This is a genomic window from Pseudomonas sp. LBUM1676 (assembly GCF_059695605.1).
The window spans coordinates 3,216,634-3,678,006 of sequence record NZ_CP166777.1 but is presented as its reverse complement, the minus strand read 5'-3'; the positions used below and the strand labels follow the sequence as shown (position 1 = coordinate 3,678,006).

391 protein-coding genes, 1 tRNA gene and 16 pseudogenes (2 of these 408 cut by a window edge) are annotated in these 461,373 nt (G+C 60.1%); 188 read left to right on the top strand and 220 right to left on the bottom strand.

Annotated features, from left to right (window positions below; translation table 11 throughout):
- Nucleotides 1-308, bottom strand: the start of a protein-coding gene (locus ACA041_RS16995; protein ID WP_497434283.1) for a LysE family translocator. 328 nt of this gene lie to the left of the window's left edge; the window shows 308 of its 636 coding nt (coding positions 1-308); its start codon is at nt 306-308; its stop codon lies beyond the left edge, outside the window.
- Between the two features lie 150 nt (nt 309-458).
- On the opposite strand from ACA041_RS16995, the gene ACA041_RS16990 reads away from it, so the two are divergent.
- The 6 genes and pseudogenes from ACA041_RS16990 to ACA041_RS16965 form a co-directional block, all read left to right on the top strand.
- The gene (locus ACA041_RS16990) at nt 459-632 is read left to right on the top strand and encodes a hypothetical protein (RefSeq protein WP_497434281.1); all 174 of its coding nucleotides are present in this window, start codon (nt 459-461) and stop codon (nt 630-632) included.
- A gap of 191 nt (nt 633-823) precedes the next feature.
- Nucleotides 824-1,951: an efflux RND transporter periplasmic adaptor subunit gene (locus ACA041_RS16985; protein ID WP_497434278.1), complete on the top strand. Its 1,128-nt coding sequence runs from the start codon at nt 824-826 to the stop codon at nt 1,949-1,951.
- Nucleotides 1,952-1,964: 13 nt separating this feature from the next.
- Nucleotides 1,965-5,027, top strand: a complete 3,063-nt coding sequence (locus tag ACA041_RS16980) for an efflux RND transporter permease subunit (protein WP_497434273.1) — start codon at nt 1,965-1,967, stop codon at nt 5,025-5,027.
- A gap of 5 nt (nt 5,028-5,032) precedes the next feature.
- Complete coding sequence (locus ACA041_RS16975; protein ID WP_497442097.1) at nt 5,033-8,155, top strand: efflux RND transporter permease subunit; 3,123 nt, start codon at nt 5,033-5,035, stop codon at nt 8,153-8,155.
- Entirely contained in the window at nt 8,152-9,567 is a 1,416-nt protein-coding gene (locus tag ACA041_RS16970; RefSeq protein WP_497434268.1) for an efflux transporter outer membrane subunit, read from the top strand. Before ACA041_RS16975 ends, ACA041_RS16970 begins: the two co-directional genes overlap by 4 nt.
- A gap of 65 nt (nt 9,568-9,632) precedes the next feature.
- A pseudogene (locus ACA041_RS16965) lies at nt 9,633-9,779 on the top strand (GlxA family transcriptional regulator); the annotation flags it as partial.
- Nucleotides 9,780-10,522: 743 nt separating this feature from the next.
- Here ACA041_RS16965 and ACA041_RS16960 read toward each other — a convergent pair.
- Complete coding sequence (locus ACA041_RS16960) at nt 10,523-11,557, bottom strand: AraC family transcriptional regulator (RefSeq protein WP_497434264.1); 1,035 nt, start codon at nt 11,555-11,557, stop codon at nt 10,523-10,525.
- A gap of 122 nt (nt 11,558-11,679) precedes the next feature.
- Between ACA041_RS16960 and ACA041_RS16955 the strand changes: the two genes are divergently transcribed.
- On the top strand, nt 11,680-12,081 hold the full coding sequence (locus tag ACA041_RS16955) for a carboxymuconolactone decarboxylase family protein (RefSeq protein ID WP_497434259.1): 402 nt from the start codon (nt 11,680-11,682) through the stop codon (nt 12,079-12,081).
- 61 nt (nt 12,082-12,142) lie between these two features.
- Here ACA041_RS16955 and ACA041_RS16950 read toward each other — a convergent pair whose 3' ends face one another.
- The 4 genes from ACA041_RS16950 to ACA041_RS16935 all read right to left on the bottom strand — a co-directional run bounded on the left by ACA041_RS16950 (nt 12,143) and on the right by ACA041_RS16935 (nt 16,891).
- A complete protein-coding gene (locus ACA041_RS16950) occupies nt 12,143-13,153 on the bottom strand; it encodes a YeiH family protein (protein WP_497434253.1) in 1,011 nt (336 codons plus the stop codon).
- 147 nt (nt 13,154-13,300) lie between these two features.
- Nucleotides 13,301-14,611: an MFS transporter gene (locus ACA041_RS16945; RefSeq protein ID WP_497434250.1), complete on the bottom strand. Its 1,311-nt coding sequence runs from the start codon at nt 14,609-14,611 to the stop codon at nt 13,301-13,303.
- 83 nt (nt 14,612-14,694) lie between these two features.
- The gene (locus tag ACA041_RS16940) at nt 14,695-15,696 is read right to left on the bottom strand and encodes an NADP-dependent oxidoreductase (RefSeq protein WP_497434247.1); all 1,002 of its coding nucleotides are present in this window, start codon (nt 15,694-15,696) and stop codon (nt 14,695-14,697) included.
- Nucleotides 15,697-15,877: 181 nt separating this feature from the next.
- The gene (locus ACA041_RS16935; RefSeq protein ID WP_497434241.1) at nt 15,878-16,891 is read right to left on the bottom strand and encodes an AraC family transcriptional regulator; all 1,014 of its coding nucleotides are present in this window, start codon (nt 16,889-16,891) and stop codon (nt 15,878-15,880) included.
- A gap of 131 nt (nt 16,892-17,022) precedes the next feature.
- Here ACA041_RS16935 and ACA041_RS16930 point away from each other — a divergent pair, with 131 nt between their 5' ends.
- Together ACA041_RS16930 and ACA041_RS16925 are read left to right on the top strand one after the other, a co-directional pair.
- A complete protein-coding gene (locus ACA041_RS16930) occupies nt 17,023-17,871 on the top strand; it encodes an SDR family NAD(P)-dependent oxidoreductase (protein WP_497434238.1) in 849 nt (282 codons plus the stop codon).
- 10 nt (nt 17,872-17,881) lie between these two features.
- The gene (locus tag ACA041_RS16925; protein WP_497434232.1) at nt 17,882-18,823 is read left to right on the top strand and encodes an NAD-dependent epimerase/dehydratase family protein; all 942 of its coding nucleotides are present in this window, start codon (nt 17,882-17,884) and stop codon (nt 18,821-18,823) included.
- A 115-nt stretch (nt 18,824-18,938) separates the two neighbouring features.
- Here the strand turns inward: ACA041_RS16925 and ACA041_RS16920 are convergent, their stop codons facing one another.
- The 3 genes from ACA041_RS16920 to ACA041_RS16910 all read right to left on the bottom strand — a co-directional run bounded on the left by ACA041_RS16920 (nt 18,939) and on the right by ACA041_RS16910 (nt 23,124).
- Nucleotides 18,939-20,636 carry an AMP-binding protein gene (locus ACA041_RS16920; protein ID WP_497434227.1) on the bottom strand — a complete coding sequence of 566 codons (1,698 nt, stop codon included), beginning with the start codon at nt 20,634-20,636 and terminating at the stop codon, nt 18,939-18,941.
- 2 nt (nt 20,637-20,638) lie between these two features.
- Entirely contained in the window at nt 20,639-21,955 is a 1,317-nt protein-coding gene (locus tag ACA041_RS16915; RefSeq protein ID WP_497434223.1) for an MFS transporter, read from the bottom strand.
- Nucleotides 21,956-22,068: 113 nt separating this feature from the next.
- A complete protein-coding gene (locus ACA041_RS16910; RefSeq protein ID WP_497434219.1) occupies nt 22,069-23,124 on the bottom strand; it encodes a beta-keto acid cleavage family enzyme in 1,056 nt (351 codons plus the stop codon).
- A 270-nt stretch (nt 23,125-23,394) separates the two neighbouring features.
- Between ACA041_RS16910 and ACA041_RS16905 the strand changes: the two genes are divergently transcribed.
- The 11 genes and pseudogenes from ACA041_RS16905 (at nt 23,395) to ACA041_RS16855 (ending at nt 37,185) form a co-directional block, all read left to right on the top strand.
- Nucleotides 23,395-24,447, top strand: a complete 1,053-nt coding sequence (locus ACA041_RS16905) for an AraC family transcriptional regulator (RefSeq protein WP_497434214.1) — start codon at nt 23,395-23,397, stop codon at nt 24,445-24,447.
- A gap of 50 nt (nt 24,448-24,497) precedes the next feature.
- Nucleotides 24,498-25,322 carry an SDR family NAD(P)-dependent oxidoreductase gene (locus ACA041_RS16900; RefSeq protein WP_497434208.1) on the top strand — a complete coding sequence of 275 codons (825 nt, stop codon included), beginning with the start codon at nt 24,498-24,500 and terminating at the stop codon, nt 25,320-25,322.
- Nucleotides 25,323-25,596: 274 nt separating this feature from the next.
- A complete protein-coding gene (locus ACA041_RS16895) occupies nt 25,597-27,501 on the top strand; it encodes a DUF1302 domain-containing protein (RefSeq protein WP_497434203.1) in 1,905 nt (634 codons plus the stop codon).
- A gap of 37 nt (nt 27,502-27,538) precedes the next feature.
- Nucleotides 27,539-28,897, top strand: coding sequence for a DUF1329 domain-containing protein (locus ACA041_RS16890; protein ID WP_497434199.1), 1,359 nt, complete (start codon nt 27,539-27,541; stop codon nt 28,895-28,897).
- A gap of 135 nt (nt 28,898-29,032) precedes the next feature.
- The gene (locus ACA041_RS16885; protein ID WP_497442096.1) at nt 29,033-30,094 is read left to right on the top strand and encodes a WD40/YVTN/BNR-like repeat-containing protein; all 1,062 of its coding nucleotides are present in this window, start codon (nt 29,033-29,035) and stop codon (nt 30,092-30,094) included.
- A 28-nt stretch (nt 30,095-30,122) separates the two neighbouring features.
- Nucleotides 30,123-32,621 carry an efflux RND transporter permease subunit gene (locus ACA041_RS16880; protein ID WP_497434192.1) on the top strand — a complete coding sequence of 833 codons (2,499 nt, stop codon included), beginning with the start codon at nt 30,123-30,125 and terminating at the stop codon, nt 32,619-32,621.
- An 18-nt stretch (nt 32,622-32,639) separates the two neighbouring features.
- Nucleotides 32,640-34,412, top strand: a complete 1,773-nt coding sequence (locus ACA041_RS16875) for an alpha/beta fold hydrolase (RefSeq protein WP_497434186.1) — start codon at nt 32,640-32,642, stop codon at nt 34,410-34,412.
- 209 nt (nt 34,413-34,621) lie between these two features.
- Nucleotides 34,622-34,906, top strand: a pseudogene (locus ACA041_RS16870) (acyl-CoA dehydrogenase C-terminal domain-containing protein); the annotation flags it as partial.
- Nucleotides 34,907-34,950: 44 nt separating this feature from the next.
- Nucleotides 34,951-35,466: pseudogene (locus tag ACA041_RS16865) on the top strand (NAD(P)H-dependent oxidoreductase).
- 157 nt (nt 35,467-35,623) lie between these two features.
- Nucleotides 35,624-36,877: an MltF family protein gene (locus tag ACA041_RS16860; protein ID WP_497434181.1), complete on the top strand. Its 1,254-nt coding sequence runs from the start codon at nt 35,624-35,626 to the stop codon at nt 36,875-36,877.
- Nucleotides 36,778-37,185, top strand: a complete 408-nt coding sequence (locus ACA041_RS16855; RefSeq protein WP_497434179.1) for a transglycosylase SLT domain-containing protein — start codon at nt 36,778-36,780, stop codon at nt 37,183-37,185. Before ACA041_RS16860 ends, ACA041_RS16855 begins: the two co-directional genes overlap by 100 nt.
- 176 nt (nt 37,186-37,361) lie before the next feature.
- Here the strand turns inward: ACA041_RS16855 and ACA041_RS16850 are convergent, their stop codons facing one another.
- From ACA041_RS16850 to ACA041_RS16795, 12 genes and pseudogenes are all read right to left on the bottom strand, one after another.
- Nucleotides 37,362-37,652, bottom strand: a complete 291-nt coding sequence (locus ACA041_RS16850; RefSeq protein WP_497434177.1) for a hypothetical protein — start codon at nt 37,650-37,652, stop codon at nt 37,362-37,364.
- Nucleotides 37,653-37,767: 115 nt separating this feature from the next.
- A pseudogene (locus ACA041_RS16845) lies at nt 37,768-38,073 on the bottom strand (hypothetical protein); the annotation flags it as partial.
- A gap of 14 nt (nt 38,074-38,087) precedes the next feature.
- Complete coding sequence (locus ACA041_RS16840) at nt 38,088-38,297, bottom strand: hypothetical protein (protein ID WP_497434175.1); 210 nt, start codon at nt 38,295-38,297, stop codon at nt 38,088-38,090.
- 158 nt (nt 38,298-38,455) lie between these two features.
- Entirely contained in the window at nt 38,456-38,881 is a 426-nt protein-coding gene (locus ACA041_RS16835) for a hypothetical protein (RefSeq protein ID WP_497434171.1), read from the bottom strand.
- 147 nt (nt 38,882-39,028) lie between these two features.
- Entirely contained in the window at nt 39,029-39,313 is a 285-nt protein-coding gene (locus ACA041_RS16830) for a hypothetical protein (protein WP_497434166.1), read from the bottom strand.
- A gap of 314 nt (nt 39,314-39,627) precedes the next feature.
- Nucleotides 39,628-39,858, bottom strand: coding sequence for a hypothetical protein (locus ACA041_RS16825; RefSeq protein ID WP_010460746.1), 231 nt, complete (start codon nt 39,856-39,858; stop codon nt 39,628-39,630).
- A gap of 113 nt (nt 39,859-39,971) precedes the next feature.
- Complete coding sequence (locus ACA041_RS16820; RefSeq protein WP_497442095.1) at nt 39,972-40,193, bottom strand: hypothetical protein; 222 nt, start codon at nt 40,191-40,193, stop codon at nt 39,972-39,974.
- A gap of 125 nt (nt 40,194-40,318) precedes the next feature.
- A complete protein-coding gene (locus ACA041_RS16815; RefSeq protein WP_497434161.1) occupies nt 40,319-41,356 on the bottom strand; it encodes a DNA topoisomerase IB in 1,038 nt (345 codons plus the stop codon).
- Between the two features lie 89 nt (nt 41,357-41,445).
- Nucleotides 41,446-42,525 (bottom strand): molybdenum ABC transporter ATP-binding protein, encoded by a 1,080-nt coding sequence (gene modC / locus ACA041_RS16810; RefSeq protein WP_497434158.1) that lies wholly within the window; start codon nt 42,523-42,525, stop codon nt 41,446-41,448.
- A gap of 3 nt (nt 42,526-42,528) precedes the next feature.
- Nucleotides 42,529-43,209, bottom strand: coding sequence for a molybdate ABC transporter permease subunit (gene modB, locus ACA041_RS16805; RefSeq protein WP_497434152.1), 681 nt, complete (start codon nt 43,207-43,209; stop codon nt 42,529-42,531).
- Nucleotides 43,210-43,977, bottom strand: coding sequence for a molybdate ABC transporter substrate-binding protein (modA, locus tag ACA041_RS16800; RefSeq protein WP_497434149.1), 768 nt, complete (start codon nt 43,975-43,977; stop codon nt 43,210-43,212).
- Between the two features lie 276 nt (nt 43,978-44,253).
- Nucleotides 44,254-45,318 carry an NAD(P)H-dependent flavin oxidoreductase gene (locus ACA041_RS16795; RefSeq protein WP_497434147.1) on the bottom strand — a complete coding sequence of 355 codons (1,065 nt, stop codon included), beginning with the start codon at nt 45,316-45,318 and terminating at the stop codon, nt 44,254-44,256.
- Nucleotides 45,319-45,502: 184 nt separating this feature from the next.
- Between ACA041_RS16795 and acuI the strand changes: the two genes are divergently transcribed.
- Complete coding sequence (acuI, locus tag ACA041_RS16790) at nt 45,503-46,486, top strand: acrylyl-CoA reductase (NADPH) (RefSeq protein ID WP_497434143.1); 984 nt, start codon at nt 45,503-45,505, stop codon at nt 46,484-46,486.
- A gap of 13 nt (nt 46,487-46,499) precedes the next feature.
- Here acuI and ada read toward each other — a convergent pair whose 3' ends face one another.
- The 4 genes from ada to ACA041_RS16770 form a co-directional block, all read right to left on the bottom strand.
- Entirely contained in the window at nt 46,500-47,564 is a 1,065-nt protein-coding gene (ada, locus tag ACA041_RS16785) for a bifunctional DNA-binding transcriptional regulator/O6-methylguanine-DNA methyltransferase Ada (RefSeq protein WP_497434140.1), read from the bottom strand.
- 87 nt (nt 47,565-47,651) lie between these two features.
- Entirely contained in the window at nt 47,652-48,317 is a 666-nt protein-coding gene (gene alkB, locus ACA041_RS16780; RefSeq protein WP_497434138.1) for a DNA oxidative demethylase AlkB, read from the bottom strand.
- A gap of 106 nt (nt 48,318-48,423) precedes the next feature.
- Entirely contained in the window at nt 48,424-48,600 is a 177-nt protein-coding gene (locus ACA041_RS16775) for a hypothetical protein (protein ID WP_497434133.1), read from the bottom strand.
- A 29-nt stretch (nt 48,601-48,629) separates the two neighbouring features.
- Nucleotides 48,630-48,932 (bottom strand): DUF1883 domain-containing protein, encoded by a 303-nt coding sequence (locus tag ACA041_RS16770; protein WP_008065357.1) that lies wholly within the window; start codon nt 48,930-48,932, stop codon nt 48,630-48,632.
- A 211-nt stretch (nt 48,933-49,143) separates the two neighbouring features.
- Between ACA041_RS16770 and ACA041_RS16765 the strand changes: the two genes are divergently transcribed.
- On the top strand, nt 49,144-49,500 hold the full coding sequence (locus ACA041_RS16765; protein WP_497434129.1) for a hypothetical protein: 357 nt from the start codon (nt 49,144-49,146) through the stop codon (nt 49,498-49,500).
- Nucleotides 49,501-49,551: 51 nt separating this feature from the next.
- Nucleotides 49,552-49,782, top strand: coding sequence for a hypothetical protein (locus ACA041_RS16760; protein WP_497434126.1), 231 nt, complete (start codon nt 49,552-49,554; stop codon nt 49,780-49,782).
- Nucleotides 49,783-49,793: 11 nt separating this feature from the next.
- Here ACA041_RS16760 and ACA041_RS16755 read toward each other — a convergent pair whose 3' ends face one another.
- Both ACA041_RS16755 and ACA041_RS16750 read right to left on the bottom strand, forming a co-directional pair.
- Entirely contained in the window at nt 49,794-50,075 is a 282-nt protein-coding gene (locus ACA041_RS16755; RefSeq protein ID WP_497434120.1) for a hypothetical protein, read from the bottom strand.
- A 139-nt stretch (nt 50,076-50,214) separates the two neighbouring features.
- Nucleotides 50,215-50,403, bottom strand: a complete 189-nt coding sequence (locus ACA041_RS16750) for a hypothetical protein (RefSeq protein WP_338919153.1) — start codon at nt 50,401-50,403, stop codon at nt 50,215-50,217.
- Nucleotides 50,404-50,693: 290 nt separating this feature from the next.
- On the opposite strand from ACA041_RS16750, the gene galU reads away from it, so the two are divergent.
- Entirely contained in the window at nt 50,694-51,533 is an 840-nt protein-coding gene (gene galU, locus ACA041_RS16745) for a UTP--glucose-1-phosphate uridylyltransferase GalU (RefSeq protein ID WP_064678069.1), read from the top strand.
- Between the two features lie 128 nt (nt 51,534-51,661).
- A complete protein-coding gene (gene gorA / locus ACA041_RS16740; protein WP_497434116.1) occupies nt 51,662-53,020 on the top strand; it encodes a glutathione-disulfide reductase in 1,359 nt (452 codons plus the stop codon).
- On the opposite strand, the gene ACA041_RS16735 is transcribed toward gorA, so the two are convergent.
- On the bottom strand, nt 53,017-54,039 hold the full coding sequence (locus ACA041_RS16735; RefSeq protein WP_497434110.1) for a DNA-binding protein: 1,023 nt from the start codon (nt 54,037-54,039) through the stop codon (nt 53,017-53,019). The genes gorA and ACA041_RS16735 overlap by 4 nt on opposite strands.
- Before the next feature lie 397 nt (nt 54,040-54,436).
- Between ACA041_RS16735 and ACA041_RS16730 the strand changes: the two genes are divergently transcribed.
- The 3 genes from ACA041_RS16730 to ahpF all read left to right on the top strand — a co-directional run bounded on the left by ACA041_RS16730 (nt 54,437) and on the right by ahpF (nt 57,760).
- Nucleotides 54,437-55,375 carry a site-specific integrase gene (locus tag ACA041_RS16730; protein WP_497434106.1) on the top strand — a complete coding sequence of 313 codons (939 nt, stop codon included), beginning with the start codon at nt 54,437-54,439 and terminating at the stop codon, nt 55,373-55,375.
- Nucleotides 55,376-55,512: 137 nt separating this feature from the next.
- Nucleotides 55,513-56,076 carry an alkyl hydroperoxide reductase subunit C gene (gene ahpC, locus ACA041_RS16725; protein WP_007975937.1) on the top strand — a complete coding sequence of 188 codons (564 nt, stop codon included), beginning with the start codon at nt 55,513-55,515 and terminating at the stop codon, nt 56,074-56,076.
- A 121-nt stretch (nt 56,077-56,197) separates the two neighbouring features.
- Nucleotides 56,198-57,760 carry an alkyl hydroperoxide reductase subunit F gene (ahpF, locus tag ACA041_RS16720; RefSeq protein ID WP_497434103.1) on the top strand — a complete coding sequence of 521 codons (1,563 nt, stop codon included), beginning with the start codon at nt 56,198-56,200 and terminating at the stop codon, nt 57,758-57,760.
- 152 nt (nt 57,761-57,912) lie between these two features.
- Here ahpF and gloA read toward each other — a convergent pair whose 3' ends face one another.
- The gene (gloA, locus tag ACA041_RS16715) at nt 57,913-58,434 is read right to left on the bottom strand and encodes a lactoylglutathione lyase (protein WP_497434099.1); all 522 of its coding nucleotides are present in this window, start codon (nt 58,432-58,434) and stop codon (nt 57,913-57,915) included.
- A 167-nt stretch (nt 58,435-58,601) separates the two neighbouring features.
- Here gloA and ACA041_RS16710 point away from each other — a divergent pair, with 167 nt between their 5' ends.
- On the top strand, nt 58,602-59,105 hold the full coding sequence (locus tag ACA041_RS16710; protein ID WP_497442094.1) for a DUF4946 domain-containing protein: 504 nt from the start codon (nt 58,602-58,604) through the stop codon (nt 59,103-59,105).
- Nucleotides 59,106-59,279: 174 nt separating this feature from the next.
- Here ACA041_RS16710 and ACA041_RS16705 read toward each other — a convergent pair whose 3' ends face one another.
- Nucleotides 59,280-59,645: a histone-like nucleoid-structuring protein, MvaT/MvaU family gene (locus ACA041_RS16705; protein WP_497434095.1), complete on the bottom strand. Its 366-nt coding sequence runs from the start codon at nt 59,643-59,645 to the stop codon at nt 59,280-59,282.
- Between the two features lie 231 nt (nt 59,646-59,876).
- Entirely contained in the window at nt 59,877-61,412 is a 1,536-nt protein-coding gene (locus ACA041_RS16700; RefSeq protein WP_497434091.1) for an EAL domain-containing protein, read from the bottom strand.
- 468 nt (nt 61,413-61,880) lie between these two features.
- Here ACA041_RS16700 and hppD point away from each other — a divergent pair, with 468 nt between their 5' ends.
- Complete coding sequence (gene hppD / locus ACA041_RS16695; RefSeq protein WP_497434089.1) at nt 61,881-62,957, top strand: 4-hydroxyphenylpyruvate dioxygenase; 1,077 nt, start codon at nt 61,881-61,883, stop codon at nt 62,955-62,957.
- A 125-nt stretch (nt 62,958-63,082) separates the two neighbouring features.
- On the opposite strand, the gene rarD is transcribed toward hppD, so the two are convergent.
- Together rarD and ACA041_RS16685 are read right to left on the bottom strand one after the other, a co-directional pair.
- Nucleotides 63,083-63,964, bottom strand: a complete 882-nt coding sequence (gene rarD / locus ACA041_RS16690; RefSeq protein ID WP_497434086.1) for an EamA family transporter RarD — start codon at nt 63,962-63,964, stop codon at nt 63,083-63,085.
- 278 nt (nt 63,965-64,242) lie between these two features.
- The gene (locus ACA041_RS16685; protein ID WP_497434083.1) at nt 64,243-65,256 is read right to left on the bottom strand and encodes an aldo/keto reductase; all 1,014 of its coding nucleotides are present in this window, start codon (nt 65,254-65,256) and stop codon (nt 64,243-64,245) included.
- A 177-nt stretch (nt 65,257-65,433) separates the two neighbouring features.
- Between ACA041_RS16685 and ACA041_RS16680 the strand changes: the two genes are divergently transcribed.
- Entirely contained in the window at nt 65,434-66,555 is a 1,122-nt protein-coding gene (locus ACA041_RS16680) for a sugar diacid recognition domain-containing protein (RefSeq protein ID WP_497434081.1), read from the top strand.
- Nucleotides 66,556-66,689: 134 nt separating this feature from the next.
- Complete coding sequence (locus tag ACA041_RS16675; protein ID WP_497434079.1) at nt 66,690-67,832, top strand: glycerate kinase; 1,143 nt, start codon at nt 66,690-66,692, stop codon at nt 67,830-67,832.
- A gap of 239 nt (nt 67,833-68,071) precedes the next feature.
- Here ACA041_RS16675 and ACA041_RS16670 read toward each other — a convergent pair whose 3' ends face one another.
- Nucleotides 68,072-68,434, bottom strand: coding sequence for a response regulator (locus ACA041_RS16670; protein ID WP_497434076.1), 363 nt, complete (start codon nt 68,432-68,434; stop codon nt 68,072-68,074).
- 51 nt (nt 68,435-68,485) lie between these two features.
- A complete protein-coding gene (locus ACA041_RS16665; RefSeq protein ID WP_497434072.1) occupies nt 68,486-68,770 on the bottom strand; it encodes a helix-turn-helix transcriptional regulator in 285 nt (94 codons plus the stop codon).
- Between the two features lie 476 nt (nt 68,771-69,246).
- Here ACA041_RS16665 and ACA041_RS16660 point away from each other — a divergent pair, with 476 nt between their 5' ends.
- Nucleotides 69,247-70,434: a pyridoxal phosphate-dependent aminotransferase gene (locus tag ACA041_RS16660; RefSeq protein WP_497434068.1), complete on the top strand. Its 1,188-nt coding sequence runs from the start codon at nt 69,247-69,249 to the stop codon at nt 70,432-70,434.
- A gap of 145 nt (nt 70,435-70,579) precedes the next feature.
- On the opposite strand, the gene ACA041_RS16655 is transcribed toward ACA041_RS16660, so the two are convergent.
- The 10 genes from ACA041_RS16655 to ACA041_RS16610 form a co-directional block, all read right to left on the bottom strand.
- Nucleotides 70,580-71,557, bottom strand: a complete 978-nt coding sequence (locus ACA041_RS16655) for a 2-hydroxyacid dehydrogenase (protein ID WP_497442093.1) — start codon at nt 71,555-71,557, stop codon at nt 70,580-70,582.
- Nucleotides 71,558-71,578: 21 nt separating this feature from the next.
- A complete protein-coding gene (locus ACA041_RS16650) occupies nt 71,579-72,877 on the bottom strand; it encodes an MFS transporter (RefSeq protein WP_497434063.1) in 1,299 nt (432 codons plus the stop codon).
- A gap of 45 nt (nt 72,878-72,922) precedes the next feature.
- Nucleotides 72,923-73,969, bottom strand: a complete 1,047-nt coding sequence (locus tag ACA041_RS16645; protein WP_497434059.1) for a sugar kinase — start codon at nt 73,967-73,969, stop codon at nt 72,923-72,925.
- Nucleotides 73,962-74,744, bottom strand: a complete 783-nt coding sequence (locus ACA041_RS16640) for a sugar phosphate isomerase/epimerase family protein (protein ID WP_497434054.1) — start codon at nt 74,742-74,744, stop codon at nt 73,962-73,964. The genes ACA041_RS16645 and ACA041_RS16640 overlap by 8 nt, the downstream gene beginning before the upstream one ends.
- A gap of 181 nt (nt 74,745-74,925) precedes the next feature.
- Nucleotides 74,926-75,951, bottom strand: coding sequence for a LacI family DNA-binding transcriptional regulator (locus tag ACA041_RS16635; protein ID WP_497434050.1), 1,026 nt, complete (start codon nt 75,949-75,951; stop codon nt 74,926-74,928).
- A 133-nt stretch (nt 75,952-76,084) separates the two neighbouring features.
- The gene (locus tag ACA041_RS16630; RefSeq protein WP_497434045.1) at nt 76,085-76,693 is read right to left on the bottom strand and encodes a LysE family translocator; all 609 of its coding nucleotides are present in this window, start codon (nt 76,691-76,693) and stop codon (nt 76,085-76,087) included.
- Nucleotides 76,694-76,744: 51 nt separating this feature from the next.
- Nucleotides 76,745-77,584 carry an AraC family ligand binding domain-containing protein gene (locus ACA041_RS16625; protein ID WP_497434040.1) on the bottom strand — a complete coding sequence of 280 codons (840 nt, stop codon included), beginning with the start codon at nt 77,582-77,584 and terminating at the stop codon, nt 76,745-76,747.
- 74 nt (nt 77,585-77,658) lie between these two features.
- Nucleotides 77,659-78,300, bottom strand: a complete 642-nt coding sequence (locus ACA041_RS16620; protein WP_497434035.1) for a DUF1345 domain-containing protein — start codon at nt 78,298-78,300, stop codon at nt 77,659-77,661.
- A 186-nt stretch (nt 78,301-78,486) separates the two neighbouring features.
- Complete coding sequence (locus ACA041_RS16615) at nt 78,487-81,585, bottom strand: multidrug efflux RND transporter permease subunit (RefSeq protein WP_497434029.1); 3,099 nt, start codon at nt 81,583-81,585, stop codon at nt 78,487-78,489.
- Nucleotides 81,586-81,599: 14 nt separating this feature from the next.
- The gene (locus ACA041_RS16610) at nt 81,600-82,757 is read right to left on the bottom strand and encodes an efflux RND transporter periplasmic adaptor subunit (RefSeq protein WP_497434024.1); all 1,158 of its coding nucleotides are present in this window, start codon (nt 82,755-82,757) and stop codon (nt 81,600-81,602) included.
- A 296-nt stretch (nt 82,758-83,053) separates the two neighbouring features.
- Here ACA041_RS16610 and ACA041_RS16605 point away from each other — a divergent pair, with 296 nt between their 5' ends.
- The 4 genes from ACA041_RS16605 (at nt 83,054) to ACA041_RS16590 (ending at nt 87,421) form a co-directional block, all read left to right on the top strand.
- Entirely contained in the window at nt 83,054-83,755 is a 702-nt protein-coding gene (locus tag ACA041_RS16605) for a response regulator (protein ID WP_497434018.1), read from the top strand.
- 4 nt (nt 83,756-83,759) lie between these two features.
- Nucleotides 83,760-85,061 carry an ATP-binding protein gene (locus tag ACA041_RS16600; RefSeq protein ID WP_497434013.1) on the top strand — a complete coding sequence of 434 codons (1,302 nt, stop codon included), beginning with the start codon at nt 83,760-83,762 and terminating at the stop codon, nt 85,059-85,061.
- A 294-nt stretch (nt 85,062-85,355) separates the two neighbouring features.
- A complete protein-coding gene (locus ACA041_RS16595; RefSeq protein WP_497434008.1) occupies nt 85,356-86,576 on the top strand; it encodes a putative DNA modification/repair radical SAM protein in 1,221 nt (406 codons plus the stop codon).
- Nucleotides 86,573-87,421 (top strand): TIGR03915 family putative DNA repair protein, encoded by an 849-nt coding sequence (locus tag ACA041_RS16590; RefSeq protein ID WP_497434002.1) that lies wholly within the window; start codon nt 86,573-86,575, stop codon nt 87,419-87,421. Before ACA041_RS16595 ends, ACA041_RS16590 begins: the two co-directional genes overlap by 4 nt.
- A gap of 53 nt (nt 87,422-87,474) precedes the next feature.
- On the opposite strand, the gene ACA041_RS16585 is transcribed toward ACA041_RS16590, so the two are convergent.
- From ACA041_RS16585 to ACA041_RS16565, 5 genes are all read right to left on the bottom strand, one after another.
- Nucleotides 87,475-88,494, bottom strand: coding sequence for a branched-chain amino acid aminotransferase (locus ACA041_RS16585; RefSeq protein WP_497433998.1), 1,020 nt, complete (start codon nt 88,492-88,494; stop codon nt 87,475-87,477).
- A 243-nt stretch (nt 88,495-88,737) separates the two neighbouring features.
- A complete protein-coding gene (lpdA, locus tag ACA041_RS16580) occupies nt 88,738-90,120 on the bottom strand; it encodes a dihydrolipoyl dehydrogenase (protein ID WP_497433994.1) in 1,383 nt (460 codons plus the stop codon).
- Between the two features lie 17 nt (nt 90,121-90,137).
- A complete protein-coding gene (locus ACA041_RS16575; protein ID WP_497433990.1) occupies nt 90,138-91,418 on the bottom strand; it encodes a dihydrolipoamide acetyltransferase family protein in 1,281 nt (426 codons plus the stop codon).
- Nucleotides 91,419-92,477 (bottom strand): alpha-ketoacid dehydrogenase subunit beta, encoded by a 1,059-nt coding sequence (locus ACA041_RS16570; RefSeq protein WP_497433986.1) that lies wholly within the window; start codon nt 92,475-92,477, stop codon nt 91,419-91,421.
- 1 nt (nt 92,478) lies between these two features.
- Entirely contained in the window at nt 92,479-93,714 is a 1,236-nt protein-coding gene (locus ACA041_RS16565; protein WP_497433981.1) for a 3-methyl-2-oxobutanoate dehydrogenase (2-methylpropanoyl-transferring) subunit alpha, read from the bottom strand.
- Nucleotides 93,715-93,901: 187 nt separating this feature from the next.
- Between ACA041_RS16565 and bkdR the strand changes: the two genes are divergently transcribed.
- Nucleotides 93,902-94,390 (top strand): Bkd operon transcriptional regulator BkdR, encoded by a 489-nt coding sequence (gene bkdR, locus ACA041_RS16560; protein WP_497433977.1) that lies wholly within the window; start codon nt 93,902-93,904, stop codon nt 94,388-94,390.
- 24 nt (nt 94,391-94,414) lie between these two features.
- On the opposite strand, the gene ACA041_RS16555 is transcribed toward bkdR, so the two are convergent.
- Nucleotides 94,415-95,278: an MBL fold metallo-hydrolase gene (locus ACA041_RS16555; protein ID WP_497433971.1), complete on the bottom strand. Its 864-nt coding sequence runs from the start codon at nt 95,276-95,278 to the stop codon at nt 94,415-94,417.
- 163 nt (nt 95,279-95,441) lie between these two features.
- On the opposite strand from ACA041_RS16555, the gene ACA041_RS16550 reads away from it, so the two are divergent.
- From ACA041_RS16550 to nahK, 4 genes are all read left to right on the top strand, one after another.
- Nucleotides 95,442-96,248: a sulfite exporter TauE/SafE family protein gene (locus ACA041_RS16550; RefSeq protein WP_497433965.1), complete on the top strand. Its 807-nt coding sequence runs from the start codon at nt 95,442-95,444 to the stop codon at nt 96,246-96,248.
- 209 nt (nt 96,249-96,457) lie between these two features.
- A complete protein-coding gene (locus ACA041_RS16545; RefSeq protein ID WP_497433960.1) occupies nt 96,458-97,642 on the top strand; it encodes a porin in 1,185 nt (394 codons plus the stop codon).
- A gap of 257 nt (nt 97,643-97,899) precedes the next feature.
- The gene (gene nosP, locus ACA041_RS16540; RefSeq protein WP_497433955.1) at nt 97,900-99,063 is read left to right on the top strand and encodes a nitric oxide-sensing protein NosP; all 1,164 of its coding nucleotides are present in this window, start codon (nt 97,900-97,902) and stop codon (nt 99,061-99,063) included.
- A complete protein-coding gene (nahK, locus tag ACA041_RS16535) occupies nt 99,032-101,626 on the top strand; it encodes a hybrid sensor histidine kinase/response regulator NahK/ErcS' (protein WP_497442092.1) in 2,595 nt (864 codons plus the stop codon). The genes nosP and nahK overlap by 32 nt, the downstream gene beginning before the upstream one ends.
- A 150-nt stretch (nt 101,627-101,776) precedes the next feature.
- On the opposite strand, the gene ACA041_RS16530 is transcribed toward nahK, so the two are convergent.
- The 6 genes from ACA041_RS16530 to ACA041_RS16505 all read right to left on the bottom strand — a co-directional run bounded on the left by ACA041_RS16530 (nt 101,777) and on the right by ACA041_RS16505 (nt 106,929).
- The gene (locus ACA041_RS16530; RefSeq protein ID WP_017339466.1) at nt 101,777-102,442 is read right to left on the bottom strand and encodes a response regulator transcription factor; all 666 of its coding nucleotides are present in this window, start codon (nt 102,440-102,442) and stop codon (nt 101,777-101,779) included.
- A 56-nt stretch (nt 102,443-102,498) separates the two neighbouring features.
- Nucleotides 102,499-103,056, bottom strand: coding sequence for a PQQ-dependent catabolism-associated CXXCW motif protein (locus ACA041_RS16525; RefSeq protein ID WP_497433949.1), 558 nt, complete (start codon nt 103,054-103,056; stop codon nt 102,499-102,501).
- Nucleotides 103,057-103,211: 155 nt separating this feature from the next.
- Nucleotides 103,212-104,003 (bottom strand): ABC transporter permease, encoded by a 792-nt coding sequence (locus tag ACA041_RS16520; RefSeq protein ID WP_497433943.1) that lies wholly within the window; start codon nt 104,001-104,003, stop codon nt 103,212-103,214.
- Entirely contained in the window at nt 104,000-104,731 is a 732-nt protein-coding gene (locus tag ACA041_RS16515) for an ABC transporter ATP-binding protein (protein WP_497433938.1), read from the bottom strand. The genes ACA041_RS16520 and ACA041_RS16515 overlap by 4 nt, the downstream gene beginning before the upstream one ends.
- On the bottom strand, nt 104,728-105,702 hold the full coding sequence (locus tag ACA041_RS16510; protein ID WP_497433933.1) for a YVTN family beta-propeller repeat protein: 975 nt from the start codon (nt 105,700-105,702) through the stop codon (nt 104,728-104,730). The genes ACA041_RS16515 and ACA041_RS16510 overlap by 4 nt, the downstream gene beginning before the upstream one ends.
- 42 nt (nt 105,703-105,744) lie before the next feature.
- Nucleotides 105,745-106,929, bottom strand: a complete 1,185-nt coding sequence (locus ACA041_RS16505; protein ID WP_497433927.1) for an ABC transporter substrate-binding protein — start codon at nt 106,927-106,929, stop codon at nt 105,745-105,747.
- A gap of 157 nt (nt 106,930-107,086) precedes the next feature.
- On the opposite strand from ACA041_RS16505, the gene ACA041_RS16500 reads away from it, so the two are divergent.
- From ACA041_RS16500 to ACA041_RS16490, 3 genes are read left to right on the top strand one after another with little or no spacing between them, the layout of a single operon-like run.
- Nucleotides 107,087-107,209: a hypothetical protein gene (locus ACA041_RS16500; RefSeq protein WP_497433923.1), complete on the top strand. Its 123-nt coding sequence runs from the start codon at nt 107,087-107,089 to the stop codon at nt 107,207-107,209.
- A 2-nt stretch (nt 107,210-107,211) separates the two neighbouring features.
- The gene (locus tag ACA041_RS16495; protein ID WP_497433921.1) at nt 107,212-108,474 is read left to right on the top strand and encodes a sensor histidine kinase; all 1,263 of its coding nucleotides are present in this window, start codon (nt 107,212-107,214) and stop codon (nt 108,472-108,474) included.
- Complete coding sequence (locus ACA041_RS16490) at nt 108,471-109,139, top strand: response regulator (RefSeq protein ID WP_497433919.1); 669 nt, start codon at nt 108,471-108,473, stop codon at nt 109,137-109,139. Before ACA041_RS16495 ends, ACA041_RS16490 begins: the two co-directional genes overlap by 4 nt.
- A gap of 83 nt (nt 109,140-109,222) precedes the next feature.
- Here ACA041_RS16490 and ACA041_RS16485 read toward each other — a convergent pair whose 3' ends face one another.
- Nucleotides 109,223-109,876, bottom strand: coding sequence for a pentapeptide repeat-containing protein (locus ACA041_RS16485; RefSeq protein WP_497433915.1), 654 nt, complete (start codon nt 109,874-109,876; stop codon nt 109,223-109,225).
- A gap of 222 nt (nt 109,877-110,098) precedes the next feature.
- The gene (gene exaA / locus ACA041_RS16480; protein ID WP_497433911.1) at nt 110,099-111,991 is read right to left on the bottom strand and encodes a quinoprotein ethanol dehydrogenase; all 1,893 of its coding nucleotides are present in this window, start codon (nt 111,989-111,991) and stop codon (nt 110,099-110,101) included.
- A gap of 254 nt (nt 111,992-112,245) precedes the next feature.
- On the opposite strand from exaA, the gene pedF reads away from it, so the two are divergent.
- From pedF to ACA041_RS16415, 13 genes are all read left to right on the top strand, one after another.
- Nucleotides 112,246-112,707, top strand: a complete 462-nt coding sequence (pedF, locus tag ACA041_RS16475) for a cytochrome c-550 PedF (protein WP_497433908.1) — start codon at nt 112,246-112,248, stop codon at nt 112,705-112,707.
- Nucleotides 112,708-112,710: 3 nt separating this feature from the next.
- The gene (locus tag ACA041_RS16470) at nt 112,711-113,589 is read left to right on the top strand and encodes a substrate-binding periplasmic protein (RefSeq protein WP_497433905.1); all 879 of its coding nucleotides are present in this window, start codon (nt 112,711-112,713) and stop codon (nt 113,587-113,589) included.
- A complete protein-coding gene (locus ACA041_RS16465; protein WP_497433902.1) occupies nt 113,586-114,347 on the top strand; it encodes a quinoprotein dehydrogenase-associated SoxYZ-like carrier in 762 nt (253 codons plus the stop codon). Before ACA041_RS16470 ends, ACA041_RS16465 begins: the two co-directional genes overlap by 4 nt.
- A gap of 16 nt (nt 114,348-114,363) precedes the next feature.
- Complete coding sequence (locus ACA041_RS16460; protein ID WP_497433900.1) at nt 114,364-115,302, top strand: quinoprotein relay system zinc metallohydrolase 1; 939 nt, start codon at nt 114,364-114,366, stop codon at nt 115,300-115,302.
- 284 nt (nt 115,303-115,586) lie between these two features.
- A complete protein-coding gene (locus tag ACA041_RS16455; RefSeq protein WP_497433898.1) occupies nt 115,587-117,365 on the top strand; it encodes a PQQ-dependent methanol/ethanol family dehydrogenase in 1,779 nt (592 codons plus the stop codon).
- Between the two features lie 315 nt (nt 117,366-117,680).
- A complete protein-coding gene (gene exaC / locus ACA041_RS16450) occupies nt 117,681-119,201 on the top strand; it encodes an acetaldehyde dehydrogenase ExaC (RefSeq protein ID WP_497433895.1) in 1,521 nt (506 codons plus the stop codon).
- 258 nt (nt 119,202-119,459) lie between these two features.
- Nucleotides 119,460-119,531 carry a pyrroloquinoline quinone precursor peptide PqqA gene (gene pqqA / locus ACA041_RS16445; RefSeq protein ID WP_003253598.1) on the top strand — a complete coding sequence of 24 codons (72 nt, stop codon included), beginning with the start codon at nt 119,460-119,462 and terminating at the stop codon, nt 119,529-119,531.
- A gap of 55 nt (nt 119,532-119,586) precedes the next feature.
- A complete protein-coding gene (gene pqqB, locus ACA041_RS16440; protein ID WP_497433892.1) occupies nt 119,587-120,501 on the top strand; it encodes a pyrroloquinoline quinone biosynthesis protein PqqB in 915 nt (304 codons plus the stop codon).
- Nucleotides 120,502-120,644: 143 nt separating this feature from the next.
- On the top strand, nt 120,645-121,397 hold the full coding sequence (gene pqqC, locus ACA041_RS16435; RefSeq protein WP_497433888.1) for a pyrroloquinoline-quinone synthase PqqC: 753 nt from the start codon (nt 120,645-120,647) through the stop codon (nt 121,395-121,397).
- Nucleotides 121,394-121,666: a pyrroloquinoline quinone biosynthesis peptide chaperone PqqD gene (gene pqqD / locus ACA041_RS16430; RefSeq protein WP_497433885.1), complete on the top strand. Its 273-nt coding sequence runs from the start codon at nt 121,394-121,396 to the stop codon at nt 121,664-121,666. Before pqqC ends, pqqD begins: the two co-directional genes overlap by 4 nt.
- The gene (gene pqqE, locus ACA041_RS16425; protein WP_497433882.1) at nt 121,644-122,786 is read left to right on the top strand and encodes a pyrroloquinoline quinone biosynthesis protein PqqE; all 1,143 of its coding nucleotides are present in this window, start codon (nt 121,644-121,646) and stop codon (nt 122,784-122,786) included. The genes pqqD and pqqE overlap by 23 nt, the downstream gene beginning before the upstream one ends.
- Nucleotides 122,787-123,047: 261 nt before the next feature.
- Complete coding sequence (gene ercA, locus ACA041_RS16420) at nt 123,048-124,211, top strand: alcohol dehydrogenase-like regulatory protein ErcA (RefSeq protein WP_150744558.1); 1,164 nt, start codon at nt 123,048-123,050, stop codon at nt 124,209-124,211.
- Nucleotides 124,195-125,922: a PAS domain-containing hybrid sensor histidine kinase/response regulator gene (locus ACA041_RS16415; protein ID WP_497433878.1), complete on the top strand. Its 1,728-nt coding sequence runs from the start codon at nt 124,195-124,197 to the stop codon at nt 125,920-125,922. Before ercA ends, ACA041_RS16415 begins: the two co-directional genes overlap by 17 nt.
- Here ACA041_RS16415 and ACA041_RS16410 read toward each other — a convergent pair.
- From ACA041_RS16410 to ACA041_RS16380, 7 genes are all read right to left on the bottom strand, one after another.
- Entirely contained in the window at nt 125,919-126,791 is an 873-nt protein-coding gene (locus ACA041_RS16410; protein ID WP_497442091.1) for an aldose 1-epimerase, read from the bottom strand. The genes ACA041_RS16415 and ACA041_RS16410 overlap by 4 nt on opposite strands.
- 185 nt (nt 126,792-126,976) lie before the next feature.
- Nucleotides 126,977-128,257, bottom strand: coding sequence for a TRAP transporter large permease (locus ACA041_RS16405; protein ID WP_497433874.1), 1,281 nt, complete (start codon nt 128,255-128,257; stop codon nt 126,977-126,979).
- Nucleotides 128,257-128,784 (bottom strand): TRAP transporter small permease, encoded by a 528-nt coding sequence (locus ACA041_RS16400; protein ID WP_497433869.1) that lies wholly within the window; start codon nt 128,782-128,784, stop codon nt 128,257-128,259. The genes ACA041_RS16405 and ACA041_RS16400 overlap by 1 nt, the downstream gene beginning before the upstream one ends.
- A gap of 78 nt (nt 128,785-128,862) precedes the next feature.
- Nucleotides 128,863-129,834 (bottom strand): TRAP transporter substrate-binding protein, encoded by a 972-nt coding sequence (locus ACA041_RS16395; RefSeq protein WP_497433865.1) that lies wholly within the window; start codon nt 129,832-129,834, stop codon nt 128,863-128,865.
- Between the two features lie 67 nt (nt 129,835-129,901).
- Nucleotides 129,902-130,789, bottom strand: a complete 888-nt coding sequence (locus ACA041_RS16390; RefSeq protein ID WP_497433860.1) for an SMP-30/gluconolactonase/LRE family protein — start codon at nt 130,787-130,789, stop codon at nt 129,902-129,904.
- A 45-nt stretch (nt 130,790-130,834) separates the two neighbouring features.
- The gene (locus tag ACA041_RS16385) at nt 130,835-131,653 is read right to left on the bottom strand and encodes an NAD-dependent epimerase/dehydratase family protein (protein WP_497433855.1); all 819 of its coding nucleotides are present in this window, start codon (nt 131,651-131,653) and stop codon (nt 130,835-130,837) included.
- Nucleotides 131,654-131,936: 283 nt separating this feature from the next.
- Nucleotides 131,937-133,232, bottom strand: coding sequence for an OprD family porin (locus tag ACA041_RS16380; RefSeq protein WP_497433851.1), 1,296 nt, complete (start codon nt 133,230-133,232; stop codon nt 131,937-131,939).
- Between the two features lie 166 nt (nt 133,233-133,398).
- On the opposite strand from ACA041_RS16380, the pseudogene ACA041_RS16375 reads away from it, so the two are divergent.
- Nucleotides 133,399-133,476 (top strand): annotated as a pseudogene (locus tag ACA041_RS16375) (outer membrane lipoprotein carrier protein LolA); the annotation flags it as partial.
- Between the two features lie 18 nt (nt 133,477-133,494).
- Here ACA041_RS16375 and copD read toward each other — a convergent pair.
- Nucleotides 133,495-134,352 carry a copper homeostasis membrane protein CopD gene (gene copD, locus ACA041_RS16370; RefSeq protein WP_497433847.1) on the bottom strand — a complete coding sequence of 286 codons (858 nt, stop codon included), beginning with the start codon at nt 134,350-134,352 and terminating at the stop codon, nt 133,495-133,497.
- 3 nt (nt 134,353-134,355) lie between these two features.
- The gene (gene copC, locus ACA041_RS16365; RefSeq protein ID WP_497433843.1) at nt 134,356-134,721 is read right to left on the bottom strand and encodes a copper homeostasis periplasmic binding protein CopC; all 366 of its coding nucleotides are present in this window, start codon (nt 134,719-134,721) and stop codon (nt 134,356-134,358) included.
- A gap of 145 nt (nt 134,722-134,866) precedes the next feature.
- On the opposite strand from copC, the gene ACA041_RS16360 reads away from it, so the two are divergent.
- Nucleotides 134,867-135,487 carry a TetR/AcrR family transcriptional regulator gene (locus ACA041_RS16360; protein ID WP_497433841.1) on the top strand — a complete coding sequence of 207 codons (621 nt, stop codon included), beginning with the start codon at nt 134,867-134,869 and terminating at the stop codon, nt 135,485-135,487.
- A gap of 44 nt (nt 135,488-135,531) precedes the next feature.
- Here the strand turns inward: ACA041_RS16360 and ACA041_RS16355 are convergent, their stop codons facing one another.
- The 4 genes from ACA041_RS16355 to hydA form a co-directional block, all read right to left on the bottom strand.
- The gene (locus ACA041_RS16355) at nt 135,532-136,548 is read right to left on the bottom strand and encodes an RHS repeat-associated core domain-containing protein (protein WP_497433839.1); all 1,017 of its coding nucleotides are present in this window, start codon (nt 136,546-136,548) and stop codon (nt 135,532-135,534) included.
- 261 nt (nt 136,549-136,809) lie between these two features.
- A complete protein-coding gene (gene preA, locus ACA041_RS16350; RefSeq protein WP_497433837.1) occupies nt 136,810-138,084 on the bottom strand; it encodes an NAD-dependent dihydropyrimidine dehydrogenase subunit PreA in 1,275 nt (424 codons plus the stop codon).
- Nucleotides 138,085-139,452 (bottom strand): NAD(P)-dependent oxidoreductase, encoded by a 1,368-nt coding sequence (locus ACA041_RS16345; protein WP_497442090.1) that lies wholly within the window; start codon nt 139,450-139,452, stop codon nt 138,085-138,087.
- 152 nt (nt 139,453-139,604) lie between these two features.
- A complete protein-coding gene (gene hydA / locus ACA041_RS16340; RefSeq protein ID WP_497433832.1) occupies nt 139,605-141,044 on the bottom strand; it encodes a dihydropyrimidinase in 1,440 nt (479 codons plus the stop codon).
- A 550-nt stretch (nt 141,045-141,594) separates the two neighbouring features.
- On the opposite strand from hydA, the gene ACA041_RS16335 reads away from it, so the two are divergent.
- Entirely contained in the window at nt 141,595-143,079 is a 1,485-nt protein-coding gene (locus ACA041_RS16335) for an NCS1 family nucleobase:cation symporter-1 (RefSeq protein WP_150744547.1), read from the top strand.
- Between the two features lie 140 nt (nt 143,080-143,219).
- Nucleotides 143,220-144,503 (top strand): Zn-dependent hydrolase, encoded by a 1,284-nt coding sequence (locus ACA041_RS16330; RefSeq protein ID WP_497433827.1) that lies wholly within the window; start codon nt 143,220-143,222, stop codon nt 144,501-144,503.
- A gap of 106 nt (nt 144,504-144,609) precedes the next feature.
- Here ACA041_RS16330 and ACA041_RS16325 read toward each other — a convergent pair whose 3' ends face one another.
- From ACA041_RS16325 to argH, 9 genes are all read right to left on the bottom strand, one after another.
- A complete protein-coding gene (locus tag ACA041_RS16325; RefSeq protein ID WP_497433822.1) occupies nt 144,610-145,317 on the bottom strand; it encodes an HPP family protein in 708 nt (235 codons plus the stop codon).
- A 158-nt stretch (nt 145,318-145,475) separates the two neighbouring features.
- On the bottom strand, nt 145,476-146,654 hold the full coding sequence (locus ACA041_RS16320; RefSeq protein ID WP_497433816.1) for an MFS transporter: 1,179 nt from the start codon (nt 146,652-146,654) through the stop codon (nt 145,476-145,478).
- Nucleotides 146,655-146,805: 151 nt separating this feature from the next.
- Nucleotides 146,806-148,155 (bottom strand): MmgE/PrpD family protein, encoded by a 1,350-nt coding sequence (locus tag ACA041_RS16315; RefSeq protein WP_497433811.1) that lies wholly within the window; start codon nt 148,153-148,155, stop codon nt 146,806-146,808.
- Complete coding sequence (locus ACA041_RS16310) at nt 148,152-149,039, bottom strand: polysaccharide deacetylase family protein (RefSeq protein ID WP_497433807.1); 888 nt, start codon at nt 149,037-149,039, stop codon at nt 148,152-148,154. The genes ACA041_RS16315 and ACA041_RS16310 overlap by 4 nt, the downstream gene beginning before the upstream one ends.
- Nucleotides 149,032-149,880, bottom strand: coding sequence for a polysaccharide deacetylase family protein (locus ACA041_RS16305; RefSeq protein WP_497433802.1), 849 nt, complete (start codon nt 149,878-149,880; stop codon nt 149,032-149,034). Before ACA041_RS16305 ends, ACA041_RS16310 begins: the two co-directional genes overlap by 8 nt.
- Before the next feature lie 282 nt (nt 149,881-150,162).
- The gene (locus tag ACA041_RS16300; protein ID WP_497433800.1) at nt 150,163-150,987 is read right to left on the bottom strand and encodes an ABC transporter substrate-binding protein; all 825 of its coding nucleotides are present in this window, start codon (nt 150,985-150,987) and stop codon (nt 150,163-150,165) included.
- 52 nt (nt 150,988-151,039) lie between these two features.
- Nucleotides 151,040-151,804, bottom strand: coding sequence for an amino acid ABC transporter ATP-binding protein (locus ACA041_RS16295; protein ID WP_368991016.1), 765 nt, complete (start codon nt 151,802-151,804; stop codon nt 151,040-151,042).
- Between the two features lie 10 nt (nt 151,805-151,814).
- Complete coding sequence (locus ACA041_RS16290) at nt 151,815-152,693, bottom strand: amino acid ABC transporter permease (RefSeq protein WP_497433798.1); 879 nt, start codon at nt 152,691-152,693, stop codon at nt 151,815-151,817.
- Nucleotides 152,694-152,843: 150 nt separating this feature from the next.
- Entirely contained in the window at nt 152,844-154,271 is a 1,428-nt protein-coding gene (argH, locus tag ACA041_RS16285; protein WP_497433793.1) for an argininosuccinate lyase, read from the bottom strand.
- 341 nt (nt 154,272-154,612) lie between these two features.
- Here argH and ACA041_RS16280 point away from each other — a divergent pair, with 341 nt between their 5' ends.
- Entirely contained in the window at nt 154,613-155,578 is a 966-nt protein-coding gene (locus ACA041_RS16280; RefSeq protein WP_497433789.1) for a LysR family transcriptional regulator, read from the top strand.
- Between the two features lie 76 nt (nt 155,579-155,654).
- Here the strand turns inward: ACA041_RS16280 and ACA041_RS16275 are convergent, their stop codons facing one another.
- Nucleotides 155,655-157,037 carry a UDP-glucose dehydrogenase family protein gene (locus ACA041_RS16275; RefSeq protein ID WP_497433785.1) on the bottom strand — a complete coding sequence of 461 codons (1,383 nt, stop codon included), beginning with the start codon at nt 157,035-157,037 and terminating at the stop codon, nt 155,655-155,657.
- A 177-nt stretch (nt 157,038-157,214) separates the two neighbouring features.
- Between ACA041_RS16275 and ACA041_RS16270 the strand changes: the two genes are divergently transcribed.
- On the top strand, nt 157,215-158,153 hold the full coding sequence (locus tag ACA041_RS16270; RefSeq protein WP_497433780.1) for a site-specific integrase: 939 nt from the start codon (nt 157,215-157,217) through the stop codon (nt 158,151-158,153).
- Nucleotides 158,154-158,163: 10 nt separating this feature from the next.
- Here ACA041_RS16270 and ACA041_RS16265 read toward each other — a convergent pair whose 3' ends face one another.
- The 10 genes from ACA041_RS16265 to ACA041_RS16220 form a co-directional block, all read right to left on the bottom strand.
- Nucleotides 158,164-159,234, bottom strand: coding sequence for an ABC transporter ATP-binding protein (locus ACA041_RS16265; RefSeq protein WP_497433776.1), 1,071 nt, complete (start codon nt 159,232-159,234; stop codon nt 158,164-158,166).
- Nucleotides 159,231-160,829 carry an ABC transporter permease gene (locus ACA041_RS16260; RefSeq protein ID WP_497433773.1) on the bottom strand — a complete coding sequence of 533 codons (1,599 nt, stop codon included), beginning with the start codon at nt 160,827-160,829 and terminating at the stop codon, nt 159,231-159,233. The genes ACA041_RS16265 and ACA041_RS16260 overlap by 4 nt, the downstream gene beginning before the upstream one ends.
- Before the next feature lie 3 nt (nt 160,830-160,832).
- On the bottom strand, nt 160,833-161,846 hold the full coding sequence (locus ACA041_RS16255; protein WP_497433768.1) for an iron ABC transporter substrate-binding protein: 1,014 nt from the start codon (nt 161,844-161,846) through the stop codon (nt 160,833-160,835).
- 213 nt (nt 161,847-162,059) lie between these two features.
- A complete protein-coding gene (locus ACA041_RS16250; protein ID WP_497433761.1) occupies nt 162,060-162,617 on the bottom strand; it encodes a PqiC family protein in 558 nt (185 codons plus the stop codon).
- A gap of 17 nt (nt 162,618-162,634) precedes the next feature.
- On the bottom strand, nt 162,635-164,290 hold the full coding sequence (locus ACA041_RS16245) for a PqiB family protein (RefSeq protein ID WP_497433756.1): 1,656 nt from the start codon (nt 164,288-164,290) through the stop codon (nt 162,635-162,637).
- A complete protein-coding gene (locus ACA041_RS16240) occupies nt 164,271-164,939 on the bottom strand; it encodes a paraquat-inducible protein A (protein ID WP_497433751.1) in 669 nt (222 codons plus the stop codon). The genes ACA041_RS16245 and ACA041_RS16240 overlap by 20 nt, the downstream gene beginning before the upstream one ends.
- Nucleotides 164,936-165,532, bottom strand: coding sequence for a paraquat-inducible protein A (locus tag ACA041_RS16235; RefSeq protein ID WP_497433747.1), 597 nt, complete (start codon nt 165,530-165,532; stop codon nt 164,936-164,938). The genes ACA041_RS16240 and ACA041_RS16235 overlap by 4 nt, the downstream gene beginning before the upstream one ends.
- A gap of 228 nt (nt 165,533-165,760) precedes the next feature.
- Nucleotides 165,761-167,053, bottom strand: coding sequence for an NAD(P)/FAD-dependent oxidoreductase (locus tag ACA041_RS16230; RefSeq protein ID WP_497433745.1), 1,293 nt, complete (start codon nt 167,051-167,053; stop codon nt 165,761-165,763).
- Nucleotides 167,050-168,138 (bottom strand): polyamine ABC transporter substrate-binding protein, encoded by a 1,089-nt coding sequence (locus ACA041_RS16225; protein ID WP_497433740.1) that lies wholly within the window; start codon nt 168,136-168,138, stop codon nt 167,050-167,052. Before ACA041_RS16225 ends, ACA041_RS16230 begins: the two co-directional genes overlap by 4 nt.
- 231 nt (nt 168,139-168,369) lie before the next feature.
- Entirely contained in the window at nt 168,370-169,728 is a 1,359-nt protein-coding gene (locus ACA041_RS16220; RefSeq protein WP_497433735.1) for a glutamine synthetase family protein, read from the bottom strand.
- 160 nt (nt 169,729-169,888) lie between these two features.
- Here ACA041_RS16220 and ACA041_RS16215 point away from each other — a divergent pair, with 160 nt between their 5' ends.
- Together ACA041_RS16215 and ACA041_RS16210 are read left to right on the top strand one after the other, a co-directional pair.
- On the top strand, nt 169,889-170,797 hold the full coding sequence (locus ACA041_RS16215; protein WP_497433729.1) for a helix-turn-helix domain-containing protein: 909 nt from the start codon (nt 169,889-169,891) through the stop codon (nt 170,795-170,797).
- 123 nt (nt 170,798-170,920) lie between these two features.
- Nucleotides 170,921-171,373 (top strand): hypothetical protein, encoded by a 453-nt coding sequence (locus tag ACA041_RS16210; RefSeq protein WP_497433724.1) that lies wholly within the window; start codon nt 170,921-170,923, stop codon nt 171,371-171,373.
- Here ACA041_RS16210 and ACA041_RS16205 read toward each other — a convergent pair.
- Genes ACA041_RS16205 through ACA041_RS16195 form a run of 3 tightly spaced genes read right to left on the bottom strand, consistent with a single transcriptional unit; the run spans nt 171,358 to nt 175,017 of the window.
- The gene (locus tag ACA041_RS16205; RefSeq protein ID WP_497433718.1) at nt 171,358-172,401 is read right to left on the bottom strand and encodes a DUF2955 domain-containing protein; all 1,044 of its coding nucleotides are present in this window, start codon (nt 172,399-172,401) and stop codon (nt 171,358-171,360) included. The two genes, ACA041_RS16210 and ACA041_RS16205, sit on opposite strands and share 16 nt — an antisense overlap.
- On the bottom strand, nt 172,391-173,530 hold the full coding sequence (locus ACA041_RS16200) for an HlyD family secretion protein (protein ID WP_497433711.1): 1,140 nt from the start codon (nt 173,528-173,530) through the stop codon (nt 172,391-172,393). The genes ACA041_RS16205 and ACA041_RS16200 overlap by 11 nt, the downstream gene beginning before the upstream one ends.
- Nucleotides 173,527-175,017 carry an efflux transporter outer membrane subunit gene (locus tag ACA041_RS16195; RefSeq protein WP_497433708.1) on the bottom strand — a complete coding sequence of 497 codons (1,491 nt, stop codon included), beginning with the start codon at nt 175,015-175,017 and terminating at the stop codon, nt 173,527-173,529. Before ACA041_RS16195 ends, ACA041_RS16200 begins: the two co-directional genes overlap by 4 nt.
- 135 nt (nt 175,018-175,152) lie before the next feature.
- Between ACA041_RS16195 and ACA041_RS16190 the strand changes: the two genes are divergently transcribed.
- A complete protein-coding gene (locus ACA041_RS16190; RefSeq protein WP_497433704.1) occupies nt 175,153-175,677 on the top strand; it encodes a transporter suffix domain-containing protein in 525 nt (174 codons plus the stop codon).
- A gap of 137 nt (nt 175,678-175,814) precedes the next feature.
- Entirely contained in the window at nt 175,815-176,336 is a 522-nt protein-coding gene (locus tag ACA041_RS16185) for a cupin domain-containing protein (protein ID WP_497433698.1), read from the top strand.
- A gap of 1,191 nt (nt 176,337-177,527) precedes the next feature.
- Here ACA041_RS16185 and ACA041_RS16180 read toward each other — a convergent pair.
- A complete protein-coding gene (locus ACA041_RS16180; RefSeq protein ID WP_497433692.1) occupies nt 177,528-177,968 on the bottom strand; it encodes a hotdog fold domain-containing protein in 441 nt (146 codons plus the stop codon).
- A gap of 140 nt (nt 177,969-178,108) precedes the next feature.
- Between ACA041_RS16180 and ACA041_RS16175 the strand changes: the two genes are divergently transcribed.
- The 12 genes from ACA041_RS16175 to ACA041_RS16120 all read left to right on the top strand — a co-directional run bounded on the left by ACA041_RS16175 (nt 178,109) and on the right by ACA041_RS16120 (nt 188,571).
- Nucleotides 178,109-178,726, top strand: coding sequence for a TetR/AcrR family transcriptional regulator (locus ACA041_RS16175; protein WP_497433686.1), 618 nt, complete (start codon nt 178,109-178,111; stop codon nt 178,724-178,726).
- A gap of 216 nt (nt 178,727-178,942) precedes the next feature.
- Nucleotides 178,943-179,623 (top strand): Crp/Fnr family transcriptional regulator, encoded by a 681-nt coding sequence (locus ACA041_RS16170; RefSeq protein ID WP_497433682.1) that lies wholly within the window; start codon nt 178,943-178,945, stop codon nt 179,621-179,623.
- A gap of 122 nt (nt 179,624-179,745) precedes the next feature.
- A complete protein-coding gene (locus ACA041_RS16165; protein WP_497433677.1) occupies nt 179,746-181,311 on the top strand; it encodes a long-chain-fatty-acid--CoA ligase in 1,566 nt (521 codons plus the stop codon).
- 71 nt (nt 181,312-181,382) lie between these two features.
- The gene (locus tag ACA041_RS16160) at nt 181,383-182,171 is read left to right on the top strand and encodes a crotonase/enoyl-CoA hydratase family protein (protein ID WP_497433672.1); all 789 of its coding nucleotides are present in this window, start codon (nt 181,383-181,385) and stop codon (nt 182,169-182,171) included.
- Between the two features lie 83 nt (nt 182,172-182,254).
- Entirely contained in the window at nt 182,255-183,040 is a 786-nt protein-coding gene (locus tag ACA041_RS16155) for an enoyl-CoA hydratase/isomerase family protein (RefSeq protein ID WP_497433667.1), read from the top strand.
- Nucleotides 183,041-183,050: 10 nt separating this feature from the next.
- Nucleotides 183,051-184,823, top strand: coding sequence for an acyl-CoA dehydrogenase family protein (locus ACA041_RS16150; protein ID WP_497433661.1), 1,773 nt, complete (start codon nt 183,051-183,053; stop codon nt 184,821-184,823).
- A gap of 11 nt (nt 184,824-184,834) precedes the next feature.
- Nucleotides 184,835-185,515 (top strand): SDR family NAD(P)-dependent oxidoreductase, encoded by a 681-nt coding sequence (locus ACA041_RS16145; RefSeq protein WP_497433656.1) that lies wholly within the window; start codon nt 184,835-184,837, stop codon nt 185,513-185,515.
- Nucleotides 185,463-185,612, top strand: a complete 150-nt coding sequence (locus ACA041_RS16140) for an SDR family oxidoreductase (protein ID WP_497433652.1) — start codon at nt 185,463-185,465, stop codon at nt 185,610-185,612. Before ACA041_RS16145 ends, ACA041_RS16140 begins: the two co-directional genes overlap by 53 nt.
- 10 nt (nt 185,613-185,622) lie before the next feature.
- Nucleotides 185,623-186,084, top strand: coding sequence for a MaoC family dehydratase (locus ACA041_RS16135; RefSeq protein ID WP_497433647.1), 462 nt, complete (start codon nt 185,623-185,625; stop codon nt 186,082-186,084).
- Nucleotides 186,085-186,098: 14 nt separating this feature from the next.
- Nucleotides 186,099-187,025 carry an SDR family NAD(P)-dependent oxidoreductase gene (locus ACA041_RS16130; protein WP_497433642.1) on the top strand — a complete coding sequence of 309 codons (927 nt, stop codon included), beginning with the start codon at nt 186,099-186,101 and terminating at the stop codon, nt 187,023-187,025.
- A gap of 15 nt (nt 187,026-187,040) precedes the next feature.
- A complete protein-coding gene (locus tag ACA041_RS16125) occupies nt 187,041-188,225 on the top strand; it encodes an acetyl-CoA C-acyltransferase (protein ID WP_497433638.1) in 1,185 nt (394 codons plus the stop codon).
- 142 nt (nt 188,226-188,367) lie between these two features.
- Nucleotides 188,368-188,571 (top strand): DUF1329 domain-containing protein, encoded by a 204-nt coding sequence (locus ACA041_RS16120; RefSeq protein WP_497442089.1) that lies wholly within the window; start codon nt 188,368-188,370, stop codon nt 188,569-188,571.
- Nucleotides 188,572-188,583: 12 nt separating this feature from the next.
- Here the strand turns inward: ACA041_RS16120 and ACA041_RS16115 are convergent, their stop codons facing one another.
- On the bottom strand, nt 188,584-188,799 hold the full coding sequence (locus ACA041_RS16115; protein ID WP_497433634.1) for a hypothetical protein: 216 nt from the start codon (nt 188,797-188,799) through the stop codon (nt 188,584-188,586).
- Nucleotides 188,800-189,143: 344 nt separating this feature from the next.
- On the opposite strand from ACA041_RS16115, the gene ACA041_RS16110 reads away from it, so the two are divergent.
- The 8 genes from ACA041_RS16110 to ACA041_RS16075 all read left to right on the top strand — a co-directional run bounded on the left by ACA041_RS16110 (nt 189,144) and on the right by ACA041_RS16075 (nt 199,094).
- The gene (locus ACA041_RS16110; RefSeq protein WP_497433630.1) at nt 189,144-191,549 is read left to right on the top strand and encodes a glucose/quinate/shikimate family membrane-bound PQQ-dependent dehydrogenase; all 2,406 of its coding nucleotides are present in this window, start codon (nt 189,144-189,146) and stop codon (nt 191,547-191,549) included.
- A 103-nt stretch (nt 191,550-191,652) separates the two neighbouring features.
- Nucleotides 191,653-192,951 (top strand): carbohydrate porin, encoded by a 1,299-nt coding sequence (locus tag ACA041_RS16105; RefSeq protein ID WP_497433624.1) that lies wholly within the window; start codon nt 191,653-191,655, stop codon nt 192,949-192,951.
- A gap of 523 nt (nt 192,952-193,474) precedes the next feature.
- On the top strand, nt 193,475-194,167 hold the full coding sequence (locus ACA041_RS16100; protein WP_497433619.1) for a 3-oxoacid CoA-transferase subunit A: 693 nt from the start codon (nt 193,475-193,477) through the stop codon (nt 194,165-194,167).
- A gap of 8 nt (nt 194,168-194,175) precedes the next feature.
- A complete protein-coding gene (locus ACA041_RS16095) occupies nt 194,176-194,817 on the top strand; it encodes a 3-oxoacid CoA-transferase subunit B (RefSeq protein ID WP_497433617.1) in 642 nt (213 codons plus the stop codon).
- Nucleotides 194,818-194,984: 167 nt separating this feature from the next.
- The gene (locus tag ACA041_RS16090) at nt 194,985-195,413 is read left to right on the top strand and encodes a MarR family winged helix-turn-helix transcriptional regulator (protein WP_497433614.1); all 429 of its coding nucleotides are present in this window, start codon (nt 194,985-194,987) and stop codon (nt 195,411-195,413) included.
- A 51-nt stretch (nt 195,414-195,464) separates the two neighbouring features.
- Nucleotides 195,465-196,721 (top strand): M20 family metallopeptidase, encoded by a 1,257-nt coding sequence (locus ACA041_RS16085; protein WP_497433611.1) that lies wholly within the window; start codon nt 195,465-195,467, stop codon nt 196,719-196,721.
- Between the two features lie 7 nt (nt 196,722-196,728).
- Nucleotides 196,729-197,373: a trimeric intracellular cation channel family protein gene (locus ACA041_RS16080; protein WP_497433606.1), complete on the top strand. Its 645-nt coding sequence runs from the start codon at nt 196,729-196,731 to the stop codon at nt 197,371-197,373.
- A 464-nt stretch (nt 197,374-197,837) separates the two neighbouring features.
- Nucleotides 197,838-199,094: an OprD family porin gene (locus ACA041_RS16075; protein WP_497433601.1), complete on the top strand. Its 1,257-nt coding sequence runs from the start codon at nt 197,838-197,840 to the stop codon at nt 199,092-199,094.
- Between the two features lie 244 nt (nt 199,095-199,338).
- Here the strand turns inward: ACA041_RS16075 and ACA041_RS16070 are convergent, their stop codons facing one another.
- Nucleotides 199,339-199,512 (bottom strand): MarR family transcriptional regulator, encoded by a 174-nt coding sequence (locus ACA041_RS16070; protein WP_497442088.1) that lies wholly within the window; start codon nt 199,510-199,512, stop codon nt 199,339-199,341.
- Nucleotides 199,513-199,659: 147 nt separating this feature from the next.
- Between ACA041_RS16070 and ACA041_RS16065 the strand changes: the two genes are divergently transcribed.
- From ACA041_RS16065 to ACA041_RS16050, 4 genes are all read left to right on the top strand, one after another.
- Nucleotides 199,660-200,280: a TetR/AcrR family transcriptional regulator gene (locus tag ACA041_RS16065; protein WP_497433597.1), complete on the top strand. Its 621-nt coding sequence runs from the start codon at nt 199,660-199,662 to the stop codon at nt 200,278-200,280.
- 122 nt (nt 200,281-200,402) lie between these two features.
- The gene (locus tag ACA041_RS16060; RefSeq protein WP_497442087.1) at nt 200,403-201,911 is read left to right on the top strand and encodes an efflux transporter outer membrane subunit; all 1,509 of its coding nucleotides are present in this window, start codon (nt 200,403-200,405) and stop codon (nt 201,909-201,911) included.
- Nucleotides 201,908-203,095 (top strand): HlyD family secretion protein, encoded by a 1,188-nt coding sequence (locus tag ACA041_RS16055; protein WP_497433595.1) that lies wholly within the window; start codon nt 201,908-201,910, stop codon nt 203,093-203,095. Before ACA041_RS16060 ends, ACA041_RS16055 begins: the two co-directional genes overlap by 4 nt.
- Before the next feature lie 12 nt (nt 203,096-203,107).
- A complete protein-coding gene (locus ACA041_RS16050; protein WP_497433591.1) occupies nt 203,108-204,628 on the top strand; it encodes an MFS transporter in 1,521 nt (506 codons plus the stop codon).
- 25 nt (nt 204,629-204,653) lie between these two features.
- Here ACA041_RS16050 and ACA041_RS16045 read toward each other — a convergent pair whose 3' ends face one another.
- Nucleotides 204,654-205,556 (bottom strand): LysR family transcriptional regulator, encoded by a 903-nt coding sequence (locus ACA041_RS16045; protein WP_497433587.1) that lies wholly within the window; start codon nt 205,554-205,556, stop codon nt 204,654-204,656.
- A gap of 166 nt (nt 205,557-205,722) precedes the next feature.
- On the opposite strand from ACA041_RS16045, the gene ACA041_RS16040 reads away from it, so the two are divergent.
- The 3 genes from ACA041_RS16040 to ACA041_RS16030 all read left to right on the top strand — a co-directional run bounded on the left by ACA041_RS16040 (nt 205,723) and on the right by ACA041_RS16030 (nt 207,045).
- Nucleotides 205,723-205,920, top strand: a complete 198-nt coding sequence (locus ACA041_RS16040) for a tautomerase family protein (RefSeq protein WP_045058447.1) — start codon at nt 205,723-205,725, stop codon at nt 205,918-205,920.
- Nucleotides 205,921-206,006: 86 nt separating this feature from the next.
- The gene (locus ACA041_RS16035; protein ID WP_168187357.1) at nt 206,007-206,360 is read left to right on the top strand and encodes a putative quinol monooxygenase; all 354 of its coding nucleotides are present in this window, start codon (nt 206,007-206,009) and stop codon (nt 206,358-206,360) included.
- Nucleotides 206,361-206,430: 70 nt separating this feature from the next.
- Nucleotides 206,431-207,045 (top strand): nitroreductase family protein, encoded by a 615-nt coding sequence (locus ACA041_RS16030; RefSeq protein ID WP_497433583.1) that lies wholly within the window; start codon nt 206,431-206,433, stop codon nt 207,043-207,045.
- Nucleotides 207,046-207,121: 76 nt separating this feature from the next.
- Here the strand turns inward: ACA041_RS16030 and ACA041_RS16025 are convergent, their stop codons facing one another.
- Nucleotides 207,122-208,501, bottom strand: a complete 1,380-nt coding sequence (locus ACA041_RS16025) for an MFS transporter (protein ID WP_497433580.1) — start codon at nt 208,499-208,501, stop codon at nt 207,122-207,124.
- A gap of 103 nt (nt 208,502-208,604) precedes the next feature.
- On the opposite strand from ACA041_RS16025, the gene ACA041_RS16020 reads away from it, so the two are divergent.
- Complete coding sequence (locus tag ACA041_RS16020; RefSeq protein WP_497433576.1) at nt 208,605-209,477, top strand: LysR family transcriptional regulator; 873 nt, start codon at nt 208,605-208,607, stop codon at nt 209,475-209,477.
- An 86-nt stretch (nt 209,478-209,563) separates the two neighbouring features.
- Here ACA041_RS16020 and ACA041_RS16015 read toward each other — a convergent pair whose 3' ends face one another.
- Together ACA041_RS16015 and ACA041_RS16010 are read right to left on the bottom strand one after the other, a co-directional pair.
- Complete coding sequence (locus ACA041_RS16015) at nt 209,564-210,358, bottom strand: SDR family NAD(P)-dependent oxidoreductase (protein WP_497442086.1); 795 nt, start codon at nt 210,356-210,358, stop codon at nt 209,564-209,566.
- A 139-nt stretch (nt 210,359-210,497) separates the two neighbouring features.
- Complete coding sequence (locus tag ACA041_RS16010) at nt 210,498-211,406, bottom strand: LysR family transcriptional regulator (protein WP_497433573.1); 909 nt, start codon at nt 211,404-211,406, stop codon at nt 210,498-210,500.
- A 167-nt stretch (nt 211,407-211,573) separates the two neighbouring features.
- Between ACA041_RS16010 and ACA041_RS16005 the strand changes: the two genes are divergently transcribed.
- The gene (locus ACA041_RS16005; RefSeq protein WP_497433568.1) at nt 211,574-212,527 is read left to right on the top strand and encodes an alpha/beta fold hydrolase; all 954 of its coding nucleotides are present in this window, start codon (nt 211,574-211,576) and stop codon (nt 212,525-212,527) included.
- An 18-nt stretch (nt 212,528-212,545) separates the two neighbouring features.
- Here ACA041_RS16005 and ACA041_RS16000 read toward each other — a convergent pair whose 3' ends face one another.
- The gene (locus tag ACA041_RS16000; protein ID WP_497433565.1) at nt 212,546-213,445 is read right to left on the bottom strand and encodes a LysR family transcriptional regulator; all 900 of its coding nucleotides are present in this window, start codon (nt 213,443-213,445) and stop codon (nt 212,546-212,548) included.
- 148 nt (nt 213,446-213,593) lie between these two features.
- Between ACA041_RS16000 and ACA041_RS15995 the strand changes: the two genes are divergently transcribed.
- The 3 genes from ACA041_RS15995 to ACA041_RS15985 are packed head-to-tail and all read left to right on the top strand — an operon-like array spanning nt 213,594 to nt 215,250.
- Entirely contained in the window at nt 213,594-214,436 is an 843-nt protein-coding gene (locus ACA041_RS15995; protein ID WP_497433563.1) for a DODA-type extradiol aromatic ring-opening family dioxygenase, read from the top strand.
- Entirely contained in the window at nt 214,429-215,100 is a 672-nt protein-coding gene (locus tag ACA041_RS15990; protein ID WP_497433558.1) for an alpha/beta hydrolase, read from the top strand. The genes ACA041_RS15995 and ACA041_RS15990 overlap by 8 nt, the downstream gene beginning before the upstream one ends.
- A gap of 18 nt (nt 215,101-215,118) precedes the next feature.
- Nucleotides 215,119-215,250 carry a hypothetical protein gene (locus ACA041_RS15985; RefSeq protein ID WP_497442208.1) on the top strand — a complete coding sequence of 44 codons (132 nt, stop codon included), beginning with the start codon at nt 215,119-215,121 and terminating at the stop codon, nt 215,248-215,250.
- On the opposite strand, the gene ACA041_RS15980 is transcribed toward ACA041_RS15985, so the two are convergent.
- Nucleotides 215,228-216,109, bottom strand: a complete 882-nt coding sequence (locus tag ACA041_RS15980; protein ID WP_497433552.1) for a LysR family transcriptional regulator — start codon at nt 216,107-216,109, stop codon at nt 215,228-215,230. The two genes, ACA041_RS15985 and ACA041_RS15980, sit on opposite strands and share 23 nt — an antisense overlap.
- Nucleotides 216,110-216,267: 158 nt before the next feature.
- On the opposite strand from ACA041_RS15980, the gene ACA041_RS15975 reads away from it, so the two are divergent.
- The 6 genes and pseudogenes from ACA041_RS15975 to ACA041_RS15950 all read left to right on the top strand — a co-directional run.
- Nucleotides 216,268-217,284, top strand: a complete 1,017-nt coding sequence (locus ACA041_RS15975; protein ID WP_497433548.1) for an LLM class oxidoreductase — start codon at nt 216,268-216,270, stop codon at nt 217,282-217,284.
- Nucleotides 217,281-218,081, top strand: a complete 801-nt coding sequence (locus ACA041_RS15970; protein ID WP_497433542.1) for a sugar phosphate isomerase/epimerase family protein — start codon at nt 217,281-217,283, stop codon at nt 218,079-218,081. The genes ACA041_RS15975 and ACA041_RS15970 overlap by 4 nt, the downstream gene beginning before the upstream one ends.
- Nucleotides 218,082-218,096: 15 nt before the next feature.
- The gene (locus tag ACA041_RS15965) at nt 218,097-218,903 is read left to right on the top strand and encodes a TIM barrel protein (RefSeq protein ID WP_497433537.1); all 807 of its coding nucleotides are present in this window, start codon (nt 218,097-218,099) and stop codon (nt 218,901-218,903) included.
- A gap of 35 nt (nt 218,904-218,938) precedes the next feature.
- Nucleotides 218,939-219,922, top strand: a complete 984-nt coding sequence (locus tag ACA041_RS15960; RefSeq protein WP_497433535.1) for an LLM class flavin-dependent oxidoreductase — start codon at nt 218,939-218,941, stop codon at nt 219,920-219,922.
- 26 nt (nt 219,923-219,948) lie between these two features.
- Complete coding sequence (locus ACA041_RS15955) at nt 219,949-220,299, top strand: ArsR/SmtB family transcription factor (RefSeq protein WP_497433532.1); 351 nt, start codon at nt 219,949-219,951, stop codon at nt 220,297-220,299.
- Between the two features lie 25 nt (nt 220,300-220,324).
- Nucleotides 220,325-220,525 (top strand): annotated as a pseudogene (locus ACA041_RS15950) (S-(hydroxymethyl)glutathione dehydrogenase); the annotation flags it as partial.
- 114 nt (nt 220,526-220,639) lie between these two features.
- On the opposite strand, the gene ACA041_RS15945 reads toward ACA041_RS15950, so the two are convergent.
- The 6 genes from ACA041_RS15945 to ACA041_RS15920 form a co-directional block, all read right to left on the bottom strand.
- Nucleotides 220,640-221,764 carry a glycerol dehydrogenase gene (locus ACA041_RS15945; protein ID WP_497433527.1) on the bottom strand — a complete coding sequence of 375 codons (1,125 nt, stop codon included), beginning with the start codon at nt 221,762-221,764 and terminating at the stop codon, nt 220,640-220,642.
- 74 nt (nt 221,765-221,838) lie between these two features.
- Entirely contained in the window at nt 221,839-222,621 is a 783-nt protein-coding gene (locus ACA041_RS15940) for a (S)-acetoin forming diacetyl reductase (RefSeq protein ID WP_497433524.1), read from the bottom strand.
- A gap of 59 nt (nt 222,622-222,680) precedes the next feature.
- On the bottom strand, nt 222,681-224,012 hold the full coding sequence (locus tag ACA041_RS15935) for a carbohydrate porin (protein ID WP_497433521.1): 1,332 nt from the start codon (nt 224,010-224,012) through the stop codon (nt 222,681-222,683).
- Nucleotides 224,013-224,124: 112 nt separating this feature from the next.
- On the bottom strand, nt 224,125-225,573 hold the full coding sequence (gene gabD / locus ACA041_RS15930) for an NADP-dependent succinate-semialdehyde dehydrogenase (protein WP_497433517.1): 1,449 nt from the start codon (nt 225,571-225,573) through the stop codon (nt 224,125-224,127).
- The gene (locus ACA041_RS15925; protein ID WP_497433511.1) at nt 225,570-227,249 is read right to left on the bottom strand and encodes a flavin-containing monooxygenase; all 1,680 of its coding nucleotides are present in this window, start codon (nt 227,247-227,249) and stop codon (nt 225,570-225,572) included. The genes gabD and ACA041_RS15925 overlap by 4 nt, the downstream gene beginning before the upstream one ends.
- 139 nt (nt 227,250-227,388) lie before the next feature.
- The gene (locus ACA041_RS15920) at nt 227,389-228,189 is read right to left on the bottom strand and encodes an SDR family NAD(P)-dependent oxidoreductase (protein WP_497433508.1); all 801 of its coding nucleotides are present in this window, start codon (nt 228,187-228,189) and stop codon (nt 227,389-227,391) included.
- Nucleotides 228,190-228,501: 312 nt separating this feature from the next.
- On the opposite strand from ACA041_RS15920, the gene ACA041_RS15915 reads away from it, so the two are divergent.
- Entirely contained in the window at nt 228,502-230,370 is a 1,869-nt protein-coding gene (locus tag ACA041_RS15915) for a sigma-54-dependent Fis family transcriptional regulator (RefSeq protein ID WP_497433503.1), read from the top strand.
- 50 nt (nt 230,371-230,420) lie between these two features.
- Here ACA041_RS15915 and ACA041_RS15910 read toward each other — a convergent pair whose 3' ends face one another.
- From ACA041_RS15910 to ACA041_RS15885, 6 genes are read right to left on the bottom strand one after another with little or no spacing between them, the layout of a single operon-like run.
- Nucleotides 230,421-231,365: an electron transfer flavoprotein subunit alpha/FixB family protein gene (locus ACA041_RS15910; protein WP_497433498.1), complete on the bottom strand. Its 945-nt coding sequence runs from the start codon at nt 231,363-231,365 to the stop codon at nt 230,421-230,423.
- A gap of 16 nt (nt 231,366-231,381) precedes the next feature.
- The gene (locus ACA041_RS15905; RefSeq protein ID WP_497433493.1) at nt 231,382-232,146 is read right to left on the bottom strand and encodes an electron transfer flavoprotein subunit beta/FixA family protein; all 765 of its coding nucleotides are present in this window, start codon (nt 232,144-232,146) and stop codon (nt 231,382-231,384) included.
- A gap of 60 nt (nt 232,147-232,206) precedes the next feature.
- The gene (locus ACA041_RS15900) at nt 232,207-233,445 is read right to left on the bottom strand and encodes a CaiB/BaiF CoA transferase family protein (RefSeq protein ID WP_497433488.1); all 1,239 of its coding nucleotides are present in this window, start codon (nt 233,443-233,445) and stop codon (nt 232,207-232,209) included.
- 24 nt (nt 233,446-233,469) lie between these two features.
- Nucleotides 233,470-234,672 (bottom strand): 3-oxoadipyl-CoA thiolase, encoded by a 1,203-nt coding sequence (locus ACA041_RS15895; protein WP_497433483.1) that lies wholly within the window; start codon nt 234,670-234,672, stop codon nt 233,470-233,472.
- Nucleotides 234,673-234,696: 24 nt separating this feature from the next.
- Nucleotides 234,697-236,226 carry a 3-hydroxyacyl-CoA dehydrogenase gene (locus ACA041_RS15890; protein WP_497433480.1) on the bottom strand — a complete coding sequence of 510 codons (1,530 nt, stop codon included), beginning with the start codon at nt 236,224-236,226 and terminating at the stop codon, nt 234,697-234,699.
- Between the two features lie 3 nt (nt 236,227-236,229).
- Complete coding sequence (locus tag ACA041_RS15885; protein ID WP_497433477.1) at nt 236,230-237,015, bottom strand: enoyl-CoA hydratase; 786 nt, start codon at nt 237,013-237,015, stop codon at nt 236,230-236,232.
- Nucleotides 237,016-237,252: 237 nt separating this feature from the next.
- On the opposite strand from ACA041_RS15885, the gene ACA041_RS15880 reads away from it, so the two are divergent.
- The 3 genes from ACA041_RS15880 to ACA041_RS15870 all read left to right on the top strand — a co-directional run bounded on the left by ACA041_RS15880 (nt 237,253) and on the right by ACA041_RS15870 (nt 240,665).
- Complete coding sequence (locus tag ACA041_RS15880) at nt 237,253-238,119, top strand: IclR family transcriptional regulator (RefSeq protein ID WP_048728982.1); 867 nt, start codon at nt 237,253-237,255, stop codon at nt 238,117-238,119.
- A 61-nt stretch (nt 238,120-238,180) separates the two neighbouring features.
- On the top strand, nt 238,181-239,335 hold the full coding sequence (locus ACA041_RS15875) for an acyl-CoA dehydrogenase family protein (protein ID WP_497433474.1): 1,155 nt from the start codon (nt 238,181-238,183) through the stop codon (nt 239,333-239,335).
- 55 nt (nt 239,336-239,390) lie between these two features.
- On the top strand, nt 239,391-240,665 hold the full coding sequence (locus ACA041_RS15870; RefSeq protein WP_497433469.1) for an MFS transporter: 1,275 nt from the start codon (nt 239,391-239,393) through the stop codon (nt 240,663-240,665).
- A gap of 84 nt (nt 240,666-240,749) precedes the next feature.
- Here ACA041_RS15870 and ACA041_RS15865 read toward each other — a convergent pair whose 3' ends face one another.
- The 5 genes and pseudogenes from ACA041_RS15865 to ACA041_RS15845 all read right to left on the bottom strand — a co-directional run.
- Complete coding sequence (locus ACA041_RS15865; RefSeq protein WP_497433463.1) at nt 240,750-242,201, bottom strand: aldehyde dehydrogenase; 1,452 nt, start codon at nt 242,199-242,201, stop codon at nt 240,750-240,752.
- A 27-nt stretch (nt 242,202-242,228) separates the two neighbouring features.
- The gene (locus tag ACA041_RS15860) at nt 242,229-243,374 is read right to left on the bottom strand and encodes an NAD(P)-dependent alcohol dehydrogenase (protein WP_497433456.1); all 1,146 of its coding nucleotides are present in this window, start codon (nt 243,372-243,374) and stop codon (nt 242,229-242,231) included.
- Between the two features lie 48 nt (nt 243,375-243,422).
- On the bottom strand, nt 243,423-244,361 hold the full coding sequence (catA, locus tag ACA041_RS15855; protein WP_497433449.1) for a catechol 1,2-dioxygenase: 939 nt from the start codon (nt 244,359-244,361) through the stop codon (nt 243,423-243,425).
- A gap of 75 nt (nt 244,362-244,436) precedes the next feature.
- Nucleotides 244,437-245,720 carry a salicylate 1-monooxygenase gene (gene salA, locus ACA041_RS15850; protein ID WP_497433444.1) on the bottom strand — a complete coding sequence of 428 codons (1,284 nt, stop codon included), beginning with the start codon at nt 245,718-245,720 and terminating at the stop codon, nt 244,437-244,439.
- Nucleotides 245,721-245,880: 160 nt separating this feature from the next.
- Nucleotides 245,881-246,519 (bottom strand): annotated as a pseudogene (locus ACA041_RS15845) (MFS transporter); the annotation flags it as partial.
- On the opposite strand from ACA041_RS15845, the pseudogene ACA041_RS15840 reads away from it, so the two are divergent.
- The 8 genes and pseudogenes from ACA041_RS15840 to ACA041_RS15805 form a co-directional block, all read left to right on the top strand.
- Nucleotides 246,519-246,722 (top strand): annotated as a pseudogene (locus tag ACA041_RS15840) (LysR family transcriptional regulator); the annotation flags it as partial. The pseudogenes ACA041_RS15845 and ACA041_RS15840 overlap by 1 nt on opposite strands.
- 165 nt (nt 246,723-246,887) lie before the next feature.
- Nucleotides 246,888-248,825, top strand: coding sequence for an oxidoreductase (locus tag ACA041_RS15835; RefSeq protein WP_497433438.1), 1,938 nt, complete (start codon nt 246,888-246,890; stop codon nt 248,823-248,825).
- A complete protein-coding gene (locus ACA041_RS15830) occupies nt 248,822-249,364 on the top strand; it encodes a VOC family protein (RefSeq protein WP_497433434.1) in 543 nt (180 codons plus the stop codon). The genes ACA041_RS15835 and ACA041_RS15830 overlap by 4 nt, the downstream gene beginning before the upstream one ends.
- Nucleotides 249,365-249,521: 157 nt before the next feature.
- Entirely contained in the window at nt 249,522-250,448 is a 927-nt protein-coding gene (locus ACA041_RS15825; protein WP_497433429.1) for a helix-turn-helix transcriptional regulator, read from the top strand.
- Between the two features lie 40 nt (nt 250,449-250,488).
- Entirely contained in the window at nt 250,489-251,412 is a 924-nt protein-coding gene (locus ACA041_RS15820) for a LysR family transcriptional regulator (protein ID WP_497441979.1), read from the top strand.
- A 329-nt stretch (nt 251,413-251,741) separates the two neighbouring features.
- A complete protein-coding gene (locus tag ACA041_RS15815; protein WP_497441978.1) occupies nt 251,742-253,031 on the top strand; it encodes an MFS transporter in 1,290 nt (429 codons plus the stop codon).
- Nucleotides 253,032-253,035: 4 nt separating this feature from the next.
- Nucleotides 253,036-254,208, top strand: a complete 1,173-nt coding sequence (locus ACA041_RS15810) for a M20 aminoacylase family protein (RefSeq protein ID WP_497441977.1) — start codon at nt 253,036-253,038, stop codon at nt 254,206-254,208.
- Between the two features lie 212 nt (nt 254,209-254,420).
- Complete coding sequence (locus tag ACA041_RS15805) at nt 254,421-255,761, top strand: OprD family outer membrane porin (protein WP_497441976.1); 1,341 nt, start codon at nt 254,421-254,423, stop codon at nt 255,759-255,761.
- Between the two features lie 390 nt (nt 255,762-256,151).
- Here the strand turns inward: ACA041_RS15805 and ACA041_RS15800 are convergent.
- From ACA041_RS15800 to ACA041_RS15740, 13 genes and pseudogenes are all read right to left on the bottom strand, one after another.
- A pseudogene (locus ACA041_RS15800) lies at nt 256,152-256,355 on the bottom strand (arylsulfatase); the annotation flags it as partial.
- A 51-nt stretch (nt 256,356-256,406) separates the two neighbouring features.
- Nucleotides 256,407-257,198: a cyclase family protein gene (locus ACA041_RS15795; protein ID WP_497441975.1), complete on the bottom strand. Its 792-nt coding sequence runs from the start codon at nt 257,196-257,198 to the stop codon at nt 256,407-256,409.
- Complete coding sequence (locus ACA041_RS15790) at nt 257,179-258,180, bottom strand: NAD-dependent epimerase/dehydratase family protein (RefSeq protein WP_497441974.1); 1,002 nt, start codon at nt 258,178-258,180, stop codon at nt 257,179-257,181. The genes ACA041_RS15795 and ACA041_RS15790 overlap by 20 nt, the downstream gene beginning before the upstream one ends.
- Nucleotides 258,181-258,190: 10 nt before the next feature.
- Complete coding sequence (locus ACA041_RS15785; RefSeq protein ID WP_497441973.1) at nt 258,191-259,174, bottom strand: fumarylacetoacetate hydrolase family protein; 984 nt, start codon at nt 259,172-259,174, stop codon at nt 258,191-258,193.
- Nucleotides 259,171-259,752, bottom strand: coding sequence for a cupin domain-containing protein (locus ACA041_RS15780; protein ID WP_497441972.1), 582 nt, complete (start codon nt 259,750-259,752; stop codon nt 259,171-259,173). The genes ACA041_RS15785 and ACA041_RS15780 overlap by 4 nt, the downstream gene beginning before the upstream one ends.
- A complete protein-coding gene (locus ACA041_RS15775) occupies nt 259,753-260,988 on the bottom strand; it encodes an MFS transporter (RefSeq protein WP_497441971.1) in 1,236 nt (411 codons plus the stop codon).
- Nucleotides 260,978-263,452: an efflux RND transporter permease subunit gene (locus ACA041_RS15770; RefSeq protein ID WP_497441970.1), complete on the bottom strand. Its 2,475-nt coding sequence runs from the start codon at nt 263,450-263,452 to the stop codon at nt 260,978-260,980. Before ACA041_RS15770 ends, ACA041_RS15775 begins: the two co-directional genes overlap by 11 nt.
- 4 nt (nt 263,453-263,456) lie before the next feature.
- Nucleotides 263,457-264,563 (bottom strand): WD40/YVTN/BNR-like repeat-containing protein, encoded by a 1,107-nt coding sequence (locus ACA041_RS15765; RefSeq protein WP_497441969.1) that lies wholly within the window; start codon nt 264,561-264,563, stop codon nt 263,457-263,459.
- A gap of 63 nt (nt 264,564-264,626) precedes the next feature.
- The gene (locus tag ACA041_RS15760; RefSeq protein WP_497441968.1) at nt 264,627-266,015 is read right to left on the bottom strand and encodes a DUF1329 domain-containing protein; all 1,389 of its coding nucleotides are present in this window, start codon (nt 266,013-266,015) and stop codon (nt 264,627-264,629) included.
- Between the two features lie 12 nt (nt 266,016-266,027).
- Nucleotides 266,028-267,725 carry a DUF1302 domain-containing protein gene (locus tag ACA041_RS15755; RefSeq protein ID WP_497441967.1) on the bottom strand — a complete coding sequence of 566 codons (1,698 nt, stop codon included), beginning with the start codon at nt 267,723-267,725 and terminating at the stop codon, nt 266,028-266,030.
- Between the two features lie 57 nt (nt 267,726-267,782).
- Entirely contained in the window at nt 267,783-268,907 is a 1,125-nt protein-coding gene (locus ACA041_RS15750; protein WP_497441966.1) for an FAD-dependent oxidoreductase, read from the bottom strand.
- Nucleotides 268,908-268,994: 87 nt separating this feature from the next.
- On the bottom strand, nt 268,995-269,405 hold the full coding sequence (locus ACA041_RS15745; protein WP_497441965.1) for a Rieske (2Fe-2S) protein: 411 nt from the start codon (nt 269,403-269,405) through the stop codon (nt 268,995-268,997).
- 3 nt (nt 269,406-269,408) lie between these two features.
- Entirely contained in the window at nt 269,409-270,350 is a 942-nt protein-coding gene (locus ACA041_RS15740) for a VOC family protein (RefSeq protein ID WP_497441964.1), read from the bottom strand.
- A 286-nt stretch (nt 270,351-270,636) separates the two neighbouring features.
- Between ACA041_RS15740 and ACA041_RS15735 the strand changes: the two genes are divergently transcribed.
- The 4 genes from ACA041_RS15735 (at nt 270,637) to ACA041_RS15720 (ending at nt 274,807) form a co-directional block, all read left to right on the top strand.
- Nucleotides 270,637-271,599, top strand: a complete 963-nt coding sequence (locus ACA041_RS15735) for a LysR family transcriptional regulator (RefSeq protein ID WP_497441963.1) — start codon at nt 270,637-270,639, stop codon at nt 271,597-271,599.
- A 56-nt stretch (nt 271,600-271,655) separates the two neighbouring features.
- Complete coding sequence (locus ACA041_RS15730; protein WP_497441962.1) at nt 271,656-272,813, top strand: alpha/beta hydrolase family protein; 1,158 nt, start codon at nt 271,656-271,658, stop codon at nt 272,811-272,813.
- Between the two features lie 186 nt (nt 272,814-272,999).
- Nucleotides 273,000-274,349 carry a metal-dependent hydrolase family protein gene (locus ACA041_RS15725; RefSeq protein WP_497441961.1) on the top strand — a complete coding sequence of 450 codons (1,350 nt, stop codon included), beginning with the start codon at nt 273,000-273,002 and terminating at the stop codon, nt 274,347-274,349.
- 11 nt (nt 274,350-274,360) lie between these two features.
- The gene (locus ACA041_RS15720; protein WP_497441960.1) at nt 274,361-274,807 is read left to right on the top strand and encodes a GlcG/HbpS family heme-binding protein; all 447 of its coding nucleotides are present in this window, start codon (nt 274,361-274,363) and stop codon (nt 274,805-274,807) included.
- Here ACA041_RS15720 and ACA041_RS15715 read toward each other — a convergent pair.
- Complete coding sequence (locus ACA041_RS15715) at nt 274,792-275,727, bottom strand: LysR family transcriptional regulator (protein ID WP_497441959.1); 936 nt, start codon at nt 275,725-275,727, stop codon at nt 274,792-274,794. The genes ACA041_RS15720 and ACA041_RS15715 overlap by 16 nt on opposite strands.
- Nucleotides 275,728-276,236: 509 nt before the next feature.
- The gene (locus ACA041_RS15710) at nt 276,237-277,145 is read right to left on the bottom strand and encodes a LysR family transcriptional regulator (protein WP_497441958.1); all 909 of its coding nucleotides are present in this window, start codon (nt 277,143-277,145) and stop codon (nt 276,237-276,239) included.
- Between ACA041_RS15710 and ACA041_RS15705 the strand changes: the two genes are divergently transcribed.
- The 3 genes from ACA041_RS15705 (at nt 277,113) to ACA041_RS15695 (ending at nt 283,194) form a co-directional block, all read left to right on the top strand.
- The gene (locus ACA041_RS15705; RefSeq protein ID WP_497441957.1) at nt 277,113-278,447 is read left to right on the top strand and encodes an efflux RND transporter periplasmic adaptor subunit; all 1,335 of its coding nucleotides are present in this window, start codon (nt 277,113-277,115) and stop codon (nt 278,445-278,447) included. The genes ACA041_RS15710 and ACA041_RS15705 overlap by 33 nt on opposite strands.
- A gap of 88 nt (nt 278,448-278,535) precedes the next feature.
- Nucleotides 278,536-281,715, top strand: coding sequence for an efflux RND transporter permease subunit (locus tag ACA041_RS15700; RefSeq protein ID WP_497441956.1), 3,180 nt, complete (start codon nt 278,536-278,538; stop codon nt 281,713-281,715).
- A gap of 6 nt (nt 281,716-281,721) precedes the next feature.
- Complete coding sequence (locus ACA041_RS15695; protein WP_497441955.1) at nt 281,722-283,194, top strand: efflux transporter outer membrane subunit; 1,473 nt, start codon at nt 281,722-281,724, stop codon at nt 283,192-283,194.
- Nucleotides 283,195-283,541: 347 nt separating this feature from the next.
- Here the strand turns inward: ACA041_RS15695 and ACA041_RS15690 are convergent, their stop codons facing one another.
- From ACA041_RS15690 to ACA041_RS15675, 4 genes are all read right to left on the bottom strand, one after another.
- Nucleotides 283,542-284,693, bottom strand: coding sequence for a lipase family protein (locus ACA041_RS15690; RefSeq protein ID WP_497441954.1), 1,152 nt, complete (start codon nt 284,691-284,693; stop codon nt 283,542-283,544).
- Nucleotides 284,680-285,891: an LssY C-terminal domain-containing protein gene (locus ACA041_RS15685; protein ID WP_497441953.1), complete on the bottom strand. Its 1,212-nt coding sequence runs from the start codon at nt 285,889-285,891 to the stop codon at nt 284,680-284,682. The genes ACA041_RS15690 and ACA041_RS15685 overlap by 14 nt, the downstream gene beginning before the upstream one ends.
- Before the next feature lie 65 nt (nt 285,892-285,956).
- Nucleotides 285,957-287,138, bottom strand: a complete 1,182-nt coding sequence (locus tag ACA041_RS15680; RefSeq protein WP_497441952.1) for an LssY C-terminal domain-containing protein — start codon at nt 287,136-287,138, stop codon at nt 285,957-285,959.
- A gap of 390 nt (nt 287,139-287,528) precedes the next feature.
- On the bottom strand, nt 287,529-289,424 hold the full coding sequence (locus ACA041_RS15675; protein ID WP_497441951.1) for a sigma-54-dependent Fis family transcriptional regulator: 1,896 nt from the start codon (nt 289,422-289,424) through the stop codon (nt 287,529-287,531).
- Nucleotides 289,425-289,669: 245 nt separating this feature from the next.
- Between ACA041_RS15675 and ACA041_RS15670 the strand changes: the two genes are divergently transcribed.
- A complete protein-coding gene (locus ACA041_RS15670) occupies nt 289,670-291,493 on the top strand; it encodes an NAD(P)/FAD-dependent oxidoreductase (protein WP_497441950.1) in 1,824 nt (607 codons plus the stop codon).
- A gap of 55 nt (nt 291,494-291,548) precedes the next feature.
- On the opposite strand, the gene ACA041_RS15665 is transcribed toward ACA041_RS15670, so the two are convergent.
- Nucleotides 291,549-292,226 carry a dTMP kinase gene (locus ACA041_RS15665; protein WP_497441949.1) on the bottom strand — a complete coding sequence of 226 codons (678 nt, stop codon included), beginning with the start codon at nt 292,224-292,226 and terminating at the stop codon, nt 291,549-291,551.
- 538 nt (nt 292,227-292,764) lie between these two features.
- A pseudogene (locus ACA041_RS15660) lies at nt 292,765-292,926 on the bottom strand (con-10 family general stress protein); the annotation flags it as partial.
- Nucleotides 292,927-293,188: 262 nt separating this feature from the next.
- Here ACA041_RS15660 and ACA041_RS15655 point away from each other — a divergent pair.
- Nucleotides 293,189-293,746: an ATP-dependent Clp protease proteolytic subunit gene (locus ACA041_RS15655; RefSeq protein WP_046817303.1), complete on the top strand. Its 558-nt coding sequence runs from the start codon at nt 293,189-293,191 to the stop codon at nt 293,744-293,746.
- Here ACA041_RS15655 and ACA041_RS15650 read toward each other — a convergent pair.
- From ACA041_RS15650 to ACA041_RS15635, 4 genes and pseudogenes are all read right to left on the bottom strand, one after another.
- Nucleotides 293,733-294,437, bottom strand: a complete 705-nt coding sequence (locus ACA041_RS15650; protein ID WP_497441948.1) for an SDR family NAD(P)-dependent oxidoreductase — start codon at nt 294,435-294,437, stop codon at nt 293,733-293,735. The genes ACA041_RS15655 and ACA041_RS15650 overlap by 14 nt on opposite strands.
- Nucleotides 294,438-294,730: 293 nt before the next feature.
- Nucleotides 294,731-294,916 carry a hypothetical protein gene (locus ACA041_RS15645; protein ID WP_497441947.1) on the bottom strand — a complete coding sequence of 62 codons (186 nt, stop codon included), beginning with the start codon at nt 294,914-294,916 and terminating at the stop codon, nt 294,731-294,733.
- A 327-nt stretch (nt 294,917-295,243) separates the two neighbouring features.
- A pseudogene (locus ACA041_RS15640) lies at nt 295,244-295,599 on the bottom strand (DUF6124 family protein).
- Nucleotides 295,600-296,026: 427 nt separating this feature from the next.
- A complete protein-coding gene (locus ACA041_RS15635; protein ID WP_154978148.1) occupies nt 296,027-296,527 on the bottom strand; it encodes an Lrp/AsnC family transcriptional regulator in 501 nt (166 codons plus the stop codon).
- Between the two features lie 119 nt (nt 296,528-296,646).
- On the opposite strand from ACA041_RS15635, the gene ACA041_RS15630 reads away from it, so the two are divergent.
- From ACA041_RS15630 to ACA041_RS15615, 4 genes are all read left to right on the top strand, one after another.
- Nucleotides 296,647-297,681 carry a histone deacetylase family protein gene (locus tag ACA041_RS15630; protein ID WP_497441946.1) on the top strand — a complete coding sequence of 345 codons (1,035 nt, stop codon included), beginning with the start codon at nt 296,647-296,649 and terminating at the stop codon, nt 297,679-297,681.
- Between the two features lie 49 nt (nt 297,682-297,730).
- The gene (ocd, locus tag ACA041_RS15625) at nt 297,731-298,786 is read left to right on the top strand and encodes an ornithine cyclodeaminase (RefSeq protein ID WP_497441945.1); all 1,056 of its coding nucleotides are present in this window, start codon (nt 297,731-297,733) and stop codon (nt 298,784-298,786) included.
- A 166-nt stretch (nt 298,787-298,952) separates the two neighbouring features.
- Nucleotides 298,953-300,368, top strand: coding sequence for an amino acid permease (locus ACA041_RS15620; protein WP_497441944.1), 1,416 nt, complete (start codon nt 298,953-298,955; stop codon nt 300,366-300,368).
- Nucleotides 300,369-300,685: 317 nt separating this feature from the next.
- Nucleotides 300,686-306,301 carry a putative Ig domain-containing protein gene (locus ACA041_RS15615; protein WP_497441943.1) on the top strand — a complete coding sequence of 1,872 codons (5,616 nt, stop codon included), beginning with the start codon at nt 300,686-300,688 and terminating at the stop codon, nt 306,299-306,301.
- A gap of 229 nt (nt 306,302-306,530) precedes the next feature.
- Here the strand turns inward: ACA041_RS15615 and ACA041_RS15610 are convergent, their stop codons facing one another.
- The 6 genes and pseudogenes from ACA041_RS15610 to ACA041_RS15585 form a co-directional block, all read right to left on the bottom strand.
- Nucleotides 306,531-307,880 (bottom strand): TolC family outer membrane protein, encoded by a 1,350-nt coding sequence (locus tag ACA041_RS15610; RefSeq protein ID WP_497441942.1) that lies wholly within the window; start codon nt 307,878-307,880, stop codon nt 306,531-306,533.
- Between the two features lie 2 nt (nt 307,881-307,882).
- Nucleotides 307,883-309,253: an HlyD family type I secretion periplasmic adaptor subunit gene (locus ACA041_RS15605; protein WP_497441941.1), complete on the bottom strand. Its 1,371-nt coding sequence runs from the start codon at nt 309,251-309,253 to the stop codon at nt 307,883-307,885.
- On the bottom strand, nt 309,246-310,967 hold the full coding sequence (locus tag ACA041_RS15600) for a type I secretion system permease/ATPase (RefSeq protein WP_497441940.1): 1,722 nt from the start codon (nt 310,965-310,967) through the stop codon (nt 309,246-309,248). The genes ACA041_RS15605 and ACA041_RS15600 overlap by 8 nt, the downstream gene beginning before the upstream one ends.
- 283 nt (nt 310,968-311,250) lie before the next feature.
- Nucleotides 311,251-311,370 (bottom strand): annotated as a pseudogene (locus ACA041_RS15595) (DUF6124 family protein); the annotation flags it as partial.
- A gap of 406 nt (nt 311,371-311,776) precedes the next feature.
- Nucleotides 311,777-312,690: pseudogene (locus ACA041_RS15590) on the bottom strand (Rossmann-fold NAD(P)-binding domain-containing protein); the annotation flags it as partial.
- The gene (locus tag ACA041_RS15585; protein WP_497442085.1) at nt 312,666-314,003 is read right to left on the bottom strand and encodes an MFS transporter; all 1,338 of its coding nucleotides are present in this window, start codon (nt 314,001-314,003) and stop codon (nt 312,666-312,668) included. The pseudogene ACA041_RS15590 and the gene ACA041_RS15585, both read right to left, overlap by 25 nt.
- Nucleotides 314,004-314,368: 365 nt before the next feature.
- Between ACA041_RS15585 and ACA041_RS15580 the strand changes: the two genes are divergently transcribed.
- A complete protein-coding gene (locus tag ACA041_RS15580) occupies nt 314,369-315,271 on the top strand; it encodes a LysR family transcriptional regulator (RefSeq protein WP_497441939.1) in 903 nt (300 codons plus the stop codon).
- Between the two features lie 57 nt (nt 315,272-315,328).
- Here ACA041_RS15580 and ppk2 read toward each other — a convergent pair whose 3' ends face one another.
- Nucleotides 315,329-316,150: a polyphosphate kinase 2 gene (ppk2, locus tag ACA041_RS15575; protein WP_497441938.1), complete on the bottom strand. Its 822-nt coding sequence runs from the start codon at nt 316,148-316,150 to the stop codon at nt 315,329-315,331.
- Between the two features lie 48 nt (nt 316,151-316,198).
- A complete protein-coding gene (arcD, locus tag ACA041_RS15570; protein ID WP_497441937.1) occupies nt 316,199-317,626 on the bottom strand; it encodes an arginine-ornithine antiporter in 1,428 nt (475 codons plus the stop codon).
- A gap of 431 nt (nt 317,627-318,057) precedes the next feature.
- Here arcD (ACA041_RS15570) and arcD (ACA041_RS15565) point away from each other — a divergent pair, with 431 nt between their 5' ends.
- From arcD (ACA041_RS15565) to ACA041_RS15545, 5 genes are all read left to right on the top strand, one after another.
- Complete coding sequence (gene arcD, locus ACA041_RS15565) at nt 318,058-319,485, top strand: arginine-ornithine antiporter (protein WP_497441936.1); 1,428 nt, start codon at nt 318,058-318,060, stop codon at nt 319,483-319,485.
- Nucleotides 319,486-319,519: 34 nt separating this feature from the next.
- Nucleotides 319,520-320,776: an arginine deiminase gene (arcA, locus tag ACA041_RS15560; RefSeq protein ID WP_497441935.1), complete on the top strand. Its 1,257-nt coding sequence runs from the start codon at nt 319,520-319,522 to the stop codon at nt 320,774-320,776.
- A gap of 12 nt (nt 320,777-320,788) precedes the next feature.
- Nucleotides 320,789-321,799 (top strand): ornithine carbamoyltransferase, encoded by a 1,011-nt coding sequence (locus ACA041_RS15555; RefSeq protein ID WP_497441934.1) that lies wholly within the window; start codon nt 320,789-320,791, stop codon nt 321,797-321,799.
- Between the two features lie 185 nt (nt 321,800-321,984).
- Complete coding sequence (gene arcC, locus ACA041_RS15550) at nt 321,985-322,914, top strand: carbamate kinase (RefSeq protein ID WP_497441933.1); 930 nt, start codon at nt 321,985-321,987, stop codon at nt 322,912-322,914.
- 12 nt (nt 322,915-322,926) lie between these two features.
- Nucleotides 322,927-323,289 (top strand): DUF5064 family protein, encoded by a 363-nt coding sequence (locus ACA041_RS15545; protein ID WP_497441932.1) that lies wholly within the window; start codon nt 322,927-322,929, stop codon nt 323,287-323,289.
- Nucleotides 323,290-323,412: 123 nt separating this feature from the next.
- On the opposite strand, the gene ACA041_RS15540 is transcribed toward ACA041_RS15545, so the two are convergent.
- The 7 genes from ACA041_RS15540 to ACA041_RS15510 all read right to left on the bottom strand — a co-directional run bounded on the left by ACA041_RS15540 (nt 323,413) and on the right by ACA041_RS15510 (nt 334,739).
- Nucleotides 323,413-325,077, bottom strand: coding sequence for a fatty acid--CoA ligase (locus tag ACA041_RS15540; RefSeq protein ID WP_497442084.1), 1,665 nt, complete (start codon nt 325,075-325,077; stop codon nt 323,413-323,415).
- A 51-nt stretch (nt 325,078-325,128) separates the two neighbouring features.
- Entirely contained in the window at nt 325,129-326,907 is a 1,779-nt protein-coding gene (locus ACA041_RS15535; protein ID WP_497441931.1) for an acyl-CoA dehydrogenase C-terminal domain-containing protein, read from the bottom strand.
- 63 nt (nt 326,908-326,970) lie between these two features.
- Nucleotides 326,971-329,460 carry an efflux RND transporter permease subunit gene (locus ACA041_RS15530; protein ID WP_497441930.1) on the bottom strand — a complete coding sequence of 830 codons (2,490 nt, stop codon included), beginning with the start codon at nt 329,458-329,460 and terminating at the stop codon, nt 326,971-326,973.
- Between the two features lie 31 nt (nt 329,461-329,491).
- On the bottom strand, nt 329,492-330,562 hold the full coding sequence (locus ACA041_RS15525) for a WD40/YVTN/BNR-like repeat-containing protein (protein WP_497441929.1): 1,071 nt from the start codon (nt 330,560-330,562) through the stop codon (nt 329,492-329,494).
- A 66-nt stretch (nt 330,563-330,628) separates the two neighbouring features.
- Nucleotides 330,629-331,987, bottom strand: coding sequence for a DUF1329 domain-containing protein (locus tag ACA041_RS15520; RefSeq protein WP_497441928.1), 1,359 nt, complete (start codon nt 331,985-331,987; stop codon nt 330,629-330,631).
- A gap of 39 nt (nt 331,988-332,026) precedes the next feature.
- Nucleotides 332,027-334,042: a DUF1302 domain-containing protein gene (locus ACA041_RS15515; RefSeq protein WP_497441927.1), complete on the bottom strand. Its 2,016-nt coding sequence runs from the start codon at nt 334,040-334,042 to the stop codon at nt 332,027-332,029.
- A gap of 118 nt (nt 334,043-334,160) precedes the next feature.
- A complete protein-coding gene (locus ACA041_RS15510; protein ID WP_497441926.1) occupies nt 334,161-334,739 on the bottom strand; it encodes an RBBP9/YdeN family alpha/beta hydrolase in 579 nt (192 codons plus the stop codon).
- A gap of 256 nt (nt 334,740-334,995) precedes the next feature.
- On the opposite strand from ACA041_RS15510, the gene ACA041_RS15505 reads away from it, so the two are divergent.
- Nucleotides 334,996-336,048 (top strand): AraC family transcriptional regulator, encoded by a 1,053-nt coding sequence (locus ACA041_RS15505; RefSeq protein WP_497441925.1) that lies wholly within the window; start codon nt 334,996-334,998, stop codon nt 336,046-336,048.
- Between the two features lie 134 nt (nt 336,049-336,182).
- On the opposite strand, the gene ACA041_RS15500 is transcribed toward ACA041_RS15505, so the two are convergent.
- The 14 genes and pseudogenes from ACA041_RS15500 to ACA041_RS15435 form a co-directional block, all read right to left on the bottom strand.
- Nucleotides 336,183-337,193, bottom strand: coding sequence for a YeiH family protein (locus ACA041_RS15500; RefSeq protein ID WP_497441924.1), 1,011 nt, complete (start codon nt 337,191-337,193; stop codon nt 336,183-336,185).
- Complete coding sequence (locus tag ACA041_RS15495) at nt 337,190-337,516, bottom strand: Rieske (2Fe-2S) protein (protein WP_497441923.1); 327 nt, start codon at nt 337,514-337,516, stop codon at nt 337,190-337,192. Before ACA041_RS15495 ends, ACA041_RS15500 begins: the two co-directional genes overlap by 4 nt.
- Nucleotides 337,513-338,175, bottom strand: a complete 663-nt coding sequence (locus tag ACA041_RS15490; RefSeq protein WP_497441922.1) for a DsbA family oxidoreductase — start codon at nt 338,173-338,175, stop codon at nt 337,513-337,515. Before ACA041_RS15490 ends, ACA041_RS15495 begins: the two co-directional genes overlap by 4 nt.
- Nucleotides 338,172-339,505 (bottom strand): annotated as a pseudogene (locus ACA041_RS15485) (MFS transporter). Before ACA041_RS15485 ends, ACA041_RS15490 begins: the two are co-directional and overlap by 4 nt.
- Nucleotides 339,506-339,594: 89 nt before the next feature.
- A complete protein-coding gene (locus ACA041_RS15480; protein WP_497441921.1) occupies nt 339,595-340,647 on the bottom strand; it encodes a beta-keto acid cleavage family enzyme in 1,053 nt (350 codons plus the stop codon).
- Nucleotides 340,648-340,733: 86 nt separating this feature from the next.
- Nucleotides 340,734-341,582 (bottom strand): TauD/TfdA dioxygenase family protein, encoded by an 849-nt coding sequence (locus ACA041_RS15475; RefSeq protein WP_497441920.1) that lies wholly within the window; start codon nt 341,580-341,582, stop codon nt 340,734-340,736.
- A gap of 14 nt (nt 341,583-341,596) precedes the next feature.
- Nucleotides 341,597-342,577, bottom strand: a complete 981-nt coding sequence (locus ACA041_RS15470; protein WP_497441919.1) for a quinone oxidoreductase family protein — start codon at nt 342,575-342,577, stop codon at nt 341,597-341,599.
- Between the two features lie 142 nt (nt 342,578-342,719).
- Nucleotides 342,720-343,628: a SphA family protein gene (locus ACA041_RS15465; RefSeq protein WP_497441918.1), complete on the bottom strand. Its 909-nt coding sequence runs from the start codon at nt 343,626-343,628 to the stop codon at nt 342,720-342,722.
- A 105-nt stretch (nt 343,629-343,733) separates the two neighbouring features.
- Nucleotides 343,734-344,795, bottom strand: a complete 1,062-nt coding sequence (locus ACA041_RS15460; protein WP_497441917.1) for an NADH:ubiquinone reductase (Na(+)-transporting) subunit F — start codon at nt 344,793-344,795, stop codon at nt 343,734-343,736.
- A 10-nt stretch (nt 344,796-344,805) separates the two neighbouring features.
- Nucleotides 344,806-345,165, bottom strand: a complete 360-nt coding sequence (locus ACA041_RS15455) for a phenol hydroxylase subunit P4 (protein WP_497441916.1) — start codon at nt 345,163-345,165, stop codon at nt 344,806-344,808.
- A 69-nt stretch (nt 345,166-345,234) separates the two neighbouring features.
- A complete protein-coding gene (locus ACA041_RS15450; RefSeq protein WP_497441915.1) occupies nt 345,235-346,791 on the bottom strand; it encodes an aromatic/alkene/methane monooxygenase hydroxylase/oxygenase subunit alpha in 1,557 nt (518 codons plus the stop codon).
- Nucleotides 346,792-346,846: 55 nt separating this feature from the next.
- Nucleotides 346,847-347,119 (bottom strand): MmoB/DmpM family protein, encoded by a 273-nt coding sequence (locus ACA041_RS15445; protein WP_497441914.1) that lies wholly within the window; start codon nt 347,117-347,119, stop codon nt 346,847-346,849.
- Nucleotides 347,116-348,111 (bottom strand): aromatic/alkene monooxygenase hydroxylase subunit beta, encoded by a 996-nt coding sequence (locus ACA041_RS15440; protein WP_497441913.1) that lies wholly within the window; start codon nt 348,109-348,111, stop codon nt 347,116-347,118. Before ACA041_RS15440 ends, ACA041_RS15445 begins: the two co-directional genes overlap by 4 nt.
- A gap of 45 nt (nt 348,112-348,156) precedes the next feature.
- Complete coding sequence (locus ACA041_RS15435) at nt 348,157-348,411, bottom strand: phenol hydroxylase subunit (protein ID WP_497441912.1); 255 nt, start codon at nt 348,409-348,411, stop codon at nt 348,157-348,159.
- A 303-nt stretch (nt 348,412-348,714) separates the two neighbouring features.
- Between ACA041_RS15435 and ACA041_RS15430 the strand changes: the two genes are divergently transcribed.
- Nucleotides 348,715-350,412 (top strand): sigma 54-interacting transcriptional regulator, encoded by a 1,698-nt coding sequence (locus ACA041_RS15430; protein WP_497441911.1) that lies wholly within the window; start codon nt 348,715-348,717, stop codon nt 350,410-350,412.
- Here ACA041_RS15430 and ACA041_RS15425 read toward each other — a convergent pair.
- A complete protein-coding gene (locus tag ACA041_RS15425; RefSeq protein WP_497441910.1) occupies nt 350,370-351,041 on the bottom strand; it encodes an FMN-dependent NADH-azoreductase in 672 nt (223 codons plus the stop codon). The two genes, ACA041_RS15430 and ACA041_RS15425, sit on opposite strands and share 43 nt — an antisense overlap.
- 228 nt (nt 351,042-351,269) lie before the next feature.
- Here ACA041_RS15425 and ACA041_RS15420 point away from each other — a divergent pair, with 228 nt between their 5' ends.
- From ACA041_RS15420 to ACA041_RS15380, 9 genes are all read left to right on the top strand, one after another.
- Nucleotides 351,270-351,467 (top strand): hypothetical protein, encoded by a 198-nt coding sequence (locus ACA041_RS15420; protein WP_497441909.1) that lies wholly within the window; start codon nt 351,270-351,272, stop codon nt 351,465-351,467.
- Nucleotides 351,468-351,810: 343 nt separating this feature from the next.
- Nucleotides 351,811-352,863: an ABC transporter substrate-binding protein gene (locus ACA041_RS15415; RefSeq protein ID WP_497441908.1), complete on the top strand. Its 1,053-nt coding sequence runs from the start codon at nt 351,811-351,813 to the stop codon at nt 352,861-352,863.
- 12 nt (nt 352,864-352,875) lie between these two features.
- Nucleotides 352,876-353,814 carry an ABC transporter permease gene (locus tag ACA041_RS15410; protein WP_497441907.1) on the top strand — a complete coding sequence of 313 codons (939 nt, stop codon included), beginning with the start codon at nt 352,876-352,878 and terminating at the stop codon, nt 353,812-353,814.
- Nucleotides 353,815-354,612, top strand: a complete 798-nt coding sequence (locus tag ACA041_RS15405) for an ABC transporter permease (RefSeq protein WP_497441906.1) — start codon at nt 353,815-353,817, stop codon at nt 354,610-354,612.
- Between the two features lie 159 nt (nt 354,613-354,771).
- Nucleotides 354,772-356,232, top strand: coding sequence for an NAD-dependent succinate-semialdehyde dehydrogenase (locus ACA041_RS15400; RefSeq protein WP_497441905.1), 1,461 nt, complete (start codon nt 354,772-354,774; stop codon nt 356,230-356,232).
- Between the two features lie 142 nt (nt 356,233-356,374).
- Nucleotides 356,375-357,463, top strand: a complete 1,089-nt coding sequence (locus tag ACA041_RS15395) for an ABC transporter ATP-binding protein (RefSeq protein ID WP_497441904.1) — start codon at nt 356,375-356,377, stop codon at nt 357,461-357,463.
- Between the two features lie 24 nt (nt 357,464-357,487).
- Nucleotides 357,488-358,780: a 4-aminobutyrate--2-oxoglutarate transaminase gene (gene gabT, locus ACA041_RS15390; protein ID WP_497441903.1), complete on the top strand. Its 1,293-nt coding sequence runs from the start codon at nt 357,488-357,490 to the stop codon at nt 358,778-358,780.
- Between the two features lie 104 nt (nt 358,781-358,884).
- Complete coding sequence (locus ACA041_RS15385) at nt 358,885-359,571, top strand: HAD family hydrolase (RefSeq protein ID WP_497441902.1); 687 nt, start codon at nt 358,885-358,887, stop codon at nt 359,569-359,571.
- Nucleotides 359,572-359,610: 39 nt separating this feature from the next.
- The gene (locus tag ACA041_RS15380) at nt 359,611-360,102 is read left to right on the top strand and encodes an Lrp/AsnC family transcriptional regulator (protein WP_307329899.1); all 492 of its coding nucleotides are present in this window, start codon (nt 359,611-359,613) and stop codon (nt 360,100-360,102) included.
- A gap of 34 nt (nt 360,103-360,136) precedes the next feature.
- Here ACA041_RS15380 and ACA041_RS15375 read toward each other — a convergent pair whose 3' ends face one another.
- The 4 genes from ACA041_RS15375 to ACA041_RS15360 form a co-directional block, all read right to left on the bottom strand.
- Nucleotides 360,137-360,847: a cupin domain-containing protein gene (locus tag ACA041_RS15375; protein ID WP_497441901.1), complete on the bottom strand. Its 711-nt coding sequence runs from the start codon at nt 360,845-360,847 to the stop codon at nt 360,137-360,139.
- 17 nt (nt 360,848-360,864) lie between these two features.
- Complete coding sequence (locus tag ACA041_RS15370) at nt 360,865-362,148, bottom strand: NAD(P)/FAD-dependent oxidoreductase (RefSeq protein WP_497441900.1); 1,284 nt, start codon at nt 362,146-362,148, stop codon at nt 360,865-360,867.
- 61 nt (nt 362,149-362,209) lie between these two features.
- Complete coding sequence (locus ACA041_RS15365; RefSeq protein ID WP_497441899.1) at nt 362,210-362,914, bottom strand: HAD-IA family hydrolase; 705 nt, start codon at nt 362,912-362,914, stop codon at nt 362,210-362,212.
- A 143-nt stretch (nt 362,915-363,057) separates the two neighbouring features.
- Nucleotides 363,058-364,017 carry a LysR family transcriptional regulator gene (locus ACA041_RS15360; RefSeq protein WP_497441898.1) on the bottom strand — a complete coding sequence of 320 codons (960 nt, stop codon included), beginning with the start codon at nt 364,015-364,017 and terminating at the stop codon, nt 363,058-363,060.
- Between the two features lie 161 nt (nt 364,018-364,178).
- Between ACA041_RS15360 and ACA041_RS15355 the strand changes: the two genes are divergently transcribed.
- Nucleotides 364,179-365,606 (top strand): aldehyde dehydrogenase family protein, encoded by a 1,428-nt coding sequence (locus ACA041_RS15355; protein ID WP_497441897.1) that lies wholly within the window; start codon nt 364,179-364,181, stop codon nt 365,604-365,606.
- Between the two features lie 134 nt (nt 365,607-365,740).
- Here ACA041_RS15355 and ACA041_RS15350 read toward each other — a convergent pair whose 3' ends face one another.
- From ACA041_RS15350 to ACA041_RS15340, 3 genes are all read right to left on the bottom strand, one after another.
- Complete coding sequence (locus ACA041_RS15350) at nt 365,741-367,471, bottom strand: GMC family oxidoreductase (RefSeq protein ID WP_497441896.1); 1,731 nt, start codon at nt 367,469-367,471, stop codon at nt 365,741-365,743.
- A gap of 81 nt (nt 367,472-367,552) precedes the next feature.
- A complete protein-coding gene (locus ACA041_RS15345) occupies nt 367,553-368,590 on the bottom strand; it encodes an ABC transporter substrate-binding protein (protein ID WP_497441895.1) in 1,038 nt (345 codons plus the stop codon).
- A gap of 196 nt (nt 368,591-368,786) precedes the next feature.
- Nucleotides 368,787-369,698, bottom strand: a complete 912-nt coding sequence (locus ACA041_RS15340; protein ID WP_497441894.1) for a LysR family transcriptional regulator — start codon at nt 369,696-369,698, stop codon at nt 368,787-368,789.
- Nucleotides 369,699-369,806: 108 nt separating this feature from the next.
- On the opposite strand from ACA041_RS15340, the gene ACA041_RS15335 reads away from it, so the two are divergent.
- Together ACA041_RS15335 and ACA041_RS15330 are read left to right on the top strand one after the other, a co-directional pair.
- A complete protein-coding gene (locus ACA041_RS15335) occupies nt 369,807-370,886 on the top strand; it encodes a tartrate dehydrogenase (RefSeq protein WP_497441893.1) in 1,080 nt (359 codons plus the stop codon).
- A 107-nt stretch (nt 370,887-370,993) separates the two neighbouring features.
- The gene (locus ACA041_RS15330; RefSeq protein WP_497441892.1) at nt 370,994-371,920 is read left to right on the top strand and encodes a 2-hydroxyacid dehydrogenase; all 927 of its coding nucleotides are present in this window, start codon (nt 370,994-370,996) and stop codon (nt 371,918-371,920) included.
- Between the two features lie 16 nt (nt 371,921-371,936).
- Here ACA041_RS15330 and cydB read toward each other — a convergent pair whose 3' ends face one another.
- Together cydB and ACA041_RS15320 are read right to left on the bottom strand one after the other, a co-directional pair.
- Nucleotides 371,937-372,938 (bottom strand): cytochrome d ubiquinol oxidase subunit II, encoded by a 1,002-nt coding sequence (gene cydB / locus ACA041_RS15325; protein WP_497441891.1) that lies wholly within the window; start codon nt 372,936-372,938, stop codon nt 371,937-371,939.
- An 11-nt stretch (nt 372,939-372,949) separates the two neighbouring features.
- Entirely contained in the window at nt 372,950-374,326 is a 1,377-nt protein-coding gene (locus ACA041_RS15320; RefSeq protein ID WP_497441890.1) for a cytochrome ubiquinol oxidase subunit I, read from the bottom strand.
- Nucleotides 374,327-374,621: 295 nt separating this feature from the next.
- Between ACA041_RS15320 and ACA041_RS15315 the strand changes: the two genes are divergently transcribed.
- The 5 genes from ACA041_RS15315 to ACA041_RS15295 all read left to right on the top strand — a co-directional run bounded on the left by ACA041_RS15315 (nt 374,622) and on the right by ACA041_RS15295 (nt 379,370).
- The gene (locus tag ACA041_RS15315; RefSeq protein ID WP_497441889.1) at nt 374,622-375,191 is read left to right on the top strand and encodes a GNAT family N-acetyltransferase; all 570 of its coding nucleotides are present in this window, start codon (nt 374,622-374,624) and stop codon (nt 375,189-375,191) included.
- 244 nt (nt 375,192-375,435) lie between these two features.
- Nucleotides 375,436-376,206: a DUF2092 domain-containing protein gene (locus ACA041_RS15310; protein WP_497441888.1), complete on the top strand. Its 771-nt coding sequence runs from the start codon at nt 375,436-375,438 to the stop codon at nt 376,204-376,206.
- A 1-nt stretch (nt 376,207) separates the two neighbouring features.
- Complete coding sequence (locus ACA041_RS15305) at nt 376,208-376,819, top strand: hypothetical protein (RefSeq protein WP_497441887.1); 612 nt, start codon at nt 376,208-376,210, stop codon at nt 376,817-376,819.
- Complete coding sequence (locus tag ACA041_RS15300; protein WP_497441886.1) at nt 376,816-378,090, top strand: peptidase MATCAP family protein; 1,275 nt, start codon at nt 376,816-376,818, stop codon at nt 378,088-378,090. The genes ACA041_RS15305 and ACA041_RS15300 overlap by 4 nt, the downstream gene beginning before the upstream one ends.
- Nucleotides 378,091-378,236: 146 nt before the next feature.
- A complete protein-coding gene (locus ACA041_RS15295) occupies nt 378,237-379,370 on the top strand; it encodes a saccharopine dehydrogenase family protein (RefSeq protein ID WP_497441885.1) in 1,134 nt (377 codons plus the stop codon).
- 111 nt (nt 379,371-379,481) lie between these two features.
- Here ACA041_RS15295 and ACA041_RS15290 read toward each other — a convergent pair whose 3' ends face one another.
- Together ACA041_RS15290 and ACA041_RS15285 are read right to left on the bottom strand one after the other, a co-directional pair.
- Complete coding sequence (locus ACA041_RS15290; protein ID WP_497441884.1) at nt 379,482-382,151, bottom strand: winged helix-turn-helix domain-containing protein; 2,670 nt, start codon at nt 382,149-382,151, stop codon at nt 379,482-379,484.
- Between the two features lie 175 nt (nt 382,152-382,326).
- Entirely contained in the window at nt 382,327-383,085 is a 759-nt protein-coding gene (locus tag ACA041_RS15285; RefSeq protein WP_497441883.1) for an SDR family NAD(P)-dependent oxidoreductase, read from the bottom strand.
- Between the two features lie 228 nt (nt 383,086-383,313).
- On the opposite strand from ACA041_RS15285, the gene ACA041_RS15280 reads away from it, so the two are divergent.
- Nucleotides 383,314-384,501 (top strand): thiolase C-terminal domain-containing protein, encoded by a 1,188-nt coding sequence (locus ACA041_RS15280; protein WP_497441882.1) that lies wholly within the window; start codon nt 383,314-383,316, stop codon nt 384,499-384,501.
- 225 nt (nt 384,502-384,726) lie between these two features.
- On the opposite strand, the gene ACA041_RS15275 is transcribed toward ACA041_RS15280, so the two are convergent.
- Entirely contained in the window at nt 384,727-385,818 is a 1,092-nt protein-coding gene (locus ACA041_RS15275; RefSeq protein WP_497441881.1) for an AraC family transcriptional regulator, read from the bottom strand.
- Nucleotides 385,819-385,976: 158 nt separating this feature from the next.
- On the opposite strand from ACA041_RS15275, the gene ACA041_RS15270 reads away from it, so the two are divergent.
- From ACA041_RS15270 to ACA041_RS15235, 8 genes are all read left to right on the top strand, one after another.
- Nucleotides 385,977-386,993, top strand: a complete 1,017-nt coding sequence (locus ACA041_RS15270; RefSeq protein WP_497441880.1) for an AraC family transcriptional regulator — start codon at nt 385,977-385,979, stop codon at nt 386,991-386,993.
- 117 nt (nt 386,994-387,110) lie between these two features.
- Nucleotides 387,111-388,667 (top strand): DUF1254 domain-containing protein, encoded by a 1,557-nt coding sequence (locus ACA041_RS15265; RefSeq protein ID WP_497441879.1) that lies wholly within the window; start codon nt 387,111-387,113, stop codon nt 388,665-388,667.
- Nucleotides 388,668-388,678: 11 nt separating this feature from the next.
- Nucleotides 388,679-390,172, top strand: coding sequence for a DUF1254 domain-containing protein (locus ACA041_RS15260; protein ID WP_497441878.1), 1,494 nt, complete (start codon nt 388,679-388,681; stop codon nt 390,170-390,172).
- Between the two features lie 80 nt (nt 390,173-390,252).
- On the top strand, nt 390,253-390,648 hold the full coding sequence (locus tag ACA041_RS15255) for a hypothetical protein (RefSeq protein WP_497441877.1): 396 nt from the start codon (nt 390,253-390,255) through the stop codon (nt 390,646-390,648).
- Between the two features lie 160 nt (nt 390,649-390,808).
- On the top strand, nt 390,809-392,083 hold the full coding sequence (locus ACA041_RS15250; protein ID WP_497441876.1) for an acyl-CoA dehydrogenase family protein: 1,275 nt from the start codon (nt 390,809-390,811) through the stop codon (nt 392,081-392,083).
- A gap of 114 nt (nt 392,084-392,197) precedes the next feature.
- A complete protein-coding gene (locus tag ACA041_RS15245) occupies nt 392,198-393,766 on the top strand; it encodes an AMP-binding protein (protein WP_497441875.1) in 1,569 nt (522 codons plus the stop codon).
- 57 nt (nt 393,767-393,823) lie between these two features.
- Nucleotides 393,824-394,657: an SDR family NAD(P)-dependent oxidoreductase gene (locus tag ACA041_RS15240; RefSeq protein ID WP_497441874.1), complete on the top strand. Its 834-nt coding sequence runs from the start codon at nt 393,824-393,826 to the stop codon at nt 394,655-394,657.
- 510 nt (nt 394,658-395,167) lie between these two features.
- On the top strand, nt 395,168-395,827 hold the full coding sequence (locus ACA041_RS15235) for an MliC family protein (RefSeq protein WP_497441873.1): 660 nt from the start codon (nt 395,168-395,170) through the stop codon (nt 395,825-395,827).
- 141 nt (nt 395,828-395,968) lie between these two features.
- Here ACA041_RS15235 and ACA041_RS15230 read toward each other — a convergent pair whose 3' ends face one another.
- The 6 genes from ACA041_RS15230 to ACA041_RS15205 all read right to left on the bottom strand — a co-directional run bounded on the left by ACA041_RS15230 (nt 395,969) and on the right by ACA041_RS15205 (nt 405,941).
- Nucleotides 395,969-397,747: an acyl-CoA dehydrogenase C-terminal domain-containing protein gene (locus ACA041_RS15230; RefSeq protein WP_497441872.1), complete on the bottom strand. Its 1,779-nt coding sequence runs from the start codon at nt 397,745-397,747 to the stop codon at nt 395,969-395,971.
- Complete coding sequence (locus ACA041_RS15225) at nt 397,744-400,311, bottom strand: efflux RND transporter permease subunit (RefSeq protein ID WP_497441871.1); 2,568 nt, start codon at nt 400,309-400,311, stop codon at nt 397,744-397,746. The genes ACA041_RS15230 and ACA041_RS15225 overlap by 4 nt, the downstream gene beginning before the upstream one ends.
- Nucleotides 400,312-400,347: 36 nt before the next feature.
- Nucleotides 400,348-401,424: a WD40/YVTN/BNR-like repeat-containing protein gene (locus ACA041_RS15220; protein ID WP_497441870.1), complete on the bottom strand. Its 1,077-nt coding sequence runs from the start codon at nt 401,422-401,424 to the stop codon at nt 400,348-400,350.
- Between the two features lie 74 nt (nt 401,425-401,498).
- Nucleotides 401,499-402,860: a DUF1329 domain-containing protein gene (locus ACA041_RS15215; RefSeq protein ID WP_497441869.1), complete on the bottom strand. Its 1,362-nt coding sequence runs from the start codon at nt 402,858-402,860 to the stop codon at nt 401,499-401,501.
- A gap of 32 nt (nt 402,861-402,892) precedes the next feature.
- Nucleotides 402,893-404,722: a DUF1302 domain-containing protein gene (locus ACA041_RS15210; protein ID WP_497441868.1), complete on the bottom strand. Its 1,830-nt coding sequence runs from the start codon at nt 404,720-404,722 to the stop codon at nt 402,893-402,895.
- A 55-nt stretch (nt 404,723-404,777) separates the two neighbouring features.
- Nucleotides 404,778-405,941: a thiolase C-terminal domain-containing protein gene (locus tag ACA041_RS15205; protein WP_497441867.1), complete on the bottom strand. Its 1,164-nt coding sequence runs from the start codon at nt 405,939-405,941 to the stop codon at nt 404,778-404,780.
- 273 nt (nt 405,942-406,214) lie between these two features.
- Here ACA041_RS15205 and ACA041_RS15200 point away from each other — a divergent pair.
- Together ACA041_RS15200 and ACA041_RS15195 are read left to right on the top strand one after the other, a co-directional pair.
- Nucleotides 406,215-406,358, top strand: a pseudogene (locus ACA041_RS15200) (NAD(P)H-dependent oxidoreductase); the annotation flags it as partial.
- A gap of 102 nt (nt 406,359-406,460) precedes the next feature.
- Nucleotides 406,461-409,127 carry a helix-turn-helix transcriptional regulator gene (locus ACA041_RS15195; RefSeq protein ID WP_497441866.1) on the top strand — a complete coding sequence of 889 codons (2,667 nt, stop codon included), beginning with the start codon at nt 406,461-406,463 and terminating at the stop codon, nt 409,125-409,127.
- A 16-nt stretch (nt 409,128-409,143) separates the two neighbouring features.
- On the opposite strand, the gene ACA041_RS15190 is transcribed toward ACA041_RS15195, so the two are convergent.
- A complete protein-coding gene (locus tag ACA041_RS15190) occupies nt 409,144-410,217 on the bottom strand; it encodes a LacI family DNA-binding transcriptional regulator (RefSeq protein WP_497441865.1) in 1,074 nt (357 codons plus the stop codon).
- Between the two features lie 219 nt (nt 410,218-410,436).
- Here ACA041_RS15190 and hisD point away from each other — a divergent pair, with 219 nt between their 5' ends.
- Both hisD and ACA041_RS15180 read left to right on the top strand, forming a co-directional pair.
- Nucleotides 410,437-411,744 carry a histidinol dehydrogenase gene (gene hisD, locus ACA041_RS15185; protein ID WP_497441864.1) on the top strand — a complete coding sequence of 436 codons (1,308 nt, stop codon included), beginning with the start codon at nt 410,437-410,439 and terminating at the stop codon, nt 411,742-411,744.
- Between the two features lie 119 nt (nt 411,745-411,863).
- Nucleotides 411,864-413,255, top strand: a complete 1,392-nt coding sequence (locus ACA041_RS15180; RefSeq protein ID WP_497441863.1) for a GntP family permease — start codon at nt 411,864-411,866, stop codon at nt 413,253-413,255.
- A 133-nt stretch (nt 413,256-413,388) separates the two neighbouring features.
- On the opposite strand, the gene ACA041_RS15175 is transcribed toward ACA041_RS15180, so the two are convergent.
- The 5 genes from ACA041_RS15175 to ACA041_RS15155 form a co-directional block, all read right to left on the bottom strand.
- Nucleotides 413,389-413,859 carry an RES family NAD+ phosphorylase gene (locus ACA041_RS15175; protein ID WP_497441862.1) on the bottom strand — a complete coding sequence of 157 codons (471 nt, stop codon included), beginning with the start codon at nt 413,857-413,859 and terminating at the stop codon, nt 413,389-413,391.
- Nucleotides 413,859-414,335 (bottom strand): Xre family toxin-antitoxin system antitoxin, encoded by a 477-nt coding sequence (locus ACA041_RS15170; protein WP_497441861.1) that lies wholly within the window; start codon nt 414,333-414,335, stop codon nt 413,859-413,861. Before ACA041_RS15170 ends, ACA041_RS15175 begins: the two co-directional genes overlap by 1 nt.
- A 152-nt stretch (nt 414,336-414,487) precedes the next feature.
- Nucleotides 414,488-415,258, bottom strand: a complete 771-nt coding sequence (locus tag ACA041_RS15165; RefSeq protein ID WP_497441860.1) for a creatininase — start codon at nt 415,256-415,258, stop codon at nt 414,488-414,490.
- Between the two features lie 75 nt (nt 415,259-415,333).
- Nucleotides 415,334-415,885: a VOC family protein gene (locus ACA041_RS15160; RefSeq protein WP_497441859.1), complete on the bottom strand. Its 552-nt coding sequence runs from the start codon at nt 415,883-415,885 to the stop codon at nt 415,334-415,336.
- Nucleotides 415,886-415,931: 46 nt separating this feature from the next.
- The gene (locus ACA041_RS15155; RefSeq protein WP_497441858.1) at nt 415,932-417,362 is read right to left on the bottom strand and encodes a purine-cytosine permease family protein; all 1,431 of its coding nucleotides are present in this window, start codon (nt 417,360-417,362) and stop codon (nt 415,932-415,934) included.
- A 331-nt stretch (nt 417,363-417,693) separates the two neighbouring features.
- Between ACA041_RS15155 and ACA041_RS15150 the strand changes: the two genes are divergently transcribed.
- The gene (locus tag ACA041_RS15150; protein WP_497441857.1) at nt 417,694-418,362 is read left to right on the top strand and encodes an FMN-dependent NADH-azoreductase; all 669 of its coding nucleotides are present in this window, start codon (nt 417,694-417,696) and stop codon (nt 418,360-418,362) included.
- 35 nt (nt 418,363-418,397) lie between these two features.
- Complete coding sequence (locus tag ACA041_RS15145; RefSeq protein WP_497441856.1) at nt 418,398-419,753, top strand: amidase family protein; 1,356 nt, start codon at nt 418,398-418,400, stop codon at nt 419,751-419,753.
- Here the strand turns inward: ACA041_RS15145 and ACA041_RS15140 are convergent.
- Together ACA041_RS15140 and ACA041_RS15135 are read right to left on the bottom strand one after the other, a co-directional pair.
- Nucleotides 419,743-420,681: a LysR substrate-binding domain-containing protein gene (locus tag ACA041_RS15140; protein ID WP_497441855.1), complete on the bottom strand. Its 939-nt coding sequence runs from the start codon at nt 420,679-420,681 to the stop codon at nt 419,743-419,745. The two genes, ACA041_RS15145 and ACA041_RS15140, sit on opposite strands and share 11 nt — an antisense overlap.
- Before the next feature lie 66 nt (nt 420,682-420,747).
- On the bottom strand, nt 420,748-421,362 hold the full coding sequence (locus tag ACA041_RS15135; RefSeq protein WP_497441854.1) for a DUF1989 domain-containing protein: 615 nt from the start codon (nt 421,360-421,362) through the stop codon (nt 420,748-420,750).
- Between the two features lie 116 nt (nt 421,363-421,478).
- Here ACA041_RS15135 and ACA041_RS15130 point away from each other — a divergent pair, with 116 nt between their 5' ends.
- Entirely contained in the window at nt 421,479-422,348 is an 870-nt protein-coding gene (locus ACA041_RS15130) for a LysR substrate-binding domain-containing protein (RefSeq protein ID WP_497441853.1), read from the top strand.
- A gap of 9 nt (nt 422,349-422,357) precedes the next feature.
- Here ACA041_RS15130 and ACA041_RS15125 read toward each other — a convergent pair whose 3' ends face one another.
- The 5 genes from ACA041_RS15125 to ACA041_RS15105 form a co-directional block, all read right to left on the bottom strand.
- On the bottom strand, nt 422,358-422,822 hold the full coding sequence (locus ACA041_RS15125) for a MaoC family dehydratase (protein WP_497441852.1): 465 nt from the start codon (nt 422,820-422,822) through the stop codon (nt 422,358-422,360).
- Between the two features lie 21 nt (nt 422,823-422,843).
- Entirely contained in the window at nt 422,844-423,617 is a 774-nt protein-coding gene (locus tag ACA041_RS15120) for a hypothetical protein (RefSeq protein WP_497441851.1), read from the bottom strand.
- A complete protein-coding gene (locus tag ACA041_RS15115) occupies nt 423,572-424,666 on the bottom strand; it encodes an AI-2E family transporter (RefSeq protein ID WP_497441850.1) in 1,095 nt (364 codons plus the stop codon). Before ACA041_RS15115 ends, ACA041_RS15120 begins: the two co-directional genes overlap by 46 nt.
- A 77-nt stretch (nt 424,667-424,743) precedes the next feature.
- Nucleotides 424,744-425,379 (bottom strand): response regulator transcription factor, encoded by a 636-nt coding sequence (locus tag ACA041_RS15110; protein ID WP_497441849.1) that lies wholly within the window; start codon nt 425,377-425,379, stop codon nt 424,744-424,746.
- A gap of 4 nt (nt 425,380-425,383) precedes the next feature.
- Nucleotides 425,384-427,660 carry a PAS domain-containing sensor histidine kinase gene (locus tag ACA041_RS15105; protein ID WP_497441848.1) on the bottom strand — a complete coding sequence of 759 codons (2,277 nt, stop codon included), beginning with the start codon at nt 427,658-427,660 and terminating at the stop codon, nt 425,384-425,386.
- Nucleotides 427,661-427,890: 230 nt separating this feature from the next.
- On the opposite strand from ACA041_RS15105, the gene ACA041_RS15100 reads away from it, so the two are divergent.
- The 7 genes and pseudogenes from ACA041_RS15100 (at nt 427,891) to ACA041_RS15070 (ending at nt 435,827) form a co-directional block, all read left to right on the top strand.
- Nucleotides 427,891-429,513, top strand: coding sequence for an acyl-CoA synthetase (locus ACA041_RS15100; RefSeq protein ID WP_497441847.1), 1,623 nt, complete (start codon nt 427,891-427,893; stop codon nt 429,511-429,513).
- Nucleotides 429,514-429,647: 134 nt separating this feature from the next.
- Nucleotides 429,648-429,974 (top strand): DUF485 domain-containing protein, encoded by a 327-nt coding sequence (locus tag ACA041_RS15095; RefSeq protein ID WP_497441846.1) that lies wholly within the window; start codon nt 429,648-429,650, stop codon nt 429,972-429,974.
- Nucleotides 429,974-431,644 (top strand): cation acetate symporter, encoded by a 1,671-nt coding sequence (locus ACA041_RS15090; RefSeq protein WP_497441845.1) that lies wholly within the window; start codon nt 429,974-429,976, stop codon nt 431,642-431,644. Before ACA041_RS15095 ends, ACA041_RS15090 begins: the two co-directional genes overlap by 1 nt.
- Before the next feature lie 61 nt (nt 431,645-431,705).
- Nucleotides 431,706-433,478 (top strand): acyl-CoA dehydrogenase C-terminal domain-containing protein, encoded by a 1,773-nt coding sequence (locus tag ACA041_RS15085; protein ID WP_497441844.1) that lies wholly within the window; start codon nt 431,706-431,708, stop codon nt 433,476-433,478.
- Between the two features lie 127 nt (nt 433,479-433,605).
- Nucleotides 433,606-434,881, top strand: a pseudogene (locus tag ACA041_RS15080) (OprD family porin).
- A 283-nt stretch (nt 434,882-435,164) separates the two neighbouring features.
- Nucleotides 435,165-435,671, top strand: a complete 507-nt coding sequence (gene phaR / locus ACA041_RS15075) for a polyhydroxyalkanoate synthesis repressor PhaR (RefSeq protein WP_497441843.1) — start codon at nt 435,165-435,167, stop codon at nt 435,669-435,671.
- 15 nt (nt 435,672-435,686) lie between these two features.
- The gene (locus tag ACA041_RS15070) at nt 435,687-435,827 is read left to right on the top strand and encodes a hypothetical protein (RefSeq protein WP_497441842.1); all 141 of its coding nucleotides are present in this window, start codon (nt 435,687-435,689) and stop codon (nt 435,825-435,827) included.
- 84 nt (nt 435,828-435,911) lie between these two features.
- On the opposite strand, the gene phaP is transcribed toward ACA041_RS15070, so the two are convergent.
- Nucleotides 435,912-436,481, bottom strand: coding sequence for a TIGR01841 family phasin (gene phaP, locus ACA041_RS15065; protein WP_497441841.1), 570 nt, complete (start codon nt 436,479-436,481; stop codon nt 435,912-435,914).
- A gap of 251 nt (nt 436,482-436,732) precedes the next feature.
- On the opposite strand from phaP, the gene ACA041_RS15060 reads away from it, so the two are divergent.
- A complete protein-coding gene (locus tag ACA041_RS15060) occupies nt 436,733-439,468 on the top strand; it encodes a DUF3141 domain-containing protein (protein WP_497441840.1) in 2,736 nt (911 codons plus the stop codon).
- 24 nt (nt 439,469-439,492) lie between these two features.
- Here the strand turns inward: ACA041_RS15060 and ACA041_RS15055 are convergent, their stop codons facing one another.
- On the bottom strand, nt 439,493-440,530 hold the full coding sequence (locus tag ACA041_RS15055) for an AraC family transcriptional regulator (protein WP_497441839.1): 1,038 nt from the start codon (nt 440,528-440,530) through the stop codon (nt 439,493-439,495).
- Between the two features lie 261 nt (nt 440,531-440,791).
- On the opposite strand from ACA041_RS15055, the gene phbB reads away from it, so the two are divergent.
- The 3 genes from phbB to phaC all read left to right on the top strand — a co-directional run bounded on the left by phbB (nt 440,792) and on the right by phaC (nt 444,574).
- Nucleotides 440,792-441,538, top strand: coding sequence for an acetoacetyl-CoA reductase (phbB, locus tag ACA041_RS15050; protein ID WP_497441838.1), 747 nt, complete (start codon nt 440,792-440,794; stop codon nt 441,536-441,538).
- A gap of 57 nt (nt 441,539-441,595) precedes the next feature.
- The gene (locus tag ACA041_RS15045; protein WP_497441837.1) at nt 441,596-442,774 is read left to right on the top strand and encodes an acetyl-CoA C-acetyltransferase; all 1,179 of its coding nucleotides are present in this window, start codon (nt 441,596-441,598) and stop codon (nt 442,772-442,774) included.
- Between the two features lie 96 nt (nt 442,775-442,870).
- Complete coding sequence (gene phaC, locus ACA041_RS15040) at nt 442,871-444,574, top strand: class I poly(R)-hydroxyalkanoic acid synthase (protein ID WP_497441836.1); 1,704 nt, start codon at nt 442,871-442,873, stop codon at nt 444,572-444,574.
- 126 nt (nt 444,575-444,700) lie between these two features.
- Here phaC and ACA041_RS15035 read toward each other — a convergent pair.
- The 7 genes from ACA041_RS15035 to fdnG form a co-directional block, all read right to left on the bottom strand.
- Nucleotides 444,701-444,796, bottom strand: a tRNA-Sec gene (locus ACA041_RS15035).
- 6 nt (nt 444,797-444,802) lie between these two features.
- The gene (gene selB / locus ACA041_RS15030; protein ID WP_497441835.1) at nt 444,803-446,710 is read right to left on the bottom strand and encodes a selenocysteine-specific translation elongation factor; all 1,908 of its coding nucleotides are present in this window, start codon (nt 446,708-446,710) and stop codon (nt 444,803-444,805) included.
- On the bottom strand, nt 446,707-448,137 hold the full coding sequence (gene selA, locus ACA041_RS15025; RefSeq protein ID WP_497441834.1) for an L-seryl-tRNA(Sec) selenium transferase: 1,431 nt from the start codon (nt 448,135-448,137) through the stop codon (nt 446,707-446,709). Before selA ends, selB begins: the two co-directional genes overlap by 4 nt.
- Nucleotides 448,138-448,340: 203 nt before the next feature.
- On the bottom strand, nt 448,341-449,267 hold the full coding sequence (fdhE, locus tag ACA041_RS15020; RefSeq protein ID WP_497441833.1) for a formate dehydrogenase accessory protein FdhE: 927 nt from the start codon (nt 449,265-449,267) through the stop codon (nt 448,341-448,343).
- Nucleotides 449,268-449,271: 4 nt separating this feature from the next.
- The gene (locus ACA041_RS15015) at nt 449,272-449,925 is read right to left on the bottom strand and encodes a formate dehydrogenase subunit gamma (protein ID WP_497441832.1); all 654 of its coding nucleotides are present in this window, start codon (nt 449,923-449,925) and stop codon (nt 449,272-449,274) included.
- Nucleotides 449,922-450,857, bottom strand: coding sequence for a formate dehydrogenase subunit beta (fdxH, locus tag ACA041_RS15010; protein ID WP_497441831.1), 936 nt, complete (start codon nt 450,855-450,857; stop codon nt 449,922-449,924). Before fdxH ends, ACA041_RS15015 begins: the two co-directional genes overlap by 4 nt.
- Nucleotides 450,858-453,923, bottom strand: a complete 3,066-nt coding sequence (gene fdnG, locus ACA041_RS15005) for a formate dehydrogenase-N subunit alpha (RefSeq protein WP_497441830.1) — start codon at nt 453,921-453,923, stop codon at nt 450,858-450,860.
- A 235-nt stretch (nt 453,924-454,158) separates the two neighbouring features.
- Between fdnG and ACA041_RS15000 the strand changes: the two genes are divergently transcribed.
- Both ACA041_RS15000 and ACA041_RS14995 read left to right on the top strand, forming a co-directional pair.
- Nucleotides 454,159-455,313 (top strand): MalY/PatB family protein, encoded by a 1,155-nt coding sequence (locus ACA041_RS15000; protein ID WP_497441829.1) that lies wholly within the window; start codon nt 454,159-454,161, stop codon nt 455,311-455,313.
- 231 nt (nt 455,314-455,544) lie between these two features.
- Nucleotides 455,545-456,402, top strand: a complete 858-nt coding sequence (locus tag ACA041_RS14995; RefSeq protein ID WP_497441828.1) for an SDR family oxidoreductase — start codon at nt 455,545-455,547, stop codon at nt 456,400-456,402.
- 174 nt (nt 456,403-456,576) lie between these two features.
- On the opposite strand, the gene ACA041_RS14990 is transcribed toward ACA041_RS14995, so the two are convergent.
- The 3 genes from ACA041_RS14990 to ACA041_RS14980 are packed head-to-tail and all read right to left on the bottom strand — an operon-like array spanning nt 456,577 to nt 458,062.
- On the bottom strand, nt 456,577-457,026 hold the full coding sequence (locus ACA041_RS14990) for a DUF421 domain-containing protein (RefSeq protein WP_497441827.1): 450 nt from the start codon (nt 457,024-457,026) through the stop codon (nt 456,577-456,579).
- Between the two features lie 7 nt (nt 457,027-457,033).
- A complete protein-coding gene (locus ACA041_RS14985; RefSeq protein ID WP_497441826.1) occupies nt 457,034-457,552 on the bottom strand; it encodes a hypothetical protein in 519 nt (172 codons plus the stop codon).
- Nucleotides 457,553-457,561: 9 nt separating this feature from the next.
- A complete protein-coding gene (locus ACA041_RS14980) occupies nt 457,562-458,062 on the bottom strand; it encodes a CinA family protein (RefSeq protein WP_497441825.1) in 501 nt (166 codons plus the stop codon).
- A 170-nt stretch (nt 458,063-458,232) separates the two neighbouring features.
- Here ACA041_RS14980 and ACA041_RS14975 point away from each other — a divergent pair, with 170 nt between their 5' ends.
- The 3 genes from ACA041_RS14975 (at nt 458,233) to ACA041_RS14965 (ending at nt 460,719) form a co-directional block, all read left to right on the top strand.
- Nucleotides 458,233-458,844, top strand: coding sequence for a Yip1 family protein (locus ACA041_RS14975; protein WP_497441824.1), 612 nt, complete (start codon nt 458,233-458,235; stop codon nt 458,842-458,844).
- 46 nt (nt 458,845-458,890) lie between these two features.
- Nucleotides 458,891-460,234, top strand: coding sequence for a cation:proton antiporter (locus ACA041_RS14970; RefSeq protein ID WP_497441823.1), 1,344 nt, complete (start codon nt 458,891-458,893; stop codon nt 460,232-460,234).
- A 188-nt stretch (nt 460,235-460,422) separates the two neighbouring features.
- On the top strand, nt 460,423-460,719 hold the full coding sequence (locus ACA041_RS14965; RefSeq protein ID WP_497441822.1) for a hypothetical protein: 297 nt from the start codon (nt 460,423-460,425) through the stop codon (nt 460,717-460,719).
- A 200-nt stretch (nt 460,720-460,919) separates the two neighbouring features.
- Here ACA041_RS14965 and ACA041_RS14960 read toward each other — a convergent pair whose 3' ends face one another.
- Nucleotides 460,920-461,373: the 3' portion of a zinc-dependent alcohol dehydrogenase gene (locus ACA041_RS14960; RefSeq protein WP_497441821.1), read on the bottom strand. The gene runs 770 nt beyond the window's last position; only the last 454 of its 1,224 coding nucleotides appear in the window; the start codon falls outside the window, past its right edge — the gene reads right to left on this strand; its stop codon occupies nt 460,920-460,922.

The following is a 461,373-nucleotide window of genomic DNA, read 5'->3' as shown; positions in this document are numbered from 1 at the left end:
ATTCGCTTGTCCGAGGCAAGGGCGGAGCGGCCGGCTTTGATGGCGAGGTAAATCAGGTAGATCCCGCCGACTATTTTCAGTGCAATAAGCGCCTGTGCAAACTGCGCCAGAATGGCTGAAACGCCCGTGGCGGCCATTGAGCCCCAAAAAAATGAACCGCTGATTACACCGGTTGCCAGCAGCAGCGCAGGCTTGCGCCCCTGGTGCATAGCGACACCCATAATCCGCATGTTGCTGGGGCCGGGGCTGGCTGCTCCGACGACATAGGCTGTGAACACGAGCAACAGATGATGAAGATCAAATGACATGTTGGACCTCTTGGCTATCGCTGGATGCTGAGCATCAGCCTGAGTGGCGGTAATGTGCCTTTCATTGCGCCTACTGTCCAGACGCCCACCAGCACCAACCACTCGTGTGCTGGCGTCGTTGGTGGGAGGCATGGTGCGACGGACAATGCGTTGCGTTCGGTCTTATACGCGGCTACCCCATTGGCAGAGTTGACCCTGACGCAGCCACCGTTGCATGCCGATCTGGTCCGCGGCGAAGGCTGTGTCAGCACGCAAGCCGGCTTGTTGTGCCCGCTGGAAGTGGCGGTTCAAACGCCTGGATCACCACAGACCGCACGGCGCTGACACCCTACAGGTATCGTTGATTGTCTGTGCGCGGCCTTGCGTTACGGGGGCTGCAGGTGATTTTTTCTGTCTTGATGCTGAACGCAAACACGGTTTTACAAACATAGACCGAACGCGCTGTTAGATTGCAATCAGCGAAGTGCCACTTGCCTTGGCGCGGCATCCTGATTCGGCGTTCGAGTGAGAAACCCGTGGAGAAAAGCAGACGACGTACGTTCGCCTGGGCAGTCGGCACGTTGTTGCTGGTCGCGTTGTTGATTGCCCTGGTTTTGCACTTCTTTGGCGGCCAGCACAAAGGCAAGCCGCCGGTGCCTGGTGAACCGGTCGCGGTGGTACCGGCCGCCTTGCAAGATGTGCCGGTCTATATCGACGCCCTCGGCACCGTCACGCCGACCCGCAGTGTGACCGTGGTCAGCCAGGTCGACGGCATTCTCAGCAGCGTGGAATTCAAGGAAGGCCAGCGCGTGAGCAAGGGCCAGGTCATCGCCCGAATCGACGACCGTGCCTTGAAAGCCCAGCTGGCGATGGCCAAGGGCAACCTGGCCCACGACCAGGCGGTATTGAGTAACGCCCAGCGCGACCTGGCGCGCTATCGCGAATTGGTCAAGGCTGGCTCCACCAGCCAGCAAACCCTCGATACGCAAGCCTCCCTGGTCCAGCAACAACAGGGCACCGTGGCCGCCGACCAGGGCAATGAGCAGAACCTTGAGGTGCAACTGAGTTATTGCACCATCACTTCCCCCGTCGACGGCAGAGTCGGCCTGCGCCTGGTGGACCCCGGCAACTACGTCACCACCACCAGCAATACAGGCATTGTGGTCATTACCCAGATGAATCCGGCCACCGTGGTGTTCGCCGTGCCCGAGGATGACCTAGGCGCGATCAACCAGGCCCTGGGCCGTGGCGCGGTGACCGTGCTGGCCTACGACCGCGATAAAAAGAACTTGCTGGCCACCGGCAGTCTGTTGGCCTTGGATAACCAGGTGGACACCACCACCGGCACCATCAAGGTCAAGGCGCAGTTCGATGATTCGGGCAATGCATTGTTTCCCAACCAGTTCGTCAACGCGCTCCTCAAGGCCGACACCTTGACTCAATTCGCCGTGGTACCGACCCGTGCGATCCAGCACGGCAGCAAGGGGGACTTCGTGTTCGTGGTCAACGGAACCTTGGCCAGCCTGCGCAATATCAAGACCGGCCCGGCCATGGGCGATGTCTCGGCGGTGCTCGACAACGGTGTGAAGCCGGGCGAACAGGTGGTTACCGAAGGCGCCGACAAACTGGATGACGGCTCGCTGGTGAAGGTCGTCGTACAGTGAGGAGGTGCCGATCATGAATATTTCGCGGCCCTTTATCGAACGTCCTGTAGCCACCACCTTGATGATGGTCGCGGTGCTGTTGCTGGGGATGCTGGGTTATCACCTGTTGTCGGTGTCGGCGTTGCCGGAGGTGGACTACCCGACCATCCAGGTCTTCACCCAATACCCCGGCGCCAGCCCGGACGTGGTCAGCTCGTCGATCACCGCCCCCCTGGAACGTCAGCTCGGCGAAATGCCCGGCCTGAAGTCGATGAACTCCACCAGTTCCGACGGTGCCTCGGTGGTGACCCTGCAATTCGACCTGTCTCTCTCCCTGGACGTTGCCGAACAGGAAGTGCAGGCGGCCATTAACGCGGCTGGCACTTTCCTGCCAGCCAACCTGCCGTATCCGCCGGTATACAGCAAGGTCAACCCGGCAGATGCACCGGTGCTGACCTTGTCCCTGACCTCGGACGTACTGCCGTTGACCAAGGTCGAAGACTTGGCCGACACGCGCCTGGCGCAGAATATTTCGCAGATCACCGGCGTCGGCCTCGTGACCATCAGCGGCGGCCAGCGACCGGCGGTGCGGGTCGAAGCCAATATGTCGACGCTGAACAACCTCGGGCTTTCCATCGATGACCTGCGCACCTCCCTGGGCACGGCCAACGTCAACCAGGCCAAGGGCAATATCGACGGCAAGTTCCAGGCTTATTCCATTGGCGCCAACGACCAGTTGCAATCCGCCGACGAATACCGCGACCTGGTGATCGCTTATAAAAACGGCGCACCGATTCGCCTGTCGCAGATCGCCAGTTCCACCCAGGGTCCGGAGAACCCGCGCCAGGCCGCATGGACCAACAGCACGCCGTCGATTGTGCTGAATATCCAGCGCCAGCCTGGCGCTAACGTCATTGAGGTGGTGGACCGCGTGCAGCAATTGCTCCCCAAGTTGCGGGCCAGCCTGCCGGGGACCTTGAAGGTCGAGGTGCTGACGGACCGTACGCAAACCATCCGCGCCTCGGTCACCGATGTGCAGTGCGAACTGGCAGTGGCGGTGCTGCTGGTAGTGATCGTAATTTTCATCTTCCTGCGCAATATCGCGGCCACGATCATTCCGGCGGTCACCGTGCCGCTGACCCTGGTGGGCACACTGGCGGTGGCCTACGCCCTAGGCTTTTCCCTGAATAACCTGACGCTGATGGCGTTGACCATCGCCATCGGGTTTGTGGTGGATGACGCCATCGTCATGATCGAAAACATCACCCGCTACATCGAGGCCGGCGACTCACCGCTGGAGGCGGCGCTCAAGGGTTCGGAGCAGATTGGCTTCACCATCATTTCGCTGTCTATCGCCTTGATTGCGGTGATGATCCCGCTGCTGTTCATGGGCGATGTGGTTGGCAGACTGTTCCGCGAATTTGCCATGACCGTGGCCGTGACCATCGTTATTTCGGCGCTGATTTCCCTGACCCTGACGCCGATGATGTGCGCGCGGATGCTGAGGAATAAGCACGAGGAGCGTCGTGCAGATTTCTTCGACCGCATCAACACCCAGTACGTCCGAGTCCTGGACTGGGTCCTGGCCCACCGCACCCTGACGCTGATCTCGGTGGTGTTCACCGCCGCGGTGACCCTGATGACGCTGGTGATCATGCCCAAGGGCTTTTTCCCCGACCAGGACACCGGCCTGATCCAGGGTATTTCCCAGGCGTCACCGACCATTTCCTTCCAGCAGATGCAGATCGAGCAGCAGCGCTTGGCGGCACGGATCCTCAAGGACCCGGCGGTGCAGAGCCTGTCGTCCTTCGTCGGCATCGACCAGACCAACCCCACCATCAACCAGGGCAACCTGCTGATCAACCTCAAGCCCCGGGGCGAGCGCGACAGCGCTACCGAGGTGATCCGCCGACTGGCCGATGTCAACGCCGACGACGCCGGCATCCGGCTGTACCTGCACTCGGTGCAGGACCTGACCCTCGACGCCACGGTGTCCACCACCAGCTATCGCCTTGGCCTGCAAGCCAACAACCTGGATGAACTGGAACAGTGGAGCAACAAGCTGCTGGCGGCGGTCAAGCAAGACCCACTGTTTATCGATGTGCAAAGCCAAGCGATGCAGTTCGGCAACCAGATCCAGCTGACGTTCGACCGCGCCACTGCCTCGCGCCTCGGCATCACCCCGCAAGCCATCGATGACGTGCTGTACGACGCTTTTGGCCAGCGCCAGGTGTCGACCATCTACACCCAGCTCAACCAGTACCACGTGGTGATCGCCACCGATCATCTGCCGCGCAACCTGCCGGATCTGCTCACTGGTTTGTACGTCGACATTCCCGCCGGCGGTGTGGCGCCGCTGTCAAGTATGGCGACCCTGCAGGTGGTGCGCACGCCGCTCACCATCAACCGCCTGGGGCAATTTCCCTACGCCGATGTGTCCTTCAACCTCGCTCCCGGCCAGACCTTGGGCGCGGCGCTGACGCTGCTGCAGGACATCGAGGCCAAGGTCGGTTTGCCGCTGTCGGTGCAGGCCAACCTGGAAGGCACGGCGGCGACGTTCGAGTCGTCGTTGTCCAACCAGGTGTTCCTGGTGGTGGCGGCGATTGTGGTGGTGTACCTGATGCTGGGGATTCTCTATGAGAGCTTCGTGCACCCTGTGACGATTCTGTCGACGCTGCTGTCGGCGGCCCTCGGGGCGTTGCTGGCGCTGCTGGTAACCGGTACGCAATTCGACATCATTGGCCTGATCGGGATTGTCCTGTTGATTGGCATTGTGATGAAAAACGGCATCATGATGGTGGACTTCGCCCTGGAGCTGTTGCGCAAGGGCGGCCTGAGCCCGACGGCGGCGATTCGCCAGGCGGCGGAATTGCGCTTCCGGCCGATCCTGATGACCAGTATGGCCTCGCTGTTTGGCGCGGTGCCGCTGGCGCTGGGTACCGGTATCGGTTCGGAGCTGCGGCATCCACTGGGGATCGCGATCATCGGCGGCCTGTTGCTCAGCCAGTTGTTGACGCTGTTTTCCACCCCGGTGATCTTTCTCGCCATGCACGGCCTGGGGCAGCGTTTCAGCCGACGCCCGGTTGAAACGGACTGATGGCGATGAACCTCGGCGCGCCGTTTATCAAGCGTCCCATCGCCACCACGTTACTGGCGGCAGGGCTGGCGCTGTTTGGGGCGCTGGCGTTCATGCTGTTGCCGGTGGCGCCGCTGCCGGAGGTGGACTTCCCGACCATCAGCGTCAGTGCCTCGCTGCCCGGTGCCGATCCAACCACTGTCGCCAGTTCCGTGGCCACGCCTCTGGAGCGAGAGTTCGGGCAGATAGCCGGGGTCACGCAAATGACCTCATCCAGCAGCCTGGGCTCGGCCAACATCATCTTGCAGTTCGACTTGAACCGCGATATCGACGGCGCCGCCCGGGATGTGCAGGCGGCAATCAACGCCGCCCGCAGTAACCTGCCCAGCGACCTGTCCGGCAACCCGACTTACCGCAAGGTCAACCCGGCCGATTCGCCGATCCTGATTATCAGCCTGACCTCCGACAGCGCCACGCCGGGGCAGATGTATGACGTGGCCTCGACCTTGCTGGAGCAACGGCTGTTGCAAACCACCGGGGTAGGCGACGTCACCGTGGGCGGCGGCGCATTGCCGGCGGTGCGGGTGGAACTGAACCCGGACCGGCTCAACCAGTACGGCGTCAGCCTGGAACAGGTGCGCCAGGTGATCAGCGCCTCGAACGTCAACCTGCCCAAGGGCTCGGTGGTCATCGGTGACCAGTCCTATGGCATCGGCGCAAATGATCAACTGCTCAACACTGAGGACTACGGGCCGCTGGTGGTCAAGGAGCACAACGGTGACCTAATCCGCATAGCCGACCTTGGCTACGTGCGCGAGGACGTCCAGGACCTGCGCAACTTCGGCCTGTCCAACGGCAAGCCCGCGGTGCTGTTGGTGGTGTTCAAGCAGCCGGGGGCCAACGTGATCGAGACGGTGGACGCGGTGAAGGCCTCGCTGCCGTTCCTGCAAAACTCGATCCCGGCGTCCATCAAGCTCAACCTGCTGATGGATCGCACCACCACCATTCGCGCGTCTCTGCACGACGTCGAGGTGACATTGTTGGTGTCGATCCTATTGGTGACCCTAGTGACGTTCGGCTTCTTCCGTGACTGGCGCAGCACCCTGGTGCCGGCGATCGTGGTGCCGCTGTCGTTGCTCGGGACCTTCGGCGCCATGTATTTCCTTGGCTATAGCCTGAACAACCTGTCGCTTATGGCGCTGACCATTTCCACCGGTTTTGTGGTGGACGATGCCATCGTGGTGGTGGAAAACATCATGCGCCACCTGGAGCGCGGCAAGACCCGGGTGGAAGCCGCAATGGCCGGGGTGCAGGAAGTGGGTTTCACGGTGTTGACCATCAGTGTGTCCCTGGTGGCGGTGTTTATTCCCCTGCTCTTGATGGGCGGGATTGTCGGGCGGTTGTTCCGTGAGTTTTCGGTGACGCTGTCGACGGCCATCGTGATTTCGATGCTGATTTCCCTGACGGTGACACCGATGCTGGCCAGCGTATTGCTGCGGGCACCGAAGGAAATCCGCGAGGGCAACGAACACCCGGACTCACGCTTTCACCGCTTCTATGACCGCACCCTAGGCTGGGTCATCGACCACACGCTGCTGATGGGCCTGGTGACAGTGCTGGTGATCGTCCTCGCCGGGGTGCTGTACGTGCTGGTGCCCAAGGGCTTCTTTCCCCAGGAAGACACCGGCCGCCTGCAGGGCAGCATCCTCGCGAACCAGAGCATTTCCTATGGGGCGATGCAGAAGGACTTCACTGAGATTAACCGCAAGGTGATGCAAAACCCCAATATTGAAAACACCGCCGGCTTTGTCGGCGGCGGGGGTGGTGGTGGCGGGGCGGTCAACAGTGCGCGGCTGTTTGTGTTGCTCAAGCCACTGGCCGATCGCAAGAACAGCGCCACCGACGTGATCGGGCAAATCCGCCACACCCTCGGCGACCTGCCGGGGACCAAACTGTACCTGCAATCGGCACAGGACATCACGGTTGGCGGCCGGCAAAGTGGCGCGCTGTACCAATACACCCTGACCGCCGATGACCAGGAATCCCTGGACGAGTGGGTGCCCAAAGTGGTGGAGGTATTGCGCAAGTTGCCGCAAATCACAGACCTCAATACCGACCAGCAGGACAATAGCCTGCTGGCCAATGTGACGATCAATCGGGATACGGCGGCGCGGCTCGGGGTCAGTATCTCGGCGGCGGACCAGACGCTGTACGACGCATTCGGCCAGCGGCAGGTCGCGACCCTTTACCGCGCCGCCAACCAGTATCACGTGGTGATGGAAATCGCCCCACAGTACTGGACCGATCCCTCGGCGCTCAAGGGTACTTACGTGCCGACGGGCACCGTGGTGACCACCAAAGGCAGTACGCCAGCCCCCAACCTGGCCATCCAGACAACCCTGGTGCCATTGTCGGCGATTGCCGATAACTCGGTGGCACGCACGGCGATCTCCATCAGCCACCAAGGCACCTTTCCAGCGGTGACCGTATCGTTCAACCTGGCCCCTGGCACCTCCATCGGCCAGGCTACCGCGCTGGTGGACGACGCCGTGAAGCAGTTGCGCATGCCTGCCAGTGTGGTCGGCCAGTTTGCCGGAACCGCCCAGGTGTTCCAGTCGTCGGTGGCCAGCGAGCCGTTGCTGATCGTCGCTGCGCTGCTGTCGGTGTATATCGTGCTGGGCATCCTCTACGAAAACCTGATGCACCCACTGACCATCCTCTCGACCTTGCCCTCGGCCGGTGTGGGCGCGTTGATCGCCTTGCTGCTGACGGGCACCGAGTTGTCGATCATTGCGCTGGTGGGGGTGATTCTGCTGATTGGTATCGTGAAGAAGAACGCAATCATGATGATCGACTTCGCCATCACCGAGCGCCGGGAGTTCGGACTGGCGGCCAAGGAAGCGATTCGCCGCGCCTGCCTGATTCGTTTCCGGCCAATCATGATGACCACCCTGGCGGCCATTCTCGGCGCATTGCCACTGGTGCTGGGCACCGGCTACGGCTCGGAGTTGCGCCGGCCTTTGGGTATTTCGATTATTGGTGGTTTGTTGCTCAGCCAGGTGCTGACGCTGTACACCACTCCAGTGATCTACCTGTGGCTCGACCGGGCGTCCCAGCGCCTGGGGCGGCGTAAGGAAGCAAGGTTATGAAACTGAAATACAGCGTGCTGTTCATCAGCCTGGTACTCGGTGGCTGCATGGTCGGACCTGACTACCAGAAGCCTGCAATGGAGTTGCCGCAGTCGTTCAAGGAAGGCGCGCAGTGGCAGCGGGCGGCGGCCAATCCTCAAGGCGCGTTGGACAGCCAGTGGTGGCTGGCTTATCAGGACCCGGTGTTGAACGACCTTGTGGCGCGCTCGGCCAAGGCCAACCAGTCGATCATTGCTGCTGAAGCGGCTTATCGGTTGGCCAAGACGCAGGTGGCGTCGAGTCGGGCCGGGCTGTGGCCGACGGTTGGCGTTGGCTTGTCGGGTTCGCGGGGGGAGGGTGGCGATAGCACCACCAGCACCAGCACCACCTCAAGCGGGGTCAAGAACAGCGTCAGCGCCACCTTGACCGCCAGTTGGGAGCCGGACCTTTGGGGCGAGGTACGTCGTAGCATCGAGTCGAGCCAAGCGACGGCCCAGCAATCCGATGCCTTGCTGGCTGGGGTGCGGCTGTCCATCAGCTCCAGCGTCGCCAGTAACTACCTCGCGCTGCGACAGATGGATATCGACGTGCGGCTGTTGCAACAGCAACAGAAGATCAACCAGCAGCTGCTGGACATGATCCAGACCCAGTACACCCAGGGTGTCGCCACCAACGACCAACTGCTGGTAGCCCAGGACCAACTGACTACCTCGATTGCCGATCTGCAGACCTCGCTGCGCGATCGCGAGCAATATGAACATGCCTTGGCGGTGTTGGTGGGCGTGGCACCGAGCGAGTTTGCAGTAGCATCTCGAAATGACTTCACCTTCGTCCTGCCTCGGCCACCGCTGACCTTGCCTTCGACCCTGCTCCAGCGCCGCCCTGATGTGGTGGCTGCCGAACGCTCGGCGGCGGCGGCCAACGCGAAAATCGGCGTCGCCGAAGCCGCATTCTTTCCCTCCCTGGACCTCACCGCCCAGCTCGGCTATCGCGGCAGCGCCCTGGGCGGCTTGTTCTCCTTGCCCAATCTCATCTGGACCCTGGGCCCTGCATTGGCCGAAACCCTGTTCGACGGCGGCGCCCGCGAGGCAGCGGTCAAACAGGCCGAGGCCAGCTACGACCAAATCGCCGCCAATTACCGCGGCACTGTGCTTAGCGCCTTGCAGAACGTTGAAGACAACCTCTCGGCCATCAACCACCTGCAAACCCAGGCCGACGCCTTCCAGCAGGTTTATCAGCGCAACCAGCAACTGTTCGGTAGTCAGGAGGCGCAGTTACGCGCTGGCACCGTTAGCCAAGAGGCGGTGCTGACCCAGCAACTGGTGTTGCTGCAAGCCGAGCAGAACCTGCGGGACACCCAGGGCCAGCTCAGTCAGGGCAGTGTCGCGCTGATCCAGAGCCTGGGGGGCGGCTGGCAAGCCACCGGGCACTGAACGGCTCGCTTCCCGGGCAGGCAGCGCGTTATTCTCGGCGCACTTTAAATGACGGGACGCCGAGATTGATCGAACGACGCCAATTCAGCGGGGGCATTAAAGGCAAAAATCTTCGCTAACTGAATGAGACCCCTGGCCAGACCCATCAAACGGTTCGGACAGGGTTTGTGTTGCTCGAGCACTTCTTGCTGCCGGCTTTCACCCAGACAGTTTGTTGCTTGACGCAGATTTCTAAATCGGCCCAATGCATCGTGACTATCCGGAATCACTACACGCAACAAACGAGTGCGTGGGTCAGCCTCAGTTGGTTGGCAGCTTGCTGGCGGCCGTAGGGTTGGTGGGGATCGTACTGTGCAGTCCCGGCGAAGCGTCGAGGGCAGGTTTTGCACTCGTCCTCTTCTGACCGATCGCCGCCCCTCACCACTTGCAGCTCCATCAGCAAGTTTTGAATTAAACGGTTGGTGCTAGGGGAGAGGGGAGTTGCATTACTGACGCCTCTCGAGCTGAATCTGCGTGTCTCGTTTCCCGCTCCAAATATTGCTCCATGGAGTTTGACTGAATTCCACGAGGAACGAAAAAAACACCCGGGATATTTTCGTCTACGCGGCGCCCCACTGCGTTCCAGTCGTATCATTGGAACCTCAATGAGGGTACACATAGAGGTACAGAAATTTTCGAACTTAAAAATTTCCTTTATTTTCAGCGACAAAGCGCAGGGTTCGATTCCGGCTTCGGCACCATACATATCAAGGGCTTACCGTTTTCGCGGTAAGCCCTTTTTGTTGGGTGCGCGTTTTCGTGTCTACGGTGTCTGATAGACGGACATGTACGAGTGCCAAAGTTGCTGGCGCACAAACTGTCGAGGAAGCCGATAGCCCTGGTGCTTAATATCAGTGAAGAGACGGTGAAGTGACACCGGAAGCAGTGGGGGTCATGCCTACTTGCCAGGCATCCTCTAATTGAACAACTGAGCCGGCTGTTTTCTGGAGGCTATCGGCGAGGGCTGAGTTCTCCAGGACGATGGACTGCATGCGAAGAGCCGGCTGAACCAGCGGGAGAAGGCACTTAGTTCGGAAAAGCCCAGCACGCCGGCAATCTCGCTCAAGGGCTGGTGGGGGTTGGCCAGGTACCGCGTCGCCAGCTCCGTGCGTACCTGATCCAGCAGCGAAGAAAAGGTCTCGCCTTCGCGTGTCAATTGCCGATGGAGCGTGCGTCTGTCACGTCCCAGGTGGGCCGCCACCTGCTCCACCGAGCAGCGTCCAGTGGGCAACAGGGTCCAGATCATCTGATGCACCTGTCCCAGCAGGGCCGTCCTGGAATCTTCGCGAATACTTTTCAAGTACTGATTAACGTGGCGGGCCATTTCCGGATCGGCACTGGGCAGGGGCCTGTCGAGGTCGCTGCTGCGGCAGATGATGCCATCCATCAGGCAGTTGAATTGCACCGGGGTGCCGAACACGCGATGGTGCCGGCTATCGTCCCGCGCAGCGCAGTGACGGAAACAGACCACTGAAGGATGCCAGTGGTTTCCCAGCAAGGACTTGAGCAGTCGGTGGGTCACCGCTACTGCCAACTCCACCGACTGGCGCACAGACAACTGGAAGACTGTTACCAGCTCTAGCCGTAGCACCACCACGCCGCCACTCTCCTCGATATCCAATACCAGACCCTGATTGTGCAGGTAGAGAAACTCCTGGAGCGCCACTAACGCTGTACGCAGGGTGGGTTCGCGCCATAACAAGGCCAGGGGGCCGAGATTGGAGACATCGCGACTCTCTGCCAGGCGCAAGCCGAAATCTTCCACGCCGGCCGCACGCGCCGTACTGTCCAGCAACCGTGCCGCTGCTTCAACGGAAATTTTCAGGTCCGGCTGTAGCAAGCAGCGCGGATCAAGACCGACAAGGCGCAATTGCTGCAAGGGGTCAACGTTCAACGAGCGGGCGATTTCCGCGTAGTGGGTGAGGCTGGCACTGCGAACTAGACCTTTCATTGAGCATTTACCCCTGCGTTGCACGTGTCCCGAGATGTCATGCCGGTGCCCCCTACAGTCAATACAGATGGCATCGGCACGCTTAGAGTTGAAAGCAACCATTGACCCTCGAGGAACTGCAGATGAATGAAGACCAGACCCAAGCTGACACCCCTACCTGTGATGCCATGCGTGATGCTGGCAGCTGGAATACCGCCTGGGACTCGCTGGCCGAGCTGGATGCCCAGTGGACGGAAAAGTTTCTCGGCATGGCCACCCACCCGATACGCAAGGGAGTTCTTGACCCCAAGACGTTCGAACTGATCGCCATCGCCGTCGATGCCTCCTGCACGCATCTGTATGCCCCGGGTGTGCGTCGCCACATCCGCAAGGCACTGGAAATTGGCGTCAGCGTCGAGGAAATACTGGCGGTGCTGCAGTTGACTTCGATTCTGGGCATCCACAGCATGGCGCTGGGCGCCCCGATACTCATCGAAGAAGCGCAGAAGCTGGCCAGCGACGGTCCGGTACAAGGCACTTATTGAATTCATCACGTCACTCTTCGTTCGGATGCGAAGGCCACACCGGCCTTCGCAGACCCGCGCTTTAGAATCCCCAATGCAGCAAAAGCAGCACCAGGCCAACGAGAAACAGGGTCTCGCCCACCATCAAAAGGATGGGCTTGATGCCGATCGTGGCGAGCTCCTTGAGCTGGGTCTTCATACCCAGGGCACTGATGGAGATCACCAGGCACCAACGCGACAGCTCGTTGACGAAGCCCTGCACCGCCGGCGCTATCCAGCCGGTGCTGTTGATACAGGCCAGGACCAGGAAGCCGACGGCGAACATCGGTAGCAGCGGGGGACGCTTGCCGGTGGGGTCCGCACCCTGCATACGCGTGATCAGCGTGGCGCAAAGGATGACGGGCAGGAGCATGGCCACCCGCATCAGCTTGACCACGGTGGCGGTGTCGCCGGTCTCGGTGGACATGCTGTAGCCGGCGCCGACCACCTGGGCGACGTCATGGATGGTAGCGCCGAGGAACACACCGGCCTCTTGCGGCGACAAGGCAAACCAGTTCGCGATCATCGGATAGAGGATCATCGCCACGGTGGACAATGCCGACACGCCGATCACGGTGAATAGGGTCGCGCGTTCCTTTTGCGGATGGTTGGGCAGGGCGGCAGCCAGGGCCAGTGCCGCCGAGGCGCCGCAGATAGCCGTGGCACCCCCGGTGAGCATGCCGAAGATGCGTTTGAAGCCCAAGACCTTGGCCGCCACCACCGACACGGCAATGGTCGCCGCTACGACGACCACCACCAGGGCCACCGGCTTCCAGCCCAGCGTGGCAATCTGCTCCAGGGTGATACGCATCCCGAGCAGGGCTACGCCGAGGCGCAAAACAGCGCGCGCGGTGAACTCTATACCGGCCTTGCACTTGCCATCGGCGGATAGAAAATTCATCGCAATACCGAGCAGCAAGGCGAACAGCATCACCGGTGCACCGTAGTGCTCGGAGAGGAAGGTCGCCGCGGTGGCAACGATCACGCTGACGAAAAAACCCGGCGCCAGTTCAAGCGCGCGAGTGTGAATGTTGACGAGAACGATCGAGCTCATGGAGTGAAGTCCTAGCAGGCGATGCCATCAGGAAGCAGGAACGGGCAGATGCCAATGCGGCAGTTGATTGACTCTAGTGCGATGGTTGCCCGAGAACTTCTCATTTGATGCCAGACACCTATCAATTGATGACAAAGGCCTATGCCATCAGCCGGCAGCGCATCTTGCCCGACTGCGTGCCGCGTCTGCTTCGTAGGTGCGGGAGGCGAGGAAGAAGAATCCCGCTGCGGCCAACGACAACGCCGATACCAGGGTCAACGCGAGCTTGAGGTCGAAAGCATCCGACAGCATGCCGACGATGACGGGCCCCGGCGCCTGGCCGATGAGGTTGTTGCCCAAGACCATCATCGCCGTGACCGTCGAGCGCACGCCTGGGTGGGTGACGTCGCACACGATCGCGGCGGCGCAGCCCGCCTGTGCAGCCGCGAACACTGCGCCGATGAAGATCAGGACCAGCGCCACCGGTCCGGGTGGCAGGCCGAACCCGACCATCAGGATCAGCGCCATCAGCACCGAATAGGTGGCCGGCACCAGCGCCCGGCGGCGCGGTTGGCCGGCGCTCAACCGGTCCGCCAGGCCGCCGCCAACGATCATGCCGACACCTGACGCTATGACGGCCACCGCAGTCAGTAACGCGGCTTTCTTCATGTCCATGTCGTAGTAGCGCACGAGGTAGGTCGGCAGCCAGGTCACGAGGATCACCGGCATTGCCATTTGCAGCCCGCTGGCGATGAAGGTGAGGTTGCCCGAGCGGGTGGCAAAGACTTCGCGGACCACCTGTTTGATGCCCCATCCGAGGGGCCCGGCGGTTTCCTCATTCTGGACGGTCAACGCAGGTGCCTTGTAGTCGCGGACGACGAAGGGATAGATCGTGGCCAGCAGCAGGCCCGGTACGCCGACCACGAAGAACGCCATGCGCCAGCCGAATTCGGCGGCCACGACACCGCCGATGACCACGCCAAGTACCGAACCGAACAAGGCCGCCGAAAGAAAGGCGCCAAGCACCGCGGCGCGCTGCCTGGCGGGAAAGACATGGGCCAGCAACGCGCCGCCGACGCCCGCATATGCCGCCTCGCCCAAGCCCACAAAGGCCCGCGCCGACGCCAGCTGCGCATAGTTTTGCGCCAGGCCGCAGATAATGGTCGCGATACACCAGACGAAGGCCATCAGCGTGATGCTCCTTACCCTTCCCCAACGGTCAGCCAGCAGCGACAGCGGCACGGTCAGCAAACCAACGGTCAGCGAGACCACGCTCACCAGAATCCCGAGTTGCGAATCCGATAGCACCCATTCGGCCTTGAGGGCGGGGAAGATGGCGCCGATGACCTGGCGCGACAGGTAATCGGACAGCATCAATCCGAACGTGAGCGCGAATACGACCCACGCGTAGAGCCGCGATGGCACGGCGGCGCTGTCGAGATGGTTGGAGCCGATGGCGTGCTTGAAGGCAGGGTACATGGCTGGTTGCCCTTTTTCTGGGGTTGATAGGGTGGGCCGGGCGGGATGTCGCTGCGGCCCGGCCACTTTTGGCGTGCCCGGGCTCAGGCGACGCGCACTATGCGTTTACCCCGATTGTCACCGTTGAGCAGGCCGATCAGCGCCGCGGGCAGATTCTCGAAGCCATCGACGATGTCCTCGATGGCCTTGAGGCGGCCCTCGGCGGCCCAGGCTTGCATCCGGGCCAGCGCCTCGGGGTGTTTGGCCGAAAACGCGCCGACCCGGAAGCCGCGCATCGTCAGCTGCTTGACCACCAGTTGGAACGGCACCCCGCGCAGCCCCTGCGCCGGCTGCGCCGAGTCATAGATGGACGTGATGCCGCAGCACGCGATGCGGCCATGCAGATTCATCAGTGAAAGCGCCGTCTCGAGGATGGTGCCGCCCACGTTGTCGAAGTAGACGTCAATGCCGTCCGGACAGGCTGCCTTGAGGTTCTCGGCGAACTGGCCGGACTTGTAGTTGACCGCGGCGTCGAAGCCCAGCTCTTCGGTCAACCAACGGCACTTCTCGTCGGAGCCCGCGATGCCGATGGTGCGGCAACCGGTAATCTTGGCGACCTGGCCGGCATGCACGCCCACCGCACCCGCCGCCGACGAAATCACCACCGTTTCCCCAGGCTTGGCCTGACCCGCTTCCAGCACACCGAAATACCCGGTCAGGCCGCTGATGCCATAGAGGCTCAGCAGGTGAGACGGCGCAATGTCGGCGGGCTGCTTGACCAGCGCTTGCCCGGGCAGTGCGGCATACTCCCGCCACCCGAGCTCGCCGTGCACCAGGTCACCCACCTTGAAATCCCCATGGCGCGACTCGATCACTTCGCCAATTGCACGGCCGATCATCACCGTTCCGGCCCCGAGCCCGTCCCGGTAAGTCGCGCCCTGCATCATGGCCCGCACGGCCGCGTCGATCGGGATGTAGAGTGACTTCACCAGCACTTCGCCTGCCTTCGGTTGGGGCATGGCGGCGCGCTCGAGTTGGAAGCAGTCGGGCGTCAGTGCGCCTGTGGGCAGGCGAACGAGCAGGATCTGGCGGTTTACGGTGTTCATCGTGGTTCTCCTGAGCGGGATCTGCCGAACTTCGGCACATGACCGATATTGTCCGTGGTCGAACCGATCACACCTTGACATTCAGGGACGCGGATTTGGCAATGCGGGACATTGGTCGCGTGGAAACCGCGACGCGATCTGCGAAAAAGTGTGCAGCCTGTTTCGCGCAACAAATAGCTGCTTAAGTCGCTTGGACTTTTCGCTTTGCGACTGAGCGCATCGCCGCAGCGGAGATTCCAAACGCACCCTTGTGCCAGCGCGAGAACGAGCTGAGGTCGGCGAAGCCGAGCAGCTGCGAGACCTCAGTCAAGGATCGGCGCTTGTCGTCGACGTAGCGCGATGCCAATTCGTGACGGATTGCGAACAGCAGGTCGCTGAACGTGCTTTCTTCGTCAGATAGCTGGCGGTGGAGCGTGCGACGCGTGATGCCCATGAGCCGGGAAACTTCGTCGACGGTACAGCGGCCCTGTGGCATCAGAATCAGCGCCATCTTGCGCACCTCGTTGGTGATTCTGAGCGATGCATCCGTGTCGCGCTGAAGCTGTTGGCGGATGTAGGTCGCCATGACCGGATCGGCCGACGCGATGGGCGTGTCCAGGTCGGCGCTGGTGCAGACGATGCCGTTGAAGTCGTGATTGAACTCCGGCGTCTGACCCAGCACCCGACGGTGCACCGACAGATCGGCCGGCGCGGTGTGGACAAAGCAGATGTGGCGCGCCTTCCAATGGGAGCCCAGGAAGAAACGCAACAGCCGCATCACCATGGCCAGTCCCATTTCGGTGGCCTGGCGCACCGATCCGGAACTGCCCGTGAGCAGTTCCTCATGAATGATGGCGACGCCATCGGATTCCTCGATGCGATGCACTATTGCTTCGTTGTGAATGGGCCCATAGCTCGCCATGGACTGCAGGGCCAGGCGCAGGTTGGGCTCCTCGCGCATCAGCAGTCCCAGCAGGCCGAAGTTGGAGATGCGGCGGCCCTCAGCCATCAGCAGGCCGAAAGCCGCCTGGCCCGACAGCGCTGCCGAGCGTTCCAGCAGTCGGCAAGCCGATTCGGCCGAAATCCGTAGTTGAGAATCCTCCACCGCCGCACGTGGCAGGCCGGCTTCGCTCAGCAGGCGATAGGGGTCGAGGCCACCCGAGCGGGCAATCTCGACGTAGTTCGTCAGGCAGGCGGCGCGTACCAATCTAGACATAAGGTTTATGACCAGCGTCTCGAAAAGTCAAATTGATGTCCCGGAATGCTAATCAGGATCCGACTCCACGTCCAATAATTTGCAGGCCTGATGCCAAGGCGTAGGTACTCAACATATTAAGGAGAACGGACATGAACGAAGTACGTAAAACCGACTTGAAGCTGCAAGGAAAAATCGCGCTCGTCACGGGCGCAGGCAAGGGACTGGGTGCCAACATCGCGCAGGCCATGGCCCGTGAAGGCGCAAGCCTGGTGATCTGCGATATCGACACCGTCACGCTTGAAAGCACACGCGCCGCGGTGGCAGCGTTGGGCGCCGAGTGCCTTGCGCTGCGTTGCGACGTCTCGGACAGCGAGGCCGTCGACGCAATGTTTGCGCAGGCCGGCGAGCGCTTCGGCACGGTGGACATCCTGGTCAACAACGCGGCACGCATTCCCACCACGGCGGCGGAAGCCGAACGGCGCAACAAGCACTATGCGTACGTATCGACGCCCATGCCGCGGCAGTCGGTGGGCATCGTGTCGTCGCTGTCGGATGACGACTGGCTCAAGTGGTGGGGCGTCAACATGCATGGCGTGTTCTATTGCACCCGCGCGGCATTGCGGTTCATGGAGCCGCAACGCTCGGGCAAGATCATCAACATCGCGTCGGTGGCCGGGCTAGGCACGGCCAGCATGCACAGTCCGGGTTACTCGGCCACCAAGGCCGGCGTCATCAGCTTGACCAAGACCACTGCCCTGGACGTGGCGGGTGCCAATATCTTCGTCAACGCCATCGCGTGCGGCGGCGTGCACACGCCGGAATTCGAGGCCTATCTGGTCAACGCCACCGAGGAAAAGCGCAACAACCTGCTGCAGATGATCCCGCTGGGCCGTCTGGGCAAGCTGGAGGAATATGCCTCGCTGGCGGTCTACCTCGCCTCCGATGGCCATTACTTCGTCGGCCAGGTGCTCAGCGCCAACGGCGGCTCCACGATCTAGGGGACACACCATGCTCAATGACACCATCCTGATCACCGGCGCCGCCGGGATGCTGGGCGCACGCGTCGTGCGGGAACTGGCCAGCCAGGGCGCAAAGCACATCGTCGCAACCGACGTCGTCGCCAATCGGCCTGACCTGCCAGCCGGCGTCGATTTTGACCGCTGCGATCTCTCCAACTTTGAATCAGTCCTGCGCGTGTTCGAGAAACACCGTCCGGCCGTGGTATTCCACCTTGGCGCCCTCATGTCGGTGGCTTGCGAAGGTGCCCCGCAGGCATGCGTCCAGGCCAACGCCATGGGTACCTACCATGTACTGGAGTCCGCCCGGCTGTTCGGTGTGCGCCAGGTCATTTTCTCCAGCTCGATCGGCGTGATGACCCCATCACCCGCCGACCAGAATGCCATCGACGACAACTGCTGTACGCATCCATCGACCGTCTACGGTTCCACCAAGTTGTTCTCCGAAAACATGGGACTGACCTACAAACGAGTGCACGGCCTGGACTTCCGGACCTTGCGCCTGCCCGCGGTCATAGGACCTGGAGCGCGCACGCCAGGCTATGTCCAGTGGTTCAACAAGGCCATCGAGGAAAGCGTACACGGCCGCCCATTCTCGATTTTCGTTGCTCCACGCACGCGGATGGACATCATTCACGTCCACGATGCTGCAAGGGCATTCGTGCAACTGGCGCAGGCCCCGTTAGAGCAGATTCAGCAGGTGAACTACACCGTGATCGGCCCTAGCCCCCGGCCCAGTGCCCAGGAGCTGGTGGACCTGATCAACGCGAAGATTCCGGGAGCACAGCTCGGGTTCAACGTTGATGAAAATATCCAGAAACTGATGGACCAGGTGACACGCCTGCCGATCGATGACCACTTCGCGCGGCGGGAGTGGGGCTGGAAACACGAGTACGATCTGGAAGCGATCGTCGACGACTTCCTCACCCAATAACGGCGGCATGGCGGTCGGGGTTGGGCCGCCATCAGCCAGCCCGGCGGTCGCCGGACAAGCCAGATCCTACACTGAACGACATTGCCCGGCTGACCGGGCTTTGTCGTAGCGCCGCTCAAACCGCCATTGTCGTTTCAGTCGAACTGCCCGAGGTCGCGAGTGCGCGCAAGTCCCTGCGCAAGATCTTGCCCACCGTGGACTTGGGCAACGCCTCCAGGAACCGCACCTGGCGGGGCACTTTGTAGGCCACTAAATGCGCGCGGCAGTACTCGATCAAACTGGCTTCGTCGAACGTGGCATTGGCGGCCTTGACCACGTACAGGCACACGGATTCACCACTGCGCTCATCCGGCACTCCGATCACGGCGCATTCGCTGACACCGGTGCAACTGGCGACAACCACTTCCACCTCGTTGGGATAGACGTTGAAGCCCGAGACAATGATCATGTCCTTTTTGCGATCGACGATCTTGAGCAAGCCATCCGCGGCAAAGATGCCGATGTCGCCGGTACGGAAGTAACCATCGGCAGTAAACGCGTTGGCGTTGGCAGTAGGCTTTTGCCAGTAGCCGGACATTATCTGCGGCCCTTTGGCGCAGATTTCCCCGGCCTCGCCGAGCGCGGCCGGTTGATCATCGTCCTTGAGCAACACGATGTCGGTCGAAGGCAAAGGCAACCCCACGGAGGCCGAGAAATTGCTGCGTCCCATGACGTTCAGGCACAGGATGGCTGACGTCTCGGAGAGGCCGTAGCCTTCAAGGATTTCCTGGCCGGTGATGGTCTTCCACTGCGTCGAGGTGGCCGGCAGCACCGCGGCGCCACCGCCAATGGCCAGACGCAGGCGCGAGAAATCCACCTCGCCGATGCGCGGATGGCGCACCAGCGCGCCGTACAGTGTATTGACCCCCGTCAGCAGCGTCGGCCGGGCCTTGATCAGCGTGTCGACCAGATCATCACTGTTGCGCGCATCGGGGATTAGCCAATTCTCGGCCCCGGCCGAAAAGCAGATCAGCAGATTGATCGTCAGCGCGAACACGTGAAACAGCGGAAGCGCCGTGACCACCACGTTGTCACCGACCGTGTCGAACATGTCAGGGAGAAACGCGCGCGCCTGCAGGATGTTGGCGATCAGGTTGCGGTGCGACAGGGCGGCACCTTTTGAGGGGCCGGTGGTACCGCCGGTGTATTGCAGGAAGAGCAAGTCATCGCCCGTCAGCTCGACGGGTGTAAACGGCAGCGTGCCGCCCTCGCGCAAGGCATCGACGAAGCGTGTCAATGGCAGGTCAGGCGATGCCTGGATGTCGATCTCGTGCACGGCCACGGGCTCGCCCAGCGTGTCGCCAGGCTGTACCGCGATGACTTTTCTGATCGACGTGCGGTTCAGTATCGCTGCCAGTGTCGGCAGGGCACTGGCGATGATGACGATGGTCTCGACCCCGGCGTCGTTGAGCTGGTGTTCGAGTTCTTGCGCGGTGTAAGTCGGGTTGACATTGACCTGGGCGCCGCCGGCTCGGAGGATACCGAACATTGCCACGGGGAATGCCGCAATATTGGGCAGCATGACCGCGATACGATCGCCACGACGCACGCCCTGATGCTGCAGCCAGGCAGCGAATGCGCAGGACTGCCTGTCGACATCGGCATAACTGAGTGAACGCCCGAAGCCGCGAAAGGCCGTGCGGCTGGCATCCCGCTGCATGGCTTCTTGCGCCATCGCCACCACCGATGGCCAGGCATCGGGGTTGATGTCAGTCGGTACGCGGGCGTCGTAACTCTGTTGCCAAGGACGGCTGGGGGTGAATGCTGTGGTCATGATCAACCTGCTTTTGAAGTTATTGTTGGTGGGTGGGTACATGGCTGAAGGCTTACGCGTTCAAGATCATTGCGATAGTTGCGAACCCCCACCAGCAGCGCCAGGGCGGCTGCAATGCCTGCCAATGGCAGCAGTTGCAGGGCCGAGGCCAGGCCAATGCGATCGGCGAGCAAGCCGGTGACGAAGGGGCCCGGCGCCATGCCCAGCAGATTGTTGGCAATGGCCAGGGTCGCCATTGCGGTGCTGTGCAGGGCGGGCGGCGTCAGGTCGGCGACCATGGTGCCGCAGGGGCCGACAATGCCACCGCCGAAGAACATGGCCAGGCCGATCAAGGCCAGTTGCTGGATGCCCACCGGCAGCTGAAAGGCCACGGTCAACAGCGCGCTGCAGAGCAGGCAGTAGCTCATGGTCAACCTGATTTTGCGGGTTGGCGAACCCTGGCACAGGCGGTCGGCAACGGCACCGCACAGTGGCATGCCGACCGCCGTGCAGAGCATGAAGATGGCGGTGATTGCACCGGCCTGGGTCAGCGGCATGTCGTAGAAGCGATTCAGGTAGCTGGGCAGCCAGGTCAGCAGGGCGCCGATGGTGAACAACTGCAGGCCACTGCCGATATAGACGCTCAGCACCGAGGACGTGGAAAACAGGCTACGCAGGGGGGGATGAGCCCTGGTCTTGCTCGAACCCGTGTTACGCACAGGCGATTCGAGGCGAGCAGGCCTGACCACCAGCGCGTAAACCACTGTCAGTGCCATGCCATAGACCGCCATGCCAACGAAGGATGCACGCCAGCCGAAATGGGTGGCGAGGACTCCGCCCAGGCTGATGCCAAGCACGGAACCCACCATGCTCCCGGCCAGAAATGCGCCGGTGACCGTGGACCGCTGTTGCGGCGGGAAGATGCTCAGCACCACGGCAAGACCGACGCTGCCATAGGCTGCCTCGCCGACGCCGATGAAGAACCGCGCCACGAACATCTCTTGATAGTTGGAGGCGAATCCACAGATCAGCGTGGCCACGCTCCAGATAGCGGCCATAAGAACAAGGCTGCGGATGCGCCCCAAGCGATCGGCGACCACCGACAGCGGGAACGCCAGCACCCCGACGGCGATGGCGACGACGCTGGACAGCGCGCCCAGCTCGGAATCGGAGAGGCCCCATTCGGCCTTGAGCTGCGGGAAAACGACTGTCAGCACCTGCCGCGACATGAAGTCTGACAGCAGCAGGCCGAAGGTCAGGGCGAAGACCACCCAGGCGTAGGGTCGGGCGATACGTCGCCAGGTGTCACCGGGTACTTCTATCGGGGCGTGCGAAGTCACGAAGACTCTCCTCTCGTTACGGCCGCGTTCATTGCGCAGCTCTTGTAAATTGGGTGCAGCGAAACTTGCGGGGCGCGCTCATGTACATGAAGCGCGCACCCCGCAGTTTTGACTCAGCCGAATTGCGTAAAGCCTTTCTGGCCGGGCTTGCGGTTCGGCGCAAAACCGTTTTCGGCCAGGGTCTCATCGGCGTCCTTGTAGAACGTGCCGATCTTGTAGATCTCGCGGGCTTCTTTGGCGCTGGCGATTTCGCGACCCATTTCCCTGGAAATGCGTACCAGTTGCTCGATCTGCTCGACGGACCCCATCTTGCGATCACGGCTCTGGGTCCAGATGTTGTCCTCGGTACCGCAACGCACATGCAACCCCAGGGCAATCGCCATCACGTTCAGTGGCAGGACATTCAGCACGGAGGTTTCCAGTGTCAGCACGGAGCCATCCGGACAAGCACGCACGAAGTTCGCCAGGTTGTAGAGATTGGGGGCGTCGGCGCCACCACCGATCGCCACCCAGGTCAGGATCAGCGGCACATTGCAGACACCGCGGCGCATCATGCGCTCGACGGTTTCGAACGAGGGGATATTGCCGAGCTGGAATTGGGTCTGAATGCCATTGGTCGATAAGCGCTTGATGTGCTCCTCGACCCATTCCGGGCCGGCCGGGATGGTCATTTCGCGATAGGCGCGATAGCCCTCGGGCGAGCCCATGCTGGTGCCGGCAAGGTCAGCTTCCAACATCTGCTCGACGACGTTCATCTGATTACTGTTGATGGCAATCGTCACCTGATCGGGCTTGGGCGTCAGTTCGGCGAGCATGTGACGCGTGTCGTCGGAGAGCCATTTGGCGACATCGCCATCATCCTCCGGGGAGAAGGAAATCGAGCCGCCGACCTGAATGATCATGTCCGGTACCGCTTCGCGGACGCCGGCGATCAGTTCATTGAACTTGGACAGTCTCTTGGAGCCCTTGCCATCCAGTTCGCGCACATGCAGGTGGAGTACAGTGGCGCCGGCGTTATAGCAGTCGACCGCCATCTGAACCTGATCTGCCATGGTGACTGGAATTTCTTCCGGGAAGTCCGCAGGTGTCCATGAGGGAGCATAAGGGGCTGCGGTGATGACGAGCTTTGGCTGATGCTCGGGGTATAGGGATCCGTCGAGAAAATTCATGCGTGTCTCCGTTGTGGGTGTCGGTTTTTTGTTCTTCCGAAGCTGCGGGTGCCGCGGGTGCATGGTTTGTACTTTGGGGCAGCCGGGAGGTGAAAACTTCTCATGACATGCCAAAAACCTTTCATTACGTGCCAATGCCGGGCGAGCTTCAGGGGCCGTTCAAGGGGCAGATGACTGATAGCGCACTCGTTGCGCGAGCTTTCAATCGGTGCCATATAATCGATTGCAGGCCTTGCGCAAAATGCGGTCGATATCAATGGAGGAGGGGCGATGGAAGCGTTTGTACGGGCTGCAACCCTCAAGAACTACACAGAAGTTGCCCAGGGCCTTGGTCTGAATCCGGGCGAGATGCTGCGTGGCGTCGGCCTGACGCCGGTCATGCTGAACGACCCGGAATGCATGCTGCCGCTGGAGGCGGCGCTCAAGCTGCTGGAGTCCTCTGCGGCTCGCTCATCCTGCCCGACCTTTGGCCTGCGCATGGCAGAGGCCCGACGACTGTCGGACCTGGGCGCCATCAGCTTGCTGTTCAGTCATCAGCGCACACTGCGCGACATGCTGCTCACCAGCATCGAGTATCGGCACTTGCTCAACCGGACACTGGCCATGAATCTGGAAACGGTGGGAAGCACGGTGCTGATCCGCGATGAAGTCATGGCCGAGGCGGGCGTACCCAAGCGTCAAGCCGCTGAACTGGCCATCGGCATCCTGCACCGCACCTGCAAATCGCTCATGGGCAGTCACTGGCATCCGCGCAGCATTCATTTCAGCCATGAAGCACCGGCAAGCCTGGAGGACTACGCGCGATTCTTTCGTTGCCGGGTGGTGTTCGACGCCGAATTCGATGGCATCGTCTGTAATGCCGCGGATATTGATCAACTCAATCCGCAAGCCGACCCGACGATGGCCGGCTACGCCCGCCAGTTCATGGATTCGATGGCAGGCGCCAGCGAACCCTCGGTGATTTTCGATGTGCGCAAGGCCATCTATTTGTTGATGCCGGTCGGGCGCGCCACCATCCATCAGGTCGCCTATGCCAAAGGCGTCAGCGTGCGAACCCTGCAACGGGAACTCGATGAGATCGGCCTGACCTTTTCCGAGCTGCTCAACGCTGTACGTCGCGAACTGGCGTTGCGTTACATGGAAAACAAAAACTATTCCCTGCAGCGAGTGGGCATGATGATCGGTTACGCGGTTCCGACTTCATTTACTCGCTGGTTCTACGCTGAGTTCGGTTGTTCGCCGCGAGCATGGCGAAGCCGCAGCAAACAGGTTGGCAGCGATTCGCCCGCTTCGCAGCTGGATGTCCCGCCGAGTCAAGGCTAATGTGCAAATCTGGGCAACACTGCGTCCTCCTCTAAGACGGAGTGTTCCCCATGAAAATGAATGGTCGAGTTGCCTTGATTACCGGTGGCGCAGGTGGGTTGGGTCAATCCATCGCCCTGCGCATGGCCAGTGAAGGCGCCTGCGTGGTCATCTGCGATATCAACGAAGAGGCGCTTGAAACCACGCGCGGCATGATCGAGGAGCGCGGCGCGCAGTGCCTGGCGCTGCGTTGCGATGTCTCGTCGAGTGCTGAAGTGAACGCCATGTTCGAGCAGATCGACACGCGTTTCGGCACGCTGCACATCCTGGTCAACAATGCTGCCCTGGTACCGGATAAACCCCATGATGAAGAGCGACGCAAGCGTCATTACGCGCTGGTGACCCAGCCGCTGCCCCGTCAGTCGCTGGAGATCACCCGCAACATGGACGATGGGGAGTGGAAACGCTTCTGGGCGGTGAACGTCGACGGCGTCTTCTATTGCACCCGCGCCGCCCTGCAGCGCATGGAGCCACAGGGCTACGGCAAGATCGTCAACATCGCCAGCATTGCCGGTATTTCCGCCATGAGTGCGCATAGCCCGCACTACTCGGCAACCAAAGGCGCGGTGATTGCCTTCACCCGTTCGGTGGCCTACGAGGTAGCCGGCGCCAATGTCCAGGTCAATGCCATCTGCCCCGGTGGCGTACAGACCCCCGCCTTCGAGCGCTACCTCGAACAGCAAACGCCCGAGCAACTGAGCGTATTCAAACAGGTCATGCCGCTGGGGCGTCTGGGCAAGGGCGAGGAATACGCGGCGCTGGTGTCCCATCTGGCCTCTGACGAGTGCTACCTGGTGGGCTCGATCATCAACGCCGGTGGCGGCACCTACATCTGAGGTATTTCGGGACGGCCAGTTTGGACGGCCGGTCTGTCGGACGTCCCGAAATGTCAAATCAGTGACCCGAAAAGTCAATCCGAATTGCAGCGCTGATCTTAGAGTGAGCTCCAGGGCCAGCGCTTACCAACCGTAGCATGAACCCCCTGATATCCGTCGTCAGCCGCAAGGCTGGAACATACCCCTGACCTTGTCGGCTACCGCGGTCAGGACAGCGAAACAACCCAACATGCTGGCATCAGCCACAACAAAAATAATAAAGGTGTATCACCCGATGAAGAGTCGCAATCTCCTGCCCGTGCGGCGTCAGTTGCTTGCCACGGCTATCCTGGTCACGAGCCTGCCGGCCGCCCATGCCTTCGAGTTGGACACAGGCAGTGAAGACTGGTCCGTGCGTTTCGACAACACCGTCAAGTACAACTATGGCGTGCGCACGGAGAGTGCCGACCAGCGCCTCTTGGGGACACCCAATAATAACGACGGTGATTACAACTTCCGTAAGGCCGGCACCAACATCACCAACCGAGTCGATCTGCTGTCCGAACTGGATGTGGTCTATCAAAGCAAGATGGGCTTTCGTGTCAGCACCGCGAGCTGGTACGACAAGGCTTATGAAAATACCGGTTCGAACTCCAACCCGTTCGTAAACGGCAACGATGAATATTCATCGATTTCCGGATTTGGCGGGCGTCCTGCAGCGCCCGCCATTTTCGGCAGCCCGCACTTGAGCAACTATGCCCAGCGTTACTACAACGGCCCGTCGGGTGAAGTCCTCGATGCCTTCGTGTTCTACAACACCCAAGTTGGCGACGATTCCCTGCTCAATATCAAGGCCGGCCAACACAATGTGTTCTGGGGCGAGACGGTACTCAATCCGGTGCATTCGCTGAGCTACGGTCAGTCGGGCCTCGACCTTGCCAAGGCGGCAGCGTCACCCGGTACCGAAGCCAAGGAACTGTTCATTCCGCGCAATCAGCTTTCAACCACCTTCACCCTCAGTCCCGAACTGACCTTCGGCGCACAGTATTTCCTTGATTGGGATGGCGCGCGCTTGCCTGAGGCCGGTACCTACTACGGCGGGTCCGACGTGGTGGGCTTTGGCGCTCAGTCATTTCTTCTGGGACATACCGGCGGCGCGGGACTGTCCGGGCCCAATGGCACCCTGACGACCGTGCGACGTGGCGATGACTTCACCCCGGACAATCAGGGTGACTGGGGGCTGATGCTCAAATGGTCGCCCGAGTGGCTGGATGGCACCCTGGGTGCCTACTACCGCAAGACCTCGGACATTCTCCCTCAAGCCGTTCTGGATACTCGCGGCCTGAGCAGTGTTGGCGGGATAGCAGGGTTACAAAACTCGATCGGCACCGCCTCGTATGAATTCGCCTATGGCGATGACATCGACATCTACGGTCTGAGTCTGTCCAAGGAAGTGGGCGGTGTCAGCGTCGGCAGCGATCTGAACATTCGCCACAACATGCCGCTGGCCAGCATCCCGGCGATCATCAGTGCCCCAGGTCCCGGTGGGGTGCAGGCCGGTCTTGGCCTGCTCCCTGCGCGTAGTCCGGGTACCGGCGTGATCACCGATGTGCCACGCGACGGTGACAGCCTGGCCGCCACCGGCGACACGCTGCACTGGACCATCAACGGCCTGGTCGCTATCGGCGACACCCCGCTGTTCGATTCGGCCAGCCTGTTGGGCGAGCTGTACTACAGCAATCTGTTGAGCCTCGATAGCAAAAACAAGGCGCTGTACAAGGGCGAGGACACCTATCGCGGCATCGACAAGCCGACCCGTGACAACTGGGGCATCGCCGTCAACTTCACGCCGACCTGGTACCAGGTATTTCCCGGTGTGGACCTGAGCGCACCGATGTCGGTCAACCTCGGTATCGATGGCGTTTCGCCTGTGGTAGCGGGCGGCGCGGAGGATACCGGCACCTACGCCGTAGGGGTCAGCGCGGCCATCTACAACCAGTACTACGTCGATCTCAAGTACGTCGATGCCTTCGGCGAAGCCACGAAATGTGACAACGGCGCAACGGATGGCGCAACCCCTAACGCCCTTGATGGCCCGCAGCGTTACACCTGCTACGGGGGCGGTTATGCGTCCTTCTCCGGCTCCGGTGCCACCGAAGATCGGGGCGCCCTCTACCTGACCCTGAAAACCACCTTCTGATCCACCCATTGCCAAGCGCAAGCAGGAGAACAATAAGATGAAATTCGCCCATACCCTGATGGCCACCTCCCTGACCCTGGTCCTTGCAGGGCCGTCCCACGCAGCCGTCGACGCCACTGAAGCCGCCAAACTGGGTAACCAGTTGACCCAGATCGGCGCCGAGAAAGCGGGTAATGCCGACGGCTCCATTCCGGCTTATCAGGGTGGTTTGACCACCCCACCGGCCAGCTTCAAGGCGGGCGACAGATTTCGCCCCGATCCGTTCGCCGCTGAAAAACCGCTGTTGGTGATCGACGGCAAGAACGTCGACCAGTACAAGGGGCAGCTGACCGCAGTGACCGCCGAGCTGGCCAAGCGATATCCCAGCTTTCGCATCGAGGTTTTCCCGACCCACCGCACCGCCGCGCTGCCCAAAGGCGTGCTGGACAATACGGTAAAAAATGCCACCGCAGCGCGCTCGGCCAATGGCGGTAATTCCATCGAAAATGCCCTGCCAGGCATTCCGTTCCCGATCCCGAAGTCAGGCGCCGAGGCCATGTGGAACCACTTGATGCGCTACCAGGGCGTCAATATCCAGAGCAAGTATGACAACTGGAACGTCGACTCAGCCGGTACAGCCAGCCTGGCCACGACCGGCAACGCGCAGATCAACTATGCCGCCTATGACGATCTGTCCAAACCGCTCGCGGCCTCGGACACCTATTACCAGACCAAGTTGTCCTACAGCGGCCCGGCCCGGCGCGCCGGCGAGGCGGTGCTGCTGCGCGATGCGGTCAACCCGCTGGAACAACCGCGCCGTGCCTGGCAATACTTGCCGGGGCAGCGCCGCGTGAAGCTGGCACCGAGCCTGGCCTACGATACGCCCAACCCGGGTACCGCGGGCGCCGCCACCTGGGACGATGGGTTCGTCTTCAACGGTGCGCTCGATCGTTACGACTGGAAGCTGGTTGGCAAGCAGGAAATGATCGTTCCGTACAACACCTACCGTGTGACTTATCAAAACGATATGAAGCCGATGTTGACCCCGAACCACCTGGCTCCCGGGTTCGTTCGCTGGGAGAAACACCGTGTGTGGGTGGTAGAGGCCACTCTGAAACCCGGTGCCCGTCATATCTATGCCAAACGCCGTTTCTACCTGGACGAAGACAGCTGGGTCGCTCTGGCCTCCGATCAATACGATGCCAACGGCCAGCTGTACCGCGGCGTCTACACCTTCCTCAGCCAAAGCTATGACCAGCAAGTACCGGATGCCACGCCTTATCTGACTTACGACCTGATCGGCGGCACTTACAGCGCCATCGGCATGCCAGGCCCGTACGGTGGCATCAAGTACAGCGAGGCGCTGAGCAAGACCCAGTGGACACCGGAATCGCTGGCGGGTGCCGGTATCCGTTAACGGCCTCGTTGCGACTCACTACTGCCGATGCCTGATCGAACGGTTTTTGCGCCGGGTTGTATTCACGTACACACCGGCGCCTTTTTGCCACGAGGCCGCACTATGGGCTCCTATAACAAGAAAATTACGTTGCTGATGCTGATGCCGATGCTGATGCTGGCTGCGCTACTGACGTTGCTGCACAAAGGCGTGCAGGCGGCGACTTACGTCGACGTGCTGGATCTGCCGGCCCGACCCAGTGCCCTGGCCGCGCGCAGCCCCTTGCTGGGCATTGCCCATGCGGGACCGCGCATGGTCACGGTGGGTCAGCGCGGGCACATTCTTTATTCCGATGATGCCGGCCAGAACTGGCAGCAGGCTGACGTGCCGGTCAGCTCCGACCTGAACGCCGTACATTTCCCGACCGCGGAGCAGGGTTGGGCAGTGGGCAACGATGGCGTGGTGTTGCACAGCAGTGATGCTGGCGCTACCTGGAGCAAGCAGCTCGACGGCCGCCAGATTGGCGACTTGATGTTCAAACACTACAGCGCCTTGGCCAGCGCCGAGCCGGATAACGAACAATGGGCCGGGCTGGCCGCCGAAGGCCAGCGGCTGATCGAGGAGGGCGCCGACAAGCCGTTTCTCGATGTCTGGTTCGCCAACGACCGGCTCGGTTATGTGGTCGGGATGTTCAACCTGGTCCTGCGCACCGAGGACGGCGGTCGGCACTGGGCGCCGTTTCAGGATCGCACCGAGAATCCACAGGGTTTCCACCTCAACGCCATTGCCGCGACGGGTGATGCGCTGTACATCGCTGGCGAACAAGGCCTGCTGCTCAAATGGGATGACGCCCGCCAGCGCTTCATGGCACTGCAGACACCGTATCAAGGCAGCTTTTTTGGTGTGGTCGGCAAGCCTGGCGAAGTCCTGGCCTACGGCTTGCGCGGGCATGTGTTCCGCAGCACCGATGGCGGAGCCACCTGGCACCCGCTCGATAGCGGTCTGCCGGCCAGCATCACCGCTGCCGTTGTCGACGCCGACGGCCGTTTCCGGATGTTTACCCAGGCCGGGCACATGCTCGTGAGCGGCGCTGGCGACGCTGCGCTGCAACTGCTGCCACAAGCGCAACAATCACCGGTGGCCGGTGCCGCCCTGGCCGCGAACGGCGCGTTGGTGCTGGTCGGCAGTCGTGGTGTGCGTGCGCTGCCCGTCGAATAACTATAAGAATCAGAGAGAGTACCCAGACATGGGCAATTTGAAGCAAGACACCATGCCGGTCATCCGCGAACTGCCGGACTTCGACCGGCGTTCGGGCAACCTGCTGGAACGGCTGGTGTTCAACTATCGGCCGCTGTTCATGCTGCTCATGACGCTGGTCACCGTGGTGCTGGGTTACATGGCCGTGACCCGTCTGGAGTTGCGTCCCAGTTTCGAGAAGATGATCCCGCAGAGCCAGCCGTACATCCAGAACTACCTGGAAAATCGCCAGTCGCTGCGGGGCCTGGGCAACTCGGTGCGGGTGGTGGTGGAAAACACCGAGGGCGACATCTTCGATCCGCAGTATTTGACGGTCCTCAAACAGGTCAACGATGAACTGTTCCTCACCCAGGGCGTCGACCGTGCCTGGATGAAGTCGCTGTGGAGTTCGGCCGTACGCTGGACTGAAGTCACCGAGCAAGGCTTCCAGGGCGGCCCGGTAATGCCTGACAGTTATCAAGGCTCGCCATCGGACATCGAACAGCTGCGTCAGAACATCAACCGGGCCGGCATCGTCGGCAGCCTGGTGGCCAGCGATTTCAAATCGAGCATGTTGATCGTGCCGCTGCTGGACAAGACCTCGGCCACCGGCCAGAGCATCAACTACCATGAATTCTCCCGTCAGCTCGAAGAGCGCCTGCGCGACAAGATCGAGTTCGCCGGCCATGGCGCCACGCGCGAGGCCGGGGAGGAGGGCACGGGCAAGTACAAGGTGCGGGTGATCGGTTTCGCCAAGCTGATGGGCGATCTGATTGACGGCCTGATCCAGGTAATGATGTTCTTCGGCCTGGCGGTGGTCACCTCGCTGGTCATCATCTACCTCTACACCCGCTGTGTGCGCAGCACGCTGCTGGTGGTCGGCTGTTCGCTGATCGCGGTCGTCTGGCAGCTGGGCATCGTCGCCTGGCTGGGTTATGCCATCGACCCTTATTCAGTGCTGGTGCCGTTCCTGATCTTTGCCATCGGCGTGTCCCACGCCGCGCAGAAGATGAACGGCATCATGCAGGACATTGCCCGCGGCACTCACCGATTGATTGCCGCGCGCTATACCTTCCGCCGTCTGTTCATCGCCGGGGTCACCGCGTTGCTGGCCGATGCGGTGGGCTTTGCCGTGCTGATGCTGATCGACATCCCGGTGATCCAGGACCTGGCCATCACCGCCAGCATCGGCGTGGCCGTGTTGATCTTCACCTCCCTGTTGCTGATGCCGGTGGCGCTGTCCTACATCGGTGTCGGGCGCAAGGCCGCCGAGCGCGCGCTGAAAATCGACACGCGGGCGGACGGGCATAAAGGCTTTGGCAAACTGTGGGACATGCTCGATCGCTTCACGACCCGCAAATGGGCCACCGGTGCGGTACTGGTGGCGGCGCTGATGGGCATCGGCGGCTTCATGGTCAGCCTGCAGCTGAAGATCGGCGACCTCGACAGCGGCGCTCCGGAGCTGCGGGCGGACTCGCGCTATAACCGTGACAACGCCTACATCACCAGCCACTACGCGCTGTCGAGCGACCTGTTCGCGGTGATGATCAAGACCCCGGCGGAAGGCTGCCTGAACTACCAGACCCTGGTCCTGGCCGACCGCCTGGCCTGGGAGCTGCAGCAGTATCCCGGCGTGCAAGCCACAACATCGCTGGTCAACGCGGTACGCCAGATCACCGCCGGCACCTACGAAGGCAACCCCAAGCTGAACAGCATCCAGCGCAACCAGAACGTGCTGAACTACGCGGCGCAACAGGCCTCGGTCAACGCCCCGGAGCTGTTCAACACCGATTGTTCGCTGATGCCGGTGATTGCCTACCTCAAGGATCACAAGGCCGAAACCCTGGACGCCGTGGTGGCCATTGCCGACCGGTTCGCTCGGGAAAACAGCAGCGAGGATCGCCAGTTCCTGCTGGCCGCGGGCAATGCCGGCATCGAGGCGGCGACCAACATCGTCGTGCGCGAGGCCAACCGCACCATGCTGCTGTACGTCTACCTGGCAGTGACGCTGTTCTGCCTGATTACCTTCCGCAGTTGGCGGGCAACGGTGGTGGCGCTGCTGCCGCTGATGCTGACCTCGATCCTCTGCGAGGCCTTGATGGTCGCCATGGGCATCGGCGTCAAGGTGGCGACCCTGCCGGTCATTGCCCTGGGTGTCGGGATCGGCGTGGATTACGCGTTGTACCTGCTCAGCGTGCAGCTGCAATACCAGCGTCAAGGCCTGTCGTTGTCACAGGCTTACCGCAATGCGGTTGCGTTCACCGGCCGGGTGGTGGGGCTGGTCGGTATCACCCTGGCGGCCGGAGTGATCTGCTGGGCCTGGTCGCCGATCAAGTTCCAGGCCGACATGGGCATCCTGCTGACCTTCATGTTCCTGTGGAACATGCTCGGGGCCTTGATTCTGATCCCGGCGCTGTCGTACTTCCTGCTGAACGCCGAACGGCGCAAGCCGCAAACCGTGCCGCTGCCTGCGGTCTCGGAGCCGCACCTGAACCGCTCCGGGATTTGAGAAAAAAAGAGAACCATCATGAATAAAAAACCTGGTATTACCCGAGCGTCGAGAGCGTCTGCCAAGCGTCGGAAAGGCCCGCCACAGGAATCGGTATTGCAGTCGCAGGAGCGGGGACTGACGGTCGAAACCATGAACCGGACGCTGGCTGTCACCCCTTTGCTCGGGGTGCGCCCGATCGATCTGCTCGGCGCTTGCGGTACCCTGCTCAAGGCGGTGGGCAAGACGCCGTTCAAGGCAGTACGGCATGTTGGCGGCTACCTCAAGGCGGTGGGCGATATCGTCGCCGGCACCTCCGATGTGGCGCCCGACCCCAGGGACAAACGTTTTGCCGATCCGGCCTGGCAATCCAATGCCCTGTTGCGCAGCCTGATGCAGAGCTACCTGGCCGGCAACGACGAGCTGGGCCGTTTTATCGAGGCGGCCAATCTCGACCCCCGGGACAAGGGCCGTGCCCGGTTCATTGCCGCGCTGCTGTTCGATGCGCTGGCACCGAGCAATCTGCTGCTGACCAACCCGGTAGCGCTGCGCAAGCTGGTCGATACCGGCGGCATGAGCTTCGTCAAAGGGATCGGGCAATTTTCCTCGGACCTGCGCCACAACCGCGGGATGCCGAAGCAGGTCGACAGCACGTCGTTCAAGGTGGGGGAAAATGTCGCCACCGCCAAGGGCGAAGTGGTGTTTCGCAACGAGATGTTCGAACTGCTGCAGTTCGCCCCGACCACGAAAAAGGTGCATGCCCGACCCTTGGTCATGTCACCGCCGCAAATCAACAAGTACTACGCCATCGACCTGTCGCCGGACAAGAGCCTGATCAAATGGATCCAGGACAGTGGCGTGCAACTGTTCGTCATCAGCTGGCGCAACCCGACCGGCAAGCACCGCGACTGGGGGTTGTCCGAGTATGCAGTGTGCCTTGACCAGGCGGTCGAGGCCGCGCGGGACATCACCGGCAGCGCGGACGTCAACATGTGGGGTTCCTGTTCCGGCGGCCTGACGCTCGCGGCCTATCTCGGCTGGCTGGCGGCGCACGGCGAAGGCGCCAAGGTGGCGAATACCAGCTGGGCGGTGTGCGTGCTCGACATGCCGGCGCTGTTCGACGATTCCGCCATCGGCCTGTTTGCCACTCCGGCGGTACTGCGCGCGGCGAAGGCCAGCTCCAAGTGCAAAGGGGTACTCAGCGGTCAGGACATTGCGCGCATGTTCGCCTGGATGCGGCCCAACGACCTGATCTGGAACTATTGGGTCAACAACTACTTGCTTGGCAACGAGCCGCCGGCGTTCGACATCCTTGCGTGGAACAACGACACCACGCGCCTGCCGGCAAAACTGCACGCCGACTACCTCGATCTGGCCCGGCACAATCCCTACTCCAACCCGGGGACGATGCAGATCGCCGGTGAGCCGATCGACATGAGCAAGGTCAAGGTCGGTGCCTATGTGATCGGCGGCACCACCGACCACATCACACCTTGGCAAGGCTGCTACGGCACTGCCCGACTGTTCGGCGAGGACAGCACCTTCGTCCTCTCCAACGCCGGCCATCTGCAGAGCCTGATCAATCCGCCGGGCAATCCGAAGTCGTATTTCTACACGGCCGCCGCGGCCGCCAGCGACGCCGAGAGCTGGTTGCACAACGCCGGCGAGCGGCACAGCGGCAGTTGGTGGCCGCACTGGCGGCAGTGGATCCAGCAACGCTCGGGTGCCAGCCGGCCTGCACCCCGGCAGCTCGGCTCAAGCCTGTATCCGCCCCTGTACGCCGCACCGGGACAATACGTATTGGAGCGCTGAGATTACCGGGGGCTTGACCAACGCCTGCGGGCTTGTCCCGCAAGGTCAAGGCGTAGCCTCCCGGTGTCCTTATGATGGCGCCAACAACAGACTCCAATATTGGGCGATGCCCCTCTACATCCGAGCGTTTCGATTATGGCTGACTACAAAGCTCCCCTGCGCGATATGCGCTTCGTTCTCAATGAAGTGTTCGAAGTCTCCAGTCTGTGGAGCCGACGGTCGAGCTGTTGGAGCGTGCCAAGGACGACCCGAATGAAGTGGGGGCGGCTTCGGTCGAATACCTGCATGTGTTTGGCTATACCGCCTATGCCTACATGTGGGCCCTGATGGCACGTACCGCGCTGTCCAAACAGGACCAGGAGGTTTTTTACCAGACCAAACTGGGTACTGCGCGCTTTTTCTTCGCGCGCCTGTTGCCGCGGATCTACTCGTTGACCGCTTCGGTCAAGGCCGGCAGCGAAAGCCTGTACCTGCTGGATGCCGATCAATTCTGATGCGCTTACCCGTGAATCGCTCCCCTGAATATCTAGGAAACACCATGAACGTTTTGATCGTGCATGCCCATCCCGAGCCGAAATCCTTCACCGCCGCGCTGCGTGACCAGGCCGTCGAGACCCTGCAAGCCCAAGGGCATGAGGTCAGGGTCTCCGACCTGTACGCGATGAACTGGAACCCGGTAGCCAGCGCCGGGGATTTGCTACGGCGGCAAGCGTTTCTACGACCAAGGCGGTCTACGCGGCAAGAGAGTGCTGGTAACGGTGACACTGGGCGGGCGTGAACACATGTTCGGCGAGGGCGCCATCCATGGTCCTCTGGAGGACATGCTGCGCCCGCTTCTGCGCGGAACCCTGGCCTATGTCGGTCTGGAGGTGCTACAGCCTTTTGTCGGCTGGCATGTGCCGTACATCAGTGCTGAAGCCCGGCAGCAATTCCTGGTCAGCTATGGCCAGCGGCTGGAGAACAACGTGGCCGATGAGCCGATCGAGTACCCACGTTTGGAGCTGATGATCGGCTTTATCCCCTCGACCCCATTCTCCCTGGGAGACAAATTTAAATCGAAAAAGCATGGTCGTTGTCGATCTATTGCGTTGTGACAGGTCAAGTCCGAACTAAGCTTTTCTATGTGCTTGCGGTCTTTGCATCCCACGGTTGATCCCAGGGGTGCAGCAGCTCAAAACACTCAGACGAAAACACCGTGTGGAGCACTGACCATGTTTGGCGCGCGCGATCTGCCAATACACCCTGTGGTTCGTTCTCCCGCACGCTTAGCGCTGATCATTCGCGCCGTTGCGGCGCTCGCGCTGGCTTTTTTCACCGCCGCTGGTTATGGCGCAGCCGAGGAAAAACCGTCCCCTCAGGCACCACAGCGTGAGCAACTCACCCTCTCGCTCGAAACCGCAATGAAACCCTGGACCGGCGACCTCGACGGGATGATCGATCGACAAGTCATTCGAGTGCTGACGGTTTACAGCAAGACTTTTTATTTTGTCGACAGAGGTGCCCAGCGCGGTACGACTTACGACTTTTTTCGGGTATTCGAGGAGGATCTGAACAAGAAACTGGCCAAGGATAACAAGCTCAAACACAAGGCTCTGAAAGTGCGGGTGGTGTTGATTCCGGTCGCACGGGATGAACTGCTGCCGGCACTGGCTGCCGGCAAAGGCGATATTGCGGCATCTAATCTGACCGTGACTGAGGAACGCAAGCACCAGGTCGATTTTTCGTTACCTGTCTATCGCAACGTCAGCGAAGTCGTGGTCTCCGGCCCCGACTCGCCCGCGGTGTCCAGCGTGGACGAATTGGCGGGGCAGGTGGTCTTCGTGCGCAAGTCCTCCAGTTATTACGAGAGCCTGACGGCCCTCAACCAGCGCTTTGCCAACGAGAACAAAGCGCCGGTCATCCTCAAGGAGGCACCGGAGGCCCTGGAGGACGAGGACCTGATCGAGATGCTGAACGCCGGCATGATTCCGCTGATCGTGGTGGACAAGCACAAAGCGGACTTCTGGAAGAAAGTGTTTCCCACTATCAGGGTGCATGAGGACATCGTCTTACGCTCCGGCGGCGACATTGCCTGGGCGATGCGCAAGGACAGCCCGCAGCTCAAGGCGGCTGCCGACGATTTCATTGCGCGCCACGGCCAGGGCACCGCCATCGGCAACATGATCCTGGCACGTTTTTTCAAGAACGATAAATATGTGAAAGCCGCCGTCTCCGAGTCGGAACGCAAGAAATTCAGCGCATTGGTGCAGCACTTCCAGCGGTACGGGGAGCAGTACGATGTGGACTGGATACTAATGGCCGCCCAGGGATACCAGGAATCCGACTGGATCAGGCCGCCAAGAGCAAGGTCGGCGCCATTGGCGTCATGCAGGTCATGCCCGCCACCGGCAAGGAACTGGGCGTGGGCAACATTGCTCAAGTCGAGCCGAACATCAACGCCGGCATCAAGTACATGCGCTGGATGATCGACCAATACTACGGCAAGGAGCCCATGACCAATCTGGACAAGGCTTTGTTCGCCTTTGCTTCTTACAATGCAGGGGCGGGCAAAATATCCAGACTGCGCAAGGAAGCCGCTACCCGTGGACTGGACCCGAACGTGTGGTTCCACAACGTCGAATACATTGCCGCCGAGAAGATCGGTGCGGAGACGGTGACCTACGTCAGTAATATCTATAAATACTACATCGCCTACCAACTGCTCATTGAAGCCCAAGCGGCAAAAGAAGAGGCTGCGCAGAAGCTCAAGGATCAGAGCGAGGCAGCGTTGTGACGGGGCAGCGTGGTCTGGACAGGATTTTTCAGAAAATACAGTGTGGGAGCGAGCCTGCTCGCGAAGGCGTACTGACAGTCGGCATCGATGTCGACTGATAGGCCGCCATCGCTGGCAAGCCGGCTCCTACAGGGTCCGGAGTGTGCACAAATCTCGAGTCAGACCACTAGCGACCACTAGCTGCCACCACTGCCTCCACTGCTGCTCCCGCCTCCGGCCTTATCGGCACCACCGGGTTTGGAACCGGCAGGCGTAGGGCCGCTATCCGTGGTGCCGCCATCGGCACCTTTGGGTAGCGAGGCGGCGTCCGGATCGGCATTTGTGCTTTTTGGCGCCGGTTCACGGGTCTGGCTGGCGTCATCGGTTGAAGTCGATCCTGTGGACGTGCTGTCTGCTGCAACCGCGTACAGCGATCCGGCACAGACAAGGCCTGCGAGCGTGAGCACTGCAATTTTATGCTTGATCATGGTGAATCTTCCTTGCATGTGGTTAACACAGCATTGGAAAAATCAGCGACGAAATCGTGCTGGTCAGCGGACGAGCGGTGGATGTCTGTCGTTCGCTGGAATGAAAAGGCAAGGTTCAATTACAAGCTGTTGCGAGGGCCTTCTCGGCACGCTTGAGTTCCTGTTTGACGTCGGCCGGGATTCGCTGCTCTTTGAGCCGTTGCTCGAGAAACAATTGATCGCCCCGGGACCTCACTTCGGCGTCCGATGCGGTTACCTGGGCTTCGACCGTGGCGGCGTGTGCGTTGATGACCGCCTCTACCTCTTGTTCATTTTTGGCCGTATCGAGCGCGAGAACCAACCTGCCGACCTCTGCTTTCTCGGCCTCGGCGTAGCCATCGACTGAAAGCCCTGCAGCTAGCGCTCGCGCTTGAATTTCCAGGGCTCTGTATCCCGTTAAGAATGACCTCCACCAGGCATCGGATAAGCTTTGCGTCGATCACTTCCTGAAGAATTGCCGACATCCAGTAGTCTTCTCTCTACCAGGACATTTTGCAGGGCCTGGCGGGCATCAGGATCCAGTTGATGCTCTCGCTGTTTGAGTTCGAGCAGGATCGGGCTGGACCAGGCGCGATAAGTTTTCTCGGCGGCGCGAACGGATGTCATCTATCTCTCCTTGATTGGACGCCTGTTAAAAAATGATCGATGCGCTAGGAATCCTAGTTGAGCAAACTAATTGTTGCCAACAAATTGACACGATAGCGCTACCGTTCCCGGCGGCAACGCTATAGCGCTAATAATCAAATAATATAACTCGCGTCTTTCTATTTCTGCTTCCAGTTGCCACCGCCGGTTTCGCAATCGACCTTGGATTGCCCAAGATTTTCAGCGCCATAGTAGTAGGTGATGATCTGCGCATCTTTCGGAATGTTCGGCGACTTGCTGTTCTTGTCCTTGCTGACCGACTGAGGGTTGGCCAAGGATTCAGGTGTCAGGGTACCCAGGCAAGTGGCCTGGTAATGGTCGCTACACTGCTCAACCTTTTTCTTGGTGCTGGTCAGCATTTCCTTGCTCTCGTTACTGCAGGACCAATCAATGGCGTCCACCGGCATGCCTTCGTACTCATAGCAGGTGTGGGATTCGATCACGGGTACGGAAGGGCTCTGGGACCGGATCAACACATCGCACCCCTGGGCCATCGTCAGGGTAGGGCTCAGGCAGGCAATCAGAAGCACAAGTCTACTGTTCATCAGGATTTCCTCTGCAGTAGCGCCCTGTCTACAAGGTCAGGGGCTTATCACTTTCGAGACTTGATGAACGGCCTTGTTCCGTGAAATTTTCTGGCTGGGCCTGGCGACCGGGCCGAATGAGCCCGACTCGGCCGCTTGGCTGGCCAATTAAACGAATGGTTGGCCGGTGAAACCACGAGGCAGGCGTTGCCGTCCGGCCATGGCAGTGAGTCGCTCGGTCCAGGCCGTGCGCCAGTCGTTGGTGGTGGGGGTGACTCTGGATTTGCGTGAGGCGCGGCGTGCAGCGTTGCGCTGGTCTTTGCGCGCGTCCTTGAACGCATCGGTGTTGCGACAACTTCTGCATTTCACGCGGTTGAGTTCGCGGGTCGAGGTGAGGTTGCTGCCTTTGTGGCCGCAGGCCAGATGCCCGCCGATCTTGAAGTGGGTGACCATCAGACGTCTCCTTCGTGACGTGTGATCGTTAGACCTCTCGTGACGGGTGACGTTCGTCGACCGGGTCGCGGGCAAAAAAAAGGCTCGCATGCGGGCGAGCCAAGGGGATGCTTCAAAAGGAGTGAGGGCACTGTAGAGGGGGAGTTGTGAAAGCAATGTGAAAGGACAGTGCAGGCAAAAAAATCCCGACATCAGGTCGGGTTGACGGGTGTTGTGCAAAGCGCTCAGGCAAGGACGCATCCGGTAACTGAAATGTTGCCGTTCATGCGTCCTGAATCAGGCCGTGCTCTGGAAATCCGAAGGTCCAGGTTCAATCATCTGAACCGCGGCAGAGGCGGGTCGACAGGTTTGAGCGAAGACAGCGTGTTGCGGATCAGTGGCGCGTCCTTCTCGATGTCATTGAGACGGTCACGAATTCGCAGAGCAGTCGGATGCCCGCCTTGATGATCGACCCAGTCGGCGATTTCCTTGCAGGCCGCAGCCAGGCGCGCCTGACGGGAGTCAAGCAGGGTGAGCAGGGTGGTGATGGACTCTTTTTCGGACATGACAAACACCTCCGTTGAAGAAACCTTGGCAGTGGCAGCAAAAAGCCCGCTGGGAGCGAGCTTTCTACCGATGGGCGCTGATCCTTCAGCTTTTCTCAGTATAGACCCGGACTTCAGCCCTGTCGGGCGGTGATCTGCGACCTGGCGTTCAGCTGCCGGCAGAGGCGTTGGGCCTCTTCTTCCAGATCGAAGCCGTCGCCGATGAAGCCGCGAGTACGCGTATCGCTAATGCGGTACCAGACGGCGGCGTCCGGGGGCGGGTGACTGGTTTCGCCGGTTCGGCGGCCATGAATGATGATCTTGTTGCATCGCTTCACAACGAAAATGTCTTCCATGGCGTCACCGCAGATGATCCGTGTCCAGAACAAGCATAGAAGCCATTTGCGATCATGCAAAAAATCAGTGGTCAGTTCGTCGGTTGCCTGAGCCAATGTCGACCGGATAATCGGTGCGGCGCCAGTCAGGGGTTTTCAGCTGCGGCGATCATCTTCTCGAGAAACATCGCCAGCCCGACTTCCTCGGGCCGCAGTCCCTTGCGTGTCCTCGGGCGCGGTAATTCGGCCAGGGCCCCCAGAAGAAACCCGTCGAGCACGGCCGGGTGGATGTAGCACTTACGGCAGACCGCCGGGGTATTACCCAGTTGCCGGGCAACATTCTTGACCATCTCGACCACATGGCGCTTGGCGTCCGACTCCGGTTCCCACTGCAGTTGGCGCAACACCGACAGCGCCAGGACACTGCCAGCCCAGGTGCGGTAATCCTTGGCGGTGAAGTCGGCGCCGGTGAGGGTTTGCAGGTAGGCGTTGACGTCGGAGGAGCTGATGCTGTGTCGCTCGCCGTTTTCATCCAGGTACTGAAACAGGTTCTGTCCGGGTATTTCCTGGCAACGCTTGATGATCCGCGCCAGGCGTCGGTCTTTCACGGTGATCTGATGTTCGACGCCGCTTTTGCCGCGGAACTGGAACAGGATCGCACTGCCATTGACCTCGACATGCCGGCTGCGCAGGGTGGTCAGGCCGTAGGAGCGATTGTCCCGCGCGTACTGGGTGTTGCCGACGCGGATCAAGGTTGCATCAAGCAGGGTGATGACCGTGGCCATGACCTTGTCGCGGCTGAAACCCGGCGCCGCCAGCAGGGTTTCAAGCCGGGTGCGCAGCTTGGGCAAGGCGCGGCCGAAGTCGCGCAGGCGCGAGTATTTGTCGGCATCGCGCACTTCCCGCCAGCGCACGTGATAACGGTATTGCTTGCGACCCCGCGCATCGCGACCGGTGGCTTGCAGATGGCCGCGCGGGTCGGCGCAGATCCACACATCGGTATAGGCCGGTGGCACGGCCAGGGCGTTGATGCGCTTGATCTCGTCCGGGTCGGTGATGCGCTGACCCGTCGGATCGAAGTAGCAGAACTTGCCACGCAGTTTCCGGCGGGTGATCCCGGGCAGGCTGTCATCGACGTAATGCAAGTCGGGCGGCAGCACGTCAGGCAATGCGGTATCGGGCATGGCGGTAGTCCTTGGCAACAAATCAGGGGCCGTTATTACCATTGACCGCACGCCGTTGCAGTGGTGCCGGCCAAGTTATTCCAGCCAGGTCAGGCCAGCACCGCGACCGCCTTGATCTGGGCCCAGAGTTGCTGGCCGGGGTGCACACCCAATTGGTCCCGGGAGTAGCGGGTGATGCGTGCCAGCAGCGGCGTGCCGGCGGCGTCCAGGCGGATCAGCACATGGGCCGCGTTATCGGCGCCCATGTCACTGATCACGGTGACCGGCAGGCGATTGAGGATGCTGCTCTGCTCGACGCTGTGCAGGCTCAGGCTGACATCCCGCGCCTGGACCTTGCAGCGCAGCGCCTGGCCGGTGTTCATTGGCGTGTGTGCCACGCGAATGTTCAGGGCGGTGCCTGGCAGCTGCAGGGTCAGCAGTTGATAGTCGGCGTCATAGGCACTGACATGCCCCTCGATCACCACGCCCGCGTCATCGCCCAGCGCCAGGGGCAGATCGAGCCGCGCCAGGGTCTCGCCGATCGGGCCGCTGGCCAGGGCCTTGCCGTCGCTGAGCAGAACGATGTGATCGGCCAGTCGTGCGACTTCGTCCTGGGAGTGGCTGACGTACAGCACCGGAATATCCAGTTCATCGTGCAGCCGTTGCAGGTAGGGCAGGATTTCGCCCTTGCGTCGGGCGTCCAGTGCCGCCAGCGGTTCGTCCATCAGCAACAGTTTCGGGCTGGTGAGCAGGGCGCGGGCGATGCCGATCCGCTGCCGTTCGCCGCCCGACAGGTTGTGCGGGTGACGATCGAGCAGGTGGCCGATCCCCAGCAGTTCGGTGGCGTGAGCCATGTCCACCCGGCGCAGGTGTTTAGCAATGCGCTTGAGGCCGAATTGCAGGTTCGCCAGCACCGAAAGGTGCGGGAACAGGCTCGCTTCTTGAAATACATAACCCAGTGCGCGTTGATGCGGGGCGACAAAAAGCTGCTTGTCGCTGTCCTGCCAGACTTCATCGTTGACCTGGATAAAACCCTGGTCGGCCCGTTCCAGGCCGGCAATGCAGCGCAGACAAGTGGTCTTGCCCGAGCCGGAGTGACCGTACAGGGCGGTGACGCCACGACCGGGCAATTGCACATCCACGTCCAGGGCGAACCCCGGATACTTCAGTTTCAGACGCATATCAATCATCGATCAGCTCCAGCCCGCTTTGGTTTTGCGGCTGGAGTACAGCGCCAGCAACACCGCAAACGAGAACACCAGCATCGCCCCGGCAAGCCAATGGGCCTGGGCGTATTCCATGGCCTCGACGTGGTCGTAGATCTGCACCGAGACCACCCGGGTCTTGTCGGGAATGTTGCCGCCGATCATCAGTACCACGCCGAACTCACCGACGGTGTGGGCGAAACCGAGAATGGCCGCGGTGACGAAACCCGGTCGGGCCAGGGGCAGGATCACGCTGAAAAAGGTATCCCAGGGATTGGCGCGCAGGGTCGCGGCCACTTCCAGTGGGCGGGTGCCGATGGCGGAAAAGGCGTTTTGCAGTGGCTGCACCACGAACGGCATCGAGTACAGCACCGAGCCGATCACCAACCCGGCAAAACTGAAGGTGAGGGTGCCCAGCCCCAGGGATTGGGTGAGTTGGCCGATGTATCCATTAGGGCCCAGCGCCAGCAGCAGGTAAAAGCCGATCACCGTGGGCGGCAATACCAGGGGCAGGGCGACGATCGCCCCCACCGGGCCGCGCCACCAGGATCGGGTGCGCGACAGCCATAGCGCAATCGGAGTGCCGATGATCAGCAGGATGACCGTGGTCAGCGACGCCAGTTTCAGGGTCAGCCAAATGGCGGAAAAGTCGGCACTCGATAGGCTCATTTAGAGTTGGTAACCGTAGGACTTGATGACGGCAGCGGCTTTCGGACCTTTGAGGTAGTCAACCAGTGCCTTGGCGGCCGGGTTGTCCTTGCCTTTGTTGAGGATCACCGCGTCCTGTTTGATCGGGTCGTGCATCTGGGCCGGAACGATCCAGGCCGAACCGCCGGTGACTTTGCCGTCTTTGTAGATCTGCGACAAGGCCACGAAGCCCAATTCGGCGTTGCCGGTGGAGACGAACTGATAGGCCTGGGTGATGTTCTGGCCTTCGACGATCCTGGCTTTGACCTTGTCGGTCAGGCCCAGTTTGGCCAGCACCTGGGTGGCGGCCAGGCCATAAGGCGCGGTCTTCGGATTGGCGATGGACAAATGCTGATACTGATTGTCGCTCAGCACGTTGCCCTTGGCATCGACGTAGCCTTCTTTAGCGGACCACAGCGCCAAGGTACCGATGGCGTAGGTGAAACGCGAGCCCTTGACCGTATCACCCTCGGTTTCAAGTTTTTGCGGGGTGGTGTCGTCCGCCGAGAGGAACACTTCGAACGGCGCGCCGTTTTTGATCTGGGTGTAAAACTGGCCGGTTGCACCAAAGGAAGTGAACAGTTTGTGCCCGGTGTCTTTCTCGAAATCGGCGGCGATGGCCTGGATCGGTACGCTGAAGTTGGCGGCGACGGCGACCTGGACTTCTTCGGCCTGGACAGAGCCGAAGGCGAATACGGCGATCAGGCTCGCCAGGCACGCAGGGGCAAGACGTGAGGCACGAATGGTCATGAAACGGCTCCGTGTTGGGCAAGTACAGCGAGAGGTAATCGCTATATAGCGGAATATATAGCGAATTGCCTGCAAACGGAACGCTATAGGCGCGCTGGAGTGATTGACCGGGGAGCTTGCTGTGGCTAGCAAGCTTTTGTGGCGAGGGAGCTTGCTCCCGCTCGTCTGCGAAGCGGCCCCAAAGGCTTTGCGGCCGCTGCGCGACCCAGCGGGAGCAAGCTCCCTCGCCACAGAGGCCCCCTTGCCTCAGGTTTTTTGCCAGTAATAGAGTTGCTTCTAGCGCCGCATCAATTTCGCCAACCCTTCATCCGCCAGCTTGCGGGTCAACTCTGCCGTGGTCAGTTCAACCCCCAGGGTAAACGCCTGGCCGGCCCACAGGTTGCTGAAGTCCGCTTCGCCCTTGGCTCGCAACGGCATCAACGCCCCCCCCGCCAGCGGGAAGGCCGGTGCTTTATCGCTCATGGGGCCGAGCTCGCGCATCACCCGGTTGAGAATGCCCCTTGCCGGGCGCCCGGTGAAAAGGTTGGTGAGGGCGGTCTCGCTCGCCCTGGCCGTGCGCAGGGCCTTGTGGTGAGAGGCGCTGACCTTGGCCTCCGGCGTGAACAGATACGCTGTGCCCACTTGCACCGCCGAAGCCCCCAGCACGAATGCCGCTGCGACACCCCGCGCGTCGCATATGCCGCCCGCGGCAATGACCGGTACCTTCACCGCATCGACGATCTGCGGTACCAGGGCGAAGAGGCCGACCTGGCTGCTGAGGTCGTCGCTGAGGAACATCCCGCGATGCCCGCCGGCTTCGTAACCCATGGCGATGATCGCGTCACAGCCATGCTGCTCGAGCCAGATGGCTTCTTCGACGGTGGTGGCAGATGACAGCACTTTGGCCCCGGTCGCTTTCACTCGATCCATCAAGGATTTTTCCGGCAGCCCGAAGTGAAAACTCACGACCTCGGGACGCAGCTCTTCAACCACTTCGCAGGCCGCGTTATCGAACGGCGCGCGGTTGGACACCGGTGTCGGTGCGTCGAAGTCGACCCCCAGTTCGCGGTAATAGGGCTCCAGCAGGTTTTTCCAGTCCCGGGCACGTTGCTCATCGGCTGCCGGAGCTTGATGGCAGAAAAAATTGACGTTGATCGGTCGTTGGCAGTGCTGGCGAATCGTCTTCAGTTCTTCGCGCAACTGCTCGGTGCTCAACATGGCTGCGGGCATCGAGCCCAGGCCGCCGGCGTTGCTCGCCGCGATCACCATGGCCGAGGTCGTGGCCCCGGCCATGGGCGCCTGGATGATCGGCAGTTCGATCCCGAGCAGATCCAGGATGCGGTTATCTGGCCATTGGCTCATTGCATGATTCTCCGACGTAATTACAGGGCAGGGACGGTAGAACAGGTTTTGTATCAGCATCGACCGGGACAAGACCAGTCGAGTCTATGACATCACACGGATTGGCTTAAAGTCGGGTTCGGCGCAAAGTTGCTTTATGTTATTTCAGTTCCACGACAACTGATTGATCCCAGAGGAGACAGCCATGTTCCAAGGCATTTTGATCGACAAGGACGACAGCGGTTACCGGGCCACATTGCAAGAGATCGAAGACGATCAACTGCCCGAGGGCGATGTGACGGTACGGGTGACGTACAGCACGCTGAATTTCAAGGATGGCCTGGCGATCACCGGCAACAGCCCGGTGGTGCGAAAATTCCCGATGGTGCCGGGGATCGATCTGGCGGGGACTGTCGAAGTCAGCGAGCATCCGGACTACAAGGTCGGTGATCAGGTCCTGCTCAATGGCTGGGGCGTGGGTGAAGTGCATTGGGGCGGGTTGGCGCAGAAGGCACGCCTGAAGGGCGACTGGTTGATCCCGCTACCCCGGGCGTTCACCGCCGCCCAGGCGATGGCCATCGGCACTGCGGGGTATACGGCGATGCTGAGCATTCTGGCGCTGGAACACAACGGCGTGACCCCGGAGCAGGGCGACGTGTTGGTCACCGGGGCCAATGGTGGTGTCGGCAGCTTTGCCATCGCCCTGTTGAGCAAGCTCGGCTACCGGGTGGTCGCGTCCACGGGTCGCACCGCCGAGCACGACTACCTGAAAAAACTCGGTGCCAGCGAAATCATCGACCGTGCAACGCTGTCCGAACCGGGCAAACCCCTGGGCAAAGAGCGTTGGGCGGCGGTCATCGATTCGGTCGGCAGCCACACCCTGGCCAATGCCTGCGCGAGCACCCGGTCCAACGGTACCGTGGCCGCCTGCGGTCTGGCGCAAGGCATGGACTTTCCGGCCTCGGTCGCTCCCTTCATTCTGCGTGGCGTGACCCTGGCAGGGATCAACAGCGTGACCCAGCCCAAAGCCAGACGGATCCTGGCCTGGGATCGCTTGGCCAAGGATCTGGATTTCGCCTTGCTGCCGCTGATCAGCCAGGAGATCGGCTTGAGCGAAGCCATCGAGGCCGCCCCGCGCTTGCTCGCCGGGCAACTGCGCGGGCGGGTGGTGGTGGATGTGAATCGCTGAAGAAGCGAAAGCTCTATGGGTGTTCACGCTCCAGCAACTGCCGCTTGCGTTCCACGCCCCAACGATACCCCGAAAGATTGCCATCGCTGCGTACCACGCGGTGGCACGGGATCGCCACTGCCAGGCTGTTTGCGCCGCAGGCTTGAGCCACGGCGCGCACGGCTTTCGGTGCGCCGATGCGTTGGGCGATCTCGGCGTAACTGGCGGTGCTGCCGGCCGGAATCTCCCGCAACGCTTGCCACACCCGCTCCTGAAACGCCGTGCCGCGCACGTCCAGGGGCAAGTCCAGGCCGATGGCCGGGGCTTCGATAAAACCGACGACTTTGGCGATCAACTGCTCGAACTCGCGATCGGCACCTATCAGGTTGGCCCGCCGGAACTTTTCCTGCAGGTCGCAGACCAGTTGCTGCGGATCATCCCCGAGCAGGATCGCGCACACCCCGCGTGCACTTTGCGCCACCAGGATCGCGCCCAGGGAACACTGGCCGACGGCAAAACGAATGTCGTTGTTCTGACCGGCTGCGCGGTAATCGCCGGGTTTCATGCCCAGCAGCTGATCCGCCGCCTCGTAAAAACGACTGTTGGAGTTGAAGCCGGCGTCATACAGCGCGTCGGTCACCGTACCGCCATCGGCCAGACGCTCACGGACCTTGCGTGAGCGATGCGCCGTGGCATAGCCCTTGGGTGTCAGCCCGGTCACGGCCTTGAACACCCGATGGAAATGAAAGCTGCTCAGGCCCGCCGCCAGTGCCAGTTCGCTCAGCGCGGGCAGGTTCTCGGCGGTTTCGATCTGGCGGCAAGCGGCGGCCACGGTCACGGCATGTTGCGCGGCAACGTCGCTCTGATCCCTGGTCGCCCGTTTGCTCGGACGATAACCCGCCGCCTCGGCTTGCTCGGCGGTGTCGAAGAATTCGACATTCTGCGGTTTCGGCAACCGCGCCAGACTGCTGGGACGGCAATAGATGCCGGTGGTTTTCACCGCATAGACAAATTGCCCGTCGGCGCGCGGATCACGCGCGACCACGGCGGCCCAGCGTGGGTCGTGCTCGGTTACGATTTTTGGTGAGTGGCTTGTCATGGCGTCATGTCCGTTGGCCTGTTTGAGCCAGATTAAGCAGCTGGCGGGGTAGCTGCACTCCGGGTCTTGCGGTCGAATTCGAGATCGTTATCTGGCGGTACGGAAGGTGAAATTGATGCGCTGTTCACCCAGGCGCGGGTGCTGGCCGTCCTTGATCGGCAACACCCCGTGATAACGCAGGCGATCGACGCCGCCCCAGACCACGATATCGCCATGCAACAACGGCACTCGCTGGCTTTTGTCGCTGCGCTCGAAGCCGCCGAACAGGAACATCGCCGGCAGCCCCAGCGACACGGAAACGATGGGCGCTGCGAAGCAGGCTTCGTCCTTGTCCTGATGCAGTGACATCTTCGCACCGGGGACATAACGGTTGATCAGACAGGCATCAGGCACAAAATCGGCAAACCCCGTTTCCCGCGCTGCCGCCTGGGCCAGTTCGAAAAACACCTCGGGCATCGCTGGCCAGGGTTGACCGGTGAGTGGGTCCTGGCGGGTGTAGCGGTAGCCGCTGCGGTCGGTGGTCCAGCCCCAGGTGCCGCAACTGCTCATGGCCGCCGACATGGTGAAGCCGCCCGGCGTGACCATCTGCCGCAACGGCGCCGCGGCCAGCACCTTGTCCAGGGCGGGCAGCAAGCGATCGAGCCAGGGCAGGGCAAAGCCCCTCAGGACGAAGGATTGTTCGCCAATCTGTTCGCGCCGGGGCTGCTGCTCGGGTTCGGCGTCGGCAAACAGGTCGAAAGTGATCGGGGACATGTTCTGACTTCTTAACTCGAGGTTGAGGTGGCCAGTCTATGGAACGCTGCCTGGGCGAACACTCCGGCGCTTGCGGTCGAACTCCAGGTGCGCGCTCCGGATCCCGTTACAGTGCTTTGCTGACACTTATTTCACTGATGATGACGTCGCTCTGGCCATGAATGGCATCGAGCGCAACCTTGGCTTCTTCTTCAGTGCCGTTTTCGAGCTGGGCAAATTCGAAGCGGCGCTCGCCGTTGAGTTTGTATTTGATGACGTACTTGGTCGTTTGAGCCACGGTCATACCTGCTTGTCTGCGTGTGGGCGCGCTACTCAGCTCAGTTTCGAGCTGGAGCGGCGGATGATCTTGATCGAATGAGTCAGGGTCGGTTTGCGGGTCACGCTGATCGGCCGGCGGTTGACCGTGTCGATGGTGATGTTCCAGAAACCGGTGCTCGGTGCAGTAATACGCGCCGGGAAGGTGTCGAACGCACCCCCGTGGTAAGTGTGACGGCCGCCATTCTTGAAGCTGCGGAAATTGGCGTCGTTCATCAAGCGGATGTTGCAGGTTTGCGAGCATTGGATGACGACGATGTCGTCTTCGTTGAGGTGCTCGCGCTGGTGGATAAATTTCATGGGCGCCTCCAGAAGGGCTTTTTCTACAAAATCAAAACGATAGCATGGGCGATTGACGCAGTTTATCAGCCCGAACAGGTTATTATCCGGTCGTCGGGGTGCGCTTTGACAATTAAAAACAGTTATTCGCGATTCCATGCGCGATAAACGCAACGAGCTTCGGAGAAAAACGGCTTTTATGCTGTCGGAGGCTCTTTATCGGAGATTTAGTATGAAATGGGGTATATGGATCCTGCCGTTGGTCTTGGCGATGAATGGTTGTGCGAGTGTCTCGGACATCAATCAAACGCTGCCTACCATGAGCGTGATTTCCGGCAAGAAGCCCCATGAGTACGCGCAGTGCCTGACCGAGAAGCTGGCCAGCAGCCGTGGCGCCCTGCAGATCGAACCGCAGAAGGATGGCGTGCGGGTTATCGTGCCGCAGAAGTTTTCCTCGGGCCCGGCTGCGGTGTTCGTTATCGAAGACCGCTCCAGTGGCAGCAGCATCAAGCTGCACGAGCGCATCTCCAACGTGCCATTGCGCCCCCAGGATGTACGCGATGCCGCTACGGCGTGCATTTCCGGCTGATAGGCGGGAGCGAGCTCGCTCCTACAGTCATTGTCATTACCGGAGTCGAGCATGAAGCGAGAACAGGCACGGGCGTGCCATGCAGAGGGTCACATCTCTGCCACCCACGTGATCCAGAACCCGGCGAACCCGGGGGAATGGATCGTGTTTTTCAAGAAGAGCGCCGGGCGCAGCTATTTCCTGGTGGATGACAACGATGAAGTCGAATCCTTCAGCGGTCTCGATGACCTGATCGAGACCGTGCGTGGCCTGGGCATCAAGTTCGCCGAGATTCACATGTAGGGCAGGACGCCCTACTTGCAGACCACCACCACGCTGCGGTTCTTGTAGTTGCCGACGTCCACGCCCAGGGTCTTTTCGCTTTCCTTGGGCGACGGTGTGCCGTCCGTACCGACGATGCGGTAGCCGGTCCCGGCGCAGGAGGCATCAGCTTTTTCGTAGCAGGTAGCCCAGGAATTGGCTTCCCCGGAACAGTCGATGGTCAGGCCTTGTTCTCCGTTGTGCAGGTAAGTCGTTTCCGACGTGGCGCAGCCGGTAAGGGCCAGAAGCGCGATCATTGGCAAAAATCTATTCATGTGTTGTGGTCGTCGTCAGAATGATGGGGCTAAGCCTGTGACAGCGCTGGTTGCAAAAGGTTATAGCGATTGGCCACTTCTGTGCGGGCAATCACAAAAAAGCCCTGCGTAAAGCAGGGCTGCGTGCGACAGAGGCTGATCAGCTCTTGTCTTTGCCGCGGCGTTTGGGGGCTGCAGGCTGGTCTTGCAACACCGATGCCACTTCAATCGCCAACGCTTCGCTGGGGAAGGGGCCGGCGATATTCTCGCCGCCGACGCTGTCGACCCACCACTGGCCGTCTTTTGCCTGGTTGATCAGGTACCCGTTGACGCTTTTTGCTACCGACATCTATCTGCCTCGTTGGCTGGTTCAATCGCGCAATGATAGCGCCAAATGCACCCAACGGGTGCCGATGGGCGTATGGTGGTGCGGTTCCTGTCCGGTTGATAGACGTGCAGGTCTGCCAGTCTCTGCTATTTATAGAAGGCAGCGGAAGATCTGCAGTACTAAATTCGGAACTATCCGCGAGAATATTTCTCTATGATGGCATCGGTTAGCCAGCGCCGGGCATTGTAAGGTGCCCGCCGCCTGATTAGACTGCGCCGAAACTCGAACACACAGCCCTTTCAAGGACTTATATGATCAAGAAATGCTTGTTCCCAGCAGCCGGTTACGGCACTCGCTTCCTCCCAGCGACCAAAGCCATGCCCAAGGAAATGCTGCCGGTGGTAAACAAGCCACTGATCCAGTACGGCGTTGAAGAAGCACTGGACGCTGGGCTGACCGAAATTTCCATCGTCACCGGTCGCGGCAAACGCGCCCTTGAAGACCACTTCGACATCAGCTACGAGCTGGAAAACCAGATCAAGGGCACCGACAAGGAAAAGTACCTGGTCGGCATCCGCAAGCTGCTCGACAACTGCTCGTTCTCCTACACGCGCCAGACCGAAATGAAAGGCCTGGGCCATGCGATCCTGACCGGCCGCCCACTGATCGGCGACGAACCGTTCGCCGTGGTCCTGGCGGATGACTTGTGCGTCAACCTCGACGGCGACGGCGTACTGACCCAGATGGTCAAGCTGTACAAACAGTTCCGCTGCTCGATCGTCGCCATCCAGGAAGTCGACCCGCAGGAAACCCACAAGTACGGTGTGATCGCCGGTGAAATGATCCGCGACGATATCTACCGCGTGCACAGCATGGTCGAGAAGCCGAAGCCGGAAGATGCGCCGTCGAACCTGGCGATCATCGGTCGCTACATCCTGACCCCGGACATTTTCGACCTGATCGAACAGACCGAACCAGGCAAAGGCGGCGAAATCCAGATCACCGACGCCCTGATGAAGCAGGCGCAAAACGGCTGCGTGATGGCCTACAAGTTCAAGGGCAAGCGTTTCGACTGCGGCGGCGCCGAAGGCTACATCGACGCGACCAACTTCTGCTTCGAGAACTTCTACAAGACTGGCAAGGCTTACTGATAGCCTGACCCGCTTGTATCGAAAAGCCACCTTCGGGTGGCTTTTTGTTTTTCCGGCCCCATATCGTGTGCAGCGCTTGCCCAACGGACGTCTGCAGGTATGCTGGTGGCCTGCCGAGGAGATAGACAATGGCCTACGATTTTGACCTTTATGTGATTGGCGCCGGTTCCGGCGGTGTGCGGGCTGCGCGGTTTGCGGCCGGTTTTGGCGCGAAAGTGGCCGTGGCCGAGAGCCGTTACCTGGGGGGCACCTGTGTGAACGTCGGCTGCGTGCCGAAGAAGTTGCTGGTTTATGGCGCGCACTTCGCCGAAGACTTCGAACAGTCTTCCGGTTTCGGCTGGACTCCGGGCGAGGCGAAGTTCGACTGGGCGACGCTGATCGCCAACAAGGATCGCGAGATCAATCGCCTCAATGGCATCTACCGCAACCTGCTGGTCAACAGCGGCGTGACCTTGCATGAAGGCCACGCGAAGATCGTCGATCCGCATACGGTCGAAATCAATGGCGAGCGCCATACGGCTGAAAACATCTTGATCGCTACCGGCGGCTGGCCGCAGATCCCGGAGATTCCGGGTCACGAGCATGCGATCAGTTCCAACCAGGCGTTTTTCCTCAAAGAGCTGCCAAAGCGCGTGCTGGTGGTGGGTGGTGGTTATATCGCCGTCGAGTTCGCCGGAATCTTCCACGGCCTGGGCGCCGACACCACCTTGCTGTATCGCGGTGAACTGTTCCTGCGCGGTTTCGACGGAGCGGTGCGCAAGCACTTGCAGGAAGAGCTGACCAAGCGCGGCATGGATCTGCAATTCAATGCCGACATCGAGCGCATCGACAAGCAGGCCGATGGCAGTCTGAAAGTCACCCTCAAGGACGGTCGCGAGCTGGAGGCCGATTGCGTGTTTTATGCCACTGGCCGGCGTCCGATGCTGGACAACCTCGGGCTGGAAAACACCGGGGTCAAACTGGACAAGAAAGGGTTCGTCGAAGTCGACGAGCTGTATCAGACGGCCGAGCCGTCGATCCTGGCCCTTGGCGATGTGATCGGTCGGGTTCAGCTGACGCCGGTCGCGCTGGCCGAAGGCATGGCGGTGGCGCGGCGCTTGTTCAAGCCTGAGCAGTATCGTCCGGTGGATTACAAGATGATCCCGACGGCGGTGTTCAGCCTGCCGAACATCGGCACGGTCGGTTTGACCGAGGAAGAGGCCCGGGAGGCCGGGCACGATGTGGTGATTTTCGAAAGCCGTTTCCGGCCGATGAAGCTGACCCTGACCGACTGCCAGGAGCGCACGCTGATGAAACTGGTGGTGGACGGCAAGACCGACAAGGTGCTGGGTTGCCACATGGTCGGCCCCGACGCCGGTGAAATCGTCCAGGGCCTGGCGATTGCCTTGAAGGCCGGCGCCATCAAGCGAGACTTCGACGAAACCATCGGCGTGCATCCGACGGCCGCCGAAGAGTTCGTCACCTTGCGCGCCCCGGTCGCGGGTTAATCCTTCTTCTGCTCTTGCACTGCCTCTGCCTCTGGCGCTGTCGCAACGACAGCCGCCAGGCGCAGCTGCTGCAGGGTCGCCTGGGTCTGCGTCAATTCGACTTCCAGTGATTTATTCGCCTGCGCATGCTCCTCGACGCTCTGTTTAAGCGACTGGCTTTCCAGCAGGGCAGTGCGCAGGCGTTCCTGGAGGAGGGTACGCTCGTTGTCGATGCGGTTGGCCTGTTCCAGTAACTGGTCCTGCCGATGGTGGGTTTGCTTGAGCTGTTCCTGCAGCAGGCTCAATTCGCGCAACGTGCCACGGTTCTCGGTCAGCAAACGCTCGTTGTCGCGGTGCAGCTGGGTGATTTCATCCTGGCGCACCAGGGCGCTCTGCTGGGCCTGGCGCAATTCCATCTGAATCTGCTGCACCTGGCTTTCATGGCGGCTTTGATCCTGTTCGCGCTGTTCTTTGACGGCGTTGCGGTAGTGCTCCAGAGCGTCGCGGGTGTGCAGGTGTTTCTCTTCAAGGGAGCGGATCTGCTCGTCCTTGTCTTGCAAGCGTAAATCGAAATCGGCCAATGCCTGGTTCAGTCCGGCGTTACGGGTTTGCTCGGTCTGCAGCAGGGCGCGGGTGTTTTCCAGGGCTTCGGATTCCTGGGTGAATGCCAGGCTTTGAATTTCGTATTGCTGCTGCAGTTGGGTGTTGGCTTGCCGGGCTTCGGTCAACTGAGTTTCAAGCTCTGTCCGTTGTTGCTCGAACTGCGCGCGTGCCTGGTCGATGGGTTCCTGCGCCTGTTCCTTGAGGCGCTGCGCCAGGCGTGAGACCAGTGCTGCGAGCTCGTCGTCGATGGGTTCGGCAGAGGGCGCGGCCGGTTCAACGCCATCGTCCAGCTCTTTCAGATAGCGGTGGATGGTGGTTTTCGAGCCGGTATTGCCCATCTCGATCCGCACCGCGTCGATGCTGGGGTTTTCGCCGCGGGCGAGGAGTGCCAGACGGGCCGTTTGAACCACTGCTTTGTTGATGCCGCCACGGGCCATGTGCTCTCCTACGATTTCGTAATGTGGTATGTACTACTTAATTACACATTGTACCACGCTATTTGAAAACATAAATACGCTAACAAGATGACACGGGATATACTGGTATTACCCCGTGTCAGAGCGTTTCCGATGTGTTCGCAGCTCTATTTCCGTACACCACACCCCCTGTAGGAGCGAGCTTGCTCGCGAAAAACCAGAGAGCGCCGCGTGCATTCAGGTAAACCGCGTTTTCGTTGACGGCCTTCGCGAGCAAGCTTGCTCCTACAGGGGCAGGGCAGATTCATGTCATGGGCGAAAAATTTGAGGGCGCTGTGTGCATTCAGGCAGGCAGCGTTATCGTTGACGATATTCGCGAGCAAGCTTCGCTCCTACAGGGTTTGTGCAAGGTCAATTCATGAGTGAGCTTGATCGTTACCTGCAAGCCGCCACCCGCGACAACACCCGTCGCAGCTATCGGGCGGCCATCGAGCACTTTGAAGTCAGTTGGGGCGGTTTCCTGCCAGCCACCGCGGACAGCGTCGCGCGTTATCTGGTGGCGTATGCCGGGGAGTTGTCGATCAACACCTTGAAGTTGCGATTGTCGGCACTGGCGCAATGGCACAACAGCCAGGGCTTTGCCGATCCGACCAAGGCGCCGGTGGTGCGCAAGGTGTTCAAGGGCATCCGCGCGTTGCATCCGGCGCAGGAAAAGCAGGCCGAGCCGTTGCAGCTGCAGCATCTCGAACAGGTGGTGGCCTGGCTGGAGCAGGAGGCACAAGCCGCACGATCGGCAGGTGATCAGTCAGCTCTCTTGCGCGCAAGGCGCGACACGGCGCTGATTCTGCTGGGCTTCTGGCGTGGCTTTCGTAGCGATGAGTTGTGTCGCCTGCAGATCGAGCACGTGCAAGCGAGCGCCGGGTCCGGCATCACGCTCTATCTGCCGCGCAGCAAGAGCGATCGTGAAAACCTCGGCAAGACCTATCAGACGCCGGCTCTGCAGCGTTTGTGTCCGGTGCAGGCGTACATCGCCTGGATCGGCGAGGCCGCATTGGTCCGTGGTCCGGTGTTTCGCGGTATCGACCGTTGGGGCAACTTGGGCGAGGAGGGGCTGCACGCCAACAGCGTGATCCCGTTACTGCGCCAGGCGTTGGAGCGCGCAGGCATCCCGGCCGAACACTACACCAGCCACTCCTTGCGCCGAGGGTTCGCCACCTGGGCGCATCAGAGCGGTTGGGATTTGAAATCGCTGATGAGTTACGTCGGTTGGAAGGATATGAAGTCGGCCATGCGTTACGTAGACGCCAATCCGTTTCCGGTCATGCCCCGGATCGTAGAAAAGCCCGTGGCGCCCTAGATTCCGTTTTCTTCTATTAATACTCTCCGCTAATAGCGAAAACCAATCAGCAGCATGAGGTTTGCCAATGAGCTATCGGAGGATTGAATAGGTAGGATTCATTCCATCAACTTTTCAACCCTGACGGAGAGTCACCGATGCCTATCATCAACAGCCAAGTTAAACCGTTCAAAGCTGACGCCTTTAAAAATGGCGACTTCGTAAAAGTGTCGGACGCGGACCTGAAAGGCAAGTGGTCTGTCGTGTTCTTCTACCCAGCCGACTTCACCTTCGTTTGCCCGACCGAACTGGAAGACCTGGCTGACAACTACGACGCGTTCCAGAAGCTGGGCGTCGAGATCTACAGCGTTTCCACCGATACCCACTTTGCCCACGCTGCCTGGCACAACACTTCGCCAGCCATCGGCAAGATCCAGTACACCATGATCGGCGACCCGACCCACGCCATCTCCCGCAACTTCGACGTGCTGATCGAAGAAGCTGGCCTGGCTGACCGTGGCACCTTCGTGATCAACCCTGAAGGCCAGATCAAAATCGTTGAACTGAACGATGGCGGCGTTGGCCGTGACGCTTCCGAGCTGCTGCGCAAAATCAAGGCTGCCCAGTACGTCGCTGCTCACCCGGGCCAGGTTTGCCCAGCCAAGTGGAAAGAAGGCGAGGCCACACTGGCTCCGTCCCTGGACCTGGTTGGCAAGATCTAAGCCTGTGAGTCATGCAAGGGCGGATATCCGCACTTAAGTAAGCTGCACCGCCCAATAAAAACGCCCGGGCGAGATTCGCTCGGGCGTTTTTTTATGAACCGAACAAAAGGAAATCGCCCGTATGTTGGACGCCAATCTTAAAGCCCAGTTGAAATCGTACCTGGAACGGGTCACCCAACCGATCGAGATCGTTGCCTCCCTCGACGACGGTGCGAAATCCCGGGAAATGCTCGAACTGCTGAAAGATGTTGCCAGTCTTTCCACTCAAATTACCTTGCTCGACAACGGTGACGATGCACGCAAACCATCGTTCTCGATCAACCGCCCAGGGGCGGATATCAGCCTGCGTTTCGCCGGCATCCCCATGGGCCACGAATTCACATCCCTGGTGCTGGCCTTGCTGCAAGTCGGCGGCCACCCCTCCAAAGCCAGTGCGGAAGTGATCGAACAGATTCGCTCTATCAAAGGCGAATTCAGCTTCGAGACTTACTTTTCGCTGTCTTGCCAGAACTGCCCGGACGTGGTCCAGGCGCTGAACCTGATGGCGGTGCTGAACCCGAACATCCGCCACGTCGCCATCGACGGCGCGCTGTTCCAGGCCGAAGTCGACGAGCGCCAGATCATGGCCGTGCCAAGCATCTACCTCAATGGCGTGAACTTCGGTCAGGGCCGCATGGGCCTGGAAGAAATCCTCGCTAAAATCGACACCAGCGGCATCGAACGCCAGGCCGAGAAAATCAGCGCCAAGGAAGCCTTTGACGTACTGGTTGTAGGCGGTGGTCCGGCCGGTGCTTCGGCAGCGATCTACGCCGCCCGTAAAGGCATTCGCACCGGTGTCGCGGCCGAGCGTTTCGGTGGGCAGGTGCTGGACACCATGGCCATCGAGAACTTCATCTCCGTGCAGGAAACCGAAGGGCCGAAACTGGCCGTGGCCCTCGAAGAACACGTCAAGCAATACGACGTCGACATCATGAACCTGCAGCGCGCCGACAAACTGGTGCCGGGCAAAAATGGCGCACTGAACGAGGTCCACTTTGCCAGCGGCGCGACATTGAAAGCCAGGACCGTGATACTGGCGACCGGTGCGCGGTGGCGTGAAATGAACGTCCCGGGTGAGCAGCAATACCGCAACAAGGGCGTGGCGTACTGCCCGCACTGCGACGGTCCGCTGTTCAAAGGCAAGCGAGTGGCGGTGATCGGTGGCGGTAACTCCGGCGTCGAGGCGGCTATCGACCTGGCCGGCATCGTGTCCCACGTGACACTGCTGGAGTTCGACGTGCAGCTGCGCGCCGATGCGGTCTTGCAACGCAAGTTGCACAGCCTGCCGAACGTCACCGTGATTACCCATGCGCAGACCACGGAAGTGACCGGCGACGGTCAGAAGGTCAATGGCCTGCGCTACAAGGATCGTCAGACTGACGAACTGCGTACCGTGGAACTGGAAGGGATCTTCGTGCAGATCGGTCTGTTGCCCAATACCGATTGGCTCAAAGGCACCATCGAGTTGTCGCCGCGCGGCGAGATCATTGTCGATGCCCGTGGTGAGACGTCGGTGCCAGGCGTGTTCGCTGCCGGTGACGTGACCACCGTGCCGTACAAGCAGATCGTGATCGCGGTGGGCGAGGGTGCCAAGGCTTCCTTGAGTGCGTTCGATCACTTGATCCGGACTTCGGCGCCGGCGTAATACCGGACGCTGAAAACACACAACCCATGAGTGATCATGGGTTTTTTGTGGGAGCGAGCTTGCTCGCGATGGCGGACTGTCAGTCACATCCATTTTGAATGTGCCGACGCCATCGCGAGCAAGCTCGCTCCCACAGGGTATGTGTGGTGGGCTTACAGCGGAGCAGGCTGGATGATCTCCACCCAGTAGGCATCCGGGTCCTTGATGAACGCCAGGCTCTTCATGCGCCCGTCGTTCAGGCGTTTCTGGAAATCGCAGCCCAGCGCTTCGAAGCGCTCGCAGGCGGTGACGATGTCCGGCACCGAGATGCAGATGTGACCAAAGCCGCGCGGGTCGGTATTGCCGTTGTGGTAGGCGAAATCCGCGTCGTTTTCGGTGCCGTGGTTGTGGGTCAGTTCAAGAATGCCCGGGATCGATTTCATCCATTCGGTGCGCGCAGCGCCGTCGGCCGGGATCTGGGCTTTATCGACCAGCGCCAGGAAGTACAGGCTGAATTCGGCTTCCGGAAAGTCGCGCTTCTCCACCAGCGAGAAACCCAGGACACGGGTGTAGAAATCCAGGGACTTAGTGATGTCCTTGACCCGCAGCATGGTGTGGTTGAAGACGAACTTGTGAGTCGCGTTGTCAGGCTGGGCGGTCACGCCGGGGAAGGTGTTCAATTCGTGCAGGCTCATGGGCCCTCCGGAAAATAAGTGGGGCTAACGAATGATGACCATGATACGCAAGGGCGCAGCCATCACCAAACCCAAAACCTTCGGCTATTGCCTGGCAGACGGGCGAGGCTCAGACTTTGTGGATCAATCCGTGAGTGTTCATTGCAATGATTCGATTATCTGCATCGATGTTCGTCCTGCTGGCTGTACTCTCGGGGGCGACCAGTGCCCAGGCCGACGCGCCGGTCGTGACCTGGCCTGTGGGCTGGGAGGTCGAGCCCGTTCCGCAAGAAACCGCGGACGCCCAGGTATCCCGCCAGCGCGCGGTGAAAAACGATCAGGGCGGCACACCGGTGATGGTCATGGAAGTGACCATGACCCAAGTGCAAAGCGGTCATCAGGTGAACCTGCAGGGTGTGTTGCTGGAAATGCGCAAGTCGGTGCAGAAAGACTTCTTCGAGGGTGGGTATCAAAGTGTCTGCAACAAGATTCACCCCGCTCGCTTGAGCCGTTTGGCGGCGTTGGAAACTACCTGCACCATCACTCAGAACGGTCGTCATGTGTTGTCTCAAACATTGGTGGCGGCCGTGGATGCCGATAAAGCCTATGTTTTTTCCTGCGCGGGGCAGGCTGAGGTTTATAAGGCAAGCCAGGGCGAAATAGACGCTGCTCGTAACAGCTTGAAACTTTAGTTAAAGATTTCAGTGCGCTGCAGGGGACAGCACATTCGGATATTTTTAGATGCCAAAAAGGATTAAGCACAAAGTAGTCGGCAAGTAGCGAACGATCGGCTGCACTCGTTGCCCTTAGACGGCGCCCATGAAAAAGCCCTGCATGGGCAGGGCTTTTTTTATTACCGCGAGTGCTTAACCACGCAGCCAGGAATCCACGGTGTCGACACCGTATTCTTCCTTCCAGGCTTTCAAGCCACGGTGGTTGCCGCCCTTGGTTTCAATCAGTTCACCGGTGTGCGGATTCTGATAAACCTTGACCACGCGAGCGCGGCGGGTTTTAGGCGCTGCTGCCTGTTGCAGGCCTGATTTTGCCGGGTTCGTATCGAGAATGGCGATGATGTCGCGCAGGCTCTTGCCGTAGGTTTTCATCAGCCCCTGGAGCTTTTCTTCGAATTCGATTTCTTTCTTGAGCCCGGCATCGTTCTTCAGGGCTTCCAGCTGCTTGAGCTGTTCCTGAAGGGCCTTTTCAGCTGCACGAAATTCAGCGAGTCTGGACAATATCTTTACTCCAATAGTGTATTTGGCTGATACCAACCGCAAACAAAGCTATAAGCCAGGAGCCTTGTAGCGACTCGGTGATAATGGCTCACCTGCCAATCTTGCACAGGCATGAAAAATTGTAGTAGTTAATTGGCCAAGAGTAAATCCTGTCTTTTTCTTCATGTAACTACACTAGTGTTTGATTCAATGGGGGCGCCTTTTCCGGCCTCGTTGCCTGCAACCACTAGTTTAATGATGACTTAATGCGTTAATGAACTCCGCAGCGGGCATTGGCCGGCCGAACAGGTAGCCTTGCAGGAAGTTCACGCCGTGGGCGGTCAGGTAATCACTTTGTTCCGCGGTTTCCACGCCTTCGGCGACGATGGCCAGGTCAAGCTTGGCCGAGAGTTCGATGATGGTGTCGAGAATGTGCCGGGAGAGCGCGTCGACACCGATCATGGCGACAAAACTCTGGTCGATCTTGAGAAAGTCCACGTTGAATTGGCGCAGATAACCCAGGCTCGAGTGGCCGGTACCGAAGTCGTCGATCGCGATCATCACGCCAAGCTCATGCAGCTGTTCGAACAATTGGTGAGTCATGGCCGTGGGCTCGATGAGTTCCCGTTCGGTCAACTCCAACACCAGGCTGATCGAGCCTGGTGCGAAGGCCTTGATGAACTGGCGACAATCCTCGACCAGCACCAGATCCTTGCAGTGGCTGGCGGTGATGTTGATGCCAATGTGAAACGGTTCTTCGAATGACGAGGACAGAGGGCCCAGCAGCGCGGCGGTCTGTTGCATCAATGAGCGGGTCATCGGCACGATCAACCCGGAGTATTCGGCAAACGGGATGAACAGGTCCGGACGCACCAGGCCTTCCTTCGGATGGTTCCAGCGCATCAACACCTCGCAACCGGACCACTGCTTGCTGCCACCATGCACCACCGGCTGAAAGTACGGAATGAACTCCCCGGCTTCCATCGCGCGCTGCATTTCATGGCTGGGTGACATGGAGCGCTTTTGCAGAAAGTGGCCGATCGAGCCCGACACCACGCCGAAAAAGATCAGCAGACTGAACAGCGGCGGATACTCGCTTTTCATATAGCGCCACGCTTCACCCTCGTGGAAACCGGCTGCCACACTGAAAGCATAACGAGAAGAAGTCAGATCGCTTTGCGCCTCTGCAAAGGCGGGCAGGGCACCTTGATGAAACTGACCATCAGCAGACAACCAATGGGGGCCGACCTGTAACACCAGCAGGGTGTGGCGGTCGATCAAGCGCAGAATGTTACTGAGGTGATAGCCATCCAGGGTGCTCAAGGCCCCCCTTTGTCCTTCGCTGAGTCGATACACCAGCAACGCGCGGTCGGGCGTGACCGTGTTGCCCTTCATCAATAACAGCTGGCCTTGGGTGTAGTCGCCGGCATTGATCGGCTCCTGATAATCACCAAACAAGGAACTGCAATAGATAATGTTGTCCCAGATCAGGTTGGTCGAGCGCACAAAGGGACGGCGGGTGACCTGTTCGCGCAACGCCAGCTTTATATCGCTGCAACGTTGGCCTGCCAGCGGCAGCAATTCGCGTGCGGCCTGGGCGGTATTGTCTAGCATCAGTTCGAATTGGCGCACCGCTTCGTTGGCCGACAGCCGGGTGCTGTGTTGCAGTGTGCGTTCGGCCTGCATATGGAGAATGGCGAAACCCAGCAGCACCGGGAGTAAACCGCTCAAGACGGTCACGGCAATCCTGATCCCGCGTTTGCGACGGGTTTTGACGTTCAGTGGCATTTGTGGAACCTGTAGCGGTGTGAAAAAGGGCTCTCAAATGCTGGCAGGACGACAACGGGCCTCCCAAGAAGAGTGCAGATAACGGGCATGATAGATGGGCTTGAGGATTTTTGCCGATCAACGGTAGTACAGACCCATGGCCAATTGGATAAAAGCCCCCGCTGGCGGGGATTACTGCGCAACAAACCCCTTGCGCGCGCAGGGAAAAAGGGGATTTGATACAGAAGGCGGACAAAACGATTTACGCTGTGTAGAATCGGGTTACGCATATAAGAATAATCGTCTTCTGGCAGCAGAAGCCTCGCCCGCCATAGCCTTGGGTCGAAAATGCAGATATTTGGGTTTCAATTGATCTACGGTGACTTCCTCGCCCGCAGCGTGCGGGGGATCTCCTGCGCGCCACCCGCCGGTCTCAGCATTGCCAGCAACTAACGATCCGTTAATTGATAAAAATGATGAGGCGCCAACATGGCAGATTTATACGAAAACCCAATGGGCCTGATGGGCTTTGAATTCATCGAATTCGCATCGCCAACCCCCAACACCCTGGAGCCGATCTTCCAGATCATGGGCTTCACCAAGGTCGCGACCCATCGCTCCAAAGACGTGCACCTGTATCGCCAGGGCGCGATCAACCTGATCCTCAACAACGAACCCAACAGCGTTGCTTCGTACTTCGCGGCCGAACACGGCCCATCGGTGTGCGGCATGGCGTTCCGCGTCAAGGATTCGCAGAAGGCCTACAAACGTGCCCTGGAACTCGGCGCCCAGCCGATTCACATCGAGACCGGCCCGATGGAGCTGCACCTGCCGGCAATCAAAGGCATCGGCGGCGCGCCGCTGTACCTGATCGACCGTTTTGGTGAAGGCAGTTCGATCTACGACATCGACTTTGTGTTCATCGAAGGCGTCGACCGTAACCCGGTCGGGGCCGGCCTGAAGATCATCGACCACCTGACCCACAACGTGTACCGCGGGCGCATGGCCTACTGGGCCAACTTCTACGAGAAGCTGTTCAACTTCCGCGAGATCCGTTACTTCGACATCAAGGGCGAATACACCGGCCTGACCTCCAAGGCCATGACCGCACCGGATGGCATGATCCGCATCCCGTTGAACGAAGAATCGTCCAAGGGCGCCGGGCAGATCGAAGAGTTCCTAATGCAGTTCAACGGCGAGGGCATCCAGCACGTGGCCTTCCTCAGCGATGACCTGATCAAGACCTGGGATCACCTGAAAAGCATCGGCATGCGCTTCATGACCGCGCCACCGGAAACCTACTACGAGATGCTCGAAGGCCGTTTGCCGAACCATGGCGAGCCGGTCAACGAACTGCAGGCTCGCGGTATCTTGCTGGATGGTTCGTCCGAGTCCGGCGACAAGCGCCTGCTACTGCAGATCTTTTCGGAAACCCTGATGGGACCGGTGTTCTTCGAATTCATCCAGCGTAAAGGCGATGATGGTTTCGGTGAAGGCAACTTCAAGGCGCTGTTCGAATCCATCGAACGTGATCAGGTTCGTCGGGGCGTGCTCGCCACCGAGTAAGCCGATCGCGCTGAAAGAATTGTGGGAGCGAGCCTGCTCGCGAAAGCGGTGTGTCATGCAACATTGACGTTGACTGACACCACGCATTCGCGAGCAGGCTCGCTCCCACATTGTTTTGCGCGACCTTAAGGTCTGCGGTTACGGACCATGTGCTTGAACCCTTCAAACACCAACACCACCACCGCCAACCAGATCGGAATGTACGTCAGCCATTCCCCGGGCTTGATGCTTTCCCCCAGCAGCAACGCCACCCCAAGCAACAGCACCGGCTCGACATAGCTCAACAACCCGAACAGGCTGAAGGGCAACAACCGACTGGCGACGATGTAGACCACCAACGCCGAAGCGCTGATCACCCCGAGCAGCGGGATCAGCAGCGCCAGCCACGGATGCTGATCGAACACGCCGAAGCCTTGTGCGCCGCCCAGAACGAACCACAACGCCACCGGCAGCATCAACGCCATGTCCATCCACAAGCCGCCGAGGTTGTCGGTCGCCAGGCGTTTGCGCAGGATGAAGTACAGCGGATAACCGACGACAACCAGCAAGGTCGCCCAGGAAAAACCGCCGACCTGATACAGCTCGTTGAGCACGCCCAGAGAAGCGAAAAACACCGCAACCTTTTGCAGGTAGGACAGATTCTCGCCATAGGCAAACCGCCCGGTCAGCACCATCGACAGCGGCAACAGGAAATAGCCCAGGGACACGTCGAGGCTATAACCGTTGAGCGGAGCCCACATGAATAGCCAGAGTTGCAGACCAAGCAGCGTAGCGGACAGGAGCATGCCGGCGAGCAATTTCGGTTGGGCAAGCAGCCGCCGAAAGAGGCTGATCACGCGTTTCCATTCGCCGGAGACCAGCATGAATACGGTCATGCACGGCAGGGTCAACAGCATGCGCCAGCCAAAGATTTCCACGCCGCTCAGTGGGGAGAGCAGCGAGGTGAAGTAATACATGACGGCAAACAGCACCGAGGCCGTGACCGATAAAGCGATACCTTTAGACAAACTGCCCTCGCGAGGTTGGACGTGAAACGGGGCGCAGAGGATACGTGGTTTTCGAGCCGAATATTGTCCGATCGATCAACAGCTTTCCCCTGTAGGAGCGAGCTTGGTCCGGGCGGCGTTCCGACGAAGGTCGTCAACGATAACGCGGCGAGCCTGACACCCCGCGGCGTTCTTGAGTTTTTCGCGAGCGAGCTCGCTCCTACAGGGGATCTGAGTCGAAGCATAGTCGGATGATCGACACCAAACCCCTGTGGGAGCGAGCTTGCTCGCGAAAGATCTCAAGCCATACGCGGTTCGCGGCCCGACACAAAATGGCTCACATCATTGAACCCCGGTGTCGACGCATGCCCCGGCGTTACCAGCGAATCGACAAAGGCTTCATCCTCCGCCGTGATCTTCACCACCTGCGCCTTGGTGTAGGCATCCCATTGTTCTTCAGTGCGTGGGCCAACAATGGCTGACGTGACGGCACTGTTGTTCAACACCCAGGCAATCGCGAACTCGACAATCCCCACCCCACGACCCTGGGTGTACTCCTGGATCTGCTGGGCGATACGCAGGGATTCGACGCGCCACTCGGTTTCCAGAATGCGTTTATCTGCACGTCCGGCACGGCTGTTGGCGTCGGGCTTCACGTCTGGCGCGTACTTGCCGCTGAGCACCCCACGCGCCAACGGGCTATAAGGCACCACACCCAGCCCATAGGTGTGCGCGGCAGTGATCTGCTTGGTTTCGGCCTGGCGATTGACGATGTTGTACAGTGGCTGGCTGATCACCGGCCGGTCGACGCCCAGTTTATCGGCCACCCGAATCACCTCGGCGATGCGCCAGCCGCGGTAGTTCGACAAACCCCAGTAACGGATCTTGCCCAGGCGAATCAGGTCGCCGATGGCCGACACCGTGACCTCCAGCGGCGTGTTGTGGTCTTCGCGATGCAGGTAATAGATATCCAGATAGTCGGTTCCCAGGCGCGTCAGGCTGGCGTCGATACCGTTGAACAGATGCTTGCGGCTCAAGCCGCTGCGGTTGGGCACGCCGTCCGCCGGGCCGAACCCGACCTTGGTCGCCAGCACCCATTCCTGACGGCGACTGGCGATGGCTTCGCCGACGATTTCTTCCGAGCGGCCGTTGGTGTAGACGTCGGCGGTGTCGATGAAGTTGATGCCCTGGTCCCAGGCCTTGTCGATGATCCGCAGGGAATCTTCGGTGCTGGTCTGTTCGCCGAACATCATGGTGCCCAGGGTCAGGGTCGACACCTGCAGACCAGAATGACCCAGCGTGCGGTAGCTCATGACGAAATCCTTTTACCAGTGGGAAAGGCTCAATCAAATACCAGAACAACCGCTGGGAGCAAACGGAAAGTTCGAGCACCCAGGATCAAACTGTGGGAGGTGGGTATCTCTCTTTATTATGATTTTTTACGAAGCGAGGGTAACGTTGTTCGCTATCCCGCTTTCAAGGACCCCGCCATGTTCGAACTCGATCACGATCTGGCCCAGGACATCGTCGACCGGGCGATGGCCATCCTGCCGTACAACGTCAACGTCATGGACAGCCAGGGACTGATTCTCGGCAGCGGCGAACCGGAGCGGGTCAACACCCGCCATGAAGGCGCGCAACTGGTGTTGGCCAACGCTCGGGTGGTAGAGATCGACACCCAGACCGCGATCCACCTCAAAGGCGTACAACCGGGCATCAACCTGCCGCTGTTGCTCGATCAGCGCCTGATTGGCGTGCTCGGCATCACCGGCGAACCGGAGCAATTGCGCACCTACGCCGAACTGGTGCGCATGACCGCCGAGATGCTGGTCGCCCAACGCAATCAACAGGCCGAGCAGCAATGGCGACGCCAGCGTTGCGATGATCTGCTGGCGTTGCTGCTCAGCGATGCCGGGGATTCGCCGCGGCTGATCGATGAAGCGCAACAACTGGGGCTCAAGCCGCAGATGAGTCGTGTGCCGTGTCTGTTTGAGCTGGGCATGGAACAGGCGCCGGGGCAAACCGTCGAAGCGCTCAGTGCCTGGCTGACCTCGCGCTACCCGGACAGTTGGTGCATGAGTTCCGCCAAGTCTTCATTGCTGTGGTGCCGACCGGCGAGCCAGGCGATCGAGCATGATCGACTGCTGGAAAAACTCGACGGCCTGGGCTGGAACATCCTGCGTATCGCCGTGGGTGGGCAGGCCGAAGGACTATCCGGATTACGCCGCGGCTATCGCCGGGTCGCAGACTTGCTGGCCTACGGGCGCGACGTCTTGCCCCGTTCCCGATTGCTGACCCTGACCCGATATCGGTTGCCCGTCATGCTCTGGCGTCATCGCGACGATGATGCCCTGGACGAGTTGCTCGCACCATTGCGCAACGTCATCGCCAAGGACGGCAACGGCCAGCTGCTGGCGACCTTGCGCAGCTGGTGCGAACACGACGGCCAGAGCCAGGCCTGCGCCGACGTATTGGGCATCCATCGCAACAGCCTGCGTTACCGCATGGAACGCATCGCCGAACTCAGCGGCGTCGACCCCTTGCGCCTGGACGGCATGCTGGCGTTGTACCTCGGCGTCCAGCTACTGCCCGACACCGACGCAAAACCGTAAACGACACAGCCCCTGTGGGAGTGGCGGCGGTTTTGTGAAAATGAACAATAATCCCCAGTACCGCTTGTGCAGCGGACCGGCGTTATTGTTCCTGCCAACTGGCAGCATGAGGGCATTGCAACCGGAGAACTCCCATGAAAATCGTCATCGCCCCCGATTCGTTCAAGGACAGCCTGAGTGCCCAGGGTGTGGCCGATGCCATTGCCCTCGGCCTGGCAGATGTCTGGCCCGATGCACAGCTGGTCAAATGCCCGATGGCCGACGGCGGGGAGGGCACGATTGAGTCGGTCCTGGCAGCGTGCAATGGAGAACTGCGCCATGCTGATGTTCGCGGGCCGCTGGGCGCAACGGTCAAGGCCGCCTGGGGTTGGCTGCCCCACAGCCACACCGCAATCATCGAAATGGCCGAAGCCAGTGGTCTGCAGTTGGTACCGCTCGAGCAGCGCGATGCGTGCATCAGCAGCACCTTCGGCACCGGTGAACTGATCCGCGCGGCCCTGGATGCCGGAGCGCAGCGAGTGATCCTGGCGATTGGCGGCAGCGCCACCAATGACGGCGGCGCGGGGGCGATGCAAGCCTTGGGCGTGAGGTTGCTCGACGCACAAGACCAGGAATTGGCACCCGGCGGTCTGGCGCTGCAACAACTGGCCCGCATCGACCTGATCGACATCGATCCACGCCTGGCCAGCGTGCGCTTCGACATAGCCGCCGACGTCAACAACCCACTCTGCGGCCCCCACGGTGCCTCCGCGATTTTCGGCCCGCAAAAAGGCGCCTCGCCCGAACAGGTCCAACAACTGGATAACGCCCTCGAACACTTTGCCGGGCTCTGCGCACAAACCCTGAACAACGATGTGAGCGATGAACCGGGCAGCGGTGCGGCAGGCGGCCTGGGGTTCGCCGCCAAGGCATTTCTCCATGCGCAATTCCAGGCCGGGGTGGAAGTGGTCGCCGAACTGGTCGGTCTGGCCAAAGCGGTCAAAAACGCCGATCTGGTGATCACCGGCGAAGGTCGTTTCGATGCGCAGACCCTGCGCGGTAAAACCCCGTTCGGCGTCGCGCGGATCGCCAAACAGCACGGTGTGCCGGTAATTGTCATCGCTGGCACCTTGGGCGATGGTTACCAACAGATGTACGGGCATGGCGTTGATGCCGCGTTTGCCTTGCCGTCGGGGCCGATGAGCCTTGCGCAGGCGTGCGCCGATGCGCCTGGTCTGCTACGTGACCGGGCAGGGGACATTGCCCGGGTCTGGCGCACGGTCAATCGCAAGGTTTAGCCGGCAAATACCCTCCATTTGAAATCGATCTGTGGCGAGGGGGCTTGCCCCTGTACGGCGCTGCAATTGTCCTGGATTGCAGGGCGTTGACGTCGCCGCTGTCCCTTTTCACCCGCTGATGAACCACCTGTATAAAAATCCACCTGTCAACTCTGACAGTTTCGCTTTTTTTTCCTCTAGCGCTTAATCCGTCCAGGGTCGAACCGGCCTGCTGCGCGACGGATTCGTTTGGCTTACCGCTAGCGCCAAAGCTGGTGATTGACCGAGCGGCTGTAGCGCTGACTATGGCCGAAGTGACGTTTCAGATACCCCATCAACGCCAGGCCATCGGGAAAGCGTCCATAGGGCATTGAATAATCACTGATCAGCAGATCGCAGGGGGTGCACTGCAAATGATGAATCAACTCATCGGCGTCCTGCGCTCGAGCAACAACCGAGAACGTGTTGCCGAGGGCCGTTTCGGCTCCCATCAACACCACGGGGTGGTCGTCGGCGAGGATAATGCGAAGCGCTTTGTTCGGATGATGCCTGTGCGATACCGTCGTATCGTCACAGGCTTTTTCGCGAGAGGGGTTAAACCGTGTGGTCTGTTCCAGATTCATTAAAATTCTCTACAGGGTCAATGAAACGCTGACCGCTGTAGAGGGGCCGGTTCAAGGCGTTTGAATCAAGCCTTGTTCCAGCGCCATGACCATGGCGATCCAGCGCGATCTCACGCCGAATTTTCGGCGGATGTTACAAAAGTGGTAATTCACTCCGGCCTCGGTGCAGTCGACGATCTGGGCGATTTCCCAGGACGACTTTCCAATGGCGCTCCATTGCAAGACTTCCTTTTCCCTGGCCGTGAGCTTTATGGCCTTGGGTTGTTTGCACTCCTGTGGCTGGAAACTGACTTGGGCAGGTGATGACCGGACTGAGGTGGTAGTGGAGCGGTACATAATTGAATCTCCCATTCATCATCATTGACGGCGTGGGCGCGGCAGAAACTTCCTACTTCATGGAGGCATGGTTCGCGCGGCCGTCCTTCAGACCCCTTGGCTAGGGCTGTAGGCACGGTCTCCTTATAGCGCGATTAATTCGCCTTGGAACCTGTCACAAATAACAGGTAGGGGACTTTAATCAGGTCAGGGGGAAAACGCTGTCAGCTAATGCGAACCCCACCTGTAGGAGTATTCGTTTCATTCTTTGGAAGCACATTTTTTGGGTAAGCGACTGATTTGAAATAATATAATTCAAGAGGGCAAGCAAGAAATCACTCGCCCATGGCAGACTCTCAGCGTGAATCACCACGGGTTTGAAATATCTCGTCAACCGATAAACGGAGTGGCTCCATGCGTCGCTTGAAATGTCATGGTGGCGCGTTTGGTGATTTGAGATAGGGTTGAGTCAGGAACCTGCGCGATTGGAGAACTACATGCGCTATTCAGGCTTGACCCAACGCATCGCCGGTGAAGGCGCCGCGGCCTGGCAAATTCATTACCGCGCGCTGGAATTGCGCGAACAGGGCGTCGACGTATTGCTGTTGTCGGTCGGCGATCCGGACTTCGATACACCCCGACCCATCGTCCAGGCCGCTATCGATAGCCTGTTGGCCGGCGACACCCATTATTCGGAAGCGCGCGGCAGTCGGGGATTGCGCACCAGCATCGCCCGCCGTCATCGACAGCAAAGTGGTCAAGCGGTGGAGGCCGATCATGTGATCGTGTTGCCGGGCGCACAGTGCGCGGTGTATTCGGTGGCGCAATGCCTGCTCGATCCGGGCGATGAAGTGCTGGTCGCCGAGCCGATGTACGTCACCTATGAAGGCGTGTTCGGTGCCATCGGGGCGAAAGTGGTGCCGGTGGCGGTGCGTCCGGAGAATGGCTTTCGGGTCGACCCGGCGGATGTCGCGGCCCGTATCACGGCCAAGACCCGGGCGATTGTGCTCAACAGTCCGAACAATCCTTCCGGGGCCAGTTTGTCGCTGGAGATCTGGCAGCAACTGGCCGCACTCTGTGTTCGCCATGATCTGTGGTTGATCAGCGACGAAGTCTACAGCGATCTGCTGTACGAGGGCGAACACATCAGCCCGGCCAGCCTGCCGGGCATGGCCGAGCGCACGGCGACGATCAACAGCCTGTCCAAATCCCACGCCATGAGCGGGTGGCGGGTGGGCTGGGTGATCGGGCCGAAACCCTTGGCTGATCATCTGGAGCACCTGTCGCTGTGCATGCTGTTCGGTATTCCGGATTTCATTCAGAACGCGGCGCAATTGGCCCTGGATAAAGACTTGCCTGAGGTGGCGTTGATGCGCGAGGAATATCGCCAGCGTCGCGACCTGGTGTGTGCGAGCCTGAGCGACTGCCCGGGCCTGCGGCCTATTCGTCCCGATGGCGGGATGTTCGTGATGGTCGATGTGCGCCAGACCGGGTTGTGCGCCCAGCGCTTCGCCGAGCGGCTGCTGGAAGGTTATGGCGTGTCGGTGCTGGCCGGGGAGGCGTTCGGGCCGAGTGCGGCGGGGCATATCCGGCTGGGACTGGTGGTGGATCGGTTGAAGCTGGCAGATGCTTGCCGACGGATTGCGTTGTGTGCGGCGAACCTTTTGGAAGCGCGACGGGCCTGAAGGATGTGTGTTGTTTGTACCGACCCCTTCGCGAGCAGGCTCGCTCCCACATTTGATCTGCGGCGTACACAATATCTGTACCCAATGCAGATCCCCTGTAGGAGCGGGCTTGCCCGCGAAGGCTATCTCATAAACGCCAGATCCATCAGCCCTTCCACGCCTGAACATTCACCAGATTCTTCGGCCGCTCACCCGCCAACGCCGCCAGCAGATTCTCCACCGCACAACGGGCCATCGCCTCCCGGGTCTCATGGGTCGCCGAGCCAATATGCGGCGTCGCCACCACATTGTTCAACTGCAACAACGGCGAGCCAAGATCCAGCGGCTCACGCTCGAACACATCCAGCCCGGCCGCGCGGATCTGACCCGTGCGCAGTGCCTCGACCATGGCCGCTTCATCCACCACCTTACCCCGGGAAATGTTGATGAAAATCGTCTCCGGCTCCATCAGCGCAAACTCTTCTGCGCCAATCAGCCCCTCGGTTTCCGCCGTCAGCGGCAACGTCAGACAGACGAAATCAGCCTGCTGCAACAGCTCCGGCAAGCTGCGGTATTGCGCATCGAAGCGCTGTTCCACCGCCGGTTTCGGCGAGTGGCTGTGATAGATGATCGGCATGCCAAAACCGAAATGCCCACGCTGGGCCAAGGCCTCGCCGATCCGCCCCATGCCAATGATGCCCAGGGTTTTGCCATGCACGTCGGTGCCGAATTGCGCAGGGCCGACATTTCGCGTCCACTCGCCGGCACGAACCACGTTGGCCAGTTCCACTACACGCCGGGCAGTCGCCAGGATCAGCGCGAAACCGGTGTCGGCAGTGGTTTCGGTGAGCACATCCGGCGTGTTGCTGAGCAGGATTCGCCTTTCGGTCAAATAGTCGATGTCGTAGTTGTCGACACCCACCGAGACACTGGCGATGGCTTGCAGATCAGGCGCGCGGTCGAGCAATTCGGCATCCAGCTTCAGACTGGCGCCGAGCAATCCGTGAGCCCGGGGCAGGGCATCGCGCAGTTTGATGAGGCCTTCGGCGTCGAGGCTTTCGATCAGGGTCACTTCAGCCTGCTCGCGCAGGCGCGCCATCAGCAGCGGTGACAGTTTCTTGTATAGAACAACCTGCTTTTTCATCGTGGTCATCTCACTATCAATTCAAGAATGGGCCGCGGTACGGCGTGTCAGCGCGACCGTCGGCCGCTCCCGGTCACTGGCGCCGGGTTTGAGAAAAATCGTCAGCACCACCGACAACATCAGCGCGCCGCTCATCAACAGATAGGACGCACCGGGCGAACCGGTGGAGCTGTTCAGGTAGCCGACCAGATAGGAGCCGCCAAACGAACCGAGCGCACCCATGCTGTTGATCAACGCCATGGCGCCACCGGCGACGTTGGCTGGAAGGATTTCCGGCACGATGGCAAAAAACGGCCCGTAAGGCGCATACATGCACGCGCCGGCGATCACCAGCAGGGTGTAGGACCACCAGAAATGTTCGGCACCCAGGGCATAGGAGCCGTAGAACGCAATCGAGGCGATGAGCAGCGGCGGCCAGACGAAGCGTTTGCGTTTTTGCAGTTTGTCCGAGCCCCAGGAAACCAGCAGCATGCCGATCACGGCAGCCAGGTACGGCAGCGCCGACAGCCAGCCGGCTTCGATCATGTCCATTTGCGCACCGGCCTTGAGGATCGACGGCAGCCACAGCACGAAGCCGTAGACGCCGATACTCCAGCAGAAAAACTGCAAAGCCAGGATGATGACTTTCGGCGAGCGGAAGGCTTCGGCGTAGTTCTTCACCGCTTTGATCCCCACCTGTTCGGCTGCCAGGGCGCTCTCCAGATCCTGCTTCTCCTGGTCGCTGAGCCACTTGGCCTGGGCCGGACGATCATCGGCCAGACGCCACCAGATAAACGCCCAGAATACCGCCGGCAACCCTTCGATGATGAACATCCAGCGCCAGCTGTAATGCTGCACCAGATAGCCCGACACCACCGACATCCAGAGCATGGTCACCGGGTTGCCGAGGATCAGGAAGGTATTGGCCCGCGAGCGTTCGGCACGGGTGAACCAGTGGCACAGGTACACCAGCATCGCCGGCATCACCGCGGCTTCGACCACGCCGAGCATGAAGCGGATGACGATCAGCCAGTAGGCGTTGGAGACGATCCCGGTCAAGGTCGCCAGGCCACCCCAGAGGATCAGGCTGACGAAGATCAGTTTTTTCACGCTGTGCTTCTGCGCGTAGATCGCCCCGGGCACCTGGAAGAAAAAGTAGCCGAGGAAGAACAGCGCGCCGAGCATCGATGACAGGCCCGGTGTGATCATCAGGTCCGCGGCCATGCCGGAGGCGGCGGCGAATCCGTAGTTGGCGCGATCGAGGTACGCCAGGCTGTAGGTGATGAACACGATGGGCATGATGTACCACCAGCGGCGGGCGGCGAGGGTTGCGGTTTTCATGGTGGTGCTCCTGAGCTTGTTGTTTTTGTCGCAGCAGGTAACGGTTTAAAAATCTTCAGTGACTGGGCGGGCCTCTTCGCGAGCAAGCCCGCTCCCACATGGTTTGCATGAACGCTGCAGATCCCCAGTGGGAGCGAGCCTGCTCGCGAAGGCGGCCTCAAGTTCGGCAGACATTTCGGATCGTGTCGGCAACCCCTCCATATCCCCCCGACTCTGCACCGCCCGGCTGCCAATCCAGTTGGCGCGTTTCACGGCGTCGGCAAAGCTGTGGTTTTCCAGGAGGGCGCTGATCATGCCGACGGCAAATCCGTCGCCGGCACCGACGGTGTCGACCACGGTTTCCACTGGCACGCCCGCGACAAATCCCTGATCCAGATGAGTGCGGTAATACGCCCCATGTGGTCCGAGCTTGATGGCCACGGCTTCGGCACCCTGGTCGAGATAAAACGCCGCGATGTCGGCGGGGTCTTCGAAACCGGTCAGCAAGCGACCTTCGCTCAAGCCCGGCAGCACCCAATGGGCGAGGGCGGCGAGGCGATTGATTTCGCTGACCATCAGTTTTTCGCTGGCCCACAGACTCGGGCGCAAGTTGGGATCGAAGGACACGCTGCGCCCGGCCTCGCGCATGCGGGTCATCAATTCGAAGGACATTTCCCGAGCGCTGGCAGACAACGCCGGGGGAATACCGGTGGCGTGCAGGTGCCGGGCCTTGAGCAAGTCAGGCACGATCGACTGTGGCGACAGGTGACTCGCCGCCGAACCGCGCCGGAAATACTCGACCACGGGATCGCCGCCATCGTCGATGCGGGACTTGAGCTGAAAACCGGTCGGGTGTGCGGTATCGATGGCGACGTTGCTGCAGTCCAGGCCTTCTTTTTCCAGGGTATCGATGACGAACCGCCCCAGAGAATCTGCACCGACCCGGCTCAGCCACGCCACCTTGAACCCCAGTCGCGACAGGCCGATGGCGACGTTGCTGTCAGCGCCGGCAATCCGTTTGTGGAAATGATCGACGTCGGCCAGCTCGCCGTTCTGCTCGGCAACGAACATCGCCATGGTTTCGCCGAACGAGAGAATATCGAACTCAGACATGTGCGCGCTCCAGCTGTGGTTGACCGAGGCGGGCGAGGGTGGCGACGTGTTCGGTGGTGAGTTGCAGCAGATCGTCGCCTTGCAGGGGATATTCCGCTGCCCGCATCACGCCTTGGTTCATGTGCCGCAGCAGTTGTTCCCACAGCTGCAAGTCGCTGGCGGTGGGTGGGATGGCGACCAGTTTGCCGTCGGCCCGGCGCGATACCGCTTTGCAGTGCACATAGCCGACGTGACGGCCGAGCAGCCGCGCGGCATTGGCGGCTGGCTGGTCCTGCCAGTGCCAGTTGCCGATGTCGAAGGTCATCTTGATCGGCAGGTGGTGCTGCTCGACGGCAGCGAAAAAGCGCTGGAAGGGTTCGATACGCCCGCCGTGCAAGGTCTGATCGTTTTCCACCAGCAGCTGCACGGCGCTCTTGCCCAGCACTTGAGCCAGGGTCTGGAGGTCGCTGTTGTCAGTGAAATAGCCCAGTGAAACCTTCAGCCATTTTGCACCGAATGCCTGGGCGCGTTGCAGGGTTGTGATCAGCTCGGGATTGGGCTTCGACTGGCCGGCGAGCCACAGTTCCATGGGTGAGGAATACACGCTTTCGAGTCCTTGGGCACGGGTGGCATCGGCCAATTGCGCGGGGTCTTCGATGGTCAGCAGCTCTTCGCGCCATTCGATGCGTGTGGCGCCGGCGGCGGCCAGGATGTCGATGAAGCTGCCCTGGCCGCGTTGGCGGACCAGGTCGGCGCCGTAGCTGGACAGGCTGATGGAGACGGGTGATTTATTCATTGTTATAGACCTCTGAAACCGGTTTCATTTTTGTTCAAAAAAAATGGATGATGCTTTGTGGTGACTTGACTGGCCCCTTCGCGAGCGAGCTCGCTCCCACAATGAACTTTGGTGGGCATCAAATTTATGTGCGACACAATCAACTGTGGGAGCGAGCCTGCTCGCGAAGGGGCCAGTCCAGTCACCGGGAACTTCCAAGGGTCGACCCCCTTGCAATTAGCCGCGCCGAAAAATCCAGTGTCCGCACCGGCCCGTCATCCCCACGCAAACGCTTGAGCAAACACTCGAACGCACTCGCACCGATCTCGGCCGTCGGCTGGGCAAGGGCGGTGATCCCACTGCCCACCAGCGGATACCAATCCAGGTCATCAAGGGCGATCAGGCCAACATCCTCGAACAGCTTGCACTGCAATTCGCGCAATGCATGAGTGCTGGCCAGCGCCGCAATACCATTGGCACAGAACAGTGCTTTCGGGCCTGGGCCAGGGAAGTCGAGGAAAGATTTGAGCTGCGCAGCCAGTTCGCTGCCCGTTTCGATGAGGGTGCCGCGAAGCGCCGGTCGTTGGGCGATCTGCGCCTTGAAACTGGCGACCCGCTCGATCCGCGAACTGGTGCCGTCATAGGGTTCGGTGACCAGCAACACATCGCGATAGCCACGCTCTTCAAGATGGGCGAGGGCCATTTCGACCGCCGCCGGGTTGTCCAGCCCGACCAGATCGCTCTCGAGCTGCGCGACTTTGCGATCCACCAGCACCAGCGGCATTTCCCGATGCAGTTCAAGCAATTCATCGCGGTGGTGGCCGAGGGTGTTCACGATCAGGCCTTCGATGTTGTAGGAGCGCAGCAGGGCCAGGTGTTGGCGTTCCTGCTCGTCATCGCGGTCGGTGTTGCACACCACCAGGCTGTAGCCGTGCTGACGGCAGGCGGTTTCCACCCCGTGCATCACGGCAATCGAATAAGGGTTGCGGATATCGGCCACCAGCATGCCAATCAGGCGGGTGCGCCCGCGTTTGAGGCCGCGGGCCATCTGGTTCGGGCGGTAACCCAGTTCGGCAATCGCCTGCTCGATGCGCAAGGCAATCGCGTCGGACAGCAGGGCACGGTCTTCGCCGATGAACCGCGAGACGCTGGCCTTGGAGACCTTGGCGTGTTCGGCCACGTCGAGCATGGTCACGCGGCTGCGCTGGGCGGCGGAGAAATCGTTCACGGTCTGAAACCTTCTTATTGGATTTATAAGGTTTTGTGCAAAAACACTGAAACCGGTTTCAGAAGACACCAGAAACGAATCCGCCGTCAAGTGCCTGATTCAATCAGGACTGATAAATGCCGACGGGTGGCGCTCAGGCCCACACACTCAACCAGGCCGATCCCAGCAGCAAAACGGCCATGCAGCGGTTGAAACGTTGCATGGCCCGGGGCGAGCGCAACCAGCGCGTCGATCCCGCACCGAGCAATGCCCAGACGCCCAGGCAGGGCAGGGAAATCAGGAAAAACGCCAGGGACAAATACAGCACATGGCTCAGGCGCTGCTCGCCGTTGCCGGCGAACACACTGACCACGGCCAGCGCCATCATCCAGGTTTTCGGGTTGATCAATTGCAAGCTGGCGGCGCCCAGCAATCCGAGCCGGGCGTCCCTTTCATGGGTGTCGAGATCTGCCGCCGGGGCGCTGAAAATCTGCCACGCCAGGTAACTCAACCAGATCACGCCTGCCCACTGCATCGTGGTTTGTACGACGGGCAGCGCGGTCAGTGACGAACCGGCCCCGGTGCCCACCAGCAGCACAATGGTTGCGGCGCTCGCACAGGCGCCGAAGATGATCGGCACGGCAGCCGCCAACCCGTAACGGGCGCTGTTGCTCAACACCAGAATGTTGGTCGGGCCGGGGGTGATCGACGCCACGAAAGCAAATAACAGGAAGGGCAAAAACGTCGGGAAAGACGACAACATCGCAGGCAACTCCGGTGAAGATCATTGAACTCGATCTTCACAATTGCGGGTTCACCTGTCTGGAAGATTTGAGCAGCGCTTGCGATACAGCGCGGGCGTCAGGCCGTAGGTGCGCACGAACCAGCGGCCCAGATGGCTCTGATCGGCAAACCCCAGTTCCATGGCCACCGCCGCCGGTTGCTCGCCACGGGCCAACATCCGACGGGCCGTGGCCAGGCGCAATTGCACCAGATAGGCGTGGGGTGCCAGGCCGTATGCGGCCTTGAAGGCGCGGGTCAGGCGGAAGCGATCGACGCCTGTTGCGGTGGCCAGTTGGTCGAGACCGATGTCGTATCGAGCGTTGGCGTGCAGATACTCCCGAGCCTTCTGCGCCACCAGCGGCAGGCGCGGATCTTCCCCATAGCGAGCGCGCCAGTGCAGATGGCTGGTGAGGCGTTCGAGCAAGCCATCGAGTGCGGTCTGGCGAACGATCTTCAGCTCACTCTGGTGCAGGGTTTGAAACGCCAGGCTGGTGGCCTGGGCCAGACGCACGTCGGTGGTCAGCGTGTTGGCGAAACTCAACTGACAACTGTCGGGGGCATTGTCGAACATGGCGCTGAGTTCACGCCTCAACCAGTGCGGGTCGAGGTACAGCATGCGGTAGGTGAAACCGTCTTCGGTCGGTGCTTCGCCGTCGTGAATGTCGCCCGGTTCAAGCAGAAACACCTTGCCCGGCGTGCTCTGATGCTTCGCCCGCCGGCAGCTGAATTGCTGGACCCCTTGCTCGGTGACGCCCACCAGATAGCTGTCGTGCCAGTGCGGGTCATAGGCGTGACCTTGGAAATGCGCGCGCAGCGTTTCGATGCCGGTGTCGGCGTCTCGGGCCAGGTCGATCCAGTTGTGAGTGGTCATGCTGCACCTGTGAGACGGATTGCCGACTATTCAACCCCTGCGCCGACGTTGTGACTAGAACGTTTGTGCACGGCTCAATTAAACAGACCTGCTGCGATATTGATCGAGAACCCGAGAATGGCCGTATTGAACAGAAAGCCGATCAGCGACTGCGCCAGGACGATCTTGCGCAAATCCCGCGTGGCCACCCCGACATCGGAGGTCTGCACCGCCACGCCGATGGTGAACGAGAAGTACAGGAAGTCCCAGTAATTGGGCGTCGTCAGGCCTTCGGCGAAACGCAGTGCCGGGTCCTTCCCATCCCAGGTGTAGAACAGACGGGCGTAGTGCACGCTGAAAATCACCCCGATCAGCAGCCAGGAGCCGATCACGGTCAAGGCGGTAAAACTGTAGTGCAGCAGCTTGCGGGTCGTTTCCAGGTCCCGGCTGCCGGCCAGTTCGAAGGCGATGGTCGCCAGGCTCGCGATCGCAGCGATACACACCACCAACAGCACCAACCCGGCGTTTTCGTCTTCGACCTCGGCAATGCGCTTCACGTCCGGGGCTTTGGCGCGCACAACCAGCCAGAACATCAGGACCAGATATGTCCAGACCCCGGCATTCCAGCCGAAGAGGATTTTGCTGATGATCGAATCGGCGGGAGTCAGAATGCCCACCGCGATACCGAGCGTGGCGGCGGCGGACAGGCGCGGATGGGTGCGGGCGAGGAAGGGCATGGAGGCTCGATGGATTGGGGCTTTGCAATCACCTTAGCCCAGCGGGGTCGGTTGTGACCACAACCTTCAGGCCTGCACAAATCCCTGTAGGAGCCGGCTTGCCGGCGAAGGGGCCCTTGGGAATTGCATCGTTCTTGGGGGCGCCTTCGCTGGCAAGCCAGCTCCTACAGGGGGATGTGTGGTTGGCTAGATATCTTTATGGCGCTTGCGCACCAGCCTCATCACCACCACAAAAAACACCGGTACGAACAGCACCGCCAGGGTCGCGGTGATCATCCCGCCAATCACCCCGGTGCCGATGGCTTGCTGGCTCGCCGAGCTGGCCCCGGTGGCAATCGCCAGCGGTACCACGCCGAGAATGAAGGCCAGGGACGTCATGACGATCGGCCGCAGTCGCAGGCGTGCGGCTTGCAGGGTGGCGTCGATTAGGTCGTGGCCTTCGTCGACCAGGCTCTTGGCAAACTCGATGATCAGGATCGCGTTCTTCGCCGACAGGCCGATGATGGTGATCAGCCCGACCTTGAAGAACACATCGTTGGGCATCCCGCGTAAGGTCACGGCCAGTACCGCGCCGAGTACGCCAAGCGGCACCACCAGCAGCACCGAGGTCGGGATCGACCAGCTTTCATACAGCGCCGCCAGGCACAGGAACACGATCAGCAGCGACAGCCCGAGCAGGATCGGTGCCTGGCTGCCGGACAGGCGTTCCTGCAGCGACAGCCCGGTCCATTCCTGGCCCAGTCCCGCCGGGCCAAGCGCCACCAGCCGCTCGATTTCCGCCATGGCTTCACCCGTGCTGTAGCCCGGTTTCGGTTCGCCGGAAATACTGATCGCCGGGTAGCCGTTGTAACGGGTCAACTGCGCCGGGCCCTGGGTCCATCTGGCCTGGACGAAGGCCGACAGCGGCACCATTTTCCCGCTGTCGTTGCGCACGTGGATCCTCAACAGATCGGCTACCTGACTGCGCTGGTCGCCTTCGGCCTGGACCACCACCCGCTGCATCCGCCCCTGGTTGGGGAAGTCGTTTATGTAGGCTGAACCGACGGCGGTGGACAGCACGCTGCCGATGTCGGCAAAGGACACTCCCAGTGCGTTGGCCTGTTTGCGATCGACTTCCAGTTGCACCTGCGGCGCTTCGGCCAGGGCGCTTTCGCGGACGTTCATCAGGATCGGACTTTTCCCGGCGGCTTCGAGCAACTCGGTGCGCGCCTGCATCAGCGTGGCATGGCCAAGGCCTCCACGATCCTGCAGGCGGAACTCAAAACCACTGGAGGTGCCGAGGCCGTCCACGGGCGGCGGCAGCACGGCGAAGGCCACGGCGTCTTTAATCTGGCTCAGGGCGATATTGGCGCGGTCGGCAATCGAACTGGCCGAGTCGTCGCTGCCGCGATCGGACCAATCCTTGAGCGTGGTGAACGCCAGGGCCGCGTTCTGGCCGCTGCCGGAAAAGCTGAAGCCGAGAATCACCGTGCTGTCGCCAACCCCGGGTTCAGTGGCGTTGTGCGCTTCGATTTGTTCAACCACCTGCACCGTGCGGTTCTTGCTCGCACCTGGCGGCAGTTGCACGTCGGTGATGGTGTAACCCTGGTCTTCAACGGGCAGGAACGAAGAGGGCAGGCGGCTGAAACACAGCCCCAGGCCGATCAGCAGCACGCCGTAGATCAACAGGTAGCGACCTGTGCGTTTCAGTGCATAGGCGACCCAGCCCTGATACCGCACGGTCAGTTGTTCGAAGCGGCGGTTGAACCAGCCGAAGAACCCGCGTTTTTCATGATGCTCGCCCTTGGCGATCGGCTTGAGCAAGGTCGCGCAGAGCGCCGGGGTCAAGGTCAGGGCGAGAAAGGCCGAGAACAGAATCGAAGTGGCCATCGACAAGGAGAACTGCCGGTAGATCACCCCGACCGAGCCCTGCATGAATGCCATCGGAATGAATACCGCCACCAGCACCAGGGTGATGCCGATGATCGCCCCGGTGATCTGCTGCATCGCCTTGCGCGTCGCCTCCTTGGGCGACAGACCCTCGGTGGCCATGATCCGCTCGACGTTCTCCACCACCACAATCGCGTCATCCACCAGGATGCCGATGGCCAGGACCATGCCGAACATGGTCAGCACGTTGATCGAGAAACCCAGGGCCAACATGGTGGCAAAGGTGCCCATCAGCGCCACCGGCACCACCAGGGTCGGAATCAGCGTGTAGCGGATGTTTTGCAGGAACAGGAACATCACTGCGAACACCAGCACCATCGCCTCGATCAGGGTGTAAACCACTTTGGTGATCGAGACTTTGACGAAGGGCGAAGTGTCGTACGGGATCTTGTACTCGACGTTGGCCGGGAAGTAGCGCGCCAGTTCATCCATCTTTGCCCGCACAAGGGTAGCAGTGCTCAGGGCATTGGCGCCCGGCGACAATTGCACGCCGACGGCCGTGGACGGCTTGCCGTTCAGGCGCGTGCCGAACTGATATTCCTGGCTGCCGATCTCGACCCGCGCCACATCGCCGATGCGTACGGTGGAGCCGTCCGGGTTGGCCTTGAGCACGATGTCGGCGAACTCCTCCGGCGTCGACAGCTGCCCCTTGACCACAATGGTCGCGGTGATTTCCTGGGTGGTGCGGGTCGGCAAGTCGCCGATGCTGCCAGCCGACACCTGGGCGTTCTGCGCGACGATGGCGGCGTTGACGTCGGCGGGGGTGAGGTTGAAACCGATCAGTTTCTGCGGGTCGATCCAGATGCGCATCGCCCGTTCCGCGCCATACAGCTGCGCCTTGCCGACCCCGTCCAGGCGCTTGATCTCGTTCATCACGTTGCGCGCCAGGTAATCGCTGAGCGCCACGTCGTCGAGCTTGCCGTCGCTGGAAGTCAGGGTGATCAGCAGCAGGAAACCGGCGGAGACTTTCTCCACCTGCAAACCCTGTTGGTTCACCGCTTGCGGCAGGCGCGACTCGATGACTTTCAGGCGGTTCTGCACATCGACCTGGGCCATCTCCGGGTTGGTGCCCGGCTGGAAAGTGGCCTTGATTGTGGCGCTGCCGAGGCTGCTTTGCGACTCGAAATACAGCAGATGATCGGCGCCGTTGAGTTCTTCCTCGATCAGGCTGACCACGCTCTCATCCACGGTCTGCGCCGAAGCGCCCGGGTACACGGCATAGATTTCGATCTGCGGCGGCGCGACATCAGGGTACTGCGCCACCGGCAATTGCGGGATGGCCAGGGCACCGGCCAACAGAATAAACAGGGCGACCACCCAGGCGAACACCGGGCGGTCGATAAAGAACTGCGGCATAAAAAGCGTCCTGCTTACTGACCAGAAGCCTGGGCAAGTGGAAGAGGGGTGTCGTCGATCTGCACTTTCTCGCCGGGCCTGGCGTGTTGCAGGCCTTCGATGACGATGCGGTCGCCGGCCTTGAGGCCACCGGTGACGATCCAGCGATCGTTCTGCACCGGGCCCAGTTCCACCGGCTGCTGGCCAACCCGTTGTTCGGCATCGAGCAGCAGCACCTGGGCGATGCCGGCGCTGTCGCGCTGGATGGCCCGTTGCGGCACGCTGATACCCTGCTGGTTGACCGCTTGTTCCAGGCGCACGCGAACGAAACTGCCGGGCAACAGGTCAAGGTCCGGGTTGGGGAACTCGCTACGCAGGATGATCTGGCCGGTGCCCGGGTCGACCGTAATGTCGGTGAACAGTAACTTGCCCGGCAACGGATAGAGGCTGCCGTCGTCCTGGATCAGCGTGGCTTTGGCCTGGCCCTGACCGACCTGCTGCAACTGACCGGAACGAAACGCCCGGCGCAGGTCGTTGAGTTCACGGGTCGACTGGGTAAGGTCGGCGTGAATCGGGTTCAGCTGCTGGATCAAGGCCAGTGGCGTGGTTTCGTTCTGCCCGACCAGGGCGCCTTCGGTAACCAGCGCGCGGCCGATGCGCCCGGAAATCGGCGCGGTGACGGTGGCGTAACCCAGATTGAGTTTCGCCCGCTGCACCGCGGCCTTGTTGGCGGCGACGTCGGCGGCGGTCTGGCGCACGGCTGCCCGGGCGTTGTCGTAGTCCTGGCCGCTGATGGCATTGCCTTCGATCAACTGGGCGTAGCGCTGCTCCTGCAAGCGTGCCTGATAGGCATTGGCCTCGGCCTTGTGCAGCGCGGCTTCAGCACTGTCCAGGTCAGCCTTGAACGGCGCCGGGTCGATGCGGAACAGCACGTCGCCCTGTTTTACGTCGCTGCCTTCACGGAAGGTCCGTTGCAACACCACGCCGGCCACCCGGGCGCGGACTTCGGCGATGCGCGGCGCGGCAATGCGACCGCTGAGCTCGCTGGTGATTGACAGTGGCCGGGCCGAGAGGGTCTCGATGCGGACCGTGGCCAGTGGCGTCTGCTCTTCGGCAGTCGAGGCTTTGTCACAAGCGCTCAGTGTCAACGCCAGTGCAATCAGGCTGAGCCCGGCAAGCAGATTGTTTGACATGTAATAACCCCAATAATGACCCCCGGCATCCTACGGGGAGGCGACGAGGGTAGCGGTGAAGCTTTGTAGGTGCTGTGTGAAATTGTGTAAGGGTTTTGCGCGGGGGTGGGTGAGGGCGTATATCCTTAACCCCTTGAATTTTACCGCACCTGTAAGACCGCCTTCGCGAGCAGGCTCGCTCCCACAGTGGTTCAGTGGTGGACACGGAATTTGTGTCCGATGAGATCCCTTGTGGGAGCGAGCCTGCTCGCGAATACGCTTTACCCGGCGCCACAGCACTTTCTGGAAACACCCCCATGCCCAACATCCTCCTGGTCGAAGACGACACCGCCCTCGCCGAACTGATCGCCAGCTACCTGGAACGCAACAGCTATTCGGTCAGCGTGATCGGCCGCGGCGACCACGTGCGCGAACGGGCGCGGGTCGATCCGCCGGACCTGGTGATCCTCGACCTGATGCTGCCGGGGCTGGACGGCCTGCAAGTCTGTCGTTTGCTGCGTGCCGATTCGGCCACGCTGCCGATCCTGATGCTCACCGCCCGCGACGACAGCCACGACCAGGTGCTGGGCCTGGAAATGGGCGCCGACGACTACGTCACCAAACCCTGCGAACCGCGGGTCCTGCTGGCCCGGGTACGGACCTTGCTGCGGCGCAGCAGCCTCAGCGAGCCGCAGACCGCCAATGACCGCATCCTCATGGGCAATCTGTGCATCGACCTGTCCGAACGCACCGTGACCTGGCGTGGGCAACCGGTGGAGCTCTCCAGCGGCGAATACAACCTGTTGGTGGTGCTGGCCCGGCATGCCGGCGAAGTGCTGAGCCGCGACCAGATCCTGCAACGCCTGCGCGGCATCGAGTTCAATGGCACCGACCGCTCGGTGGACGTGGCGATTTCCAAGTTGCGGCGCAAGTTCGACGATCACGCCGGCGAGGCGCGCAAGATCAAGACCGTGTGGGGCAAGGGTTACCTGTTCAGCCGTTCCGAGTGGGAATGCTGAGCCGATGTTCAGAATCCTGTTTCGCCTGTACCTGGTGACCATCGTTTCGTTCAGCGCGGCGATCTACCTGGTGCCGGACTTGGTGATCAAGGTCTTTCACGAGCGTTTTCTGACCTACAACCTCGACTACTCCCGAGGTCTGCAGACCCTCATCGTCAAACAGTTCCATTCCGTACCCCCGGCGCACTGGCCGGCCCTGGCGGCGGAAATGGACAAGGAATTCCAGCCGCTGCACATCGTGTTGAGCGGCAACGACGACGCCGACTTCACCCTCGATGAACGGCAACGTCTGCAGCGCGGCGAGAACATCGTGCGCATTGGCGACTGGGGCTGGCGTACCCTGGCGGCGTCGCCGCTGAACGAGCGCACGGTAGTGCAATTGGTGGTGCCGCCGGACCCGACGGACGTCAGTTTGCTGTACTGGAGCATCAACGTCCTGATCGGTGCGACCATGCTCGCCTGCCTGTTGCTGTGGCTGCGCCCGCACTGGCGCGACCTGGAACGCCTCAAGGGCACGGCGGAGCGCTTCGGCAAGGGCCAGTTGAGCGAGCGCACGCAGATATCCCCCAGCTCCAACATCGGCAGCCTGGCCAACGTGTTCGACACCATGGCCGGTGACATCGAGAACCTGCTTAACCAGCAGCGCGACTTGCTCAACGCTGTCTCTCACGAATTGCGCACCCCCCTGACGCGCCTCGATTTCGGCCTGGCCCTGGCGCTGTCCGACGACTTGCCAGCCGCCAGTCGCGAGCGCCTGCAAGGCCTGGTTGCGCACATTCGTGAACTCGATGAACTGGTGTTGGAACTGCTGTCCTACAGCCGCCTGCAGAACCCGGCGCGGTTGCCGGAGCAGGTCGAAGTCTCGCTGGACGAATTCATCGACAGCATCCTTGGCAGCGTCGACGAAGAACTGGAATCCCCCAACATCGTCATCGATGTATTGCTCCACGGCCAGCTCGAACGCTTCAGCCTCGACCCGCGCCTGACCGCCCGCGCCATTCAGAACCTGCTGCGCAACGCCATGCGCTACTGCGAAAAACGTATTCAGATTGGCGTACAGGTCTGCCCCAAGGGCTGTGAGATCTGGGTTGACGATGATGGCATCGGTATTCCCGACGATGAACGTGAGCGGATTTTCGAACCCTTCTACCGCCTGGACCGGAGCCGGGATCGCGCCACGGGCGGATTTGGCCTGGGGTTGGCAATCAGCCGCCGGGCGCTGGAGGCTCAGGGCGGAACCCTGACCGTCGAAGCTTCACCTCTGGGCGGCGCGCGGTTCAGGTTGTGGTTGCCGACGCTGGCCTGATCCCTGGAAACTGATCGTCTGGCCTGATGCGTCGTTTATCAGACCGCCTTCGCGAGCAGGCTCGCTCCCACACTGGATTCGCATTTGTGTATGCCCCGATTCCCCGTAGGAGCGAGGCTTGCCCGCGAAGAAGCCGTAACATTCGACACAGAGGTCGACTTCCATTTCGCTGCCACGAGCAAACACCCGTACTGACCGGTGTCGACTCAACCACCCGATCAAGGGTTTGTCGATGGCTTGCACACAAGTGACCGACGCTATACTGTATATGCAAACAGTATCAGGGCGGCCCCCATGGAACTCATCGACAAGCTCGGCATCCTCGCCGACGCTGCCAAGTACGACGCGTCCTGCGCCAGCAGCGGGGCGCCGAAGCGCAGTTCCGAGGGCAGGAGCGGCCTGGGCTCGACCGATGGCACGGGCATCTGCCACAGCTACACACCGGATGGGCGTTGCGTCTCGTTGCTGAAGGTGCTGCTGACCAATTTCTGTCTATATGACTGTCAGTACTGTGTTAACCGCCGCTCCAGCGACGTGCCACGCGCGCGGTTCACCCCGGAAGAAGTGGTGACGCTGACCATGGACTTCTACCGGCGCAACTGCGTCAGCGGGCTGTTTCTCAGCTCCGGGATCATTCGCTCGGCGGACTACACCATGGAGCAATTGATTCGCGTGGCCAGGCTGCTGCGCGAAGACCATGAGTTTCGCGGTTACATCCACCTCAAGACCATTCCCGAAGCCGACCCTGCACTGATTGAGCAAGCGGGGCGTTATGCCGACCGATTGAGCGTCAACATCGAATTGCCCACCGATGCCAGCCTGCAAACCCTGGCCCCGGAAAAACACCTGGGCTCGATCAAGCAGGCGATGCAGACGATCTACACCGGCGAACAAACCGTGCTCAACGAACCGCGCGCGCCGAAATTTGCCCCGGCCGGGCAGAGCACACAGATGATCGTCGGTGCCGATGACACCGACGACAGCACCATTCTTCACAGCGCCCAGGCGTTGTACGGCAACTTCCGTTTGCGTCGGGTCTATTACTCGGCCTTCAGTCCGATCCCCAACAGCCCGAAGAGCGTGCCGCTGGCCGCGCCGCCGCTGATGCGCGAGCACCGCCTGTACCAGGCCGACTTCCTGTTACGCAGTTACGGCTTCACGGCGGGCGAATTGTTCCAGGGGGCGGGGCATCTGGCGCTCGACATCGACCCGAAACTGGCCTGGGCGCTGGAGAACCGAGAGGTGTTTCCGCTGGACCTGAACCGTGCCGAGGCGTCGTTGATCTCGCGCATCCCCGGGATTGGCCTGCGTACCACCGAACGGCTGGTGGAACTGCGCCTTCAGCGGCGGATTCGCTATGAAGACCTGGCCCGCATGCGCTGCGTGCTGGCCAAGGCCAAACCGTTCATCATCACCAGCGATTACCACCCGCAACAGGCGGAGGTCACCAGTGACTTGCTGTATCAGCAACTGCGCGACCGGCCGCAACCGCAGCAAATGGGCTTGTGGGGATGATCAGCCTCGATTGCCACGACCTGTTCGACACTTGGCGCCAGCAGGCGCGTTGGCTGCTCAGTCATGGGGTCGACCCCAGCCTGGTGAGTTGGGCCAATGAAGGCGTGGCAGACCTGTTCGCCAGTGACGATGAACTGCCCGAAACCCAGGGGCCATTTCAGGCGCGCGTTCCAAGAACGTTGTTGGATACCCTCGAACGCGCGGCCCGCTATCGAGGCGATCAGCGCTGGAGTCTGTTGTACGAGGTGTTGTGGCGGGTCAGTCATGGTGACCGCACCGCCATGCTTGCAGGGGATAAGCTTGGCAGTGAATTTCAGAGGAGAATCAAACAAGTACAGCACGAAGCTCATCATCTACATGCATTTGTGCGTTTCGTCGCGCTGCCGGAAAACGATGGCCCGCACTACGTCGCCTGGCACGAACCGGCCCACGACATCCTGCACAGTGCCAGTGAGCATTTTATCGGGCGCATGGGCCGGCACCGCTGGCTGATCGCGACGCCTCGGGACGGGGTCTATTACGATGGCGAGCAGTTGATCCACCAACGGCAATGCCCGGTCGAATGGCAGCAACTGGCGCAAAACGTCGAGGATCCACACGGCGACATGTGGTTGACGTATTACAGCCACATCTTCAACCCGGCGCGGCTGAACCCGAAAGTCATGCAGGGGCATTTGCCCGCACGTTTCTGGAAAAACCTACCGGAGGGTGCGCTGATTCCGGGATTGATCACCCAGGCTCGCACCGGCAAGCAACAGGACGGTCAGGCCATCGGCATCAAGGGCAGGGGTGGCAAGCGTATCGCTGCGGGAGTAACCGGGCGTGGCGAGGATCAGGACGCGTAAAAAAGCCCCCCATCGCCAAGACGATGGAGGGCATCGTGACAATGGAGGTCAGATCAAACCTTGACGATCCAGCCCGCTGGCGCTTCGACGTCGCCGGTCTGCACCCCGGTCAGCTCCTTGTAGAGCTTCTGGGTGATCGGGCCGACTTCGGTTTCGCTGTGGAACACGTGCAGCTTGTCGTTGTAGCTGATGCCACCGATCGGCGTGATCACCGCGGCAGTACCGCAGGCACCGGCTTCCTTGAAGTCGGACAGCTTGTCGATGAACACGTCGCCTTCGATCACTTCCAGGCCCAGACGCGTCTTGGCCAGCTCGATCAAGGACAGGCGGGTGATGCCCGGCAGTACCGACGGCGAGTTCGGGGTCACGAACGTATTGTCGTGGGTGATCCCGAAGAAGTTGGCAGAACCGACTTCCTCGATTTTGGTGTGGGTCATCGGGTCCAGATAAATGCAGTCGGCAAAATGCGCCTTCTTGGCCTGGGAGCCCGGCATCAGGCTGGCGGCGTAGTTGCCACCGACCTTGGCCGCACCGGTGCCTTGTGGCGCGGCGCGGTCGTAGCTGGAGATCAGGAAGTTGTGCGGGGTCAGGCCGCCCTTGAAGTAGGCGCCGACCGGGATGCAGAAGATCGAGAAGATGAACTCGGGGGCGGTACGCACGCCGATGTTGTCACCGACGCCGATCACGAACGGACGCAGGTACAGCGCGCCGCCGGTGCCGTAAGGCGGGATGAAACGCTCGTTGGCGCGGACCACGTCCTTGCAGGCTTCGACGAACTGCTCGGTGGACACCTGTGGCATCAACAGGCGTGCGCAACTGCGCTGTATGCGCGCGGCGTTCTGGTCCGGGCGGAACAGGTTGATCGAGCCGTCCTTGCAACGGTAAGCCTTCAGGCCTTCGAAGCATTGCTGGCCATAGTGAAGGGCAGTGGAGCCTTCGCTGATGTGCAGCACGTTGTCTTCGGTCAGGGTGCCTGCGTCCCACTCGCCATTACGCCAGTGCGACAAATAGCGCTTGTCTGTCTTGATGTAGTCAAAACCCAGCTTGTCCCAATTGATGCTTTCGTTACCCATGACACCCTCTATCGCTTAACAACCGCCGAAACGGTTCAAGGCTTCTGACGTTTTTCTGGATGGGGACAACAATACTTCATTCCGGGCCCATTTCGCAGCCCGGACTTTCGAATGACAGCCAGATAAATCGTGTTGGCCTCAAGAAATCGCTAGCAGGCTAGCTCCCACAAGAGAAGGCATTCCAAATGTGGGAGCTAGCCTGCTAGAGATGGGGCCATCACTGCCGCCATCCATTGTTCTGAATCACAGGTGCAGCGCATGTCCCAAAGCACGCAACGCCGCTTCCTGCACTGCTTCGCCGAGCGTCGGATGCGCATGAATCGTCCCGGCGATGTCTTCCAGCCGCGCGCCCATTTCCAGGCTCTGGCCAAACGCCGTCGACAATTCCGAAACACCCACGCCCACGGCCTGCCAACCGACAATCAAATGATTGTCACGCCGCGCCACGACGCGCACGAAGCCACTTTTCGATTCCAGGGTCATCGCCCGGCCATTGGCGGCGAACGGGAAGCTGGAAACGATGCAGTCCACACCTGCAGCCTTGGCCTCGTCCGGGGTCTTGCCGACCACCACCAGCTCCGGGTCGGTGAAACACACCGCAGCGATAGCCGTCGGGTTGAACTCGCGGGATTTACCGCTGATCAGCTCGGCCACCATCTCGCCCTGGGCCATGGCCCGGTGGGCGAGCATCGGTTCGCCACTGAGATCGCCGATGGCGTACACATTGCGCATGCTGGTCTGGCAGCGGTTGTCGATCTTGATCGCCGCGCCGTTCATCTCCAGGTTCAGCGCCTCAAGGTTCCAGCCTTGGGTGTTGGGCTTGCGCCCTACGGCCACCAGTATCTGATCGGATTCCAGGTTCAAAGTCTCACCGTTCGGATCAACAACCTGAAGTGTATTGCTATTAGAATCAAACCCTTGAACACTATGTTTCAAGTAAAGCTTCATACCGAGTTTTTTAAGTTCGTCATGCACCGGTTGGGTCAGTTCGGCGTCGTAGGCCGGCAGGATGCGATCCTGCGCCTCGACCACGCTGACGTCGGCGCCGAGCTTGCGATAGGCAATCCCCAGCTCCAGGCCGATGTAACCGCCCCCGACCACGATCAGCCGTTTCGGCACGGACGTCGGCGCCAAAGCTTCGGTGGAGGAAATGATTGGTCCGCCAACCGGCAGCATCGGCAGGTTAACGCTTTTCGAACCGGTGGCCAGCACCAGGTGCTCGCACTGAATGCGCGTGTCGCCGACTTCTACGGTTTTACCGTCGATGACTCTCGCAAATCCTTGAATAACCTGGATTTTGTTCTTTTTAAGCAGCGCCGAAACGCCCGTGGTCAGCCGATCAACGATGCCGTCCTTCCACTCGATGCTTTTGCTGATGTCCAGTGTCGGCGCCGAAACGCTGATGCCCAGGGCCGAGTGCTGGCTGTGGTGCTGAGTCTGATGGAACTGTTCCGCCACGTGGATCAACGCCTTCGACGGAATGCAGCCGATGTTCAGGCACGTACCGCCCAGGGATTCCCCTTCCACCAGAATGGTCGAAATGCCCAGCTGTCCGGCACGGATCGCCGTTACATAACCGCCAGGGCCGCCGCCGATGATCAGCAGCGTGGTATTCAAAGTCTGCATTATTACTCCACAAATGCTTAATCAACAAAAAGCGTGGCGGGTTGTTCGAGCAGCGCGCGAACGGCCTGGATGAATTGCGCCGCATCCATGCCGTCGACCACACGATGGTCGAAGGAGCTGGAGAGGTTCATCATCTTGCGGATCACGATCTGGCCTTTGACCACCATTGGCCGTTCGACGATCTTGTTCACGCCGACGATCGCCACTTCCGGCAGGTTCAACACCGGGGTGCTGACGATGCCGCCCAAAGCGCCGAGGCTGGTCAGGGTGATGCTTGAGCCGGACAGTTCATCGCGGCTGGCCTTGCCCGTACGCGCAGCAGTGGCCAGACGGGAGATTTCCGTGGCGCTGTCCCACAGGCTGCGCGTTTCGGCGTGACGCACCACCGGCACCATCAAGCCGATATCGGCTTGGGTGGCGATGCCCACATGCACCGCGCCGAGGCGGGTGATGACCTGGGCTTCGTCGTCGTAACGGGCGTTGATCTGCGGGAAGTCGCGCAGGGCGACGACCAGGGCGCGGACCAGGAACGGCAGCAAGGTCAGCTTGCCGCGGGTCGCCCCGTGTTTTTCGTTCAGGTGCGCGCGCAGTTCTTCCACGGCGGTGACGTCGATTTCTTCGACATAACTGAAGTGGGCGGCGCGTTGCGTGGCGTCCTGCATGCGTTGCGCAATTTTGCGACGCATGCCGATCACCGGGATTTGTTCTTCGTCGTTGCGCTGGGCGTAAGCGGCAGTGGCGGTCGATGTGTTCGACTGACCTTGCGCCAGATAAGCGTCCAGATCTTCGTGCAGCACGCGGCCGGCCGGGCCGGTGCCACGCACCAGACGCAACTGGATGCCGAGGTCCAGCGCATGTTTGCGCACCGCCGGGGAGGCCAGCGGGCGTTCATCGGCCTCGCGAGCAACCATTGGACCTTGCGCCACTACTGCTGGACGAGGCGCCGCAACCGGCTTGCTTTGCGCAACGGCTTCGACTTTCGGTGCCGCAACCGGCGCTTCTTTCACTGCGGGGGCAGGGGCCGCCGGCTGAGCCGACTCTTTAACGTTGCCCGCGCCTTCAACTTCAATGCTGATCAGGATGCTGCCGACCGCCATGACTTCGCCTGGCACGCCACCGAGGGCGATCACTTTGCCGTGCACCGGCGAAGGGATGTCGACCATGGCCTTGTCGGTCATCACGTCCGCCAGCACCTGGTCTTCGACGACAATGTCGCCGACCTTGACGTGCCACACCGACAATTCAACTTCTGCAATGCCTTCGCCAATGTCCGGCATTTTAATAACGTGCGTGCCCATTCAGACCTCCATGACCCGTTTCAACGCCGCGCCCACACGGGACGGACCAGGGAAATACGCCCACTCTTGCGCGTGCGGGTAAGGGGTGTCCCAACCGGTGACGCGCTCGATCGGCGCTTCCAGGTGGTGGAAGCAGTGCTCCTGGACCAGGGCGACCAGTTCGGCGCCGAAACCGCAGGTGCGAGTCGCTTCGTGAACGATCACGCAGCGGCCGGTTTTCTTCACCGACTTGACAATAGTGTCCAGATCCAGCGGCCACAGGCTGCGCAAGTCGATGACTTCGGCGTCGATGCCGGTCTCTTCGGCGGCGACTTGCGAGACGTAGACGGTGGTGCCGTAAGTCAGGATGGTCACTTCCTTGCCCGGACGGGTGATGGCAGCGACGTCCAGCGGCACCGTGTAGTAACCGTCCGGCACTTGTGCGGCCGGGTGCTTCGACCACGGGGTGACCGGGCGATCGTGGTGACCGTCGAACGGGCCGTTGTACAGGCGTTTGGGTTCGAGGAAGATCACCGGGTCATCGTTTTCGATGGAGGCGATCAGCAGGCCCTTGGCGTCGTAGGGGTTGGACGGCATGACCGTGCGCAACCCGCAGACCTGGGTGAACATCGCTTCGATGCTCTGGCTGTGGGTCTGGCCGCCATAGATGCCGCCGCCGCAAGGCATGCGCAGGGTCATCGGCGCGGTGAACTCGCCGGCCGAGCGGTAGCGCAGGCGGGCGGCTTCGGAAATGATCTGGTCCGACGCCGGGTAAACGTAGTCGGCGAACTGGATTTCGGCCACCGGGCGCAAACCGTAGGCACCCATGCCCACGGCGACGCCGACGATGCCGCTTTCGGAGATCGGCGCATCGAATACGCGGGAGGTGCCGTATTTGTTCTGCAGGCCTTCGGTGCAACGGAACACGCCGCCGAAATAGCCGACGTCCTGGCCAAATACCACGACGTTGTCGTCACGCTCTAGCATCACATCCATGGCCGAGCGCAGGGCCTGGATCATGGTCATGGTCGTGGTGGTCATGGCGGTTTCCAGCTCGATGTTATTGTTGTGATCGTTCATGTCAGATCCCCAACTCCTGACGCTGGCGCTTCAAGTGCTCCGGCATCTCTTTATAGACGTCCTCGAACATGGTCGCGGCGCTCGGAATCTGGCCACCGGCGAGGGTGCCGTACTGCTCGGCTTCTTTCTGCGCGGCGATCACTTCGGCTTCCAGTTCGGCGCTGACGGCAACGTGCTCTTCATCGGACCAGTGACCGATTTTCACCAGGTGCTGCTTGAGGCGCGCAATCGGGTCGCCCAACGGGAAGTAGCTCCAGTCGTCGGCAGGACGGTATTTGGACGGATCATCGGACGTGGAGTGCGGGCCGGCGCGGTAGGTGACCCATTCGATCATGGTCGGGCCGAGGTTGCGCCGGGCGCGTTCGGCAGCCCAGGCCGAGGCGGCGTAGACCGCGACAAAATCGTTGCCGTCGACCCGCAGCGAGGCGATGCCGCAACCGACGCCACGACCGGCAAAGGTAGTGGCTTCACCACCGGCAATCGCCTGGAACGTGGAAATCGCCCACTGGTTATTGACCACGTTGAGAATCACCGGCGCGCGGTAGACGTGGGCGAAGGTGAGGGCGGTGTGGAAGTCCGACTCTGCGGTGGCGCCGTCGCCGATCCAGGCCGAGGCGATCTTGGTGTCGCCCTTGATTGCCGAGGCCATGCCCCAGCCCACGCCTTGTATGAATTGGGTGGCGAGGTTGCCGGAAATGGTGAAGAAACCGGAGTCCTTGACCGAATACATGATCGGCAACTGACGGCCCTTGAGCGGATCGCGCTCGTTGGACAGCAGCTGGCAGATCAGGTCCACCAGTGGCACTTCCCGCGCCATCAGGATGCTTTGCTGGCGGTAGGTGGGGAAGCACATGTCGTCGATGTTCAATGCCAGGGCCTGGCCGCTACCGATGGCTTCTTCGCCGAGGCTCTGCATGTAGAACGACATTTTTTTCTGACGCTGGGCGACCACCATGCGGTTGTCATAGATCCGCGTCTTGAGCATGGCGCGCATGCCTTTGCGCAGGATCTCCACCGGCACGCCTTCAGCCCACTCGCCCAGGGCATTGCCCTGATCGTCGAGCACGCGAATCAGGCCTTTGGCCAGGTCAGCGGTTTCGGCGGGTTCGATATCGATTGGGGGTTTGCGCGCCAGGCCGGCATCGGTCAGACGCAGGTAGGAGAAGTCGGTTTTGCACCCTGGACGGCCCGAAGGTTCCGGAACGTGCAGGCGCAGCGGTTCGTACGCTTGGTTCATGGCTTCTACGCTCGATCTTGTGGATTTTTTTGTAGTGAGCTGACGGTCATTCTTCTGTCGGAGAATTCTTGTCCTACAACAATCATAGGCCGGGCCAAGGAGAATATTTCTCTGTGTTTCGTTGCACTTGAAGCCATTTAAGGATAAAAATTCTGCATAAACATAAAAACACAGGTGTTTTTGTCTCATGCGCAAACTGGACCGTACCGATATAGGCATTCTCAACCGGCTTCAGGAGAACGCGCGGATCACCAACGCCGACCTCGCACGCTCGGTCAACCTGTCGCCGACACCCTGCTTCAACCGGGTCAAGGCGATGGAAGAACTGGGGTTGATTCGCGAACAGGTCACCCTGCTGGATGCCGATCTGTTGGGGCTGCACGTGAATGTGTTCATCCACGTCAGCCTGGAGAAACAGGTGGAAGAGGCGCTGCAGCATTTCGAAGAGGCGATCTCGGATCGACCGGAAGTCATGGAGTGCTATCTGATGGCCGGCGACCCGGACTACCTGATTCGGGTGCTGGTGCCAACCATTCAGTCGCTTGAGCGCTTTATGATGGATTTCCTGACCAAGGTGCCAGGGGTGGCGAACATCCGTTCGAGCTTTGCGCTCAAGCAAGTGCGGTACAAGACTGCGCTGCCGTTGCCAGCGAATGGGTTGAGCCTGGGGGCTTAGCGTTGATCGACACAGGTCCTGCGTTTAAAGTTTGTTCAGGGGGATTTTCAGGTAGGTGATGCCGTTGTCTTCTGGCGGCGGCAAGTTCCCCGCCCGCACATTCACCTGGATCGCCGGCAACAACAGCGTGGGCATCCCCAGCCCGGCATCGCGGCGGTTGCGCATGGCGACGAAGGTGGCCTCATCGATGCCGTCATGCACATGGATGTTGCTTTTGCGTTGTTCACCCACTGTCGTCTTGCAGCGGGCATCACGACCCTCGGTGGGGTAATCGTGGCAGACGTAAAGGCTGACGCCGGCGGGGAAGGCCAGCAGTTTCTGGATCGAGGCGAACATCTGGCTGGCATTGCCGCCAGGAAAGTCGCAACGCGCGGTGCCTACGTCCGGCATGAACAGCGTGTCGCCCACCAGAATCTGCTCGCCATCGACCAGATAGGCCATGTCCGCCGGCGTATGGCCGGGGACGTGCAGGGCCGTGGCCTTGAGATTGCCGATCATGAACGATTCGTCCGGGGCGAACAGGTGATCGAACTGCGAACCTTCGACTGAAAACTCGGGCTCAAGGTTGAACAGGGACTTGAAGACATCCTGAACCTTGCCGATGGACTGGCCGATCGCAATCTTGCCACCCAGCTCCCGACGCAGGTAGGGCGCGGCGGACAGGTGATCGGCGTGGGCATGGGTTTCCAGCAGCCATTGCACCTGCAATTGATGTTCACGCACAAAGGCGATGATTTTATCCGCCTGGTTGGTCGCGGTGCGCCCGGCGGCCGGGTCATAGTCGAGCACCGGATCGACAATCGCGCATTGACCGCCGCAAGCTTCGTAAATGACGTAGCTGAAGGTGGACGAGGCGGGGTGAAGGAAGGCTTCAATCAAGGCGGGCATGGCGGCTTTTTTCATCGGGACAGGTAATGAGGGTAGTTTCATTTTCCCCGGGTTGACCAGCCCCGGATTAATTCAATTGATGAAAAAAGCTGCACGGGCTCTATCCTGTCACTCAATCGATACCGGGCGTTCCCGGCTTTTTTTCGCGGATCATGAGTGCTTTATGTTGCTGGCAGGTTTTTTTGGCGTGGTCATGGGCCTGGTCCTTGGGTTGACCGGCGCCGGTGGCGGGATTCTTGCGGTACCGGCCCTGGTACTGGGGTTGGGTCTGACCATGACCCAGGCGGCACCGGTCGCGCTGTTTGCGGTGGGCAGTGCGGCGGCGGTCGGGGCCATCGATGGTTTGCGGCATGGACTGGTGCGCTATCGCGCGGCGCTGTTGATCGCTTTGCTGGGGGCGATCTTTTCGCCGGTGGGCATTTTCTTCGCTCATCAGTTGCCGGAAAAGGTCCTGATGATCCTGTTCAGCCTGCTGATGGTCATGGTCGCCTGGCGGATGTTGCGCCGTGAGCGTCGGGACCAAGGGCCGAGCGACCATGGCCACGCCAACTGGGGCCAGAAGAACTGCATGCTGGATCAGCAGACCGGGCGTTTTTCCTGGACCGCCAAATGCACCGCAACCCTGGCGGCCCTGGGGGCGGTGACCGGGGTTGTCTCCGGACTGCTCGGGGTGGGCGGCGGTTTCCTGATCGTCCCGGCCTTCAAGCAATTGACCGACGTGCAGATGCGCGGGATCGTCGCCACCTCCCTGATGGTGATCAGCCTGATCTCGGCGATCGGGGTGATCGGCGCGTTTCACGCCGGGGTCCGGATCGACGGTTTGGGCGTGGCGTTCATCGTCGCCAGCATCCTCGGCATGCTCATTGGCCGCACGCTTTGCGCGCGCGTCCCGGCCCGGGCCTTGCAGATCGGCTTCGCCAGCATCTGCGTGGTGGTCGCCGCTTACATGCTGTTCAGGGCGGGCGCCTAGGGGGTACCGGTTCCTGTGGAGGCCAGTGGGCTCCACAGGCGTACGCCCTAAGTGGCGCGCCTTGCCAACAGCCGGTCTTACTTCGAATTTGCCGCGCACCCTGCGCCACTCCAAGGCAGCTGAAAACCGCCTCCAAGGCAGCGTATGCCGCCGCCGGTCCGCTTTCGATAATCGCCTCCGACATCAAGTCCCCCGTTGCGGAGCGCGCCATGCACAACAATAAGAACTTCAAACATCGTTACTTGCCTGCCTTTTTCGCCAGCCTGTCGACCCTCGGTTTGAGTTCCATGGCCGAGGCCGAGATCATGCTGTACGACAAGGACCAGACTACGTTTTCCACCGACGGCTACGTCAACGCCTTCTACGTCAACAGCGATGTCGACCGGGCCGGTGAGCAGTACGACCGTCGGCAGTCGCGGGTGAAGATGGGCTTCCTGCCCAACTACCTGGGTTTCAACATGGGCAAACAGGTCGATGACCTCAAGCTCGGCGCCCGGGCGTCCTTTTGGGTGACCATCAACGACAGCGAAACCAACGGCACCGACACCGCCATCGATGTGCGCCAGTTCTATGGCACGGTGGCCAACCCGGAATGGGGCGAGGTGCTGATCGGCAAGGACTTCGGCCTGTTTGCCCGCTCCAACATTTTGCTCGATGAGTTGCTCGCCGGTTATGGCCAGGTCAGCGACACCCTGGGGTTGGTGGACGGTGGCGGGGTGTCGTTCGGCAACATCGGCACGGGTTATCCGTATCCGTTCCCCACTTCGCAGATCACCTACCGCACACCGGTGATGGAGGGGTTGCGAGTGGCGGTAGGGATCATGGACCCGGTCGACACCAACGACAGCAGTCCGTTGGGCAAGGCTTACCAGGAGAATCCACGCACCGAGAGCGAGATCACCTATCAGTTCGACCTCGCCGGGGCGAAGATCTACAGCTGGGTCAACGGCAGCTACCAGACCTCGGACAACACCGATTCCAGCGTCGAATCGGTCACCTCCAAAGGCGTCGGCTACGGCGTACAGGCGAAAATGGGCGGCTTGTCATTGACCGGCTCGGGGTTCCAGGCCAAGGGCATCAACCCGTTCTTCACCAACAACGCCGGGGAGCCTACGCTGCGCAATGTCGATAGCGATGGTTACCTGCTGCAGGGCTCCTACAAACTGGGCAAGAATCGCCTGGCCTTGTCCTACGGCAAGACCGAGGATGACGGCAACGGTGTGGTCGGCAGTGGCGCCGATTACGAGACCCGAGGCGTTGCGTTGTTCCATGACGTCAACGACAACCTGAAGCTGGTGGCGGAGTACAACCAGTTTGAAATCAATGGCCATGACACCAGTGACCAGAACGAAGACACCGATACCTTTGCGGTGGGGGCGGTGTTGACCTGGTAATAGAGGAATCGGCATCAAACAGAACCAATGTGGGAGCGATCCTGCTCGCGAAAGCGGACTAACATTCAACATCTTCTCTGAATATTAAGCCCCCTTCGCGAGCAGGCTCGCTCCCACAGGGGATTTGTGGTGCCTCGGATATCCCGAAGCTGCTCTCATCCCATAGAACCGCCAGACCGCTACCCAAGTAGCATAGGTCGCCCCCCGCAGCCTTCGTACACTCATCCCTCATACATGCGCACCTGCGGGAGGCGACGATGCAGCAGGTCGAGAATGAAGGCGTGGTCAGCGCGATGTCCCAGGCCACCGACGCCCAGCAGGTGGCCCAGGAGCTGGCCCGACAGTTACTGCACCCGCATCTGGGCTTCGTGCTGTTTTTCTGCTCCGCCGAGTACGACCTGCAGGCGCTGGGCCAGGCCTTGCAACAAAGCTTCGGTGGCATTCGCCTGGTGGGTTGCACCAGCGCCGGGGAAATCACACCCTTGGGCTACGGTCGCAACTGTGTGACGGCCGTGGGGTTCGATCATCGGCATTTCTCCATCGACGCCGAACTGATCGACGAAATGGAACGCTTCAGCCTGATCGACGCCCAGCAAATGGTCGAGCGCCTGGTCAGTGGCTGTCGCAGCAACACCCTGGCGCCAATCAAGGGCAACAGCTTTGCCTTGACCCTGCTCGATGGCCTTTCCAGTCGTGAAGAAATGGTCCTCGCCGCCCTGAGCGCGGCATTGGGCGATATCCCGCATTTCGGCGGTTCCGCCGGCGATGACAACTACCTGACCCACACCCACGTTTATTTCGGCGGCGAGTTTCACGCCGGCGCGGCGGTGGTGGTGCTGGTCAACACCTGGCTCGATTTCGAGGTCTTCACCACGCATCACATCCTGCCCCGGGCAGAGAAACTGGTGGTCACCGGGGCCGACAGCGCCTCGCGCCGGGTGTTCGAGCTCAACGCCGAACCCGCCGCCGAGGAGTACGCCCGGCACATCGGCGTACCGGTGGCCGAACTCGATCACCGGGTCTTCGCCGCGCATCCGCTGGCGGTACGGATCAACGATCAATTTTACGTGCGGGCGATCCAGCAGGTGCATCCGGACCTGAGCCTGAGTTTCTACTGCGCGGTGGAAAACGGCATCGTCCTCACGGTCATGACCCCGGGGCCGATGCTGCCCAATCTGCAAAGCCTGTTCGCAGGCTTGCAGGAGCGTCTTGGCGAGCTGTTGCTGACCATCGGCTGCGACTGCTTCCTCAGGCGTCTGGAACTGGAAGATGGCGGCAGCCTGGAGCAGATCGGCAGCTTTTTGCGCGACCAGCGGGTGATGGGTTTCAACACCTACGGAGAACAGTTCAATGGCATGCACATCAACCAGACCTTCACCGGGGTTGCCATTGCCCGAGGCCGGTCCCCTGGACATCGTTGAACTTCAGGCACAGGTCGCCAGCCTGCGCCACGACAATCACAAATTGCAGCGAATCAATAGCGCGCTGATCGAGCGCATCGAATCCGGCATCACCCGCGGCAACGACCCGTATGCGGCGTTCCAGCATTCGGTGGTGCTGGCCGAACAGGTGCGTGAACGCACCGACGCCTTGAACCAGGCCATGGCCGAACTCAAGTCCGGTAATCACCTGCTCAGCGAAGCGCGCCTGCGGGCGGAGACCGCGCATCAGCATTTGATCGATGCAATCGAGAGCATCTCCGATGCCTTCGTGCTGTTCGACGCCGAGCAGCGGATCGTGTTGTTCAACAGCCGCTTCAAGGCGTTCTGGGGCAACAGCCGGGTGCGGATCAATGCCGGCATGCGCCTGGCCGAGGTCAAGCGGCTGATGTCCGCCACTGGGCTGTTCACCGAAGAACCCCGGGGGCATGCCGACGAGAACCTGCTCTATCGCCTGCAGGACGGCCGCTGGCTGCAAGTCAACGAACGGCCGACCCAGGAAGGCGGACGGGTGATCCTGTTCACCGACATTACCGACGTCAAGCTCAGCGAGACCGTGCGCCGCGAGCAGGCGGTGGCGCAGAAATCCCATCTGCTGCAACGGGCGGTCGATAACCTGTCCCAGGGCGTGGCCATGGTCAACGCCGAAGGCATTCTCGAACTGTGGAACCGGCGCTTCCTTGAACTGAGCGGCCTGGCCCCGGTGGCCGCCCATCGGCCGTTCGCCGAAGTGATCGCCGACAGCGAGCTGAACCTGCTGACCCCGGCCAGTTGTGACGGCAACGGCCGGCCGGTGCAGGAATGCGAGCAGCGCCTGTACGATGGCCGGGTCCTGGAAATCCGCACCCATCCGCTGCCCACCGGTGGCTTCGTCAACACCTTCACCGACATCACCGAGCGCTACCAGCACGCCGAAGCGTTGAGCGAAAGCGAGCGCTGGATTCGCCTGATCACCGACCATGTGCCGGCGTTGATCGCTTACCTCAATGCCGACCTGGTCTATGAGTTCACCAACAAGGTCTACGAAGAATGGTATTGCTGGCCCCGCGGCGTGATGCTCGGCCAGAGCCTGCGCGAAGTGCACAGCGAGCAGCATTACCAGCGCCTGGAAGCCTACGTGGCCCGGGCGCTGGCCGGTGAGAGCGTGACCTTCGAGTTTGCCGAGATCAATATCAACAATCAGGAGCGCTACATGCTGCGCTCCTACGTGCCCAATCGCCTGGCCAGCGGCGAAGTGGTGGGGATTTTCGTGCTGATCCGCGACATCACCGAACGCCGGCGCACCGCCGAGGCCCTGCATCAGGCGTATCAGAACCTGGAACTGCGGGTGCGCGAACGCACGGCGGAATTGACCACCCTCAATGATCAGTTGCTGCGGGAGATCGATGAACGTCGACGGGTCGAATCACGCCTGCGCGAGGCCAAGCTCGAAGCCGAGCAGGCCAACCTGTCAAAAACCAAGTTTCTCGCCGCCGTCAGCCACGACTTGTTGCAGCCGCTCAATGCCGCGAGGCTGTTTACCAGCGCGTTACTGGAACGCCGCGAACCGGTGGCCAATGCGGTTCTGGTGCGCAATGTCAGCAATTCCCTGGAAGACGTGGAAAACCTGCTGGGCACCCTGGTGGACATCTCCAAGCTGGATGCCGGGGTGATCAAGGCCGATATCGCGCCGTTCGCCCTGAGCGAGCTGCTCGAAAACCTCGCGGCCGAGTACACCCAGGTGGCCCGCAGCGAAGGCCTGGAGTTGCATTTCATCCCTTGTTCGGCGCTGGTGCGCAGTGACATTCAACTGCTGGCGCGGATCCTGCGCAATCTGCTGAGCAATGCGATTCGCTACACCTACAGCGGCCGGGTGGTACTCGGTTGCCGGCGTCATCATCAGCGGCTGTCGATCGAAGTCTGGGACAGCGGCATGGGTATCGCTGAGCATCGACTGGAGGAGATTTTCCAGGAGTTCAAGCGCGGTGACGTGCAGCGTCCGGACCAGGATCGTGGTCTGGGCCTGGGGCTGGCGATCGTCGAAAAGATTGCCGGGATTCTCGGGCACCGGATTCACGTGCGTTCGTGGCCAGGCAAAGGTTCGATGTTCTCCGTGGAAGTGCCTTTAAGCGCCACGGCACCCAAGGCGCTGCCGAGCCTGCTGATGAGTGAGCCGATGCTGGAGCGTTTGCGCGGAGCGCGGGTGTGGGTGCTGGATAACGATGCGGCCATTTGTGCCGGCATGCGCACCTTGCTCGAAGGGTGGGGGTGTCTGGTGGTGACGGCACTGTCGGAGCAGGATCTGGCGCGGCAGGTGGACAACTATCATGCTGAAGCGGATTTGTTGATTGCCGACTATCACCTGGATGACGACAAGAACGGTGTCGATGCCGTGGCCCGGATCAATGCCCGGCGTGCTTCAGCGATTCCGGCGATGATGATCACCGCCAACTACAGCAACGAACTCAAGCTGCAGATCCGCGAATTGGGGCATACCCTGATGCACAAGCCGGTGCGGCCGATGAAGCTCAAGACGGCGATGAGTCACCTGCTCGGCAGGCCTTGATTTCCCTGGTGTCTGTGCCGGCCTCTTCGCGAGCAAGCTCGCTCCCACAGTGGACCTGCGTTGCCCACAAATTCTGTGATCAATGCAAGTCAATGTGGGAGCGAGACCGGCTTGCCGGCGAAGGACGCGACGCGGTCTTGCAGACAAACCTCAACGCCGCAGATACGACCCGAAATCAATATCCCCGGCACTCAAGATCGCCTGCACCCGATTATGCACATTGAGCTTGCGCAGGATCGCCGAGACATGGGCCTTGACCGTGGTTTCGGCGATTTCCAGGGTGTAGGCGATCTGTTTGTTCGACTCACCCTTGGTCATGCGCTCGAGCACCAGCAGTTGCTTGCGGGTCAAGGCCTGGAGCAATTCCGGTGGAAAGCTCGGGTTATCGTTCATCCGGCGGTGGGTACCGCTTTTCTGCGTGCGAATGATGTCCGGCGGCAGGTAGACGTTGCCGTTGAGGATCTGCTGGATGGCCTCGGTCATCTGCACCCGGGGCGAGGATTTGGTGATGAAACCCACCGCGCCATAGGTGATGGCCTGCAGCACGATCTGTTTATCCTGCTCGGCCGAGACGATCACCACCGGAATGGTCGGCGCCTCGTTGCGCAGGTTGATCAGGCCGTTGAGCCCGTGCATGCCGGGCATGTTCAGGTCGAGCAGGATCAGGTCCAGGTCGTCATGCTCCTGGGTCAGGGCCAGGGCGCTGTCCAGATCGGCGGTTTCCATCACCTCGCTGCCCGGAAAACCATCGCTGATGACGTTATGAATGGCTTCGCGAAACAGCGGGTGATCGTCGGCAATCAGAATTTTGTACATGGCCTTTCACCTCGTTTTTTTGATTATGGTGTGGCAACTACACGCAAGCGTAAAGATCAGGGAAAGGGTTCGGGCCGGGCCGGCGTCACCGGCAGGTTCGCCGCTTGCCAGGCGTCCAGGCCGTCGCGATACCAGTACAGCGTCTTATAGCCGATGGCGGCGGCGCGTCTTGCCGCGTTCCAGCTCAACCAGCAATCGGACCGGCAGTAGAAGACCAGCGGTTGCGCGCGATCGCCTGCGGTCAATACGTTCAGCTTACGCGCAAAATAGTCCCGCCACTCGGGCGTCAGGTCACCGTCACCGGTATTGGCCAGCCAATGGCTGCCGGGCAGGTTTTCGTGAGGCTGATCTTCGATGAAGCGGCCTTGCAGCCATTGGCGGCGGTAGACGTCGATCAGCAGCGGGCGCGGCGACTGAGTGAGCAGGGTTTGCAGGGCTGGCGTATCGATGATGGTCGCGCCCTGCAGTTGATCCGGGGTCGGGCTGCGGTACAGGCCGATGCGATAGCCGTCGGCGGAGAACAGCGGGGTATCGGCCTGTGCGACGCCCAACAACAGGCTTAGTGACAACGCAGCGAGCGAAGGGCGCAACAGGCAGGGTCGGGCACGCGGCATGGGGTTCCAATCCTTATAGTTATGAACCCATTACATGCCAGTCGCGGTGCGATTGGAATGCGACGATAGACAGGTAAACCGGTACTAAAGTAGTAATTTTGCCTGGCTAATGCACTGATTTTACAGCGGATGAAGATCAACTGTGGATGCTGTTGTCAGCTGGCTTTGCGCAAGGCGGCGTGTTGCGGGTTGAAGGTGAGGACGGCCAGCAGGGAGAACACCAGCGTCAGCCCCACGCATACCGCCAGTGCGACCGGATTGAAACGCTCATACAACGCAAACCGCACCAGCTCCACCGCATGGGTAAACGGATTCAACGCGCACAACCCATACAACCACTCACTCGACTCGCGCATCTTCCAAAGCGGATACAACGCCGACGACAGGAAAAACAGCGGGAAGATCACGAAGTTCATCACCCCGGCAAAGTTCTCCAGCTGGCGGATCGCATTGGACAGCAGCAAACCCAGCGCGCTGAGCATCAACGCCACCAGCAACAAGGCCGGCAAGGCGATCAACAGACCCATCGCCGGCGGTTGCACGCCGTACACCCAGGCAATCGCCAGAAAGGCATACACCTGCAGCAGGGAAATCAATGAAGTGGCCAACAGCTTGCTGCACAGCAGAAAGACCCGGGGCAGGGGGCTGGTCAGCAGCACCCGCATGCTGCCCATTTCCCGGTCGTAGACCATCGACAGTGAGCCCTGCATGCCGTTGAACAGCAGGATCATGCAGGCCAGGCCGGGGATGATGTAGACCTCGTACGGGATATAAGTGTCATAGGGCTCGATAATCGCGATGCCGAGTGCCGCGCGAAAGCCCGCGGCGAACACCAGCAGCCACAGCAACGGCCGCACCAGCGCACTGAGAAACCGTGTGCGCTGCATCACGAAACGCAGCCACTCGCGCAACACGATGCCGCTGAAACACTGCCAGTAAGCGTTCATGGGGCGACTCCAGAGGTCGTCAGGCGAGCGAATGCCGAGCCAAGGTTGCCGCCATGTTCCAGGCTCAAGGCATCGGCCTGTCCGCTGGCCACCAGCCGGCCCTGATGCAGGATCAGCAAATCGTCGCTGGGCTGCACTTCATCCAGCAGATGGGTAGTCCAGAGCACGCTGAGCGCCTGCTCGCGGCACAGGCTGCGGATGTGCTGGTTGAGCGCCAGGCGGCTGGCCGGGTCGAGGCCGACGCTGGCCTCATCGAGCAGTAACAGACGCGGTTCATGCAGCAAGGCCCGGGCGATTTCCACTCGCCGGCGATGCCCGCCATTGAGTTCGCGCACCCGCTCGCGACGGCGTTCGGTCAGGGCCTGGCGCGCGAGTTCGGCCTCGACCCGGATGCCGCTCTGGCGCCGCGACAGTCCATGCAGCGCGGCGTGATAACGCAGGTTCTGCTCGACGCTGAGGTCCAGGTCCAGGGTGCTTTGCTGAAACACCACGCCTAACTGCTTGAGTGCCGGGCGTGGCGCATTGCGCAAGGAACAACCGCCGACGCGGATGTCACCGCGCTGCACGTCGTAGAGTCGGGTCAGCAGGGCGATCAGCGTCGATTTACCTGCGCCGTTCGGCCCCAGCAACGCGGCAAAGCGCCCCGGTGCCAGGCTGAAACTCACCTGGCACAGCGCCTCCCGCGGCCCATAGGCGAAACTCAGGTCGCTGACTTCCAGCGCGTTCATGGGGTCACCACCACGCCCCAGGGATAGCGCCCGACCTTGACCGATTTGCTGACCTTGAGGCTGTCCACATCTATCACCGACACATCGCCGCTGACGCCGTTGGTGGCCAGCAGTTGCTTTTGATCCGGGGTAAACGCCAGCTGCCAGACCCGCCGCCCGACCAACAGGTAATCAACAATCTCAAAGGTTTTGGCATCGATCACCGCCACATGATTGGCCGGGCCGAGGGCGACAAAACCGTACTTGCCGTCAGCGCTGAGCTTGATCCCCACCGGCTGGACTTTATCCGGGTGCACGCCCTTGATCTTGAAGGTCAGTGTCTTGAGCACCTGGCGGCTGGCGACGTCGAGAATGGTCACCGTGCCGCCGATCTCCGCCGAGGCCCAGAGTTTGCTGCCGTCCGGGGTGAACTCGACGAAGCGCGGCCGCTGATCCACCAGGGTGCTGTCGGCCAGGGTCTGGGTACTGGTGTCGATCCAGTGCAGCATGTTGGTGGTTTCGCTGGTGTTCACCGCCCATTTGCCATCGGGACTGACGGCCATGCCTTCGGGTTCGACGCCGACGCTGATCTGGCTCAGCACCTTGGAAGTTTCGGTGTCGATCACCGTCACCAGCGCATCGTCTTCGTTGGAGACATACAGCCAGCGATTGTTCGGGTGCAGGGCGAACTGCTCGGGGTCCTTGCCCGAGGGCAGTTCCTTGATGATCTTGCGCGTGGCGACGTCCATCACCTGGACCCGGTCCGAATCACTGGCGCAGATGTACAGGAGCTTGTTGTCGTGGGACAGCAGCAACCCGCGGGGACGCTGGCCGACGGCCAGGGTGTCGGTGACTTGCAGGGTCTGCAGGTCGATCAGGCTCAGGCTGTTGTCCTTTTCGTTGGAGACCCAGGCGGTGCTGGCAGCGGCGTGCCCGGCGGCGACCAGCAGGGCCCAGGTAAGCAGGGAGCGGCAAAGCAGGGGGCGGCGCATGGCAGATTCCTTGTTGTTGTAGTTGTCGTGGAGGAGCAGGGATCAGGGGAAGCGGCAGCTGACCTCGGGCTTGTCGTAGCCGAGGCTGTCCATTTCGTTGAAGGGATGCAGGAAACCGTCCTGGGGCGAAGTACTGACCAGTGCCCGGGGTTGCACGATGGGGATGGGCTGGCGCAATTGGCCATTCCACGGGCGATAACTGAGCTTGCGGCCCTTGAAGCCGTCCAGCGGCAACTGATCGCCGATTTCCAGCTGACGGATCGCCATCGGATCGGCCTTGCGCACTTTGCTCACCGCGCTGGCGATGCTGCGCACGGCGATCCAGGCAGCGAAATCGCGGTCGTTCATCCAGCGGCTTGCCAGGGCCTCGAAGCGTTTCTGCAACTGCGCGGCACCATAGGTTTCCACGGTCTTGTGCCAGCCCACCGGGGTCAATCCTTGAGTCCCGGCGACCGGGCGCGGGTACCAGGTCTGGTACGGCACGTATTCACCGAAATCGCCGCGTTCATCAGCCACCAGCACCACGTCGTACTCGGCGGTCTGGGTGAACAGCGGCATGTCGGCCTGGGCGCTGCGGCGTTGATCGTTATCGAAGCTCCAGGCTTTTTCCGCCACCAGTTGCAGGCCGAAGCGCTTGGCTGCGCGGCGCAGGGCCGCGGCATAGGCTTGATCGTCGGCGGTCGGGCCGACGATCAGCAGCGCCCGCTGCCATTTGCGCACCACCAGAAATTGCGCCAACGCGTCGGCGAGCATCGCCCGGCTCGGCAGGCTGTGGAGCACGTTCGGCAGGCAGTCGGTGGTGCGCAAACTGTCCTCAGGACTGCCGGCGTTGAACAGCAGGCTATCGGGCAGGGCAGCACTGAGTTCGCGCAGGCTGGCGGCCGGCGCGTTTACCACGAACAAGCGCAGGCCTTGCTCGTGTTGGGCTTTCGCCGCTTCGAGCAACGCCTCGGGGTTGTCGACGTTGACGCTGACCAGGTTGTAGCTGTGCTGGAGAAAACGTCCGGTGCTGTTGCTGTCGGTGATCGCCAGTTCCGCGCCCCGCAGCCCGGCGTCGACCGGCTCGGGAATGATGTTCGACAGCAATGGACCGTGATCGGGGCGATAGCCCAGGTAGCCGATCTGCACCTGCAACGGCGCGTCCGCGGCCTGGCTGTGCGTGGCCAGCCCGGCGGCGCAGGCAATCGCCAGCAGGTAGATCAGGGCGTAAGGGGCAAGCTGGCGCATGGGTCACTCCTTTACAGGTAGCGCCAGCATAGGAACCCTTGGCCGGGGATGAAATATGCAGAAAGTACCAGTGAGCCAGTACCAAGGTAGTAGCTCGCCCGGGGCGGCGCGGTTTTAGCATGGGCCATAACGGCCATCACTCCGGAGGCGATCGATCATGCGAATTCTCAAAGCGCTGCTCCTGCCGTTGTTGCTGATTTTGAGCATGATCGGCGTCGACAAACTCCACGGGCCGCGCCCCGCGCTGTTGCTGGTCGTGCCCGCGATGCCGGGGCGCTAGGCGTGTCGGCCCTGTGGCGGATCAACCTTTGGGTCTGCGGCTTTTTCGCCCTGGTGACCCTGGCGTGCATGGGCTTGCTGGTGCATCAGGCGGTGGAGGATGTGGAGCGTGAGTTGCAATCCGCCGAGGCGGTGGTCGAATACCTGAGTGAAACCGCCGAGCGTGACCCTGCCAGCCTGCAACCGAAGCTGACCAGCAGCTTGCGTCATGTGCGGGTGCGTTGGCTGGAGCCGGGCGAGGCGGCACGTCTGCAGGTGAAGGACGGGCTTGATGCCTGGCTCGGGCGCCTGCTGTTCGCCGAAGCCCGGCACAGCGCGCGAGTACTGGATTTGCGCGATGGCCGGCGCGTACAGATCGCGGTCGATCCGCGGGATGAAATCGATGAAATCCGGGACTCGCTCCAGCAGTTGCTGAGCCTCTGTGGCCTGGCGCTGGTGCTGAGCCTGTTGACCATCCGCTGGGCCGTGCGCCGGGGCATGGGCCTGCTCGACGAACTGCTGCGCGCCTTGCAGCAGGTCTGCGCCGGCCAACTCCATGTACGCCTGCGGGCTGCAGGGTTGCCGGAGGCACGGCAACTGGCGACGCATTTCAACCGCATGACCGTGGCGCTGGAGCAGGCTCACGCGGATAACACCCGACTGACACAGACCTTGCTGGCGGTGCAGGAGCAGGAGCGCACCCATCTGGCGCAGACCCTGCACGATGACCTCGGACAGTACCTGGCCGGCATCCGTGCCCAGGCCTGCCTGCTGCGGCTGGTGGCGGATCAACCGGTGGTGGTGGAGCGTACGGTGCGCGAGCTGGAACACAACTGCGAACACTTGCAGCAGGGCTTTCGGGCGCTGGTGCACGACCTCTACCCGGTGATGTTGCAACACCTGCCGCTGGCCGAAGCCTTTGGGTTGCTGGTGGAGCAATGGCAGGGTCGGCAGGGGATCGATTGCCAGTTACGGGTCAGCGCGCAGTTGCCGCCGCTGTCCGCGCCGGACAAGACCCATCTCTACCGCCTGTTGCAGGAAGCGTTGACCAATGTCGCCCGGCATGCCGGCGCCAGCGAAGTGCGGGTGCGCCTGCAACATCGCGGCGGCCATTTGCGTTTGCTGATTCGCGACAACGGTCGCGGTGCAGCACAGCCACAGCGCCCGGGTGTCGGTTTGTACTCGATGTTCGAACGTGCCCGCAGCCTGGGCGGCGAACTGCGCATCATCAGCCACCCCGGTGCCGGTTGGGCGCTGGCCTTGAACATGCCTTTGGAGGCGTCATGAATATTCTGCTGGTCGATGACCATGCGGTGGTCCGTCAGGGCTACGCCAGTCTGTTGCGGGCGCTATTGCCGGCGATGGAGGTCCGTGAAGCCGCTACGGGCGAAGAAGCCTTGATCAGGGTGCAGGAAGCCGTGCCGAACCTGGTGATCATGGATTTTGGCTTGCCGGGGATCAGCGGCCTGGAGACCACCCGACGCCTGCGTCAGCGCCTGCCGCAATTGCGCGTGCTGTTTTTCAGCATGCACGATGAGTTGCCGCTGGTGCGCCAGGCGCTGGATGCGGGGGCTTCGGGCTACCTGACCAAGAGTTCGGCGCCGCAGGTGCTGATCGAGGCCGTGCGGCGGATCCTTGCGGGGCATGCCTACATCGAACAGCCGCTGGCCACTCAACTGGCGTGTCATGCGCAACAGGACGCCAGTGATCCGCGCTTGCAGAGCATGACCCAACGCGAACTGGAGATCTTCGTGATGCTCGCCAAAGGCACCCCGGCCCGGTTGATCGCCGAGCAACTGAGTATCAGCAGCAAGACGGTTTCAAACCACCTGACCTTGCTCAAGAGCAAGTTGCAGGTGACGTCCCATGCCGAATTGGTGCATCTGGGGATCGATATGGGGGTGGTGCGGGTGTGTAGGAGCGAGCTTGCTCGCGATGGTCGACAACGATAACGCGGGTAACCTGACACCCAGCGGCGTTCTCAGGTTCATCGCGAGCAAGCTCGCTCCTACAGTGGTCGTATTTTGCCCTGACCTCACTTGTTCCACGTCGTCGGACACCCCTTGCACCCCTCCATATTCGCATCCTGGAAATTCGCATAATGCTGGCGCGAACCGCTGAGATTCGCCTGTTCCAGATTACTTTCCCCGAACTTCGCTTCCTGCAGGTTGGCATCACCGAGGTTGGCACCCTTGAGGTCGGCCTTGCTCAGCCAGGTCATTTCCAGATCAGCGGCCTGCAGGTTGGCGTTGTGCAGCCGGGCCCCGGAGAGGCGGGCGAATTGCAGGTTTGCGCCGCCGAGGTTGGCGTCCTGGAATTGCGCTCCCTGGGCAAACATCCCCCAACCCTGGATCGCCATCAGCGTCGCACCACTGAAATCAGCCAGGCGCAGGTTGCTTTGTTGCAGGCTGGCGCGGGTCAGGTTGGCGCCCTGCAGCTGGGCCTTTTCCAGGTTGGCGAGGTCAAGGCGGGCGTGACGCAGGTCGGCACCGCGCAAGTCGGCGCCGCTCAGGTTCATGTTGCGCAGGTCCTGATTGCTCAGGTTCGCCCCTTTGAGATCGGCACCGGGGCATTGGCTGTGATCGGCGATGGTGCAGCCGTTGATGATCAGCGGGGTATCTTCGCCGTCGTCGTCGGCGGCGGAAACCGCAACGGCAGTGAGCAATAGCACTAAAGGCAGATATTTCATGACAGGTCCTCGGAATGGGCAGGGCAGTTGGATACACACAAAACCAGTGACCAAGACAGTTCCAGTGGCGAGGGAGCTTGTCGGAACGCCGCATCGTCCCGCTCGGCTGCGCAGCAGTCGCGAACCCAGGCAACCCGGTAATGCTGAACATGGAGGGGGCCGCTTCGCGGACCGGCGGGAGCAAGCTCCCTCGCCACAGGGAAGCCCGCTCGCTGCAGAAAGCTACTTCTTCGCCACCTGGCTATCCCAACTCGGAATCTTGAACACCCAGAACGACCCGCCCTGTGCCACCGGCTTGGTCAGCTCGGCCATGTCGCCGCCCCACAACGGCACCGCGCCGCCATAACCGACGGTCACGCCGATGTACTGCTCGCCATCCTGTTCCCAGGTGATCGGCGGCGAAACGATGCCGCTGCCGGTCTGGAACTTCCACAGTTCGGCGCCGGTTTTCGCGTCGAAGGCCTTGAGGAAACCATCGCCGGTGCCGGTGAACACCAGGTTGCCCTTGGTCGCCAACACACCGGCCCACAGTGGCAGCGCCTCCTTGTGCTCCCAGACCACCTTGCCCGTGGTCGGGTTCATCGCGCGCAGGCTGCCGACGTGATCGTCGTACATGCGCTTGATGCGGAAACCCATGCCCAGATAAGCCGAGCCTTTCTTGTAGTTGACCTCCTCTGTCCAGTACTCCTCCTTCCACTGGTTGCCCGGAATGTAGAACAGCCCGGTGTCCTGGCTGTACGCCATCGGGTTCCAGTTCTTGCCACCGAGGAACGGCGGCGAGACTTCCACGGATTTGCCCTTGGTCTCGCCCGGCAGTGGCTTGGCCGGCCGCTGGCCCGGATTCTCTACCGGCTTGCCGGTCTTGAGGTCGATGTGGCTGGCCCAGGTGATGTTGTCGACGAAGGGGAAGGCGTTCTGCAGTTTGCCGTTGTTGCGATCGACCACGTAGAAGAAGCCGTTGCGGTCCGCATGACCGGTGGCCTTGACCGTCTTGCCGTCTTTGTCCTTGTAGTCGAACAGCACCAGCTCGTTGTTGCCGGAAAAATCCCAGGCATCGTTCGGCGTGTGCTGGTAGAACCATTTCACCTCGCCGGTGCTCGGGTCGACACCGACCTGGCCCGAGGTATAGAGGCTGTCGTAGTCCTGCGGGTTGCCGTCCTTGGCGGTGCGCGCCCAGGTGTTCCACGGGCCGGGGTTGCCGGCACCGACGATGATGGTGTTGCTTTCCGGATCGAAACTGGCGCTCTGCCAAGGGGCACCGCCACCGTGGCTCCAGGCTTCGACCTTGCCGGTTTCGGTGGTCGGATCATCCGGCCAGGACGGCGCCTTGACGTCACCGGTGGTGGTGCTGTCCTTGCCGTTCAAGCGGCCCATGTGCCCCTCGACGAAGGGCCGCATCCAGACTTCTTCGCCAGTGTCCGGATCACGGGCAAAAAGCTGCCCGACCACGCCGAACTCATCGCCGGAGCTGCCATGGATCAGCAGCACCTTGCCGCTGGTCTTGTCCTTGATCAGCACCGGCGCGCCGGTCATGGTGTAGCCGGCGGCATGGTCGCCGAACTTCTTGTTCCACACTACTTTGCCGGTATTTTTGTCCAGGGCGACCAGCCGCGCGTCGAGGGTGCCGAAGTAGATCTTGTCGCCGTAGATCGCCGCGCCGCGATTGACCACGTCGCAGCACGGACGGATGTTGTCCGGCAGGCGGTGGTTGTAGGTCCACAGGCGTTTGCCGGTCTTGGCGTCCAGGGCAAATACCCGGGAATAGGAACCGGTGACGTACACCACGCCATCGCTGACGATGGCCTGGGATTCCTGGCCACGCTGCTTCTCATCGCCGAATGAGTAGGACCAGGCCGGGGTCAGCTTGAACACGTTCTTGTCGTTGACCTGGGCCAGAGGGCTCCAGCGCTGGGCGTTGGTGCCCATGCCGTATTGCAGCACGTCCCTGGTGGTCAGGTGATCGTTGGCAATGTCCTCCCAGCTGACGTTGCGGGTCGGGTTGGCAGGGGCGGTTGCGGCATGGCTGGCAGCGCTCAGGGACAAACTGCCCACCAGCAAAAAGGCCTGTACGGCAAGCGTCAGCGGGGAAAGGGCGGGTAGCGATCTTATTGTCATGGTTGCAGTTCCCAGTGGAGGTTTTGGCCTGCACAGGTTGCTGCGCCCGGTGGGATGCCGGATACGGAAAAAGTCCCGCTGTTGCCGGGAAAAGTTCCCATGGCGCACCTGATTTGGGTGTGCGCCACAAGCCCTACTACCAAGGTACCGGGTGGCGGACACCAAAGCAGCATGGGGCTTGCGCGAAGCCCTTCTTAAGATGGGTGCCATAGCCTCTTCAAGGAGGTTTTGCGTGCAATCTCGAGGGCATAACAATGACAACAAAACGCAACGCCTTGCTCGTTGCCGGACTGCTGGCCGGCTTTATCAGTGCAGGTTCAGTCTGGGCTCACGGCGACGTCGTACCCCAGGCCGTCGCCACCCAGGGCCTGACCCCGATCAAGGACGCCGGCGTGCAGGTCGATGCCGATGGCTGGGCGGCGGTGAACCCCTATCGCACCTCCCCGGAACACGACAAGGCCGTGGAAATCGGCTCATCGGCCTATAACCAGAACTGCGCGGCCTGCCATGGCCTGGAAGCCAAGTCCGGCGGCATCGCCCCCGACCTGCGCATGCTCGATGCCGGCGATGCCGGTGATGAATGGTTCGTCGAACGGGTCCGCCAAGGTGCGGTGCGCGATGGCCGGGTGTACATGCCGAAGATGGCCGACTACCTGAGCCAGGAAGCCTTGTGGGCGGTGCGCACCTATCTGGACAGCGTTCACGTCGAGGAGTAATTCATGCGCCTGCTCGCTGTGTTGATCAGCGCTGTGTTGCTGTGCTGCCAGGCGGCGCAGGCGCAGGTCCGTACCTATGACGAAATGATCGCCGCCGGGGAGCTGAAGGTGGCGGTCTACAAGGACTTCGCCCCCTACAGTTTTGAAGACGCCGGCCAGCCGCGCGGGGTCGATGTCGAACTCGCCCAGGCCTTGGCCAGGGCGCTGGGCGTGCGTTTGACGCTGATCTGGGCACCGGCCGGCGAGAAGCTCGACGACGACCTGCGCGATTACATCTGGCGCGCCAGCCAGTTGCACGACCTGCAACTGGCCGACCTGATGATGCGCGTGCCCTACGACCAGGACTACGCCCGTAAACGCAATGAACTGGGCGAGCTGGAAAACGGCCATGTGGTGATGTTCGGACCGTACCAGAGCGAACAATGGCAAGTCGCCTTCGACCGCCGCCGGCTGGAGAAGGTGGGCAGCGTCGCGGTGTTCGAGCATCACCCGATCGGCGTCGAGGTCGACAGTGTGCCGTCGTTTTACCTGACCTCGGTGTTCAACGGCATGCTCGCCAGCAAGGCTCACCATTATCCCGGCGTGGCTCAGGCGTTTGCGGCGATGAAGGCCGGTGAAGTCGATGCCGTCATGGCGATGCGTGGCGAGATCGACTGGCAGGTGCACCAGGCGGCGGACCCGCAACTGGCGCTGGCGCAAAACGCTTACCCGAACATGGGCAAGCAGCTGTGGGAAATCGGCATGGCGGTGCACGAAAGCAATCGTCAATTGGCTTATGCCGTGGAGGAGGGGCTTGAAGCGTTGATTCGCGAGGGTTCGGTGAAAGCCATCTATGCCCGCTACGGCCTGCGCTACGACGTGCCCGAGATGTATCAACAGTGAACTGGCGAGCGAGTTGGCTGTTGGCCTGCTGGTTGCCCCTGGCAGCCCATGGGGTGGACATCGAACCGGGCAAGGACCCGGTGCCCTCGGTGATGTGGGCCTTTTATCACAAGCAAATGCTCGGCGATGCGCCGTTCGTGTTCGATGAGCGGGTCAAGCTGCTCGCGCCCCCGTTCGCCGAAGACGCCCGGCAAGTACCGCTGGAAATCGATGCCCGGGCGTTCAAGGGCGAGGTGGTGAAAATCCTCGCCTGGGCCGAACTCAATCCGTTGCCGAAAATCGTCGATTTCCAACCGCTGGACCGGGTGCTGCCGTGGCTGTCGATCCGTATCCGTATCGAACAGGCGACGCCGCTGCGCGCGGCGGTGCTGACCCGCGACGGGCTGTGGCATGTCGGCTCGACGCTGATCGATGCGGCGGGTGGCGGTTGCACGGCGCCGAGCGTGGTGCGCACGCAAGCGGGCTGGGAGGACCACCTCGGCGAAGTGCTCGGCGGTCGTTATCCCCGTGGCCAATCCAGTCGTCTGCGCCTGCAGGTGGCGCACCCGATGGACAACGGCATGGTCAGCGGCATCCCGGAGTTCTTCATCAACCAGGCTGAACTGCGCGACCAGCACGATCAGTTGCTGGCCCGTCTTGAACTGTTCCCCGCCGTCAGCGAAAACCCCAGCCTGGCGTTCGATATCGAAGGGGCAGGGCAAACCCGCCTGTTGTTGCGTGATAACAGCGGCAATCAATTCGATGCGGCCATACCCTGACCCCAAGGAGCGCGTGATGCGCTGGATGTTGCTGTTGTTCATGAGCCTGAGCCTGCCGGCCATGGCCGAGCTCGACTATGCACTCAAGCCCCGGCAGATCGCCGAAGGCACCTGGCTGCTCGAAGGCAGCACCGACAATTTCGCCAAGGCCAACGGCGGCAACATCGTCAACACCGCGTTCATCGTCACCGAGCGCGGCGTGGTGGTGATCGATACCGGGCCGTCTCGGCGCTACGGTGAAGCGATGCGCAAGGCGATTGCCGCGACCACCGATAAACCGGTGATCCAGGTGTTGCTGACCCATCATCATCCTGACCATGTGCTGGGTAACCAGGCCTTCACCGACGTACCGATCGGGGCGTTGGCCGGCACCACCGACCTGCTGCGGCAGCAGGGCGATGCCATGGCCGAGAACCTGTATCGGCTGGTGGGTGACTGGATGCGCGGCACCGAAGTGCGGTTGCCGACGCAGACGCTGACGCCTGGCGTACACAGTTTTGGGAATCACGATCTGCACCTGCTGAGCCTGGGTGGGCACACCGGTGCGGATCTGGCTATTCTCGACCGGAAAACCGGCGTGCTGTTTGCCGGGGATCTGGTGTTTTACCAACGGGCACTGACCACGCCCAACAGTCCGGGGCTGGCGGTGTGGCTGGCGGACATCGCCACGCTGCAAGGGTTGCCGTGGGCGCTGATCGTCCCCGGCCATGGGCCGGTGGCCAGTGATCAACAGCCCTTCGAGCAAATGCGTGACTACCTGACCTGGCTCGACGAGCTCATGCACGATGGCGCCGCCAATGGCAGCGACATGGCCGAGATGATCCGCAGCCCCATTCCCGAGCGTTTCGCCGGAATCACACTGAGCCGTTACGAACTGATCCGCAGCGTCAGCCATCTGTATCCGCGTTACGAGCGCTCACAGATGACGCGGGTGGATTCCACCGCAAACAAATGAACAACACACATCAACTGTAGGAGCGAGCTTGCTCGCGAAGGACGTTAACGATGACGGGGACTGCCTGGATGAACGCGGCGCTCTCACGTTTTTCGCGAGCAAGCTCGCTCCTACAGTTGGCCGGTGTTGATCGCAAAATCCGGTGTTCATATCATCCGACCCGGTACTAAGGGATTAGCAATCTAGGCACTGCGGGCAATTGTTGCCAGGGCGGCGGCGCCCAAGAATCTGCACCAGACCGGGAAAATTTCCCGGGTATAACAAAAACCGCAGAGGCAGCCGTCATGACCCAACCCGCACGTCGCCAACCCTTCGTCCTAAGCGCACTGCTCAGTGCCATGCTGTTGTCCGGCCCGGCAGTGGCCGCCGTCAGCGACCAGGACATTCTCCAGGACCCCAAGAACCCGGAGCAGATCGTCACCAACGGTCTGGGCGTCCAGGGTCAACGCTACAGCCCGCTGGACACCCTCAACGTCACCAACGTGAAAGACTTGCGGCCGGTCTGGGCATTCTCCTTCGGTGGCGAAAAACAACGCGGTCAGCAAGCACAGCCGATGATCAAGGACGGCGTGATGTACCTGACCGGTTCCTATTCGCGGGTGTTCGCGGTGGATGCACGCACCGGCAAGAAACTCTGGCAATACGATGCGCGCCTGCCCGATGACATCCGTCCGTGCTGCGACGTGATCAACCGCGGTGTCGCGCTGTACGGCGACCTGGTGTTCTTCGGCACCCTCGACGCCAAGCTCGTGGCCCTGAACAAGGACACCGGCAAAGTCGTGTGGAGCAAGAAAGTCGCCGATCACAAGGAAGGCTACTCGATCAGCGCCGCGCCCTTGGTGATCAACGGCAAACTGATTACCGGCGTGGCCGGTGGCGAGTTCGGGGTGGTCGGCAAGATCGAAGCCTACGACCCGAAAAACGGCAACCTGCTGTGGAGCCGGCCGACCGTGGAAGGCCACATGGGCTACGTCTACAAGGACGGCAAAGCCGTGGAAAATGGTATCTCCGGAGGGGAGGCGGGCAAGACGTGGCCTGGCGATCTGTGGAAAACCGGTGGCGCCGCCCCTTGGCTCGGCGGTTACTACGACCCGGAAACCAATCTGCTGCTGTTCGGCACCGGCAACCCGGCGCCATGGAACTCGCACCTGCGACCTGGGGACAACCTCTACTCGTCCTCGCGCCTGGCGCTCAACCCGGACGACGGCACCATCAAATGGCACTTCCAGAGCACGCCCCATGATGGCTGGGACTATGACGGCGTGAACGAGCTGGTGTCATTTAACTACAGCGAAGGCGGCAAAGAGATCAAGGCCGCCGCCACGGCTGACCGTAACGGCTTCTTCTACGTGCTGGACCGCACCAACGGCAAATTCATCCGCGGCTTCCCTTTCGTGGACAAGATCACTTGGGCCACCGGCCTGGATAAAGACGGCCGGCCGATCTACAACGAAGCCAGCCGCCCGGGCGCACCGGGCACTGAGGCCAAAGGCGGCTCGGTATTCGTCGCCCCGGCGTTCCTCGGCGCGAAAAACTGGATGCCGATGGCCTACAACAAGGACACCGGGCTGTTCTACGTGCCGTCCAATGAATGGGGCATGGACATCTGGAACGAGAGCATCGCCTACAAGAAAGGCGCGGCGTTCCTCGGTGCCGGTTTCACCATCAAGCCATTGAATGAAGACTACATCGGCGTGCTGCGCGCCATCGACCCGAAAACCGGCAAGGAAGTCTGGCGCCACAAGAACTTCGCGCCGCTGTGGGGCGGGGTGCTGACCACCAAGGGCAACCTGGTGTTCACCGGCACGCCGGAAGGTTTCCTGCAGGCATTCAATGCCAAGACCGGCGAGAAAGTCTGGGAATTCCAGACCGGTTCCGGCGTGCTCGGCTCGCCCGTGACCTGGGAAATGGACGGCGAACAGTACGTCTCGGTGCTCTCGGGCTGGGGCGGTGCGGTACCGCTGTGGGGCGGTGAAGTGGCCAAGCGGATCAAGGACTTCAACCAGGGCGGCATGCTCTGGACCTTCAAGTTGCCCAAAGACCTGGTCGTGGCCAAACACTGACCCTGAACCCACCGCATAACCCTGTAGGAGCGAGCTCGCTCGCGAAAAACCCGAGAACGCCGCGGGGCATCAGGTTTGCCGCGTAATCGTTGACGGCCATCGCCAGCAAGCCGGCTCCTACAAAGACTGCGTCGTGCGCGATTAAAACGGCACCCGCTCCCACAGGGAGGTTTACCAAATGAAAATTTGCGCAAACCTACGACCAAATAACGAGATTCCCCCTGCCAACGGCGCATTCGTCTGGCGCTCGGGGCTCTCTACTATCGTTCCATCGCCTGTTTGCCCGACAGGCATCGACCCAGACAGAGGCCCACCATGATCTACGCACAACCCGGAACACCTGGCGCCGTCGTTACGTTCAAGGCGCGCTACGGCAATTTCATCGGCGGCGAATTCGTCGCGCCGGTCAACGGTGAGTACTTCACCAACACCTCACCGGTGACCGGTGAAGTGATCGCCGAATTCCCACGCTCCAGCGCCGCCGACATCGAAAAAGCCCTGGACGCGGCGCATGCTGCCGCTGACGCCTGGGGCAAGACCTCGGCCCAGGACCGCTCGCGGGTGCTGCTGAAAATCGCCGACCGCATTGAACAGAACCTGGAAATCCTCGCCGTTACCGAAACCTGGGACAACGGCAAGGCCGTGCGCGAAACCCTGAACGCCGACGTGCCCCTGGCCGCCGACCATTTCCGCTACTTCGCCGGCTGCATCCGTGCCCAGGAAGGCGGCGCCGCCGAAATCAACGAACTGACCACCGCCTATCATTTCCATGAACCCCTGGGCGTGGTCGGGCAGATCATCCCGTGGAACTTCCCTCTGCTGATGGCGGCCTGGAAACTGGCTCCGGCCCTGGCTGCCGGCAACTGCGTGGTGCTCAAGCCTGCCGAACAGACGCCGCTGTCGATCATGGTCTTCGCCGAGCTGATCGCCGACTTGCTGCCGGCCGGCGTGTTGAACATCGTCCAGGGTTTCGGTCGCGAAGCGGGTGAAGCCCTGGCCACCAGCAAGCGTATCGCCAAGATTGCCTTCACCGGCTCGACCCCGATCGGCGCGCACATCATGAAGTGCGCCGCCGAGAACATCATTCCAAGCACCGTGGAGCTGGGCGGCAAGTCGCCGAACATTTTCTTCGAAGACATCATGCAAGCCGAACCGCAGTTCATCGAGAAGGCTGCCGAAGGCCTGGTGCTGGCGTTCTTCAACCAGGGCGAAGTCTGCACCTGTCCATCCCGTGCGCTGGTGCAGGAGTCGATCTACGACGACTTCATGAAAGTGGTGATGAAGAAGATCGTCAAGATCAAGCGCGGCGACCCGCTGGACACCGAGACCATGGTCGGCGCCCAGGCGTCCGAGCAGCAATACGACAAGATCCTCTCGTACCTGAAAATTGCCCAGGAGGAGGGTGCCGAACTGCTCGCCGGCGGCGCGGCCGAGCGGCTTGAGGGCGACTTGTCGACGGGTTACTACATCCAGCCGACCCTGCTCAAGGGTCACAACAAGATGCGCGTGTTCCAGGAGGAGATTTTCGGCCCGGTGGTGGGTATCACCACCTTCAAGGACGAAGCCGAAGCCCTGGCCATCGCCAACGACAGCGAGTTCGGCCTCGGCGCCGGCCTGTGGACCCGCGACATCAACCGCGCCTACCGCATGGGCCGGGCGATCAAGGCCGGTCGCGTGTGGACCAACTGCTACCACCTGTACCCGGCCCATGCCGCGTTCGGTGGCTACAAGAAGTCCGGGGTCGGTCGTGAAAACCACAAGATGATGCTCGATCACTACCAGCAGACCAAAAACCTGCTGGTGAGCTACGACATCAATCCGCTGGGGTTCTTCTAACCCCCGCAAAACCCTGAAGAACCTGTGGGAGCGAGCTTGCTCGCGATGGCGGCGTGACAGTCAACATCAATGTTGAATGTACTGTCCTCATCGCGAGCAAGCTCGCTCCCACATTGGTTTTTGGATGTTCTGGAGATCTGTGCAGCACCCCCTACCAACGCACGCCGCCACTTCGTTCGAAAGTAGCATTCGGTCGCCCCGCACCCCGTGCATTAATGGCTTTACCGGAATCGTCCGGCACAAGAAGAGGATTGACCCATGTGGACTAAACCCGCGTTTACCGATCTGCGCATTGGCTTCGAAGTGACGATGTATTTCGCCAACCGCTGATTGTCCGCCCGGCCAGCCGTGGCGTTGGCCGGGCCTGCCTTCTGGAGCATCTTTCATGCACATCCGTGTTCTCGGTTCCGCCGCCGGCGGCGGTTTCCCGCAGTGGAACTGCAACTGCCGCCAGTGCGCCGGCCTGCGCAACGGCAGCCTGCGGGCGCAACGGCGTACGCAGTCGTCCATTGCCCTGAGCGACAACGGTGTGGACTGGGTGCTGTGCAATGCTTCACCGGACATCCGCGCGCAGCTGGAGAGTTTCCCGGCTCTGCAACCGGCTCGGCGCCTGCGCGATACCGCGATCGCCGGTGTCGTCCTGCTGGACAGTCAGATCGACCATTGCACCGGCCTGTTGAGCCTGCGCGAAGGTTGCCCGCATTCGGTATGGTGCACTGAGCGGGTTCACGAAGACCTGAGCAGCGGCTTCCCGTTGTTCACCATGCTCGAGCACTGGAACGGTGGTTTGCAGTGGCAACCCATCGGGCTGGACCGTGAGCCATTCGGCATCGCGGCCTGCGAACACCTGCAGTTTCACGCAATCCCCCTGGTCAGCAACGCTCCACCGTACTCGCCCAACCGCGGCAATCCGCAGCCGGGGGACACCATCGGCCTGTTTATCGAAGACCGGCGCAATGGCGCATCGCTGTTCTATGCGCCGGGCCTGGGGCAAATCGATGACGAAGTCCTGAGCTGGATGCAGCGTGCCGACTGCCTGTTGCTGGACGGCACCCTGTGGCGCGACGACGAAATGCGCGTGTGCGAAGTCGGGCAGAGCCTGGGCAGTGAAATGGGGCACCTGGCGCAAAGCGGTCCCGGCGGCATGCTTGAAGTGCTGGAAGGATTTACCCGTCAGCGCAAGGTGCTGATTCATATCAACAACACCAATCCGATTCTCGATGAAGACTCGGCCGAGCGGGCGCTGCTGGAGCGGCGGGGGATTGAAGTGGCCTATGACGGCATGAGCATTGAGCTGTAGCTGCTCGCCTCTTCGCGAGCAGGCTCGCTCCCACAGGGGATCGGTGTGAACACAGATTTTGCGTACATCATAAATCCAATGTGGGAGCGAGCCTGCTCGCGAAGGGGCCAGATCAGGCACCGCAGAAACCCCGGAGAACCGCAATGATTGCCATCCCAATGACCCCCACCGAATTCGAACAGGCCCTGCGCGCCAAAGGCGCCTACTACCACATCCACCACCCCTTCCACCAAGCCATGTACGCCGGCCGCGCCAGTCGAGCACAGATCCAGGGCTGGGTCGCCAATCGCTTCTACTACCAGGTCAACATCCCGCTCAAGGATGCCGCGATCCTCGCCAACTGCCCGGACCGCGAGGTCCGGCGCGAATGGCTGCAACGGATTCTCGACCACGACGGCGTCCCCGGCAGCGAAGGCGGCATCGAAGCCTGGCTACGCCTGGGCGAAGCCGTGGGCCTGGACCGCGAACAAATCCTGTCCCAGGAGCTGGTGCTGCCGGGCGTGCGCTTCGCCGTCGATGCCTACGTCAACTTCGCCCGCCGCGCCTGCTGGCAGGAAGCAGCCAGCAGTTCGCTGACCGAACTGTTCGCGCCACAGATCCACCAGTCCCGCCTCGACGCCTGGCCGACCCATTACCCGTGGATCGACGCCGCCGGCTACGACTACTTCCGTACTCGCCTGAGCCAGGCGCGGCGTGATGTCGAGCACGGCTTGCGCATCACTCTGGCGCATTACGTGACCTTCGAGGCCCAGCAACGCATGCTCGAGATTCTGCAATTCAAGCTCGACGTGCTGTGGAGCATGCTTGACGCCATGAGCATGGCCTATGAACTGGAGCGCCCGCCGTTCCACACGGTGACCAGCGAGAACGTCTGGCACCGGGGGATTGCCCTGTGAGCCTGATCAAGCGAGAGCAGGCACCGTCCCTGCGTCAGGGTTTTCGCCTGCAATGGGAACCGCGCCAGGACTGCCATGTGCTGCTTTACCCCGAAGGCATGATCAAACTCAACACCAGCGCCGGGCAGATCCTCGACCTGGTGAACGGCCGGCGCAGCGTCGCGGCAATCATTGACCTGCTGTGCGCGAATTTCCCCGGCGTGCCGGGGATCGACGAGGATGTGCTGGCATTCCTGGAGGTGGCCCATGCGCAATTCTGGATCGAATGAGGCGCCTCCGGGGCCGCCGCTGTGGTTGCTGGCGGAGCTGACCTATCGTTGCCCCCTGCAATGCCCGTATTGCTCCAACCCGCTGGACTTTGCCCAATCAGGTGAAGAGCTGAGTACCGAAGAATGGATTCGCGTATTCCGTGAAGCCCGGGACATGGGCGCGGCGCAACTGGGGTTTTCCGGTGGGGAGCCGCTGGTTCGCCAGGACCTGGCCGAACTGATCAAGGCCGCCCGGGACATGGGCTACTACACCAACCTGATCACCTCGGGCATCGGCCTGACCGAACAGAAAGTCCGCGACTTCAAGGTGGCCGGGCTCGATCACATCCAGATCAGCTTCCAGGCCGCTGACGAAGCGGTGAACAACATGCTCGCCGGCTCGCGCAAGGCGTTCGCGCAGAAACTGGCCATGGCCCGGGCGGTGAAAGCCCAGGGCTACCCGATGGTGCTGAACTTCGTCACCCACCGGCACAACATCGACGATATCGCGAAGATCATCGACCTGTGCCTGGAGCTGGAAGCGGATTTCGTCGAACTGGCCACCTGCCAGTTCTACGGTTGGGCCGAACTCAACCGCGTCGGCCTGCTGCCGACCCGCGATCAACTGCAGCGTGCCGAGCGCATCACTAACGAGTACCGCGAGCGTCTGGAGGCTCAGGGCCATCCGTGCAAGCTGATCTTCGTCACCCCAGACTATTACGAAGAACGCCCCAAGACTTGCATGAACGGCTGGGCCAACCTGTTTCTCGACATCACCCCGGACGGCACCGCCTTGCCGTGCCACAGTGCGCGGCAGCTGCCGGTGCAGTTTCCCAACGTGCGCGAGCACAGTATCGAGCACATCTGGACCGACTCCTTCGGTTTCAACCGCTTTCGCGGCGATGACTGGATGAAGGAGCCGTGCCGCTCCTGCGATGAAAAACACAAGGACCTGGGCGGCTGCCGCTGCCAGGCGTTCATGCTCACTGGCGATGCAGCCAATGCCGACCCGGTGTGCAGCAAGTCGCCGCATCATGGGGTGATCCTCAAGGCCCGGGAGGAGGCCGATGCGCCGGGGCTGGGCATAGAACACCTGACGTTGCGCAACGAGAAGGCTTCGCGCTTGATCTATCGCGGATAAATCAAGCGACACAAATCCCCTGTGGGAGCGAGCTTGCTCCGGGCGGCGTTCCGACGATAGCGGACTTCCAAAAGAAATGATGTTGCCTGACACTCCGCTATCGTCGGAACGCCGCCCGGAGCAAGCTCGCTCCCACAGGGAATCTCTGGTGAATCCAGAGTCTGAGTACACCAGCCTGCTACCCATTTGGTCTGATTGCATTCGCAGCCGGATGCGTTAGTGTGGCTTTACCTTCCAAAACAATAAAAAACAGGCTTTCCAATGAGCCAGAGTCTCAGCCAGCTGCGTAAATTCGTTTCTCCTGAAATCATCTTCGGTGCCGGCTGCCGGCATAACGTCGGCAACTACGCCAAGACCTTCGGTGCCCGCAAGGTGCTGGTGGTCAGCGATCCCGGGGTGATTGCCGCCGGATGGGTGGCCGATGTCGAGGCCAGCCTGCAAGCCCAGGGCATCGATTACTTCCTGTACAGCGACGTATCACCCAATCCGCGGGTCGAAGAGGTCATGCTCGGCGCCGAGCTGTACCGGGAAAACCATTGCGATGTGATAGTCGCCGTCGGCGGCGGCAGCCCGATGGATTGCGGCAAGGGCATCGGCATTGTCGTCGCCCACGGGCGCAGCATCCTCGAGTTCGAGGGCGTGGACACCATCCGCGTGCCCAGCCCGCCGCTGATCCTGATTCCGACCACCGCCGGCACCTCGGCGGATGTCTCGCAATTCGTGATCATTTCCAATCAGCAGGAACGCATGAAGTTCTCCATCGTCAGCAAGGCCGTGGTGCCGGACGTGTCGCTGATCGATCCGGAAACCACCCTGAGCATGGACCCGTTCCTGTCGGCCTGTACCGGCATCGACGCCCTGGTGCATGCCATCGAGGCCTTTGTCTCTACCGGCCACGGACCCTTGACCGATCCCCATGCCCTGGAAGCCATGCGCCTGATCAATGGCAACTTGGTGCAGATGATCGCCAACCCCAACGACATCGCCCTGCGCGAGAAGATCATGCTCGGCAGCATGCAGGCCGGGCTGGCGTTCTCCAACGCGATCCTCGGCGCGGTGCATGCGATGTCCCACAGCCTCGGCGGTTTTCTCGACCTGCCCCACGGCCTGTGCAATGCGGTGCTGGTGGAACACGTGGTGGCGTTCAACTACAACTCCGCCCCCGAGCGTTTCAAGGTGATCGCCGAGACCTTCGGCATCGATTGCCGCGGCCTCAATCACCGGCAGATCTGCGGGCGCCTGGTGGAACACCTGATCGCCCTCAAACATGCGATCGGCTTCCATGAAACCCTGGGCCTGCACGGGGTCAGCATGGCGGACATTCCGTTCCTCTCGCAACACGCCATGCACGACCCGTGCATCCTCACCAACCCGCGCGAGTCCAGTCAGCGTGATGTCGAGGTCGTCTATGGCGAAGCCCTCTGAGGAGCAACAACGGGCGCTGGCCGGACTACTCGGATTAGGCAGCCATTCGGCGCGCAAGAGTCATTACCCGGAACTGGCTGCGCGCCTGGATGAGCTGGAAGCCGAGCGCAATCGCTACAAGTGGTTGTTCGAAAACGCCGTGCACGGGATCTTCCAGGCCAGCCTGCTTGAAGGCATGCGCGCCGCCAACCCGGCGCTGGCGCGGATGCTGGGCTACCAGAATCCGCAGGAGGTGTTGTTTTCGCTGGCGGACCTGGCCAGCAACCTGTTCGTCGGCGGGGCGCAGGAACTGGAAAACATCGGCGAGATCCTCAGGCACCAGGGCAGCCTGCATGGCTACGAAACCCAATTGCGACGCAAGGACGGCAGCCGTCTGGACGTGTTGATGAACCTGTTGCTCAAGCCCGATCAGGAAGGTCTGGTGGAAGGGTTTGTCGCCGACATCACCGAACGCAAGCTGGCCCAGCAGCGCCTGCAACAACTCAACGATGAACTGGAACAGCGGGTCACCGCGCGCACCGACGAATTACTCGAAGCCAACCGCAACCTGCAGCAGCAGATCACCCAGCGCAAACAGATCGCAGAAGCCTTGCGCGATGCCCGGGACGCCGCCGAGGCCGCCAATCGCAGCAAGGACAAATACCTCGCTGCCGCCAGTCATGACCTGCTGCAACCGCTCAACGCCGCGCGCTTGCTGATCTCGACCCTGCGCGAGCGCAAACTGCCCGAGGTCGAGCAGGTGCTGGTGGAGCGTACCCACCAGGCCCTGGAAGGGGCCGAAGATTTGCTCACCGATCTGCTCGACATTTCCCGGCTCGATCAGGCCGCGGTCAAGCCGGACGTTGCGCTGTACCGCCTCGATGAGTTGCTGGGGCCGCTGGTGTCGGAATTCCGCTCGGTGGCCGAAGCCGCCGGGTTGAACCTGCGCGTGCACATGGGCGACTTCGCCATCAGCACCGACTTGCGCCTGATGACGCGGATCCTGCGCAACTTTCTCAGCAACGCCTGCCGTTACACCGACTCGGGCAGCATCCTGCTGGGGGCGCGGCGGCGGGGCGCAATGCTGCGCCTGGAGGTCTGGGACACTGGACGCGGAATTGCCGCGGATCGGCTGGATTCGATCTTTCTCGAGTTCAACCAACTGGACGTCGGTCGCGCCGCCGACCGCAAGGGTGTGGGGCTGGGCCTGGCGATTGTCGAGCGCATCGCGAAAATCCTCGACTACCGGATTCAGGTTTATTCGCGGCCGGGGCGCGGCTCCATGTTCAGCATCGACGTGCCGATTTCCCGTGAAATTCCGTTGCCGATCAGTCAGGCCGTGCCCCTGCCGGGTACCGGCAACCCACTGCCGGGTCGGCGCTTGCTGGTGCTGGACAACGAAGTCAGCATCCTTGAAAGCATGAGCGCGCTGCTCGGGCAGTGGGGCTGCGAAGTGGTGATCGCCACCGATCAAGCGTCTGCGCTGACGGCCTTGCAGGGCCAGGCACCGGAACTGATCCTGGCCGACTACCATCTCGATCATGGGGTGGTGGGCTGTGAGGTGGTCCGGCATTTGCGTCAGCATTTCGGCCAGGCGATCCCCGCGGTGATCATCACCGCGGACCGCACCGACCAGTGCCGCAGCGCCTTGCTCAAGCTCGAGGCACCGCTGCTGAACAAACCGGTGAAACCCGGCAAGCTGCGCGCAGTGCTGAGTCAGATGCTGGGCTAGTCGAGTGGGCGATACTGCAGGCTCAAACCCAGTTGCGTGGACTGACCTTGCTCGAGCAACACCAACCCCGGCCGCCCCGGCAGGTGATGGGCATTGACCGGGTGGCTCACCGGCTCGATGCAGAAAAACCCCAGGCCCACCGGGCAGTAGAGCAGGTAGTAATCGCTGCCGGTAGCCTGGCATTGCAGTTCATAGCCAAGGTCCGGTTGCTGGATCAGGCAGTGACCGTCCCATTCGCAGAAGCCGTTGTCGACCAGGGTGTCGGGCAACTGTTCAAGTTGCTGGAAATCCCATTCGGCGGGCAGCGAAGTCAGTTTTGTCGGCAATTTTACAGCGTCGCATAACCAGACTTGTCGGGCCTGCGCCTGCAATCGGGTGCCCGCCGTGCGCGGCAGATAGGGATGTAAGCCCAAGCCATGCCAGGCGGCGAGTTCGGCCAGGTGGGTGACGTGCAGATCGATGCTCAGCTTGCCCTCGCTCAGGTGGAATCGTTGCCGGGCGCGATAGGCGAAGGGCGTCGTACTGTCGAGTTGCAGGACGACTTCATCCTGAGTGTGCGAAAGCACCTGCCACGGCTGTTGCCAGGCGCTGCCATGAATCGGCAGAGGATCGGTGAGGCTGTTGGGCGTCAGTGCCAGCCAGCCGTCGGGGCGGTCGAAGCCACCTTCGGAAATACGGTTAGACCATGGCGCCAAGGGAAAGCAACCGAGCTTGCCCGGCAGACCGGTGTTCAGCGCGTGGCTGTCGCTGTGGCGCAGCAGCGGCTGACCGGTGTTGCGCACGGTCCAGTTGACGATGCTGCCCCCGAGTTCGGGGGCGAGGGTGAGGTGGGTGAGTCCGTCTTCGAGTTCGAGGAGTGTTGGCGTCATGTTGATTTTCAGGCTCATTGAGGGCTTTTGTGGCGAGGGAGCTTGCTCCCGCTCGGCTGCGCAGCAGTCGCAAATCCAGTCAACTCGGTCTGTCTGGAAAATACAGGGGGCCGCTGCGCGCCCCAGCGGGAGCAAGCTCCCTCGCCACAGGGATCATGCTCCACAGGAAAAACTGCCTACCGCTTTTACAACACCAAATGCGGCAACCACAGCGACAGAGCAGGAATGTAGGTCACGGCCATCAGCACCAGGAACAGCACCCCATAGAACGGCAGCAGCGCCTTCACGGTTTTTTCGATACTGACTTTGCCCACCGCCGACCCCACAAACAGCACAGCACCCACCGGCGGCGTGATTAAACCGATCCCCAGGTTCACCAGCATGATCATGCCGAACTGCACCGGGTCCACGCCAATGCCCAGAATCACCGGCATCAGGATCGGCGTGAGGATCAGGATCAGCGGCGCCATGTCCATTACCGTGCCCAGTAACAGCAGCATGACGTTGATGCACATCAGGATCACATAACGATTATCCGACAGGGTCAGGAACATCGTGGTGATCTTCGACGGGATCTGCATCAGGGTCATGATGTAGCCGAAGCTGGCAGCGAAGCCGATCAGGATCATCACGATCGAAATCGTGCGCACCGTGCGGTGCATCAGTTTCGGCAGCTCGCTCCACTTGTAGTCGCGGTAGATGAACATGGTGACGAAGAACGACCACAGCACCGCAATCGCCGCCGACTCGGTCGCGGTGAAGATACCCGAGAGAATGCCGCCGAGGATGATCACCATGGCCATCAGGCCCCACATCGCTTCGCCGCAGATTTTCAGCGCCTGACGCATGGGGATGACTTCACCCTTGGGGTAATTGCGCTTCCTGGCGAAGATCAGGCACAGCACCATCAGGCACGCGCTCATCAACAGCCCCGGGACCACACCGGCCATGAACAGCGAAGCAATCGATACCGTGCCGCCAGCCGCCAGGGAATAGAGCACCGAGTTGTGGCTGGGCGGGGTCAACAGTGCCTGCACCGAGCCGCTGACGGTGACCGCCGTGGCGAACTCCCGGGGATAACCCCGGCGTTCCATCTCTGGAATCAGCACCGAACCGACCGACGCGGTGTCCGCCACCGAGGAACCGGAGATCGCGCCGAAGAAGGTCGAGGCCATGATGTTGACCAGCGACAAGCCGCCGCGCACGAAACCCACCAGCACCCCGGCAAACGCCACCAGCCGCCGGGACATGCCGCCCTCGGCCATGATCGCGCCAGCCAGGACGAAGAACGGAATCGCCAACAGCGAGAATTTGTTGACGCCACCGGCGACCTGAATCATCAGGGCCTGGAATGGAATGTCGATCCACCACGCGCCGATCAGCGCGGAAAGGCCCAGGGCGTAGGCGACCGGCATGCCGATCAGGATCAAAGCGATAAAACTGCCAAGCAGAATCAGAGCGTCCATCAGGCGGCACCTTCGCTTTCTTCAACCAGGTCGAAACGCACGACCCGCCGGTTGCTCTGGTCACCGAGCAAGAGTTTTTCCAGGACAAAGATCAAGGTCAGCAGGCCGCCCACGGGGATCGGCATGTAAGTGATGCCTACGCGCAGGGTGGGCAGGGCGCTCATGAACTGGTTCCAGGTCGACAGGCAAAGCTTGGTGCCCCAGACCGTCATGAACACGCAGATTGTTGCCATCAGCAGCTGCGAGACGATGCTCATGGTCTTGCGCAGTTCGGGTGCCATGCGGTCGGTGAGCATGGCCACGGCCATATGCGCACCGGCGCGATAACTGGCGGCTGCACCGATGAAGGTAAAGACCATCATCAGCAGGATCGCGGTGGGCTCCGGCCAGCTCGAGCCGGTGCCGAGCACGTAGCGGGCAAACACACCCCAGGGAATGATCAGGGAAATGGCCAGGACCGACAGGCCGGCGACCCAGATGCAGGTCATGTAAATCCTGTCGTTGATACGTAGCAGCAGATTCTTCATCGGGTTCCACCGTAACCGGGCGCGCGCTGACAAACACCAACGTCAGCGGCGCCGGGCCTTTCATGAGGGCAGGGAGGGTTACTGGACGGCTTCGATGCGCTTGATCAGATCGGCGTAGGGCGCGCCGTATTTTTCGCGGATCGAGGCGGTGGCCTCATAGAAAGGTTTTTTGTCGACGGTGATGAACTCGACGCCGGCTGCCTTGAGTTTCTCTTCGCTGCTGGTGGATTTTGCGTCCCACAGGGTGCGTTCCTGGGCTTGCGCGGCCTTGGCGGTTTTCTTCACCAGCACCTGCTGCTCGGGGGTGAGTTTTTCCCAGGTGATTTTCGACATCACGATCGGCTCGGGCAAGATCAGGTGCCCGGTCAGGCTGTAGAACTTGGCGTTCTGGTAGTGGTTGTGTTCGAGCAGGGTCGGCGGGTTGTTTTCCGCGCCATCGATCACCCCGGTCTGCAACGCACTGAAGATCTCGCCGGTGTCCATCGCAATCCCATTGCCGCCCATGGCGTTGATGGTTTCGATGAACATCGGGTTGCCTTGTACGCGGATTTTCATGCCCTTGAGGTCGGCCAGGCTGCGCACCGGTTTCTTGGTGTAGATGTTGCGCGTACCGCCGTCCATCCAGGCCAGGGCGACCAGGCCGAATTCGGAATCGGTGATTTTGGCGAGGATCTCGTCGCCGACTTCACCGTCGATGACTTTACGCATGTGCGCCTGGTCGCGGAAGACAAAAGGCATGTTGAACACGTTTACGTCCGGCACCACCGGCCCGACGATGCCCAGGCTCACCCGGGCCATCTGGATGGCGCCGACCTGAGCCTGTTCCACCACTTCTTTTTCCGAGCCGAGCACACCGCCGGCGAACATCTTGAATGTCAGTTTGCCTCCGCTGTCGGCCACAAGTGTCTTGCCCAGTTGCTCTTCCGCGACGACGGTCGGATAACCGGCGGGGTGGATGTCGGCGAATTTGATTTCCAGCGCCTGGACGGCACTGCTGAGGGTGAAGGCCAAGGGGAGTGCAGCGGCAAGCAAGGTGCGTTTGAAGTCCATGGGTGTCTCTCCAGTCTTGTTATTTTTTTGTATTCAAGGCGCAGCGGTGCAGCACAAGCAGATGCAGCTAGTGGTTGAAAAGAGGTTCCGGCAAGCCTTGCACACCGGCATCGAGGGCGAACACGCCGCCGGCCAGCGACTGTTCGTCCTGGTCGTCACCGGGACGGATCGAGGTCACAAACAGCGTGTCCAGTCGGCTGCCACCGAAGGCGCACATGGTCGGTTTCTTCACCGGAACCGCGAGGGAGCGATCCAGCCGGCCATCGGGAGTGAAACGATGAATCAGCCCGGCGTCGTTGGCGCAGATCCAATAGCAACCGTCGGCATCCACGGCGGCGCCGTCGGGGCGTCCGGGGAACTGATTCATGTCGACGAACAGCCGGCGCCTGGACGGCGTGCCGCTGTCGATGTCGTAATCGAAGGCCCAGATGTGCTGGACCGAGGGATGGGAGTCAGACAGATACATAGTGCGGCCATCCGGGCTGAAGCCCAGGCCGTTGGGCACGATGAATCCGTCGAGCTGCGCGGCGAGCGGTCCGTGTTGTCCGGCGCTGTAGCGATACAGCGTGCCATTGGCAGCGTTGGCGCCCATGTTCAGCACCATGCTGCCGGCCCAGAAGCGTCCCTGCCGATCGCAACGACCGTCGTTGAGGCGCATGTCGGGACGGGTGTGATCAATCTGGGCCAGCAATTGGCTGTCGAGGCTGCCGTCGTTACGTGGGTGCAGTTCAAAGAAGCCAGTTTCCAGTCCGGCCACCCAGCTTCCATCGCTTTGACGCGCGATACAGGCGAGCATTTCGGGCGCGGTCCAGCTATCGACATGACCGCTGTCGGTGCTCCAGCGCTGCAGGCACCCGGCGGGAATATCGACCCAGTACAGGGCGTTTTCCTCGGGGACCCACACCGGGCTTTCACCGACCGCGTTACGGGCATCGACAATCAATTGAGCGTGCATGGCGGCTCATTCCCTTGGGTTTTTGTTGTTGGGATCTGTGCAGGTTCAGTCGCCGAACGGGCCGGCCGCGCAGAAGGCGCCACCCTGGTAGATCCGGGCCGGATCATCGGCTGGGGGCATGGGCTGGGCTTCGACTTTGTCGCGGAACACTTCGGAGCTGTCCTGAGGGGTGTAACCAAGGCAGGTGGCGTACCGGTTGTCCCACCAGACATTTTTGTTGTCGGACATGCCATACACCACGGTGTGGCCGACGCCAGGGGTGACCAACGCGCGCTCGAGCAACTGCGTGAGGTCGCCGAAGCTCAGCCAGGTGCTCATCATCCGGCGGTTTTGCGGCTCCGGGAACGAAGAGCCGATGCGGATGCTGACGGTCTCGATGCCATAGCGATCGAAGTAGAACGTGGCCATGTCTTCGCCGTAGGACTTGGACAAGCCGTAGTAGCTGTCCGGGCGACGCGGGGAGTGGGCGTCGATCACTTCGTCCTGCTTGTAGAAGCCGATCACGTGGTTGGAGCTGGCGAAGATCACCCGCTTGACGCCATGCCGGCGCGCAGCTTCGTAGATATGGAACACGCCGCAGATGTTGGCGCCGAGGATTTCTTCGAACGAACGCTCTACCGACACGCCGCCGAAGTGCAGGATGGCGTCCACGCCCTCGACCAGTTGATGCACGGCCTGCTTGTCGGCAAGGTCGCAGGTGACGACTTCTTCGCGATCATCGATGGCCGGGGCGATATCGGCGATGTCCGACAGGCGAATCACCTTGGCGAGCGGACGCAGGCGCTCGCGCAGAACCTTGCCGAGGCCGCCGGCGGCACCGGTCAGCAGCAGGCGGTTGAAAGGGGCGTTGGGCGTGGTGGTCATGGCAAGTTCCTGGACGCAGAATCATTGTTGAATTTGTTGTAGGTTGTCGTACGACTGTGCAGAAGTATCGTTAGGGTTTCCGGGTCTTGTCAACGTCACTTTGGTGGAAATTGACGGAAGATTATCCCTCCCGTTAAACGTACCCCCCTGTAGGAGCGAGCTTGCTCGCGAAGACCTACAGGGCGACGCGTTCAACCAGAAAGCACGCGTTTTCGTTAACGTCCATCGTCGGAACGCCGCCCGCAACAAGCTCGCTCCTACAGAAAAGCAGCCTGAACAAGCCTTACAACAACGAAATCGGATAGCTGACGAAAATTCGGTTCTCATCAAACTCGTTAGTACTGAAATCCCGGCGAATCGTCGCGTTGCGCCATTTGACGTTGAGGTTCTTCAACGCGCCGCTCTGCACGGTATAGGCCAGCTCCGATTCGCGGCCCCATTCCTTGCCGTCAGTAATCGTACCGGTGTGCACGTTATCGCCGCTGATGTAGCGGTTCATCATCGTCAGGCCGGGAATGCCGAGGGCGACGAAGTTGTAGTCGTGGCGCAGCTGCCAGGATTTTTCCCTGGCGTTGTCGTAGCTGGCGTTGTAGCTATCGTTGGCCAGGGTGCCGCCGCTGGTGCCGTTGACCCGCATCCAGACGTCGTCGCCGCTGAGTTTTTGCAGGCCGATATAGAACGTGTTGCCACCGTATTTGGCGGAGAGCATGGCGAACGCGGTTTTGTTGTCGAGGTCGCCGGCCAGGGCGCTGCCGTCTTCCTTGCCGATGAAGTAGCCGAGGTTGGCGCCAAGGGTCCAGTCGCCGATGGGCTGGCTGTGGCTGAGGTTGAAATACTGCTGCTGATAAATGTCGCTGAGTTCCGCGTACCAGACGCCGACCTGGGTGCGCTTGTCGTTGAACGCGTATTCACCGCCGCCAAAGTTGAACCGGTCGGAGGTGAAGGCGGCCTTGCCGTTCATGAACATGTCTTCCATGCTCGCGTCGTTGCGCGGGCTGTTGGCGCGGAACTGACCGCCGTAGAGCGTCAGGCCGCTGATCTCGGTGGACGTCACCTGGCCACCGCGGAAGGTCTGGGGCAAGGAACGGCCGTCGTCGGAGCGCAGGATCGGCAACACTGGCATCCATTCGCCGACCTTCACTTCGGTCCTGGAAATTTTGCCTTTGAGCGCCACCCCCATTCGCCCGAAATTGTCCGCGGGGCGGCCGTCGTCATGAATCGGCAACAACTGCGTGCCGCCCGTACCCTTGCCACCGTCGAGCTTCTGCGAGTACATGCCGAGTACGTCGACGCCAAAACCCACAGGCCCCGGCGTGAACCCGGACCTGGCATCGAGGATGAAGTTTTGCGTCCACTCTTCAGCCTTGCCCTGGGCGTTGGCAGGGTTGGTGAAGTTGCGGTTGAAGTAGGCGTTGCGCAGGTTCAGCGTGGCCTTGGCGTCATCGACGAAGCCTTCGGCGTTGCCGGTCAAGGGCAGGGCGAAAGCCAGGCTGCTGAAGCTGATCAGGCTCAGGGTATGACGGCACGCGAAGGCGGGGCGAGGGGTGCTGAAGGAGGAATTGCGGACGAGCTTGCTCACTGTGACGCTCCCTTTGATCTTATTGTTTTTATTTTGTCATACGTCGTCGTACAACATGGAGCGATTATTTACGGGAGTTTTGGGGGTGTCAATCAGAAGTTATACGATGACTTAACGACTTTAGTCGTAGTCAATTGAAAACCCTGTAGGAGCGAGCTTGCTCGCGATGGTCGTCAACGATAACGCTGGAAACCTGACACCCCGCGGCGCTCTCAGGTTTTTCGCGAGCAAGCTCGCTCCTACAAGGGGGAGGGGGTGTACTTCAGTTCATGATCATGGGCGGCATGGTTCCCAACAGCGAAACCGCCGCCACCGCGCCGATCCCCAGCATCCACTCCAGCATTACGCTGGCACGCAATGCCGGCATGCGCCGATCGCAATCCTTGATCCGCAACCGATTGAACAGGGCCAACCCGAGCATCGCAGCCACCAGCAGCACCTTGATCAACAGAATCAAGGCAAATCCGCTCAGCAACGGCGTCGGCCAGAACGCCCCGGTCAGTACCCGGACATTGATCAGGCCCGTGACCAGCAATCCCGCGACCAAGGCAAAACCGACCCCGCTGAAGCGTCGCAATATCGCTTCAACGGACTGCGCAGCCGGTCGTGGCAGGATCATCACCAACAGCATCAATCCCCCAAGCCAGGCGCCAACGCAAATCAGGTGGATGACCTGGTTGAAAATCAGCAATTGCCCTTCGAGACCGTCGAGCATGGCGCCATGGCCGACCGGAGCCAGGGTCACCAGCAACAGCCCGCTCAAGGCTATCCGCATGGGGAAGTTGCCTTGCAGCGGCGTCAGCAGCAACGCCACCAACAGCCCATTGAGCAGCAGATGCCAGCGCCACACCTGGCCAAAAAACGTCTTGTCCAGCACCAGTCCCAAGGTCGACGGATCGAATGCCGCCTCCCAGGTGCCGGCCATGCTGGCGGTGATCAACAACAACCAGCCGACACCGCTGACCAACGCCACCACCGCGAGCCATCGGCTGACCCGCGCCAGCAGTCCATCCAGCGTTGTTTCACGGCCCAGCAACAGCGGCTTGAATACCCAGGCCCCGAACAGCATCAACACCACGGTGAAATGCAGGAAACGGCACAGCACCATCGCGTCCGTCATGAGTTACTGGCCAACCTTGAAGCCGTAGGCACCTTCGCTTTTGTGGGTGTCGACCGACACTGCATGCCATTCGACCTTGTACGCCCCAGCCGCCAAAGGCGCCGCCGGGGTCACGACCAGGATTTTTTTATCGCTGCCTTCGGTGGTCAGGCTTTTCACCGGGACCTGGGCGCCGTCCTTGCTGAGGGTGACTTTGGTGAAGGTCGCTTCGATGCCTTCGGAAAACACCAGGCGCAGTTCCGACGGCGCGCTCACGGTGCTGTCGGCGGCCGGGGTCTGGCTTTGCAGGTGGGCATGGGCCCATACCGAAGAGGCGGTGAGCAGTGAGCCGAGGAGGGCGGCGGTGGTCAGGGCGTTCTTGAGCAGCATCGTGGATACCTTAGAGGCAGGTTCGAAGAAGCGGGCAGTTTACCTGTGTGAGCGTGAAGCCGGGCGTAGGAAGATTCGTTTTCCCTTGTCGCCCCGAGGTAGAGCGGATGCTAGTCTTGATCAACGCTGTTGTCAGGGAGCCCTCATGGGCAATCACAAGATCGAGATTCGCCGCAGTAACGTCGAAAAAATTCTGCTGGGGGCCGAAAAGGTCTTCGCCGAAAAAGGCTTCGGCAGCACCGCCATGGCCGACATCGCCGCCGAGGTGCAGCTGCCGCGTTCCAACCTGCATTACTACTTCAGCACCAAGCACGAACTGTACAGCGCCGTGCTGTTCGACCTGCTCGAAGTCTGGAAGCAGGACGCCCTGTGCTTCGAAATGTTCGACGACCCACGGGTAGTGCTCAGCAGCTACATCCGCGCCAAAATGAACCACTCCCGCAGCCGGCCCTACGGCTCCAAAGTCTGGGCCAACGAAATCATCCACGGCGCCCCAACACTGGGTGTCGCGCTGGATGCGAGCCTGTACGACTGGGCCAAGATGAAAGAAGCGAAAATCCGCCAGTGGGTGGAGGATAAACGCATCCTGCCGGTGGAGCCTTCAAGCCTGTTGTATATGATCTGGGCTTCGACCCAGCATTATGCTGACTTTGATCATCAGGTGAATATTTTGAATGATCATCAGCCGTTGTCGGACATGCAGTTCGAGCGGGCGGTGCAGACGGTGACCAGTGTTATTTTACGAGGGATTGGGTTGGAGCCGTAGCCCGCGCAATACTATAAAATAGTATCAGGTATTTCCATGTACAGTTACTTTCTTATTGCTTTGGCTTTAATTTCGGAATAGTTGATTGCGCTGGTTTTTTTAATTTGTAAAAAAGTGGCCCTTATTTCTTCGCGGATTTGTTCTCGAGTATCATTGTTCTTAGTGGTGTGGATACTGTGTTTAATTTCTTTAAGCCTATTAAATTGGTCTTGGGTGCTTACTGTTTTGAAGTCGGGCTTTAGCTTGTTAAGATCATATAAAACTTCGAAGTTTTTCAAGTCTACTTGTTGAGGCGACAGGTTTCCGCCGGAACTACCGCGCATTGTATTGGAGGAAATATGTCCGCCTAAGGTTATTAGTTCACTTGATGTTTGTGGGTTGGCGATTGGAACGACAGCAACTGGATTGAACGATGATGCTGAACGACCCGGTCGGGCAATGGTCGAGGAGGAGTGCCGAATTGTATTTTGGGGGCTGGGGGGTGGAGGGAAAAAGTGAAAACGCCCGTGTTGGTTCACAATTTTTAGTCTTACGTTGCCAGTCGGATCGTAATGGTTGATCGGGTCATTTCCGCAATAAGAATACGGATTAATCCCCCCTTTACCAAAAGGGCTCAACTCATCCGGACTGTTAAAGCGCATCAATACCGGATTAAAAGCCCGCTTGCCCTGACCCAAAAGATAGTGTCCCGTTATTGCGTCAGGGCATTCACCGTTGAATCCAAGCAAGCGGCTTAAACCACTTTCTGCCGGATGGTGACCGTAGGCGGTATAGGCCATTTGCTGCGGATTTGTACCCCCGAGGGTCTGCAGCAGCGAATGAGACTGATCGGTTGCCAGCAGACTGGTTTCGGTGACGCCGCTTGTGCTTTGTTGTTGCGCCAACGGCTGGGCTTCATGGCGGATGATGGTTCGTTGCGTCTGCTCATCCAGCTCGGTAGTCAGATGGTCTTCCTGATAGAAGCGCTGAGTGCTGGCGCGCTCCAGAAGCCCCACGCCCATGAGGCGGTCCAGTGGGTCGTATTGATAGCGGCACAGAATCTTCAATGATGAAGCGGACATGGTGGGGCCTCACTGGCGAATTACATGGGTGCCAGCTTCGAATATATTGCGGGGGGGCGTCTACTAGCAGAACTGATAGGTTGGTGGGCGTTGGGCGGGGATTGGGTTGGAGTTTTGAGTATTTCGGTGGGGCTGCTGGCCTCTTCGCGGGCAAGCCTCGCTCCTACAGGGTTCGATGCTGTCCACACATCTCATGTACACCAAACAACCCTGCAGGAGCGAGGCTTGCCCGCGAAGGCGGCAGTTCAGCCGGCGCCTGCCTTAGGGGGCGACGTGGTAGGGATTGCGCGGATCATGATTCCAATCCAGAAACGGCTTGCCATTCTCCATCGGCACCATCTCGATGCAATCCTGTACCGGGCAGGTGATCTGACACAGGTTGCAACCCACGCACTCCTCATCGATCACTTCATACTTATGCGTGCCATCCGCTTGCTTGAGGCTGGCCACCGCCTGGTGCGAGGTGTCTTCGCAGGCGATATGGCAGCGGCCACAACCGATGCAGGCCTCCCGATCAATCTTCGCAATCACCTGATAATTGATGTCCAGGTACTTCCAGTCGGTGGTGTTGGCCACCGCCCGACCGGAAAACTGCGACACGCTGGCATAGCCTTGACTGTCCATCCAGCGTGACAAACCATCCTTCATCTCGTCGACTATCCGAAACCCATGCAACATGGCCGCCGTGCACACCTGCACCGCACCGCTGCCAAGAGCGATGAATTCCGCCGCGTCGCGCCAGCTGCCGATCCCGCCGATGCCGCAGATCGGCAGGCCCTGGGTCTGTGGATCGCGTGCGATTTCGGCGACCATGTTCAGCGCGATCGGCTTGACCGCCGAACCGCAGTATCCGCCGTGGGTGCTCTGGCTGCCGACGGCGGGATTGGCGACCATGCGTTCGAGGTTGACGCTGGTGATCGAGTTGATGGTGTTGATCAGCGACACCGCATCGGCGCCGCCACGATGGGCGGCACGGGCGGCGACGCGGATGTCGGTGATGTTCGGCGTGAGCTTGACGATCACTGGCAGCGAGCAGTATGTCTTGCACCAGCGGGTGACTTGTTCGACGTACTCCGGCACCTGACCGACCGCCGCGCCCATGCCCCGTTCCGGCATGCCGTGGGGGCAGCCGAAGTTCAGCTCGATGCCGTCGGCACCCGTGGCTTCCACCAGCGGCAAGATGAATTTCCACGACTCTTCGACACAGGGCACCATCAACGAAACGATGAGCGCGCGGTCCGGCCAGTCTTTTTTGACCTGGGTGATTTCCCGCAGGTTGATCTCCAGGGTGCGATCGGTGATCAGCTCGATGTTGTTGAAGCCCATCACTTCACGATTCGGCCCGAAGTGCGCCGAATAACGCGACGAGACGTTGACCGCCGCCGGGTCTTCACCCAGGGTTTTCCAGACCACGCCACCCCAGCCGGCCTCGAAAGCGCGGACCACGTTGTAGGCTTTGTCGGTCGGTGGCGCGGAGGCCAGCCAGAACGGGTTGGGGGCTTTGATGCCGGCGAAGACTATCGAGAGATCGGCCATTTACGCAGCCTCCACGTTGAGCATGAGTTGGACGTTGATGGCTTCGGCAGCCAGCTTGCCGTGCTGCACGGCCTGCACGGTGAGGTCCTGGTCGAGGCTGGTGCAGTCGCCGCCGGCATACACCCCGGGGATGCTGGTGCACAGCTGTTCGTCGACCAGGATTCGATCGCCCTCGCGCTTGAGTTCACGGGCCAGCGGATCGGCGAGGGCGCCGGCGTCAAAGGCCTGGCCGATGGCTTTGAAAATGGCGTCGGCGGCCAGTTCGAAGGTTTCCCCGGTGGTCTGCAGAAGGCCTTCCACCAGATGCGTGCGGGCGAAACGCATGCCGCGCACCTGGCCCTGATGGTCGAGCAGTACTTCGTCGGGTTGAGCCCAGGTCAGCAGACGCACCTGATTGGCCTTGGCGATGTCCTGCTCGTGGCCGGTGGCGCCCATGTCCTCGACACCTCGGCGATACACCAGGTTGACATCGCGAGCGCCGAGACGGGCCATTTGCACGGCCATGTCGATCGCGGTGTTGCCGGCGCCCAGCACAATGCAGTGATCCGCCAGGGGCAGTTGGGTCAGATCATCGGCCTGGCGCAGTTCGCGGATGTAATCGGTGGCGGCGAGCAAGCCGGCTGCATCCTCATGGGGCAGACCCAGTTGCTTGCTGGCCGCGAGGCCAAGGCCGAGGAACACCGCGTCGAATTGCTGATGCAGCTCGCTGAGGGTCAGGTTATCGCCGAGCTTCTGGCCGTGGCGGATTTCGATGCCGCCAATCTGCATCAGGAACTCAAGCTCCTTCTGCGCGTAATCGTCCACCAGCTTGTACTTGGCGATCCCGTATTCGTTGAGGCCGCCAGCCTTTTCCCGCGCCTCGAAAATCACCACGTCATGCCCGTGCATGGCACTGCGGTGAGCGCAGGACAACCCGGCGGGACCGGCACCGACCACGGCGATGCGCTTGCCGGTGGCGGCGGCGCGCTGGAACGGGTGCTCGCTGAAGTGCGCGTTGTCCACCGCATAGCGTTGCAACAGGCCGATCAGCACCGGTGCGCATTCGTGGGCGTTGTTGCGCACACAGGCTTGCTGGCAGAGGATTTCCGTGGGGCACACCCGCGCGCAACTGCCACCGAGGATATTGGCCGAGAGAATTTTCTGTGCGGCGCCCTGAACGTTCTCCTGGTGGATGTTGCGGATGAACGAGGGAATGTCGATCTCGCTCGGGCAGGCATTTACACACGGCGCGTCGTAGCAATACAGGCAGCGCGAGGCTTCCAGGTAGGCCTGGCGGTCGTTGAGTGGCGGTGCCAGGTCGGTGAAATGACTGGCGAGGGCGACCGCATCTTCATGGGGGTGCGGGAGGTGGTTCAGGGTCTTGATCACGGTATTGGCCTCACGGTTATTTGAGGTGCTGCCTCTGATGGGCATTTTTTGTGTTGTCCGGACTGCCGCCTTCGCGAGCAGGCTCGCTCCCACAGGGGAATGCATTTCAAATGTGGGAGCGAGCCTGCTCGCGAAGGCCGAAGGCCTCGATCTCAGCGTTTCACGGCAACTGGCTGATTCAACTCAGCCCGCTTGCTCAGCAACTCAAACACCGCTGGATACGCCGGCCGTTCGACATACCGCCCGGCACCACGCTCGGCCCGCAAATCGCCATCGGCCCAGACCACCCGACCCTGACTCACGGTGTGGCTCGGCACGCCGCGCACGGTCTTGCCTTCGAAAATGTTGAAGTCAACCTGCTGGTGATGGGTCTTCGCCGAAATCGTGCGCGTACCTTCGGGGTCCCACAGCACCAGATCGGCATCGGCACCGACGCGAATCGCGCCTTTGCGCGGGTAGAGGTTGAAGATCTTCGCGGTGTTGGTGGAGGTCAGTGCAACGAAGTGCTGCATCGACAGGCGGCCGGTATTTACCCCTTCATCCCAGAGCACCGCCATGCGGTCTTCGATCCCGGCGGTGCCGTTGGGGATCTTGCTGAAGTCGTCACGGCCGGCGGCTTTTTGCTCGGCGCAGAAGCAGCAATGGTCGGTGGCGGTGGTGTGCAGGTTGCCCGATTGCAAGCCGTGCCAAAGCGCCTCTTGATGACCGCGAGGACGGAAGGGCGGGCTCATCACGTAACCGGCGGCAGTCTGCCAGTCCGGGTGTTGGTAGACGCTGTCGTCCAACAGCAGATGCCCGGCCAGCACTTCGCCGTAGACTTGCTGGCCCTTGCTGCGGGCGTAGGTGATTTCGTCAAGGGCTTCCTTGGTCGAGACATGCACCAGGTACAGCGGCGTGCCCAGGGTTTCGGCAATACGGATCGCCCGGCTTGCCGCTTCGCCTTCAACCTGCGAAGGACGCGACAACGGATGCGCTTCCGGGCCGGTCATGCCCTGGGCCATCAATTTGCGTTGCAGGTGATAGACCAGCTCGCCGTTCTCCGCATGCACGGTCGGCACGGCGCCCAGTTCCAGGCAGCGTTCGAAACTCGCCACCAGGGTGTCGTCGGCAGCCATGATCGCGTTCTTGTAGGCCATGAAGTGCTTGAAGCTGTTGACGCCATGCTGGCTGACCAGCTCGGCCATTTCTTCGCGAACCTGTTCGCTCCACCAGGTGATCGCGACATGGAAGCCGTAATCCGACGCCGACTTCTCGGCCCAGCCGCGCCACTGATGGAATGCTTCCATCAACGATTGCTGAGGATTGGGAATCACGAAATCGATGATCGAGGTGGTGCCACCGGCAAGTCCCGCTGCCGTACCGCTGAAAAAGTCTTCGCTGGCCACCGTACCCATGAAGGGCAGTTGCATGTGCGTGTGCGGGTCGATGCCGCCGGGCATCAGGTATTGGCTGCTGCCGTCGAGCACTTCGGCACCCGCCGGAACATCGAGATTGGCACCGATGGCCTTGATCACGCCGTCGGCGCAATAGACGTCGGCACGATAACTTTCATCATGGGTAATAACGGTGGCGCCACGGATCAACAGAGACATTCCGAGTTCCTCGCAGGCAATGACCGGCTAATGCCGGTTCTAAATGTTTTATATGAAGCATCCACCAACAGGAGTATTCCTGTCAGTGCTGTCAAGAATAGACGCTAGCTGCAGTTCGGGGATTGGGCAAGAATATTTTTATAAGCTTATCTATTTTTTAACATGTTGATACTTAAAGACAAAATAACAAATTCACCGAAAGGGAGAGGCGCCTCACCATTTTGACGCACTTGACAGGTTCCGAAAATGAACGAGATTTCTATGTGAAATCAGCCGCTTGAAGGATGGTCTATGGTTGATGCGCAACCTTGAAAAAAAGGCGTGCACCACATTGAGTCGTGACTGTCTGGACGACGGATGCCAGATATTCAACCCGAGTGACATGACAAGTAAATGTGGATTCATATTCAGAAAATTAAAACTGATGTACATCAGTTATTTACAACGTTTTTATGGAACTGCCCGATGCGCTGACGGGGTGCCCGGCACAGTTATTGAACTCGCCAACCCTTGATGCGCAAAAAATAATTCAAAGAACAGTGGAGCGGCCATGCAACAGATCAGATCGCAAGTGACCGAGCGCGACGGCTTGTTCGAGCTCGAAGCCGGCAGCGATGTCCTCGACAGTCCCCGTTACAACCACGACATGGCACCGACCAAGGTGCGCGAGCGAACCTGGAATAAATGGCACATCACCGCGTTGTGGGTCGGCATGGCAATCTGCGTGCCGACCTACACCCTCGGCGGGGTACTCACCGCCTACTTCGGCCTGAGCGTGGGCGAAGCGCTGCTGGCGATTCTGTTTGCCAATATCATCGTCCTGATCCCGCTGACGCTTAACGCCTTCCCCGGCACCAAATACGGTATTCCGTTTCCGGTGTTGCTGCGTTCGTCCTTCGGCATCCTCGGCTCCAACATCCCGTGCCTGATCCGCGCATTGGTAGCCTGCGGCTGGTTCGGCATCCAGACGATGTTCGGCGGGCTGGCGATCCATCTGTTCCTGGGCTCGGTGTTCGAGGGCTGGAAGTCACTGGGCGGTACCGGCGAAGTGATCGGCTTCATGGTGTTCTGGGTGCTGAACCTGTGGGTGGTGATTCGTGGCGCCGAATCGATCAAGTGGCTGGAAACCCTGTCGGCACCGCTACTGGTGCTGGTCGGTGTGGGCCTGCTGGTATGGGCGATGCCGAATGTGTCAATGACCGAGTTGCTGGCGATCCCGCCCAAGCGTCCGGAAGGCGCGGGTGTGGCCAGTTACTTCGCCGCCGGGCTGACCGCGATGGTCGGGTTCTGGGCCACGCTGTCGCTGAACATACCGGACTTCAGTCGCTATGCGAAAAGCCAGAAGGACCAGATTGTCGGGCAGATCATCGGCTTGCCCCTGACCATGTTCCTGTTCGCGTCGCTGGGCGTGGTGATGACGGCCGCTTCGGTGAAACTGGTGGGCGTCACCGTCTCCGATCCCGTCACCCTGATCGGTCATATCCAGAGCCCGGTATGGGTCGCACTGGCCATGGCGTTGATCATTATTGCCACGCTGTCTACCAATACCGCGGCCAACATCGTCTCGCCGACCAACGACTTCCAGAACATTGCACCCAAGGTCATCAACCGGACCAAGGCGGTGATGCTCACCGGTCTGGTCGGGCTGGTGCTGATGGGGCATGAACTGCTGAAAAAACTCGGGCTGATCGTTTCCGATCTGAGCCTGGAAACGGTCTATTCCAACTGGTTGCTGGGTTACTCCAGCTTGTTGGGCCCGATTGCCGGGATCATGGTGGTGGACTATTTCCTGATCAAGAAACAGCAGCTGGATCTGGCCGGGTTGTATCGGGATGACGTTTACCCGGCGTGGAACTGGTTCGGGTTTATCGCCTTCGGTGTGCCGGTGGTGTTGACGTTGTTGTCGCTCGGCAGTGATGCGTTCAGCTGGTTTTACAGCTATGGCTGGTTTACCGGGTCGGCACTGGGTGGGTTGATTTATTACGGGTTGAGTGCGATGCGGCCGAGTCCTACTGCCGTGAAATCTGCGGTGTGAGGGATGCCCTTTCGCGAGCAGGCTCGCTCCCACAGGGGAATGCATTCCAAATGTGGGAGCGAGCCTGCTCGCGAAGGCGGCCTCATAAACGACAAAGAATTGCCTGAAGAAACCTATAAGAACTGCCTGAGGAGATCACCATGAACGCTGCCATCGACGTTCTGCAATCCACCCATCAGCACATCAACCGCGACCGCCTGTGGCAATCGCTCATGGAACTGGCCCGGCTCGGCGCCACGGTCAAGGGCGGCGTCTGTCGTCTGGCCCTGACCGATCTCGACCGCCAGGCCCGGGACATTTTCGTCAAGTGGTGCGAAGACGCTGGCTGCACCGTCAGCATCGACGCCGTCGGCAACATCTTCGCCCGCCGTCCCGGGCGCAATCCGGACTTGCCGCCGGTCATGACCGGCAGCCACATCGATACTCAACCCACCGGCGGCAAGTTCGATGGCTGCTTCGGTGTGCTGGCTGGCGTCGAAGTCCTGCGCACCCTCAACGACCTGGGAGTGGAAACCGAAGCACCGCTGGAAGTGGTGGTCTGGACCAACGAAGAAGGCTCGCGCTTCGCCCCGTGCATGATGGGCTCCGGTGTGTTCGCGGAAAAATTCACCCTGCAAGAGACGCTGGCCAAGGTCGACGCCGAAGGCATCACCGTCGGCGACGCATTGAACGCCATCGGTTACGCCGGCCCGCGCCAGGTCAGCGGTCACGCGGTCGGTGCCTATTTCGAAGCGCACATCGAGCAGGGCCCGATCCTCGAAGACGAACACAAAACCATAGGGGTCGTCATGGGCGCCCTCGGGCAGAAATGGTTCGACCTCAAACTGCGCGGCGTCGAAGCCCACGCCGGTCCGACCCCGATGCACCTGCGCAAGGACGCCCTGGTCGGTGCCTCGATCATCGTCGGCGCCGTCAACCGCACCGCACTCGACCATCAACCCCACGCCTGCGGCACCGTCGGTTGCCTGCAAGCCTACCCCGGCTCTCGCAATGTCATCCCCGGTGAAGTGCGCATGACCCTCGACTTCCGTCACCTGGAACCTGCGCGGCTGGATTCGATGATCGCCGAAGTCCGCGAGGTGATTGAATCCACCTGCAAGGCCCACGGCCTGACCTTCGAACTGACACCCACTGCCGACTTCCCGCCGTTGTACTTCGACAAGGGCTGCGTGGAAGCCGTACGCGGTGCCGCCCAAGGGTTGGGCCTGTCGCACATGGATATCGTCAGCGGGGCAGGGCATGACGCCATTTTTGTTGCCGAACTCGGGCCGGCCGGCATGATCTTCGTGCCGTGCGAAGGCGGCATCAGCCACAACGAAATCGAGAACGCCGCGCCGGATGATCTGGCGGCCGGGTGTGCGGTGCTGTTGCGGGCGATGCTGGCGGCTTCGGCGGCCATCGCGTCTGGAAAACTGGCAGCCTGACAAGCAAAAGATCGCAGGCTCGGCAGCTCATTGATGGTGTTCGGCGCATGGGTTGCATCCGAATACCGACCCTGTAGAGCTGCCGCAGCCTAGGATCTTTTGATATTCACCCCTTGCGTGAAAACACATCCCCGATACTGCGGCGCCGGGCATGCAACTCACTGGCATGGATCAGCTGCTCAAGGTCTTCAGGGGTAACGTCGAAGAACGCCTCCATCTCCGCCAGGGCCAGCTTCAAGTCCTGGGCGGTGATGGCCTGGCTGTCGATCGGCGGGTGATCGGCCGGTACGACGGCATCCGGTTCGCTGGCACGCTTGGGGTAACGGATCTGTGTCAGGTTGTTGTAGGCCAGGGCGCTCAGCAGCATGGTCGATGCGCTGAGCATCACCGGGCCGAGGGCTTTCCAGTCCATGGCGATGGTTGCCGGGTCCGCCAGTACCAACAGTAACGCCAGCGCGCCTGCCGGCGGGTGCAGGCAACGCAGCCAGCACATCAGAATCAGCGCCATGCCGGCCGCCAGGCACGCGCTGCCCAGGGTCCGCCCCAGTACGTGAGCGACCAGCAACGAGACCACTCCGGCGCTCAAGTAGCCGCCCAATATCGACCAGGGCTGGGCGAGGGCGCCGGAAGATACGGCGAACAGCAACACCGCCGACGCACCCAGCGGACCGATCAGGTGCTGCGCCACTTGCATGCCGAATACCTGACTGCAGAGCCAGACACTGAACATCGTGCCCAATGACATGCCGATGGCAGCGCGGCTCCATTCCGAAGGGCGGGTATTGATGGCAGCGGGTAACCAGCGAGCAAGCATGGGGCTAGGGATCCATAGAAAAAATCGAGGCAAAAAAAAGGCTTAACTGGGATACCCAGAAAGCCCTTGAAGTTGTTCCAACTATTGGGGGAGGAACGGGGCTAGTGTGCCGTTCAATTCTGATGCTGACAAATTCATATTAATGAAGCTTGAGTTCATTATTTTTGATGTGTAGCCACCCGGCGCCCACTCATGAAACAGAGGAAACCGCCCACGGCCGTCAGCACGCTCAAGGCATAGAACATGGTGGGTGCGGGCGAATGCATCAGCAGGAAGCCGCAGATCACCGGGCTCAGGGCACCGCCCAGGGCTGCCAGGTTCTGTGCGCCGTAGTAGCTGCCACGCAGTTCCTCCGGTGCCAGGGTATCGACGAAGAGGAATTCGGCGGGGTAAATGATCATTTCACCAAGGGTGAAGATGAACATCGCCAAGCACCAGGAGACCAGGCTGTCGGCCAGACTAAAGCCGATCAGCCCGAGGATGAACAGGCTGGTGCCGCCGGCGATCCAGTAGCGCAGCTGTTCGCGCTTGAGGAAGCGGCCGATCTGGTATTGCAGCAGGATCACGCTGATGGCGTTGCAGGCGAGCAGGGCGGCCATGGTTTCCAGGGCTCGCTTGGCGTCCTGCGTCACCAGCAGGTATTGCGACAGGTACAAGGTGAAGCGTCCGTGGACCACGGTGCTGAGCAGGCAGCCGCAGGTGAACATGATCAGGGTACGGTCGTTTTTCAGCGTGACCAGGGTCTTGAAAAAACTCTGGGGTTGGCCGATCGCCGGCGTCTGGGCCGAGTCCCTGGGGATTCCGCTCATCAGGAAGATACTGAAAAAAGCGATAGCGCCGGCTATCAGGAACGGTGCAATCGGGTACACGCCAGCAATCACCACACCGAGCATCGGCCCAGTGGCGTAGCCGATGTTGGTCAGGGTGTAGCGCAGGGAAAAGGCCTTGGCGCGCTGGCCGATGGGCAGGTTTTCGCTGAGGATCGCCTTGGAACCGATCAGGAACAAAGCCGAAGCGGTTTCGGTGATGACCAGGGTGAGGGTGGTCAGGTAAAGGTTTTCAGCGAAGGTCAGCAGCACGAAACCGATGGCGCTGGAGAGCATGGCGAGGATCAGCAGCCGGCGCTTTTCCAGACGGTCGATGATGTAACCGCCGTAGAGCGCGAGCAGCGTGGCGATGAACACGGCGATGCCCAGCAGCAAACCGACGTCTTGCTGGTTGAGACCGAGTTTGTTGCTCAGGAACAGCGTGAGCAGCGGGCTGGTGATGGCGCGGCTGACGACGATGGTCAGTGAGCAGATCATCAACCGGCGGATAACGAGCGAGTAAGTGGCCACGGTGGGGCAAATGTCCTTATTCAGTGGGTGTAGTGTTTGCCGATGTTCCGAGTCGCGGCCATTCGCGAGCAGGCTCGCTCCCACAGGGGAACGCATTTCAATTGTGGGAGCGAGCCTGCTCGCGAAGAGACCTGCACAGGCAATGCAATACTCAACTCAACCACCGCTCAAGAGCACGAACCGACTCCAGTGTTTCCAGGTTCCACAACTGCCCAAGCAATTCTCCCGCCTGCTCCCTCGGCATCACCTGTACGGCCAGACTGAAAAGCTTATCCTCCAGCGCCGCATCACTCAACGGATTGCCCGGAGCACCCAGGGGCGGATCGACACAAAGGCTCGCCTGCCGCCCGTCCACGGTCTGCACGCTGACAACAGGCTCGCCATCCTCGGACAGTCGCCGGTCCACTTCAAGTCGGATGCGTGCCATCCACTGGGCAATCCGTGGATCACTGCGGTGCGCCTCGTCATAAGCCTGCAACCGGCAATGGCCATGCACCAGCCGCGCAGCAAGGGCATAGGGCAGGCTCATCTGCGCCGCCGCCAGCGTGCGGACATCCTGAGCACCGCACATGTCTTGAAGAAACCCGCACAACGAAACCTGAATATCCTCGACCTGATCGACGCTGACTTGCAGCTGCTCCATCAACAGCCCCAACGCATCGATTGCCGAATGCGTCCCCCGGCACGCGGCGTAAGGCTTGATCGAGCAGCGGGCGAGCTTCCACACGACGCCCAGCTCGGCATCGAGTGCTGCAGGGTCCGAGGTCACGCCAGCCAGGGTTCTGAGAAACCCGCCCCACACATCCTCGAATAACTTGTTCGGCCCGCTGATGCCTTGTTGGGCAAACCGCGCCGCAAGCAATCCGCCTTCGGCCGCGCGACCGCTGTGCAATTTTTTACTCTGCGAACCGTCATGGATGAAAGCCCACAGGCCACCGCTGAAACTGCCGGCAATGCCCAGTGCCGACACGGTCTGCGCGGCATCCAGTCCGAGAATCCGCGCACTGGCCGCCGCCGCGCCGAACACCCCGCAGGTCGCGGTCGAATGCCAGCCGGCGCCGTTGTGTGCCGAATATCCGCCGCAGGCTTCAAGCACGCGACGGCCGACTTCGTAACCGATGACCACTGCGGTAATCAACTCTCGGCCGCTGACCGGCTCCGTCTGCATCGACACGGCGGACATGACCGCCGGCAGCACCACCGCGCCGGAGTGATCGCAGCCGCCAGTGTCATCGAGTTCCAGCGCATGGGCGGCGACCCCGTTGAGCATCGCCGCCTGGGCGGCACCGACCCGAAGATCGGTACCCCAGACCAGCGTGTCGCCCGTTTCACCGACGAACACCTGACGTGCTTGCTTCGCCACCTCGCTATCAGCCCCAGCCAAGGTCGCGCCAAAGGTATCGAGAATGTGCCGTTTCGCTTGCGCCACCAATGCCGGCGGCAAATCTTCGAATCGGGTATCGACGCAAAACTGCGCCAGTCGCTGCATGCGTTCTGTCATAGGAGGTAATCCCGATAATGCCGCTCGTACACCGATGCCGGATGATCCCCGGTTACCGGTGTTGCCGAATCCACCCACCACTGCGCAACTTCGGCACCGGTGGCGATCCACACGTCCTCATGCCGCTGAATGCTCGCAAGCAACTCGCGGAGCACGCCGATCCGCCCCGATGTGGCAATGATTTCCGGGTGCAGCCGCAGCACATAACAGAGGCCGAACCGGTGAAAACCGGCGAAGTCCATTTGCAGGTTGCCCAGGGTGTGGCTGTAAGAGGCGATCCGCGATTGCGCCTGTGGCACGGCAGGGCTGAGGTTGAAGGCGAAGTAGGGTTCGTCTTCCAGCTCATAGTGCAGCGGCAGTTCGATGACCTCGGGCGCGGTCGGATGAGCAAATGGCAAATCATCGCCACGCCACGACGACGACCAGCGGATGCCGTGGTCACGCAATGCCTCGATGAACCCCGGTGCACCATTGCCGGCCGGGATGCGAAAGCCCGTCGGTAGCTGGCCGGTCAGCGCCTTCAAGGCCTCGCCACCCCGGGCGATCTCGGCGCTCTGTTCGTCCAGGTTCAGGCTGTCGTAGTTCTGGTGGCGGTATCCGGCGCAGGCAATTTCGTGCCCACCGGCCTGGATCGCCCGGATGTGTTCCGGGTTTTCCTCGGCGACGATGCCGGGAACAAACCAACTGCTGGAAACGCCGAGCTCGGCGAACAGACCGAGCAAACGGTCGACGCCGCGCTGGCTACCATAACGCCAGACCGACAGCGTCTTGTCGCGCCCGGCGACTTCCGGGGCCTGGGTGAGGATGCCGTGGATGTCGTTGTAATCGACGGTCAGCACCACGGCGCAGCGGTAACCTTCGGGCCAGACAGCGCAATCAGCCATGGTGATGCTCCTTCAGCCACCACCGGGCGACATCGCGGCAGGTGGCGAACCAGACGTCGTCCCGTTGGCGCATGTGTTCGAAGAGTTTTTCCAGCAACAGGATGCGCCCCGGTTTGCCGGTAATCTTGGGATGGAACAGGGTAGTCAGGCACAAGCCTTCGTTCATCGCGCCGTCGTATTCGCGGCACCAGTTGTCCAGCGTCAGTTCGTAGCTGGCGGTGCGGTCCAGCCCCGAAGGAAAATTTGGCGCACGGGTGTAGGCAATGGAGGCGTAGTCGTCCATTTCCCAGCGGCCGGGGATTTCCACCAGGGGTGTTTGATGGCCGGGCACTTTCACCAGGTACGGCCGGTCATCGCCGCGCATGCTGCTGGAGTAGGTCACGCCGGCTTCGACCAGCATGGCCGGCGTTTCCGCTCGCCAGTCGCCGGACGGGGTGCGAAAACCTTCGGCGCGGATGTGCAGGTACTTCCAGAACACTTCGCGGGATGTGTTCATCACGTCCTTTTGCTGGTCCAGCGTCAGGGCGTAAAAGGATTCGTGTTTGTAGCCGTGGTAAGCCACCTCATGCCCGCGCTCGACAATCGCTTGGCATTGTTTCGGCCAGTTCTCCACGACCCAGGCCGGGACGAAAAACGTCGTCGGGATCCGGAACGCGTCGAGCAGGTCGAGGATCCGCGGCAGCGCCCGATAGGGGCCGTAGCCACCGAAACCGAAGTACTCGGGCTTGCGCCAGATCGAGCCATTGAGCATGGCATCGCCGGTGGGGCCATCGAGGTCGAAGGCCAGGGCGAGGCAGGCCTTGTGCTGGTCGGGCCAGGTGGGGTGTGGCGAGGAGGACATTGTGGTGCTCCATTCATCTATAGATAAACGTGATCCCTGGTAGGAGCTGGCTTGCCAGCGAAGACGGCGGCACATCCAACATCAATGGTGCCTGGCATGACGCCTTCGCTGGCAAGCCAGCTCCTACAAGTATTGGGTGCCTTAAGAGTCTGGATCGACATCGGACCCTGTGGGAGCGAGACCGGCTTGCCGGCGAAGAGGCCGGCACATCCAGCATCGTTGTCGCCTGGCAGACCGCTTTCGCGAGCAGGCTCGCTCCCACATGAGGCATCCCCAGGATCCTTATTTCCCGGCGTTGATGGTCACGGTTTTGATCGCGCCCAATTCCAGGTCCCACTTTTTCAGGATTGTCTGATAGGTCCCGTCATCGATCATGCTCTGTAACGCCACCTTCAGTGCTTCGCTCAGCTCAGGCTTTTTCTTGCTCACGCCCAGACCGGTGAACTGCTCGGAGATCGGCAGGCCGACGGTCTTGTACATGTCCTTTTCCTGAGTCTTGAGGTACGACAAGGTCTCGCTGCCCTGCATCGCCGCATCGATACGGCTCTGGCGCAGTTGCGCCCGGGCGTCGGCCGAGCCTTCGGTGCCGATCACATTGATGGCAGGTTTGCCGGCGGCTTCGCAATTGGCCTTGCTCCACTCGGCGATTTCCGCCGGGAAGGTCGTGCGACGGCTGGTGCCGACTTTCTTGCCGCACAGGTCGATGATCTCGTTGGTGTCCTTGTTCTTCTGCAGGGTGTAGAACTGCGGACCGCTGGTGAAATAGTCGACGAAGGTCACGCTGGCCTGGCGTTCGGCAGTGTCGGTCATGCCCGACATCACCATGTCCACGCGGTCGGTGGTCAGGGCGTTGATCATTTGCTCGAAGCCGGTTTCCTGCCATTTGATCTTCACACCCAGGCGCTCGGCCAGGGCGTTGCCCAGGTCAACGTCGAGACCGGTGAGGGTATTGGTGGCCGGGTCCTTGAAATCCATCGGCGGGTAGTTCGGCATGATCGCTACCACGACCTCGCCTTTTTCCTTGATGCTGGCCGGTAGCTCGGCGGCGAAGGTGAAGCCTGAAGCCATGACGCCTGCGAGTACTGCTGGGATAACTATGTTCTTCATGGTCGTTCTCTTATGAGTGTTGTGAGCGGCTCTTGTTTTCCAAGCACGGCCCTTAGGTTCGAACGGCAGAAATGAAGCTTTGGGTGCGCGGGTTTTGCGGACTTATTAGTATTTCTTCGGGGCTTCCAGCCTCCACGATCTGCCCGCCGTCCATGAACACCATGCGGTTGGATACTTCGCGAGCGAAGCCCAGTTCATGGGTGACGACGATCATGGTCATGCCGGTCTGCGCCAGATCGCGCATCACCGACAGCACCTCACCGACCAGTTCCGGGTCGAGTGCCGAAGTGGGTTCATCAAACAACATTAGCTTGGGGCGCATGGCCAACGCGCGGGCAATGGCAACACGTTGTTGCTGGCCACCCGACAATTCGATCGGGTAGCTGTTGCGCTTGTCGGCCAGGCCGACGCGGGCCAACAGTTCCACGGCTTCTTCGTGCGCCTCCTTGGGCGAACGCTTGAGCACCTGGCACGGTCCTTCGATGATGTTTTGCAACACAGTCATGTGCGGGAACAGATTGAAGCGCTGGAACACCATGCCGGTGGACAGGCGTTGGCGGGCGATCTGCGACTCGTTGAGCTCGTACAGCTTATTGCCGGCGATGCGGTAACCCACCAGCTCGCCGTCGACCCACAGGCCACCCTTGTCGATTTTTTCCAGCTGGTTGATACACCGCAGCAAGGTGCTTTTGCCGGAGCCGGACGGGCCGATGATGCACAGCACTTCGCCTTGCTCGACTTCGATGTTGACGTCCTTGAGCGCGTGGAAATGGTCGTAGTACTTGTTCAGGCTCACGGCCTTGACGATGTTTCTCATGTCGGACTCCTCAAGAACGCTTGCCGGCGCCGCGAGCGAAACGACGCTCCAGACGGCTTTGGCCGAAAGACAGCACGGTAACCGTGGCCAGGTACCAGATGCCGGCGACGATCAGCAGCTCCATCACCCGGGCATTGGCGTAGTAGATGTTCTGGGCGTTGTAGAGCAGCTCCGAGTACTGGATGACACTCGCCAGGGACGTCATTTTGACCATGCCGATGAATTCATTGCCGACTGGCGGAATGATGACCCGCATGGCCTGGGGCAGGATGATCCGGCGCAGCGCTTGCAGACGCGGCATGCCGATCGACTTGGCGGCTTCGTACTGGCCGGTGTCCACCGACAACAGGCCGGCACGCACCACTTCGGCGGTGTAGGCGCCCTGGTTGATGCTCAAGCCGAGCAGGGCGGCCACGAACGGCGTCATCAGGCTTACGGTGTCCATCTCGAACAGGCCGGGGATGCCGATGGTGGGGAAGATCAGCGCCAGGTTGAACCACAACAGCAGTTGCAGGATCAGCGGCGTACCGCGGAACAGCCAGGTGTAGGTCACCGCCACGTACCGCAGGATCGGGTTGGCCGACATGCGCATGATCGCCGTGATCACGCCGAAGACAATGCCCAGGGCCATCGCCAGTACTGCCATGACGATGGTATTGAGCAGGCCCCACATGATCGCCTGGGAGGTGAGGAACTGGCCGATGTACGACCATTCGATCTTGCCTTCGGCGAAGGCCCTTACCAGCCCGAGAAGGGCGATGACGATCACGGTGGCGAAGAAAATCCGCCCGTAATAACGCCGCGGCACATGGTGGTACTGGGTGATATCGAACTGGTTTTCCGCCAGTTTGCGCTCCGCCTGGAGTCGTTCTGCCTGAGTCTGGCTCATGTTGGTTCTCCGTACACTTTGTTAATCAGGCCAACTACAATCCCTGTGGGAGCGAGCTTGCTCGCGATGGCGGCGTTACATTCGATATCAATGTTGACTGACCCACCGCTATCGCGAACAAGCTCGCTCCCACAGGTTTTGTGTTCTGCTTCAGAGCCGGAAACCTTGATAGTTCTCGGTCCATTCTTGCTGCGCGGCGAGGGCGGTCTTCAAGCGGCCGATCTGCTCGCGCACCTGCTGCGGCGCGGTACCACCCCAACCACTGCGGGCGGCGATGGCGGCTTCCAGGGTCAGGCTGTCGCGCACCTGCGCCGTCAGGCGCGGATCGATTTCCGCCAGCAGCGCCGGGGACGCTTCCCACAATTCGATGTCGTGCTTCTCACAGGCCTGGACCAGCGCACCGGTGATTTCGTGGGCCTCCTTGAACGGCACGCCGCGCATCGCCAGCCAGTCCGCAACTTCGGTGGCCAGGGTGAAGCCCAGCGGGGCCTGGCGGCGCAGCTCTTGGACGTTGACCTTCATGGTCGCGACCATGCCCGCCATGGCCGGCAGCACCAACAGCAAGGTGTCGACGCTGTCGAGCACGCCGTGTTTGTCTTCGCTCAAGTCGCGGTTGTACGACAGCGGCAGGGATTTAAGCGTAGACAGCAGGCCGGTCAGGTTGCCAATCAGGCGCCCGGCTTTGCCCCGGGCCAGTTCGGCGATGTCCGGGTTCTTTTTCTGCGGCATGATCGAACTGCCGGTGGCGTAGGCATCGTCCAGTGCGACCCAGCGGAATTGGCGGGACGACCACAGACAGAACTCTTCAGCGAGGCGAGAAATGTTGACGCCGAGCATGCTGGCGATGAACAGGAATTCGGCGACGTGATCGCGGCTGGCCACGGCGTCGATGGAGTTTTCGCAGACACCGCTATAGCCCATTTCCCTGGCCGACTGCTGAGGCAGGCGAGCGATGGCGGAGCCGGCCATGGCTGCCGCACCGAGTGGCGACAGCGAGGTGCGCACGTCCCAGTCCACCAGGCGCTGCACATCACGCAGCATCGATTGGGCATGGGCCAGCAGGTGGTGGGCGAAGACGATCGGCTGCGCCTGCTGCAGGTGGGTGAAACCCGGGCAGATGCTTTCGACGTGTTGCTCGGCCTGATCCACCAAGGCGTGTTGCAGGGCCAGTATTTCAACGGTCAGGGTGCGCACGTGGTCGCGCAGGAACAGCCGCAGGTCGTTGGCGGTCTGGTCGTTGCGCGAACGGCCGGCGCGCAGCTTGCCACCCAGGGCGCCGAGGCGTTCGGTCAGCAGGCGCTCGATGAAGGTGTGGACGTCTTCGTCGTCCAGGGTCGGTGCAATGTTACCGGCGCGAAAGTCATCGCCGATACCTTGCAGGGCGTCGAGCATGGTCGAGGTCTCTTCCTCGCTCAGCAGCCCGGCGCGCTGCAGTTCACGGGCGTGGGCCCTGGAACCGGCGAGGTCATACGGGGTGAGGCGGAAATAGCGCTCGGGGCATCGGGACAGGGCCGCCAGGGCTTCGGACGGGCCACTTTTGAAGCGGGCACCCCAGAGACGGTCGGTGGTTTGAGACATTGTTGTTTTCCTCGTCGTTGCTCGGAAGTAAATGCTGTTGTGCCCAAGGGCTTCGCTGGCACCCCGGCTCCTGCAAAAATCGGTGTGCACAGCCGCGAATGCACGCCGAAATGATCCAGGCGTAGTTAGGGCAGAGCGGTTTTCAAGAGGGCAGTTGCGAAGTGGCGAGAGCTGATCGAATTGTCAGTTTTTAGTTTTGCGAAATCAGTGAGTTGGCACTGAGGTGCGGGATTTATTAGCGGTTGCCAAGCCTGGTTTTCTGTGTTCATTATTATTGGCCAGCTATGTTTTTGTTGTTGGACACAGAGTGTTGAACAGGGCGCCAGAGGTAAATAAGCATTATGGAAACCCCACTTTCCAATTCCGGAAACCCACCGCTGAAAACGTCCCATCGGGCGCCGCTGGCTCTCAGCGGCCTGGACTTCAAACTGTTGAAAGTGTTCAAGGCCGTGGTCGAGGCCGGAGGGTTCAGTGCAGCCCAGAACGAACTGAATGTGGGGCTGGCCGCCATCAGCAAACAGATTTCCGACCTGGAAATTCGCATTGGCATGCGTCTGTGCACGCGTGGCCGGGAAGGCTTTCACCTGACCGAAGAAGGCAGTCTGGTGTACCAGGCGTCAATTGATTTGTTTGCCTCGGTCGATAACTTTCGTGATCGTCTTAGTTCAGCGCAAAACGAACTTGTTGGTGATCTTGGTGTGGGGGTCATAGACAATACGATTTCCGACGCTCATTCGCCGTTAGTTGCTGCGCTTAAACGGATAAACGAAGAGTCGCCCAAAGTAAGGTTCCAACTTCAAACCTCTCAACTGGATGAGGTGGAAAGGGGTGTGGTAGAGGGCCGATTGCTGGCGGGGATTGTCCCGGTTTATCAACGAAGGGAGGAGTTTGATTACTACGCGCTGTATCAAGAGCGCTCCGAGGTTTACTGTGCGATCGGTCATCCGTTGTTCACCTTGCCGGAGGCGGAAATGGGCAGCGATGTGCTCAAGGATTACGAGTGCATCAACCATCGTTACGCCATTCACCGCGACAAACTGAAGTTTGCCCAGTACGACAGTTTTTCGGCCTCGGCGACCCAGGTCGAAGCCGTGGCGCTGTTGATCAAGACCGGTCGTTTCGTAGGCTTCCTGCCCCGGCATTACGCCGCCACGCTGGTGGCCCAGGGGCAATTTCGCGCGGTGCTTCCAGGCCTGATCAACATCGATACCCCGTTCAACTTGATCCTGCGTCACAACACTGTGCGCAGCCCGCTGGTGAAAGCGTTTGCCCGGGCGCTGGGCGTCGACTTGAAGACGCCGGCTTAATCTTCAACCTATGCCCGACAGGAACTAACAGATATGCAGGAACAGCCTGCGGCAGCCCCTGCGGTAACGCATGTAGTTATTGAGCGAGGGCGTGTACCGCCGGCCATTGTTGATACGGAATCGGTAAGTTGCGCGACGCTCCACGCCCCATCGGGAAGTACAGAAAACCGGCGCGCGCCAGGCGTTCGGCGTCATACAAGTTGCGCCCATCGAAGATCACCGGCGCATTGAGTCGCTGCCGGATAAGGTTGAAATCCGGCGCCTTGAACTGTTGCCATTCGGTGCAGATGATCAGCGCATCGGCACCGGACAACACCGATTCGGGCGTGCCCATGAGCATCAACTTTGATTCATCCGGATACAGCTGCTGGATTTCCTGCATGGCCTCCGGATCGAACGCCCGCACGTTGGCCCCGACGGCCCACAGTGATTCCAGCAGCACCCGGCTCGGCGCATCACGTACGTCATCAGTGTTGGGCTTGAATGCCAGGCCCCACAGGGCAAACGTCCTGCCGCGCAACTCGCCTTTGTAGAAGGCATTGATACGCTCGAACAACTTGTGTTTCTGCCGCTGGTTGATCGCTTCCACCGCTTGCAACAGGTCGCTGGAGCAATGGGCTTGTTCGGCGCTGTGGATCAAGGCGCGCATGTCCTTGGGGAAACACGAACCGCCATACCCGCAGCCCGGATAGATGAAGTGGTAACCGATGCGCGAGTCGGCACCGATGCCCAGCCGCACCGATTCAATGTCGGCGCCCAGGTGCTCGGCCAGTTCGGCGATCTGGTTGATGAAGCTGATCTTGGTTGCCAGCATGCTGTTGGCGGCGTACTTGGTCAGCTCGGCGCTGCGCAGGCCCATGAACATGATGCGGTCGTGATTGCGATTGAATGGCGCGTAGAGATCGCGCATCACATCGCGAACGTCATCGCGTTCGCAACCAATGATGATCCGGTCCGGGCGTCGGCAATCGGCCACGGCCGAGCCTTCCTTTAAAAACTCCGGGTTGGAGACGATATCGAACTGCAACAGCCGCCCGACCTTGAGCAGGCACTTGTCGATATGCCCGCGCAACGTGTCGCCGGTGCCCACCGGGACCGTGGACTTCTCCACTAGGATCACCGGTTGTTCGCGATGACGCGCCACCGCCTCACCCACGGCCATTACATGGCGCAAATCCGCCGAGCCATCGTCCCGGGAGGGTGTACCAACGGCGATGAACAGCACCTGGCCATGCTGCACCGCGAGTTTCTCGTCGGTGGTGAACTGCAGCCGTCGGGCGTCCAGGCTGTCACGCACCAGGCTGGCCAGCCCCGGTTCGAAAATGCTCACATGGCCTTGCTGCAACAACTCGACCTTCTGCCGGTCAATGTCCATGCACACCACATCGTGACCCACTTCAGCCAGGACGGCGGCTTGCACCAGACCAACGTAACCGCTACCGAATACACTGATTTTCATGGGGGGCTCCTGTCCGGATCGACACCCTTTCAGGATTAGCAGGGCCATGTTTCAGTTCATCTATCGCCTGGTCCGGCATGATAATTGACTTTCCTGCCCATGACCGGCAGCGTAACCGCCAATTCTTTACCTATCGTTGTGCTTTTTCCTTGCACTTTTCATTCAAGGCCGTTTCGTTTGACTGACTTACCCGCTGCTGTTGCAAATACGCCAAGAACCAATCCACTGACCCTGTACCTGGCGCGCCTGGCACCCTCCAGCCAACTGACCATGCGCTACGTGTTGCAGGACGCGGCCGACCGCCTGGGTTTCGAAGACATGAATGTCGAGGAGATTCCCTGGCATCAGCTGCAACCCGAGGATGTCATTGCGCTGGTCGCCACCTTGCGCACGGACGGCTACGCGCCAAACACCTCTTCGCTGTACGTCAACGCCGTGCGCGGGGTGATGAACGAAGCGTGGCGCATGAGCCTGATCAGTCAGGAGCACTTGCTGAAGATGCGATCGGTCAAGGGAATATCCGGTACACGGCTATCCCAGGGGCGCAACCTGCGGCGCACGCTGATCCAGGAGATGATGGCGGTCTGTGCCGCCGACCCGCGACCACAGGGCTTGCGGGACGCGGCGATCATCGGGATTTTGTACGGTTCGGGGATGCGCAAGTCGGAATCGGTGAACCTGGACCTGAATCAGGTCGATTTCGCCGAACGCAGCCTGCGGGTCACCGCCAAGGGCAACAAGCAGCTGATCAAATACGCGCCAGCCTGGGCCTTTGACAAACTGGACGCCTGGCTGGAGCTGCGCCGCTCGCAACTCAAGGAAGGTGAGGTGGACGATCCTTTCCTGTTCAATCGCATCCGCCGTGGCAGTCACATCACCCGCGAGCGCATCACCAAGCACGCGATCTATTACATTGCCCGGCAACGGGGCGCGCAGGTCGGGGTGAAAATCATGCCCCACGATTTTCGGCGCTCGTTCATTACCCGGGTGATCGAAGAGCATGACTTGTCGATCGCCCAGAAGCTGGCCCATCACAGCAACATCCAGACCACGGCCAACTACGATGTGCGCGATGATAACGAACGACGTCGGGCGGTTGATCGCTTCGACCTTTGATGACCCGGCTTCAGGCTTCGCTCAGGACGTGGGCATGGCCGATCGTCGAGACGTGAACCGCGCTACCCGTGGGCGGTGCATACAAGCCGGAACTGCGCACCATCAAGGATCGGCCTGGCTGTTCGCTGCGAGTCGGCGATTGTAACTCCACCGTCAACGTGCAGGTGTTGCCGCTGAAATCGCGCTCGGTCACCACGGCACGGCAGCCGACCGGCTCTGTCGGGGTCGGCTGGATGCTGACCAACTGCAATTGCTCGGGCCGCAGCATGATCTGCGCGCAACGGTTGTTCCTGTGATTGTTGACCGGGATCCGCCCCAGATCGCAGTGGGCCCAGCCCGCTTCGATCCGGGCGGGCATGACCACCGCGTCGCCGAGAAACAGCGCGGTCTGTTCGTCGTCGGGATAGCGGTAAAGGTCCAGCGGATGGCCCGATTGCACCAGCCGCCCCAGACGCATCACCGCCAACTGGTCGGCAAAGGACAACGCTTCACTCTGGTCATGGGTGACCAGAATGGTGGTGACGCCGGCATCGGCCAGTAGCCGGGCGACCAACTTGCGCATGGCCGAGCGCAAGCCGGTATCCAGTGCCGAAAACGGTTCGTCCAGCAACATCAGGCGCGGCTGTTGGGCCAGGGCTCGCGCCAGGGCCACCCGTTGTTGCTGGCCACCGGAAAGCTCATGGGGCCAGCGCCTGGCCATGCTCGAGTCCAGCGCCACGCTGTCCATCAGCTCGGCGATGCGCTCCTGTTTCTCAACGCCCTTGGTCGACAGCCCGAAGCCGATGTTGGCGGCCACGGTCATGTGCGGGAACAGGGCGCCGTCCTGGGGCACATAGCCAATCAATCGTTGATGTGCCGGTACCTCGTGGGTGTTGTCGACCAGCGTCTGGCCATTGAGCAGCAGGCGACCCGAATCCGGGAACTCGAAGCCGGCGATCATCCGCAGCAGCGTCGTCTTGCCCGAGCCCGAAGGCCCGACAATCACCGTGCGGCTGCCCGTGGGCACCGACAGACTGACGTTTTCCAGGGCCGTTTGCGCGCCGTAGGACTTACTGATCGAGTGCAGTTCGAGAGCGTTCATCGGCCGGCCGTTCGTCTGGATTGGTGATAAAGGATCCCCGTCAATGGCAGCGACAGCACAATCATCAACAGGGCATAGGGCGCAGCGGCGGCGTAATCGATTTCGCTGGTCAGGGCCCAGAACCCGGTGGCCAGGGTGCGCGTACCGTTCGGGGAGAGCAGCAGGGTGGCGGTCAGCTCATTGGTAATCGCCAGAAACACCAGCGCGGCCCCCGCGGCAACACCCGGTGCGGCCAGGCGCAAGGTGATCAGCCATAGCGCCAGGGCGGGTGAGCGACCGAGGCTGCGGGCCATGTTTTCCAACTCGATCGGTGCCTGGGCGATACCGGCACGCAGGCTCACCAGGGCCCGGGGCAAGAACATCAGCAGATACGCCAGCAGCACCGTGATCGTAGTCTGGTAAATCGGTCGGGCGAAATGAATCGTGATGGTCACCAGGGCCAGGGCCACGACAATCCCCGGCAGCGAACTGGTGATGTAGTTGCAGCTTTCCAGGACCCGCTGCAGTCGGCCCGGCGCGCGGATCGACAGCCAGGCAATCGGGATGGCGGCCAGGGTGGTCAGCACCGCGCCGGCGATGCCCAACAACACCGTCTGTTGCAGCGCCGGCAGCAACTCGCTCAGTTGCCAGACGTGCGTGCCGCCAGCGATCAGCCACTTGCCCAGCGTGACTAGCGGCACACCCAGCGCCAGTGTGCAGGTCACGATCTGCAGGGTCAGCGCGAGTGCCGCAGGCACAGTGCGCAGGTGCACGATCCGCTGTTCGCGAGCGCTTCCCGACCCTACCCGGGCATAGCGTGCCTGGCCACGAGCGGCCGATTCGACGGTCAGCATCGCCAGGCAACACAAGGCGAGCACCCCGGCCAGCATGTTGGCGGCGGGGCCATTGAAGGTTGACTTGAACTGATCGAAGATCGCCGTGGTGAAGGTGTCGAAACGGATCATCGCGTACAGGCCATATTCGGCCAGCAAATGCAGCCCCACCAGCAAGGCGCCGCCGCAGATGGCCAGGCGCAATTGCGGCAGCACCACGCGAAAAAACACCGCCCAAGGCTTGAGGCCCAGGGACTCTGCGACATCTTCGATGGTCGGGTCGATCCGGCGCAGGGTCGCCGCGATCGGCAGGTATAGGAATGGAAAGTAGGCAATGACCGAGACCAGGACCCCGGCAAACAGCCCATGGATCGGGGGCACCAGGCTGACCCAGGCGTAACTGTGGACGAAGGCGGGGACTGCCAGCGGCGCGGTGGCCAGCAACGACCACGCGCGCCGCCCCGGCATGTCGGTACGTTCCGTGAGCCAGGCCAGGGCCACGCCAAGGACCACACACAAGGGAATCGTGATCACCACCAGCAACAGGGTATTGATCAATAACTCACCGACCCGTGGCCGCACTATCAGGGGTACAAGGGTCGCCCAGCCGGTCTCGAAGGACACGCCGATGATGAAACCGATCGGCAGCAGTGACAGCAGCGACACCAGCACCGACAACCCGATCACCCACGCACCGGCGCCGCCAGCCAAGAGGCCGCGGGAGCGTCGGCGCAACGGGGGCGGGATCGCCTCAGCGACGTCCGCCGGTAGCGTTTCAGGCATCAATCAGAGCAGTCCGGCCTGAGTCATCAGCTCCACGGCTTTTTTACTGTCGAGTTTTGAAGCGTCGACCTTGGGCGCGTCAAGCTGCTGCAAAGGCACCAGTTTCGGGTTGGAGTCGGCGTTTTTGCCCACCGCGTATTCGAACGAGTTGCCGGTCTTGAGAATGGCCTGGCCGTCTTTACCGGTCACCCATTTGAGGAACGCCTGGGCCTGATCCTTGTGTTTGCTGGAGGCCAGGACGCCGCCACCGGAAATGCTGACAAAGGCGCCTGGATCCTGGTGTTTGAAGTAGTGCAGGGCGGTGTTCTTGCTGTTTTCCCCGGTCTTGGCCTGGTCGCCGAAACGGTAGTAGTGGTAGATCACGCCGCTGTCGATCTGGCCGGCATTGACCGCCTTGAGCACGGCACTGTTGCCCCGGTACGCGGTGAAGTTGCTTTTCATTCCTTTGAGCCACTCGAGGGTCGCGGCTTCGCCCTTGAGTTCCAGCACGGCGGCGACGATTGCCTGGAAGTCGGCACCGGCCGGCGAAGCGCCCCAGCGGCCTTTCCAGTTCGCACCGGCGAGGTCCATCAGCGACTTGGGCAGCTCGGCTTCCGGCAGCTTGCCCGGGTTATAGACGAACACCGTGGAGCGCGCGGCGATGCCCACCCATTTGCCGTGGGCCGGACGGTAAGCGGCGTCGACTTGTTCAAGGGTGGCCGGTGCCACCGCTGCAAACAGCCCGGCGTTGTCCACCAGTACCATGGCCGGGGAATTCTCGGTCAGGAACACATCAGCCGGGGAGGCTGCGCCTTCCTGCACAAGCTGATTGCCCATCTCGGTGTCGTCACCGTTGCGTACGGTGACCTTGATCCCGGTTTCTTTGGTGAAGCCTTCAATCCAGGATTTGGTCAGGCTCTCGTGCTGGGCGTTGTAGACCACAATGCCATCGGTGTCGGCTGCCGACACATGACCGATGCTCAACAGTGCGCTCATCAACACTGCATGTTTAAGAAAAGAAGGAATAGGGGGGATCATGCCGGGGCAGCTCCTGTTTTATTAGAATCATGCACACAGACTTGACCGGGATGGTCGCCAGTTATTGTAGGTCAATACGAATCATTTGCAGGTTTATAGCTGCATCAAATGTGATGTTCGACCTTAGAAATAAACTTCAAGTTATTGATTTTGAAAACAAATAAGTAACTTAAAGTGATTTATCACTTGTTCGATTAATTGGCCTCTCTGGCATCAGGTCGATGGACAGCCTTTCTGTGTCCCGGCCGCCGCCTGGTTGATCTGCGCGGCGAGCCGTTTGACGTTGTTCTGCTGTGCCGCCACCAAATCATCGATGGCGGGTCCCGAAGGCGTTTGCAAGGTGCTGCGGCAAGTGATCAGCGTGTTATCGCCGTCGCCAAGGTTGCGCAGGCGCCATTTGACGTCGATCAGGGCATATTGGCCGGGAATCGAGTCGAAGCGCTGCACATCGAGGCGCACCGACATTTTGCGTCGGGAATTGCTGTTGACCAGTTGATCGGCCAGCGCACTGCGCAATTCATCCACCAGACTCGCGGCCCACCATTGAGTTTCCAGGATCGCCACGCCACTGTTGCCCTGGCGGATGACGATCTGCGGACGATCGACCTGGGGCGGCACGCTGATCGCTTCAATCTGGATATCCGCCACAGCGGCCTTTGACTGGTTGCCCAGCTGGGTCGGGACCAGGGTGTGGAATTGAATCGGATCACTGCGACAAGCGGTGAGCAGTAGCAGCGCGGTGACCAGGGTGATCTTCAGCGGAAAAGCCATGGGTATTGCTCCTGTGTTCAGTTGCGCGGTGGCGCTTGCAGATCCATCGGCGCGGCATTGTTCGGGCGACCGCGCAGCAGCGATTCCGGATGACGTCCCAGGTAATCCGAAAGCTCACGCAAGGAGCGCGACATGCGTCCGAGTTCGTCGAGGGTCTCGGTCAGCTGCTCCCGTTGCGGTGAGTCTTCGGCCAGGGTCGAGCTGGCCGATTGCAGGGTCTTGCTCACGTCCGCCAGGGTGGTTTGCACCCCGGGCAGGGTCTTGGCATTGAATTGGGCCAGGCCTTTGCGCAGTTCGACAAGGTTGCTGTCGAGGTTGCCGGCAATGCGCTCGATCGGCAGTTGGTTGATCTTGTTGACCATGCCCTCGAGTTTTTCCTGCAACTGTTCGAGGCTGCCAGGAATGGTTGGGATAGAGACGGGACGGGCGGTCGGATCGAACACGACTTTCTCCGCCTTGGGGTAGAAGTCGAGTGCGATGTACAGCTGACCTGTCAACAGATTGCCGCTACGGGCCTGGGCCCGCAGACCGTTATCGATGAAAGTGCCCATCAGCCGTACGCCCGCGGCTTCGTCATTGGGGTCATGCTTCAAGGCTTCGAGCATTTTCAGATGAGCCTGACCCAGGCGTTGCGGGTAGACCACAATGCCGACATTGACCGGGAAGCTGCGTTTCTTGGCGTCGAAATCCAGATTGACCGACACCACTCTGCCAAATTCGATGCCCAGGAATTCCACCGGCGCACCGACCTTGAGCCCGCGCAAGGCCTGATCGAAACGCAAACTCAGGTATTGCCCCTTGCCACTGGGCGGGGCGAGGGCGGTTTGCTGGTCTTCGAACAGCTCGAAGGCTTTCTCTTCTCCGGCCGGCTTGTCGTTGGGGCTATATTCCGGAGCACGGAAGGCAATGCCACCGACCAGGATCGACGACAAGGATTCGGTCTTCACCGCAAAGCCGTTGGCGCCGACATTGACGTCGATCCCGCTGGCGTTCCAGAACCGGGTGTTGTCGGTGACGTAGGCATCGTTGGGGGCATGGATGAACACTTCGATGTTCACCCCTTTACCGTCGGCGTCCAGGGCATAGGCCACCACCTGGCCGACCGGAATCTTGCGGTAGTAAACCGGCGAGCCGATGTCCAGCGAGCCGAGGTCCTGGGTATGCAGGGTAAAGCGCTTGCCCGGTTCGCCGTAGGTAATGGGCGGCGGGTTTTCCAGGCCGGTAAAGTTTTTCGAGCGGGTATTGGACTGGCCGATGTCGGCGCCGATGTAATCCCCGGAGAGCAGGGTGTCGATACCCGACACCCCGCCGGCCCCGATACGCGGCCGCACCACCCAGAACTGCGAGTCTTCGCGGGTGAAGCTTTCCGCCTGCTTGGCCAGTTTGACGGTGGCGTTGACACTTTTCTGGTCGTCGCTCAATTCCACGTCGGACACCACCCCGATCACCACGTTGCGGTATTTGACCTGGGTCTTGTTGGCGGTCAGGCCGCTGCCGGTCTTGAAGGTCACGGTAATGGTCGGCCCTTCCTGCATCATGCTGTGCACCACCAGCGAGATACCGACCAGTACGGCGACGATGGGCACGATCCAGACCAAAGAAACACTGAAACGGCGGGTCTTGATTGGGGCATGGCCGGGGGCCTGCGGCCCGTCAGTGGCTTGCGACTTCATCCATGACCTCCTGATTTGGTGGGTTGTTGCGCTGTTTATCCAGGTCTTTATCCCAGATCAGACGTGGGTCGAAACTCATGGCAGAGAGCATGGTAAACACCACCACCAGGCCAAAAAACAGAATGCCCAGACGCGGTTCGATGTCGCCCAGGGCCTGGAACTTGACCAGCGCCGCGACCAGTGCGACGACGATCACGTCGAGCATCGACCAGTAGCCGATCAGTTCGACAAAACGATAAAGCTTCGATCGTTCCTTGCGCGCCCATTGGCTGTTGCGCTGCACGGTGACCAGCAGCATGGTCAGGGCCACAAACTTGACGCCCGGCACCGCGATGCTGGCGATGAAGATGATCAGGGCGATGTCCCAGGCACCGTGCTGCCAGAAATCCAGCACGCCGGCCATGATGGTGCTGTCGGAACCGGAACCGAGCATGGTGGTCTTCATGACCGGCAGCAGATTGGCCGGCACGTAAAATATCAGCGACGCCAGCAGGTAGGCCCAGGTCCGGGTCAGCGAGTTGACCTTGCGTCGGTGCAGCGGCGCACCACAGCGCTCGCATTGGTGAGGGTCATGGCTGATGTCACAGGCCAGGCCGCAGCTATGGCACAGGCACAGGTTGAGTTCGCTGGCGACCGGAGGCGTGTTCATAAGATGTCCCACAGGTCACGGATGTCGCGCCCGGCGATGCGGATCATCATCAGGCTGAGCACAGCCAGGGCGAACAGACCGATACCGGGCAACACGTCGAGCAGCCCGGCGAGCTTGAACACCGCGACCATGGCCCCCAGCAGACAGACTTCCAGCATGCTCCAGGGCCTGAGGGTTTCCAGCCAGCGCATGCAAAAACTGAAACCGGGTGAGCGCCGGTTCGCGAGGGCGTAACTCAGGACCCAGATCAGCAGCAACAGCTGGAACACCGGCGCGATGATCATCGAAATCGCCGCCACCAGCGCAATGAAGGTGATCGGACCCTGGCTCAGGGCCAGCACCGAATCCCAAAGCGTGGCGCTGTTGTTCAGGCCTTTGAGGCTGATGCTCATTACCGGGTAAAAATTGGCGAAAGTCCACAGCACAGCCGCGGTATAGGTCAACGCCAGGCGCTGCTCCACCGACAGGCCGTTATAGCGCTGGAGCACGCCGCCGCAGCGTGAACACAGGGTTTTTTGATGTTTGGCGAGCGTGACTTTTTCATACACGCAATCGCAGTGCTCGCAGATGATCAGTTGGTCAGTCGTAGCCATAGGCCGCACTCGCCAGGAGACAGGAAATTCAGAGCACCTCCTCAATATAGAAGTGCCTTGCGATTGAGCAAATCGAAAGGTGCAATTGCCTGTTTGACCGCGTCATCGTTCTTCGCGAGCAGGCTCGCTCCCACATTGGATCCTCGTGAACACAGCCCGTGTGCACGAAGGAGATCCCTGTGGGAGCGATCTTGCTCGCGAAAGCGGTAGGTCGGCTAACGTCGTCATTTAGCCGAGCAATTCGCGCAGGCGATACCAGAACATGCCCAAAGCCAGCAACGGCGAACGCAGCATAGGCCCACCGGGGAAGGTCATGTGCGGTACTGCGCTGAACACATCGAACCCCTTGCTATGTCCGGCATGGATCGCTTCGGCCAACAGCTTGGCGCACCAATGAGTCACGTTCAGGCCATGACCCGAGTACCCCTGGGCGTAGAACACGTTCGGATGTTGGCGCAAACGTCCGACCTGGGGGAAGCGGTTGGCGGTGATGCCGATCTTGCCGCCCCATTGATAGTCGATGCGCACCTGTGCCAGTTGCGGGAACACCTTGAGCATTTGCGGTCGCATATATGCTGCGATGTCTACCGGATCGCGCCCGGAATAATGGCAGGCGCCGCCGAACAGCAAGCGCTTGTCCGCCGAAAGCCGGTAGTAATCGAGGCCGACCTTCTGGTCGCACAGCGCCAGGTTCTGTGGGATCAACTGCGCCGCCACCTCGGGCGCCAAAGGCTCGGTGGCGATGATGTAGCTGCCCGCCGGGAGTACCTTGCCGCTCAGTTTCGGCTCGAGCTCTTCCAGATGCGCGTTGCACGCCAGCACCAGCGTGCCGGCGCGCACCGTGCCACGGGCACAACGCACCTGCGCGGTACTGCCATGGATCAACTCCAGCACCGGGCTTTGTTCGTAGATCCGCACGCCAAGGGACTGCGCCAGGCGCGCTTCGCCCAGGACCAGGTTGAGCGGGTGCAAGTGGCCGGAGCCCATGTCGACCAGCCCGCCGGCATAGACCCCGGAGTCCACCACCTGCTGACGGATCTGCTCCGGTCTGACGAGGCGGGTCTCATGGGCATAACCCGACTCGGCAAGGCTTTGAAGCTCTGCCTTGAACGCGGCGAACTGCGCCTTGGTATTGGCCAGTTCACAAAAGCCCCAGCGCAGGTCGCAATCAATCCCGTGTTCGCGGATGCGGTTGCCCACCAGCTCCACCGACTCGATCCCCGCGCGCTCGAGGTAACGCACGCCTTCTTCACCGACATGCCGGGCAAAACCGCTGACGTCATGGCCGACCCCGCGGATCAACTGACCACCGTTGCGCCCGCTGGCGCCCCAGCCGATTCGTCGGGCTTCCAGCACAATCACCGACAGTCCGCGCTGTGCCAGTTCAATTGCCGTATTGACCCCGGTAAAACCGCCACCGATCACGCAGACGTCGGCGAACAGGTCCTCGTCCAGCGAGGGGTAGGGCGCCAGGCTTTTTGCTGTCGCCGCGTAATAGGAGTGCGCGTGCTGGTTATTCATTGGTTGGACTTCACTTTGCTCCAGGATCGGGTCATCAGCCGCATGATCGCCTGGGGCGGGGTGGTCGAGATATAGAGTTTGTCGAGAACTGCCTGAGGTGGATACACCTCTGGATTGTTCACCAGAGCGGCGTCCATGTAGGGCTGGGCAGCCGGGTTGGGGTTGGCGTAACCGACCGAAGCGCTGACCTTGGCGATCACTTGCGGATCCAGCAGGTTGTTGATGAAGGCGTGGGCTTCCTTCGCGTTGCCGGCATCGGCAGGAATCGCCAGCAAGTCAAACCACAGGTTGCTGCCTTCCTTGGGAATCGCATAGGCGATGTTGACGCCGTTGTTGGCTTCCTTGGCCCGGTTCGCAGCCTGGAACACGTCGCCGGAGTAACCGAAGGCTACGCAGATGTCGCCGTTGGCCAGGTCCGATACGTATTTGGAGGAGTGGAAATAGGTGATGTAAGGACGAATGGTCAGCAGCTTGGCTTCGGCCTTTTTGAAATCCTCGGGGTTTTCGCTGCGCGGATCCATGCCCATGTAGTTGAGGACCGCCGGGAATACTTCGTCGGCCGAATCCATCATCGATACGCCGCACTGGCTGAGTTTCTTCAGGTTTTCCGGTTCGAAAAACACCGCCCAGGAATCGATATGGTCGATGCCCAGCACTTGCTTGACCTTGTCGACGTTGTAGCCGATCCCGTTGGTGCCCCACAGATAGGGTACCGAGTGTTCGTTGCCCGGATCGTTTTTCTCCAGCAGCGCCAGCAGTTTCGGGTCCAGGTTCTGGTAGTTGGGCAACTGCGAGCGATCCAGCTTGAGGAAGGCGCCGGCCTTCACCTGGCGGGCAAGGAAGTGGTTGGACGGCACCACCACGTCATACCCGGTGCGTCCGGCGAGCAATTTGCCCTCCAGGGTTTCGTTGGAATCGAATACGTCGTAGATCACCTTGATCCCGGTTTTCTTCTGGAAGTCGGCGAGGGTGGTTTCGCCGATGTAATCGGTCCAGTTGTAGACGCTGACGCTTTGCACAGCCTGCGCACCGGCGCTGAACAGCGCGGCCAGGGCGAGTGGGAGCATGGATTTCATTAGATGCATAGCGACACCTCTTATTGGAGTTTTTTCAGGCGTTTTTTTGGGTGTATTTGAGGCCGCTTTCGCGAGCAGGCTCGCTCCCACAGGGGAACGCATTCCAAAATTTTGGAGCGAGCCTGCCTCCCCCCAGGGGAAAGCATTCCAATGTGGGAGCGAGCCTGCCTCCCCAGGGCAACGCATTCCAATGTGGGAGCGAGCCTGCTCGCGAAGAGGCCCTTATGGACAGCGCAAGTCTCAGACGCTCAGCATCAGGAACTCCCGCTCCCAGGAGCTGATCACCCGCTTGAAGTTCTCGTGTTCGGCTCGTTTGACCGCGACGTAACCGCGGACGAATTTGCTGCCCAGGTAACGGCCGATGGTTTCGCATTCCTCCATCTGCGTCAGGGCGTCTTCGATGGTGATCGGCAGGCGCAGGTTGCGCCGCTCGTAGGCTCGGCCCTGGACCGCAGCGCTCGGTTCGATGCGCTCGACCATGCCCAGATAACCGCACAACAAACTCGCGGCAATCGCCAGGTAAGGGTTGGCATCGGCACCCGGCAAGCGGTTCTCCACGCGCATCGAATCCGGCGTGGAGGTCGGTACGCGCAGGCCGACGGTGCGGTTTTCTTCGCCCCATTCGACGTTCACCGGCGCCGAGGTGTCCGGCAGGAAGCGGCGGAAGGAGTTCACATTGGGTGCAAACATCGGCAGCACTTTGGGGATGTATTTTTGCAGGCCGCCGATATGGTGCAGGAACAACTCGCTCATGTTGCCGTCGGCATCGGCAAAGATCGGCCGACCGCTGGCGATTTCGACCACGCTCTGGTGAATGTGCATGGCGCTGCCAGGCTCATCGCCGATCGGCTTGGCCATGAAGGTCGCCGCGACGTTGTGCTTGAGCGCCGCCTCGCGCATGGTGCGCTTGAACACGGTGATCTGGTCTGCCAGATCCAGCGCGTCACCATGACGGAAGTTGATTTCCATCTGCGCCGGGCCGTCTTCGTGGATCAGGGTGTCGAGGTCCAGGCCCTGCAGTTCACACCAGTCGTAGACGTCTTCGAACAGCGGATCGAATTCGTTGGCCGCGTCGATGGAAAACGACTGTCGGCCACTTTCCGCACGGCCCGAACGGCCCAGCGGCGCCTTGAGCGGCAAGTCCGGGTCTTCGCAGCGCTGGGTCAGGTAGAACTCCATTTCCGGAGCGACGATCGGCTTCCAGCCTTTGTCGGTGTACAGCTGCAGGACTTTCTTTAGCACGTTGCGCGGCGACAGTTCGATGGGGTTGCCGAACTTGTCGAAGGTGTCGTGGATCACGATCGCGGTCGGTTCGATAGCCCATGGAATCACATAGACCGCGTCAGAGACGGGCTTGCACACCATATCGATATCGGCGGGATCGAGCAGGTCGTAGTAGATGTCGTCGTCGACAAAGTCCCCGGTTACCGTTTGCAACAACACACTTTCCGGCAGGCGCATGCCTCGCTCATGCAGGAACTTGTTGGTGGGTGCGATTTTGCCGCGTGCAATGCCGGTCAGGTCGCTGACGACACACTCGACTTCGGTAATCTTGTGATCTTTCAGCCAAGTGAACAGCTGATCGAAAGGGGCATTCATAAAGACCTCGTTATTGGTTTTATTAACGCCGGGGAGGGTGGTTTCATCCACCACACACTTCCCCTGTGGCGCGTTGACGACTATCTTGGGCGAGCCTTGCCGTTCCATCTATCCACTTTCAGCAGCACCAAAACGCACCAAAAGAGTGCGTAAGGCTCCCATGACAGCGTGCAATCCGTTACAAGTCCAAGCGTTCAACACCGCCGATGTGGCCGAGCAAATCCGCGCCACACCGGGTTGGGTCCAGCATTACCAGCAGATGTCGCCGGGGCATTTCGCCGGGAGGGTGCGCTATCTGGATCTGCAAGGCGTGGAGATCTACGAGGAACACATGAACACCCGGGTCGAGCAGAATTTCAGCGCACCCGAGGGCTCGCTGGCATTCTGTTTCGATCGCAGCGACAACGCGCTATACGTGTTGAATGAAGAGAGCCGCAACATCTGGATCACCCCGGAGAACTACCAGGAAATCGCCGTGGTCTTCGGTCCGGAATTCGTTCAGCGTCACGGACTGAATGTCGCAAGGCTTGATGGGCTGTTCATGGCACCACTGAACTCGGGGCAGAACGCGCTGTTCAGCCGCTGGCTGAGCGCAACCTTGACCCGGCTGGGGCAGACCCTCGATCCACCGAGCAAGGAGGCATTGACCCAGCAGTTGCTGGAGGACTGCCTGTTCCTCCTCGACAACGCCTGTGTGTGCCTGGATCGCGCAGGTTTGCAGCGCCGCGCCGAAGAACGCGCGGTGATGAAGCGCATCGGTGAGTGGGCGGCAGACGCGCCGGAGGAAACCCTGAACCTGATGGAGCTTGCCCGGATCGCCGGGGTTTCCCTGCGTCAGTTGCAGCATGCGTTCAAGGCCTTTACCGGCATGACCCCGACCCATTGGCTACGATTGCGCCGGCTCAACAGCGCGCACCGTGAACTGATCAGGCGTTCGCCCATCGACACTACGGTGGCCGAAGTGGCGATGCAGTGGTCGTTCTGGCACCTAGGCAGGTTTTCCAGCAGCTACCGGGCGTTGTTTAAGGAGTTGCCGAGTGAAACGCTGAAGCGGACCAGTCGGTGTTGATTGCACTCGACTCGCATATCGCGGTGCATCAAGCAGCCGCCAGTCCAAAGTCGGGGAGGGCGAGTGGGGGGTGATCTACAATCTTTGATGCTGAGCCCATTCCGGGATTACTCGGAGGTCGTCATGAATAGGTTGTCTTCCATTAGCCTGTGCGTCGCGTTATCGGCTTGCTGCACCCAAGGTTGGGCGCAGACGGTTGTGCCGATGAAGGGGCAGACTTCACAACAGACCCAGCTGGACATCAATGAGTGCAATAGCATAGCCGCCAGTCAGGCTTCATCCACGGCTCCAGCCACCGGCGGCAGACTGAAGGGCGCCGCGGCAGGAGCCGCCGCCGGGGCAGCAGGGGCCCAGGTGCGCGGGCGCCAGCATGACGAGTTTTATGATCGGGTCGATGACGACGTGAAGCAGGATTATCGGCAGAACCGGGCAAAAGAAACCGCCGCAGCGGGCATGGTGGTCGGTGGTTCGCGCCAGCGTCAGGAACGCCGGGCGCAGGAGAAAACCAGCGCGGCAACCACTTCGACGGCCTATACCAGTTGCCTGCAAGGCAAGGGCTATCAGGTTAACCCTTGAACTGCAGCTGACTGCCGCTGATCGAGCAGGCGAACCATCAGGCAGGCATATAGCGTCACGACGAGGAACAATCCCATGCGCACGGCAAACGCGGTGTAGACGTCCTTGCCCGCGATGCTGTCCTGCACCGACTGGCCCAACAGGATGATCAGCGTGATCAGGCTGTTGAGCCAAAACCCCGGGCTCAATCGGGTCGGGCTCAAAGCGTACAGCTTGCGGGCCAGTACCAGGCCGAACAACAGCATCCACAGAAAGAACATCCACAGGTGCACGAACAGACTCAGGGCACACCAGAACAGGATGGCCAGCAGTCCGCCAAGGAGCGTCGAGCCGACCAGTTCGCGACCGGCATGGCGCGCGGTGGCCGTCGAGCTTTGCTGACCCAGGCTGACAGCCTTCAAGATGATCGGCAGATAGCTGGCGGGGTCGATCAATGCCAGCAGGAAGGTGGGTAACACGATCAGCGTTGCCCGCAGCGCCACCGTGGCGACCGCTTCGGCGGGCAGGGCCGGGGCCGCCGGAGGTGAGGGAGCATTGGCCGGTTCAGGAAAAAGCCAGTGACTGACGGCCAACACCATCACCGCGAGCAGCAAACCCTTGACCAACGCTCCGATGACCAGCGCGCCCAGGTCAAAATCCGCGAAACCGGCCGAAGAGATCATGGTCAGGCCGATTACCAGGAAGGTTACGATCAGGTTGTTGCCGCCGCGCAGACCGAAGCGGAAGGCCAGGAACAGGCTCACGCCGATCAACAGCACACCGCTGACCGGGTAGTAACGCAGGATCGGGATCAACAGCAGACCGACACCGGTGGTCAACATCGCCGCCAGGGCCAGCACCACGGCCGCCTTGAGCGGTAATGGTCGGTTGAGCGTGGCCAGCAGCAACACGCACAGCACCGGCGCCATAAAAGGAATCGGCAAGCCCAGACCGAAGCTGACGGCAAGGCAAAGCGCCGTGCCGGTGGCCAGGCGCAGTGCGCGCTGCGCCCGGGGCGAACGCTGGGCAGGCACGCCCTTAATAGGCATAGCTCAGCCAACTCATCAGCCCCAAGAACAGACGGCCGAGCGGGTTCAGCGGATTGCCCTGGGTCGGGAAGGCCATGACTTCGGCCTGCCCGCCGGCGCGGATGGCACGACTGTCTCGCAGTTTATTCCTGGTGTCTTCGGACAACTCGATGATCACCGGAAAGCGCTGGGCCGGACGCAACCAGTCACGGCTGGTCTGCACGCTGGGCAGTGTGCCTGGCGCAGGTGTCTGGCCAACGCTGACCCCATAACCGACGCTGCGCACCCGGCCTTCGAAAACCTCGCCCGGCAGTGCATCCAGGACGATCTTTACCGGGGTATCCAGCTTGACCAGGCCGAGGTTGTTCTCGGTCATGTCCGCACTGATCCATACGTCATGGATGGCAATCAGGGTCATCACCGGGCTGCCGGCCCCGGCGTATTGGCCGGCGTCGGTGCGCAGATCGGTGATCAGGCCGGCCGAACGTGCGCGAACCTGAGTGTTGGCCAAATCCAGTTCGGCTTTTGACAAGGCCGTCGCGGCGCTGCGCAGCAAGGCGTTGTCTTCCTCGCTGCCGCCTTCCTGCTCCCGCGCGCGCTGCACTTCGGCACGGGCGGCGGCGACCTGGCTGACCGCCTGTTCGCGATTGGCGCGGGACACTTCCAGCAGGCGTACGGAAATGGTACCCGGGTCTTCGCGATACAGACCTTCAAGGCGCTGGTTGTCCTGCCGCGCCTTGAGCTCATTGGCCTGGGCGGCACGCAGGTTGGCTTGTGCCGAGGCAATGCCGGCGGTGCTGGCGCCGATCTGCCGGCGGGTCGATTCAAGATCCGCGCGCGCGCGGTCTACGGCAATCTGGTAGGGCTGGGGATCCACCTCGAACAGCACATCGCCGGCCTTGACGTCCTGGTTGTTGCGCACGTTCACCCGGATCACCCGGCCTGCCACTTCCGAGGCCACCGGAATCACGAAGGCACCGACCCGTGCCTGTTGCGTATAGGGCGTAAAGCGGTCAGCCAACAGGTACCAGGCGAGGCTGAGGAGGATCAACAACAACACCCACTTGATGCCTTTTTTGGCGGGATCCGCGGGTGGCTGTGACGCCTTGGGGGACAGCGCATCGGGGGAGGGCTGCGCGGTTTCACTCATGGTCGTTTACCTTCTTTGGCAGGCGCGGTGGGCTCATCCAGCAAGTCGCCCCAGTCGGTGCGCTGTTGCATTTGCTCTCGGGTGGATTGATCGACTTTCGGTTGGGCGCTGTACCAACCACCGCCCACGGCTTTGTACAGGGCAATCACATTGCTCACGGCATTACTGCGGGCGACCAGATAATTGTCCTGTTGTTCGAGCAGCGCCCGTTGCGCATCCAGTACCCGCTGGAAGTCCGAGTAACCTTCCCGGTACTGGGCGTTCGCCAGCGCCAGCGAACGCTTGGCGGCCGTTTCGGCTTCTCGCAGGATACGTTCGCGCTCCAGGGATTTGATCAACCCGCTGGCGGCATCGTCAGCCTCCCGCGCGGCCTGTCGCACCTTATCGCGATAGACCTCGATCAGCTGCTGCAACCGCGCATCCTGCACGCGGACGTTGTTGCTGATCTGGCCGTGATCGAACAGATTCCAGCGCAGGCTGGGGCCGCCGATCAGGTCCAGGCTTTTCGACGTGCCCTTGAGTGTATCGGCCGACCAGACGATGCTGCCGAGCAAGGTCAACGACGGATAGAAATCGCTGACGGCCACGCCGATCAGGGCCGACTGCGCGGCGACGTTGAGCTCGGCGGCGCGTACGTCAGGTCGACGCAGCAGCAGGTTGGCCGGTACATCCTGCAGCACCGCGCGATCGACCAGCGGGATCAATCCTTCATTTGCGAGCAGCTGCGGCAGCCCACCAGGCGGCTGGCCAATCAACCCGGCCAAGGCATTGCGGGTGCGCTGCAGCTGGTCTTCAAGGCTGGGGATGGTACTCAGCGTGCCGAGGTACTGAGTCTTGGCTTGCTGCAGGTCGAGTTCGGCTTGCTGGCCGCTGGCGAACAGCTTTTGCGTGATCTCGAAGTTGCGTTTTTGCTGTTGGGCATTTTCCCGGGCAACGCGCAAACGCGCTTCAGTGGTGCGCAGCGAAAAATAGGTGTCGGCCACCTGGGCACGCAGTAACACCAGCACATCTTCATAGTTGGCCTGGGCGGAGAAGTAACTGGCATCGGACGACTCGATGGCGCGACTGAAACGGCCCCAGAAGTCCAGCTCCCAGCCAACGTCGAACCCGGCGCTGTGTTGCCAGAAATGACTGTCCTGGGGGTTGCTGCCACCGTATTGCCGACGGTTGAAGTACAGGCTGTCCACGCTGGCCTGCTGCAGTTGCGGGTAACGACCGCTCTGCGCTATGCCCAGTTGGGCGCGGGCTTCCATCACCCGCAGGCCGGCGATTTTCAGGTCGGCGTTGTGCGCATCCGACTCGGCGATCAGACGATCAAGCACCGGATCGGCGAAGACTTGCCACCACTGGCGCATGTCCGGGGTCAGGCTGCGCTGGCGGGATTGCTCGAGGGCAGGGGAGTCCCAATGTTCGACCCACGCCTCTCTGGGCGATTGGAAGTCCGGCCCTAGCCGTACGCAACCACTTATGCCTAGCACAATCAGCATGGCTGTACCTGGATGCATCGCCTGTTATCCAACCGAGGAAGATCACAGGAGCATAGTCGTACGGGTGAACAATCGGCTGCTAAGCTTTTTAAGCGCCATCCAATCCACGGTTGCCTGTCAAAAAGGATAACGATCATGAGCACCATCCCGGGTAGTGTTGAACCCCATTCAGTCGGTTGGCGCTTCAAAGTGGGGATAGGCATTATCTGCCTGATGCTCGGTTCCTGGCTGATGGTGCCTGTCGCAGCGGCAATCGGTGTCCCGGGGTCCAGGATCGCGGCGCTGACAGGGGTCCTGTTTATCAGTAACAAGGTTCTACTGATCCTGGTTATTGCGGTGATGGGCAAGTCCGGGTTCCAGCAGCTCAAACGCAAAATGTTCGGCTACGTGTCCGGGCTTGCACCAACGATGGAAAGCGAAGTGGGCCCGATTCGCCATCGTATTGGTGTAGTGATGTTCTTTTTGCCGCTGATCTCATCATTCCTTGAACCCTACGTCGACAGCCTGTGGCCTGGGCTTCGACCCAACCTTTGGCAGGCTCAGATGTTGGGCGACGTCATGTTCATTGGCAGCTTTTTTGTGTTGGGGGGCAACTTCTGGGAAAAAGTCAGAGCGTTGTTTATCCGCACCGCACGGGTTGTTAATTCGGCGGCAGGTTGAAGTTCAGCCATTTTTCGTTGAATAACGGGAAGGGGTGATGTGGGATTTACCTGCAGGGTTATAACTCAACTAAATAGATGTTTAGTTGAATTATTAATTTTGGTTATATTTGGTGATCACTGTCGGAAGATGCTTACATGATGCAAAGCACACGCGACCAACAGACTCCCAACGCTCAAGACGTGATCACCGCACTCAATCTGCAGCCCCACATGGAAGGCGGTTTCTACCGCCGAACCTTCCAGACCGACCATTCGACAGTCACGACTGCTGGCGGTCAGCGGTATTTGATGAGCTCCATTTATTATTTGCTGACCCTGGATTCGCCGGTCGGACACTTTCATCTGAACCAGTCCGACATCATGCATTACTACCATCTGGGCGACGCGATTCGGTACAGCCTGATTTACCCGGACGGCACATTGAAAACTGTCGTGATGGGCAATGACATTCTTGCAGGAGAATGTTTACAGCTGCAGGTGCCTGGCGGTATCTGGAAGGCCTCGCAGCTGATGGATGGGTCAGCGGGGTTTGGATTGATCAGCGAAGCGGTTTCACCAGGGTTTGATTATGCGGATGCGCAGATGGGTAATCGGCAAAAGCTTTGCGAGCAGTTTCCCGAACACGCAGCGTTGTTTGAGAGGCTGACGCCAGGATGAGGGTCGGGGTCAGATCAGCTCCTCGAGTTCTGTGGGGAATCTGGCTAACCTGGGAATATCACGTTACGTGTAATGTATATTATGTTAAATCATATGCTATGTTAGAAATGTTCATGAGGCTCGCTCTATATTGATGACGCCATCTTGGCCTGCCAATTCGAATCGATTCTGGCTTTATTGGACGGTTACGCCATTTGGCTCCAAAGCGGCCGTCAAGCCGACAACCTGGTCGCTCGAATCGGCAACGCTGAAACGGCACCTTTTCCGCAAATCGATCCGTGTACCCGTGACCAGTACCTGCGGCTGCTGAAGCAGTACCTGTCCTGGTGTGTCACCCATTACATCCCGCGCGCCCGTCAGAACTCAACCACCTTGGCTAACATCAAGGCTGTATTTGCAGATGTCGGGTATGACCTCGAGCGGGCCACGGACGAACTCCGACGAGTCTGCGGTTGCTCTGACACTTCGACGATGCCACGACGTTATGCAAGTCGTTATCTAGCCGAGTCGGCCAACCTCCACAATGCCCAGCGTGCCTCGGCAGCTTGGAGCCGACTTGACAGTTAAGGACGTTCGCCTTGACCAAATCAGCCGATCAAGAACACGCTTCACCCTACTCCTCTTTTCCGACCTACGTGTTCGAGAGCCCGGCTCAGGTTGCCATTCGAACTCGCACTAATGACCAGCCAAGATACGTCGATACTCGATTGAGCGTTTGGACGTGGTACGACGGCGGAACGGCTATGAAAATAGATTGGGCTTTGACAAAGAAACATATCGAGCACTAAAGAAATCAAGACGAACCGCCTTGATCCGTACGAACGTACATTTCTATCCCAGTCCGGTTTAGCTCTTGATGAAGAGATCCGGCTACTGCAGCGAATTGAGCGCGATATCCAGACCAAAGACTGGATTGAAGCTCAGCATCAACATGATGCTCCACTTAAGTTTCGAGTTAGGCCCGCGTTCGATTCAATTCCATTCGCTTGACATTGCGGATTTTGAATTCGTCGAAAGCGCTGATCATGAAAGGTACTACACCCTCTGGCTACCCATGGCCAAAAAGGTCGGTCAACGCAGACCTGAGCGACGACCCCGCAAAATAACAACCCGGCTGGGGGAGAAAATCTCGCAGCATATTACCAGGAGTAATGCAGGCCCGGCCGCTCACCGAGCCTGACATGGGCAACGTCAGCCCAACTTGACGCTCATGGTGATTTTTGCCGTGAAAACCTTAATGTCGCCTTCGTCGAAAACATCAACAAGGACGATTTTGTCTCCTCCAGTCGCCCAGTCGATACCGCTGCCATCAGCTACCGCTCGAATATTGGTTTTGGCCTTGGTCAAATATTCAACCGTCATCCCTTTTGGAATCCATTTGGCTCCCGCTGGAATGGACGCGTCGGTCATCATACCGCCGGCTAGCTCCGCAGCGTTACACAACGCGATGGCATGTACGGATGCCAGGTGATTCGTGATTTCCTTGCGGAACGGTACCGTCACAACGGCATGGGTAGGTCTCAGCTCGGTTATTTCTGGGGTGATGCTGCTGAAATAGGGTGCCATCTGGCAGACCATCTTGGAGAACGCCGGGGATCCAGCGCTATTGAACATGCTGAGAGTTTGATTCATGAAACTACCTTTTTGTTGTTAATCGCCATTAAACAGAATATTGTTCTGTTACAGAACATTATTCTGTCAGAGGGGTTATGTCAACCCGCTTCCATGGCTTTGGTCGAAACCGTTACTATCCGTATTTTTGGCGTTAACTCATGCACTCACCAGACCTGCTTGACCGCGTTTTCCCTGGCAGACGCGGTAGTTTGAAGCGCGACATCCTCCGCCAGGCTCTGCATTCGTTTACCGTGACAGGCATTGAGGCCACCACGATAGGGGACATTCGAGTCGAATGCGGCGCTAGCGTGGGCGCTATTTATCATCATTTTCAAAGCAAGGAAGGGCTAGTCGCAGCCCTGTTTTATGCTGCCTTGGATGACCAGGAGCGCCTTCGCGACGAATACCTAAGCGAGGCAGTTTCAGTGGAGACAGGTGTCCTGGCGCTTGTACATAGCTACGTCGACTGGGTCGACGAGCAGCCGCAATGGGCGCGTTTCGTACTGGTAGCACGTTCCGCAGTGTCGGCTGGGCCATTTAAGGATGAGCTGATCTCACGCAACAGGCATCGGAACAAAAAGTTCTTCACTTGGATGAGTGGTCTCGGAGGATGGGATCAAATTGGCCATATCCCTAAAGAGCTTTTGCCATCGCTCATTATCGGCCAATGCGAAAGCTACTCGAGAGCATGGCTTTCGAAACGGGTGGAGAACAGCCCCAAGCACTATAGAGATTTGCTTGGGAGTGCAGCTTGGAACTCCATTAGAAATTCGTGATACCCAGTAGTAACTGAGGCCTTATGCGTTTTCACGTTCTGGCCCGCTTTCCAGACCACTAACCGAACGTTTATTTAGATGATTCCTACCAACTGTTCGGTTTGCAAGGTGTACCTCAAATTGTCGGGTTGCAACTGTCTTCAAGGCGACACAGCGTACAGATGAGGCATTCATTGCCGACGTCCCACCCGGCCTCGCATGAGGGAGCCATACACTATGAGCGGTTTTAACTGGATTTCAGATCTTCGCCCCGACGTGCAGAGCGCAGTGCTCGCGAAAGCGAGGGTTAAGTCGTTCAGCGACGGAACCACGATCTACCGTCAGGGTGATCCTGTCGTCGATGTCTTTCAGATCATCTCCGGAGAGATTCGCCAGTGCATCTTCACTGAGGATGGTCAGGAAGTACTCATCTACATTTACCAGCCAGGTGACCTCGTGGGAGACAGTTCGGTGTCGGACGGAGCCCCCTCCTCCGTAACCTTTATCACCCGAGGTTCAGTTGAGCTTCGCGCTTGGTCGGTGAAAGATTTTTTAGCGCTTTTCACTGCCCATCCTGAGGTAGGAGTCGCTGTAAGCGCTCAGCTAAGCCGGCGTCTGCGAGGGGCATTGAGGCTCTTGGAGGAGATGCTCACACAGCCCGTTTCAGCCAGAATTGCCTCTCGTTTCTTTTGGCTTTCAGACGCACAAGGTAACCAGGAAAATGGCAGCGCGAACATTGCGCTATCCCAGGCAGACATCGGCCTGATGGTTGGCTCTACACGTCAGAGTGTAAACCGTGTTGTGACGGAGCTGCGCAAGCAGAAGCTGATCGAAACCGACTACGGCAAAGTGACGGTGAAGGACCCGGAGGGTCTTCGTCGTTTCATCAGCGAGAACCAGCGTCAAGGCCGGACCTGAAAGCGGTCTGCGAAAATTTCGGACAGTGTCTTCTGGAAGACGTTGTTGAACTCTAGCTTCCCCTAGCATCGATCTCCGATAGCGCCACCAAGAATAACAAGGCGCTTGTCAGGAGATCACGTATGGCTGAACAGCTACTGGCCGATGTTGCACGCGCAACTTCTGCCTCGCCCACAGATCACACCGCCCTGGTATTCGGTGACAGAAGAATCAGCTTCCTCGAGCTGAATTCGAGAGCGCATCAGGTCGCCAATGGACTTTCTGCCCTCGGGGTTGTCACCCAGGAGCGAGTCGCAATCCTGGATCACAGCAGCGACCAGTTCTATGAGGTTTGGATTGGCGCCGCCCGCGCGAATCTCGTCCTTACCCCCCTGAACACTCGCCTCTCTGCACCCGAGGTTGCCCAGATACTGGCTGACTGTCGGCCGAGCGTTCTATTCCTTGGCCCTGCCTTCGAAGCGCTCATCGAGCAGATTAAGCCGCAGCTGGACTTCATCAGGCACTACATCGTCATGGGTGACGCCTACGCATCCTGGAGGGATCTGCACCCCTCCTCGGCTGGCGAATCAACCATGACAGGGCGTGATGACTGTCTTCAGATCTACACCAGCGGCACGACAGGCCTGCCAAAGGGGGTGCGCCTCACCAGCGAAAGCATTTTCAACGCACCGCTTTCCTCACTCGTCACCGGGGAACGGAGTCCATGCCGCCAGATAGGCCCGGATGATGTGATCCTCCTTTGCCTGCCACACGCCCACGTTGCCGGCTCCATCATGGGCATCTATGGCCTAGCCAGGGGATCGCGGCTCATCGTCGTCAGTGACTTCGTTCCCGCCGACATCGCATCCATCATTGAACGTGAACAGGTAACGATGACGCTCATGGTGCCGGTAATGGTACGCGGCCTAATTACCGCTATGGCCCATTCCGGCAGGACTTGCAGCAGCCTGAAGAAGATTCTTTATGGGGCGGCACCGATGGCTACATCGCTGCTCAACGAAGCAATGGCGGCGCTCCCCCATACCGGTTTTGGGCAGATGTATGGCCTAACCGAGACCTCGGGCCCAATTACTTACCTGACCGTCGAAGACCACCAGGAAATCTCACAAGGCAACTCGGATCTGGCCCTTTCCTGTGGCAAGGCCACCGCTGGTGTCGAGATTCGCGTCATCGATGTGTTTGGCCGGACGCTACCAAGAGGCGACATCGGAGAGATCATCTGTCGCTCGACCCAGATCATGAATGGCTACTGGAACCGTAAAGAAGAAACGCTCACGGTCATCCAGGACGGCTGGCTCCATACCGGCGACATGGGCTACGTCGATGAACGGGGCTATCTGTACATCTACGACCGCAAGCGGGACATGATCATCACTGGGGGAGAGAACGTTTACCCCGCAGAAGTAGAGAACATCCTCTACGGCCATCCAGCCATTGCCGATGTCGCGGTGATTGGCGTCCCCGACAAACAGTGGGGCGAAGCGGTTAAAGCGGTTGTTGTTCAAAAGCCTGGCACGTCCCTGACCGCAGAAGAGCTAATCGCGTTCGCCAAAGGCAAGATCGCCGGTTTCAAGATCCCCAAGTCCGTCGACTTCGTGGAAGACCTCCCTCGCAACGCCACCGGCAAGGTGCTCCGGCGCCTAATTCGTGAACCATATTGGAAACACCACTTACGCGGAGTCGCCTGACTTACGCCGCCTGCTCTCGCGAAAGCAAACGCAGCGCGTCATTTACAGTCCCTGAATCGAAGGAACACATCATGAGTGAAGAGAAAAAAACTGGCGAAGTTCACATGGTTGTCGAAGACCACATCGCTATCATTTCCGTCGACAACGTTGGCAAGCTCAACTCTTTCTCTCCGGAGATGATTGAGCAACTGGCCGGACACCTCACCACCGTCAACAACAACGACGACATCTGGGTCGCAGTGCTCTGTCCTGAGGGTGAGCACACCACCGCCGGGCTGGACATGCCGAAGTTTTTCGGTCCGACCGCTACCGTCAAAGCGCTGCCCGAGGACTTGGTTGATCCCTTCGGCCTCCACAAGCGCTGCACCAAGCCAGTAATTTCTGTAGTCCACGGCAAGACCTACACCGTAGGCATAGAAATGATGCTTGCGGGCGACATCGTCATCGCAGCCGACACTGCCACCTTCTGCCAGATGGAGTCGAAGCGCGGTATCGCCCCGCTCGGTGGCGCCCACTTCCGCTACCTGACTCGCACTGGCTGGGGCAATGCGATGTATCACTTGTTCCTGTGCGATGAGTTCAATGCTCAGCGCGCACTGGAGATTGGCTTTGTCCAGGAAGTGCATCCCTTCGGCAAACACAAAGAGCGCGCTATGGAGATCGCACGGTTGATCTGCAAGAACGCGCCTATTGGTTTGCGGGTGGCCAAGGCAGCTGCACTCAAGTACCTCCAGGAAGGCGAGCAAGCTGCCATCGACTGCATCCCTGAAATCCAAAAGACCTGCTTCTCGTCCGAGGACTTCATTGAAGGCCTGCGCTCGTTCGCTGAACGACGCCCTGCGGTCTTCAAGGGCCGCTGATTCTCAACGATCAAACGCCCGCTGCCATGCAGCGGGATGCTATCGGCTTGCCCGGTGAAACCTGCATAAGAGGTGTTACGTAGATGACCGTTAAATTCGAAATGGAAGGCCCCCTGGCCATCGCCACCTTCTGCGACGGACCATTGAACCTGGTGACCAGCGAATCCTTCCGAGGCCTGATGGACGCTGTGGATCAAGCCATCGAGGCAAAAGCCCGCGCCTTCCTGACCCTCGCAGAGGGCGACCATTTCTGTGCCGGCGCCGATGTGATCGAAAATTTCGTCGGCAGCGATGCCAACACCGCGCGCCGCCTGCTCAGCCGTTCCATCCCGCAAATGCAACGTTTCGAAAACCTGCCGTTCCCCACTGTCGTCGCTGTTCGTGGAATGTGCCTGGGCGGCGGCTGCGAGATGGCGCAAATCCACGACATCATTTTCGCCGGTGAGTCGGCCAACTTCGGCCAGGTCGAAGCCCGAATCGGTACTACCACGTTGCTCGGCGGCGCACAGCGCCTGGTCGCCCGCATCGGCCTGGCACGTGCGAAGGAAATGGTCTTCTCAGCAGGCATCTACGACGCCAGGACGATGCTGGAATGGGGCCTGATCAACCGAGTAATGCCGGATGCGGAAGTCGAGATTAAGGCGCGTGCCTATGCCGCCAAACTCGCCAACGGTCCGACTGTCGCCTATGCCGCCTCCAAGCACCTGATTAACACTGCTGCGGCTTTCGGCCAGGCAGCTGCTGACCAGCGCCTGTTGGATTCGGCCCCGTCCGTTTTCGCTACCCGCGACATGATGGATGCCGTGGGTCGTTTCGCCAAGGAAGGTGCCAACGTACTGAATAAGGGCCTGACTTTCAAAGGCGAGTAAGGGAACGAATATGACTATTTATCGTGCCCCTGTAGGGGAATACCAGTTCTTGGCCAGCCATGTGCTGGCCAATGAGTACGCCGCCGTTACAGGCGAAGAGACCTCAGCGGAAACCCTCGGTACCGTTCTGGAAACACTGGGCCAGTTCGTTGCTGATCGTCTCGTCCCGCTGATCGAGTCAGCTGACCGGGAAGGTTGCACTGTCACCCCTGAGGGAGTGAAGGCCCCCGCTGGCTACCAAGATATTTACAAGGACTTCGTTGCGGATGGCTGGGGAGCGCTGCATACCTCGGTGGAAGACGGTGGGCAGGGTCTGCCTCTACCTTTCGGATTTGCATGTGACGAGCTGCTGAGTTCCGGCTCGATGTCCTTCGCGCTGTATGCCTCCATCCGACTTGGGGTGTACTCGGTGCTGAAGAACATTGGCTCCGACTATCTGAAGGAAACCTACCTCCAAAAAATCGGAAGCGGCGAATGGAACGGCACCATGTGCCTGACCGAGCCTCACTGCGGGACTGATCTTTCTCTAGTCCGCACTACAGCGGTCCTGGGCGGCAATGGCACCTACCGTCTTTCCGGCACAAAAATATTCATCACGGGGGGCGATCACGATCTGACGAGCAACATCATCCATCTGGTACTGGCCCGCATCCAAGGTGCCCCGGCCGGTTTGGCGGGTCTGGGCTTGTTCATAGTACCCAAGTTCGAAGTTGCGGATGATGGTAGCGCGGGTAAGCGCAATGGAGTGACTTGCCCGCGCGTCGAGGAAAAACTGGGCATCCATGCCTCTGCGACTGCCGAGCTGCTGTTCGAAAATGCACAAGGTTGGATTGTTGGCGCGCCCGGCGCAGGCCTTACGGGCATGTTCAGCATGATGAAACTGGCACGCATCGGTACTGCCTTCCATGCAATCGGTGTCGCCGAAATTGCCAGCCAGAACGCGATTGCCTATGCGCTGGAGCGTCTCCAAGGGCGAGACCTTGTAGAAGGCCGCAAAGGTCCGCTACCCATCGCCGAGCATCCAAACATCCGGCGCGAGATCGTGCGTATGCGCACCCTCACGTCCTCGGCGCGCATGCTGGCATTCATGACTTCTTTGGTAAATGAGCAATCGCTTGGTGGCACCGATTTGGCTGCTGCGATGCGCGCCCAAGTGATCCTGCCGGTGTTCATGTCCGCCGCCAAGACCATCTGCAGCGAGATCGGCGTAGAGGTTTGCACAGCAGCCATGCAGACCCACGGAGGGCATGGCTACATCAAGGACACCGGTATCGAAGTACTGCTGCGGGACGTTCAGATCCTGCCCATCTACGAAGGAACCAATGATGTGCAGTCGCTAGACCTGGTCTTGCGCCGACTCGACGACGGTCGTCATCAGGCCGTCGATGCCACCTTGGCCTGGCTTCGCGAGCAAATCGCTGAGTTACCGGAGAGCGGCCAGCATGTCGAGTACGTGAAACGGACCCTCAAGACCCTCAACCGCATCGAGGATGCCGTGAAGATTCTCAAGGCCGATCTCGCTGGCTCCCCGTTTGCAGCCCTGCAATGCGCTCGCGAGTTCCTCTGGCTGGTGGGGTACGGCGTTATGGCCACCTTGTGGCTGAGGGCTCTCTCCACTCTGGAAGCCACCGACCTGCCCATTAACAAGGTCGCGAAACGTGCACAAGCACAGTTCTATTTCGCCTATGTGCTACCGGATGCGGACCTGCGCATCAGTCGTCTGGAGGCTTCCAGCGACATCGAGCAAGCGCTCAAGGCCTATCCCGTAAGCCTCAACTTCTGATTGGAATCGCCATGACCTCTAAAAATGATCTGTTTGATGTGAGCGGCAAGGTCGCTCTGGTAACGGGCGGTACGCGTGGTATCGGCCTGATGATCGCCAAAGGCCTGGTGCAGGCTGGCGTGAAGACCTATGTCGTATCCCGAAAGGCTCAAGCGTGTGCCGAGGCCGAAGCGGAGCTGAAGCAATACGGCGAGGCTGTGGGAATCGCAGCTGACTTGTCGTCCTCAGAGCAGGTCAACGCCTTCGCTGAAGAGTTCCTGCGTCGCGAGCCGAAGCTGCACATCCTGGTGAACAATGCCGGCGCTACTTGGGGGGCGAAGTTTGGTGAGTTCCCGGAAAGCGGCTGGGACAAAATAATGGATATCAATCTGAAGTCTATCTTCTTCCTGACTCAGAAACTCGGCACCGCACTCCAGGCCGCTGGCAGCAACGAAGATCCTGCGCGAATCATCAACATCGGTTCCATCGATGGCCTGACCAGTCCCAGCTACGGCAACTACTCGTACTCTGCCAGCAAGGCAGCGGTGCACCACCTGACTCGGCATCTGGCTGCGCACCTGGCACGGGCAAACATCAACGTGAACGCCATCGCCCCTGGCCCTTTCGAGACCAAGATGACCGAGGCCATGCTGAAGGACCATGCGGATCAGATCGCCAAAACGATCCCGCGTACGTATAGGCCAGGCCTCTGACGTAGCCGGAACCGCCATATTTCTCTCGTCAGCAGCATCTGCATACATCACCGGCACCATCATTCCGCTTGATGGCGGCTACTCCACTACTCGCTGACGGACTCGCCATGACCACTCGCATCGTATCCGCCGAAGAGCTGCACCAGCTCATCGGTAAAGACCTTGAACCTTCTCCTTGGGTATTGCTGGATCAACAGCGCATCAATGCTTTCGCTGACGTGACCGAGGATCACCAATTCATCCATGTCAATCCCGTGAAAGCGAAGACAACGCCCTTCGGCGGAACCATCGTCCACGGTCTGCTCATACTCTCGATGCTGCCTTCGCTGGTCGAGAAGACCCTGCCGGCCCTCGAAGGCATGAAGGCCAGCATTAACTATGGCTACAACAAAGTCCGCTTCCTGGCCCCCGTGCGCAGCGGCAAACGCATTCGCGCGAAGTTCGTGATCGCGGACTTCGCCGAAGCGGGAACGGGGCGTTATCAGGTCCTCACCACCATCACCGTCGAGATCGAGGGCGAAGACAAGCCCGCACTGATCGCCGAGTGGATATCCATGCTCCTGGTCTGAAATAAGGAACAGCAATGACTATTCGATTTGATGGCCGAGTGGCGATCGTCACGGGTGCCGGCAATGGCCTCGGCCGCTCCCATGCTCTAGGTCTTGCGGCACGCGGTGCCAAAGTAGTGATCAACGATCTAGGTGGCGCTCGCGATGGCAGCGGCGCCAGCTCCACAGCGGCGCAAGCCGTGGTCGAGGAGATCCGCGCAGCAGGTGGTGAAGCTATCGCCAATGGCGCCAACGTTGCCAATTTTGAAGAAGTACAAGCCATGGTTGAGCAGGCACGCGCCCAATGGGGCCGCGTCGACATCCTGATCAACAACGCCGGCATCCTGCGCGACGCCACCTTCGCCAAAGGTTCGCTGGACGACTTCTGGAAAGTAGTCGACGTGCACCTTCGCGGTACGGTGAATTGCACCAAGGCAGTCTGGAAGCTGATGCAGGAGCAGAGCTACGGCCGCATAGTACTCACCTCGTCCGCTTCTGGTCTGTACGGCAACTTCGGCCAGGCCAACTACGGCACCGCGAAGGCTGCCATGTTAGGCCTGATGAACGTGCTGCACATCGAGGGCCAGAAGAATGACATCCGCGTAAACGTACTGGCTCCGACCGCAGCCACGCGCATGACCGAAGGCCTGATACCACCAACCGTGGCTGCACTGCTGGCACCGGAAACCATCACGCCGGGCCTGTTGTTCCTCGCGAGCGAAGAGGCCCCCTCAAAGGTGATTCTGGGTGCCGGAGCCGGCGTATTCGCTTGCAGCCACCTCTACGAAACCGATGGTCTGTTCTTGCGCGAGCAGGAACGCACTCCAGAGGTGATCGCTGCTCGTTTCAGTGAGATCTCAAACACCGAAGGACAAACTGCCTTGGAAGGCGCCTTCGATCAGACCATGCGCTTCGTTCGCAAGTCAGCCAACGCCCTGGGCGTCAAGCTCCCTACCGCCTAACCAGAGGATTCCAATATGCGTGAAGCTGTCATTGTATCGACTGCCCGTACAGCCATCGGCCGAGCATTCCGGGGCGCGCTTAACGACACCAAGTCTCCGACTCTGATGGGCCATGCCATCCGCCACGCCGTGGAGCGCTCGGGCCTGGAAGGTGCAGTCTTCGAAGATGCCGTCATCGGCACAGCACTTGCCGCCGGTACCGCCGGCGGAAATCTTGCACGAAATGCAGTGTTAGCTGGCGGCCTGCCGGTGACTGTACCGGCTCAAACTATGGACCGCCAATGCTCATCGGGCTTGATGGCCATCGCGACTGCGGCCAAGCAAATCACCTTCGACGGCATGGATGCCGTCATTGCAGGTGGCCAGGAGAACATCTCGGCAGTGCAGAACGACTACTTCGGCTGGGTCGCCAAAGAGGCTGATCCGAACGTCGTCGCGATGGCCCAGACCGCCTATATGCCGATGTTGCACACGGCCGAGTTCGTCTCAAAGAAGTACGGCATCTCACGCGAGCAACAAGACCGTTACTCCCTGGAGTCGCAGATCCGTACGGCTCGCGCTCAGGAGCTTGGCCTCTTCGACAACGAGATCGTTTCCTTCCAGGCACGCATGAAGGTACAGAACAAGGAAACCGGCGAAATCAGTTTCCGCGAGCTGCTCCTGGGAAAGGATGAAGGTAATCGAGCAGATACAACATACGAAGGTCTCTCCCTACTGAAGCCTGTAGTTGAAGGCGGCATCATCACCGGTGGCAACGCGAGCCAGCTTTCGGACGGGGCCTCTGCATGTGTCCTGACCGAAGCCCGCTTCGCCGAGCAGCGCGGTCTTGAACCACTAGGCATCTACCGAGGTATGACTGTCGCCGGATGTGCTCCAGAAGAAATGGGTATCGGCCCGATCTATGCCATTCCGAAGCTGCTCAAACAGCATGGATTGAAAGTCTCCGACATCGGTCTGTGGGAGCTGAACGAGGCATTCGCCTGCCAGGTCCTGTACTGCCGCGACCAACTCGACATCGATCCAGCGATTTACAACGTTAATGGCGGCAGCATTTCCATCGGGCACCCCTACGGCATGACGGGTGCACGCCTGGTTGGTCACGCCCTGCTGGAAGGCAAGCGCCGTGGCGTGAAATTCGTCGTGGTTTCGATGTGCATTGGCGGTGGTATGGGCGCAGCCGGCTTATTCGAAGTCGTGTAATTGCCTTTCCTCCTGTCGCTCGCCCCGCGCACAGGAGCTTGGGGTGACTGAGTCCACAAAACCCGGTCACCCATTTTTTAGTAAGCCACCTATAGAACAAACACAAGATTCAGGAATGTTCGCCCTATGAAAAAATCGCGAAATCTGGATTCACCGCAATCCTCACCGCCTGCTCTATCGTTTCGACTCTTTACTGTTCGCTGCTGCTGATCACTACGACTGTCGCGGTGCGCTGTGGCGATTAGCAGAAAGACACGCCCAGTCCTATTACCATCACCAGGTTCCATCCTTCACCCCGGCAGCACTTTTTGGCCCCCAGTCCGTGCGCTACCAGTCAAGGGCATGACGGACGATGAATTCAGGCGCGAAACCGCAGGAACCAAATTTCATGCCCGCTGCGTTTCATCAGTGCGCTCCACCGCGAAGAAGCGTTTATTTGCTGAATGAGCGCCTGTAAATCCTCGATAAGCGCCTCGACATATTCCGTGGTGCACCCCGCAGTATTCCGAACATTGTGCAGCTCGTTGCGGGCATTGATCGACGCAAGATCTCTCTGATACAGCACCCGCGGCATCAAGGCCGCTTCGAGCTCCTGATACTACGCCGGCGTTGGTCGAAGTCGCTCGGAATGCAAGTCTCGTAGTCGAAACCGTTCGGTTAATCGTCGGTAATTCGGAGACTGAGTCTGTTCGATTCGCACTACTACGCCGTGATCTATACCTGTCACAAATCCGCTCTCCCCTGACAAAAAAGAGCCTTTAGTCAACGTTTCAACAATCCCTGCAAATCCCTGAGGCGCGCTGGTCTTCGATCAGGCGCGTAATTGAGCAGCGAACTACGCTTCATTTTGAATTTATGGTTTAACTAGATAGTTAGCTATCTATATAATGCACACATCATTTCAACGGGACATTCAACGTGAAGCAGAGTCAGCGCCTCTCGGGCGTATCAAAATTCATTCTGGTCGGACTGGGCTTGATCATCGCCCTCCTCGGCTTGGCACTTGCTGCTGGCGGCATCAAATTGGTCAGCCTGGGAGGGTCTTGGTACTTCCTGGTGGGTGGGCTGGTGATGGCCGTTTCCGGTCTGCTGATCGCTCGCTTCAAAACGGCCGGTGCCTGGTTGTTCGCTGCGTTTCTGGTGGGCACGGCGATCTGGGCTGTGAGTGATGCCGGGCTGGTGTTCTGGCCGGTATTCTCGCGCCTGTTCATGTTCAGCGCCATTGGCCTGGCGGTCACGCTGGTCTACCCGCTGCTCAAGCGTGCCAATGGTAGCGTCCCAGGTCGCGGTGCCTTTGGCATCGCTGCTGTGTTGGCGATTGCGCTGGCGGTGGCCGCTGGCAACATGTTCGTTGCGCACCCGACTGTCGCCGCCACGGGCACTGGCCCGGGCCTGACGCCCGTCGAGCCAGCCAACGCGCAAAAGGACTGGGCTCACTACGGTAACACCGAGGGCGGTAGCCGCTTTGCTGCGCTGGATCAGATCAACCGCAACAACGTCGACAAGTTGAAGGTAGCGTGGACGTACCACACCGGTGACGTCGCCGAGAGCGATGGCAACGGCGCCGAAGACCAGCTCACCCCGCTGCAGATCGGCAACAAGGTGTTCATCTGCACCCCGCACAACAACCTGATCGCACTGGATGCCGATACCGGTAAGGAACTCTGGAAAAACGCGATCAACGCGAAGTCGAAAGTCTGGCAGCGTTGCCGTGGCATGGCTTATTTCGATGCCACAAAGACCATCGCTCAGCCAAGCAACTCGACCATCATCGAAGCCAAACCTGCCCCAGCAGCCAATTGCCAGCGCCGTTTGCTGACCAACACGATTGATGCCCGCCTGATCGCGGTCGATGCCGACACCGGCGAGTTCTGCCAGGGGTTCGGCAACAACGGTCAGGTTGATCTGAAGGCAGGCCTGGGTGATGTTCCGGACAGCTATTATCAGTTGTCTTCCGCACCGCTGATGGCCGGCACCACCGTGGTAGTTGGCGGTCGAGTGGCCGATAACGTTCAAAGCGACATGCCGGGTGGTGTGATTCGTGGGTTCGATGTGATCACCGGCGCGATGCGCTGGGCATTCGACCCGGGCAACCCGCAGGATCGCAAAGCGCCGGCCGACGGCAGTACTTATGTGCGCAGCACGCCGAACAGTTGGGCGCCGATGTCCTATGACCCGGCGACCAACACGGTGTTCCTGCCGATGGGCAGTTCTTCCACCGACATCTATGGTGTCGAACGCAGCAAGCTCGATCACACCTACGGCGCCTCGATCCTGGCGCTGGACGCGAGCAGCGGTGAAGAACGCTGGGTCTTCCAGACCGTTCACAACGACCTCTGGGACTTCGACCTGCCGATGCAGCCGAGCCTGATCGACTTCATCAAGGACGGCAAAACCGTACCGGCGCTGGTGATCGGCACCAAGGCTGGGCAGATCTACGTGCTCGATCGTGCCACCGGCAAGCCGCTGACCAAGGTTGAGGAAGTACCGGTCAAAGCTGCAAACATCCCCAACGAACCGTACTCGCCAACCCAGCCGAAATCGGTGGGCATGCCGCAGATCGGTGCTCAGCACCTGACCGAATCCGACATGTGGGGTGCAACGCCGTACGACCAGTTGTTGTGCCGTATCGATTTCAAATCGATGCGTTATGACGGCCTGTACACCGCGCCGGGCACCGACAAATCGCTGAGCTTCCCAGGTTCGCTGGGTGGCATGAACTGGGGCAGCATCTCCACCGACCCGGTGCACGGCTTCATCTTCGTCAATGACATGCGTCTGGGTCTGTGGATTCAGATGATCCCGTCGCAGAATAAAGGTCAGGCCACTTCAGGTGGCGAAGCGTTGAACACCGGGATGGGCGCCGTGCCGCTCAAGGGCACGCCGTATGCGGTGAACAAAAACCGCTTCCTGTCGGTCGCCGGCATTCCTTGTCAGGCACCGCCGTTTGGCACGCTGACCGCCATCGACATGAAGACGCAGAAAGTCGCCTGGCAGGTTCCGGTCGGCACCGTTGAAGACACAGGACCCTTGGGTATCCGCATGCACCTGCCAATCAAGGTTGGTCTGCCGACCCTCGGCGGCACCCTGTCGACTCAAGGTGGCTTGATCTTCATCGCCGGTACTCAGGACTTCTACCTGCGCGCCTTCAACAGCGGTAATGGCGAAGAAGTCTGGAAGTCGCGACTGCCAGTGGGCAGTCAGGGCGGCCCGATGACCTACGTCTCGCCGAAAAGCGGCAAGCAGTACATCGTCATCACTGCCGGTGGTGCGCGCCAGTCGACCGATCGCGGCGACTCCGTGATGGCTTACGCCTTGCCGTAAGCCGATGTGCCCGCCTCACTGGCGGGCAATCTCTCTGTGCGCGGCACCAGCGGGTGCCGCGCCGCTTTGCGAAATCATTCAAGATTCCACCAGGAAAACTCACATGTTTTTGGCTGTTCGCTTTTCTCATGCAGGCTGGCTCAACGGCTTGCTACTGGGCCTGACCTGCAGCGCCACCCTGCCCGCCTTCGCCGATACCGACTCGAATCTTTTGACCCGCAATACCCTGACCGGTGATTGGGGTAGTCTGCGCCACCAGATGGATCAGGATGGCATCAAACTCACCGGTGACTACAGCGGCGAAACCGCCTATAACGCTGATGGCGGCCTGCATCGTTCGGCCCGTTACTCGCAAAACATCAAGCTCGGTGCGCAGTTCGACCTGAGCAAACTGTATGGCGTGGAGAACGCCGGCAAGATTCAGCTGACCATCAACGACCGACGCGGCAATAGCGCCTCCGAGGATCTGGTCGGCAACCGTCTGCCCATCCAGGAAAACTACGGCGGTCTCTACACGCGTCTGACTGAACTGAGTTACGAGCGCACCCTGTTCACCCCGGCGCTCAACGTGAAACTGGGTTACATGGCCATGGGCAACGACCTCGGTGGCCTGGACAGTGGCATTCTCTGCAACTTCATGAACGCCGGTTTTTGCGGCCATCCACTGAACATGTCCGGCGGTAGTGGCTGGACCAACTACCCCAACGCTCACTTGGGCCTACGCGTGAAGTACGACCTGTCGTCGTCCTGGCAGCTGCGTGTGGCGGCCTTCAATGTCGATCCTGAGAGCAACGGCAATTCCAGCCGTGCCTGGCATCTGGGCCCGAAACATACGACCGGCACCGTGGTGCCGATCGAACTGGTGTACAAGCACGCGGGTGAGTTGCCCGGGGAGTACAAGGTTGGCTACTACTACGACAGTTCCGACGTGAAACGCATCGGCAGCGATAAAGAAGTGTCCGGCCGCGGCGGTCATTACCTGCTGATTGATCAGGCCGTGTGGAGTTCGCAATCATCCGAGGGCCGCAGTCTGCACGCCTTCGGCCAATACTCGGCGGCCAGCGAAGCGGCTTCACCGTTCAGCAAGTGGTACGGCACCGGCGTGGTTCTGTACAAACCGTTCGAAGGTCGCCCGCGTGACACCGTCGCTCTGGGCTACGGCAGGGCCGTGCCCAATCCACGCAGCCGGGATGTGCAGCAGGACGCCGCGCTCGCCAATGGCACAACGTTCCCGAATTTGGACAGTGCCGAACAACTGATCGAGCTTGGCTATGGCTACCAAGCCACTCCTTGGCTGACGCTGCGCCCGAATGTGCAATACATCATCGAACCAGGCGCGTTTTCCGGGCAAGACATCGACAATGCGCTGGTGCTCGGATTGCAGGTGAAAGCCGTGCTCTGAATTCTCGATTTGGGGGGCTTCGAAGCAACAGAAAAACCGGCGCAAGGCCGGTTTTTTTGTTGTTCGATTATTTGTGTTGCTCGCGAAGAACGTCATCTATGCGCTTATGTGGCAGCGTCAGAGCGGCGGGATTATTAGGGAGGATAAGGGAGTGATGGAGTCTATGGATCAAGTTCAAGCGTGAATGCAACGCCTCCGTCTTGAGCGAACATCCCGAGTCTCACCCGGAGCCTATCAAGTGGCTCACTGGCACCCAGTTCCCAAAGCCTTCGTAACTCCTCCCCGTCGACCGCCTCTCGGCGACGGCCGCGACACGACGAAACCCCGCGATTGCCGCCAAAGGCTTTCAGTCATGCCCGTTCAACTACTCACGGTTTCGTTCGCTAATCGCACGACATCGCGTGCCGTGCCACCCTCCTCCACCTGTTGTTTGGCAGTCTATGCACACCTTTGCAGTAACCGTAATTCATGCGGTTTGCCGTCGGATCATTCTGTCCCGCCGACATAAAAACAGGAGTACGCCTTGATCAATAAAACATTTGAATCCGTCGCTGCTGCACTAGACGGCATTGCCGATGGTTCGGTCATCATGGTGGGTGGTTTCGGTACTGCCGGGATGCCGTCGGAGTTGGTAGATGGCGTCATAGCCTCGGGTGTTCGCGAACTGACCATCATCAGCAACAATGCCGGCAATGGTGAAATCGGACTGGCCGCATTGCTTAAGGCCGGGCGCGTTGCCAAGGTCATCTGTTCGTTTCCACGCCAATCCGATTCCTATGTCTTCGACGCACTCTACCTCGCAGGAAAGGTGCAGCTTGAGGTAGTGCCACAAGGCAATCTGGCCGAACGTATCCGCGCAGCAGGCTCTGGAATCGGAGCGTTTTATTCGCCCACCGGATATGGCACGTTGCTGGCCGAAGGCAAGGAAACCCGGGTGATCGACGGTCGCAACTATGTGCTGGAAATGCCGTTGCGCGCCGATGTCGCACTGATCAAGGCCGAAAAAGGTGATCGCTGGGGCAATCTCACCTATCGCAAAGCCGCGCGTAATTTTGGACCGATCATGGCGATGGCAGCGACAACGACCATCGCCCAGGTCAATCGGGTCGTCGAGTTGGGAGAGCTGGACCCTGAACACATTGTCACGCCGGGGATCTTCGTTCAGCGCGTGGTCGCCGTGCCGCTCTCCCCTTACTCGAATGCCAACGTCAACTGAGGCCCGCCATGACTGTCATGAAAAAACTATCGCGTAGCGAAATGGCCCAACGTGTGGCCGACGATATTCTCGAAGGCTCCTACGTAAACCTGGGTATTGGCGTGCCCACACTGGTGGCCAACTACCTGGGTGACAAGGAAGTGTTCCTACACAGTGAAAACGGTGTACTGGGCATGGGCCCGAGTCCTGCGCCGGGTGAGGAAGACGATGATCTGATCAATGCGGGCAAACAGCATGTGACGCTGCTGGCCGGCGGTGCTTATTTTCACCACGCCGATTCGTTCTCGATGATGCGCGGTGGGCACATCGATATTGCCGTGCTTGGCGCCTTTCAGGTCTCGGTCAACGGCGACCTTGCCAACTGGCACACCGGCGCCGAAGGTTCTATTCCGGCAGTGGGTGGCGCGATGGACCTCGCGACAGGCGCACGTCAGGTGTTCGTCATGATGGATCACCTGACCAAGACGGGCGAAAGCAAATTGGTTGCGGAATGCACCTACCCGCTGACCGGCATTGGCTGCGTGAATCGGATTTATACCGACCTGGCTATTCTGGACGTCACTGCGAAAGGCTTGAAGGTCCGGGAGATTGTCGCTGATATCAGCTTCGAGGCATTGCAAACACTCAGTGGCGTGCCGTTGATCCGATAACGGATTGACTCTGCCTGGCACGCAGCAATGTGCCGGACGGCTTTAGGCTTGTCCGGCAACGGGTATTCACGGCTCCAGGGCTCAAGTCGGAGAGCGGCCAGCAACTGAAATATAGTTGAATATTTCAACTACATTGCTATACTTCAGCCATTCGACTGGAGCCTGCCATGTATTCCGACTTTCTGAATTTCAAACTGGATATGACCAGTGCCCTGCTGATGGAGCACGCAAACGCCGTGTACCGTCAGCACTGGGATCTGGATGTCCGAGGATTGCGGGTGTTGCGTCTGATTCAGGCTTGCCCGGACATCACTCCAAAAGAAGTTTCATCACGCGCCTTTCTGGAAAAAACACTGCTCTCCAAGACGTTGGCGCAGCTGGAGTCGCGTGAGCTCATCTCGCGCGCCCCTCACCCTGTCGACCGCCGCAGCGTTGGTTTGCGCACAACCGCCGAGGGCTCGCGGATCGCTGACGAGTCCTCTGTCGTCGGTTCCCAACTGGAAGATCAACTGGTTTGCACGCTCTCGCCCAAAGAACGCGTGGCACTTGATGGCTTGCTTTCAAAGCTGATGGAAAGTCTGCTTCCGCCTTCCTGACACCGTCCCTCTCCCACTATTTCTGCCCTCTTTTACATTAAGGAGTACCCCATGTCGTCTCTCGAAAAGTTGATTCCCGATCTTGATGCCTTGTTGCCTGAGCTGGAAGAAGTCTACAAGGACTTGCACCGTCATCCTGAACTGTCGATGTATGAGTATCGCACCGCGGAGATCGCCGCCGACTACCTTGTGCGTTACGGATACGAGGTGACACGCGAAATCGGTGTCACCGGCGTTGTCGGCGTGCTTCGCAACGGTGAAGGCCCGGTGGTGATGCTGCGCGCCGACATGGACGCGTTGCCCATGGCCGAAGCGACAGGCCTGCCCTACGCCAGCGACGTGGTCACCCGCGACGAAGATGGTGTGGAGGTTTCTGTCAGCCACTCGTGTGGGCATGACATGCATGTCACCTGGTTGATGGGGGTTGCTCGGGTATTGTCCGAAAACCGTGGCACCTGGAGGGGGACTCTCCTGGCTGTTTTCCAACCGGGTGAAGAAGTGGGTGTGGGCGCGCAGAACATGATCGACGACGGCATGCTCGATCGCTTCCCCAAGCCGGACATCATTCTGGGTCAGCATGTAATGGTGGGGCCAGCCGGTACTGTGGGGCACCGCAGCGGCACCATCCTTTCGGCCGGTGACAGCCTGAAAATCAAAATGTTCGGCCGCGGCGCCCATGGCTCACAGCCACAAACGTCGGTAGATCCGGTAATCATGGCGGCATCAACGGTGCTGCGCTTGCAGACCATTGTATCGAGAGAAATCTCCCCTCTGGACCAGGCAGTCCTGACGGTTGGCTCGTTACAAGCTGGCACCAAGGAAAACATCATCCCGGACAATGCGACGTTGAAACTCAATATGCGCACCTACGACGAGGGCGTGCGCGAGCACATGCTGGGCGCCATCAAACGGATCTGTTGCGCCGAATGCTCTGCATCCAATGCACCACGCGGCCCCGAGATCACCACCATCAACCGCTACCCGTTGACGGTTAATGATGAGCGTGCATCTACCCGTTTGGCTGAGGCCTTTGGAGCCTGGTTTGGCGACAGAGCCTATGAAACGGCGCCGGCCGCGGCGAGTGAGGATTTCAGTGTGTTCGGCCGCGCATGGAAAGTGCCCTACGTGTTCTGGTTCGTAGGCTGTACAGACCCGCAAGTGTACGAACAGGCCAAGGCCAAGGGAAAAATAAACAGCATCCCGAGCAATCACTCGCCCCAGTTCGCGCCCTTGTTGCACCCTACGTTGCGTACCGGGCTCGAAACGATGCTTTGCGCAGCATTCGCCTGGTTCGGGAACGCTAAGTAACACAGCAATGGACACTCACCTGATTTACACCGTCTTAGATCTGCTCGGCACGTTTGCATTTGGTGTAAGCGGCGCGGTTGCCGCACGCCAGCAGCGATTGGACCTGTTCGGCATTGCCACCATCACGTTCATCGTTGCATGCGGTGGCGGGATTCTACGGGACCTGTGCCTGGGCACACTGCCGCCGGCCGGGCTGTCGAGTTGGCGCTATCTGGTCGTGTCGCTGATCGCTGCTGCGTGGGTGGTGTGTGCCTATCCGATGGTGTGTCGAATGAAGTCACCCGTCCAACTGTTTGATTCCATTGGCCTTGGACTGTTTGCAGTGGCGGGCGCGAAAAAGGCACTGGCCGTCCAGGCCGGTGCCGAGGTCGCGATAATACTGGGGATGGTCAGCGCTGTCGGAGGCGGCGTACTCAGGGATATTTTGCTGTCACGCGTGCCAAGCATCCTGCAAAGGGAAATCTATGCGTCGGCCGCGTTGGCAGGTGCAGGTGTCGAGGTTTTGCTCAGCTACAGCGGTACAAGTTCGGTGGTGACCTCGTGGCTGACCGCAGCAGGATGTACCGTGCTGCGGATGGCGTCACTTCACTACGGCTGGCGGCTGCCTTCCATTGGCGATAATTCTGACAACAACCCAGGCAGTGCTCATTAGGCCCAGCACGAACCGGGCCCAATTTACTCGGATGGTTGTAGCCTGACTTCAGCAGCAAGCCAACAGCCAGCCAACAGCCAACAGCCAACCCGGCTGCACTAACGCGCAGCGCCTGGCGCACATAAAAAAAGGCCCGCGCGTGGGCGGGCCAAAATTGCTTCAAAGGAGTGATGAATTGGAGATTCACCTGCACTGGGGGCGAGAGCCGCACCCTCTGCATTCATCCCAGCCAGCTTACCTGTGTTTCGGATTCCTACATCATTGATTTCATAGATAATTAGAATCATCAATAGGACTTATCTTTTGAGGTCCCTCCAATAGTATTTATCGTCCCGCTGCAACGGGTGGGAACTCCTAGACGAACAATTTCTCCTGCCAAGAACCCATTTTTATTGTGGTTATCAGCAACTTTTGCAGCCTCCTGCCAACACCAAAATCAAGAAAACAGCTATTGGGAGTATCTGATGTTTAATCCTAAACATGTCGCGATCGCGTGCACGTTGATGTCGGTAGGCACGCCCTGTGCGTTTGCTAGTGATCAATCCGACGCCAAGGGCTTTATTGAAGACAGTGACCTAAAATTGCTGTTGCGTAATGCCTACTTCAATCGCGACTACAAGAACCACACCAATGACGCCAAGGTATGGGGGCAGGGTTTTATTGGTACGTTCCAGTCCGGCTTTACCCAGGGAACAGTCGGTGTCGGCCTGGATGTTTATGGCTTGCTCGGTGTGAAGCTCGATAGCGGCCGCGGGCGCAATTACACGGCCTTTTTCGACGCCGACAGCGATGGTCACCCTGTCGATGACCTTTCGGAGGCAGGGGCAACACTGAAACTGCGCTTTTCCAATACCGTTTTGCGTTACGGCAACCAGTTCCCGTCCATGCCGGTGCTGGCATACGACGACTCGCGTCTGTTGCCCCAAGCATTTACCGGCACGCTTGTCACGAGCAAGGAAATCGAAGGGCTGGAATTGAATGCTGGGCGGTTCACCGCAGATAGCCCGATGGGCGATCCGGCACGGGACCCGAATCATCTCAAAAGTATTGATGTGATTGGTGGCACCTACAGCGTGACCGACGCCTTGAGTGTCGTGGCGTATCATTCCGACGTGAAGGACACCTACAAGAAGTACTATGGCAACGTAAACTATACAGTGCCGTTTTCCGATACCCAGGCGCTGAACCTCGACTTCAACATCTACCGCACAGACTATGACAATGGCTCGCAAGCCGCGTTGGATTTTGGTGGCGATGGCGTCAATGACACCAACACCATCTGGAGCCTGGCGGCCAAATACAGCGTCGGTGCGCATGCGTTCATCGTCGCCCATCAGCGTAACAGCGGCGATGCCGGCTATGCCTATGACTATGGCGACGGTGGTAGCGCCATTTATGTCGCCAACTCTTACTACTCAGACTTCAACCTGAAGGACGAGCAGTCCTGGCAACTGAGTTATGAGCTGGACTTCGCGGAGTTCGGTGTGCCAGGTCTTACGTACAAGACCGCTTACGTGCGCGGCAGCAACATCGATGCAGGGGGGGAGCAAGACGGCACGGAGCGTGAGTTCTTCAACCAGGTCAAATACGTGGTGCAGGACGGCTCATTCAAAGATCTGTCATTCAAGTTGCGAAACTCGATCTACCGGGCAGACCGCGATGTCGGCCCTAATCTGAATGAAGTCCGAGCCTTCATCGAATACCCTCTAGACATACTCTAAGCAATCGCGCGGTGTGACTGGACGATTCGTGGAGAGTGGCGCGGCGGCGTTGAGATTCAATTGCCGCCGCGACTGAGCCAGTGTCGCCGTCATGACTTTTAAATGGCTGAACTCTTTTCCCGTAGCACGTTTTTAATCAAATCCCCAACGGGCGCTAGAGTAGGGGGAGCGAAAAGTGCAGCAATTTGCATTACATCGGGGCCGACATTGCTCAATACGGTTCGCCACCGCTCATTCAGCGCGTTCAGAGCAAGTTCATATATTTCAAGACCCTCGTCACTAACTCCAAAAAAACCATTCGTCTGTCCGGTCGATCACGTCGACGTTGCACAAAGCCAAGTTTTTCAAGTTTCTCGACACTCAGGGATACTTTGGATGGCACGATATTTAGATGCCGTGCGCACTGGCCCGTAGTAATAGATCATAACCAAACACCATACTCACTATTCACAGAGCGAATACTTGAAATAAGCTTCTCTTATTGACTGAAGTTACTTTTAAATTTATAAATACTTACAGTTTCTATAGACGCTTTTTACGATCGCAAAACAAGTCAGAGAAGCATATGACCTCCAGGCCCGACCAGCCCAAACCTACCAAAGCGCGTAGCCGATCCTCCATCGGCGCTGTACGCAGCCCTCAGAGCACAGAAGCTATTCTTGAGGCCGCAGCGGCGCTCCTTGAGGAGCGTGGCTATCAAGCATTTACGATGGACGCGCTGGTAGAACGTGCCGGCTCTAGCAAGCCTACAATCTATCGCTGGTGGAAGAGCAAGAGCGCATTGCTCAGGGATGTCTATGAACGCACCGCCCTGACATTCGTGACCCAGCCGAACACCGGTGATCTGGAGAAAGACCTGATCCTTCACTTGCGCTCCCTCTGGCACTGGTGGCGGACATCAAGTGCGGGAGAGACATTGCGCAGTTTGATTGCCGAGATCCAGCACGAGCCGACAGCGCTTGAGGTGTTCAGGAAAGAGTTTCTGCCACGTCGCGAGCGCACGTTACGAAAGATCTTTGCCAGGGCAGTGGAGTCGGCGGACATCCAGGAGGGTCCAGCCGTCGATAGCGCCATCTCGATGCTGACCGGGATGTCCTGGCTTCACCTGGTCACGGCAAACCTCGAAAACCTGGATGACATCGACAGTGCCGTTGCCATCATCGTGAAGGGCTTGAGGTCTGGATAAACCGACAATACCGCTGCGGCGGTTTTTTAACGAGCATAACGACACTAACAGTGTTTATTAATATTTTCGGCGAAAGCCCCTGCTCTTACTTATTTTCACCGCATGCTTTAGAGAAATCGTTAATGAAAAGTCCATCGAATCAGGGCGCAAAGGACAGGCTGCCCTTCACGAAGCCAGGCAGGAACGCATCGTTAGCGATGGCGCTGGTGATGCTTTCTGGATGCACGTTCAGCGATCTGAAACCACAATCACGCATGTTGCAGCCTTCCGAGGTCAACGAGACGCTTGCCAATAGCCCAATCAAGCTCTCCGAGGCTTCGTGGCCGACCGACAACTGGTGGAGCAGTTTCAAGGATCCTCAACTTGATGCGTTGATAAGTGAAGCGCTCACCAACAGCCCTACCCTTCGTTCCGCCGCAGCGCGTGTCCACCAGGCCAGCGCACTCGAAGCGATACAGGGTGCGCAGTTGTTCCCTGATGTCAGCGCTTCGATGAGTGTTACCCGCGAGCGGTTCAGCTCCAATGGTACGACACCGGCGCCTGCCAAGGGCACATGGCAGAACGTCCACCAAGGGATTTTGAATGTCGGCTACGAATTGGATTTCTGGGGCAAGAACCGCTCTTCAGTTGAGGCGGCTGTGGGCAGGCGAAAGGCATTGGAAATCGACGAGCGCGCTGCCTGCCTCATACTCTCCTCCTCAATCGTACAAACCTATATCGCCTTGCAAAATGTCTATGAGCAAATCGACGTTGCACAGGCCCTGCTCAATCAGCAGGAGCAGATTGAGGAACTCACCAAAAAGCGTTTCGTCGCCGAGCTCGGTACGGAAATTGACATCAAGCAGTCACAGGCCGCATTGCCTTCCAGTAGAGCCAATATCGCAGCGCTCAAAGAGTCCATCGAATTCAATCAGAATAAACTCGCCTCACTGCTGGGCAAAGGGCCTGACCGTGGACGCACGATCACTCGACCTCACCTGCAAGCCAGCGACACGGTTGTGATGCCGTCGAATATCCCGGCTGAACTGATCGGTCATCGCCCGGATGTCGTGGCCCAACGCTGGCGAGTGGAGGCCTCCGGTCATGAGATTGATGTTGCCAAGGCACGCTTCTACCCGGACGTGAACTTGACTGCTTTCGTTGGTTTGCAAAGCTTGGCTTTCGACACGTTCAACGATCACGGCAGTCGCATTCTGGGAATCGCTCCGGCTATCAGCCTGCCCATTTTCGAAGGAGGCCGCTTGCGCGGCAACCTCGATGCGCAGGATGCGGCATACGATCTCGCTGTTGAAAACTACAACCAGACCGTCATCGACGCGCTGCGTGACATCGCCGATCAATTGTCTTCGCTTCGCTGGTTGAAGGAACGCCTGGCTCAACAGAGTGAGGCCGTGGTGACCGCAGAGGCCGCAGCGGATCTCGTTGACAAGCGCTATGCCGCGGGCCTGGCGACCTATCTGCAAGTCTTGGCGACACAGAACGCAACACTCGTTGAAAAACGCCAATTGGTCGACTTGCAGTCCAGAGCGCTTTCCTTGCAAGCCAACTTGAGCCGGGCTCTGGGTGGTGGGTACCGCCCGGAAATGCCCATGACCGCCAATGCAAACTCTACCGTAGCTGATAAATCATGACGTCCAATACTTCCCCCACGACTGAATCCGCAACTCGAAAAGGCCCCTTCTTGCCTCGACTTTTTTTGCTTCTCGTCATCGCGCTGTTAGCGGTGGCACTGGGAGGCTGGTACGTAGTGAAGCTGGGAACGGAGACCACCGACGATGCCTATGTCGACGGCAACATCGTTCAGGTGACTTCTCAGGTCAGCGGCACGGTGACGGTCATCAGTGTCGACAACACGGATCACGTCGACACTAATTCACCTCTTGTCACACTCAATGCCGTGGACGCGGAGATTCAATATGAGCGCGTGAAATCCAACCTGGCGCGGGCTGTTCGCCAGGCACGCACTCAGTATTATCAAGTGCAACAGTTGCAGGCTGAGGTTAACCAGCATCAGAACGACGTGCGCAAGGCACAGGACGATGTTCGCCGCCGCAACCAGCTTGCCTCCAGTGGGGCAGTTTCCCGTGAGGAGATCAGCCATGCCGAAGAAGTTCTCAAAAATGCTGTAGCGGGCCTGGAGGGTACCCGCCATGCCTTGGCCGTTCGCCTGGCTATGGTGGATAACACAACGCTTCGAACCCACCCTGACGTTCTCGTTGCAGCAAGCAATCTGCGAGACGCGTACATCTCGCTACACCGTACACAAGTCTACTCTCCCACCTCAGGCATAGTGACCAAACGTAGCGTGCAAGTCGGGCAACGGATCAGTCCGGGCGTGGCATTGATGTCGGTAGTACCCATGGATCAGGTTTGGGTGAACGCCAACTTCAAGGAATCTCAACTCGAACATTTGCGTATCGGGCAATCCGTTCATTTGAGTGCCGATGCTTACAGCCGCCATGTGGATTTCCATGGAACGGTTGTCGGGCTCGATGCTGGTACGGGAAGCGCGTTCTCTCTGATGCCGGCACAAAACGCTACAGGCAACTGGATCAAAGTCACCCAGCGTGTACCTGTGCGAATTGCACTGAAACCTGAAGAGGTTGCACGAAATCCGCTTCGCCTTGGGCTGTCCATGCGAGTTTCGGTGGACACCTCCGATACCAGCGGCCCTGTTCTTAACACTAAAACTCCGCCGCAACCTGCTTATAGCACCGACATTTTCAATAACGAGCTTAAAGATGCCAACGACATCGTCGAGCACGTGATCAGTGCTAACGCAGATCGTCCTGGCTCTAAAGATATAAATCTGTAACGGAGCCTGACCATGTACAGAAAGAATGCCGCCTTATTACTGGCAGTGGGACTGTTATGCGCGCTGGAGTATTTGCAGGCAGGCATGATTGCTTTCGCCTCGGCGCCTATCCGCGGGGAAATAGACGCCAGTCCCGAAGAGTTCACGCTTGTCGCGGCGCTGTATGCGTGCATCGCCGTCGTGGTGATTTCCAAGCAGCACTGGCTGGTCGAGCGGCTGGGTTGGCGCAACTTCATGCTGGGTTCCATCGGCATCTATGTAGTGGGCGCATTCGTGTGTGGTGTGGGGACTGATCTGAGCACCTTCACGGTCGGTCGCGTGATCATGGCATTGGGTGGCGCATCGTTCATGACATCCGCGCGGTTGATGGTCAATCTGCTCCCGCCCGGCCCTGGGCGCTTTGTCGGGGTCAAGGTGTTTGCCACAGGTCTGGCTGGCGGTACGGCTTCGGCGCCATTCCTCTCGTCACTGGTGGTGGTTGAAGATACCTGGCACGGCATTTTCGGGATATTGGCCGCAGGCGCTGTGATCGCAGCATTTCTGTGCACGCGTTTTCTGCCCAATACACTCGCTCCGGAAGATGAAAGAACGCCCTCCAGCCCGGCAAATATCCTGTTGTTATCGGTCAGCAGTTTTTTCCTCCTTTATATTCTCCAACGCTCTTATTACGACTTTTACAACGAGTCATTCATTCTCATCGCATTTGCGCTACTCGCTGCGCTGGGCATCTACATCTTTTTCCATACCGAACACGGCAAACATGCGCCTTTTCTCAAGGTTAGAGACCTGATGCAACACCGCTACATACTAGGGGTGGCCCTCTTCTGCTTCACCTACATAGTGCTGGGCGGCAACAACTACATCTTGCCGTACTTTCTGCAGACCGGGCTCGGCTACTCATGGGACACAATCGGTACGTTCCAGGCTTTCGGGTTGGCGGGAGCGCTGATCACCTGGGGCATCATGTCCGTTGTCATTCCTAAATTCCCCGCCCCGAAAAAGTTCTTCGTGGCCGGGTTCGCAGCGTTGCTCGGCTTTGGCTGGTTGTCCTCATCCCTCACGCCTGGCGCGAATATGTGGTCAAACATCTTGCCTACGCTGGTGCTTAACGGTTGTTTCGTGATGCTGGTACTCGCCACGGCGGCCATGCAGACATTTCGCGATGTGACACACCATGACACGCTGTTCGCCCACGCCTATCAGATCAAAAGCATGCTGGCGCAGATAGCCATGGCACTCGGCACAACCGTTGCGACCTTGTTCCTGCAATGGCGCACCACCGTGCAATACAACAACCTCAACGGTCACTTCAGCTCAGGTGATCCGCTCTATCTGGAACAGACTCAGATGCTGGCACAGGCACTCACACCTGCCGTTGGTGCGGGCCCTGCCAGTCAGATTTCGCTCGCGACACTTGCCCAATCCCTGCACGAACAATCAACCCTGGTCGCGAGCATGGAGTATTTCTGGGCAGTCTTCATTGTCGCCGGTATTGCGCTGGTCATTTCCGTGACACAGAAGACCTTCAAGTGAGGCCTGTTCCACCTATCAGCATGTATCACTGCCAATGCGCACACAGCCTGACCAGCTCATCGACCACATACCTGACCTTCGGTCGGAGGTGCGACACCTTTGGCCACACGGCATGCACATCGACAGCTTCGGGTTCATACCCTTGCAGAACCTCTACCAGCCTGCCCGCCTGAATATCGTCCTGGAACAGGCTGCGTGGCATCTGGCACAAACCTGTGCCGGCGACCGCTGCAAGAATCATGGCCTCCCCGTCGCCAATCTGATGGGTCGAAGGTGGTGCGTATCGTACGGTCTGTCCGGCCTGCATGACCCGCCAAGACAGCGGCTGGCCGCGTCGATGGCCGACAATGCAACGGTGCTGGCTGAGGTCTTCCAGGGTCTGCGGGACGCCGAAGCGCGTCAGATAGTCGGGGGCGGCACAAATGGCCCAGCGTTGCCTCGTCAGCCGACGGGCCACCAGACCGCTAGTGTCTTGCAGTTCTCCAAAGCGAACCAGCAAATCGATGCCCTCCTCGAAGGGATCAACCAAGTGGTCGGAGAACGTCAGGTTCAGTTGCAAGGCCGGGTATTTGTTGGCGATCTCGAACAGCAACGGGGCCACGACACGACGCCCGAACGCCACAGGAATGTCGACTCGCAGGCTTCCGGAAGGCTCACCACCACCGGGCCCCAACCCGCTCTCTGCAGCACCAATTTCTTCAAGGGCGCCAGAGCACGCCACAAAATAGGCCTCACCATCCGCAGTCAGGGAAATTCGACGCGTCGTGCGGTGAAACAACTGTGTGCCCAGGCGTTCTTCCAGACGTGCAATGGCTTTTCCCACGGCGGATTTGGACACCCCGAGACGCTCGGCAGCCTGGGTGAAGCTGGTCGAGCGCGCTGCCACGACGAATGTGATAACGCCTTGAAAAGAATCGATAGGTACCATGCCAGCTCGATGATTGTAGAGTTTTGATCTACCCAGATTATAGTTTTAGGTCATTTATCGCCAGCATACTCAACAGTAAGATGGGCTCCAGCAATGCAACGGTGCAAATCGTGATCCTACGTCGCGCACCTTTCTCCCAATCATCAATGCCCAGAAGGAGACCATCATGCCTGTCGTACGTGTGAGCTGGTTCGAAGGTAAAGAACACGCGCAAAAAGCCGCTGTTGCCGCAGACATCACCGAAAGTATCGTTAAACACACCGGTACCGATGCCAATTACATCTACGTCATTTTCGAGGACGTCGCCGCATCGGATTGGGCCGGCGCCGGCAAGCTTTTCGGTGAAGCACCCGCAAAGTCCTGACGCCCCCGATCTGCACCGCATGCATCGGCTAGACCTGCAATGCTGCCGTGCAGGTATTTGTTATAAATCTGCCGGAGAAAACCACCATGCATCCGCATATTTCCTGCCTGTTCTCTCTCGCGGTCAAACCCGCAGAGTTCGCTGAGTTCAAGGCACTGATCGCCACCATCGTTGCTGCCACCCGTGCTGAGCCGGGCACACTGGTTTACGAATACAGCGTCAATGAAGACAACAGCACCGTTCACATCCTTGAGCGTTATAACGTCGATGCCGTGGTGAGCCACGTAGACACCACGTTCGCGCCTTTCGGCCAGCGCTTCCTGGAGCTGTGCTCGATCAAAAGCCTGGTGGTCTACGGCACACCCGACGCGGAAATCCGCAAGCGCCTCGATCCCTTTGGCGCCGTATACATGACCCCATTCGATGGCTTCAGCCGCTGAATTCAATCAAGGCGCAGGCTCAGGAGCGACAGCCGTGTCCTGCGCATCGATATCCCACACAGAGACCACCATGTCCGTAATCGCCGAAGTTATTAAGTCCCGCATTTCCGCCAACAGCTACGACATTGAACGTTCATTAACGGACGCCCAGATTGCCGAACTGATTGACCTGGCTACCCACGCCCCTTCCGCCTTCAACCTGCAAAACTGGAAGTTTCTAGCCCTGCGCAGCACCGAAGCCAAAGCGCGCTTGTTGCCGTTGGCATTCGGACAGCAAAAGGTCATGGACGCCGCCGTGACATTTATTGTCTGCGGCACCCTGAACCCGCATGCAACCCTCCCTGCTGCATTGAAGCCGACACTGGATGCCGGGATCATTGACCAATCGATCTACGACATGTGGGTGGGTGCGGCTCAAGGCATGTACCAGGATAATCCTCAGCAGCAGCGCGACGAAGCAATTCGCTCTGGCTCGCTCGCCGCGATGACCCTGATGTTGGCCGCCAAGGGCCAGGGTTTAGTATCGACGCCGATGATCGGGTTCGATCAGGCTGCAGTCGCCAAAGAGTTTGGCCTGTCGGATGAAGATGTGCCCGTGATGTTAATCACCGTTGGCTACCCTGGCTTGGCCAACTGGCCACAGAAACCGCGTAAGGCCGTGAACGACGTTTTGCAGTTTGTTTAAGGTGCGGGCCCGTATGCCAGGTTTATCCGGGCATGCGGGCTCCTGTTAATTTCACCTGATGGGGGTTGAGGGGTTATCAGGCGTTGACGGGCACTCGGGACGCTCGGCCGACCCAAAAATTCACCGCTATGCACGCCAACAAAACTATCGCTGAGACAATCATTGCAGTAGATAACCCTCGGGAAAAAGCAGCAGGTTCGGTGCTGGTGATCATGGCCCCGAACACTGCCACACCGATCACGCCGCCCAACTGTCTGGCCGACGCCATCAGTCCCGACGCCATGCCGGCGTCATGCGAAGAAACCGACGACAGCATCGAGTTCGTAATCGAAGGCACAGACGATGCACTGCCAATACCCACTACCATCAGGGCAATATTCAGGTACCAAAGCGATGTCTCAGGGGTGACGCGCGCCAACGCCACAAAGCCGACTGCCTGAATCAGGAAACCTATAGTAATGATGCGCTGTGCGCTGACGCGCCTGGCGATCCGGGACGAGATCATCGTGGAAATAGTCAGCACTGCCGTGAGCGGTATGAACGCCAGCCCAGTTCTGAAAGCGTCGTAATGCAGGAACGACTGGAAGTAGATGCTGAATATGAACACAGTGCCGTAGAAGGTGAAATTGATGGCGGCACCTGCCAATGCAGTGGTTGCCAGAGTTCTGTTTCGGGCCAGTCGACTTGGCAGCATAGGGGCCTTTACGCGTCGCTCAATCAAGACGAATGCGACTGCGCAAAGTACGGCGATTGCCAGGGTCGATAGCGTTTCAGTTACCCAGCCTTGGGAACTGGATTCAGTCAGGGCGTAAGTCAGTGACGCCAGGCAAATACCGATGCTGACTTGCCCCGGAATGTCCACATTCTTATCGACCCTTGGAGAAGGTGGTGCATACCGCAAGATCAGTCCGATGGCAATCAGGCCGATTGGGACGTTGAGTAAAAAAACACTGCGCCAGCCGAGCGACTCGATCAGCAGGCCTCCTATGACCGGCCCCGCAGCCAAGGCAATACCTCCACAAGCACCCCACGTTGCCACGGCTGATCGCCTTTTGGCAGGATCCTCGAATGCCAGCCGTATCAATGTCAGGGAGGTAGGCACCAAAAAGGCTGCACCTACGCCTTGGACGATACGCATCCCTATTAGCATGCTCATGCTGTCGGATAGGCCGCAACCTATGGAGGCAATGGTGAAAAGTACAAACCCCGAGGCGAACACTTCTCTGGCACCGAATTTGTCACCCCACGCGCCTCCCATGATCAGCAGCGCCGAGAATGCAAGTGCATAGCTGTTGATGACCCATTGCAGGCCGGTCAGGTCTGTATCGAATGCGGTTTTTAACGCACCTAGACCGACGTTGACGACACTGACGTCCAGTTGAACGACAAGAAAACCAAGGCAAGCTGCGATATGGATCGCTGCCAGGGATGTAGTTTTGGGTGCGGTGGCGGACATGATGTGGGGTCGCGGTGTTATGTGAATGGCTAAACGGTAGCGCTTGACAAGCAATGCGTAAATACTATTATTCGCACACATTCAATGCATAAATGCATGGCATATGGACTGGGAAGATCTGCGTTTTTTTTTGGCAATTGCAACTGCAGGCAGCCTGTCGGGCGCTGCACGTAAGCTTAATGTTAATCAAGCCACAGTGAGCCGTCGGCTCGCCGCTTTGGAAGCTCAACTCAATGTACGCTTGGTAGATCGACTCCCGCGTGAGTCTCGCCTGACTGAAATAGGCCAGCAGATAATGCAGGACGTTTTGGATATTGAAGCAAAGGCTTTCGCCGTTGAGCGCAAGTGCTTGTCTTCCAGGTCGACTGTGCGGGCGAAGGTGACTATCACTGCCCCACCTATCCTGGCCAGGCATTTCCTGACACCCAATCTGGCTGAGCTGGCCAGAATGTCTCCGCTGGTGCAGCTTTCTATTCTCAGCGAGCCCCACTTCGCATCCCTGTCACGGCTTGAGGCAGACCTGGCATTGCGTCTTTCGCCGCCTATCGAAGATACCGACATCACCCGAAAGGTGGGTCTGATGCAGTTTGCGCTCTACGCGAAGGCTGGCTACGCGAATGCGCTGAATGAGGAAAAATGGGAATTCGTTGGTTATAACGATCGACAAGGTGACTTTGCCCACAAGCGCTGGCTATACGAATTAATCGGCTCGAGGCGGGTTGCCTGCGAGGTCACAGATTTAAGCCACCAATATGAGGCAGCCTGCACCGGGATCGGCGTTGCAGGATTGCCGTGCTTTATCGGGGACAGTGACGATCGTTTGGTAAGGCTAGACAGCCAACGTGCGATGCTGGACCTCGACATTTGGGTCGCCATGCACCCCGACCGCCGTAATGACAAGGTGGTACGCAAGACCACAGAGCTGATTTTGCAGTTATTGGAGCCCCTTGGCTTGGGCTTGCCCTCGAAAGGTTGAGCCTCGGCGGTCCCGGCTGAGGCTCGATCAGAGGTGGTACTTCGTCGTGGTGAATCCATAGGTGCCACGCCAGCTTTGGACGCCTGTCAGACGATATCGTCTACCACGCCACCGTCGACCCTCAACGAAGCGCCAGTGGTAGCCGATGCCTGCGTCGAGCAGACATAAACAATCATATTAGCCACTTCCTCCACGCTGGCAGCGCGCTGGATGATCGAGCTTGGGCGATGCTGCATGACAAACTCGGCGACCACCGACTCAAGGGATTTGCCGGTGCGTTCGACCTCGCCCTTCATCATGTCCGCGACGCCATCAGACAGCGTGGGCCCAGGCAGCACGCTATTGACGGTCACACCACTGCCCGCAACCCTTTTAGCCAAACCACGGGCCAGTGCCAATTGGGCTGTCTTGGAAACGCCGTAGTGAATCATGTCCGCCGGAATGTTTCGTGCAGACTCAGACGCAACGAACACTACCCGCCCCCATCCGCGGTCAACCATGGCAGGCAGCAGCGCACGGCTCAAGCGAACGCCCGACATCACGTTGGTATGCCAGTAGTTGTCCCACACGTCATCACCGGCTTCGAAGAAATCCTGCGGCTCATAAATGCCGGCGTTGTTCACCAAAATGTCGATATCACTGACACCGGCCAATAAGGTCGCAACGCCTGGCGCGGTGCTCAGGTCTGCGGCCACGCCACTGACACTGGCACCGGGCACTTCAGCCAGCAGACGGGTAACCGCTGCGTTCACAGAGCCTTCACTGCGACCATTGACGACGACTGCGGCGCCTGCCTCGGCAAGCCCCTTGGCCACCGCAAAACCAATGCCGCCTGTAGAGGCGGTAACCAGTGCACGTTTCGTCTTCAGTTGGATATTCATCATTTCTCCGTCAAGAATGTACGGGCATGTATTCCCGCCATCAGTTCCTACCGTTACGTAGAAAACAAAGCGGCCACTGTATGGCTTAACCGCTCCTGGAAAAATGTCGATTCAGGTTGGTCATCTACAACAGCCTGTTTCAAAAGAGCTCAGTCTCAACGAAATCCGCACCGAAATTCTGCGTGGCGAAGTCGAGAAAACTGCGCAATTTCGGGGTGAGCCGGCGGTCAGGCGCGTACAGCACGTGCAGGGGGCGACTGGGTGGCGGGTAATCTGGCAGCAGCGTGACGAGCTCCCCGGCGAGCAGTGATTTACGTACCAGCTCCACCGGTTGAAGCAGTATCCCCAACCCGGCCAGCGCGGCACACAGCAGCGGTTCGCCGTGATCGGCCATGAATCGACTGCCTACTGGGACAACGACTGTTCCTTCAGGCCCATCGAATGTCCAGTGCGTGCGCAGCTCGGTGTGGGAAAACCCCAGGCACTCATGATTCTGCAGATCCCACGGAGTTTCAATCGCAGGCTTGCCTTCGAGGTAAGACGGCGCAGCGCACAACACTAGCCTGTAGGGCGCCAGTGCCTTGGCGACCAATCCACTGTCGGCCAGTACACCGACTCTGAAAACCACATCAAAGCCCTCATCGATAAGATCAACAGCACTATTGGCCAAGCTCAGCTCGACGCTCACCTGCGGGTTGGCCTCCATAAACGCCGGTAGGCATGGCGCAAGGGACTGCATGCCGAAACTGACGGGCGCATTGATGCGTAGCCGTCCGCTTGGGGCAGCCTGGGTAAGGGCTGCCAGGTTTTCGGCGGTTTCAACTTCGGCCAGGATGAATTTTGAACGCTCGTAAAACTCGCGCCCGAAGTCGGTGAGGCTTTGTCTGCGCGTGGTGCGATTGAGTAAGCGCACGCCTAGGTGCTGCTCCAGGTGATGCACATGCTTGCCGATCAATTGCGCCGACATCTGCAACGCATCACCAGCGGCACTGAAAGACCCCATTTCCACAGCTTTGACAAATGCCGCCATACTGCTCAGACGATCCATTACCAATGATCCGTTTCGAATGTTCAGGCATTTTGAGTATTTATCCTCTAACTGTCCAAGGTCTATCTTCGGTTGGCAGCGAGTTGATGGAATCGGGTGCGGCCAACTGACAGCCGGCGCCGGAAATCGTCGCTTGAACGTTATTTGAACCGACACAGGATTGAACCGTGAAGTACCCCCTGATCAATCAATCACTCCCGGCTATGCTCGGCGAAGACTTTTACTTTCCCCACGAAATCATTGGCCAGGCATTCCGCATCTCGGATTTTCCCGACCTTAAAGTCAGCAGCTTCACCACCAGTGACCGTGTAAATCTGGCGTACTGGGAAGCGGGTGCAGGGCAGCCATTGATTTTTATCCCGGGCTGGTCGGCCAACGGTGCGATGTATTTCCACCTCATGCACATCCTCAGCAATCACTATCACGTCTACGTGTTGGATGTTCGCAACCAGGGATTCTCCGAGAAAACGGCGTCGGGCAATCGCATTTCCCGTTATGCCATGGACGTAAAAGAGTTTGCCGAACATCTGGGCGTGCCCGACGCGCATTACTGCGGGTGGTCGATGGGTGCCTCGGTCATGTGGGCCTACATTGATCTGTTCGGTACACAAGGTATTCGCACCTTGAGCATCATCGACCAGGCACCTTCGATTTATTGTCACGCTGATTGGACGGAACAACAGCGACTGGATGCCGGCGCGTTCACCACCTCGCCGGAACGCATGATCGATTCCTACGTGAACATGACACCGACCAACCAATTGATTTCAGGAAGTCGGGTTGTCGAGCGCGCGGTGGCGCTCGACTCACACTACTTCCACAATGCAATCAGCCTGGTCCAGGCGGCCATAAAGGATGACATGGCGTTTACCGGGTTAGTGCTTTTCGATCACGTCACCAACGACTGGCGAGATGTCATCCAAACCAAGATCGATGTACCGACTGCGATTTTTACCGGGGAATACAGTGACTGGCTGGACAGTCAGAAGTGGATGAACTCAGTGATCAGTGACTCGTTACTGTTTGTGTACGACAAAACTGAACAGGGCGACCACTTTCTGGCGTTCAAGAACCCGCAGAAATTCGCCGCTGACCTGCACAACTTTTTGCAACGATCCTGATGCGTGCGGCTAAAAGCGCTAACGCTCCCATTCGGGATGGGCAAAACGTTCAGTCAGGAAGCTGATCAGCGCCCGCACCTTGCTCGCCAGGTGCTTGCGAGTGGGATAAACCACGTAGATGCCCAACTCGATGGAGCGGTATTCAGGCAGGATTTCCACCAGGGCTCCGCTGCGTAAATCCTCTCCGACCATAAAGCTCGGCTGTAGGGCAATGCCGCCGCCGGCAAGGGCGATACTGCGGCACGTATCGCCATTGTTGCAGCGCACGCTCGAGCGGGTGCGCACGCTGACGCGACCGTCAGGCCCGTCGAACAGCCATTCATTGCCAGTCGCAAAGTTGGTATAGGCAATGACGCGATGTTCAGCCAGGTCCGCCAGGGTGCGGAGCGACGGATGACTTGCCAGATAATCGGGGGATGCACACAGGCACATACGCGTGCCAGCCAGCCGCCGCCCCACCAGGGATGAATTCTCCATGCGCGCAATGCGTATCGCTGCGTCGAAGCCCTCATCCACCAAGTCCACCAAACGGTCATTCAAGCTGATATCCAACTCCACATTCGGGTGGGCGTTCATGAACGCTCCCCACAGCGGCGCAAGGTGCAGAACGCCGAAACTGACCGGCGCATTTACTCTTAAAACACCACTGGGTTCCGGCGCTGCGGACGATACAGCCTCCTCTGCCTGATCCATCAGGGCCAGTACCTCTCGTGCCTGATGGTAGAACTGCCGACCCTCCTCGGTCAGCGAAAGCTTGCGTGTGGTGCGATGCAGCAGCCGCGCGCCCAAACGTTCCTCAAGGGCACTCACATACCGCGAGATAGCGGCCTTGGACATTTCGAGCGGTTCGGCCGCGCCTACAAAAGTACCTTTATCGACCACCGTGCAGAACACCTGCATCTCCAACGCTCTGTCCATGACTGTCTCACTTATTGGAACTATCCATCACATTCGGCCTTATCTATCTCAGATTCACAACCTATAAACTGATCCCGTCGAAACAAGCACCAACGTGGCACATCCACCCTGTCTGCCTTAACAAGTAACTCCTTCGGAGCATTCCATCATGAACACCCCGTTCCCCCTGCTGTTTGTGTCTCATGGTGCTCCAATGTTCGCCATCGAGCCTGGCCTGGCGGGTCCCCGCCTGGCTCAGGTCGGTCGCGAGCTGCCGCGACCTGACGCCATCGTCGTCCTCTCGCCGCATTGGATGACACGAGGCGAAGTCGTTGTCACGGCGAGCACCGCTCCTGCGACCATCCATGATTTTGGAGGGTTTCCCGACGCACTGTATCAACTGAGCTATCCCGCACCGGGCGCGCCCGCCCTGGCTGGGCATATCGTAGACCTGTTGCAGGCAGCCGGCTGGAAGTCACGACTGGACGCTCAACGCGGCCTGGACCATGGCGCCTGGGTACCGCTGTTGTACCTGGCACCCGAGGCGGATATCCCGGTGGTCCAGGTATCCATGCCATCCAGTCTTGACACCCATCAGGCCTGGAAGCTGGGCGATGCACTCAAGCCGCTACGGGATATGAATGTATTGATCGTCGCGTCAGGCAGCCTGACTCACAACTTGTACGAGTTCCGCGGAGCCACCCGCGAGAGCGCCGCCTATGTCGACGCGTTCGCCGCGTGGACCGCTAAAACCCTGCAAGACGGTAACACCGAGCAATTGCTGGACTTCAAGCACTATGCGCCGTCGGCTGAGCGGGCTCACCCCACCGATGAACACTTTCTGCCCTTGCTGATCGCTCTGGGCGCAGCCGGGGAAGGCTACGAGACGCAGGTATTGGAGGGCGGCGTGACCTACGGCGTGCTGGCAATGGACAGCTACTTGTTCTCCTCGGCCCCGTCCAATGGACACGGACCTATTCAACTGACTCAAGGCACTATCGACCATGCGTGACACTACATTTTCCGATGCAGCCCGCGAACCACAAACCGGTCTGTTTTTCCGCAAAGGCTGCAGCACCTTCACCCCCCAAGGCCGCCTGATCCTGCTGCATGGTGTGGGCTCGAACGAGGGCAATCTTGCTGCCTTGGCCGAATCGCTTCCTGAAGAGTTGGAAGTCATTCTGGTCCGCGCACCCTTGCAGGTTGGCCCGCAAGGCTTTGCCTGGTATCAGGTGAACTTCACCAGCAACGGGCCGTCCTTCAACCACGAACAGGCGGAATCCAGCCGCCAGCTGTTGCAGCGCTTTATCGAAGCGCTGCCCGCCCTGCCGACCGTGATCGCAGGTTTCAGCCAGGGCGGCATCATGAGTGCGAGCCTGGGCGTCACCGAGCCGGAGCTGGTGACGGGCTTTGCAATATTGAGCGGCCGCATGCTGCGCGAGATTGCCCCAAGGATTGCTTCAGCCGATCGCCTCAAATCGGTCACGGCCTTCATCGCCCACGGTCACCAGGACGCCGTCCTGCCGGTGGACTGGGCGAACGAGGCAGATGCCTGGCTGGATCGCATCGGCGTCAAGCACGAAACCCATTTCTACAACATGGCCCACGAGATTATCGGTGACGAACTGGCCGACTTTTCTCAATGGCTGAGCCACACGCTGTCCCTTCCCAACTAAAATAAAAGGAGCTACACCATGATTGATTCTCGCACTGCACCCTACGCTGCACTCGTAATGCGCTTGGCGCTGGGCATCATGTTCATCGCCCACGGCTTGACCAAAGCGCTGGTATTCACCCCGGCGCTCACGTCAGGCGTGACGCCATGAAGCTGACAAACGCCTTGATCTTGGGCAGCGGCTGTCGGCTGGACGGCCACAGGATGCTGAACGTGCGGTGATCACTGATATACCGGTCCAACACCGGCACCAAGCGCCCTGCCGCGATGGAGTCCTCGATAAAAAAGTCAGGCAGGCAGGCGATACCCTGTCCCGCTTGCGCCATTGCCAGCAACGCTTCAATCGCGTTGGACGTCGCCGATTGCCCCAGCTCCAGCGTGTCTTGCCCTTTCTTCGTCACCAGCGGCCAGGGATCAAGCTTACCGCTGGTGGGATAGCGGTACCGCAGGCAAGCATGACTAGAAAGGTCCGCCGGGCGCAAAGGTACACCCCGACGCGAAAGGTAGTCTGGTGATGCGACCAACCGGTGACTGTAGCCATTGAGCTTACGCATCATCAGTCGGGAATCGTCGACTTCGCCGATGCGCATCACCGCATCGAAGCCCTCCTCGATCACATTGACCAAGCGATCACTGAACTCCAGCTCCAATTCCACTTCTGGATACGCTTGCTGAAACGCAATCAAATGAGGCATCAGCCGCATGCCGAGCTGTGGCAAACCGAGGCGTAACTTGCCCTGTGGGTTGCCTGCAGCCTGCGTGAGCTCTCGCTTTGCGACTTCATATTCAGCGAAAATCCGCTGGCAACGCTCCAGAAAAAGACTGCCCTCGGCCGTCAAGGTAATCGCCCGCGTGGAACGATGAAATAGCCGCACGCCCAACTCTTCCTCAAGCCGCGCGACGGCCTTGCCAACGGCCGAGGAAGACACCCCGATCCTGCGCCCGGCCTCAGTAAAGCTGCGGGTCTGCGCCGCCTGAACGAATGCGCTGAGCGCGCCGAAATGATCCATGAACAGCCTCGCCTATTTGAGCGTTATTTTCACAAATGATCGGAATTTCATCCTGTTTTTCTTTCCAATCATACCGCCTATAGTCCCCTCCATCGTGACTTTATGGAGTGCTTCTCGCCTTCAACGTCACCGCCATCCGCTAATACGAGCGTACCCCGATGACCTCTCAACCTCGCGCGCGCGCAATCGCCCAGGAGCTTCAGCAACACCCTGGCTATGCCCGCGTATTCAAACCGGGGCATTTGACCTTCGGTTTCATTGCCCCGCTGGAAAGCTACCCCAACAGCCCAGGCCCCACCTTGCAGGATCACGCGCAGATGGCTCAACGCGTAGATGAAGCCGGATTTTCCGCGATCTGGCTGCGCGATGTGCCGTTCTATGACCCCAACTTTGGGGACGTCGGCCAGATTCTCGATCCATTGGTTTATGCAGGCTACCTGGCTGCCGTGACCAAGCGAATTGCGATTGGTACGGCGGGTATCGTCCTGCCGTTGCGCGATCCACTGATTGTTGCCAAGCAGGCCGCGAGCGTGGACCAGCTGCTGGGTGGGCGATTCATTCTGGGGTTGGCCACCGGTGACCGGCCGATCGAATACCCGGCTTTCGGGCTGGATTTTGACAACCGTGCCGACCGCTTCCGTGATGCACTGGGCATCATCCGCGCAACCACGCAAAGCCATTGGGCAAAGCATACGTCGCGTTTTTATGGCCAGTTGAACGGTGAAATTGACCTGATCCCCAAACCCGTCGGGGCGCGCTTGCCCACCCTTATCGTCGGCCACGCGGGTCAGTCGCTGGAATGGATCGGTGAGCACACTGACGGGATTCTTTCCTACACCTCCAACCCTGCGTTGATTCCCCAGGTGATCGAGCACTGGCGTGCCGTCTGTGGCAACGAGGTGCACAAACCCTACGGCTACGGCACGTTGTTTGATCTGGATCGCGATCCGAACCATCCCGTTGAGGCGGGACGCGTGCTGCGCGCCGGGCGTAATGCGCTGATAGAGCATTGGAAACGCCAGCAGGATCAGGGGGTGGGTCATGTCGCCCTGCACTTCAAACCACAACGCCGCCCTGCCGCTGAAGTCATCGATGAGCTGGCTGAATACCTCCTTCCGCATTTTCCAAGCATCGCCCTCCCCGATGCCCCTCAACCTACGCAGGCCGCCCGATGAAACACGCCCTTCACCACATGGATTTCATCTTCCAGACTGCCATGGGCACCTATCCTCTGGCCGCACAGTGCGAAATGCTCGCCGAGTTTGGCTACCAAGGCTTGACGATGTCTGCGTGGAGCCAAGACCTGAAGTCGATTCCCCAAGTCAAACCGACCTGGGGCCTTGACGTGGGTGCGGTCTACTTGATCTACCGCAAGGGCCTCGAATCGTTCGTGACCCAGGTTTTCGAGAGCATTGAGGGTTGCACCACCATTGAACTGGCGCTGCATTCAGGTGATGAAGTCACGAACTTTGACCGCCGCATGCTTGAGCGCCTGTTGCCTATCTGTGAGCGCAGAGGCCTGCACATCAACCTTTATCCGCACGCACGCTACGGCATGCAAACTACCTCGGAAGCCGTCGCACTGTGCCGGGAATTCAACCATCCCCTGCTCAATATCGTGTTCAACGGTTATCACTGGTACGCCACTGAAGAACAAGCCTTGGAACAACGCCTTGATGCGATGTGGCCTTGGCTCCAGCACGTGAACATTGCCGGAACACGACGTTCTCCGTTGGGTTGGGGCGGGCTGGCGACCATCGAAACGCTTGATGAAGGCGAGATGGATAATTTCGTCCTGCTGGGCGCCCTGGAACGCCGCGGCTTTACGGGTCGTGTCGGCGTGCTGGGATGGCAAAGTATGGGAGGTGACGTCTACGGCAACCTGCGCCGTTCAGCCACGGCATATCGCTCCATGGAGCAACGCCTGGCCGCACACCCTGAATGGGCCATATTGACCGAGACGCCACGCTAGGCGAGGAGATAGACCGTGGCCCATCGTGTCCATGCACTCGATTCATTTTTTTACTCTTCAATGGGCGTTTATGCCTTTCAGTCACAGTGCGAAATGCTCGCCGAACTCGGTTATGACGGTCTCACTGTTTCGGCCTGGGGCGGCACGCCGCTGACCGACCTGCGCCTGTTGCCGCGCGTTGGTGAACAGCACGGCCTGCGCGTCGAAGGCCTGTACCTGGTGCTGAACGAAGGTCGCAATGATCACCTTGTACGGCGCATCATCGAAAGCGTCGAAGGGGTCGAACTCATAGAGCTGGCGATCCAGACCTCAGTCAACGGAAGCACGGCCATCATGCGGTTCATCGAGTCGCTGCTGCCCATCGCAGAACGGCGCGGTTTAAGAATCGCTCTGTATCCTCATCTTCACCACGTCACCCAGACCACGGCTCAAGTGGTGCAGATCTGCGAGTACTTCGCTCACCCGCGCCTGGGTGCATCGTTCAATGGCTATCACTGGTACGCCAGTCAGGAAGGCGAACTTCAGCAGCGTCTTGAAGCCATGCAACCCTGGTTGATGCAAGTCGTACTTTCAGGCAGCGCGCTCAGCGAACTGGGCTGGGGCGGCGTGGCCACCATGGAGCCGGTTGACCGTGGAGAGTTGGACAACTTCGCCGTGGTCGCGGCGCTGAACAGCGTCGGATACACAGGCAGCATTGGCGTGCTCGGCTGGGACTACGGCGGCGATATTTACCTGAAACTGCAACGCTGCCTGGCGACCCTTCGCAATATTGATCGTCGCCTGGAGCGTCATCCGCATTGGTCGGACTTTTCATCGCTGTAATACCCTCTCCACCTGATATGAAAAAGGAGTCTGCAATGACTGCCCTCTCTGTGCTTGACCTCATGATGATTGGCGAGGGTAAAACCTTCACCGACACGCTGGATGACGCGGTCGCACTGGCGCGACATGTGGAAGCCTATGGTTACAAACGATATTGGGTCGCCGAGCATCACGACCTGCCGGGCATCGCGTCTTCGGCCACCACCCTGCTCATCCAGCATCTGGCGGCAGCCACCCGCACCCTGCGCGTGGGCTCCGGCGGTATCATGCTACCCAACCACTCCCCGTTGATGGTGGCCGAGCAGTTCGGCACATTGGCCACGTTGTTCCCTGGCCGCATCGACCTGGGTATCGGTAGAGCACCGGGTTCAGCCGGGGCGGCGATCCGCGCCTTGCGCGGTGACGCATCGGAACGGGACTTCGCGCAGGATATTCAACACCTGCAGGACCATCTGGCAGACAACGGGCATCAGCCGGTCCGGGCGATTCCCGGAACCCACGACGTACCACTCTGGCTCCTGGGCTCGAGCATGAACAGCGCAGACCTTGCCGCAAAGCTGGGGCTGCCCTACGCATTCGCCTCGCATTTCGCGCCGCGCTTCTTGATGGATGCGATTACGCACTACCGCACTTCGTTTCGCCCATCAGCGACGCTCAAGCAGCCTTATGTGATCGCAGGCGTCAATGTCTTCGCTGCCCCCTCACGGGCCGAGGCCGATTACATCGCGAGCTCTCACCGACAGTGGGTGTGCAACCTGTACGCCGGGAAAGCAGGCCCGTTACCCCATCCCTCGGAGGGTTATATGGATACGCTTACGAACATTGATCGGCACACGCTCAATCAGGCGATGCTGTGCACGGCGACAGGTGACCAGGACGACGTCAGCAGTTGGTTACGCCAGTTCATTACAACGACCCAGGTGGATGAAATCATCATTGATGCGCGTATTTATGACGCCAAGGCTCGCTGCCTATCCTATCAACTGATCGCCGAATCCCTTGCCGACGTGCTGGCTTGAGCCGGTCTGGAGCGATGGGGTAAGCAATGCGTGAGAAACAACAGATGAAGCCCCCCTCGCCTGACTTCGATGCCGCCATGCGCGCGATTGCTCATCCGCTGAGACGGGAAATCCTGAAGTGGCTCAAGGCGCCGTTGGTGTATTTCCCGCAACAGGACTGGAAGATGGAATGGGGCGTCAGCGTTGGGCTGATCACGCAACGTTGCGGCCTGTCCCAGTCGACAGTGTCCCAGCATTTGGCGGTACTCAAGCAGGTCGCCTTGGTCGATGTCCGCAAGACAGGCTCCTTTCATTTTTTGCAACGCAACGAGGCAACGCTTGGGCACCTCGCTGCCCGGCTCAGGGATCAGCTTGGCAGTTCGGGTATGCAGGGGTAGGACAACGCAGAGCCGAACCCTGCACGCCTATAATGGCCAGCCGCTCTATCACTACATGGGTTGCTCGACATTCAGTGAGTACACCGTGGTGGCGGTAGTCTCTGTCGCGAAGATCAACCCTGACGCCAATCCTGAGCACGTATGCCTGTTGGGCTGCGGTGTAACTACGGGGACCGGCGCAGTGCATAACACCGCCAAGGTGCAACCGGGGGACACCGTTGCGCTGGCAACCGTCAGTTCCGTGCTCAAAAAAAAGACGCCGCCAATCCGTTTGAACGATTGACGGCGCCAACCCGTTTGAGCGCTATGGACGCCTAAAAACGGGTACCCAATCAAGTGGCTAGTGCACTGCCTTTTGTTTCTTGAACCCATGCAACAATGCGTCAGTCGCCACGATCGCGTCATACACCAGGTCCGGCGTCACCGTGAAAGGCATGTTGTGCATCGTGTCGTTTTTATCGCAGGCCAACTCGGCCACTTTTCTCCACTCCGCTTCCTTGAAGTGTTTGAGCCCCAAGTCTTCAAGCGTCAGTGGCAAACCGACTGCTATCGCAATATCCACCACTTCCTCAATCTCAGCCATAGGCGCAGCTTCCATCACGAGCTGGGTGAACAGGCCGAACACGACCTTTTCTCCGTGCTGTGCGCTGTGCAGATCAGGCACGTTGGTCATCCCGTTATGGATCGCATGCGCAGCGGCACAACCACCCGACTCGGCCCCGACAGCGGACATGTAGATGGTGGCTTCAATCGTATTCTCCAGGGCGGCAGTAATGGCTTTCTTCTGCACCGCGAATGCCGCCTGGGCCGAATACTTTTTGATGGTCTCGTAGCACGTTTGGGCAATCGCAAACCCGATCAATGTGGGTTTGAGCATCTTGCCGTCATTGCCCAGGATCAGATTGTCGCGTTGCGCAGCAAAACACGCGCGGGCCTCGAAATACGTGGCCAATCCGTCACCCACGCCCGCCGCAAAAAACCGCGAGGGTTGTTCCGCCAGAATGCGTGTGTCGGCTAAAACAACGTCCGGATTTCTGGATAAAAACAAGTAGCGATTAAACGTATCGTCGTCGTTGTAAATCACTGAAATCGCCGTACAAGGCGCATCCGTGGAGGCTAAAGTGGGCAGGATCAACACGGGCTTTTCCAGGAAGTGTGCAGCCGCCTTGGCTGTATCCAGGGTTTTTCCGCCACCTATCCCGACGACATAATCAGCCCCACGCGCCGCTTCCACGTGCCTGTTGATTTCACTGTCGGAACACTGCCCGCCAAACACGGCCAACTCGGCGCGTTGTGCGTTCTTGAACCCCGGCATCGCTTTCTCATGAACCCGGCCGACGATAAATTGATCGCAGATCAAATAGGCATTGGCTCCGAAGACTTTGCCATGTACCGCTAAATCCGCCAACGCATCGGCCTGGACCAGAAATTTGGCCGGCGATGCAATGCATTTGGTAATAGTCATCTCATTCCCTCACGTCGCATGCGCAAAACGCTCAACGCGTACACACTTGAGCATTCTTCTGCGCTGATGACGAATCAGTTAAATACCATGCCGCCATCAATGATCACCGCCTGACCGGTCATGTAGTCGGAGTCAGGGCCGGACAGGAACGAAACGCAGGCCGCCACGTCTTCGGGCTGGGAAAGTCGCTTCAAGGTGATGTGTTGGGCAAATTGTTCCATCCCCCATTCAATGCTTTGATTGGCGTTATCGGCCACGTCCTGGGCGACCTTGTGCATCATCGGTGTATTCACGATGCCAGGGCAGTAGGCGTTTACCGTAATACCCAAATGAGCCAATTCCCGGGCCGCTGTCTGGGTGATGCCACGCACGGCAAACTTGGTCCCGCCGTACACTGCCAGATCGGGATTGCCGATATGACCCGCTTGCGACGAAGCACTGATGATTTTGCCGCCGTGACCCAACGCCTTGAACGCGTTTACTGCCGCCTGTATGCCCCAGAGAACACCACCCACGTTGATGTCGAACGTTCGCCGATAGATCTCTGGCGTAATCGCTTCTATTGGAGCAATTGGCGCAATGCCTGCGTTATTGATGACCACATGCAGGTCACCCAAGCCATCCACCGCTGCCTGCACGGCTTTGAACACTTCCTCGCGATCGGCTACATCGACCTTTATCGCCAAGGCTTTGCCGCCCGTTTTCCTGATTTTTTCAGCCACTTGATCGGCTGTTTCAAGATTCATATCGGCGCAGGCTATGGCGAACCCATCTGCCGCCAAGCGCAATGCAATCGCCTCTCCGATCCCTTGACCGGCACCGGTTACAAAAGCAACTTTTCCCAAGGACTTACTCATTCTGGTGTTCCTTCTTATTCGTGATGGGGGTTAAAGACTGCTTACACACCTGCCCCGGCTCAAAAGCTTGCCTGGAGCTTCACACCGGCAACCCAGGCATTGTCCACCTCGTAGACTCCGCCTGGATTGCGCACGTACTGCACGTTCGGGCGCACGGTTAGCCAGTTGGTCGCGTGTACGCCGTAATTGAGTTCGATGTTGTATTCGCTGTGCTGCACTGGAACGTACTGCGGATCGTCGTAGTCGCTGATGCCCGTGCTGTCATTGATCAGGCGCTGGCGCTTGGTGACGTCGTCGTTGACCTTGAGGCGTGCGATACCCAAGCCGATGTCATCTTTGGGCCGCGCATCAAACGGGCCTTTGTAGACCGCACCGATATTCTGGAAACTCTCGATGCCGCTGGTGGCCTTGTCGTGCATGGTCAAACTGGCAAACACGCTCAGGCCGCGTGAGGCGTCGCCGTTGTGGGCAGTGAGCTGCTGTTGGCCAATGATCCAGGCGCCATGTTTGCTGCTGCGCGACTTTGGCGCCTGGCCGGTCAACACCTGAGGGTTACCGTTGACGTCGTCGTTCAGATCGTTGGCGCTGGCACTGCTGTGGTAGTAACCCAGCCGGTATTCACCTGGTAAGGCTTCTTTGCCGACTGTTGGCTTCCAGATAACCTCCACCGGCACCAACGCGCCTTTGGTACCACTGCCACTGAGCTTGAAGCCGTTGCCGGTGCTGAGGTTCGACGGGTTTTGCTCATACACCCCGACCTGCACCGCCCAGCGTTCATCGAGGTTATAGCGCACCCGCCCGCCCCACTGGCTCACAGGCCCGCTGTACCAGACATCACCGGCGACGTTTCCGATGGGTGCACTGCAAAAAGACAGGCTCTGGAAGTCGCATGGGAAACTGGCGAAGTCTTCGTTGACGCCCACGCGGCCAAACTTGAGATCCAGGGCGCTGTCGAAAAATTTCTGGCGGTACCACATCTGGGTCAGGCGCCAGGTCTGCCCCCTGCCCCACACCTCTTGCACCGAACTGAGTTGCGGCGCGCGGGGATCAGAAACGCGCTCGTTGGAGAGGTTGTTGCCATTGCGTTCAGTGACCAGCAGTTGGAACTCGGCGTCATTCCAGCCCAGCAATTTTTGCAGGTCCAGGTGAGTGCCCAGTGCCCATTGCGCGGTGTAGCGCGCAGTGCGGTCATGGTCATAACCCCCGTGAACATTGGTGGCGGCTTCGCCGACGTAACCGACGATCACGTCAACACCCTGCTCCAGCAGCTCACTGCGTACCCCTCCCCAATCTCCGGTGCCCCATTTCGAGGAAGCGTCGTCGGCGGATGCAGGCACGGCGATGCATGACAGGAGCCCGAGCCCCATCGGCAATTTCCAAGCGATGTTCATGTCGATTTACCCTATTGTTTTTATGTTTACGACACAGCGTTGACTGGACCGCAGGGCAACGCTCCTGCGGTCACTCAAGAAAGCAATCAGTTGAAAAGTGGGCAGCTACAGCTCAAATGCCGGCCAGGCACAAGTATTTGATCTCCAGGTAATCCTCCAGCCCGTATTTGGAGCCTTCCCGGCCGACACCCGATGCCTTCACCCCACCAAACGGTGCGGCTTCGGAACTGATAATCCCGGTGTTGACCCCGACGATCCCGTACTCCAGCGCTTCCCCCAAACGGAACACCCGGCTCAGGTTTGCGGTGTAGAAATACGCCGCCAGGCCGAATTCGGTGTCGTTGGCTTTAGCGATGACTTCGGCGTCATCGAAGAAGCGGAAGACCGGCGCCAATGGCCCGAAGGTTTCTTCCTTGGCGACCCGAGCGGTGTCCGGCACGTCCACCAGGATGGTGGGCTCAAAGAAATTGGCGCCCTGGGCATGCGCACCGCCGCCCTGGACCACCTTGGCCCCTTTGGCCAAGGCATCCTCTATATGCTCGCGCACCTTGGCGACGGCCTTGCCATCTATCAGCGGGCCGAGCGTGACGCCATCGGTAAAACCATCGCCAATCTTCAGAGCGCCCACCGCTGAAGCGAGTTTGTCGACGAAGGCGTCGTACACTTTGTCATGCACATACAGGCGATTGGCGCAGACGCAGGTCTGCCCGGCATTGCGAAACTTCGAAGCGAGTGCGCCCTCAACGGCAGCATCCAGATCGGCATCTTCGAACACGATAAAGGGCGCGTTGCCGCCAAGCTCCAGGGAAACTTTCTTGATGTCGTGGGCACATTTTTCCATGATCTGGCGCCCGATCTCGGTGGACCCCGTGAAGGAAATCTTGCGCACGACCGGGTTGCCGGTCAGCTCCTCGGCAATCTCTGCAGCGGCGCCCGTGACCACCGACAGCACCCCCTTGGGAATGCCCGCCTGTTCGGCGAGGTACACCAACGCCAATGCCGAGAACGGCGTCTGGGAGGCAGGCTTGATGACCATGGTGCAACCGGCGGCCAGCGCCGGCCCGGCTTTGCGGGTGATCATTGCGCTGGGGAAATTCCACGGCGTAATGGCAGCGCAAACACCCACGGGCTGTTTGATGACCAGCAAGCGTTTGTCCGTTGCGCCCGCAATAATATCGCCGTAGACCCGCTTCGCCTCCTCCGCATACCACTCGATATAGGACGCGCCGAAGACAATTTCACCCAGCGCTTCAGGCAGCGGCTTGCCCTGCTCCAGGGTCATGATGTGAGCCAGATCGTGCTGGTTTTCGATAATCAAGTCGTACCAGCGTCGTAACGCATTAGAGCGGGCCTTGGCAGAAAGCTCACGCCAGGCCGGCAGCGCGCGCTCGGCCGCTTCGATAGCACGGCGTGTTTCAGCCTTGCCCATGCGCGGCACCTGGCCGACGGTCACCCCCGTCGATGGATTGACCACGGTGATAGTGCTTTCGTTGTCGGCGGCTAGCCACTCACCGTCGATATAGGCTTGGTGACGCAAGAGTCGAGGGTTGTTCAACTTCATTTCAGGAGCTCCGTAGCGCGGCGCGATTGCGCCAGATCAATACTCACGGCCTTGAATTTGAAGCCCCGGTAGTCATCGTTCTTGACCGCTGCCAATTGTTCGCTGAACGCCCCCAAGCCGCCCATGTAGAAATAAACTTTGTTGCTTTTGCCGGGGATATTGGAGCCGAAGATCCACGAGTCGGTCTTGGCGAACAGCGTCTGATCGGCAATGTCCTGGCAGGTCTTGCCCCATTCCTGCTCGCTTTGCGCAGACGGTTCCACGCAGGCCAACTCGTTCTGCTCCATGAACCCAACCAGATCGGAGACCCACTCCACTTCGGTTTCAATCGTCGGCGGAAGATTGGTAAACGGACCGTTAGGCCCCAGGATCATGAACATATTCGGGAATTTGGTGGTGGCCACCGACAGGTAGCTCGATGGGCCGTCAGCCCAGTGATCCTTCATCGAGACGTTATCGCGGCCGCGAATATCGATGCGCTTGTAATTACCGTCTACGGCGTCAAAACCGGTGGCAAACACCAGCACATCAAGCTCGTGCTCGACGCCATCTGCCGTACGAATGCCCTTGGCAGTGATCTCGTCAATCGGGTTGGCCTTGACGTCGACCAGCGACACATTGGCCCGATTGAAGGTGGCGTAGTAGCCGCTGTCGCAAAGCGGGCGCTTGGCGTACAGGTCGCGTGGCATGAGCTTGCGTGCGGTTTCTTGGTCGGTGACGATCTCGGCGATTTTCTCGCGGACGAAGTTTTGCGCCTCGATATTGGCCTCTTCACTGGTGGCGATATCGTTGAAGGTCTGGAACATGTAGCGGAAACCGCCGCCACCTTCCCAGGCGCGTTGGAAGATGGCTTTGCGTTCAGCAGCATCCACACTCATGGTGGGAATGTCGCTTTCTGGGAAGCCGAACGCCAAGCGCGAGGAACGCACCTCCTTCCAGATTGCGTCATAGTTGCGTTTGATGTCTTCGACGTAGTCGCGACTGACCGGACCGTTGCCCACCGGCACGGTGTATTGCGCAGAGCGCTGGAACACGGTCAGGTGGCCGACGGTCGGTGCGAGCGCGGTGATGACCTGGCAACCCGTCGAACCAGTGCCGATCACACCCACGCGTTTGCCTTCCAGCACAGCATCTGCCGGCCAGTTGGCGGTGTGATACATGTGCCCCTTGAATTGATCGAGGCCTTTGATCTTGGGTACATTCGTTGCCGACAACAGGCCCAGCGCCGTCACCAGGTACTTGGCGCTGTATTGATGACCGTCATCGGCCGTGATCAACCAGCGGCTGCTCTGCTCGTCGAACACGGCGGCGGTAATCCCTGTTTCAAGCTGGATGTCGCGGCGCAAATCGTGGCGATCCACTGCGTGGTTCAGGTAGGACAGGATCTGCGGCTGGGTCAGGTAGCGTGTGGTGATGTCCCATTCCTGGCACAGTTCGCGGTCCCAGGAGAAGCAATAGACAAACGATTCACTGTCGGATAACGCGCCGGGGTAGCGATTCCAGAACCAGGTACCGCCGATGCCACCGGCCTTGTCGAAGGCGCGCACTTTCAAGCCCAATTCATCGCGCAACTTCTTGAGCATGTAAATGCCGCCGAAACCTGCGCCGATCACAATGGCGTCGTAGTTGATAACGTCGGTGCCAACGGAACGTTTAGCCAGAACTGTAGTTGTCATTATGTTCTCCTGTTTCGATCAGTGCGCCCGCAGAGGTGAACCAAACTGCAGGCAAGCCGTATCCGTTTCCCTGGGCGAGCGCTCCGGGAACGTATCTTTAATGGGTGCTTGACGGGCCAGGGCAGGCCCGCGATTTCAACTAAAGCGAGAAGCCGCCGTCGACGGCAATTGCCTGGCCGGTGACATGGGGTGCACAGGCCAGGTAAACCGCCAGTTGGCCCATGTCTTCCACGGTTTGCGCTTCCCCTTGGGGCAACAGGCTGGACTGATGCCGCTCCCAGGATTGCACTTCGGTTTCGCCCGGTTGCGCCCAGCGTGCGGAAAGTCCCTCATCACCGCGCCACATGCCGGTGCCCACAACACCTGGGCAAAGGGCGTTAACCGTGATGCCTTCGCGGGCAACTTCCTTGGCAAAGGCGTTGGTAAAACCGATCACGGCGAACTTGGAGGCGCTGTAGTGGGAGAGGTCCGGGAAACCGACCTTGCCGGCAATCGAAGCCAGGTTGATGATGCGGCCGAACTTGTGCTCGCGCATCAGCTTGAGTTCGGCCTGGCAGCACAAGAAGACGCCACGCGCATTGATATTCATGATGCGGTCCCACTCGCTGACCGCTAACTCATCGACCCGGCCGAGGCTGACTACGCCCGCATTATTGACGGCGACGTCCAGGCGGCCAAACGCCGACCTGACTTGCTCGATCATGCTGCCAACACTTTCGGCCTGGCTGACATCCACTTGCACGGCGACCGCACGGCGACCCAGCTCGCGAACATTGGCAGCCGCCTCTTCGGCGATGTTGATGTCGTAGTCGGCGAGTATTAGATCAGCGCCAGCGTGGGCCAGGCTCAGAGCGATGCCTTGGCCAATGCCTCGACCGGCACCCGTTACCAGGGCGACTTTGCCTGCCAGGGAGAAATCGACAGCTTTGAATTGGCTCATGTGATGCCTCTGTTCATTATTGTTGTTGAGAAACAGCCGTCTCATGCGGCTCGCTGAACCAGTCAGAGCAAGTCGAATGCCAAGATCGACTAACCAGGCTGAAAGGTCCGAGATAGAGGGTTTTGGGATTTTAATTCTGCGTGTCACGCGCGGCCGATCTAACACATTACGTCTCTCTGTCCTCAGGTCTTGCTGCGAACAATGAGATGTTATGTCTCACCGGGACCTGCCAGCCGATACAGCTTGAAGGGGACGGCTATCCCGCCTTTAATGGGCCTCACAGAAAAATAAGATCCAATCTACGGAGGTACCATGTCCTCTGGCTTATCAAAGGTTCATGTCGAGCATGTCAATCGCGTGCTGCGCACAGCCGAACGGGCTCCGACCTTGCCAGTGCCGAATGTCATCCTCGACTCCTGGCGCCGCTCGGTTCAGCACTACAATCTGGACCCTGGCTCAATGCACGGCCCCAGGGTTCTTGAGGCGCATCAGCTCAACGAACACCGCGAACGGGTTGATGATTTCCTGCACCTGGCTGCCGACGAAATTTCGCGACTGCACAGCCGTGTGCGTGATGCCGATTACTGCGTGATGCTTACCGACACGCTCGGCTGCACGGTGGATTACCGAATCGAATCAACCCTGCGCAGCGAGTACCGGCGCTCTGGCATGGACGTGGGTACCTGCTGGTCGGAAAGCGAAGAAGGTACAACGGCTGTCTGCGCCGTGCTGATCGACAAATTGCCAGTCACCGTGCACAAGCATGACCATTTTCGCGCAGCGTTCATCGGCAATACCTGCTCGGCAGCGCCGGTATTTGCCCCCAACGGCGAGATCCTGGCGGTGCTGGATGTCTCTTCGGTGCGCGCGCCCGATGATCGACGCAGCCAGCATCTGATCCGGCAAATGGTCATCCAGAGTGCCAACGACATTGAAAATGCTTACTTCATGTACAGCACTCAAGACCTGTGGGTGCTGCGTGCACACCCCCTGCCCGGCTACGTCGACAGTCAGCCACAGTACCTGTTTGCCTGGGACCGTGATGGCCGGATCGCGGCGCTCAACCCTGCCGCGCGACGGCTGTTGTTGCAGCGCTGTGGCAGGATCCCCGCGCATATCGATGAGGCCTTTTTAACTGCGCAATTGCCTGCAGCCGGTGATGACAGCATCCACTACTTACCGTCAATGGGGCTGCACGTGCGCCTCAAAGTCCCCCGACGCCCCCTCAGCGTACCCGTGCAAGGCAGCCTGGCGTCAGCACTCGACCCCAAGGTCGCACATGCACTGGAACTGGCTGTACGGGTGAAAGATCGTGGGCTCCCGGTATTGCTGCATGGTGAAACCGGCGCTGGCAAAGAGCATTTTGCATTGCAGCTGCACGCGGCCAGTAAAAGACGCGACAAGCCCTTCGTCGCCATCAACTGCGCGGCGATACCCGAGAACCTGATTGAGAGCGAACTGTTCGGCTACGCCGCCGGCGCGTTCACGGGCGCGTCCAGCAAAGGCATGCGCGGGCTATTGATCCAGGCTGACGGCGGTACTTTGTTTCTGGATGAAATCGGCGATATGCCGCTTACCTTACAGACACGTCTACTCAGGGTCTTGAGCGAAGGTGAGGTGGCCCCCTTGGGTGGCGCTCGACCGCAGTCGATCGACATCGAGATCATCTGCGCCAGCCACCGAGACATCGCCACTCTGGTCGAAACCGGAGACTTTCGTGAAGACCTGTTCTTTCGCTTGAGCGGCGCGCGCTTTGATATTCCGCCGCTGCGCGAACGCAGGGATAAATTGGCCCTGGTCACCAAGCTGCTGGACGAAGAATGCAAACGCTCTGGTGAGCGACTGCAATTAAGCGAAGCCGCGCTGGAAATGCTTTTGAACTTCAGTTGGCCCGGCAATATGCGGCAGTTGCATCATGTGCTGCGCTACGCCTGTGCAGTGTGCAAGAGCCAGGTGATTGGGGTGGAGGATCTGCCGGCGACCTTGAGCGTGAGTGCGCCAACCAAAGGGATGGACACCGTCTCTGGAAGTCCCGAACGCCAGGCCTTGATCGATACGCTGGTGCGCAACCGCTGGAAGCCGATACTGGCAGCGCAGGAACTGGGGATTTCGCGTGCAACCCTGTATCGCAAGGTTAATCTGCACGGGATCAAAATGCCGGGCAAAGGCTCCTACAATTAGTATTCACCAGACGTCGCCTGTACCGGACGCCTGGTGTTGTCATCTAGAGCTTAAAGGGCTTTTTCCAACTCGGGTACGGCCTCGAACAAGTCCGCCACCAGGCCGTAATCGGCCACCTGGAAGATCGGTGCTTCTTCGTCCCTGTTGATCGCAACGATCACCTTGGAGTCTTTCATGCCGGCCAGGTGCTGGATCGCGCCGGAGATACCGACGGCAATGTACAGCTGTGGAGCAACGATCTTGCCGGTCTGACCGACCTGCATGTCGTTGGGTACAAAACCTGCGTCGACCGCAGCGCGCGAAGCACCAACAGCAGCGCCCAGCTTGTCGGCCAGGGCGTACAGGTGTTTGAAGTTGTCGCCGTTCTGCATGCCGCGACCGCCGGAAACGACGATCTTGGCAGCGGTCAGTTCCGGACGATCGGACTTGGCCAGTTCTTCGCCAACGAAGCTCGAAGTGCCGGCGTTGTGCGCAGCCGCTACGACTTCAACCGCCGCCGCCCCCCCTTCAGCGGCAACCGGGTCGAAACCGGTGGCACGCACGGTGATCACTTTGATCGCAGCGTTCGATTGAACGGTAGCAATGGCGTTACCGGCGTAGATCGGGCGCTTGAAAGTGTCAGCGCTTTCGACCGAGATGATTTCGGAGATCTGGTCAACATCCAGTTGCGCGGCAACCCGCGGCAGGATGTTTTTGCCGTTGGAGGTCGCGGCAGCCAGGATGTGGCTGTAGCCAGCGTCCCCCGCCTCTGAAACAAGAGCAGCAATCAGAGGAGCAACGTTTTCCGGCAACTGGTGAGCGTACGCGGCGTCGTCGGCCAGCAGCACTTTAGCGACGCCAGCGATCTTCGCAGCGGCTTCAGCCACGGCGCCAGCGCCCTGGCCTGCAACCAGCACGTGGATGTCGCCGCCGATTTTAACAGCGGCTGCAACAGTGTTCAGCGTGGCCGGAGCCAGCGCTTTGTTGTCATGTTCAGCGATTACCAAGATAGTCATGATCAGGCTCCTTAACTCAAAGCACCTTCGCTTCGTTTTTCAGTTTCTCGACCAGTTCAGCCACCGACTTGACCTTGATACCCGCGCTGCGTGCAGCAGGCGCTTCGACTTTCAAGTTTGTGTTGGTGGAGGCGGTGGAAACGCCCAAAGCGTCCGGAGTCAGCACTTCGAGAGGCTTCTTCTTGGCTTTCATGATGTTTGGCAGGGACGCATAACGCGGCTCGTTCAAACGCAGGTCGGTGGTGACGATGGCCGGCAGTTTCAGGGAAACCGTCTGCGCGCCGCCGTCGATTTCGCGAGTCACGGCAACGCTGTCGCCGGACACTTCGACTTTCGAAGCAAAGGTGCCCTGACCATAACCGCTCAATGCCGCAAGCATCTGGCCAGTCTGGTTGTTGTCGCTGTCGATGGCTTGTTTGCCAAGTATCACCAGCTGCGGCTGTTCCTTGTCGACAACAGCTTTGAGCAGCTTGGCAACGGCCAGGGAAGTCAGATCTTCAGCGGATTCGACGAGGATGGCGCGGTCGGCACCCAGAGCCAACGCAGTGCGCAGTTGCTCTTGAGCGGTGGACGGGCCGATGGAGACCACGACGATTTCAGTCGCAACGCGCCCTTCTTTTATAGAGAGTTCTTTCAAGCGTACGGCTTCTTCCACGGCGATTTCGCAGAATGGGTTCATCGACATTTTTACGTTGGCCAGATCGACCCCGGAATTGTCTGCCTTGACGCGAACTTTCACGTTGTAGTCGACCACCCGCTTGATGGCTACCAGGACTTTCATGGATAACTCCATAGCAAAATATTGAACCCGACATGCCACCGGCATACCGAGAAAAAAACATCAGCGCTCGCCCAGTTGCTCGATCACGCCGCTGGCCTTTAACTGCGCCAGACGCTCGTCATCCAGCCCCAGTCGACGCTTAAGCACTTCATCCGTGTGCTCACCGAGCATCGGCGCCGGACGCAAGTATTCCACCGGCGTGCCGGACATCTTGATCGGGCTGCCGACCGTCACGAAGTCCGCCTTCAGCGGGTGTGGAATCGTCACCAGCATATTGCGCGCCTTGACCTGAGGTTCATCCAGGGCCTGGGCGATGCTGTTGATCGCACCGATCGGCACGCCACGCGGATGGACAAGATCAATCCACTCCTGTGCACGCCCCTCAAGGAAGTGCCGTGACAAGATCTCGATGATCGCTTCGCGATTGGCCACACGGTCGGCGTTACGTTTAAAGCGAGGGTCTGCAGGCAGGTGCGCCAGCCCGATGGCGTCACATAGCGCGACGAATTGCGAGTCGTTGCCGCAGGCGATGATGAAGTCCTGGTCGCTGGCACGGAACACCTGATAAGGCACGATATTGGCGTGGGCATTGCCGTAACGCCCCGGTGGTTTGCCCGAGGCCAGGTAGTTCTGGCTCTGGTTGCACAAGGTTGCAACCTGCACGTCCAGTAGCGCCATATCGATGTGCTGGCCTAGACCGGTTTTTTCCCGGTTGAGCAACGCCGCCTGGATGGCAACTGTGGAATAAAGGCCGGTCATCAGATCGGAAAAGGCCACGCCGACCTTCTGCGGGCCGCCACCCGGCAAGTCATCACGCTCGCCGGTAATGCTCATCAGCCCGCCGATGCCCTGCACGATGAAGTCATAGCCTGGTTCGGCCGCGCGCGGGCCAGTCTGCCCGAAGCCTGTGACGGAGCAATACACCAGTCGCGGATTGAGCTGCGACAACGCGGCGTAATCCAACCCGTACTTGGCCAGGGAGCCGGCTTTGTAGTTTTCGATCAGCACATCGCAATCGGTCGCCAACGCACGCACCAATTCCTGACCTTCAGGGCTGGCCAAATTCAACGCTACCGATAACTTGCCGCGATTAGTCGATTGGTAATACGACGCTTCAGAGGTCAACTCATCGCTCTGGCCTGTCATCCAGGGCGGCCCCCAACCACGGGTATCGTCGCCTACGCCCGGCCGTTCGACCTTGATCACTTCGGCACCCAGGTCGGCCAGCGTTTGCCCACACCAAGGGCCTGCAAGCACTCGGCTCAAGTCGAGTACGCGGTATCCAGTCAAAGCACCCATGTCATTTCACCTTTACTTGAGCGATTACACACGCTCGATCACCATCGCCAGCCCTTGGCCAACACCGATACACAGACTGATCACGGCATAACGCTTGCCGTTGCGCTGCAACGCTCGCGCAGCGCTGAGCGCCAGGCGCGCACCGGAGGCGCCCAATGGATGGCCCACCGCGATCGCGCCGCCATTGGGGTTGACACGAGGATCGTCGAACGCCACGCCGAGCCCTTTGAGGCAACCCAGAACCTGACTGGCAAATGCTTCGTTGATTTCAATAATGTCCATGTCCGCCACGGTCAGCCCTGCCCGTGCCAGTGCTTTATTGATCGCCTCGACCGGGCCGACACCCATGATGCGAGGTGCGACACCTGCAGCCGCGCTCGACAGGATACGCACCATGGGCACCAAGCCATGCCGCTCGCCTGCTGCACGCGTGCCGATCAGCAGCGCCGCAGCGCCGTCGTTGACACCTGACGCATTGCCGGCAGTGACTACGCCACCCTCGTGCAGAGGTCGCAGGCGGCTCAAGGCAGCAAGGTCAGATTGCGGGCGCGGGTGTTCATCGTGCTCCACAAGGTTGGGCGGCGTTTTACGGCCAGTGGGCACGTTGACACCCAGAATTTCATCGTCAAAGAAACCGCTTTCGCGCGCGGCTTCGTACTTGGCCTGCGAACGGGCTGCGAAAACGTCAGCCTGTTCACGGTCAATGCCGTATTCCTGCGCCACGTTGTCGCCGGTCTGCGGCATGGTGTCATTACCAAACTGCGCAACAATTTTCGGATTCGGAAAACGCGCGCCGATGGTGCTGTCGTACACCGTAAAATCTCGGCTGTAGGCGGCCTCGGCCTTGGCCATGACGAAGGGAGCACGCGACATGCTCTCTACACCGCCTGCTACAAACAGCTCACCTTCGTGACAAGTGACTGCGCGGGCTGCATCGATCACGGCTGCCAGTCCGCTGGCGCATAATCGGTTGACCGTCTGCCCAGGTACAGTGACCGGCAACCCGGCAAGCAATGCCGCGTGACGCGCGATATTGCGGCTGTCCTCACCGGCCTGATTGGTATTGCCGAGGATGACGTCCTCGATAGCGTCGCCAGGGATGGCATTACGCGCAAGCAGTTCCCGAATCACATGGGCTGCAAGATCGTCAGGCCGTACCGGCGCGAGTGCGCCCGCATGGCGACCGAAAGGCGTACGTAACCCCGCAAAAATATAAGCATCGAGCATGGCAGTTTCCTAAGCGTTGAAAGGTCAGGACAGTGTCGGTTCCGGGTGGCGCAGCGATAGGCCGAGGGCCGCGCGACGGCGCAGCCAAGGGCCGGGGCGATAACGTGGGTCACCGGTCAGTTCGGTCATGCGTTCGAGGATGGTCAGCACGCGCTGAGCGCCGACACTGTCGCCCCAGGCCAGCGGGCCCTGCGGGTAACCCAGCCCACGACGTACGCCTTCATCCAGGTCTTCGACGCTGGCAATGCGCTGTTGGACGATATCGCCCGCCAGGTTGACGATCAGCGCCAGCACTCGCTGAGCGACGAAGCCGACACTGTCATTGATCACGCTGACGCCCACACCGTCGCGAGCCAGCAGCGCATGGGCGGCACTGCGCATATCGGAGCGGGTTGCCGGTGTCAGCATCAGCGTGCGGTAGCGCGTGCAATCCAGCAGCGGGTCAATACATACCGTGCGCGTCGGGTCTACACCAAAACGTTGCGCCGCGCGCGTTGCGTCAACTCCATAGGGAGCCAGCAGGCAAAGAGCGCTATCGGACGCAATGGCGCCCTGCTCTACCTGGGCGCCCAGTTGTTCCAGCAATGCGCTGAGGCTGGCACGGTCGGCATCGTTTTCGGTACCCAACCACACCGGTGGCATAGCCTCCACGACGGGCACGGACTGGGGTTGCGGCGCGTCGACCATTTGGCCGTTGGCATAGCGATAAAAACCGCGCCCAACCTTACGCCCTACATAGCCGGCCTCAAGCATTTGGCGGGTCAGCGCGGCGGGCCGATAACGGGGTTCCTGGTAGAACTGGTTATAAATAGATTCGATCACTGGGTGGGAAACATCCAGTGCCGTCAGGTCGAACAGTTCCAGCGGCCCCATGCGAAAACCCAGGCCTTCGCGCAGAATGCGATCGATCTCGGCCGGCTCAGTGACGCCCTCCTTGAGTATCTGCAAGGCTTCGGTGCTGTAAGCGCGCCCCGCGTGATTAATGATGAAGCCGGGAGTGTCCTTGGCCCGAATCCCGCAGTGCCCCATCCGCGCAGCCAATGCCTGCAGACTGTCACCGACGCGAGGATCACTGGCCAGGCCATCAATGACCTCCACCACTTTCATCAGCGGCACCGGATTGAAGAAGTGAAACCCCGCCACACGTTCAGGCTTGCGACATTCGCGAGCGATGCTGGTGACTGACAGCGAGGAAGTATTGGTGGCAAGAATGCAATCGTCGCGAACGACGGCCTCAAGCTGGGCGAGCAAGGCTTGCTTGGCATCAAGGCGCTCAATGATGGCTTCCACCACTACGTCAACGTCGCTGAGATCAGTCAATGCGCTGGCAACACGCAGACGCTCAAGGGTTGCGTGGGCGTCACTGGCCGCAATTTTGCCTTTGGCCACCAACTTGTCCAGGGTCTGTTGCAGGTTTTCGCGAGCGGTCTGCGCGGCACCTTCACGGTTGTCGAATAGCATGACGTCCACGCCGGCCTGGGCCGCAATCTGGGCAATACCCGTTCCCATGACGCCCGCGCCCACGACAGCCATACGTTTGATTTCACGTGTCATGGGTCATTCTCCAGAGAAGATAGCTTGGCGTTTTTCAAGGAACGCATTGGCGCCTTCCTTTTGATCCCTGGAATCAAACAGCAACTGAAACGCCTTGCGCTCCAATGCCAATGCGCTGTCCAGAGGCAGGTCGGCACCAAGCAGCATGACTTCTTTGATCTGCGCGACTGCCAGAGGCGGCAATGCGGCTATTTGCGCTGCCAGTTCGAGTGCCCGGGGCAGTGTGCACTCATCACTGACCACTTCGCTGACCATGCCCATGGCGAGTGCCTCTGGCGCGGGCACCAGGCATCCTGTCAGTGCTATTCGCATGGCCTGGAATTTGCCGACAGCGCGGATCAACCGTTGAGTGCCACCGGCTCCCGGCATCAGGCCTAGCTTGACCTCGGGTTGGCCGAAGCGCGCCGATTGGCCCGCCACAATAATGTCGCAGTGCATCGCCAGTTCGCAGCCGCCGCCCAGGGCGAACCCATTCACTGCGGCGATGATCGGTTTGGGGCAGCGAGCGATAGCGTCCCACAGGAGTTCCGTGTGGCGAAGATACATCTCGACAGGGCTGGCCTGAGCAAACTCGCGGATGTCGGCCCCTGCAACGAAGCACTGCTCGCCGCCGGTGAGGACGATTGACCGCACGCTGCCATTCCCGGCCAAGGCGCGAAAGATATCTGCCAGTTGTTCGCGAACGGCGCTGTTAAGTGCGTTCTTCACTTCGGGCCGTTCAATGCGCACGACAGCGACCGCATCGTCTTGGATGTGCAGATGCACGACGGGCTCTGGATGGGAGTTCATATCGACCTCTTATTATCGTTTCGCCAGGCGAAACTGGATTCCGTAATTACGATCAATCATAGGTATCCTTTCAAAGGCCTGTAAACAAAAAAAGCAAAAACCTGCTTAATCCCCAGTAAACACGCGACCTTGATTGCTCTACACAAGGCGCTTGGTTTTTAAAACGCCAGCGCATACAATTTCGCCAGACGAAACCGCGTTTTATTTTCTTGCATTTTTTTAAAGTGGAGTTCTACCATGGCTCGCATCAAGGCAGATCAACAGGCCGCCGACACGACAACGGGAGCGGACGAAATCGGGCTACTGAAGATGGGCATGCTCGACCCCGCCAGCGCATTGAGCGACGACGAAAACAGCGGCCAGTTCGTAACGGCGCTGGCACGCGGGCTGGAATTGATGCGCTGCTTTACCCCACGCGACAACGTGCTGGGTAATCAAGAGCTGGCACGTATGACGGGGTTGCCCAAGCCGACTGTGACCCGTCTGACCAATACATTGATGCGCCTGGGTTGCCTCAAACGTGAAGTGCATTCCGGCAAGTATCAGTTGGATGTCGGGGTGCTGGGTTTTGGCTACGCCATGCTGTCGAACCTGGCGATTCGCACGGTGGCCCATCCGTTGATGGAAGAGCTGGCCAATCATGCGCAGGCGGCCGTCGCCATGGCATCCCGCGATCGCCTGCAGATGGTGTACCTGGATGTGGTTCAGGGTCAGGGCAACATGACCATGCGTCGCCAGACCGGCAGCTACTTGCCACTGGCACAGAGCTCGGTAGGCCGCGCTTGCCTGGCCGCAATGCCCGAAACCGAGCGGGAGTTTCTGCTCGACCACATCCGCCAGCGCGAATCGGAGCAGTGGCCAACCATTCGCAAAGGGCTGGACCGGGCATTCCGGGATTACGCCGACTATGGCTTCTGCCTGTCGATCGGCGAGTGGCATCGCGACGTGAACTCGGTGGCGGTACCGCTGCTGCATCCGCAGTACGGCTTGCTGACCTTCAACTGCGGCGGGCCGAGTTTTCAGCTGCCACGTGAACGACTGATGGACGATATCGGGCCTCGCCTGATCAACATGGTTAACAACATTGGCGCCGCTGCTCGCTGACGCAACGGAGTAACGGCGCCCTAATAAAAGAACCGCTCGCCCGCGAGCGTTAGGAGCGCACATGATCCGTGATACCGAAACCCTGCAAATCCTGCTGGACTCCCTTCGTCAGTTTGTCGGCGAAGTGCTGATCCCTCGCGAAAACGAGGTGGCTGACACCGACGCGATTCCCCAGGACATCGTCGAACAGATGCAAGCCATGGGTCTGTTTGGCCTGACGCTGCCGGAAGAGTTTGGCGGGTTAGGCGTCACCATGGAAGAAGAGGTGAATATCGCCTTTGAGTTGGGGCGCACGTCCCCGGCATTTCGCTCCTACATCGGCACCAACAACGGGATTGGCTCCATCGGTATCCTCCTGGATGGCACCGAAGAACAGAAACAGCATTACTTGCCCAAGCTAGCCAGTGGCGAGTTGCTCAGTTCCTTCTGCCTCACTGAACCCGATGCCGGGTCTGACGCCGCCTCGCTCAAAACCAGCGCCGTGCGGGACGGCGACAGTTACATCCTCAATGGCACCAAGCGTTTCATTACCAACGCCCCACATGCCGGCATCTATACCGTGATGGCCCGTACGAGCACCCAAATCAAGGGCGCTGGCGGTATCAGTGCGTTTATCGTCGAGCGCGGCACGCCAGGTGTATCCCTGGGCAAACCCGACCACAAGATGGGCCACAAAGGCGCCCATACCTGTGATGTCATCTTTCAAAACGCCCGGGTGCCAGCCAACCAATTGATCGGCGGTGTCGAAGGCGTGGGCTTCAAGACCGCCATGAAAGTCCTCGACAAGGGCCGCCTGCACATCGCGGCCTTGAGTGTGGGGGCGGCTGAGCGGATGCTCGACGATGCCCTGCGCTATGCGCTGGAACGCAAACAATTCGGCAAACCTATCGCAGAGTTCCAACTGATCCAGGCGATGCTGGCCGACAGCAAAGCGGAAATCTACGCCAGCCGCTGTATGGTCCTGGATGCTGCCCGCAAACGCGACGATGGCCACAACGTGAGCACCGAAGCCTCGTGCGCCAAGATGTTCTCTACGGAAATGTGCGGCCGCGTTGCCGATCGCTGCGTGCAGATCCATGGCGGCGCCGGCTACGTCAGCGAATACGCCATTGAGCGCTTCTACCGCGATGTGCGCCTGTTCCGCATCTATGAAGGCACCACTCAGATCCAACAGATCGTGATTGCGCGAAACATGATTCGCGACGCTCAAGGCTGAGGCAAACGCCCTTCCCTGCTCCAGTTCCACCCCATAAATACAATAAGGTAACTCTATGGACGCTGCTGCTCAGGCAAGCGCGACTGCGCACGCCAAGTCCAGTACTTGGGTACTGGTCTTTATTTTTTGTTTTCTCGGCTTATTAATCGACGGCGCCGATTTGATGTTGCTGTCGTACAGCCTCAATAGCCTGAAGGCTGAGTTTGGCCTCACCAACGTAGAGGCCGGCAGCCTGGGCAGTTTCACCTTGGCCGGGATGGCGATCGGCGGAATCTACGGTGGCTGGGCGTGTGACAGGTTCGGCCGAGTGAAAACCGTGGTCTGGAGTATTTTGCTGTTCTCCGTCGGCACAGCCGCCCTGGGCCTGACACAAACCTACTGGCAGTTCGCAACTATCCGGTTCCTGGGTTCATTGGGAATCGGCGCGTTGTATGTGGCGTGCAATACCCTGATGTCCGAGTACGTCCCTACCCGTTATCGCACCACCGTGCTTGGCACCCTCCAGGCCGGTTGGTCTGTGGGCTACATTGTCGCGACCCTGCTGGCTGGCTGGATCTTGCCGGTCCATGGTTGGCGCTGGCTATTCTACATCGCGATTATCCCAGTGATCCTTGCTCTGGTGATGCAACGTTTCGTGCCGGAACCACAGGCCTGGCTCAACGCCCAGGCCGAGCGAGCCAAAGAAAAACTCGCGGGAATCCGTCAGGGGTCAGTGGTGAAGCGCGACAGCATGTACAAGCAGATTTTCAGCGATCCGCAGGCGCGCCGGATGTTTTTCTGCTGGGCGCTGACTGCCGGTTTCCTGCAGTTCGGCTACTACGGAGTGAACAACTGGCTGCCGACCTACCTGGAGAGTGAGCTGGGCATGAACCTCAAGTCCATGACCGGCTACATGGTAGGCACTTATGCCGCCATGATCCTCGGCAAAATTCTCGCTGGCATGGCTGCCGACCGCGTTGGACGTAGAAGCGTATTCGCCTTTGGCGCACTGGGAACGGCGGTGTTTCTGCCGGTGATCGTGCTGTTCCAAAGCCAGGAAAACATACTCTGGATGCTGGTGGTGTTCGGCTTTTTGTACGGTATTCCCTACGGCGTGAACGCCACGTACATGACCGAAAGCTTCGAAGCCAAATTTCGTGGATCTGCCGTGGGCGGTGCCTACAATATCGGGCGTCTGGGGGCAGCCATTGCTCCGGCCGCTATCGGCTTTCTCGCCTCCCATGGTTCGATAGGTGTGGGTTTTCTGGTCATGGGCGCGGCCTACTTCATCTGTGGCGTGATTCCAGCGCTGTTTATCAGGGATAAGCAGTTCGACCCGCAAAGGCAGTAGCGCCTTGTAATACATCGAGGCCTGGCGGTGCGGCGGTAGTACTCGAATACAAAAAAACCGGCGCATTACGCGCCGGCTTAAGACTCAGAATGGATAAGGCTGGTTGGAGGGTTCAACCGTGACCCACTTGACCTCGGTAAACTCCTCGATGACTGCGCTGCCATCGAAGCGGCCGTAACCGCTTTTCTTCATTCCACCGTAGGGGGCCTGCGGTTCGTTTTGCACGGTGGCACCATTGATGTGAACGCAGCCGGCATCCAGTCGGCTCGCCAACTCCAATGCCCGTGTGACATCGCGACTGAATATTGAGGAGGAAAGACCGTAGGCGGTGTCGTTGGCCACCTGCAGCGCCTGCTCGGCGCCTTTTACCCGGACGATCGTTGTCACCGGGCCAAAGGTCTCTTCGTCGTAGATCGACATCTCACGGGTCACCCGATCGACCAGTGTCGGGCCCATCAGGGCATTTTCCGCCAGGCCGCCAGCAACGATGTCAGCACCCTTGCCAATGGCGTCGTCGAGTAAATGGTTGATCCGTTGGACCGAGCCTTGGCCGATCATCGGGCCAATCACGCAGCTTGGAGTCGTAGATGGCACGCCGGTCTCCAGCGACCGCACGCGTTCTGCGAAACGGGAAACGAATTGGTCGGCAACCGCTTCATCGACCACGAAACGCTCGGTCGACATGCAGATTTGTCCCTGGTAAAGGAATGCTCCGAAAACGGCAGCGTTGACTGCCCCGTCGATATCCGCGTCATCCAGAACAATGAAAGGGGCTTTGCCGCCTAGCTCCAGGAGGCAGCGCTTGAGATGACTGGCACAGGTCTGGGCAATCATACGGCCGACCTTGGTCGAGCCGGTGAAATTCACTCGACGCACAATGTCATGCGCTACCAGCGCTTCAGTCACGGCAGACGCGTCCTCTGGCGCGCTGATCAGAAAGTTCAACACGCCCGCAGGCAGACCGGCATCGTAGAACGCTTCCGCCAGCAATGCATGCGTACGTGGGCTGCTTTCCGAACCCTTGAAAATCACCGTGTTGCCACACGCCAGTGGGTAGGCAATGGCGCGTGCGCCAAGGATAACCGGACCATTCCAGGGCACGATGCTCAGTACCGCGCCCACCGGCTGGCGCAACGTCATCGACAGAGCGCCTGGCTTGTCGGTAGGAATGGTTTCGCCTTTGATTTGTGTGGTCAGGGCCGCAGCTTCACGCAGCAGGTTGGCCGATGCGCCCACGTTGAATTGTGCCCACAGTTGCGAAGCGCCAATCTCCTCGGCCATGACCGAGCAGAATTGCGCCATTTTCGATTCCAAGGCATCAGCTGCCGCCAGCAGAATACGTCGGCGCTCCGTTGGGCCGGTTCTAGACCACGTCCGGAAAGCGCGCTGGGAAGATTCGGCGGCACGGATGGCATCCTCGACGCTGCAGGCTGCCCCCACGCTCACGGTCGCGGCACTGAGCGGATCGACACGTTGGAAAGTCTTGCCATTGGAGGCGTCGAGTTTTTGATTGTCTATCACGAGTTGAACGGTCATTGCGGGTTCCTTTAAAAATGGAAAAAGTCAGACCGAAGCAGGGACTGGCATGCGAAGGATCGGTTTGATGGTGACACCGCGCTCGCTATCGGCCATCGCCTGGTTCACCTCATCGAACGCGTAAAACTTGCAAAGCTTGTCGAAGGGGAATCGGCCCTGCAGATAGAGATCAACCAGCTTTGGAATAAAGGCATTGGCAACAACATCGCCTTGGACGATGCCCATGATCCGCTTGCCGGGAATCATCACGTCATTGATATTGAAGGCCACCTCGGTGCCGACTTTGGTTGCGCCGACGATGCCACAGGTACCAAGCGTGGTGAGTGCGTCGATCGCCTGGCGCAGAACTTCGGGGCGACCGGAGCATTCGAGGCTGTAATTGACACCGCCCTGGGTGATGGCCTGAATACGTTGAACCGGATCTTCTTCGCGGCTGTTGATGACATGGGTGGCCCCCAGTTCGCGCGCCAGTTCCAGCCGACTCGGGGTGACGTCCACAGCAATGATGGTCGTAACGCCTGCGACCTTCGCAGCCATTACCGCCGCCAGGCCGACCGCGCCCGCGCCAAAGGCGGCGAAGCTTGATCCGGCCTCAACCTTGAGTGCATTGAGCACCGATCCTGCGCCCGTCTGGATGCCGCAACCCAGTGGGCCCAACAGCTCCAGTGGCGCCTGTTTAGCCACCTTCACCACGTTGCGCTCATTGGCGATCGTATAAGTGGAAAACGAGGATTGGCCGAAGAAATGGTCGTGAATGGCGTGATCGCTGCCACATGCGCATGCGGAGCTACTGCCATCGAGTCGGCCGCCACCGAAATTCAGCGGGTGCATGTGCGTACAGTGGGCTGGGTGGCCCGTTTCGCATGGCAGGCAAAGGCCGCATGACATGTACGTCATCACCACGTGATCGCCCGGTTGTACCGTGGTGACTGCAGAACCGACCGCATCCACGACACCCGCACCTTCATGGCCGAGAATGATCGGCAGTGGTGTAGGAAACAGCTGGTCTCGCACCACCATGTCCGTGTGGCAGACGCCTGTGGCGACCACACGGACGCGCACTTCGGTAGGTCGAGGAGCCTCGAGCAGGACATCCTCAATCTGCAATGGGGCTCCGGAGGTGCGCAGCACTGCGGCGCGGATGTTCATCGATTGTGCATCGGTCCGGGACATCGTTGTCTCCTTGAAGTGGTTCGTCAAAGCCGAGAAAACGTCGGCTTGTCAGGTAGACTGCAACGCTCGCGGGCGTTGGCTGCGATGGGCTGCTTCAACGCTCGCGGCCGGACGCAGGCTGAAATTGAACGTCATCTCGGCAAAGCGTCCCGCCACGCCCATGGATGCGGCCCGTGCCTCGTCATCGACGAAACTGACATCGCCAATCAGTCCGTCGCGTGTCGCGTAGGCGAAGTCGTCCCACAGGTACTTGTCATTCGACAGGTTGATCTGCGTGGTCAGATGTTCATGCCCCGGGGCAGAGATGAAAAAGTGGATATGCGCAGGTCGCTGGCCGTGGCGACCCAACTGATCGAGGCATTCCTGAGTAGGGCCGGCCGGATCGCAACCGTACCCTGAAGGCACGATGCTGCGAGCCCGATAGCAACCAGTGGCGTCCGTGAGAATCCGGCGGCGCAAATTGAATTCAGACTGGCTCTTGTCGAAGTATGAGTAGTTGCCCTGGGTGTTGGCTTGCCACAAGTCAACGGTGGCTCCCGCGATCGGCTGACCGTTCAAGTCGGTGACGCGCCCCTCCAGAAACATCACCGTTGCTGTGCCGTCCTCGCTTCCATCATCCATTCGAGTTTGGTACTCACACAGTGGGGCGCCTGCTACGTACAACGGACCTTCAATCGTCCGCGGTGTGCCACCGGTACGACCCGCTTCGGCATCCCTGGCATCGGCCAGCAGATCGAGGAAATGTTCGATGCCTAGCCCGGCGACCAACAATCCTGCTTCGTTTTTGGCACCCAAGCGGTTGACGTAGTCCACCGCCCCCCAGAATTCATCGTCGCTGATCTGCAGATCTTCGATCACTTGGGCGACTTCCTGCAGCAAACGTAAAACGATCTGCTTGCGGCGTGGATCGCCTTCGTTGTTGTCCAGGCCCGAGGCTTGTCGGAAAAATTGCTGCAGTTTCGGCAGTTGCGAAATTTTCACTGTCATTTTGATTCACCGGATCTTATTGGTATTCACGAACGAAGAGAGCCGCTGGAGGCTCTCTGCGTGCATGTCGGTTCGTCAGGCGAGCGCTCGCCAACCCAATTGGGCACGAGCCTCTTGAAGGTCGGACTGCATGTCGTGATTCCACAGCCAGTCGAACCGCTCTGCGAGGGTCTTGCCCAGCAGTTTTTCGTCACCGGCTACAGCTGGATCACGCAGTTCATACAGCTCCCCGGCTTCCCAGGAAGTACGCTGCACACGGCAGGCACGTGGACGACGGATTGCGTCGTAAGCCGCAAGCACCGCTTGTGGCTGGCTGTCCAAAACCTGCGGGTCGGCCAGCAATCGGGCCAGAAGCCAGGCGTCTTCCAGGCCCTGACCTGCGCCGGCACCCTGGTGCGGCAACATGGCATGCGCGGCATCGCCGATCAGCCCGACGCGACCGTGCACGTAGCCTGGCAACTCATCGAGCTCATGCAGTGCCCAAAGGGTAGGTGCCGGAATGCATTCGAGCAGCACCCGTGCAGCGTCTCCCCAATGATTGAAGGCAGAGAGCATTTCTTCCTGGCTGGCATTGCGCACCCACGGACAATCGCTTGGCCAGGTTGGATCAGGGCGACTGCGATCGGAAATGAAGGCCACAACGTTGATAAGCCGACCTTGTTTGACGGGGAATGTCAGGATATGAGCATCAAGCCCCAGGTACATCTGCGGGACGTCGACCAAATGCTCATCAACACCCCGAGCCCGGTAGGCTGCACGCAGCTGTTGGCTGTCGATCATCCCTCGGTAGGCGCAAGTACCACTGAAACGCGGTGCCACCAGGGGTTGGCCAAGACCGGTAAGAACATGATCACGAATTGAAGACTTGATACCGTCCGCGGCGATCAACAGATCGCAGCGATGCTCGGTGCCATCAGTGAACAGTACCCGGGCCTGTCCCGCATCCTGCTCCACGCTGACGGCGCGCTTGCCGAACTGGGCGATCCCTTCGGGCAACTGACTGGCCAGAGCATCGAGGAAGTCAGCACGGTGTACCGAAGACTGCCCTACCCCTTCAGCCAGGCTTGCGCCCAAATAACCGGCATCTTCACCACGACGCCATTCGAACCAGATGTCCTGCCACGGATCCTGCGTCTGGTCGGCAATCTTGCGGTAGGGTTCGGCAATACCCAGACCCGCGATGGCTCGAACAGCGTTGGCGCCGAATGAAACACCCGCTCCGACCTCGCCAAAGGCAGGAGCTGCTTCGAACAACTGCACGTTCAGGTGGAAATGACGGCACAGGTCCAGGGCCAGAGCCACGCCGGCAATACCGCCGCCAACAATACCGATTTGCAGTTTGGATTGAGAAGTACGCATAGCAAGTTACCCATGAGGCTGATTGTTATTGGTGTAGCCAAATCATCGCCAACCGAGCGCTATTGATAAATACCGCAAATACCATATTGACCATCACCAACGTGAATACTACTTCGCGGGACAAGCAGTCATTGGCCACGCTAACCTGCCTTGGCCATCGTTACTGCGACACGGATTGCCTGGATGAAGCGGGCTGACGGCTTGAAGCGTTCTGAATCAGAAAGACCAGAATGGCGACGGCCCCAGCGCGACCGACGCCCATCGCCCAACCAAGTCCTGTGGACCGTATATGAGCGGGGTAATACTGCACCGTGCAGGCGTTGGCCAAAATCTGCGTACCGATGGTGCACGCGCCCGCAATGGCGATGAGCAAATAGAGGAACGGTAACGGTCCCTTGAGCGCCAACAGACTCAGAGCGAGCGCTCCGCAACTGAAAAACCCGAACAAGACCTTGGCGATACCAATCCGGTCTCCCAGCCATCCACCGGCTATCGCTCCAATGATTGCGCCGACGTTTAGCACCAGCACAAACGCCAGGCTGGAGTTCAATCCATAGCCTGCGGCAGTCATGAGCTTGGGCAGCCAGGAACTCAGCGCATAAACCATCAGCAAACAACAGAAAAACGCCAGCCATAGCATGAAGGTGTTCAACTTGCGCCCGTCCTGGAACAGCTGGGCAATCGACACGGTCGTGCCTTTGGCGACCATTTGGTTCAACTAGTCGTTTGCGCTCGGTTCATAAGAGGGTGCGGCTTGTGCCAAAAGGTTTTGGGCCTTAACGGTTTGCCCAGTGCGCAGGAATGGAGCCCACGCCCTATGCGCGGCAGTTGACTGAGCCGGTTGCATTGGCTATTCAGACCTTGCGTGATGCACTGAGCAGACAGGACACGTTCGATCCGCTCAACAGCAATCGGCGATTTACCATGGCAATGACTGACATTGGTGAAATCTACTTCATGCCGCGGCTGATGGACGCTCTGGCTGAACGTGCTCCGGGTTGCCTGGCATGCTCGATATAACAAGGATCCCTCCAATCGTTGGCTGCGCCAGCTGATGTTTGAATTGTTTTCTGATTAAGCCACCTGAGCGAGTAGCGCTACGACGCTAAAGCAGGATTCTTCAACGCCTGGGCATAAACGTTCAATACTCATGCCGGCTGTCATTCCATGCTTCAACCTCAAAACAAAAAAAATAATGAGGAGATGGCAATGGCACACCCAGACATCCGTAATATTGTGGTTACAGACAGCCCTGCTGCGGCACTCTACCAGCCTGGCCGGATCGGCTCCCTGCACTTGCGCAACCGCTTTGTGCAAGCGCCGATCTTTACTCAGTTCGCCAGTACTTTCGGTGAGGTTGACGACAAGCTCATCGAATACCATCGGGCCCGCGCCCGTGGTGGAGTTGGTTTAATCATCACCGAGAACACCTCGATTGATTGGGAAGTCGGGCGCACAGCGGGCCACCCGATGCGCATTGACCACGACAGGTTCATTGGCGCACTCAGCAATCTGGTCGACGCCGTCCACGGTGAAGGCGCGAAGATTGCTGTGCAACTGCACCACACCGGACGCCAGAATTCCCAGGGCAATACTGAACGCAACGAACCACCACTCGCGCCGACAGCGGGCATAACTAGCGCGTTTGGCACACCGCCGCGAGCAATCGAAGAACATGAAATTCCCGGGCTGATCGACAAGTACGTCCAAGGTGCCCGGCGCGCGGTTGCAGCCGGTTTTGATGCTGTTGAGCTGCACGGCGCGCATGGCTATTTGCTTGGCCAGTTTCTCTCCCCTTTCACCAACAAGCGCACCGACCGTTGGGGCGGATCCTTGGAAAACCGTGCCCGTTTCGCCCTCGAAGTCGTGCGCGGGGTTCGCGAACAGGTCGGTGCAGACTTTCCGATCCTGTATCGCCTGAGCGTGATGGAACCTTACGAGGGCGGCCTCTCGCTGGAAGATGGCCTGGCCTTTTGCGAAATGCTCGAGCCTTACGTTGACGCACTGGATGTCAGCGCCGGGAACTACGACACGGCGATGACGTTGCTGCCCATGGTCCCGCCAGGCTCGCTGGTCAATTACGCCAAGCTTGTCAAACAGCATGTCTCGATCCCGGTCATCGGCGTCGGTCGCCTCACTTGGTTGTTCGACGAGATGGCGCAAGCAGTGTCCGATGGCGAACTCGACTTTGTGGCCCTGGGACGATCTGGCCTTGCCGACCCCGACACGGTTAACAAGACACGGCGCGGACAACCGCAGAGTGTTCGCCGCTGCCTGGCAGTCAATGAATGCATCTCACGATGGATGTTCAACGGCAAGGGCACCCAGTGCGTGATAAACCCTACCCTCGGCCAAGAGCGCAGGGCGAGTGACGCTCGTCGCCCTGCTTCCAGTCAGCAGCGTGTACTTGTCGTCGGTGGCGGGCCGTCCGGCTGTGAGGCCGCGATCCTGGCCGCTGAGCGCGGACACCGTGTGCGGTTGGTCGAGAAAGCGGATCGCATCGGCGGCCAGCTTCATGCCTGGGCCGCTGCGAGCCCGTTTCGCATGGAGGTCAAGAACATGATCCGGTTTTACGAAACCGAACTCGAACGCGTGGGCGTCGACGTGCAGTTCAATACCGATGCAGCCGATGTCGACTTGACCGCATGGGACACGGTATTGCTTGCCACCGGTACCGTGGCCGTGGACCACGGTCCGGATGTTGCCAACATGCTGGCAAACGGGGATCTGCCAGTGGCTGACGAAGTCACCGTGTTTGGTGAAACCGAGACTGCAATGTTCGCTGCCTTGTGGATGGCCGAACAAGGCAAAAAAGTCAGCCTTGTTTCACCCGCTGAAATAGTGGGAGTCGATACCAACGATATGCAGCGCGACCATCTCACCGGCCTTCTCAAAGGCCTGGACGTATCGATTTGCACAGCAGGCGCGGCGCCCGATTACGGCTGCGTAGTGAGGGCGACGCCCCGTAATGCTTCGACTGTCCTGGAGGCGTCGGTCGATGACATTCGCGTCCATAGCATCGGAACGAGGTCCCGTGGCGGACGGATGTATGAGGCGACCCAGTCTGGATTCTGGGCGGCAGCGAAAATAGGAGAGTTGGCATGAACGTTCGCGCAATCGAACACGTAGGCATCACCGTTCCCGATATGGAAGCGGCAACCCAGTTCTTCGTCGAGGCCTTTGGTGCCGAAAAGCTTTACGACATGCTTGACGCGCCCTTGGGAGGACCTGAAGTGGAGTCGGGACTCGGCATTGCAACCGGTGCAGTGATTGCCGCAATCCGCATGCTTCGCCTCGGCAACGGCCCCAATCTGGAGCTGTTTTCCTATACCGGAGTGCGGCAGTCGCAGCCTGTGGTTCCAAGCGACTTGGGAATTCAGCACATCTGCATCTACGTTGACGATATCGACGCCGCCGCCGATCGCCTGCAGAAGGCCGGTGGCGTCCTGCTCAGCCGCCCTGGCGACCTCCCGGGCGGTGACGCCGGGGAAGGCAATCGCTACGTATACACCCGCACGCCTTGGGGAAGCACCATTGAATTGGTGACTTACCCCTCGGCGCAGGCCTACGAGCGTCACACCCACCTGCGCCGCTGGAGACCGGGTTTGACCGAGCCGAGCGGTCACGAAACCCAGGTGAAGTAAGAACAGGCTGGCCAGACGATCGGGTGCAAATCCCCCGATCGGTGGCAGGCCTGTTTTGCGTACAAACCTGAAGGATGTGTTAGTTTTTGAATGTCACAAAAACTGCCAAGTGCTGATAAAAGACTCCACTGCCAATACCAATAAAAAGGGAGTTGTGATGAGTGCCATCCTTCTAACGCCAGAAAAAATGCTGGACGTTATCCCTGGTGAAGTTACGATCAAGGGTACCGTCGAGACTGCACCCGATAACGGCATGTCAATTCGGGGCTACCGCTTCGACAAAACCGAAGTGCGCATCCCGTGTATGCGAGACTACGAGTTGGTGAGATGGAAATCAGGGACATCCAATCTGGGTTTCCATGATGGCAAGCATTGGCAAAGATGGTCGGTTGGTGATAACGACGTGACCATTTTGACCCGAGGCGAATCATCCAGGTGGTACTGGATGAACGATATCGAGGTCAGTCATATCTACATCTCGCAAGCAATGATGGCCAAGGTCGCCAACGAAGTCTTTCAACAGGATGTTGACCGGGTTTTTGTCGACCATTGCCCCATCGTTAACGACGCGACCCTCTCCAGGCTCATGGCCGCCTATGAAATCGAATGCCTGAGCGCTGAACCGGGCAGCAGCATCTTCGCTCAGACGCTGGAAATACAGATGTGCATTCATCTGCTGCGCCAGTATGTGCGGTGTGATCTCAGAGACAACGATCAAGCGTCTCGCCTGACAAATCTCAAACGCGACAAGCTTCAGCAATACATCGACTCACACCTGTCCTGCCCGATTACCGTCAAAGACATGGCTGCCATCGTCGACCTGAGCCCGTCGTACTTTGTACGGGTGTTCGGGGCTGTGTACGGGGTCTCGCCCCATCAGTACGTTCAGTCGCGCCGCTTGAAAAAAGCTGAGCGGATCCTGTCTACAGTGCGTGATGTCCCGTTGAAAGCGGTGGCCATGGACTGCGGGTTCTCGGACCAGAGCCACATGACTCGACTGTTCCAGGAAAAACTGTCCATGACACCCAAGCAGTACCGCGAGAAAAACGTGTCCAGGCTTTTTTGCTCCTCGGCCTTGCAGTAACGTGCAGCACCTTCGTCGCACTGCAAGGACCTGTCCGTAAGTGAAATTCCATCAAATCAAGGCACTGGTAGCTATCCACCAAACCGGAAGCATCAGTGAAGCCTCCCAAATACTGCATGTCACCCAGCCAGCCATCAGCCGATCGATCAAGGACCTGGAGAGCGAACTGGGTCTGGCTCTGCTGCAGCGCTCTCACAGGGGAATGTCGCTCACCGATGAAGGCCGGCGCATCATTCGCCATGCACAGTTGACCGTCGAGAGCATGCGACGCCTGCAACTGGAGGCGGAAAACATCAGGGATATGCAAGTCGGTGAGGTCACCGTCGGTGTCACTTCCCTGACATCTGTGCTCAAGGGGCTGGGAGAATGCATCGCTGGTTTCCAGACGAAGAATCCGCGTATTCGCATCCGCCTGGTGGACCTTCGTCCCAACCAGATGCTACAGCGCCTGCGGGACGGTACGCTGGATTTCGCTATCACCTCGCAACAGCATACGCAGAGACTTAACCTGGATTGGGAAGCTTTGAGCCGCATGAAGGGAGTGGTGGTCTGTCGAAAAAACAATCCTCTGCGCCACTCCCGCTCACTGCGTCAGTTGCAGTTTGCGAACTGGATCAGCCTCGATGCCATCGACGATCACTCGTCTCAGTTCTATCAAATGTTCGAAGACAACGAGATTCCTCCACCGCAGCGGATCACCGAGTGTTCATCGGTATTGCTGGCGCTTGATCTATTGCACCACGCCGATGCATTCATGACGCTCAGCGAAGCCGGAATGGAAAATACGCTACCCAAGGCGCTCAATGAAGACCTGATACAGGTCAAGATCGAAGAAATCATTCCTGAGTATCCCATCTACCTGGTGTGTATTGATCGCAACGCTCTGACAACGACGGCTCGCGACCTTTACTATGCGATCAAGGGCGTGATCTCTGTGAATCAGTCAATGGACTCCTCGTGCTAACGCGGACTCGACAAACTTAAGAAAAATGCAACGATATGCCTAGTGGTTAAGTCTGGCTCGTTTCCGGGGGCCAGCGACCATAGCCTCGCTATTATTGGTCTGAAACCTTGCAATTGCCCGCTCCGCAGCCTGATACGACGACCAAGTCACTGTCATCAAACAGTGCGTGTGATCGATAATCGGGCAACATCGCACCGAATTGACAACCTCTTCCGCTTGGGCGGCCAAGCATCATAACTAACGGTTAATCATCGAACAAAAGCGCAAGTGCGCAGTGACAGCGTTTGCCGGATATTCGGGCAACAATAAAACTGTCACAGGAAAAATCGATGACTACTTTGCATGCGCCCCCTCTCCCCTGCACCGCTGCTCCACCCGTGAACGGTTCCAGGAAAGCCACAGTTGCTTGCGCTCTAGGCAATGCCCTGGAGATGTATGACTTCACAATTTACAGTTTCTTCGCTGTCGTAATCGCAAAGAATTTCTTTCCTGCACAGTCGGCAACGGCATCGCTACTGATGTCTTTGGCCACCTTTGGCGTGGGTTTCCTCATGCGCCCGGTGGGTGCTGTGGTGATTGGGCGCTTTGCCGATCGACGTGGCCGCAAATCTGCATTGAGCCTCACAATCAGCCTGATGACAGTCGGCACTGCAATGATTGCCTTCGCGCCGTCGTATCAGGACATTGGCTTGTTCGGCACGTTGATGCTGGTGGCTGGCCGCCTCATGCAGGGCTTTTCTGCGGGAGGTGAAGTCGGGACCGCGTCGGTGTATCTGATGGAGTCCAGTGCCACGGCAAACCGCTGTCGTAACGTCAGCTGGCAGGCAGCCAGCCAAGGCTACGCGGCCATGGTCGGTGCCGGACTCGGTCTACTGCTAAACAACACGTTGAGTGCCGAGGACCTTGAAAACTGGGGCTGGCGCATTCCCTTTTTACTGGGGCTGCTCATCGGTCCGCTAGGCTGGTACATTCGTCGCTTCCTGCCGGAAACCCACGAAGCCCAACCGGCCAAACGCGACGGTCGGCTGCGCGACCACATCGACCTGCGCCACACCCTGCTGGCGATCGGCCTGATGGCCAGCGCTACCATTGGCATATACCTGTTCATTTTCTACATGCCTGCCTACCTGACTGTCACCCTGGGCTACCCGCAACGTAGTGCCTTGGTTATCGCCTGTGTAGCAAGTGCCTGCCTGGCTGTCATCACGCCACTGGCCGGTCGCTTTGCCGATCGCCATGGCCTGCGCAAGAAGCTGCTGGTCTGGACGATAACCCTGCCCGTGCTACTGGCGTGGCCAGCCTTCTACTTGCTCAGCTTGAGCACCAATTTGTTTGTGGCGATGTTCGTCATTGCGATTCTGGTACTGCCAGGCTGCATCGGTTCGGGGGCGTTCTTCGCCCTGATCATGGAAGCCTTTCCAAAAAATCGCCGTGCCCTGGGCACCGCGGTCAGCTACAGCTTCGGCGTCACCTTGTTCGGCGGTTTTTCCCCGTTGATCGCCACGTGGCTCACGGCGGCCCTGGATAACCCCCAGGCGCCAGCACTGTACCTACTCGTCGGCGGCGCCATCAGTCTGGCGTGCCTGGCTGTATTCCCCGAAAACCCTGGTCGGGAGTGACCTGATGAATGCATTGACTCAAACCGTTGGCGAACTGGACCTGGATGCTTTTATCCAGCTGCGCCGGGACATCCACCAGAACCCTGAACTGGGCGCGCATACCCCGCTGACCGCCGGGTTGGTGGCCAGCAAGCTCGAAAGCTGGGGCTACGAAGTTCATCGCGGTATCGGCGGACATGGCGTGGTCGGCGTACTGCGTCGAGGCAGCGGCACTCGCCGATTGGGCCTGCGTGCCGACATGGATGCCCTGCCAATGCAGGAAAATAACCGCTTCGACCACGCCAGCCGGATCGAGGGCCGCATGCACGCCTGCGGCCACGACGGCCACACTGCCATCCTGCTGGCAGCCGCATGGCGAATCGCTCAGTCGTCTGACTTCAATGGCACGCTTAACCTGATATTCCAACCTGACGAGGAAGGTCTGGGTGGAGCCAAGGCCATGATGGACGACGGCCTGTTCACACGTTTTCCGTGCGACGCGATCTTTGCCTTGCACAACTTGCCGGGCATATCGCTGGGCACCGCGGTGGTCCAGGCCGGTCCGACCATGGCCTCATCGGAATGCGTGCGTGTGTTGATCAAAGGTCGCGGCGGTCATGGCGCAATGCCCGAACGCACTGTCGATCCGATACCGGTGCTGGCCAGCCTGATCAACGCGATCCAGACAGTGAAGTCGCGCAATCTCTGTGTTGATGAACACGCCGTGATCAGCATCGGCATGATCGAAGCTGGCAGTGTCTACAACATCATTCCCGACACGGCATCGATGTTGATCAGCGTGCGTACCGACACCGCGCAGACCGAAGGCAAAATCAATCAGCGCCTGGCGGAAATCGCCCAGGGCCATGAATACACATTCGGCGTCAAAATCGAACTTGAAACCACGCAACTGGCGCCAGCGCTGGTCAATACGGCGACGGAAACAGAGATGCTTCGCCAGAGCCTGGCGCCGCTGTTCAAGTCCGGCCACTTGTTGCCGCACGCGGCGAAGATCATGGCGACAGAAGATTTCGCCTGGATGCTGACCGAAGTGCCCGGCTGCTACTTCTTCCTGGGTAACGGCGAAGGCGAGTTTCATGGCTGCTCAGTGCATAACCCCCACTACGACTTCAATGACGAGCTGATTCGCATCGGCTCCGACTGCTGGCTGAAACTTGTGAAGGATTATCTCAACTGAGGTCGCAGGCTTGGGTTCACATTTTCATCGATGTTTTATGACTTCAAAGTGCTCGAGGCGCTGAACCGGCACCCCAATATCTTAACGACCACCATCAGGCCGCTGCGGCCTGATGGGCAAGTCGGGCCACGCCCTGCCCGCGCAAAAACTTAATAACGATGACTCGGCGACTTACTTCTTATCTGCCCTAAAAACAACAACAGGCAAAGTCTATGTATCGCACAGATAATTTGGCGTTATTCACCGTCGGCTCGCTGGCGGCCGCAGTTTGTACTTCCCAGGTCCATGCCCAGGAACAAGGTTTTCTGCAAGACAGCTCACTGACGCTAAATACCCGTCAGTGGTACTCACACGAGGTCGGCCACAAGGCCACTTATTTCAAACTGCAAACACCCGACGGGGTCCGCAAGCTGCGTGACCGTACCGCCTGGCTGGAAGGCATCAGGCTTGACTTCGTCTCCGGTTTTACTGAAGGACCGGTAAAGTTTGGGTTGGATCTTTCGACCTTCTCGGCAGTGGCGCTGGAACGCAGCCGAAAAGCGGCGGCAGGCGGCAGTAATCGACTGTTGGTGAACCAAGACGGCGATGTGGTCGATGACTGGAGCAAACTCGGCATCGCGGCGCTGAAGTTCAAGGTCGCCGACACACTACTCAAGGTTGGCAGGCATCAAGTCAGGACACCGATGATGTCCTACACCGACACCCGTACCTTGCCTTCATCGTTCAATGGGGTGTCCCTGGAAAGTCATGACGTGGAAGGCTTGACGATCAAGTCTGGCTACTTCGACAAGGGCTCGCCGCGTACGGGAGCCGGAAGCCAGGACTTGAGTCCCACTTTCGGTTCGCCCCTGGTCACCAGTGACTTCAACGTTTATGCCGGGGCCGACTATGTATCGAGCGCAGGCTGGCGCAGTAGCGCCTATGTCTCTCGCTTCGACGATATCTGGGATCGCGAGTATTTGGGCCTGGGCATGAAATCCAACTGGGGACCGGTTAACGTCGATGTGCATCTGGACGCCTATAACACCCAGTCGAGCGGTCGCGAAATCGCCGGCAACATCGATCAGCAGGCCTACGGCCTGAGTATCACGCCCCAATGGCGCAACCACTCACTAAAGATCGGCCTGCAACAAATTAAGGGTGATGAGTATTTCGATTATCCCTTCGAATCCAATGCAATCAACCTGCCCAATATAATGATGTCCTTCTTCAACGGCCCAAATGAGCGTTCGATCGGGGTGTTCTACAACAACGATTGGGTCGCTTATGGTCAACCTGGCCTGAAGACTACGCTCTGGTACATCAAGGGCATGGGCATTGATGGCAGTGATTACGACGCAGGACCGAACGGCATTTACAACTCGGTTCTCAAGCAGCGGGGTGAAAGCCACTATGAAGTGGGCGTCAGTGCCAGCTACGCAGTGCAATCGGGCGCCTTGAAGAACATCAGCCTGATCACCAGTTATTCCTCGCACCGTGCCAGTGAATATCAACTGGAAGGTAATATTGATGAGCTTAGGCTTATCGTCAACGTACCGATCAAGGTGTTCTAAGCGAACACGCGGTTGTCGGCCCTATGAAACGGTGAAATAACCGCAAGTGCACAACTGGTCTCTTGCGGCGCCCTCCTGGAGGTTTATTCGACGTGTTCGAACTCAGCCTTTTCGCCTTTGTCGGGAACGGACAGAGGGGTGCCCTCGACACCCGAATAGGTCACTATTACGACTACCGCCTGATTGCCGGTTACGCCGCGATGGCTCGCGCCCACCGACTCAGCGAATGCTTGCCCGGCGTTCACCTTATGCTGTGTCCCCGATTGCCTGTCTTCGATCGTTAATTGCCCTGACACCGACGTGCTCGAGGGGATTTATAAGTAGCTGTTGTGATTCAAGTCGAAGTTACACAGGTTATTCGGTAGTGTGGTTCCCATGGGGGCAACGGCACTGCAAGCCCTCGCGAGCCAGTGAATCAAGCGTGGGCGTGTTGATTTCACCGCCAAAACTGCCAGGGTCGGAGTAACCCAGGTCGTCCGCGACGATCAACAGGATGTTCGGTGGCGTCGACTCGGCAGTGGCGGCCACCGCCAGGCTGCTCCCCAGCGACAGCGCACCAATCAACAGGGTCAAAGGCATTCGTGGGAAAGGCATGTTTTCTCTCTTGTTATGTTCGATGGAGAATCATCGGGTATCCGCTGGCGTTTATTCCTCGAAGATCGCCACCGCGCGCACGAATCCGGCCGACGCGTGTTTGATTTTGTAGGGGAAACACGACACCACGAAGCCATTGGCCGGCAAGGCTTCAAGATTGGCCAGTTTTTCCATCTGCCCGTAGCCGATATCACGCCCGGCCTTGTGCCCTTCCCAGATGATCGACGCGTCGCCGTTGGCGGCGAAGCGCTCGCGGGTGTACTTGAACGGCGCGTCCCAACTCCAGGCGTCGGTGCCGACGACCCGGACACCGCGCTCCAGCAAATACATTGTGGCTTCTCGCCCTATCCCCACACCGGCATCGAGATAGCCTGGCTGACCGAACAATGCGCCAGCACGGGTATTGATCAATACGATATCCAGTGGCTGTAACACATAATCGATACGCGCCAGCTCCGCTTCGATCTCTTGCGCGGTCACCACATGGCCGTCGGGCATGTGCCGAAAATCCAGTTTGACGCCCGGTTGCAAGCACCAATCGAGCGGCAATTCGTCAATGCCGAATGCCGGTTGGCCGCCATCGGTGGTCGATGCGTAATGCCACGGCGCGTCCATGTGTGTGCCGCTGTGGGTGGTGATTTGCAGACGCTCGGCAGCCCATGACTCGTTGCCCGGCATCTGCTCCAGTTGCAGCCCGGGAAACATTGCGGCCATTTCTGGCCAGCCCTGCTGGTGATCCATGTAGTCAATCTTCGGCAGCAACGGTGGCGGATCGGTGTAAGGGTTATTGTCGAGGGTGACCGAGATGTCGACCAGGCGACGCTTAGGCTTGGCTGGCTGCATGAATGGAGTCTCCAGTAATCGATAAATGCCGAGGGGCGGCGGGGTTCAGTGAATTGCGTATCAACGCGGCGGCGTTGCCGTCATGACTGAAACCGGCGGCACGCGCCTGTGGGGTTTTCAGCGGTGGCAGACGCCCGAACAGCGCTTCCAACTGACTGTCGGGTACGTAAGTGATCAGGCTGCGGCGTTCCTGCCCGTAACTCGCCGCCAAGGCATCGACCACTTGGGCAATCGACAGATGCAGCACCGGCAATTGCCACACACGTTTTGATTCGAGTTCGTTGTGATCCAGCTCAGCGGCGTGCATCAGGTTGTTCACGCAACAACGCGCCGACATCCACCAGGCCGTAGCCTCGATGGAAACCGGGCAACGATAGGACTCGCCCTCGGCAAAGGCGCGCAGCACGTCACTCATGAAAGCCGAGCGCAAACCGTTAGGTTCACGCGGACGGGCAACGATGCCGGGCAGGCGCAACGCGCGACCGTCCACTTCCCCACGTCGGGCAAGGTCGACAATGACACTCTCGACCATGGCCTTGTGCGTGCCGTAGGATAGCTCCGGATGCAGTGGTGCCTCCTCGTTCATGCGCAAAGGCAATCCGCCGCCGTAGACCGCCACACTGCTGGCGTACACCACCACCGGTGGCTGGGTTTTGTTGCGCAACTGATCCAGCAATTCGAGGCTCGCCAACAGGTTGACTCGGTACCCCTGCGCGTAATGCTCTTCGGCCGCACCACCGGCGATGCTCGCCAAGTGAAAAACCACATCAATGCCATCGGCCAGCACCCGTCGCATTAACGCGGCGTCGGTAATGTTGCCGCGATGCCGGCGCAAACGCGGATCATCCGGCAGGCCTTGCAACTCAGTGTCCAGCACTAGCAACGAAGCAATGATCCGGCCACGCAATTGGCCCCTTGCCAGCAGGCAGCGCACGAGCTCGCGGCCGACAAAGCCGTTGGCTCCGGTAATCAACACACGCATGTGCCTCTCCTCAGCCTTGGGCCTTGACGACGTATTGTTCAATCGCGCCGAACACCGACTGACCGTCAGCCCCCAGAACGTCCATGTGCACGCGATCACCGAAGCGCATGAAAGCGGTTCGCGGGGCGCCGTACTCGATCATTTCAATGGCGCGCCGTTCGGCAATGCAGGCAGAACCTGCGCTGCGCTCGGCGTTGGAGACCGTACCGGAGCCGATCAATGTGCCGGCACCCAATCGACGGGTCAGCGCGGCATGGGCGATCAACTGGCCAAAGCCGAAGGTCATCTGCCCACCGTGCGGATGACCGAACCACTCGCCATTCCAGCTCACCTGCAACGGCAGATGCACACGCCCGTCGCGCCAGGCATCGCCCAGCTCATCCGGGGTGATTGCCAGGGGGGCGAAACTCGATGACGGTTTAGCCTGCAGAAAACCGAAGCCGGTTTTCATTTCCCGGGGGGCCAGCGCGCGCAGGCTGACGTCGTTGATCTGCAGGATCAGCTTGATGTGCCCAATGGCTTGTTCTGCGCTACAACCCAGCGGCACATCGTCCACCAGCACGACGAACTCGCCCTCGAAGTCGATGCCCTGACTTTCGCTGGGCAGCGCAATGTTGTCGTGCGCGCCGAGGAAATCATCACCAGCGCCCTGATACATCAGTGGTGTGTGTTCAACGCCTTCAATGGGGTCAAGGTTGAAAGCCTTTTGCATCAGCGCGCCATGGCTGAGGAATGCCGAGCCGTCGCACCATTGGTAGGCGCGTGGTAACGGTGCCATGGCCTGAGTCGGGTCAAACGCAAACGCGTCATGTGCATCGCCCGCGTTCAACCGGGTGGCCAGCGCCTGCAAGCGCGGTTCGACGCTGGACCAGTTTTCGATGGCTTGTTGCAGGGTGTACGCCACAGAACCGGCATCCAGCGCCCACTGCAAATCCCGCGAGACGATGACCAGTTGTCCATCGCGATGACCGTTTTTCAGCGTGGCGAGTTTCATGACGATGCTCCTTGCGCAGGGTTCAGTTCAGCGGCAAAGCGTCCATCGAGCAGGATGAACACCATGCGTGCCATGGTTTGGGTGCGGTTGCTCCAAGCGTGGTTGGTGCCCCGTTGCACCACTACGTCTCCGCGCTTGAGGTGCACTTCTTCTTCGTCCAGCACCAGCCAGATCTCACCTTCGGTAACGATTCCGTAGTCGAGGGTTTCGGTGCGGTGCATCAGTTTGTGTTTGCTTGCGCCCTGCCCCGTACCGGCATGCGACTCGCCGATTTCGGCAAATACCGCAGCGGCGTTTTCATCGCTGACGTGGTTCTGGACACTGTCCGGTGGGATGTCGACCACGCGAATCACGCTGCCTTGCGGCCCGGGACTCAGTCGCAGCGGTTGGGCGCTCGGATCACTCGCATTGTCGAGGGGTGCGGGGCTGGTGCCGGTGTTCCACAATTCGTAAAACGTCGTGCCGGGCACGGCCATAAGCGGGAACACATTGGGGGTCGGCCCGCTGCTGGCGACGACGGCCTGGCCTTGAGCGTTGTGGCCGGTGACCACTCTTTTGAACTCGGGAAGCCTATGCATTTAAAGTTCTCGTTCAGTTGTCATCGGCGCATGGGGCAACAATCCGCCGAGCTTGGGGACGGCGAGGCAAAACAGCGCCACCAGTAATTGCAGGCCCCCCACCAGCGCCAAGGCGTGCGGCAGCGCCGAGCTGACACCATGCGTGATGCCAAGCACGACCAAGGGACTGATGAATTCGCCGGCAAAAATCGCTGCGGTGAAACACCCCGCCGCGCGCCCGCGTTGATGAAAGTCGACTTGCGCCATGATCCAGGTGATCAGCGTCGGCAACATCAGGCCGATACCCAAGCCGTTGATCGTCACCGCGACCACCACTTGCAGGTGACTGCCCGCATTGGCCATCAACAAGCCGCCGACGCCCGCCAATGCATAGGCGATCAACAACATGTGCTGCGCACGCATGCCGCTGAACAGGCGAAAGCTCAGCGCCCCGGCCAGCACGCCCAATTGGTTGGCCCCCATGGTCATGCCGATTTCCTGCGGTGCATCCACATGCAGCAGATTGAGCAGATACCCGGCCTGTACCGGCACGATGAACAGGCTCAGGCCGGCCAACAGTGCCAAGGCATACATCGGTGTCAGCGCACGCCATGGGAATTTGTCGGCAAGCGCGCGACGCAGGGGTTGCTCGGTCTGAATGTGCGATTGCGGCTCCCAGAGTTTCCATGCCATCAGCGGCAGGAAGATCAGGCCGACCGCGTATAGCGCGAACGGCGTGCGCCAGTCGTCCTGCCCGAGAAAACCACCCAGCGCGATAAACACCGCCGCGGACAGTGACGTGGCGACCATCTGCAAAGCAAACAAGCGCTCGCGTCGGGCGCCGCTGTAGTAATCACCCATCAACGTGGTGCAGCAGGTCATGATGCCCGCCTCGGCCAAGCCGATACCGGCGCGACTGAGAACGATGGCCGACAAGGATTCGAGCCACAGCGGCAGCACACCGCAGAGCACGTAAAGGCCCATGCTGGCGAGCAACAACGGCTTGCGCCCGAGACGGTCGGCAATCAATCCGGCAAATGGCGCCAACAGGGCAATCACCAGGGCCGGCAATGTCAGCACGATGGGCACCAGCACAGCGCTGTTCTGAACGTCGGCAAAGTGCGCTTGCATGCGCGGTAGCACCGGCGCCAGCAGCACGGCGCCAAGTACCGGCAGGCAACTGCCCAGCAGGAGCAATAGCGATTGCGCCAACCCGGCTTGTCTGCCGGCGTTCACGGCTGAGGTTTCAACGCGCATGGCAACGCTCCTGGGTGTGCAGATGATCGGGATTGGCCGCAACCGCAGTGGCTGCTTTCACCATGTTGAGCACACCGGCAGGCACAACCGCATCGGCTGTCGGGCGACGTACAGGCAGGAGGAAATGCGCCAGCGCCGGCAGCAATACGAGCGCACCGACCATGTTCCAGACGAACATGAACGCCAGCAGTACGCCCATGTCGGCCTGGAATTTGATCGGGGAGAAAATCCACGTCGCCACACCAATCGCCAGGGTGATGCCGGTCAGCATCACCACTTTGCCGGTGGATACCAACGCCAGGTAATAGGCTTCGGACAAGCTCGCGCCGCGACGAAGATGGCCGAGCAAGATACTCATCACGTACAAGGCATAGTCGACGCCGATGCCCACACCGAGGGCGATCACCGGCAGCGTGGCGACCTTCACGCCAATGTTCAGCCAGACCATCAGCACTTCGCAGAGAATCGAAGTGACCATCAGCGGAATCACCGCGCAGAGCGTGGCACGCCAGGAACGGAAGGTGATCAGACACAACACAATCACCGCGCCATACACCCAGAACAGCATCTCGCGGTTAGCCTGTTTGACCACGATATTGGTCGCTGCCTCGATACCGGCATTCCCTGCCGCCAGCAAGAATTGCACCTCATCGGTGTCATTGGCGGCGGCGAACTTTTCCACGTGTTCGACCAGGCGCGTCAGGGTTTCAGCCTTGTGGTCGGTGAGGTAGGCATACAGCGTCAACAGACTGCAATCTTCGTTGTACAAGCCACGCGGTGCGCTGGCGGTGATCATGTTGAGCATCGCCTGATTGTTCTGCAGCTCGTACCACTTGGGGCTGCCTTCACTGAGCCCTACCAGCATGCGGCGATTGAGCAAAGCCAGCGAGTTGGTCGAGTCCACACCCGGCAACGCACGCAGTTGCCAGTCCAGCGCATCGACTTTGGCGAGGATGTCGTAACGCGCACATCTGCCGGCCGGGGTTTTTACCATGACCGCAAACAGGTCGCTGCTGGCGCCGTAATGTCGGGTAAGAAAGGCATCGTCCTGGTTGTAGCGCGAGTCTGCGCGCAGCTCTGGGGCGCCGGCATCGAGGTCTCCGATCTTAAGTTGCAGGCTGACCACAAAACCGGCCACCGCCAAGGCAAGGCTGATGGCGATACACAAACTGGCCCAACGGCGCTGGGTGAACAGGTCAAGAAAGCGCCAAAAGGCGTGTCGGCGCAGTCCGGCCTGCTCGGTTTGTTCGCTCTTTAGGCTTAGCTGCGCGGCACGCGGTGTTACCCCGACGTACGACAGCAGTACCGGCAGCAGAATCAGGTTGGTGAAGATCAGCACTGCCACCCCGATACTGGCGATAACCGCAAGATCCTGAATGACCTGGATCTTGATCAACATCAGTACGGCAAACCCCACCGCATCGCAGAGCAGCGCCGTCAGCCCGGCCAGGAACAGGCGGCGGAAGGTGAATCGCGCGGCCACCACGCGATGCATGCCGCGACCGATGTCCTGCATGATGCCGTTCATCTTCTGCGCGCCGTGACTCATGCCGATGGCAAACACCAGAAACGGCACCAGCACCGAATACGGATCCAACTGATAGTTGAGCAACGGCAGCAAGCCAAGCTGCCAGACCACCGCCACCAAGGAGCAGAACACCACCAGTAAAGTGCTGCGCAGGCAGCGGGTGTACCAGAGCAGCACGGCGGTGGTGATCAGGATGGCTACAGCGAAGAACAGCAGAATCTGTTTCAGTCCGGCGATCAGATCACCGACTTTCTTGGCGAAACCGGTGATGTGAATCTCGATGCCGTCTTTTTGGTAGGTGCTGTGCAGACTCTCCAGTTGCTCGGACAGCGTCGAATAGTTGAGTGCCTGCCCGTCGTTGGTGTTGGCCAGCAACGGTACATAAATGATGCTCGACGTCTGGTCGAACGCCACCAACTGACCCAGTTCATTAGAGCGTTGCACATTGCGCCGCAACGCTTCGAGATTGGCTTGGGTGCCGATGTAGTCATCGGGAATGACCGGGCCGCCGTCCAGGCCATCTTCGGTCACCGCCACCCAGCGTGTGGCCGGTGTCCACAGTGATTTCATGTAAGCGCGGTCGACGCCCGGCAGCAGATAAAGCTTGTCGCTCAGGGCCTGCAAGGTTTTCAGATACTCGGCGTCGTAGATATCGCCGTTGCGGTTCGCCACCACAATGCGCAAGGCATTGCCCAAACCACTGAGCTGCTTCTGATGCTCAAGATAATTGGCGATGTAGGGCTGACCGGTCGGGATCATCTTTTCGAAACTGGCGTTCAACTCGATGCGCGTGGCCTGATAACCGAGCACAAGGGTCGTCAGCACGCACACCAGCAGCACCCACAGGCGATGGTTGAAGAGGGTGCGCTCGACCACCGAACCCGATCGCGGATCGAAATTCGCCAGGCTCGTCGTGGCATTGTCAAATAGCTGCATAACCTCACTCCGAAGCGATAGCGGTTGGCGGCGATACGCGCGTCAATCCGGTGAAACCCGCCAACACCAGGCTGCCGTCCGCGGCCTGAACGACGCTGGCCACCGGCATGCCGAGTGGCTTGCCATAGGGCTTGAGCGTTGTGCCCGGTTGGTCGCCGGTACGAAACAGCGCGCCACCCTGATTGACCAGCAGCAGTTGCCCGTCAGCGGTGCGGATGGCATCGCTGAAGGAAATCGGCATTGGCACCGGCGCTGCCTGAAAACTCTCCCCAAGGTCGTGGGAGACAAACGCATTGCCCTTCAACCCGGCGACCAGCAACGTGCCGTCGTCAGTTGCTTGCAGGGCGAAAAAACTGCCCGCATACGGGCTTTGCAACGCAGTGAACGACTGGCCGGCATCGTCGGAGCGCGCCAGGTACCCCTGCTCGCCAGCGATAAACCAGTGCTCGCCCTGCCGCGCGATGGCATAGAGGTGCGAGCCCGCAGGGTTTTCGATCTGGCCCATGATTGACTGCCAGGTAAGGCCACCGTCGTCGGTCTTGAATGCCAGACCGTAGGCACCGACCACGAGACCATGACGCGTGTCGACAAACTTCAGAGCAAGCAGTGGTTTGTCCGGCCCGTCATTGACTAGACGTTCAGCGGTCAGTACATGCGCATCAGCGGTGTCCTGATCCGCCGCGCCCGGCAGTTGTTGTCGCGTGCGGTCCAGCTCAAGTTGCGCCGCACGCTTGCCGTCCAGTTGCACTGTCCAATGTTCGCCACCATCACGGGACATCAACACGACCCCGGCATGGCCGACGGCCCAGCCCGTCTCGGCATCGGCGAACTGCACCGCCGTGAGACTGACCGACACCGGCACCTGAGCTTGCCGCCATTGAATGCCGTTGTCGTCGGAAAGCAGGACGATGCCCCGCTCGCCCACCGCGACCAATCGCGTCCCCGCACGGGCCAGATCCAGTAGCACCGCGCGTTGCGCTTGCGGCGCCTGCATCGCCGGAGTGTTCAGCGCGTCGCTTACCGCAGTGGCATGCGCCAGGCCCAACGGCAACGCCAGAGCTACCACCACTCGCCATATCAGTTGGCCAACCACCTGACAGATTCTGTTCATATCGACCTCGAAAACCCCTGTGAAACCGGATCACGGCCTACACGCCGTGATCCCGTTCTCGACTCAACGAACCCCGGCACCCGCCATCGCTGCCGGCGAGAACTCCGAAGTTTTGTAGCGATCAACCAGGCCGTATTGCTCAGGCAGACCGGTGTAGACGTTCTGGATGAACCAGGCGCCGGAGGTCAGGTCGTAGAAGCCCGAAGACAGTTGCGCCTGGGCAGGCAGATCCGGCAGCACCGCTGGCAGCGACCACAGGGTTTTGGCCAGTTGTCCGTTGGCGTCCCAGCGATCGCCGAGCATGGCTTGCCAGGTGTCTTCGTCGAGGTAGTAGCGGCCCTTCGGTAATTGGTGACGTTTGCCCGGTGCCAGTTGGGCGTCCACCACCCACACCCGGTGCAACTCCCAACGTACGTAGTCCGGGTTCATGTGATGGGCTAGAAACAGATCTTCAGGCTTGCCGGCGGTCTGCACTTTGTTGGTGTTGTACGGGATGTACATTTCCTGCTTGCCCACCAGTTTCCAGTCGAAACGATCCATGCGGCCCTGGAACACGCTCAGTTCATCGAACGACATCACCCCGGCGGTGGCCGGCGTCGGTGTATCGCAGCAGGCATTCGGCAACTTGCGCACGCGGCGTTGTCCGGTCAGGTAGACGTGCGCCTGGGACTGATCACCGTTGATATTGGTACGACCCATGATTTGCTCGCCGGCACGCAGCGGTGGGCCGACATTGAGCAGACGGAACAGCCAGTAATCCCCGGCAAAAGATTCCGGCGACCCGTCCTGGTAGTAATACGGCATTTCCTGAATGGCCTTGCCGTCGGTGGTCATCACTTGTTTGCCATCGGCGGTCATCAGGTAATGACGAAAATGCATCGACACCGAAGTGCCGCGCCAATTGAGCAGATGGTTCCACATGGCTTCGGCGCCGTTTTTCGGGATCGGGAACGGAATGCCGCCGTAGGCGCCTTCCGGCACCGGGCCGGCGCTGCTATCGACCAGTTTGGCGCGGGTCGCGTTTTTCAGGGTGTTGTCATAGACCCACTGCGGCGCGGCCGCGCTGCGTCGTGTCGGGTAGACGTCGACGCGATAGGTGTCGGGGAAACGCTTGAACATTTCCTTGGTGCCGTCAGTGAGCTTGCCGGCGTACTGCGCCAGGTTTTTCGAGGTGATGCTGAACAGCGGTTTGTCCGCTGCGAACGGATCGCTGCGTTTGCCGCCCTCCTTGAAGGCCGTATCGACCTTGGTGTAACCACCGTCCCAGGCAGGAATCGAGCCATCGGCATTGCCCGCGCGCTCAGCCCCAAAAGGTGTCAGTGACTTGTTCAGTTTCACCGCTTCGTCAGCCGTGGCCGCCGTTGCGCCCTGGCTCAACACCACCAGGTTGCCGAGCAGCGCGAAGCACAAGGCTTTGAGTGTGAACGCGGCATTTTTCTTGTTATGGGTCATGCGCAAGTCCTCTTAAAACGTGGTCTTGACAGAGAAGGCCAGGTAATCCCGGTCTTTCAGCGATTGCTGGAAGTTGAATTGGCTGGCTGCGTTGAGATTGGTGTTCTCGGGGCCGTAGTAATGCGTGTACGTCAGGCCTGCCGTAACGCGATCCAGGTAAGTCGCGGTGATACCGATGTTCATGTCGCCGCCGTTATCCGGGCCGAACGAGCTGACAACCGCCGACTTGCCGAGCGGGAAATAACTGAGGCCGACGGGGATACTGATATCGACACCGGAGAAAAACTGGCGATAGGTCGGGGTATAAACCACCTTGAAGCCGAGTCCGTCATCGGTGGCGCCGGGGTCAAGGGCGGCACGGTTTTTCGTGACATTGAGCAGGCGGTTCCAGGCGATCTCACCGACGAATCCCGACTCCTTGGCAATGAAGTTCGGCCCGAACGAAGCGATCACGTTGAGGTTGATGTGCGCTGTGCGCCCGACGGCATAGAGCGCGTCATCGTCGTTGTCGGCCACGACCCCCGGGAGCACGGTGACGCCATTGGAGACCAGCGGCATGTTCCAGCGCATCGAGGCTTCACCGGCAAAGCTGTAGGCATCAACCGTGGTGGAGAAACTGGCGCCCAGCGCGCGGATCTCCTCCGGGTAAACCCAGTAGTAGTCGCCAATCTGGCCCGTGCTGAAATTCGGTGCACCGGCGGAAGGCTTGAGGTAAAGCTTGGGTGTCTTGTCGTGGTACTGGATCGCGTATAAGCCGTACTCCACGGTCTCGGCGTTGTATTTCAGTTGCAGGCCGCCCTGCCCCGAATCTTTGGCGTCTTTATCTTTGCCATGGAAAAACGCCGCCGGACTGCTGGTGTTGCCCCCGAGGAACGCCGGGAAAGGCGCGCCGACGATCAGGCGTTCATTGCCTTCACCGATGGTGTCACTGGTGGAGAAGTAACTGCCCGCGCCCGGCAGGCGCGTTTCTTCCCATTTCAGTTGGTAGAACGCACCGAGCGAGACATCGTCGGTCACTTGAAACGTGCCCGAGAGCTGATTGACCGGGCGAGTGATTTCCTTGAATTGGGTGTTGGGCACGGACTGCGCCTTGACCACATCGACCGGCGCCATGCCACCGGCAATGCCGTTGGCGCCGAAAAACAGGCTTTCGCCCCAGATCAACCCATGTCGCCCGGCACGCAAGGAGGTGGAGCGTTCGGCGACCTCGCCGTTCCAGTAGACAAATGCGTCGAGCAGCTCACCATCGCCGCCGTGCAAGTGTCGGGTGTCGTCGGTGAACTCGTCGTAGCCGACCGAACGCGCGTTAGCGCGGCTCGGATCATTATTGTCGTTGTCGTTCTGGTATTCGGTGTCGTACCACGTCGCGCCACTGAACCTTGCGCCGACGTTTTTGAAGGACATGTCCAGTTCGGAGAGGATGTCCATGCGGTTGGAGATCAGCCCTTTCTGAAAGGCGCGATCACCGTCGTCCTGGTTCAGCGCGACCTGGCCACGGGTCAGTTTGTGGCTAGGATTCTCAGTCCGCCACGCGGCGCTGTATTTCACCGTGTTGTCCCAGCGCAGGTTGAAATCGGGATTACCGGTCTCGACCTGAAAAGCCTGAGCGGTCTGACTGCACAGCACCAATGCTGCCGCCAGACTCAGACCGCAGGGTGCAGAAAGACGAACCGGGCGGCGCGCGAGCGTCGCAGTCGTTGAGCTAACCATCGCGTTAACCTCTTGTTTTTATAGTGGTAACTGCTGTGGGAGTGCTGTGGTGTGGTGTCAGATTGGCTCGGCCGTGCGCGCAAGCATCTGCTTGACCAGACCGATACGGTCGAAGTAACGGTCGTGCTGCATTTCCTTTTCGCCGGCCAGCACAGAGCTTTCGCTGATGAACTTGCACCGCGCAAATCGCCGTTCCATGAAGCGTTCGAGTTGCTGCTGAACGCTGCCGTCAGCCGTGAGTTCTTCACTGAGCACGACGGCATCTTCAATCGCCATGCCGGCGCCCTGACCGAGGTGCGGCGTGGTGGCATGGGCGGCATCGCCGATCAACAGGACGCGACCGCGATTCCAAGGCTCGTCGACGAAAATCACTTCCATCGGCTTGTAGACGACCTGGCTGCTGTCAGTGATTTGCTCGCGCAGTTCGCCGATCAACCCCGTAAAACCCTGCAAGCGCTGGCGCATCTGCTCGGCCAGGGTGGCGGGATCCATCCACGGATTGGTGGGTTCATGGGAGGTCAGGAACATGTACATCATGTCCCCGGCCAACGGCACCAGCCCGGCATTGCCTGCGGCGCTCTGATAGTTGGCGAGGTGATCGATCTGCGGAGCTCGTGGGAAGTTGTAGCGCCACACTGATTGGCCGGTGAAGCGTGGCTGGTAAGTGTCGCCAAATAACAGCTCGCGCACTTTGGAGAACAATCCATCGGCGCCCACCACTAAATCATAGGTGCCGTTGCTGCCGTCGGTGAACACCACCTCCACGCTGTCACCCAAGTCATTCAGCGATTCCACGCTGAGGCCGAGGCGAACATTGGCGCCAAGCTCCAGAGCCGTGGCGCTGAGTACGTTGTGCAGGGCCAGCCGTGAGATGCCGACGTTCGCGGGATATTCAGGGCCTGCCAGGCGCTGACCGGGGATGCGCGCCAGTAGCTGGCCGCCCGGGCCATAAATGGCGACGTCTTCAAAGGCGTATGCCGCATCGAGATAACCGTCGAGCACGCCGAGCTTGGCCATTTCGCGCACCACATTGCTCTGCTGGATAATGCCGACGCCGTACACGGTCCACTGCGACTTGAGTTCGATCAAATCAACTGCAATGCCTTTGCGGCGCAACGCGATGGCTGCACACAAGCCACCAATACCACCGCCCACGATCAGAACTTTGTTCACTGCACTCATGGCAATCTCGCTTCTTATTCTTGTGATTCGATGCAGCGCGGGGCGCTGCGTCGTTGGGTTCAGCTTCCGGGCAAACCAGGGATTTGACTAATCGCGAGTAGGGATGCGATGTATCGCCAGGCGCGATACCTCGTTTCGTGGTTGCACCTCTCCCGCGACGGGCATTTTCAGCACCACACGCCCCTCCTCCAGAAACCATTCGAGCGCCTCCAGCCTCTGACCCAGACACGGGCCGTAGACGCATTCGCCGGTGTCAGGAAGAAACTGCGCACCGTGGGCATAACAGACGATCAACTGGCCATCGGCGGACAGAAACCGGTCTTTGCGGTACTCCAGGCGTACATCCAGATGCGGGCAACTGTTGCGATAAACCCGCACCTGACCTTGGTGCCTCAACGCAAAAACACTGTCTTTTCCGCGTTGCAACGGATCGAATCCACGCGCCTGCCCTTCCACCAGTTCTTCCAGCCGGCACAGGTAAAACCCGTCTTCAGCCATGATTCAGCCGAGCTTCGGTGGCGGACCGCCCGGCGCCCATTTTTCTTTCGAATTGAACAGGAACAGCTGCGAGTTATCCGCCGACAGCGGCGCGCGACGTGCCTCCCAGGCGTCGTCGTGCTTGTCCATGTCGGCGTCATATTCGATATGGCAACCCAGCGGGCTGTTGAAGTACCAGAACCAGTTGGAGCCAAAGAGATGGCGGCCGGGCCCCCAGAAACTGGTCCAGCCTTTTTGCTCGAAACGCGTGCCCGCCAACAACACTTCGGTGCCGCTGCCCATGTGGAATGTGAAGTGCTCGCAGCCTTTCATGTGCGGTGGCGTCTGGATCATGAACAGGCAGTGATGGTCATCAGAACCCGCCGGGCGCATGAATGGCCCGGCGCCGATGAAGGTGTCAGTGGTTCTGAAACCCAGGCGTTCGGCGTAAAACGCCTCGGCTTTCGCCGCATCCGGAACGAAATACACCACGTGTGACAAGGTGCGCGGCAGCGCGCTCATATCCAGGCTGATACCGGGTTGATTGAGCGGACGTTGCGGGGAATTGCCGGCCGCGTTGGTCAAGTCATCCGGGGCGCTGTACGGCTTGCGCACGGTGACCTGGAAAGCAATCGCAAAGCCCATGTCGTCGACGCTATGCAACACGCCATGAGCATCGCGGGTCACTGGCCGATCACGCGCCAGTTCGTCTTCGATCGCATCAAGATCCGCCGTGCCTGCTACGCCGTAGACGGTTTCGCGAATCGACGGCGCCGGGCCGATGGCGGCCGGCAGGTTCGCGTCGTCTGCACGCCGGATGATCACGGCGGTACCGTCCAGCGCTTCAAAACGTCCACCATTACTGTCGACGCCAATCGGCGCGAGGCCATAGTCACGCAGGCAATCGGTACAGGCTTGAATGTCATCGACGCCAAAGATCAGGGCATCAAGGCCAATGATGTTCATGGCTACCACTCCATTGAAATTATGATTGTGGAGACTGCTGCCAAAGGCTGTTCAGGCGATCAGCCATGCTTGGAATCCGGTGGTGGTGTCGGCAAGGCCCGACTGCGGCGAAGATTGACGCGGGAACTGGCAACTGACTAATCGTGTGTCGGGATGCGACCTATCGCCGATCGCGATACCTACGGCGGCGCGCAACGAATGACACAGCGAAAAACGGGAGGGTTGACGCAGCGATGTATTCGTCCGAATGTATCGCGAAAATAAATATAAAAAATGGACGTGGCCTATGCGTTTCAATCACCTGGATCTCAATCTGCTGGTGGCGCTCGATGTGTTGCTCCAAGAGCAGAACATCACCCGTGCCGCCGAACGTCTGCATATGACTCAATCGGCTACAAGCGGGGTACTTGGCCGACTGCGTACCTATTTCGAAGACGAATTGCTCGTCCAGGTAGGCCGCAAGATGCAACCCACACCTTATGCGGTGGAGCTCAGCGAACCGGTACGCGAAGTACTGCTGACGATTCAATCCTCGATTACCGCCAAGCCGGTGTTTTCACCTGCGGTCAGCAAGCGGCATTTTCGCCTGGTGACCTCGGATTATCTAATCAGTGTGCTGTTCGCTCAGGTGATCCAGAAAATCCATCAGGAAGCCCCGAACATCACTTTCGAGATGCTCGGCCCCAGCGACAATTCTGGCGAATTGCTGGTTCGCGGCGAGGTCGACCTGATGATCGTGCCCGAGCGCTACATCCTCGAAGGCCACCCATCCCAGCTGCTGTTTGAAGAAGATCACGTGTGTGTGGTGTGGCAAGGCAACACGCAGGTCGGCGACAGCCTGACCCTTGAGCAGTACATGGAAATGGGCCACGTGTCGGTCGGCTTCGGGCGCACCCGGCACATGAGTATCGAGGAATGGTTCATGAACCAGTACGGCTTCAATCGACGGCTGGAGGTCATCACCAATGACTTCAACACCCTCCCCCAGCTGATCGTCGGCACCCAACGCATCGCCACCATGCACCAACGCCTGGCGCGCCTGTACGCCGAATATCTACCGCTGCGCATCCTACCGCCGCCGGTCAAGATCCCGGTCATGCGTGAATTCATGCTCTGGCACCGCAGCGTCGACGGTGATGCGATGCACCGCTGGCTGCGCGAGCGTATCAGCGAATTCATCACGGATCTGGAACCGGCTGCTATCGCCGCTCGTGATACCTCCCATCCCGAGTCACGATTGGCCAAATAGTCCGGCCGTCCTTAACGTGCCTTGCAATCGTCAAGGCAACCACAAGGACAACAATAATGTTCCGCTACTTCCCGACTAACTACGTTTGGAATCTCTCTGTCGATCTGGCCATTGAAATGGGCGCCCGCATGGGGGAAATCGAAGAGATGTGCGCCCCGCTGCAGGACGCCGCCAAACAGCCTGATGCCGCGGGTACCCAAGCATTTCGCGAAACCTGGGCAAAAATGGCCGACAAACTTTGCGGCCTGGCCGAAGAAGATGAAGGCAACGGCAGGCTGCTTTCCGCCGGCGAAAAATACAGTCGCGCGGCCACCTACTACCTGACGTGCGAACGCTTGCAAGCCCATGGCGCTGCGGGTCGTACCGAGCTGTATCAACGTTTTTTGCAAACCTTCAAACGCGGTATCGAGCTGTCGCGGGAAAACTGTGAGCGGGTGGAAATCGCTTATGAGGGCAAACACATTTCCGGCCTGCTGGTACGCGCCGAAGGTGTGAGCGGCCCCGCGCCACTGCTGGTTCAGGTCAACGGACTGGACTCGACAAAAGAGATGAAGTACCGCGTCGGCCTGCCCGCTTGGTTGGCAAAGCGCGGCGTGTCATCGCTGATCATCGACCAGCCAGGAACAGGCGAAGCGCTGCGCCTGCATAACCTGATCGCCCGTTATGACAGCGAGCATTGGGCCAGTCGCGTGGTCGACTGGCTGGAAACCCGTGGCGACGTGGACCCCAAGCGCATTGGCCTCGAAGGCGTCTCCCTCGGCGGTTATTACTGCCCGCGCGCAGTGGCATTCGAGCCGCGTTTTGCCTGCGGCGTGGTCTGGGGTGCGAACCACGACTGGCGCGATGTGCAAAAACGTCGCCTGGAAAAAGAAGGCAGCTTTCCGGTACCGCATTACTGGTCTCACGTCTGCTGGGTGTGGGGTGCGAAAGACATCGAGGACTTCATGGCTATCGCGGAAAACGTGCATCTGGACGACGTACTGGATCGCATCAAGGTGCCGTTCCTGGTCACCCACGGCGAGAAGGATTCGCAGATCCCGCTGAAGTGGGCGCACCGCACCTACGAACAACTGGTCAATAGCCCGAAACGCGAACTGAAAATCTTCACTGACCGTGAGGGCGGCGTGCAGCATTCCAGCTTCGACAACAGCATCAATGCCGGTCATTACATCGCCGACTGGATCGCCGAAACCCTGGGTGGCCGCACCGCTTGATCCGCTAGTAAACAGCTAACAAAAAAACGCCGGACAATCTTTCGATTCTCCGGCGTTTTGCATTAACGGTTTCAGCCAGGCGCACTATTGATGTCATCAATACGCAGGCATCGATGCAATCTGCTGGTAGCACCCTCGCCTGCTCTCTAGCCTCGCTTTGCATAACAATCACAAAGTGAAGACGCCATGACTGCCCTGCATCTGAAATGCCAGACCCTGTTCGATGGCACCGGACTTGAAACACGCCAACAACAAACCTTGATCGTCGAAAACGGCCTGCTCACTTACGTCGGCTCCACCTCGCTGGCACCCTCTCCCAAGCCAGGCGATACACAGCTGGATGCCGGTGATAATTTCGTGATGCCGGGACTGGTGGATGTACATACCCACCTGGCATTCGGCAACGCTCAAAGCGAAGAAGACATTGATCTGTGGACCAGCGACGAGTTTCGCGCACTGCGCGGGATGTTTTTCGCGCAGCACGTACTGGCTGCCGGTGTCACCAGCATGGTCTGCCCCGGCGACAGCGGCCAGCTCAGCATCGCCGTGCGTAATGCCGTCACCGCAGGCTTGTTCGAAGGCCCGCGCATCGCGGCCAGCAGCCGCGTCATCACCAATCGGCAGAGCCTGAACGACTGGTTCCCGAGCCGGGTGGGCGCCCCGGAATACTTCACAGCTCAACTGGTCACCAGCCGCAGTGACGCCCTCGCGGAAATCCGCAAGCAGGCGAAGGATGGTGTCGACCTGATCAAGATCGCCATGGATGGCACTCACCGCCGCCCGAATGGCGAAATCATCGCTGCCTTCACCGCCGACGAAACCTTCGAAATGGTCGAGGAAGCGCATCGCCTGGGCTGCAAGGTAGCGACTCATGCCTACGGTCGCGAAGCGGTGATGTACGCAGCGCGCGCAGGCGTCGATCTGGTTTTCCATGCCTTTTACATGGACGACGCGTGCATCGAAGCGCTGCTTGAGGCTGGCAGCATCCTTGCCCCAACCATGACCTTTCCACAAAACACTGTGGACTTCTGCCAGCCCCATGACCCGGCGGTCAGCAGCGGTTATGCCGGTTATTGCGCTCGTACACTGGAAGTCGGGGCGGCGGTACTCAAGCGCGCCAAGGCTGCCGGCATACCCTTCGCCTGCGGCAGTGACAGCGGTTTTGCGGTAACGCCTTACGGCGAGTGGCACGCCCGGGAACTTGAGCTGCTGGTAACCCGGCTCGACTTCACACCGGCCGAAGCGTTATACGCCGCGACGGCTGTCGGTGCGCGCTGCATGCCGCGCGGTGAAACCCTCGGCTCGCTGCAAGTGGGCAAGCAGGCAGACTTTCTCTTGCTCGATGGCTCACCGCTGGATGACATCCGCATCCTCCAGGATCGTTCGCGCCTGAAAGCCGTATACAAGGCCGGCCAGCCGGTGCGCATGGATCGTAGCCCCTACAACCCTAAACAGGTGTCCGATTTCAACTCGCTGAAATGGACGGACCTTTACACCCGGGAACGCGTTGCCCAACTGGGCAAGTGGGCTGTATGAGGACAGATGCCATGCAACGACTTGACCTGCTAACTGCCACGAACATAGCGAGTGACGCCATCCTCATCGCTCGGGAAACCGGGATCAAGCCTCTGGGCGTCGCCGTACTGGATGCCGCTGGCCATCCTCTGACGGTTCTGCGCGATGACCAAGCAACTTTCCTCCGCCCACAAATCGCCACCGGTAAGGCACGCGGTTGCCTGGGCATGGGTTTTGGCGGACGTGAATTGGCGCGACGCGCACAGGCGATGCCGGCGTTTTTCGACGCCATCAACAGTTTGACCGGCGGAGAGGTGATTCCCGTGGCGGGCGGCGTGCTGATCCGTAATACCGAGGGTGTAATTCTCGGTGCCATCGGCATCAGTGGCGATAGCTCGGACAATGACGAACGCTGCGCATTACACGCAATCGCCAAGGCAGGATTGGTGGCCGACAGCGGCGATCAGGTGCCGGGCTGATCGAGCAACGTGGCCTGTTCCAGTAGCAGGCCGCGAAACCATTGCATGGCCGGGTCATGTTCTTGATAGGGATGCCATTGCAGGACTTGCTCAGCCTGCGGAAAAGCCAGCGGTGTTGGATGAATGCGCAACGGATAACGCTGAACGAAGCGTTGTGCCTGTCTGTGAAACACGGTGGCGATGCGCGCGGTGCCGACAATGAACTCCGGCATCAGCACAAAGCTTTCAACGGTCACCGCCGCTCGCCGTTCAATGCCTAGTTCATGCAGGTGCACGGCATCCATCGCAAGGTTTCGCCCGTCGGCAAACTCGCGCACCACGTGCTCGGCGGCGCAATAGTCGGCCAGGCTCAGGTGTTCGGCAAACTGCGATTGTTGCGCACAGACGATGCAACAGAGTTGGTCAGTCATCAGCGGCACATGCGAGTAGGCGGGATTCATGCGACGCTGCGGCACGATCACACAATCACTGCGCCGATAGTCGAGCGCTTCGCTGACGACATCGCCATCGCGCGGAACAGGCATGTCCCGCAGGCTTAAACGAATTCTCGGAGCGATACGCGCCAATGCACGGCTGACTGCCGGAAACAGCACGTCGGCCACGTAATCGGATGCCACCAGGGTGATGTGCCGATTGCAGTTGGCGGGATCAAAATTCAGCGGTGCGTCGACGATTTCCCGCGTCAGTGCCAGGGCAGCACGCACCTTCGGCAGCAACTCCAGGCCCAATGCCGTTGGTTCCAGCCGCCGTCCCACTTGCACCAGTAATGGGTCGTTGAAATGTTCACGCAAACGGCCAAGTGCCGAACTGGCAGCTGACTGTCCCAGGCACAGACGCTCGGCCGCCCTGCTGACACTGCATTCGCTCAGCAAAGCATCCAGTGCAACCAACAGGTTAAGGTCGAGGCGTCGATATCGCATGCGGGTTCCGCTGAAGGTTATGGATAAGTATTTCTCCCGTCTTACGGGCATGATTAAAAGCACGTCATGACCTTATAGAGATGGGTACTGATGCGCCAATCGCATGCTCGGTTGGGACGTATCGTCAATAAAGATACTAAGCGCGCAAGTTTGCGTTAGTTGCTCAAGGGGAGCCACTAATCAGAAGCCCAATGCGAACGAAGCACTATTGCACCTCTAAAAGGTAGCGGTTGCCCGGCGACTGCTGTTCGCCGGAAGTAGCCCAAAGGTGAGCTTTTGCTATTTGGTTTAAAATCGCCGCTCTTGAACGAGTCCATCTGGCGCAGCTATAGTTGCACGACGACGTGCGCCGGCTCGCGCCCTTGGTCCTGCACCATCGGCCCCCTCTGCAGCCACTTGCCGAGGTAGGCACCACACGCCGAGGACGTTCGAATCGTCCGGCGCTATTGGCCGTTGCGCAATTGGCGCACATGCCAGTCGCACATAGTTTCAGGGTCTAGCACTTGCACTCATTCCAATTTTCCGCACTCGCCCAGTTCAATCAATGTGTCGATCAGGCACCGTACCTTAGGTCGCAGATGCGCGGTCTTTGGCCACAGCGCATAGACCGTTAGAGGCTCGGGCTCGTAGGCGTCCAGTACGCTCACCAACGCTCCTGATTCAAGGTGCTCGCGTACCACGCACAGCGGCATTTGACACAATCCAAGACCCGCCAGCGCCACATCGATCATCGCTTGGCCGTCGCCAATTTGATGGGTAGCTGGTGGAACAATGCGCCGCCCGTGGCCATCCTCGATTACGCGCCACCCCAAGGGTTGCCCACGTCGGTAGGTGACGATGCCCGCATGAGCGTAAACCTCGTCAAGTGTCTTTGGTGTGCCATTGGCTTGCAGGTACGCGGGCGCGGCGCAAATGATCAGACGTTGGCGCGTTAGCGGGCGTGCAATAAGGCCTTGTTGGTTGCCTGGGTCACCGAAGCGGATAACCAGGTCTACCCCTTCCTCCACCGGATCGATCAAATGGTCGTTGAACGTCAGGGTAAACGACAGGCCTGGGAAACGCTGGCCGATCTCCAGCATCACCGGCAGGATCAACCGCCGCCCAAGTGCTACAGGCATATCAACCCGCAACTGGCCGGACGGTTCATGGGCTTTGGACGTCAGGCAGTTTTCCACATCACGGATTTCATCCAGCGCGCCGCTACATGCGGCCAGATAGGCTTCGCCATCAGCGGTCAGTGACAGTCGGCGTGTCGTGCGGTGAAACAACATCACTCCAAGGCGCCGCTCCAGGCGAGCGATCGCTTTGCCAACAGCAGACTTCGAGATATTCAATCGTTCTGCAGCATCTGTGAAGCTGACAGAGCGTGCCGTGGTCACAAAGGTGTGAATACCCGCGAAATTGTCATTAGTGGACATCAGCAAACTCATTGGGGACTGAAAGGCGTAAGTTTAGAGATTTTGAGCCTGTTTATCAGGCTCCTGATCTACTTTAGCATTGCCAGCCTTCCTCACCTACACCCCATATTTGTTGAACTCATGAAGCCCATCGCAAAAAAACTGCCTATCGCCATCGCCATCGCGCTGACCACATCCATGGCAACCGCTTATTACTTGTCAGGAACCAGCGCTCAGAACCAGGCGCAGGCGGCAGACCCCATCTCAGCCGCCGCAGCGCCAGAAGTCGATGTCGCTACACCTGTATCGGCACAGATCAACGAGTACCAGACCTACTCGGGCAAACTCGAAGCCATCGATACCGTTGATGTCCGGCCACTGGTGTCCGGCACTATTACCGCCGTGCATTTCAAGGATGGTGCCCAGGTCAAGCGTGGCGATCCGCTCTTCACCATCGATACCCGCCTTTATCAGGCGGCGGTAGATCAGGCTCAGGCCGACGTCGCCGGTGCAAGCGCCCGCAATACCTATGCCCATACTGACGCGGCACGGGCCAAGCGATTGCTAACCCAGAACGCTATTGCCCAGCGTGATCTGGATGCCGCGCTGCAGTTGGAACTGACCGCTTCCGCTGACCTCAAGTCCGCCCAGGCACTCCTGCAAACCGCACGCGTCAACCTGGACTATTGCCATGTCGTCGCGCCGGTCAGCGGTAAGGTTTCGCGGGCCGAATTGACCTTGGGGAACGTTGTTGCCTCAGGTGCCACAGCGCCCATGCTGACCCGGATTGTGTCCATTTCGCCGATCTATGCGGCCTTTGACGTCGACGAGAAAACCTACGTGCGTTTTCTCGGCCAACCCCATGAACAGCCCGTAAAAGTGGCGCTGGGATTGGCTAATGAATCAGCTTTCGGCCGCCTGGGCGTCGTGGATTCAATTGACAACCAGCTCAACGGCAACTCCGGCACCATCCGCGTGCGTGCACGCTTTGACAATCCCCAAGGGTTGCTATTGCCGGGTATGTACGCCCACGTGAAGGTCAGTGCCGGACAACGTCGCCAGGCGCTTCTGATCAACGAAGCCGCAATAGGCACCGACCAGGATCGCAAGTATGTGATGGTGGTCGACGCTCAGGGGCGCGTACACCAACGCGAGGTCACACTGGGCGATCTTTATGGCGGCCTACGCATCGTCGACAGCGGCTTGGGACCCGAAGACCGAATCATCGTCAGTGGTATGCAGCGCGTGCATGTCGACGACGACGTCAACCCCCGCACGGTCGCCATGGACACCCAGCCTGGAACCTTGTCGGCGCACCGATAAGCTCTTGCTCTAAATCCATATTTGCTCAAACCCGACGCGGTAGTCACTGCGCGTCGCCGCATCTCTATTACCAAAAGAAAACCTTTCGATGAAATTCTCCAGATTTTTCATCGATCGCCCCATCTTCGCCGCCGTGCTTTCGGTCGTGATCTTGCTGTTGGGTGTGATCGCTGCATTCAAGTTACCCATTTCCGAGTACCCGGAAGTCGTACCGCCCCAAGTACTGGTGCATGCCGAGTTCCCCGGTGCCAACCCCAAGGTGATTGCCGAAACGGTAGCCGCGCCCATTGAAGAAAAGATCAATGGCGTAGAAAAGATGTTGTACATGCAGTCCCAAGCCAACAGCGACGGGCAGATGACAACCACGGTCACCTTCGAGCTGGGCATGGACCCCAACCTTGCCCAGCAGTTGGTACAGAACCGCGTATCCCAAGCTCTGCCGCGCCTGCCCGAAGCGGTGCAGAAGCTGGGCGTGACCACGATCAAAGCATCCAGCACCATGACCCTGGCCGTGACGTTGTTCTCGCCTAACGATCAATACGACGTGGATTACCTGCACAACTACGGGCTGATTCATATACGAGACCGCCTCGCGCGCATTCAAGGCGTGGGCGACGTGCAGCTCAAGGGTGGCGGCGACTATTCCATGCGTGTATGGCTTGACCCACGCCAGTTGGCAGAGCGCCAACTGGCTGCCTCAGATGTGGTCAGCGCGATTCAGGCACAAAACGCGCAAGTATCGGCAGGCATGGTGGGTGCTAGCCCAAGTGCGCCGGACGTGAAGATGCAACTGGACATCAACGTCAAGGGCCGCCTGCAGACGCCGGAAGAGTTCGAAGCCATTGTTCTGAAGACCAATGCCGATGGTGGCGTGACCTACCTGCGAGACGTGGCACGGGTAGCGCTCGGCGCATCGGATTACACCCAGAGCACCCACCTCAATACCAAGGTCTCGATGAGCATCTGGGTGTTCCAACAGCCTGGAGCCAATGCACTTCAGATTGCCGATGATGTGCGCCGCGAAATGGCAGATATTGGCAAGGATATGCCCAAGGGCGTGAGTTACGGCTTTAACTACGACCCGACCCGGTTCGTGGCCTCCAGCATCGAGGCGGTGGTCCATACCCTGCTCGAAGCCATCGCCCTGGTGGTGCTGGTGGTCATTGTGTTCCTGCAAAACTGGCGAGCGGCGCTGATTCCGTTACTCGCAGTACCGGTCGCTATTGTCGGGACCTTTTCACTCATGTTGGCGTTCGGTTTTTCGATCAACGCTTTATCGCTCTTTGGCATGGTGTTGGCAATCGGCATCGTGGTCGATGACGCCATCGTGGTGGTGGAGAACGTGGAGCGCAATCTGGAGCATGGACTCAGTCCCAAGGAAGCGACTTACAAGGCCATGGACGAGGTCAGTGGCCCGATCATCGCTATCTGCCTGACACTGGTTGCGGTGTTCGTGCCACTGGGGTTCATGTCCGGTCTCACAGGCCAGTTCTACCAGCAGTTCGCGATGACCATCGCGATTTCGACCATCATCTCGGCGTTCAACTCGCTGACGCTGTCGCCTGCGCTTTCCGCTTTGCTGCTGCGCAGCCCCCATGCGCCCAAGGACCGCCTGACGCGCGGGATGGATCGGGTATTGGGGCGTTTTTTCGGCGCGTTCAACCGGCTATTCCAGCGTGGCTCGGATGCCTACGGTAAAGGAGTCGGCGGTACCCTCAAGCACAAGAGTGCCATGCTGATTTGCTATGCACTGCTGCTAGGGCTCGCGGTGCTCATGGGTGATGTTGTGCCCGGCGGGTTTGTGCCAGCGCAAGACAAGCAATACTTGATCGCGGTCGCTCAATTGCCTAACGGCGCTACCCTTGAGCGCTCCGATGAGGTGTCGCAGGAAATGGGCCGCATGGCCCTGAAGGAACCCGGCGTCGGCTTTACCGTCGCTCATGCAGGCCTGTCGATCAACGGCTTTACCTCCTCGTCCAGTTCGGTAGTGATGTTCCTGCCACTCACCGCTTTCGACCTGCGCTACGGTCACGGTGCGACCCTGAGCGCCGATGCCATCGCGCAGTCCTTGAATCAGAAATTCACTCAGATCAAAGACGCGAAAATCTCTGTTTTCTCGCCCCCACCCGTACTCGGGCTGGGCACTCTGGGTGGTTTCAAACTGCAGCTCGAAGACCGTGGCGCGTTGGGCTATCAGGCACTGCATGACGCCACCGAAGCATTCATCGCCGCCGCTGCCAAGGCGCCAGAACTGGGGCCGCTGTTTAGCAGTTACGACATCAACATCCCGCAACTGGATGTCGAGGTCGATCGAGTGAAGGCACAACAGTTAGGCGTGCCAGTCAATGAGGTATTCGACACCCTGCAGATCTATCTGGGATCGCTGTACGTCAATGACATCAACCGTTTTGGCCGGGTTTATCAGGTTCGCGTCCAGGCTGATGCACGCTACCGGGCCTTTGCCCAGGACATCGGCAAGTTGAAAGCCCGCAGCCGCACTGGCGAGATGGTCCCACTGGACACCCTGCTGCACGTAACACCCACCTATGGTCCGGAAATGGTGGTGCGGTACAACGGCTTCACCGCCGCAGATATCAATGGTGGACCCGCGCCAGGTTATTCCAACAACCAGGCCCAGGCGGCCATCGAGCGCATCGCCAAGCAAACCCTGCCAGCGGGTATCAAGTTTGAATGGACCGATTTGGCCTATCAGCAACAACTGGCCGGCAACGCCGCGATGATGGTGTTCCCGATCTGCGTGCTACTTGTGTTTCTGGTATTGGCGGCCCAGTACGAAAGCCTGTCGTTGCCCCTGGCCGTGATCATGATCGTACCCATGAGCATCCTGTCTGCCCTGCTGGGCGTGTGGCTGACCGAGGGTGACAACAACATCTTCACCCAGATCGGCCTGGTAGTGCTGGTGGGGCTTTCGGCCAAGAACGCGATCCTCATCGTCGAATTTGCCCGAGAGCTGGAGATGCATGGGCGCAGTATCGCCGAAGCGGCCATCGAGGCGGCACGGCTGCGGTTGCGGCCGATCCTGATGACGTCAATGGCCTTCATCATGGGCGTCGTACCCATGGTGGTCGCCTCCGGCCCAGGCTCGGAAATGCGTCACGCCATTGGTGTCAGCGTGTTCTTCGGCATGCTGGGGGTGACGGTCTTTGCCTTGATGCTCACCCCGCTGTTCTACGTACTGTCACGCAAGCTGTCCGGCGGCAAGTCGCTGGTTGCCGAGCATCACCGCACTGCCGATATCGAGGCCTGATCCATCATGAACTTTGCTTCAGTGAAACACTGGGCCGGCGTCTCGCTGGTCACCTCAGCCCTGCTCTCGATGTCTGCGTGCTACTCACTGGCGCCTGACTACAGCGTGCCCGACGATCAGACACTGACGCCTTACAAGGAGCAGAACCTGACGCCCCCTGCTGGCTGGAAAACTGCACAACCGGCTGACCAGATGCCTCGGGGGCAATGGTGGCAGGTCTTTGGCGACCCGTTGCTCAATGATCTTGAAAGCCGAGCCTTGAGCGCCAACCAGAACTTGAAACAGGCAGCAGCCAGGGTTCAGGAAGCTCGCGCCTACCATCAAGGCGTCGAGTCCCGACGTTTGCCAAGCCTGGATGCAGGCTTTGGGCCCTCACGTGAACGCGACTCGCACTCTTCGACTGACGGTGCTCAACCTGCGACGACGTACTGGAGAGCGCAGATGAACGTGGCCTATGAGGCCGACTTGTTCGGTCGCGTCAGCGACGCCACCAAGGCATCCGGCGCCGAGGCTGAGCAGAGCGCTGCGCTTTACCAGTCGGTGCTACTGGCGCTTCAGGCAGACGTCGCGGTCAATTACTACCAACTCAGAAGCCTGGATGCGCAAATCAAGGTCTACGACGACACCCTCAAGCTGCGTAACGATGCTCTGGCGTTCGCCCGCAGCCGTTCCGAAAGCGGGCAAGACAGCCAACTGGATCTGATGCGCGCGCAAACAGAGCTTGCGTCCACGCAAGCCGATTCACTGGCGCTGGCTCGTGCTCGTGCGGTCAGTGAACACAGTCTTGCCGTGCTGCTGGGTCAGCCCCCGGCCAGCTTCAATTTTGCGGCAAAACCGATTGAGGCACTTGCCTTGCAGATTCCGGCCGGAATTCCATCGGCCCTATTGGAGCGCCGGCCGGACATCGCTGCCGCAGAGCGGGCCATGGCCGCGGCGAATGCGCGGATCGGCGTGGCCAAGGCCGCCTACTTCCCGTCACTGTCGTTGACCGGGACGGCAGGTTACGAGGGCAATACGCTGAGCGAGTTGTTCCAAGGCTCCAGCAAAGCACTCCTGCTTGGCCCACTCACTGGCACCATGCTGCGCCTGCCATTGTTCGATGGTGGCAAGCGCAAGGCAGATCTGGAAAATGCTCGCGCCGCTTACCAGGAGCAGGTCGCACAGTATCGTCAGACCGTGCTTAACGCATTGCTTGAGGTCGAGGACAATCTAGCCGGCGTGCGTCTTTTGGAGCAGCAAGCGCAGGCTGAGACCCAAGCCGTCAATGCCTCCAGGGGGGCCAGCCGCATCACCCTGGCGCAGTACCACGAAGGCGCAAGGGATTACCTGAGCGTATTGGAAGCCGATCGCAGTACCTTGCAGGCAGAGCGCAGCCTGGCCGGGCTGTACGGCGAACAGTCGATAGCCACGGTACGATTGATTCGTGCGCTGGGCGGTGGCTGGGGCAAAGCGACCAGCGAGGCGGCCGCGGTCCGATAAACCACTACCGTTGCGCCGCCCGAGCTGTTCGCGCGGCAAAACGGTAATGTCGCCGGACCGCCTGCGACATCGATGAGTATCTTCATTGGAGCACCGCAACCCAGTGCACAAAAAAAGGTCTGACCGCGACCGTAAAATCCCAGAAGTCCAGGCTGTAATTGAACGTTAACTTCGTCCATGCCCCCAGTACTGAAAAGCTCCATACCCCGTAACCTGCCATCAATACCGCAGCATCCGAATTTGCCAGCTTCGCAACGGGCCAATCCAGCCTCCTGCCCTGCCCTGCCCGCGCTCTTAGCGAAGCGAAGCACCTGACGCTTCCGGCTGCCGATACGTGCGGGAGCGGATCAGCGCGAAGATGCCGCCAGATCCTCTTCGACGAAGCGCAGCATCGCCTCCGCCAGCGCCTCTCGCGGATAGGCATTCTGTGTCACCCATAGTGAAGCGAGGGTCGAATGCGTTCGGGCGATCGGTACTGCCAGTGCCCAATGATCGGCATTGATATAGCCCATCAGGGTGCTGCCAGGCACAACCTGATCGTAGAAGATCACTTGGCTGTCGTTGCGGGCATCGATGCGCGCCAGCTTGTTGTAACTCGATTTCAGCACGGCCGAGATGTGATCCGGCTGCGGGAAGGTAACGAGCGAATAGTAGTTGAGATCGGACGGCAGCCGGTTCTGCGCCAGCCAGCGCTTGCGCGTTGCGGGTCGCAGGCTGTCGATCGCGCCACCGTCGCCCGAATCGCAGGTCGCACCGGGAAAGTACCGCAACAGGTCCGCCTGGTACTGCTCGGCATCGTTGGCCAGCGCCGAGCCGCCGACCGAGCCGGCGGCGCTGATCACTGCCGCCACGCGGCCGCGAATTTGCGGGTAATCGACCATCGCTTCGAGAATGTCGGGCGCGCCCTTCGAATAGCCGATCAGGACGAGGCGCGGCGGTCCGGCGTCGGCTGGCATCGCCATGATCGCGTCGCGTATTTGCCGAGCGTTGTTTGCGGAGCTCGATAAGGCGTCGACCTTGATCTGCACCAGGTCATATCCGAACTGGCGCAGATGAGTCGCTACGCTGCCGGGCGCCTGCAGCCATTGCTCGAAGCATTCGTAGCCGACGCCGGCCACCACAGCGCCGATCAGACGGCGTTTCGATTGACCGAGATCAACGGGTTTGCCAGTGCCACCAGGTTCGTTACCGACGCGCGTCAGTGCCTCCTCGCAACGGCGGCTATCGGGCAGGACGCTTGCTCGCGTGTCGAGGATCGAGCAAAAAATCTCGCGAAAGCGCCCCCGCTGGTCCTGCACGCCGGCCTGCGACGCAGGGACCAGCACAAGCGGCGGTGTGTCCGGCGAGTAGGCAATCAGCGGCGCGGGTGTGCAGGCGGTGAGCGCATGGCAGCCCGCGATCATCAGCCATGCCATGCCAGCGCTGCACAACAATGGGTGGGCACCGTACAAACGGCCGGCCGAGTCATTCGGCCTGCCGAACAGATCACTTGCGGGCATCGTCGACCTCCTTGCGTGCAGGCGATTCGCGCGGGTCCAGATACGGTTCCCAATCGAGCATCTGCACCTGCGACAGGCTGAGCGGCCGCGTCGCAAAGAACATGACCGCACGCAGACCGTCGCTGAAGTAATGGGCGCCGCTGAACGTCGTTCGCGATTGTGCCTGGGACACGGGACCGACGCCGGTGACGAACCCGAGCTTGTCCAGGCCGGCTGAATACATCATGTCCTGGATCAGCAGATTTCTCGCCTCATCGACGTCCTCATGCAAGACGAGGTTTTCCGAATCGCGCGGTGCAAAGCGCCCGCCAGTCGGTCTTGCGACCTGCGCGAGATAAACGGATTGACCGTCGAAGCGCATTGGCGTGATCCACACGCGCACCCAAGTCGCCGGCGCACCGGCTTGCGATTGCTTGCGAACCACGGCATCGGGCATGCGGCCGAACGCACGTTCGGCCGCATCCGCGGGGTGCGCGGCGCGCCGGTAGCCGCGGCGCACAAATGCGGTGGCGATATCGGCGAACTCGCCGACGAGAATCGCGTTGAACGGATCGCCGTTCGCCCTGCCGTTTGCGTCAGCGGCGCAGCAGGGAAGGCGCTCCAACGCGGAACGCAACGCGGCCAGATCGTCATAGTCCTTGATCTCGGAACCGTGATGCTGGAACAAGCCCTCGGCAAACCATTTTTCCCCGGCATCGTCCGGCACCCGCAAGAAGAGGGAGAACGGGATCAGCGACTTTCTCTGCAGCAAATCGATATTCAGCAGCCGTGTAGCGCGCTCCGGTTTGATGAACAGCACGCCCGCTTCCGTTTCACCTGGCAGGACGGGATTCTTGAACCCCAGTTGGTCCAGGTGTGCATTGATGCGCGCGTTCGCCGCCGGGGTGAATATCCCGTGCATGGACCAGGCGACTTCGAGTGGCGAGAAATAATCGGGATCGGTTCCCGGGCGCAGCAACATGAGCGGATCGGCGGTCTGGTTCTCGACTTCGACCCACACGGGCTGCACGCGCGTCTTGTCCAACTCTACCCCCAGCATGCGCCGCCTGTCTTCGGCACTGAGCACGGCGGCGCTGACGCGTATCTCGTGCCTGGTGGCCGTCTGCGCACGTTCACGCAATCCGCAGGTACTGAAATCGGCAGGCGCCTGCCAGGTCGCACAAGCAACGGCGAGCGCTAGAATCGCGGCACAACTCATGGCGCACAAGCAGCGCATTGCACATCGCAGAGTCTCCCTGGCGCGTGGCGCCGACGGCAAGCGGCTCATGGCTTAACCCGCCCCGGTGATTGTCCGCCGTTCTCGTAGATTCCCTTCGATAGAAAGAATTCGATTTCCGCCAGGGAGGTGTGCGTGTGATCGAATACCAGGACACAGCGCAGTCCATCCGTGTAGTAAGGATCGGTCGTCAGGTTCTCGCGCGGCGCGCTCTTGGGCGCGGCCCCCACCCCCTTCACAAATCCGAACTTGGCCAGCGTCACCGAATACGCCATATCCTGTGTCAGCGCACTGCGCGCTTCGTCGACGTCAGGGTCGATCTTGTGCGTCGTCAGCGTCGCAGAATGCACGGTCAACCGGCTGCCGATATCGCGGCTGATCTGTCCGACCCACACCTGCTTGCCGTGATATTGCATCGGACTCAGCCACAGCCTCAGGTGATTGCGCTGGTGGACGTTGTCACGCGCCTTTTGCAAGGCAAGGTCCTGTGCTCGCCCGAACAGATAGAGGTCGCTCACCGGCGCATAGGGATAGCGCTCGCCGGCAAGCGCCGAATTAACCATTTTCATGATCGACCCCGACCACTTTTCCTCGGTTCCACGCCAGCCGCGACGCGCGAATGCGGGGAACGCATCATCGAGGCCGCCGACGATCACCAGGTTAAGCGGATCGCCGTTCCTGGAACCCTCCTCGTTGGTGACGCAGCACGGCAGCGCCTCCAGCGCCGCCTGGAAACTGGCGTCATCCGTGTAGTTCACAATGTCTTCGGGCGGATAGATGCCCTGCCTGAACACTTCGCTGATGTGGTAATCGGTGCGCAGGCCCGGCACGATGGCCAGGACAGAGAAATGCCTCGCCCGCCCGTCTGCCACCAGATCGAGGTTAACGAACTTGAACCCCTCGTCGAGATTGGTCAACACGAAGCCCGAGGTTGTCGCGCCAGGTGCGATAGGGTTGCGGAAGGCCAGCCGACGAAAGTGCCGGTCGAGCGCCGTCCGCTTGTCCTGCGTGCCCCCTGAGAAAAATGCTTCGGCCGCCTCGGATGCAGGGAAGAAATTTGGATCGAGGCCCGGCGAAAGCAGATAGTAGACGCGGTCTTCCCGATTTTTGACTTCGACCCAGACTGGCTGTATCGATGTATTCGCCAGAGGTACGCCGTAGACCGCCTCGCTTTCTGCGGCCGACAGTACGGCGGTCGACACGCGCAAGCCGCCATCGCTGCGCGTCACGGCGCGGCTCTTATAGTCAAGGGTCGTCGTTGGCGGAGGCTGGGAGGCGCAGCCAGCGACCGCGGCTGCGGCTGCGATGGCCGTTGCTGCAAGAACGTGTCTCACCATGCGATGCATCGCGTAACCTCATCAACTGAGCTTTACCAATCTTCGCTGGCCTGCCTACGTAATCCGTGGCTACTGCGAACATTAGTTTCTACGTCGCAGCTTTTCATTATGAACCGCCCCGGGAATTGCGGAGGCTTTTCTATCAACCGAACTCCTGAGCGATACCTCTGGGATCGTGTCGCGCGCGAACACATGGTTGCTTCCAGCGCCCTCTCCTGCTCGAATTCTAACGTCTCAGTCCAAGTCCACAGCGCCACGAAACGCGACGATGTCATTCTGCATTCAACCGGGTCGTGAAATACCGTGATGACGCAGTTTGCGATAGAGCGTATTGCGGCTGATTCCCAGGCGGGCGGCAACATAGGCGATATGCCAGTGTTCCGCCTCAATCAACGTTAGCAGCGTCTGCCGTTCGGATACTCCAAGCGGATTTTCGGCCAGCGCGGCTGTCGCTGGCGCTACCGGCAGCAACTCCGCCAAGTCATCCAGAGTGACACGCCCCTCCAACGCCAACGCTACCAGTGTGCGCAGACACGTACGCAGCTGCCGAACATTGCCTGGCCAAGGCTGCGCCAGCAGGCGCTCTCTGACGCCCGCCTCCAGCCGAACTCTGGCCCCTGCTGCCTCCTCGCGCAGCAATAGGTCGAGCAAACGGCCCTTGTCTGAACGCTCACGCAGCGGCGGGAGTTGCACGGCGAACCCGGCAATGCGATAAAACAGATCTTCGCGAAAGCGCCCTTCGGCCACACAGGCGTGCAGATCCTGGTGGCTGGCACTGATAAGGCGTACGTCGAGCGGACGTGCCGTCGCGCCGCCTAGCGGCACCACCTGACGTTCCTCCAGCACACGCAGCAGGCGAGTCTGTAACGCCAGTGGCATATCCGCAATCTCATCGAGAAATAGGATGCCGCCATGGGCCTGCTCCAGCTTGCCGATCATCCCGTCCTTGCGTGCGCCGGTGAAGCTGCCGCCGCGATAGCCGAACAGCTCGCTCTCGATCAGCGTTTCTGGAATGGCCGCGCAATTGATCGCCACAAACGGCTGGCTCGCTCTGGAGCTGGCGCGATGCAGCGCCGCAGCAAAAGCTTCTTTGCCAGTACCGGTTTCGCCCTGTAAAAACACCGGAACGTCACGCTCCAAAACACGCAATGCGCGAGCAAAGCCGCGTTGCAGGCGCGGGTCTTCCAGACACACGTGCACGTCGTTAATCTTGGGGATTGCAGGAGTGACTAAAGGCACCTGGCGTAAGGGTTCTCGCAACTGTCCGTAGAGCAGGCGTCCGTCCACCAGCCGCATAGGCCAACATACACTCGGCTGAGAGCTGGCCTGACTCATCACTTGATCGATAGGTGTTTCCAGCAGCATCGTCAGAGATTGCCCAACCAACTGATCGCGGCTGAGGCCCAGCAGACCCAGCGCAGCATGATTGACTGAACAGATACGGGCACTCTCGTCGAAACTGAGCAGACCTTCACCCAACAGCCCAACGAACCCTGCCTCAGGGTGGAAGCGCAGCAAGTATCGCTGCGGATCATGCCCTAAGAAAAAACAGCTCTCGATCAACTTGGCTGACAGGTTGGTCAACGCCATGGCCTTGAAGTGTTGCTGAAGGCTGTGTTCGTCCCGCACAGAGGAGAGGTTGAGCACGGCAAGCAACTCTCCGCTCGCATCAAATATCGGACTGGCCGAACACGTCAAGCCGACGTGCTTACCACGGAAATGTTCATCACGACGGATGGTTACGTGCTGTCGCTCGACCAGGCAGGTGCCGACACCGTTGGTACCCTCGCAATCCTCGCTCCATACCGAACCGAGCCACAGTCCGGAACGCTGGAACTCGGCTCGTTCGGATTCGTTGAACACACTGTCAATCGCCACACCGCGAGCATCGGTGAGCAGCACCACGTGGCCGTCACGCCCGAGTTGTTGGTGCAAACTGCTCATCTGCCAGTGCGCCATAGAGATGATGTGTTCCAGTGGCGCGCGGTGATCCTGCAAGCGTAGGTGCTCAACTACATTAGGCTCGCGACGACTGGCGGGATCAAGCTGATGCTGATCCAGGCAACGGCGCCAAGACCGTGTGATAGCCAGGTCAGTAGTAAGGCCGTGGCTGGCGGGAGTGCCCTGCACGGCTTCTAGCACTTGTTGTGCATGGGCGTTGATCAAAGCCGGCTTCATTGTTCTTTTTCTCCGCTACGGTCAAGACACGGGGTTGTTCGCAGCTTATATGAAAAGACTGCAACGAGCGCTCTTTGCGCCGCGTGACACTCTGTCATCCGCCATTCCCAGAATCGTGACATAGATCCGAGTCAAAGCCTGAGCAGTACTGCGGCAGCCGCTCTGCAACAGGGCTTTCATGAAGATGGCCCGGGCCTTGCTCTAGGGCAAGTTGTTACAAAAACAACAAGAACGGGAGAAGCCCCATGAACATCGCTATCGAAACACCTCTGCAAACGCCAACTGATCAGCTCGCGGCTTGGGTCGAAAACCTCAACGCGTGTCTCGCCCAACGTGATTTGGACGGCGCACTCGAACTATTTGCCGAAGAGTGTTACTGGCGCGACCTGCTACTTTTCAGCTGGAACTTAGTGACCCTGGAAGGCAAGCCTGCCATCCGAGACATGCTCGAAACACGCCTGGACCAGACTCGTCCTGAGCAGTGGAAAGTGGAAGGTGAGGCGACGCTGAATAACGGTGTGCTCGAAGGTTGGATCAGCCTGGAAACCGAAGCGGCGCGAGGTAAAGGCTACGTGCGCCTGAAGGAAGGCCTGTGCTGGACGCTGCTGACGACCATGCGTGAACTCAAAGGTTTTGAAGAACCCAGTGGCCGCCGTAGGCCGATGGGTGCCAGTCATGGTCACGCCCACGCCGACAAACGCAACTGGCTGGAGCGTCGACGCGATGAAGAAGCTTCGCTAGGTATCACCACCCAGCCCTATTGCCTGATCGTGGGCGGCGGGCAAGGGGGGCTGGGGCTCGCTGCGCGACTCAAGCGAATGGGCGTACCAACCCTGATCGTCGACAAGGCTGAGCGTCCTGGCCATCAGTGGCGCGGTCGCTACAAGTCACTCTGCCTGCACGACCCTGTCTGGTATGACCATATGCCTTACCTACCCTTCCCCGATCACTGGCCAGTCTTCACACCAAAAGACCAGATTGGCGACTGGCTGGAAATGTACTCCAAAGTCATGGAGCTCAATTATTGGCCGCGTACAGAATGCGTGAGCGCCAGCTTTGACAATCAAACCGGCACCTGGAAGGTTGAAGTGCAGCGCGATGGCGAGCGTGTAACTTTACAGCCTACTCAGTTGATCCTCGCCACCGGCATGTCTGGCGTACCCAATGTTCCTGGTTATCCGGGTGCCGAGGTTTTCAATGGACAGCAGCATCATTCCAGCCGCCATCCCGGCGGAGACGCATGGAGTGGCAAGCGCGCGGTGGTCATCGGTGCGAACAATTCGGCTCACGATATCTGCGCCGACCTGGTGGAGAACGGCGCTGAGGTGACCATGGTGCAACGCTCGAGCACCCACATCGTGCGTTCCGACAGTTTAATGGATCTCGTCTTCGGCGGGCTCTACTCTGAAGACGCCCTGGAGACGGGTTTGACCACGGACAAGGCCGACATGCTGTTCGCCTCGATCCCCTACAAGGTAATGCCTGGCTTTCATCAACCAGTCTTTGAAATGATCAAGGAGCGTGATAAGGACTTCTACGCGCGCTTATCCGAGGCCGGCTTCATGCTCGACTTCGGTGACGACGACTCTGGTCTTTTCATGAAATACGTGCGCCGTGGCTCTGGTTACTACATCGACGTCGGTGCCTCGGAACTGATCGCTAACGGCACGATCAAGCTCAAGAGCGCGCCTGGCCTGGGTGTCGAACGCATCGAAACAGATGCCGTCATACTCAACGATGGCAGCCGACTACCGGCAGATTTGATCGTCTACGCCACGGGCTATGGCTCAATGAATGGTTGGGCGGCGAAGCTGATTTCCCAGGAAGTGGCTGACAAGGTCGGCCGCTGCTGGGGCTTGGGTTCCGGAACCACGAATGATCCTGGCCCCTACGAGGGCGAACTGCGGAACATGTGGAAGCCAACACAGCAGGAAAACCTCTGGTTCCACGGTGGCAACCTGCATCAGTCACGGCATTATTCGCTGTATCTGGCGCTTCAGTTAAAGGCACGCTTCGAAGGCATCGACACATCCGTCTACGGCCTTGCCGAGAGTCACCACACTGGCTGAGTCAAATGGCGCCCAGCCGTGGTTGGGCGCCTCTGCACAATGCCCCGGGCGTATTCTAACGATCTATATCTACGGCTATCCCAACCGCATCAAGGCCAGCGCAGCAAACTTCGTCTACGGGGCAACGAAGGACTCTATAGATCTCAGAAACCACCTGCATCGTTGCGTCTTCGATCGTTCCTTCATTACGGCATAAAACCCAGCCGTGGTCTGCAATCGCTCGCTCGAACGCCTTGGTGCAAGCGACATGTTCTTCCAGCTTATGGATCACAGTACTGCTCAGCCCACGCTGGCGCGCCGCTGCCCTCGCCCATGAAATTTCAGGGGCGGTGACAACCCCGACATGCAAGTCTGGCACTCGCACGTTTCGATCAATGTTTAACTGTAGAATCTCGGCAAACGGGATTATCCGGCGAAACGCGGCATCGGACGGGTACCAGCGATCGATCAAGATGATGCTGTCTGGTGGCTGTTTAGCTAGCACGTGCTGGGAAATCCAGGTACGGCTATCAGCAAAGCGCTCACAAACCCCCAACTCCAAATCCCGGGTGGGATTTCTGACGAGCTTGTTAACGAGGGCCATTGTTTCACCCCTGTAGGGATCGCTTTTTTTCTCGCAAAGTCGGATCACCTTTTTGTTGTCTGCCCTCAGTACTTTCGTAACGGCCTCCAACAGTGTGGTTTTGCCGGTTCCCTTGGGCCCATCTAGAGAAACAAACAGCGGACGATTCATTCTTCAAATAACGATTGATATACGGTTTTTTTGCCCGGATCGTTCGCTGGAACCGCTTGGCGCGACTATGCGAATCGAGTGGAGGGTCCTTATGAACAGACATTGATGAACACTCTAACTTAGTTTCTGGCTATCGGGTCTCAAAATCCAGAGTTACAGCCGCTAAGGCTGGTCGCAGATGCCAGGTGCAGGGCCCGGATCTCAGAATTGGCCGGCAATATCGAAATCAAGCCCCGAAAGATTCGGGGCTTGATGGGGTCAGACGGCATCAGGGTTTGCGTCCTCCACCTTCGCTCGTCCCACCATCCTTGCGGCCCATTTCAGAGGACTTATCGCGGTCATCGGCGAGATTGCCGCCGCTTCCGCTTCCTTTCCCGCCGCTGGACGATTGATCAGCCTTGTTGGATTGTTGTCCGCCTGAAGCCTGGCCACCTTTTTGGCCTGGTTTGGTCATGTTTTCTTTATCGTCGGCAAATTCGCCTCCGCGGTTCGTACCCTGCCCGCCTCCAGACATGCGATCGCTATCGCGAGACTGTTGTCCGCCGGAAGCCTGGCCACCTTTTTGGCCTGCTTCAGAGGCGCGTTGTGGATCGTTGGCAAAATTTCCGCCAGAGGCTTCTCCACCTTTCTTACCGGCTTCAGAAGCCTTGTCCCGGTCGTTTGAAAAATTGCCTGGATTTTTGTTTCCTGTATTGGCCATTTTTGTTCACCTCTACATCGTTAGCACGAGCATGGGCTCGTCTAATTCGGAGGACGCACAAAACAGAAAGTTTGAACGAAAATATTGGCTCGCGACGAATGGATCCGGGTATTTGGTTCCATTGAAAATGCGCGTATTCGATGGACGGCGAGTGCCTCACGGAGGGGGCAACTTACGTCGGATTCCAGATCAAATGCTCGATGTTTACTAGACTTGATAACGCGTAGAAGTCCTCCATGCATCACACTCAGGCGGTCAATCGATGACTGAACACATCGTGCATTTTCATTGCCAGATCGATCAGGGAACGACTGAGCGCTTCCGGGACTGTTGCCTGGAAGCCATTGATCAAGGCGCCACCTCCTTGCTCCTCAATCTTTCTACAAGCGGGGGTAGCACTAACTTTGGCTTCACCCTCTACACCTTCCTGAAGTCATTGCCGGTACCGCTTTGCGCGATCAATGCGGGCAACATCGAATCCATGGGCATCATTATGTTTTTGGCAGCAGGCCGCCGTATCACCTCGCCCCACTCACGCTTCCTGATTCACCCGATGAATTGGTATTTCAGCCAAAAATCAGTCGACCATCAGCGCCTGCGTGAATACCTGTCGAGCCTGGACAACGACCTCGCACGTTACGTGCAGATTTTCACACTCGAAACTGCTGACGCAGAGACAAAGCTCGATATTTTTCATTGCCTTTCAGCGGAGGAAAAAGTCATCGCTGCACATGAGTCTCTGGCTTATGGCATTGCTCATGAGATGAAGCAAATGATGTTTGCAGATGATGTCAAACATTGGAAAGTCAGCGGTGGATGAACAGAGCCCATTTCCTCATTCCTGACTCAGAGGACGTGTCGAACCCCCTCCGTCGCCGGACTTGACGGACGCACTGGCGACTCATGTCGCCAAACAGAAAGGCCTGCTCCCCGCCGGATGAATGAATTGAGTTGCACCGGACTGTGAGTCCTTGCTCAGCGCAGTAAAGCGCGACCGTCTTTGTGTGATTACGCACTGCGCCCTTGGACGACGCATAGGCCGCGGCTCCCGGAATGCCAACCAGGCCTGATCGAGAGGAGATGTTGATAATGGAACCTGTTCCGTGATGCCGCATGGAGCGGATGGCGTACTTGCAACCAAGGAATACACCATCGAGATTAGTCTGATGCACGGCGTGCCAGTCCTCCAGACGCGCATGCTCCGGGTCATGCCGCACGGCGCCGTGCTCAAATCCGGTGATACCCGCATTGTTCACCAGGACGTCCAGCCTGCCGCGCTCCTTCAGGACTTGCGTCGTCACTCGCAGCCAATCATCTTCGCGCCGCACATCAAGGCGCAGATAGCGGGCGCGATCACCGAGTGAATCTGCAACGGTTCTGCCGAGCTCGTCGTTGATGTCAGTGACGTAGACAAAGCAATCCTCCTGCGCGAAGAGTCGCACGATCGCTGCGCCAATCCCTTGGGCGGCCCCGGTCACGATCGCGGTCTTGGAAGTGAGTTTACTGGTCATGATTGATGCAAAGACTCCTTTATTTGATACGCATGAAGCGTGAAGCAATACGATTCATAAAGCAGTTACCCCCCCATGCCAGGGTTGGTTGCCACGCTCCCGAGTATAGACTGCCTCGGTAAACCGCCAGCGGGCGAAGGGAATGGTGCGTCCAGGCAGCGCTCCCCTCCTTCGCGCTTATGCGTTGCGGCTACGCAGGCGAACGGATTTGACCCAACACCCGCGCGGCATCTAATGTTTGACTCAATTCATGAAAACGCAAAGACGCCCGCTAATGAGTGAGGAGCGAGAGATCAGACCAGCTTGGCCACCAGAGCGACAACGACAAAGGTCGTCAGGGCGAAAGCTACGCCGATGCAGAAAGGCAACAGAAAAGCGCGGGCCGCAGTCGGTGCGGGCCTGCTCATTTCTTCGGCCAGAGCGGCTACATCACGGTGCAACTGTTCGATGCTGGCTCGATTCGTAGACTGTGGGGGCATGCTTGTTCTTCCTTGGCGGGTCACACTGTCTCCTTTCCTTCAACACCCGGATAGCAGGTAACTCCCTTTGCGTTCCCCTGCCCGTTCAGTCTCTGCCCGATTACCTGTGGGAGCGGCTTGCTCGCGAAGAGGCCATGTCAGTCGACATCGATGCCGGATGTCAGTCCGTTTTCGCGAGCAAGCCCGCTCCCACATTGGATCTCTGCCGGACTCAGGATTTGCATACGCCCCGATCACCGAAGCGAGGCTGCTATTTTTTGCTTTGGCTGTAGATCTGCCGCCCCTTTCCCAGTGACCGAACGCAAACGCATCTTGCCGTTGAAGTACCTACTCAGGCGGATCGATTTGGTCCAGCACTCTGTTCGCAGTGATCTCCGCCAGCATTACGCTGTTGGAGATGCCCAGCAGCGCATTGCGCGAACCGCCGTCCAGATGATCCACCAATTGATGCACCATCACATCGACCGAGGCCAGTGTCTCGACCAGATAAACCACCAGGGTCTCGGTCGTGGCTTCCGGGTCCACGGTAAACATTGTGCTGGGTGTGCGCGGGATGGCTTTGATGTCGGCAGTCGAAGGAAAGTGGACGTCGAGGGCCCTCTCAGCGGCCTCGTTGAGTTTGAATCGGGTTCGTATGGGGATTCAGGATCGGCGTCCGGCGGGTTGGGTGTGACCTTGAACATAAGCTGGCTTCCCTCATTGGGTGCCAACCCTCCTGCTGCTGAACGAGAGGGAGGCAGCTGTACGCAGGTTAGCAGACCGGGGAAGCTAGCAAAGCCGGCGCGCCCTAAGGCGCCCTGCGCACAACCACCATCAAGTGCAGGCATGTAATGCCTGACCGACAAGAGCTTGTGAACCTTGCTTATAACCCCGGGCTGCTAAACCCGATCACTGATGGGCAGTGACGGGAATCAAGTTACCGAGCAGCCCCAAGGCGCACAAGCCGGCGGATTCTGGCGTACCTGTAGGCAACGACGCAAGGTCTTGTAGCTTGCAGGAAGTAAGCTGTAGGACGCTTAAACAAGCGATCTCTAATGGTGTTGATGGAGCCGTCGAAAAAAGACAGCCTGTAAAAAAACAGCTTTAAAAAGTGATATATCCCTTGCCCGTTCAGTCCCTGCTCGATTTCGGTATCGCAATCCGGCTACTGGCCTTGACCTCCCGCAATGCCAGACTGGACTGAATGGACGCAATACCCACCTGACGCCTGAGCACCTGTTCGATGAAATCACTGTAGCTATCAAGATCCTCTGCCAACACTTGCAGCACGTAATCGGCATCCCCGGTGATCTTGTGACAGGACAACACTTCAGGCAATTGCGCAATCACCGCCTCGAAGGCGTCGGGCGCGTGATCGGCGTGGGTGGAAAAACGGATGTGCACGAATGCCATGATATCCAGCCCCAGCATTCGTCGATCAAGGTTCGCCTGGTAGCCCTTGATCACGCCCGCCTCCTCCATTCGCTTACGCCGCCGCCAGCAAGGCGTAAGGCTTAACGACAGCCGCTCACTGAGCTCGGCATTGGAAATGCTCGCGTCTTCCTGCAGCAACGCGAGAATCGCCAGGTCGGTGTCGTCGAGACTGATGCGTTTGGATATTTTTTTCTGCATCGCACCATTCCAGAGTAAGTTCGCCCGCAATATCTCCCAAACCATGAACATAAAGCAAAGAAATCGCAGCCGTACCAGAACAAAATATTTGCACTGGTTCACATCAACGGATGCGCAGAATGTTTACAGTTTTCAGTGATTCCCACCGTTTGCACCACGGCACCGAATTGAAAGACGGCGTACTCAAGCCGTCCTTCGAGCAGCCCAGTCGGGCCGATACCGTCCATAACCGGGTCAAGCAAGTAGGGCTTGGCCAGATCATCGAGCCGCGGGCATTTGACCGGTCGTGCTATGTCAACGCGCATAGCGAGCGCTACGTCACCTTTCTGGAAACCGCCTGGTCTGAATGGTGCGCAACCGGACGCACCCACGATGCCTTGCCGCTGGTATGGCCAGTGCGCGATCTGGCCAACGAGCAAGTGCCTGCTTTCATCGACGGCAAGCTGGGTTTCTACGCCATGGACGCCGGCTCCCCCATTACCGCCACCACGTGGCAAGCGGTAAAGACCAGCGCCGATATCGCGCTGACCGGACTAGCGCTGATCGATGAAGGCCACGACAGTGCCTTTGCCCTGTGCCGCCCACCCGGCCATCACGCGGCGCGTGAATACATGGGCGGCTACTGCTACCTGAACAACGCCGCCATTGCCACACAGCAGGCCATTACCCGAGGCGCCAAGCGTGTCGCCGTACTGGACGTCGACTTTCATCATGGCAACGGCACCCAGAACATTTTCTACGGACGCAGCGATGTCATGTTTGTGTCGCTGCACGGCGAACCGGCGGTGTCCTATCCGTACTACTCAGGTTTCAGCCACGAAGTCGGTGCAGGGCACGGCGAAGGTTACAACCTGAACTATCCGCTGCCGAAGAACACCACCTGGGAAAGCTACCGCAACGCCTTGCTCCACGCCTGCAAGAAACTCCAGCAATTTGCCCCTGAAGTGCTGGTTATTTCACTGGGCGTCGACACGTTCAAAGACGACCCCATCAGCCACTTCCTGCTGGAAAGCGAAGACTTCATCGGCATCGGCGAGCAGATAGCGGGCGTGGGCTGCCCCACCCTGTTCGTGATGGAAGGCGGCTACATGGTCAATGAAATCGGGATCAATGCGGTCAACGTGTTGCATGGTTACGAGAGCAAACGCGCCTGATTCATCGCTGAATCACAGCGTTTCAACTATTGAATCGGAGAATAAAAACATGACTCTTTTTATAGACGTCAATCATGCCGCACGCCTGTTCGCCAAGGTGGGCATCCGCCGGGCCATCCGCGAAATGGCGGCTTACATCGAAGCTGATTATTCACGCTGGGCGCAATTTGATAAGTCGCCCCGCACCGCCAATCATTCGGCCGACGGTGTGATCGAGTTGATGCCGACCGACGATGGCCAACAGTACTCGTTCAAATACGTGAATGGTCACCCGGACAACGGTCAAAAGGACTTGCTGACGGTCATGGCCTTCGGTGTCCTGGCCGATGTCCACAGTGGCTATCCCACCTTGCTCAGCGAGCTGACGCTGACCACGGCGGTGCGCACTGCCGCGACCTCCGCCCTGGTCGCACAATCCCTGGCGCGACCGGGTGCAAGCATCATGGCAATCATCGGCAATGGCGCCCAGAGCGAATTTCAGGCCCTTGCCTTCCACGAAATGCTGTCCATCAAACAAATACGCATTTTCGATATCGATCGCGACGCTTCACTGAAGTTGAAGCACAACCTGTCCGCCTTCCCGGATATTGAGGTGATTCTGGCCAATTCGGTCCAAGACGCGGTCAAGGGCGCGCACATCGTCACCACGGTCACCGCGGACAAGGCCTATGCAACGATTCTGACGCCCGAGATGATCGAGCCCGGGATGCATATCAATGCCGTCGGCGGTGACTGCCCGGGGAAAACCGAACTGCACGCCCAGATCCTGCGCGATGCCCGGGTCATCGTCGAGTTTGAACCTCAAACCCGGATTGAAGGCGATATACAACAACTGGAGGCCGACTTTCCCGTCATCGAGTTCTTCCGGATTGTCCTGGGCGAAGTCCCCGGGCGCGAGAACGACGCACAAGTCACCGTGTTCGATTCGGTGGGTTTTGCCCTGGAAGACTTTTCGTCACTGCGCTACGTGCACGACCTGGCGCGGGAGCACGCCATCGGTGAGCGCATCCACCTGGTGCCGACGCCTTCCAACATAAAAAACCTCTACCAACTGCTTGATCAACAGCCAGCCAGCGTCCCCTCGCGCCTGCGCACGGCCAGCTGAAAGCCATAGGTGATGCCCCTGAGCCAAGGGGCCACTCCCCGGTAGCGAACGCGAAACCCTGCCACCCGCAAACCACCACCGTCAGTAGCCGTTGCATCTCTAACAAGAACGCTAGACAGCCACTTTTCTGCCAAAACTCAAAAACATAAAATCAAGAGGTTTTGTAATGAAATCGACTCCGTCCGAGCGGGTTGAACAGCCCGCGCTGCAGCGTACGCTCAGCAATCGTCACATTCAGTTAATGGCCATGGGAGGTGCCATCGGTACGGGCCTGTTCATGGGCTCCGGGAAGATCATTGCCCTCTCCGGCACATCGATCATCCTCATTTATATGATCATCGGGATGTTCGTCTACTTCGTCATGCGCGCCATGGGCGAACTGTTGCTCTCCAACTTGAACTTCAAAAGCTTCGCGGATTTTGCCGGTACCTACCTGGGCCCGCGAGCGGCATTCTTTCTCGGCTGGTCGTACTGGCTGAGTTGGAGCGTCGCGGTGATAGGCGATGCCGTGGTGGTCGGCGGCTTCTTTCAATACTGGTTCCCCGATGTACCCGCCTGGATACCTGCCGTCGGTATGCTCATGACGCTGTTTGCCTTGAACGTGCTGACTGTCAGGCTTTTCGGTGAAGTGGAATTCTGGTTCGCGATCATCAAGATCATTGCCGTCGTCACCCTGATTGGCGTCAGCATGGTGCTCATTGCCAGCTCCTTTGTCTCTCCCAATGGCGTGACGGCATCCCTGAGCCACCTGCTGGACAAACAGGCAACCTTTCCCAATGGCCTGTTCGGTTTCTTCGCCGGTTTCCAGATGGCCATTTTCTCATTTGCCGGCACCGAACTGATCGGCATCGCCGCCGCGGAAACCCGCTCCCCCGAGAAGACCCTGCCAAAAGCCATCAACTCGATTCCGCTGAGAATCATCCTGTTTTATGTGCTGGCACTGGCCTGCATTATTGCGGTGACGTCCTGGCAACAGGTTTCGCCCAACAAGAGCCCCTTCGTCGAACTGTTCCTGGTTGCAGGGTTTCCCGCAGCAGCAGGCATCGTCAACTTCGTGGTGTTGACGTCTGCTGCCTCTTCGGCCAACAGCGGCGTATTTTCATCCAGCCGCATGTTGTTCGGGCTGGCGAATCAGGACAATGCTCCAGGGATTTTCCGACGCCTGTCGAGCGGTAGCGTGCCCTTGCTGAGCCTGGCGTTCACCACACTGTTGATGCTGGTGGGCGTACTGTTGCTGTTTATCGTTCCGGAAGTCATGACAGCGTTCACCATCGTCTCTACCGTGTCGGCGATCCTGGTGATTTTCACTTGGTCAACCATCCTCGCCTCGTACATTGCCTATCGCAGAAGCCGCCCGGACCTGCATGCGCAATCGGCGTACAAGATGCCTGGCGGCGTTCCGATGGCGTGGTTCTCCTTGGCATTCCTGGGCTTTGTTCTCTGTTTGCTGGCATTAAGACCTGACACCCGTATTGCCTTGATGGTCATGCCGGGGTGGTTCATATGGTTGGCAATTGCCTATCAGCTGACCCACACCAGAAAGCCGAAGGCCGCTGCTGATTCGGCCAGTCAGTACAGCTGATATTCACTTGGAGCCTCTGGGTGCCGATGCAGTGGAGCGCCCTTGAGCGATGTGGCAATTGTGGGGCGCCGGCGGGTCCAAGAGCTGTAAGCGAAGGCCGTCAAATAGCACTGACGGCTCACGCTGCTTTGCCCCAAAGAGCGTCAAAATAACGTTACCTCCTCGAAGATCCTCACATCCACTCATCAGATATACCGGTTTTTTGACGATTCTCCGATATATGGTCACAACTTTCACGCTCCCTCAGGTCCTAACACCGTGCTCGTCGATGGAATATTGGCATTCATACGGTTTTAGCCTGACACGGAGATAAGTTTATGATTTTTAACGTACAAAGTTTTGGCGCTAAAGGCGATGGCATCACTGACGACACGGCGGCGATACAAAGTGCGATAGACGCTGCGGCCGCCGCAGGCGGTGGGCAAGTCTACATGCCGACCGGTACTTATATCGTTTCCGGAGGTGAGGAACCTTCCGACGGCTGCCTGATGCTCAAGAGCAACGTCTACATGTACGGCGATGGCATGGGCGCAACCAACGTCAAGGTGGCTGACGGCTCCGACACCAAGATCACGGGGGTCATCCGCTCCGCCTATGGCGAGGAAACCCACGACTTCGGCGTCAGCAACCTCACCATCGACGGCAACCGCGACAGCACCACGGGCAAGGTCGACGGTTGGTTCAATGGCTACATTCCCGGCGAAGAAGGCTACGACTCCAACGTCACCCTCGACAGCGTCGAGATCAAGGATTGCTCCGGGTATGGGTTCGACCCCCACGAGCAGACCGTCAACATGGTCATCAAGAATAGCGTCTCCCACGGCAATGGCCTGGACGGCTTCGTGGCTGACTTCCTCAGCGACAGCACCTTTGAAAACAACGTCGCCTACGACAATGACCGCCACGGTTTCAACGTCGTCACCAGCACCCATGACTTCACCCTCACCAACAACATTGCCTACAACAACGGCGGCAATGGCATCGTGGTGCAGCGCGGCAGTGAGGACATCCCCTCCCCCAGCAACATCACCATCACCGGTGGCGAGGTGTACGGCAACGGCGCCGAAGGGGTGCTGATCAAACTGTCCAGCGCGGTGACCGTCAGCGGCGTCGACATTCACGACAATGCCAGCGCCGGGGTCCGCATCTACGGCAGCAACCACGTCGAGATCACCGACAACACGCTCAACAACAATTCCCTGGGAAATCCCGTACCGGAAATCATCATCCAGTCCTACGACGATACCCTGGGCGTGTCCGGCAAGTACTTCAACGGCAGCGACAACACCATTCAGGGCAACATCATCAGCGGCAGCGACCTGTCGACCTACGGTGTTGCCGAGCGCAACGAAGACGGCACTGATCGCAACGCCATCATCGGCAACACCATCAGCCACACCAGCAAGGGGGCCACGCTGGTCTATGGTGACGGCAGCTACGCCAGCGCCACGGTGCCGATGACCACCGTGCAAGGTACGGCTGGCAACGACACCCTGTCGGGCAGCGCCGCCAGCGAGATTTTCTACGGCGGGGCCGGCAATGACACGATCAATGGCGGGGCCGGTGGCGACATTCTGGTCGGTGGTGCAGGCATCGACAAACTCACTGGCGGTACCGGCGCCGATACGTTCCGTTTCGCCGCGCAGTCCGACAGTTACCGCACCGCAACCGCAAGCTTCGATGACACCATTGTCGACTTCGACGTCACCCAGGACAAGATCGACCTCGCCGGTCTCGGTTTCACCGGCCTGGGCAATGGCCGTGGCGGCACCTTGCAGGTCAGCTACAGCGCCAGCAACGACCGCACCTACATCAAGGACTACGATGCCGACGCCAGCGGCAATCGCTTTGAATTGATTCTCTCGGGCAACCTGACCAGCACCCTGACCGCCAGTAATTTCATCTTCAATCGGGTGGTCACCGGCACCAACGCCAGCGACTCGTTATTGGGTAGCGATTCGGCCGACACCCTGCTCGGCCTGGCGGGCAACGACAACCTCAGTGGCGGCGCGGGCGACGACAAGCTCGACGGCGGCACCGGCATGGATAGCCTCACCGGTGGCACCGGGGCGGACACCTTCGTGTTCTCCAATCGCCTGGACAGTTACCGCAATTACAACACCGGCGGTGTCAACCTGGGCGACCTGATCACCGATTTCGATATCGGCGCCGACAAGATCGACCTCTCGGCCATGGGGTTCACCGGCCTGGGGAATGGCGAGAACAACACCGTCTATCTGGTGCTCAACAGTGCCGGCACCAAGACTTACATCAAGTCCCTGAGCGCCGACGCCAATGGCAACCGCTTCGAAGTGGCAATGGACGGCAACTACCTCGACAAGCTGACCAGCGCCAACTTCGTCTTCGCCACCTCGTCACCGTCCAACCAGGCGCCGGTGCTGGCCACGCCCCTGCTGGATCAGAACGCCACCGAAAACACCGCGTTCAGCTACGTGGTGCCGGCCACCAGTTTTACCGATCCGGATAACGACAGCCTCAGCTACTCCGCCACATTGGCCAATGGCAGCGCCCTGCCCGCTTGGCTAACCTTCGATGCCGCCAGCCGTACCTTCAGCGGCACGCCCAGCGACACGGCATCAGGCACCTACTCCATCCAGGTCATCGCGACCGACGCCAGCAATGCAACCGTCAGCGACAGCTTTACCTTGGCCGTGCAGGACGTACCCACCGCACCTGGCGTGATCAACGGTACGCCGAACAACGACACCCTGACCGGCACCACTGCCAACGACCAACTGTTCGGGGGTGCCGGCAACGACACGCTTAATGGCGGCGCGGGCAACGACATCCTCGTCGGCGGTACCGGTGCGGACAAACTCACCGGCGGCGCGGGTGCCGATGTGTTCCGCTACACCGCAACACTCGACAGTTACCGCACCAGCGCCACCAGCAGCAGTGACCAGATCCTCGATTTCGATGTGGCCGCCGACAAGATCGATGTCTCGGCGCTCCGTTATACCGGCCTGGGCAATGGCCTGAACGGTACGCTGCAAGTGACCTACAGCGCTTCGAGCAACCGCACCTACCTCAAGGACCTCACCGTCGATGCCAATGGCAACCGCTTCGAAGTGTCGCTGGCGGGCAACCTGGCGAACAGCCTGACGGCGAGTCATTTTGTCTTCGCCGACCAGAACACCCCGAGCAATGTAGCGCCGGTGGTGGCCATTCCCCTCCTCGACCAGAACGCCACCGAAAGCGCACCGTTCAGCTACACCCTGAGCCACGACAGCTTCACCGACGCCAACCAGGATGTGCTGACCTACACCGCAACGCTTGCCGACGGCAGCGCCCTGCCCGCCTGGCTGAGTTTCAACGCCACCAGCCTGACGTTCACCGGCACGCCGATCAGCACGGCGTCCGGCCAATACAACGTGCTGGTCAAGGCCGTCGATCCTTCGGGAGCGTCGGTCAGCGACAGCTTCGCCCTGGCGGTGGCCGATGCGCCCGCCAACACCATCGCCGGCACCAACAATGCCGAAACCCTCAATGGCACGGCCGGTGCGGACCTGATCCTCGGCCTCGGTGGCAATGACACAATCAAGGCCGGCACTGGCGCGGACATCGTCGACGGCGGCGACGGACGCGATTCGCTGTACGGCGGCGACGGCGCCGACACCTTCCGCTACAGCAACGTGCTCGACAGCTACCGCGACTACGACAGCGGCGGTGTCACGGCCACGGACACCCTGTATGACTTCACCGCGGGCGTCGACAAAATCGATGTCTCGGGCCTGGGCTTTCTCGGCCTCGGCGATGGCAGCAATGGCACCTTGTACATGACCCTTAACACGGCCGGCGACAAGACCTACATCAAGTCCGCCGAAGCGGATGCCGATGGCAATCGCTTTGAAATCGCCCTCAACGGCAACTACCTCGACACCCTGACCGCCAGTGATTTCGTGTTCGGCGAGCGCGCCCAGCAAGACATCCTCTACCTGCCCACCCTCGGCCAATCCAATGCGCGCCTGCTGCGCATGACGGAGGACGACGATCAGTCCGGCACCTCGATGCTGGTCAATGACCTGGACCGCTACACCCCCTATGACGTGCGCAGCCAGTTCACCGACGCCGACGGCAACGGCATTGACATCGCCGTGGGTGGCAGCACCGTCAACGGCCTGTCGACCCTGGGCGCCGAGGAACTCAAGTTATGCTGGTGGCTGACCGACACCAACCAACCCGGGCCTGCACTGCTGCGTGCCGAGGCGTTGCTGCGCGACCAGCTCACCGAACTGCAATCGATCGACAACGTCACCATGGGCATCATTTGGGGCCAGGGCGAGGAAGCCGCCCAGGAAATCGGCCGCGCCACGGACAAACCAGCGGCAGCAGCGGCCTACAAGGCCGCGACCCTGAAGGTCTTTGATTACCTGCATACCCAGTTCGGCAGCTTCAGCGTGTACATGATGGAAACCGGTCACTACGAGCAGGACGCCGCGCGTGCCCGTGGTTACTCCGAAGAGAAGATCGCCTCCATCGTCGAAGGGGTCGGTCATGTTCGCGCCGTCCAGGAGGCCATTGCTGTCGAGCGCGCCGATGTCAAGCTGGCGGTGGACTACACCGACCTGCCCTTGCGCTACGAGGTCGATCCACTGGTGTATCCCGATGATGTCTGGCACCTGCACGAGGAGTCGGCGGAGATCGTCGGCCAGCGCCTGGCCGACGCCATCGCCGATGACCTTGGCTTCCAGGGCAACCCCAACGACAACAACAGTGTGCAGGACATTTTCGACAACGCTCAGAACCAGGGCGGGATGATTTCCGGTACCGACCAGGCGGATACCCTGGTGGGCAGCTCGGGTAACGACACGCTCGATGGCGACCTGGGCGCCGATACCCTGAGCGGTGGCGATGGCAACGACATTTATGTGGTCGATAACGCTTTCGACAGCGTGGAGGAAACCAACACCTCGACCGCGCAGATCGATACCGTACAGGCCTCGGTCAGCTGGACCCTGGGCGCCAACCTCGAGAACCTGGTGCTCACCGGCGTGTCGGACATCGACGGCACCGGCAATGAACGGCGCAACTTCATCACCGGCAATGCCGCCAACAACGTGATCGATGGTGCCGCAGGAGCCGACAGCATGAGCGGCGGCGATGGCAACGACACTTACTATGTCGACAACGCCGACGACACTGTGATCGAGACCAACAACAGTGCCGGGCCGGGAGGGATCGACAGTGTGCACAGCAGCCTGGCGGCCCATACCCTCGCCAGCAACGTCGAGCATCTGTATATCGATAGCGCGGGTGCCGCCAATGGCACTGGCAACGGGCTGGACAACACGCTGTTCGCCAGCGCCGGCAACAACGTGCTGGACGGGCGCGAGGGTAATGACACCGTGTCTTTCGAGCGCGCCCTGTCCGGCGTTAACGTAAACCTTTCGACGTCAGCGCAGCAAAACACCTCGGGTTCGGGGCTCGACACCTTGAAATTCCTGGAAAACCTGACGGGAAGCGCCTACGCCGACAATCTGTCGGGCAACAGTGGCGCGAACGTTTTGAACGGTGGTGCGGGCAACGATACGTTGGTGGGCGGTTCGGGCGATGACCGGCTGATCGGTGGTGCAGGCACCGACATTCTCAGCGGCGGCACGGGCGCCGATACCTATGCGTTTACTGCGCTGTCGGACATGGACGTCGGGGCTTTGCGCGATGTGATCAACGGTTTCAAGAGCGCCGAAGGCGATCATCTGGATTTCACCGGTCTGGACGCCAACCCGCTGACCACCGCTGTCGACGCCTTCACCTTCATCGGCAGCAATGCCTTTGACCCTGCAAACGCCACCGGCCAACTGCGCTTTGCCGATGGCATCGTCTACGGCAGTGTCAATGCCGACGCCACCCCCGAGTTCGAATTTGAACTGGTGGGCGTCAAGGAGCTGCACGCCAGCGATTTCACAGCCTGAGCCAAACCCGCATCCCGTGGGAGCGGCGGTGCGGCGATCCGACTTGCCCACGAAGGCGGCGGCACATTCACTATGAATGCTGACTGGCCCACCGCTTTCGCGAGCAAGCCCGCTCCCACAGGATATGCATTCAACCTGACTGATCATGTTTGTTTCGTGGCGAGGGAGCTTGCTCTCTCGCCACGGAGATAGGCTGCGATCTTGAGCTTTGGTGGGAACCCCAGGCTTTTCAGAACAGGCGTTGCACCTGTTCCAGGATCGCGCGGTTCATCTGGCCCGTGTGGGTGTGCAGGCTCACGTAGCTTTGCAGCATGTCGAGCTTGGTGTTGAGCAGGTCTCGACGGGCCTGGAACACCCGCTGTTGCGCATCCAGAATGTCCACTGTGGAACGCACGCCACCCTGGAAGCCTTTTTCCGTCGAGGTCAGCGCCCGCTGATTGGAGTCCACCGCCCGCTGCATCGCCTTGCTCTTGGCAAAACCGGCCACGACACCCAGATAATCGGCCTCAATGTCCTCGGCCAACTGTTGACGCTGCACATCGTAGTCCGACTGGGCACCGGCCAATTGCGCTTCGGCCTTCGCCACCGAGGCACGTACCGCCCCGCCGCGATACAACGGAATATCCAACTGAACCCCCACGTAATAAGAGTCCTGGCGCGGGTCGAGCTCCTGGTACTGAGGGCTTTCCCGGCGGGTTAGCTGGGTGGTCAGCGACAAGGTCGGGTAATGCCCGGCGCGCTGACTGTCAGCCTGCGCCTCGGCGACTTTCACCGCCGCCAGCCGGGAGGCCAGATCGGGACTGGCTTCACGGGCAATCGCCGTCCAGTACGTCAAATCCCGCTCCGGCGGTATCGGGCTACCGGTGGGCAGTTCTTCGCGCATCGGCTGGATGTCCTCGATCGGCACGCTGGCGCGACCGGACAACGCCCGCAACGCCGCCACGCGGCGGGCCTGGGCTTCAGCCTCCTGGGCGTCGACGAGATCGAGCCGGGCCTGGGCCTCGTCAATATCGGTGATCGCGCCCTCGCCGCCCTGATAAAGCTTTTTGCTCTGCGTCACCAACCCATTGATGGCGGTCTTTTGCTGGGCGATCAACTTGATCTCGTTCTCGGCACGGGCGACGTCGAAATAGCCTTTGGCAACCCGGTCGAACAGGGTCTGGCCGGCAACGTCGAACAGCTGGGTACCCAGCTGCCCCCGCGCCTTGCCCTCCTGATACGCCGCCCAGCGCCCCTTGTCATAGAGCGGTTGTTGCGCCGCCAGGGTGACGCTGTTCGCCTGGTAGTCGTTACTGTTGACGTAGCTGTTGTCATCGCCGCCGTCGATACGTCCGCCGTAACCGTAGCGCGACGTCAGCGACACTTGCGGATAGAGGCCGCCGCGGCCAATCTCCTCTTCATGGCTGGACGCGTCAAAGGCGTGGGCTGCCGATTGCACGGTCGGGTCATTGAGCCGCGAGGCGTCGTAGGCAGCGGTCAGGTTCAGGCCTTCTTCGGCGGCCCCTACGGGATTGATAGCGGCCCAGTTGGCACACAAACCCAGTAGTACAGCGTAGCGATAGCGGCAACGGTCGGTCATGCTCATTCCTCTTTGAAGGCTGCAAGCAAGCGTTCGCGCAGTGGTTTCATCAGGTAATTCATCAAGGTGCGTTCCCCCGTCACCACCGTGACATCGGCGAGCATGCCGGGGCGCACCAGCAGGCCGGCGACCTGCAGCGAGGCGACGGTGTCGGCGGCAATCTCGACCTTGGCGGAGAAGTACGGCTGGTGAGTCTGTTCATCGATCAACTGGTCCGCCGACACGGTCTGCACCGTGCCGGTGACGGTCGGCGTATCCACCCGTTGCAGCGCGGTGAAATGCACATGCACCGGCAGCCCCGGGCGCAACTTATTGGCCATCAGCGGCTCGAAGCGCGCGGTGATCGCCATCGGTGCATCCAGCGGCACCACCTGCATCAGGGTCTGGCCGGCCTGGGCAACGCCGCCGACCGTATGGATGCTCAGGTCCATGACCTGCCCGGACACCGGCGCCCGGATCGCTCCGTTGTCGACTTCAAACTGCAAGGCACGAATTTGATCGGCATAACCTGCCGCCTCGGCAGAGACCTCGCTGAGCTGGGTTTCGGCATCGCGGCGAAATTCCTGCTGCGCCTGCAAGGCCTTGAGCCGGCTTTCGTTGATCGCCTGGCGGGTCCTGCCGACATCGCCCACCCCGGAGGCAATCTGCCCGGCCAATTGGGCTGCGTTGCGCTCGGCCTCAAAGAGTTTGTTGCGCGGAACGTAGCCTTCATGGGCCAAATCACGCAGGCCTTCGAGTTCCTGCTGCTGGAAGCGCATCTGCGCGTCGTAGTTGCGCTTGACGCCTTCGTAGCCGAGCAATTGCTGCTGCAACGCCGCGGCTTCGTGTTCGATGATCTGCAGGCGGCTGCCCAGCTCTGCACGGCGCGTCAGGAACAACTGGCGCTGCAAGGCCATGGCCGCCTTGACCCGCGGCTCGTCGGCATGTGCCAGCAGTTCGGCGGGCCATTGGATCTCGGCTGAGCCCAGGCGCTCGGCAATCAACCGCGCCTCGACGCTGCGATCGTTGAGCAACTTGCCCAGGGTCACGTCCCGTTGCGACTGCGCCTGCACCGTGTTGAACTGCACCAGCAACTGCCCTTGGGTGACGCGGTCGCCATCGCTGACCAGCAGCTTTTCCACCACCCCACCGACCAACGACTGCACCGCCTTGCGTTCGCCCGCCACCACCACGGTGCCGCTGCCCACGACGCCTTGGTCGAGCGGCGCCAGGCAGGCCCAGAGCAGGAAGCCGCCCAGGGTCAGGACCAGGAAAGCCACACCATAGCGTGCCGCCCCCCCGGCGTCGGTACTGGCGCCAGGCAGCGTGCTGTCGCCGCGTACGCTCAGCCCCTGCTCGCTGTACGTCTTAGCCTTGGGGGTCAGATCACGCATCTTTACCAGCCTCTTTGACCGCGGCCGGTCTTGGCCCCGGCATCAATGCCTTGAGCACCCGATCCCGTGGACCGAATGCTTGTTGGGTGCCGTCCTTGAGCACCAGGATCTGATCGACCACCGCCAGCACATTAGGCCGATGGGTAATCAGCACCACGGTGCTGCCAGCGGTCTTGAGCGCACTGATGGCCTGCACCAGCGCCACCTCACCGGCTTCATCGAGGTTGGAGTTGGGCTCATCGAGCACGATCAGCGACGGGCGCCCGTAAAGCGCGCGGGCCAGGCCGAGGCGTTGCTTTTGGCCGCCGGACAACCCAAGCCCGCCGGGGCCCAGCGGCGTGTCGTAACCCTTGGGGAACCGCAGGATCATCTCGTGGATACCGGCGTGACGCCCGGCGGCGATGATCTTGTCGGCGTCCTGCTCGCCGAAACGGGCAATGTTGTCGGCCACAGTGCCATCGAACAGCTCGATGTCTTGCGGCAGGTACCCGAGGTGCGGACCCAGGGCGTCGTGGGACCATTGGCTGATCTCGGCGTCGTCCAGGCGCACCGACCCGCCCATGGCCGGCCATACCCCGACCAGCGCCCTGGCCAGTGTCGACTTGCCACTGGCGCTGGGGCCGACGACGGCAAGCACCTCACCTTTGCCCAGGCTGAAATTGATGCCCCGCACGATCGGTTGCGCAGCACCGGGTGGGCCGACATACAACTGCTCCAGGCGCACCGCGCCGGTGGGCGCTGGCAAAGGCATGCGCAGGCGCTCGCGCGGATGTTCGTCAAGCAATTGGCTCAGGCGCTGGTAGCTCTGGCGGCCGGCGTTGAATTGCTTCCACGAACCAATGGCGATTTCCACGGGCGCCAGTGCACGGCCCAGCAGCAGCGACATCGCAATCATCATGCCTGCCGACAATTGGCCTTCAAGCACCAGCAACGCCCCCAGGCCCAGGGCCAGCGACTGTCCGGAGATGCGCACGAAACGGGTCATCGAAGTGATACGCGCGCTGCGATCGCTGGCATGGGCCTGGGCGGCAATGATGCGTTGCTGCAGCAGACTCCAGCGCTGGCGCAACGGCCCGAGCATGCCCAAGGCCTGGATGACCTCGGCATTGTGCAACGTGCTGTTGACATAGCTCGAAGACTGCACGCCCAGCCGATTGGCTTCGCCCAGGCGTGTGCGAGTCGCCAACTCGCCCCACAATGCCAGGCCGATCAGCACCAGTGCCAGAACCAGCGTCAGCACGCCGAACCAGGGATGAAAGATGAACGCCACCAGCACGAAGATGGGCAACCACGGCGCATCGAGCAAGGCAATCAGGCCCTGGCCGGTAATCAACTGCCGCAGCGTCGCCAGATCGGTGAGCACCTGCGCCGGGTTGGCGTTGTGCTCGCGCAGGCTGCGGGCGAAAGCAGCGTCGAAAATCCGCTCGCCCAAGGCATCGTCCAGCCCCGCGCTCATGCGAATCATCACCTCGCCGCGCACCCACTCGATCAGGGCGCTGAACATGAACAGTCCCAGGGCGATCAAGGTGAGCATGAACAACGTGGTTTCGTTGCGACTGGTGAGGACCCGGTCGTACACCTGCATCATGTAGAGCGACGGCACCAGCACCAGCAGGTTGATCACCCCACTGAACAGTGCCAGGGACCAGAAAACACGGCGATAACTTAATAACGCGGCATCAATTTCATGACGCGGATCGAGAAGCAAACCCATAAATAAAATGTCGCTCGCAAAGGAAAAGTCGGTCCAGACGCAATCCATCGCGAGCGTTTTGCCCAGCAAACCTGGAGAAAACACTAAATGTAGGCTGACGTGCCGCTATCAGAGACGGTCCTCGTCGCTACAGGCGCCCATAACTGACAACGACACCATGGGTTAGTGCCGGCGCCAAGGACTGGGTTTTCACGTAGCTGACGGGCGGGAATCGGGCAGCTCCACCCTTGCTTGTCGCTCGAACTCGCAAGTCATGGCAGCCACCCACTTGCCGTTGGCATAACTATTCAGGCGGATCGATCTGGTCCAGCACCCGGTTGGCCGTGATCTCCGCCAGCATCACGCTGTTCGAAATACCCAGCAGCGCATTGCGCGACCCGCCGTCCAGAGGATTCCTGAATTGGGCCATCACCCATCCCTACTAAAGAAGGGGTGGCAGCTGTACGCAGGTTAGTAGACCGGGGAATCCAAGAAACCGGCGCGCCCAAGGGCGCCCTACGTACAGCCACCATCAGAAAGCAGGCGCAAAGCCTGACTGGTAGAAGCGTTGTACGTCTTGGATTAAAACCACCGAGCTACTAAACACGATCACTGATGGGCAGTGACGCGAATCAAGTTACCGAGCAACCCCAAGGCGCACAAGCCGGCGGATTCTGGCGTACCTGTAGGCAACGACGCAATATCTTGTAGCTCTCAGGAAGTAAGGTGTAGGGCGTTTAAACAAGCGATCTCGAATGGCCTTGATGGGGCTGGTGTGGGCGGGACTGCGGTGTCGGTGCAACCCCGCCTCGTGCATGTGGGTTCAAGCCCTAGGCAAGTACTTTCCAACCCAACTGATCGCGAGCCTCTTGCAGGTCGGACTGCATATCGTGATCCCACAGCCACTCGAAACGCTCTGCGAGGGTTGTACCCAGCATCTGCTCGTTGTCGGCGACAACCGGATCGCGCAGTTCATAGAGTTCGCCGGCTTCCCAGGAGGTGCGCTGCACACGACAGGCACGCGGACGGCGGATGGCGTCATAGGCCTCCAGCACAGCCTGTGGCCGGCTTGCCAGCACTTGTGAGGCAGCCAGCATCTCTTCCTGGGTGGCATTGCGAACCCATGGGGAATCGCTCGGCCAGACCGGGTCAGGCCGACTGCGGTCGGAAGTGAAAGCCACCACGTTGATCAGTCGGCCTTGTTTGACCGGGAACGTGAAGATGTGTGCATCGAGTCCCAAGTACATCTGCGGGACATCGACCAGGTGTTCATCGACACCCCGAGCCCGGTAGGCCGCGCGCAACTGTTGACTGTCGATCATTCCGCGGTAGGCGCAAGTGCCGCTGAAGCGGGGTGCCGCGAGGGGGTGGCCAAGGCCTTGGAGAACATGGTCACGGATCGAAGACTTGATGCCGTCAGCAGCGATCAACAGATCGCAGCGATGTTCGCTGCCATCGGTGAACAACACGCGGGCCTGTCCGGCATCCTGCTCCACGCGGATCGCGCGCTTGCCGAACTGGGCGATTCCCTCGGGCAACTGCTGGCCAACGCGTCGAGAAAGTCCGCACGGTGCACCGAAGACTGCCCTACCCCTTCGGCCAGGCTGGCGCTCAGGTAGCCGGCATCCTCGCCACGGCGCCATTCGAACCAGATATCCTGCCATGGATCGAGCGTGCGGTCGGCGATTTGCCGTTAGGGTTCGGCGATGCCCAGCATCATCAATGTGAATATTGGCTGGACGCCGAGCCCTGACGGCTCGATGCGTTTTGGATCAGGAACACCAGAATGGCTATCGCCCCGACCAGTCCCGGAATGGCAAAGATGAGGAAGCTCGCCTGTAACGGCAGCGAAGAGGCATGCAAGGCGCCGCCCAGCAACGGACCGATGATTGCACCAGTGCGACCCACGCCCATCGCCCAACCAAGACCGGTAGCCCGTATCTGCGGCGGGTAATATTGCACGGTACAGGCGTTGGCCAGGATTTGGGTGCCGATGGTGCACGCACCGGCAACGGCAATGAGCAAATACAGCACCGGCAATGGCGCCTTGAGCGCAAGCAGACTCAGGGCCAACGCCCCGCAACAGAAGAAGACGAACAGGACCTTGCCAATGCCGATTCGATCGCCCAGCCACCCACCAGCTACCGCGCCGATAATCGCACCAAGATTCAGCGCCACCAGAAACGCCAGGCTCGAGTTCAATCCGTATCCGGCGGCGCTCATGAGTTTTGGTAACCAGGAGCTCAGCGCATAGACCATCAGCAGGCAACAGAAAAACGCCAGCCAGAGCATGAAGGTGCTCAACTTGCGCCCCTCCCGGAATAGCTGTGAAATCGAAACGTTCGAGCCTTTAGCGGCGATGCGGTTTAACTGGTCGGTTGCGTCTGGCACATAATCCGGTACGGCCTGCGTCAATAGCGACTGGGCCTTGAGTGTCTGCCCGGTGCGCAGAAGGAAATCCATCGACTCGGGCAACTGTCGTATTAAGAATGGCAATGCCAACAGTGGAATCAAGGCCACATAGAACACTGCTTGCCAGCCCCACAGGGGGATCAGCACCATGCCCAGGCCGGCAGACAACATGCCCCCCAGAGAGTAGCCACTGAACATGAGGGCAACCAAGGTACTGCGCGATTGCTTGGGCGCGTACTCGTTCATCAGCGCGACAACGTTCGGCATGACCCCACCGATACCCAGCCCGGCAACGAACCGGCACAGCGCAAACGCCTCCGGGCTCTGCGCCAGGCCGTTGATCGCTGTAACCCCGCTGAAAAGCGTGACGCAGATCATGATGGTTTTACGTCTGCCTATCCGGTCAGATAATGATCCGAAAAACAGCGCGCCCAACATCATGCCTACCAGCGCACAGCTACCCAACGCCCCAGCCTGCAATGAACTCAGCCCCCACTCGGCCATCAGTGAGGGCAACACAACGCCATAAATGACCAGGTCATAGCCGTCGAAGATGATAATCAACGCGCACCAGAACAGTACGCGCGCGTGGAAGGCATTGAAACGTGCCCCGTCAATCAGGGCTGATACATCGATCGTACGCATGGCATCGCTCTTTTTGTCATTGTTATAGAGCCGCAGGTTCACAGACCTGCGGAAGTGGCGCGGTGCCCGACTCGCTGAGCCAGATGCGTGTCGTTGGTGAGTGACGTAAACCGTTCAGGATGTGGGCATTGCAGCGATCATGGCCAAGGCGTCAAGCGTGATAAATGCAGTGATCCGCATACCTGGTATTTCGAGTGTGAATAAAGATCAGGGACGAGCAAAAGCCACGCCGCCTTTGCGATGGACGCGACGCTGTAGCACTTGATAGGCTTGCGGCTCTTGCAGCGACCATTTCAGAGCGGTGCAGACCCAACGACGGGCAACGGGTTTATGACCCTGGCATGAGCCAACCTGCACGAGGCGTTATGGAATTACGTGAGCTGGATCTCAATCTTCTGTTGGTGTTCAACCAACTGCTGATCGACCGCAGGGTCTCGACTGCGGCGGATAATCTCGAACTGACCCAACCTGCTGTCAGCAACGCGCTCAAGCGGTTGCGTACCACCTTGAACGACGAACTTTTCGTGCGCACCTACCAGGGAATGGAGCCCACCCCCTATGCCCGGCAACTGGCCGAGCCGGTCGCGCTGGCCATTCAAACGTTACGCGATGCACTCAGCCGGCAGGACACCTTTGATCCGCTGAACTGCAAACGCAGATTCACCATGGCCATGACGGATATCGGTGAAATCTACTTCATGCCCAGACTGATGGACGCCCTGGCCGAACGCGCTCCGGGTTGCTCGATCAGTACGCTGCGCAACAACGTCGACACCCTGGCTGAAGGCTTGCAAAACGGTGCGATAGACCTGGCAGTCGGGCTGCTTCCGCACCTTCAAGCGGGTTTTTTTCAACAACGCCTGTTCCACCATCGTTACGTCTGCCTGTGTCGTAAAGACCATCCTGCCACCAGGGAGCCTTTGACACTCGAGCGTTTTTGCAGCTATGACCACGTTCGTGTTGTAGCGGCGAACACCGGACACGGCGTGGTCGACACCTTCCTCGCACGTGAAGGCATCGAGCGAAACATACGCCTGGAGGTTCCGCATTTCGTCGCGATCGGCCACATACTTCAACGCACGGATTTGCTGGCAACAGTGCCCGAACGATTTGCCGCCAGTTGCGAACAGCCGTTCGGCCTCTCCATCCTGGCGCCGCCTCTGGAGCTGCCGAAAATCGAGATCAATCTGTTCTGGCATGCGCGATACAACAAGGACCCGGCCAATCGTTGGTTGCGTCAACTCATGTTTGAGTTGTTCTCTGACTGAATGGACCAAGCCCTCCAAACATCACCGCCTTTGAACGTACAAGCATCGCTGAACCCGTCAGAACTTTTCAGGGATGCGCCTGAGCGGATAATCCGGTTCTCGATAGCCACCCGGCTTCTGCCGCTGGGGCAATGTCACTTTTTCGCGTGGCACATTCTTGTACGGGATGCGGCTGAGCAAATCGGTGAGGATGTTGAGGCGAGCCCGGCGCTTGTCGTTTGAGTTGGCCACAAGCCACGGCGCATAGTCGGTATCGGTCGCCTTGAACATCTCGTCACGTGCACGGGAGTAGTCATACCAGCGACCGTATGACTTCAGGTCCATAGGGGACAGCTTCCAGATCTTGCGTCCGTCCTTGATCCGCGCCTGGAGTCGACGGGTCTGCTCTTCCTGGCTGACCTCCAGCCAGTACTTGAGCAGGATCACGCCAGACTCGACGATCGCACGCTCCACAAGGGGGGCCGTTTTCAGGAAATTGACCACCTGCTCTGCAGTGCAGAACCCCATCACACGCTCGACGCCTGCCCGGTTGTACCAACTGCGATCAAAAATGACGACCTCGCCCGCTGCCGGCAGGTACGGCAGGTAGCGCTGGACATACATCTGGCTCTTTTCGCGGTCGGTCGGCGCAGGCAACGCCACTACACGAAAGATACGCGGGCTGACCCGTTCGGTGAGCGCCTTGATCGTCCCGCCCTTGCCGGCACCATCGCGCCCCTCGAAGACGATACAGATCTTGATGCCTTTGTGTTTCACCCACTCCTGCAGTTTGACCAGTTCGACATGCAGTTGGCGCAGTTGAGCCAGATAGTCTTTGTTTGTCAGTTTCACGTTTTCGGTGGAATGACGCTTGGCAGCGCCCTTCTTATTCTTTGCCATGACCGTAACCTCACGAATGTATGTCTCTGACCAATGAAAAAACCTGGTTCACAACGACAGCAAACCGCTGTACAGCCCATAGGCCGCCAGCCCCGCCCCGGTGATGACGCAGGTAAAGATGCCCTTTTCGAAATGGGTGAACAGCGGCTTGCCCTGCTCATGCTTGGCCCTGGCGAACAAAATCACCCCGGGCGCATACAGAAGCGCTGAAAGCAGCACATATTTCATTCCACCGGCATACAGCAACCACACTGCATAACAGAGCGCGATGCCGCCAATCAGCAGGTCCCTGGTGCGCTGCGCAGAGGCGTTTTCATAGGTTTCACCACGCCCGCTCAACAGCACTGCATACGCTGCCGACCATAGGTACGGCACCAGAATCATCGAAGAAGCGAGGTAGATAAGGCTGGTGTATGTACCCTCGGAAAACAGCGTGATCAGCAGGAAAATCTGGATCATGATATTGGTCAGCCACAACGCGTTGACCGGTACATGATTGGCGTTTTCCCGGGTCAGGAAGGCCGGCACGGTCTTGTCCCTGGCCGTGGCGAAGAGGATTTCGGCACACAGCAGCGCCCACGACAACAACGCCCCGAGCAGTGAAATCGCCAGGCCGATGCTGATCAGCAGCGCGCCCCAATGGCCGACGATGTGCTCCAGGACCGCCGCCAGCGACGGATTTTGCAAGGTGGCCAATTCGGGCTGGCTCATGATCCCCAGCGACAGCACGTTGACCATGACCAGCAGCGCCAGCACGCCAAGAAAACCGATGACCGTGGCCCGGCCGACATCCGAGCGTTTCTGCGCCCGGGCCGAGTAGACACTGGCGCCTTCGATACCGATGAACACGAACACGGTCACCAGCATCATGTTGCGCACCTGATCCATCACACTGCCGAAGTTCGGGTTGCTGCGCCCCCAGATGTCCCGGGTGAAAATGTCGACCTTGAAAGCCACGGCGGCAATGACGATGAACATGATCAGCGGCACGATCTTGGCCACGGTGGTCAGTTGATTGATGAACGCCGCCTCCTTGATCCCGCGCATCACCAGAAAGTGCACCGACCAGAGCAGGACCGAGGCGCAGCCAATGGCGATTGGCGTGTTGCCCTGGCCAAACACCGGGAAGAAGTAACCCAGGGTGCTGAACAGCAGAACGAAATAACCGACGTTGCCCAGCCAGGCGCTCATCCAGTAACCCCAAGCCGAAGAAAACCCCATGTAGTCGCCAAAGCCGGCCTTGGCATAGGCATACACCCCGGCGTTCAGTTCCGGCTTGCGATTGGCCAGGGTCTGGAAGACAAAGGCCAGGGTCAGCATGCCAACGGCGGTAATCGCCCATCCGATCAGCACGGCACCGGCATCGGCACGTTCCGCCATGTTCTGCGGCAGAGAGAAGATACCGCCGCCAATCATCGACCCGACCACCAGGGCAATCAGCGCGCTCAAGCGAAGCTTTTGCGTCGGTTGCGGCATGTTGCGTCTCCTTGCCCGGGGTGGACGTCGTCACCGACCTTCACATCGTTGGTTTAACTAAATAAATAAAGCGTAATGCGTTTATCAACTAACGCCAGTTATCCATTTTTTCATTTATAGCCGATCATTGTATTGCAACTTATTGAAATAGCGGTTTTTACCGGTACAAGGCGAATCGGCGAATCGATTAAATCAGGGCTTTACAAAACGCGAAATCCATCTAGCGTGTAAACTGCATTGGATTAGCGTTATTTTTACCCCTCAAACCGAAGCCTCTATACAGGGTTTTCCAGCAATGGTCCCGTGTCGAAATAAAGAGCAGCCAGTTGTTAATTGCTAATGGAAAATGACCGCACTTTGATCTAAATCAGTTAGTTGCGTAGCAAACGAAATTAATCTGCTTCTCTCTTCTTCCACATTGGAGTCATGCCATGTCTGAAGCCCCTGGAAAACTACGACTGGGTGCACTCGTTGCGTTGGTTGTCGGCTCGATGATTGGTGGCGGTATCTTCTCTTTGCCGCAAAACATGGCTGCCAGCGCCGATGTCGGTGCCGTGCTGATCGGTTGGGCCATTACCGCCGTCGGCATGCTGACCCTGGCCTTCGTCTTCCAGACCCTGGCCAACCGCAAGCCGGATCTGGACGGCGGTGTCTACGCCTACGCCAAGGCCGGTTTCGGTGATTACATGGGGTTCTCCTCTGCCTGGGGTTACTGGATCAGCGCCTGGCTGGGCAACGTCGGCTATTTCGTTCTGCTGTTCAGCACCCTGGGCTACTTCTTCCCCATTTTTGGCGAGGGCAATACTGTCGCGGCGGTGATCGGTGCTTCGGTGCTGCTCTGGGGTGTGCATTTCCTCGTACTGCGCGGGATCAAGGAAGCGGCGTTCATCAACCTGGTGACGACGGTCGCCAAGATCGTGCCGCTGCTGCTGTTTGTACTGATCGCGGTGTTCGCTTTCAGGCTGGACATCTTCACCGCCGACATCTGGGGCCTGAAAAACCCGGACCTGGGCAGCGTGATGAATCAGGTGCGCAACATGATGCTGGTCACTGTCTGGGTGTTCATCGGCATCGAAGGCGCGAGTATTTTTTCAGCCCGGGCGGAAAAGCGCAGCGACGTGGGTAAAGCCACCGTGATCGGCTTCATTACCGTGCTGCTGTTTCTGGTGCTGGTGAACGTGTTGTCGCTCGGGATCATGACTCAGCCAGAACTGGCCAAGCTGCAGAACCCGTCGATGGCCGCGGTGCTGGAACACGTGGTCGGTCCATGGGGCGCGGCGCTGATCAGCGTCGGCCTGATCATTTCCCTGCTCGGCGCCCTGCTGTCCTGGGTGCTGCTGTGTGCCGAGATCATGTTCGCCGCGGCCAAGGACCACACCATGCCGGCGTTCCTGCGCAAGGAGAACGCCAACCATGTGCCGGTCAACGCCTTGTGGCTGACCAACGCCATGGTCCAGGTGTTCCTGGTCATCACGCTGTTCTCGGCCAGTACTTACCTGTCGCTGATCTACCTCGCCACCTCGATGATTCTGGTGCCGTACCTGTGGTCGGCGGCCTATGCCCTGCTGCTGGCGGTACGCGGCGAGAGCTATGAAAACGCCGCCGCCGAACGCCAGAAAGACCTGGTCATCGGTGCCATCGCCCTGATTTATGCGATCTGGCTGATCTACGCCGGCGGCGTCAAATACCTGCTGCTGTCTGCCCTGCTCTATGCCCCCGGCGCGATTCTGTTCGCCAAGGCCAAGCTTGAAGTCAACAAACCGGTTTTCACCAACGTCGAGAAGCTGATTTTCGCAGCGGTCGTCGTGGGCGCCCTGGTGGCGGCCTACGGGCTGTATGACGGTTTCCTGACCCTGTAACACCAACTGTTTTGTCATCTGGAGGAACACGGTAATGACCACGGAAAAAGTCAAGTACGGCGTCCATTCCGAAGCAGGCAAACTGCGCAAAGTCATGGTTTGCTCTCCCGGCCTGGCCCACCAGCGGCTGACCCCGAACAACTGCGACGAACTGCTGTTCGACGATGTGCTGTGGGTCGCCCAGGCCAAGCGCGACCATTTCGACTTCGTCACCAAGATGCGCGAGCGCAACGTCGATGTGCTGGAAATGCACAACCTGCTGACCGACATTGTCGCTATCCCCGAAGCCCTGGACTGGATCCTGGAGCGCAAGATCACCGCCAACTCGGTGGGCCTGGGCCTGGTCAACGAAACCGCTTCCTGGCTGCGCAGCCTCGAGCCACGCAAGACCGCCGAGTTTCTGATCGGTGGTGTTTCGGCCGATGACCTGCCGACCAGTTTCGGCGGCAAGACCATCGAGATGTTCCGCGACTTCCTCGGCCACTCCAGTTTCATTCTGCCGCCGCTGCCCAACACCCAGTTCACCCGCGACACCACCTGCTGGATCTACGGTGGCGTGACGCTCAACCCGATGTATTGGCCGGCGCGGCGCCAGGAAACCTTGCTGGCCAGCGCCATTTACAAATTCCATCCGCAATTCACCAACGCCGACTTCCAGATCTGGTATGGCGACCCGGATCAGGAGCATGGCAATTCCACCCTTGAGGGCGGTGATGTGATGCCGATCGGCAATGGCGTGGTGTTGATCGGCATGGGCGAACGGTCGTCCCGCCAGGCCATTGGTCAACTGGCAGTCAACTTGTTCAAACACAAAGCCGTCGAAAAAGTGATTGTTGCCGGCCTGCCAAAATCCCGCGCAGCGATGCATCTGGACACCGTGTTCAGTTTCTGTGACCGCGATGTGGTGACCATCTTCCCGGAAGTGGTGAACCAGATCGTCGCCTTCACGCTGCGTCCGGACGAAAGCAAACCCGGTGGCGTCGACATCCGTCGCGAAGAAACCAACTTCCTCGACACCGTGGCCCAGGCCCTCAATCTGAAAGCGCTGCGCGTCGTTGAAACCGGTGGCAACAGCTTTGCCGCCGAACGTGAACAGTGGGACGACGGCAATAACGTGGTGGCGGTGGAACCCGGCGTGGTGATCGGCTACGACCGCAACACCTACACCAACACCCTGTTGCGCAAGGCCGGTGTGGAGGTCATCACCATCAGCGCCGGCGAACTCGGACGCGGGCGTGGCGGTGGCCATTGCATGACCTGCCCGATCATCCGCGATCCAATCGATTATTAAGGAGATCCCGTCATGGCTTTCAACATGCGCAACCGCAGCCTGCTCTCGCTGATGCACCACACCACCCGCGAGCTGCTCTATTTGCTGGACTTGTCCCGAGACCTCAAGCGCGCCAAGTACACCGGCACCGAGCGCCCGCACCTGCAAGGCAAGAACATCGCGCTGATCTTTGAAAAAACCTCGACCCGCACCCGCTGCGCCTTCGAAGTCGCGGCCCATGACCAGGGCGCCCACGTCACCTACATCGACCCGGTGTCGTCGCAGATCGGCCACAAGGAAAGCATGAAAGACACCGCCCGCGTGCTGGGGCGGATGTTCGATGCCATCGAGTACCGCGGCTTCGAACAGGAAATCGTCGAAGAGCTGGCGAAGTTCGCGGGAGTCCCGGTGTTCAATGGCCTGACCGCCGAGTACCACCCGACGCAAATGATCGCCGACACCCTGACCATGCGCGAGAACAGCGACAAGCCGCTGCATGAAATCAGCTACGCCTACCTCGGCGACGCCCGCTACAACATGGGCAACTCGTTGCTGATGATCGGCGCCAAACTGGGCATGGACGTGCGCATCGCCGCACCGAAAGCGCTGTGGCCACATCAGGATTTCATCGATCAGTGCAAGGCGTTTGCCGAGGAAAGCGGCGCGCGCATCACCATCACCGAAGACCCGAAAGCAGCGGTCAAGGACGTGGACTTCATCCACACCGACATCTGGGTGTCGATGGGTGAACCGGTGGAAGCGTGGGACGAGCGCATCGAGCAATTGCTGCCGTACCAGGTCAACGCGCAAATGATGAAGGCCTCGGGCAACCCGCGGGTGAAATTCATGCATTGCCTGCCGGCCTTCCACAACAGCGAAACCAAGGTCGGCAAGGATATCGCCGCGCGCTATCCGCACCTGGCCAATGGCGTGGAGGTGACCGAAGAGGTCTTCGAATCGCCGGCCAACATCGCTTTCGAGCAAGCGGAAAATCGCATGCACACGATCAAGGCGATCCTGGTGTCGGCGTTGGCGGATATCTGACGGCCCGCGCGGTTCCCACTGGCGAAACACGGCCCTTGTGGGAGCGAGCCTGCTCGCGAAGAGGGACTGACAGTCACCATAGATGTCGGCTGATGCACCGCTTTCGCGAGCAGCTCGCTCCCACACTGGGCGAGTTCCAGCTGGCGGACCAAGTCGTTCACAAACTTGTTTAGAAGGACTGCACCATGCGTATCGTCATCGCTCTGGGCGGTAACGCCCTGCTCCGCCGGGGTGAACCCCTGACCGCGGACAACCAGCGCGCCAATATCCGGACCGCCACCGAACAGATCGCCAAGGTCCACCCCGGCAACCAACTGGTGATCGCCCACGGCAATGGCCCGCAGGTCGGCCTGCTGTCGCTGCAAGCGGCGGCCTACACCCAGGTGTCGCCTTACCCGCTGGACGTGCTCGGTGCCGAAACCGAGGGCATGATCGGCTACATCATCGAACAGGAACTGGGCAACCTGCTGGACTTCGAAGTGCCCTTCGCCACCCTGCTGACCCAGGTCGAAGTCGACGCCAACGACCCGGCATTCCAGCACCCGAGCAAACCCATAGGCCCGGTCTACACCAAGGCCGAAGCGGAAAAACTCGCCGCGGAAAAAGGCTGGGCCATCGCGCCGGACGGCGATAAATTCCGTCGCGTGGTCGCCAGCCCGAGACCGAAACGCATCTTTGAAATCCGCCCGATCAAGTGGCTGCTGGAAAAAGGCAGCATCGTGATCTGTGCCGGCGGTGGCGGCATTCCGACAATGTACGGCGCCACTGGCAAGCTTCAAGGCGTGGAGGCAGTCATCGACAAGGACCTGTGCTCGGCACTGCTGGCCGAACAGCTGGAAAGCGATTTGCTGGTCATCGCCACTGACGTCAACGCCGCTTTCATCGACTTCGGCAAGCCGACCCAGAAAGCCATCGCCCAGGCCCACCCCGACGAATTGGAAAAACTCGGCTTCGCCGCAGGCTCCATGGGACCGAAGGTGCAGGCCGCCTGCGAGTTCGCCCGCCATACTGGAAAAGTCGCGGTGATCGGTTCACTCTCGGACATCGAAGCGATCGTCCAGGGCAAGGCCGGCACCCGCATCAGCACGGCGCAACCTGGTATTACTTATCTGTAAGGAGAGACGGCAATGGCAACGTTCGACCCGGGACATCTGCACTTCGAGCGTCACGCTCTGAACAAGGACGATGTCAGCTACGACCTGCTTCTCGACTATGAAGTCGTCCAGGACGCCAAAGAGGGCAAAGGAATGCAGTTCACACTGCATGGTTCGATCGAGGGCAAGGACGTGAAGGAAACGTTCTTCCTCCCCAAGGACCAGGCCTACAACTTTGCTCGCAACGTCACAAAAATTCTTGAAAAGAACGGCATCCCCAAAGCGCACAGCAGCCTCGGTTCAAATCACAAATTCTACGACCTGATGTTTGAGGACGTGCGGGTTCAGCTGAATATGAAATCGGGGGACCCGGTCAAACCCGAGCATCTGGAGTAACCCGCCGCTTTTGTAGGAGCGAGCGGTGCGGCGATCCGATTTGCCCGCGAAGAGGCCGTGTCAGTCGACATTAATGTTGAATGACACACCGCCTTCGCGGGCAAGCTCGCTCCTACAGGTCCATCACCGCAGTGAAGTAGCTCGTTGGCTCAGTTCCTGTTCACGGATCAAGCGCTTGTTGATTTTCCCGACACTGGTTTTGGGGATATCGGCAACGATCCTGATCTGCCTGGGGATCGCCCATTTGTTGATACGCCCGCTCACGACATACTGATGCAGATGGGTTTGCAGAATTTCCATGGTGATACCCTCTCCTGGTGCGCAAACGACCAGGGCCACTGGCCGCTCACCCCACTGCGAATCGGGAATGCCGACCACCGCCACCGACGTTACGGCAGGATGTTCGCTGATCAGACTCTCCAGTTCCAGCGAGCTGATCCACTCCCCTCCCGTCTTGATCACATCCTTGATCCGGTCCTTGATCTCCACCACACCCGAGGCGTCGATCGAGGCGATGTCACCGGTGTGCATCCAGCCGTTTTCCCAGAGTTGCGCCCCTTGCTCCGGTTCTTTCAGGTAACCCTGGGTCAACCAGGGTGCCCGTACCACAATCTCACCGAGCGCCTCACCATCCTGGGGCGCCTCGTTGCCGCTGGCGTCGATGATACGCAAGTCCACCATCGGCACCGCCATCCCGGTCTTGATGCGAGCGGCCACCTGCGCTTGCGCCGGTTGTTCGAGCGCGGCCTCACTCAGGTGACTCAGGCAGAGCAACGGACAGGTCTCGGACATGCCGTAGCCGCTATGGATGCGCATGCCCCGCGCTGTCGCCTGGGCCGCAAGCCCCTGCGTCAGTGCACTGCCGCCCAGGAGCATTTTCCAGCCGTTGAAGTCGGTCCGGGCCGCTTCATCGCACCCCAGAATCATTTGCAGAATCGTCGGCACGCAATGGGAAAAGCTGACCTGTTCGTTGCGGTACAGCCTGACGAGGCCATTGGGTTCGTAGCGCCCCGGGTAAACCTGCTTGATCCCCATCAACGTCGCGACATAGGGCACGCCCCAGGCATGCACATGAAACATCGGCGTGATCGGCATGTAGACATCGTCGGAACGCAACAACGGCGCACCCTGGTACACACCCAGGGTACCGACTGCATTGAGCGTGTGCAGCACCAATTGCCGATGGGTGAAGTAGACGCCCTTGGGACTTGCGGTGGTGCCGGTGGTGTAGAAAATCGTCGCGACCGAGTTTTCATCGAAGTCCGGGAAAGCGAAGTGAGGCTCGGCGTCCGTCAGCAGGCTTTCATACTCCCCCAGCACCGCAAGCTCGGTGTGCGGCGTGTCGCCATCACTGAGCTGGATATAGCCTTTGACGGTCGTCAGCTGACCATGAATGGACTCGACCAAGGGCAGGAAATCATCATGAACCAGCACCAGGTCATCCTCGGCGTGGTTCATGGTGTAGAGCACTTGCTCCGTCGAGAGACGGATATTGACGGTATGCAACACGGCGCCAATGATCGGCACGGCGAAAAAACATTCCAGATAACGATGGCTGTCCCAATCGAGCAACGCCACGGTATCCCCAGCCTTGACGCCTGCTTTCGTCAGCGCGTTGGCCAGCCGTTTGATGCGCTCGTTCAGCGTGCGGTAGCTGTAGCGCAGTTTGTCGGCGTAGACAATTTCCTGCTCGGGCGCATAGCGCGCGCCCGAGAGCAACAGGTTCTTGATCAACAGCGGGTAGGCGTACGCGCCCTGCGCGGGGGAGATTATTTTTGTGGTTACCACGGTGAAGTCTTCCTGATTCTGTTGATTGGAGACCATCTCCAGTTCCCTGGGTCAGAACTGCGTCGCGTCGAGCAGGTACAGCGACGCGCTGCCGGCCCGGACCGACGCTGCCAATGAATGAACCCGTGGCAGCAGCCGAGCAAAGTAGAAACGTGCGGTACCCAGTTTGCTGGCGTAGAAGTCGTCCTGGGTTTCCTTGTCCCTGGCGGCCTGGGCCATCAGCGCCCACATGTAGGCGTAGGCGGTGTAACCGAAGGCATGCAGATATTCGACCGATGCCGCGCCGATCTCGTTTGGGTCGGATTTGCAGCGGTCCAGCACCCAGGCGGTCAATTCGTCGAGGTTGCCCAGGGCTGCATCGAGCGGTTGGGTGAACTCCGCGAGATCCTCACTGGCCGTTGCGGTGAAGTGCCGGATCTCGTCAGCAAACAGGTTGTAGAACGTGCCGCCACTGCCGACGATCTTGCGTCCAACGAGGTCCAAGGCCTGAATGCCGTTGGTGCCCTCGTAGATCTGAGTGATCCGCACATCACGCACCAGTTGTTCCTGGCCCCACTCGCGAATGTAGCCGTGGCCGCCAAACACTTGCTGGCCATGGAGGGTTGACTCAAGGCCCAGGTCGGTCAGGAACGCTTTGGCCACCGGCGTCAACAACGCCACCAGTGCCTCGGCGCGTTTACGCGTAGTCGGGTCGTCACTGAACTTCGCGGTGTCCAGTTGCATGGCCACGTAGGTGGAGAAGGCGCGGCCGCCTTCGTTGCAGGCCTTCATGGTCAGCAACATGCGGCGAACGTCGGGATGTACGATGATCGGGTCTGCGACCTTGTCGGTGGCTTGCGGGCCGCTCGGCGAACGGCTTTGCAAGCGATCACGGGCGTAGGCCAGCGCATTTTGATAAGAGCGCTCGGCCGTGGCCAGACCCTGAATGCCGACGCCCAAGCGCTCGTAGTTCATCATGGTAAACATCGCCGCCAGGCCCTTGTTCGGCGCATCGACGATCCAGCCCGTGGCACCGTCGAAATTCATCACGCAGGTGGCCGACGCCTTGATCCCCATCTTGTGTTCTATCGAACCGCAGGACAGCGCGTTCTTCTGGCCAAGGCTGCCATCGGCGTTGACCATGACCTTGGGCACCAGGAACAACGAGATGCCTTTAGGGCCCGCGGGCGCGTCCGGCAGCCTGGCCAGGACCAGGTGGATGATGTTCTCGGTCAGGTCGTGCTCGCCGCCGGTGATGAAGATCTTGGTGCCGCTGACCTTGTAGGACCCGTCAGCCTGAGGCTCAGCCCTGGTACGAATGATCCCCAGGTCGGTGCCGGCGTGCGGCTCGGTCAGGCACATGGAACCGGTCCAGACGCCGGCATACAGGTTGGGCAGGTAGGTCGCTTTCAGCGTTTCGCTGGCATGAGCATTGATGGCCAGGCAGGCGCCAGCGGTGAGCATCGGATACAGGCCGAAGGACAGGTTGGCCCCGTTGACCATTTCCTCGACCTGGGCGCCGATCACCTTGGGCATGCCCATGCCACCGTACGCCGGGTCACCGCCCACGCCAACCCAGCCGCCCTCGGCAAAAGCACGGTAGGCGTGCGCAAAGCCGTCTGGCGTAGTGACCTCGCCGTCGCTCCAGGAACAGCCCTGCTCGTCACCACTGCGATTGAGCGGTGCGATCAGTTCTGCGGCGATCTTGCCGGCTTCTTCGAGAACGGCATTGGCCGTGTCTTCGTCCACCACCTCGGCCAGGGCCGGCATGGCGGCCCACAACCGGGAGACGTGGAAAACTTCGTTGAGTACGAACCGAATGTCGCGCAGGGGGGCTTTGTAATCAGACATGTTTGAAATACTCAGGCAAATGTCAGGGCATTGAACATGCCCTGGTCAATGGAAGTGCCACCGTTAAGGATGGGCGCCAAGAAGCTGCGCCGTGCGCTCGGTGGACTTTGATGGAACCGGGGTGATATTGCGCAGCAGGAAAAAGGACAGCGCCGGTATCAGTATCAGTGCGCCGAGCATGTTCCACAGGAACATGAAGGTCAGCAGGATGCCCATGTCGGCCTGGAACTTGATCGGCGACCAGGCCCAGCTCACCACGCCTGCCGCCAGGGTGATACCGACCAGACCCACCACCCGGCCGGTGAAGGACACCGCGTTGCGGTAGGCTTGTGCCAATGGCATGCCCTGGCGCTGGTATTGCAGCTGCACGCTGAGCAAGTACAGCGCGTAGTCCACGCCGATCCCGACCCCCAGTGCGATCACCGGCAGCGTCGCCACTTTTACACCGATGCCCATGACCACCATCAACGCCTCGCAGAGGATCGAGGTCAGTACCAGCGGCAGCAACGCCACCAGCGTGGCACGCCAGCTGCGGAAGGTAATCAGACAGAACAGCGTCACCGCCGCGTAAACGTAAAGCAGCATGGTGTGGTTGGCTTCACGCACCACGATGTTGGTCGCCGCTTCAATGCCGGCGGTGCCGGCGGCCAGCAGAAACTGTCGGTCTTCGGTGCTGTGTTCCTTGGCGAATTTGTCGGCGATGGCGACCACGGCGTCCAGGGTCTGGGCCTTGTGGTCCTTGAGGAAGGCGATCACCGGCATCACCGAGCAGTCGGTATTGAACAGTTCCGGCGCATTGACCGAGGCCTGCTGCGCGGCATAGTTCAGTACGTTCTGGTTGCGCTGGATGCTGTTGAGCTTGGGGTTGCCCTCGAACGAGCCGGCGGTGATCTGGCGGACCGCGTTGACCAGCGATGAAGTCGCTTGCACGCCCGGGTATTGCTGCAGCTCCCAGGCCAGGCGGTCGGCCAGAATCAGCGTCTGATAGTTCAGGCAGCCTTCGGGCGGCGTCTTGATCATGACCGCGAACAGGTCACTGGACAGCGCATAGTGGCTGGTAATGTAGGCGTTATCGCGGTTGTAACGCGAGTCGGCGCGCAACTCGGGGGCACCACTGTCGAGGTCGCCAATCTGCAGCCGCTGGCTGACCATGAAGCCGGCGATGCCCAACACCACGGCGCCCAGCACGATGCCCGTGGCCCACTTGCGCGTGGTGAAGCGGTCGAGCAGATCCCAGAGTTTACCGAACCCCCGACTCTGCGCCGCCCGGGTGTCGATCTTCAGCGCCCGCTCGGCGGCTTTGGCACCGACGCCGATGTAGGACAGTGCCACCGGCATCAGCAACAGCGAGGTGAAAATCAGCACCGCCACGCCGATGCTGGCGGTGATGGCCAGGTCCTGGATCACCGGAATATCGATTAGCATCAACACCGCAAAACCGACCGCATCGGCCAGCAACGCGGTCACGCCAGCAATGAACAATCGGCGGAAGGTGTACCGCGCCGCCACCAGTTTATGGGTGCCACGGGCAATGTCCTGCATGATGCCGTTCATCTTCTGCGCCGCATGGGACACACCGATGGCGAAGATCAGGAACGGCACCAGTACCGAATAGGGATCGATGGCATAACCCAGCCAGGCCACAATCCCCAGCTGCCAGACCACCGCGGTCAGTGAGCAGAAGATCACCAGCAGCGTACTGCGCAGGCAGCGGGTGTAGAGGTAAATGATGACGAACGAGGTGACTACGGCCAGGCCGAAGAACATCATCACCTGGATCAGGCCGTCGATCAGATCGCCAATCAGCTTGGCAAAACCAATCACCCGGACCTTGTATTTGCCCTCGCCCTCCTCCCCGGCCTTGCGAGCCTGGTGGTCGCCGGCAAACTCGATCCTGTCGCGCAGTCGCTCTTCGAGCATCTGCGCGAATGCATGGTAATTGATGCCTTGACCGGTGGCCGAGGCCTTGTCCAGCAGCGGCACGATCAACATGCTCGACTTGAAATCGCTGGCCACCAGGCTGCCGACGATGCCGGCGCGGTTGATGTTCTGGCGCAACTGGTCGATGTCTTCGGGTGAGCCGTGGTACGCATCGGGCATCACCGGGCCACCCTGGAAGCCTTCCTCGGTGACTTCGTTCCAGCGCACCGCCGGGCTCCACAATGACTTCATCCAGGCACGGTCGACGCCTTCGGTGAGGAACAGGTCGTCGTTGACCTGTTTGAGCACGGCCAGGTACTCGGGGTCGAAAATATCGCCCTGGGTGTTCTCCACCACCACCCGCACCGAGCTGCCCAGGCCACGCAGGGATTTGCGGTTTTCCAGGAAGTTCTGGATGTAGGGCTGGCTCTGCGGAATCATCTTCTCGAAGCTGGGGCGCAGTTCCAGGCGAGTGACCGCCATGTAGCCCAGCACCACCGTGACCAACGCCATGACCAACATGAACAGCGGACGCTGGTTGAACACCCAGCGTTCCAGCCGGTTGCCGGAGTGCCGATCGAAGTCGCGCACGTGGCGGATCACCGGCATGGTGTCTTGCTTGAGGTTGCCCATGTCAGGGTACTCGCTCTGATTGATTCAGTTCTTATTTGACGTGAAGTGCGCGTGCACCACGGCTGCCGACCAGTACCAGGCTGCCGTCGGGTGCCTTGATGGCGCCGGCTGCCGGGGCCACATTCTGCTGAGGCAGCAATGTCAGTCGCGTGTCATCTGCTTGGGCCAGCATTTGTCCTGTCTGGCTGAACAGCAGGTAACGACCCTGGGCGTCCACCGTGGCAGCCGAGATACTGACCTGCAGCCCGGTGCTGAGCGGGGCCCAGCTGGAACCTGCATCGATGCTGCGAAACACATGCCCGCGCAGACCGTAGACCAGCACTTCGCCAGGCTTGCCAATGACGCCGAAAAAGCTGCCTTGATAAGGCGACTCCAGCGCCACGAAACGCTGTCGTGTGTCGTCCCACTTGAGCAGCAGCCCCTGTTCGCCAACGATGTAGAGCGCATCCCCCGTCGAGGCGATGGCATTGAGGTGCAAGCCTTGCGGGTTGTCGGTGCGGTCCTGGAACGGTGTCCAGTGTCGGCCGCCATCGTCGGTGCGCAGAATCAGGTTGAACGCACCGACCACATAACCGGTTTTTTCATTGGCGAACCAAACGTCGAGCAGCGGTTTGTCGGCGCCCTCCTCGATCATCCGCTGACCATCGGCGGTGAGTTTTGCCCATTGTTCATTGCCCGGTTCGGCACGGGCCAATGCACCGTAATGCTCCACCAGCAAGGCACCGATCTGGCGCCCGTCCAGTTGTTTGCTCCAGGTCGCGCCGGCATCGTTGCTGTGCAAGATCACGCCGTCGTTGCCCACCGCCCAACCCTGGGTGGCTGACGGAAAATTCACGGCATTGAGGTCGGCACTAACCGGTACGGCGGCCTGCTGCCAGTCCCTGGCGCAATCTTCGCAATAGACAATGTGGCCACGCTGTCCGACGGCGACCAGTCGCTCACCCGCACGGGCCACGCCCAGCAAAGGGCTGCGCACAGCCAGGGCGCTGGTCCTGGCCGGCATGTCCAGCACGTCGACGTAGCCGGCCGCCTGGGTCAGGCCCTGCAACACAGCCAGCGTGATGCCCAGCGACCACTGCAGGTACTTCTTGTACGAACACATACGGCGTCCTCTTGAAGAAACTGCGCCGGGCGCACCTCATGTGCCCCCGGCGTTGAAACCCGGCGCTTAGCGAATGCCGGCGCCCGCCAGGGACTCCGGCGACCACTGCGCCTTGGACAGCGAATCGATGTAGCGGATGCCGCCGTAAGGGCCCACCACACCGTTGATGTTGTAGGAACCGCCGACCAGGTCGTAGATCATGAAAGGCGTGGAGTCCGGTACCTGCTTGTCGTAGCTCTGGCTGAGGAAGGCGAAAGAACCACGATAGAGCTGTCCGCGTGCGTCGTACTGGTCTGAGGCCAAGGCGGCCCAGCTGTCTTCATCGAGGTAGAAGCGGCGCTTCTGATAAACGTGACGTGCGCCTGCCTTGAGGTTGCCCTCCACCACCCACACCCGGTGTTTTTCCCAACGCACGAAATCCGGCGCCAGGTGGTTGGCGGTGGTCAGGCTTTTCGGGTCCAGGGCGTAGGTCAGCTTGTAGGTGTTGTACGGCACGATCATTTCCTGCTTGCCGACCAGCTTCCAGTCGTAGCGATCCAGGGCGCCGTTGAACACGAACACATCGTCGTAGGTGCCCGCGCCGGCGGTGCCTGGGTTAGGCGTGTCGTAGGCCAGGTTCGGTGCCAGCTTGACGCGACGCTGACCGGGCAGGTACTGCCAGGCACGGCGCGGCTGCTGCAGGGGGTTGGCGGCATCCTTGAGCATGATCGACTCGCCGGCACGGCGCGCGGGGCCCGTGTAATACAGCTTCATCTGGTAGTACACGTCGGCGCTGCTGATCGGCTGCGCCATGTTCTCGTAGATCGGGTAGGTGATGAACGCCTGCCCGGTGGTGGCCAGGCTCGGCACACCGGCGGAGTCGACGTTCCATGAATCGTACTTGGAGTTGATATTGACGCCCTGGTAACGCAGCAGGAAGTTCCACATCGCTTCGCTGCCCGATTGCGGAATCGGAAACGGCACGCCGGGCAATACGTTGTCGATGGCCAGGCCGCCTTCAAGGGACTTGGCGCCGGTGGCGTTCTTCACACTGTTGTCCAGCACCGCCTGCGGCAAGGCAACGGTGCGATGGGTCGGGTAGACATCGATGCGATAGCTGGGGAAACGCTTGGCCAGCTCTACCGTGGTGGCACTGAGCATGCCCTTGTACTGTTCGACGTTTTTACCGTCGATCACCAGCAGCGGTTTTTCGTTGGCAAAAGGGTCCGGGCGCATGCTGTCGCCAGGCTTGAAACTGGCGGGCGCGGTGGTCAACCCACCGGCATAGGCAGGAATGGAGCCATCGGCGCTGGCGGCCTTTTCGGCGCCCACCAGGGTCAGGCTGCTGCCCAGCCTGGCCGCGTCCTGAGTCGATACGGCGGCCTGGGCATGAGCGGCGATGGCCATGGCCAGGGAAGCGGCCAGCAGAGTTTGCACAAATTTCATGTAGTCATACTCCTGCTTAGTAACTAAGCATTGAATGAATCAGAAGGTGGTTTTCAGCGTCAGGTACAGCGCGCCACGGTCTTCGGTGGTCGCGCCGCCACCCGAGAAGGCTGAATAGCCACCGGCGTAGCACGCATGGTTTTCGTTACCGCTGAAGGCGTTCGGCGTGGAGCCGTCGCCACTGGCGGCGTTGGCGGCACCGGTGCTGTTGCCGCTGACATCGCACTTGTCGGCCTTGCCGAAAGAGTCCACGTACTTGAGGTCGACGAAGTACTTGTTGTAGATGGCCGCACCGACACCAAACGCATAGTTGCCGGTGTCTTTCGCACCACCGCCGGACACCGGTGAAACGCCATCGAGGCCGACGTTGACGGACATCGGCAGGCTCATGTCGACGCCGGGCAATACCTGGTACCAGGTCGGGGTGAAGTTGACCGCGATGCCCCAGTTGTCACGGGTCGGCGCATCGATGCCGCGGTAAGTGCTCTTGCCCTTGTACAGCGCCTCATTCTCGCTATCGAGCTTGAGCAGGTTGCTGTAATACAGCTCGGCGAGCAGCACCGCCGAGTCGAACACTGGCGTCTTGGACAGGGTCATCAGGCCGTTGATGGTCCAGTGCAGCGTGTCGCCGGTAGCGCTCATGCTGTCGCCATCGTGCGGGGTGTCGTAGATGACGCCGGTGGCGGCCGTGCGTGGCGGCAACAGGCCAAGGCCTTGACCAAGCCCCAGGGGACTGGTGGTGCTGACGATCGCCGGGATACTGGCCAACGGCATGTTGTGACGGATGTTCAAGTCACTGCCGACGCTTATACCGCCAATGTCCTTGGACAGGCTGATGCCGAAGATATCGATCTTGTCGGAATAGGCCAGTTGATAGGTGGCGCTGCTCAACGAGTTCAGCGTGTTCACTACCGCCGGCACTTGACCTGCCGGGGGGGTGCCGTTGGCATTGGCCGAGCTCAGCCCTCTGGCGTCGAGCCAGGCCTGAGGCAAAATGTCGGACGTCTGGCGATAGTAGAAGCCGAGCGTGCCATCGAGCCAGGCCGGCGACCATTTGGCCATGACCCCCCAATCGCCATGATTGTCCGGCTCCAGATCATTGCCGCGACGCACGTTGGTCAGTGCATCGCAGGGTGCCAGGCCACAACCCAACGGGCTTCCTGGGACCACGGAGTTGGTGTTGCCCAGCAAGAACGACTGCGCACCGAAACCCACCAGATCGGAACCGCCATAATAGGTACCCGCTTCAGGCAGGCGTGCGGCATCCCAATCCAGGAAATACTGGGCGCCCACGGTCAACTCGGGATTGATGGTGAAAGACATCGACACCTGATTGCGCGGAACGAACAGCTCCTTGGCCTCGGTACCGGGCGACGCCGCCAGCTTGGCCAGGTCCAGGCCGGATTGGCCAAAGCTGATCGAATGCACCGGGTTGAGGATGGTTTCACCCCAGAACACGTTGTGTTGCCCGGCCTTGATGCTGAACAGTGATTCTTCGCCCACTTCGGTGCTGTAGAACACGAAGGCATCCAGGATTTCGCCGGAAGGCCCGGTGTAATAGCGCTGGGCGTAGTTGCTCAGATGTGGGCTGCCATAGCCGACATTGTCGCGAGTCACGGGTGCAAGGCGTGGGTCGTTGGCGACCAGGCCCGAGGTGGCGCCATTGCCGTTGACGAACGGGTTGGAATTGGAGCCGGTGTTTTCGTAGGCCTTGTCGTACCAACTGGCGGCACTGACGCGAAAGCCCATGTGGTCCTTGTAGACCACATCCATCTCGGTCAACAAGTCGACACGGTTGGTGATATTGGTCCCGGCCTTGCGGAAGTTACAGTCGCCGTCGTTGTTGTTCGGCGTCCCCAGCATGCGCTTGTCGGCACTTTCGGTGCGCACACCGTAGTTGTACTTCACGGTGTTATCAAAACGCACGGCCCAGTCAGGGTTGCCGGTATTGAGCTCGACGGCGTGGGCGACCGGCATGGACGCCGCCAGGATGGCCAGCGCCAGCAGACTGTGACGCGACGGCAGTGTGTGGCCGTGACTCTTATTGTTATGCATTGCGTTGTCTCCGCCATGTTGTACTTGTTTTTAAGCGCAGCTTCCCTTGCACAGGCCCTGGTCAAAGGGCCTGCGTTTTTGCACGGGTTGGAGCAATTGCCGGGCAGGTGGCGACCCGTCAGGTGCCTGAGTGGCGATCCAGTTTCAGAATGAGCGCTTCGGCTTGCGGCCAGTGGCCAAAGCCCGAAGCAGGGTTGAGGTGGCCGACTTCGCCGAGGTTGACCAGTTCGCTGTCCCAGTCGCGGGCCATACGCGTGACGGCCGCGAGACTGGCCAGGTGATCATTGGTGCTGGCCGCTACGATACTGCGAAATGGCAGCGCACCCTTGGGCAGAGGGGCCCAGCCGTTGGCGCTCATGGCGTGCGGGCTCGGATAGCCTTGCGGCCAGTCGGCATCGAGGTCAGGCGGCGCGGCCAGCAGCGCACCCTTGATCGGGCCGCTGTGCCGGGCGGCCCAGTGCGCGACCATCAGCACCCCGGCGCTATGGGCAACGAGAATCACCGGTCCGTCGATCTGCTCCAGTTCGTTCTGGATGGCGCGGACACGGGCGGCGCAGTCGAGCTTGTCGGTTTCAAGGGGAGGCACGCAGCGTACGTTGCTCAACCTGGCTTCAAGCAACGTTTGCAAATGCTCGGCAACGTGCTCGCGCAGGCCCGGAACGATCAAAACGGTTGCGGCAGTTTGCAGTTTGTCCACTTCAACACCTTCGCTTCACGGTGGCTCGACTGGCTGTTTTGCCAGAATCTTTTTGTAGAGCCGACATTAAAGAGCCCCCACCCACTGCGCTTTTCATTTGACGACAGCGACTTTTCTTTTCATGACAGTCGGACTGGCGCTGACAGGTTCTGTCGACGAAGCTGTACAGGTGGCTTCAAAAACTTTTCATTTCATGATGTGCTGGCTATAGTCCGCCCCGCTCATGTCCATCGCGATGCCCAGGAAAGACCTCTGCATGACTAAGCTCGTTCGCGCCGCCGTCTTGACCAACTACCTGGAAGTGGCCCACTACCAGGGGCTCAATCCGCACGATTTGCTGGCGCAAGTCGGCCTGAGCAAGGCCCGGCTGCAGGCCCCGGAGCAACAAATTGCGATCGATGCAGCGGTGCGACTGCTGGAAAATTCGGCGAACGCCAGCGGTTGTCAGACCTTTGGCCTGAGCATGGCCGAGTCGCGTCAACTCTCGGATTTTGGTGTCGTCAGCCTGCTGCTCACCCATCAGCGAACGCTGCGTGATGCGTTGCAGGTGCTGGTGCATTACCGCCATCTGATGAACGATTCATTGGCTATCTTCGTCGAGGAAGAGGGCCGGATGGTGATCATTCGCGAAGAGGTGGTCACCGAGTCCCCCATGCCTTGCCGGCAAGCCAATGAACTGGCAATCGGTGTGATGTTCCGGCTATGTGCCGCCCTGCTCGGCGCGCACTGGCACCCGTACAGCGTCAACTTCACGCACCAGCCCCCGGACAATCTGCAACTGCATCGTCGCCTGTTCGGCTGCAAGCTGGAGTTTGGCAGCGAGTTCAATGGCATTGTCTGCCCCGATGCCAGCCTCGACCTGGCCAACCCCCATGCCGACCCTGCCATGGCACGTTACGCCCAACGCTACCTCGACTCGCTGCAGAGCCACGACGGGCCATCGACGCTGTTTGAAGTGCGCAAGGCCATCTACCTGCTGCTGCCAATGGGGCGTGCGACCATCGAGCAGATAGCCCAGACCCAGGGCATGAATGTGCGAACCCTGCAACGTCGCCTGAAAGACGATGGCTGCGCCTTCAACGACCTGATCAACGACGTGCGCCGCGACCTGGTGCTGCGCTACCTGGAGAACCCGAATTACTCGTTGGGCCGAATCGCCGACATGTTGGGTTACTCCATGGCGAGTTCCTTCACCCGCTGGTTCATCACGCAATTCGGCATGCCACCGGCCACCTGGCGCAGCACGCAAAAGCCCGGCAGCGCAAAAGCGTCGACGGACACCCCCTCCTCCGGCTCCACCAAACCCTGATCAAAAAAAACGGCGACTGCTGGTACAGTCGCCGCAAAAGAACCGGTGCTTTTGACGCCGGTCGAGTGCCGCACTGCGTCGGAGTAAACGCAATGCGGCGGCTGTTCGCGTAAAGGTGTTGCCAGCGGCCGGGCTTACATCCCCCAGCGCAGCAACAACACCACCAGCACGACAAGGAATACGGTTTCCCCCACCATCAACAGAATGGGTTTGATGCCCACCGCCGCCAGCTCCTTGAGTTGGGTTTTCATGCCCAGGGCACTGATGGAAACCACCAGGCACCAGCGTGATAATTCATTGACAGAACCCTGCACCACCGGGGCGATCCATCCGGTGCTGTTGATACATGCCAGCAACAGAAAACCGACAGCGAACCACGGCAAGAGCGGCGGCCGTTTGCCGGTGGGGTCGGCTCCTTGCAGGCGCGTGATCATGGCGGCGCAGACGATCACCGGCAGCAGCATCGCGACACGCATCAGCTTGACCACCGTCGCCGTGTCACCGGTCTCGGTGGACATGCTGTAACCGGCGCCGACGACCTGGGCGACATCGTGGATGGTCGCCCCCAGGAACACCCCGGCCACCTGCGGCGACAACGACAGCCAGTTGGCAATCATCGGGTACAGGATCATCGCCAGGGTCGAGAGCGCCGACACCCCGATCACGGTAAACAAGGTGGCGCGCTCTTTCTGCGGATGGTTGGGCAACGCCGCTGCCAGCGCCAACGCCGCCGACGCACCACAGATCGCGGTGGCCCCGCCGGTGAGCATGCCGAACAGACGCTGGAAACCCAAGGCCTTGGCCGCGACCACCGAGACGCCGATGGTCACCACCACCACAATCACCACCAAAGCCACCGGTTTCCAACCCAGCGCCGCCATCTGTTCCAGGGTGATGCGCATGCCCAGCAGGGCTACGCCAATGCGCAGCACGGTACGCGCGGTGAATTCGATACCGGCCTTGCAGGTGCCTTCACCGGAGAGAAAGTTCAGCGCCATGCCCAGTAGCAGCGCGAACAGCATCACCGGCGCGCCGTAGTGCTCGGACAGAAAAGACGCGGCTGCCGCCACGATCAGGCTGACGATAAAACCCGGCGCCAACTCACGGGTGCGGCTGTGAATACGGGTCAGAGCAATGGCGCTCATGGCGTGGACTCCTCAGAGACGATGACGATAAATGCCTGGCCGTCGACGACCTCGACCGGGTAGTTGGCGACCTTGAGTGTGTTTGAGTTGAGCAGGTAGCCGCTGACCAGATCGAAGCGCAGGCCATGGGCGCAGCATTGAATCACCCGCCCGTCGAGGCGTCCGCCGCACAGCGAGGCACCCTGGTGCGGGCAACTGTCGTCGATGGCATACACGTGCCCTTGCACATTGAATAACGCAATGCTTTTTCCATCGAATTCGAACAGCGCACGGCCTCCGGCCTGTGGGAGTTTTCCGGCAGGCACAGGTACACGCGAGTTCATGACGGCTGCCGCTCGCCGGTACTTTCGAGCAAGACCTCGAGCATGGCGCCAAGCAACGATTCGGCAGGATGCGCACCCACCACCGTCAGTTGACGGTCGAACTGAAACCAGGGCACGCCGCCGGTAGCCCCGGGGCTGCCGATGAAGGGACGGCCGTCGCCGTACAGGCAGTCAGCCACGCTGCCCTCGTCGAAGCCGCTGGACCGGGCAATGGCAATCAACGTGTCACGGTTACCCAAGTCCTCGCGGTGGTGGAAGTACGCGGCGAACAGCCGTTCGAGCAAGGCGTCACGCTGCAGGGAGTTGCCCAGCACGCTGACTCGCTCCAGCAGACGATGGGCATCAGCGGTATTGGGCATGGTTGCGATGCGGCTCATGTCGATGGACTCTCCCACCGCCAGGGCGGCCTGTTGCACCTGAGCCTGGCGCATGCGCACTGAGTCGGCATCGCCCAGACGCTTACGATAAAAGTCGGCGAATGGCTCACCCCGTGCCGGCAGCTGTGGCAGCAGTTGCACCCCGTGCCACACCGTGGTGATCCGCACCTGCGGTTGCTGGATGCGCAGCAGGTCCAGGGCACGCTCCAGTTGGCGTTTGCCGATCAGGCACCAGGGGCAGATAAAATCGAAAAACACGTCAACACGTAAACGACTACTCACAACTTCACCTCTAACGCTGCTCCGCTGACAGGGTCGGCCACGCGCAGGCCCTTCAGTCGGGCAATATCTTTGTGGTAATGGCGCTTGGCATAAAAAAACACGGCCGCGGCCGCAATGCTGATCAGTGGCACCAGTTGAAACGCCGCATGCAGGCCGATGAGGTCCGATACCTTGCCCGTGATGAACGGCCCCGGCGCCAGCCCCAGCATGTTGTTGGCCAGGGTCAGTGTGGCGAACGCCGTGCCGTGGACCGAGTAATGGGTCAGGTTGGCAACCATGGCCCCGGCTGGACCTGTGGTACCTGCGGCAATCAGCATGCCCAGACAGATCACCCCCAGTTGCGCGGGCCCGGCCGGCAAGGCGAACGCCAGTGACAGCAGCACGCAGCTGCCCAGGCAGTAAGCAATCGCCAGCGCGACCTTACGCTCCGGGCAGTGGCGACACAGACGGTCACTGAGCATGCCGCACAGGATCATTCCCGCCCCGCTGCACAGCACGATGAGCGCCGCCATGCCCCCGGCTTTGTCCGTGCCCATTTCGTAGTAGCGATTCAGGTAACTGGGCATCCACACAATCACCGTGCCGCCAACGAACAGTTGCAAGCCGCTACCGACATAAGTTGCGATCACCGAGCGGCTGGAAAACAGCGTGCGCAACGGTTGCTTGACCTTGGCCAAGGCCTTGTTCGCCGCCTGTTGCGGCGCGATGCGCGCCTCCTTGACGATGATCGGGTAAAGCATTGCCAGCAGCAGACCAAACATCGCCATGCCGGCAAACGACCAGCGCCAACCGAGCTTGGCAGCGATTGCACCGCCCAGGGCCATGCCCAATACCGATCCGAACATGCCACCCGCCATAAACGCACTGGCCAGCGTTGCGCGCATATGTTTTGGAAAGACCGAAATCACCACCGCGATGCCGACGCTGCCATAAGCGGCCTCGCCGACGCCCACCATGAAGCGGGCAATAAACATCTGCTGGTAGTCCTGCGCCAAAGCGCAACCAAGGGTTGCCAGACTCCACAGCAGTGCCATCAGCGCCAGGCTTTTTACCCGACCGAAGCGATCAGCCATCAGCCATCAGCCATCAGCGACAGCGGAAAGGTCAGCAGGCCGACCATCAAGGCAACGATGCCACTGAGCAGGCCGAGCTGGCCGTCGCTCAGTGCCCACTCGCCCTTGAGCATCGGGAACACGGCGTTCAGCACCTGCCGCGACATGTAGTCGGAAATCAACAGCCCGAACGTCAGGGCGAAGACAATCCAGGCGTATTTACGCGCGACAGTGACAGTACCGTCGTCATCGTCTGCGGCAATTGAGTGATAGGCCATGCAGCCTCCTCGAAACGTTGTTTTTATTGTTATCGAGCTAAATGCATGCAGCGAGCGGGACGCCATCGACCTCCCGCCTTCGCCGCCGGTCAGCCGCGTTGCGGCACACCTTTTTGTCCAGCCTTGCGGTTGGGGGCCATGCCGTTGGCCAACAGGGTTTCTTCGATGCTCTGGTACTGCACACCGATGCGGTAGATCTCACGGGCTTCTTTGCCGGTGGCGATCTCGCGACCCAGTTCATGGGCGATGCGCACAGTCTGCTTGATCTGCGCAACTGAGCCGAAACGATCGCCCTTGTGATCAATGATAGTGTCTTCATTGCCCACACGCGGGTGCATACCCATGGCCATCGACATGGTGTTGAACGGCATGACGTTCTTGAGCAGCGACTCGGAGGTCAGGGTGCAACCGTCTGGCGCGCGGTGGATGAAGTTGAAGAAGTTGAACGGATTGGGGCCATCGAAACCGCCGCCGATACCGATCCAGGTCAGGTTCAACGGGCCCTTGTAGACGCCCTTGCGCACCAGACGCTCAAGGGTTTCCATCGCGTGCATGCCGGTCAGCTGGAAGTGCGGCTGGATGCCGTTGTCCATCAGACGCTTGAGGTGCTCAGCGACCCAGGCCGGGCCTGCCGGCACGGTCATCTCGCTGTACGCTGCCTGAAAAAGGGGGTTGGCCAGCGACGTACCTTCCAGGTATTGCGGATACAGCAGTTCCATGATGTTCATCTGGGTGGTGTTGATGGCCACCGTGACCTGATCGGGTTTTGGCGTCAGCTCGGCCAGCATGTGACGGGTATCATCGGACAACCACTTGGCCGCTTCGCCATCGGTTTCCGGCGCGAAGGAAATCGAGCCCCCGACCTGAATGATCATGTCCGGCACGGCTTCACGCACACCGGCGATCAACTCGTTGAACTTGGACAGGCGCTTGGAGCCCTTGCCATCCAGCTCGCGTACATGCAGGTGCAAGACCGTCGCACCGGCTTCGTAGCAATCGACCGCCTTCTGCACCTGCTCATCCATGGTCAGCGGGATGTCTTCGGGAACATCTTCCGGCATCCATTCCGGACCGTACGGCGCCACGGTGATGACCACCTTTTCCATGTTTTCGGGGTGCAGGGAATCGTCGAAAAATTGCATGGGTTACTCCTGTTCTTATGGTTTTGCGGCCAGCCGGGATCGTGCCCGGTCGACGCAGTTACGAGTGCGAATGCAGAGGCGGTCGATCAGTACGTCTTGTCGCCGATGATCCCGGCACGCTCCATCTTGCGATGGCACGGCGGGTAATCCATGACGGCGTAGTGCTGGGTGCTGCGGTTGTCCCAGATGGCAACGCTGTTGGGCTGCCAGCGCCAGCGCACTTGATACTCGGGGATGTACGCCTGGCTGATCAGGTAGCGCAACAGCTCGCTCGCGCCGGGGTTGGCGTCCTGGCCGAAGCGCACCCGCTCGGGGGTGTGGTAGTTGCTGAAGTGGGTGGTGAAGGCATTGACGAACAACACCTTTTCCCCGGTTTCCGGGTGGGTACGCACCACCGGGTGCTCGGCATCCGGGTACATGGCCTTGAGTGCCAGACGCTTTTCCATCGACATGGCCGCGCCGAAACTGGCCTCGATGCTGTGCCGGGCGCGCAGGTCGGCGATCTTCAACTTCACGTCATCGGGCAGATTTTCGTAGGCCTGGACCATGTTCGCCCACATGGTGTCGCCGCCCACGGGAGGACACTCCACGCAACGCAACACGCAGCCCATCGGTGGTGCCTCGCGCCAGGTGGCATCGGTGTGCCAGGCGTTTTCGTAGCGGTCCATCGGCTGGTCCGGCTTTTTGTAGATGCGCACCAGGCCGGGGTGATCCGGGTCACTGCCCGCCACCGGGTGATCCTCCAGCTCGCCGAAGCGACGGGCGAAAGCCACGTGCTCGGCACGACTGAGATCCTGGTCGCGCAGGAACACCACTCGATGCTTGAGCAACTGGGCACGAATCTCGGCAAAAAGACCGTCGTCATGGATCGCGTCGGCGAGGTTCACGCCGATCAGTTGCGCGCCGATGTGGCAGGTCAATTGTTCGACTTTCATGGCAAGTGACTCCCTTAAATGACGAAAATCGACGAGCCGGTGGTCTTGCGCGATTCAAGGTCGCGATGGGCCTGCACGGCATCTTGCAAGGCATAGTGCTGGTTGATCTCGATCTTGATTCGACCACTGCCGACGTGGTCGAACAATTCGCCGGCCAGGGCGGCTTTTTCCGCAGGATCGGCGATGTAGTCGGCCAGGGCCGGACGAGTCAGAAACAACGAGCCCTTCATGGCCAGCAGGACCGGATCGAACGCCGGGATCGGGCCGGATGCGGTCCCCACGCAAACCATCAGGCCGCGACGTTTGAGCGAATCCAGCGAGCCCATGAAGGTGTTCTTGCCGACGCTGTCGAACACCACGTTGACGCCGACCCCGTCAGTCAGCTCGCGAACCCGCTTGGCAACGTCTTCGTGGCTGTAGTTGATGACATGGTCGCAGCCGTGAGCCCGGGCGATTTCGCCTTTCGCCTCGGTGGACACGGTACCGATGACCGTCAAGCCGAGCAGCTTGGCCCACTGCGAAACGATCAGACCGACTCCGCCGGCGGCCGCATGCAGCAAAATACTGTCGCCGACCTTGAAATCATAAATGCGCCGCATCAGGTAGGACGACGTCAGGCCACGCATCGTCATGGCTGCGGCGGCCTCGAAACTGATGGTTTCAGGAAGCTTGATCAGCGGTGCGGCCGAAATCAGGCGTTCGGTACTGTAGGCGCCCAAGGTGTTGAGAAAACCGGTGTAGGTGACGCGATCACCGATCTGTACGTTGCTCACCCCCTCGCCGACTGCCTGGACCACACCGGAGGCCTCGACGCCCATGCCGTTAGGCATCGGGATCGGATAAGTACCATTGCGAAAGTAGGTGTCGGCATAGTTCAGACCGACGGCCACGTGACGAAGACGAACCTGGCCGGGACCTGGTTCGCCGACTTCGACCTCTTCATAACGAAGAACGTCGGGACCACCGGTTTCGTAGAAGCGTACGGCATTGGCCATGTTTTCTTATTCTCCAATCTGCAATGTTGGCGTGCTGCGTCGAATTGCGTTGATTGGACTGTAGGTCGCAGAGTGCCTGATCGCTTCTCATCAGACGACAATGACTTTTCATTTCATGACAACTAGCCCTGTCTGATTAACTTTAGAAAGGCACCGTCAACTTCACCCGGTAGGCATTCCCCTCCGCCCGGTTACGCACCTCGGTCTCCTGCTCCCATTTGGCCGTCAGGAACCAGCCCCTGTCGCTGGTGTATTTCACCGAAGGACCGAACGCAATCGCCCTGCCCTTGTTGTCTTTGACTCGATCACCATTCTGGCGGTCGTCCGTGGTCTGTTGGAGCACGTAACCGCCCACGCCCAGCACCCAGCCATTGCCCAGCCCCCATCCGACGGCGTAATCGATGTGCAATTCCTGCCCGGAACGGTAGTCGGTGGCTTTATTGCGCAGGTTGAAGTCGTACATGGTTTTGGCGTCGATGTTGAGCCCGTTCGGGTCGATGTACGACACCGCCAATACCGGCTCGATCACCCAGTAATTGCGGCCGATGTTGGCCAGGTCGCCGCGATCGTATTCGCCGCTGGGGGCGATGAAATCCAGGGCCAGGATGCTGTGCAGTTTTTCGCTGTGATGAAAGCCCAATGCAGGGCCGAAGATGATGTCGCCCAGGCCCTGCTTGCTCTGCGACTGGCCGTTGACCTCAACCTTGAGGTCCACCAGCGGCACGAGGGCATGGAACGCCAGGCTGGCGCCGAACACCTGCTGTTCGGTGACCCAGATCAGCCGGGGCGCGATGGAGTCGGCCCGCACCCGGAAGTCCACCGGCACTTTGTCGCCGCGATTGTCGCGCAGGGAATCGGCCTCGTAGTGGCCGACAAAAAACTGCGAATACAAACCCGGTGGCGGCATCGCCCCGGACATGTAGTTTTCCGCGCCCATCGGGTAGGACGATCCGCCTCCTTCGGCGGCGTGAACGCCGACACTGGTGGCCGCCAGCAGGCTCAGGCCGGCACGGCACAGATGGGCACACAGGGTTCCTGGTACAGCTTGCATAGTCGATGACCTTTTGTTGTTTTTATAGTCAGCCGCCACCCTGCTGACCGTCGGGGGTCAGCAGCGTCCGGCATTTATCTACGGTGAATCCGGAGCCGGTCGGGCTCAGATCCGTTTGAACAGCGCCGACCGCGTGCTCTCGTTGGCACCGTCGGCGGCGCTGTAGAAGCGCTCCATGAAGATGTCGCGCTCGAACAGCCGCCCTTGCATCAGGCACGTAATGGCCGAGTCGATCATCACCGGCGGCCCGCACAGGTAAGCCTTGCGACTGCTGAAGCGACCGTCGAAATGGTGCTTCGCCGCGTCATGCACGTAGCCTTTGAATCCCGTCCATTGCGCGTCGTCCTGCGCCTGACTGAGCGCAGGTACGTAGGTGAAGTTGGCAAACTCGCGGGCCAGCTCTTCAAATAGCGCGTGGTTGTAGAGTTCAGCGCGATTGCGTGCACCTTGGAACAGCACAATCTGCCGGGTATCGCCGGTTTCCAAGAGGTCGAGAATCATCGACTGAGGGCTGGACAATCCAGAGCCACCGGCAATGAAAATCAAGTCGCCGCCTTGCGACGTACGCACGAAAAACTGGCCGTAAGGTCCGGAAAGCTGCACCGCATCACCGACGTTAAGTTCATCGTGGATCAGGGTCGTAGCCAGTCCGCCGTCGACGCGACGTACATGCAGTTCAACTTCATCTGCCTGCCGCGGGGTATTGGCGAGAGAGAACGCCCGCGTCCCTTCAATCCCCGGCAATTGCAGGTTGATGTACTGGCCTGCCTGGAACGCCATCGGCCGATCAAGTTTCAAATGCACGCCTTTGATGGTGGGCGACAGGTCCACCAACTTGGTGACGGTGGCTTGATAGTCCTCGACGGGATGCCCGAGGAAGTCCGGGTCGGCGTCGATGTCCGCCTCGATCACCATGTCGCTTTGCGGAATCGCACAGCAGGCCAGGACCTTGCCTTCATCGCGCTCGATGTCCATCAGCGCGAATGACGACGCCGCGCCCAGGTCCGCCTCGCCTTCGAGCACCTGAACCTTGCAGGTGGCACAGGTACCGTGGCCACAGGCAAACGGCAGCCAGACGCCTTGGCGCAACGCCGCCTGAAGGATGGTCTGGCCCTCCTCCACTTCGATCTGTTCGCCCGTGGGTTCGATGGTTACTTGATAGCTCATCACCGGTTCCTCAGTTGAAAGTGCCGGCAATGCCGTGCAAGCCCGGGGTATGCAGATGCAGCAGGCTTTTGTGGTCGATGCCGTTGGCGATCAGGCTCGCTCCGTGGTCCGGGGTGAACGGCTGATCGTTGAGACGCCACAGCGCCTGGCTGAAATCGACGCGTGGCGCATCCGGGTGTTGCGCGATCGAAGGCTTGACCACCTGCTCGATGAATTCAGCGAATGGCATGGCCGGTGGCAGCGGCAAGGTAAACGGGGCGCAGAACATCAGGTGTTTTTCCCAGCACAGGTACACCAGTTGCAGGCCATTGAACTTGTCCTGGCTATCCAGGGGTTGGGCGTCATAGGGGCCGATGGCAATGACAGGCATGGTCTTGTCCTTATTCTTGTCAGGTAGAGGGAAGCGGACCCGGTCCGCTTCGTGGTGCGGCGTCGGGCTTCAACCGGTCTTGAGCAGGTCCGGGTCGACGGGGGCGGCCGGCGTGCTGTTGCGATCGTTGGGATGCCAATCCTGCCAGCGCCGGTGCTCGGTGGAGCCCAGGTATTCGAAGTTGTCCTGGCCGGGATTGATGTTGTAGTAGTCGCGAACGATCGACTCGACATCCGCCCCACCGCAATTGCCCTGCAGGATCTGATGCACCGGCAGCCAGGCCTGGATGTACTTCACCGGCTCGTACTGGAAAATGTCGCAGCAGCCCTGGGAGCAGAAGTGATAACGCTCACCCTCGTGCTCGGCACTGCGATGGCTGAGCGTCGTTGGGTCATCGGGCTCGCTGAAGGCCAGCGGGACCTGGCAGATCTGGCAGAGCATCGGCAGGGTCGGGTTGTAGAACCGCTCGCCCTTCTCTTGCAGCGCACGCCAGTGTTCGAAGCGAGGGCGATATATCTTGTCGAAGGTGTCCGGGTATTTGGCCGACAGCCAATCGAGCTCCTCGTCAGTGGGCATCCAGGTGTGGAAGTTGGTGGCCTGGCTGTACTGATAGAAGATCGACCACGCCTGGTGGCTGATGTGGTCCTTGCCGATGTTGGCTTCTTCGACATGCTTGGGCGGACGGATGCCGTAACGTTCAAGGTCCTTGAACAGCGCGCCGCCGGCTTCTTCAAAGTACACGCCCCAGGCTTCGGACCAGGACATGACTTTGTTGGGCAGCATGTAGTCCATCATCATGCCCACCAGGGTCAGCAGGCGGTAACCACGCCAGAACCACTTGTCGATCCAGCGCTGGATGATGGGTACGTTGTCTTCGTGCTGTTCGAGCAGGAACTTGATCACTTCAAGGCCCAGGGTCATGTGCCGGGCTTCATCGGACTGCGCGGAGAAGCCGAAGGTGACCGTGGCCATGTCGCCGTTGAACGCGGCTCCGGACATGAACGGCACGAACAGCAGGTTGGTCAGCACGTACTCGAACGAAAACGAAATCGCCGTGAGGAACTCGAACGGGCCAGCGGTGCGTGCATCCTCGAAGAATGACTTGGGCACCGAGAGGAACCACACGCGGTCGTGCATGTGGGCGAAATCATGCAGGCCGTTGAAGTGCTTGTTGTAGTGACTCATGGCGTGGATCTGGGTCTGCACATGACGCAGTTCGTCGATGGCCTGCATCTGGCAGGCAATCCGCGCACCGGCACCGCTGAATTGCCGACCGACCCGGGCGAAGCCTTGATACGCCTGGTACTCCAGCGGCGTCACCCCCGACAGGAACAGTTTCAACGCGTTGACGTAACGGGCGTCGGACAGCGTGGTATGGCCGTTGTTCTGCGAGAACGCATCGAAGATCGCGTAGAGCTTTTTCTCTTTCTCGGCCTGGTATTTCCAGTAGGTGTCCATGGTCAGGCGGAACGGGTCTTCCCACTTGTCCCAGTCGGTGATCTTGATCCCTTCGAAACGTTCGTGCGGGTAGATGTCCTCATGGGTCTGGTAGCTCGGCTCCCAGTCCAGGTCACGGGTCATGCAGCGGTATTTCTCTTTGGCATTAAGGCGTTTTTTCACGGCCATGATGGCTCTCCGAATTCTTGTAATCTTGCAAATGCTGACGGCTGGCTGAGGGCGCTCAGCTGTTCCAGTGCAGGGAAAAACTGTCGTCTTCTTCCTCGACGTTGCCGCCCAGGGTGATCACGTACATCAGCATTTCCTGGATATCCCACGGGCTGCCGGTGATCTGCTCCACGGTGTCGCGGCGGATATCCAGGCGCCCCGGGGCCTCGATGCGAATCATCGAAGGCTGGTGCTGGACCACGGCGTGCGGGTTGTCCTGCGCGATGGCCTCGACGATCGAGCGCGCGTAATCGGTGTCTTGCAGGTTGATGTAAACCAGGGACGTCATGGCTTCACCCCCGTCAGGCCGACTTTCTTCAGGCGCGCGGCGAACTCGCTGCAGACCGCATCCAGCGCCGACGCCTCCAGGCCCAGGCCGACCAGTGGCCGCAGCGCGTCGATGGAACGCTGGCTCCAGCGATCGACCCAGCTCTCCACCAGGGCCTTGTTCCCGGGGCTGGCGTTGATCACTGTCTTGAGCAGCGCATCCACCCAACGCTGGCTTTCGGCGAACCACAGGCGCATGAACTCGGTCAGCATGCCGACCTGGCCGGCGCCATTGGCGCTGAGTTGTTCGTCGAGTTTGTGGAACAGCAGCGGATACACCAGGCCATCGCTGACCACGTTTTGCGCCACGGTCAACTCGAACCAGTCGCGCACCACCAGGGTGTCTTCGACGTAGCGGCGCATCCCCTGCCAGGCCGGGGCATTGAGCCATTGCTGTTTGGCCTGGGCCAGCAGCAGGACATCGCCGTCGTCGAGCATCAGGCCAATGCGCGAGAGGTATTGCGCGATACCCAGTCGATCCATGGCCTGGAACATGTGCATCTGGGTCACGCTGGTGCCGAAGCCATCGGCGGCGATGTTGCTGTTGTTCATGTTCGCCCCCAGCTCGGCGTGCCGCAGCGGCAACAGCAGCGAACCGATCAGCTGGACGTTGTGCGGCGACAGGCTGGCGAGCATGTCGCGTTTTTCGCAGAACGCGTAATCGTGCTCGGCGTTTTCCTGCATCTTCGCCCGGGCCTGGACGTAGGCGCCGTAGTAGTACTGGCGCGGGTCGGTGACCGCGTACCAGTCGGCCATGACCACCGCGGTGCGGGTGGCGTCATTGAGCAGTTTGTCCGGTTGCCACAGCGGCCGGTAATGGAAATTGGTCGCCGCTTCGATGTCGAAACTGGCTTCCTGGTAGCGGCTGGCGACCTTGTCGCCAAACCGGCGACGGGTGTGGCTGAAGGTGTTGCGGATCGTCTCGACGGTTGTCGTCTTGATCTCGACACTCATGGAGTGGACTCCTGTAGTTGTTGTTTTGGGTTTTTGTCAGGCCGCTTATTCAGCGTCGCGGGCTTCGCCGTAGCGCCACTTGCGGGCATCGGCATCGAGGGCGGCGGACATCTGCGCATCCATGTGTTGCACCTGGTTGTTTTCGCAGAACTGCCTGAACGCTTGATGCGGCAGCACCAGCTCGACAAACAGCTCGGGATAACCGATGGCGAAATCGAACTCGACAAAAGCATCGTCTGGCTCGCTACGCACTCGGACGTAGCGCGGCATTTGATCGAAGGTGCTGTCAGGTTGGTTCATGCTCGGGTACTCCCCCTGTTGTCATGGAGGGGTAAGAGCAACAACGGTGCCAGTGCTTGCGCAATGTCAAAAACAAAATTAATAAACGTTATATATCAAATCGTTAAATGATTTTTTTGCATGCATCTTGCCGTTCATGGCGGAAATTGCGCCCGGTGCCGGGATCAACCGATTGATCATTTGGTCAATCTCGATCGGCTCGATTCGAGCAAATGACCCATTGAATCAGGCTGGATTGAAGGGTATGAATTGCATGGGAACCGAGTCATCCCCACAAACAAAAAAGACATAGGGTGCGTTTGCATGACCACGAAATACCGAGCCGCCGAGCACTCCGCAGTGCTCAAGGATCTGACCGATCGCATTCACTTCCTTGGCAGCGAAGGCAAGATCTGGCTTGATGAGCAGCGGATGCTGCTGATGCAGGTTTCGTCGATGGCCTCGTTCCGTCGAGAGCTGCTCGAGATGATTGGCGAAGAGCGTGCAAAGGGGTTTTTCCTGCGCCTGGGTTACCAATCCGGGCTTAAAGATGCCGAATTGGCGCGTAAATTACGGCCCAACGGCAGTGACATCGACATGTTCCTGATCGGGCCGCAGCTGCACTCGCTCAAGGGCATGGTCAAGGTCCGTCCGGTGGTGATGGACATCGATATCGAGGCAGGCACCTTTTACGCCGAAATCGAATGGATCGACTCCTTCGAAGTGGAAAATCACCAGAGTGAACAACTGCACTCCGAGCAGCCGATTTGCTGGATGTTGCTCGGGTACGCGATCAGCTATTCATCATTTTTCATTGGCCGGCAGATCATCTACAAAGAGGTCAGCTGCCGCGGCTGTGGAGACCAGATGTGTCGCATCATCGGCAAGCCCGCTGAGGAGTGGGAGGATGCCGATACGTTCATGCGGTACTTCCAGAGCGATCCGATCATCGATGAATTGCGTACCCTGCAGCTCCAGGTCGAGAACATGAATCAACGCCTGGAGTTGCGTGCCGGTCAGTTTTACGGGATTGGCCGTTCAGCCAGCTATCGCAAGACCTGCGACCTGATCGACAAGGTCGCACCCGGCAAAGCATCGGTGTTGTTGCTGGGCGAGACGGGCGTCGGCAAGGAAGTCATCGCCCGTAGCCTGCATTTGCGCAGTGAACGCGCGGGCGGTCCTTTCATCGCCCTGAACTGCGCGGCCATCGCTCCAGACTTGATCGAAGCCGAGCTTTTCGGGGTGGAAAAAGGCGCGTACACCGGTGCCCAACAATCGCGGATGGGGCGCTTCGAACGGGCCCATGGCGGCACGCTGTTTCTCGATGAGATTATTGAACTCACCCCGCGCGCCCAGGCGAGTTTGCTGCGCGTTCTGCAAGAAGGTGAACTGGAGCGGGTGGGCGATAGCCAGACCCGACGTGTCGATGTGCGCGTGATCGGTGCGACGCACGAAGACCTCGGCCAGGCCGTGAAGGACGGGCGATTCCGAGCCGACCTCTACTATCGTCTGAATGTCTATCCCGTGCGCATTCCGGCACTGCGTGATCGTCGCGAAGACATCCCGCTGTTGATCGAGCATTTTCTGGAAAAACTGCACCTGAGCTACCAGAAAAAAACCCTCGGGCTGTCCGATCGTGCCAGCGAGGCCTGCCTTCGCTACGACTGGCCGGGCAACATTCGCGAGCTGGAAAATCTCATCGAGCGCGGTGTGATCATCACTGACAACAATCAGAGCATTTCGGTGGAAGCCCTCTTCCCGCACCAGTCTGTCGAGGCACTGAGCATCGGCTTGTCGAGCGAAGGCACCCTGATCAGCCAGAAGCTTGCGCCTGAAGACACCTGGGTGGATCGTCTGCTCGATCTGGGGGTGAGTCTGGATGACCTGGAAGAGCAACTGCTGCAGGGCGCCATGGAGCGCGCCAATCAGAATGTCTCCGAGGCTGCCCGCCTGCTTGGCATGACCCGACCGGCGCTGGCCTACCGGTTGAAGAAGCGCCCGGACGGCTCGGGATCACGCTGAGCTTGCGCCCATTTTTTTGCTATTGCGGACAATTGCAAACGGGCGCGCGCCAATGCTTTTTCACGTTCTTGCGCAGCTGCAAACTGGGTAGGTTGCGCATTCACGAAAGCAGGGTTCTGGATGCCTATGAATCCGAATGCAGCTTTAAGGGAAGGCGTCAGTGCGTCCATATGTGAAAGCGGCATGCCCGCGCGCATGTCAGTGCCCCGGGTGGTGATGAACAGCGCTTTTTGTTTCACCAACTGGCCGATGTATTGGCCTGAGTCACCGACTACGTACGTCAGTTCGGCTCGAATGATGTTGTCGATGAACGCTTTGAACACCGAGGGGTAAGAGAAGTTATGCATCGGCATGGCGAAGAGCAGCGCCTCAGCGTCCAGCACACGCTTGCATAAAGCCGTGGATGGCGCCAGGACCTGCTCCATTGCCGGGGTGCGCTGCTCACTGGGCGTGTACGCCGCGATGGTGAAGGACTCGTCGATAGGGGCTGGAGGAGACCGCGTCAAATCCAGATAGTCGATCTCGAGGCTTACATTCTGTTCGCGCAGGCAAGCGATGAAGTGGCGGGCCAACGCCCGGGAATTGGAACGCTCGCGCTTGGGACTCGAATCGACATGAAGTAACTTCATGGATGCACTCCTGGGGTTTTTTTCAGCTCGCCACAATAGTTATTCGACGGCCGATTCGGAACATCCAATTCCCGGTAAAATCGCTATACCATTATCCTTGAAGTGCGCAGCCCGGTAAAAATATTGGTCAGCCTTGTTTCCTGGGTATTGGCTGTTTCATGGGGGTTTTCATTCCAATAGCCTGAAACCCAAGCCACATGCCGTGGCACTATCCGGAAGGCGACCCCCATGAAAAATATTATTGTTGCATGCACTCTTTCCCTGTCCGCATTGAGTTCGTTGGCGTTTGCCGAAGAGGGTGGCGATAGGGTGCATGAGAGAAATAAAATTCACGTACAGGAAGCCCTGGCCGCACAAGAAAAGGCCACAGGCGAGAACCGCAATACCGCTGAATCTGGCGTTGAAGCCAATTCCAAAAGCAGTTGAGTGAAGTTCACTTCAGCACTTCAAGTCGTGCTCGGCAGCCCTCACCGCACAGTGTAAGGGCTGCTTTTTTTTCATCCGCCATTTTATTTTCCAACAGTAAAAGCATGTCGCACTGACACATCCCAATGTTGGTTTTTTTCACTTGACCAATACCTGGGCACTCAAAGCAGGAGATGCTGCCCCGCCTCTCTTATTCGAAACAATTGACTTTTCCCCCCACTCATTTGTGCGTTCTTCGTTCGCCGGCGACCGGTACATTAGAACTCCATGGCCCTGCAGCGCGACCCCTAACAAAAACAGCCAGTACGCCTCGATAATCTGCCCCCTATCAGGAGTCATCCACATGACAGCATCCCAGATTCGCGCGCTTCAATTTGCCGGCTTCGCCTTGCTGACGTCTGGCACCGGCGCCGCGCTGGCGGAGGACATCACCTTCGTCTCCCAAGGCGGGGCCTACCAGGAAGCGCAGAGCAAGGCGATCCTCGAGCCGGCCGCGAAGAAGCTCGGCCTGACCCTGAAGCAGGACAGTTCACCCAAGGCTTATCCCATCATCAAGACCCAGGTTCAAAGCGGGAAGATCACCTGGGATGTGGTCGATTTGCCCACCGGCGATTGCATTCGTGGCGAGCAGGAAGGCCTGTTCGAAAAACTCGACCTGAAGCTGATCCCCAATGCCGCCCAGTTGCCTGCCGAGCTCAAGGACGATTACAGCGTCGGCTATATCAGCTACTCCACGGTACTGGCCTATCGTACCGATGCTTTCAAGGGCAAGGATGCGCCCAAAACCTGGGCGGATTTCTGGGACACAAAAAAATTCCCCGGCCAACGTTCGCTACGCAACCTGCCGCGCCCGACATTGGAAATCGCCTTGATGGCCGATGGGGTCGCGCCGGACAAACTCTATCCGCTGGATGTGGACCGCGCCTTCAAGAAGCTCGAAGAGATCAAGCCCCACATCTCGACCTGGTGGACGTCCGGCGGGCAGTCGGCACAGCTGATCAGTGACGGTGAAGTGGACATGATTCAAGCCTGGAACGGGCGAATCACAGCGGTACAGGCCGATGGCGCTCCGGTTGCCTTCGACTACAACGAAGGGGTGCTGGAAACCAATTCGCTGTGCGTGCTCAAAGGCACGCCACACAAGGACGCAGCGATGAAGTTCGTCAATGAAGCCATCGACGCCAAACTGCAAGCAGCCCTGCCCTTGCTCATCGATTACGGTCCGCTGAACCCGGAAGCCTTCAAGACCGGGAGCATTCCCGCCGAGCGCGCGGCAAAACTGCCCTCCTCGCCGGAAAACATTGCTCGCCAGGCGTTGCTGTCGTCCAAGTGGTGGGCTTCCGAGGCTGGCGTGAAGGCAGAAGAGCGTTGGTTGTCGTTCGTTCAGAAGCAGTGATGGGAGACCGACATGTCCAATGCCTACTTAGCCAAACCAGTAAAAACCCTGCCTGACTCCAGCGAAGGTCCGCGCCAGCCCCCGACGTCCACCGCCCAGGCCCTGGCGCGTGAAGAGCGCAAGGAAAACCGCTCGATGCTGTTACTGCTCACACCGGCCCTGGTGATGGTGGTGGTGCTGTTGATCCTGCCGATGTGCTGGCTGGCGTTCCAGTCGGTCCAGACCGAAGAAGGTTTTTCCCTGGGCAACTATGCGCGGATCTTCCAGGAGCGCATCTACTGGGACACCTTCGTGCTGACCTTCAAGATCAGCTTCATGGTGACCATTCTCTCGATCTTCCTCGGTTTTCCCATCGCCTACGCCGCTTCACGGTTGCAGGGCTTCTGGGCCAACCTGATTCTCATCTGCGTGATCATTCCGTTCTGGACCAGCGTCCTGGTCCGTTCCTACGCCTGGCTGGTACTGCTGCAACGCCGCGGCCTGGTCAACCAGACGTTGATCGACCTGGGGATCATCGACCAGCCGTTGAACCTGATGCACAACACCACCGGCACCGTCATCGGCACCTTGCACGTGATGCTGCCGTTCATGGTGCTGCCGCTGTACTCGGTGATGAAAAAGATTCCCCAGGACCTGATGCAAGCGTCCGAAAGCCTCGGCGCCAAGCCCTTCTACACCTTCCGCCGGGTATTTCTGCCCATGGCGGCGCCAGGGGTGATGGCCGGTTCCATCCTGGTATTCGTGATCTGCCTGGGCTTCTTCATCACGCCGGAACTGCTGGGTGGCGGACGCACGATTCTGGTGTCGATGCTGGTGCAGCGCAACGTCGAGTTGTATCACGCCTGGGGCGCTGCCAGTGCCGTGGGCCTGGTGCTGCTGTTTGTGGTGTTCCTGCTGTTCTGGGGCATCAACCGCTTCATTCCGATCGAACGCATCCTGGGAGCGCGCTAAATGAAGATGCTTGCCAACCTGCGCCATATCCGCCTGTCCCAGGTGCTCTTTGGGATCCTGGTCGCGGCGATCCTGCTGTACCTGATCCTGCCGGTGCTGATCGTCGTGCCGATGTCGTTCTCCGAAGCACGCTTCCTGCAATTCCCGCCCAAGGAATGGTCGTTTCGCTGGTACGAAGCGTTCTTCAGCAGCATCGAATGGATGGCCGCTTCCAAGGTCAGCCTGATCACCGCCCTGGTCACGACGGTGGTCAGCCTGCCCATTGGCATGGCCGCGGCCTACGCGATCAACAGTTCCAGCCTGCGTATCGTGCGCACCCTGCAAATCGTGCTGCTGCTGCCGATGATGGTGCCGATCATTCTGATCGCTGCCGGGGTGTTCTTTGTCTATGCGCGCGTCGGGCTGATCAGCACCCTGACCGGTCTAATCCTGGCGCACATCATGCTGGCCCTGCCCTACGTGATCATTGCGCTGCTGGCCGGGCTGCGCAACTTCGACATGTCCCAGGAAATGGTCGCGCGCAGTCTGGGCATGAATCGCTTCCGTGCCTTCATGGCCGTCACCCTGCCGCAGATCAAGCCAAGCCTGGTGTCGGCGACCCTGTTCGCGTTCATCACTTCGCTGGATGAGACCGTAGTGGCGCTGTTCATTTCCGGTGGCGACAACCAGACGCTGACCAAGCGCATGTTCACCGCGCTGCGCGATGAGATCGACCCAACCATCGCCGCGATCAGTTCGATCCTGATCCTCGCTTCGTTGTTACTGGTGGTGATTGCGGGTCGCAACAAGCCGCAGTGACTGACGGCCGACACCAGGTTTTCCTGGTGTCGGCACAGCCTGCCGCCAGGCGCTGCACTTCAGCATCTTTTACTCGTTCAAGCGGCTATCTCGGCATCGGCCGCTGGCCAGTCCTTTTTACAATCGGTCCCATCGTTCGGACCTTTAAAGGCACTCATTATGTGGAAAGCTAAACTGCGTGATCCTTCCCTCCTCGTCGAGCGCGCCTACGTCAACGGCCAATGGATCGAAGCCGACGATGGCGCCACGATCGCCGTGACCAATCCGGCCGACGGCAGCGAAATTGCCCGTGTACCGGCCCTGCAGGCCGCTGAAACACAACGTGCCATCAAAGCCGCGCAGAGTCGCTTCCTCACCTGGCGAGAAGTGCCGGCTGCCGAGCGTGCGCGCCTGCTCGAAGCCTGGCACCGCCTGATCCTGGACAACCAGGAAGACCTGGCACTGATCATGACCGCCGAACAGGGCAAGCCGCTGAGCGAGTCCCGCGGCGAAATCGCCTACGGCGCAAGTTTCGTCAAATGGTTTGCCGAAGAAGCCCGGCGCATCTACGGCGACACCATTCCATCGCCGACGGCCGACCGACGGATTCTGGTGATCAAGCAACCGGTCGGGGTGGTCGCCGCGATCACCCCGTGGAACTTCCCCAACGCGATGATCACCCGCAAGTGCGCCCCCGCCCTGGCAGCGGGTTGCACGGTGCTGATCAAGCCGTCGGAAATGACGCCGCTGTCGGCACTGGCGCTGGCGGTACTGGCTGAACGGGCAGGCATTCCGGCTGGCGTGTTCAACGTATTGACCGGTATGCCGGCCGGCATCGGCGGCGAAATGACGGCCAGCCCGGTGGTGCGCAAACTGTCGTTCACCGGCTCGACCCGTATCGGCCAACTGCTGATGAGCCAGTGCGCCGGAACCATCAAGCGCCTGAGCCTGGAACTGGGCGGCAATGCACCTTTCATCGTGTTCGATGATGCCGATCTGGACCTGGCGATTGCCGGGGTGATGTCGAGCAAATTCCGCAACGCCGGCCAGACCTGCGTCTGTGCCAACCGCATTCTGGTGCAGGACGGGATCTATGACCTGTTCGCTGAGCGCTTGAGCGCCGCCGTCAACCAACTGAAGGTCGGTGACGGCCTGGCCGAAGGGGTCACCATCGGCCCGCTGATCAACGCCGCCGCCGTGGACAAAGTGGCCTTGCACATCAGCGACGCCCTGGAAAAAGGCGCCTCGATCGCCGTCGGCGGTGCCCCGCAAGACAATGGGCTATTCGTCCAGCCGACCGTGCTGCTCGACGTCACCCCGGACATGCTGCTGGCCAGCGAAGAAACCTTCGGCCCGGTCGCTCCGCTGTTTCGCTTCAAGGATGAAGGCCAGGCGCTGGACATCGCCAACAACACGCCGTTTGGTCTGGCCGCTTATTACTTCACCCAGGACATGCGTCGCGCCTGGCGTGTCGGCGAGCGCCTGGAGTTCGGCATGGTCGGGCTGAACACCGGCGTGATCTCCATGGAGGTGGCTCCGTTCGGCGGCATGAAACAGTCAGGCACCGGTCGCGAAGGCTCCAAGTACGGCCTGGATGAGTTCCTCGAGATCAAGGCCTGGCACATCGGCGGCCTGGACTGAAGGACAGCGGATCGAGATTTCGTCGGGCAACAGCTGCTGTTTGCCCGGCGCGCCAAAACGGCACGAACCGGGCAACGGCCCGCGTTCAGATGACACGCAGACATCCCGGGAATCCCCCGTACTCTGCAAATGGAGGCGCTTCATGAATTTCACTGAAGGTTTCGAGTCAGTCAGCGTCAATCAGGTCTGCAAGCATTACGGCAACCTCAAGGCGCTGGATAACGTCAGCCTCAAGGTCGAAGCGGGAGAATTTATGTCTGTGCTCGGTCCGTCCGGTTCAGGCAAGACCACTTTGCTGAGCATTCTGGGCGGGTTTATCCGGGTCAGCTCCGGCAACATTTTGTTCGGCGAGCGCGACGTCACCCTCATGCCGCCGCACAAGCGGGAAATCGGTGTGGTGTTCCAGAACTATGCGTTGTTCCCGCATATGACGGTCGGTGAAAACGTCGCCTTTCCGCTGCGGGCTCGCGGTGAAAGCGCAACCAAAAGCCGTGACCGGGTCATGCAGGCGTTGGCCACTGTCGAGCTCAGCGGTTATGAAGATCGCTCCATCGCCGCGCTCTCCGGCGGCCAACGGCAACGGGTTGCACTGGCCAGGGCGATCGTTTTCGAACCGAAGTTGATCCTGATGGATGAGCCCCTTTCGGCCCTCGACAAACAACTGCGCGAAACCATGCAGATTGAACTGCGGGCCCTGCACAAGCGTCTGGGCGCCACCATGATTTACGTCACCCACGACCAGCGTGAAGCACTGACCATGAGCGATCGCGTGGCGATCATGCGGGGCGGGCAACTGGTCCAGGTCGATACCCCGCGGCGGCTGCACGATCACCCGTCCGACGATTTCGTCGCCAGCTTCATCGGCGAAAGCACCCTGATTCCTCTGCAGCGCAGCAGCAACAACGGGCTGACGCTGGGCACCACGCCACTGCGCACCACCCGCCAGTTTCCACCTTCGGGGGATCTGTTCCTGGCCCTGCAATCGGAAAAGCTGCTGCTCGACAATGACAGCGCTGGCCCTGAATGGAACCGCCTGCGCGGGCGCGTGGCGGACATCGTATTCCAGGGCGAAAGCCTCAAGGTCTTCGTCGATCTGGACGGCGGCCCTACGGTCAGCCTGCGTCAGCCCAGCCACCACGAGGGCAACCTGAACCTGCCACCGATCGGCTCGCCCATGCTCATGCGCCTGCACCCCGAAGACACCATCGTAGTACCGCGGGCCAGCGCCTGATCACCTCATCCTACGGAGCTCAAGATGAATTCTGCACTGACTGAAAACCAACGCCTTCTCGCCCTGCGTGACCAGCACATTCCCCGGGGCATCGCCACCGCTCACCCGGTGGTGGCCGCCCGCGCCGACGGCGCTGAACTGTGGGACGTGGACGGCAAGCGCTACCTGGATTTCGTAGGTGGCATCGGCGTACTCAACGTCGGCCACAATCACCCGCGCGTGGTCGAAGCCGTGCGTCGTCAAGTCGGTGAGATTTCTCACGCCAGCTTTCAGGTGGTGGCGTATGAGGCCTACATCCAGGTCGCTGCGCGCCTGAACAAAATGATCGGCGGCGACGAACACTACAAAAGCGTGCTGTTCACCTCCGGTGCCGAGGCCGTGGAAAATGCAATCAAGATTGCCCGCGGCCACACCAACCGTCCGGCGGTCATCTCGTTCCGTGGTGGTTTTCACGGGCGTACCTTGCTCGGCGTCACCCTGACCGGCATGAGCCAGCCGTACAAACAGAACTTCGGGCCCTTCCCGGCCGAGATCTATCACGCGACTTACCCCAACGCCTATCGCGGCATCAGCAGTGAAGACGCCCTGGCCGAACTCGATGCGCTGTTTGCCACCGACGTTGCGCCCGATCGCGTGGCGGCCATCATCATCGAACCGGTGCAGGGTGATGGCGGTTTCCTCGCGGCCCCCGAAGCCTTTTTGCAGGCGCTGCGCCAGCGTTGCACCGAGCACGGCATCGTGTTGATCATTGACGAGATCCAGGCAGGTTTCGGTCGTACCGGGACGATGTTCGGCTTCCAGCACGCCGACATCCAACCCGATCTGGTCACCGTGGCCAAGAGCCTGGCCGGCGGCATGCCGCTGTCGGCTGTGGTCGGGCGCGCCGAGATCATGGATGCACCGACGCCGGGCGGACTGGGCGGTACCTATGGCGGCAACGCCGTGGCCTGTGCCGCGGCACTGGCGGTCATGGACCTGTTCGAAGAGCAGGATCTGCTGGCCCAGGGCGAGCAGCTGGCAGCGCAATTGCGTGAAGGATTGCTGGCACTGCAAAAACGCCATGCCTGCATCGGCGACGTGCGCGGCTTGGGGTTCATGCAAGCCATCGAAATCGTCGCACCCGACCCGCAGCAAAGCCCGGATGCCGCCCTCGCGCAGAGGATCATCGACGAGGCCCGCAACGCCGGCTTGCTGGTGATCAAGTGTGGCGTCTACCGCAACGTGGTGCGCTTTCTCGCGCCATTGATCACGACCCAGGCACAGGTGGCAGAAGCCTTGCAGATGCTGGACAAGGCTCTGGCCGCCGTCAGCGCCTGATCGATTGCACCCTCCAGGGTCACGCCAGCCCCGGCCAGCTGATGCTGTGTCGGGCTACCGGCCTGTCCCCCCGGAGACTGACGAGCGTTACCCAGGAGTCGATCATGAAAGTCACCCAGTACAAAGCGTTGGGGTTCTCCTTCGGCACGCTGATGGATCGGGAACGGGGCATTCTGGAGGGACTGCGACCGTTGTCGGTGCAAGCGACGGCACTGGCCAGTGACGAGCAGGTCTTGAGTGCCTATCGGCGTACGGCGCTCGAGCTGGCGGCCACGGGTGCCGGCGACAGCCCCGCGGCGTTTCATGGTCAGCTCTACCAGCGCCTGGCTCATCAATTGCATATTGTTCCCGGTTGGGATGACAGTGTTGCCTTCAGTACCGCCTCCAGTCAGTGGCCGATTTTCGAAGATGCGCCTGGCGCGCTACAGTACTTGAGCAAGTTCTATCGGCTGATACTGATCGCACCGCCCTACGGTATGGATATCGACTCGTTGACCAGTCGCTTGCCGGTGGATTTCGATGCGATCATCGAACCCAAGGCCAATGACTGGCACGCGAGCCTTGAAAGAGAACTGCACCGTTTGGGGCTGGAGCGGTCTGAACTGTTACCTGTGCGCAGTACCGAAACAGACGACCCATGGAACGAGCGCGTGGATTTTCCGGTCTGCACGCTGCGCCGCGACCATCACCAGCCCTGGAATCATTCGGACCAGGCGCTCGATGGCAAACGGTGCGAATATGCGAGCCTGGCCGATCTGGTTCACGCGCATCAAAAGGCACTGCATGCCTGACGATAGCCCCCGAGTATTAGACTTTGCGAGGACTGAACATTGGACGCTGCAACGAAGCTCGATCGAATCGACATCAATATCCTGGTCCAGTTGCAAAAAGACGGACGCATGACCAACGTCAGTCTTGCCGAAGCCGTCGGGCTTTCGCCCAGTCCTTGCCTGCAACGCGTGAAGCGACTGGAGTCGGCCGGTTACATCAGTGGCTATGAAGCCCATGTCAACCTGGCCAAGTTCGCCAACTCGGTGACTGTTTTCACCGAAGTCACGCTCTCGGACCACAAGCGCTCCGACTTCGTGAAGTTCGAGTCAAGCATCCGCAATATCGATGAAGTGCTGGAGTGTCATCTGATCAGCGGCGGCTACGACTATCTGGTGCGCTTCCATACCAGCAGCATTCAGCACTATCAGGAACTGATGGAATCGATCCTGGACAAGAACATCGGCATTGATAAATATTTCAGCTATATCGTGATCAAGTCGCCGGTGATCAAAAGCACCGTGCCGTTGCGCAGCCTGCTTCGATCGGTGTGATGCAGGCGCCGGGCGGCCCCTGCGAATCTCGGGCTCAGGACAATATGCAGAACACTTTGCGGACCTTTTCCCGGCTGACCCAGGCATTGCTGGCACCGGCGGGCACCACGACGGTCTCTCCGGCGCGGACAGTACAGGACGCACCTTGCTCGGGCGTCAGCGTCACCACGCCTTCGATGATATGCATCAACTCGCAATAGTCGGGCACAACCCTTTTACGTTCATAGGCTTCGCACTCCCACAGGCCGATGCGCAGATTGGCGCCGGTAAACAGCGTCTGGCTCCAGGCCTTCGGTGTCGCGCTGAGCAGTACATTGGCCGCTGGCGGATTACACGGCTGCAACGGCAGGTTCAGGTCGAGCTTCAGCGGCCGGGCGGGCATCTCGGCACTGCCGGACAACCCGGGAAAGGCCATGAACAGGCGACGCAGCTCGCCCTGGTGACGCCAGCGCAGGGCAATGCCCCGCGGTACCACGAAGCAGTCCCCCGCCTCCAGTGTCAGGTTGAAGTCCTTACCCTCCAGCGTCAGCACACCGGCCTCGACGATACCGAGTTCGACCCAGGGAAAATCCTCGATCAGCAGATTGGCACCGCTGCTCTGGCTGACGCCCACGGCGTAGCCCTGAACGGCATCATGGTAGTGCAGGCACCTGCCGGCCGCCAATGGATCGCCGGGCAAGGCAAAAGCCGCCAGTGGCAGTTGTCGATCAACGTGGGGATGTGAGTAATGCAGGATGGGAGGCATGGGTTCAGACTCGCGGCTCATCGGCCGATAATATCCAGGAACTGCTGCCAGCCCGCCGCCAGACGCACGCCTGGCGCACGGAAGGCGTGCAAGGGAATGGGATTGAAGTGCTCGCCGCTCAACAGGCCGAGCGCGACGTGCTGGCCCGCCGTCATCGCCGCCAGTTGCGCGCCCATGTAGGTCGACAACGCCACGCCTCCGCCGTTATAGCCGATGGCATAGAAACTCTTGTCGTCGAGTTGTCCGGCGTGGGGCAGGTAATCGAGGGTCATGGCTACCAGGCCCGACCAGCGAAAGGCGATTGGCTGGTCGCGCAGGACCGGGAATACCACGCCCATGCTGCGCTGCAACGCGCGGAAAGCCGCCTCCGAGTCGTCCTTGCCGAAGGCACCGCGGCCACCGAAAATCAGCCGATCACCCACCACCCGAAACCAGCGCAGCATGCGTTTGGTGTCGCCGCAGACCTGCCCACCGGGCAACAGTCCGGCAAGGATGGCCGCCGGCAGCGGTTCGGTGGCAATGATCGCGCTGCGAAACGGGATCAGGCGCCGATGCAGGGTATCGGTGGCCCGGGTCAAGTCCGAATAGCCGTTTGTGGCGTAGATCACCTGCCTGGCACTGACCTTGCCCTGGGGCGTGTGCACGACGATCCGCTCGCCTTCACGGCTGACCCGCTCGGCCGGGCTGTTGATGAACATCTTGATCCCGCGATCGTTAAGGCTGCGGGCGATGCCCCGGGCATAATTGAGCGGATGGATCCCCCCCGCCTTGGGCGTCAGCAGGCCACCGGCGAAGATCTTCGAACCGGTCAACTCCGCCACTTCGGCGGCGCTGATCATCACCGAGGAACTGCCGCCGGTTTCACGCTTGATCCAGTTCGCCGTGGCTTGCAGCCCGATCAGTGCGTGCGGGTTATGCGCCGCCGCGATGTGCCCGCCCATGTGCAGACGGGCTTCGGTCAGGCCCAGGGTCTCGACCATGTCCACCAGGCTGTCGACGGCCTGATAGCCGGTGCGATACATCTGCAAGGCGGTGTCGCGACCAAAGCGCGCCATGAGCGTCGGGAAGCCGACCCGAAACTTCGGTGAGACCACCCCGCCGTTGCGCCCGCTGGCGCCCCAGGCCAGGGTGTTGGCCTCCAGGATCAACGGCTCGCGACCGCTCAGGGCAATATGATGCGCGGCCGAGAGGCCGGTATAGCCGCCACCGATAATCACCACATCGCACTGCCGCTCGCCTGTCAGCGATTGCAAGGCCGGTTCGGGTTCGGCCGTTGCCGCCCACAAGGTCTGAAGAGTCATTGCCAGCATCCCGACGAAATAAAGAAGCGGCGCTGACGGTCTGGCCTCAGCGCCTTGGTATTCAGCCCAGTTCTTTCTCTACAGCGTCGGCCAGTTGCGCCAGCGAGGTGTAGTGGTAATGCGGTTCGGTGCGTTCCGATTCCAGGGTGCCGCCGGTGCCTTTCTGAGCATGCCGACGTTCGATCCAGCACACTTGGTACCCCAGGCGCACCGCGACACCGATGTCGTGGTACTGGCTTTGGGCAACGTGCAGGATCTCTTCAAATTGGATGCCTTGAGTGGCCAGTACCCCACGGGTGTAAGCAAAGAACTGCGGATCCGGTTTTTCGAAGCGCACATCGTCAACGCTGACTTTTACGTCGAACGGCTCGTCCAGGGTCTTGGCCATGTGGTCCAGGGCCCAAATGCGCGAATTGGTGGTGGCGACCAGTTTGAAGTGTTTGCGCAGGCGCTTGAGGGCGTCCACCGAATCGGGGAACGCCGGGAAGTTCTTCACTGCCAGGCTCAGGCCCTTGGCATATTCCTCGTTGTCCGGCAGCCCGAGCTTGGCGGCGATCAGGTGATAGCAACGCTCCAGATCGTCCGGCCACCAGCCGGAGTCGGAAGCCGAGCGCGCTTCACGATAGGCCTTGAGAATATCGTCATCGCTGCAGGCTGTTGCGGCGTCGCCCGCGACTTCGCGAACGTGGGCGAGAATGCCCGCTTCAAAATCGATCAGGGTACCGACCACATCGAAAGTCAGGGCTTTGAATTGCTTGAAAGACATAGGGCGCTCCGCAAATCAGGTCATGAGGATGAAGCAATCTGAGACGATTGATTATCTTCTGCGGCCTCTCGCGAAATGTTCCGTTTTTGCCGTCCACCGGCGCATAACCTACCGTTTTTTCCGGCCGGCCAATGCACCTGTGCTCAATCCAGGCCGCCGACGATTGCAGCCAACTCGAGATGGGGAAAGGCCGTATCGATTTGTGCGATGTCAGCGCGCATTTGTTCGATGATCCATTCGCGCACATCCTCCACCACAGGCCGCATGGGACGGTTGTTGGCAGCGACCAGGCAACAGCGGCGGGAAGTGACCCGAAGCTGATCGACAGCGGGCAGCAATTGACCTCTCGCCAGGCAGTGCGAAACCACATTCATCCAGCCCAGCGCCATGCCCTGGCCGAGCAATGCAGCCTGTACCACCACGGCGTAGTCGGAGAATACCAGCGCATTATCGGCACGCCCCAGGTACCGGCGCAGGGCGTCGAAATGCGCGGTCCAGTCCCGTTCCTGATTGTCCATGCTGATCAGCGTCTGGACCCGGGCCTGGTCCGCGCTGTGCAGCACATCCGCGAAGTACTGGGGGTTGCACACCGGCATCAGGATCTCGGGAATCACCAACCTGTCGTCACCCCTGATGCTGTTTTCATCGAGGTAGCGCATGCCCAGGTCAACGTCCACCAGCGGCCCGCCAATTTTCCCGGACATCAGCTGATAGCGCATGTCGACGGTCGGAAAACGCAGGTTGAATCGGCTCATGCGCGGCATCAGCCAGTGTGTGGTGAACGCGGTAGACACCGACAGGGTGACGGTTTCCATGCCGGTGGCCCGCGACTCGATCTCGCTGATCGCCGACTCGATGGTGCTGAATCCTTCCTGAACCCGGCGATACAGGAGGCTGCCGCTTTCGGTCAGCCTGGCCCCACCCCGCACGCGCTCGAACAACTGCACGCCGAGGTGCTCCTCCATGCGCGCCAACATCCGGCTGACCGCCGGTTGACTGACACACAGCTCGTCCGCCGCACGGGTGAAACTGCCGCATCGCGCCGCAGCTTCGAAGACGAACAATGAACTGGAGCTGGGGAGTTTTCGGCGCAGGTTTGACATGACTTGATATTATGCCTGGCAAAACTATTAGTAAATTGTCGGATGCTCCAGGCGCTGTTTATTCTTGCGAGCGACAACCAATGTCCGATCCGAGGGCCAGTGTTTTTCGGCACGTTCCGTACGGGTCACCCTCCTCACCCAGCCAAGAGATTCTTCCTTATATGGAACATGCCCTGAAGTTCTACATCGATGGCCGCTGGGTAGAACCCTGCGGCACGACACGCCTGCCGGTGGTGAACCCTGCGACCGAGCAGCCTTTCAGCCAGATCGCCATGGGCAACCAGGCGGACGTCGACGCGGCGGTGCTCGCGGCCAAAAAAGCCTTCCCGGCCTTTTCGAACACCTCGCCCGCCGAGCGCAAGGAACTGTTGCGCGCTGTGCTCGAAGGTTATCTGCAGCGCTATGACGACATTGCCGAAGTGATCAGCCAAGAGGTCGGCGCGACCCGCGAGCTCTCCCATCAATGGCAGGCGGGCATTGGGAAACGGCATTTGCAACAGCTGATCAGCACCCTGGACACCTTCGCCTTTCAGAAGGCTCGCGGCAAAACGCTGATCAACCTGGAGCCGGTGGGCGTCGTTGCGCTCATCACCCCGTGGAACTGGCCCATCAACCAGATCGTCTGCAAAGTGGCCCCCGCCTTGGCGGCCGGCTGCACCATGGTGCTCAAGCCCAGTGAAATAGCACCGTTGAATGCGATTATTTTTGCCGAAGTCCTGCACAACGCGGGCGTGCCTGCCGGGGTGTTCAACCTGATCAATGGCGACGGGCCTACCGTCGGCGCGGCGCTGGCGAGCCACGCCGATGTAGATATGGTTTCGTTCACCGGTTCCACCCGTGCCGGCATCGAGGTGGCGCGCCTGGCGGCGCCGACGGTCAAACGTGTTCACCAGGAGCTTGGCGGTAAATCGGCGAACATCCTGCTCGACGATGTCGACCTGCAAGCTGCGGTGACCTCGGGCGTGAACGCCTGCTTCAACAACAGCGGGCAGTCGTGCAATGCACCGACACGCATGCTGGTGCCCGCGGCGCTGCATGAAAAAGCCGTCGAGATCGCCTGCCAAGCCGCCCAGGCCCAGCGTGTCGGCCCGCCGTCGGAGCCGCAGTCGACTCTCGGCCCGGTCATCAGCCAACGCCAGTTCGACGGCATCCAACGCATGATCGGCATCGGTATCCAGGAAGGTGCGCAACTGGTGTGCGGGGGGCTCGGCCGGCCTGAACATTTGGCGTGTGGCTATTACGTCAAACCGACCATCTTTGCCGGCGTCACGGCGCAGATGACCATTGCCCGCGAAGAAATCTTCGGACCGGTGCTGGTCATCCAGCCCTATACCAGCGATGAGCATGCCGTCGCGATGGCCAATGACAGCGTGTTCGGACTGGCCGCGTATGTGCAATCGGCGGACCTGCATCGTGCTCGGGAAATCGCTTTTCAACTGCGGGCCGGCAGTGTCTACATCAACTACCCGGACTGGGATGCCGGCGCACCGTTCGGCGGCTATAAACAGTCCGGGAACGGTCGTGAGTATGCGGATTGGGGGCTTGAAGCGTTCCTCGAAACCAAAGGCATCGTGGGGTATGAACGCTGATCGCTGATCGCTGATCGCAATCCAGACTGTAGGAGCGAGGCTTGCCCGCGAAGGCGTCGTGTCAGTCGACATGGATTCTGGATGTCAGTCCCATTCGCGAGCAAGCCCGCTCCCACATTGGTTCTCTGCCGGACTCAGGATTTGTGCACGCCCCGATCACCTGCAGGCGCTGTCGAGCGAAGCGCGGCTGCTTCTTTGATCAGGTCAGCGATACGCTCGGCGATCATGATGGTTGGAACGTTGGTGTTGGCGCAGGGAATCGACGGCATCAACGACGCATCGCACACCCGCAGATTGTCGACGCCAATCACCCGGCCATCCGCCAGGGTGACCGCCTGCCGGTCATCAGCCCGGCCCATGCGACAGGTGCCCGAAGGATGCCAGGTGCCCCCGACATTGCTGCGCACAAACCGGGTCAACGCAGCGTCATCCGCCAGCAACTTTTCCAGGGTCACACCCTGGGTGACGAGGCGGTGGATCAGCCAGCCACGCAGCGGCCCGGCGATATCGAGCAACAGGCTCAAAATACCGCGAAGCATGCCGTTGACCAATCCCGGCATCGCGATCCTGGCCACTCGCGGCGAGTAACTCGAGGGGAACACCACGCTGCATTGGCTGGCCAGCCCAGGCGCCGACAAGATACTCGCCCCAAAGCGCAATGCCTGCTTCAAACGCTCCAGATCCCGTGGATCGGAGAGCATGTTGAAATTGACTTCAGGTTCCTGCGCCGGATCGACAGAGCGCAGGCGCAACCGTCCCCGCGAGCAGGATTGGTTGACCCAGAAGAAAATAGTGCCCAGGCGGTAACCCATGGAGTGCCAACCAGAGCGCGAGAGAATGGCACCGTGCATGTCGGTCTCCACCGTGCCGGGCTGCCCCGAAGAAAAACGCACGATGGCCTGCTCGTGATGCTCGTCGGCATAGGGTGTGCGCCCGCCTTTGGTCAACAACGCGGAGACCGCAATGGACGGATGCTCCATCAGGTTGCCACCGACCCCGGGACGGTCGGCGACCAGCGCAATCCCCAGGGCGGCCAGTTCATCCGCGGGGCCGATGCCGCTGCGCAGGAGTATTGCCGGGCTGTGAATCGCGCCGGCGCAAATGATCACTTCACCTGCACACAGCTCCTCGGCAACGCTGTCCTGCCCTATGATCCGGGCACCGATGGCCCGACCTGCGTCGAACAGGACACGGTCCACGGTGCAGTGCGTGCGCAGGGTCAGGTTACTGCGGCGTCGAACCTCATCGGTCAGGTAACAGACGGAGGTGGGGATGCGCTCGCCTTGTTCGCTGACGCCGATCGCGCCGACGTACACCCCATTTTCCCAGACGCCATTCTGATCCGGCTTGCGCGCAAACCCACGCTCGCCCAACGTGGCCATCACCGCTTTGACGAAGGGCGATAGAAGGTTCTCCGGGGTTCTGCGAATCCTTACCGGACCTTGCTGGCCGTGATAAGGCCCCGAAAAATCAGAGTCGGTTTCGAGCTTGAGAAAGTACGGCAGGCACGCCTGCCAGTTCCAGCCTTCGGCGCCCAGCCGCTGCCATTGATCATAATCGGCCGGTGCGCCGCGATTGGTCATCAAGGCATTGATCGCCGAACCGCCACCGAGAATGCGCGCCTGTTCGTAGCGGCGCTCGGCAGCGGATTGACTGCCCATCAGGGCGGTAAGACGCTGCCAGATATTGCCGACATCGAGGTAGGCTCGGCCCGGGTAGCGGCTGCGAATCTCGGGGGGCATGGTCTTCAGGGAAATATCGCGGCCGGCCTCGACCAGGCACACCTGTTTGTCCGGGTCTTCCGAGAGCCGCGCAGCCAGGACACAGCCAGCGGAACCGCCGCCCAGTATGAGATAGTCGATCATGCCGTTGGTTCAGCCCCTAATCAGCGCCGAAAAAATGTCTGGCCGGCTTTCGGCCAGACGAGTTCACTTTCGATCATCCGCTTATTGAACGAATTGGAGCCATCTGTCCTTGGCCGCGATACCGGCCGGCGACGACCACCACTCCTCCGACAACAACGCCTGTTTCGCGGCATTCTCCGGTGAGCTTGGCAGTTTTTTAGCGTGCTCAGCGGTGAGCTTGCCGGTATCGAACGCGGCCGGGTTGCCTGGGCCGTAATCGATGTACAACGGCAAGTTGGCCTGCAAGTCGGGTGACACCGCTTCATTGATGAACTTGACGGCGGTCGCGTAGTTCGGCGCGTTTTTCAGGATGCACAACTGGGTGTTCTGCAGCAGACCGTCGTTGTAGGTGAAGTCCATTTCCGGCTTCTCCTTGTGCACGGCGCCGACGCGGCCGTTCCACATCATCAGCATGTCCACTTCGCCGTCGCTGAGCAGCTGGGCCGACTGCCCGCCGGAGCTCCACCACACGGCGATGTCCGGCTTGATCTGCTTGAGTCGTTTGTACGCCCGGTCGACGTCCAGCGGATACAGCTTGTCCCGAGGCACGCCATCGGAGAGCAACGCCGCTTCGAGTGTGCCCATGGGGTCGTTACGCAAGGCTCGCGTGCCAGGGAAGTCCTTGACGTTCCAGAAATCGGCCCAGCTCTGCGGGACTTTCTTCAAGGCTTTGGTGTTGTAGGCCAGCACCGAGGAGTAGAACTCATAGGCCACCGAATAAGGGGTTCGGTACGCCGCCGGCATTTTCTCCGCGTTGGGAATCTTGCTCAGGTCCAGGGGTTCTATCAGCCCTTCACGACCGCCACGCAGGCAATTAGATGTGGGGGTGTCAATGACATCCCAGATGGGTTTGCCGGTTTCACCCTGGGCTTTGACCATCGGCCAGGCGTCAGGAACGCTGTCCTGCTTGATGGTGATATTCAGCCGCTTGGCGGCAGGGTCGAGGATGGCTTTGGTTTGTGCCTCCTGATAAGCCCCGCCCTGGGAAACGAAAGTAATCTGCTCCGCCACGGCAGGTGCCACGCCGGCCACCGCCAGACACAACGCAGATAAGACTGAACCGGCAAACAAGGTTTTCATGGCCATCATCCTGGAAGTAGATTTAATTCGGCAGATTCAAAAACCTCGACAGAACACCCTGTAATCGTTGACTTGCTCTGGTCTGTTTTTGTTTTTTTACTGAGCGAACGGTTCGACGTTACAAGACGCCCGATACCTTCGACAATGCACGATTAGTTGGGTCGTGCATGACTTCAGGTTATGCACCCAGGCGCCATCAGTGGCAGACCGCGAAAGGCAGGCGCTTGGCCAACTCCTGGGCCAGGTAATGGCTGAATACGGATATGCGCTGGGGGATGTGCCGCCGATGCTGATAGACCGCATAAATATCCCCCGGGGGCGCCTGGTAGTCCTGCAGTACCGCCAGCAAGCGACCGCTTTCCAGGTGTTCCTGGACATCCCAGCGTGAGCGCAAAATCAAGCCGTGACCGGCAAGTGCAAGACTCATTGCCACTTCGCCGTCGTTACTGGACAAGGTGCCGCTGACCTTGTGCGAGAAGTCTTCGCCGTCCTTGTGAAAGCGCCAGATGGCGTAGTCGCTGCCGAACTGGCGCAGCACGATGCAGTTATGCCGCGCCAGGTCGGCGACCTGCTCAAGGGGCGCGGCGTGTTCGAGGTACTTGGGCGAAGCGCAGAGGATTCGCGGATTCTCCAGCAAATGCAGGCCGATCAAACGCGAGTCGGGAGGCGCGCCCATGCACACGCCGATGTCGAACTGATCGTCCAGCAGACCCAGCGGCAGGCTGGTCAACTCGAGGGATATTTCCAGTGCCGGGTGCAGGCGTGCGAAACTCGACACGACCGGTGCCAGGTGGCGCCTGCCGAACCCCAGGGTGCCATTGATTCGCAGCCGCCCCTGCAGTGTCGGCTGTTGACTGGTAAGTGCACTCTCCAGCTCTTCGAGCTGGCGCAGGATCGGCCGCCCTCCCTCCAGGTAAAGCGTCCCTTCGGGGGTGAGCGACAAACGCCGAGTGGTGCGTTGCAGCAACTGGACCCCCAGGCGCTTCTCAAGCTGACTGAGGCGCTTGCTCACCGCGGGCAATGACAAGCCCAACTGGCGTGCCACTTCGGTCAGGCTCCCGCGCGTGGCCACCTGCTGAAAGAAGCTCAAATCGTCGATTACGCTCACGTACTCTTTCCTCAAATCTAATAATGGCTTTCCCGCAAGGCTAATTATTAATCCACAAACACTGCATACACTCCGTGGAGTTATCCATCAATCCCCTGGAGCCAGACCATGAGCAAGCGCAGCCACAAGATCGCGGTGATCCCCGGTGACGGCATCGGCAAGGAAGTCATGCCCGAAGGCGTGCGCGTCATGGACGCTATCGCCAAGACCCACAACCTGGAGCTGCAATGGGACTGGTTCGACTTTGCCAGCGCCGACTACTACATCGAGCACGGCAAGATGATGCCGGACAACTGGTTCGACATCCTCAAGGGTTACGACGCCATTTACTTCGGCGCAGTGGGCTGGCCGGACGTGGTGCCGGATCACATCTCGCTATGGGATTCGCTTCTGCAGTTCCGCCGTGAGTTCGACCAATACGTCAACCTGCGCCCTTGCCGGTTGATGCCCGGGGTGAAATCCCCGTTGGCCAATCGTGAGCCTGGAGATATCGACTTCTATGTCGTCAGGGAAAACACCGAAGGCGAATACTCGAGCGTCGGCGGCAAGATGTTCCCGGGCACCGAGCGTGAGATCGTGCTGCAGGAAACGGTGATGACCCGCATCGGTGTCGATCGCATCCTCAAGTTCGCCTACGAACTGGCGCAAAGCCGGCCGAGAAAACACCTGACCTCCGCGACCAAATCCAACGGCATCGCAATCACCATGCCGTACTGGGACGAACGCGTCGTCGAAATGGGCAAGCGCTTCCCTGACGTCAAGGTCGACAAGTTCCACATCGACATCCTCACCGCCAACTTCGTCCTGCACCCGGACTGGTTCGACGTGGTGGTGGCCAGCAACCTGTTCGGCGACATACTGTCCGACCTCGGCCCCGCCTGCACCGGCACCATCGGCATTGCACCGTCGGCCAACATCAACCCGGAGCGCAACTTCCCGAGCCTGTTCGAACCGGTTCACGGCTCGGCCCCCGACATCGCCGGCAAAGGCATCGCCAACCCGATCGGACAGATCTGGTGCGGCGCCATGATGCTTGAGCACCTGGGCCATTTCGAAGCGGGAGCGGCCGTCCTCACCGCCATCGAAACCGTATTGGCCATGGGTCCCGAAGCAGCGCCACTGACAGCCGACATCGGCGGCACCGGCAATACCGAAGCACTGGGCAAGGCCATCGCAGCCATCTGCTGAACCCATGCATCGCCGCGCATTCTCCCGTTTCGGCCAACGCATACGGGAGATTATTGCGCGGCAACAGGTCATTCTCGGACTACTGATCCCGTTGCCTGCGAGGCCCCATGACCCTGCTGTTCAAAGTCGATAACGATCGCGGCCTGGCCTGGAAAAACCTGTTCCTGCGTCATGCTCCGGACATTGATGTGCGGCTCTGGCCGGACATCGGCGATCCCGACGACATCCGCTACCTGGCGACGTGGCAGCCGCCACCCGATGTCCACCTGTTGCTGCCCAATCTGCAAGCGATATTCGCCACTTCCGCGGGTGTCGATCAGTTCGATCTGAGCTGCCTGCCGCCTCGGGTCCAGGTAGTGCGCATGCTCGACCCCGGTATCGCCCAGGCGATTGTCGAGTACGCCTGCTTCGCGGTCCTTGCCCTGCATCGAAAAATGCCCGGGTACCTGGCTCAACAGCGTCAACAACAGTGGCTGGTGCAGCCCTGGGTCGCGGCGCACCAGCAGCGTGTGGGCGTCATGGGCCTGGGCAATCTTGGGTTGGCCGTCCTGGAGCGTTTGCGCACCTTCGGTTTCAGCCTCAAGGGCTGGGCCCGCTCGGCGAAGCGGATCGAAGCGGTCGAGTGTTTCGCCGGCACTGAACAGTTGCCGCAGTTTCTCGGTCAATGCGACATCCTGATCTGCCTGTTGCCGCTGACCCGGGACACCCGGGGAATTCTCAACGCATCGACCCTCGCCGCCCTGCCCCATGGCGCCAAGCTGGTCAATCTTGGCCGAGGTGCGCACCTGGTCGAAGCCGACTTGCTCCAGGCCCTTAACAGCGGCCACCTGGAGCATGCCGTGCTCGACGTGCTGAATGACGAACCGCCCGCCGCCGACCACCCCTTCTGGCGACACCCGGGCATCTGGTTGACACCTCACATCGGCGCCATGACCCAGCCCGAAACCGCCTTCGAGGTCTTGCTGGCCAATATCCGCCGCCATCAGCAGGGCGAAGCGATGATTGGCCGCATCGAGCGCAGCACGGGCTACTGAATAATCCATCAAGCCGTCAATCGCGAGTGACGTGAACCTTGCCGCTGAAAACTCTGAAACCGTAAGTGTTGTACACGAGCGTCACCGGTATCAGCACGGCGAAACCGATCAGCATGAACAGCTGGCTGGTCGGACTTGAGGCGGCGGCCTGCAACGTCAGGTTCGGTGGAACGATCAGCGGATACAGCGCGGCGATCATCAGGGCGAATGCCAACACGAATATTCCCAATGCCGCGAACAGGGGCAGAGCGTGTCGGCGGCTGCGAAATCCCAGGATGAAGCTGATCAGCAGTGCCATCAGCAAGACTGCGGCCGACAGCCAGATCAGAGGGTCTGACAACCGATGCAGGTAGCGAGCGTCCAAGGTCGCCGTCCAGGCAACCAGCACGATCAGCAGCACCACAGTTACGCTGGCCAGCACCTTCGCCTGACGAGCTGATCGCTGCTGCAGCTCTTCTTCGGTACGCCAGTACAGCCAGCAAGCACCCAGCCACGTGTAGCCCACCACGAGCACCGCGCCACAGTAGAGCGGGAACATGGCCAGCCACTCCCAGCCATCACCACTGTACTGGCCGGCCTGGTTGGGTACGCCCTGTACCAGCGTGCCCAACACCATCCCCTGCGTTCCACCGGCGAGCAGTGAACCCACCAACAGCAAGCCATCGACGCCGCGCTTGAGTCTGTCGCTGCTTGCGTAATCACGAAACTCCAACGCCACCGCTCGAAGAAGCAACGCCAGGAACATCAGGATGAAGGGCAGGTAAAGCGCCGGCAGCAGGATGGCGTAGGCCAGCGGAAACAGTGCGAACAGCCCGCCTCCTCCGAGTACGAGCCAGGTTTCATTGGCATCCCAGATCGGCAAAATGGTCACCGCCATGGCTCGTCGTTGCTGGCCACAGCGGGTCAGGCCCAGCAGTATGCCGACGCCCAGGTCAGTGCCGTCCAACAGTACATAGTTCAACACCGAAAACCCGAGGGCCGCGGCGCATAGCAGTGTCAAGACGTCATTATCGAACATGGCGCATGCCCTCAGGGATCACCCGTCTCGTCGGCCAGGGTTGGCTGCGGCCCAGGCTCGTCCTTGTGCGGTGGCTCACGCAGTATTCGCAGCAGCACCCAGAGGCCAACGCCGAATATCACCAGGTAAACCCCCAGGATCACCCAGGTTGACCCGACCACTTGCTGTCGCGACACCGACGACAGACTGTCCGCCGTACGCAGCAACCCGTAGACGGTGAAGGGTTGGCGGCCCACCTCGGTCACCACCCAACCACTGAGCATCGCGAGAAATCCGGCGGGGGCCATCAGCACACTCCATCGAAGCATCCAGCGCGCTGCGGATAACCGCTGTCGCCAGCGCAGGACCAGACTGGCAATGCCCTGCCCCAGCATCAACAAACCCAGGCCGACCATGATGCGAAAGGCGAAAAACACCACTGCCACCGGAGGGATGTCCTGTGGGGGGAATTCGTCCAGCGCGGCAATGCTGCCACTCAGGTCATGCCGCAGGTAAAGCGATCCTATGCGTGGGATCGCGACCTCCCAATGGTTGCGCCGCTCAGCCATGTCGGGGATGGCGAACAAGCGCAGTGGTTCCCCCTCCCCCGCAGCGGGACGAGTCCAGGAAGCTTCGATGGCGGCGACCTTCTGTGGTTGAACTTCAAGGCTGTGCCGACCATGCAGGTGACCGGCGACGATTTGCAGGGGTGAGCACAGGACAATCGCCCACAGCGCCATCGAGAACTGGAGGCGTGCCCGGGGGTTCTGCGGCGCCTGCAACAATTGCCAGGCGCTGACACCGGCCACCAGCGTAGCGGTGCCAAGAAACGCTGCCAACGTCATGTGCACCAGCCGATAAGGAAACGACGGATTAAAGATGATCGCCCACCAGTCTTCGGCCAGAAAGCGTCCATCGATGTCAATGGTGTAACCGGCAGGCGTCTGCATCCAAGAGTTGGCGGACAGGATCCAGAACGCACTGATCAGCGATCCGGCGGCCACCGCGCAGGTGGCGAAAAAATGAATCCGCGGGCCGACCTTCTTCAAGCCGAAGAGCATGATGCCAAGAAAACCGGCCTCCAGAAAAAACGCGGCCAGCACTTCGTAGAACATCAAGGGGCCGAGGATGTCACCGGCCTGGGTCGAAAGCCGCGACCAGTTGAGCCCGAACTGATACTCCAGAATCAGGCCCGAAGCGGTGCCCACCGCTACGGTGAGGGCAAATACTTTCAGCCAGTACCGATAAACGTCCAGGTAGACCTGTCGCCCACGCCACAGCCAGAGCGCTTCGAGCACCATCAGAAAGTTGGCCAGGCCGATGGTCAGTGCTGCCAGCACAATATGAAAGCTGATGGTGATCGCGAACTGGGCACGCGCCGCCATCAGGGCGGAATCAACGGCGTCCATGCTGTCCACTCAGGGAATAAAGTGCCGACAGGCGCAGGCAATGGTTAGAGGGATAGCTGAAGAGGATGGCGAGCATAGGCATGACACCCGTCCGGACAGTAGTGGTCGGTGGACTCTGTTCGGTGCCAATGATTCCGAACGATCGCTCTGCAGGTTCAGTACCGCCCATCTTGTACACAGGTATCCAATGCGCCGGCTGTCTGCTTTATCGGTCAGCGAGCGGATATTGCTCCAGCTCACCGCGCTTAAGACTAGGGTGAATGAGCAGTCCTATTAATGAGCAGGAGTCCATCGCATGTCTTATGACGCAAGCATCATCAATCGTTTCAAGGATGAAACCGATGGACTGACCGGGGAGTACTGGGTGGAATCCTTGCAGGACGGTACTCCCATACTGATTCGTGAGTTGGCAGAGTCTGATCGGGATCGGGATTTAGCCTTTTTCAACGATCTGGGCAAAGGCAAACCGCATTTTCATTTCCTGGCCTCGTTCAGCAATCTGGTAGAACCCCACGATAAGCTCATGGACATCAATTTGCACAATCGCATGGCCTACCTTGCTCTGGTCTACGAAGGCAACCAGCTCGTTGAAGTTGGCACTGCGCGTTATGGGGCTTACGAAGGCGATGCCCATTGCGAGTTCGCCGTTGCTGTTTGTGACCGCTGGCAACGCCGGGGTGTCGCCACTGCGCTGTTGCAACATTTGATGGACACCGCAACACGCCAGGGCTTCAGCAAGATTTCGTCAATGGATTCGGCGGGAAACGAGGCGATGCACGGTTTGGCCGTCCATATGGGATTTACCAGCAGAAACGATGACCAGCATGGGCCGCAGATTTTTCATGAGTACACCCTGGCGCCCTAGTCTGGAGACGGTCATCCAGATCGATCGACTCCCTCCCCCTCCTTTGCAGCGCCCGACAGCTTCAAACGCGGATTAGCCCTGTTTCGTCCATGCCGCCCATTGTGGTCGATCGCGTTTGCCTGGGGCGTCTGCCGTCGGAAACAGACCTTGCGCTTCTGGCGCTCGGAACCGCCCGCAACTAGGCTTACAAGTCAGCCTCCAGACCCGGGCGTTGCGCCCCTGCACAGGCTCAGGAGCGGGACCGATGAAAGCCAACGCGAATGTTTTGTGCCTGATGTTCACCCTGGCTCTCACCGGCGGGGCTCGTGCCGATGACCCGCCAACGCCGGACGCCCTACCGACGGTCAACCCGCAGGTGATCGATAAACTGGTTGATATGGGCAACTACCTGCGCGGCCTGCCGACGTTTCAGGTAGACGCCGAGGTGTCCCGGGATACGGTTCTGGAGTCTGGCCAGAAGATCAAGACCGAGTCCTTCAATGTCCTGAAAGTGGTGGGTCGCAATCGCCTGTATGCGAAGACCGAAGGCGACGTCCGAACGCGTGAGTTCTTCTACAACGGCAAGAAACTGACCCAATACTCACCGTTCCTCAAGTACTACACCACGATTGATGCACCACCTGAAGTGGCTGATACGCTGCATCTGATAGAAAACCACTACGGGATTCAGGTGCCCATGGAGGACCTGTTTCTGTTTGGCAGCGATCAGGCGCAGATCGACGCCCTGAAAGAGGCGCTGTACGTCGGCCCGTCGACGATCAAGGGGCAACTGTGTGATCACCTGGCCTTTCGCCAGGAAGGTGTTGACTGGCAGTTATGGATCACCCGGTCCGACAAGCCGCTGCCCTGCAAACTGGTGATCACGACCACCAACCAGCCGGGTTTTCCGGAATACAGCGCGGTGTATCGCTGGAACCTGAAGCCTGGCATCAAGGACTCGATCTTCACCTTCGCCCCGGGCAAGGGCGATGTGGCGATTCCCTTGAAAAAAGCCAGTGAGCAGAAAGGGGAATGACATGAACAGGACACTGTCGTGGAGCCTGTGGTTATCGCTCGCCACTACCTCGGTACTGACGCTCAGCCTGGTCACTTATGTCGATGCCCGCCCCCAGCGCGCCCAGGGACAGGCCAGGGCATCGGTCAATCGTGCGCCGGCGCCCACGGCGCAAAGGGCTCAGCGCGTCAACACCGGCAATACCGCGCAAAGGGCTCAGCGCGTCAACACCGGCAATACCGCGCAACGAGCGAACCAGGTCAATGCGGGGAATCGGGTCAACGCCGGCAACCGTGCCAATACCGCTAACACAACGGGCAATCGAACCAACATCAACAACAGTACCCGTAACGTCAACATCGACAACAGCCGCGACGTGGACATCGACGTAGACGGGCGTGGCCGCTATGGCTATGACGATCACTACCATCCGATCGCCGCGGCGGCGGCCGTGACCGCAACGGTCGCGGTGACAGCGGCGGTGGTCGGGTCCATTTTCACACCTGCGCAATTGCCCCCCAGCTGCGTGCAAGTCATCCAGTACAACACCGCTTACATGCAGTGCGGTTCAACCTGGTATCAACCGCAGTATCAGGGCAGCGACGTGACATACATCGTGGTCAATGCGCCGTGAACGCCGCGCCCCTGTCCGAACTCGATGCCGCCCTGCCCGGCCTGGCCCGCAAGATCCGCGTCCTGGATGCCCTGGCCTGGCCGGATGGGGTCGAGGAAATTTTCCTGGAACGGTGGCGCGCCGGACAGCCGGAACTGCCCAAGGTCACGCTGAGCCCGCGCGACCACCATGCCGACATCGCTGCCCTGGAAGCCTTTATCGGTCGCTGCGATGAGGGGCATCCGGCCGGATGTTACCTCGCCATGACGGCGCGCAGTTATGCGACGGCCGGGCGCATGCTGGGTGCCATCGGCACATCGGCCTTTACTCAGTATTCGTCAGCGCTGTATCGGCGCCCGGACTTCTACTACCCACGCCTGAAACTAAGCATGCTGGACGCCGCCCATTTCTTCCTCAAGACCACTGATGCCCTGCTGGGCGGTGCGCAGATTCCAGCGAGCCAGGCCGAAATCCCGGCCGAGGCCTTCGCCGCCTGGATGCAGCCGGAACTGGATCGCTTCTTCGGCCCGAGCCGGGTCACAGTCGTGCTCGATCCGACCCTGGCCGCCAAAGCCATCGCCGGGGTGAGCCGGATCCGCCTGCGTGCCAGCGCCCTGTTCTCGGAACTGGACAAGAATCAGCTATTGCAGCACGAAGCCTTCGTGCATGTCGCCACGGCACAAAATGGCGCGCTGCAACCCAACCTCAAAAGCCTGGGGCTGGGGGCACCACGCACGACCCAGACGCAGGAGGGTATCGCCACGATGGCCGAGCTGTTCACTGGCAGCATGGACATCAACCGTCTGCGCCGCCTCGCCCTGCGGGTGCTCGCGGTCCAGCAGGCCTTGGAAGGCGCCGATTTCATCCAGGTGTTCGAAGGTTTTCTCGCTGCCGGTCAGTCGCAAGAGGAATCATTCCGCTCGACCCAGCGGGTATTCCGCGGCGCCGACCTGCGCGGCGGTTCGGCGTTCACCAAGGATGCCGCCTACCTGACCGGCTTGCTCGGCGTCCATACCTTGCTGCGCATTGCAATCCGCGACAACCGGCCGGAACTGGTGGGCCATCTGTTCGCCGGGCGCCTCAGCCTGGGTGACACCGTACGCCTGGCCCCGCTTTTCGAGTCCGGCTGGCTCCAGGGCCCGGTCCATGTCCCGGACTGGGCCGCCGACCTGCGTCGACTCGCCGCCAACCTGGCTTTCTCCGCCTTTATCGCCCGGATCAAGCTGGATGTGCTCGATCTGGAGGTGCTCATGGCTTTCGCAGACGAGCATGAAGCGGATGCCAGCGCCTGAACCTGTCACCTGAATGCCCCCCGCCATGGGGGGGCGTCAAGGGTATCTAACTCACTATTTTTGAGCGGTGCAGCAAGCGCAGTCATGTGTCGCTTTGCATTGCTTCGTCTGCCTCGAGCCCCCCTACAACTTCAAGAGAATAAAAAATGGCTAAGTATCCCGTCGTTGTCTACGGCGCCAGTGGTTACACCGGCATGCTGATCATGGACTGGCTGATCGATCAGAACATTGCGTTTACCGCCGTGGCGCGCAGTGCCGGGCGCACCCGTGAAATGATGGCGCAGCGGGTGGTGCGACTGGAGTCTGCTACCTACGAGATCATCGAAGTCGACCACACGGTCGAATCGCTTACCCAGGCTTTCCGGGGTGCCAAGGTCGTTTGCAATACCGTGGGCCCCTTCGCCAAATTCGGACTCACCACGGTCGAAGCCGCGCTCAATGCCGGCTGTCACTACCTGGACACCACCGGCGAACAATCGTATGTGCGTAATGTGCGCGATCAGTTTGGCGAACGCTTCGCCCAGGCAGGCCTGCTGGTCTCGCCCTCGTTGGCGTACATGAATACCTTCTCGGAGATCGCCGCGGAACTGGCACTCGAACACCCTGGCATCGACTCCCTGGAAACCTCGGCGTTGTGCCGTGGCCAGCGCGGTGTCGGCGCCGGGGTTACGGTCGGCTCCACGGCTTCGATCTTCGAAATGTACCGTGCCGAGCATTGCTACCTGTGGGACAAGAAACTGGTGGCACACCCGGTCGATGCTTCGTTCCTGATCCCTTCACCGCACTTCATGCAACCGGTGTTCGCCTTGCCATGGGGCGGTACCTCGCTGCCGATCTATTTCGAGAATGATCCGCGCGTGCGTTCTTGCGTTTCCTGCGTCGGCTTCTACGACAACGACGCGATGAAGATGGTCCATTCGCTCAACCAGAAATGGCAAGCCGAATACAAGCATCTTTCGCCTGAAGCTCAGGATGAGGTACTCAAGGACATCGTACAGGCGACAACCCCGGCGATGCCGCCACGGGAGCGCACGACACTGATGCGCACCGTCGACACCGCCATCGGTCGCGGGCAGCTCTCAGCCGTGCGCGCCGAAGTGCTTGGCACCACCGCCTACATTGCCACCGGAGCCTTGCAAGCCGCGGGCGTGATCAAGCTGCTCGACGGCGACACCGCCAAAGTGGGCTTCGCGTCCGGCTCCAAGGCATTCGGTCACCGCTACCTGCTGGGCTTCTGCGAAGAACGCGGTTTGGCTCGCGCCGTTGTCACCAGGCTCTGATCAGCAACCCACGGGCCAATCGCGCCAGTCCGCTGGCGCGATTCGCGCAGTTGGATGGTTTGCAACGGGAAGGTTTTGAGCACTGGGTCAGGCAACCCGCACCGGGTTCGCTCAACCAGACGCCTCGAGAATACCCAGCATGTAGGCGCGGTCCACCACATGCCTGCGGGTGCCTGCATGAAATTTTCCATACAGGTTTTTCAGATGCCACTTCACGGTTTCATCACCGACATTCAGTGCCAGGGCAATCTGTTTGTTCGTCAGGCTGCGTGCCAGTAACTGCAGCACTTCCCGCTCTTTGGGCGTCAGCAGCCGGCTGGGAGAAACACCTGTGGCAACCGGCTCTTGCCGTCGAACCGGAACGGAGGGACTGGTTTGCGACACAGGCGTGTGGGCATCCTTGTGATGGACTTTCTGCGCCCAGGTGGCGAGATCCGGATGGGTATCGTGCAGGATTCGCTGCAGGCCGTAGGTGTCGGCCAGGCTGACCGCTTCCAGCAGACAAGGCAGTCCATCCCCTCCTGAATCCTTGAGTGCCAATGCCTTGAGCAACTTGACCTGAACGATTTCGCGGCCACGCTGCAGGCGCTCGGCAAGCTCGTTTGCCACCGCGAGCACGTCCAGCATGGCCTGCCAGTCGCGCTGGACGAGATAGACATAAGCGTTGCTCAGCCCGGCCAACAGCGCCAATTCCTGTCCCAGCAGACCGCGCTGCTGGCGCGCGACGTCTGGCAGCAACGCATCCAGCCGTTTCCACAGCGTCTGACAGGAATCGCCTCGGTCATGCAGCGCATGCAGGCGGATTTGCTCCCCCAGGGCCACCATGTAAAAGCGTGCGATGCCCCGCTCCTCGCCGAGCGCGAACAAGGCCGTCAGCAAGTCGTGGCCGCGATGCGGCTGCCCCTGCAATGCCGCCAGACGTGCCGCCGTGAGAAATCCCAGCGCAATCGCATCCGGTGACGCCAACCGCTCGACGACATCCAACCGATTGGCGAGTACCGTCGTCGCCTCCTGGATCTCACCGCGTTCCAGAAGCACGGTGGCCAGTCCACAGGCGAGCATGACCGCCACCGAACTGCGCCGGCCGATATCCTGTTCGGCACGCAGCAAGCTCTTGCGAAAAGCGGCTTCGGCCGACGGCATACGCCCTTCGTACAAGTAGGTCATGCCCACGACCCACTCACCATAACCGCGGATGCCATCGAGCCCCGGGGTCCACGCATAGTGCGGCGCACGTTGAAAGATGCGCCGGGCTTTTTCCGGTTGTCCCTGAAACAGCGTTATGCGGGCGACCAGGTTGGCGACGATCGCTTGCAGCTTGATCGAACCGCTGGACAATGTGTCCATCCAGGGGGCGAGCAGTGCCATTGATTCGTCTGGCTGGTCAGCAAAGTAGGCTGCAGCGGCTGCGATCGCCGCCGCTTCGCAGCGCGTTTCGTCATCGGCAGCTGGATCCTGTTCGATGCAGGCGATCAACCTGGCCGCCTCGACATGTCGCTCGCTCATCGCCAGGGCCCAGGCTGCCGCCAGGCACAGACGCGGGCGGTACTCCACTTCCTCGGCAGGCAGCTCTTCGATCCACTCCAGCACCCGGCTGAACTGACCGCGCAACATGACCTCGTAGAGGCATTGTTCGATCATCAGGTAGCCCTGGGTGGCCTGCCCGGCTTGCAAGTATTGGCGCGCCGCCTCCTCGTAGAAGGCATTCGCCTCCAGCCAACTCGCTGCCCGCTCATGGAGGGCCATGCGTTGCGCCTGCGGGAAGGCGCGGAAACGGCTCTGCAAAAACTCCCTGGCCAGGGGATGGAAGCGAACCCAGTCGCTGTCGACCCCTTCGGCGAAAATCGGCGTCGAGGTGCATAACTCATGCAGCAGTTCCCCTGCCCGTTCACTACCGGTCAGCGCGGTACAGAGTGAAGGGTGAATGACTTCCAGCAGGGAGAGGCAGGTAATGAAATCGACTTGTTCTGCCGACAGGCGGGTGACCAGTCTATCGACGAAATAACCCTGGATATCACCGGAACAGGCCGAGAGATCCTCGACGGCGGTTTCCAGATGGGCGCTCTTCTCGATCGCCGCAATCGCCAGTTGCAACCCAAGTGGCCAACCTTCAGTGATTTCATGCAGGCGCAGGCACAGATTGGCGTCGATGCGTGCTCCGAAACGGTTGCTGAGCAACGCAACGGTTTCCTCGACACGGAATCGCAAGGCCTCCACCGCGACCCGGACATAGAGCCCTCGGGCCACAAGGTCAGCAGTGTTAAGGTTCAGGCGACGACGCGAAGACATGATGATGCGCAGGTTGGCCGGGGCATTGTGTAGCAGGTAAGTCAGACAATGGTGGGCGGTGGACTCGGGCAATGCGTCCGCCTCATCGAGGATCATTACGGTCTCGCCGCCGAGGTCGGCCACTTCCGCCAGCCAATGGGTCAACCCTTCCAGCTCGTCGCGACCATGGCCGGCGGATCCCTCACTGGTACTTGCAAAGGACTGCCGGCCGCTGCCCAGGGCCATGGCTGCCGACAACCCAAGGGCAAGGCGGCTGCCATCGTCACGCGCATCCAGGGTCAGCCAGGCTACCACGGCGCCGCGCGACAAAAACTGCCGTCGCCATTGCGCCAATAGCATCGTCTTGCCGAAGCCGGCCGGCCCCTGCACGCTGATCGCCACCTTGTCCGCCAGTTCGGGGGCATCAATGCTCAGTCGATCGCGCAACTGCGCGCCCTTCTGGCTGCGCGGAGGGGTTGTCTTGAGCACCAGTTCAGGCTCTATGCGATCCACGTTGGCGATGCCTCTCTACAATCCGTGCACGGTGTGAAAGAGACCGGGCACGGATGGGTGATGCCACCAATGCCCTACTCGGCTACTTGTTCCAAGGGTAAACGTCGTGCGTATAGACGATAGTCCTGGAACGGCTTGCACGGGTTGACTTTATCGAGCGCGATTGCTCTCCAACTCAATCCGGCAGCGCAAAGCCTGCGGTCAGCCCGCCGTCCACGGTGTGGCACGAACCATTAATATAGGCGGCCTTGTCCGAGGCCAGCCATGTCACCAGGTTGGCGACATCCTGCGGCGTGCCCGCACGGCCACCTTGTGGAATCATGGCCTCCAGCATGGCCTGCTCGATCCTGCTGAGGTTGTCCTCGGTCATGGCGGTGCGAATGTAACCGGGGGCAATGGCGACGCTGCGGATGTTCTGCCGCCCATGTTCCAGCGCGCAAGCCTTGGTCAGCCCGATGACCCCATGCTTGGCGGCCGTGTAGTGCGGCAGTGTTGCCATGCCCACCAGTCCATCGACCGAAGCCGTATTGATGATAACCCCGCCGCCGTTGGCCAGCATGGCCGGAATCGCCGCCCTGGCGCAGAAGAAGACACCGTTCAGATTGATGTCGATGACACGGCGCCAATCGGCCACGGACACCTCGGCCGTCCGTCCACGAACGCCGCAGATGCCGGCATTGCTGAACAACACGTCAACCCGTCCGAACGTTCTGATCGCGCTGTCGACCATGGCCTGACAGGCAGCTTCATCGGCAACATCAGTGGGAACAACAATCGCGTTATCGCCAATCACTTCCAGGGTCTCGCGCAACCCTTGTTCATCGACGTCCGCCAGTACCAGCTTTGCACCCAGGCGGGCAAACTGAATGGCTGAAGCACGACCAATACCGTTGGCCGCGCCGGTAACGATGACAACCTTTCCAGTAAATTCCACGGTAAATCTCCTCTCATGCCAAATGGGCTTTTTCGTTCACCGTCAAGCTATCCCTCTGCCTGCACATGGGCTTGTCCTTGCAGGCAGAAGTCTTGTCCCTGACAAGACGGCCTGCCTCAGGAGGGGTAATTGTCCCTGCGTGCCTGACTTGTTATCAGGTTGCACCCATGGCGATTACAAACGTCAAGCAGTGTGGATACTGGCCATCACGTTGATGGAGGAGTCGCTATGAGTACCGATATCGTTATCGCCGGAGTAGGCATGGTGCCCTTTCGCAAACCGGGTCAATCGCAAAGCTACGATGTGATGGGCGAGCAAGCCGCACGGGCGGCGCTCAAGGATGCCGGCATCGACTATGCGCTGGTCGAGCAAGCCTTTTGTGGTTATGTCTACGGGGATAGCTGCGCAGGACAGACTGCGCTCTATCGGGTAGGCATCACCGGCATCCCGATTTTCAACGTCAACAACAATTGCGCCAGTGGCTCTTCGGCGTTTGCCCTGGCGGTCCAGGCCGTTCGGGGGCAGCAAGTCGAATGCGCCCTGGCGCTTGGCTTCGAACAGATGCCCGCCGGCGCGATCGACATGGTCTTTCCGGAAAAGGTCAGCCCACTGGCGCGGCACTCGGAGGTGATTGCCAGGATGATGAACCTGAGCGACGAGGAGCGCGATACGCCGCCAGCGGTCTGCATGTTCGGCGCCCAGGTCGACGCCATGCTGGAGATGGGCGTGACCGAAGAGACCTTGGCCCAGGTGTGCGTCAACTCGCGCAAGCACGCCGCCAACAATGAAAACGCCATCTTCCGTACACCGTTGACGGTTGAAGAAATCCTGGCGACGAAACCGATCTTTCGCGGGCTGCGCAAAAACTTCGCCTGCCCCCCAAGCTGTGGCGCCGCCGCGGTCATCGTCTGTACACCGGCATTTGCCCGCGCCCATGGCATCCGCGCTGACGTGCGCCTCGCCGGCCAGGGCTGGTGCAGTGACCAGAGCAGTTTTTTCGAAGGCAGCATCATGGATGTCATGTTTCAGGCACTGAGCCGTGATGCGGCCAACAAGGCTTATGAAGATGCCGGCATCGGTCCGGCGGATGTCGACGTCATCGAGTTGCACGACTGTTTTGCCAGCAATGAATTGGCCACTTACGTCGCGCTCGGGCTGTGCGCTCCAGAAGCATTGAACGATTTTGTCGCTTCGGGGCGCGGCACCTATGGCGGCCAATGGGTAATAAACCCGTCGGGCGGCCTGCTGGCGAAGGGACACCCGTTGGGTGCGACTGGGTTGGCCCAATTGACAGAGCTGACCTGGCAACTGCGCGGTCAGGCTGGCGTACGACAGGTCCCGGGGGCAAGGGTCGCGTTGCAGCACAACGGCGGACTGGGCAGCGCGGGATTCGTGCACATTCTGAAGAAATTCTGAATCCACATCTCGTCGCAGTACACACAGAACTTGTGGCGAGGGAGCTTGCTCCCGCTGGGCTGCGCAGCAGCCCTAAAACAGGGCGCCGGATTACTTCTGACAGACCGCAGCAGCCTTTTTGGGGCCGCTACGCGACCCAGCGGGAGCAAGCTCCCTCGCCACACCATTTGGGCAGACCTTGAAAGATGTGTCGATACCGATGCTGGCTTGGAGACGAATCTGCGATCAGCGCTCCAACCCCAGGCTCTGGCGGTACTGGCTCGGTGCCATGCCGGTCCAGCGCCTGAAGGCACGGGTAAAATTGCTGACCTCGGAAAAACCGAGCGAAAAGGCAGCCTCCGTCACCGACACCGAGCTGCGCGACATGAAGGCGAGCGCATTGGTGCGCCGTGTGTGGTCGAGGATTTCCTGAAAACTGGTATCCCTGGCAGCCAGCTTCAATTGCAAACCGCGAGTACTGATGTGCAGCCGCTCGGCCACTCGATCCTTGTTCAGCGCACGCGAGGACAATTCGCTGCTGACAATGGCCCGGACGCGATTGACGATATCGCCCCGTTCGATTCGCTGAAGGTACTCCATCACCGTGTGGTCATGGCTCAAGGCAAGTTCCTCGTTGGCACCCGGGAGCCGCTTGTCCACCAGGTCCAGATCCATTGTCATCACGATCTCGGGACGGCCGAATTCGACATCGCACTGGAAGTATTCGCAAAAGATCTGTGCCATACCTTCAGCGGCAGGCCGGATCAACTCGAGTGTCCGCAAACGGAATCGATTACCGGAAATGGTCCGCAGAAGGGTAAAGATCATGGCGATATAGGCGTCGTGTGTTTCGTGGCACACGTGCGCCCCAGGCACGCTTGAAGTAATGAGCAGGAACCTGTTGTTTCGCTCTTCCACCCGGATGTTGGCATTCTGCGATATGACACGGTAGAGCGAACTCAGCCGTTGCGCGAAGTCCCGTATCGAAATGCTGGCCAGCAGGGCAAAGCCCATCGCATGGAGATTGGCCGGGCGCAAGGTTTCCCCGGCCCGCAGGCCGAAACACGGATCTTTTGTGGCCTGTACCGCCGCGGCATACAGCTTCGCGATCGTTTGATTATCGATACGCAGCATAGGATCGGTGGTCGCAGGCAACATCACCCCGCAGGCGCGAAAGACCTGGTCCGCGCAGGCACCCTGATTTTCCAGCGCTTCAGCAATAGCAATGGCATAGGCCCCAATGATCGATGATCCACCGCTTGAACCGTGCGGTGCAAAACCGTCTTTGAGCGTCCGATGCGCTTCACATGCGTCGCTGTACCCACTGCTTATCGTCAATGTAAAAACCTCTGATTGTCCAACGCGGCAACGCGCGCTCACGCCTCGACTGACGGGCCCATTTTAGGCGTCGACGCCGACGCCAATTTTGTTAATGCACGCCAGACATTTGTGATTGAATGCCGGTTATGGCAGCCACGTGATCCAGGAGAAGTGGTATGACGCCGTACATGCGCGGCTGGGTGCTGCAGGGCTTTGCGAACCTGATAGAAGAATTGGGTGGCGATGCGGCGACTTACGAGAAACGCTTCCAGTTGCCGCTGAGCGGTCTCGATCAAAGTGAAGTGCCAATCCCTGGCTCAGCGCTGATACGCTTGATGGAGACCTGCGCCGAGGAACTGGGATGTCCGGATTTCGGCATTCGCCTCGGTACGGCGCAAGGTCGCGCACCGCTCGGCCCGGTCATGTTGGCACTGACTCAATGCGCCACGGTCGGTGAAGCGATCGGGGCGGCCGCGCGGTTCATCAGCCTGCTGAACCCGGCCGTGGAGCTCCAGTGCGAACGCATCGCCAGCGGGCTACGCCTGACCTATCAGATCAAGGTGCCCAGGATTGGCCTCGTGGTTCAGTTCGAGCAATGGTGCCTCATGGCAGGGGTAAAGATTTTTCAGATACTGGCCGGCGCCAATGCCCGGCCGCGGTCGATTTTTTTTACCCATGCCCCTGTACAGCCGAAGGACTTTTATTCGCGCACCTATGGTTGCCCGGTGAAATTTTCGCAGGCGGCTTTTGGCATCGAATTTTCTGCCAGTGATGCCGTGCGTCCGATGGACGGAAACGATCCTGAGATGAAGGCGCTCGTCACCGACTATCTGGAACGGATTGCAGACGCATCCGGACTCGACCTCGAACACCAGATGGATGCGCTGATTCGTAAACTTCTACCGACCGGCCGTTGCACGCTCGACACCATCGCCAGCCATTACTTCGTCAGCGTTCGTACCCTGCAGCGACGCCTGGAGGATCAAGGGCTGGCCTTCGAGAAGCAGGTAGACGATATCCGCCGCGAACGGGCTGCCTTGTATCTTGGTGATCCGACGCTGCGCGTTTCGCAGATAGCCCTGTTGCTCGGGTATGCCGAGCAAAGCTCGCTGTCACACGCGTTCAAGCGTTGGTATGGAATGTCGCCCAGTGCATGGCGCCGCGTTCATTCGGCCTCGCTTCAGGTGCTGTGACATCCAATCACAAATGATTGTCGTGCAATAACAAACCATTGCTGCGGTCCTGTTCCCAAAATAGGACGGCCAACATCGGCTGGATGACTTCGTCCGCATCAATGGAGAACAAGAAGAATGACATTGCCCCAAACGAGCCGTGCAGGAAGACCAGGCGTCACCCACAGACTTCAATCCTCTCTCTCCATCGTGCTCGGTTTACTCGTGGCTTCGACGGCTGTTGCGCAGACCTACAAGACCGACATTCCGCCGGCGATCGTGACTCCCGACACCCTCGAGACACGGCTCGGCACCCTGCGCTTCACTGACGGTTTCCCGGACGAGTCAACCGTGCAGAAGGTTTACGACAATCTCGACTTCCAGCGCGGCGTGCAGGCGTTCATCTCGACGATTCCCGCCGCGTCGCAGGTGGCCATGCGCAGAGGCCTCAGGTCGCTCGGTCCAGACAATGGAACGCTGTTCATCACCGAGACCCTGATGGACTCCCGATCGTTGTTCCTGACCGGCAACAGCGAGAGTGTCTACGTGTCGGGATGGATCGATCTGAAGAACGGGCCAGTCGTGATCGAAAGCCCACCCAATACACTCGGCTTCGTCGATGACTTCTGGTACCGCTACGTCACTGACCTGGGTAACGCCGGGCCCGACAAGGGCCAAGGCGGCAAGTACCTGTTACTCCCTCCAGACTACGTGGGGGAAGTGCCGCAGGGTTACCACGTATTCAAATCCCGCACCTTCAACAACTGGTTCGCCAGCCGTGGTTTTGTGGTGAACGGTGACCCCAAACCTGCGGTCGAGAATTTCAAGAAGCAGTTGCGCATCTATCCCCTGGCGCAGGCCGCCAATCCACCGAAGGCGACCTTCGTCAACATCTCCGGCAAGACGATCAACACCATCCATTCGATGGACTTCTCGTTCTTCGAAGAGGTCAACGAGGTGGTGCAGGAGGAGCCGAACGCGGCGCTCGATCCTGAAACGCTCGGCCTGCTCGCCGCCATCGGCATCGAAAAAGGCAAGCCATTCGCGCCCGACGCACGGATGAAGAAAATTCTCACCGAAGCGGCGTCAGTCGGCAGTGCTACAGCCCGCGCAATTGCCTCCAAGCCCCGCTCGCAGGAGGCCTATCACTACCCCAACAGTGCGTGGCGCAAGCTTTTCTCCAGCGGTGACTATCGGTTCCTGCAAGACGACATCCGCCAGCTCGACGCACGCTTGTTCTACTTTTTCTATGCCACGGTCAATACGCCCGCGCTGGTCAAGAAGATGGTCGGCGTCGGCTCGCAATACGCGGCAGCCTTTGCCGACGCCAAAGGCCAGCCACTCGACGGCGGCAAAAACTACCGGCTGCATCTGCCGCCAAACATCCCGGCGAAGAATTTCTGGTCTGTCGTGATCTATGACAATCAGACGCGCTCGATGCTGCAGACCGACCAGCAGTTCCCGAGTACCGGCAGCCAGAAGCAGGGCATCGTGATCAACCCCGACACCTCGGTCGACCTGTATTTCGGCCCCAAGCCACCGCCCGGCAAGGAAAGCAATTGGGTGCAGACCCTTCCCGGCAAAGGCTGGAACACCCTCTTTCGCCTCTACGGCCCGCTCGATGCCTGGTTCGACAAGACCTGGAAACCGGGTGAAATCGAAGAGATCAGTGCCCCCTTGGCGCAGACAATGTAAGGAATCAACGGATGAACATCAGACTTGCGGTGCTGATGCTGCTCGGGGCCTCCACGGTTTCGTCGGCATTCGCACAAAGCTACAAAACCGACATCCCGCCTTCGATCGTGACACCCAACAGTCTCGAGACGCGGCTCGGCACCCTCAGTTTTACCGACGGTTTCCCGGACGAGGCGACGGTGCAAAAGGTCTACGACAACCTCGACTTCCAGCGCGGCGTGCAGGCATTCCTCACGGCCATGCCGGCGGCTTCGCTGTCGGCGGTACGCAAGGGCATCACCGAATTCGGACCAGCCAACCAGACCGTTGCGCTGTTCGAGAACCTGATGGACGCCAAGTCGCTGTTCCTGACGGGCAACAGCGAAAGCATCTACGGCTGGGCCTGGATCGACCTAAAGGACGGACCGATCGTCATCGAAAGTCCACCCAACACGCTCAGCATCATCGACGACTTCTGGTTCCGTTACGTCGGCGACCTCGGCAACGCCGGCCCCGACAAAGGCAAGGGCGGAAAGTACCTGCTGCTGCCGCCGGGCTACGATGGCCCCGTTCCGGAAGGCTACTTCGTATTTCGGTCACCGACCTTCGGCAACCTATTCATCACCCGGGCGTTTCAGGTCAATGGCGACCCGAAACCTGGCGTCGACAACATCAAGCAGCACCTGCGTATCTATCCGCTGACGCAGGCCGCCACCCCGCCGAAGACGACCTTCGTCAATGTCTCCGGCAAGCCATTCAATACCATCCACGCCCTGGACATCACCTTCTTCGACGAGGTCAACGAAGTGGTGCAGGAGGAACCGAATGCGGCGATGGACCCGGAAACGCTTGGCCTGTTGGCCGCCATCGGCATTGAAAAAGGCAAACCCTTCACACCTGACGAGCGGATGAAGAAAATTCTCACCGAGGCCGCAGCCGTCGGCAGCGCCACGGCGCGTACGCTCACGTTCCGATCGCGTATCAAGGATTCGGATCTCTATCCGAACAGCGCCTGGGGTACGCCCTTCATCGGCGGCGGCCATCGCTACGAGCGTGACGGCGTTCGCTTGCTCGACTCACGCACGTACTTCTACTTCTACGCCACCGGCAATACACCGGCGATGATCGCCAAAATGGTCGGCGTCGGGTCGCAATACGCATTGGCATTCGTGGACGCCAACCAGCAGCCCCTCGATGGAGCCAAGACCTACCGGTTGCACCTGCCGCCCAATATTCCGGCGAAGAACTTCTGGTCGGTCGTGCTCTACGACAATCAGACGCGCTCGATGCTGCAGACCGATCAGCAGTTCCCGAGTATCGGCAGCGAGAGGAAAGGCATCGTGATCAACCCCGATACTTCGGTGGACCTGTACTTCGGCCCCAAAGCGCCGCCCGGCAAGGAAAGCAACTGGGTCCAAACCACGCCGGGCAAAGGCTGGAACACGGTGCTTCGTCTTTATGGTCCGCTTGAGCCGTGGTTCAACAAGACCTGGCGGCCAGGCGAGATCGAGCAAGTGAAGCCGTAACGCCAGTGTTCTGGTGGAACCGCCTGCTCTTCAATAATTATCCAGCGCTACCCGGACTACCGGGTTGAGGGAAATGCACCATGCCCGACAATTACTCCAATGGCCTGTTCAAATCCGCCGCTTGCTTCAACTTGCTCGCAGGTCTTCCATTGCTGGTGGCCATGCGTCCGGCCGCCGATCTGCTGGGACTGGAAATCACGCCGACGTCTGCTCTGTTTATCCAGATCACCATGGCTCTGGTGGTCATGTTCGCCTGGGTGTACTGGATGATCAGCGTCGATCCCGTGCGCTATCGCCCGTACATCCTGCTCGGGGTGCTGCTGAAGCCGCTGTTTGTGATCCTCATTTATGGCCACTGGCTGGCGGGCAGTATCCCCTGGCCGCTGCCGGCCTTGGCATCGGTGGACATTCTCTACGCAGTGTTGTTTTGGCGCTATTTGAGCGACACCCGATTTGCGATGGCTAATCGCATCTAGCCAATCCCCCCCACTGGCATCAGGCCTGCGTCACCGACTTATCGAGTCTCCTTAAATAAGGATCGCAGGGACAACTGCTGTGCCCGATTCGATAAGTCAGCGTTTTCGTTACGGATTACTCTCAATCAATCGGTTGGAACAATAACAAGAGGAATCGTCGATGTTTGATCTGGAGAGAATTGTCGAGCCAGTACTGGGCCTTTGCGGTCTGGAAAGCGACTTGACGGAAGAAGAGCGTGCCATTCAGGAAGTGGCGCACAGCTTCGCCAAGAACGTCATGCGCCCCATTGGCACTGAACTGGACAGCATGACTGCCGAGGAAGTGGTTGCGCCCGGCTCTCCCCTGTTCGACTACATGCGTCAGGTCCATGAATCCGGTCTGCTCGATCTCGGCGCACTGGCGGCGATGGACAGTCAGCAGAAATCGCGCATCATGCCGATCATCTTTGAAGAACTTGGCTGGGGCGATTCGGGGCTGGCCATCGCCACGCTGGCGTCCTCTTTTCCGGCGTATGCGGCGCACAATTCCGGGAACCCGGAGCTTATCGAGCGATTTGGTGCACTCCCTGGCTGCTGGCTCGCGACCCAGCCCGACCGTGGCAGCGATATCGTCGACATCGACGCCGACCTGGTCCCGCGTGGCGCCAAACAATCGCGCGGCAATCTTTACGCACGCGTCGTCGGCGATGAAGTGATCATTCAAGGTCAGTCCTCGGCGTGGGTTTCGTATGCGCCACTGGCCCAGTCTGCACTGGCCTACATCCCATGCGACTACGGCAATGGCCTGGAACATGAAAATGGCGCCGGGCTGAATCACATCGCCATCCTGATCCCGCTCGATCTGCCTGGCGTCTCGAAGGGCAAGCCGCTGGAAAAACTTGGCCAGCGCGCCCTGCCCCAAGGTGAGATCTATTTCAATGAAGTCCGGGTGCCCCGCAAATACGCCCTCGCTGAAGGCGAAGCGGCCATCACCAGCTTCTTCGGCGCCCTGACATTCGGCAACATGGAAATGGCAGCAACCTTCACCGGCGTGGCTCGCGCGGCCTTCGAGCATGCGCTGGCGTATGTGCACGAGCGCAAGCAAGGCGGAACACCGATCATCAACCATCAGAGTGTGCAACTGCGAACCTTCGACTTGTGGCAGAAAGTCGAGCTCTCACGCGCGATTGCGCATCGCGTGTTCGCCTACAACTACAGCGAAAAAGGCCCTCACCTGCTGGCCTCGATCACCAGCAAGACCTATGTCACCGAGACTGCGTTCCAGGTGGCCAGCGAAGCGCTGCAATTGTTCGGGGGCAATGGCCTGACCAGGGAGTACCCGATCGAGAAGCTCATGCGCGACGCTCGGGCATCGATGATCGAGGACGGCGAAACCAACGTCCTCAAGCTCAAGGGCATGCGCTGGCTGAGCCGCGCCTACCAACGCGCCAACTGATTCCCTCAACGACCCTATCCACCACATTCCCGGGCTGGCAGCTGCGCAGCCCGAGGATAACGCTGTGTCGAAAAGCCAGTCGTTGTGGAACCTGTTTAAAGGAGTGCATTTGCCATGCGGATCATCGATCACTTCGATAACGCCGTACGTTTTTACCCAGACAACCTGGCCTTCGTCGACGTTGGCAACCATGCCAGCGCAATGACCTACGCCCAGGCGGCACCTGTGACGCAGGCCATTGCCGGCGCAATCGCCCACAACGGCTTCAGCGGCGGCGGCCATGTCGGCATTCTGGCGCCCAACTCCACTGTCGCCTTCGTGGCGCTGCTGGGCGTGTTCCGCGCACGTTGCGTCTGGCTGCCGGTCAATCCGCGCAACACGGTGGCGGCCAATGCGGACCTGTTCAATGACTTCGAAGGTGAGTTGCTGCTGTTCCATAGCGCCTACGCCAATGAGGCGGCTGAACTGAAGGCGCGGTGCCCCGGCCTTCGGCAACTGGTGTGCATCGATGGCGATTGCGGCGTGGGGACTTCCCTGGCGACCTGGTCGCAAGGTGCACCGGTGAGCTACACCCCGGCCGCGGGAAAGGACAGCCTGGACGATACCTTTGCCTTGTATCCCACAGGGGGTACGACCGGCAAGTCCAAGGGGGTGATGATTACCCATCGCAACGTCCATACGTTCTTCAGCAACTTTTACGCGCACTTTGATTATCACGACAGCACTTGCCATCTGGTGGTAGCTCCCATGACGCACACCGCCGGCCTCACCGGTTGCCTGCACTTCGCACGCGGCGGGGCCAACGTGATCATGGCCGGCGCCGTCCCGGAAGCGGTTGCCGACGCGATAGAGAAATACAAGGTCACCCATCTTTTTCTGCCGCCGACCGTGCTGTACATGCTGCTGGCGCTGCCGGACATCCGCCAGCGGGACTATCGCTCGCTGAAGCATTTCCTGGTCGGCGCGGCACCGACGTCACTGGAAAAGCTAAAGGAAGCGATGCAGGTATTCGGCCCTGTCATGTCCGAGGCGTTCGGTCAGTCCGAAGCACCCGCCGCGATTACCGCCAAGGCGCCCTGGGATTACATCGCCGCGGACGGCACGATCAATGAAGCACGCCTGCAATCCATTGGCCGGCCCTGTGTATTCAACACCGTCGCCATCCTTGACGACGAAGGTGAGGAAGTGGCGCGCGGTGACGCGGGGGAAATTTGCATTCGCGGCGATCTGGTGACGCCGGGCTATTACAAGAATCCCCAGGCGACTGCCGAAGTCCGTCAGCAGGGCTGGCACCACACCGGTGACGTCGGGGTCATGGCTGAAGATGGCTATATCACGATTGTCGACCGCAAGAAGGACATGATCATCACCGGCGGCTTCAACGTTTATCCGAACGAAATCGAACAGGTACTCACCACCCATGATGCCGTTCAGGATTGCTCTGTCATCGGTATTCCTGACGACAAATGGGGCGAAGCGGTGAAGGCGATTGTCCAGCTCAAGGCTGGCAAGAGCTGCAGCGCAGACGACTTGATTACGCTGGTAAAGGCGCGGTTGGGGAGCGTCAAGACCCCGAAGAGCGTCGACTTCACCGAGCAGTTGCCGCGCAGCCCGGCGGGAAAAGTACTGAAGACCGAACTGCGTAAAGCGTATTGGCAGGGCAAGACCAGGGCTGTGCACTGAGTACATCCTGTCTTTCACTGACCCCTTTCAGCAACGACCCTGGCATTGCGAGCAATCATGAAACTTGAACAGAAGTACCCGGCAAAACGTGCCTTTGTGACGGGCGCCGCCAGCGGCTTTGGCCTGGCCATCTGCATGCACCTCGCCAGCAGGGGCTGGAAACTGCTGATCGCCGACATCAACGCGACCAGACTGGAGCAGGCCGAGGCGCAGCTGCGCAAACACGGCGCCGAGACTTTCAGCATGGTGTTGGATGTCACTCGGCAAGCGGCGTTGCAGGAGGCCGCCAACACTGTCAAACAATTGTGGGGCGGCGTCGACCTGGTGTTCAACAATGCGGGTATCGCCTCTGCCGGCATGATCGACGACCTTCCCCTGGAAGAATGGGAAAAAGTCATCAACGTTGACCTGTGGAGCGTGATTTATGGCTGTCGGGCATTTGTGCCCATGCTCAAGGACCAGGGCGGCGGCTGTATCATCAATACCGCATCGAGCGCCGGCACCTTGTCCGGGCCAGAAATGTCGCCCTACAACGTGGCCAAGGCGGGCGTCGTGTCCCTGTCGGAGACCCTCAAGTCCGAACTCAGCGGCTTTGATATCGGCGTTACCGTGGTCTGCCCAACCGTGTTCGCGACGTCGCTGGGCGACTCGCTCACCAGCGAACGCGCCATGGAAAAGCGCCTGCTGGCCCAATTGAAGAAGTCTCGATTCACTTCCGAGCACATCGTCAACGACGTGTTTCGCGCATTGGAAAAGGACCGCCTCTACGTCATGACCCAGCCTGACGCCAAATGGGCCTGGCGACTCAAACGCTGGATGCCGGAAACCTATTTCCGCCTGATTGCCTATCTGTACCGCAATCGAAAGTGGCTTTACGCCGAGCAGAGCTAGTTTCGATCGCCAGCCATTTTGACGTCCCCCCCTGACGAAGGGGGGGGACTGAGCATTCAGATCATGTAATTTTCTGTACTTGCAGTTCGATGTTCCACGGATCCCCAACACTACTCGCAAGCAGGTAGATGAGATGAAAACAATAATAATGTTCTCTGCAATCTTGTTGTTGGCCGCCCCCCCCATCCTCGTCGACGTGCCCAGTGTTTTTCAGGCAAAGCCGCAGCAACTGACGGCGAATGAATGCCAATGGAATCACTATGCCTGTTACAGGCCAGACGTGAGTTTTTCCTCGTTGCGTTGATTCATTCATCACGCCTTGAAGTCCGTGGATGATAAAGCAACGGCCCCCGAACGGATCAGCCCGGCGCTTGTAACCCGGCCCGCCGGGCGGTGTGGCAAGTTTCGAGCACTGACTTACACTGCCATACACCCAATGCGAACGAATGACTCAACGGATCGGCAGGTCCACGGCAATCCGTGCATCACATAGATCTGGGTGAAGCCAACATGAAAACGGTCACGGACCTTTTCACCTGTCTGCTCGCTGCCAGCCTGTGCGCGGCGCTGAGCACCCGTGCCAACGCTGCGCCCCCTGCGGCAATCTTCAAGACCAGCTTCGATTGCGCCAAGGCAACGGTCACTGTCGAAAAGCTGATCTGTCGCGACCAGCAACTGGCGCAGATGGATATCGAACTGACGCGACTCTATCGCCTGGCGCTCACGGATGAACATTCAGTACCGCGTCCGGACAAAATCGTCATCGACCAGCAGTTCTGGATCGAGGCCCGCAATCAGTGTGCCTCCGGCCCGGAGCCCAAGGTGTGCACGATCCGAAGTTATGCCGAGCGCGCACACCAGCTGCGCCAAGGCTCGGCCATTGTCAGAACCAAGGATCCAGACAGGCTCACCGAAGGCCCTCTGGCTTTTCATTGTGCGGGGTTGAACGGGCTGATTGCCGCCACCTTCTTCACCACGCAACCGGGCGTGGTGTACCTGAAATGGGCAAACGCCTCGATCACCCTGAACCAGGTGCAGAGTGATTCGGGAAGCCGCTACACGGGCAAGGATAACCAAGGGACCTATAGCTTCTGGCAAGACGGCAACGCGGCCTTGTTCCAGAAGCCAGGCTCAGGGGAAATGAGTTGTACGGCCGAGCCGGTCGGCTGATCAACCGGGTGAGTCCAGTCCATGACTCACCCCTCTACATTGTTGCCGGCATGCTCCAGCGCTGGTCGCTTCCGGGGCTGGAAACTGCTCGCCAGTCGCTGCCAGCTCCTTGACGAATCCATAGCCACCGCATTTGGCCGGTCAGAACTGCGTTGCCTCCAGTAGGAACAGCGATTCGCTACCCGCCTTCACCGACGCGCTCAACGAATGAATGCGCGGCAGCAGGCGGGCGAAATAGAACCGTGCCGTGCCCAGTTTGCTCGCGTAGAAGTCGTCCTGTTTTTCTTTACCGTAGGCGGCCTTGGCCATCCGCGCCCACATGTAGGCGTACGCCACATAGCCGAAGACTTGCAGATACTCCACCGAAGCGGCGCCGATTTCGTTCGGGTTGTTTTTCGACCGGTCGAGCACCCACGCGGTCAATTCGTCGAGGGTGGACAGCGCATCCTTCAGCGGCTTGGTGAACTCCGCCAGGTCAGCGCAGGACCTGGCGTTGAACTGGCGAATCTCTTCCGCGAACTGGTTGTAGAGCGCACCGCCGCTGCCGACAATCTTGCGCCCCACCAGGTCCAGCGCCTGAATACCGTTGGTGCCTTCGTAAATCTGGGTGATGCGCACGTCGCGTATCAGTTGCTCCTGACCCCACTCGCGGATGTAACCGTGACCGCCGAACACCTGCTGGCCGTGCACCGTGGTTTCCAGGCCGAGGTCGGTGAGGAACGCCTTGGCCACCGGCGTCAGCAAGGCCACCAGGTCTTCCGCACGTTTGCGGGTGGTCGCATCTTCGCTGAACTTGGCGGTGTCCAGTTGCATCGCCACGTACGTCGAGAAGGCACGGCCGCCTTCGTTCGAGGCTTTCATGGTCAGCAGCATGCGCCGCACGTCCGGGTGGACGATGATCGGATCAGCGACCTTGTCCTTGTTCTGCGCACCGGTCGGCGAACGGCTTTGCAGGCGATCGCGCGCGTATTCGACGGCGTTCTGGTACGAGCGCTCGCCAGTGGCCAGGCCCTGGATACCCACCCCCAGACGCTCGTAGTTCATCATGGTGAACATCGCCGCCAGGCCCTTGTTCGGCTCGCCGACCAGGTAGCCCACGGCCTCGTCGAAGTTCATCACACAGGTCGCGGACGCCTGGATGCCCATCTTGTGTTCGATCGAACCGCAGTTGGCCGGGTTGCGTGCGCCCAGGCTGCCATCGGCATTGACCATGAACTTGGGCACCAGGAACAGCGAAATGCCTTTCGGCCCCGCCGGCGCGTCCGGCAGTTTGGCCAGCACCAGATGGATGATGTTCTCGGTCAGGTCGTGTTCGCCGCCGGTGATGAAGATCTTGGTGCCGCTGACCTTGTAGGAGCCGTCCGCCTGGGGCTCGGCCTTGGTGCGGATGATCCCCAGGTCGGTGCCGGCATGCGGCTCGGTCAGGCACATGGAACCGGCCCAGACCCCGGCGTACATGTTCGGCAGGTACGCCGCTTTCAGCTCTTCGCTGGCGTGGGCATTGAGCGACAGGCAGGCCCCGGCGGTCAGCATCGGGTACAGGCCGAACGACAGGCTGGCGGAGTTGACCATTTCCTCGACCTGGGCCGAGACCGCCTTGGGCATGCCCATGCCGCCATAGGCCGGATCGCCACCGACCCCGACCCAACCGCCTTCAGCGTAAGTCTGATAGGCCTGGGGGAAACCGGCCGGCGTGGTGACGGCACCGTCCGCCCAGTGGCAACCTTCTTCGTCCGCCGCACGGCTCAGGGGCGCGATGCTTTTGCTAGAGACCTTGCCGGCTTCTTCGAGAATGGCTTCGACGGTTTCGGCATCGACGGAATCGGCCAGCGCTGGCAGCTGGGCCCAGAGTTTCGTGACCTCGAACACTTCATTGAGGACGAAGCGCATATCGCGCAGAGGGGCTTTGTAATCACTCATGATGGAATGGCTCTCGAATTGTTGGCGCATTGATCGCCCTGATTGACAGGTGTCGCGACCTCGGCGGATTGCGTCATGGACTTCTTTGGGACGGATTCCATTGCTGAGGCTTGGGCCTTGGACATGACATGGCGCGGGCTGCAAAGCAGGAAATGCGACAGCGCCGGGATCAGCACCAGTGCACCGATCATGTTCCAGATGAACATGAAGGTCAGCAGGATGCCCATGTCGGCCTGGAACTTGATCGGGGACCAGGCCCAGGTGATGACGCCCGCTGCCAGGGTGATGCCCACCAGGGCCACCACCTTGCCGGTGAAGGCGACCGAGTTCTTGTAGGCCTCGGTCAAGGACAGGCCCGCACGTTGCTGGGCCAACTGGACGCTGAGCAGGTACAGCGCGTAGTCGACGCCAATGCCCACGCCCAAGGCGATCACTGGCAAGGTCGCGACCTTAACACCCATGCCCAGCCAGACCATCAAGGCTTCGCAGAGAATCGAGGTCAGCATCAAAGGCACCACGGCCACCACCACCGCGCGCCAGCTGCGGAAGGTGATAAAACAGAGCACAATCACTGCGCCGTAGACGTAGAACAGCATGGTGCGGTTGGCTTCGCGCACGACGATGTTGGTCGCCGCCTCGATGCCCGCACTGCCGGCGGCGAGCATGAATTGACGATCATCGTTGCTGTGTTCGCGGGCGAAGGCTTCGGCGACCTTGACCACATTGTCGAGGGTCTCGGCCTTGTGGTCGGCCAGATAGGCCACCACCGGCATCATCGAACAGTCGTTGTTGAACAGATCGGGGTTATTGACCGAAGCCTGCTGCGCACCGTAGTTCAGCACATCCTGGTTACGTGCGATGGTCAGCATTTTCGGGTTGCCTTCATAGGAACCCGCCGTGATCTGGCGTACGGCATTGACCAGCGACACCGTGGTCTGCACTCCGGGCTGCTGTTGCAACAACCAGCCCAGACGGTCGGCTTCCATCAGCGTTTCGTACTTCAGACAGCCTTCGCTGGCGGTCTTGATCATCACGGCGAACTGGTCGCTGGACAACGAGTAATTGGCTGTGATGTAGGCGTTGTCGCGGTTGTAGCGCGAGTCCGAACGCAGCTCTGGCGCACCGGGATCGAGGTCGCCGATCTTCAACTGGGTGCTGACCATGAAACCGCCGACCGCCAACAGGCCGGCGACCACCACCGCCCCGGTCGCCCAGCGACGCTCGGTGAAACGGTCGAGCAGACTCCAGAGATTGCCCAGGCCCCTGCCCTGCAGTTCCTTGTTCTCCTGGCGCAGGGTACGGGCGGCCGCCTTGGGGCTCACGCCGCAATAAGACAGCAGCACCGGCAACAGCACCAGGTTGGTGAAGATCAACACCGCGACGCCGATACTGGCAGTGACGGCCAGGTCCTGGATCACCGGAATGTCGATCAGCATCAGCACGGCGAAGCCCACGGCGTCGGCCAGCAGCGCGGTGAGGCCGGCCAGAAACAGGCGGCGGAAGGTGTAGCGCGCCGCGACCAGCTGATGGGTGCCGCGTCCGACATCCTGCATGATGCCGTTCATCTTCTGCGCACCATGGGACACGCCGATGGCAAACACCAGAAACGGCACCAGGATCGAAAAGGGATCGAGTGCATAGCCGAACAGCGTGACCAGTCCGAGTTGCCAGGCCACCGCAATCACCGAACAGAGGATCACCAATGCGGTGCTGCGTACGCAGCGGGTGAAACAGAAAATGATGGCGGTGGCGATCAGTGCGGCGACGCCGAAGAACATCATCACCAGCATCAGGCCATCCAGCAGGTCGCCGACCAGTTTGGCAAAGCCGATCACCCGGATCTTGATGGGCCCCTTGCCCTCCTCGCCCTGACCATGAGCCTGGGCACTACCGGCGAATTCGTACTGGTTGCGCAGCTGTTGTTCGAGCATGCGCGAAAAGGCGTGGTAGTCGATGGCTTCGCCGGTGACCGGGTCCTTCTCCAGCAACGGCACGAAGATCATGCTCGACTTGAAGTTGTTACCCACCAGGCTGCCGACGATGCCCGAGCGGGCGATATTCTGGCGCAGCTGCTCGGCCCCCGCGGCCGAACCGTCATAGGCGTCCGGCATCACCGGCCCGCCCTGGAAGCCCTGCTCGGTCACTTCGGTCCAGCGCACGGCCGGCGTCCATAACGACTTCATCCAGGCCCGGTCCACGCCCGGAGTAATGAACAACGTGTCGTTGACCTGCTTGAGCACCTCAAGGTACTGCGGGTCGTAGATGTCGCCTTCAGTGTTCTCCACCACCACCCGCACGGCATTACCCAGCCCGCGCAGGGACTGGCGATTGTCCAGGTAGTTTTTGATGAAGGGCTGGCTCTGCGGCAGCATTTTCTCGAAGCTGGCCGTCAACGTCAGGCGGGTGGCCGCAAAATAGCCCAGCAGGACGGTGACGATCAGGCAGGTCAGCACCACCAGCAAACGGTTGTTGAAAATCAGGCGTTCGAGCAGGTTGCCGGAACGTGCATCGAAGCCCTTGAGTTCCCGGATCACCGGCATCGTATCGAGTTCGTGATTACCCATAACGTTTCTTGTCTCTTTTGTTATACGACAGTGGGCTTATTGGAGGGGGAGCTGACGAAACCCACGAACACCGGCTAGCACCAGCGCACCGGAACTCGATACCTGGGCCGCGGCCACCGGTGCCAGGCCGTTTTGTGGCTGCAGTTTGAAGCTGGCGCCATCGTCGACGCTGACCAGCACTTGACCGGCCTGGCTCAGCAGCACGATTCGCCCATCGTGGGTGACCGTACTGGCGGTGATGCTCGAAGGCAGGCCAAGCTCGACCTGGCGCCAGCTGGCACCGCCATCGACGCTGCGATACGCATTGCCGCGCAGGCCGAAGACCAGCACGGCACCGGGCTTGCCAGTAATGCCAAAGAAGGTGCCGTTGTAGGGTGTCGGGGTAGCGATGAAACGCTGGGCAGCCGGATCCAGCTTGAGCACCAGGCCTTGTTCGCCGACGATGAACAGCTCATTGCCGACCGGGCGCAGCGCGTACAGGTTCAGCGCACTGGGATTCTCTGTGCGATCAAGCCAGGGGGTCCAGCTTTGACCACCGTCATCGGTACGGAATATCAGGTTGAAGGCGCCGACGATGTAGCCGACGCGCTCGTTTTCGAACCAGACATCGAGGAACGGTTTGTCGGCGCCCTCCTCGACCATGCGCCGGGACTCGATCAGCAAGTTTGCAATCGACTCGTCATCCGGACGCATCGCGGCCAGTTGTTGGTAATGAGCGAGCAATGTCGGGCCGACCTTGCGGCCGTCAAACTGACGACTCCAGGTTTCACCACCATCGCTGCTGTGCAATACCACCCCATCGTGGCCCACCGCCCAGCCTTGAAGCGAGCTGGGAAAATGCACGGCTACCAGATCAGAACTGACCGGTACCTGAGCCTGGTGCCACTGCTGACCGTTATCGTCTGAATAAAAAATGTGCCCGCGCTGGCCTACCGCGACTAGACGTTCTCCAGCACTGGTCAGCCCGGTGAACATGCCCTGGACCGCCTTTTCACTCTGGATGGCCGGACTGTCCAGGGTATCGGCGAACTCTGCCGCCACCACGGGTCGGGTGAACGGCAGCGCCAGCGCCGCAGCCAGTGCGGCAAACGCCATCCACTTGAAGTTATTCATAGCTGTTTCCCGGATAAAAAAGCCACCGGCAAGCTCTACTGCTTCCCGGTGGAAAGTGACGCTATGGAGTTCGGTTAACGGATACCCGCGCCGGCCAGCGACTCCGGTGCCCATTGGGCTTTGGAAAGCGCTTCGATGTACTTGATGCCGCCGTAAGGGCCGTAAACACCGGAGATGCTGTAACTACCCGCGACGAAGTCGTAGATCATGAAGTTGTCCGAATTCGGCGCCTGCACGTCGTAGCTGTAGGCCATGTGGGCGAAGGAGCCGCGGTACAGCTTGCCATTGGCGTCATATTCGTCGGATGCCAGGGCGATCCAGCTGTCCTCGTCGAGGTAGAAGGTACGTTTGCTGTAGATGTGGCGCTTGCCCGGTTTCAGCGTTGCTTCGACCACCCACACGCGGTGCAACTCCCAGCGCACCAGGTCGGGGTTGACGTGGTTCGGCGTGGTGATGTCCGCCGCTTTATCGTGGTAGTTGAGCTTGTAGGTGTTGTACGGAACGACCATCTCCTTCTTGCCGACCAGCTTGAAGTCGTACCGGTCCAGCGCACCGTTGAACACCCAGCTATCGTCATAAGTGGAGCTGCCGGCCGTACCCGGGTTCGGCGTGTCATAGGCAAGGTCCGGTGCCAACTTGACGCGGCGTTGCCCGGGCAAGTACTGCCAGGCACGGCGCGGTTGCTTCAACGGGTTGACCGCGTCGTTGAGCAGAACCGCCTCACCGGCGCGACGGGCCGGGCCCTGGTAATAGAGCTTGGTCTTGAAGAAAATATCGCTCTCGTTCGCCGCAGTGGTACGGGCCGGATCGTACAGCGAGTACTCAAGATAGCCGTTGCTGGTGGTGGCCAGGGTCGCACGACCGGAAGAATCGACGTTCCAGTTGTCGTACTTGATATTGAGCGCATGCCCCTGAAAGCGCAGCAGATGGTTCCACATGGCTTCATTGCCATCGTTGGGGATCGGGAAGGGTATGCCCGGCAACGCGTTTTCCAGGGCTACGCCACCTTCGAGTGACCTGGTCCCCACGGCGTTTTTGGCAGTATTGTCCAGCACTCGTTGCGGCAGGCCCACGGTACGGTGGGTCGGGAACACATCAACGCGAAAGGACGGGTATCGCTTGAGCAATTCCTGGGTCGATGCGGTCAGCTTGCCGTTGTATTCGCTGGCATTCTTGCTGTTGATCACCAGCCTTGGCTTTTCCCCCTCGAATGGGTCGGGACGGAAGGAGCTGCCCTTCTGATAGCTGGCTGGCGCAGTCTTCAGTCCACCGGTGTAGGCCGGGATGCTGCCATCGGCATTGCCGGATTTTTCGGCACCAACGCCGGTCAGGGTGGTACCGAGCTTGGCCGCCTGGTCCGGGGAAACGGCTGCATGTGCGCCGCCGGCGACGGCCAGCGCCAAGGTGGTGGCCAGAACTGATTTGACGAATGTCATGGAATATCTCCTGTTGCTGGGCAACGGTTCGATCAGATAGTCGTTTTGAAGGTGAAAGTGACCATGCCGCGATCCTTGAGCTGCGATGGGGTTCCGCCGAAGGCGGTGGTTTGACCGAGGGCGCAGTTGTACTGGCCGTTGGCGCCGGGAGCGGCACCCTCGCCTTGCGCCCCGGCACTGCCGGCGGAATCGCAGGTATCGAACGGACCGAAGTTGTCCACGTACTTCAGGTCGAAGCGGTACTGGCTGCGCACATCCATGCCGATGCCGACCGAATAGCTGCCGGCGTCCTCGTTACCGCCCAGCTGCACGGCGGAGTTGCCGTTCAGCCCGACGTTGTAGGTCATCGGCATGTACATATCGATGCCGGGGAACACCTGGTACCAGGTCGGGTTGAAATTGACGCCGACGATGTAGTTGTCCTTGGTGACCTTGTCGGTGCCGTGGTACCAGTCCTCGCCCTTGAACAACTGCTTGTTGTCGGTCACGTCCAGCCAGCGGCTGTAGCCGAGCTCGACCAGCAACGAGGAGCTGTCCCACAGTGGCGTGTCGGCAAAGGTGGTCAGACCGTTGAGCACCGCGTGGACGGTGTTGCCGCGGGCCACGCCGTTTTCGCCATCAAAGCTGCCGATGAAACCGGGCAAGCCGGCGGCGGCTGCAGCCGGGCTGACGGTGCCGGCCACGCTGGCCAGGGGCATGTTTTCGCGGTAGTTCAGGTCGAAACCGACGCTGACCCAGCCGAGGCTTTTCGACAGGCTGATGCCGTAGATATCGATGTCATCGACGTAGAACTGGTTGTAGCTGCCGATGTTGCCGGAGATCAGTTGCGCCGGGCCAACGGCGGTCGGCTGCAGGGCTAGATTGGGCAGAATGTCGGAGGTATTGCGGTAGTAGACACCCAAGGTGCCGTCCAGCCATTCCGGACTCCACTTGGCCATCAAACCGAAGTCGCCGCGGTCGTCCGGGGTGAAGGTGTGGCCGTTGCTCAGGCGCAGGAACTGGTTGGCGCCGATCGGCCCGGGAGCCCCGAAGAACGGGTTGACGCCGCCAATCAGCGACAGGTTGTGCCCGCCATTCTGGATGCCATCGTTGAAGCCCAGGTAGGTACCGGATTCCGGCAGGCGCGACGCATCCCAGTCGAGGAAATACTGCGCGCCGAGGGTCAGCTCCGGGTTGGCCGTGAAGCTCACGGACAGTTGGTTACGCGGGATGAACAGCTCCTTGGCTTCGGTACCCGGCACCGCCAATGCCTTGGAAATATCCAGCCCGGATTGCCCGTAGCTATTGCCGTGGGCAACGGCCAGGATGCTTTCGCCCCAGTATTGGGTGTGCTGGCCGAGCTTGGCGCTGAGGATCGACTCTTCACCGACTTCCATGCTGCCGAAGACGAAGGCATCGAGGATCTCGGCCGACGGGCCGTTGTAGTAGCGATCGGCGTAACCGCTGATATGCCGTGAGTCCGGCACTCCGTGGTTGAGCTGATTGGTGGCCGCATTGTCGCTGCCGACGTTGTCGTAGGCGTGGTCGTACCACGTGTTGGCGCTGACGCGAAAGCCGGCCTTTTGCTTGTAGACCACGTCCAGTTCCGAGAGCACATCCAGGCGCTGGGACACGGCACTGCCCGAGGAGAAGTTACGGTTGCCGTCGTTGTTGTTCCAGGCATTGGCCAGCTTGCTGTTGGGGCTTTCGACCCGCTGGGCATAGTTGAACTTGAAGGTGTTGTCGAAACGCACTGTCAGGTCTTCGTTGCCAGTAGCGATTTCCAGGGCCTGCACGGGCCCGATACCCAATCCGCTCAGGATCGCGCAAGACAGAAGCCCTCGACGCAAGTTTGTCTGGCAGATCTTATTGTTATTGTTCATCTCACCTTCTCTTTTGGTTCATGAAAATGCATTGAATCGGCCTTCGACGCTGTCTTTAGGTGCGTTGCAGAATGGTTACCGCGACGGCGCGTCCCAGAGCCGCGCTGTGCTGAAGTGCCGTCCGGGCACCTTGGCGTTGTCCAGGTGTTGCAGCGCCGCGCAGTTGCCAGACCAGCTCGGCAATCTGTGCCAGCCCCGTTGCACCCGGCGCATGACCGCGACCGAGCAGGCCACCCGAGGCACAGACGGCAACCCGTGCGCCTCGGGCATTGCGGCGTTCTCGCACGAACGTGTCGATCTGGTCTTCCTCGCACAAACCCAGGGCGGCGCTATAGACCATGAAGTCGCCGACACTCTGATCGTGCAGCTCGACCACTTCGATCTCGTCGGCACCCAGTCCGGCAAGTTCGTAGGCTTGCTGGGCGACGCGGTGAGTCGCGGCACGTCCCAATACATCGAGAACGCAACCGGACTCCTGCTCGGAGGCGGTGTCACTGCCGCGCACGCTGGACAGCACCGCCACACCACCCCGGGCGCCATACCGGGCGAGAAATGCCGCACTGCAAAGCAGCACCGCTGCGGCGCCGCATGCGGGTGGGCAAAGATAGGGCGCCAGCCAGCCATCGAGCGCGGCACCATGATTGAGTACGGCCAAGGGATTGACGCTGGCCTGGGCCCGGGCCTGGCTGAGCACCTGTTCGAAGCTGGACTGAGCCACGCCCATGCGGGTCAACAACCAGCTGGTCTGGGCGGCGAATAGCGCCGCCGGATGCTCACGCCGAGCCAGAAAGGCCAGGGAGGCGTCAGCCTGTTCGAGGCTGTCCCACGCTTGCGGCGCCAAATCGTCCAGGCCGAAGAACGCCCGATTGGAAACATTGGCCGGCATGTTTTCGAAGCCGAGCACCAACGCGCATTCGGCCTCGCCGCACAGCACGCTGTGGCGCGCCAATTGAAAAGCACTGGTGGCTGCTGCACAGCCGTCCCGGACCGTGAACACAGGGATGCCGGTAAGGCCCGTTTCGGCCAGCGCCTCTTCGCTGCAACCGACCGCACCGCTGACACAAGCGGCAAACACCTGATCGACCAGGTCGTAGTCAATGCGCGCATCGTCAAGCGCCTGGCGAATCGCCCGGCTCGCCAGCGCAGCGGTACTTTCGCCAGCGCCCAGCGGGACAAACGGAGTCATACCCACTCCCGCGATCAGCACTCGTTGACTCATGGAATTTCCCTCGATAGCCGACACGCGACGGCACGTCGCTTATCGATCAGGTGTCATGGAGCAGTCCCCGTCCTGCCTGTGCAGTCGATCTGCTGCTGGCGCAACGTGGAGCTCACCTTATCGGGTCTGCACCAGACAACCCCCCTCTCGTTGGGGGGGGATCGTTGTAGGGGGGGGTATGTAGGAACGCGATGAGACAGGCCAGTGCCGAGACGTTCCCTGCCCGTGAAAACCGCGCGCACCTGATCAACTGCCGATGACTGGTTTTCGGCGCCGACTATGCTCAAGGCATGGATCGACCGCGTGCCGGTTTGCGGCACTTGCTACGGTGGCAACGGCTTCTCCGATCAGAGCGGTCGGGGCAGCAAGAAGGCGCTGGTCACGGTCACCTTTGGCGATCGCGCAACGCAGCGGTGAAGAACGTTCGATGAGGCGCTTTACCCAGTGGCACCCGATATTGCATAGCCAGGGCGAGCACCAAGCGGGAAACTATCCGGACTGTAGAGGGACATCATCAACATGTGTCGCATAGATCCTGAACTGGTCCTGAAGACCACCCCGCCCCGAAGCCAGAAAACCGCCCGAGTGCGCGAGCGACTCAGCGTTGACACCCCGGAACTGGCGGACAAGGTAGCGATCGCTGTCCATGGTCCGGCCGGCTTCGGTAAAACGACGCTGCTGGCCCAATGGCGCCGGGAGTTTCTTTCGCGTGGTGCGGTGGTGGCCTGGCTGATGCTCGATGGTCATGATGACGAAGTCCGTTTTACCCAGGGGCTGGCGGCGGCCATGGCCATTGGCAGTGGTCGGCAGCCTTTTGCGGACATGCTTGAGCGAGTGCCGGGTGATGGCCGCGACGAACTCGAAGGGCTGACCTACTGGCTCGCAGAAGTGGCCGATATGGGCAGCGAAACCGTGTTGATTCTCGATGATGCCGATGCCTTGCCCGAGGCGACCGTTCGCCATTCATTGACCTATTTGTTGCACAACGCTCCGGCCAACCTGCGTATCGTCATGGCTTCGCGCCGACGCCTGAACCTGCAGGTGGCGGATCTGCTGGCACGCGGGCTGTACGTCAGGGTCGCAACGGATGCGTTGCGTTTTCGCACCGAAGAAACCGTGGCGATTCTCAGCAGCCGGTTCGGTGCACGCATCGATACTGATCTCTGCGTGCGCCTGAATGAAATCACCGAGGGTTGGCCACTGGGGCTGCAGCTGGCGATTACCGCCATCGAGAAAAGCAGCAACCTGAGTGTTGCCATCGATGGATTGTCGGCCTGTTCGGGCGATATCCAGCATTACTTCGTCGAGAGCCTGGTGACCCGCCTGTGCGCCGAACAGGTCGACTTCCTCACCAGTATCGCCTTGCTGGACATGATTCATCCCTCGCTCTGCGTCGCGCTCACCGGCGATGAGCGGGCCGGTGAAATGCTCCAGGGTCTGTGTGCCTCGACACCGATCTTCGTCGAAGGGGTCGACAGTGATTGGGTACGCCTTCATCCCCTGGCCAGAGAATTCCTCCAGGAACGTTTTGCACGCCTGCCGTTGGCGCGCCGCCAAGCCTTCCATGAACGCGCGGCGAGCTGGCTCCAGGAGCACGCTTTCTTCGAGGAAGCCGCACGGCAATATCTGCTGGCCGGGCGTGTCACGCAGGGCTACGAGATGATCGAACAATGCCTGTACGAAATCATGCTGCGAGGTCAATTCAGCCGGGTGTTGGAGTGGGTGGCAGAACTGCCGCCCACAGAGGTGGAATCGCGTCCGCGCATGTGCCTGGCGGCGGCCTGGTCGCTGGCGATGAGCGAAAGACACAGGGAAGCGGACAGGCTGATCGAGCGCATCCAGCAGGACCCGGGCGCGAATGAAGAGTCGCGCTGCGAAGCGGCGATGATTGCGGCTACCGCCGCCTACTTTGCCGACCGGCCGGACGAATCGCTGGCGATCATTGACCACTGGGTGAACGCAGAGCCTGCCCTGTCGACCAAATTACAAGCCATCCTCGCGATCCAGGTCGCCCGCTTGACGCTCTTCCAGGGTCAGCCGGAGAAAGCCCGGCGTATTTTGCAGCGTGCGCCCCACTATGCGTGGAGCTCGGGGCTCGATGCAATCCGCGGCAGCGGCGTTTGGGGGATGGGCCTGAGCTATCTGTTCGAGGGGCGCATGCAACCGGCCGAAGTCGCTTTGCGCGATAGCCTGGTGCGGGCCGAGCAAGACATCGGCCGGCGCAGCTCAGTGGCGGTGAGGCTGGCCTGCGGATTGGCCACGGTGTTGTTCGAACGGGACGAAATCCAGGAAGCCGCGACGGTACTCGCCAACCGCCTGGACGTGGTCGAGCGTCTATCCTCGCCGGAAGCGATTGTGCTGGGTTTTCTCACCGCCTCGCGCCTGGCTGTTTTGCAAGGTCAGGCCCACCGCGGCCACGACCTGCTGGAGGCGCTGTTCGCCCTTGGCGAGGAGCGCGGCATTGCGCGTTTCTGCCTGGTGGCCCTGGGTGAACAGATCCGCTTGAACGCGCTGCATGGCCGGGGTGATACCTGCCAGGCACTCTGGCGCCGACTGGATGAACTGTTGCCGGACGTCGCCCGTCAGCAGCACGGATTACTGGGACCGGAGTTGAGCCTGATAGCCGGACTGGCGCAGGCCTATGTCGCCCTGGTTCAGCGTGACTGGCAGACTGCGCTGGACGTACTCGCCGTGGCTGACGAGACTGCCGGGCGCCTGCGGCGCGGGCGCGAGACCGTCCAGGTCAAGCTGCTCAAGGCCCTGGCGCTGAAGATTTCGGGGGGCGATGGTCTACCCTGCCTGCTCGAAGCGATCAGCCTCGCCCGGGAGTACGGTCTGCAGCGCATTCTCCAGGACACTCATCCGGACATCCTCAAGTGGGCGCGCAAGGTCCAGGGTGAATCCACCCCGCCGCCGACACCAGCCACACTCCAGCCCTCCCCGGTGCCACGCTTTGAACCGCAGACCAGCGCTTCCCCCAGCCGACTGCTGACGCCCAAGGAACGCGAGGTGCTGCAGTTGCTGGCCCGAAACCTGTCGAACAAGCAAATAGCCCTGACACTGAATGTCGGTGACCAAACGGTAAAGTGGCACCTGAAAAACCTGTTCGGCAAATTCCAGGCCGGCACCCGCAAGCATGCGGTGGACCGCGCCTACATGTTGGGTATTCTGGAGTCAGGTATTTAACCCGGCCGACAGTTGACTAGTCCTGCGGTTGCCAGACCAGGCAACCGCTCCCCTGCCTGACCCCGGACTCGGGAATTTTCGAGCTTTTGCGCACGATCAACTGCCCTCGAACGACCTCTTGAATCGCCGGGGTATCAGGGTTCTCCAATTGCGCGCAGATGATGCCGACCGCACGACTGACCATGGCAGCCACCGGCTGCACGTAAGTGGTCAGCGCAAAGACCGGCCAGGACGCCAGGGCAATGTCATCGAAGCCGACGATGGAAATGTCCTGGCCGGGCTTTAGACCGAACTCCTCGCGAGCGACGTTTATCGCGCCCAGCGCCATGATGTCATTGGCGCAAAAAATCGCGTCCGGTGGCGTGGCGCAAGACAGCAGGCGGCGAGTGGCCGCCATTGCTCCGTCGAAGGTGTAATGCCCTGCTTCCCGTTGCGGCGCTGCTTGCCCGAGACTTTGCAACGAGTCGACAAAACTTCTTTCTCGGTCGCGACTGGTCGAGGAACTCTCCTTGCCAGCGATAAACGCCGGATGACGATGGCCACCGGCAACCAGGAACTGCGCAATTTCCAGGCTGCCCTGGGCGTTGTCGCTGGTCACGCTGGAGATGCTGCTGCTGTCATTTCGACGATTGAGCAGCACCACGGGCAAACCGTTCTGCTTGCACTCCTGGGCAAAACGCGAAGACAGGCTGGCCGAGACCAGGACCAGTGCTTCAACGCGGTAGCCGAGTACTTCTTCGAGCACCGGATCGGAGTCTTCGTGATTGGCGGTGGAGAACAGCAGTACGCGATAACCCAGCTCTTCGAACGCCGCCGACAAGGCCTCCAGCACCGCTGAATAAAACGGGTTCTCCATGCTGGGCGCAACGACGCCGATCAGATTGGAGCGGCGCTTGATCAGCGAGCGCGCCCACTGGTTGGGTCGGTAACCCAGGGTCGCCGCCGCCTCTTCGACTTTCTGGCGAGTCTTGGGCGAAACGCTGGCGCCTTTGGTGAAGGTTCGCGAGACCGCGGATTGGGAGACGCCAGCCATCCTGGCCACGTCATGGGCCGTGACCGGATGCCGGGGTGGGTCGTTGGAATCTGCCATTTCTGCTTCTGCGCCAAATGTTCAAATGGCGATCATACCTGCCCTTGCCTGCGACGTGTGCAGCCTGACCGTTTTGCCACACGACACATGCCTCCCACTACCAACCCTTCAGGTCTTTTTTCTCCGTCCCCCTTTTCAACGGCCTCGTCAATGACTTAGGATTGCCCTCATTGCATACGTATGCAAATTCAAAAACAACAACGCTCAGGAATCTATCCCATGGCAACTTGGCTCAAAAAAGGCGCAGAAGCGTCCGTCATCAAATCGGCCGCCCGTGAAGTGCGTGACACGGTCGAAAAGACCCTGGCCGACATCGAAGAGCGTGGCGATGCCGCGGTTCGCGAGCTCTCCATTCGCTTCGACAACCTTGATCGCGAGGACTACCGACTCACCAGCGCCGAGATCGATGCCTGCATGGCGCAGTTGACCAAGCGCGACATCTCTGACATCGAGTTTGCCCAGACCCAGGTGCGCAATTTCGCTCAGCACCAACGCAACAGCCTGCGCGACCTGGAAGTCGAAACTCTGCCAGGCGTGGTCCTCGGCCACAAAAACATCCCGGTCAATGCGGCCGGATGCTACGTGCCAGGCGGCAAATACCCGCTGCTGGCTTCTGCGCACATGTCGGTTATCACCGCCAAGGTGGCCGGCGTACCACGCATCATCACCTGCGCCCCACCCTTCCATGGCAAGCCGGCCCCGGCCATTGTTGCCGCGCAGCACATGGCGGGTGCCGATGAGATCTACTGCTTGGGCGGGATCCAGGCGATCGGGGCCATGGCCCTGGGGACCCGGTCCATTGCTCCGGTCGATATGCTGGTCGGCCCGGGCAACGCGTTTGTCGCCGAGGCCAAGCGCCAATTGTTCGGCCGGGTCGGGATCGACCTGTTCGCCGGCCCCACAGAAACGCTGGTGATCGCCGACGAAACGGTCGATGGGGAAATTTGCGCCACTGACCTGCTCGGTCAAGCCGAACACGGCCCGGACTCGCCTGCGATCTTGCTGACCACTTCGCAAAAGCTGGCCCGCGAGACCATGGCTGAAATCGAACGCCTGCTGCAGATCCTGCCGACTGCCGGGATTGCCCGTCAGGCCTGGGAGAATTTTGGCGAAGTGATCGTGGCCGAAGACGAACAGGAGATGCTGGCCATCGCCAATGACCTGGCGTTCGAGCATGTGCAGGTCATGACCCATGACCCGGACTTCTTCCTGACCAACATGCGCAACTACGGCGCCCTGTTCCTCGGCCCGCGCACCAACGTCTCCTATGGCGACAAGACCATCGGCACCAACCACACCCTGCCCACCAAGAAAGCCGCGCGTTACACCGGTGGCCTGTGGGTCGGCAAGTTCATCAAGACCTGCACCTATCAGAAGGTCATGACCGACGAGGCCTCGGCGCTCATCGGTGAGTACTGCTCACGCCTGTGTGCCCTGGAAGGCTTCTCCGGACACGGCGAGCAGGCCAACATCCGTGTCCGTCGCTATGGCCACAAGGATGTGCCGTACGCCGGAATCGCAGAGTAAAAACAGCCTGGCTAAAAAGGGCCGCGAGATTTGCGCGGCCCGACAACAAAAAATCACAGCCACTGCGCAGACTGTCGTTTGCGCCTCTGCGCGGCAGGCCCAGCCTCGAAGGACATCCCATGAGTGTCATCATCGCCTTGTTGGCGTTGTTCGCCTTAATGCTCGCTGCTTATCGGGGATACAGCGTCATTATCTTCGCGCCGCTCGCTGCACTTGCTGCCGTTTTGCTCACTGATCCCGGCGCGGTTGCCCCGGCGTTCAGTGATATTTTCATGGACAAGATGGTCGGTTTCATCAAGCTCTACTTTCCGGTGTTTTTACTGGGAGCGGTGTTTGGCAAGTTGATCGAGCTGTCCGGTTTTTCCCGCTCTATCGTCAAGTCAGTGATTCACTTGTTGGGCAGCGGCCAGGCAATGCTGGTGATTGTACTGGTCTGCGCGCTGCTCACCTACGGCGGCGTTTCGTTGTTCGTGGTGGTGTTTGCGGTCTACCCGTTCGCGGCGGAGATGTTCCGTCAAAGCGATATTCCCAAGCGACTCATGCCCGCGACCATTGCCTTGGGTGCGTTCACCTTCACGATGGATGCGATGCCCGGATCGCCGCAGATCCAGAACATCATCCCCACCACGTTTTTCGGCACCACGTCCTGGGCCGCGCCCTGGCTGGGCGTGCTGGGTTCGTTGTTCATACTGGTCGGTGGCATGCTCTATCTCGAGCGTCAACGGCGCAAGGCCCAGCGCTCGGGCGAAGGCTACGGCAGCGATCTGCGCAACGAACCGCAAACCCCGCAGGACATCACCCTGCCCCACCCGCTGATAGCGTTGTTACCCTTGCTGCTGGTGGGGGTGATGAACCTGGCCTTCACCCATTGGATCCCGCAATGGTATGGCAGCGTGTATGAAATCGACCTGCCAGGGCTGAAGGCACCGATCCAGACCCAGGTGTCGAAGATGATTGCGATCTGGTCGGTGCAGGCGGCGTTGCTGGTCGGGATCGTCACGGTGTTCATCTTCAGCTATCGCACCATCGCTCGCAAACTGGCCGAAGGCAGCCGCAGCGCCGTCAGCGGGGCGATGCTCGCCACCCTCAATACCGCGTCCGAATATGGCTTCGGTGCAGTCATCGCGGCGTTGCCGGGCTTCGTCGCGGTCGTCGAGGCACTGAAGGTCATTCCCAATCCTCTGGTCAACCAGGCCATCACCATCAACTTGCTGGCGGGGATTACCGGGTCGTCATCAGGCGGCATGAGCATTGCGCTCGCCGCCATGTCCGATACCTTCATCGCCTCGGCCAACGCCGCGCAAATACCCCTGGAAGTCATGCATCGCGTGGCGTCAATGGCTGCTGGCGGCATGGATACCCTGCCCCACAACGGCGCAGTCATCACCTTGCTGGCGGTCACCGGCCTGACCCACCGTCAGGCGTACAAGGATATTTTCGGCATGACCATCTTCAAGGTACTGGCGGCGTTTTTCGTGATTGGGGTGTATTACCTGACCGGGATTGTCTGATCCGCTTCCGTGCCAGCTGGCAATGTCGGCTGAACCCCATCGCGAGCCTGCTCGCGAAGGGGATGTATCAGCCGACATCTCCATTGCCTGACACGCCGCCTTCGCTGCGGTGCGCTGATCGGACAAGCTGCTGCTAAATTCGCTGCGCGAACATGCGGGGGTCGTACATGAAATCGAACACGTCGACCACTTGGATCTCGTTCACCGCCGGGTGATTGGGGTTGATCACCACATTGCGTTCCAGAACCAGCACGGCAGAAGGAATGATCAACCCCAGGTGCGTGTTCGCCCTCAGCCAGGCGGTACCGAAATCCATGCTCGGGCGGTCAGCCGGAAGGCTCCCCCAACCGTCCGGCAACGACTTCGGATCAGGCTGCAAAAACAGCGCGGGATCGTCCGGCAGTTCGAAGCAGGTGATCTTCATCGGGAATGTCGGTTCGCCCCCCGCGTGCACAAAGGTTTCCAGACAGCAGATTGCCGCAGTCAGCCCCATGTAGACGGCGGGTACATCCTGATCATTCCAGCGCCCCCCCCCCTCGATAGCGGCTCCCATACCCGAAAGATCGGTCGCACGTTTCGCCTTCGCGATGCGCCAGGTCCGCATCAGGCCGCACCGCCCCACTCCAGCGCATGAAGCACACGCCGCACCTGCCTGGCGCCAATCTCGGTTTCGCACAGCATGATCGGGGCAATGCCGCCGAGCGCTTTGTTCGGTGCCGACATCCAGTGCGCGGCGTTCACCTTGCTCTCGAACACCTCTTCGGCCAGATGAGAGACCGTGGCGATGCGATCCAGGCGTTCTGAAGCGACAGAATCCAGATTCTTTTGCTCACGCCGACGCCTTTCGAGCGTAGAAATCGACGCGTTGAGCAGCGTTTCGACACTGCGCTCCTGCAGGTCGAAGGTCTGGCGCAGAGCCTGGACAAGAGACGCTGGAAAACCTGCCTTGATCTGCTGCAAGCGCTCCGAGTCCTTGAGCAATTCTCGATTGAAACTGAAACGCCAAAACGCGGCGATCGCGATTTCACCAGGTTCATCCTTCTTTGAGGCCGGACGCCGAGTGGCGGTCGAAGCGTTCATGGATCCTCCCATCAAATGAATTATTTTTTCAGTCAAATGAAGTGTAGGCTATCTCAGTGCTCCGCGATACTCCCGCTCGGCAACGATTGATCGCTGCACCAGTATCTGGAGGCTGTCATGGCCACCAGGCTTGTGCCAACCCCGATAAAGCCCTACGACTCGAGCCCGAACTCAAACCGTACCGCCTGAACGATCCCGCTGATGACATCCTCCACCAGCCATTTGCCCTTGTCGGCACTGGAGCCCCGGGCCGATGACAGCACGCCGCTTTGCGGCACCCATTCGGTTCGCGTCGGGTACATATCGTAGACCGGGAATTGCGCTGGCCCATGGTCAGGGATCTGGTCCAGGGCAACCAGTTGCGGGTGGTAGTGCAGCATCATCGAGGTCTCAATGACCGCGGCATGTTCCAGCGCGATGCCGGGAAAGCCGTCCGGAAAGATCCTGTCGAGGGTCTGGGACCTAACGAACTCCCAGTGCTCCAGGCGCATGACTTGCAGTCCGGCGTCCGGACCGATGTCGCGCAGGGCCAGCTCGATGCCCTCGGTGACGAACCACTGGTTTTCGTAATGTCCGATCACCAGCACCAGACGCTTCACCCCATGGCGATGAAATTCGCGCACGGCGTCGCGGACCATGGCGATCAGGGTCGCACCATCCACGCTGGTGGTTCCGCAGAAGTGTTGCCCGCCGCCGCATTTGGGCTGGGATTTGTAGCCATAGGACAACGCCGGGGCGACCACGCCGTCGATTGCCCTGGCCACGTCTTCACTGATGGCGCTGGCCAGCAACGCGTCGGTGCCCAGGGGCAAGTGCGGGCCGTGCTGCTCAGTCGCACCGATGGGCAACAAGACCACCGCGCCTGCCTGCACCCGGCGCTCGTAGTCGACCCAGCTGAGGTTATCCATCCGTACAGTGTTCATGAAGCAGTACTCCCGATGTCGATTCCAGATGTCTGGCGTCTCAACGCCATCAGCGCTGAGACGGTAACGCGTTGACTAGGCTCGCGGCGGATACCAGGACTCGGGTTCCGGGTAGTCCCAATCGGCAGGAAACGCATAGGTCTCGAATACCGTACTGGTATCCGCCTCGGTGCCGAAGAACGCGAAATGATTCACCCCCATCCAGGATCCGGACTGCACGCACTTGAAGCCGCGTCGAGTCAGTTCAGTGATGCGATCTTCGAACGGAATGTTGTTGCAGTCGTAGGCGACGTGCTGGATACCTTCGCCGTGTTGCTCAAGGAAATCGGCGAAAATCGTTGGCCCGGAAATAGGTTCCATCAACTCCCAGACCATGTTCCCGGACTGGGCGAAGCACACTTTCAGGACAAATTCGGCGGGTTCGCCCTGGTAAGTCTGGTTTTGCGTGTTTTGCGGGCTGAAGGTGTACACCCGCCAGGGACCGATACCCAGCTTGAGCAAGCCGTCCATGGTGCGCTGGTGATCACGGGTGACGATGGCAATCTCCACGACATTACCGAGAAACCCATCGACTGCGGCGCCAGCATTCAACGCGGTCAGCACATTGAGTTGTTCAAGATGAGACATTTATACGTACCCCTTTAATCATTCAATAGTTAAACAAACTTGCCGATTACTTGACCATCACCGATGAGCGAACAACTTCCGTTCGCCGTGAACGGTGCAAGAAGTAGTAAATCCCACCGCCCACACCAAACCCGGCCAGCCAGGACAAGTCAATCCCGCCAAGTGCCATTGCAATGGGGCCCTGTAGCGATTTAATGGTGCCCACTTGAAATAACCATGCCGCCAGTACGCCTGATGCAAGGGCCAATACTCCTCTCCAGTTAATATCGGTGCAGGCGCTGTCCGAGTGGTGGCAATACAGCGACTGCAGATCGACCTGACCACGGCGAATCAGGAAAAAATCCACCAGGGTGATGCCGGCCCACGGGCTGATCCACACCACGAAAAACACCATCAGGTTTTCAAAGGCGTGCACGAACTCGCCCGATTGCAGGAACAGGTAGAGCATGAACAGCGCCACCACCCCCGAGACCGTCGACACGATCCAGCGTGGCACTCGCAGGTCCAGCGACCGCGTCGCCAGTGCCGCCGAATAGATGACCACGATGTTGGTGGCGACCGGGCCATGCAACAGCACCAGCAGGACCGGCAGCGCCATCGTGCCAAACACCGCGATGATCAGTTGTGCAGGGTCCGAGCCTGCCCCGGCCGAAGCGATCGCGGCACCGAGAAAGGCCAGCCAGACGGTGGGCAGGAACATGCCGAGAAAGGTCGAGCGGAACACCTGGCCGTCGGACAGTTTGCTTTGGGTAAAGCGGGTGTAATCCGAGGCGTACACCAGCCAGGAAATGCCCCAGCCAATGCCGATGGCCGTCATCAGGCTGCTCATCGCCGACAGCTTGCCGATGCCGGCGGTGGTCGAGGTTTGCCACTGGATGTCCACGTGGGTGAACGCCAGAACGGTCATCACCACCATGATCAGCAGGATCACCGGCATGGTGTAGCGCTCGAAGCATTTGATGGCATTGAAGCCCCAGGCGGCAATGCCGACCTGGAGCAGCATGACGATCAAGGCGATGCCGTACTTGAGCTCCATGCCACCGTTGATGCCGATTCTGTCCAGGGCGGCCACCGCCAGATCCAGGACGATCCAGGTGTTGGTGGCCACCCAGCCCATGGGCATCAGCACCTGCATGATCGTCGGCATGTAGGCACCGCGGCGGCCGAACGCCAGCCGGGACAGCACCATCTGCGGTACGCCCGTGCGGTGGCCCATGATGCAGATCGCACCGAACAGGGCGGCACCCAATAGATTGCCGACCACGATCACCAGCAGGGTTTCAATCAGGCTCAACCCCAGCTGGATACCGATGGCACCCAACACCCAGTTGATCGGCGCCACATTCGCTCCGGCCCAGATCCAGAACTGGTCCAGCGGCGTTGAAGTGCGTTGGCTGTCGGGCACCGGCTCAATGCCCAAGGCATCATAGTTGACCTCGTTGATTAAATTTTTTTCCGACTCGCGACGCGTTGCCATTATTGTTTTCCTCGCTGACCGGCGACCCCGTGAATCGCCCCGAGCCATTAAAGCGAGGACTGTGAATTTAAGTAATTGATAATAACTAAACTGCTCTTTAGAAAAATGGCCACTTCAAGTATTACTCAATTGCGCAAATCAACCGAACATGCAGAACCCACTCCAGGCTTCAAATAAAAGAGCATCTAACCCGACCCGACAAATAAAACTCGCTGGTTGAGTTTTATTTGACGCCACTCAAATAAATGTCAATAGCCTGACCGTCGAGGTCGTGGCCAACTTATTGCCGTCTCCAAGGCAATCGGGCCTCGGGCTTAACAGGAATCTTCACATGACCACCCTTCTTCATATTGATGCCAGCGCACGATCCGATCGTTCCCTGAGCCGTAAATTGTCCCGGGCATTTGTCGAGGCTTGGGTGGAGCGCGATCACAGGACGCAGGTCATCGTTCGCGACGTCGGGCTCAACCCGCCGCCTTTCGTGACGCAGGACTGGATCGCCGCGGTCTTCACCCCCGAAGAACACATGACCGCCGAAAAGCGCGAGGAGCTACGGCTCTCGGACCAACTGATCGATGAGATCGAGCGCGCTGATGTCATCGTGATCGGCACGCCGATGTACAACTACGGGATGCCGGCCGCGCTCAAGTCCTGGTTCGACAAAGTGATTCGTATCGGCAAGACTTTCACCTTCGATCTGGACCGTGGTGACTACCCTCTGGAACCGGTCCTGAGCGGCAAGAAGCTGGTCGTTTTATCTTCCCGAGGCGAGTTCGGCTTCGGCCCCGGTGGCGTTCGCGAAAAGATGAACCACCTGGACACCCACATCCAGACCTGCGCCCACTACCTGGGCGTCAACGAGACTCACGTCATCGCCATCGACTACCAGGAGTTCGGCGACGCGCGCCATGAAGCCTCGATCGCCGATGCTTTCGATGCTGTTCCGGTCCTGGCCGGGCAGATGATCGAAGCACGACACAGCCGGTTTTCGCTGGTTTGACCGCCCTGCCGCGCCACCCACTGATGGGAGAAATCATGATCACCCTGCTGCAGACCGCTGAACGCTTGAGACAAGGCCTTACGACACCCGATGAGTTGATCGAGTCCGCGCTGGCGGCTGCCAGGGACTCGCAGCACGTATTCATTTGCCTGCTTGAACAGCGCGCCATCGATGCGGCGCAAGCATCAACCCGGCGCTGGCAGCAAGGGGCTCAATTGAGCCCCTTCGACGGCATTCCCTACGCGGTCAAGGATCTGCTGGACGTTGCCGGCAGCCGAACCACCGCCGGGTCCGTCACCCGGGCCGAGGCTGCGCTGGCGGTCGAGGATGCGCCGGTCGTTGCCGCGCTCACGGCGCTGGGAATGATCGCGCTGGGGAAAACCAACCTCACCGAGTTTGCTTACTCCGGCCTGGGCCTGAACCCTCATTTCGGAACGCCGACCTCCGATGTCGCGGTCGACGACAGCCGCGTGCCTGGCGGCTCTTCTTCGGGGTCGGCGATCGCGGTGCAACGAGGTATCGTCAGCAGCGCCATTGGCACCGACACCGCGGGCTCGATCAGGATTCCAGCGGCGTTCAACGGATTGGTCGGGTACAAGGCCTCCACGGGCCGTTATCCCATGGAAGGCATCCACCCGCTGGCGATCACACTGGACAGCCTCGGTCCATTTGCCCATACCGTGGCCGATTGCGTTGCGCTGGACGCGTCGATGCGCGGTCTGAAGGAAGCGACCCTGGAGGGCGGCAACCTTTCAGACCTGCGCTTGGTCATCGACGACGGTGTGATGTCTGACCCGATGTTGCAGCCAGCGGTACGCCAGAACCTGCTGTCGATGATGGAACGGCTGCGGGCGGCCGGCGCTCAGGTCGAGTCTTGGCCGGTTGTCGCCGTCGCTCGCACCCGTGAGCTGATTACCCGGTTAGGCTGGCTGGGGGCAATCGAGGCCTGGCGTTTGCTGGGCCCGGTGGTAGAAGGTCCGCTGGGACAGCGAATGGACAGGCGCGTGCGGGCCCGCCTGCGCTCCGCCAGGGATATCGATCCTGCTGCCGAAGCGAGGATTCGAAGCCTGCGGGTGGAACTGATGGCGGACATCGAGCGCGAGCTCGACGGTGCCATTCTGGTCATGCCCACGGTCAAGCATGTCGCCCCACCGATGGCGCCGCTGGCCAATGACGACGCGCTGTTTGCCAGCGTCAACCTCGAGACCTTGTCACTGACCATGATCGGCAGCCTGCTGGACATGCCGGGGGTGGCAATCCCGTCCGGCAAGGACAGCGCCGGGCTCGCCACCTCAACCCTGTTCTCGACGACCCGGGGACGCGACGATCACTTGCTCGGTGCCTGCCTGTCGATAGAAACGACCCTGCACGCAGCCAGTCTCAGGAGGTAACCGCCTGCCGATGTCGAGCCGGGTCATTCAGGCTGGTTTCCCTGAATGCCCTGGCCTCCTCCAGCAACCAGTCCCTGAACACTGCAAGGCTGCGGCGTGCTGCGCAGTGCTTGCCTTCAATCAAATGGTAGGTGAAACCCGGCAAGGTCGGGCCTTCCACCCGACGCATCCGCCCGGAGCGAAGCTCATCGTCAATCAACACATTGCTGCACAGCAGCGGCCCCAACCCGCGCTCTACCGCGTGCAGCGCCAGGGTTTCCTCGCTGTACCAGGAGATGCGCATATCCCGCGAGCCAGCGTGTTCGACCCGGGGCAGCCAGTCTGACCACGAGGGCGCTTCGAGCGCCTGGTTTTTCCATTTGAACGCCAGCAGCGAGCGATGATGGAAGTCGTTGATCGTCGGGTTGCGCTCGGCCGGACAGATACTGTCATCCGCTACCGCGATGTACCGGTCCTCGAACAACACCGGCCCACCTGCATCGGCATCCACCGGACCATAGCGGATCGCCAGGTCGACGGTCTCGGCACGCAGGTCCACGACTTTCTCCGAGGCGTGGATTGACACCACGATGTCTGGATGGATTGCGTTGAACCTGGCCAGGCGCGGCATCAGCCAGCGTTCGGCGAACGCGCGCGTGGTGGACACCTGGATCGCATCTGTCTCCCTGGATGCACCCAGGGCAAACGCCTGGGCAATCTGGTCAAAACCGTCTCGCAACAGCGGATAGATCACTTTGCCAGTGGAGGTGAGGGTTACCGTCCGGCCCCTTTCCAGGAGCTTTTGCCCCAACCCGTCTTCCAGCTGCCGGACCTGATGGCTGACCGCGGCGACTGTCACCGAGAGCTCGTTCGCCGCGGCGGAAAAACTCTGGTGACGGGCGACCGCCTCAAAGGCTCGAACGGAATTCAATGGGGGTATCTTGCGCATGGTTTTCTCCGGACTCTGCGGTGCTGCTGGCGGCACACAAACTCCGCCTGCAGGTGTTATTCGGCATCAGCTGACGCTGTAGTGAACATCCTGGGGGCGCATGCCGTTGACGGCCGTGATGTCCTGGGGACAGGCGCAGAGCACCACGATGGCGTCCATTTCCGCTTTGAGGCGCACGTACTGCCCGGCTTCACTGACCGGCGCCGCGAACTCGATGCGCCCGTCCCGATGAACCGGAACGTTCATGAAAAGATTCAGGGGGCTCGGTGTGTCGAAGGGAACCAGGCCGAGTGCAGCCAGGGCCAGGAACAGGTTTTCCTGGCAGCTGTCATGATGCCCGACCGCCCCCAATTGCACGTAGCGCGTCGGGTCGCAAGCGGCGACCAGCGTGTCGTGTACGCCGGGCGTGGTGTCTTCGGTGAGCGTGAGGATTTTCCGGCGCTTGTTGGTGACGAGGCTGTCGCCCCGGGATGGGTTGAGCTTCAACCAGAAAGGCCGGCTGTGTTCCATCGACATGGCTTCGCGCAGGTCATCCGGATTGAAGGCCCAGGTGTCCACGACCTGCTGCCCATGGGTGTTGATGAGCGTAAGGGTTTGTCCGTGCTGCAACCGGATCGCCACACCGCGCCGGGCGGGCAGGCAGATTCGTTCACCGGTTTGGATCGACGTCATTGTATTCATGGCTGTGTTCACCTCTTGTCAGGGCCGAGTACCTGCAACCAAGGAAAACACAGGGGAAAAGCGCAAACCAATAATATAAAGTGGCCTCGGTATAAGTTTAATCTATAGGGTGGTCCATGCGTATCCGCCAGCTCGAGTGCTTCAGAACCCTGATGATTCACGGCACCATGACCCGTGCGGCCGAGCTCCTGGGCATTTCTCAGCCTGCCATCAGCAGCACCATTGCCAACCTGGAACATGAGACGGGACTGAAGCTGTTCGTGCGCAAAGGCGGTCGCCTGCAGCCCACCCCCGAAGCGCGGCTGTTTTTCGTCGAGGCGCAACGAGCGCTGGAGGCGGTGGAAAAAACCACCCGAATCGCCAAGGAGATTCGAACCGGCAAGCGCGGCCATCTGGCGATCGCTGCCTACGCCAGCATCTCTATCAGCCTGCTGCCGCGCTTGATGGCCGAATTTGCGCAAGAGCGTCCGGGGCTCGAGCTGAAGATCATCACCCGCAACTCGCAGTCTGTGCGTGAGCTGATGACGACCCAGCAATTCGACTTGGCCATTGCCGAGCTGCCCCTGGACTACCCGACATCGAACATGCAGGTGATTTCGTATGAATGCCAGTGCATGGTGCCGCTCGGGCATCCCCTCGCCGAACTGGAGGTGATTACCCCGGCGGATCTGGATGGGGTGCCGTTCGTTTCGCTGTTCAAGGGCGACCCGATCTACCAGCAGCTGGCACTGGCTTTTTCGGCGTACGGTTCATCCTGGAACGTGGTGGCCGAGACCGAATTCTTCTCGACGGCCTGCGAACTGGTCCGCTGTGGAATGGGGGTCGGGATCGTCGATCCGGTGGTCAGCCGGCCCTTCACCCGCGATCTGCTCCTGAAGCCGTTCTCGCCGGCCATCCACTACCAGATCGCGCTATTGCTGCCCACCCAGGAAGAGCCCTCGCAGCTGGCACGGGAATTTGCCCGGTACCTCAAGCAACACCTGTGAAACGCCTGTTCAATCCGTCGCCGGGGTATTGAACACCAGCAGCTTGCCAATCGCCCGCTGTACCACCTTGTCGTTCTGATTGAGGGTTTCCATGAGCATCGTCACCACGCCCCGATCCGGTTTGGAAGCGGACGGGTCGATGGCCTGTACGGTGCATTTGAGGCGCAATACATCATCCGCGTAGGTCGGCGTCGGCCAGCTCAGTTCGATGCTCAGGCCAATGATCCCGTCCGCCAATGGCACGCTGGCCACCAGCATTTTCATGGTCAGGGCCGCGGTGTTCCAGCCACTGGCCGCCAGACCGCCGAACAGGCTCAGGCTGGCCGCTTCAGCGTCGAGATGGAAGGGTTGCGGGTCGAAGGCCTGGGCAAACGCCAGCATGGCCTGCAGGTCGACGCGAACGGTGTCGCTCTCGAATTTCTGACCCAGGTGCAGGTCATCGAGGTAGAGCTTTTCCCAGGCATGCACGGTCATGATTGATTCCTCCGTGTTGCATTACGAGTAGCCGATGTCGCTGAGGTCGATCGCCACCAGCAAGGCCCCGGTGTCGGCCTGGCCATCGGGCCCGCGTCGATAGGCGCGCCGCTTGCCGGGCATGCGCAGCCCTTCCGCCTCGACATAGTCACCCACATACTGGGCGGCAGGCAGGCCGCCGCTGATGTCCACCCTGTAATCGTGTCGACGCAGCAGAAAGTCCTCGCCAAAGTAGAAGTCCTGCACCGCGCAGTGGGTCGCGATGTGCTCGGCGAAGGTCACCCGCAACCGTCGCCAGTGCTGGGTACCCTCCTGCCAGGGTTCGACTTCTTCGGTGGTGACGCCCGGCCAGGTGAACTGGAAGGGCATGGTCAGGTACGACCACAGCGCGTAACCGTTGAAGTACGCACGGTGCAGCGGATCCCAAGGGCTGTTTTCGCCATGGTCGCGGAAGGATCCCCTGGGTGCCGAGCGTTCGGCGATCACCTTGCCGTCGGTTTTTTCGATGGCGATTCGATCCGGGGTGAAAGCCGTCAATTGATCTGGCCCGCCAAAGGGGGTGACCGAGGCGCGCTGTTCATGCAGCCAGACGGTCATCTGGCGTGGCGCGCTGTCCTGGGTCAGCCCTTTCATGGCCCAGAGCGAGCCGCCGGTCACGATCGTGGCGCGCACCGTGCTGAAGCTGTTCCAGCGTTCCAGCCCGCCATGGGCGATCAATACCTGCTCCAGCAGCTCATTATTCTGCGCACTCACAGTGACTGCCCTCCTCCTTTCTGCGGCCGGTCCTGCACCCATTGCCAGAATAATTGATAGCCGACCGCGAGCACCACCGGGCCGATGAACAGCCCAAGGATGCCGCTGGTGACCATGCCGCCCAGCGCGCCGATCAATATCACCGGCATTGGTACATCGACACCGCGGCCCAATAGCAATGGCTTGAGCACGTTATCCACCAGGCCGGCGACGAAGACATAGATGGCAAAGACGATCGTCACCGTGCTAGCCCCTTCGGTGGCGAACACAAAAGCAATAACCGGCAGCGTAATCAGGGTCGCCGGCAGTTGCATGATGCCCAGCAACAGCACGGCCAGCGCCAGCAGACCGGCACCCGGTACACCCTTGAAGACGAATCCGAGGCCCACCAGCAGCATCTGGATGAAGGCGATGCCGACCACCCCCAATGCCACCGCACGGATCGTGGCGGTGCACAGCCCGGCAATTTCGCGGCCCCTTTCCGGGCCGCTGAGGCGCGATGCAATCTGCACCGCGCCGCGGTGACCGCTTTCGCCATAGGCCATGAAGATCCCGGCGATGATCAAGGCGACAATGAACATCAGGAAACCCATGCCGACCCCGGCAAGCTTGCCCAAAACACTCAGGCTTGCCTGTTTTATCTGTGGCAGGTACTTCGCGGTCAGGTCGGGAAGGTCGGTTGAAGCCTGTAGCCAGAATGCCGATAGTCGTTCGCCGATCAACGGCCAACCGGCGACTGACTCGGCGGGCGGCGGAATATGGAATTCACCGCCCTTGACGATTTCCACCGTATGCTCGACCGAGTCGGCAATCGAGATGGCCAACAGGTAGATCGGCACCACCAGGATAGCGATCGCGACCAGAACGATCAGCGTGGCAATCACCCCGTCCTTGTGCCCCAGCGGTCCCCTGAGTCGCGTTTGCAACGGGTAAAGGGTGATGGCGAGGATCAGCGACCACAGCATCAGGTCGCGGAACGGGCTGAATATCTCGAAGCAGAACAACACCAGAACCAGAATCAGCCCGGCACGAATCAAAACATCCAACAGCGTGCGGGTAAGCGCTTTCTCGGAGAGGGACGTGGGCTCCATGGATGCCTCTTTGCAGATCACTGCAAGGTAGGGGGTCGGTCAGCCCAGCATAGACCCTCAATGGAGAACGCGAGGTCTCAACGCAATTTCAATGGATCGACCAGTTGCGCGGCGATCGCCATGCCCACCAGGTCCGGCAAGGTATTGGCCTGCATGCGCTTCATCACCCGCGAGCGATAAAGGTCGACGGTTTTCGCGCTAACACCCAGTTGCTCGGCGATTTCACGAGTGGTGTAGCCCTGCACCAGCGGCAGCAAGACGTCGCGCTCCCGCGGGGTCAAGGTGAGCAGGCGTGCCTGCAAGGCGTCGTGGCCGTGATTGCCCGAGCGGTTGGCCGCGCAGTTGCTCAGGGCCTGTTGCACGCTGTCCAGCAGCAACTGCTCGTTGTAGGGTTTCTCGATGAAGTCATGGGCTCCGGCCTTGAACGCACGCACCACGATCGGCACGTCGGCATGACCGCTGACGAAGATGATCGGCAGGCTCAGCTCCCGTGCGCGCATTTCTTCCTGGACATTCAAGCCGCCCATGCCGGGCATGCGCACATCGAGCAGCACGCAGGCATCGAGACTGGCATCACAGGCATTGAGGAACTCGACGCCACTGGTAAACGGCAAGGCCTTTAGCCCCACCGACTCCAGGAGCCAGACTGTTGAATCGAGCATGCCCTGATCGTCGTCGACCACATACACCACGTGCTCCGTCGCACCTGCCATCACATTATTCCTGTTGTTGTTTTGTTGGACCGGCAAGCGGCAAGCGGCAACACATCAGCAGCCCGACCGGCTGGCGTCGGGCCTGCAGTTCGCCACCGAAACCTTCGATGATGCTGCGGCTCATGGACAACCCAAGGCCCAGGCCATCGGGCTTGCTGGTGTAGAACGGGGTGAATATCTGCTCAAGTTCCGGCTCACTGACGCCCGGGCCCTGGTCCTGCACGCTGATTTCCACTGTCGCACCACTGCCCTGCCCGGCCGCCATCACAATCAGCGAAGGCTGCCCCGGATGCTGTTCGCGGTTGGCGTCGATGGCGTTGCGCAGCAGATTGAGCAGGACCTGCTCCAGCAGCACCCGGTCGGCATAAATCGGCGGCAGATTATCCGGCAGTCGATCCTCGATTGTCACTTGGCAATTGCTCGCTTCCCAGGCACACAAACGCACGGCCTCGCGGGCAACGTCGGTGAAATTCAGGGCCTGCATGCGTCGCTGGCCCTTGCGCAAAAAAGCCCGCAAACGGCGGATAACTTCCGAGGCATGGGTCGCGTGGTGGGTGATGCGTTCCAGTCCCTGCGCGACTCTGGCGGCGGCCTGGGGATTGGAGTCCAGGGTCTGCAGATAGCGCTGGCTGGCGTTGGCGTAATTGACCACGGCCGCCAGCGGCTGATTGATTTCGTGGGCGATGCCCGAGGCCAGTTCGCCCAGGGTCACCAGCCGCGCGGTGTGCGCCAGTTCGTCCTGATGACGGCGCTGTTGCACTTCGCGCAGTTCGCGCTCGGTCATGTCCCGCGCGACCAATGAGTAATAACGCTCGCCGCCGGCGGACCGGTGCGCCAGGAGCACCAGCGACACCGGCACCGACGTGCCGCCGCCCGGTGGTTGCAGGCGGGCATCGGTGCTCCACACGCCATTGCGCTCGGCACCGCTCCAGCCGTCGCGTTGCAGGCGGGCCAGGTCGCTGCTGGCGAACAGCTGCGCCAGGGTCGGCATCGGCTGTTGTTCGTCGATCCCGAGGATGCGCCGCGCCGCCGGGTTGAGGTAGGTGACCTGGCCCTCGGGGTCAATGAACAGCACCGGATCGGTGTTGACCTCGACCACTTCGGCCAGGCGGCGCTTGTTCTCCTCGGCTTGCACCCGGGCGGTGATGTCCCGGGAGACGCTGACCACTTCGACCACCGTACCGGTATAGGTTTCACGAATCGCCCGGCTGGCGGTTTCGAACCACAGGTAATGCCCGTCCCGGTGGCGAATGCGATAGGTCATGGTGTGATAACCGTCCTGCTCCAGGGCATCGCGCGCGCGCTGCACCAGGCTGGCCAGGTCCTGGCCATGGAACAGGCCCTGGGCCATTTGCCCGCGCAGTTCTTCCGGCCAGTAGCCGAGCAAGGTCCAGGACGCCGGCGACGCATCGAGAAAGCGTCCGTCCGGCGTGTGTCGGGAAATCAGGTCGGTGGTGTTCTCGATGATCAGCCGGTATAGCCTGCGTGCCTTGGTCGCTTCGCGCTCGGCCAGCACCTGTGCGGTGGCGTCGCGGCAACGGGCAAGTACGCGGTTGTCCTGGGGATCGGGGATAAAGGTCCAGATCAGGATCTGCGCTTCGAACTGGGCCTCGACCCCTTCGATGGCACGCTGCTGATCGAGACAGGCGCGTACCAGAACCCGATGGTTGACCGGCAGAAAGCCCAGCACCTCGGTCAGCGGCTTTTCCGCGAGCAGGGCCAGCAGCGCCGCATTGAACTCCAGCGGCCGGCCCTGGGCATCGAGCAACAGACTGGGTTGCGGATCGTGGCCCAACAGCGGCGAGCCTCGCAACATGCCGTTGACGCTGCTGAGCAAGGTCGTCAACAAATCCTGCACCCAACCCAGCCAATCGAGGCTCACGCCCTCGCACACTTCCACCAGCAACAACCCCGGCTGGCTCGGTTGCAAGGGCAGGTCAAACACTTGACCGTGGCTGATGGCGGCCCGGCGCAGGCGTCCGGCCAGCCAGCAATCGAGTTGCCGCACCTGGGCCAGGTCCAGCCGCCCCGCCTCGACCAGGCGCTCGAACAGCAACTGATCGCTGGCCTGCGAAGGGTCACCCAGGCCCGGTGGAAAATGCTGGGCAGCGCCTTCGTGGCTGTAGATCCGGGATTTGGCCTGCCAGCTCAGGTAAACCGCCCGGCGCACTTCGGGGCAATCCTGCAGCGCGCGGCACAAGGCGTCGGCCCTGGCGGCCAGGGACACACCCTCGCGCTGCAGACGCAACCAGCTGTGCAATCGAACGGGGGTCAGGGTCATCACGGGTCCGCTTCGTTGGGGAGACCAAGGATATACCGGGCTCGGCGCCAGGGTCGCGTTCATTTAGAGCCCGGGGAATTAGATATGGTATAAATACTATACACCTTAGGTTGTACTTCCATATTGGTGACTGAATGTTATATAAAGCACACCGAACATATAAAGGTGACCTCAGCGACTACGCTGCAAGGCGACCATAGAGCTAACAATCAGCCACCGAGTACCCGCACATGTCGATCTACGAACAAGGGCTAGGCCCTGCGGCTGTCAACCACATCGCCCTGTCTCCGCTCAGCTTCATCGAGCGCACCGCCAGCGTTTACCCGAACTACCCCGCCGTCATCCACGGCTCGATTCGTCGCACCTGGGCGCAGACCTATACCCGCTGCCGACGCCTGGCCTCGGCGCTGGCCGGACGCGGCATCGGCAAGAACGATACGGTGGCCGTGATGCTGCCGAACATTCCCGAAATGCTTGAAGTGCACTTCGGCGTGCCGATGATCGGGGCCGTGCTCAACCCGCTCAATGTGCGCCTGGATGCCGAAGCCATCGCCTTCATGCTGCAGCATGGCGAGGCCAAGGTGCTGATCACCGACCGTGAGTTCCATGGCGTGATTCACGCGGCGATCGGCATGCTCGACCATCCGCCGCTGGTCATCGACGTCAATGATCCCGAGTACGGCGAGGGCGAAGCCGTCAGCGACCTGGACTATGAAGCGCTGTTGGCCGAAGGCGACCCGGCCTTCGCCTGGCAATGGCCGGTGAATGAATGGCAAGCCATCTCGCTGAACTACACCTCGGGCACCACCGGCAACCCTAAAGGCGTGGTCTATCACCATCGCGGTGCTTACCTGAACGCCCTGGGCAACCAGATGACCTGGGCCATGGGCAACCATCCGGTGTACCTCTGGACCCTGCCGATGTTCCATTGCAATGGCTGGTGCTACCCGTGGACCATCACCGCGCTGGCCGGTGTGCATGTGTTCCTGCGCCGGGTCGATCCACAGAAAATCCTCACGCTGATCCGCGAGCACCAGGTCACTCACCTGTGCGCTGCGCCGATCGTGCTCAATGCCCTGGTCAATATGCCGGAATCGGCGAAGGCCGCCATCGATCACCCGGTCAACGCCATGGTCGCCGGTGCCGCGCCGCCGGCCAAGGTGATCGGCGCCGTGGAAGAAATGGGCATCAAGGTCACCCACGTCTATGGCCTGACCGAAACCTATGGCCCGGTGACACTGTGCGCCTGGCACGCCGAATGGAACGAGCTGCCGCTGGAAGAGCGGGCGCAGATCAAATCCCGCCAAGGGGTGCGCTACCCGACGCTCGAAGCCGTCATGGTCGCGGACTCGAAGACCCTGGAACCGACCCCGCGGGACGGTCAGACCATCGGTGAGATTTTCATGCGCGGCAACACCGTGATGAAGGGCTACCTGAAGAATCCGACCGCCACCGCCGAAGCGTTCGAAGGCGGCTGGTTCCACACCGGCGACCTGGCGGTCTGTCATCCCGACGGTTATGTCGAGATCAAGGACCGGCTCAAGGACATCATCATTTCCGGTGGCGAGAATATTTCCACCATCGAACTCGAAGGCGTGCTCTATCGCCATCCGGGGGTGATGGAAGCGGCAGTCGTTGCCCGTCCCGATGAGAAATGGGGTGAAACCCCCTGTGCCTTCATCACCTTGAAGGCCGATCACCAGGATGTGCGCGAGGCCGACATCATCAGTTTCTGCCGCGAACACCTGGCCGGTTTCAAAGTCCCGCGCACGGTGATCTTCACCCTGCTGCCGAAGACCTCGACCGGCAAGATCCAGAAGTACGTCCTGCGCGACAGGGCTAAAGCGCTCTAAACGAATCGACGTTGTACCCACCCGGCGGCAGGTGCCTTTACCTGCCGCTGCGGGCTCGTGCAGGCCGAATTCGGCCCTGCCCTGCCCGCGCCCCTCAAAGACCTAAAGCAATAACAACAAAGGTGGAGCCACCCATGATCGACATTCATTCAACCGATACCCAACGCTGTGAACGCATTCGGTCCAACCCGAAGTTCATTCAATTAGTGAGCAGCCGTTCGCGCCTGGCCTGGTCGCTCAGTGCCGCGGTGCTCGTGACTTACTACGCCTTCATGCTGGTGGTCGCGTTTGCTCCGCAGTGGCTGCATGCACCACTGGCCGAGCATCGGATGTTGACCCTGGGCATGCCAGTGGGCGCGGCGATCATCATTTTTTCCTGGTTGCTGACGGGCTGGTACGTCTACAGCGCCAATACCCGGTTCGACGCCCTGGGCGCCGCCATTCTCGAGGAGAGCAAGTAATGACTGCGCTGCGTAAACTGATCTTCGCCGCGGCCTGCCTGTTGCCGGCCTCCGTGGTGCTCGCTGCGCCCGCACTGGGCACGGTGGAAAAACAACCGCTGAACCTGCATGCGATCGGCATATTCTTCGTGTTCGTGCTCGGCACCCTGGCCATTACCTGGTGGGCGGCGCGCCAGACCAAATCCACGTCCGACTTCTACACCGCCGGCGGCGGCATCACCGGGTTCCAGAACGGCCTGGCGATTGCCGGTGACTACATGTCCGCGGCCACCCTGCTGGGGCTGTCCAGCCTGGTATTTGCCAAGGGCTACGATGGCTTCATCTATACCATCGGCTTCTTCGTCGGCTGGCCGATCATCACCTTCCTGATGGCCGAGCGTCTGCGCAACCTGGGGCGCTACACCTTCGCCGACATCGTGTCCTATCGACTGGACCAGAACAAGGTGCGGATCTTCGCCGCCTTCGGCTCGTTGACGGTGGTGTGCTGCTACCTGATCGTGCAGATGGTCGGTGCCGGTCAGTTGATCAAGTTGCTGTTCGGTCTCGACTACCCGGTAGCGGTGGTGATCGTCGGCGCGCTGATGCTGGTGTATGTGATCTTCGGCGGCATGATCGCCACCACCTGGGTGCAGATCATCAAGGCCGTGCTGCTGCTTGCCGGCGGCACGACCCTGGCGGTCATGGCCATGTCGCAATTCGGCTTCAGCTACGAAGCCCTGGCCACCAAGGCCGTCGAGGCTCACGCCAGTGGCTGGAACATCATGGGCCCCGGCTCGATGCTGGCCGACCCGATCAACACCGCATCGATGTCCCTGGGCCTGGTGTTCGGCATTGCCGGCCTGCCGCACATTCTGATGCGTTTCTTCACCGTGCCTAACGCCAAGGAAGCGCGCAAATCGGTGTTCTACGCCACCGGTTTCATCGGTTTCTTCTTCCTGGTGGTTTGTACCCTCGGCTTTGCCGCGATGGTGATCATTGGCACCGACCCGCAGTACTACGTCAATGGTGAAGTCGGCGGTGCCCTGATCGGCGGCGGCAACATGGTCGCCATGCACCTGGCCAAAGCGGTGGGCGGCAACCTGTTCTTCGGTTTCCTCGCGGCCGTGGCTTTCGCCACCATCCTCGCGGTGGTCTCCGGGCTGGCGCTGGCCGGCGCTTCGGCGATTTCCCACGACCTCTACGCCACCGTGTTCAAGAAAGGCAAGGCCACTGAGAAACAGGAAATGCGCGTGACCCGCATGGCCACCGTGGGCCTGGGCATCATCGCGATTCTGTTGGGCATTCTGTTCGAGAAGATGAACGTCGCGTTCCTGGTGGGCCTGACCTTCGGTATCGCCGCGTCGACCAACTTCCCGGTACTGATCATGGCCATGTACTGGAAAGGCCTGACCACCAAGGGCGCGATCATCGGCGGTTTCGCCGGTCTGATCTGCGCGCTGGTCCTGGTGATCCTGTCGCCAGCCGTCTGGGTCACCGTGCTCGGCAATGCCCACGCGATCTTCCCTTACGACCACCCGGCATTGTTCTCCATGCCGCTGGCGTTCCTGGTGATCGTGGTCGTCTCCCGGCTTGACCGCAGCGTGCGCGCCGACAAGGAGCGCGATGCTTACGCCGACCAGTTCGTCCGCGCCCAGACCGGCCTCGGTGCCGCCAGCGCTTCCAGCCACTGACAGACAAGGCACGGCCCGCAACAGCGGTGCCGTGCCCAACCGTCCCATTGAGGTTCACGTTATGCCCGAATTCAACGCCCCGCTGCGCGACATGCGCTTTGTGCTGCATGAAGTGTTCGACGCCCCGGCCCTGTGGGCGCGCCTGCCAGCCCTGGCGGACTGTGTCGACGCCGCCACCGCTGACGCGATTCTCGAGGAGGCCGCCAAAGTCACCTCGCACCTGATTGCCCCCTTGAATCGCAGCGGCGACGAGGAAGGTGCGCAGTGGCAAGACGGCCAGGTGAGCACGCCGATCGGTTTCAAACAGGCGTACGCCACCTACATCGAAGGCGGCTGGGTGGGCCTGTCCGGCAACGCCGATTTCGGCGGCATGGGCATGCCGAAGATGCTCGCCGTGCAGTTCGAGGAAATGCTCTACGGCGCCAACTCAAGCTTTGCCCTCTATTCGGCCTTGAGTTCCGGGGCCTGCCTGGCACTGGATGCGCATGCCGGCGAGACCCTCAAAAGCCTGTATCTGCCACCGATGTATGAAGGCCGCTGGGCCGGGTCCATGTGCCTGACCGAAGCCCACGCCGGCACCGACCTGGGGCTGATTCGCACTCGGGCCGAACCTCAGGCCGATGGCAGTTACTGCATCACCGGCAGCAAGATCTTCATCACCGGCGGCGATCAGGACCTGACCGAAAACATCGTGCATCTTGTACTGGCCAAACTGCCGGATGCGCCAGCCGGGCCCAAAGGCATCTCGTTGTTCGTGGTGCCCAAAGTGCTGGTCAATGCCGACGGCTCCCTGGGCAATCCCAACGCCGTGAGTTGCGGCTCGATCGAACACAAGATGGGCATCAAGGCCTCGGCCACCTGCGTGATGAACTTTGACGGCGCCAGCGGTTGGCTGGTCGGCGAAGCCAACAAAGGCCTGGCGGCGATGTTCACCATGATGAACTACGAACGCCTGTCCATCGGCATCCAGGGCATTGGCTGCGCCGAAGCGTCGTACCAGAGCGCTGTGGCCTACGCCCGTGAACGGGTGCAGAGCCGCGCACCGACCGGTGCCATCGCCCCGGACAAAGCGGCCGACCCGATCATCGTCCACCCCGATGTACGGCGCATGCTGCTGACCATGAAAGCCATGACCGAAGGTGGCCGCGCGTTTGCAAGCTATGTCGGGCAGCAACTGGACCTGGCGAAATTTTCCGATGACGCCCGGGAACGCGACACCGCGCAAACCCTGGTCGCGCTGCTGACGCCCGTGGCCAAGGCGTTCTTCACCGACACCGGCCTGGAAAGCTGCATCAACGGCCAACAGGTATTCGGCGGTCATGGCTACATCCGCGAATGGGGCCAGGAGCAACTGGTCCGCGACGTGCGCATCGCGCAGATCTACGAGGGGACCAACGGCATTCAGGCGCTGGACCTGCTCGGTCGCAAAGTGCTGGCTGACAACGGTTTCGCCCTGCGCCAGTTCACCGGCCAGATCCGCTATTTCGCCCATCAGCCCGACGCGCCCTACAGCGCTCAACTGTTCGATGCCGTGCAGCGTCTGGAAGACCTGAGCGACTGGCTGCAGGACCAGGCCGCGACCAACCGCAACGAAATCGGCGCCGCCTCGGTGGAGTATCTGCACCTGTTCGGCTACGTCGCCTATGCCTGGCTCTGGGCTCGAATGGCCCAGGTCGCACAACAAAAACGCGGCGAAGACGAAGGGTTCTACGGCGCGAAGATCGCCACCGCCGACTTCTACATCCATCGCCTGCTGCCGCGCATCCTCAGCCTGGAGCAATCCATTCGCGCCGGCAGTGCCTCGCTGTATGGCCTGGCTGCCGAACAGTTTTAACGATTGAACCCACGCGGCGCCACGCTCCTCTCTTTTCGGCGCCTGCGTTTTTTATCGATAAGCCCTCGCCCGTCCGGCGAGGGCTGCGGGACCTGTCTTTGCAAAATAAAAACAAAGGGGCTTCACCATGGACCTTAACACCCGCACACTCGCTACCCGACTGCTGCTGGCCGGCGGCGTCCTCAGCCTCTCGGCCCCCGCCGCCGCTGACTTTATCAAGGACAGCAAGGCCAGCCTCGAACTGCGCAACTTCTACTTCAATCGTGATTATCGCCAGGACAACGCCCCCCAATCCAGACAGGAGGAATGGGCCCAGGGTTTCCTGCTGCGCTATGAATCGGGCTTCACCCAAGGCTTGATCGGCGTCGGCTTCGATGCCATCGGCCTGGTCGGCGTTAAACTCGACTCCAGCCCTGATCGCGCGGGCTCCGGCCTGCTCAAGCGCCATGGCGATACCCGTCAGGGTGCCCAGGACGAATACGGCGAAATGGGTCTCACCGCCAAACTGCGCGCCTCCAAGAGCACACTGAAGCTCGGCACCCTGCTGCCCAAGCTGCCAACGGTGCTGGCCAACGATTCGCGGCTGTTGCCACAAACCTTCGAAGGCGGTCAGTTGACCTCGCTGGAAATCGAAGGCCTGACCGTGGATGCCGGGCGCCTGACCCAGGTCAACCAGCGTGACTCCTCGGACTATGAGGACATGGGCATCACCCGCACCGGCGCCAAGGGCATCATCACCCATCACCCGTCACGCGACCAGCGACAGCTTCGACTTCGCCAGCCTGAACTACAAATGGACCGGCAACCTGGCCACCGGCTACAGCTACGGTCACCTCGACAACCTCTATAGCCAGCACATGGTGAACCTCACCCACGTGCTGCCGGTGACCACTGGCCAATCGCTGAAGACGGACCTGCGCTTCGCCCGCTCCACGGATGATGGCGGCAGCAATGTCGACAACAACGCGATTGGCGCCATGTTCACCTACAGCCTCGGCGGGCATGCCTTCGGCCTCGGCTATCAAGGCATGAGCGGCGACACCGGCTTCGCCTACATCAACGGTGCCGACGCGTTCCTGGTGAACTTCGTGCAGATCGGCGATTTTGCCAGCAAGGATGAACAATCCTGGCAGGCCCGTTACGACTACAACTTCGCCGCCCTTGGCGTTCCGGGCCTGACCTTCATGACCCGCTACATCAGCGGTTCCGATATCGACCTGGGCAACAATCGCCCGGAAGGCAAGGAATGGGAGCGCGATACCGATATCGGCTATGTCGTGCAGAGCGGGCCGCTGAAGAATGTCGGGGTGAAGTGGCGCAATGCGACGGTGCGCTCGAGCAATTTTGGCAGCGATCTGGATGAGAATCGGTTGATTGTCAGCTATACGTTGCCGATCTGGTAAGGCGGTTCAGGCTGCACAAATGGGGACTCGCTTGATGGCGCAGTCCCTTTTTTGCGGGTGGATTTGCGGCGTTATGGCGGGCCTCTTCGCGAGCAGGCTCGCTCCCACATTAAACCGTGTCTATCTGAACAACCCGGTCAATTGTGGGAGCGAGCCTGCTCGCGAAGGCGGCCTCAAAAACGACATGCATGTCGGCCCTGGGTTCCCTCCCCCGACACCAATCCGCGGCAGTGCCCATAGTAGAGTAAGATGCCTGCAAACCAGGCCGCCGCGAGACGCCCGAATGACCGATACAACCCCCCGCCTGATCAAGAAGTACCCCAATCGGCGACTGTACGACACCCATACCAGCAGTCACCTGACCCTGGCGGACATACGCCAGCTGGTCGTCGACAAGGTTTCTTTCCAGGTGGTCGATGCCAAGACCGGCGAGGATCTGACTCGTAGTATCCTGCTGCAAGTGATTCTTGAAGCTGAAGGCGGCGGTGAGCCGATCTTCACCAGCGAGATGCTGATGGGAATCATCCAGTTCTATGGTCCTTATCAGGGCGTACTTGGCAGCTACCTGGACAAGAGCATTCATACCGTGATCGACATCCAGTCCCAGACCGGCGCGCAATCGTCCGAGGCCTGGAGCGCCTTCATGCACCAGCAGGCGCCAGTGATGCAGGACCTGATGCGCCAGTATGTCGATCAGTCGAAGGCACTTTATCTCAACACCCAGAACATGTTCGGCATGTTTGGCGCCAAGCCCAAGCCCGATGGTGGGCCGAAAAAAGACGATGAATGAAGCACTCCCGCGTCATTGACAGTAGCGCGACGTCGACCAGTCTCTCAGACCTACCTGCCGGCGGTATTCGGATCGCGCCAATATGCCTTGCTGCCCAAACCGGAACTGCTGCCCGGCGTGCTGCTCGAGTGGATCAAGCGCCTGCTGTTGGCCTGACCCTGCCGATCTGTTGTTTCAAGACGAAAAAAATGGCGATGGGGAATAAACCCATCGCCATCGGTACAGCCGGCCTGATAAGACTTACTTGTTACCGCTGGTAGTCTTGGCGTTTGCTTCTTGAGCAGTTTTGGTAGCTGCGGCAGTTGCTTCATCGAAACTGCTCTGAGCCACGTCGGAAGCCTGTTTTGCGGCTTTCTGTGCGCTTTCAAACACGGTACCGGCATTCGCCAGGCCCGACTTGAACGCAGCCACTACAGGCTCGGAGCCGGCAGGTGCGTTCTTGCTGATCGCTTCAACGAACTCTTGCACTTGCTGAGTGCCGGCTTCGACCTGGCTTGAGGCCAGCTTGGCGATGTCCGACTGAGTGTCCGCGATCAGCGCCTGAACCTGGCGATTGAACTCGGCCAGGCGTTCGGTCTGCTTGTTCGGCTGGGTGAAAGAAGCCTGCAGCTCGGCGAAATCCTGTGGACCGCGTACCGCCAGCAGCTTGCGAACACCTTCGAACTGCTCCTCGGTGGACTCGCGCAGGGCCTTGAACTGCAACTGGCTGAGCTGTTCAACGCTGGCGAAGACCTTGCCGCTGATTTGCTGGATCAGGTCGAGATTGGCTTTCTGAGTGGCTTGCAGTTTTTCCGAGTTGAAAAAAGACATGCTTGAATCTCCTGGTACTGGAAGGCCCAAATGGGCCAGAGGACGCGATAGCGATCCTGCCAGTCATCGCGTTAGCCTTGATATTGCAGTGCACAAAAACTTTTGGCAACCACTATTTTGTGCAGTGCAAAATAAACCTTGTCAGCCTTGCCGTTAATAGCGCTAAACTCCTGACCATCAAACAGCCGGCCCATTCTTGTTGAATGAAGTGTGGATTCGCTGCTCCCCCTATAAGGCGTCAGGAGAATACGATGGGTCAGGAAGAAAATATTGCGATGCAAGATGAAGGGCTGTCATCAGCCTCCGGGCTGTTCGAACACCTCAATCACCTGCAACGCCTCAATACCCGCAACGTGCTCGACGCCGTGCAGAAACGCCAGGCGAAAACCTTTGCACCGACAAGTCTCGAGCAACTGAGACAACCTACCGCGACTGAATGGCAGGAATATTTCACTGATCTGGGCCAACGCAGCGTGCTGTTCTGGGACACCCTGCGTCAGCGCGGCGACAACACCCTGGCCCATGAACGGGCCGGGTATCCACTGCTGCTGAAGTTCGATCATGAAACCCTGGTCGCCGGCGCAGATCTGCCCCGCCCGGTCAATTATTCGCTGTTGCAGGTGTTCGGCGGTTCCGCAAAAGCGGTCGACAGCAGTAAACCGCCGGTGATCATCATCGACCCACGGGGCGGTCATGGCTCGGGCATCGGCGGTTTCAAACAGGATTCGGTCATCGGCGAAAGCCTGCGGGCCGGCCATCCCACCTACTTCATCTCATTCAGCCATTCGCCAAGACCCGGACAAACCCTCGCCGACATTACCGAGGCCCAGGCGCGGTTCATCGAAGTCGTCAGCGCCCGGCATCCCGCCAGCAGCAAACCGGTGGTGATTGGCAACTGCCAGGCAGGTTGGGCCTTGATGGGATTGGCGGCATCGCGGCCGGAGTTGCCGGGGCTGATCATCGTCAATGGCGCGCCGTTGTCCTACTGGGCCGGCGTTAATGGGCGCAATCCGATGCGCTACACCGGCGGTTTGCTGGGGGGTGGCTGGATGGCGCGCCTGGGCAGTGATCTGGGCAACGACCGTTTCGACGGTGCCTGGCTGGTGAGCAATTTCGAGAGTCTCGATCCGGCCAACGCCTGGTGGGGCAAGTACTACCACCTGTTCAGCGAAGTCGACAGCGAAGCCGGGCGCTTTCTGGATTTCGAGCGCTGGTGGGGCAGCCCGACGCTGCTCAACGGCGAAGAAATCGAGATGATTGTCGACGACCTGTTCATCGGTAATCGGTTATCCGGCGGCCTGGGGCGCAAGAGCAGCGGGCTGGACCTCAAACGCATCGAAGTGCCGGTGGTGGTGTTCTGCTCCTATGGCGACAACATCACTTCGCCGCAACAGGCGCTGGACTGGATCACCGACGTTTACCCCAGCGACCTCGCCCTGCACAGTGCCGGGCGCACCATCGTTTACCTGCGCCATGCCAGCATCGGGCACCTGGGCATCTTCGTGTCCGGTGAAGTGGCGCGGCGTGAGCACCGGGAACTGCTCGGCGCGGTCGACACCATCAATGCCTTGCCGGCGGGACTGTATGAAATGCTGATCGAAGACTTGCCGCAAAACTCGAGCACACCGTACGCCGTGCGTTTCGAACCGCGGCGGATTGCCGACATCCATGGCGACGAGCAGCCGCGCCGTGATGACGATCGCGAATTCGCCCTGGTCGAACGCGCATCCGCCCTCAACAACAGCCTGTACGACGGTTTCATCCGTCCGTGGTTGCGTCAATGGATCAACGAACCAAGCGCCGAACTGATCCGCCGCTCGCACCCCTTCCATCAGCAGCAAGTGATGTGGAGCAGCTTGAATCCGGCGTTGTGGTGGCTGGCCCCAAGTGCGGCAAAGGTCAGCACCGATCGTCACCTCGTCAGTGCGGACAACCCGTTGCTGGCTTGGCAGGCGTTGTTTTCCAATCAGATCCAGGACGCCCTGGACGGTTACCGCGATCTGCGCGATGCCACCCAGGAGATGTGTTTCTACGGGATCTATGGGGTATTGAACAGCCTCACCGGCAATGTCACCGGGCGCAATCTGCAGGCACATGCCGAGCAGCACGACCAGCAACTGATCGAACGCCTGCAGGGGGCCCTGCCCCTGGGCGGCTTGATGGAAGCCTTGATCCGTATCCTGTTTTTGCTGGGCCGCGCCAGCAACGAGCCCGGCAAGCAAAGCGTCGAAAAACTGATCCTGCAATTGCAAGAGCTACTACCGGATTACCCTGCCGGGCCACTTGACCTGCGCGAATCCCTGAACCTGCAGAAACTGCTGGTCGCTACACTGCCGCAGGAAAGCGCGCAAAGCCTGCCCCTGATGCTGCCCGAAGCCGAAGAACGCCAGCAAGTGCTGGCAGCCGTGGCTAATCTGCTGCCGGATCTGCTGATTACCAACGGGGCTGAAAATCCGTTCTGGCGTGAGCTGCACACGCTGCTCGGTGTCGCTTTGCCAGCTTTCGCCGCGCCCCAGGCGCCAAGCGAAGCCAAAGTGGTCAAGCAGGAAAAACCGATGGAAGCACCTGAGCCGATCAAGCCATTAGCTCCTGTGGTTACACCGCAGCCAGTTAAACAAACTGCTCCAGTGGTCGCACCTGAACCGATCAAGCAAAAAGCTCCTGTGGCAACACCTGAGCCAGTCAAGCAAAAAGTTCCTGTGGCAACACCTGAGCCAGTCAAGCAAAAAGCCGCAGTGGTAACACCTCAGCCAACCGAGCAAAAAGCTCCCGTGGTCGCACCGCAGCCAGTCAAGCAAAAAGACCCGGTGACAACACCTGAGCCAACCAGGCAGGAAGCCCCGGTCGTGGCGACCCAGCCGGTAACCACCAAGCCGACCGAGCAAAAAGTCCCGGCAGTGCCGCCTAAGCGCATCGTCAAGGCTGTGAGTCCGGTACGCGCCCCCTCCAAGGGCAAGAAAGGCGTAAAAAAACCTCCGACCAAATAGCTCTGATCACCGGCAAGAACCGCGTCACACCGGCGCGGCTTGCTTGATCTCGAACGATTCATCGGCCCGGTATTGACCGGGGGTCATGCCGAACCAGCGACTGCAGGCTTTGTTGAAGCTGCTGTGGTCATGGAAACCAAGGAGATACGCCACATGCTTCATGTTGAAGTGAGAATGGCGCAGGTAGAAATCGGCCAATTGTCGACGCACGGCGTTCTGCACGTCCTTGAATTGGGTCCCGTCCTTTTCCAGGGCGCGTTGCAGGGTGCGCTTGCTGAGATTCAAGGCAGCGGCGATCGACTCCATGTCGCATTGCCCCTGGCCATGGCTCAAACGCTCGGTGAGCAGCGCGCGGATCTTGCCGACAATGGAGAAGCCACACAGCAGGTCCAGCTGCGCCTCGGCGAAACTGTCGTGCAGTATCGCCAACGCCTCGTTGGCCATGCTCAACGGACGCAGCAGTTCCTGGCCGTCGAACAGGATGCTGTCGTAGGCCGAACCAAAGTGCAGGTCGCAGCCAAACAGCCGCTGATGCTCGGACGTGTCTTTAGGTTGCGGATAGCTGAACTCCACACTCAGGGGCTGCGGCAGCGTACCGCCACCCAGCCAGCGGCAGAAGCCAAGCAGGGAAGCCAGCCCGGCATCGGCATATTGTCGAGGCTTGATCGAGCCGGCCTGTTGATGATCGAGCGAGGCTATTCGGTAATGTTCCTGCTCCGGGACGAAAAACAGGCTGAACCCGGTGCCGATCAACGGGCTGAACCGTACCAGGCGTTCGAGGGCTTTTTTCAGGTTCAGGCTCGACATCATGGTGTAACCGACGATCTGAAAACTGCCGGGATGAAAATGGCCGTAGGCTTTCAGACCAATGTCCGGATCGCCGCTGGCTTGCGCCGCCAGTTGCCAAAGCCGGTAGATCACCCTTCGCTCGCACAACGCTCCTGGCGTGTGCGCCTTGTTCAAGTCCAGTCCTGCCTCCCGACAAAGGTTGGCGACATCCAGTCCTTCCGCTGAAAGCGTATTGACCAGCACATTGGCGTAACCGGAACTCATTCTGTACATGGGCGTCCTCAATGACCTGTGGAACCGAACGTCCTGTCCGGAGCCATAACTGATCTGCGTTAAAACAAATACTAACCGTCGCTTCAATTTGAAGAATTGATCTCAGTATAGGTCCTGCTCATTTTTTGCCAGTGGATAGAAAAAACCGGCATGGCACCGTTGGACACCAGAGAGTCACCTTCCAACACTTCCGCACGCCTCGCCAATACCCAACAATCACCCCCCATCTTGCAGCGCAAAATACAAAAAGGAAAAGAGTGTATGAAATCGCTTGGTCGTATTGCGTTGGTAACGGGTGGTATGGGTGGCATTGGCACTGCGATTTGCCAGCGCCTGCACAAGGAAGGTTTCAAAGTCATTGTGGGTTGCAGCTCGGATTCCGCCCGCAAGAATGAATGGGCAGCGAGCCAGCTGGCGGCGGGTTATCAGTTCGAATTCATCTACGGCGACATCACCGATTGGGAGTCCACCCGCAAGGCCTTTGAGATGGCCCGTGAACAATTCGGTCCGGTGGATGTACTGGTCAACAACGCCGGCATCACCCGTGACGCCTCCTTCCGAAAAATTACTGCAGAAGACTGGAACGCCGTAATCAACACCAACCTCAACGGCATGTTCAACACCACCAAACAGGTGATTGAAGGCATGTTGTCCAAGGGCTGGGGGCGGATCATCAACATCTCCTCGATCAACGGTCAGCGTGGCCAGTTCGGCCAGACCAACTACAGCGCGGCCAAAGCCGGCATCCATGGCTTCACCATGGCCCTGGCCCGGGAAGTCTCCGGCAAGGGTGTGACCGTCAACACCGTCTCTCCCGGCTATATCCAGACCAGCATGACCGCGGCCATCCGTCAGGACATTCTCGACACCATGATCGCCGCCACCCCGGTCGGTCGCCTCGGCCAACCCGAAGAAATCGCCTCGATCGTCGCCTGGCTGGCTTCCGATGAATCGGGCTACAGCACCGGCGCCGACTTCTCGGTCAATGGCGGCATGAATATGCAATAAGCCTGGCAGGGCACGGACGCCCTGCTCCTGCTTGACACAATCCTGATGAGGTTTTGCATGAACGAAGTCGTAATCGTTGCCGCTACACGTACCGCCATTGGCAGTTTTCAAGGTTCCCTGTCCGCCATTCCAGCCACCGAACTGGGCGCCGCGGTGATTCGTCGCCTGCTCGAACAGACCGGTATCGACGCCGCGCAGATCGATGAAGTGATCCTCGGCCAGGTACTGACCGCAGGCTCCGGGCAGAACCCGGCACGCCAGTCGGCGATCAAGGCCGGCCTGCCCCACACCGTGCCTGCCCTGACCCTGAATAAAGTCTGCGGCTCCGGCCTCAAGGCGGTCCAGCTCGCGGTCCAGGCGATCCGTTGCGGCGATGCCGAATTGATCATCGCCGGCGGCCAGGAAAACATGAGCCTGGCTCCCTATGTGCTGCCCAAGGCGCGCACCGGCCTGCGTATGGGTCATGCGCAATTGCAGGACAGCGTCATCCAGGATGGCTTGTGGGACGCCTTCAACGACTACCACATGGGCATCACCGCCGAGAATCTGGCGAGCAAGTACGAGCTCAGTCGCGAAGATCAGGACGCGTTCGCCGCGGCCTCGCAACAGAAAGCCTCTGCGGCCATCGAAGCCGGTTATTTCAAGGCTGAAATCACCCCGATCCTGATTCCCCAGCGCAAGGGCGATCCGCTGGTCTTCGACACTGACGAACAACCGCGCCCGGGCAGCACGCTCCAGGCCTTGAGCAACCTCAAACCCGCGTTCCAGAAAACCGGCAGCGTCACCGCCGGCAACTCGTCGACCCTCAACGATGGCGCCGCCGTACTGCTGCTGGCCAGCGCCGCCAAGGCCCAGGCTCTCGGCTTGCCGGTACTGGCGCGCATCAAGGCTTATGCCGGTGCGGGTGTCGACCCCTCGATCATGGGCATCGGCCCGGTACCTGCCACCCGCCTGGCCCTGACCAAAGCCGGCTGGAGCCTGGACGACCTGGACCTGATCGAAGCCAACGAAGCGTTTGCCGCGCAGTCACTGGCGGTCAGCAAGGAACTGGGCTGGGACATGAACAAGGTCAACGTCAACGGTGGCGCGATTGCCCTCGGTCATCCGATCGGCGCATCGGGCGCACGCATCCTGGTGTCGCTGGTGCATGAACTGATCCGTCGCGATGGCAAGAAAGGCCTGGCCACCTTGTGCATCGGTGGCGGTCAGGGCGTTAGCCTGGTCATCGAGCGCTGATCACATCGTACTGCTTGCTTGGCTGCAGCCGCGGCGCCGAAGTCCGGCGCCGTGGTTTTTTTCTGTCTGGTTTTTTTCATGTAGGCAAGGTGTTCCATGGACAATAACGCACACACTTTCAACACCTTCTGGTCAGGCCAGGTTCCGTTCATTGCCTCCTTTGCAGTGCAACAATTACGTCTATGGGTCGCCACCAATCCGTGGTTCACCGGGCAGGACCACAACGCCTGGTTCGATGTGCCACGCAGCACCCTGGACAGCCTCCAGTCGGACTATCAGCAACAATGGGCCGAACTTGGCCAGCGCTTGCTGACCGGTCAGGCCTTCTCCTTCGACGACCGACGTTTTGCCAGCGGTAACTGGAGTCAGCCGTTTTTCGGTTCCCTTGCAGCGTTCTACCTGCTCAATGCCGGTTTTATGCTCAAGCTGCTTGACCAACTGCCGATCACCGAAAAGAAACCACGCCAGCGTCTGCTGTATCTGGTGGAACAAGCCATCGCCGCTGCTGCCCCGAGCAACTTCCTGGCCAGTAACCCCGATGCGCTGCAACGGGTCGTCGATACCCAGGGCAGCAGCCTGCTCACCGGCCTGATGCACCTGGCCGCCGACCTGCAGGAAGGCAAGATGCGCCAGTGCGACGCCGCCGCGTTCAAGGTGGGGGTCGACCTGGCCAACACCCCCGGCGAAGTGGTCTTCGAGAACGAACTGTTCCAGCTGATCCAGTACTATCCGCAAAGCGAAACCCAATATCGGCGCCCGGTGTTTATCGTTCCGCCGGCGATCAACAAGTACTACATCCTCGACCTGCGTCCGGACAACTCGATGGTTCGCCATCTGTTGCAGCAAGGCCACCCGGTGTTTCTGATGTCCTGGCGCAACTTTGGCCAGGCACACGCCGGTACCACCTGGGACGACCTGGTCGAAACCGGCATCATCAAAGGCCTGCAGGTGACCCGTGAGATCAGCGGCGAACAACGGCCCAATTGCGTAGGTTTCTGCATCGGCGGCACGCTGTTGAGTTCGGCGCTGGCCGTATTGGCGGCCCGCGGCGACAAAGAGATTGCCAGCGTCAGCCTGCTGACCACCTTCCTCGATTACCTCGATACCGGTCCGATCGACATCTTCGTCGATGAGCAACTGGTGGCCTACCGTGAGCGTACCATCGGCGGCGTGAATGGCCCCATTGGCGTGTTCAAGGGCGAGGACATGGGCAATACCTTCTCGCTGCTGCGCCCCAACGACCTGTGGTGGAACTACAACGTCGACAAATACCTCAAGGGTCAGAAGCCGATCCCGCTGGACCTGCTGTTCTGGAACAACGACAGCACCAACCTGCCGGGGCCGATGTACTGCTGGTACCTGCGCCATACCTATTTGCAGAACGACCTGAAATCCGGTGAGCTGGATTGCTGTGGGGTCAAGCTGGACCTGCGCGCCATTGATGCCCCGGCGTACATCCTCGCCACCCATGACGACCATATCGTGCCATGGAGAAGCGCTTATGCCAGCACCGAGCTGCTGTCCGGAACCAAGCGATTCGTGCTCGGCGCCTCGGGGCATATCGCGGGGGTGATCAACCCACCGGCCAAGGAAAAACGTCACTACTGGACCAACGATCAGGTCAACCAGGACCCGGAAAGCTGGTTCAACAGTGCCCAGCAGCATCCAGGCAGCTGGTGGAACGACTGGTTCGTCTGGCTGGCCGACCAGGCCGGCGAACGCCAACCGTCGGCACTGCACACCGGAAATGCGCAATACCCGGCGCTGGAATCGGCACCCGGGCGTTATGTGATGCAATAACCGTTTGGTGTGGCACCGCCCCAATGTGGGAGCGAGCCTGCTCGCGAAACCGGTTTGCCGGTCACTGTGATGGTGAATCTGCCTCCGTTTTCGCGAGCAAGCCCGCTCCTGCAGGGGATTTTAGATTGGCGGAAGGCAGCGGGAGTCGAACCTGCCCGGGAACGGATGCCGTCCCCAACCGGGTTTGAAGCCCGGCCGCGCCACCGGGCGCGATTGCCTTCCTTGAATTCAGGGCTCGCAGGGCTGAGCCAGTGCACTGTCGAGGCGGATATGACGCTGGTCGCCAAACCGCCGGGTGAGGCCGATCCGGTCGAAGTATTCGAGTATCTGGATGCTGCGTTTGCGCCCCAGGCCTACCGCGTCGCGAAAGGCCGTGACCTGGATCTGCGGATTCTCGGCCGCCAGTTGCAACAGCATAGCCGCCAATCGACGCAGCATTGCATCGGTGTAGAACAGGTCGCGGACCACCTGGTGCACCAGTCCCAGACGCGCCATCTTGCGCAACAGCAAGCGCACCGCAACAGGGTCATGACCCAGGTCGCGCACCCACGGCGGATCGAAACCGGCCTGCTCGAACAACGGCTGCAATTGTTGCCACAGGATTTCATCGTCCTCGCTCAAGCGCACCTGATGATCGGGCAGATGCAGCCACGGCCCGCTGGCCATGATGGCGCCGCTTGCCAGCAACTCCTCAAGCAGGCTGATGAAGGTCGGACGGTCCAGCGCTGTGCCGGTGAATCGACGCAGGCGGTCCCGGTCCGGGCCCATTTGATCCGGCTCAAGTTGATGAAAACGCGCGAGATGCTCCAGCACCGGTACTTTCAAGGCTTCCCAGCGGGCGGCGCTGAACAGCAACGGCCCCTGGCGCGTGACGATCAAGCGCACATCGTCAGGCAACACCCAACTATCACGCGCACGATCGAACTGGCGCTCCAGCCGCCGGGGATCGAGACCGGTGTCGCTGTTGGCCAGCAACACCGGCAGAACCTGTTCCAGGCTGCTGCTGGTGGCGAGTGCCTGTAGCTGCGCCAGACGCTCGGAACTGCGGCGCTGTCGGCTCGGCGCGAACGGGTCGAGTACCCGGCCACCGCCCAGGGTGCGTTGCGCGCTCTGGTCTCGAAGGATCAGGGGGTCGCCCTTGACAGCGTGCACCGGGGCGTTGAGCAGCAGTTGTGCGAACGTCCGGCCACCGGGAGCGAGGCTGGTGCCTTCGAGCAAGGCCACCCGCCCCGTCACATCCTGGGTAGCCACATGCACATGCACCGGTTGAAAGTGCTCGAACGGCCTGTCTTCGCTGGCCAGCAACCGCAACTCGACATCCAGGCGCTGGGTCGGCGCGTGCAACCACTCGGCGAGCAGCCAGTGCCCACGGTGAATCTGATCCAGCGCCAGACGTTCGGCACTGAGGTTCAACGCCACACGCTGGCCGGCAAACGCGCGGTCCGCCGCTTGATTTTGCGCATGCAGGCCACGCACGCGCACAGGTTTCCCCTGGGGACCGAGCATCAGCCTATCGCCCACCGCAACCTGCCCGGACAATGCCGTGCCAGTCACCACGATACCGGCGCCGGCTACGCTGAAAGCGCGATCGATGGCCAGGCGAAAGCCGCCGTCGGTGCTGCGCTGCAGCACGTCTTTTTGCGCATCCAGCATAGCCTGGCGCAGGGACTCGATGCCTTCCCCGGTCACACTCGACAGCGCTATCAGCGGCGCGCCGACATAAGGTCCGGGCGCCAGCAGAGCTTCAATCTGTTCGCGTACGGCTTGCACCCTTGCGGGATCAACCCGGTCGCACTTGGTGATCGCGATCAATGCCCGAGGGATGCCCAGCAATTGGACAATCGCCAGATGCTCGCGGGTCTGGGGCATGACGCCGTCGTCGGCCGCCACCACCAGCAGCACCAGATCGATGCCCTGCGCCCCGGCCAGCATATTGTGGGTGAAACGCTCGTGACCGGGTACATCGATGAAACCGGTCAGTGGCGCTCCAGGTTCCAGCGCCGCATAAAGGTAGCCGAGGTCGATGGTCATGCCGCGCTCACGCTCTTCCCGGCGACGATCGCCGGCCTGGCCGGTCAAGGTCTGGAGCAATGCGGTCTTGCCATGGTCGATGTGACCCGCGGTACCGACTATCACCCTGGTGCACCCTCCTCCTGCAATTGATCGAGTTGAGCCACAAACCCTGCCTCGTTGTCCAGTTGCCGCAGGTCCAGCCACAAGGCGTCGTCATCGATGCGCCCAAGCACCGGAATCGGCAAGCCGCGCAACGCAGCTTCCAGACTGTGCAGGCGTCGTCCGCGAAGCCGTTTGGACGAGGCGGGCCGAAGGCATAACGCGGCACTTGGCAAGCGTGCCACCGGTTGGCTGCCGCTGCCGATCATGCCCAGCGCCGGCACTGCACAGACGTTCCAGCCATCGCCGAGCACCCTTGCCAGCGCGGGTTGCAGTCGCTCGGCCTGGGCGAGGATGTCCGCCTGGGGCCGGGTCAGCAGGCGCAGACTCGGCAGACGTTCGGCCAGGCGGTCCGGATCGCGGTACAAGCCCAACACCGCTTCGAGGGCGGCCAGGGTCAGTTTGTCGACCCGCAAGGCGCGCTTGAGCGGGTTCTTCTTGATCCGCGCGATCAGGTCTTTGCGGCCGACGATCAACCCGGCTTGCGGCCCGCCGAGCAACTTGTCGCCGCTGAAGGTGACGATGTCCGCGCCGTCGAGCAGCGCCTGGCGCACCGTCGGTTCGGCGGGCAAGCCCCAGCGTGTCAGGTCCAGCAGGCTGCCGCTGCCGAGGTCCTCCAGCAATGGCAGTCCGTGGCGGTGAGCCAGTTGTGCCAGCTCGGCGGTCGACACCCGGGCGGTGAAACCTTCAATGTTGTAATTGCTGGCGTGCACCCGCATCACCAGGCCGCTGCGCGGACCGATGGCCGCTTCATAGTCGCGGGCATGGGTCCGATTGGTGGTGCCGACTTCGTGGAGCTTCACCCCGGCCCGGGCCATGATATCGGGAATGCGGAACGCGCCGCCGATTTCGATCAGCTCGCCCCGGGAAATGATGCCTTCCTTGCGCGCGCCCAGGCTGTTGAGTGTCAGCAGCACCGCGGCGGCGTTGTTGTTGACCACGGTCACGGCTTCGGCGCCCGTCAGCTCACGGATCAGGCCTTCGATCAGATCGTCACGGTCGCCGCGCTTGCCGCTGTCCAGGTCGAATTCCAGGTTGAGCGGGTATCGGGCGGCGAGCTGTACCGCTTCGATGGCTTCCTGCGGCAATAGCGCGCGACCGAGGTTGGTGTGCAGCACCGTGCCGGTAAGATTGAACACTCGGCGGACATGGCTGCGGTGCTGGATCGCCAGCCGCTCGCCGACCCTTCCTGCCAGCACTTGCGGGGTGATTTCCACACCCTCCATCGCCCCGTCATGCACCGCCTCGCGCAAGTCATCGAACAGTTGCCGCACGCTCGCCAGCAGCGCATCGCGCCCATAGCGCTCAACCAGTGGCTGGCACGCCGGATGACGCAGCAAACTGTCGATGGAAGGTAGCCGCAAGGCCTGGCTGGCGGACTCGGAGGACATCAGAAGCTCCCGCAAACGCTGACCGCCTGAGTGTAGCCGCTGACCTCTTCGCAAGCAGACTCGCTGCCACCCTGGATCTTTCGAGACTGGGATTTGTGTACACCCCGATTACCTGTGGAAGCAAGCCTGCTCGCGAAGAGGCCGTGTCAGCCGACATCGATCCCGGATGTCAGTCCGCATTCGCGTTTTCCGTCAGGCCCGATTCAGTCTCCTCCGGGGGCGAACAAAAGATTCGGCGCCAGCCGCTGGTAACCTTCCTGCTCCAGCCGCATATCGAGCATCAGGCTGCTCAGGTCGGTCGAAAGCGCTTCGGCCTCGGCGTCGTTTTCCAGGTACAGCAGTTTCAGGTAGCTGCGGCAACCGGGACAGGTTTCCGCGCGCAGGGGCGCCTGGTCGGCGGCGTGGCGGTCGGCGTCGAGGCTGACGTATCGAAGGCCTTTGCTTTGCTCGCAGTACACGCATTTCACCCGAACCACGTGCCATTCACAGGCACACAGCGAGCACACCAGATACCGCAGGCCGTTGTATTTGCCACGGTGGCGAATCACCCCGGCCATGGCCGGCGAACCACAGGCCGGGCACTGGCTGAGGCTGTCGCCAGGCTTTAACTGCAGTGTCGGTGAGCTCAACAACCAATGGCTCCAGGCCGCCTGCAACGCGGCGCCAAGGAAGGGGACCAGTGCGGCTGGCAACAGCGTGAACTGGCCGCTGAGCAAAGCAATCGCCCAGGCCTTGAGTTGCCCGGCGTTGGCATTGCGCAAGGACGCCAGGGCCTTTTCGACCGCCGCTTGCGCAGGTGACGGGTAACGCTGCAACAGCGCATCAAGATACGGCAACCAACCGCCCTCGCGTACCAGGCTGTCGACGGCGAACGGTGGCAGGCCATGTTGCTGGCAGACCCGCAGGCCTTCGGGGTCCGGCATTGCCGACATGGGCGGATCATCCATCAAACGCTGCTGGACATGACACAGGCCGGCCATCAGCCGCAGGTAATCGGCCAATGGATGCCCTTCGGCGAGCCGTTCCAGGCGCTGCGCCCGCAACGTGAACAGATTGTTCGGGGGCAGGTGCAGAAACGGCGGTGAACTTGCCGCCGCTTCGATGTCTCCAGGCTCAAGGATCGTTGCCAAGTCATTATCCTTTTTTGCTGATCGGCCGTTCGGGGTGCTCGTCCCGGGTCACTTCCCGGTACCAGAGTTCGTGGTGTTTTTTCGCCCAGGCGCGGCTGACCCCGCCATGCAACATGGCGCTGACCGAGCCCTTGATCCAGATGCCGGCGTAAATATGCACGATGATGCTCAGCACCAGGATCAAACCGGCCAACGCGTGCAATAGCATCGCCCAGCGAATCGCCGGGATGCCGAAGTAATCGCTGAAATACGCACGCCAGATCACCAGCCCGCTGAACAGCAGCACCAGCATGCACAGCAGCAATGTCCAGAACAGCAACTTCTGTCCCGGGTTGTACTTGCCGATCGCCGGCACGCCCTCCTCCTCATTGCGCATCACTCGCCCTATGCGCCGCAGCCACAGCCGGTCGTTGGAGATAAAGAAATTCGCCCGGAAAAACTGCATCACCAACCCCAGGAACAGCACGAACATCACCACGCCCATGAACGGATGCAGGATGCGCGTCCACGGCCCTCCGCCAAACAGGTGGCTGAGCCAGAACAACGCCGGATGAAACAGCGCCAGCCCCGACAACGCGGCCATGAAAAAGAAGATCGCCACCAGCCAGTGGTTGGTGCGCTGGTTCGAGGTGTAGCGCAGGATCTGTCTGCGGATCATGGTCTGTCCTCCCCGCGCGGATCAAAGGTATGCACCGACGGATCGACCTCATGCACCGCAGGATCGACGGTGCCCGGCAGTTCATCCTCCTCGACCAGCTGCGGCCCGACTCGCACGTAATGGAAGAACCCGGCCAACACCGCCAAGCCCATGGCGAGCAAGCCCAAGGGTTTGCTCACGCCTTTCCACAGGTCGACCAACGGACTGATCGCCGGATGGTCCGGCAAACCGGCGTAGAGCACCGGGGTGTCCGCGTGATGCAACACATACATGACATGGGTGCCGCCAACCCCTTCAGGGTCGTACAGGCCGGCGTTTTCAAATCCGCGGCTCTTGAGGTCGACGATGCGCTCGGCGGCGTGCTCCTTCATATCGTCCTTGGTGCCGAACACAATGGCCCCGGTCGGGCAGGTTTTCACGCACGCCGGTTCCAGGCCTACCGCCACCCGGTCCGAGCACAAGGTGCATTTGTAGGCCTTGTGATCTTTTTGCGAGATGCGCGGAATATTGAACGGGCAACCGGTGATGCAATAACCGCAGCCGATGCAATGGTCCTGGTCGAAATCGACAATACCATTGGCGTGCTTGATGATTGCCCCGGGACTCGGGCACGCCGCCAGGCATCCCGGCTCGGCACAGTGCATGCAGCCGTCCTTGCGGATCAGCCACTCCAGGTTGCCGGCATCGGTTTCATGCTCGGTAAAGCGCATCAAGGTCCAGGTCTGTGCGCTGAGGTCCTGGGGGTTGTCGTAGGTGCCGAGGTTGTGACCGACGTCGTCGCGCAGCTCGTTCCATTCCGAGCAGGCGACCTGGCAGGCCTTGCAGCCGATGCACTTGGTGGTGTCGATCAGCTTCGCCACTTCATCCTGATTGCGCACCGAAGGCGAAACCGTGGTGGTGGCCGAACGGGCGATGATGTCTTGGCTGGCCATTTAGACTTTCTCCACGTTGACCAGGAATGACTTGGATTCCGGGGTCTGGGAATTGCCATCGCCGAGGAACGGCACCAGGGTGTTGGTCAGGTAGCCGTGGCGCGTCAGGCCGGTGAAGCCCCAGTGCAACGGGATACCAATGTGGTGCACCACCTGACCGTTGACCTGCAACGGCCTGATGCGCTTGGTCACCACCGCCACCGCTTCGATGAAGCCACGCTTGGAGCTGACGCGTACCTTGTCCCCGGCGACGATGCCTTTCTCCTTGGCCAGGACCTCGCCGATCTCGACGAACTGCTCGGGTTGGGAGATGGCGTTGAGCTTGCAATGCTTGCTCCAGAAGTGGAAATGCTCGGTCAGCCGGTAGCTGGTGGCCGCGTACGGATAGTCCTTGGCCACGCCCAGGGTGTCCCACACCGAATCGAAGATCCGCGCCGCCGGGTTGCTCGTCGCGTTCTTGTTGTTGGGGTGCAGCGGGTTGATGCCGATCGGCGTTTCAAACGGTTCGTAGTGTTCGGGAAATGGCCCTTCGGCCATATTGTCCCGGGTGAAAAACCGCCCGACACCTTCGGGCGCCATGATGAACGGGTTCATCCCCGCCTCCGGCGGCGAATCGGCCTTGTAGTCCGGTATGTCGGTGCCGGCCCAGGCCTTGCCGTTCCACCACACCAGGCGCTTGTTCTCGGCCCAGGGTTTGCCTTGCGGGTCGCAGGAGGCGCGGTTGTAGAGAATCCTGCGGTTGGCCGGCCAGGCCCAGGCCCAACCCAGGTGCTGTTTCATGCCGAACGGGTCGCTGTTATCGCGCCGGGCCATCTGGTTGCCCGCCTCGGTCCAGCTGCCGCAGAAAAGCCAGCAGCCGGACGCGGTGCTGCCGTCATCCTTGAGCTGACCGAACCCGGCCAGCTGCGCGCCAGCCTTGATCGTCGCGCCGGTGGCATCGGTGAAGTCGGCGGTGGCGTTGCCGTTGATTTCCCTGGCCAGTTCTTCCGGCGACGGTTCTTGCGGCACCTTGTACGGCCACGACAGTTTCATCAATGGCTCGGCATAGGCACCACCTTCGGCCTGATAGCGCTGGCGCAGGCGCAGGAACAATTCGCCCATGATACGGATGTCGGTACGGGATTCTCCGGGGCCGTCGGCCCCCTTCCAGTGCCATTGCAGCCAGCGGCTGCTGTTGACCAGCGAGCCGTCCTCCTCGGCAAAACAGGTGGTGGGCAGGCGGATCACCTCGGTCTGGATGTCGGCGCTTTTTACATCGTTGTACGGCCCGACGTTTTTCCAGAATTCCGAGGTTTCGGTGGCCAGCGGGTCCATGATCACCAGCCACTTCAGTTTGGCCAGCGCCGCGGTCACCCGGTTTTTATCCGGCAGCGCGGCAATCGGGTTGAAGCCCTGGCACATGTAGCCGTTGACCTTGCCCTGGCCCATCATGTCGAACATTTTCAGGATGTCGTAGCTGGGCACGTCGATTTTCGGCAGGTAGTCGTAGCCCCAATGATTCTCTGCCGTGGCATTGGCGCCGTACCAGGATTTCATCAGGCTGACGTGGAACTTGCCGTAGTTCTGCCAGTAGGACATTTGCCCGGGGCGCAGGGGTTTGAGGGCCCGCTTGAAGATGTAGGTGTCATAGTCCTGCTCGCTGTCGCTGGGCAGGGTCAGATAGCCGGTCAAGGTATTGGACAATAACCCGAGGTCAGTCAGGCCCTGGATGTTGGAGTGCCCGCGCAAGGCATTCACCCCACCGCCGGGCATGCCGACATTGCCCAGCAGCAGCTGCACCATGGCCGCGCTGCGGATGATCTGCGAACCGATCGAGTGCTGGGTCCAGCCCAGGGCGTAGAGGATCGTCATGGTCTTGCCCGGTTGCGAGCAGGTGGCGATTTCTTCCCAGATCTTCTGGATCGATTCAGTCGGCATGCCGCAGATCTGGCTCACCAGTTCCAGGCTGTATCGGGTGTAATGCTGCTTGAGCAACTGATAGACGCAGCGCGGGTCTTGCAGGGTCGGGTCGACCTTGGCGAAGCCGTCTTCCGCGTATTGATAGTTCCAGGTGGTCTTGTCGGTGTAGCGGCGTTTCACCGCGTCATAGCCACTGAAGATCCCGTCCTCGAAACTGAACCCGGGGTCGACGAGAAACGACAGGTCGGTGTAGTTGCGCACGTACTCGTGCTGGATCTTGTCCTCGGTCAGCAGGTAATTGATCAGCCCGCCCATGAAGGCGATGTCGGTGCCGGTGCGGATTGGCGCGTAATAGTCGGCCACGGACGCGGTGCGGGTGAAACGCGGGTCGACCACGATCAGCCTGGCGGCATTGTGCGCCTTGGCTTCGGTCACCCATTTGAAACCGCAGGGGTGCGCTTCTGCTGCGTTGCCGCCCATCACCAGGATCAGATTCGCGTTGGCGATATCGGTCCAGGTATTGGTCATGGCACCACGGCCAAACGTCGGGGCAAGACTTGCCACCGTCGGGCCGTGTCAGACACGCGCCTGGTTATCGAACCCCAGCATGCCGAGACTGCGGATGACCTTGTGGGTGATGTAGCCCGCTTCGTTGGACGCTGCCGAGGCCGCGAGGAAACCGGTGGTCAGCCAGCGGTTCACCGTCTGACCCTCTTCGTTCTTCTCGATGAAGTTGGCATCGCGGTCGGCCTTCATCAGGTCGGCCACGCGATCCAGCGCTTCATCCCAAGAGATACGCGTCCACTCGCTGCTGCCGGGTTTGCGCACCTGCGGATACTGCAGCCGACCGGGACTGTGAATAAAGTCCAGCAAGCCGGCGCCTTTGGGGCACAGGGTGCCGCGATTGACCGGGTGGTCGGCATCGCCTTCGATGTGGATGATGTTTTGCGCGACATTCTTGGCGGCATCGCCCTGGCTGTACATGATCAACCCGCAACCGACCGAGCAATACGGACAGGTGTTGCGGGTTTCATGGGTGTGGGCAAGCTTGAAGTGGCGCACCTGCTCCGCAAAGGCAGGCGCCGGGGCCATGCCCAGCGCGCCGAGGCTCGAGCCCGCAAGGCCGATACCAGCGACCTTGAAGAACTGACGACGGTTGAGGTCCATCGTGCACTCCTGTCAGGTGGAGACCCGGTACTTTTGCCGGGTTTTTCTGGACGATCACGGTGACGGCAGCGTGGCTACCGACACTTGAAACTGTAGACAATGCTGCGTGTGCCTAGTGTGAAAACCGACCGTCGGCCGCTTGACAGCCTTGTTTGCTTTCGCGAGCAGGCTCGCTCCCACAGGGCTTGGCGCTTATCATGTCTGCCGTATTTATCCCGGCCTTTATGAGATGAGCATGACTTTCGATTTTGATCAGGTGTTCGACCGCCACGACACCGGCAGTACCAAATGGAGCCGTTACCCGGCCGACGTGTTGCCGATGTGGGTCGCCGACATGGACTTCGCCGCGCCGCCGGTGATCATCCAGGCCCTGCAAAAACGTCTGGAACACCCGTTGCTCGGTTACAGCGTGGCGCAGGACGACTTGCGCGATGCCATCGTTGCCGGGCTGTGGAGCAAGTATGCCTGGCGCGTCGAGCCCCAGGAGCTGGTCTTTCTGCCAGGCGTGGAATCGGGGTTCAACATGGCCCTGCATGCGCTGGTCCAGCCGCAACAGAACGTCGTGGTCCAGACCCCCAACTACCCGCCGCTGCGGCACGCACCGGGCCATTGGGGGCTGAACAAGGTCGAACTGGGTTTCGACGCCATGCCGGACGGGACCTACGCCACGCCATTGGCGACATTGCGCCAGTCCCTGGAAGGCGGCGGCGCCCTGCTGCTGAGCAACCCGCACAACCCGCTGGGCAAGGTGTTCCCCCGGGAAGAACTGCAAGCCGTGGCGGACATCTGCCTGGAACAGGACGCCTGGATCATCTCCGACGAGATCCATGCCGAGCTGTGCTTCGACGGGCGTGTGCATGTGCCGATCGCCACATTGAGCCCGGACATCGCCAAGCGCACCATCACCCTGATGTCGGCGAGCAAGGCCTATAACATTGCCGGGCTCAAGACTTCGTTCATGATCATTCAGGACAAAGCCGTGCGTGAACGGGTCAACCACGCGCGCTGCGGCCTGGTCGACAGCGTCAACCCGCTGGGCCTGGAAGCCACCCGCATTGCCTACAGCGAAGGCGGTCCCTGGCTGGCCGAACTGATGACGTATCTGCAAGGCAACCGCGATTACCTGGTCGAGGCCGTTCGCAGCCGGTTGCCGGGCGTGACCATGAACGTGCCCCAGAGCACGTACCTGGCGTGGCTCGACTGCTCGGCGCTGGGGCTGGACAACCCGCAGCAGTTCTTTCTCGAACAGGCCAGGGTCGGGCTCAGTGCCGGCCTGGATTTCGGCGACGACAGCCAGCAGTTCGTGCGGGTGAATTTCGGTTGCCCGCGGGCGTTGCTGGAAGAAGGCATTGCGCGGATGGAGCGTAGTTTGCTCAAGCTCAAGGTCTGACCCGCTGCTCTAGGCAACACAAATACCCTGTGGGAGCGAGCCTGCTCGCGAAGACGGACTTCCAGTCGATATTGACGTCGCCTGATACACCGTCTTCGCGAGCAAGCTCGCTCCCACAAGGGAATTGTGTGCTTTTTGGAATGTTGCACCCTCCTGAAATCCAACCGAACTCAAGGCAAAACACCAGGGTCAACCCTTTGACTCTTCTGCCTTGAACACGGAGATTTCCCCATGAACGACTATCCAAAACCACCCTTCCCCAAACAACGCCAGCCAGTTCCCGGTTCCCAGAAGAAAATGGAGCCTTACCCTGACTGTGGGGAACAGAGTTACAAGGGCTCGGGCAAACTGCAGGGCAAGATCGCCCTGATCACCGGCGCCGACAGCGGCATCGGGCGTGCCGTCGCCATTGCCTTCGCCCGTGAAGGCGCGGATGTGGTCGTTGCCTACCTCAACGAACATGAAGACGCGCAGGAAACCGCACGCTGGGTCGAGCAGGCCGGTCGTCAATGCCTGTTGCTGCCCGGCGACCTGGCGCAAAAAGCGCAATGCCAGGCCCTGGTCGACAAGACGGTCGAACGCTTCGGCCGCATCGATGTGCTGGTCAACAATGCCGCGTTCCAGATGACACACAAAAACATCGAGGACATTCCGGATGAAGAATGGGTGATGACCTTCGACGTCAACATCACCGCCATCTTCCGCATCTGCCAGGCCGCGCTCAAGCACATGCAACCTGGCAGTTCGATCATCAATACCAGCTCGGTCAATTCGGACATGCCCAAGCCGACTCTCCTGCCCTACGCCACGACCAAGGGCGCGATCGCCAACTTCACCGCCGGCCTGGCGCAGATGCTGGGCGAGAAGAACATCCGGGTCAACTGCGTGGCACCGGGACCGATCTGGACGCCGTTGATCGTCTCGACCATGCCCGATGAAGAAGTGCAGAATTTTGGGGGGCAGACACCGCTTGGACGTCCGGGCCAACCGGTGGAAGTGGCGCCGATCTATGTGCTGCTGGCGTCGGATGAAGCCAGCTACATCACCGGTCAGCGGTACGGCATTACCGGCGGTAAACCGATGCTCTGAACGCATTACCTGGATTAACCCCACGCCAGGATCAATGACAAACCCGTGGCGAGGGAGCTTGCTCCCGCTGGGCTGCGCAGCGGCCCCAAAACCTTCCGGATATTGAAGTTTTTTGTGAGTGCTGCGCACTCAAGCGGGAGCAGGCTCCCTCGCCACGGAGGCAAGAGTGTGTGTTCATGGTGATTCCTGGGGGATGACCGATATCTTGCCGTTGCGCTCAAGGATCGCGAACTTGATTTGATCCAGGGTTTCGATGCCCTGGCTCGAGCGCGCGGCCTCCATGACATCGGCCTCGATCAATCGCGCTTGGCGCAGGCGCTTGTGCAGCAACTTGCCATTCTCGACGATGATCGTCGGCCCGCCATCGATCAGCTGCGACACCCATTGCGAGCGCTGTTTGAGCAGCGACAGACCGACGTCGATGGCAATCAATGTGACGATGACCAGCATCGAATTGGTCAGGGAAAAGTCATCGCCCAACAACGCCTGTTGCGTTGCCTCGCCGATGATCATCAACAGGACGAAATCGAACGTCGTCAACTCGGCCAGTGAGCGACGGCCGGCGATCTTGAACAGCACCATCAGCGCCAGATACATCGCGGCCGCGCGCAATACCGAGTCCATAGGTCACCTAAGGGAAAATGAATTGATCGAGGTTCACCGGCGTGGCGCCCGGCGCTGTGACACGGCTGTGATACAGGCCCAGCCCATCGCCACGTAACGTCAAATGCAGGTTTGCCCGGCCCTGCGCGTCGGTCTGCAGCCACAGCTTCATGCCTTGCCCGGCACTGGTCGCACGAAGGGGTTGCGGCTGCAGGCTTTCGATACTGAAGCCGTCCAACAACGCTCCGGTCAACTCCAGCTCGACCATGGCCTCGGGCATACCGGTCACGCTGATCTGCATCGGGTTGGTCGATCCGTTGCGGTGGAACATCTCGTATTGCACCCTGACCCTGCCATCGCTGCCCTGCACGTCCCGGGTGCTCAGCGGCCCGCGTGAAAACAGCCCGAGCAGGGCCAGCACCACCAACAGCACCAGGGTGTACCAGCCCCAGCGCTCGAACCGCCAGACCTTGACCTGATGCGCCATGTCTTCACGCACGGGGTAGTCGCGGCTGCGGTAATCGGTATGGCCGGATTCATCGTTCATCAAGTGCCCCTACCCTTGCTCACCCGCCAGTGCCCGTTGGTGGAAATGCGCCAGCTGCTTCAAGGCATGCTCGGCGGCCATTAACTGGACCTCGGAACGTGTCCCGAAAAACCGCTGCTGTTCACTGAACACGCTGCGCCCCTGCCCGGTCTGAAAGGCCCAGGCGAAACATATGGTTCCAGCCGGGATGCCATCGACGTCCTCCGGCCCGAGAATACCGGTAGTGGCCACCGCGACATTGGCCGTGCTGTCGCGCAGTGCTCCCGAAGCCATTTCCCGAGCGACTTCACAGCTGGTCAGGTTGAAGGTTTCGATCGTCTGCGGGCTGACGTTGAGCAGACGTTGCTTGGCCTCGGGGGAATAGACCACATAGCCGCTTTCGATCAACTTTCCGCTGTGCGGTACCTCAGCCAGCAGTGTGACGATCTTGCCGGCCGTACAGGACTCTGCGGTGGTCAGCAGCAAGTCGTTTTGACGCAGATACTCGACCACGGATTGGCTGACATTCATGACAAATCTTCCAGGCAGGGAACTGCTCGGTTGACCCTGGCCACCGCCAAACATTCCCTCTATCGGCCCTGCCCGAGCCAGCCGTGAAAAAAATGAACCCCTGGCAAAACTTGCCCCTCAATACGTTTAGGGGCCCTGTGTCATGGGCCGCTCCAGATCAGGAGGTCATCATGTCCGCACCTATCGTCAAGCTGTTCACACAACCGAACTTCGCGTGGACGGATATCCGCAAGGAAGAAGAAGCGCATCCGCGCCATTACCTCGCTCATTTGTTGCTGCTGGCCTTGATCCCCGCCGTATGCCTGTTTATCGGCACCACCTATGTCGGCTGGAGCCTGGCTGAAAATGAAATCGTCAAGCTCAGCGCCGGCAGTGCCTTGCAGCTGTGCGCAATGCTCTACGTGACCATCATCGCCGGCGTGGCGCTGATGGGAGTGTTCATCCGCTGGATGTCTCGCACATTCGACTCGCGGCCGACGCTCAATCAATGCATCGGTTTCGCCGCCTATACCGTGACGCCGTTTTTCCTCGCTGGCATTGCCGGTCTGTACCCGAGCCGCTGGCTGGCGATCACCGTGCTGGGCGCCGCCTCGCTCTATTCGACCTTCCTGCTGTTCGTCGGCCTGCCGACCTTCATGCACGAGCGCAAGGAACAAGGCCTGTTGAATGCGGCTTGCGTCTGGGGCGTCGGGTTGTTGGTGCTGGTGACCATCGTGGTGGAAATGATCCTGATCTGGTTCAACGTATTGACCCCTGAATACCTGCGCGCGACTGTCGGTTGATGACTTCGGCCCTTGAGGCCCACGCCGCCTGCAGTGAACTCCGGTCATGAGTTTCATTGTCTGGGTGGCGGTGTTGGGGGCCGTGCTGCTGACGCTGGCACTGACTTCGTCGTACTTGCGATGGATGCCGGTGACCACCTCCGCCGTATGCCTGGTGCTGGGGGTCGCTATCGGGCCGGCGGGCCTTGGGCTGCTGAAAGTGGACACGCCCGACGCGTCCATCTGGATGGAGCACCTGACTGAAGTCGCGGTGCTGTTTTCGTTGTTCGTCTGCGGCCTGAAATTACGCTCGCCACTCAGGGAGAAAAACTGGCGGATCGCCTTCGGGCTGGCTGGTCCGGTGATGCTGTTGACCATTGCCGGCGTCAGTCTGTTGCTGCACTACGGGTTTGAGCTAACTTGGGGAGCTTCCGTGTTGATCGGCTCGATCCTGGCACCGACCGATCCGGTGCTCGCCTCCCTGGTGCAAGTCAACGACGCCCGCGATGACGACAGCGTGCGCTTCGGCCTGTCGGGTGAGGCCGGCCTCAATGACGGTATCGCCTTTCCATTCGTGATCCTCGGTCTGCTGCTGGTGCAACACGACGGCAACCCCGGCTGGCTGAGCGATTGGGTACTGCGCAACGTCTTGTGGGCAGTGCCTGCCGGTTTGCTTACCGGGTATTGGATGGGACGCGGTATTGGCCGCGTGACCTTGTCGCTGCGGATCAGAAACGATGACAGCACGCTTTCGCCAAATGATTACCTCGCCCTTGCCTTGATCGCCCTGTCGTATGTGGTGGCGGAGTCCATTCATGGCTATGGCTTTCTGTCGGTGTTCGCCGCAGGCCTGGGTTTGCGTCAGGAAGAGGTCAAATCCACGGGCAACGATGAGCTTCCCGCCGAGCATCTGGTGCAGCCGGTGGTCGGGCACCAGAACGTCGAGCCGCAGCATGCCGTGCATGGTGATACCGCCAGTCTGGAAGACACGCAGGTGGCAGCGGGCATCATGATGGGCGATATGCTCGCCTTCGGCGGGCTGGTGGAACGGGCCATGGAAGTCTTTCTGGTGACGCTGCTCGGCGTGGTACTGGTCGCGCATTGGGACTGGCGGGCGCTGGCGATTGCTGGCGTGTTGTTTTGCCTGATCCGACCCTTGAGTGTGGTTGCCATGCCTTGGGGTGGTTTGCTGGACGGTCGCCAGCGCCTGTTGATCGGCTGGTTCGGCATACGCGGCATCGGCAGTCTGTTTTACCTGTTTTATGCACTGAACCACGGGCTGGCTCCGTCCATCGCAACGCTGTGCATCGACCTGACCCTGTCCGTGGTTGCGCTGAGCATCCTTGTTCACGGGATCAGCACCCAGCCGATCCTGGCTCGATATGAACGGCGTAAAAAACAGGATAGTTGATTTTACCCCTACGCTTTTACCGCCGAAATCATCGAATTTTCGCCTTCATAAATTTGAAATCCTTGGGCGATCCGGCAGGTCACAAGCTTAATCCTGCCCGGCTTTTACACGGCGGAATTCAACAGGTTCGGTTCCCCTGTGGCGCTGAAGCCTATTAAAAGGGACCTCGAAAAAATAAGGTGTTGGTCATGATTCACTATTCCACCTGCGATGAAATCAAGGCCTGCCGGGCATTCGCCCTGGAGCGTAATCGTCAAATGTTTGCCGACGCCCAGGCGCTAAGCCGCAGCGCGTTCGAATTGCTCGATGGCAGCGAAATGGACGTGGAGCTGTTTGATCGCTATCAGGCACTGCGCAGGAAGGCCGACTTGAAGTTCAAGGAAGCGATCGAGCACTTGCGCGTGCTTAATGCGGATTTCCCACCGGTTTCGATGGCCACCCAAAACGCGCAACGGTTGCGTCAGCAAGACGAATCTAGGGTGTGACGGCACAGGCACACGCTACGCCGATCCCAAGGACGCCATCGCAGCGGTGCGGCGATTATCGAGGTCGCATACAAATCCTGGGCCCGGCAGTGATCCAATGTGGGAGCGGGCTTGCTCGCGAAGGCGATCTGTCATCCGGCACTGATGTTGACTGACACGGCCCCTTCGCGGGCTTGCCTCGATCATGCAGTTGATCTGCTTTATAACGCCGGGATCGGCGTGGTTTCCAGATTTTCGGTCAGAGGCACATCGCTGGAGCCCGGTGTGAGGATGACCTTGCGGCATTCCTCCTGTTTCTTGTCGAAAATCCTGTACCCCTCGGCCACTTGCTCCAGCGACAGGCGGTGAGTGATGATCGCCTCCGGTTGCAGACGTCCGGTTTCAATGTGCCCGAGCAGTTCCGGCAAATAACGCTGCACATGGGTCTGGCCCATTTTGAACGTCAGGCCTTTGTCGAACGCATCGCCGAACAGGAAACCGTGGATGAACCCGGAATAGACCCCCGGCACACTCACCACCCCACCGCGGCGCACGGCGGCGATGCACTGGCGCAGCGCCTTGCCGCTGCTGCCTTCGAGTTTCAACGTGGCAAGCAGCGTCTCCGTGGTGCTGCCCTTGGCTTCGAACCCAACGGCATCAATCACTGCGTCCACT

Bases quoted from the DNA above. Each gene is read 5' to 3' on its own strand.
- ACA041_RS15460 (WP_497441917.1), bottom strand. From the start codon at position 344,795: ATGAGCTATCAAGTAACCATCGAACCCACGGGCGAACAGATCGAAGTG.
- ACA041_RS16570 (WP_497433986.1), bottom strand. From the start codon at position 92,477: ATGAACGATCACAACAATAACATCGAGCTGGAAACCGCCATGACCACC.
- ACA041_RS16410 (WP_497442091.1), bottom strand. From the start codon at position 126,791: ATGACGCCAACACTCCTCGAACTCGAAGACGGACTCACCCACCTCACC.
- ACA041_RS16230 (WP_497433745.1), bottom strand. From the start codon at position 167,053: ATGAATAACCAGCACGCGCACTCCTATTACGCGGCGACAGCAAAAAGC.
- ACA041_RS15865 (WP_497433463.1), bottom strand. From the start codon at position 242,201: ATGACCGTTCAACTCGTGATAGACAATCAAAAACTCGACGCCTCCAAT.
- ACA041_RS16595 (WP_497434008.1), top strand. From the start codon at position 85,356: ATGGAACTCATCGACAAGCTCGGCATCCTCGCCGACGCTGCCAAGTAC.
- ACA041_RS16300 (WP_497433800.1), bottom strand. From the start codon at position 150,987: ATGAAGAACATAGTTATCCCAGCAGTACTCGCAGGCGTCATGGCTTCA.
- ACA041_RS16585 (WP_497433998.1), bottom strand. From the start codon at position 88,494: ATGGGTAACGAAAGCATCAATTGGGACAAGCTGGGTTTTGACTACATC.
- ACA041_RS16180 (WP_497433692.1), bottom strand. From the start codon at position 177,968: ATGAATCAAACTCTCAGCATGTTCAATAGCGCTGGATCCCCGGCGTTC.
- ada (WP_497434140.1), bottom strand. From the start codon at position 47,564: ATGACAAGCCACTCACCAAAAATCGTAACCGAGCACGACCCACGCTGG.
- ACA041_RS15740 (WP_497441964.1), bottom strand. From the start codon at position 270,350: ATGAACATCATTGGCCTTGATGCCCTGATCTTTGGCGTCGATGACATT.
- ACA041_RS15470 (WP_497441919.1), bottom strand. From the start codon at position 342,577: ATGGCCAATGCCGTACGCTTCTACGAAACCGGTGGTCCCGACGTTCTT.
- ACA041_RS16220 (WP_497433735.1), bottom strand. From the start codon at position 169,728: ATGAATGCCCCTTTCGATCAGCTGTTCACTTGGCTGAAAGATCACAAG.
- gabT (WP_497441903.1), top strand. From the start codon at position 357,488: ATGAATTCTGCACTGACTGAAAACCAACGCCTTCTCGCCCTGCGTGAC.
- ACA041_RS14970 (WP_497441823.1), top strand. From the start codon at position 458,891: ATGAGTTTCATTGTCTGGGTGGCGGTGTTGGGGGCCGTGCTGCTGACG.
- ACA041_RS15910 (WP_497433498.1), bottom strand. From the start codon at position 231,365: ATGACTATCTTGGTAATCGCTGAACATGACAACAAAGCGCTGGCTCCG.
- ACA041_RS15745 (WP_497441965.1), bottom strand. From the start codon at position 269,405: ATGGCTGAAGACGGGTTTTACCTGTGCCGGCTGGAAGAACTGGTGGAA.
- ACA041_RS15815 (WP_497441978.1), top strand. From the start codon at position 251,742: ATGACTACTTTGCATGCGCCCCCTCTCCCCTGCACCGCTGCTCCACCC.
- ACA041_RS16825 (WP_010460746.1), bottom strand. From the start codon at position 39,858: ATGTCCGAAAAAGAGTCCATCACCACCCTGCTCACCCTGCTTGACTCC.
- alkB (WP_497434138.1), bottom strand. From the start codon at position 48,317: ATGTCCCCGATCACTTTCGACCTGTTTGCCGACGCCGAACCCGAGCAG.
- ACA041_RS15350 (WP_497441896.1), bottom strand. From the start codon at position 367,471: ATGATCGACTATCTCATACTGGGCGGCGGTTCCGCTGGCTGTGTCCTG.
- ACA041_RS16000 (WP_497433565.1), bottom strand. From the start codon at position 213,445: ATGGACAGAGCGTTGGAGATGCAGGTGTTCTGCACGGTGGTCGATAAA.
- ACA041_RS16590 (WP_497434002.1), top strand. From the start codon at position 86,573: ATGATCAGCCTCGATTGCCACGACCTGTTCGACACTTGGCGCCAGCAG.
- ACA041_RS16265 (WP_497433776.1), bottom strand. From the start codon at position 159,234: ATGAACGCTCTCGAACTGCACTCGATCAGTAAGTCCTACGGCGCGCAA.
- ACA041_RS15255 (WP_497441877.1), top strand. From the start codon at position 390,253: ATGCCCGACAATTACTCCAATGGCCTGTTCAAATCCGCCGCTTGCTTC.
- selA (WP_497441834.1), bottom strand. From the start codon at position 448,137: ATGTCCTCCGAGTCCGCCAGCCAGGCCTTGCGGCTACCTTCCATCGAC.
- ACA041_RS16650 (WP_497434063.1), bottom strand. From the start codon at position 72,877: ATGAAAACCGCAACCCTCGCCGCCCGCCGCTGGTGGTACATCATGCCC.
- ACA041_RS14965 (WP_497441822.1), top strand. From the start codon at position 460,423: ATGATTCACTATTCCACCTGCGATGAAATCAAGGCCTGCCGGGCATTC.
- ACA041_RS15720 (WP_497441960.1), top strand. From the start codon at position 274,361: ATGCAACGACTTGACCTGCTAACTGCCACGAACATAGCGAGTGACGCC.
- ACA041_RS16960 (WP_497434264.1), bottom strand. From the start codon at position 11,557: ATGAAAGGTCTAGTTCGCAGTGCCAGCCTCACCCACTACGCGGAAATC.
- ACA041_RS16615 (WP_497434029.1), bottom strand. From the start codon at position 81,585: ATGCCGCAGTTCTTTATCGACCGCCCGGTGTTCGCCTGGGTGGTCGCC.
- ACA041_RS15645 (WP_497441947.1), bottom strand. From the start codon at position 294,916: ATGCCCCCACAGTCTACGAATCGAGCCAGCATCGAACAGTTGCACCGT.
- ACA041_RS16605 (WP_497434018.1), top strand. From the start codon at position 83,054: ATGCCCAACATCCTCCTGGTCGAAGACGACACCGCCCTCGCCGAACTG.
- ACA041_RS15385 (WP_497441902.1), top strand. From the start codon at position 358,885: ATGAAAGTCACCCAGTACAAAGCGTTGGGGTTCTCCTTCGGCACGCTG.
- hisD (WP_497441864.1), top strand. From the start codon at position 410,437: ATGGCAACTTGGCTCAAAAAAGGCGCAGAAGCGTCCGTCATCAAATCG.
- ACA041_RS15480 (WP_497441921.1), bottom strand. From the start codon at position 340,647: ATGCAATTTTTCGACGATTCCCTGCACCCCGAAAACATGGAAAAGGTG.
- ACA041_RS15310 (WP_497441888.1), top strand. From the start codon at position 375,436: ATGAAAGCCAACGCGAATGTTTTGTGCCTGATGTTCACCCTGGCTCTC.
- ACA041_RS16735 (WP_497434110.1), bottom strand. From the start codon at position 54,039: ATGGCCCGTGGCGGCATCAACAAAGCAGTGGTTCAAACGGCCCGTCTG.
- exaA (WP_497433911.1), bottom strand. From the start codon at position 111,991: ATGACAATAAGATCGCTACCCGCCCTTTCCCCGCTGACGCTTGCCGTA.
- ACA041_RS16645 (WP_497434059.1), bottom strand. From the start codon at position 73,969: ATGTCTGAGTTCGATATTCTCTCGTTCGGCGAAACCATGGCGATGTTC.
- ACA041_RS15320 (WP_497441890.1), bottom strand. From the start codon at position 374,326: ATGGACGCCGTTGATTCCGCCCTGATGGCGGCGCGTGCCCAGTTCGCG.
- ACA041_RS15455 (WP_497441916.1), bottom strand. From the start codon at position 345,165: ATGCCTGTCATTGCCATCGGCCCCTATGACGCCCAACCCCTGGATAGC.
- ACA041_RS16500 (WP_497433923.1), top strand. From the start codon at position 107,087: ATGCGAATTCTCAAAGCGCTGCTCCTGCCGTTGTTGCTGATTTTGAGC.
- ACA041_RS15435 (WP_497441912.1), bottom strand. From the start codon at position 348,411: ATGAACCAACCTGACAGCACCTTCGATCAAATGCCGCGCTACGTCCGA.
- ACA041_RS16280 (WP_497433789.1), top strand. From the start codon at position 154,613: ATGGAAACCCCACTTTCCAATTCCGGAAACCCACCGCTGAAAACGTCC.
- salA (WP_497433444.1), bottom strand. From the start codon at position 245,720: ATGCGTACTTCTCAATCCAAACTGCAAATCGGTATTGTTGGCGGCGGT.
- ACA041_RS15675 (WP_497441951.1), bottom strand. From the start codon at position 289,424: ATGAAGCCGGCTTTGATCAACGCCCATGCACAACAAGTGCTAGAAGCC.
- ACA041_RS16890 (WP_497434199.1), top strand. From the start codon at position 27,539: ATGAAATTCGCCCATACCCTGATGGCCACCTCCCTGACCCTGGTCCTT.
- ACA041_RS16360 (WP_497433841.1), top strand. From the start codon at position 134,867: ATGGGCAATCACAAGATCGAGATTCGCCGCAGTAACGTCGAAAAAATT.
- ACA041_RS16015 (WP_497442086.1), bottom strand. From the start codon at position 210,358: ATGAATATCCAACTGAAGACGAAACGTGCACTGGTTACCGCCTCTACA.
- ACA041_RS16045 (WP_497433587.1), bottom strand. From the start codon at position 205,556: ATGGTACCTATCGATTCTTTTCAAGGCGTTATCACATTCGTCGTGGCA.
- ACA041_RS15725 (WP_497441961.1), top strand. From the start codon at position 273,000: ATGACTGCCCTGCATCTGAAATGCCAGACCCTGTTCGATGGCACCGGA.
- ACA041_RS16850 (WP_497434177.1), bottom strand. From the start codon at position 37,652: ATGATCAAGCATAAAATTGCAGTGCTCACGCTCGCAGGCCTTGTCTGT.
- ACA041_RS15530 (WP_497441930.1), bottom strand. From the start codon at position 329,460: ATGGGCAACCTCAAGCAAGACACCATGCCGGTGATCCGCCACGTGCGC.
- ACA041_RS14980 (WP_497441825.1), bottom strand. From the start codon at position 458,062: ATGAATGTCAGCCAATCCGTGGTCGAGTATCTGCGTCAAAACGACTTG.
- ACA041_RS16895 (WP_497434203.1), top strand. From the start codon at position 25,597: ATGAAGAGTCGCAATCTCCTGCCCGTGCGGCGTCAGTTGCTTGCCACG.
- ACA041_RS15545 (WP_497441932.1), top strand. From the start codon at position 322,927: ATGGCAACGTTCGACCCGGGACATCTGCACTTCGAGCGTCACGCTCTG.
- gloA (WP_497434099.1), bottom strand. From the start codon at position 58,434: ATGAGCCTGCACGAATTGAACACCTTCCCCGGCGTGACCGCCCAGCCT.
- ACA041_RS16860 (WP_497434181.1), top strand. From the start codon at position 35,624: ATGTTTGGCGCGCGCGATCTGCCAATACACCCTGTGGTTCGTTCTCCC.
- ACA041_RS15830 (WP_497433434.1), top strand. From the start codon at position 248,822: ATGAACGTTCGCGCAATCGAACACGTAGGCATCACCGTTCCCGATATG.
- ACA041_RS15045 (WP_497441837.1), top strand. From the start codon at position 441,596: ATGAACGAAGTCGTAATCGTTGCCGCTACACGTACCGCCATTGGCAGT.
- ACA041_RS16675 (WP_497434079.1), top strand. From the start codon at position 66,690: ATGAAAATCGTCATCGCCCCCGATTCGTTCAAGGACAGCCTGAGTGCC.
- ACA041_RS16260 (WP_497433773.1), bottom strand. From the start codon at position 160,829: ATGCCTGAAACGCTACCGGCGGACGTCGCTGAGGCGATCCCGCCCCCG.
- ACA041_RS15600 (WP_497441940.1), bottom strand. From the start codon at position 310,967: ATGGGTTTGCTTCTCGATCCGCGTCATGAAATTGATGCCGCGTTATTA.
- ACA041_RS15355 (WP_497441897.1), top strand. From the start codon at position 364,179: ATGGAACATGCCCTGAAGTTCTACATCGATGGCCGCTGGGTAGAACCC.
- ACA041_RS15710 (WP_497441958.1), bottom strand. From the start codon at position 277,145: ATGTCCACTAATGACAATTTCGCGGGTATTCACACCTTTGTGACCACG.
- ACA041_RS15000 (WP_497441829.1), top strand. From the start codon at position 454,159: ATGACTTTCGATTTTGATCAGGTGTTCGACCGCCACGACACCGGCAGT.
- ACA041_RS16115 (WP_497433634.1), bottom strand. From the start codon at position 188,799: ATGCCGCGGGTGCTGTATCAGAGAGATCTTGCGTCGATCAATGCCCGC.
- bkdR (WP_497433977.1), top strand. From the start codon at position 93,902: ATGCGCAAACTGGACCGTACCGATATAGGCATTCTCAACCGGCTTCAG.
- ahpC (WP_007975937.1), top strand. From the start codon at position 55,513: ATGCCTATCATCAACAGCCAAGTTAAACCGTTCAAAGCTGACGCCTTT.
- ACA041_RS16830 (WP_497434166.1), bottom strand. From the start codon at position 39,313: ATGGTCACCCACTTCAAGATCGGCGGGCATCTGGCCTGCGGCCACAAA.
- ACA041_RS15765 (WP_497441969.1), bottom strand. From the start codon at position 264,563: ATGAACAGAATCTGTCAGGTGGTTGGCCAACTGATATGGCGAGTGGTG.
- ACA041_RS15885 (WP_497433477.1), bottom strand. From the start codon at position 237,015: ATGAACTCCCATCCAGAGCCCGTCGTGCATCTGCACATCCAAGACGAT.
- ACA041_RS15630 (WP_497441946.1), top strand. From the start codon at position 296,647: ATGTTTACAGTTTTCAGTGATTCCCACCGTTTGCACCACGGCACCGAA.
- ACA041_RS15760 (WP_497441968.1), bottom strand. From the start codon at position 266,015: ATGACCCATAACAAGAAAAATGCCGCGTTCACACTCAAAGCCTTGTGC.
- ACA041_RS15685 (WP_497441953.1), bottom strand. From the start codon at position 285,891: ATGAGTTGTGCCGCGATTCTAGCGCTCGCCGTTGCTTGTGCGACCTGG.
- ACA041_RS15960 (WP_497433535.1), top strand. From the start codon at position 218,939: ATGACTGCCCTCTCTGTGCTTGACCTCATGATGATTGGCGAGGGTAAA.
- ACA041_RS15415 (WP_497441908.1), top strand. From the start codon at position 351,811: ATGACAGCATCCCAGATTCGCGCGCTTCAATTTGCCGGCTTCGCCTTG.
- ACA041_RS15790 (WP_497441974.1), bottom strand. From the start codon at position 258,180: ATGCGTGTGTTGATTACCGGAGCCAACGGCTTTGTCGGCCGCGAGCTC.
- ACA041_RS16205 (WP_497433718.1), bottom strand. From the start codon at position 172,401: ATGCCTATTAAGGGCGTGCCTGCCCAGCGTTCGCCCCGGGCGCAGCGC.
- ACA041_RS16140 (WP_497433652.1), top strand. From the start codon at position 185,463: ATGCGGATCAGATCGCCAAAACGATCCCGCGTACGTATAGGCCAGGCC.
- ACA041_RS15995 (WP_497433563.1), top strand. From the start codon at position 213,594: ATGAACACCCCGTTCCCCCTGCTGTTTGTGTCTCATGGTGCTCCAATG.
- ACA041_RS15980 (WP_497433552.1), bottom strand. From the start codon at position 216,109: ATGGATCATTTCGGCGCGCTCAGCGCATTCGTTCAGGCGGCGCAGACC.
- ACA041_RS16925 (WP_497434232.1), top strand. From the start codon at position 17,882: ATGCTCAATGACACCATCCTGATCACCGGCGCCGCCGGGATGCTGGGC.
- ACA041_RS16640 (WP_497434054.1), bottom strand. From the start codon at position 74,744: ATGAATAAATCACCCGTCTCCATCAGCCTGTCCAGCTACGGCGCCGAC.
- ACA041_RS15535 (WP_497441931.1), bottom strand. From the start codon at position 326,907: ATGTCTGATTACAAAGCCCCCCTGCGCGACATTCGGTTCGTACTCAAC.
- ACA041_RS16190 (WP_497433704.1), top strand. From the start codon at position 175,153: ATGAGCACCATCCCGGGTAGTGTTGAACCCCATTCAGTCGGTTGGCGC.
- ACA041_RS16530 (WP_017339466.1), bottom strand. From the start codon at position 102,442: ATGTACAAAATTCTGATTGCCGACGATCACCCGCTGTTTCGCGAAGCC.
- ACA041_RS15945 (WP_497433527.1), bottom strand. From the start codon at position 221,764: ATGACTATTACCAAATGCATTGCATCGCCGGCCAAATTTCTGGTCCAG.
- ACA041_RS16935 (WP_497434241.1), bottom strand. From the start codon at position 16,891: ATGTCTAGATTGGTACGCGCCGCCTGCCTGACGAACTACGTCGAGATT.
- arcD (WP_497441936.1), top strand. From the start codon at position 318,058: ATGTCTGAAGCCCCTGGAAAACTACGACTGGGTGCACTCGTTGCGTTG.
- ACA041_RS16255 (WP_497433768.1), bottom strand. From the start codon at position 161,846: ATGATCCCCCCTATTCCTTCTTTTCTTAAACATGCAGTGTTGATGAGC.
- ACA041_RS15805 (WP_497441976.1), top strand. From the start codon at position 254,421: ATGTATCGCACAGATAATTTGGCGTTATTCACCGTCGGCTCGCTGGCG.
- ACA041_RS15430 (WP_497441911.1), top strand. From the start codon at position 348,715: ATGACCACGAAATACCGAGCCGCCGAGCACTCCGCAGTGCTCAAGGAT.
- ACA041_RS15140 (WP_497441855.1), bottom strand. From the start codon at position 420,681: ATGCGCAAGATACCCCCATTGAATTCCGTTCGAGCCTTTGAGGCGGTC.
- ACA041_RS15210 (WP_497441868.1), bottom strand. From the start codon at position 404,722: ATGAACAATAACAATAAGATCTGCCAGACAAACTTGCGTCGAGGGCTT.
- ACA041_RS16455 (WP_497433898.1), top strand. From the start codon at position 115,587: ATGACCCAACCCGCACGTCGCCAACCCTTCGTCCTAAGCGCACTGCTC.
- ACA041_RS16020 (WP_497433576.1), top strand. From the start codon at position 208,605: ATGGACTGGGAAGATCTGCGTTTTTTTTTGGCAATTGCAACTGCAGGC.
- ACA041_RS15270 (WP_497441880.1), top strand. From the start codon at position 385,977: ATGACGCCGTACATGCGCGGCTGGGTGCTGCAGGGCTTTGCGAACCTG.
- ahpF (WP_497434103.1), top strand. From the start codon at position 56,198: ATGTTGGACGCCAATCTTAAAGCCCAGTTGAAATCGTACCTGGAACGG.
- ACA041_RS15610 (WP_497441942.1), bottom strand. From the start codon at position 307,880: ATGACCGACCGTTGCCGCTATCGCTACGCTGTACTACTGGGTTTGTGT.
- ACA041_RS15770 (WP_497441970.1), bottom strand. From the start codon at position 263,452: ATGCAGCTATTTGACAATGCCACGACGAGCCTGGCGAATTTCGATCCG.
- ACA041_RS15650 (WP_497441948.1), bottom strand. From the start codon at position 294,437: ATGACCAGTAAACTCACTTCCAAGACCGCGATCGTGACCGGGGCCGCC.
- pqqB (WP_497433892.1), top strand. From the start codon at position 119,587: ATGCACATCCGTGTTCTCGGTTCCGCCGCCGGCGGCGGTTTCCCGCAG.
- ACA041_RS16685 (WP_497434083.1), bottom strand. From the start codon at position 65,256: ATGAGCTACCGCACGCTGGGTCATTCTGGTCTGCAGGTGTCGACCCTG.
- ACA041_RS15825 (WP_497433429.1), top strand. From the start codon at position 249,522: ATGAGTGCCATCCTTCTAACGCCAGAAAAAATGCTGGACGTTATCCCT.
- ACA041_RS16145 (WP_497433656.1), top strand. From the start codon at position 184,835: ATGACCTCTAAAAATGATCTGTTTGATGTGAGCGGCAAGGTCGCTCTG.
- ACA041_RS15295 (WP_497441885.1), top strand. From the start codon at position 378,237: ATGGCTAAGTATCCCGTCGTTGTCTACGGCGCCAGTGGTTACACCGGC.
- ACA041_RS15775 (WP_497441971.1), bottom strand. From the start codon at position 260,988: ATGCGCGTTGAAACCTCAGCCGTGAACGCCGGCAGACAAGCCGGGTTG.
- ACA041_RS15130 (WP_497441853.1), top strand. From the start codon at position 421,479: ATGCGTATCCGCCAGCTCGAGTGCTTCAGAACCCTGATGATTCACGGC.
- ACA041_RS15735 (WP_497441963.1), top strand. From the start codon at position 270,637: ATGCGTTTCAATCACCTGGATCTCAATCTGCTGGTGGCGCTCGATGTG.
- ACA041_RS15115 (WP_497441850.1), bottom strand. From the start codon at position 424,666: ATGGAGCCCACGTCCCTCTCCGAGAAAGCGCTTACCCGCACGCTGTTG.
- ACA041_RS15750 (WP_497441966.1), bottom strand. From the start codon at position 268,907: ATGAGTGCAGTGAACAAAGTTCTGATCGTGGGCGGTGGTATTGGTGGC.
- ACA041_RS15265 (WP_497441879.1), top strand. From the start codon at position 387,111: ATGACATTGCCCCAAACGAGCCGTGCAGGAAGACCAGGCGTCACCCAC.
- pqqC (WP_497433888.1), top strand. From the start codon at position 120,645: ATGATTGCCATCCCAATGACCCCCACCGAATTCGAACAGGCCCTGCGC.
- lpdA (WP_497433994.1), bottom strand. From the start codon at position 90,120: ATGCAGACTTTGAATACCACGCTGCTGATCATCGGCGGCGGCCCTGGC.
- ACA041_RS16770 (WP_008065357.1), bottom strand. From the start codon at position 48,932: ATGAAATTTATCCACCAGCGCGAGCACCTCAACGAAGACGACATCGTC.
- ACA041_RS16665 (WP_497434072.1), bottom strand. From the start codon at position 68,770: ATGTACCGCTCCACTACCACCTCAGTCCGGTCATCACCTGCCCAAGTC.
- ACA041_RS16160 (WP_497433672.1), top strand. From the start codon at position 181,383: ATGAGTGAAGAGAAAAAAACTGGCGAAGTTCACATGGTTGTCGAAGAC.
- ACA041_RS16625 (WP_497434040.1), bottom strand. From the start codon at position 77,584: ATGACCACTCACAACTGGATCGACCTGGCCCGAGACGCCGACACCGGC.
- ACA041_RS15170 (WP_497441861.1), bottom strand. From the start codon at position 414,335: ATGAACGCTTCGACCGCCACTCGGCGTCCGGCCTCAAAGAAGGATGAA.
- ACA041_RS15795 (WP_497441975.1), bottom strand. From the start codon at position 257,198: ATGCAGCCAGCCAAGCCTAAGCGTCGCCTGGTCGACATCTCGGTCACC.
- phaR (WP_497441843.1), top strand. From the start codon at position 435,165: ATGACCGATACAACCCCCCGCCTGATCAAGAAGTACCCCAATCGGCGA.
- ACA041_RS16090 (WP_497433614.1), top strand. From the start codon at position 194,985: ATGTATTCCGACTTTCTGAATTTCAAACTGGATATGACCAGTGCCCTG.
- ACA041_RS15605 (WP_497441941.1), bottom strand. From the start codon at position 309,253: ATGCGTGATCTGACCCCCAAGGCTAAGACGTACAGCGAGCAGGGGCTG.
- ACA041_RS16095 (WP_497433617.1), top strand. From the start codon at position 194,176: ATGACTGTCATGAAAAAACTATCGCGTAGCGAAATGGCCCAACGTGTG.
- ACA041_RS15870 (WP_497433469.1), top strand. From the start codon at position 239,391: ATGGACGCTGCTGCTCAGGCAAGCGCGACTGCGCACGCCAAGTCCAGT.
- ACA041_RS15715 (WP_497441959.1), bottom strand. From the start codon at position 275,727: ATGCGATATCGACGCCTCGACCTTAACCTGTTGGTTGCACTGGATGCT.
- ACA041_RS16970 (WP_497434268.1), top strand. From the start codon at position 8,152: ATGAAACTGAAATACAGCGTGCTGTTCATCAGCCTGGTACTCGGTGGC.
- ACA041_RS15925 (WP_497433511.1), bottom strand. From the start codon at position 227,249: ATGACAACTACAGTTCTGGCTAAACGTTCCGTTGGCACCGACGTTATC.
- ACA041_RS16655 (WP_497442093.1), bottom strand. From the start codon at position 71,557: ATGAAAAAGCAGGTTGTTCTATACAAGAAACTGTCACCGCTGCTGATG.
- phbB (WP_497441838.1), top strand. From the start codon at position 440,792: ATGAAATCGCTTGGTCGTATTGCGTTGGTAACGGGTGGTATGGGTGGC.
- ACA041_RS15375 (WP_497441901.1), bottom strand. From the start codon at position 360,847: ATGCCTCCCATCCTGCATTACTCACATCCCCACGTTGATCGACAACTG.
- ACA041_RS15160 (WP_497441859.1), bottom strand. From the start codon at position 415,885: ATGTCTCATCTTGAACAACTCAATGTGCTGACCGCGTTGAATGCTGGC.
- ACA041_RS15365 (WP_497441899.1), bottom strand. From the start codon at position 362,914: ATGTCTTTCAAGCAATTCAAAGCCCTGACTTTCGATGTGGTCGGTACC.
- ACA041_RS16085 (WP_497433611.1), top strand. From the start codon at position 195,465: ATGTCGTCTCTCGAAAAGTTGATTCCCGATCTTGATGCCTTGTTGCCT.
- arcA (WP_497441935.1), top strand. From the start codon at position 319,520: ATGACCACGGAAAAAGTCAAGTACGGCGTCCATTCCGAAGCAGGCAAA.
- ACA041_RS15260 (WP_497441878.1), top strand. From the start codon at position 388,679: ATGAACATCAGACTTGCGGTGCTGATGCTGCTCGGGGCCTCCACGGTT.
- ACA041_RS16550 (WP_497433965.1), top strand. From the start codon at position 95,442: ATGTTGCTGGCAGGTTTTTTTGGCGTGGTCATGGGCCTGGTCCTTGGG.
- ACA041_RS16610 (WP_497434024.1), bottom strand. From the start codon at position 82,757: ATGTCAAACAATCTGCTTGCCGGGCTCAGCCTGATTGCACTGGCGTTG.
- ACA041_RS15905 (WP_497433493.1), bottom strand. From the start codon at position 232,146: ATGAAAGTCCTGGTAGCCATCAAGCGGGTGGTCGACTACAACGTGAAA.
- ACA041_RS15410 (WP_497441907.1), top strand. From the start codon at position 352,876: ATGTCCAATGCCTACTTAGCCAAACCAGTAAAAACCCTGCCTGACTCC.
- ACA041_RS16505 (WP_497433927.1), bottom strand. From the start codon at position 106,929: ATGCGCCAGCTTGCCCCTTACGCCCTGATCTACCTGCTGGCGATTGCC.
- ACA041_RS16060 (WP_497442087.1), top strand. From the start codon at position 200,403: ATGAAAAGTCCATCGAATCAGGGCGCAAAGGACAGGCTGCCCTTCACG.
- ACA041_RS15525 (WP_497441929.1), bottom strand. From the start codon at position 330,562: ATGTGTTCGTACAAGAAGTACCTGCAGTGGTCGCTGGGCATCACGCTG.
- ACA041_RS16930 (WP_497434238.1), top strand. From the start codon at position 17,023: ATGAACGAAGTACGTAAAACCGACTTGAAGCTGCAAGGAAAAATCGCG.
- ACA041_RS16245 (WP_497433756.1), bottom strand. From the start codon at position 164,290: ATGAAGTCGCAAGCCACTGACGGGCCGCAGGCCCCCGGCCATGCCCCA.
- ACA041_RS16290 (WP_497433798.1), bottom strand. From the start codon at position 152,693: ATGAGCCAGACTCAGGCAGAACGACTCCAGGCGGAGCGCAAACTGGCG.
- gabD (WP_497433517.1), bottom strand. From the start codon at position 225,573: ATGAAGTTGAACAACCCTCGACTCTTGCGTCACCAAGCCTATATCGAC.
- ACA041_RS15895 (WP_497433483.1), bottom strand. From the start codon at position 234,672: ATGCTCGATGCTTATATTTTTGCGGGGTTACGTACGCCTTTCGGTCGC.
- ACA041_RS16840 (WP_497434175.1), bottom strand. From the start codon at position 38,297: ATGACATCCGTTCGCGCCGCCGAGAAAACTTATCGCGCCTGGTCCAGC.
- ACA041_RS15360 (WP_497441898.1), bottom strand. From the start codon at position 364,017: ATGTCAAACCTGCGCCGAAAACTCCCCAGCTCCAGTTCATTGTTCGTC.
- ACA041_RS15345 (WP_497441895.1), bottom strand. From the start codon at position 368,590: ATGAAAACCTTGTTTGCCGGTTCAGTCTTATCTGCGTTGTGTCTGGCG.
- pqqE (WP_497433882.1), top strand. From the start codon at position 121,644: ATGCGCAATTCTGGATCGAATGAGGCGCCTCCGGGGCCGCCGCTGTGG.
- ACA041_RS15900 (WP_497433488.1), bottom strand. From the start codon at position 233,445: ATGGGTGCTTTGACTGGATACCGCGTACTCGACTTGAGCCGAGTGCTT.
- ACA041_RS16065 (WP_497433597.1), top strand. From the start codon at position 199,660: ATGACCTCCAGGCCCGACCAGCCCAAACCTACCAAAGCGCGTAGCCGA.
- ACA041_RS15665 (WP_497441949.1), bottom strand. From the start codon at position 292,226: ATGAATCGTCCGCTGTTTGTTTCTCTAGATGGGCCCAAGGGAACCGGC.
- ACA041_RS15635 (WP_154978148.1), bottom strand. From the start codon at position 296,527: ATGCAGAAAAAAATATCCAAACGCATCAGTCTCGACGACACCGACCTG.
- catA (WP_497433449.1), bottom strand. From the start codon at position 244,361: ATGACAGTGAAAATTTCGCAACTGCCGAAACTGCAGCAATTTTTCCGA.
- modC (WP_497434158.1), bottom strand. From the start codon at position 42,525: ATGATTGATATGCGTCTGAAACTGAAGTATCCGGGGTTCGCCCTGGAC.
- ACA041_RS15085 (WP_497441844.1), top strand. From the start codon at position 431,706: ATGCCCGAATTCAACGCCCCGCTGCGCGACATGCGCTTTGTGCTGCAT.
- ACA041_RS16730 (WP_497434106.1), top strand. From the start codon at position 54,437: ATGAGTGAGCTTGATCGTTACCTGCAAGCCGCCACCCGCGACAACACC.
- ACA041_RS15055 (WP_497441839.1), bottom strand. From the start codon at position 440,530: ATGTACAGAATGAGTTCCGGTTACGCCAATGTGCTGGTCAATACGCTT.
- ACA041_RS15440 (WP_497441913.1), bottom strand. From the start codon at position 348,111: ATGAGTGTCGAGATCAAGACGACAACCGTCGAGACGATCCGCAACACC.
- arcD (WP_497441937.1), bottom strand. From the start codon at position 317,626: ATGCCGCAACCGACGCAAAAGCTTCGCTTGAGCGCGCTGATTGCCCTG.
- ACA041_RS16835 (WP_497434171.1), bottom strand. From the start codon at position 38,881: ATGAACAGTAGACTTGTGCTTCTGATTGCCTGCCTGAGCCCTACCCTG.
- ACA041_RS15860 (WP_497433456.1), bottom strand. From the start codon at position 243,374: ATGTCCCGGACCGATGCACAATCGATGAACATCCGCGCCGCAGTGCTG.
- ACA041_RS16565 (WP_497433981.1), bottom strand. From the start codon at position 93,714: ATGAACCAAGCGTACGAACCGCTGCGCCTGCACGTTCCGGAACCTTCG.
- acuI (WP_497434143.1), top strand. From the start codon at position 45,503: ATGTTCCAAGGCATTTTGATCGACAAGGACGACAGCGGTTACCGGGCC.
- ACA041_RS15280 (WP_497441882.1), top strand. From the start codon at position 383,314: ATGAGTACCGATATCGTTATCGCCGGAGTAGGCATGGTGCCCTTTCGC.
- ACA041_RS16225 (WP_497433740.1), bottom strand. From the start codon at position 168,138: ATGCATCTAATGAAATCCATGCTCCCACTCGCCCTGGCCGCGCTGTTC.
- ACA041_RS15810 (WP_497441977.1), top strand. From the start codon at position 253,036: ATGAATGCATTGACTCAAACCGTTGGCGAACTGGACCTGGATGCTTTT.
- copD (WP_497433847.1), bottom strand. From the start codon at position 134,352: ATGACGGACGCGATGGTGCTGTGCCGTTTCCTGCATTTCACCGTGGTG.
- ACA041_RS16875 (WP_497434186.1), top strand. From the start codon at position 32,640: ATGAATAAAAAACCTGGTATTACCCGAGCGTCGAGAGCGTCTGCCAAG.
- ACA041_RS15940 (WP_497433524.1), bottom strand. From the start codon at position 222,621: ATGAGTAAGTCCTTGGGAAAAGTTGCTTTTGTAACCGGTGCCGGTCAA.
- modB (WP_497434152.1), bottom strand. From the start codon at position 43,209: ATGAGCCTATCGAGTGCCGACTTTTCCGCCATTTGGCTGACCCTGAAA.
- ACA041_RS16525 (WP_497433949.1), bottom strand. From the start codon at position 103,056: ATGCCGCGTGCCCGACCCTGCCTGTTGCGCCCTTCGCTCGCTGCGTTG.
- ACA041_RS16325 (WP_497433822.1), bottom strand. From the start codon at position 145,317: ATGCTTGCTCGCTGGTTACCCGCTGCCATCAATACCCGCCCTTCGGAA.
- exaC (WP_497433895.1), top strand. From the start codon at position 117,681: ATGATCTACGCACAACCCGGAACACCTGGCGCCGTCGTTACGTTCAAG.
- ACA041_RS16885 (WP_497442096.1), top strand. From the start codon at position 29,033: ATGCTGATGCCGATGCTGATGCTGGCTGCGCTACTGACGTTGCTGCAC.
- ACA041_RS16195 (WP_497433708.1), bottom strand. From the start codon at position 175,017: ATGCTGATTGTGCTAGGCATAAGTGGTTGCGTACGGCTAGGGCCGGAC.
- ACA041_RS15125 (WP_497441852.1), bottom strand. From the start codon at position 422,822: ATGACCGTGCATGCCTGGGAAAAGCTCTACCTCGATGACCTGCACCTG.
- ACA041_RS15235 (WP_497441873.1), top strand. From the start codon at position 395,168: ATGAAAACGGTCACGGACCTTTTCACCTGTCTGCTCGCTGCCAGCCTG.
- ACA041_RS16055 (WP_497433595.1), top strand. From the start codon at position 201,908: ATGACGTCCAATACTTCCCCCACGACTGAATCCGCAACTCGAAAAGGC.
- ACA041_RS15670 (WP_497441950.1), top strand. From the start codon at position 289,670: ATGAACATCGCTATCGAAACACCTCTGCAAACGCCAACTGATCAGCTC.
- ACA041_RS16460 (WP_497433900.1), top strand. From the start codon at position 114,364: ATGCGCTGGATGTTGCTGTTGTTCATGAGCCTGAGCCTGCCGGCCATG.
- ACA041_RS16820 (WP_497442095.1), bottom strand. From the start codon at position 40,193: ATGGAAGACATTTTCGTTGTGAAGCGATGCAACAAGATCATCATTCAT.
- ACA041_RS15165 (WP_497441860.1), bottom strand. From the start codon at position 415,258: ATGAACACTGTACGGATGGATAACCTCAGCTGGGTCGACTACGAGCGC.
- ACA041_RS16135 (WP_497433647.1), top strand. From the start codon at position 185,623: ATGACCACTCGCATCGTATCCGCCGAAGAGCTGCACCAGCTCATCGGT.
- ACA041_RS15835 (WP_497433438.1), top strand. From the start codon at position 246,888: ATGCTTCAACCTCAAAACAAAAAAAATAATGAGGAGATGGCAATGGCA.
- ACA041_RS16660 (WP_497434068.1), top strand. From the start codon at position 69,247: ATGCGCTATTCAGGCTTGACCCAACGCATCGCCGGTGAAGGCGCCGCG.
- ACA041_RS16165 (WP_497433677.1), top strand. From the start codon at position 179,746: ATGGCTGAACAGCTACTGGCCGATGTTGCACGCGCAACTTCTGCCTCG.
- gorA (WP_497434116.1), top strand. From the start codon at position 51,662: ATGGCCTACGATTTTGACCTTTATGTGATTGGCGCCGGTTCCGGCGGT.
- ACA041_RS15100 (WP_497441847.1), top strand. From the start codon at position 427,891: ATGTCGATCTACGAACAAGGGCTAGGCCCTGCGGCTGTCAACCACATC.
- modA (WP_497434149.1), bottom strand. From the start codon at position 43,977: ATGACCATTCGTGCCTCACGTCTTGCCCCTGCGTGCCTGGCGAGCCTG.
- ACA041_RS15095 (WP_497441846.1), top strand. From the start codon at position 429,648: ATGATCGACATTCATTCAACCGATACCCAACGCTGTGAACGCATTCGG.
- ACA041_RS16600 (WP_497434013.1), top strand. From the start codon at position 83,760: ATGTTCAGAATCCTGTTTCGCCTGTACCTGGTGACCATCGTTTCGTTC.
- ACA041_RS16310 (WP_497433807.1), bottom strand. From the start codon at position 149,039: ATGGCTGATTGCGCTGTCTGGCCCGAAGGTTACCGCTGCGCCGTGGTG.
- ACA041_RS15145 (WP_497441856.1), top strand. From the start codon at position 418,398: ATGATCACCCTGCTGCAGACCGCTGAACGCTTGAGACAAGGCCTTACG.
- ACA041_RS16815 (WP_497434161.1), bottom strand. From the start codon at position 41,356: ATGCCCGATACCGCATTGCCTGACGTGCTGCCGCCCGACTTGCATTAC.
- ACA041_RS15700 (WP_497441956.1), top strand. From the start codon at position 278,536: ATGAAATTCTCCAGATTTTTCATCGATCGCCCCATCTTCGCCGCCGTG.
- ACA041_RS16515 (WP_497433938.1), bottom strand. From the start codon at position 104,731: ATGAACGCGCTGGAAGTCAGCGACCTGAGTTTCGCCTATGGGCCGCGG.
- ACA041_RS16760 (WP_497434126.1), top strand. From the start codon at position 49,552: ATGAAGCGAGAACAGGCACGGGCGTGCCATGCAGAGGGTCACATCTCT.
- ACA041_RS16035 (WP_168187357.1), top strand. From the start codon at position 206,007: ATGCATCCGCATATTTCCTGCCTGTTCTCTCTCGCGGTCAAACCCGCA.
- ACA041_RS16330 (WP_497433827.1), top strand. From the start codon at position 143,220: ATGAACGCTGCCATCGACGTTCTGCAATCCACCCATCAGCACATCAAC.
- ACA041_RS15465 (WP_497441918.1), bottom strand. From the start codon at position 343,628: ATGCAAGCTGTACCAGGAACCCTGTGTGCCCATCTGTGCCGTGCCGGC.
- ACA041_RS15105 (WP_497441848.1), bottom strand. From the start codon at position 427,660: ATGACCCTGACCCCCGTTCGATTGCACAGCTGGTTGCGTCTGCAGCGC.
- ACA041_RS15990 (WP_497433558.1), top strand. From the start codon at position 214,429: ATGCGTGACACTACATTTTCCGATGCAGCCCGCGAACCACAAACCGGT.
- ACA041_RS15110 (WP_497441849.1), bottom strand. From the start codon at position 425,379: ATGGCAGGTGCGACGGAGCACGTGGTGTATGTGGTCGACGACGATCAG.
- ACA041_RS16240 (WP_497433751.1), bottom strand. From the start codon at position 164,939: ATGAACACGCCTCCGGTCGCCAGCGAACTCAACCTGTGCCTGTGCCAT.
- ACA041_RS16905 (WP_497434214.1), top strand. From the start codon at position 23,395: ATGGAAGCGTTTGTACGGGCTGCAACCCTCAAGAACTACACAGAAGTT.
- ACA041_RS16305 (WP_497433802.1), bottom strand. From the start codon at position 149,880: ATGTCCTCCTCGCCACACCCCACCTGGCCCGACCAGCACAAGGCCTGC.
- ACA041_RS16510 (WP_497433933.1), bottom strand. From the start codon at position 105,702: ATGCGCCGCCCCCTGCTTTGCCGCTCCCTGCTTACCTGGGCCCTGCTG.
- ACA041_RS16545 (WP_497433960.1), top strand. From the start codon at position 96,458: ATGCACAACAATAAGAACTTCAAACATCGTTACTTGCCTGCCTTTTTC.
- cydB (WP_497441891.1), bottom strand. From the start codon at position 372,938: ATGTTCGATAATGACGTCTTGACACTGCTATGCGCCGCGGCCCTCGGG.
- ACA041_RS16295 (WP_368991016.1), bottom strand. From the start codon at position 151,804: ATGAGAAACATCGTCAAGGCCGTGAGCCTGAACAAGTACTACGACCAT.
- ACA041_RS15585 (WP_497442085.1), bottom strand. From the start codon at position 314,003: ATGCGTACGATCGATGTATCAGCCCTGATTGACGGGGCACGTTTCAAT.
- ACA041_RS16200 (WP_497433711.1), bottom strand. From the start codon at position 173,530: ATGAGTGAAACCGCGCAGCCCTCCCCCGATGCGCTGTCCCCCAAGGCG.
- ACA041_RS16910 (WP_497434219.1), bottom strand. From the start codon at position 23,124: ATGAATTTTCTCGACGGATCCCTATACCCCGAGCATCAGCCAAAGCTC.
- ACA041_RS15090 (WP_497441845.1), top strand. From the start codon at position 429,974: ATGACTGCGCTGCGTAAACTGATCTTCGCCGCGGCCTGCCTGTTGCCG.
- ACA041_RS16490 (WP_497433919.1), top strand. From the start codon at position 108,471: ATGAATATTCTGCTGGTCGATGACCATGCGGTGGTCCGTCAGGGCTAC.
- ACA041_RS15785 (WP_497441973.1), bottom strand. From the start codon at position 259,174: ATGAAACTCGCCACGCTGAAAAACGGTCATCGCGATGGACAACTGGTC.
- nosP (WP_497433955.1), top strand. From the start codon at position 97,900: ATGCAGCAGGTCGAGAATGAAGGCGTGGTCAGCGCGATGTCCCAGGCC.
- ACA041_RS15195 (WP_497441866.1), top strand. From the start codon at position 406,461: ATGTGTCGCATAGATCCTGAACTGGTCCTGAAGACCACCCCGCCCCGA.
- ACA041_RS16670 (WP_497434076.1), bottom strand. From the start codon at position 68,434: ATGAATCTGGAACAGACCACACGGTTTAACCCCTCTCGCGAAAAAGCC.
- ocd (WP_497441945.1), top strand. From the start codon at position 297,731: ATGACTCTTTTTATAGACGTCAATCATGCCGCACGCCTGTTCGCCAAG.
- pedF (WP_497433908.1), top strand. From the start codon at position 112,246: ATGACAACAAAACGCAACGCCTTGCTCGTTGCCGGACTGCTGGCCGGC.
- ACA041_RS16010 (WP_497433573.1), bottom strand. From the start codon at position 211,406: ATGGATCGTCTGAGCAGTATGGCGGCATTTGTCAAAGCTGTGGAAATG.
- ACA041_RS16335 (WP_150744547.1), top strand. From the start codon at position 141,595: ATGCAACAGATCAGATCGCAAGTGACCGAGCGCGACGGCTTGTTCGAG.
- ACA041_RS16520 (WP_497433943.1), bottom strand. From the start codon at position 104,003: ATGAACGCTTACTGGCAGTGTTTCAGCGGCATCGTGTTGCGCGAGTGG.
- ACA041_RS15450 (WP_497441915.1), bottom strand. From the start codon at position 346,791: ATGGCCGTGAAAAAACGCCTTAATGCCAAAGAGAAATACCGCTGCATG.
- ACA041_RS16385 (WP_497433855.1), bottom strand. From the start codon at position 131,653: ATGACCACCACGCCCAACGCCCCTTTCAACCGCCTGCTGCTGACCGGT.
- ACA041_RS15190 (WP_497441865.1), bottom strand. From the start codon at position 410,217: ATGGCAGATTCCAACGACCCACCCCGGCATCCGGTCACGGCCCATGAC.
- ACA041_RS16400 (WP_497433869.1), bottom strand. From the start codon at position 128,784: ATGAAGAATCTGCTGCTACGTATCAACGACAGGATTTACATGACCTGC.
- ACA041_RS16025 (WP_497433580.1), bottom strand. From the start codon at position 208,501: ATGTCCGCCACCGCACCCAAAACTACATCCCTGGCAGCGATCCATATC.
- ACA041_RS16955 (WP_497434259.1), top strand. From the start codon at position 11,680: ATGAATGAAGACCAGACCCAAGCTGACACCCCTACCTGTGATGCCATG.
- ACA041_RS16775 (WP_497434133.1), bottom strand. From the start codon at position 48,600: ATGACCGTGGCTCAAACGACCAAGTACGTCATCAAATACAAACTCAAC.
- ACA041_RS15180 (WP_497441863.1), top strand. From the start codon at position 411,864: ATGAGTGTCATCATCGCCTTGTTGGCGTTGTTCGCCTTAATGCTCGCT.
- ACA041_RS15420 (WP_497441909.1), top strand. From the start codon at position 351,270: ATGAAAAATATTATTGTTGCATGCACTCTTTCCCTGTCCGCATTGAGT.
- ACA041_RS15975 (WP_497433548.1), top strand. From the start codon at position 216,268: ATGACCTCTCAACCTCGCGCGCGCGCAATCGCCCAGGAGCTTCAGCAA.
- preA (WP_497433837.1), bottom strand. From the start codon at position 138,084: ATGGCCGATCTCTCGATAGTCTTCGCCGGCATCAAAGCCCCCAACCCG.
- phaC (WP_497441836.1), top strand. From the start codon at position 442,871: ATGGACAATAACGCACACACTTTCAACACCTTCTGGTCAGGCCAGGTT.
- ACA041_RS16355 (WP_497433839.1), bottom strand. From the start codon at position 136,548: ATGTCCGCTTCATCATTGAAGATTCTGTGCCGCTATCAATACGACCCA.
- ppk2 (WP_497441938.1), bottom strand. From the start codon at position 316,150: ATGGCAAAGAATAAGAAGGGCGCTGCCAAGCGTCATTCCACCGAAAAC.
- ACA041_RS15970 (WP_497433542.1), top strand. From the start codon at position 217,281: ATGAAACACGCCCTTCACCACATGGATTTCATCTTCCAGACTGCCATG.
- ACA041_RS15305 (WP_497441887.1), top strand. From the start codon at position 376,208: ATGAACAGGACACTGTCGTGGAGCCTGTGGTTATCGCTCGCCACTACC.
- ACA041_RS16170 (WP_497433682.1), top strand. From the start codon at position 178,943: ATGAGCGGTTTTAACTGGATTTCAGATCTTCGCCCCGACGTGCAGAGC.
- ACA041_RS15655 (WP_046817303.1), top strand. From the start codon at position 293,189: ATGACTGAACACATCGTGCATTTTCATTGCCAGATCGATCAGGGAACG.
- ACA041_RS15615 (WP_497441943.1), top strand. From the start codon at position 300,686: ATGATTTTTAACGTACAAAGTTTTGGCGCTAAAGGCGATGGCATCACT.
- ACA041_RS15505 (WP_497441925.1), top strand. From the start codon at position 334,996: ATGACTAAGCTCGTTCGCGCCGCCGTCTTGACCAACTACCTGGAAGTG.
- ACA041_RS16215 (WP_497433729.1), top strand. From the start codon at position 169,889: ATGACAGCGTGCAATCCGTTACAAGTCCAAGCGTTCAACACCGCCGAT.
- ACA041_RS15580 (WP_497441939.1), top strand. From the start codon at position 314,369: ATGGAATTACGTGAGCTGGATCTCAATCTTCTGTTGGTGTTCAACCAA.
- ACA041_RS15155 (WP_497441858.1), bottom strand. From the start codon at position 417,362: ATGGCAACGCGTCGCGAGTCGGAAAAAAATTTAATCAACGAGGTCAAC.
- ACA041_RS15875 (WP_497433474.1), top strand. From the start codon at position 238,181: ATGATCCGTGATACCGAAACCCTGCAAATCCTGCTGGACTCCCTTCGT.
- ACA041_RS16940 (WP_497434247.1), bottom strand. From the start codon at position 15,696: ATGAACACCGTAAACCGCCAGATCCTGCTCGTTCGCCTGCCCACAGGC.
- ACA041_RS15755 (WP_497441967.1), bottom strand. From the start codon at position 267,725: ATGGTTAGCTCAACGACTGCGACGCTCGCGCGCCGCCCGGTTCGTCTT.
- ACA041_RS15690 (WP_497441954.1), bottom strand. From the start codon at position 284,693: ATGCCCGCAAGTGATCTGTTCGGCAGGCCGAATGACTCGGCCGGCCGT.
- ercA (WP_150744558.1), top strand. From the start codon at position 123,048: ATGAGCCAGAGTCTCAGCCAGCTGCGTAAATTCGTTTCTCCTGAAATC.
- ACA041_RS16075 (WP_497433601.1), top strand. From the start codon at position 197,838: ATGTTTAATCCTAAACATGTCGCGATCGCGTGCACGTTGATGTCGGTA.
- ACA041_RS16080 (WP_497433606.1), top strand. From the start codon at position 196,729: ATGGACACTCACCTGATTTACACCGTCTTAGATCTGCTCGGCACGTTT.
- ACA041_RS16250 (WP_497433761.1), bottom strand. From the start codon at position 162,617: ATGGCTTTTCCGCTGAAGATCACCCTGGTCACCGCGCTGCTACTGCTC.
- ACA041_RS16700 (WP_497434091.1), bottom strand. From the start codon at position 61,412: ATGCCACTGAACGTCAAAACCCGTCGCAAACGCGGGATCAGGATTGCC.
- ACA041_RS16555 (WP_497433971.1), bottom strand. From the start codon at position 95,278: ATGCCCGCCTTGATTGAAGCCTTCCTTCACCCCGCCTCGTCCACCTTC.
- ACA041_RS16630 (WP_497434045.1), bottom strand. From the start codon at position 76,693: ATGTTGTCGTCTTTCCCGACGTTTTTGCCCTTCCTGTTATTTGCTTTC.
- ACA041_RS15405 (WP_497441906.1), top strand. From the start codon at position 353,815: ATGAAGATGCTTGCCAACCTGCGCCATATCCGCCTGTCCCAGGTGCTC.
- ACA041_RS15425 (WP_497441910.1), bottom strand. From the start codon at position 351,041: ATGAAGTTACTTCATGTCGATTCGAGTCCCAAGCGCGAGCGTTCCAAT.
- ACA041_RS15935 (WP_497433521.1), bottom strand. From the start codon at position 224,012: ATGAACATCGCTTGGAAATTGCCGATGGGGCTCGGGCTCCTGTCATGC.
- ACA041_RS15060 (WP_497441840.1), top strand. From the start codon at position 436,733: ATGGGTCAGGAAGAAAATATTGCGATGCAAGATGAAGGGCTGTCATCA.
- ACA041_RS15330 (WP_497441892.1), top strand. From the start codon at position 370,994: ATGACCCTGCTGTTCAAAGTCGATAACGATCGCGGCCTGGCCTGGAAA.
- ACA041_RS16105 (WP_497433624.1), top strand. From the start codon at position 191,653: ATGTTTTTGGCTGTTCGCTTTTCTCATGCAGGCTGGCTCAACGGCTTG.
- ACA041_RS15215 (WP_497441869.1), bottom strand. From the start codon at position 402,860: ATGACATTCGTCAAATCAGTTCTGGCCACCACCTTGGCGCTGGCCGTC.
- ACA041_RS16030 (WP_497433583.1), top strand. From the start codon at position 206,431: ATGTCCGTAATCGCCGAAGTTATTAAGTCCCGCATTTCCGCCAACAGC.
- ACA041_RS16755 (WP_497434120.1), bottom strand. From the start codon at position 50,075: ATGAATAGATTTTTGCCAATGATCGCGCTTCTGGCCCTTACCGGCTGC.
- ACA041_RS16750 (WP_338919153.1), bottom strand. From the start codon at position 50,403: ATGTCGGTAGCAAAAAGCGTCAACGGGTACCTGATCAACCAGGCAAAA.
- ACA041_RS15500 (WP_497441924.1), bottom strand. From the start codon at position 337,193: ATGAGCGCCATTGCTCTGACCCGTATTCACAGCCGCACCCGTGAGTTG.
- ACA041_RS16395 (WP_497433865.1), bottom strand. From the start codon at position 129,834: ATGGACTTCAAACGCACCTTGCTTGCCGCTGCACTCCCCTTGGCCTTC.
- ACA041_RS16620 (WP_497434035.1), bottom strand. From the start codon at position 78,300: ATGCCCTTCCTCGCCCGCACCCATCCGCGCCTGTCCGCCGCCGCCACG.
- ACA041_RS16125 (WP_497433638.1), top strand. From the start codon at position 187,041: ATGCGTGAAGCTGTCATTGTATCGACTGCCCGTACAGCCATCGGCCGA.
- ACA041_RS15120 (WP_497441851.1), bottom strand. From the start codon at position 423,617: ATGGGTGCAGGACCGGCCGCAGAAAGGAGGAGGGCAGTCACTGTGAGT.
- ACA041_RS15780 (WP_497441972.1), bottom strand. From the start codon at position 259,752: ATGCATAGGCTTCCCGAGTTCAAAAGAGTGGTCACCGGCCACAACGCT.
- fdxH (WP_497441831.1), bottom strand. From the start codon at position 450,857: ATGGCCAGCCAAGACATCATCGCCCGTTCGGCCACCACCACGGTTTCG.
- argH (WP_497433793.1), bottom strand. From the start codon at position 154,271: ATGTCTCAAACCACCGACCGTCTCTGGGGTGCCCGCTTCAAAAGTGGC.
- ACA041_RS15335 (WP_497441893.1), top strand. From the start codon at position 369,807: ATGAGCAAGCGCAGCCACAAGATCGCGGTGATCCCCGGTGACGGCATC.
- ACA041_RS15150 (WP_497441857.1), top strand. From the start codon at position 417,694: ATGACCACCCTTCTTCATATTGATGCCAGCGCACGATCCGATCGTTCC.
- ACA041_RS15015 (WP_497441832.1), bottom strand. From the start codon at position 449,925: ATGATCCGCAGACAGATCCTGCGCTACACCTCGAACCAGCGCACCAAC.
- ACA041_RS15395 (WP_497441904.1), top strand. From the start codon at position 356,375: ATGAATTTCACTGAAGGTTTCGAGTCAGTCAGCGTCAATCAGGTCTGC.
- ACA041_RS16185 (WP_497433698.1), top strand. From the start codon at position 175,815: ATGATGCAAAGCACACGCGACCAACAGACTCCCAACGCTCAAGACGTG.
- ACA041_RS15880 (WP_048728982.1), top strand. From the start codon at position 237,253: ATGGCTCGCATCAAGGCAGATCAACAGGCCGCCGACACGACAACGGGA.
- ACA041_RS16795 (WP_497434147.1), bottom strand. From the start codon at position 45,318: ATGAGCCAATGGCCAGATAACCGCATCCTGGATCTGCTCGGGATCGAA.
- ACA041_RS15515 (WP_497441927.1), bottom strand. From the start codon at position 334,042: ATGCATAACAATAAGAGTCACGGCCACACACTGCCGTCGCGTCACAGT.
- ACA041_RS16485 (WP_497433915.1), bottom strand. From the start codon at position 109,876: ATGAAATATCTGCCTTTAGTGCTATTGCTCACTGCCGTTGCGGTTTCC.
- ACA041_RS15555 (WP_497441934.1), top strand. From the start codon at position 320,789: ATGGCTTTCAACATGCGCAACCGCAGCCTGCTCTCGCTGATGCACCAC.
- ACA041_RS15475 (WP_497441920.1), bottom strand. From the start codon at position 341,582: ATGAAAGTCGAACAATTGACCTGCCACATCGGCGCGCAACTGATCGGC.
- ACA041_RS16855 (WP_497434179.1), top strand. From the start codon at position 36,778: ATGCAGGTCATGCCCGCCACCGGCAAGGAACTGGGCGTGGGCAACATT.
- ACA041_RS16415 (WP_497433878.1), top strand. From the start codon at position 124,195: ATGGCGAAGCCCTCTGAGGAGCAACAACGGGCGCTGGCCGGACTACTC.
- ACA041_RS16155 (WP_497433667.1), top strand. From the start codon at position 182,255: ATGACCGTTAAATTCGAAATGGAAGGCCCCCTGGCCATCGCCACCTTC.
- ACA041_RS16150 (WP_497433661.1), top strand. From the start codon at position 183,051: ATGACTATTTATCGTGCCCCTGTAGGGGAATACCAGTTCTTGGCCAGC.
- copC (WP_497433843.1), bottom strand. From the start codon at position 134,721: ATGCTGCTCAAGAACGCCCTGACCACCGCCGCCCTCCTCGGCTCACTG.
- ACA041_RS16040 (WP_045058447.1), top strand. From the start codon at position 205,723: ATGCCTGTCGTACGTGTGAGCTGGTTCGAAGGTAAAGAACACGCGCAA.
- ACA041_RS14995 (WP_497441828.1), top strand. From the start codon at position 455,545: ATGAACGACTATCCAAAACCACCCTTCCCCAAACAACGCCAGCCAGTT.
- ACA041_RS15240 (WP_497441874.1), top strand. From the start codon at position 393,824: ATGAAACTTGAACAGAAGTACCCGGCAAAACGTGCCTTTGTGACGGGC.
- ACA041_RS16680 (WP_497434081.1), top strand. From the start codon at position 65,434: ATGTTCGAACTCGATCACGATCTGGCCCAGGACATCGTCGACCGGGCG.
- ACA041_RS15245 (WP_497441875.1), top strand. From the start codon at position 392,198: ATGCGGATCATCGATCACTTCGATAACGCCGTACGTTTTTACCCAGAC.
- ACA041_RS15370 (WP_497441900.1), bottom strand. From the start codon at position 362,148: ATGACTCTTCAGACCTTGTGGGCGGCAACGGCCGAACCCGAACCGGCC.
- ACA041_RS15225 (WP_497441871.1), bottom strand. From the start codon at position 400,311: ATGGGTAATCACGAACTCGATACGATGCCGGTGATCCGGGAACTCAAG.
- ACA041_RS16390 (WP_497433860.1), bottom strand. From the start codon at position 130,789: ATGCACGCTCAATTGATTGTCGATGCCCGTAACGCGGTCGGTGAAAGC.
- ACA041_RS15135 (WP_497441854.1), bottom strand. From the start codon at position 421,362: ATGAATACAATGACGTCGATCCAAACCGGTGAACGAATCTGCCTGCCC.
- phaP (WP_497441841.1), bottom strand. From the start codon at position 436,481: ATGTCTTTTTTCAACTCGGAAAAACTGCAAGCCACTCAGAAAGCCAAT.
- ACA041_RS15920 (WP_497433508.1), bottom strand. From the start codon at position 228,189: ATGAGCCAATTCAAAGCTGTCGATTTCTCCCTGGCAGGCAAAGTCGCC.
- ACA041_RS15205 (WP_497441867.1), bottom strand. From the start codon at position 405,941: ATGAGTCAACGAGTGCTGATCGCGGGAGTGGGTATGACTCCGTTTGTC.
- ACA041_RS15220 (WP_497441870.1), bottom strand. From the start codon at position 401,424: ATGAATAACTTCAAGTGGATGGCGTTTGCCGCACTGGCTGCGGCGCTG.
- ACA041_RS16920 (WP_497434227.1), bottom strand. From the start codon at position 20,636: ATGACCACAGCATTCACCCCCAGCCGTCCTTGGCAACAGAGTTACGAC.
- arcC (WP_497441933.1), top strand. From the start codon at position 321,985: ATGCGTATCGTCATCGCTCTGGGCGGTAACGCCCTGCTCCGCCGGGGT.
- ACA041_RS15495 (WP_497441923.1), bottom strand. From the start codon at position 337,516: ATGAACTCGCGTGTACCTGTGCCTGCCGGAAAACTCCCACAGGCCGGA.
- ACA041_RS16130 (WP_497433642.1), top strand. From the start codon at position 186,099: ATGACTATTCGATTTGATGGCCGAGTGGCGATCGTCACGGGTGCCGGC.
- ACA041_RS15620 (WP_497441944.1), top strand. From the start codon at position 298,953: ATGAAATCGACTCCGTCCGAGCGGGTTGAACAGCCCGCGCTGCAGCGT.
- ACA041_RS16710 (WP_497442094.1), top strand. From the start codon at position 58,602: ATGTTCGTCCTGCTGGCTGTACTCTCGGGGGCGACCAGTGCCCAGGCC.
- ACA041_RS16980 (WP_497434273.1), top strand. From the start codon at position 1,965: ATGAATATTTCGCGGCCCTTTATCGAACGTCCTGTAGCCACCACCTTG.
- ACA041_RS16950 (WP_497434253.1), bottom strand. From the start codon at position 13,153: ATGAGCTCGATCGTTCTCGTCAACATTCACACTCGCGCGCTTGAACTG.
- ACA041_RS16765 (WP_497434129.1), top strand. From the start codon at position 49,144: ATGAAATGGGGTATATGGATCCTGCCGTTGGTCTTGGCGATGAATGGT.
- ACA041_RS15400 (WP_497441905.1), top strand. From the start codon at position 354,772: ATGTGGAAAGCTAAACTGCGTGATCCTTCCCTCCTCGTCGAGCGCGCC.
- ACA041_RS15445 (WP_497441914.1), bottom strand. From the start codon at position 347,119: ATGACGTCCCTGGTTTACATCAACCTGCAAGACACCGATTACGCGCGC.
- ACA041_RS15915 (WP_497433503.1), top strand. From the start codon at position 228,502: ATGTCCTCTGGCTTATCAAAGGTTCATGTCGAGCATGTCAATCGCGTG.
- ACA041_RS14975 (WP_497441824.1), top strand. From the start codon at position 458,233: ATGTCCGCACCTATCGTCAAGCTGTTCACACAACCGAACTTCGCGTGG.
- ACA041_RS16975 (WP_497442097.1), top strand. From the start codon at position 5,033: ATGAACCTCGGCGCGCCGTTTATCAAGCGTCCCATCGCCACCACGTTA.
- ACA041_RS15955 (WP_497433532.1), top strand. From the start codon at position 219,949: ATGCGTGAGAAACAACAGATGAAGCCCCCCTCGCCTGACTTCGATGCC.
- ACA041_RS16210 (WP_497433724.1), top strand. From the start codon at position 170,921: ATGAATAGGTTGTCTTCCATTAGCCTGTGCGTCGCGTTATCGGCTTGC.
- ACA041_RS15695 (WP_497441955.1), top strand. From the start codon at position 281,722: ATGAACTTTGCTTCAGTGAAACACTGGGCCGGCGTCTCGCTGGTCACC.
- ACA041_RS14990 (WP_497441827.1), bottom strand. From the start codon at position 457,026: ATGGACTCGGTATTGCGCGCGGCCGCGATGTATCTGGCGCTGATGGTG.
- galU (WP_064678069.1), top strand. From the start codon at position 50,694: ATGATCAAGAAATGCTTGTTCCCAGCAGCCGGTTACGGCACTCGCTTC.
- ACA041_RS15730 (WP_497441962.1), top strand. From the start codon at position 271,656: ATGTTCCGCTACTTCCCGACTAACTACGTTTGGAATCTCTCTGTCGAT.
- ACA041_RS16900 (WP_497434208.1), top strand. From the start codon at position 24,498: ATGAAAATGAATGGTCGAGTTGCCTTGATTACCGGTGGCGCAGGTGGG.
- ACA041_RS16575 (WP_497433990.1), bottom strand. From the start codon at position 91,418: ATGGGCACGCACGTTATTAAAATGCCGGACATTGGCGAAGGCATTGCA.
- ACA041_RS16470 (WP_497433905.1), top strand. From the start codon at position 112,711: ATGCGCCTGCTCGCTGTGTTGATCAGCGCTGTGTTGCTGTGCTGCCAG.
- ACA041_RS16175 (WP_497433686.1), top strand. From the start codon at position 178,109: ATGCACTCACCAGACCTGCTTGACCGCGTTTTCCCTGGCAGACGCGGT.
- ACA041_RS16235 (WP_497433747.1), bottom strand. From the start codon at position 165,532: ATGGCTACGACTGACCAACTGATCATCTGCGAGCACTGCGATTGCGTG.
- ACA041_RS16405 (WP_497433874.1), bottom strand. From the start codon at position 128,257: ATGGACGCTCTGATTCTGCTTGGCAGTTTTATCGCTTTGATCCTGATC.
- ACA041_RS16880 (WP_497434192.1), top strand. From the start codon at position 30,123: ATGGGCAATTTGAAGCAAGACACCATGCCGGTCATCCGCGAACTGCCG.
- ACA041_RS15315 (WP_497441889.1), top strand. From the start codon at position 374,622: ATGTCTTATGACGCAAGCATCATCAATCGTTTCAAGGATGAAACCGAT.
- hppD (WP_497434089.1), top strand. From the start codon at position 61,881: ATGGCAGATTTATACGAAAACCCAATGGGCCTGATGGGCTTTGAATTC.
- ACA041_RS16945 (WP_497434250.1), bottom strand. From the start codon at position 14,611: ATGTACCCTGCCTTCAAGCACGCCATCGGCTCCAACCATCTCGACAGC.
- ACA041_RS14985 (WP_497441826.1), bottom strand. From the start codon at position 457,552: ATGAACGATGAATCCGGCCATACCGATTACCGCAGCCGCGACTACCCC.
- ACA041_RS15520 (WP_497441928.1), bottom strand. From the start codon at position 331,987: ATGAAATTTGTGCAAACTCTGCTGGCCGCTTCCCTGGCCATGGCCATC.
- ACA041_RS15985 (WP_497442208.1), top strand. From the start codon at position 215,119: ATGATTGATTCTCGCACTGCACCCTACGCTGCACTCGTAATGCGCTTG.
- ACA041_RS15250 (WP_497441876.1), top strand. From the start codon at position 390,809: ATGTTTGATCTGGAGAGAATTGTCGAGCCAGTACTGGGCCTTTGCGGT.
- ACA041_RS16050 (WP_497433591.1), top strand. From the start codon at position 203,108: ATGTACAGAAAGAATGCCGCCTTATTACTGGCAGTGGGACTGTTATGC.
- hydA (WP_497433832.1), bottom strand. From the start codon at position 141,044: ATGTCTCTGTTGATCCGTGGCGCCACCGTTATTACCCATGATGAAAGT.
- ACA041_RS15175 (WP_497441862.1), bottom strand. From the start codon at position 413,859: ATGCGGACCTGGCGCATCGCGAAGGCGAAACGTGCGACCGATCTTTCG.
- ACA041_RS15230 (WP_497441872.1), bottom strand. From the start codon at position 397,747: ATGAGTGATTACAAAGCCCCTCTGCGCGATATGCGCTTCGTCCTCAAT.
- ACA041_RS16275 (WP_497433785.1), bottom strand. From the start codon at position 157,037: ATGAAAATCAGTGTATTCGGTAGCGGTTACGTTGGTCTGGTGCAAGCC.
- ACA041_RS16315 (WP_497433811.1), bottom strand. From the start codon at position 148,155: ATGACAGAACGCATGCAGCGACTGGCGCAGTTTTGCGTCGATACCCGA.
- ACA041_RS15890 (WP_497433480.1), bottom strand. From the start codon at position 236,226: ATGACACGTGAAATCAAACGTATGGCTGTCGTGGGCGCGGGCGTCATG.